378 protein-coding genes, 32 tRNA genes, 9 rRNA genes, 1 other RNA gene, 3 pseudogenes, 7 riboswitches and 1 other annotated feature (1 of these 431 only partly in view) are annotated in these 461373 nt (G+C 38.0%); of the genes and pseudogenes, 122 read left to right on the forward strand and 301 right to left on the reverse strand.

The genetic code is table 11. From position 1 onward, the window contains the following. Positions 1-118: 118 nt before the first annotated feature. The 19 genes from pyrG to JNUCC52_RS11155 all read right to left on the reverse strand — a co-directional run bounded on the left by pyrG (position 119) and on the right by JNUCC52_RS11155 (position 25415). Positions 119-1711: a CTP synthase gene (gene pyrG / locus JNUCC52_RS11065; RefSeq protein WP_173478634.1), complete on the reverse strand. Its 1593-nt coding sequence runs from the start codon at positions 1709-1711 to the stop codon at positions 119-121. A 705-nt stretch (positions 1712-2416) separates the two neighbouring features. After that, positions 2417-2956 carry a DNA-directed RNA polymerase subunit delta gene (gene rpoE / locus JNUCC52_RS11070; RefSeq protein WP_173478635.1) on the reverse strand — a complete coding sequence of 180 codons (540 nt, stop codon included), beginning with the start codon at positions 2954-2956 and terminating at the stop codon, positions 2417-2419. Between the two features lie 463 nt (positions 2957-3419). Then, positions 3420-6668, reverse strand: a complete 3249-nt coding sequence (icmF, locus tag JNUCC52_RS11075; protein ID WP_173478636.1) for a fused isobutyryl-CoA mutase/GTPase IcmF — start codon at positions 6666-6668, stop codon at positions 3420-3422. A gap of 22 nt (positions 6669-6690) precedes the next feature. Further along, positions 6691-6864 (reverse strand): hypothetical protein, encoded by a 174-nt coding sequence (locus tag JNUCC52_RS11080; protein WP_337982107.1) that lies wholly within the window; start codon positions 6862-6864, stop codon positions 6691-6693. Positions 6865-6890: 26 nt separating this feature from the next. Beyond that, positions 6891-7523: a TetR/AcrR family transcriptional regulator gene (locus JNUCC52_RS11085; RefSeq protein WP_173478637.1), complete on the reverse strand. Its 633-nt coding sequence runs from the start codon at positions 7521-7523 to the stop codon at positions 6891-6893. Positions 7524-7526: 3 nt separating this feature from the next. Continuing rightward, a complete protein-coding gene (locus JNUCC52_RS11090; protein WP_173478638.1) occupies positions 7527-8663 on the reverse strand; it encodes an acyl-CoA dehydrogenase in 1137 nt (378 codons plus the stop codon). Between the two features lie 104 nt (positions 8664-8767). Beyond that, positions 8768-9901 carry an acyl-CoA dehydrogenase gene (locus JNUCC52_RS11095; RefSeq protein ID WP_173478639.1) on the reverse strand — a complete coding sequence of 378 codons (1134 nt, stop codon included), beginning with the start codon at positions 9899-9901 and terminating at the stop codon, positions 8768-8770. A gap of 134 nt (positions 9902-10035) precedes the next feature. After that, positions 10036-10887 (reverse strand): 3-hydroxybutyryl-CoA dehydrogenase, encoded by an 852-nt coding sequence (locus JNUCC52_RS11100; RefSeq protein ID WP_173478640.1) that lies wholly within the window; start codon positions 10885-10887, stop codon positions 10036-10038. Further along, entirely contained in the window at positions 10887-12092 is a 1206-nt protein-coding gene (locus JNUCC52_RS11105) for an acetyl-CoA C-acetyltransferase (RefSeq protein ID WP_337982108.1), read from the reverse strand. The genes JNUCC52_RS11100 and JNUCC52_RS11105 overlap by 1 nt, the downstream gene beginning before the upstream one ends. Positions 12093-12292: 200 nt before the next feature. Continuing rightward, positions 12293-14527 carry a (Fe-S)-binding protein gene (locus tag JNUCC52_RS11110; protein WP_173478642.1) on the reverse strand — a complete coding sequence of 745 codons (2235 nt, stop codon included), beginning with the start codon at positions 14525-14527 and terminating at the stop codon, positions 12293-12295. Positions 14528-14883: 356 nt separating this feature from the next. After that, positions 14884-15447 carry a cob(I)yrinic acid a,c-diamide adenosyltransferase gene (locus JNUCC52_RS11115; protein WP_139860146.1) on the reverse strand — a complete coding sequence of 188 codons (564 nt, stop codon included), beginning with the start codon at positions 15445-15447 and terminating at the stop codon, positions 14884-14886. Between the two features lie 12 nt (positions 15448-15459). Next, entirely contained in the window at positions 15460-16920 is a 1461-nt protein-coding gene (locus tag JNUCC52_RS11120) for an adenosylcobinamide amidohydrolase (protein WP_337982109.1), read from the reverse strand. After that, positions 16917-17918: a FecCD family ABC transporter permease gene (locus JNUCC52_RS11125; protein WP_337982110.1), complete on the reverse strand. Its 1002-nt coding sequence runs from the start codon at positions 17916-17918 to the stop codon at positions 16917-16919. The genes JNUCC52_RS11120 and JNUCC52_RS11125 overlap by 4 nt, the downstream gene beginning before the upstream one ends. Then, positions 17915-18883, reverse strand: a complete 969-nt coding sequence (locus tag JNUCC52_RS11130; protein ID WP_337982111.1) for an ABC transporter substrate-binding protein — start codon at positions 18881-18883, stop codon at positions 17915-17917. Before JNUCC52_RS11130 ends, JNUCC52_RS11125 begins: the two co-directional genes overlap by 4 nt. A gap of 207 nt (positions 18884-19090) precedes the next feature. Then, a riboswitch (cobalamin riboswitch) is annotated at positions 19091-19275 on the reverse strand. A gap of 268 nt (positions 19276-19543) precedes the next feature. Beyond that, positions 19544-21211, reverse strand: coding sequence for an acyl-CoA dehydrogenase family protein (locus JNUCC52_RS11135; RefSeq protein WP_337982112.1), 1668 nt, complete (start codon positions 21209-21211; stop codon positions 19544-19546). Positions 21212-21213: 2 nt separating this feature from the next. Further along, positions 21214-22716: a class I adenylate-forming enzyme family protein gene (locus tag JNUCC52_RS11140; protein WP_337982113.1), complete on the reverse strand. Its 1503-nt coding sequence runs from the start codon at positions 22714-22716 to the stop codon at positions 21214-21216. After that, positions 22709-23098 (reverse strand): MerR family transcriptional regulator, encoded by a 390-nt coding sequence (locus JNUCC52_RS11145; protein ID WP_173478648.1) that lies wholly within the window; start codon positions 23096-23098, stop codon positions 22709-22711. Before JNUCC52_RS11145 ends, JNUCC52_RS11140 begins: the two co-directional genes overlap by 8 nt. 215 nt (positions 23099-23313) lie before the next feature. Then, complete coding sequence (gene argS, locus JNUCC52_RS11150) at positions 23314-24981, reverse strand: arginine--tRNA ligase (protein ID WP_173478649.1); 1668 nt, start codon at positions 24979-24981, stop codon at positions 23314-23316. Further along, a complete protein-coding gene (locus JNUCC52_RS11155; protein ID WP_337982114.1) occupies positions 24981-25415 on the reverse strand; it encodes a YwiB family protein in 435 nt (144 codons plus the stop codon). The genes argS and JNUCC52_RS11155 overlap by 1 nt, the downstream gene beginning before the upstream one ends. Before the next feature lie 160 nt (positions 25416-25575). Between JNUCC52_RS11155 and JNUCC52_RS11160 the strand changes: the two genes are divergently transcribed. From JNUCC52_RS11160 to JNUCC52_RS11175, 4 genes are all read left to right on the forward strand, one after another. After that, positions 25576-26685, forward strand: coding sequence for a GGDEF domain-containing protein (locus tag JNUCC52_RS11160; RefSeq protein ID WP_337982115.1), 1110 nt, complete (start codon positions 25576-25578; stop codon positions 26683-26685). 150 nt (positions 26686-26835) lie between these two features. Then, positions 26836-27777, forward strand: a complete 942-nt coding sequence (locus JNUCC52_RS11165; protein WP_337982116.1) for a threonine ammonia-lyase — start codon at positions 26836-26838, stop codon at positions 27775-27777. 13 nt (positions 27778-27790) lie between these two features. Next, on the forward strand, positions 27791-28159 hold the full coding sequence (locus JNUCC52_RS11170; RefSeq protein ID WP_173478653.1) for a RidA family protein: 369 nt from the start codon (positions 27791-27793) through the stop codon (positions 28157-28159). Positions 28160-28261: 102 nt separating this feature from the next. After that, on the forward strand, positions 28262-28813 hold the full coding sequence (locus JNUCC52_RS11175; protein WP_337982117.1) for a hypothetical protein: 552 nt from the start codon (positions 28262-28264) through the stop codon (positions 28811-28813). Between the two features lie 144 nt (positions 28814-28957). On the opposite strand, the gene JNUCC52_RS11180 is transcribed toward JNUCC52_RS11175, so the two are convergent. Further along, positions 28958-32023 (reverse strand): S-layer homology domain-containing protein, encoded by a 3066-nt coding sequence (locus JNUCC52_RS11180; protein ID WP_337982118.1) that lies wholly within the window; start codon positions 32021-32023, stop codon positions 28958-28960. Positions 32024-32390: 367 nt separating this feature from the next. Next, positions 32391-33263, reverse strand: coding sequence for an agmatinase (gene speB / locus JNUCC52_RS11185; RefSeq protein WP_069512861.1), 873 nt, complete (start codon positions 33261-33263; stop codon positions 32391-32393). A 311-nt stretch (positions 33264-33574) separates the two neighbouring features. Between speB and JNUCC52_RS11190 the strand changes: the two genes are divergently transcribed. Beyond that, positions 33575-35629 carry a transglycosylase domain-containing protein gene (locus JNUCC52_RS11190; RefSeq protein ID WP_173478657.1) on the forward strand — a complete coding sequence of 685 codons (2055 nt, stop codon included), beginning with the start codon at positions 33575-33577 and terminating at the stop codon, positions 35627-35629. 347 nt (positions 35630-35976) lie between these two features. On the opposite strand, the gene JNUCC52_RS11195 is transcribed toward JNUCC52_RS11190, so the two are convergent. Then, positions 35977-36492, reverse strand: coding sequence for a YwhD family protein (locus tag JNUCC52_RS11195; RefSeq protein WP_173478658.1), 516 nt, complete (start codon positions 36490-36492; stop codon positions 35977-35979). Positions 36493-36617: 125 nt separating this feature from the next. Here JNUCC52_RS11195 and thmT point away from each other — a divergent pair, with 125 nt between their 5' ends. After that, positions 36618-36803, forward strand: a complete 186-nt coding sequence (gene thmT, locus JNUCC52_RS11200; RefSeq protein ID WP_024362848.1) for a 2-hydroxymuconate tautomerase — start codon at positions 36618-36620, stop codon at positions 36801-36803. Between the two features lie 132 nt (positions 36804-36935). Further along, the gene (locus tag JNUCC52_RS11205) at positions 36936-37604 is read left to right on the forward strand and encodes a class A sortase (protein ID WP_337982119.1); all 669 of its coding nucleotides are present in this window, start codon (positions 36936-36938) and stop codon (positions 37602-37604) included. A gap of 49 nt (positions 37605-37653) precedes the next feature. Here JNUCC52_RS11205 and JNUCC52_RS11210 read toward each other — a convergent pair whose 3' ends face one another. From JNUCC52_RS11210 to JNUCC52_RS11220, 3 genes are all read right to left on the reverse strand, one after another. After that, positions 37654-43107, reverse strand: a complete 5454-nt coding sequence (locus tag JNUCC52_RS11210) for a collagen binding domain-containing protein (RefSeq protein ID WP_337982120.1) — start codon at positions 43105-43107, stop codon at positions 37654-37656. Positions 43108-43596: 489 nt separating this feature from the next. After that, positions 43597-44901, reverse strand: coding sequence for an HD domain-containing protein (locus JNUCC52_RS11215; protein WP_337982121.1), 1305 nt, complete (start codon positions 44899-44901; stop codon positions 43597-43599). A 178-nt stretch (positions 44902-45079) separates the two neighbouring features. Next, positions 45080-45307, reverse strand: a complete 228-nt coding sequence (locus tag JNUCC52_RS11220; protein WP_024362844.1) for a YuzB family protein — start codon at positions 45305-45307, stop codon at positions 45080-45082. Between the two features lie 234 nt (positions 45308-45541). On the opposite strand from JNUCC52_RS11220, the gene JNUCC52_RS11225 reads away from it, so the two are divergent. Then, positions 45542-46192, forward strand: a complete 651-nt coding sequence (locus JNUCC52_RS11225) for an RsfA family transcriptional regulator (RefSeq protein ID WP_173478662.1) — start codon at positions 45542-45544, stop codon at positions 46190-46192. A 24-nt stretch (positions 46193-46216) separates the two neighbouring features. Here JNUCC52_RS11225 and lipL read toward each other — a convergent pair whose 3' ends face one another. After that, positions 46217-47050: an octanoyl-[GcvH]:protein N-octanoyltransferase gene (lipL, locus tag JNUCC52_RS11230; protein WP_139860239.1), complete on the reverse strand. Its 834-nt coding sequence runs from the start codon at positions 47048-47050 to the stop codon at positions 46217-46219. Positions 47051-47211: 161 nt separating this feature from the next. On the opposite strand from lipL, the gene hemQ reads away from it, so the two are divergent. Further along, entirely contained in the window at positions 47212-47964 is a 753-nt protein-coding gene (gene hemQ, locus JNUCC52_RS11235; protein ID WP_337982122.1) for a hydrogen peroxide-dependent heme synthase, read from the forward strand. A 40-nt stretch (positions 47965-48004) separates the two neighbouring features. Here the strand turns inward: hemQ and JNUCC52_RS11240 are convergent, their stop codons facing one another. Then, complete coding sequence (locus tag JNUCC52_RS11240; protein WP_139860235.1) at positions 48005-48187, reverse strand: hypothetical protein; 183 nt, start codon at positions 48185-48187, stop codon at positions 48005-48007. A gap of 250 nt (positions 48188-48437) precedes the next feature. After that, positions 48438-48608, reverse strand: coding sequence for a hypothetical protein (locus tag JNUCC52_RS11245; RefSeq protein ID WP_337982123.1), 171 nt, complete (start codon positions 48606-48608; stop codon positions 48438-48440). Between the two features lie 390 nt (positions 48609-48998). On the opposite strand from JNUCC52_RS11245, the gene JNUCC52_RS11250 reads away from it, so the two are divergent. Beyond that, entirely contained in the window at positions 48999-49424 is a 426-nt protein-coding gene (locus JNUCC52_RS11250; RefSeq protein WP_305068705.1) for a cell wall hydrolase, read from the forward strand. Between the two features lie 20 nt (positions 49425-49444). After that, positions 49445-49780 (forward strand): spore coat protein GerQ, encoded by a 336-nt coding sequence (gerQ, locus tag JNUCC52_RS11255; RefSeq protein ID WP_173478664.1) that lies wholly within the window; start codon positions 49445-49447, stop codon positions 49778-49780. A gap of 186 nt (positions 49781-49966) precedes the next feature. Here gerQ and JNUCC52_RS11260 read toward each other — a convergent pair whose 3' ends face one another. From JNUCC52_RS11260 to JNUCC52_RS11280, 5 genes are all read right to left on the reverse strand, one after another. Continuing rightward, the gene (locus JNUCC52_RS11260; protein ID WP_337982124.1) at positions 49967-51145 is read right to left on the reverse strand and encodes a M20 family metallopeptidase; all 1179 of its coding nucleotides are present in this window, start codon (positions 51143-51145) and stop codon (positions 49967-49969) included. Between the two features lie 194 nt (positions 51146-51339). Beyond that, a complete protein-coding gene (locus JNUCC52_RS11265) occupies positions 51340-51720 on the reverse strand; it encodes a DUF423 domain-containing protein (protein WP_139860109.1) in 381 nt (126 codons plus the stop codon). 68 nt (positions 51721-51788) lie between these two features. Beyond that, positions 51789-52055: a YwdI family protein gene (locus JNUCC52_RS11270; RefSeq protein ID WP_139860107.1), complete on the reverse strand. Its 267-nt coding sequence runs from the start codon at positions 52053-52055 to the stop codon at positions 51789-51791. Continuing rightward, positions 52052-52231 carry a uracil-DNA glycosylase gene (locus tag JNUCC52_RS11275; RefSeq protein ID WP_139860104.1) on the reverse strand — a complete coding sequence of 60 codons (180 nt, stop codon included), beginning with the start codon at positions 52229-52231 and terminating at the stop codon, positions 52052-52054. The genes JNUCC52_RS11270 and JNUCC52_RS11275 overlap by 4 nt, the downstream gene beginning before the upstream one ends. Before the next feature lie 75 nt (positions 52232-52306). Further along, positions 52307-52984, reverse strand: a complete 678-nt coding sequence (locus JNUCC52_RS11280) for a uracil-DNA glycosylase (RefSeq protein ID WP_337982125.1) — start codon at positions 52982-52984, stop codon at positions 52307-52309. 172 nt (positions 52985-53156) lie between these two features. Between JNUCC52_RS11280 and thiD the strand changes: the two genes are divergently transcribed. Further along, positions 53157-53987: a bifunctional hydroxymethylpyrimidine kinase/phosphomethylpyrimidine kinase gene (thiD, locus tag JNUCC52_RS11285; protein WP_337982126.1), complete on the forward strand. Its 831-nt coding sequence runs from the start codon at positions 53157-53159 to the stop codon at positions 53985-53987. Positions 53988-54678: 691 nt separating this feature from the next. Here thiD and JNUCC52_RS11290 read toward each other — a convergent pair. Further along, on the reverse strand, positions 54679-55224 hold the full coding sequence (locus tag JNUCC52_RS11290) for an acyl-CoA thioesterase (RefSeq protein WP_337982127.1): 546 nt from the start codon (positions 55222-55224) through the stop codon (positions 54679-54681). Between the two features lie 174 nt (positions 55225-55398). On the opposite strand from JNUCC52_RS11290, the gene JNUCC52_RS11295 reads away from it, so the two are divergent. From JNUCC52_RS11295 to bshB2, 3 genes are all read left to right on the forward strand, one after another. Continuing rightward, positions 55399-55680 (forward strand): hypothetical protein, encoded by a 282-nt coding sequence (locus JNUCC52_RS11295; RefSeq protein WP_139860330.1) that lies wholly within the window; start codon positions 55399-55401, stop codon positions 55678-55680. 567 nt (positions 55681-56247) lie between these two features. After that, positions 56248-56598, forward strand: a complete 351-nt coding sequence (locus JNUCC52_RS11300; protein ID WP_024362827.1) for a YojF family protein — start codon at positions 56248-56250, stop codon at positions 56596-56598. 13 nt (positions 56599-56611) lie between these two features. Further along, on the forward strand, positions 56612-57301 hold the full coding sequence (bshB2, locus tag JNUCC52_RS11305; protein ID WP_139860328.1) for a bacillithiol biosynthesis deacetylase BshB2: 690 nt from the start codon (positions 56612-56614) through the stop codon (positions 57299-57301). 40 nt (positions 57302-57341) lie between these two features. Here the strand turns inward: bshB2 and JNUCC52_RS11310 are convergent, their stop codons facing one another. Continuing rightward, positions 57342-58088, reverse strand: a complete 747-nt coding sequence (locus JNUCC52_RS11310; protein WP_173478666.1) for a TerC family protein — start codon at positions 58086-58088, stop codon at positions 57342-57344. 285 nt (positions 58089-58373) lie between these two features. On the opposite strand from JNUCC52_RS11310, the gene ilvA reads away from it, so the two are divergent. After that, a complete protein-coding gene (gene ilvA, locus JNUCC52_RS11315; protein ID WP_173478667.1) occupies positions 58374-59636 on the forward strand; it encodes a threonine ammonia-lyase IlvA in 1263 nt (420 codons plus the stop codon). Positions 59637-59853: 217 nt separating this feature from the next. Here ilvA and JNUCC52_RS11320 read toward each other — a convergent pair whose 3' ends face one another. The 5 genes from JNUCC52_RS11320 to JNUCC52_RS11340 all read right to left on the reverse strand — a co-directional run bounded on the left by JNUCC52_RS11320 (position 59854) and on the right by JNUCC52_RS11340 (position 65291). Beyond that, the gene (locus tag JNUCC52_RS11320; RefSeq protein WP_337982128.1) at positions 59854-61251 is read right to left on the reverse strand and encodes a right-handed parallel beta-helix repeat-containing protein; all 1398 of its coding nucleotides are present in this window, start codon (positions 61249-61251) and stop codon (positions 59854-59856) included. A 102-nt stretch (positions 61252-61353) separates the two neighbouring features. Continuing rightward, positions 61354-62148 (reverse strand): ABC transporter ATP-binding protein, encoded by a 795-nt coding sequence (locus JNUCC52_RS11325; protein ID WP_337982129.1) that lies wholly within the window; start codon positions 62146-62148, stop codon positions 61354-61356. Further along, positions 62141-63169 carry an ABC transporter permease gene (locus tag JNUCC52_RS11330; protein WP_337982130.1) on the reverse strand — a complete coding sequence of 343 codons (1029 nt, stop codon included), beginning with the start codon at positions 63167-63169 and terminating at the stop codon, positions 62141-62143. The genes JNUCC52_RS11325 and JNUCC52_RS11330 overlap by 8 nt, the downstream gene beginning before the upstream one ends. A gap of 227 nt (positions 63170-63396) precedes the next feature. Next, positions 63397-64419, reverse strand: coding sequence for an ABC transporter substrate-binding protein (locus JNUCC52_RS11335; protein ID WP_173478671.1), 1023 nt, complete (start codon positions 64417-64419; stop codon positions 63397-63399). A 356-nt stretch (positions 64420-64775) separates the two neighbouring features. Next, the gene (locus tag JNUCC52_RS11340) at positions 64776-65291 is read right to left on the reverse strand and encodes a hypothetical protein (RefSeq protein ID WP_337982131.1); all 516 of its coding nucleotides are present in this window, start codon (positions 65289-65291) and stop codon (positions 64776-64778) included. Between the two features lie 483 nt (positions 65292-65774). Then, a riboswitch (PreQ1 riboswitch) is annotated at positions 65775-65819 on the forward strand. 6 nt (positions 65820-65825) lie between these two features. Here JNUCC52_RS11340 and JNUCC52_RS11345 point away from each other — a divergent pair. Together JNUCC52_RS11345 and trpB are read left to right on the forward strand one after the other, a co-directional pair. After that, on the forward strand, positions 65826-66308 hold the full coding sequence (locus JNUCC52_RS11345) for a QueT transporter family protein (protein WP_173478673.1): 483 nt from the start codon (positions 65826-65828) through the stop codon (positions 66306-66308). A 100-nt stretch (positions 66309-66408) separates the two neighbouring features. After that, positions 66409-66607 (forward strand) — a binding site (T-box leader). 60 nt (positions 66608-66667) lie between these two features. Continuing rightward, on the forward strand, positions 66668-67831 hold the full coding sequence (trpB, locus tag JNUCC52_RS11350; RefSeq protein ID WP_337982132.1) for a tryptophan synthase subunit beta: 1164 nt from the start codon (positions 66668-66670) through the stop codon (positions 67829-67831). A 154-nt stretch (positions 67832-67985) separates the two neighbouring features. Here trpB and JNUCC52_RS11355 read toward each other — a convergent pair whose 3' ends face one another. The 3 genes from JNUCC52_RS11355 to JNUCC52_RS11365 all read right to left on the reverse strand — a co-directional run bounded on the left by JNUCC52_RS11355 (position 67986) and on the right by JNUCC52_RS11365 (position 72848). Next, on the reverse strand, positions 67986-69611 hold the full coding sequence (locus tag JNUCC52_RS11355; protein ID WP_337982133.1) for a long-chain fatty acid--CoA ligase: 1626 nt from the start codon (positions 69609-69611) through the stop codon (positions 67986-67988). 282 nt (positions 69612-69893) lie between these two features. Then, positions 69894-70847, reverse strand: coding sequence for an L-threonine 3-dehydrogenase (locus JNUCC52_RS11360; RefSeq protein WP_139860135.1), 954 nt, complete (start codon positions 70845-70847; stop codon positions 69894-69896). Positions 70848-71174: 327 nt separating this feature from the next. Beyond that, positions 71175-72848, reverse strand: a complete 1674-nt coding sequence (locus JNUCC52_RS11365; protein ID WP_228134357.1) for a methyl-accepting chemotaxis protein — start codon at positions 72846-72848, stop codon at positions 71175-71177. A gap of 173 nt (positions 72849-73021) precedes the next feature. Here JNUCC52_RS11365 and JNUCC52_RS11370 point away from each other — a divergent pair, with 173 nt between their 5' ends. Then, positions 73022-74194 (forward strand): FtsW/RodA/SpoVE family cell cycle protein, encoded by a 1173-nt coding sequence (locus tag JNUCC52_RS11370; protein ID WP_228134356.1) that lies wholly within the window; start codon positions 73022-73024, stop codon positions 74192-74194. Between the two features lie 56 nt (positions 74195-74250). Here JNUCC52_RS11370 and JNUCC52_RS11375 read toward each other — a convergent pair whose 3' ends face one another. The 14 genes from JNUCC52_RS11375 to JNUCC52_RS11440 all read right to left on the reverse strand — a co-directional run bounded on the left by JNUCC52_RS11375 (position 74251) and on the right by JNUCC52_RS11440 (position 90590). Then, the gene (locus JNUCC52_RS11375; RefSeq protein WP_173478677.1) at positions 74251-75231 is read right to left on the reverse strand and encodes an N-acetylglucosamine kinase; all 981 of its coding nucleotides are present in this window, start codon (positions 75229-75231) and stop codon (positions 74251-74253) included. A 12-nt stretch (positions 75232-75243) separates the two neighbouring features. Continuing rightward, positions 75244-76245, reverse strand: a complete 1002-nt coding sequence (locus JNUCC52_RS11380; RefSeq protein ID WP_337982134.1) for an asparaginase — start codon at positions 76243-76245, stop codon at positions 75244-75246. 17 nt (positions 76246-76262) lie between these two features. Beyond that, positions 76263-77414, reverse strand: a complete 1152-nt coding sequence (locus JNUCC52_RS11385; protein ID WP_337982135.1) for an ROK family transcriptional regulator — start codon at positions 77412-77414, stop codon at positions 76263-76265. A gap of 14 nt (positions 77415-77428) precedes the next feature. Next, a complete protein-coding gene (locus JNUCC52_RS11390; protein ID WP_337982136.1) occupies positions 77429-78310 on the reverse strand; it encodes a sugar phosphate isomerase/epimerase family protein in 882 nt (293 codons plus the stop codon). A 1-nt stretch (position 78311) separates the two neighbouring features. Beyond that, positions 78312-79370 (reverse strand): Gfo/Idh/MocA family protein, encoded by a 1059-nt coding sequence (locus tag JNUCC52_RS11395; protein WP_337982137.1) that lies wholly within the window; start codon positions 79368-79370, stop codon positions 78312-78314. Positions 79371-79383: 13 nt separating this feature from the next. Beyond that, positions 79384-80262, reverse strand: a complete 879-nt coding sequence (locus JNUCC52_RS11400; RefSeq protein ID WP_337982138.1) for a sugar phosphate isomerase/epimerase family protein — start codon at positions 80260-80262, stop codon at positions 79384-79386. Positions 80263-80280: 18 nt separating this feature from the next. Further along, the gene (locus tag JNUCC52_RS11405; protein WP_139860080.1) at positions 80281-81246 is read right to left on the reverse strand and encodes an ABC transporter ATP-binding protein; all 966 of its coding nucleotides are present in this window, start codon (positions 81244-81246) and stop codon (positions 80281-80283) included. Then, the gene (locus JNUCC52_RS11410; RefSeq protein ID WP_337982139.1) at positions 81239-82231 is read right to left on the reverse strand and encodes an ABC transporter ATP-binding protein; all 993 of its coding nucleotides are present in this window, start codon (positions 82229-82231) and stop codon (positions 81239-81241) included. Before JNUCC52_RS11410 ends, JNUCC52_RS11405 begins: the two co-directional genes overlap by 8 nt. 11 nt (positions 82232-82242) lie before the next feature. Beyond that, on the reverse strand, positions 82243-83139 hold the full coding sequence (locus JNUCC52_RS11415; protein WP_139860674.1) for an ABC transporter permease: 897 nt from the start codon (positions 83137-83139) through the stop codon (positions 82243-82245). A 13-nt stretch (positions 83140-83152) separates the two neighbouring features. Further along, the gene (gene nikB / locus JNUCC52_RS11420) at positions 83153-84076 is read right to left on the reverse strand and encodes a nickel ABC transporter permease (protein ID WP_337982140.1); all 924 of its coding nucleotides are present in this window, start codon (positions 84074-84076) and stop codon (positions 83153-83155) included. A 64-nt stretch (positions 84077-84140) separates the two neighbouring features. Beyond that, the gene (locus JNUCC52_RS11425) at positions 84141-85724 is read right to left on the reverse strand and encodes a glutathione ABC transporter substrate-binding protein (protein ID WP_337982141.1); all 1584 of its coding nucleotides are present in this window, start codon (positions 85722-85724) and stop codon (positions 84141-84143) included. A 484-nt stretch (positions 85725-86208) separates the two neighbouring features. Continuing rightward, positions 86209-87561 (reverse strand): aspartate aminotransferase family protein, encoded by a 1353-nt coding sequence (locus JNUCC52_RS11430; protein WP_337982142.1) that lies wholly within the window; start codon positions 87559-87561, stop codon positions 86209-86211. A 60-nt stretch (positions 87562-87621) separates the two neighbouring features. Continuing rightward, complete coding sequence (locus tag JNUCC52_RS11435; RefSeq protein ID WP_337982143.1) at positions 87622-89154, reverse strand: CoA-acylating methylmalonate-semialdehyde dehydrogenase; 1533 nt, start codon at positions 89152-89154, stop codon at positions 87622-87624. 14 nt (positions 89155-89168) lie between these two features. Continuing rightward, positions 89169-90590, reverse strand: a complete 1422-nt coding sequence (locus JNUCC52_RS11440; protein ID WP_337982144.1) for an amino acid permease — start codon at positions 90588-90590, stop codon at positions 89169-89171. 234 nt (positions 90591-90824) lie between these two features. Between JNUCC52_RS11440 and JNUCC52_RS11445 the strand changes: the two genes are divergently transcribed. Continuing rightward, positions 90825-92393 (forward strand): PucR family transcriptional regulator, encoded by a 1569-nt coding sequence (locus JNUCC52_RS11445; RefSeq protein ID WP_337982145.1) that lies wholly within the window; start codon positions 90825-90827, stop codon positions 92391-92393. A gap of 167 nt (positions 92394-92560) precedes the next feature. On the opposite strand, the gene JNUCC52_RS11450 is transcribed toward JNUCC52_RS11445, so the two are convergent. Continuing rightward, positions 92561-93352, reverse strand: coding sequence for a carbon-nitrogen family hydrolase (locus JNUCC52_RS11450; protein ID WP_173478687.1), 792 nt, complete (start codon positions 93350-93352; stop codon positions 92561-92563). A 612-nt stretch (positions 93353-93964) separates the two neighbouring features. Between JNUCC52_RS11450 and JNUCC52_RS11455 the strand changes: the two genes are divergently transcribed. From JNUCC52_RS11455 to JNUCC52_RS11465, 3 genes are all read left to right on the forward strand, one after another. Then, positions 93965-94663: a polysaccharide deacetylase family protein gene (locus JNUCC52_RS11455; protein ID WP_337982146.1), complete on the forward strand. Its 699-nt coding sequence runs from the start codon at positions 93965-93967 to the stop codon at positions 94661-94663. A 331-nt stretch (positions 94664-94994) separates the two neighbouring features. Continuing rightward, the gene (locus JNUCC52_RS11460) at positions 94995-95408 is read left to right on the forward strand and encodes a hypothetical protein (protein WP_337982147.1); all 414 of its coding nucleotides are present in this window, start codon (positions 94995-94997) and stop codon (positions 95406-95408) included. Positions 95409-95567: 159 nt separating this feature from the next. Further along, entirely contained in the window at positions 95568-96737 is a 1170-nt protein-coding gene (locus tag JNUCC52_RS11465; RefSeq protein ID WP_173478691.1) for a pyridoxal phosphate-dependent aminotransferase, read from the forward strand. A gap of 58 nt (positions 96738-96795) precedes the next feature. Here JNUCC52_RS11465 and JNUCC52_RS11470 read toward each other — a convergent pair whose 3' ends face one another. The 32 genes from JNUCC52_RS11470 to JNUCC52_RS11625 form a co-directional block, all read right to left on the reverse strand. Next, positions 96796-97647 (reverse strand): MetQ/NlpA family ABC transporter substrate-binding protein, encoded by an 852-nt coding sequence (locus JNUCC52_RS11470; RefSeq protein ID WP_173478692.1) that lies wholly within the window; start codon positions 97645-97647, stop codon positions 96796-96798. A gap of 20 nt (positions 97648-97667) precedes the next feature. Further along, on the reverse strand, positions 97668-98336 hold the full coding sequence (locus tag JNUCC52_RS11475; protein WP_173478693.1) for a methionine ABC transporter permease: 669 nt from the start codon (positions 98334-98336) through the stop codon (positions 97668-97670). Continuing rightward, entirely contained in the window at positions 98329-99339 is a 1011-nt protein-coding gene (locus JNUCC52_RS11480; RefSeq protein ID WP_173478694.1) for a methionine ABC transporter ATP-binding protein, read from the reverse strand. The genes JNUCC52_RS11475 and JNUCC52_RS11480 overlap by 8 nt, the downstream gene beginning before the upstream one ends. Positions 99340-99586: 247 nt before the next feature. Then, positions 99587-100786: a glycine C-acetyltransferase gene (locus JNUCC52_RS11485; RefSeq protein ID WP_173478695.1), complete on the reverse strand. Its 1200-nt coding sequence runs from the start codon at positions 100784-100786 to the stop codon at positions 99587-99589. Between the two features lie 234 nt (positions 100787-101020). Further along, the gene (locus JNUCC52_RS11490; RefSeq protein WP_173478696.1) at positions 101021-102097 is read right to left on the reverse strand and encodes a nucleotide kinase; all 1077 of its coding nucleotides are present in this window, start codon (positions 102095-102097) and stop codon (positions 101021-101023) included. 309 nt (positions 102098-102406) lie between these two features. Then, positions 102407-103039, reverse strand: coding sequence for a YczE/YyaS/YitT family protein (locus JNUCC52_RS11495; protein ID WP_337982148.1), 633 nt, complete (start codon positions 103037-103039; stop codon positions 102407-102409). Between the two features lie 131 nt (positions 103040-103170). Next, positions 103171-103665: a Cys-tRNA(Pro) deacylase gene (ybaK, locus tag JNUCC52_RS11500; protein ID WP_173478698.1), complete on the reverse strand. Its 495-nt coding sequence runs from the start codon at positions 103663-103665 to the stop codon at positions 103171-103173. A 23-nt stretch (positions 103666-103688) separates the two neighbouring features. Further along, the gene (locus JNUCC52_RS11505; protein ID WP_337982149.1) at positions 103689-104492 is read right to left on the reverse strand and encodes a putative metalloprotease CJM1_0395 family protein; all 804 of its coding nucleotides are present in this window, start codon (positions 104490-104492) and stop codon (positions 103689-103691) included. Between the two features lie 348 nt (positions 104493-104840). Further along, a complete protein-coding gene (locus JNUCC52_RS11510) occupies positions 104841-105419 on the reverse strand; it encodes a VanZ family protein (RefSeq protein ID WP_228134354.1) in 579 nt (192 codons plus the stop codon). A gap of 126 nt (positions 105420-105545) precedes the next feature. After that, on the reverse strand, positions 105546-107084 hold the full coding sequence (locus tag JNUCC52_RS11515; protein ID WP_337982150.1) for an acyl-CoA carboxylase subunit beta: 1539 nt from the start codon (positions 107082-107084) through the stop codon (positions 105546-105548). Positions 107085-107108: 24 nt separating this feature from the next. Next, positions 107109-107894 carry an enoyl-CoA hydratase gene (locus tag JNUCC52_RS11520; RefSeq protein ID WP_173478702.1) on the reverse strand — a complete coding sequence of 262 codons (786 nt, stop codon included), beginning with the start codon at positions 107892-107894 and terminating at the stop codon, positions 107109-107111. After that, entirely contained in the window at positions 107891-108808 is a 918-nt protein-coding gene (locus JNUCC52_RS11525; RefSeq protein WP_139860473.1) for a hydroxymethylglutaryl-CoA lyase, read from the reverse strand. Before JNUCC52_RS11525 ends, JNUCC52_RS11520 begins: the two co-directional genes overlap by 4 nt. Positions 108809-108820: 12 nt before the next feature. After that, the gene (locus tag JNUCC52_RS11530) at positions 108821-109033 is read right to left on the reverse strand and encodes an acetyl-CoA carboxylase biotin carboxyl carrier protein subunit (protein WP_337982151.1); all 213 of its coding nucleotides are present in this window, start codon (positions 109031-109033) and stop codon (positions 108821-108823) included. A 198-nt stretch (positions 109034-109231) separates the two neighbouring features. Continuing rightward, entirely contained in the window at positions 109232-110590 is a 1359-nt protein-coding gene (locus JNUCC52_RS11535) for an acetyl-CoA carboxylase biotin carboxylase subunit (RefSeq protein WP_337982152.1), read from the reverse strand. Positions 110591-110605: 15 nt separating this feature from the next. Next, complete coding sequence (locus tag JNUCC52_RS11540; protein ID WP_173478704.1) at positions 110606-112246, reverse strand: AMP-binding protein; 1641 nt, start codon at positions 112244-112246, stop codon at positions 110606-110608. A 33-nt stretch (positions 112247-112279) separates the two neighbouring features. After that, positions 112280-113422: an acyl-CoA dehydrogenase gene (locus tag JNUCC52_RS11545; protein WP_139859791.1), complete on the reverse strand. Its 1143-nt coding sequence runs from the start codon at positions 113420-113422 to the stop codon at positions 112280-112282. An 87-nt stretch (positions 113423-113509) separates the two neighbouring features. After that, positions 113510-114160 (reverse strand): TetR/AcrR family transcriptional regulator, encoded by a 651-nt coding sequence (locus tag JNUCC52_RS11550; RefSeq protein WP_139859797.1) that lies wholly within the window; start codon positions 114158-114160, stop codon positions 113510-113512. A gap of 406 nt (positions 114161-114566) precedes the next feature. Beyond that, positions 114567-115505 (reverse strand): ROK family protein, encoded by a 939-nt coding sequence (locus tag JNUCC52_RS11555; RefSeq protein WP_337982153.1) that lies wholly within the window; start codon positions 115503-115505, stop codon positions 114567-114569. A gap of 30 nt (positions 115506-115535) precedes the next feature. Then, entirely contained in the window at positions 115536-116228 is a 693-nt protein-coding gene (locus JNUCC52_RS11560) for a copper homeostasis protein CutC (RefSeq protein ID WP_139859795.1), read from the reverse strand. A gap of 2 nt (positions 116229-116230) precedes the next feature. Further along, on the reverse strand, positions 116231-117670 hold the full coding sequence (locus tag JNUCC52_RS11565; protein ID WP_337982154.1) for a leucyl aminopeptidase family protein: 1440 nt from the start codon (positions 117668-117670) through the stop codon (positions 116231-116233). Positions 117671-117793: 123 nt separating this feature from the next. Beyond that, positions 117794-119788: an alpha-amylase family protein gene (locus tag JNUCC52_RS11570; protein ID WP_337982155.1), complete on the reverse strand. Its 1995-nt coding sequence runs from the start codon at positions 119786-119788 to the stop codon at positions 117794-117796. A 35-nt stretch (positions 119789-119823) separates the two neighbouring features. Continuing rightward, complete coding sequence (locus JNUCC52_RS11575) at positions 119824-120639, reverse strand: carbohydrate ABC transporter permease (protein WP_139859899.1); 816 nt, start codon at positions 120637-120639, stop codon at positions 119824-119826. Then, entirely contained in the window at positions 120636-121523 is an 888-nt protein-coding gene (locus JNUCC52_RS11580; protein WP_139859901.1) for a carbohydrate ABC transporter permease, read from the reverse strand. Before JNUCC52_RS11580 ends, JNUCC52_RS11575 begins: the two co-directional genes overlap by 4 nt. A gap of 191 nt (positions 121524-121714) precedes the next feature. Beyond that, a complete protein-coding gene (locus JNUCC52_RS11585; RefSeq protein ID WP_337982156.1) occupies positions 121715-123025 on the reverse strand; it encodes an ABC transporter substrate-binding protein in 1311 nt (436 codons plus the stop codon). 27 nt (positions 123026-123052) lie between these two features. Next, on the reverse strand, positions 123053-124066 hold the full coding sequence (locus JNUCC52_RS11590) for an asparaginase (protein ID WP_337982157.1): 1014 nt from the start codon (positions 124064-124066) through the stop codon (positions 123053-123055). A gap of 109 nt (positions 124067-124175) precedes the next feature. Then, positions 124176-124604, reverse strand: coding sequence for an L-fucose mutarotase (fucU, locus tag JNUCC52_RS11595; protein WP_173478709.1), 429 nt, complete (start codon positions 124602-124604; stop codon positions 124176-124178). 20 nt (positions 124605-124624) lie between these two features. Beyond that, complete coding sequence (locus tag JNUCC52_RS11600; protein WP_173478710.1) at positions 124625-125518, reverse strand: fumarylacetoacetate hydrolase family protein; 894 nt, start codon at positions 125516-125518, stop codon at positions 124625-124627. 27 nt (positions 125519-125545) lie between these two features. Continuing rightward, positions 125546-126319, reverse strand: coding sequence for an SDR family NAD(P)-dependent oxidoreductase (locus tag JNUCC52_RS11605; protein WP_337982158.1), 774 nt, complete (start codon positions 126317-126319; stop codon positions 125546-125548). Beyond that, positions 126316-127131 carry an SDR family NAD(P)-dependent oxidoreductase gene (locus JNUCC52_RS11610; protein ID WP_337982159.1) on the reverse strand — a complete coding sequence of 272 codons (816 nt, stop codon included), beginning with the start codon at positions 127129-127131 and terminating at the stop codon, positions 126316-126318. Before JNUCC52_RS11610 ends, JNUCC52_RS11605 begins: the two co-directional genes overlap by 4 nt. 23 nt (positions 127132-127154) lie before the next feature. Then, positions 127155-128315 (reverse strand): UxaA family hydrolase, encoded by a 1161-nt coding sequence (locus JNUCC52_RS11615; RefSeq protein WP_337982160.1) that lies wholly within the window; start codon positions 128313-128315, stop codon positions 127155-127157. Next, complete coding sequence (locus tag JNUCC52_RS11620; RefSeq protein WP_173478714.1) at positions 128312-128641, reverse strand: UxaA family hydrolase; 330 nt, start codon at positions 128639-128641, stop codon at positions 128312-128314. The genes JNUCC52_RS11615 and JNUCC52_RS11620 overlap by 4 nt, the downstream gene beginning before the upstream one ends. A gap of 16 nt (positions 128642-128657) precedes the next feature. Next, positions 128658-129500, reverse strand: a complete 843-nt coding sequence (locus JNUCC52_RS11625; protein WP_337982161.1) for an amidohydrolase family protein — start codon at positions 129498-129500, stop codon at positions 128658-128660. A gap of 590 nt (positions 129501-130090) precedes the next feature. Between JNUCC52_RS11625 and JNUCC52_RS11630 the strand changes: the two genes are divergently transcribed. Continuing rightward, positions 130091-131107: a LacI family DNA-binding transcriptional regulator gene (locus JNUCC52_RS11630; RefSeq protein WP_173478716.1), complete on the forward strand. Its 1017-nt coding sequence runs from the start codon at positions 130091-130093 to the stop codon at positions 131105-131107. A 39-nt stretch (positions 131108-131146) separates the two neighbouring features. On the opposite strand, the gene JNUCC52_RS11635 is transcribed toward JNUCC52_RS11630, so the two are convergent. Continuing rightward, on the reverse strand, positions 131147-131683 hold the full coding sequence (locus JNUCC52_RS11635) for a hypothetical protein (RefSeq protein WP_337980009.1): 537 nt from the start codon (positions 131681-131683) through the stop codon (positions 131147-131149). 197 nt (positions 131684-131880) lie between these two features. On the opposite strand from JNUCC52_RS11635, the gene JNUCC52_RS11640 reads away from it, so the two are divergent. Continuing rightward, positions 131881-134070, forward strand: a complete 2190-nt coding sequence (locus JNUCC52_RS11640; protein ID WP_337980010.1) for a DNA topoisomerase III — start codon at positions 131881-131883, stop codon at positions 134068-134070. A gap of 1124 nt (positions 134071-135194) precedes the next feature. On the opposite strand, the gene JNUCC52_RS11645 is transcribed toward JNUCC52_RS11640, so the two are convergent. The 4 genes from JNUCC52_RS11645 to JNUCC52_RS11660 all read right to left on the reverse strand — a co-directional run bounded on the left by JNUCC52_RS11645 (position 135195) and on the right by JNUCC52_RS11660 (position 141410). Beyond that, positions 135195-135944 carry a hypothetical protein gene (locus JNUCC52_RS11645; RefSeq protein WP_337980011.1) on the reverse strand — a complete coding sequence of 250 codons (750 nt, stop codon included), beginning with the start codon at positions 135942-135944 and terminating at the stop codon, positions 135195-135197. Position 135945: 1 nt separating this feature from the next. Next, complete coding sequence (locus JNUCC52_RS11650; protein WP_337980012.1) at positions 135946-139728, reverse strand: DEAD/DEAH box helicase; 3783 nt, start codon at positions 139726-139728, stop codon at positions 135946-135948. Between the two features lie 144 nt (positions 139729-139872). After that, on the reverse strand, positions 139873-140427 hold the full coding sequence (locus JNUCC52_RS11655; protein ID WP_337982217.1) for an NADPH-dependent FMN reductase: 555 nt from the start codon (positions 140425-140427) through the stop codon (positions 139873-139875). 131 nt (positions 140428-140558) lie between these two features. Continuing rightward, positions 140559-141410 carry an oxidoreductase gene (locus JNUCC52_RS11660; RefSeq protein WP_337980013.1) on the reverse strand — a complete coding sequence of 284 codons (852 nt, stop codon included), beginning with the start codon at positions 141408-141410 and terminating at the stop codon, positions 140559-140561. A gap of 231 nt (positions 141411-141641) precedes the next feature. On the opposite strand from JNUCC52_RS11660, the gene JNUCC52_RS11665 reads away from it, so the two are divergent. The 5 genes from JNUCC52_RS11665 (at position 141642) to JNUCC52_RS11685 (ending at position 146063) form a co-directional block, all read left to right on the forward strand. Next, positions 141642-142688, forward strand: a complete 1047-nt coding sequence (locus JNUCC52_RS11665) for a PseG/SpsG family protein (protein ID WP_173478722.1) — start codon at positions 141642-141644, stop codon at positions 142686-142688. A 227-nt stretch (positions 142689-142915) separates the two neighbouring features. Further along, a complete protein-coding gene (locus tag JNUCC52_RS11670; protein WP_173478723.1) occupies positions 142916-143101 on the forward strand; it encodes an SE1832 family protein in 186 nt (61 codons plus the stop codon). Positions 143102-143200: 99 nt separating this feature from the next. Next, positions 143201-144766, forward strand: coding sequence for an ABC-F family ATP-binding cassette domain-containing protein (locus JNUCC52_RS11675; protein ID WP_173478724.1), 1566 nt, complete (start codon positions 143201-143203; stop codon positions 144764-144766). Between the two features lie 422 nt (positions 144767-145188). Beyond that, entirely contained in the window at positions 145189-145593 is a 405-nt protein-coding gene (spx, locus tag JNUCC52_RS11680; protein WP_036117523.1) for a transcriptional regulator Spx, read from the forward strand. Positions 145594-145616: 23 nt separating this feature from the next. Next, entirely contained in the window at positions 145617-146063 is a 447-nt protein-coding gene (locus JNUCC52_RS11685) for a MarR family winged helix-turn-helix transcriptional regulator (protein ID WP_139859862.1), read from the forward strand. A gap of 127 nt (positions 146064-146190) precedes the next feature. On the opposite strand, the gene JNUCC52_RS11690 is transcribed toward JNUCC52_RS11685, so the two are convergent. Both JNUCC52_RS11690 and JNUCC52_RS11695 read right to left on the reverse strand, forming a co-directional pair. Beyond that, on the reverse strand, positions 146191-146739 hold the full coding sequence (locus tag JNUCC52_RS11690) for an RNA polymerase sigma factor (protein ID WP_139859863.1): 549 nt from the start codon (positions 146737-146739) through the stop codon (positions 146191-146193). A 303-nt stretch (positions 146740-147042) separates the two neighbouring features. Continuing rightward, positions 147043-148170, reverse strand: a complete 1128-nt coding sequence (locus JNUCC52_RS11695) for a LuxR C-terminal-related transcriptional regulator (RefSeq protein WP_337980014.1) — start codon at positions 148168-148170, stop codon at positions 147043-147045. A 190-nt stretch (positions 148171-148360) separates the two neighbouring features. On the opposite strand from JNUCC52_RS11695, the gene JNUCC52_RS11700 reads away from it, so the two are divergent. The 3 genes from JNUCC52_RS11700 (at position 148361) to JNUCC52_RS11710 (ending at position 151487) form a co-directional block, all read left to right on the forward strand. Continuing rightward, the gene (locus JNUCC52_RS11700) at positions 148361-149116 is read left to right on the forward strand and encodes an SDR family NAD(P)-dependent oxidoreductase (RefSeq protein ID WP_173478725.1); all 756 of its coding nucleotides are present in this window, start codon (positions 148361-148363) and stop codon (positions 149114-149116) included. 20 nt (positions 149117-149136) lie between these two features. Next, positions 149137-149880 carry an SDR family NAD(P)-dependent oxidoreductase gene (locus tag JNUCC52_RS11705; RefSeq protein ID WP_173478726.1) on the forward strand — a complete coding sequence of 248 codons (744 nt, stop codon included), beginning with the start codon at positions 149137-149139 and terminating at the stop codon, positions 149878-149880. Positions 149881-150104: 224 nt separating this feature from the next. Next, positions 150105-151487: a dipeptidase gene (locus JNUCC52_RS11710; protein ID WP_337980015.1), complete on the forward strand. Its 1383-nt coding sequence runs from the start codon at positions 150105-150107 to the stop codon at positions 151485-151487. A gap of 359 nt (positions 151488-151846) precedes the next feature. Here the strand turns inward: JNUCC52_RS11710 and JNUCC52_RS11715 are convergent, their stop codons facing one another. Continuing rightward, positions 151847-152419, reverse strand: a complete 573-nt coding sequence (locus JNUCC52_RS11715; RefSeq protein WP_173478728.1) for a nitroreductase family protein — start codon at positions 152417-152419, stop codon at positions 151847-151849. 99 nt (positions 152420-152518) lie between these two features. Continuing rightward, complete coding sequence (locus tag JNUCC52_RS11720; protein WP_337980016.1) at positions 152519-153013, reverse strand: amidase domain-containing protein; 495 nt, start codon at positions 153011-153013, stop codon at positions 152519-152521. Positions 153014-153197: 184 nt separating this feature from the next. On the opposite strand from JNUCC52_RS11720, the gene JNUCC52_RS11725 reads away from it, so the two are divergent. Next, positions 153198-154220 carry a DUF2804 domain-containing protein gene (locus JNUCC52_RS11725; RefSeq protein WP_173478835.1) on the forward strand — a complete coding sequence of 341 codons (1023 nt, stop codon included), beginning with the start codon at positions 153198-153200 and terminating at the stop codon, positions 154218-154220. An 86-nt stretch (positions 154221-154306) separates the two neighbouring features. Here the strand turns inward: JNUCC52_RS11725 and JNUCC52_RS11730 are convergent, their stop codons facing one another. After that, positions 154307-155026 (reverse strand): glycerophosphodiester phosphodiesterase, encoded by a 720-nt coding sequence (locus JNUCC52_RS11730; protein WP_337980017.1) that lies wholly within the window; start codon positions 155024-155026, stop codon positions 154307-154309. 134 nt (positions 155027-155160) lie between these two features. Here JNUCC52_RS11730 and helD point away from each other — a divergent pair, with 134 nt between their 5' ends. Further along, positions 155161-157389 (forward strand): RNA polymerase recycling motor HelD, encoded by a 2229-nt coding sequence (gene helD, locus JNUCC52_RS11735; protein WP_337980018.1) that lies wholly within the window; start codon positions 155161-155163, stop codon positions 157387-157389. Between the two features lie 375 nt (positions 157390-157764). Here helD and JNUCC52_RS11740 read toward each other — a convergent pair whose 3' ends face one another. The 4 genes from JNUCC52_RS11740 to JNUCC52_RS11755 all read right to left on the reverse strand — a co-directional run bounded on the left by JNUCC52_RS11740 (position 157765) and on the right by JNUCC52_RS11755 (position 163603). Then, complete coding sequence (locus tag JNUCC52_RS11740; protein WP_337980019.1) at positions 157765-158631, reverse strand: GNAT family N-acetyltransferase; 867 nt, start codon at positions 158629-158631, stop codon at positions 157765-157767. 448 nt (positions 158632-159079) lie between these two features. Next, positions 159080-160912, reverse strand: a complete 1833-nt coding sequence (locus tag JNUCC52_RS11745) for an ABC transporter ATP-binding protein (protein ID WP_337980020.1) — start codon at positions 160910-160912, stop codon at positions 159080-159082. Further along, positions 160912-162633, reverse strand: coding sequence for an ABC transporter ATP-binding protein (locus JNUCC52_RS11750; protein ID WP_337980021.1), 1722 nt, complete (start codon positions 162631-162633; stop codon positions 160912-160914). Before JNUCC52_RS11750 ends, JNUCC52_RS11745 begins: the two co-directional genes overlap by 1 nt. A gap of 76 nt (positions 162634-162709) precedes the next feature. Next, positions 162710-163603, reverse strand: a complete 894-nt coding sequence (locus tag JNUCC52_RS11755; RefSeq protein ID WP_173478735.1) for a DMT family transporter — start codon at positions 163601-163603, stop codon at positions 162710-162712. Positions 163604-163789: 186 nt separating this feature from the next. Between JNUCC52_RS11755 and JNUCC52_RS11760 the strand changes: the two genes are divergently transcribed. After that, positions 163790-165811, forward strand: a complete 2022-nt coding sequence (locus tag JNUCC52_RS11760) for a bifunctional diguanylate cyclase/phosphodiesterase (protein ID WP_173478736.1) — start codon at positions 163790-163792, stop codon at positions 165809-165811. Positions 165812-165900: 89 nt separating this feature from the next. Here the strand turns inward: JNUCC52_RS11760 and JNUCC52_RS11765 are convergent, their stop codons facing one another. Beyond that, positions 165901-166368, reverse strand: a complete 468-nt coding sequence (locus JNUCC52_RS11765; RefSeq protein WP_173478737.1) for a threonine/serine exporter family protein — start codon at positions 166366-166368, stop codon at positions 165901-165903. A 12-nt stretch (positions 166369-166380) separates the two neighbouring features. Further along, on the reverse strand, positions 166381-167133 hold the full coding sequence (locus tag JNUCC52_RS11770; RefSeq protein WP_173478738.1) for a threonine/serine exporter family protein: 753 nt from the start codon (positions 167131-167133) through the stop codon (positions 166381-166383). 370 nt (positions 167134-167503) lie between these two features. On the opposite strand from JNUCC52_RS11770, the gene JNUCC52_RS11775 reads away from it, so the two are divergent. Beyond that, positions 167504-168910 (forward strand): polysaccharide deacetylase family protein, encoded by a 1407-nt coding sequence (locus JNUCC52_RS11775; RefSeq protein WP_337980022.1) that lies wholly within the window; start codon positions 167504-167506, stop codon positions 168908-168910. Positions 168911-169033: 123 nt separating this feature from the next. Here JNUCC52_RS11775 and JNUCC52_RS11780 read toward each other — a convergent pair whose 3' ends face one another. The 6 genes from JNUCC52_RS11780 to JNUCC52_RS11805 form a co-directional block, all read right to left on the reverse strand. Beyond that, a complete protein-coding gene (locus JNUCC52_RS11780) occupies positions 169034-171133 on the reverse strand; it encodes a beta-propeller domain-containing protein (protein WP_337980023.1) in 2100 nt (699 codons plus the stop codon). Between the two features lie 218 nt (positions 171134-171351). After that, complete coding sequence (locus JNUCC52_RS11785; protein WP_337982218.1) at positions 171352-171810, reverse strand: SRPBCC domain-containing protein; 459 nt, start codon at positions 171808-171810, stop codon at positions 171352-171354. A 70-nt stretch (positions 171811-171880) separates the two neighbouring features. After that, complete coding sequence (locus JNUCC52_RS11790; protein WP_337980024.1) at positions 171881-172855, reverse strand: helix-turn-helix transcriptional regulator; 975 nt, start codon at positions 172853-172855, stop codon at positions 171881-171883. Positions 172856-173207: 352 nt separating this feature from the next. Next, the gene (locus JNUCC52_RS11795) at positions 173208-174401 is read right to left on the reverse strand and encodes an acyl-CoA dehydrogenase family protein (protein ID WP_173478740.1); all 1194 of its coding nucleotides are present in this window, start codon (positions 174399-174401) and stop codon (positions 173208-173210) included. A 9-nt stretch (positions 174402-174410) separates the two neighbouring features. Beyond that, on the reverse strand, positions 174411-175583 hold the full coding sequence (locus tag JNUCC52_RS11800) for a saccharopine dehydrogenase family protein (RefSeq protein WP_173478837.1): 1173 nt from the start codon (positions 175581-175583) through the stop codon (positions 174411-174413). Between the two features lie 26 nt (positions 175584-175609). Continuing rightward, complete coding sequence (locus tag JNUCC52_RS11805; RefSeq protein WP_173478741.1) at positions 175610-177088, reverse strand: aldehyde dehydrogenase family protein; 1479 nt, start codon at positions 177086-177088, stop codon at positions 175610-175612. Positions 177089-177524: 436 nt separating this feature from the next. Here JNUCC52_RS11805 and JNUCC52_RS11810 point away from each other — a divergent pair, with 436 nt between their 5' ends. Continuing rightward, positions 177525-178325 carry a TIGR00266 family protein gene (locus JNUCC52_RS11810; protein ID WP_173478742.1) on the forward strand — a complete coding sequence of 267 codons (801 nt, stop codon included), beginning with the start codon at positions 177525-177527 and terminating at the stop codon, positions 178323-178325. A gap of 258 nt (positions 178326-178583) precedes the next feature. Here the strand turns inward: JNUCC52_RS11810 and JNUCC52_RS11815 are convergent, their stop codons facing one another. The 7 genes from JNUCC52_RS11815 to JNUCC52_RS11845 all read right to left on the reverse strand — a co-directional run bounded on the left by JNUCC52_RS11815 (position 178584) and on the right by JNUCC52_RS11845 (position 187483). Then, complete coding sequence (locus tag JNUCC52_RS11815; protein ID WP_337980025.1) at positions 178584-180359, reverse strand: aminopeptidase P family protein; 1776 nt, start codon at positions 180357-180359, stop codon at positions 178584-178586. Continuing rightward, positions 180349-181464 (reverse strand): ethanolamine utilization protein EutH, encoded by a 1116-nt coding sequence (eutH, locus tag JNUCC52_RS11820; protein WP_337980026.1) that lies wholly within the window; start codon positions 181462-181464, stop codon positions 180349-180351. The genes JNUCC52_RS11815 and eutH overlap by 11 nt, the downstream gene beginning before the upstream one ends. A gap of 37 nt (positions 181465-181501) precedes the next feature. Next, positions 181502-182077 carry a helix-turn-helix domain-containing protein gene (locus JNUCC52_RS11825; RefSeq protein WP_228134352.1) on the reverse strand — a complete coding sequence of 192 codons (576 nt, stop codon included), beginning with the start codon at positions 182075-182077 and terminating at the stop codon, positions 181502-181504. Between the two features lie 205 nt (positions 182078-182282). Then, on the reverse strand, positions 182283-183245 hold the full coding sequence (locus JNUCC52_RS11830) for a 2-hydroxyacid dehydrogenase (RefSeq protein WP_337980027.1): 963 nt from the start codon (positions 183243-183245) through the stop codon (positions 182283-182285). 436 nt (positions 183246-183681) lie between these two features. Further along, on the reverse strand, positions 183682-184974 hold the full coding sequence (locus JNUCC52_RS11835; protein ID WP_337980028.1) for a globin-coupled sensor protein: 1293 nt from the start codon (positions 184972-184974) through the stop codon (positions 183682-183684). 294 nt (positions 184975-185268) lie between these two features. After that, on the reverse strand, positions 185269-186102 hold the full coding sequence (locus tag JNUCC52_RS11840; protein ID WP_139860048.1) for an undecaprenyl-diphosphate phosphatase: 834 nt from the start codon (positions 186100-186102) through the stop codon (positions 185269-185271). Positions 186103-186403: 301 nt separating this feature from the next. Further along, positions 186404-187483 carry a metallophosphoesterase gene (locus JNUCC52_RS11845; RefSeq protein ID WP_337980029.1) on the reverse strand — a complete coding sequence of 360 codons (1080 nt, stop codon included), beginning with the start codon at positions 187481-187483 and terminating at the stop codon, positions 186404-186406. Positions 187484-187642: 159 nt separating this feature from the next. On the opposite strand from JNUCC52_RS11845, the gene JNUCC52_RS11850 reads away from it, so the two are divergent. After that, on the forward strand, positions 187643-188791 hold the full coding sequence (locus JNUCC52_RS11850) for an acyl-CoA dehydrogenase family protein (RefSeq protein ID WP_337980030.1): 1149 nt from the start codon (positions 187643-187645) through the stop codon (positions 188789-188791). Positions 188792-189177: 386 nt separating this feature from the next. Here the strand turns inward: JNUCC52_RS11850 and JNUCC52_RS11855 are convergent, their stop codons facing one another. From JNUCC52_RS11855 to JNUCC52_RS11870, 4 genes are all read right to left on the reverse strand, one after another. Beyond that, complete coding sequence (locus JNUCC52_RS11855) at positions 189178-191364, reverse strand: histidine kinase dimerization/phospho-acceptor domain-containing protein (protein WP_337980031.1); 2187 nt, start codon at positions 191362-191364, stop codon at positions 189178-189180. A gap of 15 nt (positions 191365-191379) precedes the next feature. Next, on the reverse strand, positions 191380-191535 hold the full coding sequence (locus tag JNUCC52_RS11860; protein WP_173478747.1) for a hypothetical protein: 156 nt from the start codon (positions 191533-191535) through the stop codon (positions 191380-191382). After that, the gene (locus JNUCC52_RS11865; RefSeq protein ID WP_139859503.1) at positions 191513-192205 is read right to left on the reverse strand and encodes a response regulator transcription factor; all 693 of its coding nucleotides are present in this window, start codon (positions 192203-192205) and stop codon (positions 191513-191515) included. The genes JNUCC52_RS11860 and JNUCC52_RS11865 overlap by 23 nt, the downstream gene beginning before the upstream one ends. 103 nt (positions 192206-192308) lie before the next feature. Next, entirely contained in the window at positions 192309-193166 is an 858-nt protein-coding gene (locus tag JNUCC52_RS11870; protein WP_139859505.1) for a DMT family transporter, read from the reverse strand. Positions 193167-193323: 157 nt separating this feature from the next. Here JNUCC52_RS11870 and JNUCC52_RS11875 point away from each other — a divergent pair, with 157 nt between their 5' ends. Beyond that, a complete protein-coding gene (locus JNUCC52_RS11875; protein WP_337980032.1) occupies positions 193324-193554 on the forward strand; it encodes a MerR family transcriptional regulator in 231 nt (76 codons plus the stop codon). A 62-nt stretch (positions 193555-193616) separates the two neighbouring features. On the opposite strand, the gene JNUCC52_RS11880 is transcribed toward JNUCC52_RS11875, so the two are convergent. The 3 genes from JNUCC52_RS11880 to JNUCC52_RS11890 form a co-directional block, all read right to left on the reverse strand. Next, positions 193617-194603, reverse strand: coding sequence for a homoserine dehydrogenase (locus JNUCC52_RS11880; RefSeq protein ID WP_173478748.1), 987 nt, complete (start codon positions 194601-194603; stop codon positions 193617-193619). Between the two features lie 408 nt (positions 194604-195011). Further along, positions 195012-195398: a hypothetical protein gene (locus JNUCC52_RS11885; RefSeq protein ID WP_337980033.1), complete on the reverse strand. Its 387-nt coding sequence runs from the start codon at positions 195396-195398 to the stop codon at positions 195012-195014. A 406-nt stretch (positions 195399-195804) separates the two neighbouring features. Further along, a complete protein-coding gene (locus tag JNUCC52_RS11890) occupies positions 195805-197106 on the reverse strand; it encodes an O-acetylhomoserine aminocarboxypropyltransferase/cysteine synthase family protein (protein WP_337980034.1) in 1302 nt (433 codons plus the stop codon). A 113-nt stretch (positions 197107-197219) separates the two neighbouring features. Continuing rightward, positions 197220-197334: riboswitch (SAM riboswitch) on the reverse strand. 157 nt (positions 197335-197491) lie between these two features. Between JNUCC52_RS11890 and JNUCC52_RS11895 the strand changes: the two genes are divergently transcribed. Further along, positions 197492-198133, forward strand: coding sequence for a glycerol-3-phosphate acyltransferase (locus JNUCC52_RS11895; protein WP_337980035.1), 642 nt, complete (start codon positions 197492-197494; stop codon positions 198131-198133). A gap of 165 nt (positions 198134-198298) precedes the next feature. Here JNUCC52_RS11895 and scpC read toward each other — a convergent pair whose 3' ends face one another. Continuing rightward, a complete protein-coding gene (scpC, locus tag JNUCC52_RS11900; protein ID WP_337980036.1) occupies positions 198299-199819 on the reverse strand; it encodes a succinyl-CoA:acetate CoA-transferase ScpC in 1521 nt (506 codons plus the stop codon). Positions 199820-200123: 304 nt separating this feature from the next. Here scpC and chrR point away from each other — a divergent pair, with 304 nt between their 5' ends. Together chrR and JNUCC52_RS11910 are read left to right on the forward strand one after the other, a co-directional pair. After that, positions 200124-200855 (forward strand): class II chromate reductase ChrR, encoded by a 732-nt coding sequence (gene chrR, locus JNUCC52_RS11905; RefSeq protein WP_173478753.1) that lies wholly within the window; start codon positions 200124-200126, stop codon positions 200853-200855. Between the two features lie 201 nt (positions 200856-201056). Next, the gene (locus JNUCC52_RS11910) at positions 201057-201482 is read left to right on the forward strand and encodes a hypothetical protein (protein ID WP_173478754.1); all 426 of its coding nucleotides are present in this window, start codon (positions 201057-201059) and stop codon (positions 201480-201482) included. Between the two features lie 47 nt (positions 201483-201529). Here the strand turns inward: JNUCC52_RS11910 and JNUCC52_RS11915 are convergent, their stop codons facing one another. Further along, positions 201530-203209: a hypothetical protein gene (locus tag JNUCC52_RS11915; protein ID WP_173478755.1), complete on the reverse strand. Its 1680-nt coding sequence runs from the start codon at positions 203207-203209 to the stop codon at positions 201530-201532. 191 nt (positions 203210-203400) lie between these two features. Between JNUCC52_RS11915 and JNUCC52_RS11920 the strand changes: the two genes are divergently transcribed. The 3 genes from JNUCC52_RS11920 to JNUCC52_RS11930 all read left to right on the forward strand — a co-directional run bounded on the left by JNUCC52_RS11920 (position 203401) and on the right by JNUCC52_RS11930 (position 206645). Then, positions 203401-204051, forward strand: coding sequence for a lysoplasmalogenase (locus JNUCC52_RS11920; protein ID WP_337980037.1), 651 nt, complete (start codon positions 203401-203403; stop codon positions 204049-204051). Between the two features lie 70 nt (positions 204052-204121). Next, positions 204122-205351, forward strand: a complete 1230-nt coding sequence (gene pepT / locus JNUCC52_RS11925) for a peptidase T (RefSeq protein ID WP_173478757.1) — start codon at positions 204122-204124, stop codon at positions 205349-205351. 319 nt (positions 205352-205670) lie between these two features. Continuing rightward, positions 205671-206645 (forward strand): DMT family transporter, encoded by a 975-nt coding sequence (locus tag JNUCC52_RS11930; protein ID WP_337980038.1) that lies wholly within the window; start codon positions 205671-205673, stop codon positions 206643-206645. Between the two features lie 253 nt (positions 206646-206898). Here JNUCC52_RS11930 and JNUCC52_RS11935 read toward each other — a convergent pair whose 3' ends face one another. After that, on the reverse strand, positions 206899-207330 hold the full coding sequence (locus JNUCC52_RS11935) for a DUF4395 domain-containing protein (RefSeq protein ID WP_173478759.1): 432 nt from the start codon (positions 207328-207330) through the stop codon (positions 206899-206901). Between the two features lie 117 nt (positions 207331-207447). Between JNUCC52_RS11935 and JNUCC52_RS11940 the strand changes: the two genes are divergently transcribed. Continuing rightward, positions 207448-208158, forward strand: a complete 711-nt coding sequence (locus JNUCC52_RS11940; RefSeq protein WP_173478840.1) for a Fe-S oxidoreductase — start codon at positions 207448-207450, stop codon at positions 208156-208158. 65 nt (positions 208159-208223) lie between these two features. Here the strand turns inward: JNUCC52_RS11940 and JNUCC52_RS11945 are convergent, their stop codons facing one another. After that, the gene (locus JNUCC52_RS11945) at positions 208224-208904 is read right to left on the reverse strand and encodes a GNAT family N-acetyltransferase (protein ID WP_337980039.1); all 681 of its coding nucleotides are present in this window, start codon (positions 208902-208904) and stop codon (positions 208224-208226) included. A gap of 13 nt (positions 208905-208917) precedes the next feature. Further along, a complete protein-coding gene (locus JNUCC52_RS11950; RefSeq protein WP_337980040.1) occupies positions 208918-210030 on the reverse strand; it encodes a mandelate racemase/muconate lactonizing enzyme family protein in 1113 nt (370 codons plus the stop codon). A gap of 77 nt (positions 210031-210107) precedes the next feature. On the opposite strand from JNUCC52_RS11950, the gene JNUCC52_RS11955 reads away from it, so the two are divergent. Next, a complete protein-coding gene (locus JNUCC52_RS11955; protein WP_337980041.1) occupies positions 210108-211352 on the forward strand; it encodes a hypothetical protein in 1245 nt (414 codons plus the stop codon). Between the two features lie 175 nt (positions 211353-211527). On the opposite strand, the gene nhaC is transcribed toward JNUCC52_RS11955, so the two are convergent. From nhaC to JNUCC52_RS12000, 9 genes are all read right to left on the reverse strand, one after another. Then, on the reverse strand, positions 211528-212976 hold the full coding sequence (gene nhaC, locus JNUCC52_RS11960; RefSeq protein WP_337980042.1) for a Na+/H+ antiporter NhaC: 1449 nt from the start codon (positions 212974-212976) through the stop codon (positions 211528-211530). Positions 212977-213254: 278 nt separating this feature from the next. Further along, a complete protein-coding gene (locus tag JNUCC52_RS11965; protein WP_173478764.1) occupies positions 213255-214370 on the reverse strand; it encodes an amidohydrolase in 1116 nt (371 codons plus the stop codon). Between the two features lie 244 nt (positions 214371-214614). Then, positions 214615-214758, reverse strand: coding sequence for a hypothetical protein (locus tag JNUCC52_RS11970; RefSeq protein WP_173478765.1), 144 nt, complete (start codon positions 214756-214758; stop codon positions 214615-214617). 968 nt (positions 214759-215726) lie between these two features. Then, a complete protein-coding gene (locus tag JNUCC52_RS11975) occupies positions 215727-217772 on the reverse strand; it encodes a TRAP transporter permease (protein ID WP_337980043.1) in 2046 nt (681 codons plus the stop codon). Then, positions 217769-218284: a DUF1850 domain-containing protein gene (locus tag JNUCC52_RS11980; protein WP_337980044.1), complete on the reverse strand. Its 516-nt coding sequence runs from the start codon at positions 218282-218284 to the stop codon at positions 217769-217771. Before JNUCC52_RS11980 ends, JNUCC52_RS11975 begins: the two co-directional genes overlap by 4 nt. A 207-nt stretch (positions 218285-218491) precedes the next feature. Further along, on the reverse strand, positions 218492-219496 hold the full coding sequence (locus JNUCC52_RS11985; RefSeq protein ID WP_173478767.1) for a TAXI family TRAP transporter solute-binding subunit: 1005 nt from the start codon (positions 219494-219496) through the stop codon (positions 218492-218494). A gap of 324 nt (positions 219497-219820) precedes the next feature. Next, complete coding sequence (locus JNUCC52_RS11990; protein ID WP_139859482.1) at positions 219821-220375, reverse strand: superoxide dismutase family protein; 555 nt, start codon at positions 220373-220375, stop codon at positions 219821-219823. A gap of 367 nt (positions 220376-220742) precedes the next feature. After that, positions 220743-221285, reverse strand: a complete 543-nt coding sequence (locus JNUCC52_RS11995) for a superoxide dismutase family protein (protein WP_139859480.1) — start codon at positions 221283-221285, stop codon at positions 220743-220745. A 128-nt stretch (positions 221286-221413) separates the two neighbouring features. Beyond that, positions 221414-222202 carry a LysM peptidoglycan-binding and 3D domain-containing protein gene (locus tag JNUCC52_RS12000; RefSeq protein WP_139859486.1) on the reverse strand — a complete coding sequence of 263 codons (789 nt, stop codon included), beginning with the start codon at positions 222200-222202 and terminating at the stop codon, positions 221414-221416. Positions 222203-222719: 517 nt separating this feature from the next. Here JNUCC52_RS12000 and JNUCC52_RS12005 point away from each other — a divergent pair. Continuing rightward, positions 222720-223847 (forward strand): response regulator, encoded by a 1128-nt coding sequence (locus tag JNUCC52_RS12005; protein ID WP_139859478.1) that lies wholly within the window; start codon positions 222720-222722, stop codon positions 223845-223847. A 56-nt stretch (positions 223848-223903) separates the two neighbouring features. Here the strand turns inward: JNUCC52_RS12005 and JNUCC52_RS12010 are convergent, their stop codons facing one another. After that, positions 223904-224920 carry a GGDEF domain-containing protein gene (locus JNUCC52_RS12010; protein WP_139859477.1) on the reverse strand — a complete coding sequence of 339 codons (1017 nt, stop codon included), beginning with the start codon at positions 224918-224920 and terminating at the stop codon, positions 223904-223906. A 286-nt stretch (positions 224921-225206) separates the two neighbouring features. Here JNUCC52_RS12010 and JNUCC52_RS12015 point away from each other — a divergent pair, with 286 nt between their 5' ends. Further along, on the forward strand, positions 225207-228227 hold the full coding sequence (locus tag JNUCC52_RS12015) for an ATP-binding protein (protein WP_337980045.1): 3021 nt from the start codon (positions 225207-225209) through the stop codon (positions 228225-228227). Positions 228228-228383: 156 nt separating this feature from the next. Here JNUCC52_RS12015 and JNUCC52_RS12020 read toward each other — a convergent pair whose 3' ends face one another. After that, positions 228384-228824 carry a DUF2269 family protein gene (locus tag JNUCC52_RS12020; protein WP_337980046.1) on the reverse strand — a complete coding sequence of 147 codons (441 nt, stop codon included), beginning with the start codon at positions 228822-228824 and terminating at the stop codon, positions 228384-228386. A 171-nt stretch (positions 228825-228995) separates the two neighbouring features. Here JNUCC52_RS12020 and JNUCC52_RS12025 point away from each other — a divergent pair, with 171 nt between their 5' ends. Both JNUCC52_RS12025 and JNUCC52_RS12030 read left to right on the forward strand, forming a co-directional pair. Beyond that, a complete protein-coding gene (locus JNUCC52_RS12025) occupies positions 228996-229637 on the forward strand; it encodes a YfbR-like 5'-deoxynucleotidase (protein ID WP_173478770.1) in 642 nt (213 codons plus the stop codon). 95 nt (positions 229638-229732) lie between these two features. After that, entirely contained in the window at positions 229733-230239 is a 507-nt protein-coding gene (locus JNUCC52_RS12030; RefSeq protein ID WP_337980047.1) for a zf-HC2 domain-containing protein, read from the forward strand. Between the two features lie 49 nt (positions 230240-230288). Here the strand turns inward: JNUCC52_RS12030 and JNUCC52_RS12035 are convergent, their stop codons facing one another. Then, positions 230289-230627, reverse strand: coding sequence for a zinc ribbon domain-containing protein YjdM (locus JNUCC52_RS12035; protein ID WP_139859955.1), 339 nt, complete (start codon positions 230625-230627; stop codon positions 230289-230291). Between the two features lie 243 nt (positions 230628-230870). Between JNUCC52_RS12035 and ssrS the strand changes: the two genes are divergently transcribed. From ssrS to JNUCC52_RS12050, 3 genes are all read left to right on the forward strand, one after another. After that, positions 230871-231063: non-coding RNA, 6S RNA (gene ssrS, locus JNUCC52_RS12040), on the forward strand. Between the two features lie 370 nt (positions 231064-231433). Then, the gene (locus JNUCC52_RS12045; RefSeq protein WP_337980048.1) at positions 231434-232453 is read left to right on the forward strand and encodes a helix-turn-helix domain-containing protein; all 1020 of its coding nucleotides are present in this window, start codon (positions 231434-231436) and stop codon (positions 232451-232453) included. 41 nt (positions 232454-232494) lie between these two features. Then, positions 232495-233289, forward strand: a complete 795-nt coding sequence (locus tag JNUCC52_RS12050) for an SDR family NAD(P)-dependent oxidoreductase (protein WP_337980049.1) — start codon at positions 232495-232497, stop codon at positions 233287-233289. A gap of 238 nt (positions 233290-233527) precedes the next feature. Here the strand turns inward: JNUCC52_RS12050 and JNUCC52_RS12055 are convergent. The 5 genes and pseudogenes from JNUCC52_RS12055 to JNUCC52_RS12075 all read right to left on the reverse strand — a co-directional run. After that, positions 233528-233661: pseudogene (locus tag JNUCC52_RS12055) on the reverse strand (MFS transporter); the annotation flags it as partial. Positions 233662-233908: 247 nt separating this feature from the next. After that, on the reverse strand, positions 233909-235330 hold the full coding sequence (locus JNUCC52_RS12060; RefSeq protein WP_173478772.1) for an MDR family MFS transporter: 1422 nt from the start codon (positions 235328-235330) through the stop codon (positions 233909-233911). A gap of 72 nt (positions 235331-235402) precedes the next feature. After that, on the reverse strand, positions 235403-235981 hold the full coding sequence (locus tag JNUCC52_RS12065; protein WP_173478773.1) for a TetR/AcrR family transcriptional regulator: 579 nt from the start codon (positions 235979-235981) through the stop codon (positions 235403-235405). A gap of 93 nt (positions 235982-236074) precedes the next feature. Beyond that, positions 236075-236551, reverse strand: a complete 477-nt coding sequence (locus tag JNUCC52_RS12070; protein ID WP_228134349.1) for a hypothetical protein — start codon at positions 236549-236551, stop codon at positions 236075-236077. Positions 236552-236662: 111 nt separating this feature from the next. Next, a complete protein-coding gene (locus tag JNUCC52_RS12075) occupies positions 236663-237220 on the reverse strand; it encodes a hypothetical protein (RefSeq protein WP_337980050.1) in 558 nt (185 codons plus the stop codon). A gap of 223 nt (positions 237221-237443) precedes the next feature. On the opposite strand from JNUCC52_RS12075, the gene JNUCC52_RS12080 reads away from it, so the two are divergent. From JNUCC52_RS12080 to JNUCC52_RS12100, 5 genes are all read left to right on the forward strand, one after another. Beyond that, positions 237444-237743, forward strand: a complete 300-nt coding sequence (locus JNUCC52_RS12080; RefSeq protein WP_217270281.1) for a winged helix-turn-helix transcriptional regulator — start codon at positions 237444-237446, stop codon at positions 237741-237743. 85 nt (positions 237744-237828) lie between these two features. Next, the gene (locus JNUCC52_RS12085) at positions 237829-238419 is read left to right on the forward strand and encodes a YbhB/YbcL family Raf kinase inhibitor-like protein (RefSeq protein WP_337980051.1); all 591 of its coding nucleotides are present in this window, start codon (positions 237829-237831) and stop codon (positions 238417-238419) included. 306 nt (positions 238420-238725) lie between these two features. Then, positions 238726-238989, forward strand: coding sequence for a hypothetical protein (locus JNUCC52_RS12090; protein ID WP_173478775.1), 264 nt, complete (start codon positions 238726-238728; stop codon positions 238987-238989). 96 nt (positions 238990-239085) lie between these two features. Further along, positions 239086-239526 carry a hypothetical protein gene (locus tag JNUCC52_RS12095; RefSeq protein WP_337980052.1) on the forward strand — a complete coding sequence of 147 codons (441 nt, stop codon included), beginning with the start codon at positions 239086-239088 and terminating at the stop codon, positions 239524-239526. A 443-nt stretch (positions 239527-239969) separates the two neighbouring features. Beyond that, positions 239970-240425: a hypothetical protein gene (locus JNUCC52_RS12100; protein WP_337980053.1), complete on the forward strand. Its 456-nt coding sequence runs from the start codon at positions 239970-239972 to the stop codon at positions 240423-240425. 239 nt (positions 240426-240664) lie between these two features. On the opposite strand, the gene JNUCC52_RS12105 is transcribed toward JNUCC52_RS12100, so the two are convergent. The 5 genes from JNUCC52_RS12105 to JNUCC52_RS12125 all read right to left on the reverse strand — a co-directional run bounded on the left by JNUCC52_RS12105 (position 240665) and on the right by JNUCC52_RS12125 (position 244185). Then, positions 240665-241072 carry a VOC family protein gene (locus JNUCC52_RS12105; RefSeq protein WP_337980054.1) on the reverse strand — a complete coding sequence of 136 codons (408 nt, stop codon included), beginning with the start codon at positions 241070-241072 and terminating at the stop codon, positions 240665-240667. Between the two features lie 70 nt (positions 241073-241142). After that, positions 241143-241757 (reverse strand): kinase, encoded by a 615-nt coding sequence (locus tag JNUCC52_RS12110; protein WP_337982219.1) that lies wholly within the window; start codon positions 241755-241757, stop codon positions 241143-241145. Positions 241758-241834: 77 nt separating this feature from the next. Beyond that, positions 241835-242476 (reverse strand): 3-oxoacid CoA-transferase subunit B, encoded by a 642-nt coding sequence (locus tag JNUCC52_RS12115; protein ID WP_337982220.1) that lies wholly within the window; start codon positions 242474-242476, stop codon positions 241835-241837. After that, a complete protein-coding gene (locus JNUCC52_RS12120; protein ID WP_173478778.1) occupies positions 242476-243186 on the reverse strand; it encodes a CoA transferase subunit A in 711 nt (236 codons plus the stop codon). Before JNUCC52_RS12120 ends, JNUCC52_RS12115 begins: the two co-directional genes overlap by 1 nt. A 117-nt stretch (positions 243187-243303) precedes the next feature. Further along, on the reverse strand, positions 243304-244185 hold the full coding sequence (locus JNUCC52_RS12125; protein ID WP_337980055.1) for a LysR family transcriptional regulator: 882 nt from the start codon (positions 244183-244185) through the stop codon (positions 243304-243306). Between the two features lie 306 nt (positions 244186-244491). On the opposite strand from JNUCC52_RS12125, the gene JNUCC52_RS12130 reads away from it, so the two are divergent. Both JNUCC52_RS12130 and JNUCC52_RS12135 read left to right on the forward strand, forming a co-directional pair. Continuing rightward, positions 244492-245805, forward strand: a complete 1314-nt coding sequence (locus JNUCC52_RS12130) for a short-chain fatty acid transporter (protein ID WP_337980056.1) — start codon at positions 244492-244494, stop codon at positions 245803-245805. Positions 245806-246454: 649 nt separating this feature from the next. Then, entirely contained in the window at positions 246455-247261 is an 807-nt protein-coding gene (locus JNUCC52_RS12135; RefSeq protein WP_173478781.1) for an SDR family NAD(P)-dependent oxidoreductase, read from the forward strand. A gap of 568 nt (positions 247262-247829) precedes the next feature. Here the strand turns inward: JNUCC52_RS12135 and JNUCC52_RS12140 are convergent. Then, positions 247830-248465 (reverse strand): LysE family translocator, encoded by a 636-nt coding sequence (locus tag JNUCC52_RS12140; protein WP_173478782.1) that lies wholly within the window; start codon positions 248463-248465, stop codon positions 247830-247832. Between the two features lie 177 nt (positions 248466-248642). Between JNUCC52_RS12140 and JNUCC52_RS12145 the strand changes: the two genes are divergently transcribed. Continuing rightward, complete coding sequence (locus JNUCC52_RS12145; protein ID WP_173478783.1) at positions 248643-249068, forward strand: SRPBCC family protein; 426 nt, start codon at positions 248643-248645, stop codon at positions 249066-249068. Further along, positions 249065-249385 carry an ArsR/SmtB family transcription factor gene (locus JNUCC52_RS12150; protein WP_173478784.1) on the forward strand — a complete coding sequence of 107 codons (321 nt, stop codon included), beginning with the start codon at positions 249065-249067 and terminating at the stop codon, positions 249383-249385. The genes JNUCC52_RS12145 and JNUCC52_RS12150 overlap by 4 nt, the downstream gene beginning before the upstream one ends. Before the next feature lie 69 nt (positions 249386-249454). On the opposite strand, the gene JNUCC52_RS12155 is transcribed toward JNUCC52_RS12150, so the two are convergent. Together JNUCC52_RS12155 and JNUCC52_RS12160 are read right to left on the reverse strand one after the other, a co-directional pair. Continuing rightward, positions 249455-250234 (reverse strand): YqhG family protein, encoded by a 780-nt coding sequence (locus JNUCC52_RS12155; protein WP_337980057.1) that lies wholly within the window; start codon positions 250232-250234, stop codon positions 249455-249457. Between the two features lie 156 nt (positions 250235-250390). After that, positions 250391-251905 carry a DEAD/DEAH box helicase gene (locus tag JNUCC52_RS12160; RefSeq protein ID WP_370635699.1) on the reverse strand — a complete coding sequence of 505 codons (1515 nt, stop codon included), beginning with the start codon at positions 251903-251905 and terminating at the stop codon, positions 250391-250393. Positions 251906-252469: 564 nt separating this feature from the next. Here JNUCC52_RS12160 and JNUCC52_RS12165 point away from each other — a divergent pair. Beyond that, positions 252470-252817: pseudogene (locus tag JNUCC52_RS12165) on the forward strand (transposase); the annotation flags it as partial. 69 nt (positions 252818-252886) lie between these two features. Here the strand turns inward: JNUCC52_RS12165 and JNUCC52_RS12170 are convergent. From JNUCC52_RS12170 to JNUCC52_RS12190, 5 genes are all read right to left on the reverse strand, one after another. Further along, entirely contained in the window at positions 252887-253567 is a 681-nt protein-coding gene (locus JNUCC52_RS12170; protein WP_173478787.1) for a cyclase family protein, read from the reverse strand. Then, positions 253568-254632, reverse strand: a complete 1065-nt coding sequence (locus JNUCC52_RS12175) for a zinc-dependent alcohol dehydrogenase (RefSeq protein WP_228134498.1) — start codon at positions 254630-254632, stop codon at positions 253568-253570. Positions 254633-254683: 51 nt separating this feature from the next. Continuing rightward, the gene (locus JNUCC52_RS12180; protein ID WP_337980058.1) at positions 254684-255547 is read right to left on the reverse strand and encodes a 3-hydroxyacyl-CoA dehydrogenase NAD-binding domain-containing protein; all 864 of its coding nucleotides are present in this window, start codon (positions 255545-255547) and stop codon (positions 254684-254686) included. Positions 255548-255563: 16 nt separating this feature from the next. Continuing rightward, complete coding sequence (locus JNUCC52_RS12185; RefSeq protein ID WP_337980059.1) at positions 255564-256193, reverse strand: carboxymuconolactone decarboxylase family protein; 630 nt, start codon at positions 256191-256193, stop codon at positions 255564-255566. 581 nt (positions 256194-256774) lie between these two features. Then, positions 256775-258106, reverse strand: a complete 1332-nt coding sequence (locus tag JNUCC52_RS12190) for a short-chain fatty acid transporter (protein WP_173478791.1) — start codon at positions 258104-258106, stop codon at positions 256775-256777. A gap of 108 nt (positions 258107-258214) precedes the next feature. On the opposite strand from JNUCC52_RS12190, the gene JNUCC52_RS12195 reads away from it, so the two are divergent. Then, positions 258215-258541, forward strand: a complete 327-nt coding sequence (locus tag JNUCC52_RS12195; RefSeq protein ID WP_173478792.1) for a DUF3870 domain-containing protein — start codon at positions 258215-258217, stop codon at positions 258539-258541. Positions 258542-258573: 32 nt separating this feature from the next. Here the strand turns inward: JNUCC52_RS12195 and JNUCC52_RS12200 are convergent, their stop codons facing one another. The 5 genes from JNUCC52_RS12200 to JNUCC52_RS12220 form a co-directional block, all read right to left on the reverse strand. Then, positions 258574-259767, reverse strand: a complete 1194-nt coding sequence (locus JNUCC52_RS12200) for a thiolase family protein (RefSeq protein ID WP_337980060.1) — start codon at positions 259765-259767, stop codon at positions 258574-258576. Between the two features lie 12 nt (positions 259768-259779). Further along, positions 259780-260415 (reverse strand): 3-oxoacid CoA-transferase subunit B, encoded by a 636-nt coding sequence (locus JNUCC52_RS12205; RefSeq protein WP_173478794.1) that lies wholly within the window; start codon positions 260413-260415, stop codon positions 259780-259782. Further along, positions 260408-261094, reverse strand: coding sequence for a CoA transferase subunit A (locus JNUCC52_RS12210; protein ID WP_337980061.1), 687 nt, complete (start codon positions 261092-261094; stop codon positions 260408-260410). The genes JNUCC52_RS12205 and JNUCC52_RS12210 overlap by 8 nt, the downstream gene beginning before the upstream one ends. Positions 261095-261107: 13 nt before the next feature. Beyond that, a complete protein-coding gene (locus tag JNUCC52_RS12215) occupies positions 261108-261824 on the reverse strand; it encodes a carboxymuconolactone decarboxylase family protein (protein ID WP_337980062.1) in 717 nt (238 codons plus the stop codon). 204 nt (positions 261825-262028) lie between these two features. Then, the gene (locus JNUCC52_RS12220) at positions 262029-262862 is read right to left on the reverse strand and encodes an alpha/beta fold hydrolase (protein WP_173478797.1); all 834 of its coding nucleotides are present in this window, start codon (positions 262860-262862) and stop codon (positions 262029-262031) included. A 460-nt stretch (positions 262863-263322) separates the two neighbouring features. Between JNUCC52_RS12220 and JNUCC52_RS12225 the strand changes: the two genes are divergently transcribed. The 4 genes from JNUCC52_RS12225 (at position 263323) to JNUCC52_RS12240 (ending at position 266582) form a co-directional block, all read left to right on the forward strand. Then, a complete protein-coding gene (locus JNUCC52_RS12225; RefSeq protein WP_173478798.1) occupies positions 263323-263895 on the forward strand; it encodes a dienelactone hydrolase family protein in 573 nt (190 codons plus the stop codon). A gap of 30 nt (positions 263896-263925) precedes the next feature. Continuing rightward, a complete protein-coding gene (locus JNUCC52_RS12230) occupies positions 263926-264882 on the forward strand; it encodes a LytTR family transcriptional regulator DNA-binding domain-containing protein (protein WP_228134348.1) in 957 nt (318 codons plus the stop codon). A gap of 144 nt (positions 264883-265026) precedes the next feature. After that, a complete protein-coding gene (locus JNUCC52_RS12235) occupies positions 265027-265878 on the forward strand; it encodes an ABC transporter ATP-binding protein (protein ID WP_173478800.1) in 852 nt (283 codons plus the stop codon). Continuing rightward, the gene (locus JNUCC52_RS12240) at positions 265875-266582 is read left to right on the forward strand and encodes an ABC transporter permease (protein WP_173478801.1); all 708 of its coding nucleotides are present in this window, start codon (positions 265875-265877) and stop codon (positions 266580-266582) included. Before JNUCC52_RS12235 ends, JNUCC52_RS12240 begins: the two co-directional genes overlap by 4 nt. Positions 266583-266673: 91 nt before the next feature. On the opposite strand, the gene ldmS is transcribed toward JNUCC52_RS12240, so the two are convergent. Continuing rightward, a complete protein-coding gene (ldmS, locus tag JNUCC52_RS12245) occupies positions 266674-267828 on the reverse strand; it encodes an L-aspartate--L-methionine ligase LdmS (protein ID WP_337980063.1) in 1155 nt (384 codons plus the stop codon). Positions 267829-267983: 155 nt separating this feature from the next. Then, positions 267984-268565, reverse strand: a complete 582-nt coding sequence (locus JNUCC52_RS12250) for a GNAT family N-acetyltransferase (protein WP_173478803.1) — start codon at positions 268563-268565, stop codon at positions 267984-267986. Positions 268566-268661: 96 nt separating this feature from the next. On the opposite strand from JNUCC52_RS12250, the gene pdxR reads away from it, so the two are divergent. Beyond that, positions 268662-270020 (forward strand): MocR-like pyridoxine biosynthesis transcription factor PdxR, encoded by a 1359-nt coding sequence (gene pdxR / locus JNUCC52_RS12255; RefSeq protein ID WP_337980064.1) that lies wholly within the window; start codon positions 268662-268664, stop codon positions 270018-270020. 73 nt (positions 270021-270093) lie between these two features. Then, on the forward strand, positions 270094-270888 hold the full coding sequence (locus tag JNUCC52_RS12260; protein ID WP_173478805.1) for an EcsC family protein: 795 nt from the start codon (positions 270094-270096) through the stop codon (positions 270886-270888). Positions 270889-271020: 132 nt separating this feature from the next. Here the strand turns inward: JNUCC52_RS12260 and JNUCC52_RS12265 are convergent, their stop codons facing one another. After that, positions 271021-271992, reverse strand: coding sequence for a quinone oxidoreductase family protein (locus JNUCC52_RS12265; protein WP_337980065.1), 972 nt, complete (start codon positions 271990-271992; stop codon positions 271021-271023). A 93-nt stretch (positions 271993-272085) separates the two neighbouring features. Between JNUCC52_RS12265 and JNUCC52_RS12270 the strand changes: the two genes are divergently transcribed. Beyond that, positions 272086-272472, forward strand: coding sequence for a hypothetical protein (locus JNUCC52_RS12270; protein ID WP_337980066.1), 387 nt, complete (start codon positions 272086-272088; stop codon positions 272470-272472). A 432-nt stretch (positions 272473-272904) separates the two neighbouring features. Here JNUCC52_RS12270 and JNUCC52_RS12275 read toward each other — a convergent pair whose 3' ends face one another. The 3 genes from JNUCC52_RS12275 to JNUCC52_RS12285 all read right to left on the reverse strand — a co-directional run bounded on the left by JNUCC52_RS12275 (position 272905) and on the right by JNUCC52_RS12285 (position 275590). Next, positions 272905-274089 carry an NAD(P)/FAD-dependent oxidoreductase gene (locus JNUCC52_RS12275; RefSeq protein WP_173478808.1) on the reverse strand — a complete coding sequence of 395 codons (1185 nt, stop codon included), beginning with the start codon at positions 274087-274089 and terminating at the stop codon, positions 272905-272907. Positions 274090-274134: 45 nt separating this feature from the next. After that, on the reverse strand, positions 274135-274563 hold the full coding sequence (locus JNUCC52_RS12280; RefSeq protein ID WP_173478809.1) for a helical membrane plugin domain-containing protein: 429 nt from the start codon (positions 274561-274563) through the stop codon (positions 274135-274137). A 409-nt stretch (positions 274564-274972) separates the two neighbouring features. Further along, positions 274973-275590 carry a TetR/AcrR family transcriptional regulator gene (locus JNUCC52_RS12285; protein WP_228134346.1) on the reverse strand — a complete coding sequence of 206 codons (618 nt, stop codon included), beginning with the start codon at positions 275588-275590 and terminating at the stop codon, positions 274973-274975. Between the two features lie 123 nt (positions 275591-275713). Between JNUCC52_RS12285 and JNUCC52_RS12290 the strand changes: the two genes are divergently transcribed. After that, positions 275714-277900, forward strand: coding sequence for an MMPL family transporter (locus JNUCC52_RS12290; RefSeq protein ID WP_337980067.1), 2187 nt, complete (start codon positions 275714-275716; stop codon positions 277898-277900). 276 nt (positions 277901-278176) lie between these two features. On the opposite strand, the gene JNUCC52_RS12295 is transcribed toward JNUCC52_RS12290, so the two are convergent. Further along, positions 278177-279691 (reverse strand): MDR family MFS transporter, encoded by a 1515-nt coding sequence (locus tag JNUCC52_RS12295; protein WP_173478812.1) that lies wholly within the window; start codon positions 279689-279691, stop codon positions 278177-278179. 157 nt (positions 279692-279848) lie between these two features. Here JNUCC52_RS12295 and JNUCC52_RS12300 point away from each other — a divergent pair, with 157 nt between their 5' ends. From JNUCC52_RS12300 to JNUCC52_RS12310, 3 genes are all read left to right on the forward strand, one after another. Next, complete coding sequence (locus JNUCC52_RS12300; protein ID WP_173478813.1) at positions 279849-280754, forward strand: TetR/AcrR family transcriptional regulator; 906 nt, start codon at positions 279849-279851, stop codon at positions 280752-280754. Between the two features lie 296 nt (positions 280755-281050). Continuing rightward, the gene (locus tag JNUCC52_RS12305) at positions 281051-281611 is read left to right on the forward strand and encodes an SLOG family protein (RefSeq protein ID WP_173478814.1); all 561 of its coding nucleotides are present in this window, start codon (positions 281051-281053) and stop codon (positions 281609-281611) included. Positions 281612-281739: 128 nt separating this feature from the next. Beyond that, a complete protein-coding gene (locus JNUCC52_RS12310; protein WP_173478815.1) occupies positions 281740-282054 on the forward strand; it encodes a hypothetical protein in 315 nt (104 codons plus the stop codon). A 132-nt stretch (positions 282055-282186) separates the two neighbouring features. Here JNUCC52_RS12310 and JNUCC52_RS12315 read toward each other — a convergent pair whose 3' ends face one another. Then, complete coding sequence (locus tag JNUCC52_RS12315; RefSeq protein WP_173478816.1) at positions 282187-283452, reverse strand: MFS transporter; 1266 nt, start codon at positions 283450-283452, stop codon at positions 282187-282189. Positions 283453-284178: 726 nt separating this feature from the next. Between JNUCC52_RS12315 and JNUCC52_RS12320 the strand changes: the two genes are divergently transcribed. Further along, positions 284179-285648 (forward strand): methyl-accepting chemotaxis protein, encoded by a 1470-nt coding sequence (locus JNUCC52_RS12320; RefSeq protein WP_173478817.1) that lies wholly within the window; start codon positions 284179-284181, stop codon positions 285646-285648. Between the two features lie 292 nt (positions 285649-285940). On the opposite strand, the gene JNUCC52_RS12325 is transcribed toward JNUCC52_RS12320, so the two are convergent. Beyond that, a complete protein-coding gene (locus tag JNUCC52_RS12325; RefSeq protein ID WP_173478818.1) occupies positions 285941-287335 on the reverse strand; it encodes an L-cystine transporter in 1395 nt (464 codons plus the stop codon). A gap of 195 nt (positions 287336-287530) precedes the next feature. Here JNUCC52_RS12325 and JNUCC52_RS12330 point away from each other — a divergent pair, with 195 nt between their 5' ends. Further along, positions 287531-288292 (forward strand): glucose 1-dehydrogenase, encoded by a 762-nt coding sequence (locus tag JNUCC52_RS12330; RefSeq protein WP_173478819.1) that lies wholly within the window; start codon positions 287531-287533, stop codon positions 288290-288292. A 43-nt stretch (positions 288293-288335) separates the two neighbouring features. On the opposite strand, the gene JNUCC52_RS12335 is transcribed toward JNUCC52_RS12330, so the two are convergent. After that, positions 288336-289286 (reverse strand): GGDEF domain-containing protein, encoded by a 951-nt coding sequence (locus tag JNUCC52_RS12335; RefSeq protein WP_337980068.1) that lies wholly within the window; start codon positions 289284-289286, stop codon positions 288336-288338. Beyond that, positions 289252-290145, reverse strand: a complete 894-nt coding sequence (locus tag JNUCC52_RS12340) for an EAL domain-containing protein (RefSeq protein WP_139860534.1) — start codon at positions 290143-290145, stop codon at positions 289252-289254. Before JNUCC52_RS12340 ends, JNUCC52_RS12335 begins: the two co-directional genes overlap by 35 nt. Before the next feature lie 443 nt (positions 290146-290588). Here JNUCC52_RS12340 and JNUCC52_RS12345 point away from each other — a divergent pair, with 443 nt between their 5' ends. From JNUCC52_RS12345 to JNUCC52_RS12360, 4 genes are all read left to right on the forward strand, one after another. After that, complete coding sequence (locus tag JNUCC52_RS12345) at positions 290589-290774, forward strand: hypothetical protein (RefSeq protein WP_139860532.1); 186 nt, start codon at positions 290589-290591, stop codon at positions 290772-290774. Then, positions 290764-292182 (forward strand): amidase, encoded by a 1419-nt coding sequence (locus JNUCC52_RS12350; RefSeq protein WP_217270283.1) that lies wholly within the window; start codon positions 290764-290766, stop codon positions 292180-292182. Before JNUCC52_RS12345 ends, JNUCC52_RS12350 begins: the two co-directional genes overlap by 11 nt. Before the next feature lie 133 nt (positions 292183-292315). After that, complete coding sequence (locus JNUCC52_RS12355) at positions 292316-293473, forward strand: PucR family transcriptional regulator (RefSeq protein ID WP_337980069.1); 1158 nt, start codon at positions 292316-292318, stop codon at positions 293471-293473. A 107-nt stretch (positions 293474-293580) separates the two neighbouring features. After that, positions 293581-294456, forward strand: a complete 876-nt coding sequence (locus JNUCC52_RS12360) for a DMT family transporter (protein WP_337980070.1) — start codon at positions 293581-293583, stop codon at positions 294454-294456. Positions 294457-294506: 50 nt separating this feature from the next. Here the strand turns inward: JNUCC52_RS12360 and JNUCC52_RS12365 are convergent, their stop codons facing one another. The 3 genes from JNUCC52_RS12365 to JNUCC52_RS12375 form a co-directional block, all read right to left on the reverse strand. After that, the gene (locus tag JNUCC52_RS12365; RefSeq protein WP_139859549.1) at positions 294507-295079 is read right to left on the reverse strand and encodes a YitT family protein; all 573 of its coding nucleotides are present in this window, start codon (positions 295077-295079) and stop codon (positions 294507-294509) included. Positions 295080-295431: 352 nt separating this feature from the next. Beyond that, positions 295432-296280, reverse strand: coding sequence for a D-amino-acid transaminase (dat, locus tag JNUCC52_RS12370; protein WP_337980071.1), 849 nt, complete (start codon positions 296278-296280; stop codon positions 295432-295434). A gap of 31 nt (positions 296281-296311) precedes the next feature. Then, positions 296312-297211, reverse strand: a complete 900-nt coding sequence (locus JNUCC52_RS12375) for a DMT family transporter (RefSeq protein ID WP_337980072.1) — start codon at positions 297209-297211, stop codon at positions 296312-296314. Between the two features lie 126 nt (positions 297212-297337). On the opposite strand from JNUCC52_RS12375, the gene JNUCC52_RS12380 reads away from it, so the two are divergent. The 6 genes from JNUCC52_RS12380 (at position 297338) to JNUCC52_RS12405 (ending at position 304327) form a co-directional block, all read left to right on the forward strand. After that, entirely contained in the window at positions 297338-298720 is a 1383-nt protein-coding gene (locus JNUCC52_RS12380) for an aminotransferase-like domain-containing protein (RefSeq protein WP_337980073.1), read from the forward strand. 421 nt (positions 298721-299141) lie between these two features. Continuing rightward, positions 299142-300206 (forward strand): iron-siderophore ABC transporter substrate-binding protein, encoded by a 1065-nt coding sequence (locus JNUCC52_RS12385; protein WP_337980074.1) that lies wholly within the window; start codon positions 299142-299144, stop codon positions 300204-300206. A gap of 37 nt (positions 300207-300243) precedes the next feature. Beyond that, positions 300244-301239 (forward strand): FecCD family ABC transporter permease, encoded by a 996-nt coding sequence (locus JNUCC52_RS12390; RefSeq protein ID WP_370635733.1) that lies wholly within the window; start codon positions 300244-300246, stop codon positions 301237-301239. Further along, positions 301236-302267 carry a FecCD family ABC transporter permease gene (locus JNUCC52_RS12395; RefSeq protein ID WP_337980075.1) on the forward strand — a complete coding sequence of 344 codons (1032 nt, stop codon included), beginning with the start codon at positions 301236-301238 and terminating at the stop codon, positions 302265-302267. Before JNUCC52_RS12390 ends, JNUCC52_RS12395 begins: the two co-directional genes overlap by 4 nt. Before the next feature lies 1 nt (position 302268). Further along, complete coding sequence (locus tag JNUCC52_RS12400) at positions 302269-303087, forward strand: ABC transporter ATP-binding protein (protein WP_173478825.1); 819 nt, start codon at positions 302269-302271, stop codon at positions 303085-303087. 262 nt (positions 303088-303349) lie between these two features. Beyond that, the gene (locus JNUCC52_RS12405) at positions 303350-304327 is read left to right on the forward strand and encodes a DUF2268 domain-containing putative Zn-dependent protease (RefSeq protein ID WP_337980076.1); all 978 of its coding nucleotides are present in this window, start codon (positions 303350-303352) and stop codon (positions 304325-304327) included. Positions 304328-304671: 344 nt separating this feature from the next. Here the strand turns inward: JNUCC52_RS12405 and JNUCC52_RS12410 are convergent, their stop codons facing one another. From JNUCC52_RS12410 to JNUCC52_RS12420, 3 genes are all read right to left on the reverse strand, one after another. Beyond that, positions 304672-305964: a nucleobase:cation symporter-2 family protein gene (locus tag JNUCC52_RS12410; protein WP_173478826.1), complete on the reverse strand. Its 1293-nt coding sequence runs from the start codon at positions 305962-305964 to the stop codon at positions 304672-304674. Next, positions 305964-306548: a xanthine phosphoribosyltransferase gene (locus JNUCC52_RS12415; protein ID WP_173478827.1), complete on the reverse strand. Its 585-nt coding sequence runs from the start codon at positions 306546-306548 to the stop codon at positions 305964-305966. The genes JNUCC52_RS12410 and JNUCC52_RS12415 overlap by 1 nt, the downstream gene beginning before the upstream one ends. A 133-nt stretch (positions 306549-306681) precedes the next feature. After that, a riboswitch (purine riboswitch) is annotated at positions 306682-306783 on the reverse strand. A gap of 217 nt (positions 306784-307000) precedes the next feature. Next, complete coding sequence (locus JNUCC52_RS12420) at positions 307001-308824, reverse strand: APC family permease (protein ID WP_337980077.1); 1824 nt, start codon at positions 308822-308824, stop codon at positions 307001-307003. Positions 308825-309002: 178 nt separating this feature from the next. After that, positions 309003-309149, reverse strand: a riboswitch (cyclic di-AMP (ydaO/yuaA leader). Positions 309150-309472: 323 nt separating this feature from the next. Between JNUCC52_RS12420 and JNUCC52_RS12425 the strand changes: the two genes are divergently transcribed. Next, positions 309473-310738 (forward strand): Nramp family divalent metal transporter, encoded by a 1266-nt coding sequence (locus JNUCC52_RS12425; protein ID WP_139859692.1) that lies wholly within the window; start codon positions 309473-309475, stop codon positions 310736-310738. A 122-nt stretch (positions 310739-310860) separates the two neighbouring features. Here the strand turns inward: JNUCC52_RS12425 and JNUCC52_RS12430 are convergent, their stop codons facing one another. The 3 genes from JNUCC52_RS12430 to JNUCC52_RS12440 all read right to left on the reverse strand — a co-directional run bounded on the left by JNUCC52_RS12430 (position 310861) and on the right by JNUCC52_RS12440 (position 312323). Next, positions 310861-311175 (reverse strand): DMT family transporter, encoded by a 315-nt coding sequence (locus JNUCC52_RS12430; protein ID WP_139859690.1) that lies wholly within the window; start codon positions 311173-311175, stop codon positions 310861-310863. 1 nt (position 311176) lies between these two features. Continuing rightward, positions 311177-311524: a DMT family transporter gene (locus JNUCC52_RS12435; protein ID WP_139859689.1), complete on the reverse strand. Its 348-nt coding sequence runs from the start codon at positions 311522-311524 to the stop codon at positions 311177-311179. A gap of 211 nt (positions 311525-311735) precedes the next feature. After that, on the reverse strand, positions 311736-312323 hold the full coding sequence (locus JNUCC52_RS12440) for a TetR/AcrR family transcriptional regulator (RefSeq protein WP_337980078.1): 588 nt from the start codon (positions 312321-312323) through the stop codon (positions 311736-311738). 325 nt (positions 312324-312648) lie between these two features. Here JNUCC52_RS12440 and JNUCC52_RS12445 point away from each other — a divergent pair, with 325 nt between their 5' ends. Next, on the forward strand, positions 312649-313767 hold the full coding sequence (locus tag JNUCC52_RS12445; protein ID WP_337980079.1) for a class II histone deacetylase: 1119 nt from the start codon (positions 312649-312651) through the stop codon (positions 313765-313767). A gap of 52 nt (positions 313768-313819) precedes the next feature. Further along, on the forward strand, positions 313820-315199 hold the full coding sequence (locus JNUCC52_RS12450) for a purine-cytosine permease family protein (RefSeq protein WP_173478829.1): 1380 nt from the start codon (positions 313820-313822) through the stop codon (positions 315197-315199). 80 nt (positions 315200-315279) lie between these two features. Here the strand turns inward: JNUCC52_RS12450 and JNUCC52_RS12455 are convergent. Next, positions 315280-315525, reverse strand: a pseudogene (locus JNUCC52_RS12455) (ABC transporter permease); the annotation flags it as partial. 41 nt (positions 315526-315566) lie between these two features. After that, the gene (locus JNUCC52_RS12460; RefSeq protein ID WP_173478830.1) at positions 315567-317030 is read right to left on the reverse strand and encodes an amino acid permease; all 1464 of its coding nucleotides are present in this window, start codon (positions 317028-317030) and stop codon (positions 315567-315569) included. A gap of 84 nt (positions 317031-317114) precedes the next feature. Next, positions 317115-317290: riboswitch (Lysine riboswitch) on the reverse strand. A gap of 178 nt (positions 317291-317468) precedes the next feature. Between JNUCC52_RS12460 and JNUCC52_RS12465 the strand changes: the two genes are divergently transcribed. Further along, positions 317469-318674, forward strand: coding sequence for a CynX/NimT family MFS transporter (locus tag JNUCC52_RS12465; RefSeq protein WP_337980080.1), 1206 nt, complete (start codon positions 317469-317471; stop codon positions 318672-318674). 41 nt (positions 318675-318715) lie between these two features. Here the strand turns inward: JNUCC52_RS12465 and JNUCC52_RS12470 are convergent, their stop codons facing one another. From JNUCC52_RS12470 to hutH, 29 genes are all read right to left on the reverse strand, one after another. Beyond that, the gene (locus JNUCC52_RS12470) at positions 318716-319762 is read right to left on the reverse strand and encodes a nitric oxide synthase oxygenase (RefSeq protein ID WP_173478832.1); all 1047 of its coding nucleotides are present in this window, start codon (positions 319760-319762) and stop codon (positions 318716-318718) included. Positions 319763-319982: 220 nt separating this feature from the next. Continuing rightward, positions 319983-320054 (reverse strand) — tRNA-Glu (locus JNUCC52_RS12475). 1 nt (position 320055) lies between these two features. After that, a tRNA-Asn gene (locus JNUCC52_RS12480) sits at positions 320056-320132 on the reverse strand. Between the two features lie 12 nt (positions 320133-320144). Further along, positions 320145-320218, reverse strand: a tRNA-Ile gene (locus JNUCC52_RS12485). Between the two features lie 4 nt (positions 320219-320222). After that, positions 320223-320296: transfer RNA gene (locus tag JNUCC52_RS12490), tRNA-Gly, on the reverse strand. A 3-nt stretch (positions 320297-320299) separates the two neighbouring features. Beyond that, positions 320300-320375 (reverse strand) — tRNA-Phe (locus JNUCC52_RS12495). Between the two features lie 12 nt (positions 320376-320387). Further along, positions 320388-320480: transfer RNA gene (locus tag JNUCC52_RS12500), tRNA-Ser, on the reverse strand. An 11-nt stretch (positions 320481-320491) separates the two neighbouring features. Next, a tRNA-Ala gene (locus JNUCC52_RS12505) sits at positions 320492-320567 on the reverse strand. A gap of 13 nt (positions 320568-320580) precedes the next feature. Next, positions 320581-320657, reverse strand: a tRNA-Pro gene (locus tag JNUCC52_RS12510). A gap of 23 nt (positions 320658-320680) precedes the next feature. Then, a tRNA-Arg gene (locus JNUCC52_RS12515) sits at positions 320681-320757 on the reverse strand. A 15-nt stretch (positions 320758-320772) separates the two neighbouring features. After that, positions 320773-320861 (reverse strand) — tRNA-Leu (locus tag JNUCC52_RS12520). Positions 320862-320866: 5 nt separating this feature from the next. Next, positions 320867-320941, reverse strand: a tRNA-Gly gene (locus JNUCC52_RS12525). Between the two features lie 53 nt (positions 320942-320994). Next, a tRNA-Leu gene (locus tag JNUCC52_RS12530) sits at positions 320995-321079 on the reverse strand. An 8-nt stretch (positions 321080-321087) separates the two neighbouring features. Continuing rightward, a tRNA-Lys gene (locus JNUCC52_RS12535) sits at positions 321088-321160 on the reverse strand. Positions 321161-321181: 21 nt separating this feature from the next. Further along, positions 321182-321256, reverse strand: a tRNA-Gln gene (locus JNUCC52_RS12540). Positions 321257-321268: 12 nt separating this feature from the next. After that, positions 321269-321344: transfer RNA gene (locus JNUCC52_RS12545), tRNA-His, on the reverse strand. A 37-nt stretch (positions 321345-321381) separates the two neighbouring features. Then, positions 321382-321455 (reverse strand) — tRNA-Trp (locus JNUCC52_RS12550). Positions 321456-321467: 12 nt separating this feature from the next. Next, a tRNA-Tyr gene (locus tag JNUCC52_RS12555) sits at positions 321468-321551 on the reverse strand. A 9-nt stretch (positions 321552-321560) separates the two neighbouring features. Beyond that, positions 321561-321633 (reverse strand) — tRNA-Thr (locus tag JNUCC52_RS12560). A gap of 12 nt (positions 321634-321645) precedes the next feature. Continuing rightward, positions 321646-321718: transfer RNA gene (locus JNUCC52_RS12565), tRNA-Asp, on the reverse strand. Between the two features lie 6 nt (positions 321719-321724). After that, positions 321725-321799, reverse strand: a tRNA-Met gene (locus JNUCC52_RS12570). Between the two features lie 25 nt (positions 321800-321824). Further along, a tRNA-Val gene (locus tag JNUCC52_RS12575) sits at positions 321825-321900 on the reverse strand. A gap of 13 nt (positions 321901-321913) precedes the next feature. Further along, a 5S ribosomal RNA gene (gene rrf, locus JNUCC52_RS12580) occupies positions 321914-322029 on the reverse strand. A 69-nt stretch (positions 322030-322098) separates the two neighbouring features. Next, a 23S ribosomal RNA gene (locus JNUCC52_RS12585) occupies positions 322099-325026 on the reverse strand. A 243-nt stretch (positions 325027-325269) separates the two neighbouring features. Next, positions 325270-326821 (reverse strand): 16S ribosomal RNA (locus JNUCC52_RS12590). Together the 16S, 23S and 5S rRNA genes with 21 tRNA genes alongside form the textbook arrangement of a ribosomal RNA operon. Before the next feature lie 733 nt (positions 326822-327554). After that, complete coding sequence (locus JNUCC52_RS12595; protein WP_337980081.1) at positions 327555-329411, reverse strand: SLC13 family permease; 1857 nt, start codon at positions 329409-329411, stop codon at positions 327555-327557. 144 nt (positions 329412-329555) lie between these two features. Then, complete coding sequence (hutI, locus tag JNUCC52_RS12600) at positions 329556-330824, reverse strand: imidazolonepropionase (protein ID WP_337980082.1); 1269 nt, start codon at positions 330822-330824, stop codon at positions 329556-329558. After that, positions 330821-332491, reverse strand: a complete 1671-nt coding sequence (gene hutU, locus JNUCC52_RS12605) for a urocanate hydratase (protein WP_337980083.1) — start codon at positions 332489-332491, stop codon at positions 330821-330823. Before hutU ends, hutI begins: the two co-directional genes overlap by 4 nt. Before the next feature lie 19 nt (positions 332492-332510). Beyond that, positions 332511-334025: a histidine ammonia-lyase gene (gene hutH / locus JNUCC52_RS12610; RefSeq protein WP_228134342.1), complete on the reverse strand. Its 1515-nt coding sequence runs from the start codon at positions 334023-334025 to the stop codon at positions 332511-332513. A gap of 206 nt (positions 334026-334231) precedes the next feature. Here hutH and JNUCC52_RS12615 point away from each other — a divergent pair, with 206 nt between their 5' ends. The 3 genes from JNUCC52_RS12615 to JNUCC52_RS12625 all read left to right on the forward strand — a co-directional run bounded on the left by JNUCC52_RS12615 (position 334232) and on the right by JNUCC52_RS12625 (position 339646). Continuing rightward, positions 334232-335695 carry a helix-turn-helix domain-containing protein gene (locus JNUCC52_RS12615; protein WP_337980084.1) on the forward strand — a complete coding sequence of 488 codons (1464 nt, stop codon included), beginning with the start codon at positions 334232-334234 and terminating at the stop codon, positions 335693-335695. Between the two features lie 335 nt (positions 335696-336030). Next, on the forward strand, positions 336031-337548 hold the full coding sequence (locus JNUCC52_RS12620; RefSeq protein WP_139860268.1) for a catalase: 1518 nt from the start codon (positions 336031-336033) through the stop codon (positions 337546-337548). A 412-nt stretch (positions 337549-337960) separates the two neighbouring features. Beyond that, positions 337961-339646 (forward strand): methyl-accepting chemotaxis protein, encoded by a 1686-nt coding sequence (locus JNUCC52_RS12625; RefSeq protein ID WP_228134340.1) that lies wholly within the window; start codon positions 337961-337963, stop codon positions 339644-339646. Between the two features lie 129 nt (positions 339647-339775). Here the strand turns inward: JNUCC52_RS12625 and thiC are convergent, their stop codons facing one another. The 3 genes from thiC to JNUCC52_RS12640 form a co-directional block, all read right to left on the reverse strand. After that, on the reverse strand, positions 339776-341554 hold the full coding sequence (gene thiC, locus JNUCC52_RS12630) for a phosphomethylpyrimidine synthase ThiC (protein ID WP_337980085.1): 1779 nt from the start codon (positions 341552-341554) through the stop codon (positions 339776-339778). A 148-nt stretch (positions 341555-341702) separates the two neighbouring features. Further along, positions 341703-341817, reverse strand: a riboswitch (TPP riboswitch). A gap of 47 nt (positions 341818-341864) precedes the next feature. After that, complete coding sequence (locus JNUCC52_RS12635) at positions 341865-342794, reverse strand: AEC family transporter (RefSeq protein ID WP_228134338.1); 930 nt, start codon at positions 342792-342794, stop codon at positions 341865-341867. 255 nt (positions 342795-343049) lie between these two features. Then, a complete protein-coding gene (locus JNUCC52_RS12640) occupies positions 343050-345152 on the reverse strand; it encodes a methyl-accepting chemotaxis protein (protein ID WP_337980086.1) in 2103 nt (700 codons plus the stop codon). Positions 345153-345566: 414 nt separating this feature from the next. Between JNUCC52_RS12640 and JNUCC52_RS12645 the strand changes: the two genes are divergently transcribed. Next, complete coding sequence (locus JNUCC52_RS12645) at positions 345567-346874, forward strand: hypothetical protein (RefSeq protein ID WP_337980087.1); 1308 nt, start codon at positions 345567-345569, stop codon at positions 346872-346874. A gap of 112 nt (positions 346875-346986) precedes the next feature. Here JNUCC52_RS12645 and JNUCC52_RS12650 read toward each other — a convergent pair whose 3' ends face one another. Next, the gene (locus JNUCC52_RS12650; protein WP_337980088.1) at positions 346987-351237 is read right to left on the reverse strand and encodes an S-layer homology domain-containing protein; all 4251 of its coding nucleotides are present in this window, start codon (positions 351235-351237) and stop codon (positions 346987-346989) included. 728 nt (positions 351238-351965) lie between these two features. Between JNUCC52_RS12650 and JNUCC52_RS12655 the strand changes: the two genes are divergently transcribed. Beyond that, complete coding sequence (locus tag JNUCC52_RS12655; protein ID WP_337980089.1) at positions 351966-353150, forward strand: CaiB/BaiF CoA transferase family protein; 1185 nt, start codon at positions 351966-351968, stop codon at positions 353148-353150. A 357-nt stretch (positions 353151-353507) separates the two neighbouring features. Here the strand turns inward: JNUCC52_RS12655 and JNUCC52_RS12660 are convergent, their stop codons facing one another. The 3 genes from JNUCC52_RS12660 to JNUCC52_RS12670 all read right to left on the reverse strand — a co-directional run bounded on the left by JNUCC52_RS12660 (position 353508) and on the right by JNUCC52_RS12670 (position 357593). Further along, on the reverse strand, positions 353508-354983 hold the full coding sequence (locus JNUCC52_RS12660; protein ID WP_337980090.1) for a hypothetical protein: 1476 nt from the start codon (positions 354981-354983) through the stop codon (positions 353508-353510). A 452-nt stretch (positions 354984-355435) separates the two neighbouring features. Next, the gene (locus JNUCC52_RS12665; RefSeq protein WP_139859534.1) at positions 355436-355990 is read right to left on the reverse strand and encodes an HPP family protein; all 555 of its coding nucleotides are present in this window, start codon (positions 355988-355990) and stop codon (positions 355436-355438) included. Positions 355991-356231: 241 nt separating this feature from the next. Then, entirely contained in the window at positions 356232-357593 is a 1362-nt protein-coding gene (locus JNUCC52_RS12670; RefSeq protein WP_337980091.1) for an acetamidase/formamidase family protein, read from the reverse strand. A gap of 459 nt (positions 357594-358052) precedes the next feature. On the opposite strand from JNUCC52_RS12670, the gene JNUCC52_RS12675 reads away from it, so the two are divergent. Beyond that, entirely contained in the window at positions 358053-358775 is a 723-nt protein-coding gene (locus JNUCC52_RS12675) for a response regulator transcription factor (RefSeq protein ID WP_337980092.1), read from the forward strand. After that, positions 358772-360163, forward strand: a complete 1392-nt coding sequence (locus tag JNUCC52_RS12680; protein WP_337980093.1) for a sensor histidine kinase — start codon at positions 358772-358774, stop codon at positions 360161-360163. Before JNUCC52_RS12675 ends, JNUCC52_RS12680 begins: the two co-directional genes overlap by 4 nt. Positions 360164-360206: 43 nt before the next feature. Here JNUCC52_RS12680 and JNUCC52_RS12685 read toward each other — a convergent pair whose 3' ends face one another. The 6 genes from JNUCC52_RS12685 to JNUCC52_RS12710 form a co-directional block, all read right to left on the reverse strand. Next, positions 360207-360566 (reverse strand): YxeA family protein, encoded by a 360-nt coding sequence (locus JNUCC52_RS12685; RefSeq protein WP_228134331.1) that lies wholly within the window; start codon positions 360564-360566, stop codon positions 360207-360209. A gap of 1 nt (position 360567) precedes the next feature. Next, complete coding sequence (locus JNUCC52_RS12690; protein ID WP_228134330.1) at positions 360568-362436, reverse strand: ABC transporter permease; 1869 nt, start codon at positions 362434-362436, stop codon at positions 360568-360570. After that, positions 362423-363190, reverse strand: coding sequence for an ABC transporter ATP-binding protein (locus tag JNUCC52_RS12695; protein WP_228134329.1), 768 nt, complete (start codon positions 363188-363190; stop codon positions 362423-362425). Before JNUCC52_RS12695 ends, JNUCC52_RS12690 begins: the two co-directional genes overlap by 14 nt. A gap of 343 nt (positions 363191-363533) precedes the next feature. Beyond that, positions 363534-364007 (reverse strand): glutathione peroxidase, encoded by a 474-nt coding sequence (locus JNUCC52_RS12700; protein ID WP_228134328.1) that lies wholly within the window; start codon positions 364005-364007, stop codon positions 363534-363536. A 27-nt stretch (positions 364008-364034) separates the two neighbouring features. Further along, positions 364035-365369, reverse strand: a complete 1335-nt coding sequence (locus JNUCC52_RS12705; protein WP_337980094.1) for an FAD-dependent oxidoreductase — start codon at positions 365367-365369, stop codon at positions 364035-364037. Positions 365370-365725: 356 nt separating this feature from the next. Next, on the reverse strand, positions 365726-366013 hold the full coding sequence (locus tag JNUCC52_RS12710) for a DUF6509 family protein (RefSeq protein WP_228134326.1): 288 nt from the start codon (positions 366011-366013) through the stop codon (positions 365726-365728). A gap of 161 nt (positions 366014-366174) precedes the next feature. Here JNUCC52_RS12710 and JNUCC52_RS12715 point away from each other — a divergent pair, with 161 nt between their 5' ends. After that, positions 366175-367359 carry an alanyl-tRNA editing protein gene (locus JNUCC52_RS12715; protein ID WP_337980095.1) on the forward strand — a complete coding sequence of 395 codons (1185 nt, stop codon included), beginning with the start codon at positions 366175-366177 and terminating at the stop codon, positions 367357-367359. A gap of 186 nt (positions 367360-367545) precedes the next feature. On the opposite strand, the gene JNUCC52_RS12720 is transcribed toward JNUCC52_RS12715, so the two are convergent. Next, complete coding sequence (locus JNUCC52_RS12720) at positions 367546-369558, reverse strand: methyl-accepting chemotaxis protein (protein WP_337980096.1); 2013 nt, start codon at positions 369556-369558, stop codon at positions 367546-367548. 310 nt (positions 369559-369868) lie between these two features. Here JNUCC52_RS12720 and JNUCC52_RS12725 point away from each other — a divergent pair, with 310 nt between their 5' ends. The 4 genes from JNUCC52_RS12725 to tatC are packed head-to-tail and all read left to right on the forward strand — an operon-like array spanning position 369869 to position 373446. After that, the gene (locus JNUCC52_RS12725; RefSeq protein WP_228134323.1) at positions 369869-370609 is read left to right on the forward strand and encodes a gluconate 2-dehydrogenase subunit 3 family protein; all 741 of its coding nucleotides are present in this window, start codon (positions 369869-369871) and stop codon (positions 370607-370609) included. A 19-nt stretch (positions 370610-370628) separates the two neighbouring features. Next, positions 370629-372341 carry a GMC family oxidoreductase gene (locus JNUCC52_RS12730; RefSeq protein ID WP_228134322.1) on the forward strand — a complete coding sequence of 571 codons (1713 nt, stop codon included), beginning with the start codon at positions 370629-370631 and terminating at the stop codon, positions 372339-372341. 51 nt (positions 372342-372392) lie between these two features. Beyond that, positions 372393-372596: a twin-arginine translocase TatA/TatE family subunit gene (gene tatA / locus JNUCC52_RS12735; RefSeq protein ID WP_139860418.1), complete on the forward strand. Its 204-nt coding sequence runs from the start codon at positions 372393-372395 to the stop codon at positions 372594-372596. Between the two features lie 10 nt (positions 372597-372606). Beyond that, on the forward strand, positions 372607-373446 hold the full coding sequence (gene tatC, locus JNUCC52_RS12740; protein WP_139860416.1) for a twin-arginine translocase subunit TatC: 840 nt from the start codon (positions 372607-372609) through the stop codon (positions 373444-373446). Positions 373447-373681: 235 nt separating this feature from the next. Here tatC and JNUCC52_RS12745 read toward each other — a convergent pair whose 3' ends face one another. Then, positions 373682-374509, reverse strand: a complete 828-nt coding sequence (locus tag JNUCC52_RS12745; RefSeq protein ID WP_139860414.1) for a metallophosphoesterase — start codon at positions 374507-374509, stop codon at positions 373682-373684. A gap of 271 nt (positions 374510-374780) precedes the next feature. Here JNUCC52_RS12745 and JNUCC52_RS12750 point away from each other — a divergent pair, with 271 nt between their 5' ends. Both JNUCC52_RS12750 and JNUCC52_RS12755 read left to right on the forward strand, forming a co-directional pair. After that, positions 374781-377822, forward strand: coding sequence for a hybrid sensor histidine kinase/response regulator (locus tag JNUCC52_RS12750; RefSeq protein ID WP_337980097.1), 3042 nt, complete (start codon positions 374781-374783; stop codon positions 377820-377822). Then, a complete protein-coding gene (locus tag JNUCC52_RS12755) occupies positions 377816-378517 on the forward strand; it encodes a response regulator transcription factor (protein WP_337980098.1) in 702 nt (233 codons plus the stop codon). Before JNUCC52_RS12750 ends, JNUCC52_RS12755 begins: the two co-directional genes overlap by 7 nt. Positions 378518-378675: 158 nt before the next feature. Here JNUCC52_RS12755 and JNUCC52_RS12760 read toward each other — a convergent pair whose 3' ends face one another. From JNUCC52_RS12760 to JNUCC52_RS12805, 10 genes are all read right to left on the reverse strand, one after another. Further along, on the reverse strand, positions 378676-381069 hold the full coding sequence (locus tag JNUCC52_RS12760; protein ID WP_337980099.1) for an S-layer homology domain-containing protein: 2394 nt from the start codon (positions 381067-381069) through the stop codon (positions 378676-378678). 54 nt (positions 381070-381123) lie between these two features. Beyond that, positions 381124-382833: an RTX toxin gene (locus JNUCC52_RS12765; protein ID WP_337980100.1), complete on the reverse strand. Its 1710-nt coding sequence runs from the start codon at positions 382831-382833 to the stop codon at positions 381124-381126. A gap of 290 nt (positions 382834-383123) precedes the next feature. Further along, positions 383124-387269: an InlB B-repeat-containing protein gene (locus JNUCC52_RS12770; RefSeq protein ID WP_337980101.1), complete on the reverse strand. Its 4146-nt coding sequence runs from the start codon at positions 387267-387269 to the stop codon at positions 383124-383126. Between the two features lie 5 nt (positions 387270-387274). Continuing rightward, the gene (locus tag JNUCC52_RS12775) at positions 387275-387814 is read right to left on the reverse strand and encodes a phage tail protein (protein ID WP_228134316.1); all 540 of its coding nucleotides are present in this window, start codon (positions 387812-387814) and stop codon (positions 387275-387277) included. 12 nt (positions 387815-387826) lie between these two features. Further along, positions 387827-388327, reverse strand: coding sequence for a phage tail protein (locus JNUCC52_RS12780; protein WP_337980102.1), 501 nt, complete (start codon positions 388325-388327; stop codon positions 387827-387829). Between the two features lie 15 nt (positions 388328-388342). Next, a complete protein-coding gene (locus JNUCC52_RS12785) occupies positions 388343-388855 on the reverse strand; it encodes a phage tail protein (protein WP_228134314.1) in 513 nt (170 codons plus the stop codon). 20 nt (positions 388856-388875) lie between these two features. Next, entirely contained in the window at positions 388876-389337 is a 462-nt protein-coding gene (locus tag JNUCC52_RS12790; RefSeq protein WP_228134313.1) for a GNAT family N-acetyltransferase, read from the reverse strand. A gap of 20 nt (positions 389338-389357) precedes the next feature. Next, entirely contained in the window at positions 389358-389753 is a 396-nt protein-coding gene (locus JNUCC52_RS12795; RefSeq protein ID WP_337980103.1) for a hypothetical protein, read from the reverse strand. Between the two features lies 1 nt (position 389754). After that, positions 389755-390891 carry a hypothetical protein gene (locus JNUCC52_RS12800; RefSeq protein WP_337980104.1) on the reverse strand — a complete coding sequence of 379 codons (1137 nt, stop codon included), beginning with the start codon at positions 390889-390891 and terminating at the stop codon, positions 389755-389757. Positions 390892-391159: 268 nt separating this feature from the next. Beyond that, positions 391160-391567, reverse strand: coding sequence for a helix-turn-helix transcriptional regulator (locus JNUCC52_RS12805; RefSeq protein WP_337980105.1), 408 nt, complete (start codon positions 391565-391567; stop codon positions 391160-391162). 24 nt (positions 391568-391591) lie between these two features. Here JNUCC52_RS12805 and JNUCC52_RS12810 point away from each other — a divergent pair, with 24 nt between their 5' ends. Continuing rightward, a complete protein-coding gene (locus JNUCC52_RS12810) occupies positions 391592-391798 on the forward strand; it encodes a Rossmann-fold NAD(P)-binding domain-containing protein (protein WP_337980106.1) in 207 nt (68 codons plus the stop codon). Continuing rightward, a complete protein-coding gene (locus JNUCC52_RS12815; RefSeq protein WP_337980107.1) occupies positions 391788-391943 on the forward strand; it encodes a hypothetical protein in 156 nt (51 codons plus the stop codon). Before JNUCC52_RS12810 ends, JNUCC52_RS12815 begins: the two co-directional genes overlap by 11 nt. A gap of 54 nt (positions 391944-391997) precedes the next feature. Here JNUCC52_RS12815 and JNUCC52_RS12820 read toward each other — a convergent pair whose 3' ends face one another. The 10 genes from JNUCC52_RS12820 to JNUCC52_RS12865 all read right to left on the reverse strand — a co-directional run bounded on the left by JNUCC52_RS12820 (position 391998) and on the right by JNUCC52_RS12865 (position 400490). Then, positions 391998-392720, reverse strand: coding sequence for an amino acid ABC transporter ATP-binding protein (locus JNUCC52_RS12820; RefSeq protein WP_139859995.1), 723 nt, complete (start codon positions 392718-392720; stop codon positions 391998-392000). After that, positions 392713-393372: an amino acid ABC transporter permease gene (locus JNUCC52_RS12825; RefSeq protein WP_139859993.1), complete on the reverse strand. Its 660-nt coding sequence runs from the start codon at positions 393370-393372 to the stop codon at positions 392713-392715. Before JNUCC52_RS12825 ends, JNUCC52_RS12820 begins: the two co-directional genes overlap by 8 nt. An 80-nt stretch (positions 393373-393452) precedes the next feature. Then, positions 393453-394247, reverse strand: a complete 795-nt coding sequence (locus JNUCC52_RS12830) for a transporter substrate-binding domain-containing protein (protein WP_139859991.1) — start codon at positions 394245-394247, stop codon at positions 393453-393455. A 473-nt stretch (positions 394248-394720) separates the two neighbouring features. Then, on the reverse strand, positions 394721-395083 hold the full coding sequence (locus JNUCC52_RS12835) for a Na+/H+ antiporter subunit G (RefSeq protein ID WP_228134308.1): 363 nt from the start codon (positions 395081-395083) through the stop codon (positions 394721-394723). Then, complete coding sequence (locus JNUCC52_RS12840; protein WP_228134307.1) at positions 395061-395345, reverse strand: Na(+)/H(+) antiporter subunit F1; 285 nt, start codon at positions 395343-395345, stop codon at positions 395061-395063. Before JNUCC52_RS12840 ends, JNUCC52_RS12835 begins: the two co-directional genes overlap by 23 nt. Beyond that, the gene (locus JNUCC52_RS12845) at positions 395345-395827 is read right to left on the reverse strand and encodes a Na+/H+ antiporter subunit E (RefSeq protein WP_139860088.1); all 483 of its coding nucleotides are present in this window, start codon (positions 395825-395827) and stop codon (positions 395345-395347) included. Before JNUCC52_RS12845 ends, JNUCC52_RS12840 begins: the two co-directional genes overlap by 1 nt. Next, the gene (locus tag JNUCC52_RS12850; protein WP_337980108.1) at positions 395827-397332 is read right to left on the reverse strand and encodes a Na+/H+ antiporter subunit D; all 1506 of its coding nucleotides are present in this window, start codon (positions 397330-397332) and stop codon (positions 395827-395829) included. The genes JNUCC52_RS12845 and JNUCC52_RS12850 overlap by 1 nt, the downstream gene beginning before the upstream one ends. Then, positions 397325-397663 (reverse strand): Na(+)/H(+) antiporter subunit C, encoded by a 339-nt coding sequence (locus tag JNUCC52_RS12855; protein ID WP_139860092.1) that lies wholly within the window; start codon positions 397661-397663, stop codon positions 397325-397327. The genes JNUCC52_RS12850 and JNUCC52_RS12855 overlap by 8 nt, the downstream gene beginning before the upstream one ends. 3 nt (positions 397664-397666) lie before the next feature. Beyond that, positions 397667-398089, reverse strand: coding sequence for a Na(+)/H(+) antiporter subunit B (locus tag JNUCC52_RS12860; protein WP_139860094.1), 423 nt, complete (start codon positions 398087-398089; stop codon positions 397667-397669). Further along, complete coding sequence (locus JNUCC52_RS12865; protein ID WP_337980109.1) at positions 398079-400490, reverse strand: Na+/H+ antiporter subunit A; 2412 nt, start codon at positions 400488-400490, stop codon at positions 398079-398081. Before JNUCC52_RS12865 ends, JNUCC52_RS12860 begins: the two co-directional genes overlap by 11 nt. Positions 400491-401131: 641 nt before the next feature. Between JNUCC52_RS12865 and JNUCC52_RS12870 the strand changes: the two genes are divergently transcribed. Further along, on the forward strand, positions 401132-401818 hold the full coding sequence (locus JNUCC52_RS12870) for an adenine nucleotide alpha hydrolase family protein (protein ID WP_139859854.1): 687 nt from the start codon (positions 401132-401134) through the stop codon (positions 401816-401818). A 149-nt stretch (positions 401819-401967) separates the two neighbouring features. Here the strand turns inward: JNUCC52_RS12870 and JNUCC52_RS12875 are convergent, their stop codons facing one another. Beyond that, complete coding sequence (locus tag JNUCC52_RS12875) at positions 401968-403173, reverse strand: MFS transporter (protein ID WP_337980110.1); 1206 nt, start codon at positions 403171-403173, stop codon at positions 401968-401970. 117 nt (positions 403174-403290) lie between these two features. On the opposite strand from JNUCC52_RS12875, the gene JNUCC52_RS12880 reads away from it, so the two are divergent. Continuing rightward, positions 403291-404016 (forward strand): DUF421 domain-containing protein, encoded by a 726-nt coding sequence (locus tag JNUCC52_RS12880; RefSeq protein WP_228134305.1) that lies wholly within the window; start codon positions 403291-403293, stop codon positions 404014-404016. A gap of 18 nt (positions 404017-404034) precedes the next feature. On the opposite strand, the gene JNUCC52_RS12885 is transcribed toward JNUCC52_RS12880, so the two are convergent. The 6 genes from JNUCC52_RS12885 to JNUCC52_RS12910 all read right to left on the reverse strand — a co-directional run bounded on the left by JNUCC52_RS12885 (position 404035) and on the right by JNUCC52_RS12910 (position 408697). Next, positions 404035-404739 carry a CBS domain-containing protein gene (locus tag JNUCC52_RS12885; protein ID WP_337980111.1) on the reverse strand — a complete coding sequence of 235 codons (705 nt, stop codon included), beginning with the start codon at positions 404737-404739 and terminating at the stop codon, positions 404035-404037. Positions 404740-405146: 407 nt separating this feature from the next. Beyond that, on the reverse strand, positions 405147-405929 hold the full coding sequence (locus JNUCC52_RS12890) for an ABC transporter permease (protein WP_228134303.1): 783 nt from the start codon (positions 405927-405929) through the stop codon (positions 405147-405149). Then, positions 405926-406819, reverse strand: a complete 894-nt coding sequence (locus tag JNUCC52_RS12895; protein ID WP_337980112.1) for an ABC transporter ATP-binding protein — start codon at positions 406817-406819, stop codon at positions 405926-405928. The genes JNUCC52_RS12890 and JNUCC52_RS12895 overlap by 4 nt, the downstream gene beginning before the upstream one ends. Then, entirely contained in the window at positions 406816-407016 is a 201-nt protein-coding gene (locus JNUCC52_RS12900; RefSeq protein WP_228134301.1) for a PLDc N-terminal domain-containing protein, read from the reverse strand. The genes JNUCC52_RS12895 and JNUCC52_RS12900 overlap by 4 nt, the downstream gene beginning before the upstream one ends. A gap of 275 nt (positions 407017-407291) precedes the next feature. After that, a complete protein-coding gene (locus JNUCC52_RS12905; protein ID WP_337980113.1) occupies positions 407292-407729 on the reverse strand; it encodes a protein-tyrosine phosphatase family protein in 438 nt (145 codons plus the stop codon). A 17-nt stretch (positions 407730-407746) separates the two neighbouring features. Continuing rightward, on the reverse strand, positions 407747-408697 hold the full coding sequence (locus JNUCC52_RS12910) for a carbohydrate kinase family protein (protein WP_228134299.1): 951 nt from the start codon (positions 408695-408697) through the stop codon (positions 407747-407749). 1227 nt (positions 408698-409924) lie between these two features. Between JNUCC52_RS12910 and JNUCC52_RS12915 the strand changes: the two genes are divergently transcribed. From JNUCC52_RS12915 to JNUCC52_RS12950, 8 genes are all read left to right on the forward strand, one after another. Next, positions 409925-410488, forward strand: a complete 564-nt coding sequence (locus JNUCC52_RS12915) for a GNAT family N-acetyltransferase (protein ID WP_139860554.1) — start codon at positions 409925-409927, stop codon at positions 410486-410488. A gap of 18 nt (positions 410489-410506) precedes the next feature. Beyond that, positions 410507-411403 carry an EamA family transporter gene (locus tag JNUCC52_RS12920; protein ID WP_139860556.1) on the forward strand — a complete coding sequence of 299 codons (897 nt, stop codon included), beginning with the start codon at positions 410507-410509 and terminating at the stop codon, positions 411401-411403. Between the two features lie 181 nt (positions 411404-411584). Then, positions 411585-412691 (forward strand): extracellular solute-binding protein, encoded by a 1107-nt coding sequence (locus JNUCC52_RS12925; protein ID WP_337980114.1) that lies wholly within the window; start codon positions 411585-411587, stop codon positions 412689-412691. Positions 412692-413281: 590 nt separating this feature from the next. Beyond that, positions 413282-415069 (forward strand): ABC transporter ATP-binding protein, encoded by a 1788-nt coding sequence (locus JNUCC52_RS12930; protein ID WP_337980115.1) that lies wholly within the window; start codon positions 413282-413284, stop codon positions 415067-415069. A 67-nt stretch (positions 415070-415136) separates the two neighbouring features. Further along, positions 415137-416207 carry an ABC transporter ATP-binding protein gene (locus JNUCC52_RS12935; protein ID WP_337980116.1) on the forward strand — a complete coding sequence of 357 codons (1071 nt, stop codon included), beginning with the start codon at positions 415137-415139 and terminating at the stop codon, positions 416205-416207. A gap of 12 nt (positions 416208-416219) precedes the next feature. Next, positions 416220-417941, forward strand: a complete 1722-nt coding sequence (locus tag JNUCC52_RS12940; protein WP_228134295.1) for an ABC transporter permease — start codon at positions 416220-416222, stop codon at positions 417939-417941. A gap of 26 nt (positions 417942-417967) precedes the next feature. Beyond that, positions 417968-419482: an argininosuccinate lyase gene (gene argH, locus JNUCC52_RS12945; RefSeq protein WP_337980117.1), complete on the forward strand. Its 1515-nt coding sequence runs from the start codon at positions 417968-417970 to the stop codon at positions 419480-419482. Next, a complete protein-coding gene (locus JNUCC52_RS12950; RefSeq protein WP_337980118.1) occupies positions 419479-420426 on the forward strand; it encodes an N-acetylglucosamine kinase in 948 nt (315 codons plus the stop codon). The genes argH and JNUCC52_RS12950 overlap by 4 nt, the downstream gene beginning before the upstream one ends. Positions 420427-420632: 206 nt before the next feature. On the opposite strand, the gene JNUCC52_RS12955 is transcribed toward JNUCC52_RS12950, so the two are convergent. The 4 genes from JNUCC52_RS12955 to JNUCC52_RS12970 all read right to left on the reverse strand — a co-directional run bounded on the left by JNUCC52_RS12955 (position 420633) and on the right by JNUCC52_RS12970 (position 424619). Then, positions 420633-421925, reverse strand: coding sequence for a transglutaminase domain-containing protein (locus JNUCC52_RS12955; RefSeq protein ID WP_337980119.1), 1293 nt, complete (start codon positions 421923-421925; stop codon positions 420633-420635). 142 nt (positions 421926-422067) lie between these two features. Next, positions 422068-423213, reverse strand: a complete 1146-nt coding sequence (locus JNUCC52_RS12960) for a transglutaminase domain-containing protein (RefSeq protein ID WP_337980120.1) — start codon at positions 423211-423213, stop codon at positions 422068-422070. A 346-nt stretch (positions 423214-423559) separates the two neighbouring features. After that, positions 423560-423820 carry a metal-sensitive transcriptional regulator gene (locus JNUCC52_RS12965; protein WP_010857552.1) on the reverse strand — a complete coding sequence of 87 codons (261 nt, stop codon included), beginning with the start codon at positions 423818-423820 and terminating at the stop codon, positions 423560-423562. 100 nt (positions 423821-423920) lie between these two features. Next, the gene (locus tag JNUCC52_RS12970; protein WP_228134290.1) at positions 423921-424619 is read right to left on the reverse strand and encodes a glycosyltransferase family 2 protein; all 699 of its coding nucleotides are present in this window, start codon (positions 424617-424619) and stop codon (positions 423921-423923) included. Between the two features lie 152 nt (positions 424620-424771). On the opposite strand from JNUCC52_RS12970, the gene JNUCC52_RS12975 reads away from it, so the two are divergent. Continuing rightward, entirely contained in the window at positions 424772-426709 is a 1938-nt protein-coding gene (locus JNUCC52_RS12975; RefSeq protein ID WP_337980121.1) for an SEL1-like repeat protein, read from the forward strand. Between the two features lie 114 nt (positions 426710-426823). Here JNUCC52_RS12975 and JNUCC52_RS12980 read toward each other — a convergent pair whose 3' ends face one another. From JNUCC52_RS12980 to JNUCC52_RS13005, 6 genes are all read right to left on the reverse strand, one after another. Then, positions 426824-427228: a hypothetical protein gene (locus JNUCC52_RS12980; RefSeq protein WP_228134288.1), complete on the reverse strand. Its 405-nt coding sequence runs from the start codon at positions 427226-427228 to the stop codon at positions 426824-426826. 72 nt (positions 427229-427300) lie between these two features. Then, on the reverse strand, positions 427301-428671 hold the full coding sequence (locus tag JNUCC52_RS12985; protein WP_337980122.1) for a HAMP domain-containing sensor histidine kinase: 1371 nt from the start codon (positions 428669-428671) through the stop codon (positions 427301-427303). Further along, positions 428668-429342: a response regulator transcription factor gene (locus tag JNUCC52_RS12990; RefSeq protein WP_228134286.1), complete on the reverse strand. Its 675-nt coding sequence runs from the start codon at positions 429340-429342 to the stop codon at positions 428668-428670. Before JNUCC52_RS12990 ends, JNUCC52_RS12985 begins: the two co-directional genes overlap by 4 nt. A gap of 290 nt (positions 429343-429632) precedes the next feature. Continuing rightward, on the reverse strand, positions 429633-430730 hold the full coding sequence (locus JNUCC52_RS12995) for a DUF1648 domain-containing protein (RefSeq protein WP_337980123.1): 1098 nt from the start codon (positions 430728-430730) through the stop codon (positions 429633-429635). A 1-nt stretch (position 430731) separates the two neighbouring features. After that, positions 430732-431127, reverse strand: coding sequence for a GntR family transcriptional regulator (locus tag JNUCC52_RS13000; protein WP_139860039.1), 396 nt, complete (start codon positions 431125-431127; stop codon positions 430732-430734). A gap of 96 nt (positions 431128-431223) precedes the next feature. Next, positions 431224-432111 carry a LysR family transcriptional regulator gene (locus tag JNUCC52_RS13005; protein ID WP_337980124.1) on the reverse strand — a complete coding sequence of 296 codons (888 nt, stop codon included), beginning with the start codon at positions 432109-432111 and terminating at the stop codon, positions 431224-431226. Positions 432112-432234: 123 nt separating this feature from the next. Here JNUCC52_RS13005 and JNUCC52_RS13010 point away from each other — a divergent pair, with 123 nt between their 5' ends. Further along, on the forward strand, positions 432235-432900 hold the full coding sequence (locus tag JNUCC52_RS13010) for an O-methyltransferase (protein ID WP_337980125.1): 666 nt from the start codon (positions 432235-432237) through the stop codon (positions 432898-432900). A gap of 46 nt (positions 432901-432946) precedes the next feature. On the opposite strand, the gene JNUCC52_RS13015 is transcribed toward JNUCC52_RS13010, so the two are convergent. From JNUCC52_RS13015 to aceA, 3 genes are all read right to left on the reverse strand, one after another. Next, a complete protein-coding gene (locus JNUCC52_RS13015) occupies positions 432947-434116 on the reverse strand; it encodes a pyridoxal-phosphate-dependent aminotransferase family protein (RefSeq protein ID WP_337980126.1) in 1170 nt (389 codons plus the stop codon). 270 nt (positions 434117-434386) lie between these two features. Beyond that, a complete protein-coding gene (aceB, locus tag JNUCC52_RS13020; RefSeq protein ID WP_337980127.1) occupies positions 434387-435985 on the reverse strand; it encodes a malate synthase A in 1599 nt (532 codons plus the stop codon). 99 nt (positions 435986-436084) lie between these two features. Beyond that, on the reverse strand, positions 436085-437368 hold the full coding sequence (gene aceA / locus JNUCC52_RS13025) for an isocitrate lyase (RefSeq protein ID WP_228134282.1): 1284 nt from the start codon (positions 437366-437368) through the stop codon (positions 436085-436087). 214 nt (positions 437369-437582) lie between these two features. Here aceA and JNUCC52_RS13030 point away from each other — a divergent pair, with 214 nt between their 5' ends. Continuing rightward, entirely contained in the window at positions 437583-438254 is a 672-nt protein-coding gene (locus tag JNUCC52_RS13030) for a LytTR family DNA-binding domain-containing protein (protein ID WP_337980128.1), read from the forward strand. Positions 438255-438392: 138 nt separating this feature from the next. Here the strand turns inward: JNUCC52_RS13030 and rrf (JNUCC52_RS13035) are convergent. The 29 genes from rrf (JNUCC52_RS13035) to JNUCC52_RS13175 form a co-directional block, all read right to left on the reverse strand. After that, positions 438393-438508: ribosomal RNA gene (gene rrf / locus JNUCC52_RS13035) — 5S ribosomal RNA — on the reverse strand. 189 nt (positions 438509-438697) lie between these two features. Continuing rightward, a 23S ribosomal RNA gene (locus JNUCC52_RS13040) occupies positions 438698-441625 on the reverse strand. 217 nt (positions 441626-441842) lie between these two features. Further along, positions 441843-441918 (reverse strand) — tRNA-Ala (locus JNUCC52_RS13045). A 13-nt stretch (positions 441919-441931) separates the two neighbouring features. Next, positions 441932-442008 (reverse strand) — tRNA-Ile (locus JNUCC52_RS13050). Positions 442009-442104: 96 nt separating this feature from the next. Further along, positions 442105-443656, reverse strand: a 16S ribosomal RNA gene (locus JNUCC52_RS13055). A 142-nt stretch (positions 443657-443798) separates the two neighbouring features. Next, positions 443799-443874, reverse strand: a tRNA-Ala gene (locus tag JNUCC52_RS13060). A 24-nt stretch (positions 443875-443898) separates the two neighbouring features. Beyond that, positions 443899-443975: transfer RNA gene (locus JNUCC52_RS13065), tRNA-Pro, on the reverse strand. A gap of 9 nt (positions 443976-443984) precedes the next feature. Beyond that, positions 443985-444061 (reverse strand) — tRNA-Arg (locus JNUCC52_RS13070). Between the two features lie 15 nt (positions 444062-444076). Beyond that, positions 444077-444165: transfer RNA gene (locus tag JNUCC52_RS13075), tRNA-Leu, on the reverse strand. A 5-nt stretch (positions 444166-444170) separates the two neighbouring features. Beyond that, positions 444171-444245, reverse strand: a tRNA-Gly gene (locus JNUCC52_RS13080). A gap of 48 nt (positions 444246-444293) precedes the next feature. After that, positions 444294-444378 (reverse strand) — tRNA-Leu (locus tag JNUCC52_RS13085). Between the two features lie 25 nt (positions 444379-444403). Beyond that, positions 444404-444479: transfer RNA gene (locus JNUCC52_RS13090), tRNA-Lys, on the reverse strand. Positions 444480-444486: 7 nt separating this feature from the next. Then, positions 444487-444562, reverse strand: a tRNA-Thr gene (locus tag JNUCC52_RS13095). Between the two features lie 3 nt (positions 444563-444565). Continuing rightward, a tRNA-Val gene (locus tag JNUCC52_RS13100) sits at positions 444566-444641 on the reverse strand. 10 nt (positions 444642-444651) lie between these two features. Then, positions 444652-444767: ribosomal RNA gene (gene rrf / locus JNUCC52_RS13105) — 5S ribosomal RNA — on the reverse strand. Positions 444768-444882: 115 nt separating this feature from the next. After that, positions 444883-447810: ribosomal RNA gene (locus JNUCC52_RS13110) — 23S ribosomal RNA — on the reverse strand. Positions 447811-447991: 181 nt separating this feature from the next. After that, a 16S ribosomal RNA gene (locus JNUCC52_RS13115) occupies positions 447992-449543 on the reverse strand. 549 nt (positions 449544-450092) lie between these two features. Next, the gene (gene lysS, locus JNUCC52_RS13120) at positions 450093-451595 is read right to left on the reverse strand and encodes a lysine--tRNA ligase (RefSeq protein ID WP_337980129.1); all 1503 of its coding nucleotides are present in this window, start codon (positions 451593-451595) and stop codon (positions 450093-450095) included. Positions 451596-451832: 237 nt separating this feature from the next. After that, positions 451833-452873 (reverse strand): tRNA dihydrouridine synthase DusB, encoded by a 1041-nt coding sequence (dusB, locus tag JNUCC52_RS13125; protein ID WP_228134279.1) that lies wholly within the window; start codon positions 452871-452873, stop codon positions 451833-451835. 117 nt (positions 452874-452990) lie between these two features. Continuing rightward, positions 452991-453512: a 2-amino-4-hydroxy-6-hydroxymethyldihydropteridine diphosphokinase gene (gene folK / locus JNUCC52_RS13130; protein ID WP_228134278.1), complete on the reverse strand. Its 522-nt coding sequence runs from the start codon at positions 453510-453512 to the stop codon at positions 452991-452993. After that, a complete protein-coding gene (gene folB, locus JNUCC52_RS13135; RefSeq protein WP_228134277.1) occupies positions 453512-453877 on the reverse strand; it encodes a dihydroneopterin aldolase in 366 nt (121 codons plus the stop codon). The genes folK and folB overlap by 1 nt, the downstream gene beginning before the upstream one ends. Beyond that, the gene (gene folP / locus JNUCC52_RS13140; protein WP_228134276.1) at positions 453877-454731 is read right to left on the reverse strand and encodes a dihydropteroate synthase; all 855 of its coding nucleotides are present in this window, start codon (positions 454729-454731) and stop codon (positions 453877-453879) included. Before folP ends, folB begins: the two co-directional genes overlap by 1 nt. Before the next feature lie 13 nt (positions 454732-454744). Continuing rightward, on the reverse strand, positions 454745-455584 hold the full coding sequence (pabC, locus tag JNUCC52_RS13145; RefSeq protein WP_337980130.1) for an aminodeoxychorismate lyase: 840 nt from the start codon (positions 455582-455584) through the stop codon (positions 454745-454747). Beyond that, the gene (gene pabA, locus JNUCC52_RS13150) at positions 455568-456167 is read right to left on the reverse strand and encodes an aminodeoxychorismate/anthranilate synthase component II (RefSeq protein ID WP_337980131.1); all 600 of its coding nucleotides are present in this window, start codon (positions 456165-456167) and stop codon (positions 455568-455570) included. Before pabA ends, pabC begins: the two co-directional genes overlap by 17 nt. After that, positions 456164-457543: an anthranilate synthase component I family protein gene (locus JNUCC52_RS13155; protein WP_228134497.1), complete on the reverse strand. Its 1380-nt coding sequence runs from the start codon at positions 457541-457543 to the stop codon at positions 456164-456166. Before JNUCC52_RS13155 ends, pabA begins: the two co-directional genes overlap by 4 nt. A 409-nt stretch (positions 457544-457952) precedes the next feature. Continuing rightward, on the reverse strand, positions 457953-458882 hold the full coding sequence (gene cysK, locus JNUCC52_RS13160; RefSeq protein WP_337980132.1) for a cysteine synthase A: 930 nt from the start codon (positions 458880-458882) through the stop codon (positions 457953-457955). A gap of 152 nt (positions 458883-459034) precedes the next feature. Further along, positions 459035-459997, reverse strand: coding sequence for a peptidyl-prolyl cis-trans isomerase (locus JNUCC52_RS13165; RefSeq protein ID WP_228134272.1), 963 nt, complete (start codon positions 459995-459997; stop codon positions 459035-459037). Then, a complete protein-coding gene (gene hslO / locus JNUCC52_RS13170) occupies positions 459981-460862 on the reverse strand; it encodes an Hsp33 family molecular chaperone HslO (RefSeq protein WP_228134271.1) in 882 nt (293 codons plus the stop codon). The genes JNUCC52_RS13165 and hslO overlap by 17 nt, the downstream gene beginning before the upstream one ends. A gap of 21 nt (positions 460863-460883) precedes the next feature. Next, positions 460884-461373, reverse strand: the 3' portion of a protein-coding gene (locus tag JNUCC52_RS13175; protein WP_337980133.1) for a type III pantothenate kinase. It continues 278 nt past the right edge of the window; 490 of the gene's 768 nt are visible here — the last part of the coding sequence; its start codon lies off the right edge, out of view — the gene reads right to left on this strand; it ends in the stop codon at positions 460884-460886.

Here is a 461373-nt window from a genome sequence, read left to right on the forward strand (position 1 = left end):
CTTACTTTCGCGGAATTCCACTCTCCTTCTGCAGAATAAAGGCTTACTCCCGTGGAATTAGGATTTTTTACTATATTAAAAGGATGCCTCGTTTAAACGAGACATCCTTTTTATCATTTTATTTAAATGTTGCGCCGATGAAATCACGGAATAATGGTTGTGGACGGTTTGGACGTGACACTAATTCTGGGTGGAATTGACAAGCTACGAAGAAGTTGTTTTCTGGTAGCTCAATAATTTCCACTAATTTTCCGTCTGGGCTTGTACCTGAGAATACAAGACCTGCCGCTTCCATTGCCTCACGGTATTCGTTATTAAATTCATAACGATGACGGTGACGTTCGTACACAAGCTCTTGACCATAAGCAGCTTTTGCTTTTGAGCCATCTTTTAACTTACATGGGTATAAACCTAAACGTAATGTACCACCAATGTCTACATTATCATTTTGATCTGGAAGGAAATCAATAATAGGATATTGTGTTTCCGAATCAAGCTCTGTGGAATGCGCTCCATTTAAGCCAAGTACGTTACGAGCAAATTCTACTGTTGCTAGTTGCATACCTAAACAAATACCTAAAAACGGCACATTATTTTCACGAGCATACTGAGTTGCTAAAATTTTACCTTCAACGCCACGATCACCGAAGCCGCCTGGTACTAAAATGGCATCAGCATCTTTTAGTAATGATACAACATTGTCTGCATCTACATGCTCTGCGTTAATCCAATCAATTTCGATATCAGAGTTAAACGCATAACCTGCATGTTTTAACGCCTCTACAACTGAAATGTACGCATCTTGTAATTCAACATACTTACCTACTAATGCCACTCTTCGTTTATTTGGTAGGCTCTTCACTTTTGCAACAAGCTCGCGCCATTCTTCCATATCTGCCTCTGGTGCTTCAATGCCGAAATGATCAAGTACGATATCATCGAAATCTTGAGCATGTAGATTTAATGGTACTTCATATAAATGCTCTGCATCACGAGATTCGATAATTTCATGAGGTTGAACGTCACAGAATAATGCTAGTTTTTCTTTCATCTCTTGTGGTACTTCTTGTTCTGTACGCACGACAATAATATTTGGTTGAATCCCTAAAGATCGTAATTCTTTAACAGAATGTTGTGTTGGTTTTGTTTTTAACTCACCAGCAGCTTTAATGTAAGGAATTAACGTACAGTGAACATACATTACATTGTTATGGCCTAAATTTGTTTTCATTTGACGAATTGCTTCTAGGAATGGTAGTGATTCAATATCACCTACAGTTCCTCCAACCTCTGTAATAACAACATCTGCATTCGTTTCACGTCCTGCACGTTGGATACGTTCTTTAATTTCATTAGTAATGTGAGGAATTACTTGAACTGTTCCGCCGTTGTAATCACCACGACGTTCTTTTTGTAAAACAGATTGATATACGCGACCAGATGTTACAGTTGAATGTTTGCCTAGGTTAATGTCGATGAAGCGCTCATAGTGACCTAAGTCTAAGTCAGCCTCAGCACCATCATCAGTAACAAATACCTCACCGTGTTGGTACGGACTCATTGTACCTGGGTCAATATTGATATATGGGTCAAATTTTTGAATCGTTACTTCTAACCCACGGTTTTTTAATAAACGTCCTAGAGATGCTGCTACAATCCCTTTTCCAAGTGATGACACAACCCCACCTGTTACAAAAATATACTTTGTCATGAAAAATTCCTCCTTATGTTGTACTGGATCTTGTTAGTAAAAAAAGGATATTGTGTCCTTCCATTCTGTCATATCGCTTACTGATTTACCTATTTGCAGGAAGGAAACGTAAACCTATAACACGAATAGTTGGACATGAATAAGAAACATAATGCTTTCCTATCCCTAAAATAAGAAAAGCCGAGAATGCCTACATTTAGAATGTAGTCGATTCGAAGCTGTAATCGTTTCTATATCTTTTTTACTTTTCTAAATTGTTCTTTGTAGTAAAACTTTCATAGCTAGCATGGCAGTAAGCAATCTAATTATGTTCTCCATGAGAAGCTTTACCATATAACTCAGTCACCGATTAATATACATAATGATTAGTTTACCACTTTCGTATTCAAATCATTATTTATTAGCATGGGAGAGCTTGACTGATGATTCATTACATCTCGGCGTAATTACTTCCGAATTTTATTCGAGCCTGGTCGAAAAGCCCCTTTTTAATTCTTAAATATTCGCCTTGACCTTTAACTTGATTCAGCAAGTTAAAAACAAAAAAAACGCCCCTCCTGCATAGGTTTGCAGGGGGAGCGTATTATATACACGGTCTTTCTCCTTTTTTTAAGGAGCCCAAGTAAAAGATTAAACGGAACCGTGTAAGAAGTCAAGAATTTTTAATACAAGTACTGAAGTAAGAAAATTCAAAGCGTAATCGTATTACACTTCTTCCTCTTCTTCTTCATCGAACTCTTCTTCCTCTTCTTCAATGAAATCTTCATCAATTTCATCCTCGATGTCTTCAATATCTTCTTCGTCGTCGAAGTCAATATCTTCTTTTTCTTCATCGATTTCTTCATCTTCTTCAACAAACTCTTCATAATCTTCGTCGAAGTCAATGTCATCTTCTTCTAAATCTTCTTCTAATTCATCGTCTTCATCAAGTGTAGCTTTAGATTTTTTCTTGTGCGTTTTCACTGATGGAGCTGTTTCTTCTTCGATTTGTTCTACTTTGAACCATTCGCGTAAGCCCCAACCAGTTTCTTGATTAAATAAGAAACGTCCATCAACATTCATATCAGTGTAGAATTGTAGTAGGCGTGATTTAATATCTTCATCACTATAACCAACAAGCTCTTTAATAATTGTAAGCAGGTCATTAAATGACACTGAAGCACGTTTTTCAGTTAAAATTGCATAAGCTAAGTTAATTAACGATTCTTCCGCTAATTGTTCCTTTGTCATTTCACGAAAATTCAATTCGTGCACTTCCTTCCTCTCATCACAATGGACGTTTTAAAATTATATAGTGCTTTATTTTCGGAGCGCAGCTAAAAAAGACCGCACAAAAGTAACTTTCCATACCATAAGCATAATACCCATTATATACAATGTTTTAGTCTCTTTGCTAGCTTCAATTACTGTTTTTTATATTACACATTTTTTTTATCCCTAGAAAAAATAAATAAATCGATAATAACAATAAAGGAATAGCGCCAATTTGCTTATTATACAGGAAAATTACTCCCAATACTAAAGCTAAAACAATAATGTAGTGAATTATTGATTTCATCCTCTACTGCGCCCCCTCTTTTTTACATTTCTATTATAGCGAAAATGAAAAGAAGTGCCTAATCGTATGACTAGACACTTTTAAATACAGCAGCATGTCGGATTTACTAGCATTTACATTCCACAAATTAGCAAATTAGCACCGATTGTTTTACATGTTGCGACGGAACTGCCCACCAACTTCATATAAAGCCTTTGTTATTTGTCCTAAACTCGCTACTTTAACAGTTTCCATTAGTTCTTCGAAAATATTCCCATTGTTTACAGCTACCTCTTGTAGGCGAGCAATAGCTGCTTCTGTTCGTCCTTCATGTTGTTGCCAGAACGATTGTAAATTACGAATTTGCGTTTCTTTTTCTTCTGAAGATGCACGTGCAATTTCCATGTTATCGATTGCATCATCTGTAGGCGGATTCGGATTTAAGTACGTATTTACACCGATGATTGGTAATTCTCCCGAATGCTTTAACATTTCATAATGCATCGATTCTTCTTGAATTTTCCCACGTTGATATTGTGTTTCCATCGCGCCTAGCACGCCACCGCGATCATTAATACGATCAAACTCTTCAAGCACAGCTTCCTCTACTAAATCTGTTAATTCTTCAACGATAAATGCCCCTTGTAATGGGTTTTCATTTTTCGCTAAACCATGCTCTTTTGTAATAATCATTTGAATTGCCATAGCTCGACGTACAGATTCCTCTGTAGGCGTAGTAATTGCTTCATCATATGCATTTGTATGCAATGAATTACAGTTATCCTGCAATGCCATAAGTGCCTGTAATGTTGTGCGAATATCATTAAAGTCAATTTCTTGTGCATGCAAGCTACGACCAGATGTTTGAATATGATATTTTAGCTTTTGTGCACGTTCATTTGCACCGTATTTATTGCGCATGACAACTGCCCAAATACGTCGGGCCACACGACCTATTACTGTATATTCAGGATCTAATCCGTTGGAGAAGAAGAATGATAGATTTGGTGCGAAATCATCTATATTCATACCACGACTTAAATAGTATTCAACATACGTAAAGCCATTTGCGAGTGTAAACGCTAGCTGGGAAATTGGATTAGCTCCAGCTTCCGCAATATGATAGCCCGAAATGGAAACAGAATAGTAGTTACGCACTTTTTTGTCGATAAAATACTGCTGAATATCGCCCATCATTCTGAGAGCAAATTCCGTAGAGAAAATACATGTATTTTGCCCTTGATCTTCTTTTAAAATATCTGCCTGCACCGTACCACGTACAACTTGTAATGTTTTCGCGCGCGTCTCTGTAAATTCTTCGACTGTCAAAGGCCTACCAAGCTCCGCTTCACGCAACTTTACTTGCTGATCGATCGCTGTGTTCATAAACATCGCTAAAATTATTGGCGCAGGTCCATTAATGGTCATAGATACAGAAGTAGAAGGAGCACAAAGATCAAAACCAGCATAGAGCTTCTTCATATCTTCAAGTGTACAAATCGAAACACCTGATTCTCCAACTTTCCCATAAATATCTGGACGGTAATCAGGGTCCTCACCGTACAACGTAACCGAGTCAAATGCAGTTGATAAACGCTTAGCATCATCGTCTTTCGATAAATAATGGAAACGTTTATTTGTTCTTTCTGGTGTACCCTCGCCAGCAAATTGTCGCTTCGGATCTTCACCTTCACGTTTAAACTGGAACACGCCTGCAGTATACGGGAATTCACCTGGTACATTTTCACGATACACCCAGCGTAAAATTTCTCCATAATCAACAAACTTCGGTAGGACTACTTTCGGTATTTTTGTCCCTGAAAGACTCGTTGTTTTTAAAATTGTACGAATTTCCTTATCGCGCACCTTCGTTACAAATTCATCACCAGCATACGCTTCTTTTAAGGCTTGCCAATTATCTAAAATACGCTTAGACTCCGCTGTTAATTCATCACGGACACCATTCGCTAAAGATGTAAGCGATGCGACAAGTGCATCATCTGGTGCCTTTTCTTTCACTGCTGCGATTGCACCCTCTAGTTGGAATAGACGACGGGCAAAGGAAACTTGTTGTTCTGTTTTTTTATGATAGCCACGCACTGTATCTGTTATTTCACGTAAATAGTAACGGCGATCATTCGGAATAATAACATCCTGTTTTTGCGTTTTAGCAAATTGCTCATAGCCTGTTTCCCAATTGCTACCTGTTTTTTGGTTAATAATATGAACTAATGCAGCAAATAAAGCATTCGTTCCTTTATCATTAAATTGACTAGCTATCGTCCCGTAAACAGGCATTTTATCAATTGGTTCATCCCAAAGCTCGCGTGAACGTTGGTATTGCTTTTGCACCTGACGTAGCGCATCTTCTGAGCCCTTTCGTTCGAACTTATTAATGGCAATAACATCTGCAAAATCAATCATATCGATTTTCTCAAGCTGTGTCGGTGCACCAAATTCACTTGTCATAACATACATGGACAAGTCTGTGAAATTTGTAATTTCTGCATCCCCTTGACCAATTCCGCTTGTTTCTACGATGATTAAATCATAACCAGCTACGCGCACGACATCTAACACATCACCAATAGAAGCGGAGAGCTCTGTACGAGAACCACGCGTCGCCAAACTTCGCATATAAACTCGGTTGTTGAAAATGGCATTCATTCGAATACGATCTCCTAGTAATGCTCCACCTGTTTTTTGCTTTGTTGGATCGACCGATAAAATTGCTACACGTTTTTCTGGGAATTCTTTTAAGAAACGACGAATAAGCTCGTCTGTTAAAGAAGATTTACCAGCGCCTCCTGTCCCTGTAATACCTAAAATTGGTGTACCTTTTGAACGTTTGCGTGCTTCCTCTAACATTTTTTTCGTATCTTCATCATCATTCGATTCAGCTGCAGTTATTAAGTTCGCCAATAATTCTGGTGTCTCTGTCGTTAAAGCATTCAACTTTTCTAGATAGTCACCTGTTGCAGTTGGGAAATCAGTGCCTTTAATTTGCTCATTAATCATGCCTTGCAGCCCTAAAACACGGCCATCTTCAGGCGAGAAAATGCCCGCAATGCCATAAGCATGTAATTCCTTAATTTCACGTGGCAAAATAACACCACCACCACCGCCGTATATTTTAATATGCGGTGCCCCTTTTTCGCGCAATAAATCAAACATATATTTAAAGTATTCCATATGGCCACCTTGATAAGAAGATAACGCAATACCTTGAGCGTCTTCTTGAATCGCAGCATTAACGACTTCTTCTACAGAGCGATTATGGCCTAGATGGATAACTTCCACACCACTTGATTGTAAAATACGTCGCATAATATTGACCGAAGCATCATGTCCATCAAAAAGACTAGATGCTGTTACAAAACGTACGTGATTTTTTGGACGATACACTTCTACCTTTGTCATATGAAACCCCCACTTTCTCCCCTTAGTAAATCTTTTCATTGATGTTTGAAGCTAATTCGCTTGATACGAACATTTTCCGCAGGCAAGCAACGAGCTGCTTCCGCTTCACTTGTGTTCGTAATTTTTCAGCTATTATGAGCTCTCTGCCATACAAAATCATGAAAAAAATCGGTAATTGCAATGTCGCATTATGCAATTACCGACGAACCCCTTTGGAACTTATTAAAACCCCTTAATGCCTGAAATGAACAATGTTGTTTGCATTTCGATATACTCGTCGAGTGAATGTTGACGATGCAGCGCCCATTTACGGAACGCCCAGCTTTGTCCTTGAACAACTAAATTATTTGCTGCCAAATGAATTTGCTTATCAGTCATCGTTAGTTCTCCTGACTGCACACAGCGTTGCAACAGCCTCTCAAAAGTGGCAACCATCTCAAACTCTTTACCGAAAACATAGCGCTGTGCTTCTTTGGACAATGATTTCGTTTCTTGATACATAATTGTTAATTCATCGACCATGCTATCAATTTGTAAGAAATACTCACGAATCATTTCTTTTAACTCTTCTATCGTACCTGCTTTTATTTCATAGCTTGATAGTCGCTCCATCGCATGGTGGTAGATGCTATCACAAACAAGGTATAGTACATCTTCCTTCGTACGAATATATTCATATAATGTACCAATACTAAAACCTGCTGCTTTTGCAATCTCTCTTGTTGTCGCTCGATGAAAGCCTTTTTCTTTAAATAGCTTAATAGCACCTTGAATCATTTGTTCTCGGCGGATGGCAATGAGATTTTCGTCTTTCACGGTTGACTGGACTTGGGGCCTTTTGTTTTTTTCTGTCATAAATTATTTCGTCAACATACGTGAGATAACAAGACGTTGAATCTCTTGTGTACCTTCGTAAATTTGTGTAATTTTTGCATCACGCATATAACGTTCTACTGGATAATCTTTCGTATAACCATAACCACCAAAGACTTGAACCGCCTCCGTTGTGACGCTCATTGCTGTATCACCAGCCATTAACTTAGCCATTGCCGATGCTTTACCATATGGAAGACCATTCGTCTCTAACCAAGCAGCTTGGTATGTAAGAAGACGAGATGCTTCAATTTGTGTTGCCATATCAGCTAATTTAAAGGAAACACCTTGGTTTGCTGTAATTGGCTTACCGAATTGTACACGCTCTTTTGCATAGTCAACCGCAGCATCTAATGCACCTTGTGCAATTCCCACCGCTTGTGCCGCAATACCGTTACGTCCACCATCAAGTGTTGTCATTGCAATTTTAAAACCTTCTCCTTCAGCCCCAAGTAGGTTTTCTTTTGGTACACGGCAATTATCGAAAATAATTTCTGTCGTTGGTGATGAACGAATTCCTAGTTTTTTCTCCTTCTTCCCAACAGAGAAGCCTTCAAAGCCCGCTTCCACGATAAAAGCAGAAGTACCGTTTTTCGCTTCTGGATCCGTTACGGCAAATACGATATATGTATCTGCTACTCCACCATTTGTAATAAAAATCTTTGAGCCATTTATAATATAATCATCGCCATCACGTTTTGCATAAGTTTTCATACCGCCTGCATCCGATCCAGATCCTGGCTCTGTTAAGCCATAAGCACCGATATGCTTGCCCTCTGCCATTGGTCGAAGATATTTTTGTTTTTGTTCTTCATTACCAAATTTAAATAGTGGCCAACCAGCAAGAGATGTATGCGCAGATAATGTTACGCCTGTAGAAGCACACACACGCGATAATTCTTCAACAGCTATCACATAGGCAAGATAGTCAAAACCTGCACCACCGTATTCTTCAGGCCATGGAATCCCTGTTAAGCCTAACTCAGCCATTTTGTCGAAAATCGCACGATCAAATTCCTCATTTTCATCGCGTTCCGCTGCTGTTGGTGCTACCTCATTTAAAGCAAAGTCGCGAATCATTTCACGTAATTGTTCATGTTCTTCTGTTAATTGAAAGTTCATTGTCCATTTCCCCTTTAATTTTAATGAATTTCATCTAAGACATCATTGGATTCCTTGCGGATGTGTGAGCATTTAACATACTCTTTACAATGGTGCTAAATCTATTAAATTAAATGTTTACTAATAACGAGTTTTTGTATTTCACTTGTACCTTCATAAATTTCCGTTACTTTGGCATCACGGAAATAACGTTCTACTGGATAATCCTCGGTATAACCGTAGCCTCCAAAAATTTGTACAGCTTCAATCGCTGTTTGTACGGCTGTGCGTGAAGCGAAGAGCTTAGCCATCGACGCTTCTGCTCCACAAGGTAAACCTTTCGCACGTAAATCAGCTGCTCGATACACAAGCAGTTTTGCCGCTTCAACAGCAGTCGCCATATCGGCAAGCTTAAAGCCAACTCCTTGTTGTGCTGAAATCGGTTTACCAAATTGCACACGCTCTTTGGCATAGTTGGTTGCCGCTTCAAGCGCCGCTTCCGCAATACCTAAAGCTTGTGCCGCGATTCCTATCCGTCCAACATCCAAATTAGCCATTGCTATTTTGAAGCCTTCCCCTTCCTCCCCAAGAAGGTTTCCAGCTGGTATTCGACAGTTATCAAATGTTAATTGGACTGTACGTGAACCATGTAGGCCCATTTTATGTTCATCCTTACCAATAATTAAGCCTGGCGTACCTTTTTCAACAATGAATGCTGAGATACCACGTGTTTTTTCAGCTTGATTGGTTGAGGCAAAAACGATATAAACATCCGCTTCGCCTCCATTGGTAATAAATACTTTTGAGCCGTTAATAACATAATCATCACCATCACGCACTGCTTTAGATTGAAGTGAGCCTGCATCGGAACCCGCGCCTGGCTCCGTTAAACAAAATGCGCCTAAATATTCACCAGCTGCTAACTTCGGAACATAGCGCTTTTTCTGCTCATCATTACCAAAATAAATAATAGGATTCGTCCCTACTGAAGTATGTACGGATAATATAACACCCATTACCGCACTCACTTTCGATAATTCATTGATAGCGATGATGTATGATGTAAAATCCATTGCAGAGCCACCATGTTCTTCTGGTGTTGTAATCCCCATTAAACCTAGCTCACCCATCTGTTGCAGGAGTTCTCGCGGAAACTCTCCTGCCTCCATACGCTCTACCCACGGTGCAATCTTCTCTTGTGAGAAACTTCGCACCATATCACGCATCATTAACTGCTCATCTGTAAATTGTAAATGCATCTATAATGTCACCCCTCTATGCTGTCACGTAGCATTACATTTTAATTTGCTTTAGCATTCATCGCTGAATCAAGCTATAGTCCTCAGCATGACGCCGAGGTGTAATTTATCCGAATCTTCCCATCCCCATAGGATTATTCGTAAACGTAAAAGCCTCTTCCTGATTTTTTACCAAGCCAGCCTGCTGCTACATATTTCCTTAATAAAGGGCAAGGTCTATACTTACTATCGCCTAAGCCTTCATGTAAAATTTCCATAATTGATAAACATGTATCTAAACCGATAAAGTCTGCTAATGTTAAAGGTCCCATCGGATGATTCATGCCTAGTTTCATCACATCATCGATGGCTTCTTTCGTTGCAACCCCTTCATACAATGCATAGATTGCTTCATTGATCATTGGCAGTAAAATACGGTTTGCAATAAAGCCTGGGAAGTCATTTACTTCCACTGGTGTTTTCGCCAGCTGCACAGTCATTGCTTCGACAGCTTTGTACACTTCGTCAGCGGTAGCTAAACCTCTAATAATTTCGACAAGTTTCATAACAGGCACTGGGTTCATAAAGTGCATGCCAATTACTTGCTCTGGTCTGTTAGTAACCGCTGCAATTTCTGTAATTGGCAGTGATGATGTATTTGTCGCAAGAATGGCATGTGCAGGTGCAATTGCATCTAATTGCTTGAAAATAGATTGCTTTACTTCCATATTTTCCACTGCTGCCTCGATAATCATATCTACATCACTAGCATCCTTTAAATCTAGTGACATCTTGATACGGCCTAAAATCGCTGTTTTTTCATCTTCTGTTTTACGGCCTTTTTCGACATCACGCGTTAAGTTTTTTGTAATAACGCCTAAACCACGCTCAAAGAACGGTTGTTTAATATCATTCAATAACACATCAAAGCCTGCCTGTGCACAAACTTGTGCAATCCCTGAGCCCATTTGCCCAGCACCAATCACCATTACCTTCTGGATTCCCATCATTCATGTCCCCTTTGTTTTGGTACTTCAATCATGATTGCATCGCCTTGCCCTCCACCAGAGCAGATTGCCGCAACACCGATTCCCCCACCACGACGCTTTAGCTCATGTGCTAGTGTTAATATAATGCGTGCACCAGAAGCCCCTATAGGATGGCCAAGTGCTACAGCACCACCATTAACATTCACTTTTTCTGCATCTAGGTCGGCAAGCTGTTTGCTAATAAGAGCCACTGCTGCAAATGCTTCATTGATTTCAATGACATCTATGTCAGCTAATGTTTTCCCCGTCTTTTTTAGCAGGCTATTCATAACGAGACCTGGTGTTTGTGGGAAATTTTCTGGCTCAATTGAAATTTCCGCATGCCCAATAATTACGGCAAGTGGTTCCCTACCTTCACGCATTGCACGTTCTTCACTCATTACAACAAGTGCACATGCCCCATCATTGACGCCAGGAGCATTACCAGCTGTAATTGAACCATCCTTTTCAAAAGCTGGTTTAAGCTTAGCAAGTACTTCCTGTGTAGTTCCTGGTCTTGGTGCTTCATCAGTATCTACTACAAGTGGCTCACCTTTACGTTGTGCGATTTGCACAGGCACAATTTCCTCAGCAAAATAGCCTTGGTCGATTGCCGCAAGGGCGCGTTCATGACTGCGAACAGCCCAAGCGTCCTGTTCTTGACGACTTAGCGAAAATTCAATTGCAGCTTTATTGCCATAGCTTCCCATTGGTGGTCTTGCCTCATTGAAGGCACAAGTTAACCCGTCATAAAGCATTCCATCGACCATTGTTGAATCGCCCATACGGAGACCCGTTCGACCATTAAGAAGATAGTAAGGTGCGTTTGACATAGACTCCATACCGCCAGCGACAATCACTTCCTCGTCCCCTAAACGAATTAGCTGATCGGCTAACGTTACAGCGCGCATCCCCGACGCACAAACTTTATTAATCGTCTCTGTTTTGACCGCTACAGGCAAATCTGCTTTTAGAGCAGCCTGTCTTGACGGTATTTGTCCTTGCCCACCTTGTAAAACAGTACCTAAAATCACTTCATCCACTGCATCTGGTGCTATATTTGCTTTTTCAAGTGCACCTTTAATGGCGATGGCACCTAAATCACTTGCGTTAAGTGCGGACAGTGATCCAGCAAATTTACCAAATGCAGTTCTTGCTCCTGCTAAAATTACAGCTCTATTCAAGTAAAACACCCCTTTTGTTTTACGTTTCTCGATGAAGCATCAAAGCAATCTCCATTGACTGAACGCTCGCTCGACTCTTCCCGATAAAAAAATGGGAGTTATTAAGCAACTCCCATTTCTAATTAATCTTATTCTACAAAACAATTAATTATTGTGCAATTTATATTTTTCAGATAAAGAAAATATTTCTACAATAATTATTATTTCTCTGCGTTTAACTCCTCATTCTTGTTTGGTTCCTGAGTTTCCACTGAAGCTACTACTTCTTCTAGCACCTCTGCTGTTACTTCTTCGTCACTCTCTGTAACAGCTTTTACTTTTTCACCAAACACAGAGCGCTCTAATAATTCCGCAACGTCGAACGTACTAATTGTATCTTCAACCTCTTTCGCTTTCGTGCCATCTTCTAACATCGTTAAGCAGTACGGACATCCTGAAGATATTACAGAAGCGTTCGTTGCTAAAGCTTGCTCTGTTCGTGCAACGTTAATGCGATTGCCGACATGCTCTTCCATCCACATTAAGCCACCGCCTGCGCCACAGCACATTGCCGTTTCACGATTACGTTCCATTTCTACAAGTTTGACGCCTGGAATGCCTCGTAAAATTTCACGTGGTGCATCATACACATCATTATAACGACCTAAATAACAAGAATCGTGGAATACAATTGTTTCATCCACTTCATGATTTAGTACTAAACGATTTTCCTCTATCAATTCATTCAGTAATTCAGTATGATGATAAACCTCGCCTTTCCAACCAAAATCTTGATATTCATTTTTAAAGATATTGTATGCATGTGGATCAATCGTTACAATTTTCTTCACATCATTTTTCTCAAATTCATCGATATTTGCTGTCGCTAGTTCTTGGAATAAAAACTCATTTCCTAAACGACGTGGTGTATCTCCAGAGTTTTTCTCTTTATTTCCTAAAATAGCAAATTTCACGCCCGCTTCGTTTAATAGACGACAGAACGCTAGGGCAATTTTTTGTGAACGATTATCAAATGCACCCATAGAGCCTACCCAGAATAGGTACTCCATTTCTTCGCCCGATTTTTTCAATTCTTTCACAGTTGGAATATTAATAGTTGGGTCTAGGTCGCGCCAGTTTTCTTTTTCTTTTCGGTTTAGACCCCAAGGATTCCCTTGACGTTCTATGTTTGTCATTGCACGTTGGGCATCAGAATTTACTTTCCCTTCCGTCATTGTTAAGTAACGACGTAGGTCAATGATTTTATCGACATGCTCATTCATAACTGGACATTGGTCCTCACAGTTACGGCAAGTTGTACATGCCCAAATCTCTTCCTCTGTAATAACGTCACCGATTAAAGAAGGACTATAAATATCCTCAATTACTGCCCCTTCAGCACCTGCTGCCATTGCAAGCTGATTGCCTTTTGTATTCGCAAAAAATTGATATGGCACCCACGGTTTTTGCTTTGTTACCACCGCACCTGTGAACGTTAAATGATCACGAAGCTTAACGATTAAATCCATTGGTGATAGCATTTTCCCTGTTCCTGTTGCAGGACACATATTTGTACAACGCCCACATTCTACACAAGAATATAAATCAAGCATTTGCTTTTGTGTAAAATCTTGAATACGTCCTACACCAATAGATGGGATATCTTCTTCATTTTCAGCATTTTCACCCGCTTCTTCAAGCGCCTCGAAGTCTATTGGTGTCAATGTACCTGTGCGATCTAAACGATTCATGTACACATTAAGTGGGCTGACAATCAAGTGGAAATGCTTTGATTGAGGTACATAAATTAAAAATGTAAGTAAAATTAATAAATGGGCCCACCAAGAAATATAGAAAATCGTCGCTGCTGCCGTTGCTGGTAAAAAGCCAAAAATTGCTGCAATGCTAGAAGCAATGGGCTCAGTATAAGTTAAACCTTCATCATGCCAAATAAGGCCCATACCGTTTGCAAGTAATGTTGAAAGCATTAAGCCTCCAATAAAAATTAAGACAAGACCATTTTTCCAGCCTCGTTTTAAACGTACTAGTTTTTCTACATAGCGGCGATAAAACGCCCATACTACCGCAACTAATATCATTAATACTACTAGCTCTTGGAAGAAAGTGAATACGCTATAGAACATGCCAAGTGGTAAATGCGACCCTGGAGCTAACCCCTTCCAAATTAAATCGATAGCTCCTAACTGAACCATCAAGAAGCCGTAAAAGAACATAACGTGAATTAAACCACTTTTAGGATCCTTTAATAGCTTATTTTGACCAAACACATTCACCATTAAATAACGAATACGTTCTTGGACACTTTCATCAAACTCAACCTTTTTCCCCAGTTGTACGAATTTATAGCGTGTTTTTAACAGATAGATAAATAACCCTACTGCATAAAGCACAACCACGATTGTTAGAACAATGTTTGCAATAACTAATGGACTCATGGTTGGTCCCCCCTTTTAGTTTGTCGTAAATTTTCTCTCTTTGTGTTAAATTTTCTAGCTCATACGTAAATGTATGACATTCCACCACTATATTCACATTCTAATAAATGAGTGAGCATTCAGTCAACATAAAACAAAAATATTTCTGATAATTTTATATTCTTACATTTTATAAGAGAAAAAGCTACCCTGAATTTTCCTTCAAAGTAGCTTTCTTGTATTTTATTTTATCGTAACTACCTTTTTTTCGTACAATTACTAACGTTCTCTGTAAAAAGGTCATTTTAAAATATTTTTTAAAAAGTAAGATTATTCTAGCTCTTTAGCTCTAGACACGTATTACCGCTGTTCTTGCCTTATTTTTTAAACACTTTCCCACTACGAATATATTCAATATCAGGTAAATTTAAACGAGCATTCACAACACGTGCAGCAGCAAATAAATAATCTGACAAACGGTTTAAATATTTTTGCACAATAGTCGGTACATCTTGCACTTCTTTCATAAGCGTTACCATTTGACGCTCTGCTCGGCGGGCAACAGTTCGCGCAATGTGTAATGTTGCAGCCGCAGGAGCTCCTCCTGGTAATATGAATCGCTCTAATGGTGGCGCTTCATCAGATAATGCATCAATACGTGCCTCCAATACTTCAATCGGCGCTTCAGCAAGCTTATAATGACGCTCCTTCATAACATTGGCCAAGTCACCACCTGCATCAAAAAGCTCATGTTGAATTGTTTCTAAATCAACTAAAATGTCTTTAAATAATTCGCGATCTAATTCGCTCACTGCCTTGCCGATAAAAGAATTTAATTCATCAATTGCCCCGTATGTTTCAACACGTAAACTATCCTTGTCTACACGCCCTCCAATTAAGCTTGTTTTCCCCGTATCGCCTGTTTTCGTGTAAAGTTTCATCCCTCTTCACTCCTATGCTTTATTTTTATAATTTTGTATTGCTTGAATCGTCGTCTCATAAACACCTTTACCAATGATTTTACCGACATCTGTAATCGGCCCACCATAGCGCATTTCCTCACCCTTTTGCGTTGCCGCAATAAGTAAACTATCTGTCGCAGTACCTGTTGCAATTGTATCGCTACGGTGATCGCGAATGTTTTCCATTTGCAATGCCTTTGTTTTTGCTTCATTTGCAGTCATCAGTGCTTGGAAAAACGCCTCTTCTGATAAACAACCATTGATGATGACCCACGTATTAATAGTACCAATATATGGCGCATCCTGTCTTTCGTGTGTGCGAGAGACATCAACAGCATTTCCAACACCCGCCGTGACAACGACAAACACACTACCGAAAGAAGTGCTATATTCATTAAGTGCATAGAGTTGTGTAGGAACAGCAGTTAGCATTACTACTGTGCTAGTTGCCGAAAAGTGTTCTCTTTGTAAAAAATCTGTGACCTCTTGTTTCACATCACTCACGACATAATCTCCTGGTACAGAGCGATTTAATAAGCAGTCATACCACCCTATTCCAGGATTATGAACAGCTGAAGAAACTGTTTTTAACGGAACATTTGATTTTAGCTGGATATAATTGGTTGTTACTTTAAAATCATCTTTCACAATGACTGCTCGTTGCTGATATTCACTTGATGATGGCATGATGGTAATTTGCGGTTTAGGTATTTCTGGATGGGCATATGTTGTCACTCTTGCCTTGTAGACGTCCTCAATTTGAGAGGCTATTAATACTTTATGTGGTTCACCTAAAGCATGTACACAGCCACTTTCCATTAATAATAATTCATCGCAATAGAGGGAGGCTAAGTTCATATCATGCAACACCATAATTACGGTTAAACCACATTCAATGGCTTCCTTGCGCACCATATCTAAAATTTGGCGTTGATGAGCAATGTCTAAATGATTTGTCGGCTCATCTAACAATAATACTTCCGCTGTCTGTGCTAAAGCTTGAGCTACAAAAACTCGTTGTTGCTCACCGCCTGATAGAAACTCCATTGATGTATGTTCGTAACGTGTGACGCCCGTTTGCTCCATGGCATATTGAACCGCTTGCTCATCTCTTTCTGACCACTGAGAAAAAAATCCAGTTTGATGTGGGTAACGACCAAGTGATACTGCCTCACGCACTGTATTGGAAAATGCATTGGCATGTAATTGTGGGAGGACAGCCATCTTTTTTGCCAGCGCGCGCGGACTGTACGTTTTAATATTTTTACCGTCCAATGAAACCGTTCCTGCTGTCGCTGGTAATATGCCACTAATTACTTTCAATAATGTTGATTTCCCACTACCATTCGGTCCTAATATACCAAGGACTTTCCCCTTTTCTACCGTAAAACTTACATCCTTGACGATTGGGATGTCCTCATAGCCACCTGATAGATGTTCAACGATAATCATACACGTACCCCCTTGCTTCTACGCTGCTTATAAAAAATATAAGAAAAGACAGGTGCACCAATAAATGCAGTAATAACACCTATCGGTAGCTCACGTGGAATAATGATTGTACGCGCCACTAAATCGCAAATGATAAGTAATGTTGCACCATTTAAAAACGATAGCGGCAGTAAATGACGGTGATCTGAACCCCAAATCATGCGGGTCATATGCGGCACAACTAAACCGACAAAACCAATTGTTCCAGAAACAGCAACTGCCGCCCCAGTAAGCATTGAGCCTCCTACTAAAATTAAATATTTGCTACGCTTTACATTGACCCCTAAATGCTTCGCTCGTTCCTCTCCGTAAAGCAAAACATTTAACTCACGTCTTTGCGTCCACAAAATAACAGAGCCAATGACAACAAATGGGGTAATCATTTGTACATATGGCCATCCACGCATTGACACCGAGCCGAGTAACCAACCTATCACTTGGCGGAGCTCTTCACCTGATAACGCTATCATTAATGAAATAAGCGAGCCTAAAAACGAACTAAATATAACTCCCGTTAAAATTAGTGTCTCCATTTTTAGAGAACGGTCTACTATTCTGGCAAAGCTCATCACAGCTACCATCGTAAGGATTGCCCCGATCATACTGAGCGTTGGCAATACATACAAACCGACGACGGGTAGAGAGATGCCAAAAAACAATGTCATAACAGCGCCAACTGAAGCACCTGAAGATACCCCAAGCGTATATGGGTCTGCTAACGGATTTTTTAACAATCCTTGAAAGGCGGCTCCTGCAATTGCCAATGATGCTCCTACAAGGCCTGCAAGTAATACTCGTGGCAAACGGATTTTCCATAAAATATTGGCAGCAGTTTCATCTGCCGCTTTATTCCAAAGTACTTCTAATGGAATATGAACCGAGCCTATTGATACGCCACACCAGATGCTAACGATAAGTAACGTAATGGCTGTTACATAGGCAAAAGCTGTTTTTCTCACTCGAAAGCCTCAGGATAGATGGCTTTCGCTAACTCTTCAAGCCCATCTGCTAAACGTGGGCCTTGACGACTTGTTATATTTTCATCTACTTGTACAATCGCTTTATTTTTTACAGCTGTAATTGTATCAAAGCCTGCACGTTGTGGAATTTTCGTTAAAATATCGGGCACATAATTATAAGTGACCACGATAACATCTGGATTTTTTGTAATGATTTGTTCCGCATCAATTTTGAACCAGCCATCCGTATCAGCTGCAATATTTTCAGCATGAATCATTTCTAGCATCTCCTGCATAAACGTATCCTTGCCAGGTGTATAAATTTCTGGTTCATCTGACGTTTCTACAAAGACTTTCTTTGGTTGTACATCCTGCAATTTTGCTTCTATTTCCTCAACCTTCACTTTCATATTGGCAATAATTTTTTCTGCCTCTGGTAGCTTACCAGTGGCGCGACCTAATTGCTCAATCGTCGTATATGTCTCATTAAAATCACGAGCGTTTGTTACAACAAATACTTTTACACCCGCTGCTTCCAGCTGATCCTTAGCTCCACCTAAAGAAGCTATACCTGATTCATGCGCAAAAACGATATCTGGCTTTAAAGCTATAATTTGTTCAATATTAAATTCCATACTGCCGACCTTTTCCTTGTCAGCTACCTCTGGTGGATAATCATCATAATCATTTACGCCAACGATTTTATCGTTTAAGCCAAGTCCAAATAAAATTTCTGTGTTACTTGGAATAAGCGAAATGATTCGCTCAGGCGGTGCCTCCAGTACAATTTCTTTGCCAGTAGCATCTGTCATTGTTAGCGGGAATGTTGCTTCCTCAAGCTGATTTGTTCCTTGCTGCTCCTGTTGCTCTGACGCAGTACTGTCGTCTTTCGGTTCTTGTCCACAAGCAACTAAAATGCCCATTGCTAAAAATGCGGATAAACCTAACTTCCAATATTTTTTCATTGTGAAACCTCCTTAGATTGTATGTGCATGTTTCAGCTCTGTTCAGTTGCATGATCGATATTATGTAGGTATTTCATTATTCGAACTCTCACCTTTATTTTCAATTATTATCGTCATTAGCTTTCTAAAACATAAAAAATCCCCTCGTCATCATAACGAGAGGCGGTGCTTGCACAAAAAACCACCATCCTATCCTCGTAGGCTGCAATGTATCGTTCTATAAAGGCAGGTCTCCTGGCTCGTGCTTCAAATGCTTTTTCATGCCTTCCCAAAAAAATTTCAGTGGCATTGATAGAAAAAACTCACACTTACAGTGGCGGGACCGCATCGGAATTACACCGATTTCCCTTTTCACTTTACTTTAGTAAAGAACCTTTATAATATTCAGTTGATTTTATTATACATGAAAATCGAAATAGATAACGATAAAAAAAGAGACCTTAAGTTAGCGTCTCTTTTTTATAATTATTGATTTCCAATGCATGCATGTGCTTTCCGCTTCAAACAATTCCTTTAATTGTTTGCGTGCCTGGCACACCGTAATCTGGATTGCCTGCGTCTTATACTGTGTGCGTTCCCACAGAAGTCTACGTGAATCTTTCTTTGTTCAGCAATTAGAATATTCAGAATTGTTTATGCGCCTGACACACGAACTATTCTCTACACAATATCCGCAAAATATTGAACAGTTTTCATTGGTGCACCGATCTGGCGCAATGCCCATGTATCTTCTAAATAAATATCAGCTAGCTTTTCATACTTGCCGCCAAACTTTGCTGCCCATTCGACTGCCACTACACTTTCGTATAGATGTGCCATTTTTTGGGCTACTCCCTTTGCCTCGTAGGTTTTCGTAGCTTCATCCAACGCGCCAAAAGTTTGCAATGTTGTTTCGATTTTCTTCAGTTGTTCCCTTACGATTTGTACCAATGAACAATTTGTTAACTTCGTCAAGCGCTCCTGCATCACACGAACAAATAATTCGTGGGCCTGAAATTTATCTACTAAGCGAATAAGCTCTAGCGCTAAAATGTTAGCAGTCCCTTCCCACACCGTAAGTACTTGAGCATCTCTAAGTAAACGTGGCGTTACAAAATCCTCGATATAGCCGTTTCCTCCATGCAATTCAATTGCTTCGCTTGCGTAATGCACCGCCTGTTCAGCTGTTTCCTTTTTCATGATGGCGATATTCAAACGATTAAGCATGATGTCCTGCTCACTGCCCTGTCCACTCGTTACCTTGTCATACAACTGAATAAGATCAAAAACAGTAGCCACTTCTACATGGAGCTTGGCCGCATATTTCCCTATTGTATCTTGAATCATTGGAAATTGAATTAAAGGCTGCCCGAACGCATTTCGATTTGATACATAATGCTTCGCCTCTAAATAACCTCGACGCATAATGCCAATAGAAGCTACAGCGTTACAAATTCTAGATAAGTTAAGTGCCTCTAACATATAATAAATTCCTTTATTTTGTTCACCAACGACATACGCTAGTGCACCATCAAATTCCACCTCACCCGATGGCACTGCTCTGACACCAAGCTTATCCTTTAAACGACGAATGCGGAGATGATTAACCGTTCCATCATCTTGACGCCAAGGTACAGCAAATAATGTTAACCCTTTGGAACCTGCTGAAGCTCCCTCGATGCGCGCTAATACCATCGCCACACCACACATCCCTACATTTGATGCAAAGTACTTCTCTCCATACAACCGATAGTGATTACCGTCTTGAACAGCCTCTACAACATTTGCACCGACGTCTGACCCGCCTTGCCGCTCCGTTAAAAATGTTGCTCCCTCATATAGCTCTCGATCTCCTGTTGCACAAACATGTGGTAAAAACCTATTCTTCACCTCATCACTCGCATAATGATCTAGTAAATAGGCGGTTGCCATCGTCAAAGTTACTGGACAATAGAAGCCAGGCTCTGCATGTGACAATAAATAACCTTGCGCAAAGCTGTACACATAATTCCCCTTCTTCCCTAACTGGGGAATTTCCTTGTGCACATAGCCAACAATCCCTGTGTTATATGTCTCTTCAACCGTTTTTTTGTAGCCTTCATTGACCCAAATTTGCGCTATTTCCTCGCCATACGCATTATAACGCTGCAGCCGTGGTTCTCCCTCTCTATCCGTATGCTTCGCTCTTACGTCAATATCATTTGCACAAAGCTCGCCAAAGTCCTCTAACTCCCGTTTAGCATAGTCTAAAAGCTCTTTATCTAGCATCATTTCTAATAGTTTGTGTAATGTCTCATCTTCCGTGAAAAAGTTAGTTGTGCGATTTGCATCTTGCTGTAACACTTTCATCCTTATCTCACCTCTTGTTCCTTCAACGATTGTTTTAATATTTTCCCAGATGCATTTCGTGGTAGCGCTTCCACTCGTTCAAATAATCGTGGAATTTTATATTTTGCTAGATGCTCTTCTAAAAATATTTTAAGTTCGTTTTCATCTATCTCCGCTTTTGTAGCATACACTGCCTTTACGGTTTCCCCCCACTGCGGGTGAGGGACACCGATTACCGCTACCTCAAAAATACCTTCGTAGCTTAAAAGTAAATCCTCGATCTCCTTCGGATAAATATTGACACCGCCCGAAATAATGACATCTTTTTTGCGATCCACAATCCAAACGAAGCCGTTTTCATCTTTACGAGCTAAATCGCCTGTTTTCAGCCATCCATCGATAAACGCTGCCTTTGTTGCTACTTCGTCCCTGTAATAGCCCATCATATTGCCTTCACCGAATAACACAATCTCGCCTACTTCATTCACACCGACATCTTCCCCATTGTCGTTAATAATACGAAGCTCTGTACCAAGTGGTGCACGCTGACCGATGCTTCCCGCTTTCAAATCATGTTCATTTCCAAACATTAAAGACCCACTTGGTCCTGCCTCTGTTAATCCATAAACACATGTCAGATTTTCTGTTTGGAAGGCTTTTTGTATATAGCGAATTTCATTTTGTGATAAAGGTGCACCTCCGTAAACCCACCATTTCATCGAAGATAAATCCGCTGTTTGCAATCTCTTCGTTTCGGCTGTTAATAAATAAGCGACAGGCGCTCCAAAAAAGTGTGTTGTTTTTTCTTGTTCAATCGAATCTAGCAATAAATCTGGTGTGAATGTTGGCGTTAATACAATTGTGGAGCCAACAAGGACGCCTGCCATTAAAAATAAATGTAATGGTGCGGAATGCGTTAACGGCATCATAAGGAGAATGCGACTTGTAGGTTTTACTTCCATTTCTATTGCAATCATTTGGGCTACAGTTAAAATATTTCGATAACTAAAAAGGACACCCTTCGGTTTTCCTGTTGTGCCAGATGTATATAATATTGTGGATGCATCGTCTTCATTTAGCTGACAATCAATTGGTTGTGTACTGGCATGTTGTATTAATGTCTCATATTGAAGCCACCCTGCCTCCACAAGTCCTGTTTTAATTTTTAAAGGCACACTAGGAAGGTGCTCGACGGCAGCAAAAATAGCTTCATGCACTAAAATAGCTTTCGCCTCGGCGTGCTGTGCAACATACTCTACCTCCTGCAATGTAAATTTAGCATTGACAGGAACGACAATTGCACCAATACGTTGAATTGCAAAATAGCTAACGACAAACTCTACAACATTTGGCATAAAAATAATGACTTTATCATCTTGGCGAATGCCCAGGTCTATTAAAGCGTGTCCGAGGCGTGTAGCTTGCTCATCTAAATCACGATAAGTCATTCTTCTTCCATGACAAACAACAGCTTCTTTTTCAGCATACTTTCGGGCATTTCGTGCTAACAAATTTGAACTATTCATCGTGCATCTCTCCCTTTAAAGTTAATAATTTTTCACTAAACATGCCATGTAATTGCAGTAATTCATTTTTCATTTGTGTAAGCTCAGCTATTTTACTATCAATTTCTTGTATTTTTTGGTCGCCATATGCCACAGTACGTTCCAGTTGTTGCATTCCTGAACGATCAAAATCAAAAAGCAATACCATTTCCTTGATTTCTTCTAATGAGAAACCATAACGCTTTCCCCTAAAAATAAGTTTGAGCTTCGCCATTTCTTTTTTTGAGAAGGTCCGTTGATTCGTAGCTGAACGATGAGGACATAGAAGCCCAAGCTCCTCGTAATAGCGAATAGTACGTGTAGACACATTAAATTGCTTTGCTACCTCCTGAATCGTTTTCAAACCAGCTCCTCCTTCACAATTTTCATCAGTATATCATTTACGTTAACGTAAACTTCAACAGAAAAATAGAAATAAACAGAAAATTAAGTACTCAAAGAAGCTTAAAAGTGTCAGGCACGCAAACAATTCAGAATTTTTGAAGTGTCAGGCACGAAACACGTCCACCGACATAAAAAACCCCGACACATGATTGTGTCGGGGTGATAAAAAGTGTATTACATTTTTTCTGGTGCAGATACGCCGATTAGACGTAATGCGTTAGCAATAGTAGTACGTACAGCTGTAATAAGTGCTAAACGCGCTTCTGTTAGCTCTTTATTCGAAGCATCTAATACTTTTTCAGCATTATAGAAGCTATGGAATGCAGCTGCTGTTTCTTGAATATAGTTAGCGATACGGTGCGGTGTACGGTGTTTTGCTGCATCCGCTACAACTTTCGGGAAATCACCAACTTTTTTCAATAAATCAATCTCTTTTTCAGCAGTTAACAGGCTTAAGTTCGCTGTGGAAGCCGCAAAGCCTTGTTCAGTTGCTGAACGTAAAATTGAAGAAATACGCGCATGCGCATATTGCGCATAGTAGACTGGGTTTTCGTTTGATTGGGATACGGCTAAATCAAGGTCAAAGTCCATATGCGAATCACCTGCTGTTTTCACGAAGAAGTAACGCACAGCGTCTAGTCCAACTTCTTCAACAAGCTCACGCATCGTTACAGCATTCCCTGTACGTTTTGACATCTTAAATTTCTCGCCGTTTTTATATAACTGAACCATTTGAATTACTTCTACTTCAAGTGTGTCTCGATCATAACCAAGCGCTTGAATCGCCGCTTTCATACGTGGGATATAACCATGGTGGTCAGCGCCCCAGATGTTAATTAGTTTATCAAAGCCACGAACAATTTTATCTTCATGGTATGCGATATCTGGTGTAAGGTACGTGAAAGAACCGTCATTTTTTATTAATACACGATCTTTATCATCACCAAATGTTGTTGAACGGAACCAAGTAGCGCCCTCTTCCTCAAAAACATGACCATTCGCTTTTAATTTATCTAACGCCACTTCAATTTTTCCGTTTTCATATAATGATGTTTCAGAATACCATACATCAAAATTAACGCGGAAGTTCGCTAAATCTGTTTTCAATTTATCTAATTCTAATGCTAGACCATGTTGACGGAAAAATGCAAAACGCTCTTCATCAGATTTTGATAAAATCGAATCCCCATGCTCACTCGCTAATTTACCTGCAATATCGATAATATCCTGACCGTGATAGCCATCTTCTGGCATATCTGCATCAAGACCTAAAGCTTGCTTATAACGTGCTTCTAGAGAGTAAGCTAAGTTATTAATTTGATTACCTGCATCGTTAATGTAGTATTCACGAGATACTGCATAGCCAGCCATATCTAAAACATTACACAATGAATCCCCTACAGATGCTCCACGTGCATGACCTAGATGAAGGTCGCCAGTTGGATTTGCTGACACAAACTCCACTTGTACTCTTTCACCAGCTCCTGCGTTTGAGCGTCCATAATCTGCACCTTGCTCAAGGACTGCTGTTACAACACCTGCTAAGAAATCTTTACGGACAGTAATATTCATAAAGCCAGGACCTGCGATCTCAATTTTTTCGATATCAGTACCTGTAGTTTCTAAGTTTTCTAAAATTGCCTCAGCAATTGCACGCGGTGGCTTTTTAGCTAATTTTGTTAATTGCATTGCAATATTTGTTGCATAATCACCGTTTGCTTTATCCTTAGGTGTTTCAAGGTGAATCGTTAACTCTGTGCCAGCTTCAACTAAGCCAGCTTTTTCAACAGCCTGTGCAATCGCCGTCTTAATGGCTTGTTGTACTTGTTCTACTGCGTTCATCATTGTACCTCCGTAAATGTAATGTCTAATGTATAATTGCCAACATTTTGTCCACCCATTAGTAAATCATACTGCACATGAAAATCTCCGCGCATTTCATGTCTAGTAAATAACATGTTTTTCGTTTGAGTCACGAGTGGCATTGAACCAAATTCACTTTCATAATGGCCTATTTGTTGTTCAAAGATATTGAGTGGTAAGCGCATTTTCACTGCCCCTGCGCGCATAATAAGTGCCCGTTCTTTGTCTAACTTCATCGTCGTGCGGATTGTTTTTTCATCCTGCACCTCTTCATATTTTAAATATAGGGAATCTGCTTTATTTATAAGCTGCCCATCTAACCACATTTCAAGGGTTTCGGACTCCCCATCAATCGGACGAATCGTCGAAATGAGCTTAATGTTCACCTGCGATTTTTCTTCGTTCACCATCATGGACGCTCCCTTTTATTCTTTTTACTATAACCTTTTTATTATAGGTTAAATGTCTACTTTTTTTCAAGATAGAAGTGAGTATTGTTTTAAAGCATTGGCAGACAAAGGGAAAAGATTTACTATTATTTATAGATCTTCGAGAAAGGAACTACTATTATAGATGTTACTTCACATTTTTGTCAGCTTTTGTATTACCTTTACATTAATTATTTTAACGTATTGGCCGTTTACTCATCCGGCTCGAAGACAATCATTAATTAAAGATTTCAAGCCCATTTTAGTGGGTATTTCTTTTGGTCTGACAGGTCTTATACTAAGTGGCATTTCGTTAAACTATTTGAACGGAACACTTATAAACATTCATATTGTACCGCTTCTCTTTAGCGGACTTATCGGTGGTCCGTGGTCGATTGTTATAAGTGGCATAATAATGGCTATAGGAAGCTTAATCATCATCCCTACACAAGCCATACTCTCAATCACAAGTTTATCAAATATTAATTTACTGGTGGTTTCTATTGCCCTTGCACTTCTGGCATCTAAAAAGCCCATTTCTTTTCACACATTAACAGCTTATTTTTATAGCTTGACGATTGAAATCACGGTAATGCTAGTATTAATTGTTACTTTGCCAGCGATTCTAAAGATGAAGATTATTTTTGGATTTATAGCCTACGCTCTTTTTACATTTTTTTCGATTTTCGCTGTTATTAAACGTTTACAAGCGACAAGTGAAAAAGTACAGCTAACTTATCATCTTAAAGAAAAAGACTATTTAACACAGCTTCCAAATAATTTAGCAATTCGTTCATTTGCGCAAGGAATGGTTTTAGAAACGGACAATTTTTCAGTGCTACATTTTGACGTCGATGATATGAAAGAAATTAATTTCAAGTATGGACATTTAGCGGGTGATGGGGTTATTAAACAACTCGCCACGATTATTAATGACTACGTAGAAGCTATAAACGGTATTGCCGCCCGAGTTGCTGGGGAGGAATTTTATATTATATTAAAAAATGCTCCTCCAGCCATCGCTCTATATCACGCTGAGAAACTGCGACATCAAATTGCACTTCATTCTTTCAACATTAATGCAGAGCAAACTACGCCATTAACCGTGTCGATCGGTATTAGTTCAAGTCCTGATAACGGTATAGAGTTTGATGAGCTTTCCATTATCGCCGCACAAGTTACAGCCGATATAAAAGCATCAGGTGGTAATCAAGTCTTACATGCTAATAACATCAAATTCGACAATGAAAACTAATATTTGATCTACTTTCAAGAGAATCTGCGAAAACTATGCAGATTCTCTTATCCTTTTACTAATCGTCATTGACAGTTGTTTACTCTAACACTACATTTATATTATAATTTATCAGAATTTTCTACCCATTAATAGAAATGAGGAGCGCTAATGTTAACCGTTGAAAAAATCCAAGCCGCCAAAATTAAACTTGCACCTTATATTTATCAAACGCCTGTCGTGCGCTTACACGGACTTGACGATTTGTTAAATTGCAACGTTTCGATTAAAGCCGAAAATATGCAAAAAACGAATTCCTTTAAATTACGCGGTGCTCTTAATAAACTGTTGTCGATGCCACTTGAACAATTACAGCATGGCGTTGTTGCAGCCTCCTCTGGCAATCATGGTAAAGGTGTTGCCTTCGCAGCGAAACTATTAAATATTCCAGCAACAATTGTTTTACCAGAGACAGCACCAAGTATAAAAGTTGATGGTATTCGAGCGCTAGGTGCAAACGTTGTTCAATGTAAACTTGCAGAACGGCATTTAATTACGGAAGCACTAAGTTTAGAACATGGCTATGCTATCATTCACCCTTATGATGATTATGACATTATGGCCGGCCAAGGAACGGTAGCAATAGAAATATTAGAACAACTCCCTCAAGTAAATGCAATCGTTGTGCCAATTGGTGGGGGTGGGCTAATAAGTGGGGTCGCCACTGCTATAAAAGCTTTAGCTCCTCATGTCAAAATAATTGGGGCAGAACCAGCTGTCGTCTCACGTTATTCAGAAAGTATAAAGTCTGGTGAAAGATTACTTTTAAAAGAGCAAAAATCTTTAGCTGACGCACTCTTAACTTTACAGCCTGGTGAGCGAAACTTCCCCATTGTTCAAAAAATTGTCGATGACATTGTTCGTGTAGACGAGGCTTCTATAGAAAGTGGGATGAAAACATTGCTAGAAGCAGGCAAAATATTGGCTGAGCCCTCCTCTGCTATTGGAATCGGAGCAGCTCTTCAAGGGCATTTACCAATTTCGAAAAACGATGATGTTTGCTTCCTTATTTCAGGTGGCAATGTTGGGTTAAATCAATTACAGCATTTATAAGGAGGCTAACATTATGAAGCAAGTATTTATCAATCAAGAACCTATCGGGCATTATTCACCAGGAATGATTAGTAACGGCAATTTGTATATATCCGGGCAAACTTCAGTAGATCCAGCTACTGGCAAACCTGCAACGGGTGGTATTCACGCTGAAACGTTAATGGCTCTTCAAAAAATGGAGGTTGTTCTTCAAGCAAGTGGACTTACTAAAGAGGCTGTCGTCATGTGTAGAGTTTATATTACCTCTTCTGATTTATGGGGAGACGTAAATGAAGCCTATGCACAATTTTTCGGTACTCATAAGCCTGCGCGTGCCATTATCCCCATTAAAGAATTAAGCCACGGCTGCTTAATTGAATTGGAGGCTATTGCTGAGCTTTAAAGTATTATGACTATCCAAGAGAATGATTATAAATCAATAGTTATTAAAGCCAAGTTTATAAAATATCTTACATCCTATCTAAACAGCTTGTAGGTGATATAAATGATAAAAATTGATACATTCATTGCCATTGAAACAAAAAGTATTTATTCCCATACGATGGAACAGCTTCAACAGGAATTTACGAGTATTCAAAGCAACGATGCGTTACAAATCCTTGCAAAAAATTTAACGAAAAGTAAAGGTCATTTTTTACATGGGGCTATTATTGTAGAAATAGACGGTGTGCCCATTACGTCGTTGTTTGATTGGGATGATTGTGACTTACTATGGCCCGGGTTTTTAACGATGATTATCGATTACTTACGTGATGGTTTTGGTGAAACATCGATATCATTGAATAATATCCAATGGACTATAGAAAAAATTAGGACAAAGCCAAATCATTTAGTCATTTTTTCGTCAAAGCGTGGTATGGGGGAAATGTCTAAAGGCATGTGCACTGAACAAGACTTTCTTCAAGCAGTCTTGTTCAGTGCACATCAATACTTGACGTTAAGACAACAAGATACACGAACATATACGTTAAATGGCATGGATGGAAAATACAATTACCTCAAGTGCCAGGCACGCAAAAAATTTACTAACAAATAAGGCTAGCTCATCGCTAACTCCACTCACTTTTTTTAGGTAACTTAAAAGAGCATCCGCAATGAAAACTGTGGATGCTCTTTCACCTTTAAGCTTTATCAAAATTTACTAAAAGGAATAATTTCTTTGCGACCAAACGAGTGGTTGTTATAAATGAAGCACCCTGTATAAAAAAGCAACAAACTGTGCACGTGTGACAGGTTCATTCGGTCTAAAACTGCCATTATCCCCTAACGCAATCCCATAATCTTCGAGAATAGCAATATAATCATGAGCCCAATGTGTTGTATGAACATCTTTGAAATGACTTGTCCCCTCTGAAGTTAATCCAAATGCCAACACGATGATTTTTGCCAATTGCGCTCGTGTTAATGATTCGCTTGGATGGAAGAATCCATTGGACCCGTCTATAATTCCTGCCTGCTGCAACTTCATAATGCCCTCATAGTATGGATGATTTGCTGCAACATCATTAAATGGTGTTATTTCGCGACTTGGCACTAACGTAAAGGCACGAGCAATAATAATTGCAACATGCTGACGCTGAATTGCATCATTTGGACGGAAAGTTCCGTCTGTATAGCCATTGATTATTCCACGCATTGCTATATCCTCAATCATTTCTTTTGCCCAGTTTGTAGAAATATCACTGAATGTTATAGTTGGCGTTGGATTTTCTGGCACTTCAGGTTGAATAGGATTTTCTGGTTCTACTGGGATTTCTGGTGTTGGTTTAGGATCTGGTTTTGTTTCTGGCGTGGGAATATAACCACCACCACTGCCCCCTGATGAACTATTTTCTATCCACTTCGCATATAGCGTTGTATTCCCTACTACCGTATCTTTTGAAAAATCCCACGCATTAATAAGCGTAACTTCTTTATACCATCCACCAAATGTATAACCTAGTTTCGTCGGTGCAGTTGGTTCTGTTATTTTTCCGTTATATGATGTATTCTGAGGCGTGACACCACTGCCTCCATTTGATTCAAATGATAATGTATAACGATTAACTTTCCACAAGGCATACAACGTAATATTCGAGGCGTTAATAGTAAACGTGTTATTTGCGATATAGTTTATACCACTGCCATCTGCTTTTGTATTCCAACCATTAAACGTAAATCCAGTTCTTACTAGATTGCCAGTATTAACAGCTACTGTAACGCTATATCCATTTTCATAAGTTTGACTATTGACTGGTGCTTGTCCACCCGTTGCTCCATTTCCGTCGTATTTTACTGTATATTTAATCGGAGCTGTTTTATTGATACTGAATGTTACGGTAATTGAGTTACCAGCGTCATCCGTAACAACGAGCACATACGAGCCATCCGCGTCCACAGCCATCCCACTCACAAACGGTATACCATTAAGTGTTGCAGTACCTTCGTTAAATGTAATGGTTTTTGAGGAATTGTAACTTCCTCCTTCCGCTACACCGCTGACAAATGGCGCGGTCTTATCGATGGAAAATGTAATGGATGTCGTATTACCAGCGCCATCCGTAACAACAAGTACATACGAGCCTTCCGCGTCTACAGCCATCCCACTCACAAACGGTATACCATTAAGTGTTGCAGTACCTTCGTTAAATGTAATGGTTTTTGAGGAATTGTAACTTCCTCCTTCCGCTACACCGCTGACAAATGGCGCGGTCTTATCGATGGAAAATGTAATGGATATCGTATTACCAGCGCCATCCGTAACAACAAGAACATACGAGCCTTCCGCGTCTACAGCCATCCCACTCACAAACGGTATACCATTAAGTGTTGCAGTACCTTCGTTAAATGTAATGGTTTTTGAGGAATTGTAACTTCCTCCTTCCGCTACACCGCTGACAAATGGGGCGGTCTTATCGATGGAAAATGTAATGAATGTTGTATTGCCAGCGCCATCCGTAACAACAAGAACATACGAGCCTTCCGCGTCTACAGAAGAGCCGCTTGTAAAGAAAGCGCCGTTCAATGTTGCTGTACCTTCATTAAAAGTTATTGTCTGGTTAGCATTGTAGCTCGCTCCGTTTGTTACACCGTTGACAATAGGGGCGATTGTATCCAGTGTTATCATTCTTAAATATTCCAGTGATTCATTTCCCGCTCCATCAACAAGCTTAAAGGACAATATTTTTTCTCCGTTAACAGTTCCTATAGCTAGCATAAAGCTTGGTACGTAAGGCATTTGTGTAAATGGATTTCCATTAACCGAATAACGGATAAACGTAATATCATTTACACCCACATTTGGCGTTATTGAAACGGATACACCTGTACTATTCGTATATTGGTTACCTTGATTTACAATTACCGTCCCTGTCGGAGGAGTCTTATCAATTTGAAATTGGGTGTTTTTTGATTGGCTACCTGCTGTAACTGTTAATGTATACGAACCTTCAGCAGTAATCTGTGTTCCACTTGTAAATGGACTTCCATTCAAAGTTGCTGTGCCAATGTTAAACTGTGGCGTTACATTCGTGCTGTATATGCCACCATCTTGAACTCCTGTTACCTGAATGTCGACAATTTCGGAGTATGTAATAATTAAATATGGACCCCAACTACCGCCGTGCATATTTGATTCCATCATTTGTATATAATGGTCCATAAATAGTATTCCGTTTTGAGCAGCCTCTTGAGCAGTCATTCCTGAAAGAATAAAGGTTGCTCTAGAATCAGCTTTCGTGGACTCCTCTGATATATAGCTAGTAAAATCAAATGGCGCTAGCGTAGGTTTAAGCATCGTGACATTATTGGCTAGCATTCTTGATTGGGTAGATCCAGAAGTAGGAGTTGGTGGTGATGTTATCCCAGTATCTTGAATCCAGTTATGATCAGTACTTGTAGAAACTTTTAGTGAAAAATTAGTTGTTGCTTGGAGAGTACCACCTGTTACAGGAATATAAAGATTTGCACTTTCAACCTTATACCCTGCAGGAATGGGTGGCAACTGAAACTTAAGCAATACTTGAACCTCCAAAGGCGTACCATATGTTCCCTGAAAGCCTACATCAAGATATCCCAGGTTCCCATCCTCATAAGTAAATCCAGCATCAATACCTTCGTATATTATTGTTGTGTCCTCAGTTGCATAAATTGGTACCAAACTGTTATTGGCAAATGCTACATCTTGATTACTAAAAATAAAGATTATGCCCAAACTAACTATCAAAGACAATAAACTAACAATCGAAGCTATCTTCTTCCTCATCATACATACTCCCTTTCTATTAAATTTTCTAAAATCACTACGGTAATAATTTAATTTAAATACCTAGTTGTTTCCTCAATCGCTTTTTCTTCTTGTTTAATCCTTTATTCTCATTGCATACACATTATTCAAATGACATAAAATCTCCCTCACTATTTTTTCATTAAATACTATTTAAAATATCTTTTTAATTATAAAAGTGGAACTCTATTAAAAATACTGACAAATGTTAATATTGCACTATTAACATTTTTACTAGAAGTGTCAGGCACCCAAACAATTCTCAAACAATTTTTCATAAAAAAATGAGGCTAGCCAAATAGCTAACCCCACTTAAAATCGCTTTATATAAACTTTTACAAAGCCCCTATTATTTCACCCAGCCTAAAATCATTTCTCGTAATAATTTACTCGCTGTGTTGGCTGTCATTTCTGATGTGTCATAGATTGGTGCCACTTCGACTAAGTCAAAGCCGACAACGTTCACACCACTTGCAGCAATTGCATGAATTGAAGCTAACAACTCTTTAGACGTAATGCCGCCACAATCTACTGTACCTGTACCAGGTGCATGTGCAGGATCTAGTACATCGATATCAATTGTCACATAAACATTCCGTCCTGCTAATGTTGGTAGCACTTCTTTTAGTGGCTCTAGTACTTCGAATTTTGAAATGTGCATGCCGTTTTCTTTCGCCCACTCAAATTCTTCCTTCATACCTGAACGAATCCCAAATGAATAAACATTTTTCGGCCCGATGTGCTCTGCAATTTTACGAATTGGCGTTGAATGTGATAATGGCTCGCCTTCATATTCAACACGTAAATCAGTATGTGCATCGAAGTGAATGATGGCTAAGTCATCGTATTTTGCAGAAACAGCCTTCATAACAGGCCAAGATACTAAGTGCTCCCCGCCCATGCCGACAGGTATTTTCCCGTCTTCTAGCAGCTTCACAATGAATTTTTCAATTTCATCTAAAGAACGTTGTGCATTCCCAAATGGTAACGGAATATCCCCCGCATCGAAATACTTCACTTCTTCTAACTCGCGATCTAAATATGGGCTATACTCTTCTAGTCCAATTGATACTTCACGAATACGTTGAGGGCCAAAACGTGACCCTGGACGATAACTAACTGTCCAGTCCATTGGCATGCCGTAAATAACTGCCTGAGCATCCTCATATGTAGGATGACTTTTTATAAAAACATTCCCTGAATAAGCTTCATCAAATCTCATATTTAGCCTCCATTAATATCTGAACTCCGTATTAAATTCAGTTTTTATAGTCGTTTCTCGTTGAGGACTTACAGGTTTGTAATGAAACCTCATTCACTAAATCCTCGTATACATTATTGGCACGTCTAGCAAATTTCAATTAAAATCTACAAAGTGTAATGTTTTTGTCGAAAGCTAGCGTTTCATATCAGTACAAAAAAAGTATAGATGTTTTTGAATAAAGTGCAATAGTTTTTGCTTAGAATTCCGATTAAAGAAGAATATTCAGACACATACTAAACTCAAGTTGTTAGAAAACGAGGTGAAGTCGGATGAAAAGAAAAATCTATCAACGTAAGCAAAAGCGTGTGAAGCGTTCACGCAAAGCGCTTACACTTTTTGTCGCCTTTGCATCTGCAATAGTAGTAGCATTTATTGCACTACGCGTCTATGTTCAAGTGGCTGGTGCACCGCCATTAACTGTACCGAAAGCCTCTATTTTCTTAGATGAAAACGAGAACCAGATTGGAGACCACTTTACGAATGAACGTCGCTATTGGGTTGGTCTTGATGAAATATCACCCTATTTAGTAAAAGCAGCAGTGGCCGTTGAAGATAAGGACTTTTACAAACATAGCGGTTTTGACTTTTCTCGTATTGCTGGTGCGGTATTAGTTGATATTAAAGCAGGTAGTAAAGTGCAAGGGGCAAGTACTATCACCCAGCAATATGCGCGTAATTTATATTTATCTCATGAAAAATCATGGACTCGAAAGGCAAACGAGGCATTGTATGCTTATAGATTAGAAGTTTTTTATAACAAAGATGAAATATTGGAAGGTTATTTAAACACTGTATACTATGGACACGGAATGTATGGAATAGAAGCAGCAAGTCGGTATTATTATGGGAAATCTGCAAAGGACTTGACGCTAGCAGAGGCATCGATGCTTGCTGGGGTACCTAAAGGTCCAAGTATATATTCACCAATCGCCAATATCGAAAAAGCGACGAATCGCCAGCACGTCATCTTGAAACTGATGGCAGATCAAGGTGCGATAACACAGGACGAAAAAACACGTGCTGAGGAAGAGCAGCTTGTCTTAAAGAATGATATGTGGGTCGCTTCCAAATCTGTTGCACCTTATTTCTTAGATGTTGCTTGGCAAGAAGCAAGTGAGATTTTAAAAGAAAAGAATTTAGACATAAGCGAAGGTGGTTGGACAATTCAAACAACACTTAACCTTGGTCACCAAAAGGCAGCGGAAGAAGCAGTCGCTAAAAATATGCCTAATAATGATTTGCAAACAGGATTTGTGAGTATGCAATCTAAAACAGGCGCCGTTACTGCACTTGTTGGTGGGAAGGATTATGCCACTAGTTCTTTTAACCGTGTAACACAAGCAAAACGACAACCAGGTTCAACGATTAAGCCAGTTTTATATGCAGCAGCATTAGAAAATGGCTATACACCTTTAACGTTTTTAGATGTAGGACAAACAACATTTACTTATGATAATGGACGTGGAACTTACTCTCCTAAAAACGTAAACGGTCAATTTGCCGACCATGATATGACGTTGGCACAGGCCATTGCGATTTCCGATAATATATATGCAGTTAAAACATTAGAGGATATCGGATTTAAAGCATTCCATAATATAGCGGACCGCTTTGGCGTAACAATTGGGACAAAGGACAATTTATCGCTTGCTCTTGGAACAATGGAAACGACACTGTACGAAATGACAAATGCATATAATATTTTAGCGTCAGAAGGTCAAAAAACGGCGCCAACAACTATTATTTCCATTAAAAATGCTAATGGAGATGTTATTTACGATAATAAGAACATTGAAAAACAAGAAGAAACGGTTCTTTCGAAAGAAAATTCCTATATTCTAACAGAAATGATGACTGGCATTTTCGATCCTGTATTTAGTGATTACTCTCCTGCTACAGGAATTAGTATTCGTTCACGTATGACGCATACCTATGCTGCAAAGTCTGGCTCAACTAATAGCGATCAGTGGCTTATAGGATTTACACCAAGCTTAACGGCTGGCGTATGGAACGGCTACGATCAAGGTAAAAACCTATCTACGAAAGAAGATACAGCTGCTACGAAGCAAATATGGATTGACTTTATGGAAAGCGTAAATAAAGGCACTAAAAACGAGGACTTCTCGAAACCAAAAGGCGTTAAAGGTGTTGTCGTTGATATTGAAACAGGAAAGCTTGCTACAGATGCCTGCCCTAAACAACGTCTCGTTTATTTAGAAACAAAAGATGTACCAACGGAAAAATGTACTAACTTTGATATTCTTGATAGCAATACGTGGGGAGAATTTTGGAATATGCTTCCGTTCTTCAAAAATAAACAATAATGCGCAACCTTTTTCTCGAATAGTCGTTTTATTTTATTGAAAAGCTCTCGACAAAGTTATAGACATAAAGCGAAAAAAGAAAAGCTTTCTCTTCCCCGGAGACGTGTCCGTGGGAACAGAAAGCTTTTCTTATTTTTTGGCCCTGGAAAGGATGAGAATCATGGGGCATTTGGCTTGGGTTTGGGTTGTCAAATGTCGCATAGCCCTCATCACATTCTTGGAACCAAGTGTCCTAGCTTACTAAAATGTAAGCTCTGAATCAAGTGTACTTTTTTTCATATCTACTTTCAACCTAATATCGAAAGCGATTGCAAAATGTCACAGATTGTTCAATCATTGATGGTCTTTTATACAAATAAGTCTTGACGTAATTGATTGTCACTGCGCTCCCAAAGTTCGGGATTTAGCTCCGCTAAGAAAGAAGCTAACACTTTTTTAGAGGCTTCATCCATATGATCAACAATAATTTGTCGTTTCATCGACTTATCCATCTTATTAACGTGATCAGCTAAAATTTTATAACCACGACGTTTTTCACGATTTACGACCATTTCACATGCTGTTACACCTGCATAGTAAGGACCGTCTGCTTTATGATCAATTGTTACCCATATTAACCAGTAAGGTTTTCCCCCCTCTGAATCAGCTCGATCTGTCGTAAATTTGATGCCTCGTTCAACATCGCTACGTGCATGCATCGCCCCAACTTCAACGGAAGCTTTCCCCTCTTCTATATCAATAATGACAGGTGATACGTTTTCTAATGAAAGCGATCCAATTCCATATCCTTTATGGCCATCTGTCGGGTCATTTTTTATAATTGTAAAGCCCATTTTTTGTTTCGGTTTCTCTTCATTTGCCATACTTTAATTCCCTCCATTCTGCTATTATAAAGTAAAGCATATTCTTGCGCTTTTGTGCATAAGTAAGAAGTTTATTATTTCTTATAAACTAACTATACAACATAATTCTAAAAGGAGGCACTATTATGCCATACGTAACAGTAAAAATGATTGAAGGCCGTACAGAAGAACAGAAACGCGCACTAGTAAAGGAAGTAACAGAAGCTGTTTCACGCACAGTAAACGCACCAGTGGAAAACGTCACAGTTTTTATCGAAGAAATGTCTAAAAACCATTACGGCGTTGCAGGCGTCCGCTTCAGCGATAAATAATCATAACCTGGGTAGAGCAACATACCGCTCTACCCTTTTTTAGTTTTATCGGCGATTGCTAGAAGTTTATCGGCGATTTGCGGAGTTTTACCGGCGATTCTTACTTACGCAAAGGGAGCTGACTTTCCTCTTATGAAGAAGCTAAAACGAATACTACTGATTTGTATTCTAATCATTGGTTTATTACTTATTTTTATTAATCCTATTCAACATGCAGTGATTGCTCATTTAAGTAAACAACTAAATACGACTGATTATAGTGCAGAAGATTTACAGAACAACAATCATGCAACAGCAGATTTTGAGTTTGACGACGTTCAATCCCTTTCCATAGCGCAAGTGTTAAAAGCACAAACACAAATTGATCATTTACCTGTCATCGGTAGTATTGCCATTCCAAATGTGGACATGAACCTTCCGATTATTAAAGGCGTTGGCAATGCCACTCTTGCGGTCGGAGCCGGCACGATGAAAGCTAATCAAAAATTGGGACAAGGAAACTACGCCTTAGCTGGTCATTATTTTGAAGAGAAGGACATATTATTTAGTCCACTCTATCAAGCCAACATTGGGGATGCCATTTACGTTACTGATTTAACGAATATTTATGAATACAAATTAACGACTAAAAAAATTATCGCTGCTACAGATGTGTATGTCATTGATGATATCCCTAACGAAACTATTTTGACCCTTATTACATGTGCTGATAATGGCACGAAACGCCTATCAATCCGTGCTGATTTTGTTGAACAATATCCGCTTGATCATGCACCTGCCAAGCTATCAGAAGCTTTTTAATATAGGAAAACCCCCAAGACTTCATTGCCTTGGGGGTTCTTATTGTATATTATTTCATTTCGGCTTCACGACGACGTAAGAAGAACAATGCACCTAAAACTAGCATTACACCAGTTAGTGTAAGCGCTGTTTGATTTGCTCCATCTGTTTGTGGCAGTTTGCCTTGAGCTTTTAATTGCGCTTCTAAACGTTGTGCATCTTCCTTGATTTTATTAATATCAAGTGTTTTTGCAACATTCGCCTGATCCTCTTTTGATAAATTATTATATTTATCAAGGAAATCCTTATACGCATCTAGTGTGTCTTTATTTGCAGTAGAAGGATTGTATGGCGGTAAGTTTTTACCTTGATCAATCACATCTTGTACTGATGGTTTAGACGTGTCTGGTTTTCCAGGTGTCGTTGGATCTTTTGAATCTGTTGACGGATTTTCTGGGTTACCTGGCTCATCTGGATTTGTAGATGGATTTTCTGGATCTGGCGTTGGTTTATTCGGATCCACTGGATTTTCTGGATCTGGTGTTGGCTTGTTCGGATCCACTGGTTTCTCTGGATCTGGTGTTGGCTTGTTCGGATCCACTGGTTTCTCTGGATCTGGTGTTGGCTTGTTTGGATCCACTGGTTTCTCTGGATCTGGTGTTGAGCCACCACCTCCGCCTCCGCCTGTATAAACAGGTTTAGCAATTGCTTCACAATCGTTTACAACAATTGAACTTATTAAGCTGCTTCCTTCATATACATAGTACGTCCCTGGCTCAACTGTATAAGGAATTGTTACCTTACCACTTGCACCCGTTGTACTAGTTGCAATGATCATGCCATTTTTATCTTTAATAGTAAATGCTACACCCTCACGAGGGTTGCCGTATACATCTTGAATTGTTAGTGTAAAAATAGGGCATGCATTTTCAGTTACCTCAACACTATCGGCACATTTACCTTCTTCATAAGTAACATGAATGTTACCTAATTTTCCTCCAAGCCTATTGTATACGTCATAGGTTGTGCCCTCTACTAACAGCGATTTGTCTTGGAAAATAATTTGTCCAATAGCGTCTGTTACTCCCTCTGTCACATAGCTACCTGTCGTTGTTTTTATAACAACTGCTACACCAGCACCTACATGGCTTACTCCACCAAATTGGTTGACTGTTAACGTAAATTGAGGACAAGCTTTAATAACTTTAACAGTTCCTGCACAGTTTGTATCATCATTTACAATCACTTTCCCAAATAGCTCATCATTATCAATAAAGACTTTATATGTGCCACCTGGAACTTTATTAATTGTAAATGTAACGGCGCCACTATTATTAATAGTGCCCAGTTCAATCTCTGTAACATTATTTTCAGATACTAGTTTCACTTTTTTTCCAACATCATCATTCGATGCATTATCAATCGTTAATGTAAATACTGGGCAACCTTTAATAAATGTAATTGTCGCTTCACAATCTTGACCAACTGTAATTGTTTCAGCCATCGCTTGACCGTCTACAAATACTGTATATGTGCCACTCACAAGTGGTGTAGGCACCGTTACTTTGCCAGTAGCATCTATATTTCCTAAATTAATAGTTGTTCCTGTACCATCTTTCTTCACTGTCACAGATTTTCCTACTAACTCAGTTGGCAGATTGTTGATTGTTAATGTAAATATAGGACATCCCGCTACATAGTCAATCACTGCTTCACACTTATTGTCCACTGTAATCGTTTCTATTACAATTTGGCCATCTACATATACGGTATATGTGCCGTTTGTTAGTGTTGGAGCTTTAACTTTTCCATTTGAATCTAGATTACCTAAATTAATTATTGGACCTGTACCATCTTTCTTTACTGTCACTGCTTTTCCAACTAAATCAGTCGGAAGATTATTAATCGTTAACATGAATACTGGACAGCCTATGGCAAATGTAATTGCTGCTTCACAGTTACCATCTACTGTAATCATTTCAGTCATTAATTGTCCATCTACATATACTGAATACGTACCACCTGCAATAGATGTACTCGATGTTACTTTACCATCAACATCTAGATTTCCTAGATTAATATCTGGGCCCGTACCATCCTTTTTCAATGTAACTACTTTTCCTGCTAGTTCAGTTGGCAAATTATTAACTGTTAACTCAAAGTTTGGACAGCTGAACCCAGCATTAATTTTTGTGTTTTTGATTATTCCAATACCTGTCGTTGCATCAAATATTACATCTATTTTACCCGAGATTTTTTGATAGCCTAATGGTGCTTTCACTTCTTCTAATTTATACGTTTTATAATTGTATACTTTAGAAGTTTGTATTGTTCCATCAGCGCCCGTTGTTAAATTACTTTCTAACAACACAGTACCTGTAGAGTTGTATAGATTAAATACAGCCCCTTCAAGAACAGTCGATGCATTAGTTGAATCTACTTTTTTAATTGTAAGCTTATCTCTACCTACAACCGTTGCGCCGGAGGCAACCCATTGTATCTCTGTCTTATTGCTAGTAGTCTTGGCTAATTCTGATTTAAATTCACCTGCGAAACTAGCCTCATTACCAATAGTCGCACCCTGTGCAGCTTCAATAAAGGTTTGATAAGTTAGTTTGTACTGATTTTCAATATCTTGAAGGAATAGGAGTGTAAATTTCGTTTTACCTGTGATATCAACGCCTACTTTGATTCGAGCAACTTCACTTCCAGCACTAAAAAATGCATATTCTTTACCTTCTTCAATTGTTGCTTTTAATAAGGTTCTATATTTATCACTTATACTACCTACATCATAGTATTGTTCTTCAAGCGCAAATGTGTCTGTCAATAACATTTGGTCGCCTTGTAAAATATCCGTTAATTCTACTTCATTCGCAGTAGTCGTTAACTTTGAACGACTTTCATTTAACATAACTGTCCAGTCTGCTAAATCGCTACTTGGTGTATTTTGTTTACCTGTTTTGCTTAATACTTCGCCACTATTAGTCGGTGTAAATGGTACATCTTTGTCAAATACTTTTTGCATTGTGCCATTTTTAGTAGCATTTAAAATAGCTTCATTGCTATACGTACCTGTTACTTTTTCATCTTTAAGCGTGGTTTTGTATATAATACGATATGCTTCTTTATCTAGCGTTCCTAAATTTAAGTTAAAGCTTGTAGGAGTTACATCTGAAAAAGCATATCCACTTAGAGCTGGAAGAACCGGTGTAACACCATTAGTAGTATTGTTTAAAGTTAACTTATAGACTTCTAAAGATCCAGCCACTAATTTTTGACCACTACTAAATGTATCAGTTAGTACAGCGTTTGTTAAATGATCCAAATTATAATTGACATCAACTGTCCATGTAAATTGCTTGGTCGAACGATCGTATTCAACCATTTTATTACCATTGCCACTCGTGTAACTATCAACAGTATTTGTTGCATTTTTATCGAAACCATATTCATTGCCATTTGGTCCCCATGATATAGAAGCTGAATTTTTATATATCAAATCAGACGGTACGGAATCTGGTTGGAAATGCGTTTTATATTCGATTACTTGTTCCGTTGTAATTATAGAAGGAAATGTTAACTTAAAGCCTTTTGTTGTACTTTCATTAGCATCACCAACAGTGATTTCTCTATAACTGTCGTCATCTTGTTTAAATTCGACTTTTACACCACTTAATGCTGTTAGGTTTTTAAATCCATCACCTTTAAGAGATAGACCAACGTTTTGTTGGAAATTATCCACTACTACAACATTCTCCATTGGTTGTTGGTCACTATTAACTTTAAGCATCCATGATAATAGTTTATTGTTGTAATCTACACTTGTGGATCCAGATTTATGGAAAACATTTTGAGATAACTTTTTATTATCTGTTTTTTCTGTTCCAGCTGCAATTACCTTATTTGAAACTTGAACTTCATTAAGTGAATCAATACGATTATCTAATTTTGTTTCATATTCAATGCGATAAGCTTTTTTTCCAGCTGGTAAGTTAAATTTTAATTTATAGACATTACTAGGATCTATCGTTGGTTCAATTGATGTAGCTGTACTATTTATCGGAACATAGGTTAAATTTGATTGTACGTCCAATTCGTAATATTTCGCACTTCCAGCAACATATTGATGATTTTGACTTGTCAGCTCATCTATTAATACTCCATCTCGCTCTGCTACTTGGTCTAAATTATAATCAATTCTCCATTTTACAGTTTGAGTTATAGAATCGTAGGAATTCGCAACAAATTCCTTTTTTAATGGCTCTGCATACTGTAACGAAATATTATTTGAATTTATAATCGAAGTTTTCGGAGTAGAATCATCAAATAATTGAGCCTCATTGTTTACAGATGGGGATGTACCTGTAAGCACATTACGGTCAATTGTTGTTTCATAAGTGACACGAACAGCTCCATTAATTTGACCAAGTGCTATATCAAATCCATCTGAAGTATCCGTTATATTTACACTATCAACAGGAGTTTCTATACCTACAGATTTCACAGAACCATCCATATTTAAGATAAGCGGTGCAACTTTCACCGTCGTTTTGTCAATTACTAACCCAGGTATTGGTGTATCCTTTAAAATTGCATCTGACAGTGTTTCCCCTTGATGGTTGATATCTATCGTCCATAATATTTTATTGGCATTTCTATGATCTAAAACTGCATCTCGATATGCTTGTCCTTTTTTAGATGGTGTTGTAACCGAAGGATTAAATATTACTGTTTTGCTATCCTGTAAAACCCCTTCGTAACTAATTACAAGCGTTTCTGGTTTATTTGCCTCAAATTGACTACTATCAAAATCGCGTTGCAAATTAAACGTACCATTTAAATCACCTGAAGCAACATCATCCACTGCATTTTGATTAAAGGTAAACTTTACTTTATTCGTATTATCTACTACATACGTTCCATAGCTTGTCCCTCCAAGAAGGAGGTTTCCGCTTGTAACACCTGTCGCAAATTGAGTAGGTAACTGGAACTCGACAGAGTCACCAACAACTAATCCTGTTGTTTCTTTTAGTTGCCAATCAAGATATACAAAAAATTTGTTTGTATTACTCCAAATTATTGGACTTCCAACTATTGATACCGCTGTTGCTGCATCATTTCCTTGTCGAATGTCTAAATTACTTATGCTGAATTGTGTAGGCACTATAACTAACGGGTCAACTTGTAGTGTAGTTGCCTTTTCTTCATTATCTGAGATAATTTTATCTTCATCAGTCGTTTCTTCACCTTCCGTCACATCGCCAGATTCTGTATCACCTGGCAGTATTTCAGTTGGGTCACTACTAGAATCAGCTCCACCAGCTTCCCCCGTTTCTCCAGGTGTTGGCACTGGTAAATCTGTGTCGCCTGTGCCCGCCGAATCAGAAGTAGTTCCGTCAGTTCCTGTTTCTACAGATGGAGGTAGAGAAGAATCTCCTTCTTCCGCAAATACGGATAGCGGTGAAAGTACAGTTTGGAACACAAGCAATAATGTAATGATTGCTAAATTTAATTTTTTCATGTTTCTCTCCTTTTCTAAGTTCAGAGAGATTCCTATAGGCGTTTGCTGACGACTTTGCACGCTCTCTCAATCTCGAAAGCTCTGCTCCAAACATTCGGTTTGCCCCTCTTCCCCTTGAATAACTCGTCGTCGTTACGATACATCCAAACCGTCTTACACGCGGTCAATTATCATGATGTCTTGTCAATGTGTTGTACCAGTTGTATGTATCCTAAGTTGATGTGACGCCTTTACCAATATAATGGCCTCACCCCCTTTTTAGGTTTTACTTCATTATAAAAAGCTTATCTAAACAAATTCTAAACATTGCCATATTTTTCATTATCATTTCCTAGATATCTCGCCAACACTTTAAACCAATATGAAATTATACATAATAAAAAACACTAAACTGTCACTATATTCAAGTGAGTTTAGTGCTTTTATATTATATATATACAATTTGGTTTTGTATATTCTTAAAATAGATATAATTTCTTATATTTTCTTTTATTGTATTTGTAATAACTTTAAAATCTGTTGTTTAACTCCCACTTTTGTACTATTATCCTCTAAAATATCAAGCGGGAAATATACTTTATGATCTCGTTTCATTCGACCAGAAATGGAATCCACAATAATAGATTCCCTAGATAGTTCACGTAATTCTCCGTTTTTCATCTCTAAAAAAATTGGGACACGTACTTCTTCCTCCCCTGGTCGATAAAAATCATAAGGAAGATCTGCTGTTGTATCATGTACAAGATAGTATTCTGGATTAATATCTGCTTGTTTAAATAATTCTTGGAGCTTTTGATATTTCTCAAGTTCCACGCCTGGATCTAAATCAATGTACTGGAATAGCTTACGATTGACAAAACGGCGACTTAAATCACTTAATATCGCGTCTTCTTCTTGCATCCATAATTGAAAATAGGTAAAAAGAATACTTTCATCAAGAGCAAGATAATCTTCCAATGTAATGGAGTTTTGGAAAAATGCTAAAAAGTGGGTAGGCTCATGCTTAAACTTATAGCCCGCTTGGCTTAATTGTTTCGCTCGTTTTAATATATTATTTAAAATAACCTCTGCGCTACGTGAGACAGGATGGAAATATATTTGTAAGTACATTTGATAGCGGCTCATAATATAATCTTCTACGGCATGCATACCTGTGGCTTTAATTACTACTTGGTTTTTGCGTGGGCGCATTACTCGTAATATGCGTTCCATATCAAAATGGCCATAGCTTACACCTGTAAAATAAGCATCACGTTGTAAGTAATCCATACGGTCAGCATCTATTTGGCTCGATATTAAGCTTATGACTTGCTTATTGGGATACGTTTTTTCTATTACTTGCGATACTTTCTCAGGAAAATCAGGTGCTACTTTTTTTAGCACTGCGTGTACTTCCGTATCGCCAAGTAAAATTTGTCTCGTATAAAATTCATGATCTAATTCGAATACATTTTCAAATGCATGTGAAAATGGGCCATGCCCTAAATCGTGTAATAGGGCTGCACAAAGCACTAATAGCCGCTCGTCCTCATCCCAATCTTGACGACCTACAAAAATATCATCGACAATACGACGCACAATTTCATAAACACCAAGTGAATGACTAAAGCGACTATGCTCTGCTCCGTGGAATACTAAAAACGTAGTGCCAAGCTGGCGAATTCTACGCAAACGTTGAAATTCTTTTGTCCCTACTAAATCCCAAATAACCTGATCACGTACATGTACATAACGATGTACTGGATCCTTAAAAACTTTTTCCTCTTGTAATTTTGCCTTGGCATATTGTGTCAATTGTACAGCACCTCCATTTCATCTTTCTTCTATTATATGCAAACAATATAGAACTAGCATAGAGATTGCACTGTAAGTAGAGAGACTATCAACCTAATCGAACGCAATTTTCGCATGTTATAGGTGACTATCGCTCTAAAACAAAAACTACCTTCAGCCACGTGAAGATAGTTTTTTATTACTTATTTTTTAATTTTGCTAATACTTTTTCCATTAGTTCTTCTTCTGTTAATGCAGCTACAGGGCGACTATTTACAAATGTAAATGTTTTTTTTCGTCCTGGACCACAATAAGAGTGACATCCAATTTCGATGGTTGCATCAGGATCTATTTCCTTTAATTTTGGAATTAACGTTTTTAAGTTAACGGCCTGACATTCATCGCAAACTTTAAATTCGTTTGCCATTTTGTCAACAACCCTTTCTATATAGTATTTTGTTTATTAAAATTTTTTAATGCACGCATAACCTTCACATATTTAAGTATGCAGCATACGCACAAACCTACATCCGGTATTGTATCGCATTTTTCCCCTTGTATTCAAGCATAATTCCTTTCACTTGGATGAATAAAAGGTTAAAAGATTGGTCATGCTAGACATAAATAAGGAAGTTCCAAATAAAGGTGGGAGGATTATATGATGAGTAAAGTAAGACAAGATGCTTGGTTAGAAGAAAACGATGAATTGCTAGCAGAGGCAGTAATTCGTCACGTAACAGAAGGTAGTACACAGTTAAATGCCTTTGAAGAAGCTGGTGATGCGTTAAATCGTACTGCTGCTGCATGTGGTTTCCGTTGGAATGCAGTTGTTCGTAAAACTTATGAAGAGCAACTAGCAGAAGCGAAAAAAGAAAGAAAAGAGAGAATGCGAGTGTTGGGTGCACCAGCAAGACGCCGTTCCTCAAATATGTTTACCATTAATAATAGTGATGCAGATAGCAAGTCAATTCCACTGTCTGCCTTATCTCTTGATATTGTCATAGCATATTTACTACGTTTACAACATTCTGGTGAAATAGGAAATGAGTCTTCAAAATGGAGACAACTTGTACACGTAACCTCTGAGAAAAATAAAAAGCTAGAGAAAACTATTGCTCAGCTAGAAGAAGAAAATCGAGCAATTCGCAAAGATTATGAGCAGTTTGTACAAATTATGAACCGTGCTAGACGCCTTGTAACGCTAGATGAAGAGGAAGAACGCATTGCTCCTGTATTCAAAATGGAGAAAAACGGTAATCTAGTTGTTAGTGGTCCAACATATCAAAAAGAAAATGGCGATGTGCTTAGTTAGCACATTCGCCTTTTTTATTTACCATTATTTCAACTCAAGCATTTTAGCATTTCGCTCGAGCACACGTTGTAAATAAAATGCATATAGTTGTATTTCTTCATCATGAAAGGGCTCTAAACGTACTTCCTCTGCAAATGAAAGGACCATTTGTTGTAGCCGAATTACAACGGCTTCTACTGTTAATGAGGCATCCACTAGTTCACTTAATGAAGCCATCACATCTGGTATAATTTTAGGATACGTAAATTTCGTTACCTCTCCTCGTAAACTCTCAGTGTAAAAATCACGAATAAGTGCTGCTCGTTCCGCACCACTTCCTTCAATACATAAATATATTTGTACCGCGACACCTTGTCGTAATCGTCTTTGTGAAATACCAGCAAACTTCTTACCTTCAATACTTAAATCATAGGACCCTGGGCAATAAGAGCCAACAATTTCATAGGCTTCAATTTTATCGGCGGCTTCTGGAAGTAAAGCTTTAATTAGCGCTACCATTACATCGTAGCCGTCATTAATGCCAATTGCGCTAGTTTGTTCTGATAAAACAAGGGAAATATTCAGTATGCCTTCATCCAGCACTACTGCTAGACCGCCTGAATTGCGTACGATTGGGTGATAGCCTCGTTCCTCGAGCAACTTCATTCCTTGCTGTACAAATGGTAAACGATGATCTTGAATCCCGAGCACAACAGAGGCTTTATGTACCCACGTGCGTATCGTTGGTGGCGATTCAAGCTGTCCTACTAATTGACACAATGTATCATCGGTTGCAAACGACTCAAGTGGGGAACTGTTTTTCATGCTAATAGATTGATCATATAAACGCCATATTGGCTGTTGTAAATTACTGTTCATTTATTTTGAAAGCTCCTCTATTTACATCTCTTCTCTTTAGCATACAGCATCCATCGAAGGTGTCAAATTAGTGAATTTCAGTCATGAATTTAGGGATTTTGTACAAACTATGATAAACTAAATTAAGAATGATTTTCACTTAAAAAGGAGTGCTTTGAATAATGAATGAAGCAGCAATTACATTAGATGGTTGGTACGCATTACACGATTTCCGCTCAATCGACTGGGCTTCTTGGAAACTTGTATCTGCTGAAGAACGTCAAGCAGCAGTTGAGGAATTTATTGCTTATTTAGAGAAGCTAAATGAAGCAGATGTTGCTAAAACAGGTGCTCATGCATTTTACGCAATCGTTGGTCAAAAGGCCGATTTTATGATTATGACATTACGTGAAACGATGGATGAATTACAAGAGCTTGAAGCGGAATTTAACAAATTGGCAATTGCTGATTTCACAATCCCTACATACTCTTATGTATCTGTTGTCGAGCTTTCAAACTACTTAGCTGGTGAATCAAACGAAGACCCTTATCAAAATCCACATGTGCGTGCACGTCTATACCCTGAACTACCTCGTTCTAAGTATGTATGCTTCTACCCAATGGACAAGCGTCGTCAAGGCAATGATAACTGGTACATGTTATCAATGGATGAGCGTAAGTCTTTAATGCGTTCACACGGTATGATTGGTCGAGGCTATGCAGGAAAAGTAAAACAAATTATTACTGGTTCTGTTGGATTTGATGATCACGAGTGGGGCGTTACACTATTCGCAGATGATGTATTACAATTTAAAAAATTAGTATACGAAATGCGTTTCGACGAAGTATCTGCTCGCTATGGTGAGTTCGGTGCATTCTTCGTTGGTAACCTTCTTGATAATGAAAAATTAGTGAACTTCCTATCAGTTAAATAAAAGAAAAAATGCGCGTCCATATAAAATGGGCTCGCATTTTTTATGCTTCATGTTCCTCACTGTTTTCTGATTCTATGATTAAAATAATGGTATGGATAAAAAAGCCTATTAGAATCATTACAAATACTAAATACCAATCATAAGGTTGATTGTAATACTCAGCAATTCCAACAGCCATGAATGCACTTACGATAATTGCTACAAACATACTGAAAATACGCATAGTACTACTCCTTTATAAAAGCCATAATCATTTCAATTTAGTATGTCTCAAACAAATTTCAATATACTTGCAAAAATAAGTTTTTTCATAATATAGACGCAAATATTTATTATAAATTGCGCCATTGCTATGTCAGTCATTGAAAGGTTTTTTTATTTACTGCAACTTGTCACAGTAAAATAGGATGCTTCCTGTTCAAAATTGAACGAGAAGCACCCTATTTTCCATTGTTCAATGCGCTAATGTAGCTTCATGAGCTTTCATCCTTAACTTTTAAAATTATAATAATCGTATGAATGAAAAAGCCCACTACAATTATTAATATAAAAAGATACCAATGGAGAGGCTGACCATAGATATTTCCGAGTAAAAAAGCTAGTACAGCACTCAATAAAATCCCAATCCAAACACCAATCTCCATGCCTTCCACCTCACATGTATTAATACACATGCACACTTTTATTCACATTCCCCACACCAATTGCGCCCTGATTCTCTCCAAGCAAACATAAAAAAATAGAGGGCGGTGCCTTTAATTTGATTCATACAGAGTTTACTCCACTCTACACTTATATAACCATTTGGCTTTCATCTCCAAATTATAAAAGTGAAGGACTTCTGTAAAAATAAATTAAATTTTTTCTATTTTTCTTTACCCCATTTAGATGAATACTATCTAAAAACTTCCTTATTTTTACGGACTACTCACTATTACTAATATATGCTTCTGCAAATTGAAATGTGATTTTCTTTCTTATGGAAATTAAACATGTCTACAACACCTTTGAGCATATACTGGTTGCGAGGAGGTTTGAAAATCGCTGTTATAAAGACGAATGAAGCACAAACTGCTTTGCTTGCAAGGCTTATGCGTTCGGAAGCTGAGGGTGAAGGTGAACTGGGCATGCTAATGGTTGGCAATGTTGGCGTCAATCGTGTACGAGCAGATTGTCTCGATTTTGGTGATATTCGAACACTCGAGCAAATGATTTATCAACGTCCAGGGGGGTTTGAAGCTACAACAAAAAGTTATTTTTATCAACGGGCACGTGATCAAGACATTCGATTAGCAAGAAGGGTTATTGAAGGTGAAAGGTTCCATCCGGCTACTCGCTCACTGTGGTTTTTCAGACCTGAGGGCGGTTGCCCTGAACAATGGTATGGTCAATGGAATACGGGGCGTTACAAATCGCATTGCTTCTTCTCACCAACTGAAGAAGATTGTCCTCAAATTTAAATGAAAGAAGGTCGATACTTATGATGCCTTACTATTGGACACCGACAACTCAACAACAAATGACACCTCCTCCAGTGACGCTTCCAAGCGGACGGCCACCTGGACGTGAGGAGTCGTACATTGAAAACATCTTACGTTTGAATCGAGGAAAACCTGGAACATTCCACTTTTCCTTTGAACATGCTGTTGAGCAAGGAAAAAACACAAAAACGGTACGTGGTGTAGTAGAAGCTGCAGGTAGGGACCATGTTATTTTAAGAGAAATTAAGTCAAATCACCGCTTTTTATTCCCAATGATTTACTTTGATTTCGCTGAATTCGATGAGGAAATGTCTTATTTCAATCAAAATCCATAACTGAAATGAGGTTTGGACAAAAGAGAAAAGTGTTAGATTGACCTCAATCAATCTAACACTTTTTTGTTGCACAGTTGTTGTCCCCACCGTAAGCCGCAACCTTCGACATCATGCCGAATAGCCGTATCTAACGCTACGTGCATACCCGCAGGAAGCATCGCCTTCACTCGTTATGTCCAAGACTTACTAGTTATTCCCTTGCAAATATTGTAAAGTCGCTTTTCCTAATGTTTTTGCTGCAATTAGCATTGCACGTTCGTCAAAATCAAAACGTGCATGATGATGTGGATAGGCTGTTTCCCACTCAGGTTTTTTGGCACCTGTAAAGAAAAACGTACCAGGAATGTTCTCCAGATAATACGCAAAATCTTCTCCAATCATAAACGGTGGGCACGTAATAACATTTTTCACCCCAGGAATATCCGCTGCAAGCTGTTGAACAAATTGTGTTTCTTTCACATGATTATATACGGGTGGATATCCTCTTGTATAACGATATTCATAACTTGCACCAAAGGCAAGACACGTAGCTTTTAATATTGCCTCTAGCTCATGTTCCATTTGTGTACGTACTTGCTCCTCAAAAGTCCTTACAGTACCAGTTAAAACTACTCGATCTGCAATCACATTAAATGGATTTATCGCTTCAAAATGTCCAATTGTTAAGACGGCAGATTTTAAAGGGTCTATACGACGAGCGACTAATTGCTGGGCATTTATCACAAATTGAGAAGCTAGTACAACCGCATCGATGGAATGATGTGGCTCTGCACCATGTCCTCCTTTTCCTTGTAAAACAATTTCCACTTTATCAGCAGCCGCCATAATCGCCCCCTCTCTCACTAAAATATCCCCAAGTGGCGTCGGTGCCCATAAATGTGTACCAAATATTACGTCTACCCCATCAAGACAACCATCTTCTATCATCGGCTTTGCTCCGCCTGGCGCAACTTCCTCTGCATGCTGATGAATGAACACTACATTGCCTGCAAGCTCATCCTTCATAGCATTTAGTACTTTGGCAAGTCCAAGTAGTGTTGCGGTATGCCCATCATGTCCACAAGCATGCATTTTACCGTCGATCTTAGACTTATAAGGCACATCATTTTCCTCTTGGATGGCTAATGCGTCAAAATCAGCACGTAACGCCACCGTTTTTCCTTGCTTTGCACCACGTAACGTTGCCACGACGCCTCGTTCACCGACTTGCTCCCTTACTTCATGCCCTAATGCTTTATGAAAAGCTGCTATGTAGGCAGGTGTTTCCACTTCTTCAAAGGAGATTTCCGGATTCTGATGTAAATGACGACGAATTGCTACCATCTCATCAAAGCACTCATCAAGCAAATTAAATAATTTTTCCATCACTATAGCCCCGCTTTCTTTTGTTCCATTTTTAGTAATACTAGTGTACTCTACTAATCCTTACAAAAACAATAGGAATTAAAATTATTCATAAGCCGTTGCCGTTTTAGCTATAAAAAATAGCATGCCAGCATTACCTAGCACACTACTTTTTAAATATTTCTGTCCAAAGGTGGTGAAAAAATCTCCGTTAATCATTTTGCATGTTTTAATGCACTAACAATAATCAAAACCCAACCGGCTAAAAATAACACACCACCTATTGGTGTAATTGCCCCAAGTACTTTAATGCCGCTTACCGCTAACACATATAGGCTACCTGCAAAAAACACAATCCCTAGGTTAAAGAAAATTCCCGCTAACTTTAATTGTTTGACCTCACCTAGCAATTTCGAGCTCATTAATAGACCGATTATGAGTAAACCCGTAGCATGGAACATTTGATATTGCACAGCTGTTTCCCAAATGCTAAGACCATAATCATCTACAATATCCTTTAAAGCATGTGCACCAAATGCACCTAATGCTACTGCTAAAAAACCATGAAGTGCACCTGTGACAATAAATTTTTTCATCTTAATTACCCTACCTTTTTCATCTTAGCGCTCCAATTACTAGTATTAGGAACGTTTAATGTCTTTATTTAAAAATCAAAAATCGAATCCCCATTTGCACCATCGTCATGCTGTATCTTTGTTGCATTTAAAGTAGATGGCTTTTGCTCTGTAACTAACATTTGTGGTAAATGTTTTGGTTGCATGTTTGTGTTATTTGTAGGTAAATCCAGTACTACATCACATAATGCACGAATGGCTGTCAGTGCCTCGCGAATTTGCTGTTCATTCGTTGCATTATTTGCACTAGCTAATTGTTTTTCAAGTTGCTGCATGACAGCTTCATATGAAATCATTGCGCTCTCTCACCTTCTGCTTTTGGCACAAATTTTAGGCAGTCCATGCCAGACGATTGTTTGACAACAACTGATGGTAGTTGCTTTGTTTTAAAGCCGTATGCTACACAAGCACGCGGTGTTTGCGGGTCCCATGTTACTTTGAAATAATGACATTTAAAACAATTTACCTGCATTGCCGTGCCTCTCTTTCTTCTTAATTAACTGTACCATGATTTTTATAGTGTATAAAGCAAACGATTTGTGCCACTTTACCCTAGACACCAATCGATTGGCTGTTCTCCCCAATCATTTAATTGCTCATTTATTTTTGAATACGGTTTGCTGCCAAAAAAGCCTCTATAGGCACTTAATGGACTTGGATGTGGCGCTTCTAAAATGACATGGGGTGTTGCATGTTGATAAATTATTTGCTTTTTACGCTGTGCTGGTTTGCCCCATAGCACAAAGATAATTGGTTTTGGTCGCGCTGCCAGTTTTTCAATAACAGCGTCTGTGAACTGTTCCCATCCTTGGTTCTTATGAGAATGGGCCTGTCCCGCCCTGACTGTTAGTACAGTATTTAAAAGCAGGACACCCTGCTGTGCCCATTTCGTTAACGTACCATGCTGAGGAACTGGGCAGCCAATATCGTCTTGTAATTCCTGTAGCATATTGCGTAAGCTTGGCGGGTGTGGAACATCTGGCTTCACAGAAAAACTTAAGCCATGTGCTTGGTTCGGGCCATGGTATGGATCTTGCCCTAAAATTACAACTTTTACATCACGATAAGCAGTACAATGAAATGCATTCATTACATCGCTTATCGGTGGATATATCGTCTGTGTCGAATATTCATGTGCCACAAATTGACGTAACTGTTGGTAGTATGGTTTTTCTAATTCATCTGCTAGTATTGTTTGCCAATCATTTGGGAATACTTCTTTCATTGAAATTACGCCCCTTTCTTTCTTACAACGGTACAAAAAAATAATGTGTTATTCAAGTTTCAATTTATACTGACCTTATAAAAATATTGATTTCTGACTATTTTTACAGAATCAGAATAGGACTATACTAAACGGTAGATGAAACTATTCAAAAACGAAGGAGATCTTTCACATGGCTCTTAAAAAAACTTTAACAATTGCAGGTTCAGACACATCTGGTGGCGCTGGCATGCAAGCTGACATTAAAACATTCCAAGAACATGGCACATACGGTATGGTGGCACTAACAGTAGTTGTTACAATGGATCCAAATGGTTGGACACATAATGTAACTCCATTACCAACAGAGCTTCTTCAAAAACAAATTGATACAGCATTATCTACAGGCATTGATGCAGTAAAAACAGGTATGCTTTCAACAGAGGAAATTATTCGCATAGCTGGTGAAGCAATCGCAAAATCTGGTACTTCTAATGTTGTAATTGATCCTGTTATGGTGTGTAAAGGTGATGATGAAGTATTAAATCCTGGGAACACTGACGCTATGATTCAATATCTTCTACCGCTAGCTGCAGTTACAACACCGAACCTTTTTGAAGCTGGTCAATTAGCTGGCACAGGTACACCTAAGTCAATTGATGACATGAAAACAGCAGCTCGTAAAATTCATGAGCTAGGTGCAAAAGCCGTTGTCATTAAAGGTGGTAAAGCATTAGCAACAGAAAAAGCAACAGACTTATTTTTTGATGGTGAGACATTCTACTTATTAGAATCAGAAAAAGTGGCTTCTACTTATAATCATGGTGCAGGCTGTACATTCGCTGCATCAGTTACAGCTAATTTAGCTAATGGTCTATCTGTGAAAGAAGCTGTAATTGAAGCAAAAGAATTTGTTTCAGCTGCTATCGCACATGGTTGGGCGTTAAACGACTATGTTGGACCAGTAATGCACGGTGCGAAATCTCGCTTTGGCGCTCCAGAAGTGACTGTAACTGAAATTTAAAAATTGTAAAAGTACATTTAAATAGTAAAGAGAGCACTAATTAAAGTGCTCTCTTTTGTTTTTTTATTATAAAAATAGGTTCTTACTTCCATCTTGACCATACTGTCTGAACTTGATTTATATTGGTGATACCTTCCTTTGTTTTATAGTAGACTGCTTGCAATACTTATAAAGTTGATTGGAGTGGAAGGCGGGCGACTCCTGCGGGAACAACACAAAACGTAAGACGCAACAGACCGCGCGCTAGCGAGGGTTGCGGCTTACGATGGCCCGCGGAAAGCGCCCGCCTGTAGCGGAAATCAACAGCAGTAGTCATCACTTCTATATTAATTTTAAATAAAAAATAGGTTCTTACTTCCATCTTGACCATACTGTCTGAACTTGATTTATATTGGTGATACTCTTCCTTCATTTTTTAGTAGACTGCTTGCAATACTTATAAAGTTGATTGGAGTGGAAGGCGGGCGACTCCTACGGGAACAGCACAAAACGTAAGACGCAACAGACCGCGCGCTAGCGAGGGTTGCGGCTTACGATGTGCCCGCGGAAAGCGCCCGCCTGTAGCGGAAATCAACAGCAATAGTCATCACTTCTATATTAATAAGACTATGGAATAGAAAAAGGTATCTAATTAGAACTGACCTATCCCCCTTGCTTACAGGTCAGGATTTTTCTAATTAAATACCTTTTTTTACATATAGTTAACCATTAGTTCGAGCCGATAATCCCATGGATCGTTCATAGAGATAAAACTAGCTAATGCTTTACTTTCCTTTTTACGCTCCGCCCGTGCTTTTGCTCGTTCAGAGGCAGTCTCATGCAATTTAGTTTCCTCAACTGTTTCAGGTATAACACGCGGAACTGCCGTAGGCTGATTATGTTCATCAAGGGCGACAAAGGTTAATAATGCTGTCGCAGCAACTTTTCGCTCACCTGTTTTAAGATTTTCCGAAATAACTTTCACAAACACCTCCATCGAAGAAGTCCCTGTCCATGTCACATAGGATTCAAAATAAACAGAGTCCGTCGGTCGAATAGGTTGTAAGAAATCGACTGAATCTGTGGAGGCAGTGACACAATCTCTTCTACTATGTTTGGCTGCGGAAATTGATGCGACTTGATCGATATCACTCATTAAGCGACCACCAAAAAGTGTATTATGATTGTTTACATCATTCGGAAAAACACGACTTGTCCGCATAACTCTAGATTCTTTACAAAACTTATAATCCTTCATCCCATCAATTCCTCCTATTACTTATTTTTTGTTCCTATTATAATGCAATATTTTAATTGAAAAATCAATCTTATTTTCTGAAAATTTAAAATTTTTACTTTTACACAATAAAATAGGACAAGATACAGTATCGCTATATATGCCATATATTAGCTGTATATGGGAGGGAGACGTATGAAAAAACAAAAATCTGAGGAAACAACTGAAGAATCACGCTTGTTAGCTGGAGAAATCACTTCTTCTAAAGTTGAAGTAATCGCATCCATTATATTAACTCTCGGTTATTCACTATCTACCCTTGCCACGATTTTAGCGTTACAGGAGGAGGAGGAAGATGCACAATTACTTGCTTCCAATTCACAAGATCAAAATCAACAATTTAAACAAATGTGCAAACAATTACAAGCTGTTAATAATCGTTTAGATTCCATTGAAAAAAAGCTCAATCGTTTTTAAAAGGTACATATCCTATTCGCTCCGTTTGCATGGAAGATTAGTAAGTAATTTTGATACGTATACATGTAAAAAAACCACAATCCTCCGTCATAAAGAGGATTGTGGCTTTTTTACTATACTATGATAATGAGCTTTCATGTCTTCTCTACACGCAACAGCTCTAAACCTAAATATGTAGAAGAACGTCATCTATTGTACCAAGATAGAAATCGTTTTTGTTCAACTTAAAATCCCCTTCTACATGGTAAGCTGTCCCACTCTACGTGAGAGAAGTCAAATATGCAACATCTTTTTATTTTGTGAAACCGCATACAAATTAAAACGACACTTTTTGTACATATTTGCTTTCACACTCTATATATTGATACATTACAATAACTTTTTCAAGGATTTTGCTTTAAAAAAAGAACTAAAGAATCATAAACTTTTACAATTTCACTATTTTACATGCGTATAAAATATGAAAATCAGCCTCAACAAAAATTGGTCATAAAAAGGTCATTCAATTTCCCTTTGTGACCTTTTTTGACTATACTTAAGAAAGACATAATCGAGAGGAGTGTTAAGATGCAAGAAGTACAAGTAGAGACGTTGCAAGAATTACTAAATTCTTTCGCCAACAAAGACGTTTATATCCATCTTGAGACGACAAACGGTTCTTACGCAGCACACTATGATGAAAAGTTTTTTAACGCTGGTGCATTCATACGTAATGCAAAAATTAATTACGAACTGGCAAAAGTGGTAGATGACTCTCCACATCGTGTCGGCTTAAAAATGGCACATGGTTGGGTTTATGCTCAAGGCATTACACATTATGAATTAGATGATTTAGGCCGTTTGTTAATGGCTGGACTAGACTATTCAGGTAAATTGGCGATAGCACTTGAAATTAGCGAAACGCCATTTACTTATTAAGGGGGACAACTATTTGAATTTACAACCACAACGTCATATTTTAATTGTTTACCCTCACCCAGATGATGAGGCTTTTTCAGTTGCTGGAACGATTGCCTATTATACAAAAAAGATGAATACACCTGTTACATATGCCTGCCTAACATTGGGTGAAATGGGTCGTAATTTAGGAAATCCACCTTTCGCTACGCGTGAATCGTTGCCAGAAATACGCCGCAAGGAGCTAGTTGCTGCAGCAGATGCTATGGGTATTCAAGATTTACGCATGCTCGGCCTACGCGATAAAACAATTGAATTTGAAGATGATGAAAAAATGGTCAAACTCGTGGAGGGGCTAATCGAAGAATTGATGCCATCGCTTATTTTCACGTTCCTTCCAGGCTTTGCAGTGCATCCTGACCACGAAGCAACAGCACGTGCAGTTGTTGAGGCTGTTCGTCGCATGCCTAAAGCAGCACGCCCTCAAATTTTAGCGTGTGCCTTTGCTAATGATACACTCGAGAAAAACGGTGAGCCACATGTAGAAATCGATATTCGCGAAATGAAGATGGATAAATTACAGGCATTACAAGCTCACGCTTCACAAACAGGTTGGATGATGCAAGAAACAGAAAAACGCATTGACGACGGAGAGCCAATGAGCGAAAGCTGGCTGAATGTTGAAAAGTTCTACATTGTTAATCCTGACAATTATATAAAATAATACCAAAAGCGGTTGTGCCCTAAAAAGGTCACAACCGCTTTTATTTCGCTACTTTTAATTTATTGATTACATGAATAATCATCGTTAAAACAAACGCAATCACTAAGATTACAAAAAATATATAATGTGGTACATGTATACCAAACACAGTCACTAACATCTTGATTGCAATAATGCCAATAATAATAAAAGCTGTTGCTTCTAACTCTGGTATTTTTTCAATAATAATTAAAAATAAACCTGCTATTGTTCGCATCATTAAAATGCCTAACATTCCGCCAACTAATAGTACCCAAACTTGATCAGATATCGCAAATGCAGCAAATATTGAATCAATCGAAAAAGCAATATCCATTAACTCAACTGCAATAACCGTTGCCCAAAATACGCCAAAAATGCGTACCATTAAGCCAGACTTTTTTACTTCTTTGACACTATCCTCTTGTCCTAGTTGTAAAAAATGAGCGATACTAATCCACCCTAAATACAAAGCCCCTAACACTTTAATAAACCAAAATTCTACGAGATACACACCAATTCCAATAAATAAAAAACGGAAAAAATAAGCGCCAAGCATACCATACATTAATGCCCGTTTCCGTTGCTTATCTGGTAAATGTTTGACAAGTACCGCGAGTACAAGGGCATTATCCGCTGAAAGTAATCCTTCAATTACAACGAGCGATGAAATTAATCCCCATGATACTGGATCTGCCAATACTTGTTTCCACATGTCCCAATCGAAAAATTGCATATATGTAGATAGTATCCCATGAATAATGTCCAATTGCTTCCTCCCTACTTGTCCTAAACTAATCTAGTATATGCTCACCAATCATCGTTATGAGATGTCACCGACTTGGCGATTTAAAAAAATAAAATAATTCAATTACTACTAAACTCGAAAATAGGACGTTTTTTCTCGAACATTACAGATTATGCTGCCCCATTAAAACGCTATGATAAAAATGGACACCGAAAATTTAGAATTTACTAAAAATTTATACCAAAAGTCGAGAAAAATATGCTATCATAGATGAATGTTTTATACGTAAAACGGAGGATGAATACTATGGAAGTAGCTGATACTAAAACGGTGCAAGTAGAAAATATCTTAATTGCACATCACTTTTTAAAGGATGTAGTGGTACATACACCACTGCAGAAAAACGATTATTTATCGGAGAAATACGGAGCCCATATTTATTTCAAACGCGAAGATTTACAACATGTTCGCTCTTTTAAACTACGTGGTGCTTACTATAAAATTAAAAAAATTGAGGAAGAAGCTCGTGAAGCAGGTGTAGTTTGTGCAAGCGCAGGAAATCATGCACAAGGTGTTGCGTATGCCTGTGCACAACTAAAGATTCAAGCTAGCATTTTCATGCCTCAAACTACCCCTAAACAAAAGATTGACCAAGTTCGAATGTTTGGCCGTGATTGTGTTGAAATTATTTTAGCAGGAGATACGTTTGATGATGCTGCTGAAAGTGCAATGGTCTACTGCGAGGAACAAGGTAAAATCTTTATCCATCCTTTCGATGATTTTGACGTCATCGCTGGACAAGGAACGGTCGCTGTTGAAATAATGAACGACATGGAAGAACCAATCGACTATGTATTCGGTAGTATCGGTGGTGGCGGATTAATGTCAGGTGTTTCAGCTTATGTGAAAAACCTCTCCCCCAACAGTAAAATTATCGGTGTAGAGCCAGCTGGCGCAGGCAGTATGAAAGCCGCGTTTGCAGAAGGCGGTGCAGTGGCTCTTGATTGGATTGACAAATTCGTAGATGGTGCGGCCGTAAAATGCGTTGGTCACCACACATATGATGTTTGTCGTCGTTACTTAGACGATATCGTACTCGTTCCTGAAGGAAAAGTATGTACAACAATATTAGATTTGTACAATAAACACGCTATTATCGCTGAACCAGCTGGCGCGTTATCGGTCGCTGCTCTTGATAGCTATAAAGAAGAAATTAAAGGAAAATCTGTCGTCGTGATTATTAGCGGTGGTAATAATGACATTGGCCGTATGCAAGAAATAAAAGAGAAATCTTTAATTCATGAAGGATTACTATACTACTTTATCGTAAGTTTCCCTCAACGTGCAGGTGCACTTCGCCAATTCCTTACAAGTGTTGTAGGGCCAAATGATGATATTACTACATTTGAATATACAAAGAAAAACAACAAGGAAAGTGGCCCAGCCTTAGTCGGCATCGAACTCGGTAATCGCGATGACTATGACGGATTACTAAGACGCATGAAAGAGTTTGGATTCAACTACAAAGAAGTAAATAACGATATCCAATTATTTGGCTTACTCGTATAAGTTTTAGTGCCTGACACCCAAACAATTCTGAAAATTAAATTAATAATTAGTAAAAAATTTACGTAGACTCCTGCGGGAACAGCATAAAAAGTAAGCCGCAACAGACGGCGCGACAGCGACGGTTGCGGCTTATTACAGTGCCTGGCACTCAAACAATTCTGAAATCTCCCGACACGCACACTCCTATTCTGAAGGAATCGAGCTCAAGAATACAAAATTAGTCTACAATTTTTTTTGCAGGCGAATCCTCTTCTAGCCTAAAATCATATTCGTTTGCATTAAGATATTTCGGGTCTATATAACTCGATTTGTTATCACTTTTTGAGGCTTTTTGGAATTTAGAAAAGGAAGTATATTCTTGTTCTTTCCATACCCAAATACCCTTCTCGCCTTTTTCTTTATGAAATACATTCTTTATTAGTTTGTTTTTTTGATTAGTTGTAAAATAGTTGGAGATAAAAATCCGCGATGGTCCAGCAGTTAAAATATTTCTTTCTATTACATTGTTTTTTGTTTCATATTGTAATAATAGTTGTCCCCCACCTAACCCCTTCGTGTCATTTCGATAAAGAATATTTTGAGAAATAGTAGAATTCCTCGTTCCTCCTCGATGTTCATCATAACCACCTATCGATATCCCAGTATAAAAGTTTTCATAAATATTATTATTCTTTATTGTAATGTTATCAGCGTATTTTTTAGCATGCTCGGAGGTAGCTTCTATTCCAATATCATTTTTATAAACAGTATTCTTCTCAATAGTTATATTTTTTCCACCATCAACATAAATTCCGCCTGCAGAATAATCTTTCCCATATGCGGGATTGCCGTAAGAGGAGATTTCAGTAACTATATTATTTTTGACGACGCCATTCCGCACAAAGTCTACTGTTTTATCTTTTGAAATGCCTTCATAACCAATCAAATCAATCCCGATATTATCACTCCGACGGACTATATTATTATCTACTTGAAAACCGTCAATATTTCCATTTAGAACAAGTGATTCACTAGCTCCAAGTTTCAAATCTTCCAACGTATTATGAGAAATATTTATATCTTTCATTGTGCCTGTTCCGTATATAGCAATCCCATGCCCATTCCCATCAGCTGCATTTGTTTCAATGCGCTGCACATGATTATTTTTCAGTGTAATATGGCTACTAGAGCCTGTAACATATAGCCCTATTACTGTTTCATCTGCTAAATCAGTAAATAAATCCTGAATAGTTAGATCACTGATAGTCACATGATTTTTATTATTTATCGCTACTATAGCTGTATCCCCTTCAACATCCTTCATGTCTTCTCCACTAAGAACAACTTTCTCCTTATTGTAAGCTTTAAATGTAATGGGTTTTGACTTTGTGCCACTATGTTTTACGACAAGCTTTTCATGATAGTTTCCTTTTCGTATAAAAACGGTAGTACCAGCATTTGCTTCTGAAGCCGCTTTTTTTAAGGTACGATATGGCTTTGATTTTGTACCATCATATTGATCATTTCCATCTGTCGCAACATAAATAGCTTGATTTTGCTTATCTTCTTTATTGTATAAAACAAAGACAAGCACCGTAGCAACTGTAAGTAAGAGGATTACATAAACTTTTTTCATTAAATCATTCCTTATTGAATTTATAGTGCCAGTCACCAAAACAATTCTGAATTCCCACTTGGACAATAAAAACACCCATACTAATGTATGGGCATTTCATTTTTATCCTAGCAACGCACGGTCTGAATTCATTTTCTCGCCACGAATGCGTTCAAATTCAGCCATTAAATCAGGAATTGTTAGTTCGTGTTTACGATCCTCACCAACTTCCAAAATGATTTGACCTTTATCCATCATAATGAGGCGATTTCCTAAATCCAATGCTTGTTGCATATTGTGTGTGACCATCAGCGTTGTAAGGTTATCTTTTTCAACTAAATGCTTCGTAATGCGCGTAATAAGCTCCGCACGAGACGGATCGAGTGCCGCTGTATGTTCATCTAGCAATAAAATTGATGGCTTAGTAAACGTAGCCATTAAGAGGGATAATGCCTGACGCTCTCCACCCGATAGGAGACCAACCTTTGCCGACAGGCGATTTTCCAAATTTAAGCCAAGCATCTCTAATGATTCCTTAAAAACTTGTCGACGCTTTTTATCAACGCCGATACGTAAGCCCCGACTCTTATTTCTAGAATACGCTAGTGCTAAATTTTCTTCAATTGTCATTGTCGGTGCTGTCCCCGCCATAGGGTCCTGAAACACTCGCCCAATAAAATGCGAGCGTTTATATTCTGGCAACCCCGTTACGTTATTGCCATCGATTAATACCGAACCGAAATCTGGCGTTAACGCGCCTGAAATCATATTCATCATCGTTGATTTACCAGCACCATTACTACCGATAATTGTAACGAAATCACCTGGCGTTAAATGCAGGTTTATTTCCGCAAGTGCGATTTTTTCATCAGGTGTACCTTCATTAAAAATTTTATTAATGCCGTCCAATTTAAGCAAGGCCTTTTCCCCCTCGCTCTACTGGTTTTACTTGTGTACGCTCCGCCGCTCGCTTTGCTTTACGTTTTCGTTCTTTATTTTTATCAACAAATTGAGGTACAACAAGCGCCAAAATAACGATAATAGCCGTAATTAGCTTCATATCTCCTGAATCTAGGAAATCCACACGCAATGCTAACGCTAAAATGATGCGGTAAATAATAGCACCTGCGATAACAGCTAGTGTTGTGCGCATAATTGTTTTTGTACCAAAGATTGCTTCCCCTATAATGACAGAGGCAAGACCGATTACAATCATACCAATCCCCATACTAACATCCGAGAACTTCGAATATTGTGCGATTAATGCTCCAGAAAATGCGACAAGTGCATTTGAAAGACCTAGCCCAAGAATAATAAGCGTATCCGTGTTTGCAGAGAAACTACGAATCATTCGTTTATTATCACCTGTTGCTCGAATAGCTAGCCCGACTTCTGTTTTTAAGAACCAGTCCGCAATAAATTTAATTAAAATCGTGATGAGTAAAACTACAATCAACGTACCCCAAGTAGACGGTACTTGCTGAATGCCGATGCTTTTTAATACGTTATTTAATGCAGCATCGATACCTAAATTACTCCAAAATGTTTGAAACTTTGAAAACAACGTTTCAGAGTTTAACAATGGAATATTCGGACGACCTATCGTATTTTCTGCAGTTAACCCCATGATACGTAGGTTAATAGAATACAAGGCAATCATCATTAAAATCCCTGATAAAAGCGGATTGATTTTCCCTTTTGTGTGAAGAATTCCTGTCATACATCCTGCAATAAATCCAGCAACAATTGCCACTAAAGTCGCTAAGATTGGGTGGTAGCCAAGCAGAATCATTGTCGCTGCTGTTGCCGCCCCTGTTACAAAGCTTCCATCAACCGTTAAATCCGGAAAATCTAACACACGGAATGTTAAGTACACACCGAGTGCCATAATTGCATAGATGATTCCTTGCTCCACAGAGCCAAATATTGCTGTAAACATCGTTGAATCATCTCCTAAAAAATTATCGTATCATTACGCCCCATCGCAATTTCGTCCGTGTTTTTAAGCTTGCTCGAAAAACACCTCTCAAAACATATGGCAACCGCCATTACTTTGGTATCATTCTCTCTAGCGAAGCGGCAAACACTTACTGAAGCAAGTTAAAATGAAGATAAAGCGGGGATAATTCTCCCCCGCTTCAGCTTAAAATTGACTTCACATATGCATTATTTCTCTAAAAGCTCTGCGCCCCAAGAATCTTTAATTTCGATCCCTAATTCGTCAGCTACTTTTTTATTTACTACTAATTTTAAATTTTGAGGATATTGAGCTGGCGTATCAGCAGCCGTTGCCTCACCTTTTAAAATTTTCACAGCCATTTGACCAGCCTCATAACCGATATCATAGTATTCAAAGCCGAATGCCGCTAAGCCACCACGTTCCACAGAATCAAGCTCTCCTACAATAAGTGGTAATTTATTTGCATTCGCAACATCAATGACAGACTCTAATGCAGAGACTACTGTATTATCTGTAATAATATAGAAAGCATCTACTTTACCAATTAATGATTCAGCAGCTTGTTTTACATCTGCTGAAGTTGCAGCTGAAGCCTCTTTTACTGCAAGACCTTGCTCAGCCATTACCTTTTTCACTTCTGTTACTTGTGCTACTGAATTTTGCTCGCCAGCGTTGTAGACCATACCTACATTTTTAGCACCAAGTTCTTTTAAGAATGCTACTGTTTTAGAAATCGTTTCAGGATGTAAATCAATTGTACCTGTTACATTTTTCCCTGGTTTCTCCATTGATTCAATTAATTGTGCACCAACTGCATCTGTTACTGAAGTAAAGATAATTGGTGTTTCACTAGTTGCAGTCGCTGCTGCTTGTGCAGAAGGTGTAGAGTTAGCAAAAATCAAATCTACGCCATCACTTACTAGGTTATTGGCAATTGTCGTATTCAGACTATTATCACCTTGTGCAATTTGTTGATTATATTCCACTTGTAAGCCAGAATCTTCAATCGCTTTTTTAAAGCCTTCCGTTGCAGCATTTAAAGATGGATGCTCAACAATTTGTGTAATCCCGATTTTATATGTTTTTTGATCTACACTACCGCTTTCACTTGCATTATTTTTTTCGTCGCCTTTTGAATCAGATGAGCTAGAACCTCCGCTACCACAAGCAGCAAGCAGTAATACTAATCCAAATAATAGGAACGAAAGCTTTGTCATATTGCGCTTCACAATTAATCCCCCCGACTAATATCTCTATTATCTATCACACTTCACTCTAGCAAAGTGTGAATGTATCGCTATATTATCGTTATTATTGATATTCGTCAACAACATTATGAATGTTCTGACTTTTATATTTGACAAAATATTTTACTTTTTCGTACAATTTGGCGCTTTAAACCGCTAAACTGCTGCATTTCTAGCGTTATAATTCTTTTGTAATATAATAAAAAATTGTATGTCAATTTTTCGAAAGTTAAAGGTTGCTTCCCTAATCCAAAAGTCTATACGTGCATAAAAAGACCAGGTTTATAAAACCTGGTCTTAAAAATAAATTGGAATACTTTTTCTGTTTAAAATACTATTTATAAGGAACTTACAGATTCAATAGTAGCAAAAATTTGCGAGTACACATCTTGAATATTTTGTTTCTTTCCCAACGTATATCTCCATGTATGTTCATTAATTTTCTCATCTGTTCCTAAATCGAGAAAGCCTGTAGAGAAATTAGCAGGGTCAACTTCGATAATATCATCATACTGAACACCTTCATTGACAAATGGTACGTGTACTTTAGTGGATTGCATAAAAAATGTAGGAATTGTTAACGCCCTATAAGCAGCTACATATTGGTCATCATCTGCTTCATGTAAAAATTCCTTCATAATCATAATGGCATCTAGCTCTTTAGATAGGGATTCTGTATTATATTTTAACTCCTCAAAAGTAATAACTTGAAAATCTATATTTTCTTCCCTTACTTCTGGAATCGCTCCAATTACCCCGATTTTTAAATCTCGTCCTTGATAAATACTAAATGTATTATCGCAGCCAACGACACAGATTAAAACCCCGATAAGCAAAGATGCAATTTTCTTCAAACGACATCCCTCCAGTTACGGATAAGATCATTTTACTTTATCCTATCTAATAACATAACACATCCCGTTTTGTCCTTAAGATTGTTAACGATGCATAATAATTACTAGTTGAGGCAACTGAATACGTAGCACTGAAAACCGTAGTGACCCTTACAGCTCCTGTATGAGTTGACATTGTTGAATGATAAAAATTCCCATCCGTTGTATAAAAGAATCATGCTTTGCACCCCTTTTTCCTTTTCCAAATCACCTTATTTCTAAAGTCATATAAAGTTGGTGCTATAGCAAACCATATACTCGAGTTAATTTAATTTTATCTAACACAACACCGACATTTTTACTGTCGGTAGCCCAGTCCCTTACACTTAAAAATTGGTTTTTTATACCTGCCCCAATAGATGCAATACTACGAATATTCAGGCTACACTTATTTTACACATACCTATTTACAAACCCGCACCAACACTGATATGATTGCATTTGCTCTACGTGGTTCGTAACCATCCCACGAAAAAAAACTAAGGAGAAATGAATATGAAAGTAAAGTTTTTAGCAGCAAGTGGTATTATTGCCGCGCTCTATATTGCTGTTACATTGTTAGTCGCACCATTCGGGTTTACAGAGGTGCAATTCCGTGTTTCAGAAATTTTTAATCATTTAGTTGCCTTTAATCCTCGCTTTGCTGTTGGGATTATTATGGGTGTCTTTATTTCTAACCTATTTTCACCACTCGGTGCTTACGATTTAGTTTTCGGCGTTGGTCAGACAATGATTACGCTCGGCCTATTGATTCTTATTTGTAAATTCGTTAAAAATACGTGGGCACGATTAATCATTAATACATTTTTATTTACGTGCACGATGTTTATTATCGCTTTCGAACTGAACTTAGCACTTGAATTGCCATTCTTCTGGACATGGCTTACATGCGCAGCAGGTGAATTTGTTGTAATGGCTATTGGTGCGCCGATTATGTATATGCTCAATAAGCGCTTAAACTTCAAAAACTTGATTTAACAGACGGGTCTTTATAGATTCGTCTTTTTTTGTCCCTACATGCGAAACCCATTTTCTTTCTCTTGACACTATTTTGAAAATACTTTAAAATTTTTCAATAATAAATGCTAAGAAGAAGAATAGTAGCGAGAGCTTATACTTTTAGAGAGCTGATGGCTGGTGCAAATCAGTAGTATATACTTGTGAATGGACTTTGGAGCAGCCTCAGTAATAGGAGGCCGAACTAACTCCCCGTTACAGGAGTACAAAAGTGCGCAATTTTGCGAATAAAGGTGGCACCACGGTTACTCGTCCTTTTTATAGAGGGATTGAAGTGGCTTTTTTTTTATGGAAAATTAGATTAGAGGAGTCGAGAGCAGATGAGTACAACAGTCGAGCAAAAAGGATATTTTGGTGAATTTGGAGGTAGCTTCGTTCCTGAAGAGCTTCAAAATGTTTTAAATATATTAGATGAGAATTTCCAGAAATATAAGGATGATGCAGAATTTAATAATGAATTAGATTATTATTTCCGTGAATATATAGGCCGTAAATCGCCACTATACTTTGCTGAAAACTTAACAAAACAACTAGGTGGCGCTAAAATTTATTTAAAGCGTGAAGATCTAAATCATACTGGTTCTCATAAAATTAATAATGTACTAGGTCAAATATTACTTGCAAAACGCATGGGTGCTAATCGTGTAATAGCAGAAACAGGTGCAGGTCAACACGGTGTTGCCACAGCAACTGCTTGTGCAATGTTTGGCATGGATTGCACAGTTTACATGGGTCTCGAAGATACAAAGCGTCAAGCATTAAATGTCTTCCGTATGGAGCTACTCGGTGCTAAAGTCGTTGCGGTCGATAAAGGGCAAGGTCGTTTAAAAGATGCTGTGGATGAAGCATTCGCTGATTTAGTAGAAAACTATGAAACAACTTTCTATTTGTTAGGTTCTGCAGTGGGACCACACCCATTCCCTTCAATGGTGAAGCATTTCCAATCGGTTATTAGCCGAGAAAGTCGTGAACAAATTTTAGAAAAAGAAGGTAAGCTCCCAGCAGCAGTACTTGCTTGCGTAGGTGGAGGCAGCAATGCAATCGGTGCATTTGCAGAATATATCGCGGATGAGGGCGTTCGTTTAATCGGCATTGAGCCCGATAAAGCAGCGACATTAAACGAAGGTACACCAGGTGAATTACATGGTTTCAAATGCTTACTATTGCAAGATGCTCAAGGTAATCCACTACCAACGTATTCAATTGCAGCTGGTCTTGACTACCCTGGCGCAGGTCCTGAGCACAGTTATTTAAAAACAATTGGTCGCGGTGAATATGTAACAGTTACTAACGAAGAGGTACTTGAAGCATTCCAAGTGCTATCTAAAGTTGAAGGTATCATTCCTGCACTAGAAAGCTCCCATGCTGTTGCACATGCATTAAAATTAGCTCCCACTTTATCATCTGAAGAGAGTATTATTATTAATATTTCAGGTCGTGGCGATAAGGACGTTGAACAAGTATTCCATATGTTAAATAAATAAAATCCCAGCAAGAACAGCACGAGCTAAAGGTTGTTAGTGGCGCAGGCGCACCATCACCAAATTAAATTGAAGTCGTAGCTACACATAGGGAAATCCCAATAGTTGTTTCATACTGAAGGCATCGAGAAATCAATTCTCGATGCCTTTTATCATGTTATACAAGCGTACTTAATTTTGGATAAATTTCAGCCACATTGTCTCGTAATTTAGCTTTTAAGAATTTCCCGACAGACGTTTTTGGAATTTCATCTAAAAAGACAATATCCTCTGGCACCCACCATTTTGCAAATTGGCTTTCTAAAAAGGCTAGTAATTCTTCACTCGTCGCTGACTTTCCTTCCTTTAAAACGACACACGCTAGCGGACGCTCCTGCCATTTGGCATGTGGGATTGCAATTACGGCTGCTTCAAAAATGGCATCATGTGTCATTAATGCATTTTCTAAATCTACAGAAGAAATCCATTCACCGCCAGATTTAATCAAATCTTTTGTACGGTCGGTAATTTTAATAAAACCATCTGCTGTACGGACCGCAATATCCCCTGTAAATAACCAACCATCCCGATAAGCGTCTTTCGTACGCTCATCACGATAATATTCATGTGAAATCCACGGACCACGTAGACGTAATTCCCCCATCGTCTCACCATCCCATGGTACTTCACCATGATCATTGACAATACTAGACTCAATACCAGCCATCGTCATACCTTGCATAGCACGTGCTTCAATACGTTTTTCAATCGGCCATTCATCCATCCATGACATATAATTCGATAATGCAACGATTGGTGTTGTCTCTGTCATCCCATAGACAACGATATATGGAATACCATATTTCTCTTCAAAAGTACGTATTAATCGTGTTGGTGAAGCTGAGCCACCACAGCAAATTGCTCGTAGTGAACTAATATCTCGTTCACGCTTCTCCTGTTCCTGTAATGCGCCAATCCAAATTGTCGGTACACCCGCCGTCAACGTCACCTTTTCTTGCTCCACTAAATCTAAAATTAAATCAGAAGTAAATTGTGGACCTGGCAGTACTTGTGTTGCACCAACATTGACACTGGCAAACGGTAATCCCCAAGCATTTGCATGGAACATCGGCACAATCGGCATCACAACATCACGCTCAGCAATCCCCATGGAATCGAACATACTAAGCATCATACTGTGTAATACTAAGCCTCGATGGGAGTAAACAACCCCTTTTGGATTTCCCGTCGTTGCACTTGTATAACACATACCTGCTGGTGCTTCTTCTTCTAAATCATCGGGAAATTCAAAGTTTTCATCCGCAGATGCTAATAATTCCTCATAAGACAAAGCATTCGGTAATGTTGTCTCTGGTAGAGTATCTTCATCTGTCATAATAATATAGTGTTTTACTGTCTTTAACTCAGATGCAATATTTTCAATGATAGGGACAAGATCTTCATCGATCATTAAAATCTCATCTTCCGCATGGTTAATAATATAAATTAAATGTTCTTCCGATAACCGAATATTGACCATGTGCAATATAGCACCAGCACATGGCACAGCAAAATACGCCTCTAAGTGGCGATGCTGATTCCAAGCGAAGGAACCAATCTTCTTGCCCTTTTCCATCCCCAGCTTTGTAAGCGCATCTGCTAACCGACGTGTTCTTTTTGCCCATTCCCCATATGTTAAACGGTGAATTGTATGCGGGCTTGTACGTGACACGATGGTCTTTCTAGCAAAATAACTTTCTGCACGCTTAAAAAAGTTTGTTAATACTAACGGTGCTTGCATCATCAAACATCCATCCCTTCTTCTTGTGAATTCCCCCAAACTTTGTAGAATATTAACATCAATTTTAACAGAATAATATTAATATTCTGAATATGATTATATTAAAAAATTAATTACGATGCTATATATTCCAAAAATTTTCTTTCTCATCCTTACATTTTCTCTTCTATCCTTCTTTTCTAACACATTCAATAATGCATTTCCAAAACAAAAAAACAGGCAAAGAAAACAACATTGTTTTCCCGCCTGTCTTAAAGTACAAACTTTCGATTTAATATATGTTTTTTATGAAATGGCTTTTTTTTGCAACTTAATTTTTAATTTCTCTAACATATCAATAGTCATTTTTGCTAAATCATATTCCGCTTTAAAGCCCCACTCATTTTTGGCTGCATCAGTATTGATAGAATTTGGCCAACTATCTGCAATCGCCTGACGCACTGGATCTACCTTATAATCCATACGGAATTGTGGCAAATGCTTTTTAATTTCAGCAGCGATTTGAGATGGTTCAAAACTCATTGCCGTAATATTAAATGCATTGCGGTGAATTAACTTGCTACTGTCCGCTTCCATTAAGTCTACAATAGCTTGTAATGCATCGGGCATATACATCATATCCATGTAAGTACCTTCTTGAATATATGATGTATACTTTCCTTGCTGAATTGCTTCATAAAAGATTTCAACCGCATAGTCAGTTGTACCGCCTCCAGGAGGAGTTACATAAGAAATTAAACCTGGGAAACGCACCCCACGTGTATCAACGCCAAAACGATTAAAATAATAGTCACATAATAATTCACCAGCAACTTTGTTAACACCATACATAGTTGTTGGGCGCTGTAACGTATCTTGCGGTGTATCATCCTTAGGTGTTGATGGTCCAAATGCACCGATTGAACTTGGTGTGAAAAACTGTAAATTTAACTCACGAGAAACTTCTAACGCATTCATCAATCCACCCATATTTAAATTCCAAGCAAGTAATGGATTTCTTTCTGCGGTTGCAGATAATAATGCGGCCAAATGCATCATCGTATCCGCCCCAAAGTCCTTAGCTAAATCATGCATTCTTTGTCCATCTGTCACGTCCAGTACTTCGAACGGACCCTTTGTATGTTCAAGCTTTCGTATATCCGTCGCTAATACATTGTCCTCTCCATAAATACTACGAAGTTTTTCTACTAGCTCAGAGCCAATTTGACCAAGAGCACCTGTAACCATAATCTTTTCCATTTCTCCAAACCTCCACATATGAACAATTGTACTCCTGAGAAGCACAATATTTTATACTAAAACATTGATTTAATAACACTTTTGATGAATTTTATTATAATGTGTTCATATTAAAAATACAACAACAATATGTGTAATTTTCTAAAAAAGAACATACAACACCTTGTTATCAGTATATGGTTTCACATTCAAAGTGTTCTACACCATCTATAGAAAACACAATTGTATTTTCCACATGTACAATTATCTATTTTTTTACATAATAAAAGAACCTCTTTGCACTTAAATGTAAAAGAGGTTCTTCATTTTTTAATTTGAATTTTTTCATTAGATTGAAAAGCGTTTCACTGCGATTTGTAATACCTTTGAAACTTTTCTTAATTCTTTTATATAATTATGAAATTGTTGCTGTGCATTTAATTGATCTGTCGTCAATTTTGCCACATGTTTGGTCGAGGCAGCATTTGTTTCTGAAAGAGATGTCAACATCACTGCATCTTCGTTTACCTTTTTCGTATGCTCTGCTATTTCTTGAACTGTCGACGATACCTCTACTATATAAGGCTGTATATTATTTACTTTCTCTAGTATTTGGTCGAAACTTGTTGCTGTTTCTGCAGTTACTTTTACACCCTTCTCGGTAGCAATTAAAACACCTTCCATCATCTCTACAGCATAGTGAGAATCTGTATGAATGTTTTGTACAATTGACGTAATAGTATTTGTTGAATGAACGGTTTGTTCCGCTAGCTTGCGTACTTCATTTGCAACAACCGCAAATCCCTGCCCATGCGTGCCTGCTCTAGCGGCTTCGATGGATGCATTCAAAGCAAGTAAATTTGTTTGTGCAGTTATCTTTTCAATAACTTCAACCATTTGGTCAATTGTAGCGGCACGTTCAACTAAATTAAAAATAGCTGTATTTGATTTTTCTACCGCTAGTTTAATCGCTTGAATTTGCGTTAAGTTTGCCTGTACAATTTCTGTACCACTCTCTGCTTCGTGTGCAGTATCGTGTGCAAAGCTTTCTACAAGATTCACCTTTTCTAATATAACTTGCACACCATTCAGTACTTCTTCTAATGAAGCTGAATTGGACGCTAATTTTGTAGTAGAAGCAGTAGTCAACTCGGCAATATTTTGCACATCCTTTGCAATTTTAACCGTAGTTGTAGAAGATTGCTCAGAGGATTGTTGCAAATTCTCCGTCATCACTTCTACCTCTTGCGCACTATTTGTCACCGTATGTAGTAATTGTTTTACTTCTGTTGCCATCTGATTATAGGATAGGACAACTTCTCCAAGCTCATCATGCGCCACGTAACTCGCATTGGCTGTAAAATCTCCCTGCTCAGCGCGTTTCAATAAAGATTTTAATTGACGTGTCGGAACATTCACTGCTTTCGTTGCAATCAAACCAATGAAAATAACTAATAGTACAACAAACATACAAACACTACCTAATAACCAATAACCGAATTGTACATCCTTTTGGTACGCTTGCTGCTGTTCCTCTGCTCTTTGAACTAAGTAGCTCTGTGTTTCTTCTAATAATGCATGAATTTGTTGGCTTACAGGTAAATAGGTTTGCTCATAAAATCGCTGACGCTCTTGCAAATTTAACTGCTCATAGCTTTCAACTAAATCTACCTGCTGGGCGAATATCGTATTATACTTCTTTACTTGATGATTCATCTTTTTATCAATCGTTAATTTTTCTAAATGACCTACAGGCTGTTCAATATTAGTTAGAATACCCGTCATCTCTTGGTAATCACCATTGGAATCCACTAAGAAATCCAATTGTCGTTGCGCTTCTTCTAGTTCATTTAGCCAACCAATCGGTAAAAGCCCCTCTGTATAACTCTCGCTTGCATGCCAGGACATTTTCCGTAAATAATCTACACTAAATATACCTATTAGAATATTTGATAGTACACATACAACCATGAGTACAAGCAGCTTATCTTTTACCTTAATATAACGAAAAAAATGCATCATCTTCGGCTCCTTCTCCAACTCTTACCATTAATCATAGTATGGAGATATAAAGCCAGTGTTATGTTTTTGTAAAATTTTCTAGAAAACTGAAGAAATGATCATATGCTTCACGGAACCTTCTTTAATTCCATTCGTTCCCTATTACTAGTTGGTTTTTCCAAAAAGGAAAGGAGGTGAAACTGTTGCAGCTAAAAAAATTTGATAATAGTTTAGCAATCAGTCTATTGTTGCTCGGTATTATTAGTTGCCTTTTCGTTCATTCTAGCAGTATAGCATTTGAACAATATGCAAGTTTGTTTATTGTAAAGCAATTTATCTATTATAGCCTTGGATTTTTAATTATGTATGGCGTCGCAACACTTGATATTGAACAACTTAAAAGAATAGGATGGCCATTTTATTGGTTTATGGTAGCCCTCACTTTTGGCTTATTTATTGCTCCTGAAAGCATCGCACGAACAATCAATGAAGCGAAATCTTGGTATCAAGTTCCACTTTTAGGATCATTTCAGCCATCAGAGTTTTTAAAGTTTGCATTTTTAATTGTTGTGAGTAAAGTCATTGTTGCCCATCGAGCAAAATATGTACAGCCATCCTTCCTATCAGATATGCGCCTACTAATTACGATTGGCATTATTACGCTTCCACCGACACTTGCTGTCTATAAGCAACCTGATACAGGCATGGTTATGCTATACATGGCGATGATTATACCGATGGTTTACTTCTCAGGCATTCAAACTAAATTACTCGTAATCTTTACAGCCATCCCAGTGTCAATTGTGACTGTTATCGCTACTCTTTATATAAAGTTTAATGATTTTTTCACCGAGAAGCTATTAAGTAAATTATCTGGGCATCAGGTTTCTCGTATTTATGGGTGGCTACAGCCTTATGAATATACGGATTCATCTTTTCAGACTAGACAAGGCTTTATGGCTATAGGTTCAGGTGAGTTCATAGGGAAAGGCTATTTGCAAAATAATGTCTATGTTCCAGAAAAACATACCGACTTTATTTTTTCTGCTATCGCAGAAGAAGTAGGATTTGTTGGTGGGGCTTTTGTTATTGCACTATTATTTTTTGTTATTTACCGTATTGTCCTAATTACAGTACAAGCAAAGGATCCATTTATGACACTAATGGGCGCGGGTATCTCCAGTTTATTAGCATTTCAAATTACGCAAAATATTGGTATGACGATAGGACTTTTACCTGTAACAGGCGTAACTTTACCGTTTTTAAGCTACGGTGGAAGTTCACTACTTTCAAATTTCATGTTAATGGGGATCGTCATGATTATCCACAACTCTTATAAGGGATATATGTTTAAAGCAGGGGACTAACATAATGCAAGTAGAGATATGTACATGCCATCTCTACTTGCTAGGTTAAAGGGGGATTAATTAGTTAAAAACTCTTTCATACTTACATTAAATTGATCGATAAATATCTTAGCTTCATTACGAGGTAATTTTAATGCAGCTAAAGCTGCACCACCAACTGGTAAGCTATAAGCACCCATGAAGTCATACTGATTACTATTCTTTTTATCAATAGCTTCTAATTTTTCAATAAATAGCCCCAACTCATTAAAAACTCCACCAGCCAGCACTACTTTAACACGCTTCTCTGCAAACGGATTTTTTTTGTAACAAGCTTCTACACTTTGATAAAAAACATGGCATACCTGATTAATGATTGTATTGGCTTCTGCATCCCCGCATTTAGCGCATTCGATTGCTACCTTACTTAAGGGAGATATTATGTCACGCGGATGTCCTTCACCATACACCACTTCGATTATTTGCGGAACAGATTGTAATTGAAAATATTCTAATACCGCTGCTGTTAGGAGCGTTTCAGAACCTCTTTTATCAAATGCCTTAAATACCGCTTTTAATGTGCGAATACCAATATCATAGCCACTGCCCTCATCATCAAAAATATAACCCCAGCCTGCTGTACGTTCAATTCTTCCAAACGAATCTATACTGAGTGTAATCGCACCTGTACCAGATATTTGTACAATGCCAGGCTGACCTAATGTACCCGCATACAGCGCATTCAAGCCATCATTCGATAGTGCTAGTTGACAGTCTCTAGGTAAAAGCGAGGTTAATAATGCATGAGTAATTTTCTCATTATTATTTTCTGTTACACCAGATAGTCCCGCATGGCATTTTGTAATGTGTTGAAATTCGTGAGGTCGTTGTCTTTTTAAATCTTTTATGAGTTCTGTTATCGTCTCAGTAAATTGCTCTAAGCTCATGGATGTAGGATTACTTTTGCCCGTTTCAGCTAGCGCCATCATTTGGCCACGATATGTTGAGATTGTTGCTATTGTTTTTGTTCCACCACCGTCAATTGCCAAAACATACAAGTGCCTTCACCTCTATACAATTTTAATTGTCGAAACAATTTCCCCTACCTCAACTCCTGTGTCATTACGCACAAATGAAGGAGACAATGCTTTAATACGCTCAATTGTTTCCTGATTTGTATACTGAATTTGTTCCAATATAGAAGCAATTACATTCGGCCACGGACTTTCTGAGCCATTCATAATTTTCAAGGCAAAACTTAACCCTTCTTTCCTTAGAGCAAAACAGTATACCCCCTGTGCCCCACCCTTCGCCACAATATTAGGGTCCTGTAATAATGCCGTACAAATAAAGTTTTGAGATGCAATAATATGATTCTCTTGATTCATTACACCAGTAAGCTTTATTACTGCTTCACGAATCCGTTGATCATCAATTAATTCTGGTCGTGCTAGCTTTAAATAGGCTATTGCCATATTTTTTAGCGGAATCGCAAAGACTGGTGCACCACAACCATCCATCCCTGTATGAATTCTCTCCACATCATATTCACTTAAATAAGCAATGTATTTTTTAATCATCTGCTGCAGTGGATGATCTGGATGGCAATATTGCTTAACGTCAAAGCCATTTGCTAAACAGGCAATTAAAAATCCTAAATGCTTGCCCGCACAATTATGAAATAGTTTCCTCTTTTCAAATCCCTCTTGAATATACTGTGTTTTAGGTTCCTCATTTAATGGATAGGATGCAGCACAAATTAACTCATTTTCATCAATAGGTATTTTTCCTAATAAAGAGATTAACGCCTCTTGATGATAAATTTCGCCTCTTTGTGAAGCCAGAAATAATGCACTTTCTGTTGCAGTAATACCGTACTTTTCTATAAAATCTGTCATAAAAATAGGAATAGCTTGATATGGTTTTGCTGCAGAACGAAAATACACAGGCTCATAATCTTGACCTACAGAAATAAATTCTTCCTTCGTCAGATTCACAGCACTCATTTGTCCATAATGCACATTTTCCATTAATCCTGAACGATACTCCTTTAAAAATTCTGAGTAAGCCATGAATAATCAACCTTTCTCTAAACAGAAAGCAACTGCTTTTGTGCTTGTAATGCCGCTCCTTTTACAACCCCTTCTTTTAGTTGATTTGAAAACTGCAAATCAAAGTAAGGTTGTAATTCTTTCCATATATATTGTTTACACTTTTCACTTAGTAGTTTTTGAAATGTTGCATTGTGTTCAATCATTTCTCCACTGACTATGACAGCCTCTGGTTCATATAAGCAAACTAGATTATTGATGGCAATAGCTAGAAAAGTAGCTACATCTTGTTGAATATCGATTGCCCATGGCTCGCCTTGATCAACACAATGCAAGATTTCTTCCATTGATTGAATATTAAGATTTTTAGGCGTTCTTTTTAACAACGTATTTTCAGAAACATACATGGATAAGCACCCTCTTTTACCACAGTGACACATTTCACCAAAGGGATTAATCGTTATATGGCTTATTTCTCCAGCTTTATTTTGAATGCCACGATAGACCTCTCCATTTAATAATATAGATGCTCCTATTCCTGTTCCAATTCCGACTAAAATACAATTTGAATACAGCGGCGTATAGATATTACCAATTTCAGAAATAATTTGCATTTTTAATTCATTATCTATGATGACTTCACAACCAAAAACACCATTTAAATCTTCTCTTATGTGGCAGTTTTCCCACTTCAATTGCTCAGAAGAAACGATAATTCCTTCCTCGTTATTGATGACTCCTGGAATTCCTATCCCAATGCCTAGTAATTTATCCTGGGCAATCTGATATTCTGTCATTATATTATTTATAGACTGTTTCAGTAGATGTATAGCTTCTTCATATTGATGTCTGATGCTACATTTGACTTCCTGGAAGGCGATAAGCTTCCCTAAGAAATCTAATATACCTATCCGTATAGTAAAGCAATCAATTTCTATCCCAATAGTATATAAAGCATCTTCACGCATATGAATTAACGTAGGACGTCGACCAATAGCTGTTTCTTCCGAAATCCCTTCAAGAATAAAGCCTTCCGCTTCTAGTTCCTGCACAATACGAGTAATGGTCGTAGGGCTCATTTTTGTATATTTAGATAATTGAATTCTTGAAATTGGTGCCATCTGTCTTATTGCGTCAAGCACAATATATTTATTTTGCCTTCGCATTTGTACTTGATCTTGCTTTTTCAAATTAAATTCAACCCCTATTTAAACTTTTCTATGAATAGTACTGCTTCTTTGATGTCTTTTTCGGGATTTAATCTCACTTCTCGTTCAATAGTTAAATAGCCATTGTATCCGATTTCCTGTAAAGCTGAAAAATAAAGCTCGAAATTGACATCTCCTTGGCCTAATGGAAGTTCCCTAAAGAAATCCCCATTTTCCACCATTTCTTCTATTTTATCATGAGATGTTCCAGAATCGTATCCTAAGTAGCCATACACATCTTTTGGATTCGTTTGCTGTAATTGAATGCCATCCTTCACATGCGTATGTACGATATAATCCTTTAAAAGCTTAACGCCAGCTACAGGGTCATCATTTGTTACCATCACCATATTGGCAGGATCAAAATTAACCGATACTCCATTAGTCGATAGTTTATCTAAAAATCGCTTTAATGTATGACTCGTTTCTGGACCTGTTTCAATTGCAAAGTAAGCATCCAAAGATGTAGCATATTGACCTAATTCTTCACAAGCTTCCAGCATCGTTTGATAAATTGGATCATTTTCATCTTCAGGAATGATTCCTATATGAGTTGTCACAATCGATGTGCCAAGATCTTTTGCTAATTGCATAATTTCTTTCGATTTTTTTATTTTCCAAGCATTTTCTGTTTTATCTTGAAAGCCATGTCCTCCTAAATCACCACATAATGCGGAGATTTCTAGACCTAACGCAAAAATGTACTGCTTCAATTCTGCTCTTTGTGTAGCATTTAAATTATCTGGGTCCAACTCACCTGACACTGCATACATTTGTACCCCTTGTGCCCCAACTTCTTTCGCCTTTAATAAGCCTTCACGAATAGGCAAACGAAAACTGTCTACTATCACACCAATTTTATTGTCCAATTTCACCATCTTAATAAACCACTTCCTTTCCTTCATTTGCAGAAATATAAATACCTTCTAAGATTTTCATAATTTCTACCCCATCCTCAACTGGTGCCACTGAATCATATTGATGAAGGCAACAATCAACAAATGCATCAATTTCATTTTGAAAGGCTTTCGCAAAATCAAAGGTTAAATCGTTAATTTGAGGGTGAATATTTAAAATCGTATTATGCTCTTCACTCACAATTTTTAATTCTGGTTCTAGCTCCGCTCCACCGTTCGTGCCATATAGCTTAATGCTTATTTCATCTTTTATGGAATGTAATGTATAGGAAACGTCTACCATTAATGACGCGCCATTGTCAAAGGTAATAAGGGCATTTGCTAAGTCTTCTACTGTATTTTTAGTAGCATCATAGTCTGCCGCCTTATAAAAGGATAAATTTTCAACATGATTTCGATTTCCTAATTGATTGTAAGTATGACCTGTTATCCGTTTCACCTTTGGTCTGCCCATTAAATACCAGCAAATATCAATGACATGTACACCTAAATCAATTAAAGGACCGCCACCAGACTTCTCGATTTCTGCAAACCAGCCTCCTGGATTTCCTAATCTTCTAAGACAGGACGCTTTCGCATAATAAATATCGCCTAGTTTGTTATCGTCGATGAAGCTTTTCAGCACTTTGGTATTTGTGGCAAAGCGTCTTACATAGCCTACTTGAAATACTTTTTGATGCTGTTCGGCAACTTTTTGAATGTTTAAAGCTTCCGCATAAGTCATCGATAAAGGCTTTTCAATCAGCACATGTAAGTCATTTTCCAATGCAAGAATGGCGAATTCGGCATGCGTATTATTCCATGTACAAATACTAACAGCGTCTATATTTTTGTCTGCAAACAGCTCTTCTTTTGAAGAAAAAACGTGGCTTGCTCCAAATTGAGCTGCCTTTGCTTTACCGCGCTCAATGGAAGCATCATACACCCCATATAACTCGACCGCTGGATTTTTCATATAGGAACCTAAATGATAATCGGAAATAGACCCTGTACCGATTACACAAACTTTTAATTTATTCATGTTCTTTCCTCCTTTAGAGCTGGCATTCGTCCCATAAACGACGTACATTATCCATCCCTATTTTTGAACCAACTTGGCAATCTTCCATGCCTTCGAATTCCACCACAATATATCCATCGTAGCCACTACCTTTTACGAGCTTAATAATTTCTCGAATATTCAGATCGCCATGCCCGACAATTGCCCCTCTAATGTAGTTGTTATGCACTGTACGGAACCATTCGCCATCCCCTGGATTTTCATAATAAGGACGAATATAAAAATCTTTGAAATGCACTGTAGCCGCATAAGGAAGGTTTTTCATTACACCAATTAAAGGCTGTTCATCGATGCATAAAAAATTTCCAATATCTAAAGTTGTTTTAAAGTTGTCTCTGTTTACTGCATGAATTAATTGTTGTACACGATCACTCGTTTGCACATTAAAGCCATGATTTTCAATTGTTGTCGTAATATTAAATTGTTTCGCGTAATCGGCAATCATCTGACAGCCTCTAACCATTTCTTCAAAGTGTTCATTGTAATAATGAATGGTTGTTTGCTCCTTTGGTAAAGTAAAGAGCGTAACGTCATGGCGCATAATGTTAATGCCCATATGATGTACTACATCAATATGTTTCTTTAAGCGTTCAACTTCTTCTAGAAAAGCTTCCTCCGTATCCTGAATAAAGTTTGCTGGTAATGAGTAGGCAGATAGCTCTAATCCTAGCTCTGCTGCTTTTTCTTTAATTTGTGTTGCAAGTTCATAGTTATCTACAACAGTAAATTCATAGGGCACTAATTCTACATGCTGCCCCCCGTTGTCTGCTACCCACTGCAAAACATCTAGAACAGTCATTTCCCCCTGCCTCATTTTTTTGACCATACTGTATGTGCTTAACCCAATTTTCATTTATGAACACCCTTTCTATTAGTGAACAAAGTGACATGCAACACTTTGCTCTTCGTTAATTTTTTTCATTTCTGGTATAGCTTGCTTACATATATCTGATGCCAAAGGACACCTTGTGTGGAAGGTACAACCACTTGGCGGGTTTTTAGGATTCGGTATGTCACCAGTTAAAACGATTTTCTTTTTTCGTAATGTGGGATCTGCTATCGGCACGGAAGCAATGAGTGCTTGCGTATAAGGATGCTTAGGTTCATTAAATATAGTCTCTTTTCGCCCGATTTCTACAATGGAACCTAAATACATGACACCTATATAATGGCTAATATGTTCTACAACACTTAAATCATGAGAAATAAAAAGATAAGATATTTTATATTCTTGCTGTAATTGCTTTAATAAATTTAATATTTGCGATTGTATAGATACATCCAATGCCGACACAGGCTCATCCGCAATAATCAACTTTGGTTTTGTTATTAAAGCGCGTGCAATACCTAAACGCTGTCTTTGTCCACCACTGAACTCATGTGCATAGCGGTCAGCATGTTCAGCATTTAATCCAACAACATCCAGCATTTCAAGAACTAGTTTTTCACGCTCGGCTTTTGAAAGTTTTGTATGAATTTCTAAAGGCTCACCAACAAGCTCCTTTACCTTCATTCTTGGATTCAATGAGGCATATGGATCTTGAAAAATCATTTGAACAGTTTGTCTTAAATGCTTTAAATCGGATTGCTTTGCTGTAGCCACATCTTTCCCGTCAACAACAATACTTCCGTTTGTTGGCGCTATTAATCTAGTGATTAACCTACCTGTAGTAGATTTTCCACAACCACTTTCCCCAACTAGACTAAATGTCGTACCTTCTTCTATTTCAAAGGAAACATCTATGACCGCGTTAACATATTGCTTTTTTTGAAATAATCCACCAGCTATTTGAAAGCTTTTTTTCAAATTCTCCACTTTTAAAATACTATTAGGCATTTACTTTCACATCCTTTTTCGCATATAGCCAGCAGCTACATTGCCGTGTAGCTGAAATTTCCACTGTCGGTGGACTCTCCTGATGGCATATAGACATCGCTTCATTACATCTTGGAGCAAATTTACAACCATTTGGCATATTTTGCGGGGATGGCACTTGACCATTGATAGAATCCAATATTTCTTTGTTATCACCAATTTTCGGTACAGATGCAATTAAACCTTTTGTATAAGGATGATTTGGGCTAGCAAATAACTCAAAGACATTAGCTTCCTCTACAACCTGCCCTGCATACATTACAACCACCCTATCGCACATTTCTGCCACAACACCTAAATCATGAGTGATTAATAAAATAGCTGTGTCATTTTCTTCCTTTAGCTTTTTCATTAACTCTAAAATTTGAGCTTGTATTGTAACATCAAGCGCAGTAGTTGGTTCGTCAGCAATAAGTAAATTAGGATGACAAGCCATCGCCATAGCAATCATTACGCGCTGGCGCATTCCTCCTGATAGCTGATGTGGATATTCATAAATGATTTCCTCGGCTCTTCCTATGCCCACGTTTTTTAACATTTGGATGGCGTGATGTCTACTTTCATTCTTCGGTAGCTTCAAATGCATCTCAATTGCTTCCATTAACTGTTTGCCAATTTTTAAGACTGGATTTAAAGAAGTCATTGGCTCTTGAAAAATCATCGCCATTTGCTTGCCACGAATCTTCCGAATTTCTGCTTCAGACATTTTCGTCAAATCATCACCATTAAAATGTATAGAGCCATTGACAATCTTACCTGTAGTCCCATGGAATAATTGCATAATGGATAACGATGTTAAGCTTTTCCCACTACCCGATTCTCCCACTAAGCCTAAGATCTCTCCTTTACGGATGGCAAAGTTGACACCCCTTAAAATCTTGATTTCCTTTTTATCACGCGTAAAGGACGTTTCTAAGTCAGTTACTCGCAGTACATGTTCTGACATAGGCATTCTCCTTAATTATTTTTTATTTTTGGATCTAATACATCTCGTAATCCATCACCTATTAAGTTAAATGCTAGTACGGTTAAAAATATAGCAATGCCTGGCATGATGACTACGTGCGAAGATGTTCCTAAATAGTCACGCCCGCTACTTAGCATGACTCCCCACTCTGGCGTTTCAGGGCTGGCACCTAAGCCTAAGAAACTTAAACCAGATGCTGCTAAAATGGCTGTTCCTATACGCATTGTGACAAAAATAATTAATTCACTCATGGTTTCAGGGAAAATATGTTTCCACAGCACTCTAACATGCGAAGCCCCCATGGATTGTGCGGCCTCTACGTATACATTCTCTTTCGCATTCAATGTAGCACCTCTTACTAAACGGGCAAAAGATGGCACACTAAAGATCATCACAGCAATAATGACATTATTAATACCAGGACCCAATAAGGCTACAATGGCAATAGCTAACAATAAATCAGGAAATGAAAATAATACATCACAGCTACGCATGATGATTTTGTCAATCCACCCACCAAAATAACCGCTAATTAAACCTAAAATTGTTCCTAATATTAAGCCTAAAAATACGGCACTAAAACTCACCATTAAGGATATTTTTGCTCCTACTATTAAACGACTGAAAATATCGCGACCGTACTCATCCGTTCCTGCCAAATGACTCGCACTTGGTCCCTCTAATAAAGCATCATAATTCGGTTCGAAAGGATCATACGGCGCGATATAAGGACCAATAATAGCAACTACAATTAATAATCCTATAAAGATACTTGCTACCAATGCAGCCTTTTGTTTTTTAAAAGACTTCCAAAATTCTTTAAGAGGAGAGTATTTTCTTTGTGTATTTTGCACTTGGCTATTTTGCACAGTAGTTGGTGAAGTCATTTTGTTCCCTCCCTTAAGCATCTAATTGAATTTTTGGATTTAACACTGTATAAAGCACATCTACGACTAAATTTACTAAAATAAATTCCAAAGCAAATAACAGCAATGCTGACTGAATAACGGGATAATCACGAAATGCGATAGAATCGATCAGAAGTCGTCCCATTCCTGGAAAACTAAAAACTGTCTCTACTACTACCGATCCACCTAATAAAAATCCAAATTGCAGGCCTGCTACCGTTACCACAGAAATTAAGGAATTTCTTAAAGCATGTGTCACAATAACGGAGCGTTCTTTCAACCCTTTTGCTCTCCCTGTTCTTATATAATCTGCTTGTAACGTTTCAAGCATGGAAGATCGAGTAAATCTAGCGATCATTGACATAATGCCAGCCCCTAAGGTCAAGGAAGGTAAAATATAACTAGAAAAGCCATCTAATCCACCTGTCGGAAGTAACCCTAGTTGCACTGAAAATAATTGAATTAATAATAGGCCTAGCCAAAATCCTGGAATCGAAATGCCCGAAACAGCCGTTACCATGCCAAAATAATCAGGCCATTTATTTTTATTGATGGCAGAAAAAACACCTATCGCCAAACCCATTAATGTAGCCCAAAACATGGAAAGGAAAGTAAGCTGAAGAGAAGGCATAAACCTTGTTTTAAACATATCGATGACAGGTAGCCCTGTTGTTAAAGACGTGCCAAGCTCACCCGTCACAAGATTTTTCATATAATCCACGTATTGTTTAAGAATCGGTTTATCTAAACCCATCTCATGTCGTACATTTTCAACATCTTCTAGCGTGGCATCCTTACCTGCTACTAATCGTGCTGGATCACCAGGTATAAAATGAATAAATAAAAATGTTAATATGGAAATGACAATTAAAATCGGTATCATTTCAACAGTTCTTCTTGCTATATATTTCCCCATGGCGCCTTCCTCCTTTCTATTTTGTAAAAAAGGAATTGACTAGCATCAATTCCTTTTCTGTGCATTACTCCACTTTGGCATTCTTCACATCAAGTCCACCTGTAGGGTTTACTAACACACCACTAACATTTGAGCGCACGCCATATACAACCTCATCCACCCCTAAGAAAATCCAAGGCGTATCTTGATAAACGATTTCCTGTAATTTTTCATATAGTTCCGCTTGGCGATCTACATCTGAAATGGAGTTAGCTTCATCCATTAATTGATCTGCCTCCGTGTTATTATAGTAAGCTGTATTTGCACCATTTGGAGGGAATGATACGCTATGGAAAAGAGGCTTTGTCGCATTCGTTATATCCGAAGCATAGGCTGACCAACTCACATACCACATTTTCAATTTCGCATCATCTGGTGTTTGTGCACCATAGATTTCATCTGATAAAGTGCCTTCCTCCATTGATTTAATTTCTACTTTTACACCAATTTGACCTAACTGTTGTTGAATAAACTGCATACCTTTCATCGTATCTGAGTTTGTGTTACCCCAGATTTCAATATCGAAGCCATCAGGATAGCCAGCCTCAGCCAATAATTCTTTTGCCTTTTCAATATTGTGTTCATACATTTTTTGTTGCTTATAATAAACCGTTTTGGAAGGAATAATGGAGTCTAATGGTACACCTAGCCCCGCATTAACCACTTTTATATAAGCATCTTTGTCCACCGCATAGTTAAAGGCTTGTCGAACTTTAAGATCATCCAAAGGTCTTTTATAAGTATTTAATGAAACGTAGTGTGCAATTGTAGAAGGAACTTTATTAACCTCTACATCTTTACTACTAGAAAGTTCATCAATATTTTGAGATGGCACAGGATAGATAACTTGTGCATCCCCCGCTTTTAGCATCGCCACTCGTGATCCATTTTCGGGTACTGGTTTATAGATAATTTTAGAAACACGTTGTCCGCCATCCCAATAGCCATCAAAATTTTCAATTGTTAAATGGTCTCCTTGTACCCATTCAACAAATTTATATGGACCTGTACCGACTGGTTTTTTAGGTATTTCTGCTAAATTTTCTTTAATCATTTTTGGACTAATCATTTTGGCAACCCCAAAACGAGTAATCATTGGTCCATATGGTTCTTTTAAAGTAACTTTAATCTCATAATCGCCTAGAATTTCAACGTTGTTTATTAAGCTAAATCCACGAGAATATAAGCGTAAGCTTTCATCATTCATGATTCGTTCAATGTTGACCTTTACAGCATCAGCATTAAACTGTTCCCCGTCATGGAAAGTAACCCCTTCTCGAAGTTTGAACGTATATTCGAGCGCGTCTTCACTTATTGAATAATCATCTGCTAAAACCTTAATAATTTGCCCATCTGCATCGAAGCCTAACAATCCTTCTAGCATCGTCTCCTGTACAGAGTTCGAATTAGTATCCCCTGTGTTATGCGGATCCATTGAAATAAAGTTTTCATTTACAGCGATGACAAGCTCATTTTTTGAACTTGCTGTGCCTGAATCTGTAGTAGACTTGTCTCCCGTATTTGGTGCGGTAGAATTGTCTTTCTCTGTACATGCCGCTAAAAGCAACGTACATAGAATTACAAAAACCAATTTTTTAACAAAATTCATTTCATTTTCCCCCTTAGTAAAAATATATAAAAATATTTCTTATAGCTTAAAATAAGAAATATAATTACTAAAAATATTTATTTTCTCCACTGCTGAAAATAAATAGGCAAAAAATAAAACTATATTTTCTTACGATTAGACAATTCAATTCAGGAAAGACATTGCCTCCTCAACTATCAAAATTGCTTTTAATCAGAAAGTATAGTTCAAATTACAAAGTGTATTTATTCCACTGCTGAAAATAAGTATTTAAAAAAATATTCCCTTTCACAATATTTTTTAATTATCAGAAAATTAATTATTTTTTTACAACTATAAACTATGAAATCTAATATTTCCAGTATTTTTTTAATAATTTTCAGAATTTTAAAATTATTTTTATTGTGCAATAATAATTTTCTTGAAAAATATTTAAGCTACAAAGTACTACAATAAAAGTTCTAAAAGCCTTTAACACGGCTTTTAGAACTTACTTGAATAGTTACTACAGCGTATTTATACTATTCACAACCACATTTAGTATGCGATCAAGATCTTCTTGTGCAATATTAAGTGGTGGTGATAATGTTAAGACGTTATTAAACCCTGCTACGGTAGCTCCATTTTTCCCAATGATGACCCCTTGCCCTTTACATGCTGCAATGACAGCATTCACTTTTTCCACTGGCAAAGGTTCTTTTGAGATTTTATCTACAACTAATTCTATCCCGATCAATAAGCCTTTCCCACGAACATCGCCAACATTTGAATGCGTATTTAAAGCATTTTGAAGCGTTTGTAATGTTTTAGCTCCTACTTCCTTAGATCGCTCAAATAACGCTTCTCTTTCAAGGATTTCGATATTTTTCAAAGCGACAGCACAGGCTACAGGTGATCCACCAAATGTATTGACATGACGGAAATAACCGTATGCATCTGTTCCTGTAAATGCCTCATAAATTTCCCGCTTCACTGCCGTTGCTGACAGTGGTAAATAAGCACTTGTAATCCCTTTAGCCATCGTAATAATATCAGGCTTCACACCGTAGTTCATAAAACCGAATGGCTTTCCTGTACGTCCAAACCCGCAAATGACTTCATCGACAATCATTAATGCTCCATGTTTTTTACAGATTGCCTCAATGCCCTTCATATAATTTTCTGGAGGCATGATAACACCGCCACCTGTAATAATCGGTTCTAATATCATTGCTGCAATAGTATCGCCCAGTTCCCATGTCATCATTTTATCGACAGCTTTTACACTCGCTAAGTCAGTTGGTGCTAACGAGTCATTTTCTGGTTCCCGATATTGATCAGGTGGCGCAACATGAATAAAGCCTGGTGAAAGTGGTTCATATTTATATTTTCGTTCTGCTTGCCCTGTCGCAGCTAAAGCTCCGAATGAATTTCCGTGGTATGCCCGATAACGCGAGACAATTTTATAGCGTGCACTTTCCCCTTTTTGTTGATGATATTGACGGGCTATTTTAAACGCCGTTTCGTTTGCCTCAGAGCCACTATTAGAAAAGAAAATGACATAATCGCCGCCAAGCATTTGGTTAATTTTTTCTGCTAATTCAACAGCGGGCAAATGGCCTTGTGATAGAGGCGCATAGGCATTTTTCATCATTTGCTCATGTGCAACATCCGCTAATTCCTTACGACCGTATCCTACATTTACACACCATAACCCCGCCATTGCATCAATGTATTCATTACCCTCTGTATCAACGATTCTTGCACCATCCGATTTTTCTACAACATATGTTGCTTGCGGATTATAAGGCTTCATTGAATGCCAGACATATTGTTCATCTTTTTTTAATACATCACTCTTAAGATTAGTTTGAACCATTTACATGCACCCCTTTAATTATATTAAGTTCTATTATTGAAGCAGCTTGAACTGTTCCACCTAATGTAATTTGGTATCGCTATTACTTGGAAAGGCAAATGAACTTGTTGTATTCTCCGCTTCATCAGGCCATCGTTCAGAAATCGTTTTTGCTTTCGTAAAGAACCTCGCTTGATCTGGCCCAAACATATGCCCTTCGCCAAATTTAGAACGCTTCCACCCTCCAAAATTGTGATAGCCAACAGGAATTGGAATAGGGACATTTATGCCTACCATCCCAACTTCTATTTCCTCTTGGAATTTACGCGCTGCACGTCCACTACGCGTAAACATCGTCACACCATTTCCAAGCTCATGGTTATTAATTAAATCAATGGCTTCCTGTAATGTCTCGACGCCCAATATAATGCGTGCTGGTCCAAATACTTCTTCTTTAAAAATCTGCATATCTGGTGTGACATGATTAATTAGGGTCGGTCCTAAATAAAAGCCTTTCGACGTTTCACAAATGCTAGGATTTCTTCCATCTATGACGAGGTTGGCCCCCTCAGCAACTGCTCCGTCGATGTATTGGATAATTAAGTCTTTCGCTTGCTGCGAAATGACAGGGCCAAAATCGATAGTAGGATCTTTGTAACAACCAATTTTTAAATTTACTATTTTCTCTTTTAACACTTTTGTTAATCGTTCTTCTGTATCCTTCCCAACAACTATAGCTCCCGAAATGGCCATACAGCGCTGTGAAGCAGCACCATATGCTGCGCCTAAAAAGGCATTGGCAGTTTGCTCAAGATTGGCATCAGGCATGACAATCATAAAGTTTTTTCCTCCACCAAATGCAGCTACGCGCTTATTATGCTTTGTACCTGTATGATAAATATATTCTGCTACAGGTGTCGATCCAACAAAAGAAATGGCTTGAATTTCTTTGTTTTCAAGTAGTTCATTGACAGCTTCTTTATCCCCATTAATAACTGTCCATATCCCATCTGGTAAGCCTGCTTCTTTCCAAAATTCGCTTAGTAACAATGCTGAATGTGGTACACGCTCAGATGGCTTTAAAATAACAGCATTACCTACCGCAATCGCCATACTAGAGATTGCAAGAGGTACCATTACAGGAAAATTAAATGGTGCAATTGTTGCTACAACACCGAGAGGCGCCTTTGCAGAAAAGGCATTAATATCGCCACCTACATTTACTGAATATTCGCCCTTTAATAATTGCGGTGCACCAATTGCCATATCTACAGATTCTATTCCACGAATGATTTCACCTTTCGCATCTTCAAATGTTTTACCGCTTTCCTCACAAATAACTTGAATTAGTTCATCCTGCCTCGCTACTAATAGTTGACGGAAACGATGCAATACTTCAATCCTTTTGCCAATTGATGTTTTTTTCCAAGCAGGAAAGGCTGTTTTCGCAAACTGAATAGCTAGCCTTACCTCTTCTTTTGAAGCTAATGGAACCTGGGCAATAATCTCTCCTGTCGATGGGTTGTAAACAGCTGAAAAGCAACCACTCGTTCCTTCCATTTTTGTGCCATTTATAAAATGTGATAGCGCTTTCGTTTTTTGTTGAATTGACATCTCTTCACCACTCCTTATTCTGTATCGTTGTTTAATATTAAATTTTCCTTTTGGAAAGATGAACTCGCTTCTCCCACAGGATTAGTAATCTTTTTCCTTTGTGTTACGACATAAAGAATCATCACTATTGCTACTACAACACACGTAAATAGAATTTGAGAACGCATAGAATCAATAAAAAACATCGACACTAGTAATGCAGTTGTTGCCAATATAGTAAAATACGTTAAATAAGGGAATAACCACATTTTCACTTTTAATAACGCTGGATTTTCTTTTTCTATTTTCCGACGCATTTTTAATTGTGAAAACGAGATAATTAAGTAAAGAATTAACGTTATTGCACTACAGGAACTCAATAAAAACATAAAAACTTTATCTGGCGAAACATAGTTCATAATTACAGCAATATATGAGAAAAAAGTGGCTGCTAGAATTGCATTTACAGGAGCGCCATTTTTATTTAGTTTTAAAAATGCTCTTGGTGCCTCCCCTTTTTCTGCTAAAGAAAAGACCATTCTTGATGTTGCATAGAGCGCCGAGTTTAAACACGATAAAACCGCTGTTAATACAACGAAATTCATTATTTGTGCTGCAGCGGGTATACCGATATAATCTAGAACTGCTACATATGGACTTGTTAAAATATCTGAAGAATGCCATGGTAATAATGTAACGACTACCGTTATTGACCCAACATAGAAAATTAAAATACGCCATGTAATCGAATTTGTTGCTTTAGTCACTGCTGCTAACGGTTCATCAGATTCTCCCGCAGCGATCGCAACAATTTCTGTACCCATAAAGGAGAAAATAACAATTACTACCCCCATTAATACAGCCCCAAATCCATTTGGTAAAAAACCACCCTCACCGATTAAATTGGCAGTACCAATAGCATTAAAATTCGGCGCTATCCCGAAAATGATAAATGCCCCAAGTGCTAAAAAGGCAATAATACTTACAACCTTGATAAGAGAGAACCAGTATTCAAACTCACCAAATGCCTTTACTGACAGTACATTTGTTAAAGTAAGTGCGACAGTTAATAGTAAACTTAGCAACCACAAAGGAATGCCGTCATACCAATATTGAATAATTGCGGCGGCAGCAGTTGCTTCTAGCGCAATTGCGACAACCCAGAAAAACCAATATAACCAGCCAATCATAAAACCAGCCCACGGACCAATTGCTTCATGTGCGTAGTGTGCAAATGAACCACTTGTCGGGTTTACAGCTGCCATTTCACCTAGCATTCGCATAACAAGAATGACAATTATCCCAGCAAAAATATAAGATAATATGGCACCAGGCCCAGCCAAGTTTATAACCGAGCCACTTCCCATAAAAAGGCCAGCGCCTATCACCCCTGCAATAGCGATCATTGTCATGTGTCTTTTCTTTAACCCTCTCTGTAAATGCGTTTGTTGTTCCATATCTGTCACCCCTTTTGCAAGATTGGATTAGTACTTACAAAAATCTTACATCTTTCAAAGAGACGAAGTAATAGACAAACTGTAAAATGCTATGATTTTGTTTTAAACATAATGTAAAATAGAATAAATAGTATCGAAAGACGATATTTCGTAAAATAATAGCTAAATCATTACTTTTCACTTAGAATTCAATCATTTTCTATGTACAATGCAATATTTGATTGGAGGGCTACAATGAGTCAATATAAGCTTCTAGTAAAGGATGTATTAGAAAATGAACACTTTAAAAGCGCCGAGGTCGTTGCAGGCAAAGATGGATTATTACGAATTGTAAAGTGGGCACATGTTATTGAAATTGTGCAAGTTGATAATTTCCTAGCTGGGGACGAATTGGTTTTAACGACGGGAATTAGTTTACAGCATTGTATTGAGGACTTTATCTTTTTTGTGGAGTCTTTAATTAAAAAAAACTGTGCAGCACTTTGCATAGAATACGGCACTTATTTACAAACAATACCAGAATCCATTCTTTCACTTGCCAACCAACATGACTTCCCAATCATAGTTTTTCATGAAACAGTTCCTTTTGTGAGGATTACACAGGATTTACATAGTCAAATTATGAACCAACAATATTTTATGATTTCTTCATTAGAAACTTACTCACAAACTTTAAACAAAAATGCTCTGTTAGGACAAACCGTAGATGATATTTTGCAAACACTCTATCAGGCACTACGTACACAAATCATTTTTTCTATTAAAGGTCGAGACCCTATCTTTTTTCCGAATATACCTACAGTCAAACGACGGGATTTATTAAAGATGCCAAAATCAGCAACACAATTTATACATGAGCCTATTTTTATTGTCGATCAACATTATGCAGATTTAACCCTTTATCGAGGGGATGGATTGTTCTCTGAATTTGAATTACTTATTTTAGATCGTACGGCGACGGCACTTGCTCAGCTTTTAATGCGTGAATTTTATATTGAAGAGAAAAGGGATATTGAGGATGCAACGATTTTAGCGGAGTGGATTGATCACAAGCTAACGAAAGAGGAAATTTTTAAATTTATCGTGTCCCATCATTCGAACTTTACTTATTATAGTAGCGCAGTGTTTATTTTATCTTCACCCTATACAATTATGAAGGTACAAGAGGATATTGTGTATAGCAAGCTTTATTATCGTAATCTATTTGAACAAAATGGTTTTATCCCTTTTTTATTTGAAAGGAAGAGCTATGTTATTTTCATTCTCCTCCATACAAAAGACTGTAAAGCGAGCCGAGAATTACTAAATACGCTTTTTTCTACGCTTAAAAAAACGGATTTTTATAAAAAGCAACTATCACAAGGATATCAACTAGCGATTGGTAAGGTCGTTTCAGATGTCGAGGAAATTCCGAAGAGCTATCAAACGGCTTTAGAAACATTATATATTTGTGGCAAAGTGCAAACGACCTCGTTTTTCTATGATGACTTACACTTATACCACCTCATTTACAAATTGCAAATGCAAGTGGATTTACAAGAAGTCATTCAAGACTATTTACAGCCTGTTATTGAATATGATAAAAAGCACAACAGTAAATTGCTCGAAACACTTCAAGTATATCTACAGACAAATGGATCCAAACAACAAACTGCTAAACAATTATTTATTGTACGGCAAACACTCTATCATCGCCTAAAGAAGCTTGAAAGTTTGCTAGGGGAGGATTTTATGAAGGGTCATAATCGCATTACACTTGAGTTTATGTTACTTGCCAATTCGCTTATAGAAGAAAAGAAGTAAAATCCACTGTCAAATTGTTTGAGTGACTGGCACTCCTCCATATAAAACGTAAAAATCCACTTCACTTTCGGCGCGCAGCACTCCATAAGGCGCGGAAGTCTAGGTGGATTTTTACTTGGATATAGAATTCAGAATTGTTTGGGTGCCTGGCACTCTAAGAGTGGCACTTATTTGTTAACTACGCCACTATACAGGCCTGGTCTACGGTCATCATAAACTGGAATTCTTCCTCGAACTTCATCGACAATTGAAAAATCGACGTCTATAACAGCTACTTCCTCATCTTCTGCACCAACCCATAATACTTCACCCCAAGGTTGAATCACCATAGATTGACCATTAAAGTTTTCTACCTTGTTAGCAATACGATTAACGGCAATGACAAAGCATTGATTTTCAATTGCACGTGCCTGCAATAATGTTTTCCAATGATCGATACGAGGTGTTGGCCATTGAGCTGGTACAAATATCACCTTTGCACCATCTAATGCATGCGCACGTAACCATTCTGGAAAACGAATATCATAGCAAATAACACCCGCTGCTTCAATATCCCCCAATGCAAAGCGGTTCATTTCATCACCCGCTTCTAAATAAAGATGTTCATCCATCAGGCGGAATAAATGTGCTTTACTGTATTCACCAACCAGATTTCCTTCCTTATCAAAGGAATACATCGTATTGTAAAATTTATCGCCCTTCTTCGTTGCGACAGAGCCCCCCACAATATGTACACCAAGTTCGATTGCCAAGCTTTGTAGAAACGCCTTTGCTCGTTGGCCATCTGTATCTGCAAGTTCGGCTAGCTTTTCAAGCGCATAGCCTGTATTCCACATTTCGGGAAGTACTATAATCTCCGCGCCTAAGCGTGCCGCTTCGCGAATTTTTTCCTCTGCTCTCACAAAATTTTCTTCTACTTTACCGAATCTTACATTCAATTGAATACAACCTATTTTCATGTTTATTCCCCCATCCATTCGTAAAAAATAGTTTTAACATTCAAGACATATGAGTACATCCTATACCGTGTAGCTTACTACACTACATTTTTCTTTGTTCCATTATATCACTGAGTGCACATGGCATGTCGATGATATCAGGGTAAAGATTCCATGAAATACTTAAAGACAATTGTCATCAATTTCAGGCTATGTTCATCTTTTAATGTTTTGTTAACGACTTTAAAAACGATAAATATATACATTTTTATCGTTTAATGACAACAAAAACCATTACTGATATACTTATTACATACATAGATATGATAATAAAGGTATTCCCGAAAGTAAAAATCATAATCAAGAAGGAAGGTCACATCATTTATGGAAAGCGCATTCTTCGTTTTTTTACCTCTCTTAAGCTTATTAATTTACATAGCTCCAGCTGTATTTGTCATTTGGTTTCTGCTTAAATTTCTTAAAATACAACAAGAGCAAATACAAATCCTTAAAAGTATTTCTGATAAGTTAGACAAGCAATAAAAAAGATGGGAATCCCATCTTTTTTATTTTTCTTCCTTACTCCCGTAAGACTAGGCTTTCTAATATGCAAAATAAGAAAGAAGGGTTGTTATGAAAAGGAAAGTAATCATCACTGTGACAAGCTTTCTGCTAGTTTTTCTCCTATTACTGGTCACATATAAATTAATGAATTCGAGGACATATCAGTTGTTCGGAAATATAACGAAACAAGTAGAGACAACTCAAAAAGTGGTTGCATTAACGTTTGATGATGGCCCAACAGAAAATGTAAATATGATACTGCCACTATTAGAAAAATATCATGCAAAAGCGACCTTCTTTCTAATTGGCGAAGAAATTGAAACACATCCAGACGAGGCAAAAAAAATTGTAGAGCAAGGACATCAAATCGGCAATCACACCTATTCTCATAATCGGATGGTTTTCAAAACCCTTTCATATTATAAGAAAGAAATTGAAAAAACCGATCTATTGATTCGCAATACTGGTTTTAAAGGAGAAATTGATGTTCGGCCTCCTAATGGGAAAAAACTTATAGGATTTCCATACTACCTAAAGAAACATCATCGAGACACGATAACTTGGAATCTCGAACCAGATAGTTATTACAGCTTAGCGACAGACAAAGTAAATTATGTAAAAGAAAATATCGAGCCTGGTTCAATTATTTTGATTCATCCAATGTATGATAAAACCGATAATACGCTTCAAACAATTGAAGGCATTTTACAAGAGCTTTCAAATGAAGGCTATACATTTGTTACCGTTAATGAACTTCAAGAATTGTAAAACATGCAACATTACTTAAAAAGACTAAAACTAGCGCCACTTCATCGAGTAGCATTTTTAGGAGGTAAATATGACATATATAAAAGGGTTTTTAGGATTCATCATGATATTGTTCGGAAGTATGCTCATCGCTATAACGATTGATGATGTTCTGATAAAGAATATTCTTTTAAAAATAATTGGCGCTTTCCTAGTTTTCATTGGAGTTAATATATTACATAGACAATTCCATCCTCATAAGTACAAAAAAGACCAAGGCAACAATTAGACGTATTTTTATAAATAACTTTCACAAAATAAATAATACCGTGAAAAACGAGAGGAGATACTTGTGAAAAAATTTATACCGATAGTCATAGCTACTTTATTTATTTCTAATTCAACATTACTTAGCGATATAGTTAACGCTGAAGAAAATACGAATGACTCTACAACAGAAAAACAATATGAATATAGCCTCAAATATAATTACGAAGAGATTTATGCGTTATTAAAATTGTCTGAGGAGGAGTTTAATTTATATTGGCAACAAGGTCTTTCTATAGCTGAAATGGCTACAAAACAAGGCATTGACAGAAGTGTATTAGAAGAGTATTTTGTAACTTTCCATCACAAAGTTTTACGAGAATGGCAAATACGTGACGAAGTACCTGAACATCTTTACTTCACACAAGTTTATCGATTAAAAGATGAAATCAACGAATTTATAGATCGTAACCCAAATAAAGACCAGGCTCAAAATTAATTGAGTCCTGGTCTTTCCTTTCCACATAAGTCTCTTTTTGGTCTTCTTTATACGTTTTTTCCCCTTGATAAAGAAAGACTATAGACAATCTATTAAAAAAGTAATAGTATTTGCAACATATCTATAATAATTATTATATTCTGAAAAAGGTGAACATACATGGAATTATCAAAAAAACTACAGCAACTCCCTCCACAATTTTTTGCAGCACTTGTACAAAAGGTCAATGCAGCACTAGCGGAAGGACGCGACATTATTAATCTTGGTCAAGGCAATCCCGACCAACCGACTCCCCCGCATATAATTAAAGCACTTCAAGAGGCAGCAGAAAACCCACAGCATCATAAATACTCTCCGTTTCGTGGCATTACTGAATTACGCCAAGCGGCAGCTGATTTTTATAAACGTGAATACAACGTTGAGATTAATCCTGATACAGAAGTAGCCATTTTAGGTGGTACGAAAATTGGACTTGTGGAACTACCAATGGCAGTGTTAAATCCTGGTGACACTATGCTGTTACCTGATCCAGGGTATCCAGATTATTTATCTGGTGTTGTGTTAGGTGACGTGCAATATGACGTCATGCCACTTTTTGCAGAAAATGATTTTTTACCTGACTATGATGCATTATCTGATGAAGTAAAAGAAAGAGCTAAGCTTCTTTACTTAAATTACCCGAACAATCCTACTGGTGGAACAGCAACACTTGCATTTTTCGAAGAAACAGTAAGCTTTGCAAAAGCGCATCAAATGATTGTAGCACACGATTTCGCCTACGGTGCGATTGGCTTTGATGGCAATAAACCAGTAAGTTTCTTGCAGGCAGACGGTGCCAAAGATGTGGGCATTGAACTGTATACATTATCAAAAACCTATAATATGGCTGGCTGGCGCATCGGTTTTGCAGTTGGAAATGCACAAGTTATAGAAGCTATTAATCTTATTCAAGATCATTTATTCTGTAGCCAATTCCCTGCTATTCAACAGGCAGCAGCTATCGCATTAACATCCTCACAAACTTGTGCACAGGAACTTAAGGAAACATATGAGCGTCGACGAAACGTTCTTATCGAAGAAGCACAGCGTATCGGTTGGCAAGTAACCGCTCCAAAAGGTTCGTTTTTTGCTTGGCTCCCTGTTCCAATAGGGTACACAAGTGAACAATTTGCCGATGTATTACTTGATAAAGCGGATATTGCTGTAGCCGCTGGTAATGGCTTTGGACAGTTTGGTGAAGGCTATGTACGTGTCGGTTTGCTTGTAAGCGAAGAACGCTTACGTGAAGCTATTGGCCGAATTGAAAAGCTTAACCTTTTTAAACGATAAGTTACGAATTATAAAACAAGAAGCACTCGCCATATGACGAGTGCTTCTTGTTTCTTAATTATTTACGATTTTCCATCCACTCTGGTTTACCAAAGCCTTTGAAATCTGCATCAATAACTTCTTCGAATTTAGCCGATTCTACAATTTCAACTAGATCCTTTGATAATTGTGAATCTTTATTATCAGCCTTCACCGCAATAACGTTACGGAATTGGTCAGGCATGTTTTCTAAAAATACCGCATTTAGTAAATCTAGCCCCGCTGCTAAAGCAAAGTTACCAGGTACGCCAGCTAAATCAACACTTTCCACTGTACGCGGAAGTGCTGCCGCCTCGATCGGTTGGAATACTAAATTTTTGTCGTTTTTCACAACATCTTTTTCGGATGCTTTTAATTCTTCAATGCTAGGGTCAATCTCGATTAAGCCTTGCTCCTGCAATGATAATAATGTACGTGCTGCATTTGAAGGATCGTTGGCAATTGCCACAGTTGCCCCATCAGGAATTTCATCGATTGATTTGTATTTGTTCGAGAAAAAGCCCATTGGCGCAGTCGGCACAATAATTAATGCTTCTAAATCCATGTTGTTCTGCTCTTCAAAGTTTTCTAAGTACTTCGTATGCTGGAATAAGTTCGCATCAATATCGCCATTATCTAAAGCTTTATTTGGCTGCACATAATCACTGAACTCTACTAATTCAACTTTGTAACCTTTTTCTTCAAGCTGTGGAATAATTGCTTTTTTAAGCATATCACTATAAGGTCCTGCTGTTGCACCTAGTTTAATAGATTTACTATCTCCCGCTGCATCTGAACCTTTTTTTGAATCGGAACCTTTGTCGCTAGAACCACATGCTGCTAAAACGACAGCAAGGATAATTGTCAAAAATGCTAGTAATGATTTTCTCATCTTTTCTTTCTCTCCTCTTCTTATCTTTTATCAATTGATTTTGCAAACCAGTCGCCAGCAATTTGTATCGCTTGCACGAGCAAAATTAAAATCGCAACGGTAGCAATCATAATTGTATTATCATAACGATAGTAGCCGAATCGGATAGCTAAATCACCAATACCACCGCCACCTACTACGCCTGCCATTGCAGAGAAAGCAACTAAACTAATGACAGTAACTGTCATTGCTTGAATGATGCTTGATTTTGCTTCAGGAATTAAAACATCTTTAATAATCATCCACGGTGTGGCGCCTACTGCTATTGACGCCTCAATAACACCTTTATCAATTTCTCGTAATGATGTTTCCACTAATCGTGCAAAAAATGGAATGGCTGCAACTGATAACGAAACACTCGCTGCAATCGGCCCAATTGTTTGTCCAACTAGTAATTTCGTTAATGGGAATAACGCGACTAATAAAATGATGTAGGGAATCGACCGAATAAAGTTCACCGCAAAGCCAAACACACTTTTAATTAAACGATTTTCCCAAAATAGCCCCTTATCCGTGACAAATAGTAAAATACCAAGTGGTAAACCTACCACGATTGACACAGATAGCGAGATGCCAATCATAATAATCGTTTCCTGAAAGGCTTTCAATATATCTGGAATCATCTCGATAAAATGGGTTACATCAAACATGCTGAACCACCTCCACAATAGCACCACGTTCGGTCATATAGGCAACAGCTTTTGCTAACTCACTGTCCTCACCTTGTAGCTCCATTAAAAAAATACCAAGTGGTCGTTCTTGTATGTATTCGATTGTGCCATGAAGGAAATTCCCTTTTACGTAAAAACGTTGCATCGTGTCTGCAATAACGCCTTCCCCTGCTACATTTCCTTTAAATAAAATTTTGACGATTTGACCTTGGACATTTTTTAAAATTGTTTGTGGAATATCAAAAGATACCACACTACTAATAAATTCTTGTGTTAATACTTTTTGAGGGCTAGCGAAAATATCATATACTTCACCTTCCTCGATGACTTTACCATCCTGCATAACAGCCATACGATTGCAAATTTCCTTCACAACATCCATTTCATGTGTAATAAGGACAATCGTAATCCCTAACTTATTATTAATTTCCTTTAACAGTCGTAAAATGGATACTGTTGTTTTAGGATCGAGAGCAGATGTGGCTTCATCGCAGAGCAACATCGCTGGATTGTTTGCTAAAGCTCTTGCAATTCCTACTCTTTGCTTTTGACCACCACTAAGCTGTGCAGGATACACATCTCTTTTTTCTGCTAAATCAACCATTTTAAGCAATTCGTCCACTCTTGCAGGAATATCAGCTGCTGGCATATTCGCTGCCTTTAGGGCAAAGGCTATATTTTCGCCTACTGTTTTTTGGCTTATTAAATAGAAGTGTTGAAATATCATCCCTATTTTTAAGCGCGCTAAACGTAGTTCATTTCGTGATAGCTTTGTTAAATCCTTACCATTAATTAATATTTCACCGCTAGTAGGTCGTTCGAGTAAATTTATACAACGTAAAAGCGAGCTTTTGCCAGCTCCCGAATAACCTACTATTCCGAAAATATCGCCACGATTAATTGTTAAGGATACATCACTAACACCAACAACTTCTTTTTTCTTTGAGCTATAAACTTTTGATACATTACGAAATTCGAGCATTTTGTTCTCCTTATTCAATTATTCAACAGCTATTATAACCTACTATTTCAATATGCTTTCTAGAATAGTTCGAATTATGTTATTTGTCAATCTCTTTTGACAATCTATCATATCACCGAATAGTTATTTTCCGATTAAATGATTATATCTTAAGCAATATAGCGAATTTTCGAAGCAAAACTGTACGTAATATAAAAGAAAAGAAGGCACTCCCTGTTCAATTCGAACAAAAAGTGCCTTCTAGTCATTATGAAATTACGCCTAATTCACGGCCTACTTTTTCATAAATTGTCAATGCGTTGTCTAGCATTTCCTTTGTATGAGCAGCTGTCGGCATATTACGAACACGGCCAGTGCCTTTTGGAACAGTTGGGAAAACGATTGATTTTGCATAAACGCCTTCCTCAAATAAGCGACGAGAGAACGTTTGTGTCAGCTTTTCATCACCAATAATACATGGTGTAATCGGTGTTTCTGATTCTCCGATATTAAAGCCTAATTTCGCTAACCCTGCTTTTAAGTAATCGCCATTTTCCCATAGCTTATCATGTAGTTCTGTTGAATCAATAAGCATTTGTACTGCCGCCGTAATAGCCGCCACATCACCTGGTGGTAATGCTGTTGAAAATAAAAATGGACGAGAACGGACTTTCAACCAGTCAATCAGATTTTTCTTGCCAGCAACATAACCGCCGACCACTCCAATTGCCTTTGAAAGTGTACCGATTTGGAAGTCGATTTCTTTTTCTAGACCGAAATGTTTTACAGTGCCCTTCCCTTTACCTGTAACACCTGATCCATGTGCATCATCGACATAAGTAATTAAATCAAACTCTTTCGCAATTTCGACGATTTCTGGTAGTTTGGCGATATCGCCATCCATTGAGAAAACACCATCTGTAATGACCATCACTTTATTATACAAACCTGATTCTGTAGCCTCTTTTGCTTTTGCGCGTAAATCTTCCATATCCGAGTGATTGTACGCAATGATTTTTGCACGCGATAAGCGGCATCCATCAATAATAGAAGCATGGTTTAATTGGTCTGATAAAATGGCATCGTTTTTATCCATAACAGCTGAAATAGCAGCCATATTACAGTTAAAGCCTGATTGATAAGAAATAGCCGCTTCTGTACCTTTAAATTCTGCAAGCTTTTCTTCTAATTTAACATGCAGATCAAGTGTACCATTAATTGTACGAACAGCCCCTGCACCTACACCATATTTTTCTGTTGCTTCTTTAGCAATTTGCTTTAATTGCTCATTTGTTGCCAAGCCAAGATAGTTATTAGAGGAAAGATTGATAAGATTCTGACCTCGAACCTGAATAACTGGCCCATTTGCGCCTTCTACTGCGTCAATTTCATTGTATAAGCCTTGATCACGTAAGGCTTGTAAGTTTTCATCTAAAAATGTATTTAGTACTTTAGACAAGAGTATCATCCTTTCTAAGATCAGTTTTGTCTCGGCGTCATAATATTCGGATTTTATTTTATGCATGCATCCTATAACTCAAAATCCAAGGCTTCTGCCAGAGGCATTCTCTTCATTCAGCTTGCTGTTCATATCCATGCAAATAAGGGGTCATTTGCATCCATTTCGCTTTCGCAAGCAAGCTATTGAATAAAGATCGACTAGTCTACCCATAGTGTAGCATAAGCAACCAATTAGAATAAATTACTTTGCTAATCTTTCAAATAAAGGAGCTGTTTTTTCACGCCAAATCGCTGTCGACAAACATTGATCCATGAGCTGGCGAATTGTTTTCTCTGCTTCCGCATATCGCGTTGTATAGCCGATCGCATCTTGCATTGCGCTTTTATAGTTCACGCGGATTTCTTCAATTTGAGCTTCGGCTTCCTCTGACAAAACACAATGTTTCCCCATATCAAAAATTTCATCGCCTAATCTTCCATCTTGTGGATCAAATACATGTGGCTCTGTACTATCAAATATACAAAGGTTTAATTCTGGTACGATGACCATATCCACTGAACCAGCATCTAAGCCACACCATACAATTTGCGCATCTAGCCCTCTTGCATTTGCCTCGTCTGCCAATCCTTTCATTAATGAGGATTTCCCCGTACCTGGCTTGCCCTTTATCATCAATCTTCTCGCTAGATTTTTTGTCATGCTATCTACTGTATTTTCTGCACCTCGAGGTGTAAGTGTTCCTAATAGTCGATGCGTGCGTCTTCCAGTTTTATTTAAAACGATGGATTGAAAAATATTCGACTTTAAGTTTGTAACTTGTTCATCTAAAGCTTGCCAGTTCATGCAACTTTGCGTAACAATTTCCCAGTCATCATGTATTTTTTTGGCGATTTCAAGCATTGTTATACACTTTTCACGCCATAACTCCCGCTCTTTTATCGCAACAGCTAGCTTTTCGCCAATCTCTTCAAGTCGGTCTTCTTCTAAGCAATCATAAAAGGACAGCACACGATGCTTCGTACCAAATAAAGTTGGTTCAATCCCCCATTGCGAAGACCACACATAGAGTCGATTACAGCCTCGAACAAAGACTCCCTCTATTACGTTCTCTAACAATGCGTGTTGAAACCACTCTACTGCAAAGCCCTGTTTTACATAATAATAGCCTAGCTCCTTCAAAAGCTCTGATCCTTTATATGTTGATGGGCCTTGCAGAACGTAAACTAATTCCGCTTCATCCATCATTTCTTTATATAAATGTTTGATTCCTTGCCCAGTAAGTGCGTGTCCAAAGTAATAGGTAACATTTCCGTTCAATGTCGCTCCCCCTTTTTTTATGCCAAGACATTATATGAACTATTAGGCAAAAAGATGAAAGAGGAGTAAATTGTTTGAGTGCCTGACACTAATTGTGTGCGTACCTGGCACTTGGCACAGATATCTGACATAATACAGGTTCCTAACAACGTAAAAATCCACTTCGCTTTCCGCGGGCACGATGTAAGCCGCAACCCTCGCTGTCGCGCGGTTTGTTGCGTCTTACATTACGTGCGTTCCCGCAGGAGTCTTCGTGGATTTTTACTCGGACTGAAGTTTTCAGAATTGTTTTGGTGCCTGTCACCCAAACTAAAATGGTTTGATGCCCTCCATGCTTCCGATACATTTCATTAAAACTTTACGACAATACGGTAAGGAAATTTGCACAATATAGCCTGATGTTAATGCAATAACGACAGTACCAACACCAACAGGGCCCCCGAGCAACCATCCAAAAATAGTGACGAGAACTTCGATGCCCATACGCGCGGTTTTAATCGTCCCTCCAAATCGTTCAACGAGAATCATCATTAAAGTATCGCGCGGACCCGCCCCCATATTTGGCGCAATATACATGCCACAGCCAAAGCTTAAAACAAATAAACCCAGTATAAAATAAATTATTTGTAAGCCATAAATATCAGTTGAAGGCAACAGCCAATTAAACACATCAATAAATGAACCGATAAGTAGCATATTTAACCATGTCCCTATTTTGGGCCATTGCCGTAATACAATCGAGGTAGAGACGACGATCAAAAGTCCTGTTACAATAGACCAAGTTCCTATTGTTAAGCCGAAATTTTGAAATAGCCCTACATGTAACACATCCCATGGGCTTGTTCCTACAATTTTCCCTTTGATCGACATCGTAATTCCTAATGACATTATCACCATTCCTACCACAAAAAACGCCCAGCGCCATCCTGTGACTTTTCGCATTTCTCTATCCTTCTCTCTATGTATGATATTGCTCTAACTTTATCATCATTTCTGCTACAAAATCTCATATTCCGCTAATTATTTTAAATAATCCGACTATATTTTTCCCAAAATAAAAAACTATCCAAGGATTATTCTTGGATAGTTGTGATGGGAGCAAGTTGCGCCTTAGTCACTGTAAGTAAATCATCAACTTGAACATTCATTTGCATACCAATTTTCCCTGCACTAACAATAATACTTCCTTGCTCACGTGCAGATGCATCAATAACCGTCGGATATAGCTTTTTCATGCCGACTGGTGAGCATCCACCACGGACATAGCCTGTATAACCAAGTAGCTCCTTAACCGCTAGCATCTCAATCTTTTTCTCGCCAACGACTTTAGCAGCAGCTTTCAAATCAAGTTCCTCCGCAACTGGAATAACAAAAACAAAAAGCTTTTGAGCGCTCGCCTTTGCCACTAATGTTTTAAATACACTTGTGACAGGGTGTCCGATTTTTTCAGCTACTGACACTCCATCTACTAGACCGTCACCTGTCTCGTACTCTAAAACGTCAAACTGTATTTTTTGTTGCTCTAACAATCTAATTGCATTGGTTTTCGTATACTTCGCCTTTGCCACAATTAAAATCCCCTATCTATCCTTTAGGCTGTCATTGAAAACGTTGAGTTGTCTCCATATAGATAGCCGCTTTTTGCCATTTGAATATGCGCAACATATTTTGCTGACGCCAATTTAAATGTCCGTGCTTTCAACGTCTCATCATACGTCTTACCGAAAATTGTATCTGCTAATGGATCTAAATTCAATTCCTTTGAAAATCGTTCTGGCACCTTTACATCAATTGTTTCCGTCACAAAAGATGGTTCAAGCTCCTTCAGTAATGTTTCATCTAGCTCTGTAGCATTGATATCTGCCTGAATTTGTTGCATTTGAGCATCTGCACTAGCTGCTATACGTAAATCTTGCGGAGATGGAACTGTAGGTGTTAGTGCCGCACTTCGAACCTGCTGTAAAATTTGCAATGTGTCTGCACTTTCAGCATCCGTATTAATTTCCGCTCCACCTAAATCTTCTAATGCCGTAAATTGGTCCGTATCTGTTTCTTTTAACCGTGATAAAGAGGGCGATTCCCCTATATCACTGCCAGTTGTTTTAAATGCATGTTCATGAGCCCTTACACTTTTTTCTGTTTGTTGTAAGTCTTGCATCATCGCCTGTTGCTGTGGCGTTACGTCTTTAGATTCCTCTTTATGTTGCTCATATAAATCTTGATCTTGGCGTCCTAATAATAGATTTTCAAGCTCTAGCAATATCGGATTTTTTTCTGGTTGGAAATACTGTGCATTTTTTCGATAAGCATCACCAGCCTCTTTGCGCTGAAGGATTTTCTTACGATTATAATAAGCAGATTGTCTCTCTTGCTCCATCATGTTTGATAGTTTCATATCCTCACCTCGACTTTCTTTTTAATATGCAAGTTTAGTAGTAAATATGAACAACTTTCTATTCCCTATTTTTATTCAAACTGAACTGTTTCTGTACTATTATTATCGGAATTTTCTCTCTTAAATTCAAGCAAAAATCACTACGAACCTCCTAAAGAAACAATATAAAAATTTTTTAATAGGTAAAAATACCCTATTAATTAAAGTGATTTTATTGTTATTACTTCTCTTTATTACTTTTTCATTTATTTTCATTAAAATTTATCACATTAAATACCTGTAAAATAGTGCTAATCGATAATAAAAAACAGCCCATTTTAAATGGACTGTTTCTTCTACAAACGAACTTTACGCTCGTTTTTTGGGCATAATAAGCACACATTTATAAGCTAAGTATCCAAACCAGGCACCTAGCGTATTTAAAATTAAATCATCAACATCTGCAGAACCAACCGTAAAAATAAATTGTACGGTTTCAACAGCAAGGCTAGAGAAAAAGCCTATACAAATAATTACCCACGCCTTTCGAAACCTCTTTGACAGTAGCGGTAACAAAAAACCCATCGGTGTAAAAATTAATAAATTGCCTAATAAGTTTACGACAATCAAGTCTAAATTAAAATATTGTGAGTAGTTGATATAACGTAAAATCGTTTCAAACGGTATAAAATTTGTCGTTACCCGCCAGCTACTATAATCAAACAAACCCATCTCGCTTAAAGAATAATTGCCTCTGAACAACATAATACAAACTTCGACTAAACGATTAATTACTAGCTTGTAAAAGGCAATACATGTGTAAAAGCTAAAAAACACCCAACCTATTACTTTAAGTTGTATGTAATACGTATCAATCCACGCTCGAAATGGTAATGGTAGCTTGGCATCACCTTGGATACTGGATATATTATTTTTTGCCATGCTCATTCACCCACTTCCTCTTATCCATCCCATATTTTAATATGTCTGACCGTACACATGCAAGGGGTGAAATATATCAAAAAATGCACTCCAGCATAAACTGGGTGCATTTTTTGATGAAAGTGTTTCTTCTTATACTGGATTCACACCATGCTTCCGTTGAGAAAATAACAAGTATTTAGACATATACAAGTCCAAACGTGTTTCTAATGCTTTTCGTAAATCATTTGGCTCAATGACATCATCAATAATTAGCTCAGATGCTAAGCGATAAATGTCAATTTCCTCTTGATATTCTTTTCTCTTCTCAGCAATAAAGCTTGCTTGTTCTTCTTTTGGTAGTTCAGCAATTTTATTGGCATATACTGCATTTACCGCTGCCTCTGGCCCCATTACGGCTATTTGTGCGTTCGACAACGCAATACAGCAATCAGGCTCGAAAGCTGGACCTGCCATTGCATAAAGCCCTGCACCATACGCCTTACGGACAATTACAGTTAGCTTCGGTACAGTTGCCTCGCTCATTGCAAAAATCATTTTTGCGCCGTGACGAATAATGCCTGCCTTTTCAACCTGTGTGCCAATCATAAATCCTGGTACGTCTACAAGGAATATTAATGGAATATTAAAGGCATCACATAATGAAATAAATTTTGCTGCTTTGTCAGCCGAATCGTGGAACAATACGCCACCCTTCACACGAGGTTGGTTGGCGATAATACCAACTGATTGTCCATTAATACGGCCAAGACCTGTTATTAATTCTGCGGCAAATAATTTTTTCACTTCACAGAAAGAATCTTCATCAATCAACCGATCAATTAACTGATACATATCAAATGGCGAGTTTTGATTTTTAGGAATTAATTCTTCAATTGATTTTTCAAATGTTGCTGGCGGCTTTGGAGCCTCCACTTTACTACGTTCCGCATAGTTATTCGGGAAATAGCTTAAGTATTTACGAGCATAAGCAATCGCTTCTTGTTCTGTTTTTACTAGGACGTCCCCACAACCAGAAACGGAACAATGCATTTTAGCGCCACCCATTGTTTCTAAATCCACTTTTTCACCGATGACCATTTCTGCCATACGTGGTGACCCTAAATACATAGATGCGTTGCCTTCTACCATCACCACAATATCAGAAAATGCAGGAATATAAGCGCCTCCAGCTGCAGAAGGACCAAACAGCAAGCAAATTTGCGGTACTTTACCTGAAAGTTTTACTTGATTGTAGAAAATTCGTCCTGCCCCACGACGACCAGGGAACATCTCTAACTGATCTGTAATACGCGCACCTGCTGAATCCACTAAATAAAATAATGGACAATTTAGCTTCTCCGCCGTTTCTTGAATACGAATCATTTTTTCTACTGTACGTTTTCCCCAAGACCCTGCTTTAATTGTCGAATCATTAGCTAACACACATACTGTACGACCGTGGATTTTACCGATACCTGTAATAACACCATCTGCTGGTAAATCACCTGCTAAACAGTTCGCGTAAAGCCCATCTTCCGACTGAAGTCCATCATCTAGTAATAATTCTAGTCGCTCTCGAACAAATAGCTTGCCTTGTTGTGCATTTTTATCGTGATATTTTGGCAGTCCCCCTGCTAAAATTTGTTCCTTCATCGCATTTGATATGTTTTCTGTAGATATATTGCTCATGTCCAATTCCCCCTTTGCAGTCCATTACTTTCCTGAGTATTGCGGTGCTCTTTTTTCCTGGAAAGCTTGTAAGCCCTCCAAGCGATCTTCAGTTGGAATAAGTGCGCTATATGCAAGTGACTCGATTTTCAAGCCTGTAGCTAAATCTACTTCCACACCATTATTAATAGCATTTTTCGCTTGAATTAATGACAATGGCGCATTTTTTGCCATTTCAAGTGCAAGCTGTTGCGCTTTTTCTTGCACTTCATGCCCCTCATATACATATTCCACAATACCGAGGTGTTTCGCTTGCTCGGCATCGATTCGACGTGCTGTATAAATTAGTTCCTTCGCTTTTCCAATTCCAATTAATCGCGGTAAGCGTTGTGTTCCACCTGCTCCTGGAATAATGCCAAGAGAAGTTTCCGTAAGACCAACCTTGATATGTGTCGCCGCTATGCGTAAATCGCAAGCTAAAGCGAGTTCTAGTCCGCCCCCAAATGCGACGCCATTTAACACTGCAATGACAGGCTGAGCTAATGACTCTACTTTGGCAATGGTTGCTCCGATTAATTGCACAACTTGTTTTACTTGATGATCAGACATTCCTTTACGCTCTTTTAAATCTGCCCCAGCACAAAATGCCTTTTCCCCTGCGCCTGATAGTAAAACAACACGTACTGCTGGATCAGCATTTATTTTATCTAGCGTAGCACTAAGGTCGTTTAATAATTGTACTGACATGGCATTTGCAGCTTCCGCTCTAGAAAGTGTAATGAGCCCTATATTACCTGGTAATAAATCAAATTGAACGAGTTGTTGTGTCACGTGACATTGGCACTCCCTTCATTACGAACAATAGCCATTTGTTTAGATGCAACGTCCTTCCCTAGCTTTTGTTCTATAAATAGTACCGCTTCTAACAGCCTTTGCTTATTAACACCTGTTTCGATGCCCATTCCTTCTAATAGATACAACAAATCTTCTGTGGCTACATTACCTGTTGCACCTTTCGCATAAGGGCAACCGCCCAGACCACCGAGTGCACTATCAAATTTTGTAATACCCATTTCTAATGATTTCATAATATTAGCTAGCGCTGTACCACGCGTATCATGGAAGTGCAGCGCAAATTTTTCAGCTGGATACCTCTTTAGCAACTCTTCTAAAAGATGCTCAACCTGCGTCGGTACGCCAACGCCGATTGTATCGCCAAGCGATATTTCATCAACGCCCATTTCCAATAATTTATCTGTTACTTGTAAAACCTTTTCTGGGTGTATGTAACCCTCATAAGGGCAACCAATTACTGTTGAGATATAACCACGTACATGCTTATTTGCTGCCTTTGCCCCTTCAACTACTTCCTTCATGATCGGAAATGTTTCGTGAATCGTTTTATTGATATTTTTTTGATTATGACTTTCACTAGCAGACATAAAAATGCTTGCTTCATCGATGCCTGCTAGCAATGCCCGTTCTAGTCCTCGCATGTTTGGCACGAGTGCCGCATACGTTATGTCCTTTTCTCGCTTAATAGCTTGCAACACTTCTACTGCATCTGCTAATTGAGGAATCCACTTCGGATGGACGAAAGACGTTACTTCTATATAATTTAATCCCGTCCGACTAAGTAAATTTACTAGCTGTACTTTATCTGCAGTCGCGATGTGTACCTTTTCGTTTTGCAAACCGTCCCGAGGCCCTACTTCCTTTAACGTAACATGCTTTGGTAATTGCATAGAAATGCCTCCCTATTCAATTTCTAAAATATCATCATCAACGTTAATGAAATCGCCTTCGTTCGCAATAATTTTTTTTACAACGCCATCCTCTTCGGCAGCTATCGGTATCTCCATTTTCATTGACTCTAAAATTGCTACGTCTTGCCCTGCTGTTACTTTATCGCCTTCTGCCACTACGATTTTCCATACTGTTCCTGCCATGCTCGCTTTTACTGTTGCCATATAAATCCCTCCAAATAGTTGGTGTACTTGCTTCAAGTGACAGCTATCACTCAAATCAATACACATATATTCATTTAGTAACGCATGCCTACTAGCACATGCTTTGCATAAGCTCCTCAGTATGAAAACATCTGACCGTCAACACGAGCTATTTCTTATAAACTCGTTGCTACGAATGTCAAAATCATGAACTTATCCTTATTTTGTTTCTGTTAATTGTGGTAAATAAAACTCCTCCACAAATTTCGTTGTTGTATGCCCTTTTAAAAATTGCTCGTGGGTTACAGTTTTCAAAAGCATCGGTATATTTGTTTGTATTCCTTCAATTTTGTAATCTTGTAGTGCTTGTATTAGGCGCTCACAGGCAATTGCTCGCGTTTCACCCCATACTACTAATTTACTAATCATTGGATCATAGAAAGGTGTCACAGTTGAGCCTGCTTCTACACCACATTCATGTCGGATACCTTCTCCTAGCGGTAATATTAGCTCTGTAATTTTGCCTGGAGACGGGAAAAATGTTGTCGGGTTTTCCGCATAAATGCGTACTTCAATCGCATGCCCTTGTTTGTCAATGCTATCGCGTGTAAAGCTTAACGGTTGTCGCGCCGCTACTTTCAACTGTTCTTCCACAAGATCCAGCTTCGTTATTTCTTCTGTTACTGGATGCTCTACTTGCAGACGTGTATTCATCTCTAAGAAATAAAAATTTTGCTCTGCATCTACTAAATATTCAATTGTTCCTGCGTTTACATAACCGATATGCTTCACTGCTTGCACAGATGCTTCTAGCATTTTTGCTCGCGTTTCCTCAGAGATAAATGGAGATGGTGCTTCTTCAACCACTTTTTGATTGCGGCGTTGAATTGAACATTCTCGTTCAAATAATGGCACGACATTTCCTTCATAATCAGCGATAATCTGTACTTCAACATGATGTGGATTAGCTATGAAACGTTCCATGTACATCGTGCCATCACCAAAAAATGATTGTGCACGTTTCTGATTACCCTCGAAGGCTTTCTCCAACTCCTCAGCATCAGACACTAACTGCATGCCGATACCACCACCCCCAGCAGACGCTTTCAGCATAATCGGATAACCTAAACGGGAAGCGATTTCAACTGCTTCTGAAACGTCTTTGACAGGCGTTTCAACTCCTTCTACAATCGGGACACCTGCAGATTTCATCGTCTTTCGGGCTTCCAATTTACTGCCCATGGACGCAATCACTGAAGCGCTAGGTCCAATAAATACTAGACCAGCCTCTGTACAACGTTTTGCAAAATCAGCGTTTTCCGAAAGTAAGCCATATCCTGGATGAACAGCGTCAGCCCCGCTTTCTTTTGCAATTTCAAGAATGCGATCAATATTTAAATAGCTTTGAACAACAGGCGGCTTACCAACGCAGTATGCCTCGTCTGCATCTTTCACATGTAAGCTTTCAGCATCCGCCTCAGAATATACCGCCACCGTTTGAATATTGAGTCGCTTACAAGTGCGTATAATACGTCTAGCAATTTCACCACGATTTGCAATTAATACTTTCTTGAACATTGTCTTGCCCCCTCCCTAATTGACCTTCACTGCTGCCACAAAATCTTCACGTAGTTTAAACTTCTGCACTTTTCCTGAGGCAGTCATTGGGTAGCTATCGATAAAGAAAATATGTCGCGGAATTTTATGTTTAGAAATTTTATCTCGGCAAAAAGCTCGGATTTCCTCTTCTGTCGCCTGTTCCCCTTCTCGCAATATAATCCATGCAGCGGCTTCTTCACCGTACTTAGGATCAGGAACGCCCGCTACTTGTACATCAGCGATTTTTGGAAATGTATATAAAAACTCCTCGATTTCACGTGGATATAAATTTTCACCACCACGTATAATCATGTCCTTTAAACGGCCTGTAACCCTGATATAACCTTCTTCATCCATCGTTGCTAAATCACCCGTATGAAGCCAGCCATCGTGATCAATTGCAAGTTGTGTTTCCTCTTGGTTGTTATAGTAACCTTTCATCACGTGGTAGCCTCTTGTACATAGCTCGCCTTGCTCATTTGTTGCCGCTTCTACATCTGTACCAGGAACGACAATTTTAACTTCTAGATTTGGTAATGCCCTACCTACAGTCTCTACTTTTAAATGGAATGGGTCATCTGCTCTCGTTTGAGTAATAACAGGAGAAGATTCCGTTTGACCATAACAAATAGTGACATCAGTCATCCCCATTTTCTCGATGACTGCTTTCATCACTTCAATTGGGCAATTGGAACCTGCCATTACGCCCGTACGCAATGTCGATAAGTTGTATGACGAAAAATTCTGCAAATTCAATTCACTAATAAACATTGTCGGTACTCCGTGTAATGCAGTGCACTTTTCTTTTTCAACTGTTCGTAATACTTCCGCTGGAGAAAATTCTTGCACTGGCACCATTGTTCCACCACTTGTAGTAATGGCTAACGTACCAATTACACAGCCAAAGCAATGGAAGAATGGCACTGGAATACATAAGCGATCCTCTGACGTTAAGCGCATACATTCGGCAATGTTCACCGCATTATTGACTAAGTTATAATGCGTTAACATAACCCCTTTTGGAAACCCTGTTGTTCCTGATGTATATTGAATATTAATGACATCATCATAATGGAGTGAAGCCTGTATTTGATCTAATTGTTGCTCTGTTACTTGCTCCGCAGCTGCCAGTACATCTGACCAGTTAAGTACTCCTGGATATTTTGTTTCGCCAATTAAAATAACATTTTTCAATAAAGGTAGACGCTCTGATTGCAATTTACCAGGTTCGCAATTTTCTAACTCTGGGCAAATTTCCTGGAGTGTATTCATAAAAGAATGGTCCCGATAATTTTCAATTAAAATTATCGTTTTAGCATCGGATTGTCTTAGTAAATATTCCAGTTCATGTGCACGATAATTTGTGTTTACCGTAACGATTGGCGCCCCCATCTTTCCTGTGCCAAACTGTAACTGTACCCATTCAGGAACATTTGTCGTCCACACTGCGATATGATCTCCCTTTTCAATACCAAGGGCCATTAATCCTCTCGCAACTAAACGACTTTGATGATTTAACTCCTCATAAGTCATACGTAAGTCTCTATCTGCATACACTAGCGCTTCATTTTTAGGATATTTTTTAGACTGTTCATCGAGCAATTGACCAATTGTTTGATACACAAGTTCTGCCATGAAAATCCCCCTTAAATATGCTATTTAATGTTTTTAACAGCCAATTAGACGAGAAATAACGAGACGTTGAATTTCAGATGTACCTTCACCAATTTCCATTAATTTAATATCACGTAAATGACGTTCTACATCATATTCCTTCATATAACCTGAACCACCATGAATTTGAATGGCTTGATTGCAAGTTCGGAAGCCCATCTCTGATGCGAATAACTTCGCCATCGCTGCTTCCTTAGCAAATGGTTTTTTCTGATCTTTAAGCCATGCTGCTTTATGTACAAGTGTACGAGCAAGCTCTATTTCCATTGCCATATCGGCTAATTTAAACTGTATTGCTTGTAACTTGGAGATTGGTGCTCCAAATTGCTCGCGTTCGTTCGCATACTTTAATGCTTTTTCATAAGCAGACTGTGCAATGCCGACTGATAAAGCCGCTATGGAAATACGTCCACCATCTAACGTATTTAAAAACTGGCTGAACCCACGTTTTTCGTCCCCTAATAGATTCGTTTTTGGAACGCGCACATTTTGCAAAATAATTTCGCATGTATTGGAGCCTCGTACGCCCATTTTGTCGTAATTACAATTGATTGTGACACCAGGTGTGTTTGTTGGCACAATAATTGATGAGATAATTTTTTTGCCATCTTCACGCTTGCCAGTTACTGCCGTGACAATAATTTGTCTTGCATGGCCTGCATTTGTAATCCAGCATTTTTCACCGTTAATAACGTAATCATCGCCGTCAACGACTGCTGTTGTACGTGTTCCACCCGCATCAGACCCTGCATTCGGCTCCGTTAAACCGAAAGCACCTAATGTTTCGCCTTTTGCTAAAGGTACAAGCCATTCACGCTTTTGTTCTTCCGTTCCAAAATTATAAATTGGAGCGGCACCTAAGCTTACCGCTGCTGCATAGCTTAAACCCGTACCACCACAAGCGCGCCCAATTTCCTCGACAGCAATTGCATAGGACACCGTATCTCCACCAGAACCACCATATTCCTCAGGAAACGGGATACCCAATAAGCCAAGCTCTGCCATTTTTTCAAAGCTTTCTATTCTCATTGTTGATGTCTCGTCGACTTCACGAGCGTAAGGTTTAATCTCTTTCTCTGCAAAATCACGTACCATGTCTCGAATCATCGCTTGCTCTTTCGTTAGTTCAAAGTTCATTCCCATTTCCCCCTAGTTTCCAATTTGCCATAGCGGATTTCTTTCAGACGACAGTTACACAAATCTGGACCGACTAGTCGGTCGGTTTTAAAGATTAATAAAACCAGCTATTTCTTCTGGCTTTTCCTTGACCATAAATTGAGTTGCTTCTTCCATAGCTTGCTCTGTCACAATTGCTCGTAATATCATATCCGTAAATACTTCTGTAATTTCCTCCATTGTTAATGGACCTGTTTGTTTAAACCACATATATGTCCAGTTAATCATCCCTACAATGGCCATTGTTACAATCGTACAAGGTAATTCAGCACGAAAATCTTTCGTGTGCTGTCCTTCTTCAATCACCTTTTGTAATATTTCCCGATATTGGTCCCGCTTTTTATGAATGATTACACTATATTCTTCTGACAACGAACGGCTTTCTTCATAAAATACAGTAATATGGGCTTGATACACATCAAACACTTGTGTCAGCGTTTGAAGCATTGCACATAAGCGTTCAATAGGTGTATCGTATTTGTCATAAGCTTCCTGTGATTGTTTGATAACATAGGAAATAAACACATCATGTACTTCATATAACAATTCATCTTTCGATTTAAAGTTATGATAAAATCCACCTTTTGATGCACCGATATATTCCACAATGCGATCAACTGTTACGTTATGATAGCCATCTTGCTGAAACAACACTACAGAAGCGTCTACAATTCTTTGTTTTAACGTTTTTTTTACCATAGGCACCTATCATCCTTCTTTATAACACTTACCCCTTTGTTCCTTATAATTAGGACGTAATTAGGACGTGTATTCACTTAATTTTCCTAATTATAAAAATACTATGACTCCTTTAATATAGCATTCTCAAAAATTGGTGTCTAGTTCCATAAAACAATTTAATAGCATGAAAGAGAATTTTTTTACATTAAACAGCATATAAAACCTCCGCTTTTAACAACAAACGTATTTCCTTCTAAAGCTTCATCTGCAAAATACACACATTAACTATATGCTCAAATTTCCCATGTCATAACTCCATTCACAGTGACAGGCACTCAAACAATTCTGAACTTTCCCCCAAGTAAAAACCCACGAAGTCTCCTGCGCGCAGAAAGCTAAGTGGGTTTTTAGAGGTGACAGGCACTCAAACAATTAAATGGGCCGCACCAATTAATGCTGCGTTCTCAAACAATTGCGAACGTCTTATTTCATATGTGTTTCGATAGGAAGGAAGGACGTAGGTTTCGGTCACTTCTTCAATCTTTTCCATAAATCGAGAAGTTGTTTTCATAACACCGCCACCGAGTACAATGCAGTCTGGGTTAAATGTTTGTATAAAATTCGCCAAAACAATACCTACATATGTAGCCGCTTGCTCAATAATTTCTTGTGCAACTAAATCTCCTGATTCATATGCAGCAAACACCATTTTAGTATCAATCGGCCTTTGTTCTTGCTTCTCCATTTCAACCAGCATAGATGTACACTTTTTGATTGCGTCCACCGCATGTCGTTGAATCGATACTCCTGATGCATATACTTCTAAACAACCTAATTTGCCACAATTACATGTTGGTCCGTTCGGATTCACAGTGACATGCCCTATTTCGCCAGCTAACCTATTACTGCCAGTATATAGCTTTCGTTCAAAAATAATGCCGCCACCGATTCCAGTGCTTATCGTCATAAAAAGCATATTCTTTGATTGCCGGCCTGCCCCGTAGTTGAATTCTCCCCAAGTAGCTGCACTTGCATCATTGACAACTGTAATTTTCTTATCTAATTGTGCATTTAGCATCTGCCCTAACTGTACATTTCTCCAATCAAAAGTAGACCAATAGCGAATAATGCCGTGATCTGTATCAACTATCCCAGGCACGCCGACGCCTATACCTCTAATCTCGTAGCCTTCTGAAAGAGCATTTATCGCCTCTACTACTCTATTGACAACAATCTCTGGACCTTCGTGCCCTTTTGTATCCAGACGAATTTCCTTAATCATTTCCCCATCAACACTTAATAATCCAATGGCAATTTTTGTACCACCCATATCTACTCCAACTAGGTACTCTTTTTGTTGCATTTTATTTCCCCCAATGGTCCACTGTGTCTACTATGCACGGGATAAAATTATATCCTTAACTTCTTTAATTTTATGTTCGTCTATAAAATGGTCAAAGCTGGATTGATGTCGAACACCAGATCCAAAATGAAATTCGGAAACGTTGACATGCTGTAAAAAGGATGGAAGGGTTTTAGGTGATAGACCCGATCCTGGCATGATTTGCATATGAGCGAGGCTTGCTTGTTGTTCTAAAGCTTGAATTTCACTAACCGCATCAAGTACTTTACTTTTGCCACCTGATGTTAAAATCCGTGATATTTCTTTATAGGACATTAGCGTTTGTAATGCCTTGGATTGGTCCTTTACATCGTCAAATGCTCGATGGAATGTAATATCCAATCCATCTGCTGCTTCAATTAATTGTTGTAAAATAAGCTCATCAATATTTTGCTCTTCGGTAAGTGCACCTACGACTATTCCACTCGCACCTAGCTGTTTACATATTTGAATATCTTTTAACATTATTTTCATATCATTTTGATCATAGCAAAATGAACGGCTGTGAGGACGAATCATTACATTTACTGGGATCGTTAATTCACTGCACACACTTTCTATCATCGCATAGCTCGGTGTGAGCCCTCCCTCGGCTATACCTGCGACCAATTCAATTCTGTCAGCTCCAGCTTTTTGTGCCGTTATCGCATCTGTTAAAGAAATTGCAATCACTTCAATAACCATATTTAGTCATTTCCTTTTCCTAGTTTACTATAGCTTTCTATGAAATCTGCCAATAATCGAACGCCATAACCTGATGCACCACGCACATGATACCCTGTCGTTTTAGGTGATTGAACAGGTGCCGCCATATCAATATGTCCCCATTTAACACCTTTAGGGACAAATTTTCTTAAAAACAGTGCAGCCGTAATAGAACCTGCAAGATTGTCTGAGCTAATATTGCAAATATCTGCATAATCACTCGCTAATGATTCCTCATATTGATCGATAAGTGGCATCGGCCATATAAAATCACCATTGTAACTTCCCAGCTTCTTCATTAATTCTGTAATCGACTCATCTCCGAATACACCTGCATATTTTAAGCCTAGCGCCGCACCGATGGAGCCCGTTAATGTAGCAATATCAATGATTACATCAGGCTTTAACCTTTCAGAATATAATAGAGCATCCGCTAAAATAAGCCTTCCTTCCGCATCTGTATTGCCAACTTGAACATGCAAATTATTAGCGAAACGAATAACTTCACCTGGTAAAAATGCCTTTTCATTAGGCAAGTTTTCAGCAATCGGCAACAGGGCAGTGACATTTACATCAACATTTTTTGAAGCGATTAAATCCATCGCACCAAATACAGCACCTGCCCCGCCCATATCCATACGCATATCGCTTATGTTAAGACCCGTTTTAATGCTAATACCACCGCTATCATAAGTCATACCTTTACCAATCAACACGATATGTGGCTTATTAACATTCGTACAGTACTTAATTTCTGCTAAATACGAAGAATATTGACTGCCTCTGCCAACTGCAAGTAGCCCATTTAAGTCAAGCTGTTGCAAGTCGTCTGTATTATAAATATTTACGGACAGATTTTTTCCTCCAAAATGCTGGCGAATTGTTTCAGCAAAAGTGTCTGGATTTAGATCTATTGGATCTGTATTACATAGGTCTCTCGTAACATTTATACTGGTTGCACGTAACTTCCCAACGTGGATTGCTTCTAGTAACGCTTCTGTTTCGTCCAATAAAAAATAAACATTACAAGGTTTTATGACTTTCTTTTCTTGACGGTATTTTTGAAACTGGTAGGCTCCAAGCATCCAACCTTCTACAAAAGCAGTCACAGCATCTACTTGATTGAGATTCACTGCATTTAAAAAATCAAAAGATACTTGCATGTCATCATTTTCACTTGCGTTAGCCACTCTTGCTACTTCTCCTGCGGCTTCTCGTAAGCTTTCATAAGTAACGGTCTCATCGCTTCCTAACCCAACAATTAAGTAATCCTGTCCTCCCTGCTCTGTTTCATGTCTGAGCCAGTGACATTTATGTTTTTCAATCATCCATTTAGGAACTTGGAGAGATTGATAAGCTGATTGTAATACAGGATTTACAACAACTATATCCTTGTTCTGTTGCCCAAAATGAAATTCCATCTATCATCACATCTTTCATTTATCGTAATTAAGTTTCGAGCCTGCCTTTAACTATATTAAAAAGGAAAATATCTAAGATTATTTTTCTTAGACTATTTCCCTTTTTATAGTTTTTCAGTAACATTAATCGATATGTAGCATTAAATGTCCCTCGATTTTATCGACAGTAAAGTGTATATACGGTCCTTCAGCACTGTAACTTACCTCTGTTAATTCAGGCAGTTTTTTTACAGATGTCACCTTTGTCTCACCAACAAACATTCTAATCTCTGTGTTATAAAGTGGGATAATATCTTCAATCGTATAAATATCCTCTGAACGTTTCTCCGTAATATAATGAAGTGCATGCAAAATCTTTGCCCCTGTTGCCTTATCCTCATTTAATGATGTCAACAATGTCGACGGACCATTATGAGCAATAAGCTTACTTTCGAGAAGATGGTCAATGGCATCTTTCATCATCCATTTACACCAAGCGAGTCCATTTTTTCGATATAGCTTGAAAATAGGGTGTGAGAAGTAAATGATATTTTGGCGTTTTGTCACTGCAGCATGTCCAAATGTATGCGATGATGGGGCATGTTGATGCGAACAAAATGTAGTGCCTTCTCTATTAAAGTAAGGTTTTACTGTCTGCATCAGTACCTCTGACTGTACAGGCTTAATTTCTAAACCTTTTAAATACATGACATATTCTTCTTTGTATAATTTTTTACCTATTACATCATTCGGTAAAACGAAATCACGGTCATACTTTGATTCACCAACATACACATTTCCATATAAATCTTCTTCGTTACTATTTTTATTAATTAGCGATTCATACGTACCAATAATTTTTCCGCCATTATTAGCATAAGCCTGTAGCTTTTGCTGTAATTCAGGAGAGTAGTCAATCACATCAGGTAAGATAATTAACTGATAGTCATTAAAGTCAATTTGACTGTCAATAATATTAAACTGATAAGACAACTCTTGTAGCATCCTAACGGCGCCGATTAATGCTGGATGGATACCTAAATTATGATCTCCTGGTGTATAAAATTCTTCAGGCGTTAATACCCCGATTTCTGCAACTGGCTTATTATTCATACAGTATTTTTCTACTTCTTTCACTCTGCCATACACACTGCCGATTAATTCATAAGCCGCCTTCGATAATTTGCCATTTGGATGAAGTTGGTCTCCAATCGAACAACCAGCACCTAAAGCAAGCATATTGAAACATTCAAACTCTAATGCTGCCTTATTTTTCAGTGAGTGGAAATCACCCCAATACGTATGGAACTTGCCCGTCATACCAATGATGTCCTTGCCCAAAGTACGAGAATATCGCATCGTTGCAGGGAAATGATCATAGCCCCAGCCACCACTTGGTAAAGACTCAAGCTCCAAATGTGTATAATTATTTAAGCTACTTTTATTGCCTGGACCAATGTGAGAGCTATTATAGAAAATACCTGCATGTGGCACTCTAGTTCTAATAAAATCGCTAATCTCTGCTTTAAACTCCTCAAGCATTACCGTAGAATAATAGATTCGATCGACTCTATTTCCTGTGTCTAACCCTTTTCGCTCCATTTGTTCAAAACAATTTTTACAATTACAATCAACTTTAAATAAAATATCTAAAAAGAAGCCATCAATATTTTCGCTTTTTACTGTATCAATAATATCTTGTAAATGGTCTTTAAAATATTGTCTATAGCCGCTATTTAAGCAAATTGTATAGTAGAAATGTGGCTCAGGAACCCCCTGGCTATTAATGAATTGTCCATTTTCATCAATCGATAACCACTCAGGATGATGTTTGCTAATATAACCATCCCATTGAACAGTTGTATAAATCGGCACTTTAATATTATTTTTATGGCAAACCTCTATTTGTTCTAATAACAGGTTTTTATTTTCAAGATGTGGATGAATCAAATCTGGACGATGCTTTGAAGGGTAGTACAACCAGCCATGATGACATCTAGCAAAACAAGTAATCGAGTTTACATTGGCTTCTTTTAATGTCTCCACAAACTCCTCTGCAACGAAGTCCTTTCCAACCCCAGGGATATCTTCACTCGTATGAAAGTCTAAATGCACCTGTCTATAACGTAATTCGCTCAAATTCATAACCCCCTATTATAATCACCATTTCATTGCTATTCTTTGACTGAACCTGCCGCAAGACCACTTTCAATTTTCTCTTGGAATAGAAGATAAACGACTAAAGGCACTAATATTGTGATGACGATGGCAGCCATTAATGGCCCGTATTCTGATCCTCTTTCACCACTAAAGTTTAATAGACCCAATGCAATTGGTTTTAAGCGGTCATCATTAATAAATAAAAGTGGGAACAGAATGTTATTCCATGCGCCTAAAAAATTAAAAATTGAAACAGTCGATATTGCTGGAACAGACATCGGCAATATTACTTTGAAATATATTTGGAAATAACTCGCACCATCCATAAGTGCTGCTTCTTCTAAAGAGGCATTAATTCCTTTCATAAACCGTGTTAAAACTAAAATACTAAACGACAAAGAAAACGCCACATATAGGAGCACTAATGCCACTAAGTTATTTTTCAATTCTAATGCGCCAATAATATAAGAAACTGGCACAAGCACTGTATGCATAGGTATCATCATACCTAACAGGAAAAACAGGGCTAAAAATTTATTCACTTTAAAGTTAAATCTCGATAATGTAAATGATGCCATGGAAGAGACAATCGCGAGAATAATCACAGTTGCCATCGAAATCAGTATACTATTTAAGAAGTATCTGCTCATATTCGCTTCACGCCAAGCAATTACATAGTTCTCAAATCTAAATACCTCAGGCAAGCTAAAGGGTGAACTAAATATTTCTTTATTTCCTTTAAGAGAAGAAACTAATGTAAATAACATCGGTTCAATAAACAATAAAGCCATTGCTATGACAAAAACATATAATATTATTTTCTTTTTCATTGATTCTTCTCCTTCCTATTCATGATTGCTTCACTACCGATAGTCAATACGAGCGCAATGACAAAAATAATGACCCCTAATGCGCTACCAACGCCATAATTATTGTATCTGAAGGCTTCATAATACATTAAAGTAGTCGGCAAATTGGTTAGTCCATTCGGTCCTCCCTCAGTCATAACAAAAATTAAATCGAATACTTTCACTGTCCCAATAATATCCATTAAAATACATAAAGTAATAATTGGCTTTAACATAGGAACTGTTATATGGAAGAACTTTTGTACGGCTGAAGCTCCATCCATCTCTGCCGCTTCATATACTTCTTCTGGTATCGTTGTTAATCCTGCTAATAGGATGACCATGTAGTATCCTACACCTGCCCAAATGTTCACAAAAATAATTGCACCCATCGCAGTAGACGAGTCAATTAACCAGCCTTTAGCTAAGTCTGCAAGCCCAATAAATTCTAATAAGCTATTTAAGGAGCCATTCGGCATAAAGATAAAGTACCAAAGTAAACCAATAGCTGTAAGTGGAAAAATAGTAGGTACAAAATAGATGACTTTAAAGAATCGATGTCCTCTAAATTTTGTATTAATAGCAACTGCTAGCAATAAAGCGATTGGTGTATGGAATAAAACGCTAAAAAACACCATGCCAAACATATTTTTTAAAGAAATAAGAAAGTCTTTATCTTTAAACACATTGAGATAGTTTTCTAAACCAACAAAATTTAATGGTGCTCCTTTAATGCCATTCCAATTGACAACAGAAAAATAAAGGGCGCCTATCATAGGTATAATAAGGAATAGAATATAGATTACTAAGGCAGGTAAAGTAAATAGAAAAATTTTCGACTTATCTCTATTTGTTTTTACATTCATCTATTCCCCTCCATTTCTTAAATTTTTTGTAATCCTAATCAAATACAATGTCTCGTATAAGCTTCAGGCGGACGCTTTTTACGGGCAAGCACCGAGTAGCTTTCCTCGCTACGCACGGTGCTTACTATTCCCGTTAGAGTCGCCGCCTTTTAGCTCATCTAAATGTTCATTGTTCTTCTTTGAAAAACTATTTATTTAGATTTATCAATTTCATCTTGAATTTCTTTTGCTGCATCTTTAGGCTTACCACCAATTAAGATACTTACGATAGAGTTTCTTGTTCTATCTTGCATAGATGGTAGTGGATCGAAATCGAAGACATCTACTGCAATGCCTGTTGACGTAGCACCTAATTCAATATTGTGTAAAAACAATTCAGATACTTTCGAGTTATCAATGGCGATATCTGATCTTGGAATTAAGAACTGCGCTTCCTCTGCAAATCGTTTAGCTGCTTCAGCAGAAGTAAGCATTTTTAAAAGCTCAATCGTATATTCTTTTTCTTTTCCTTCAAGTTTGCCATTCACCATATATGGGCTAATAATTTGCATATCTTCATCTTTAAACTCTGGTTTTTCATCAAAATATGGGAATTTCGCAAGTTTAATAGCATCCGCGTATTCTGTCTCACTGGAATTTGTAAATTTACCGATATTCCATGGACCAGTAATAATCATCGCTGCCTTCCCTTCAAGGAAATCTGCCACAGCAATCTCATCGCTTATACCAGCAGCACTTTGACCAAATGCATCTAACTTATTTAAGTCTTCAACATACTCTAGTGTTTTCACAACCTCTGAATCAGTCCATTTTAATTCTCTAGTGCCTAGTTTCTTTGCTGCTTCTGTTCCCATCCATTTATAAAAAATTTGGTTGTGTAAATGTCCCGCCATATATGTTGCCTTTGCCCCAAGTGCAATAGGTGTTACATCGATGCCTTTTAACTTTTTAACTGCTGCTGTTAGTTCACTCCACGTTTCAGGGAATTCATTAATACCAGCTTTTTTAAGTAGTTCTTCATTATAATAAACACCAATTAAACCAGACTCCATTGGAATTCCATAAGTCCCCTCATGACCTGGCACTTGATAATACTTTAATGCACCTTCTGTGAAATTTTGTCCCCATTCAGGATCATCCTTTAAAATTGGGGCCATATCCATAAGTAAGCCACTTTCAATATATTCGTTTAAATTTGCAACACCTTGTACTCTAAAGATGTTAGGTAAAGTGCCAGATGCAAGATCTGTTTTCAGCTTATTGTTAAATGCTGATTCATCACCTTGCGATTCATCAACTACCACTACATCGGAATGTTTTGCTTCAAATTCTTTTATAATATCTTTGTAGATTTGTGCCTGAGTGCTTGTCCCAGCCATTCTTGTTAGCAATCTAATTTTTACCTTACCATCTGCATTATCACTAGCATCACTCGAACCACCACACGCTGTAAGTATAGTAGCTAATAAAACCATCAATACGACTAACATCTTTTTCTTCATAAATTTCATCCCCTTTGTAACAAATTTTTATTTTGTATTTGGTGTTAATGCAAATACCTCACGGATTGATCCTACTTCAATACCTCCATCGCTTTTAATGATGCTAGGTCTTAGCGAGCGAATATTAGCAATTGTTTCTTTATTTTCATAGTCTATTTGCTCTAAAATCGCAGCAATTACATTTGGCCAAACGTCTTCTGAGCCATCTAAAACTTTCAATGCGAAACCTAAACGTTCTTTTTTCAAGCCGAAGCAATAAACACCTTTTGCTCCGCCCTTTGCTACAATATTTCGATCTTGCAATAACACTGAGCAAATAAAGTTTTCAGACGCTACCATGTTGAATTCATTGTTCATCATTGTTGTCATTCGCTCTACCGCTTCTCTAAGTTCCAAATCTTCAATTAAATCTGGACAAGCTAATTTCAAACTTGTAATAGCCATATTGTGCAGCGGTATTGCGAACACAGGTACACCACAACCGTCTACTCCGACATGAATTTCAGATAGCGGTGTTTCAGATAAATAAGATAGCGTTTTCAAAATAAGCTGTTGTAGGGGATGGTCTATATTCCAATAACCCTCCGTTGGGAAACCCATTTCACGACACGTTGCAATAAAGCCCATATGTTTTCCTGAGCAATTATGAAAAAGTCGTCTTTTCTCAAGATTTTGTCTTAACATTGCCTCTTTCGGTTCCGCATTTAAAGGGTACGAATATGGACAAAATAATTCATTTTCATCAATAGCTAATTTTTCTTTCATCGTTTCCAGCGCTTCTATATGATACGTTTCTCCACGATGCGAAGCAGTAAATAATGCCGCTTCCCTATCAGTTAAGCCATACTTCAAATCAATTTTAGATAAAAATGCGGGTAGTGCTTGAATTGGTTTTGCAGCAGAACGGAAATATGTATTATGTTGAATATTACCAACTTGATATATTGCCTCTTTACTGTCATTTACACCACAAACAACGCCAGAATGAACATTTTCCAATAAGTTCGCTCTTGTTTCTTCTACTAAAACTTTAGAATTCATAATTCGCTTTCCCCCGTTACATTAGAATGACCAAATTCCCGATACGCTTGTATTCATATCGAGTTTACGGTGAACATTCAGTTAATGTTCATCCTCTCGAAAATACCAATTATTTGATGACACCTTTTGTTAAAATGATGTTAGCGTACTGCGCTTTTTCACTTGTTGCGACTACAGCAAATGCCTTTTTTGTGCGCTCGTAAAATTCAAAGCGCTCCATAAATTCGAATGGAATTGGAAATTCAGATTGACGTTGAACGATTTGTTCATACTCTTTCCAAATCGTTGGTTCCACCGTATCTCCAGGAACAACTGCCATTAATTGAATCGGATGTTCCACATACGTATCAATAGGAAAGAACGCTAATATTGCTTCTAATAATTCTGGAATCGTATGTCCATCACATCGGATTAACTGTTGGGCATGGCTGGCAGCGGGAAAATTCCCGTCCGCCAACACAATTTCATCTCCATGCCCCATCTCCATCAATACTTTCATTAAGTCTGGTGAAATAATTGGAGGAATCCCTTTTAGCATAGTTATTCACACTCATTTCTTTAATCTTCTGCTACAAAGTAATTTGTCAGAGAACCTAATTTCTCGATTTCTACAGTTACTTCATCCCCTTGTTGAATATACATTTGCTGCTCTGCAGGATATCCGAACACTACGCCTTCAGGTGTACCTGTTAAAATAAGATCTCCAGGCTCTAATGTCATATGTTGAGAAATATAGCTAATAATTTCAGCACAATTGAAAATCATATCCGCTGTATTTGAGTTTTGTCTTATATCTCCATTTACATATGTTTTTAATGCCAAATTATTAGGGTTCTCTATCTCATCTGCCGTCACTAAGTAAGGACCAACAGGACTGAACTTATCGCACGTTTTTCCTAACAACCATTGTTGTGTTTTCATTTGCAAATCGCGTGCCGATAGATCATTGACAGTGCAATAACCAAAAACATGATCTAATGCATTTTCTTCTTTTACATTTTTTATCTTTTCACCAATAACAATGCCAAGCTCTACCTCATAATCAAGTTGCTTTGTTACAGTTGGAATTGGAATTGCACTTTGATGGCCAGTTAATGTATTATCAAATTTATTAAATAAAATAGGCACTTCTGGATATGGTGCATTCGTTTCATCTGCATGTTTACGGTAATTTAAACCAACGCAAATAATTTTATGAGGTTTTGTAACGCATGGTCCCCAGCTGATTTGACTGTCCTCTATAAATACTGCACTTTCTTCTACTTCTATTGCCTGAATAAAATTTTGCAGCTTTGCTATCTCTTTTTTATTACAAGAAAATAGAGACGCTAAATCGGGTAAGTTATTAAAATTCGAATTTTTGTCCATCGATGCTGCTATATCGATAATGCCTTGCTTCGTTTGAACGCCTAATTGATAGTCGCCCTGTTTTTCAAATGTTAATAGTTTCATAGTCATTCCTCACGTCATTTCGTAATATTAAGCATTTTTCCCAAAAACAACGCCACCATCTATGTAAAGCGGCGAGCCCATCATAAAACTGGACTCATCAGATGCTAAAAATAAGGCAGCTTTCGCAACATCTTCAGGTTTGCCTAATTCACCACTTAGCTGTCTTGTTTTAATACTTGCAATGGCAGCTTGTGGATTGTCATATGCATTCTTTAAATAATTTTCTACAAATGGTGTAAAAATCGTTCCTGGCAATAAAGCATTTACTCGAATATTGTAAGGCGCATAATCTACTTGCATCGCCTTAGTTAACGATAAAATAGCTCCTTTTGTTGCTGAATATAAAGCACGTTGCTTTAAGCCCATTTCTGCAGCGCATGAAGACATATTAATGATGCACCCGCTTTTCTGCTCCATCATGTAAGGGACAATGTATTTGGTTGGCAAATAAACGCCCTTTACATTTACGCTCATTACTTTATCCCATACGTCTGGCTCAACCTCATCTATACGTCCAACATTACTGATGCCCACATTATTAAAAAGGATATCAATTTTTTCGAACTGCTTTGTAATCTGTTCAGCCATCTCTTTTACAGCTTCAGGATTCGTTACATCTGCATGATGAAATGTTGCGCTTCCTCCGTTATGTTGAATATCCTTTACAGTACCTTCACCATTTTCCTTGTGAACATCGTTGATGATAACGTAGGCTCCTTCTGCTGCAAACAGCAGGGCTGTAGAACGACCAATACCACTACCACCACCAGTAATGAGTGCTACTTTACCTTGTAATCTCATAGCAGCAATTCCCTTTCTTGTTCTAAATGATCTTCTGGCTGTGCGGCTTTCACAGTAAGCCCGCCATCTACCATTAGTAAATGTCCGTTTATTTGCATCGCTTCCTCCGAAGCTAAAAATACAACGGCATCAGCAATTTGTTTTTCAGTACCTAGTCTTTTCATTGGATTCGCTTGAATTTCTTTTTCTAAAATACTTGGATCTTCAAGATATTCCTGGCACATATCTGTAGCTACTGTACTTGGACCAACGGCATTAATATTAATATTATATTTGCCTAATTCAATCGCTAAAGCTTTAGTTAAATGACTCGCCGCCGCTTTTGAAGAAATATAATGTGGAATAACTGGGCTTGTCACAAGCAGACTTGCCGTAGATGTAATATTAATGATTTTACCGTAACGTTTTTCAATCATTTTTTTAGCTACTCTTTGGGAAGTTAAGAAAATGGATTTTACATTTGTTTGATACGTGTTATCCCAAGTTTCCTCTGTTAACTTCATAAAAGACTCAAATGGCGCAATACCTGCGTTGTTCACTAATATATCTACATGGCCAAGTGTGCTCTCTACCTCATCAATCATTTGATCGACTTCTTGTTTAATACCTACATTCGCTTTCACTACCATCGCTCTGACATGGAATCGTTTCTCTATTTGTTCCTTTAACATTTCTGCCTTTTCTAGTGAACTTTGAGATGTATAGTTAATGGCAACGTGGGCTCCTTCTTCTGCTAATCTTTCTGCAATAGCAGCCCCTATCCCCCTACTCCCTCCTGTTACTAGGGCAACACGATTTTCAAGTTTTTTCATATTTATTCTCCCAACTTTACTGTTTATAGACTAATACCAATTCTGCTAATGCTAAATTCTTGATGGCCTAAAATCTCGGCTTTCGTTTCCTGGCCTTTTGCTACATTGACAATCGATTCAAAAATGCGTTCACCTGATTCGTCCAACGTTTCTTTCCCTTGTAAAACAGGGCTAACGTCTACATCGATATTGTCTGCCATTCGTCTGCCAGTCATTTCGTTACCTGTTATTTTAATAACAGGGATAATTGGATTTCCTGTCGGTGTCCCTCTTCCAGTTGTAAAGCAAACAACATGAACTCCCGCCGCTGCCATACCTGTTACACATTCGATATCATTCCCTGGCGAATCCATGAAATAATAGCCTGTGCCTGGAATTTCTTCTGCGAAGTCTACAACCCCTTGAAGCTCGGCTGTTCCCGCTTTACTAATACAACCTAATGACTTTTCCTCAATTGTTGATAAACCACCTGCAATATTACCTGGACTAGGGTTTCCTCCACGCATATCGACACCCATCCGTTCAACTTCGAGTTCAAATTGCTCAACACACTTATATAATTTTTGTTGTACATCATGATTAATTGCCTTAGCAGCAACTAGATGCTCAGCACCTATGATTTCTGTAGTCTCACCCATGACGATAGTGCCACCAGCATTCAAAATAGTATCAGCTGCTCTGCCAAGTGCAGGGTTACTACATAATCCTGACGTTGCGTCAGAACCGCCACATTTCACACCAACAATTAGCTCTGAAAGTGGAATATCTATTAACGGTATATCTTCTATTTTTTTCAGAAGCTCCTGTGCCACTTCCACACCTTTTTGAATTGTTTTAACGGAGCCACCTTCATTTTGAATGTCTATCCAAACAACAGGCTTACCCGTTACTTCAATTTCTTGCTTGATGTCCTGAGCATTAATGACTTCACAACCAAGACTAACAATTAATACAGCACCGACATTCGGATTTTTTCCCATTCCAACTAATACTTTATGTGTTCTCTCTTTATCAGCGCCAACTTGGCTACACCCATGTTGGTGAGGTATAGCGACTGCCCCTGGAACTTGTTGTTGAATTCTCGAAGTAACCTGATTTGCACACACCACTGTTGGTAAAATTAAAAGATGATTTCGAATACCAATTTTTCCATTGTCTCTTCGATAGCCCTTAATAACTGTCATTGTTGCGCACCTCCCACATGTTTATCTCCACGTCCACGTATGCCTTCGATATTGTGAACATGCACGTGATCACCTGGCAAAATGGCAATTGATGCCGCTCCTATTACTTCACCGTATTTCACAATTTCCTCTGCCTTATTAATAGGCGCAATCGCAACTTTATGACCAAAGCTAACATCTTGTCGCAATGTTACTTCATAAGCTTGGTTGCCTATTGTGTAAAATACACTTTCGCCTTTTTTCACATCTGTTAAAAGGGTTGTTACATTGTCCTTTTCATCCATTACAATGCAAGTTATCCCTTGTTGATACGCCATTTCTGCCATTCCTTCGCCCTCCCTCTTATAATTTATAAAAACGCTTTGCATTTTCTCCAAATATGTTTTCTAAATCTTTTCCAAGTATGTTTGTAGGTAAGTTTTCCATCAAAATTGTCAGTACATCGTTGTATGTACCTGCTAACTGACAAACAGGCCAGTCACTGCCAAACATCACGCGATTCGTCCCAAATACATTTACAACATGGTTGATATAGGGCTGAAATTCTTCAATTGTCCAATTTTTATGCGTTGCTTCTGTCACTAAACCTGAAATTTTACACATCACATTCGGGTACATTGCAATTTGTCCTATTTCCTCTTTCCAACCTTCTAGCTGTTGTTTTGCAATATTTGGCTTTGCAATATGGTTTACTACTACTCTTAATTGAGGAAACATTTTTAATAATTTTAGTATGTAAGGAAAATGCCTTGGCTTTATTAAAAGATCGAGCGGAACATCATACTGTACTAGCAGTTCAATGTTCTTTAATACATCTTTTCTTAAAATCCAATCATCTTCATCCAAATCTTGTAACATAGGTCGCACACCTACAAAACCATGATGTTGGTGTAGCTCCTCTAAATGTTGCTTAAAGTTTATTTCCGTTAAATCTAACCAGCCGACTACTCCTGCAATCCATTCATGCTCTTCAAACAAATTTAATAAAAATAATGTTTCATTGATTGTTGGTGCAGCTTGGACTACGATTGTTTTATCAATTTGATGTTCGTTTAAAATTGGATATAAATCATTAGGCATAAAATCCCGATAAAGCTCTGGTAAATCTTTGGTTAACCATTTATAATCATTCCTTGATAACTTCCAAAAATGTTGATGTGAATCAATTATTATATTCGACACCACCTTTGTTAACTTTTATGTTACCGATAACACAAAAGTAACAAACGAAAAATTACATGTCAATACTAATTTCTGAAAATAATCAAAATTCAAAACCAAGGTAAATAGATGGTATTTCTAAGAATATTACACACTTAGTAGAGTAGAATCGTGAAAATGAACGCAATTCATTAGATGCATGGACCTTTTTGAACGTTTCATTTACCAAGCACAAATGTTAAAAAATTTTTGATATGAGTAGGTTATAAAAATGGATGGTGATGTAGATTTTCAAACCACATGCTATAATGACTTGAGAAAAATGGTGGATGCACATCGGGGAGCTTTAAACGAAAAACGAATTGTATTATTTTATTTTTGGCTCTATTGAAGCGCTTTCCCTCTTGGATTTAATTATTGGAAAGTATAGAGTTAGAAGAAGTACAATAATATTAGAACTGATTATGTAAAAATAATCCAACAACTTATGACTAATCACGATGACTTTAGTTTGAAATAAAATGTATCTTCATTCGAGATATTTTTGCGTAGAATCGTTGCGCCAGCAGTAGGAATAATACAAAAAAATTAACAATGTAAGGTAGGTACGATAGGTGACAACAATATATGATATTGCAAAAAAAGCTAACGTTTCTCCTATGACTGTTTCAAGAGTCATTAACAATAAGGGAAATATTAGCGAAAAAACAAGAAAAAAAGTAGAGGCTGTCATTCAAGAACTAAACTATATCCCCAACTCCGCTGCTAGAAGTTTAAATATAAAAAAAACAAAGCTTCTTTCATTAGTTATTCCTGATATTACAAACCCCTTCTTCACAAAGGTTGCAAGAGGAGCAGCAGACAAGGCGAATCAAATGGGCTATCAGCTTATGCTGTGTAATACTGACGAGGATCCAGAAAAAGAAAGTGGCTATATAGACGCTCTTATTTCCAAGATGGTAGATGGCGTTATTATCGCACCAACAGGGAATCAATCTAAAAAAAACTTAAAAAAGCTTGTGAAAAACAAAGTGCCCTTTACATTAATTGATAGGATGATAGATGATTTTCCTTGCGATATGGTGTTGGGAAATAATCATGAGGGAACAAGAGAGTTAGTGCAGCATTTAATTGATCGAGGACATAAAAAGATCGCTCTCATTCATGCACCTTTAGATATTTCTACATCCAAAGAGCGTTATCAAACATATGTAGAAACTTTAAAAGTGAATGATTTAGCTTTTAATAAAAATTTAGTTATCCAAACACATTATAAACAAGAAGAAGAATGGGACACTATCAATGGTTTACTGCTATTACCTGAGGAAGAACGACCTACTGCCATCTTCGCAGCTAATAACTTTATAGCAATTAACGCAATTACAACACTGCGCAACAAAAATATCCGAGTGCCAGAAGATATTGCCGTTGTCTGCTTCGACGACTTAGAGCCCTATTCTAATTTAGATCCTTTCTTCACAGTAGCTTCACAGCCCGCATATGACTTTGGTTATATGGGGACACAATTAGTTATTGAACGAGTTGAAGGAAACGGACCAAGCGAATATCGCAAAATTAATCTCCAACCAAAGCTTATCGTTAGAAAATCATCAAGTACTTCTATTGTCTAAAGGCTATTCAGACAGCAGTAAACTCGGAAAATTTCGAGTTTACTGCTGTCTTTTAAAATTCAGAATATTTTGGGTGACTGGCACTCTTATCATGGTTGTGCACTCATAATTACTACATTCAAAATACAAGGGTTGATCCGATTCGCTTGTTGTGATCTTCACTTTATATTGGAAGGGGAACCCATCACGTTTTGTATACTCGCCTACCTCTACAGCTATTATTTTTTTACTATCAAGATTCAAAGCTTCATAAGCATTAGAGGCACCCGTTAGTAAAATCTGCTTTCGTTGAAAGTCTTCATGTTTCAGATTATTAAAATACATAATTCCAGCAACTATAACAACAAAATTTAGGCAGATTGATAATATAGCACCTGTATACAAATAACGATTTTTCTTATTTTTAAGTCCATGTGCAAATACCAACACTAATATTGTACAAACCGCATACATCACTGTGAAAATAATGGTTGTTCTTTCATTAAAGGACATTTGATATATAAATAAAATAAAAATATAAATGAGAAACAAACTTATCCATAATAGTATGTATCTAGGCTTTGTTACTGTTTCCATATTGTAACCTCCTACAGCTTATTTGGTAATATAATTATAATTGATTTATTCCTCTGTATTCCATTTTAAACCAATTTGAGTTACGCACATTCGGAATAAAAGGAAACATAACCTCATACACCGCTAATTTCTTCTTTAACATAATAATAATGCTCTATGATATAGTAAAAACAAGGATTTATGAAAGGATGTTAGTTATGGCTAAAAGTGTAGTAATAGCTGAAAAACCATCAGTAGCTCGCGATATTGCGCGTGTATTGAATTGCAATAAAAAAGGAAACGGTTATCTTGAAGGGGATAAATACATCGTTACATGGGCATTAGGTCACCTTGTAACATTAGCAGACCCTGAAAGCTATGACGTTAAATACAAAACGTGGAATTTAGAAGATTTACCAATGTTACCTGAACGCTTAAAACTGACTGTTATTAAACAAACAGGTAAACAATTTAATGCGGTTAAAAGCCAGCTAACGCGTGGGGATGTAGGCGAAATCATTGTGGCAACTGATGCTGGACGTGAAGGTGAGCTTGTAGCACGATGGATTATTGATAAAGTGAAGATAAATAAGCCAATTAAACGTTTATGGATTTCTTCTGTGACAGACAAAGCCATAAAAGATGGATTTGCTAACTTAAAGCCAGGCAAGGCCTATGATAATTTATATGCTTCTGCGGTTGCTCGTTCTGAAGCAGACTGGTACATCGGACTGAATGCTACGCGTGCTTTAACAACGCGTTTTAATGCACAGCTAAACTGTGGTCGTGTACAAACACCAACTGTGGCAATTATTGCGGCGCGCGAAGATGAAATCAAACATTTTAAAGCTCAAACTTATTATGGTATTGAAGCACAGACTAACGATCGTTTAAAACTGACATGGCAAGATGCAAAAGGCAATAGCCGTAGCTTTGAGAAAGAAAAAATTGACGCTATTGTAAAAAAACTAGGTAGTAGCAATGCAATGATTACAGACATTGAAAAAAAACCGAAGAAAACGTTCTCTCCAGGTTTATATGATTTAACAGAGTTGCAACGTGATGCGAATAAAATTTTCGGCTATTCTGCAAAAGAAACGCTGAATATTATGCAAAAATTATATGAGCAACACAAAGTATTAACGTATCCACGTACAGACTCACGCTATATTTCACAAGACATTGTTGCAACTATACCAGAACGTTTAAAAGCTTGTGGTATTGGTGAATATCGTCCACTTGCCAATAAGCTTTTAAATAAACCAATTAAAACGTCGAAGGCATTTGTTGATGATAGTAAAGTATCCGATCACCATGCGATTATCCCGACAGAAGGCTATGTCAATTTCTCAGCATTCTCCGATAAGGAACGTAAAATTTACGACCTTGTTGTGAAAAGATTTTTAGCTGTTCTTTTCCCTGCTTTCGAATATGAACAGTTGACATTACGTGCAAAAATCGCTGATGAAAGCTTTGTCGCGCGCGGGAAAACAATCCTATCAGCTGGCTGGAAGGAAGTCTATGAAAATCGCTTTGACGATGAGGATACAACAGATGATTTGCAAGAACAAATCCTTCCCCGCATCGACAAGGGTGACACACTTCAGATTAAACTGATTGCACAAACATCTGGCCAAACGAAGCCACCAGCACGCTTTAACGAGGCAACACTATTATCTGCGATGGAAAATCCAACGAAATATATGGCGACGAACGATAAAAAATTAGCCGATACGTTAAAATCTACAGGTGGTTTAGGCACAGTAGCAACTCGTGCTGATATAATCGACAAGCTCTTTAACTCGTTTTTAATTGAAAAACGTGGTGCTAAAGATATTTACATCACTTCAAAAGGTCGTCAATTGCTTGATTTAGTTCCTGAAGAGTTAAAATCTCCTACCCTTACAGCTGAATGGGAACAAAAGCTTGAAGCGATTGCCAATGGGAAACTGAAAAAAGAAGTATTTATTAGTGAAATGAAAAATTACACGAAGGAAATTGTTTCAGAAATTAAGGCAAGCGATAAAAAATATAAGCATGATAATATTTCCACTAAATCATGTCCTGACTGTGGGAAACCGATGCTTGAAGTCAACGGCAAAAAGGGCAAAATGCTTGTTTGTCAGGATCGTGAATGTGGTCACCGTAAAAACGTAGCCCGTGTAACAAACGCTCGCTGCCCTCAATGTAAGAAAAAACTTGAGCTTAGAGGTGAAGGCGATGGCCAAATCTTTGTATGTAAATGTGGTCATCGTGAAAAATTATCTGCATTTGAAGCACGCCGTAAAAAAGAAGGCGGCGGTAAAGTCGATAAACGCTCCGTTCAAAAATATTTAAAGCAACAAGATAATGATGAACCAGTAAACAACGCATTAGCCGAAGCACTAAAAGGATTAAAACTCGATTAAAAGTGCCAGATTAAAAGTGCCTGTCACTCACACAATTCTGAATTCTCCCATGCAATAATTTAAGCCGCAACACCACGCATAGCGAGGGTTGCGGCTTTCGCATTTTTCATCTAATAAAATTTAAATTTGCTAGTAGAACTATTATGTTTGCAAATCTCTTTTACATAAAAAGTACTTTTAAAACTGCATACTCTTATTCCCTTAACATATATTGAATTGTCATTAAATTGTCATAATATTCGCACTTAATCGTGAAGGAGGGGTAGAAAATGCAAGCTCAAGACTTTAGACCTCGAAATGTAATTATTATTACGATTATTGTTGTTTTATCACTAATTATTGGTCATTCGATTTATGTAAATTATATTGAGGTTTTTTAAAAATAATGGAGTTATAGCAACATAGTGCAACAGTTAACGTGTAAAAGAAGAATCTGTTCAGCGCCCTTTGTACAGTGCGGGCGTAAAGCAGATTCTTTTTTCTATTTGGGGATTATACATTTGAGTTCAGCTGCTCCGCGGGATTAACTCATCGTTTCGCGGAATCACACTCCTGCTTCGCGGAATCACACCCCTGCTTCGCGGAATCACATCCTCGCTCCGCGGAATCAACCCCTCGCTCCGCGGAATCACACTCCTGCTTCGCGGAATCACTCCCCTGCTCCGCGGAATCAACTCCTCAATTCGCGGAATCAACACCCTGCTTCGCGGAATCAATTCCTCGCTCCGTGGAATCACACCCTGCTTCGCGGTATCACATCCCTGCTTCGCGGTATCACACCCCTGCTTCGCGGTATCACTCCTCGCTCCGCGGAATCACATCCTCGCTCCGCGGAATCATACCACTGCTCCGCGGAATCACACACCTGCTCCGCGGTATCACACCACTGCTTCGCGGGATTAACTCCTCGTTTCGCGGAATCACTCCCCGCTCCGCGGAATCACATCCCTGCTTCGCGGAATCACTCCCCTGCTTCGCGGTATCACACCCCTGCTTCGCGGAATCACACATCTGCTTCGCGGTATCAACCCCTTGCTCCGCGGAATCCTCTCCATAGCTAATCGTTTTTAAGCACAAAAAAACGAGCGGTAAGCTCACCATTGCTTTACCGCTCGTTCTGTCGTTTATAAATATTGTTCCCGCCATTGTAGCTGCTCTTTTTCTGTCAGTTGCTGTTCTAGTTTTTCATCCCATCGGTTTAATAATGTATTCCACACTCGGGCATAGACAATATTTTGCTCCTTATTATAAAGAATGAATTCTAGACAGGGAATATCATTAATTTGTTTTGCATCTGCAGTAACAATTGTTGCCACGATTTTTTGGGAGCTCGCTTCTTCTTCCTCGTCCTGCTGTAAAGCTTCAAGCATCATTTCCTCTTCAAAATGCTCTTGCTGCTCTGCCTCTTTATCGACATAACGATACGGCTCAGGCAACTCATCGAACTCCTCTAAATCTTCTTCTACGGCAGGGAGAATGGCTTGGTGGCATGGACTAAATAAGAGCGTGGCCGTTTCGACCTCAAGCTCTTCCTCGAAAATGCCATGCGCCAGTTGTTGCTCTCCTTTAGAGGTTAGTCTATAGAAACCATCCGTTTGTTCGATAAGTCGCACGCGAGACATTAATGAAACTAAATCCTCAATAAACAGTGGATCTACTAATAATAGCTCACTCAATTCCTGGACATTTTGAAAATTCGCTTCCTGCATGCTAATTAATAGCATTTGCATCAAGACATCCATCGTTGAGCGACGAATCGGCTCATAAGTCACTTCGATTGTACGAATCGGAATACACCATTCAGTTGAATTCATGATTTTCACATGACGATTTTGCTGTAACTCTCTCATTAAACGTTGTTGTAATTTTAACACCCTACATCACCTGTCCTTCATGGTTACGTAAACCGTTGTAGGATTTCACTGTCGTTAAAAGGTTGCTGTACATGTCACGTGTATCCTGGTGTTTAGCTCGTTTTGCAAACATCTCTGCACTGCCAACAAGCATTAACAATTCACGCGCACGAGATAACGCAACATTTAACCTGCGATAATCTTTCGCAAAGCCTATGTCCCCTCCCTTTGGTGTATTACGTACCATACTAACTAATATGACATCCATCTCCATCCCCTGGAACTTATCGACTGTTCCTGTTCTAAACTGCAGATGGGGTAGCTGTAATTCCTGTTGAAGTAGACGATTAATTTTCTTCACTTGCTCACCATAGAAGCTAATAACGCCTACACTTTTTTGTACATTCTGTGGTATGCGCCCTGCCTTTTTCGCTTCCATAACAGAGGCGTTTAAATCTGTTAAAATTCGGCGAATAGTTTGTAATTCTCCCTCATTATAACGACTTGTACCACCTTTCACCTGTTCCTCTAAAAATGGTTTTTCAGTTGGCATATCAATCCATAATAAATGGTCATCTCGATTAACGAATTGTCCCTCTAAGCCGTGGTCACGTGCTGCATCAGAGTCAGGTAAACCGCATTGCAAACCGTTCTCTTCCTTAGCGTAAAACGGTGTAATACTGTGCATGATTTTTTCATGCATACGGTACTGCAATGCAAGCATTTGCTTATGTGTTGACGGTAGGTTATTAAATAAGCGCTCGAATAACGATTCACGCAGCAAGCTTTTTAACTCTTGCGCGCCATCAAAGTTTGGATTTTCTTCTAACATCCCCTTCAATGTTTCCTCCAGCGTATCATCACCAAGAAGTGGAGGTAGCTGATGATGGTCACCAACTAAAATAACTTTCTTGCCCTTTAGCATTGGTAATAAAAGCTCTGGAGGTGTCGCCTTAGATACTTCATCGATAATAACTACATCAAAGGTCGGATAGTTTTCCATAAATTCCTTACTTGCAGAAGCAACACATGTTGTTCCGATCACATTGGCATGACGCACATATAATTTGCGAATTTCGTCTAAATCATATTCGGTTGCGTTTTGTAGCTTATCACGCCATTGCTCTTGTAATTTTTTTCGTAGAGGTAGCTGCTGTTCTTTACGATGTAGCTCTTCTAAGCTTTCATTTGTCACTTGAATAGCATCCTTTACTTCCTCATATGTGCGCTCTGGCGTAGATTGTAACAATGCTGTTAACGCAGTAAGTTGTTTTTCCTTTTTTAGTCCTTCTACATTTATAGACTTAATTTTTTCTTCTAATTGCACTAGCTGTTCTTCCACCTCATGTAAGCTAGCCTGTGCTGTTTGTTGTGCCGCTTTCTTAGGTGCAAGCTGTGTATTAGCTTGCTCAACGGACTGCAACTGTTGGCGTGCTATTTGTAGAGCGGATTGTGTAGTAGATACTAGCATTTTTAGCTGCTCCACTGATTCCTCTGGCATCACATCAGCTTTGAATGTATCAGCGAGTTGCTGTAGACGTTCGGTATGTGTAATAAATGGCTGTAATTGCCGCTGTAAACTTTGAACATCGAAGCTTGTAATAGCACATTCTTGATGTATTAAACTACTAATGTTTTTACGTAGTGACTCAAATTCACGATCTTTATGGTCCTGTTGTTGTCGAAGCGCCATACCTTTTTGCCAAACAAAATCACGCCGCATATAGAGCCCTAGTAAATAGCTCTCCAATTGTTCATTCGTTGGTGTTTGCCCTTCTTGAAACGACTCATTTAGCTGCGCAAATACACCTGTTAAATTTTGTAGCGAGAACGACTGTACTGGCTGTTGACGACTTTTAGCTAACGCTCGCTCTTTCTCCTCTGACGATAACAGTGCTTCAAGCTTTGCAATTGCTTTTTGTAATCGGGAATTAATTGTTGCCCATGCTTCTAAATCTTTCGCATCTTCTAAATGCTCTAATCGTCCAATTTGTTGAGCTAGTATGTGCGTCGGACGGATGTGATAATGCTGTAAAAAGCGTTGAATACGTTCAAAAGACGTTAACGTACCAATATATTGTTGGCCTTCCTTCATTAAAAGCAAGCGCTTATTTTCTTGTTCATATTTTAATTGAATATCTTGATACTGTGATGTCAGCTCTTGCTTTTCTGCAAGTAATTCTTTATATTGAATAGCCGCTTGCCACTGTTCTATATTATGGGTGCTGTCTTGAATCGTTTGTTGAAGCTGTTCAAGCGAATCATATTCAGATAAAATTTGTTCATGCGATTGTATAGCGGACTCTAATTGTGCTAGCTGTTTTTCAAAATGCTCTTTTTGCTCTTCACTAGATTCTTTTTCTGCTTTTGCCGTTTTCAAATCCTTTTTTAGCGATTGAATCTCTTTTTGTAAAATGGGTTCATCAATTACGGCCTGCTCCTTAGCAGCTATTTCCTTTGTTAACTCCTCAAGCCATGTTTCCAGCTTTTGTTTCTCATCCACTGCTTTTACAATACTTACTTGTAGCTCTTGCTCACGCTCAGCAAATGCAATAATTTCTTCTTCAACAGCAGCTAATGTTTGCTCACGCCAATGTAGGGCAACATTTTCCTCAATGAATTTTTTACCCTCTTCTTCAATACTTTCTGTACGGCCATAGCGCAAAATTCGTATTTCTTGATTGGAGAGAAGCCTGCCCAATGCATTATCAACAGCTAAGTTTGACTGTGATGCAACGAGTGTTTTCAAGCCTGCCTTAACATTTTGCTGACAAATTTCTGAAATTACCGTTGTTTTTCCTGTCCCTGGAGGTCCTTGAATCACATACAAATCTTCAACAGATAGGGCACCGATTACCGCTTTCCGTTGATATTCATTTAAATTATTATGAAACGCAATATCATCGCGCAGCTTGGCCGTGCGGACGGTTGGGCGTTTCTCAAATAATATCGTCTCTAAGCTAGCATTCACTGCTTCGCCCTTTTCTAGCTTCGTAAAGCCATTGCGCAAGCGTCGTATTTGGCTTAGTGTTGCAAAATTACTAAAGCTCGCTTGCTTTGAGCGCAAGTTTAACTGATCTTTACGAGCCTGATCCTGTGCAAAAGGCTTTAAATCAATTTCAACCGTTTGCTTACCAGCATTCGATTTTAATACTTGTCCGATTTCACCACGTACACCTTGGATGCTAACACTTAAACCTTCGAGTTGCTTCCATTCCTTTGCTTTTACATAAGGACATACTAGTGTTAAACGTGAAAAGTCTTCATTAAAGTAGCTTTGTTTAAATTCCGTATGAATATCATCAATTGTTGCATCCCGTTCTTGGATTTTTAAATAGCCTTCCCAACTTGCAATACGTTTTTTCACATATTCGGTGCGTTCTTCAGCAATCGGTAGCTCTCTTATTTTTGAATGAAGATCAAGTGGGATACCTGCGCCATTATTAGGTTTTGTGACAAATTGCAATGCAGCTGGTAAGCGACGATTCGTACTTATTGGACCACGCATATGTACAAAACGAATATTAGTTGCTAATAATCCTTCCACTTTTAGTACACAATCCATAATCGCTGTTTTTCCTGCAAGTACACTATCTAACTTCTCGTTGTGCTCCGCATTAAAATAAATGGATAAAAACGTTTCACCAATGGTTTTCGCTTTTCTTTTTTCAATATAAACGGTAATTGTTTTTTGTAACGCAAAAAAGGCATGCTCATTTGCTGAGCATTCCTCTACCGCCTCCTTCGCCTTATTCGTCAAAATTAAATTACAGCGTTGTTTCTCTAGTAAAGCGATGTTCTGCATGAGCTGCCCTCCCTTCCGAATTCACTAAAGTATTATTTTATCATATCGCAAAAGGAATCTTGCAAAGAAAAATCCCCTGCACAGTGATTTCCTTCCACTGTACAAGGGATCAATATTTATTGGTACCGACATTAAGACATCTCTTTAATGTTGGTCGATTGTTTCTTTCGGTAATGTTTTGCTCATTTCACAGTACTGAACGAAAACACGTGCCATTTCACGTAAACGATTATGAACATCCTCGTCTACAATTACATTATTTGCATCAAAATGTGATGTATGCGTATATACATAGTTTGGTGTTACAAGTGCACGGAAGTAGTCTAAAATAGGCTTTAATTGATTTTCAACTACTAAATGGTGCTGATATGTGCCACCATTCGCTACGATAGAAACTGGCTTATAGCGCATTGTTTTCGGATGTAAGAAATCAAAAGCATTTTTCAATACGCCTGGAATCGAAGCTTGGAAAATCGGCGTTGCAATAATATACGCATCAGCTTCTTCAAATTTCTGGATCATTTTTTTCATATCGTCATTCAATGGTGAGCCATCGACAATTTGATGCTTATATTCACTAAAATGCATAATTTCTAAATCGAAACTAGCATCGAAATCTTTAATATAACGCTCTACTTGCTCTAAAATAGCACCAGTTTTACGCCCAAACATTGTGCCATCAACGAGTAAAATTTTCATATTCATTTTGCCTCCACATTCATCTTCTACAATAATATTGTAACAAATGAAAAGTGGCTCGGGAAGAATTGTAGTAGTCAAAACAATAAATTCAGTCTTTAGACGGAATGCTATAGTTAGTAGAAAGACAACTATTTTTCATTATGCCTATTAAATGTCACATCTTCGTCTACAACCGTTTCTTCCACTTTAAATTTATCTCGGTTAATAATGACCTCACGATTGACCTTGTGCTCTTCATTAGATACGGTGGTGTCTTGAAGTTTTCCCCAATTAAATAACTCGTCACGTGTAAAGTCTTCTTGTGTCACATTCGGAAAATCCATTTTCGCTAAGTCCTGTGATGGATATATTGTCACCCATTGTTTCTTTCCATGTAACGCAATGACAATCATTGCTTTTGCAACTTGTGAGGCTTCAATAGCGCGTGAACGCTTTAATGGTCCTATTAATAATGGGTTAGCAAGCTTTAATAGCTTTTCTCCTACCTTTTCACCTAACCGAAATTCCTCGCGCGGTCCTACCAAAAGAGAGGGACGAATAATTGATAGACGCTGTAAACCAAGTTCTATTAAAGCATTCTCCAGCTTTCCCTTCACACGATTATAGTAAAAACGCGATTGCTCATTAGCACCCATAGCAGTGATGACAAGCATATGCGGAATCCCTTGCTTTTTAGCCAAAGAGGCAATGGCTAGTGGATATTCAAAATCGACTTTTTCAAACGCCTCACGTGCGCCTGCCTTTTTTATCGTAGTGCCTAAACAGCAATATAGCTCATGCGCAAACTCAATATCCTTTTCTTCTAATGTATCGAAGTTTCGAATTTTCACCTCTAACTTCGGGTGCTTATATTGTAGCTCTCGTCGTGCTATCACGATTACTGAAACATATTCATCGTTTTCACATAACTGTTCTATTAGTGAACTACCTGTTAATCCAGTAGCCCCTACAACAATTGCCGAACGCATGCCCAATTTCATTCTCCCCCTTCGAGAAAATTTTATATTCGCTCTAAATGGACGAGCTCTTTGTATGTATTTACAATATGCGTACTAACATCTTTTTTGCATGTCCTCTCTATTATTCATCGGTATAGCAAACTTAATTTTTAAAGTTTCATCTCTTACATTATTTATCTAATGTTAATTTTTACACATACTTGCCCCATTTTCACCATAATTTAAATAGACAGATGAAAGGATGGGATACATTTGCAAAACGAAACACAAACAATTAAACCGAAAAAATCGATTGTTTTCATAATTGAAAGCTGTATTGATAAAGGGCTGTATCCTTTTGAACGAGTTGCAACATTAGCTAAGTTGCTTGGACAAGAGGAAGTTTTTATATTCGTAAAGACCCCTTCCAATGATGGGATTCAAATTTTAATGAATCACAATCTTTCACCAATACTATTCGAGCATTTCGATGAATTACCTAAGCAAATAAAAGCGATACAACCTGATTTAATTGTTAGGGACGGTCGGAACTCTGAAAGCTGGCAAGTGGAAAATTTACGACCATTTTGTAAAACTATTATTCATTTTGATGATTTTGGTGAAGGTGGCCAAGCCTGTGACTGTGTATTACTAGCACTCTATCAGGAAGTTAAAGATTATATGCCATCCCATTATATCGGTGGCAGTTTCGTCTTTGCATTACCAGAAGCTTATCAGCATTCCGAACAATTACCTGATCTTAAAACACCAGAGAACCCGCCCCATATTGTTGTTGCTTTCGAGGATGGGGACGAGCATAACTTAACATATCGTACTCTTCGACACTTAACTCAGCTACAAATTCCACTACAAATTACAGTAATGATTGATGAAAGCTATCGACATGCGACTGACGACTTACAAATGATGGTATTAAGTCGTCGTAATACTGCCATTTTGCGTGATAAAGACGCACTCCTAAAATTATTACCCAAAGCGGATGTCATTATTTGCAATGCTAACTACACACCATATAAGATTGCTTCCTATGGCGTGCCATGTATTACGCTCGCACAAACAGAAAACGAGCTTTTGCATGCATTCCCTCGCGAGCATAATGGCTTTATACATCTCGGCCTAGGGCGTAAGATGAAACAATCACAAATACAAAATGCTGTAATGGAGTTTTTATTACATGAGGCGCGCAGTGAACGTGCTGTTAAAAAACAGCGCCAGCTTAATCTTGCTAGCAATAACAATACGCTGGAATCTTTATTACTTGATTTTGCTTATGATCGACATAATATCGCTTCAACTTAGTGATTCTTTTAAGGTGGATATGATACAATATATTAGAATTTTTCACTTTCACTATTCCCCTGCATCTTGCTGAATGTATTCATTACAAAGTAGGCTAGAATTTTTTGAGGAATCTCAACGCATCAGTACCCGATTAATTTTAACAATTGAGCGGTGGGGGATGACAAACCCTCATCGCTTTTACACGCTTTCTTAATAAAAATAAACTAATAAAGGAGCTAACGATCATGCCATCAAAAAGCGATATTGAATATCAAATTAAAGAATTAAAAATGGATTATATGAATTTACAAGGTGATATCGAAAAACTTGAATCTACTGGCCATAACGACCAAGTTGCAAAGGCTGAGCAACGCCTTGCTAACATGGAAGCACAGCTAGCAGAATTAAATAAACAACTAGCAGAGCTATAATAATGTCGCATCGTGCCAACTGTTTAGGTTATAACAGGCGCACTGCGATTCATCTATTTAAACAAGACCTAATCGAATTATTTTGGAGGAACAACATATATGGCAATATTAACAGTTGAAAAATTAGGTCATTCTTTCGGTGACCGTACTCTTTTTAAAGATGTTTCTTTCCGTTTAGTAGAGGGCGATCATATCGGCCTTGTCGGCGCAAACGGCGTTGGTAAATCTACTCTTATGGGAATCATTACAGGACAAACAATTCACGATGAGGGAAAAGTTGAATGGCTACCTGGAACACATTATGGCTATTTAGACCAGCATACTGCGCTTACAGCTGGACGCACTATGCGCGATGCATTACGCGATGCCTTCCTCCCACTATATAAAAAAGAAGAAGAGCTAAATGAAATTACAGGGAAAATGGCTGAGGCTACACCTGAAGAATTAGAAGTTTTACTAGAACAAATGGCTGAAGTTCAGGATGCTCTTGATGCTGGCGATTTCTATTCACTTGATATGAAAATTGAAGAGGTTGCACGTGGTCTAGGTCTTGATGCAATTGGACTTGAGCGTGATGTTGCTGCCCTTTCAGGTGGTCAACGTACGAAAGTTTTACTGGCAAAGCTATTACTAGAGAAGCCAAAAGTATTATTACTTGATGAGCCAACGAACTATCTCGATGAAGAGCATATTACATGGTTGAAAAACTATTTAAAAAATTATCCACATGCATTCTTATTAATTTCCCACGATACGGAATTTATGAATGAGACTGTTGATGTTATTTTCCAATTAGAGTTTTCAAAGCTAACTCGCTATACAGCTACGTACGAAAAGTTTTTAGAGCTTGCTGAAATCAATAAACGCCAGCATATTGATGCATATGAAAAGCAACAAGAATTTATAAAAAAACAAGAAGACTTCATAGCAAAAAATAAAGCACGCTACTCTACAACTGGTCGTGCAAAATCTCGTGCGAAACAGCTTGATCGATTAGAACGTATTGACCGTCCTGAAACAGCAGTGAAACCTGAATTTGGGTTTAAAGAAGCACGTACACCAAGTCGTTACGTTGTGGAAGCAGAGAATTTAGTCATCGGCTACGATAAAGATAAACCACTACTACCACCTCTATCATTTATGATTGAACGCGGTGAAAAAATTGCCTTAGTCGGCATGAATGGTGTTGGTAAATCGACATTACTTAAAACGATGCTTGGAAAAATCAATCCGCTAGGTGGTACGGTAATTCGTGGTGATTATTTAGCTCCTTCTTATTTCGAACAAGAAGTAAAGGCAGATAAAATCACTCCTATTGATGATGTATGGAACGCCTTCCCTTCTATGGAGCAAGCACAAGTTCGCGCAGCATTGGCACGTGCAGGTTTAAAAACAGATCATATTACGCGCCCACTTAATTCTTTATCTGGTGGTGAGCAAGCCAAAGTTCGTTTATGTAAGCTAATGATGGAAGAAGCAAACTGGTTACTATTTGACGAACCGACAAACCACTTAGATGTTGATGCAAAGGAAGAGTTAAAGCGTGCTATGAAAGAATTTAAAGGCACAATTGTACTCGTTAGCCATGAACCTGATTTCTATGAAGGCTTAGTAACAAAAGTATGGGATGTACAAGACTGGTTCACAACTGGGCAACAAAGCTAAAGAAAATGTCCTTCTAAAACGTAAAAATCCACTTCGCTTTCCGCGGGCACATCGTAAGCCGCAACCGTCGCTATCGCGCGTCTGTTGCGGCTTACATTTTGTGCTGTTCCCGCAGGAGGCTTCGTGGATTTTTTTTAGTTGAAAAAATATCTTACTGCCCAAATTCAGAATTGTTTGGGTGACTGGCACGCCCTATTTTTAAAATCTCCCAAACTTACATCATTGTAAGCTTATTTAATGAAACTTTTCGCTCTTCCCAGCGTATATTTAGTATAGATTAAAAATATTATGTTCTCTAAAAAGTTTTTAAATAAACTATTGATTTATATATAGCTTACTAGTAAGATATATGTATAACCTATTTAACTTACTAATAAGCTATTCATATAATATAATCCAACAAAGAAAGCGGGGAATGAAGAATGACAGTTACTATCTACTCACAAGCGAGCTGTTCTTCATCCAGAAAAGCACTAAAATGGTTAAAAGATCACAACATCGAATATAAAGAAAAACGTATTACATCACATCCTCTTACACTTGCAGAATTTAAAGAAATTTTAAGCATGACTGAAGATGGTACAGATGAAATTATTGCAACAAACTCAAATGACTTTAAAAATTTAAATATTGATATTGATCAGCTTTCTATTCAAGAGCTGTACGCAATTATTCAAGCACATCCTAGAATGTTGCGTAGTCCTATCCTTATAGATGAAAAACGTATTCAAGTTGGGTACAATGAGATGGACATCCGTCGTTTTATTCCACGTAAAGTACGTGCTTACGAATTAAATGCGATGACTAGATTGGCACAAGAAAGTTAAAACAGTTTTGGAGATGACCTTATATGGATCAAGAAAAACAAAAAGCCATTACCTCATTGTTTGAAGTTGTCTTTTCTATCGAGCGTAAATGGGCAAACGAGTGGAATAATCATAATGCACTCGGCTTTTCAAAATCCCATATTTTAATTTTAGACTACTTATCGCAGGAGGGACCAAAGCGCCCTTCTGCAATAGCAGAGCGCTTAAAGGTAACAACTGGTGGCGTCACGGTATTAACGACCAAGCTAATTAATGCTGGTTTTATTGAAAAAACGCAGCATGCTACTGATCGTAGAGCCTCACAATTAGTTATTACTACTGATGGTGAAGAAATACTTAAAGAATCCCGTCAACAGGTTAGCGAAATTATTAACAATATGTTTGGCATGCTCTCAGCAGAAGAGGTGCAAACGTTACGTGATATTTTCGCTAAATGCTTACTATCTGTTGATACACATCGGCAAGATTAAATTTCATCTTTGTGTAAAAACACGAAAAAGGACGCATCGCAAATTTTCTTTGCAGTGCATCCTTTTTTGGATTGGCCGAACGAATACTTCCGTCTAAGTAGTTATAGTTGTGCGACCAATATTTTGATTACGCTGGCAGCACAGCCTCGACGATTGACACATCAGCCATTAACATTTCTTTTAAACGCGCTTTCGCACGGAATAAACGAGATTTCACTGTACCGATAGATACTTTCATAATAGTAGAAATTTCAGCAAGTGAATATTGGTCTATGTAGAAATACCATAAAGTTTTACGATAAATTGTATCTAATTGACCCATTTTGTCCTGTACTAGCTTCGTCACAATCTCTTTTTCAATTTTTTCTTCTGTAGAAATATCATTATTGGGAACCAAATCTAAAATCGGTACGTCTAATGTTTCAGGTTGGTTCATCATATACTTACTGCGTCGTACTTTTTTTCGATAGCGATCTCTAAATGTATTCATTGTAATGGTTGTAAGCCAAGCTTTAATATGTTCAACTTCGGCAACGCTATCTTCATAGCGTACAACTTTTACCCAAACTTCTTGCATTAGATCCTCTGCTTCAACATTGTTGCGAGTAAGTTTCAAACATAAATGGTATATATAACGGTTAAATTCCTCATATACGCCTTCTAATTTTTCATTCATTGTGTATTCCTCCGCTTCTTGTTCTTGCTTCTATACACATTCTCGCAAAATAATGTATTACACTCTATCGTATTGGCTTTCAATTTCATTACAATCGTGTAAGCTTAAATGCTTTCACTTGTAATATTCGTAAAAATTGTTTTACTACTATATTTCTTTTTCGTTAAAACAACACTTCTAGACAATACTCCCCTATTCTTATCACTATATTTTCAATAATAATTATTATCAGAAAATTAACTGAACATTAATAGGTATGCAAATAACAAAAAATGCACTCCTATAGTAGAAGCGCATTTATTGTTAACTTAACAGCCCTAAACGAAAAGATGAAGCAACGACCTGTGTTCGATTCTTTGCTTTGAGCTTTGTCATTAGACTACTTACATAATCCCTGACCGTATGCTCACTTAAAAATAATAAACTGGCTATTTTTTTATTATCATATCCTTCAGCAAGCAAGCCGAGTATCATCGACTCCCTTTCTGTTAAATGAAGTTCAGTATTTTTTTCTACCTTTTCACCCTTACGTGATAAAAATAAGCCTAAACGCTTTCCTACTTCCTCAAGAAGCGTTAATTCTTCCTTTGTACAATCAAATTCCTCGCCTAGCTGATCAAATGTTAGCCAGCCGAATAACTGATCCTGTCCAATAATCGGAATAAAGATAATTGAGGATAATCCAAACAATTGGATATGCTCTTCCTTGACGTAATTTTTTGGGCTTTTTAAATAAATTGGTTTTCTTGAACTAAGTATAGTGTTTTCTCCCGTTAGCTCCCCTTTCATACTTTGCACTTTAGGAAGCTCTGCACCAATAACACCATAAAATTGATTGGACCATGGGACATATGCATAAAATACGCATCTTTTATAGCTAAAATATTCTTCACATTTTTTTAAAATATAGGCTAAATCCTGATAGCCTGAGGAACTGATAAGCAATTGATCGAGCTTATCTAATAACTGTAAATGTCTTAATCCCTGATTTTCAATAGGCATCTTACTTTCGCGTTCTCCCTCACAGTCATTGTAAAGCTGTACTAGAGAAATAAATAATGATAATACATACATTAAGACGGCATTCGTTCGACTACTCTTTTGTTGAATCATAAACGTAATCAATGATTTTTCAAATATTAATTGGAATAAATTAAAGCTCTTCCTATCAATAATGGATAATTGTGATTGTAGCCATGTATTTAAAAAATACTTATCATCTCCATTTAATTCATCAATGTTTGTATGTGTTAGTAAACGTAAAAATGAATCTAATAGCAAAGCTACTCTATTTCGTTCTGTTTCGCCTATAGCAGGTTCTAGATTGAGATAAATATTCATATTCTCTTTAATTTGTTTATGATGAACTTTTATAAATAACACAAACTCTTGAAGTGTTACTTCTTCAATTGGCTGAAATGGATGCGTCATAGGAAATTCTTCTCCTTCACACTAAAATACCCCTATAAATGGAGGATATTCACTCACTATATTATACAGCATCTTATAGGATAGTATTTCAAATTGACAATAGTAAAATAAAGGTATCGCTAAACAATGCGAATACTTTTGGATCCTAAAGTAATTATATAAAAGAAATAATGAAAGGGGCATGGATGAAATGAGACTTAGAAATGCAGTAGCCATTATTACAGGTGGAGGTACAGGAATCGGGAAAGAAACTGCACTATTATTTGCCAAAGAAGGCGCCAAAATAGTTATTACTGATATAAACGAACAATCTGGTAACGACACTGTACGTGATATTCAAGCTATTGGCGGTGAAGCATTATTTGTACGCCACGATGTTAGCAATGAAGAAGACTGGAAAAAGGTCGCAGATGAAACAATCAAAACATTTAACAAAGTGGATATTCTTTTCAATAATGCAGGTATCTATATCATTAAACCACTAGCAGAAATCGAACTATCCGATTGGAACCGCTTAATGTCCATCAATGTGACAGGTGTCTTCCTAGGCATGAAACATATTATGCCACTTATGGCTAAACAAAATAAAGGCTCTGTTATTAATGCTTCTTCTATTGCTGGCTTAACAGGCGCTGCTGGACATGTATTATACGGCGCTAGTAAAGGAGCCGTTCGCATTATGACAAAAGATGCGGCAATGGAATATGCACCATATGGCGTACGTGTAAACTCTATCCATCCTGGCTATATTGATACAGGAATGGCTGACTATGCGTCAGCAACAACTGGAAGCTCTAAAGATGAATTGGGAAAAAGCATTTTCCCATTAGGACGTTTAGGCTCTGTTAAAGAAGTAGCACAAACAGTATTATTTTTAGCGTCTGAAGAGTCTTCCTTCTCAACAGGTGCAGAATTTGTCATTGATGGCGGAGCAACAGCAAAATAAAAATAAAGGTGGTCATTTACATGAAACTACAAGATAAAGTAGCAATCGTAACAGGTGGTGCTAGCGGTATCGGTGAAGCAAGCGTTCGTCTTTTTGCACAAGAAGGAGCAAAAGTAGTCATTGCTGACTTCTCTGAACGTGGACAAAGCATTTCAGATGAATTAAATAATAGTGGTTTTGATACACTCTTCGTGAAAACAGATGTAACTATCGAAGAAGATATTAAAAACATGATACATGAAACTGTGAAAAAATACGGAAAACTTGATGTGCTGTATGCCAATGCGGGTGTAGCTGACGATGCGCCAGCACATGAGTTATCTTACGAAAAATGGAAAAGAACAATTGATATCAATTTATCTGGTGTATTCCTTTCAGATAAATATGCGATTGAACAGTTCCTTGCTCAAGGTACAGGTGGTGTTATCGTTAACGCTGGTTCCATTCATAGTTTTGTAGCCTTACCAAATCCAACAGCCTACTCATCTGCAAAAGGTGGTGTAAAATTATTAACGCAAAACCTATGTACTGCTTATGCTAAACAAGGTATTCGTGTAAATGCGGTATGTCCTGGCTACATCGACACACCTCTATTGTCAGAAGTAGATGCTCAAACAAAAGAATACTTAGCATCCCTTCATCCACAAGGTCGTCTTGGTAAACCAGAAGAAATCGCTAAAGCCGTTTTATTTTTAGCAAGTGATGATGCAAGCTTTGTGAACGGTACGACCCTTCTTGTCGATGGCGGCTATACAGCCCACTAAATATGATAAAAAATCTGATTTCGATAAAACATCGATTTCAGATTTTTTTTGAATCATAGACTTAAATTAGCTGTATTATCGAGCTATCCTCTTTTACGAAACATTACAACCTAGTGAGCCTAAGCATTCATAAAAACAGAAGAAACCATTGCTATAGCAAGATTCCCCAACCACATTATGCTATACTATTTCTATTATCGAAATATTGAAAGAGGGATGCTAATATGACGCAATTACAGACGTTAGATGCTTACTTTACAGAACATCGCGAGGCACACTTAAATGAGCTAAATGAATTTTTACGTATTCCAAGTATTAGTTCGTTATCAGAACACAAGGGAGATATTCAGCAAGCTGCTGAATGGCTAGCGGATGCTTTCAAGAAACTAAATCTAGAAAACATCTCTATTACGCAAACTGCTGGACACCCTGTTGTTTATGCTGATTGGTTACATGCAGAAGGTAAACCAACGATTCTGTTTTACGGACACTACGATGTACAACCTGTAGATCCATTGCATTTATGGGAAACAGAACCGTTCAATCCTACAATTCGTGATAACAAGTTATTTGCACGTGGCGCAAGCGATGATAAAGGCCAAGTGTTTATGCACTTAAAAATGATTGAAGCGCTATTTGCGACAACAGGTACTTTGCCAGTGAACGTCAAATTCATCTATGAAGGTGAAGAAGAAATCGGAAGTCCCCACCTTCCAGCCTTTGTTGAGGAGCATAAAGAAAAATTAGCTGCAGATTTAATTTTGATTTCAGATACAGGCCTTTATGGACCTGGTAAACCTGCAGTATGCTATGGCTTACGTGGTCTTACAGGTGTACAAATTGATGTCCGCGGTGCAAAAGGTGATTTACATTCGGGCCTATACGGTGGTGGCGTGCAAAATGCCATCCATGCTTTAGCAGAAATTTTAGCATCTTTCCGCAACGAACATGGCACAATTCAAGTAGAAGGTTTCTATGACAACGTATTACCATTAACAGAAGAAGAACGTGAAGCTTACCGTGCGCTAGGTTTTGACGAAGATTCTGTAAAAGAAGAAGTTGGCGTATCAGAATTATTCGGTGAAGCTGGCTATTCTTATTTAGAACGAACTTGGGCTCGTCCAACACTAGAAGTAAACGGTGTGTTCGGTGGGTTCTCAGGCGAAGGCATTAAAACTGTACTTCCCGCTGAAGCTGGTGCAAAAATCACATGCCGACTAGTACCAAATCAAGATCCAGAAGAAATTGTTGCTTTATTAAAGGCACATATCGAAAAACATAAGCCTACTGGTGTAGACGTAACCATTTCAGAATTCGATAAAGGACGTCCATTCTTAACACCGTTTGATCACCCATTTATTCAAGCAGCTGGACGTTCATATGAAAAAGTTTATAATGTCCCAACAGCTTACACACGTGGCGGTGGTTCAATTCCTATCGTTGCTGCATTTGATGAAATTTTAGATTTACCTGTTGTTCTAATGGGCTTCGGTTTATCGAGTGAAAACTTCCATGCACCAAACGAGCACTTCCATTTAGAAAACTTTGATAACGGCCTACGCGTATTAGGCGACTACTTATATGAGGTTGCAGCGTTACAAAAATAAACAAGGCAATAGCTATTACAAAAGAGAAAAAGTGTTAGATTGAATGCAATCAATCTAACACTTTTTTACTGCGACCGTTGTTGTTCGCTACGGCGGACGCTTTCCGCGGGCACACCGTAAGCCACAACCCTCGCTAACGCGCGGCATGTTGTGGCTTACGCTGCGTGCGTTCCCGCAGGAGTCACTGCCTACGCTACCAACCACTTTCGTTTTCCCCGAAGCACGACGGTTTTTCTTAGAATTACTCACAATGCATTATGATTCAATAAAACCCCCTCACCAGTTGGTGAACTGCGTCCCTATTGTTAGACACATCTAACAATTGGAGTGCAGTTCATAGCAGGGGGGGTTTCAATCGTTTATTCACCGAAATTCGTTACAAATTGTGCTGATTTTTTACGTTCTTTCCCTTTTGGCACTTCATCAAAATATCCGACTTGCAGCATTGCAATGACACGTTCACCTGGCTGTACTTTCAATGCCTCGCGGAACTTCGGATTGTCTAAGAAGCCTGGTGTTTTCCAGCAAGAGCCAATACCTTTCTCCCAAGCTAACAACTGGATATTTTGAATGAAAATACTCGCTGCTGCATAATCTTCTAAACGCTCTTTTTGGCGGGCATCCTCTGGCACAATGACAAAGGCAAATCCACCTGGTAGTGTAAATTTCGTCATTTGCTTGACTAAATCTTCACTCGAAAGATCCTGCCATTTTGGAATAGCTAAATCACGTAATAAATGTTGCACTGCAACTAAATCTTCATCGCAAGCTATAACTAAACGCCAAGGCTCACGATTCCCGTGGTTCGGTGCCCAAATAGCATCATCTATAATGCTCATTAACTCCTCACGATTTACCGTCTTCCCATTAAATTTCTTTATAGAACGGCGATTTATAATTGCTTCTCTTACTGATAAAATTTGTTCGCTCATTTTCTATTATCTCCTTCAATTAAAATTAGAATATAGATTCTTCGTCAGTACTATCTCCAACATTATCATAAAATGATAAGCTTTAAAACCGCCAACTCTCTAAGCAAAACTATCATCTATATGGTAAAAGTAATAGGTCATATTTGGGGTATACGCCGTAGAATCCTGATAAAAATAAGGTCTGTTAATACTATCGGAAGTATGTGCATTCACATATGGAATTCCATTTTGTATACTCGTGACAATAACAGAATGATCGATTCTTCCATCTCCTTGAAAATCGTAAAAGATAATATCCCCAAGTTCTAATTCCTCTGCTGATTGTACACGTTTAGCCTTCAAGCCAGTTGTAGAGCCCTCTAAATACCATCTTAGAGAATGTGAGACAGACCAGCTAAAGCTCCAGTTTCCTTGCTGAATCCACCAACCCTTTTCTCTATTTGGCGCTCCTCGCATCGGAGCCCCTCCAGCAAGTAAGCATTGTGAAATATAATTCGTACAATCAACATCAAAGTTCGGAAATGCTGGATTGCGTCTGTTCCACCACAAATTTGCATATTGAACAGCTGCCTGTCTGTTATACATTTTAGCCACGTTTCCCCTCCTTATGTCCATCATATGACTACATCGTTCGTTCTATTAATTAGGTCCTTCATCGTATTCTTAATGAAAACAGTCATATCAGGCGCTATCTTTTCCAATTTCAAGATAGTTTTTGCTACAATAAGATTAAACAAATGGGCATTTTTTTATTTTACGAACAGAAGGGATGTTGAATGTGAAGCAGCATGCTGAGAAAGAAATCTTACAGCCTACTCTTTTATGCGATAAAAAAGGGAATTTAAATCCAGCTGCTATTGGATTTGCACGAAAACCTCTCATAAATAGCAATTTAAGTGGTCATATCATGCGTAAAAAGAAATGGAATTATTGGTGTGTCTATGGCGATGAGATCTTATTCTCCGCAACGATTAGTCATCTCGATTACGCAGCGGTCTGCTTCGTGTATTTCCTTGAATATGAAACTCAGCGCTATTTTGAAAAAACAATAACAGTTCCGCTTGGTGGCAAGCTTAAAATGCCGACACACGTACTTGAATCCGTATCTTTCAGTAATAGTGAAATGTCGATTGATATGACCTATATTCAAAACGAAACGCATTTATCCGTTTCAATCCCTACATTTGATGGCGATGCCTTACGTGCGAATTTAATCATTCAACATCCACCTGCAGATGAATCGTTGAATGTAGTCATTCCATGGAACCGTAGAACATTCCAATTTACAGGAAAGCATCATATACTCCCTACGTCAGGTGAAGTGATAATCGGTAATCGTCACTTTACATTTACTCCAGAGGAAAGTTTTGCTGTACTTGATTACGGGCGAGGTGTTTGGCCTCGAGAAGCCACTTGGAATTGGGGAATGGCATCACAAAGAGTTCGTGGCAGACGTATTGGACTCAACTTAGGTGGTAAATGGACGGATGGTACTGGAATGACTGAAAATGCAGTTTTTGTTGATGGGAAAATGACAAAAATTCATGAGGACTTACTGTTCGATTATGATCGTGAAGATTATATGCAACGCTGGAAAGTGAAAACGAAATTTACAAATCAAGTCTCTCTAACGTTCTCCCCATTTTTTGAACGAGTTGCGGCAACTAATGCAAAACTTGTCAAATCAGAAGTTCACCAAATGTTTGGCTATTATGACGGCACTGTTCTACTAGACAATGGTGAGACACTTGTAATTAAACAAATGCTTGGTTGTATTGAGGAACATCAAGCAAAATGGTAAATGGCTAAATGCACTTATTAACTTCATATGTATTGCAAAAAAATTCGCTCTAATACGTATTGCGAATTTTTTTGCTTATTAGCCTCTTACTTTGTTAATTCGGCTAGTATTGCTTCAGGGTCATCCGTAAAAACAGCTTGTATGCCAAGCTGCTTTAGTTGCTTTGCATACTCGGGATCATTAACTGTGTATACACGTATCATCGCCTGTTGTTCAAGTGCTACACCTATCGATTTCCTGAATGCTGTTGGTAAACTAACATGGATAGCATCGGCAGGGATACTTGCCGTATATGTTGTAAAATCAACTAAAACTTCAGCAAATAAAGCAGCTGTTTCGATGTAGGGTGCCATTTGATATACAGTTTGCAACGATTCATGATTAAAAGAAGAAATTATTACTCGCTCCGTTATTTGGTGCTTCGCTATTTCTTTTAATACAAGTGCCTCAATTCCCTCATAAGGAAAGATATCGGTTTTTAGCTCAATATTAATACGGTGATGTGTAGCTACGAAAATCTCTAGCACTTCACCTAATGTCGGAATACGTTCACCCTTATATTCGTCTGCAAACCACGAGCCATAATCATATGAACGAAGCTGTTGGAGCGTCAGGTCCTTCACATAGCCTGAACCGTTTGATGTACGATTAATCGTTTCATCATGGATGACTACTACCTCCCCGTCAGCAGTTATATGAACGTCCAACTCAATGCCCGCAATCGGTAGCTTGGAGGCCGCATAAAAAGCAGCTTTTGTATTTTCAGGATAGTGTGCAGATACACCTCTATGTGCAAATAGATCCAAATGCAAAACCTCCTTCTAATCTTTACTTAATAGTATAACAATAAATGAATGATGACATTTAACTTGATAGGTAAAATTTTGTATAGTAGTATGAGAATCTACTTAAATTTGTAAGTACTTAGGAGGTGCTAAAAATGACTACACAACACCCAGATTTTCAGGCTGAGCTAGAGAGGTTAGCGTACACTCAAAATTATATGCAACAAATCTTAAACGAATCGCAGCGTGATCTTCAATCTGCGCAAGAAAACATTCGTAAGTCTATGGCAGATCTTGATTATTTAGATTCCAGTTTAAGTTATTTGAATATTTTAACCAACGCCCGCTTCTTTGAAATGGCTCGAAATCAAAAGGAAGGTTTAGAAGCCGTTCAAAAAAAGCCTTATTTTGCTCGAATTCATTTTCAAAAGACAGGTGATCCAGAAGAATTTCTGTATATCGGAAAAACATCGTTGTTTCACCGCGATACACATGAACCGATTATTGTAGACTGGCGTTCTCCTGTAGCAAATGTCTACTATGATGGGCGTCTTGGTGATATGGAATATGACGTTCGTGGAGAAATTCATAAAGGCCATTTGTTTGCCAAGCGACAATACAAAATCGAAGATGGACAATTACTCGATATTCGAGATATTGACTTAACGACAAATGATGAATTACTCCAAGAGGCATTAGCAGGTAAAGCAGATGTACGCTTAACAGAAATAGTCTCTACCATCCAGAAAGAACAAAATGATATTATTCGCGCGCATCTTCGTCAGCCCATTATCGTGCAAGGTGCTGCTGGTAGTGGAAAAACAACTATTGCTTTACACCGTATTTCCTACTTCTTATACACGATGGGCGAACATTTTAATCCTGAACAACTGATGATTTTAGCACCAAATAAGCTATTTATTGATTATATCGGAGATGTGCTACCAGAGCTTGGCGTTGATAAAATATACCAAACGACGTTTTCAGATTATGTTCTTGCAGCAACTAAACTAAAATTAAAGCTGCGCAATCCTAACGAACAGTTGGAATCACTAGTTATAGGTGGCACTGATCAGCCTACTGCTTGGATTTCTGAAGTGAAAGGTTCCCTCTATTATCGCGATATGATTGAACGATATTTACAAAAAATTGAACTGCAAATTGCTGAACAATTCGAAGATGTATTTATTGAAAAATATCGTATTATGCGCGCCGCTCATTTAAAAAAGTTATTTTTATATGAATTTTCTTATATGCCAATTGAAAAACGACTTGCACATATTAAAAAGGTGCTAGCCAGTCATGTTCGGCAAAAGAAACAAGCTGTTTTAAATATGCTACATGCTAAGTACGATGAAGCACTCGGCAAGGCACTTAATGGCATTCGTGATGCAGAGAAGCGTAAACACATTGTTACTAAATTTATAGATGAACGTGATGAACGAATGCCTGCAATTGAAAAAGAAGCAAAATCGACCGTCTCTGTTTATATGCGCCGCTTTGCAAAATATAATGTGAAAACGCTCTATCGTACGCTTTTAACAAATGCCGAGCTATTAGCCGAAGTCGCACCAGAATGGCATTATTTAGAGCAACAGCAGTTTTTACAGGCACATGCTAAAGAGCAATGGATGCTAGAGGATTTAGCTGCTCTCTATTATTTACAAGCCCGACTAAAAGGTATTGCAGATGAGTGGAAAATGCGCGTAGTCTTTATTGATGAAGTACAGGACTACAGTCTATTCCAACTAGCCGCTCTAAAAGCTGGGCTAGAAACGGATATGTTTACAATGGTAGGTGATTTAGCACAAGGAATTCACAGCTATCGCTCACTAACTGCTTGGGAACCTGTGCAAAATTTATTCCCGCGTGCCAGCTTCAGAACACTTCAAAAAAGCTACCGTACAACCATTGAAATTATGGAGGTCGCTAACCAAATTTTAATGCAAATGGATGAGCAGTTACCATTAGTGGAGCCTGTTGTCCGTCACGGGGATGCGCCAACTTTTATAAAGGCAGCTGCCTTTAATACCGAGCAAATTAAAGAGGTTTTTGATCGCATTAGAGCAAATGGGCATCAGTCGATTGCTTTAATATGTAAAACTACAGCTGAAGCCCAATTAATGCAACAGGCTTTAACAGCTGATACATTTCCTTGTCAACTTCTCACTGAGGATGAGTCTATTAATCAGCAAGTCTTACTTGTAGTTCCAAGCCATTTAGCAAAAGGACTAGAATTTGATGCAGTTATTGTGGCTGCCTTTGATACCCCTTTCTTTGATACTAAAATTGATAGAAAGCTCCTTTATGTTGCATTAACTCGTGCAATGCATGAGCTTTATTTAATTGGTCCCTCCAAAAAGACTTTTTTATTAGAACATTGATAACAACCACTATCATAAAAATAAAAATAGCACAGTAGGATTTATCCCCTAACATGCTATTTTAACATTGGATAGCCTTGCTCAATCATTTTAGATAATTAAAGATGTAAAATTTATTTATGTCGCGGTGGTAGTCTGTAAAACTTCCCTTTTGATAAGTAAGCTTTAACAACTTTCCACCATGAGCGAGGTGCTTCCCTCGTAGGAGACTTTTTTTTCGGCAATGCTGGCATACGCATAAGAACGACTCCTTTCTTCAGGCTTATTAATACTATATGGACATAGTACACTTTTATGATAAAAAAGAAGATTTTAACAGTTATTAAAAATAAAAAAGTGAGTAGTGACGCTTGTGGCTCACTCCTCACCGTTCATTTAATTTTTTACATAATAGTCTAGTTGCTGCGCTTTCATAAATCCTGCTTTCTCATAAATCGAAATAGCTTTTCTATTTTCAATTTCTACATCAAGCATGACAAATTTAGCGCTCTGTTTACTTGCATAGTCTTTCGAAAAGGACAATAGAGCTGTACCGATACCTTGTCGTTGATATTGTGGATGAACTGCAAGCGCTGTCACCCATTGAATTTCATTTTCCTTCACTGTAGCTACCGTACCTACAACTTGCCCGTCTTTATGTGCTATCCATAATTTTCGACCATTCGTTGACGTATTAAAGGCAATTAGCTCCTCAGATTCTGATGGCAAATCACCAAACGCCTCACTATAAATAGCAATCAATTCAGTCTGTTCCCCTGCAAATGGGGCAATATGAATATCATTTCGTAGTTCAACTGACTCCGCTTTCGTTTCCAGCGTCGCTTCTGAAAAACTATATGAATAACCACACTTTTCGATAAATCTATGTCCAAAAGGAGATCCATCAATAACTACTGCTAATTGACCTTCTGCACCTCGATCTTGTAGTCCAGCTTGTAATACATTTACTAATGCTGTCCCAACTCCCTTTTGACGATAAGCTGGTGTCACGACTAAAGACCATTCATACGTATGTAGCCCTATTAAATCAATTGCACTTGCAGCGCCAACTAATTCATCATTGTCATCTTCATACGCGAGCACCATAAAACCTTTCGAGTCGAAAGAGCCTGCTAATGGAATATTCATAATTGTTTCATATACACGATAATCATTTAAGGTTGCTTCTTCGCATAATATTTTTAATTCATTCAGTGTTTCCCTATCTAGTGGGAATGACACTGTAATTACTGAAATGTTCATTGTTTACTCCGTTCTTAAACCAGACTATTGCCCTATTGTAGCAAGAAAGAAAATAAACTGGCAACAAATTATAATATCCGTTTCTAATAATCAGCAATTTTACTTCCAATACAGAAAAATTAGTTAGATTTATACTACTATTGTTGATAAAAGTAAATGAAATTTACTAGAGACCATTAGTTAGAAATCATTATACGGCATGTCTATATTTTAACAAGTAATAAGTTAATCACAATAAATATTATACCATAATTTCTAATAAATTACATTATTTAAAAGATGGAACAATTACATTTGAATCATAAGATTTTTCATTGCGTTTTCTACCATTATGAGTAGAACGCATCAAATTGCCACATTGTACTTACTTACAATTCAACTGTGTTTTCCTTAAAAAGGATAAAAGGCATCAAGAATAAACTTTCTTGATGCCTTTATATTCCACACCTTAATCTTCTAAATGATGTGTCGAGGAGTTTAGCATTTGGGCATAAATGCCCCCAGACTCAATTAACTCATGCTGTAACCCAGCTTCAACGAGCTCACCCTTTTGCATTACTAAAATAACATCCGCATTGTGTACAGTGTTCAATCGATGTGCAATGACAAAGCTTGTTCGTCCTTGCATTAGCCTATCGAGCGCCTCTTGGATTGCTAATTCTGTTACTGTATCAATGCTGCTTGTTGCTTCATCAAGCAATAAAATTTTCGGATTTGCAATGAGGGCACGCGCAATTGAAAGTAATTGTTTTTGTCCTTGGGAAATCTCACGCCCATCTGCTGTAAGAACAGTGTTATAACCATCCTTTAGTTTCATAATAAAATCATGGGCATTGGCAAGCTGCGCTGCTTCAATTATTTCATCATCACTAGCATCTAAACGTCCATAGCGGATGTTCTCCATTACTGTTGTTTCGAACAAAAATGGATCCTGTAATACAAAGGCCATTTGTGAACGAAGTGCCTTGCGGTCAATTTGCTGTACATTTACACCATCAAATAGCACATTGCCCTTTGTCACCTCATAAAACCTAGCGATTAACTGTAAAATAGTTGTTTTCCCAGCACCAGTTGCACCTACCAATGCAACAGTTTGTCCTGGCTCTATCGTAAAATTAATATCCTTTAATGTGTAAGACTCCTGTGCAGTATCATACTTAAAAAACACATGTTGAAATGTTACTTGCCCTAATAATGTATGATTTTTCGCAGCAGGCATTTCCTTTTCAGGCTCTTCATCCAGTAGAGCAAATACGCGTTCAGCACCTGCTACGGCTGATAATACGGTATTAAATTGATTTGCCAAATCATTTAATGGTCGTGTAAATTGGCGAGCATATTCTGTAAAAATAACAATTACCCCAATTGATACATGACCGTAAAGCGCCAGTACCCCACCAATACCCGCAACAATTGTAAAGCTCATATTATTTAAAAAGTTCATGACCTTTGGTATATACCCCGAGTAAGTTTGTGCCCAAAAGCCTGTATTTTTTAAACGTAAACTTTTATCACGAAATTCCGCTTTAACTCGTTCTTCCTGTGAAAAAGCTTTTACAATTCGTTGCCCTGATATTGTTTCTTCAATCATGCCGTTTAGCGCTCCAATAGCTGCTTGCTGTTCCTTAAATAACGGAGCCGTTCGACGAGTAATCCAGCGCATTGCCCAAAACATAATTGGAATAATTGTCATCGTTAAGATTGTTAACAACGGACTCAAGCTCAGCATAATGATGATCGTACCACCAAGTGTTAAAACACTTGAAAATACTTGTATAAAAGAGCTATTCAAAGTCGAGCTCACCGCTTCAATATCATTTGTCATCCGACTCATTAATTCGCCATGTTGCCGTCTATCAAAATATGAGATCGGCAGCTTTTGAAAATGAGCAAAAACACTTGTGCGCAGTCGATAAATCGTTTGTTGGGCAATCCCAATCATCCAAAAGTTTTGCAAAAATAAAGCGACTGCTAAAAGTAAATAAACGCCAATAAGCAACAGCACTTTACTGCCTAACCCGTTAAGCTCACCATGCATAACATATATATCAATGATTTTGCCTATTAAATATGGCCCTAGAAGTGCCAAAATTGAGCTGGCCATTACGAGTAACAGTACAACGATTAAAAGCATCCGTTGTTCATCAACAATCTTCCATAAACGCCACAGTGTACTTTTCCAATCTGCTGCACGTGGTCCTTTCTTTTTCTTTACGACCTGCTTTACATCATCCTTCGATAAAATCGGCTCATAGCCAAAAGGTTTTTGGAAAAAACCCATTATTCCACCTCCTGTTGGGAGATTGCGATTTTTTTATACAGATCAGAAGTTTGCAGAAGCTCTTCATGTGACCCATAACCGACCACTTCACCTGCATCAATTAACAAAATCTGATCTGCACCTTTAGCTGTCCGAATTTTTTGTGTAACAACGAGCATTGTAGCTCTTTCCTCACTAAGCGCATCCCACAGTGCCTGCTCTGTTTTAACATCAAGTGCACTAGTACTATCATCCAGCATCAATATATGCCCTTTTCTTAACAGTGCTCTAGCGATGGATAGTCGTTGTTTTTGACCGCCTGATAAATTCACGCCCTTTTGCCCTACTCGCGTATCATAACCACTTGGGAAATCTTCCACAGATGCATGGATTTGTGCCTGCATCGCTGCATTGAGCACTTCGTCCATTGCGGCCTCTGTATCGCCCCACCGAACATTGTCAGCAATACTTCCTGTAAACAATAACGACTGCTGTGGAACGTAACCTATAATGTCACGTAGCTCTTGCAGGTCCCATTGCTGCACATCTTTTCCTTCGACAAAGATCTGTCCTTCCGTCACATCATAAAAGCGAGGAATAAGCTGTAGTAATGTCGATTTACCAGCCCCCGTAGCTCCCATGATGGCTAATTTTTCACCAGATTTTACTTGAAAAGTGACATTGGACAGTACAGCAGTTTCTGTACCTGGGTAGTGGAAGCTAACATTTTTAAATGCTAATTCGCCTAATTTCAGGGCGCTAGATGTACCTTCTTTAGAGGAAGAAGTAATTTCTACTTCATTGTCAACAGCAAGCACCTCTGTCATACGTTCTGCTGATGCTTTTGCTCGTGCATAAAAAATTATAATAAAAGCGAACATTGAAAATGAACCTGTAATACGCATTGCATAATTGACGATAGCTACAATATCGCCAAGAGGTGTCGTACCTGCAGCAACTTGCTTTGTGCCGAACCAAAGTACTGCCAATAAACTCATGTTCATGACAAACAATAATACAGGCATAATATACTCCATCGTACGCAGAGCCTTGACAGTATCAAATTTTAATCTTGAAGCAACCTGCTCAAAGCGCGAAGCCTCATACGCCCCACGTAAATAGGCCTTCACTAGACGCATCGCTTGCAAATTTTCTTGAAGTACACGATTTAAACGGTCTACACGCTTTTGAACTCGTCCAAAATATGCCACACCTTTTGCTACCATAAAAATAAGGAATACTAAAATGATTGGTGCACCAATCACTAAAAACAGTGCTAGCTTTGCATTGACAACAAAAGCCATGATAATGCTCCCAATAACAGCTAGTGGTGCGCGGAGCATAATTCGAAGGCTCATAAACAGCACTGTTTGAACTTGCGTTACATCATTTGTTAGACGGGTAATAAGCGAAGCTGTAGAAAACTTTTGATATGTAGCCAATGTAAAGGATTGAATTTTGTCAAACAAGGCATTGCGCAAATCAAAGGCAAAGCTTTGCGCAGTATGCGATGAAAAATAAGAATTGACTACGCCTGATATAAAGGCAATAAAAGATAAAACTAGTAAAATGACTCCCCATTGAATAATCATGTCATTGTTTTGACCACGAACACCATCATCAATAATTTTGGCCATAATAAGTGGCTGAACAAGCTCTACAAATAATTCAATTAACATCAAACATAATGCAAAAATCGCAGTCCACTTATAGGGCTTTACATAAGAAAAAATTATTTTCACATTCTCTCCCCCCTTATTTGAGAAGAACTATCATTTACATTTAATGTAGTTATAATAACCTATACAAATAATAAATTTATGCTTTTTCACCAGCAATAGATAGCCACGTTACACATACAAGCATAACGAAAACTCCCACTAATTGCCACAATCCAAGCGATGTGCCGAACACAATTACTGAAATCACCATTGCCGTTAACGGTTCAATACTTGATAAGATACTTGTCTCTACAGCTGTAATATACTTCATGCTACTTAAAAATAGAATAAATGCTAAAGTACCTGTAAATATTAATGCCATCATTAGTCCTGTAATTTTTAAATCTGTAAAGACAATCCATTGATTGGATTGCCATACACGACTTATTATACCTAGTGTTATTCCACCAATGAACATTCCCCATCCTACAACAAGTAACACATTCCATTCCTTCATAAGACGTGCTGGATATAGGGTGTAAAATGCAAATGTTAATCCAACCGCTACTCCCCATAATAAGGCTTTATTACTAACTAATAAAGAATCAAATGAAGCGTTCGTTAGTAGCAGGAACAATCCTATTAATGTGCCAATAATACCTAACACTTGATATTTAGGGGGCCATTTCTTTAAACTAAGAGAGACATAAGCAACAACAAATATTGGGGCTAAAAATTGCAGTAACGTAGCTAATACAGCATTACTTTCATTTATAGCTCCGACAAAGGCATATTGTACTCCAAGCATCCCTACGATACCGAAGATGATGAGCTGCCTACTCCAAAGCTTTTGCTGCCAAATACAAAAAATATCTTTACCTGTTAACAACAAATATGTAAGTAAGAAAATACCTGCTACCGACAATCGTATTGTCAGCATAAAAGAGACTGTCAATGCTGTATGATTAAGTAACCATTCCATTAATGGTCCAGTTGCCCCCCATAGCATTGCTCCAGAGATAATAAAAAGTATACCTTTTAATCGTTCCATCCAATTCCCGCTTCCTATATACGTACTAAAAATTGTTATTTTTCTTCAAAACTTTTCTTTTATTTTACTAGAAAAGTCCTATCTTTTCCGATTATCAAATATTTACAAATATATTCATAATGACTAATTCCCGATAATTCTCTATAATATTAGTATATATTGATTACCCAAGGAGATCGAATAATCATGAGTCTTAAGCACAAATCATTTACGATAGATGAGCATTATATAAATTCACTTCCTTTTCCTGCAATTGTCATAACACAAAATGGACAAGCAACTATTTCAGGAAAACACGCTGAAGAATTATTTGGTTTTTCAGTCAATGACATTACAGGACATACTACTCCATCCATACATGAAAATCTACTAAGAAATCTTTCAAAAGAGACGTTTCAATCGATTTTACAAAATGAAGAAAGTACATATATAGATCAGGTTCAGGTTTACACCCAATCCAATGAAGAAATCACTACGGCCATGCTGGCTAAGCCATACTTTGAACAAGGTGAACATCTTATTCTTATTATGTTTATGTTACCAGAATTAATGATTAATTCGGTTTCAAACAGCAGCACTTATGTAGACTTAAAACAAGGTTTAGACTCTACATTTATGACCGTAACACTTGATCGTGACGGATTTATTTTAGAATGTAATGCTGAGTTTTTAAAAATTAGTCAATGGACACCAAAGCGCGTTATCGGTAAAACATTCTGGCAATTATTCCCTGAAAATGAAGCGAGCGAAAAAATAACAAATACGATTTGGCGCAATTTAAACAATGGAAACACATGGCAAGGTGAAATTGAAAAAGTTACGAAAACAGGTCAGTCATATTGGGTACTTCTCACAGCTATCCCAACGTTTAATTTAGAGGTAAATGAGCAACAATTTATTTTAATTGAAAAGGATATTACAAAGTCTAAGACGATTCAGCATCAGCTTGAGAAAATTGCGTATATAGATACAGAAACAGGCCTAATGAATGCTCATCGACTGGAAAAAGTAATTTCTAAAATGATCGAGGAAGAAAAACACTTCTCCTTCGTCTATTTAAGTATCGATAAATTTTACACATTAAAAGAACTACATGATCAACAAATAAATCAAAGTCTTATTATTGAATTTACAAATCGTATTAAAATGTACTTCCAGGACAGCACAATGGCACGTATAAATGAAAATGATTTCGTTGTCATTACACCTTTAAGTGAATGGTTTATTCAAGGATTCTTGTCCTATTTACAACAGCATCCGATTTATAGCAGCAATATTGCCGTTCCTATTTCAATTAGTGGAGGAATTACACGCTTCCCTGAGGACCAGACGACTTTCTCTCAACTGATGAAAGCGTCTATTGCAACAATTACATCGGTGCGCGAAGCTGGTGGAGACAAAATTGTGTCACTTTCAAAAGCAACACATAAAGCTTTAAATCGTAAAGCCTTAATTGAAAAACGTCTACTACAAGCACTGGATCAGAAAAACTTAAAAGTACTTTATCAACCACAAGTGGATGTATACACGGGTAAAATTACAGCTGTAGAGGCTTTAGTTCGTTGGGAAGATGAAGTCATTGGCGTAGTTTCACCAGATGAGCTTATTCCAATTGCTGAGGAGACTGGGCTTATTAACAATATTGGTTCGTTTATGCTTGAGAAAGCTTGCGAACAAGCGCTTATTTGGAAAAAGGCTGGTCTAAATTTAAAAGTGGCAATTAACTCTTCTGTCCGCGAATTCCGTGATAAAAACATGGCCAAGTCAATTCTTGAAATGCTGGCAAAAACGAATTGTCCAGCAAACCTTATTCAAATTGAAATTACAGAGAAATTTGCATTGGAAGCTGAAGCAGCGACCTTTATTACACAACAAATGCGCAAGCTTGAAAATGAAGGCATCGCTTTTGTCTTAGATGATTTCGGTACAGGTTATGGTTCATTCCGCTATATGCAAATTTTACCGATTGATACATTAAAAATTGATAAAGCATTTACTAGTTCGTTATTAAAATCCGAAAAATCACAAAAGCTTATGCATGGTATGATACAGTTAGGCAAATCCATGGAGCTAAAAGTGGTAGCTGAGGGTGTTGAAACAGCTGAGCAAGCTGATTTGTTAATTACTTACGGTTGCGATACGATTCAAGGTTTTTATATTAGCAAACCTGTTACGCCCGAAGAAATTGAAGCATTACTTGTAAAATAAGAGACACGATAAAGAGCTGTTCCTAAGGATATAATCCCTTATGGAGCAGCTCTTTTTTATCGCTTGTCATCATATAAAGTCAATAGCATTTATTTTCTGTAAGTCTTTTGCAACTTTAACTTGCCCGACCGTACAGCCCGAAACACAAACTGCATTAATACTTCTGCAAACACTAGGCCCATAACAATAGCACCTGTAATTAAAAACGCCTTCAGCCCATACTGTAAGCCTTGTAAATAATCGTCTTCGACTACATTTCGCATTGCATTGTAAGCCATCCCCCCTGGTACAAGAGGAATTATTCCCGCAACAATAAAGATAATCATTGGCATCTTAAAACGTCGGGCATATAAGTGCGCAACAATCGCAATGACAAATGAGCTAAAAAACGAAGCGTCTACAACATCCATTCCGTGCTCTGTTAATAAATAATAAATCATCCAGCCAATGACACCTACAAAACCACAATGAAACAAGGTTTTTCTAGGAACATTAAAAATAATCGCAATGCCTGCTGTTGAAAAAAAGCTCACGATTAATTGTACGAATATATCCATTTTTTCCGCCTCCTAAAACGATAGGATGACGGCAATTGCAGAGCCGATAGCAAAAGCCGTTAAAAACGCCTCTGCTCCTTTTGCCATCCCTGACATAAAATGACCCGCCATTAAATCCCTTACCGCATTGGTGATTAAAATACCTGGCACTAGTGGCATAACAGAGCTAATGATAATTTTATCAATTTCTGTACCGTAGTGAAATTTCACCGCAAAAAAAGCAATAGTACCAATAATTAACGAAGCTGTGAACTCCGAGAAAAACTTCACTTTTGTTAAATGGTTCATTAAAATAAGAGTAAGAAACCCTAACCCTCCTGCTATAAATGCCGCAGGGAAATCAGACCATCCACCCTTAAACATAATTAGAAAACAGCCACTCGCAAGTGCTGCTGCAAATACTTGTATATACATTGGCAAAAAATAATTTGTTTTTTGTATCGTCTTTAGCTCGTCATAAGCGTCTTCTAATGATATTATGTGAGATGTGAGTCTACGAGATACTGAATTTACCATGGATATTTTTTGTAAATCAGTAACCCTACTGGAAATCGAAGTGATTCTCGTCGGCTGTGTCTTGCCTAACGAAAAAATGATCCCTGTAGGTGTAGCATAACATTGCGCATCTAGCATATTTTGAGATTGTGCCATACGTAACATCGTATCTTCTACACGATATGTTTCTGCACCACTTTCAATCATAATTCGCCCTGCAAGTAACAAGCAGTCAATAGTAAATTCATTATCCACTTCATGTGATAGCATTCCAGTTATCTACCTCCTTCAAAAGGTTCCTTGCATATAGTAACGAACTGTAAATAAAAACTCAACCAAAAATCTTCGATATTATCAATTATATTTTGGAATAATTGTATCTGTCGCTAAATGATACAATGCCTTCACTTCAAAATCCATTTATTAATCGAATTTAATTGAGCTTTAACCTGTAAAATCAATTTGCAAGATGGACTATTTATAAGTTATTTGCATGGTAGTTATAAAAAACTGTTACATATTCAATTTTTTATTATATTTCTATTTAATTGTAAAAAATATTTGTAGATTTCTATAACTTTTCCTATGACTCGTACGTCTGATTTTATAGAAGAATAATTATAGAAAGGAGCGGACCCCATTGATAGAGGAACGCAGAAAAAGACGCCGCCCAATAATTGATTTATTGTTAATTGGGCTCATTGTTACATTAATATCCATCATCCTTGTTATTATACTATCTAAGGATGAATTTAAATTCCAAAAAATCAGTGCCTCGAAAGACACAAATAGTGAATCTAATTTATCCACAGAAAACTCTGCGTTTCCTGGCATACGTATTGTATCTGACGTTTCTAAAGACAAACGTTCACCTTTTGCCGTTCACTATCCACAAACAGAAAATAAAGTTTTTAACGAGACCGTACTACAATATATTACGGAGGCTAAAGACAACTATCTGTCATCTATGAAAAAAAATAAAGATAAAAAGGCGCAAGGTGAACTTACTATAAATTTAGAGACCTTCCCATATCACGAGCATTACTATTCATTTGTCTTGACGAAAATGCTGTATTTAGGCGGAGCAAATCATGTCGTTTCAACAAAAACATTTTTCTATAATAACGAGACAGGTGAGCAAATTAATATACAAACGTTATTACAAAACGATAACAATAACTTATCAACTTTAGCGGCATATGTTCGCAAAGACTTACAACAAAATCTTCAGTTAAAAGAAATGCTAAATGAAGAAGAGCTACTTAAAGTAACGGAGCCAAAATGGGAAAACTTTAATCGCTTTGCCATTGTCGATGATTCGATACACTTTTACTTTGACGAGTATGAAATCGCAAGTGGATCAGCAGGTGCACCTATCGTGAAACTTTCCCTTTCACTTATCAATCCATTGTTAGCATCTGAATTCCAAATTGCTATGGAGACAATGGAACCGACAAACCCTCCTGTACCCCCAGGAGATCCAAACGTTAAACGTATTGCGTTAACATTTGACGACGGTCCACATCCAAAAGTAACCGAACAAATTTTAAATACGCTCGACAAGTACCATGCTAAAGCTACATTCTTTATGCTTGGCAGTCGTGTGAAGCATTATCCTGATGTCGCTAGGGATGTTCTCGCACGTGGACATGAAGTTGGCAATCATACATGGAACCATCCTGTATTGACAAAAATGCCATTAGAACAAGTATTAAAAGAATATACATCTACCGCTAATGAAATTGAATTAGCAATTAATCAAGGCGCAACCGTTTTTAGACCACCATATGGAGCGACTAATGATGAAATTAACGAAAAAATACCAGTTCCTGTAGTACTTTGGAGCATTGATACATTAGACTGGAAACATCGTAACTCACAATTATTATTAACGTACATTAAAAGTAATTTGCACAATAACTCCATCGTTTTAATGCATGATATTCATCAATCGACAGCAGATGGACTGGATGCTGTACTCGCTTATTTACAAGGTGAAGGCTATGAGTTTGTGACAGTGTCTGAAATCCTCCCTTATCGTCAATAGCAAGAATAGAAAAAGTGTTAGATTGAATTGGTCAATCTAACACTTTTTGCTATGTCATTTACGTTGATGTCCGCTACGATGGATGGTGCTTTCTGCACGACACCGTATGCCATGCCTTCGCTTCTATTTAATCGTTAACGTATCTAACGGTTTGAAATCTTTTAGCGAGTAACTCTTTACTTCATTGCGTGCAATTGTATACAAAGTGTCCTCGACGTAAACTACACGTTGGACGTTCTGCTCCCAATTTTCATATGGCTCACCAGCGGTTTTATGAATAATATTCCCTTTTAGTGCAATGCCCTTCTCCGCTGTTATTTCATAAATTTGTGCACCTTGGCCTTGGTAAACGACTTCATCGCCCTTCCCTTCCTCATAAAGCACAACAGGGAAGCCGAAGTAGTTAAGGTCTTTATTGCGGAATAATGCTTTAGGGTTGTATTGTACATCTGAATAAGAGCCTTTCCCTCCGATTTTTACAGTAGATTGCTCTTTGGGGTTTTTAAAATCTGTAACATCGAATAACGACATTTTCATATTAGTCGTTACCGTGAAATTACGCTTCGTATAAGAATCAAAGCGTTCCTCTGTATCATAACCAATCCCAATTAAGTGTGTATCATCTAACGGATGTAAATAGTTGCTAAACCCTGGAATTTTTAATTCACCTAGCACTGTTGGCTTTTTCGGATTGGCTACATCGATAACAAAAAGTGGATCTACTTGTTTAAATGTTACGACATAAGCTTTCTCTCCCATAAAGCGTGCTGAATACACTTTTTCTCCTGGTGCCAAATCCTTTACTGCACCAATTTCCTTTAAGCTTTTATCTAAAATAAACAGATGATTTCGGGAAATATTTTTCTCATCCCACATATTTCCTTCTGTCGTTACGATGCGGAAATTCCCCTCGTACTCATCCATTGAATATTGGTTTAACACAGAACCTTTAACTTCACTCGTACCAACAAAGCTCAAGGCTGTTCCATCTAAATCCCATTTAAACACCTGTGTATTACTTGATAAAGGCATCCAGATTCTATCCATAATACCGCCAAGTGGCACTGCTTGATTGCCATCATAAATTGGTGTAGTTAAATATAGTGCATCTTCTGACATATAAAGTCCACTGCTACCGCCTAAATATCCTTTTGTGTTAGCAGTAGTTTTGGCCCCATTTTTTAAATCAATTGCCGTAATTAAACTATATGTGCCATCCATTGTATTTGGTAAAATCGAAATCTTATCAAGTGATAAGCTTTTGTATTCCTTACTTTCAACACTATCATACATTATTGGCTTTAAATCATGTGTGCCTTCTTCTTGAAGAATCCAATAATTCGGATGCATATTACCGATTAAATACAGCGTATCATTTGTAATACGCATATCCTGTAAATAGCCCTCCTGAGCGACTTCACGTATGAATTTCGGATTTTTCGGATTAGTAATATCATAAAAAACTGCCGTCGACATGCTTGTGCCTGATTTTTCAATATAGTCTTCTCCGATAGCAATTAATACATTATCGTATAATGCTAGCTTCACAATATATTGAGATTCCTTTTGTTTAATTGTCGTTGCCAGCTTCAAGCTTTTAGGATTATTTGCATCCACAACCGTTATACTTTGATCTTTTACAGCGTAAATAAAGCCATCTTTTACAACGACTATATCGCCCTCTTCGACACCTTCAACTTGGTTGTTTGTCGTAGAAGAATCATTAGCTGAAGATGCGCTATCTTTACTACTTGAAGTACTCTCTTCAAGGATGCCCATTTCTGGCGCCTTACTACCATTTGCAATTATGGCTTCAAAATATTGCTGTAGTTCTTTTTCAGTTTTTACTGCCTCTAGTTTTTCAATAACAGTAAATGCAATATCATGAGATGTTGTTTTAAGCGTACTATAAGCGAATGCTGCTTTATCTACATGTAATCGATAACTACCTGGAGAAAGTTTACTAACAATCAGTGATTTTTTATCTTCTCCCAACGTAATTGTTGCTGTTACCGTTTGCCCCGCTTCATCGGTAACGTAGACAAATTCATCCGTTATGTTTGTTGATTTTAATGCTTGTGTAAAGGATGCTGTCCAACTTTGCGTTGACATAATTGTACTTGTTGCTTTCGCATGCGCTTCTGGGGAAACGATAAATGTGAAGACCCCTGGCAAAACAGCTAAAACGACGATAATCATTATGGCTAGCCATTTACCTCTCATTATTTTCCACTCCTTCATATACTTGTTTTATAATTAGACTACTAAAGTGTTATAAAGTTACATTTAAAGAAAAAATTTTATAAAAAATAAAAGCGATACATTGAAACAAAACTTCGAGGAGCATGTCGGTAAATAAAAATAATCCATTTTGATAAAAATATTATCAAAATGGATTATTTATTAATGGTTGCTAATAAGGACTGTCCTTACTTCTCCTCTTATAAACCTTCACCAAAATCTAGCGTGCTACCTGTTTCTACTAAAGTTTTTGTATTACTTAAAATCATCCACCAAGCTATGTCACTGTTGTCATAGGAGGCATCGCCTTCTTTCCATTGGTCATGAATAAGTGTCAATTTCGTGCATGATCCAACAGGCTCTAAAAGATAAGAAATTCTTGATTCCAATGCTTTATTTTCCTTTACATAAGACTTTCCAGGATAGTGAGTAAAACGTAGTAAGCGATTTGGTTCATATTCCAATACGTTGCCATATACATGTACTGTTTTATCTCCATCTACACCTGGACCGACATATTCCAAAAGGTCACCAACTTGAAATGTAGAGTTAATGACAGAACCATAATAAATTTGTTTTGTACCTTCAGGAGAGATAAGTGCTTTCCAAACTTCCTCAGGTGTACCTGCAATAAAAAATTGATATTTTAAATCATTCATCATTTTTATACCTCCTAATAATTTTGTTTTGAACATTTACAGTATAAAAAAACTTCACTGACAACTACGGTCAGTGAAGTGAAGTATTTTGATAATGCTTGAATATCTCAAAGCTAATAGTTGCCAATTGTTCCTGTAATAAAGTTGGCTCCAAAATAGTAAGTGATTTACCATAAGGGAGAAGAAAGTAAGGTACAAAACTATGAATGGACTCTTTATCAACCTTAAAAAGAGCCTGATTATTTTTTCGTTCTATTAAAGCATGATTGAATAACCAATGCTGACATAAATCATCTAGCACATGTGCATTACCTTCGATACGGACTGAAACGAGTTTATCAAGCTGATTCGAATCAGGTAAAAGGTCTTTTAAAAAGTAAGAACGTGCGGAGAACCCAAAAGGCCGATCAAATTTTTGATCTGTTTTGGACAATGATTGAATACGATCCATTCTAAAACTCCTCACTTCTTTCCGCAAATGGCAATAAGCTACTGTGTACCATTTACTTTTCCAATATACAATACCATAAGGGTCGATATAACGAGATTGAGGTTCAATCTCTCTTTCTTTAAGATAAACGATATTTACACTATAACTGTCTGCAACAGCCATTTCTAAATCTTGAAGAATAGATTTTAAAGAAGGTGCAACAGTCGGATGTATAACTTCAAATCCTCTTAAATGATTATTTATATGATTCAGTTGTTCCTCGTTTGTATACATTTTCAATTTAGAAATAGCTTCATCTAAAGTTTCACTAAAAGGATACCCAGCATCTATTGCAAATTTTGCAGCGTGTACAAGCGCTTTCTGCTCATCCTGGTTAAAAAATAAAGGGGCCTTTGTAAATTCATTCAGTAAACTGTACCCACCGTTATGCCCTGCATCTGAAATGATTGGTACCCCACTTGCACAGAGAGCATCAATATAACGGTATACCGTGCGGATACTGATTTCTAATTCTTCAGCTAGCTCCTTTGCAGTCAATTGTTTCCTTGTTTTAAGGAGCCATAATATAGAAAGCATATTAACCATTTTAGACATATACAAAGATTCCTTTCTCCGAAATTCAAATCCACTTAATACGCTTATTCTGGAAGAACATTCTACTTTATTATAAATATCTTACTGTGGCATTTAAATAAAGGTTGGTAAAATATTTATTTTATGGAGTTCAGCTCACACTGTAGATGGCTACTGCCGTTGATTTCTATTACGAACTAGCAATTTCCACAGGAGTCTTCGTAAATTTTTTTCTTCCCATTACATAAAATTGTGTGAGAATTGTGTGAGAATTGTGTGAGTGCCTGACACCTAAAAAAACACCTAAAAAAAATGACAAAGGGCAACAAGAAAATTACTCTTGATGCCCTTTGTCGATATCAATGTCTCTTATTTACTCATCAAATGGCCATTTAGGTAACATTTTTGCTAACGGCTTATCGTTTCGTCGGCCAAGTACATAATCCGCCTGCATTATCGTATGAATTTCTCGTGTTCCTTCATAAATTACTGGCGCTTTAGAGTTACGAAGATAACGCGCAACAGGATAATCATCTGAGTAGCCGTATGCGCCATGAATTTGCAGTGCATCATCCGCTGCCTTGTTGGCAAAATCACAAGCTTGCCACTTTGCCAACGAAGTTTCTCTTGTATTGCGAATACCGTTATTTTTCAACTCTCCAACTCTATAAACAAGTAGTCGACTCATTTGATAGCCTGCTTCCATTTTAGCAATCATTTGACCGACAAGTTGATGCTCCCCGATCGGCTTGCCAAATGTCTCACGCTCATGACAATATTTCACACTTGCCTCAATACACGCTTGAATAAGGCCAACTGCACCCGCTGCTACTGTAAAGCGACCATTATCCAGTGCGGACATGGCAATTTTAAAGCCTTCTCCCTCTTCACCTAAACGATTTTCTACTGGAATGCGCAAGTCCTCGAAAAAAAGTTCTCCTGTATTACCTGCCCGAATGCCATACTTCCCTTTAATCGCCTTGGATGAAAAGCCATCCATTGAGCGTTCAACAATAAAGGCGCTAATACCATGATGCTTTTTCGATTTGTCTGTATAGGCAAAGACGATAAAGTGGTCGGCTATATCACATAAGGAAATCCATGTTTTTTGGCCATTTAATACATAAAAATCACCATCGCGTACAGCCGTCGTAGTCATTGCCGCCACATCAGAACCTGCACCAGGCTCAGTCAGCCCAAATGCGCCAATACGTTCACCTTTCGCCTGTGGCACAAGGTATTGCTGTTTTTGTGCCTCAGTGCCCCATTGCATTAACGTCATACTATTTAAACCTATATGGACGGATACAGCCGTTCGAAAAGCTGTATCCCCTCGTTCTAGTTCCTCACAAACGATAGCAAGTGCATTATAATCCATGCCACTGCCACCATACTTTTCAGGTACACATACACCCATAAATCCAAGCTCAGCAAGCCTTGACCAAATGGTTGCATCAAAACTTCCCTGTGCATCCCACTTTGCAATATGCGGCATTATTTCATCATCAACAAACTGGCGCACAGTTTTTCTTAGTATTTCCTGCTCTGTTGTAAATTCGAAATTCAAGGCCTTCACCTACCATTTCACAATCATTGCAGACTTATGAGAAGTTTCCTTAATGACAACACCACGTTTTGCCATTTCTTTAATATACGGCTCACCTGGTACAATCGTTTCTGGAGCAAAAACCCCACGTTCTGTAATAAGCCCATCGCCAATCATTTGTGCTACTACCGAAATTGTATTTGCTGTTGCACGAGCCATCGCTGTTTCATTAACCGTCATATCTTTACGTACGACCATTTCGTATTCATATGTGACTTGCTGTTGTGCCTTTTCACCTGCAACAATGACACGTAATAGCACCGCATCAGGCTTTGTTCCAAGTTCAAGTTTTTTCTTCAGCGCCTCTCTGACAACCGCTCTTACAGGCACTTCTTGATTTTCCAGCTCTACATTATTACTAGCATCTAAAAATCCTAAGTCTGCTAATAATTTAAATTTCTCTGCATGCCCCTTATAACGAATCGTTTTATATTCTAATGTGTGGACATTTGGGAATGTCTTATAAAGAGTGGAAATACCACCCGATGTATAAAATGCCTCAAGCACACCAAAACCATCGAAATAAATAGGTTCAATTCCTGATAAAGATGGAACTTCTTCAAGTTTACCCTTTTGAATCATTTTAGAAGGCTGAGTATAGTGGTCAAATACACCATCAAGAGAAAAGACGCGCGTATAATGCAAAGGTGGCTTCGGCTCTGTAGGTATACCACCTACATACAGTTTAATAGATTCGACTTCATCTAATTTTGTTGCCCCATAGCCTGCTAATATGTTCACCATACCTGGCGCTACACCTAAATCAGGTATGATAGTCACACCTTTTGCCTTGGCTTCTTCATGTAATGCCAAAATCTTTTCAGTTACACCACCGATATGTCCCCCTAAATCTACGGAATGAACACCCGCCTCTATTGCTGCCCTTGCTACTCGTTCATTAAATGAATAGAACAATGCATTTACAACAACATTACCTTTTGCAATTACCGATGTTAATGACTCATCATTTTCCGCATGCAACTCCACTACTTCAACTTTATCTGTATTTAATGTATCTACAAACTGTTGAGCTACATTTACGTCGATATCCCCTAAAAAGACACGTTCAACACTGTTATTTTTTATTAAATCACGAGCTACTTCTTTCCCCATCAATCCTGCACCTAATACAACAACTTTCATCATGAACATCCCCTTTCATAGATCTGTTACTTTGTATCGATTTGTGCTCTTTGTAATTTGCCGCTGTAGTCAACGTAAATACTCTTCCATTCTGTGTAAACATCCAATGCTGCTACCCCAGAATCTCGATGTCCATTTCCTGTTCCTTTCGTTCCCCCGAATGGCAAATGGATTTCTGCTCCTGTCGTACCTGCATTGATATAAACAATACCTGTATCTAAATCTCGTTGAGCGCGGAAAATCGTATTAACATTTTGTGAGAAAATAGAGCTTGATAAGCCAAATTTCACACCATTATTGACTTCAATTGCTTCATCTAAGCTTGCAACTTCAATAAGAGAGACGACTGGTCCAAAAATTTCTTCCTGCGCTATAATCATATGTGGCTTTACATTTGTAAACAGTGTCGGCTCATAGTAAAACCCTTTATCATAAGGAGCCTCATTTAAAATTTTGCCTCCTGTTAATAATGTGGCACCTTCCTGTTTACCAATTTGTACATAATGATTAATTTTTTCTAATGCTGCTCTATTAATTACTGGACCAATTTTTACACTTTCATCTAAACCGTCTCCAATAGTTAAAAACTGCATTGCTTCTAGTAGACGGTTTTCTAATTCTTCTCTTACATCTTTATGCACAATGACACGACTACATGCTGTACAACGTTGACCTGCTGTACCAAATGCACTCCATAATATCGCTTCAGTAGCAAGCTGTAAGTCTGCATCGTCCATGACAATTACAGCATTTTTCCCGCCCATTTCGAGTGAAACTTTCTTTAAATGCTTCCCTCCAAGTTCCGCCACCTTACTTCCCGTTGTGGTAGAACCAGTGAACGAAATCACTTTAACATCAGGATGCTCAATTAATGCTGTACCAACAGTAGGCCCTGTACCAAAAATAATATTTGCTACCCCTTCTGGTAAGCCCACTTCCTCAAAAATCTTCCCCATTTCATATGCCATCATTGGTGTTTCATTAGATGGCTTCCAAATAAACGTATTGCCCGCCACAAGAGCAGGAAAAGACTTCCACGTAGCGATGGCAACAGGGAAGTTCCACGGTGTTATTAGACCTACTACACCGATGGGTGCGCGAACACTCATGGCGAATTTATTGGCAAGCTCAGACGGTGTTGTCTCCCCAAACAACCTTCGCCCTTCCCCTGCCATATAATAAGCCATATCGATCCCTTCCTGTACTTCTCCTCTTGCTTCTTCAATCACCTTACCCATTTCTTTTGTTAAAACGGTCGCCAAATATTCTTTCTTTTCCTTCATCCGTTGACCGATGGCATATAAATAATCTGCACGCTTTGGTGCTGGCACAAGTGCCCATTGTTTTTGCGCAGCCTTCGCTACATTTACCGCTTCCATCACTTCAGTTGCAGTGGAAAGTGGTATTGACGCTAAGTGCTCTCCATTTGCAGGATTTGTCACTGCTATACTTTGTAAATGCGAATGTGTAACCCATTTACCACCGATATAGTTTTTAATTTCCATTACAAACACCCCCTGATAAATCTATGATGCTTTGGCTTTCAACGTATCTTTTTCTTTCGCTACAGAAAATATCTGCGCTATTGCTTCCTTATGCGCATAGGATTACATTTATGCAGCTAAAAGTGTCAAAATTCCGAATTTTCATTTTAAAGAACCTTCTTGAGCATTAATCTCATCTTGAAGCAATGTTGGTGAAAAAATCGGTGATTTTTGCCAAAGGTTTTATCTTTGTCCAGCAATTATATATAGTTAGTGCATACTTTCTTCACTATATAGAAACAACTGGCGAAAAGATAAATAATACACATTCTAGTGTTTTATATTCGACATTTTCTATCTTATTCCCTTTATTTCTAAAATTATTAATTACGCAATGAAACTATCCTGACTAATAATCGTATACAATAACAATAAATGATATTGGAGGAATTACACTATGAATAACCATGAAATCGACTACAAAATATTTGGTGATGACATGCAATATGTGCAGGTGGAACTTGATCCGCAAGAAACAGTAGTTGCAGAAGCAGGAGCCTTAATGATGATGGATGATGCTATTCAGATGGAAACAATTTTTGGTGACGGCTCAAGAGGAAGTTCTCAAAGCGGTTTTATGGGGAAATTACTTGGAGCAGGTAAACGTCTTGTAACAGGCGAAAGCTTATTTATGACAACATTTACGAACGCTGGTTCAGGAAAACGCCATGTTTATTTTGCATCACCTTATCCTGGGAAAATTATCCCTATGGATTTAAGTCAATTAAAGGGAAAAATCATTTGTCAAAAGGATGCTTTTTTAGCTGCTGCTAAAGGCGTTTCAGTTGGAGTTGAATTCCAGAAAAAAATCGGCGTAGGTTTCTTCGGTGGGGAAGGCTTCATTATGCAAAAGCTTGAAGGTGACGGAATGGCTTTCGTACATGCAGGGGGCGCCATTCATCAAAAAACTTTACAGCCTGGCGAAGTATTGCGTGTTGATACAGGTTGTTTAGTAGCAATGACTTCTGACGTTGATTACAATATTGAAATGGTTGGCGGCGTGAAAACTGCACTATTTGGTGGTGAAGGAATCTTCTTCGCAACTTTGCGCGGTCCTGGTACTGTTTGGGTCCAATCATTACCATTTAGCCGATTAGCAAGTCGTGTCTTTGCAGCTGCACCGATTTCACAAGGTGGTGGCGGACAATCTGCAGGTGAAGGTGGTATTGGTGGACTATTTGATATGTTCAATAAGTAGCAACTAGACATATCTAGTCACAAAGATGTTTCCTGTCATCTTCAGTACTTCTAACAGATTAAGGCGAGCTAAACAAAGCTCGTACTCTTCTCTGTCGTTGCAGTTTTGTTGCATTTCATTTAGCATGGTTATTCAAAATATAGTTGATTTTAGGGCTGCTTGTTCTTTATAAGAATCAAGCAACCCTTCTTTTAACTCAAATTGTTTGAAATTGTTTGAAATTGTTTGTGTGCCTGGCACTTCACTTAGGCACTTCGCTTATATTTCTTTCGTTTCTTCTCTTAACCATGCACTTTCTTCTTCATTTAAATATGGAACTAGCTTTGTGTAAACCTCTTGGTGATAATTGTTTAACCATTGTTTTTCACTCTCTGTTAACATATCTTTATTAATCCCTGCCAAATCAATAGGGCAATATGTCACTGCTTCAAACTTCATAAATTGTCCGAATTCTGTTTTCTCGTCTTCAACTACTAACATCATATTTTCAATTCTAATTCCATATTTACCTTCAAGATAGATTCCAGGTTCATTCGTAACAATCATGCCTTTTTCTAATGTAACATGATTCGTATTTCGAATGCTTTGTGGTCCTTCATGAACATTTAGGAAAAAGCCTACCCCATGTCCTGTTCCACATTTATAATCCAAGCCATACTGCCAAATTGGTTGTCTTGCTAAAACATCTAAGTTAGCGCCTGTTGCTCCGTATAAATATTTTACTGAGCTTAATGCAATAAAGCCTTTTAACACCAAAGTATAATCTCTTTTTTGTTCCTCAGTTAGTTTTCCTAAAACAATCGTTCTTGTAATATCTGTTGTGCCATCATAATATTGTCCGCCTGAATCAATTAAAAATAGACCTTCATTATTAAGCGTATATTGCGATTCTTGGTTAGCTTTATAATGCATCATTGCTGCATGTTCTTTATAACCTGCAATCGTATCAAAGCTAGGCCCAACAAAACCTTCCTGTTCTCTTCTGAAATCTTCTAATTTTTGTTCTGCAGTAATCTCTGTAATTTCTTCCTGTTCTACAGAATCTTTTAGCCATTTCATAAATTTCACCATAGCTAAACCATCTTTTATTTCACACCATTTTAAATTTTTTATTTCCACATCATTTTTAATCGCTTTTAAATGCGTTGTAATGTTAGGACTTTCAAGTTTCTTTGTTTTTTCGTTAATGGCATTATATAATCCGATATTTGTTTTATTTGGATCTAAAAGCACGACATCTTCGGCCGAAAGGTATTTTAAGAATGTTTGTAAATCATTATTTTCTTTCAACTCAATTCCTTCTGCCTCTAATTCCGATTTTACTAAAGCGGGAACCTTGCTCGAATCAATAAATAAATAACATTTATGTTGTGCTACAACTACATTCGCTATCGCCACTGGATTATTAGGTACATCGTTACCTCTTATATTCAAAAGCCAGGCAATATCATCAAGGGAAGTTAAAATATAATAATTTGCTCCTTTATTTTTCATTATGGCTCTTACTTCATTTATTTTTTCTACTCGTGATTGCCCCGCGTAGTTCACGTCATGAGTAAAAATCGCCCCTTTAGGAATCTCTGGTCTATCTTCCCACAGACTACCTATTAAATCTTGATCCATTTTTAACGTGATACCTTTCCCTTTTAGATCTTCTTCCATCTTTTTAACTAAATCTATTGAAAATACATTTCCATCAAAGCCTACAATGCTTCCTTCATTTAGAACATCTGCTAGCCATTCTGAATAAAACGGTACCCCTGGATCTACCATTCTAAATAATCTTATTCCTGAATTTTCAAGCTGCTTTTCAGCTTGAATATAATATCTGCCATCTGTCCATAATCCAGCATCGTTTAATGTAATTACTACTGTCCCAGCAGACCCTGTGAAACCTGAAATCCATTCTCTACATTTCCAATAGTCAGCTATATATTCGCTCTGATGTGCATCAAAACTTGGAATTATATAAGCATCCATATGATTTTCTTGCATTAGCTTTCTTAACTTTTCAACTCTATCTCTAATATTCATTCCTAGTACCTCCAACATTTTTAATATTAAATTTTTTATTTTCTCGATCATATAACCATAAGGCTAGTACTATACTAATTAAACCTGCTGTAAGCTTCGAAACGATAAACGCGCCTAACATTTCTGGGGCTACTTCTGATACATATCCAAATTGGCCACCAAATACAAACGCTCCACTTACCCCAAAAGCAGTACATACAACTTTCCCTTTAGAATTCATATCCTTGAATGTGCCAAAAATTAATAAATTGCTAGCTAAATTACCGATAATACCTGCTACCGATGCAGAATTAATGCCAAATTTCCTCCCTATTTTTTCAAACCTATTTTTAAAAATTAGATTAATCACTTCTAGCATAGGATATGCACCAGCTAAAATAAAGGCGATTTTCCCTACTATAACCATAGATTCAGATAGAGGTGCTAAATCTGAAACAAGCCTTACACCAAATATTACCTCTATACCTTGTAAAAGTAATCCTACAGCACTTAAACTCATGATAAGCTTACCAAATAGATTAAATATTTTTATAAACACATGAGGTGCTTTTAATAATCCAATACCTAAAATAATCGCAAACATAAATATAGGTACCAAGTTCCACACTAATAGTTTAATATTTATATTTTGCCATAATCCTGCCGCAAGACATCCTATCGGTATAGTCATAATTCCAACCAAAACACCTTTAGAAAAGAATTTCTCATCTTCTTTTGCAAGCATTCCTAAAGCGACTGGAATGGAAAAACTAATCGTAGCTCCTAAAGTAGAAGCAATGATAATGCCTGAGAAGGTGCCCATCTCCTCAGTTATTGCTAGCTTCTCCGCCATTTGATAGCCCCCCATATCTACAGCAAAGAATGCTGAAGGTATGATTGAAGGATCTAAATGTAATACTTTACATATTGGAATAATCTTAGCGGATAAAAAATTACTTAATAGAGGTGCTAAAGATAGTATACCTATCATCCCTAGCCCTAGAGGCCCCATAGTTTTTATGCCTTCTTCAAATTTCCTACCTAGTTTTAAATGATTCCCAGTCATATAATCGATACATCCGATTACAAAAAAGGAGCCAATTACAAGCAATACAAATTTATCCATTTCTATTTTCACTTTCTATTAACTTAAATTAAAGTCTTTATTTAGTAGAAGCGATCGTATTATGCCCATAGAAATTTGGCGTATTAACAGCTATGAGCTTCACCTTTTTATTAGTGTAATTCGCCCAATTGTGGGCAATTTTCGAATCCATATGAATACTATCACCAGGATACACGTCATAGCTCTTACCATTTATGTAAACCGTTAAAATCCCCTCTAAAACATAAATGAACTCTTCACCCTCATGTTTATAGGATAATATTTCTTCATTTTTCTTTTGAGGTAGTATTTCGATAAGCCGTGGCACAAGTTGTTTGTTTTCCAAGTCTGTACTTAAACTATACTTAATAAAGCCGCCTTCTACCGCGTCTATTATTTCTTGTTCATAACTTCTTAAAACGATATCTTTTTTGTTATGTGGATAATCAAAAAAATGGGTTAAATGTACTTCCAAAATCGCAGCTAGTTTTTCTAGTGAATCGACTGCTATCGTAGTAAGACCCCTTTCTAATTGAGACAAAAATCCAACAGAAAGTTCGCTTTTTTCACTTAACTCCTTTAAAGTAATTCCTTTTTCAGTCCTTAATTTCTTTATTTCCATCCCTATATTCACTACTCCACCCCCTATTTTTCATAATTGTGAATAATATAATATATTTAAGCGAAATATTCAATATATTATGAAAAAAATTCACTTAAATGAAATTCTATTTAGTACAAAAAAACGCATAATCCATTAGATTATGCGTCTACGTTATTCAATCTTGATCTTATTGTGCAGGTTGTAGCATGCTGAGTATGAGCAAACTATAATTGTGTTAGTCAATTCTATTCGAAATTGGTTTACCCTCTCCATATGCCATAAGTGCATTGACATTAAGCATTAACATAGCTGTTCTTGTCTTTAACGATGCACTACCGATATGCGGAAGCGCAACAACATTTGGTAAGGTTAAAAGTGGATGGTCCAATGGAACTGGTTCATGTTCAAAAACATCTAGCCCCGCAGCCCATAGCTTGCCATTTTTTAACGTGTCGTAAAGGGCATTTTCATCAATGATTCCTCCGCGAGAAGCATTAATCAATACTGCATCTTCCTGCATTAAGGCAAGTTCCTTCGCGCCTATTAACCCAACTGTATCGCTATTATAAGGGGTCATTATAACAACAAAATCAGATTTTGTTAAAAGCTCCTCTAGAGTAGCATAACGAAAACCATACATTTCTTCTGCTTCATGGCGACGTCTACGGTTATGATATAAAACTTTCATATCGAAGCCCTTCGCACGTCTCGCCACAGCCTGACCGATACGTCCCATGCCGATAATGCCAATCGTTGAACCCGACACATCCTTACCAACTAACTGCATTGGGTACCAGCTTTTCCAATTACCATCACGTAAATAGCGCTCGCTTTCTGGTATTCTACGTGCTGTTGCTAGCAATAAGCCAAATACTAAATCAGCTGTCGTATTTGTTAAGACGCCTGGCGTATTTGTTGCCATAATGCCTCTTTTGCGCAATGCTAGTATATCAATATTGTTAAAACCAACTGCTAGATTTGTCACTAGTTTTAAATTGGGGGCGTGTTTTAGTAATTCTTCGTCAACTTGGTCTGCAATCGTTACCCATAATACTTCACAATCTGCTACCGCTGCTAAAAGTTTGTCTCGCGGAATAACGATTTCTTCTTCCTCCCATTGTTCTATATCATAATACTCCTCTAAAGGCTCAACAAACTGAGCTGGAAATTTTCGTGTAATAAATAATTTCTTTTTCATATTCCAACACCCCTTTAAGTCAATTCCCCATTTTGCCTTTAGCGTAACACTAATAAGCTAACGTCACAAGCAAGCTTTTATATTCGATATTTGCATTTCCCACAATAATAAATGATCAGTTTTTACTTTATCTGAATCTATCCCTCATATCCGTAATTTTATCCTTCAATAATGAGATTTTATCCATTTTTCATAATTCTTTACCCTCCATTCCAACGATTTTTCCATAAAAAAAACTATGCACTATTTGTATGCATAGTTCACATTGAGAACAGCCGTAATCAAGAAGCACAACTTCTTGCAACTTGCCGTTTTCATCCTTTTTACGGTTGCTAAATGTTATTTATATCCATTTCAAACAGAAGTGCCGCTTCTGTATACTGAGCGCAGAAAGTGTCTATCGAAAACTTTTGAAGTACGCTCTATTGAAATTTACTTAAAAATCTTTAATCGTCGTATCAAGACGACTTGCAACACGCTCTAGTTCCTCCGAAGATTCACCAATGGATTCAATTACAGTAGCCAACTCAGCTATTTGACTACCGACATTTTGAAAGTTTACGATAGAGCCCTCAACTGAGCCAGATATCGCATCGAATGCCTTTAATGAGTTCAAATTTTGCTCAATACTATTATTTACGAGCTCTTGTATTTCTTGGATCGCCTGAACAACATGTTTCGTAATCCCGCTAGACATACCGATTAAATCTGCAATTTGTTCCACTGATTCTTTCGTTTGATCTGCCAGCTTACGTACCTCATCGGCTACAACTGCAAAACCTTTTCCATGTTCTCCAGCCCGTGCAGCTTCAATTGCTGAATTCAATGCTAATAAATTTGTTTGTCCAGAAATGCTTTTCACCATCTCGATTACTTTATTAATTTTTGAAGAAGAATGGTTTAACTCCTCCACCATAATCGCCATCTCAGCAGTCTTATCATTAATTTTTCCAGTTTGCTCGTTTAATAAGACAATTTTTGAATAACCTTCGGATGAAACCTTTTGCATCGTCTTCGCTTCATCAAGACTTTCCTTTAAGTAAGTATTCACTTGCTTCGTACTAGAAATAAGCTCCATTACTGATTCATTCGTATCATGAGACTGGGCTTCTAACTGTGTTGAAATTCCACCAACAATATCTTTTACATGTGAACGAATACTATTTCGTTGCTCCTCAACAATAAAATTAGAGTAGTTGTTATACTCCTCCAAAACAATTTGTTGTTCAAAATTACACATTTTACTAATTGCATCACAGTACTTTTCTTCTTCGTCATTTGATAAATGCAAATTATAGACGATTTTCCGTAAAGATTTTTCTAAGTTTTGAAATGCAGCTAAATACCATTTCGGATATAAATTTATCTTTACATGCATTTTTCCTACACTGCGACGCTTTTCTAAAAAGTTGTCATCGATTCGTCCCTCAAACATTTCAATAATATGATGGCGCAGCGTTTGGCGAAGGCGCTCGCTCGAACTGTGCTTTTGAATAACTTCTCGTAAAGTTGGTACACTTTCTACAGCTTTATAAAATGTTTCAACCACTTCCACAACATTTTGCTCCACATATGGCTTTAAACTTTTTATTAACTGTAAATCTTGTATTGTTAAATTGACGAGTTGTAGCTGTAGCAAACGTTCCTTATCTTGAATAGATACACCTGTATTTGACACATCATTCATTGCAATTGTATTTTGTTTAGGTCTATTCCTAAATTGAAACATTTCTCCACCCCATAAAATAATATATTGTGCCATTCCATTTTCGTACGCAATCTATCTATAATTAATTATAAAGTGTATTTATTAATAGATACAATAGTTCAGTAAAAATTATCTATTTCGATACCTATTGACACTCATTATCACTATTTTAATAATCCCTTTTATCTAATTAATAGCTATATATTGTTAAAAATTAGTGAATGATGCTATTTTTATAATCACTAACCGAAGGGATAGTGCTACGTTCACAAAAAAAGCCACTCATTATTGTGACAAATGAGTGACTTTTTACATTTACATGAAAATAATAATACTTAGTATAGCAGCTAATACTAAACGATAAATCGCAAATGGCATCAGTTTTACTTTTGAAATAAGAGCTAAGAAAAACTTAATGGATAGTAATGCAAATACAAAAGAGCTAATAAAACCAACTACATAGAACCCTAAATAATCCATCGAAAGGGTATCCCAGTTTTTCAATACTGAAACAAGACTTGCACCCGCCATTATCGGAACAGCCATAATAAATGTAAAATCAGCAGCTACTCGGTGACTAATCCCGAAAAGGACACCACCTGAAATCGTTGCACCCGAACGAGAAAATCCTGGCCATAATGATAAACACTGTACTAAACCTACTTTAAACGCCATGCCATAAGAAATATCATCTAATGATTCGACTTTAGGCTTTCTTGGTGCAAATTTATCAGCAACAATCATTAAAATTGCCCCTGCTACTAATGCATAAATAACATGCTCTACTTTAAATAAATGGTCATCAATAAAATCTTTGAACGCAAAACCTAATACAACTGCTGGTAGCATACCGACAATGACATGCATTAAGTTAAAGCGACCTTTCATTGATCTTGATTGTCCACTAATATTGTATAGACCCACTAGGCTTAGCATACGCTTCCACATGACCACTACAACCGCTAATATCGAGCCTAACTGAACAACAATCTTAAAAGTATTCGCTGGATACTTTCCTAAAAACTCCTCTGTCTTTAACCACATATCATCTACAATAATCATATGACCTGTAGAAGATACTGGTGCAAACTCTGTCATCCCTTCGACAAAGCCTAAAATAAGTGCCTTCAATAATTCTAATATATCCACATTGTCACCTTACCTTTTAACTTTATTCTTCTTTTGTGCTTTGTGCGGAAAATGAAGCTACTACAATAGACGCCAATTATGAGGTAATTACGTAGGCTCCCTAGTACCTCATACTTATAATAGCCTCAGTTGGAAACAGTCAGCCTTTATTGGATACTACACATGTTGAATAAAGCTGCTGTATACTTCTTTCACAATCCGAATACCTTTCCATATGTCAAAAACATAAATACTTGGCGATAACCGTTTTTTGAACGCACCAACTTATTATAAGCTACTCTTTTTTCATATACTACCTCTTTTACTGAAAAGTAATATCAACTACCCATAGCTCAGAACGACTACCTATACGCATTGGTGGTCCCCAAAATCCAAAGCCTGATGAAACAAGTGTATGCATTTGTCCCTTCATCTTATAACCATGATCCAGTTCAAAAACACGTGCCGTAATATATTGATTTGGCCATAGTTGTCCTTTATGCGTATGACCAGACATATGGAAATCTACCCCTGCTTGCGCTGGTGTTACTAAATCATCTGGTGTATGATTCATCACAAACCAAGGCAAATGATCGTTCAATTTTAAAGCATCGAGTGGTTGCCTTTCTTTATTCGTAATATCTTCTTGGCCTGTTACTATAAACGCATTCCCAACACGAATTGTTTCATCTCGTAAAATTTCCACACCAGCGTTTTTCATTTCTTCTACAAATTCAGGAATTTTCTTTCCATAATATTCGTGATTACCAAGCACACCATATATACCATAAGTCGCCTTAAGCTGTTTCATTACGTCAGCCATTCCATCCTGCACAAACCATTTTGGGTCATCATCAACAATGTCTCCTGCCAAAAAAACAATATCAGGCTTCACTTCATTTGATAAATTTACAAAACGTTGTAAATGCTTTTTATTTGATAACACACCTAAATGAAAATCAGAAGCCATAACAACTCGCAACGACGATAACTCACTATCTTTTTTATCCATTGTAATCTCCAAATTACGTACAATCGGAGAATATGCCAGATATGTACCAACAGCCCACAGTACAAAAAATATAACGATAGCAAAACTTCCTATCATGCGAATATTGTTGAATGGCGTTAACCACATAACAATTTGTACTGTTAAACAAAGCAATAAGCCATATTCAAAAATAAACATCCAATAGTTACCTATTACTGAAAATACTCGTAAAGACTCATGTAACCTTCCTATAACAACACTAAAGGAAATAATATAAAGTAATAGCCAATACACAATTGGATAGTAAAACCAATTCATCGCAACTAGCCATTGCTTGATGCCCCACCCCAAATAAAATGTTAAAGCACTATATATACCTATAAAAAGAACGCCCATGCTTATTTTTGCCATATAATGGTCCTCTACTTTCATATATTCATAGTGATTATAGCATTACAGCTAGAAATCGTATTTTTAAAAGCTCTTTTATTTTGAACAATATTTCAGTAACATTAAAGAGTAACTAGAAAATTCATGCAAAAACGAGCAAATAAAGGGGTGTTACCACAAATGGGGAAGTATAAATTTGAATCAACAGAACATAAGTTATTCCGCAAAACGTTCCGTAAGTTTTTAGCTGAAGAAGCTGAGGTACATTATAAACAGTGGGAAAAAGATCGCCTTATCCCGCTTGATTTTTGGCGTAAGCTTGGACAATTAGGTTATTTATGTCCACAAGTAGAAGAACAATATGGTGGCCTCGGGTTAGACTTTAGCTTCGGTGTCATTATTCAAGAAGAACTAGAACGGGTAGGTTCAAGTCTTATCGGTGTCGGCTTGCATAATGATATCGTTGTTCCATACATTGAGGCCTATGGAACAAACCAACAAAAATCACGCTGGCTACCTAAGTGTGTCACAGGTGAAACTATTACAGCAATTGCAATGACAGAACCAGGAACAGGTTCCGATTTAGCGAATATACAAACGACCGCTATTCGAGATGGCGATCATTATATTGTGAATGGTCAAAAGACCTTTATTACAAATGGCATTCATGCAAATTTAGTCGTTGTCGCGGTCAAAACGAACCCCCAGGCGGAGAAAAAACATCGCGGAATTAGCCTTCTCGTTATTGAGGATGGGACATCTGGCTTTACAAAGGGACGTAAACTCGAAAAAGTAGGCATGCATGCACAAGATACAGCCGAACTATTTTTTGAGGACTGTCGTGTTCCAGTAGAAAATTTATTAGGTGAAGAAGGAAAAGGCTTCACCTACATGATGGAAAAGCTTCAGCAGGAACGTCTAGCTGTAGCAATCGCAGCCCAATCGGCAGCTGAAGATATGCTTGCTTTAACAATTGATTATGTGAAATCACGTCAAGCTTTCGGAAAATCCATTAGTGACTTCCAAAATACACAATTTAAAATTGCCGAAATGGCAACAAAAGTAGAGCTTGGTAAAACGTTTTTAGAATCTTTAATCGAGGAACATATAGCTGGCAAAGATGTTGTGACAAAGGTTTCGATGGCAAAATATTGGATTACCGAAAATGCTCGAGAGATATCTACCCAGTGCATGCAGTTACACGGTGGTTACGGCTATATGGAGGAATATAAAATAGCACGACGTTATCGTGATATACCTGTTATGTCTATCTACGCTGGCACAAACGAAGTGATGAAGATGATTATTGCAAAAAATGCAGGGCTTTAAAAGCAATATTGCTCCAGTGTATTGCAACTAAGACAAAAGGAAAAAGTGTTAGATTGATTGTAGTCAATCTAACACTTTTTCTCTGCCGTTGTTGTCCGCTACGGCGGACGCTTTCCGCGGGCACACCGTAAGCCGCAACCCTCGCTAACGCGCGGTCTGTTGCGTCTTACGTTTTGTGCGTTCCCGCAGGAGTCGCCGCCTCCGCTACCAACAACTAGTGCACACTTCTATAAGTGTTTAATGCCAAAGGATAGAAAAGCTCAGTTTTCATACATTCTACATAGATGAAATTTACAATAGCTTTGCCGTAGAAGCCGTGCCTTTGGGATAGTAGATTTCTTAAAAATAGAAATTTTAAACAGCGGCAAAAATTTTGCCGCTGCTTTTTACACTGCTGGTATTCGGACGATTACTTTAAATAAATCTCCATCCACGTCTATGCTCATACGAGCTCCGTGCAAATCTACGATTGATTGAGCAATCGCTAAGCCTAACCCTGAGCCCTCTGTATGACGTGAAGCATCTGCTCTCTTAAAGCGCTCAAATAATTCATCAGCATTTTCGCTTATTTCATATTTGGCAACATTTTTCACAGTGAATTCAGCATCCCCGTTAGCCGTTCTTTTTAACGTTACATAGACACGTGTACCTTCAAGGGCATATTTCAATACATTGACAATTAAATTATCAATTAATCTCCACCATTTTTGCCCATCAACATAAGCGTAAATAGGGTCGTTAGGCATCGACATGCGCAAATCTAAACGTGCCTTACATAAATCCTCTTCATGCTCCCCTACCGCCTGCTGAACGAGCTGTGTTATATCGACACGGCTTCGATGCAGCTCGATATTGCCACTCGCCATCTTAGATACTTCAAAGAGATCCTCAATTAGTACTTTTAAGCGGTCTGATTTTTTATCGAGAATTTGAATATATTGCTTACGCTCCTCTTCCGTAATATCTGGATTTTTCAGTAAATCCGTATACGTAATAATCGAAGTTAGAGGGGTGCGTAAATCATGGCTAACATTTGTAATTAACTCTGTTTTTAAACGTTCACTCTTTGCCTGCTCATGCATGGAAGTACGAACACCTTCACGTAAATGATTAAGATTTTCTGCATGGGCTGCGAGTGGTGATTTCCCCTTTACTTTCACATCACGATTTAGGCGCCCTTCTGCCATATCTTTTGTATCCTTCATAATGCGATTTAAATAGCCCATTTTAGAGAGGAAGACAATCATTGCTGGGATACCGACAATCGTACATACGCCAAATACGAGGAGTGGGAATCCGCCTGCCACCATAGTAGCAACAAGACTACCACCACCAAAAAAAGCAGCTGCGACTAAGACGATTGAATGTAACGCAATCGATCGATTTAAAAATAAATCAGTCATCGAATCTCCTATTCCCCATAAATAACTATCTTGTACATTTTCACTTAGCTTTTCCACTGTATTTACGCGATCATACAACCAAATAACTTGCACGAAAAACGCTACACTAATAACGATTAAAACTAATACTTTAAATACAAAGTCAATTAAAAATCGGACATAATTATATTGATACGTATATTCAATTGCTTCGAATGCAATTTGTGAACAAAACCAATATAGGCAACCTGTTATGAATAACAATACAACTTGAATATCAATGCGAAGCTTGGCTAAAGATTCTTTCTCCTTTAAACCACCAATAACTGGTAGAAGTTCTTTACGTCCTTTCCAGGCAAAGAAGGCCGCAATCAGACTTGTTAACCAAATAACAAAAAACATGTATTGATTGCGTTTAAATTGGTCATAACCATCCATCACTGATGCGTATTGGGCCGCTTTTTTAGAAATAGTAATTGTCCCAGTATATTCACTCGTTTCATTCAATACATCCGATTCAATGTAAACATCCGAACCATATAACAAATGACTTGAATTGTTACTGATACTTCCTGTTCTTAATGGACGGTGTATATATGTTGTTTTGTAGACATTACTGTCATTAATATCTCCTGATTCAAACGTTTCGCCAGTTTCAACATTCGTTAATTCATAAGAAAAATAATTATAGTTTTTCGCAAAATCCTTTGCTTCATCTTTTACAGCTTTTATATATTTATCAATGAGTGCGCCCTTTTGCGCTACAATTTTCTTACGAACATATTCATCATCTTCAAAGTTCTTCGTAATATCTGTTATTTTGGCATCTCGTTCATTTTCAAGCTTTGTTTTTAATTCGTTGGCATTATTATCAGCAGCTTCTTGAATTTTCTCTTCATATTGACTCTTTATATTATCAATTTGCGTGCCTAGTGAGCCATAATAATTGCGGTGTTCCTCAACTTCATTGTCCGAGACTGTAATCTTGCTCTTCAATTCCTCTGCTGTTGGTAAATTTAACACTAATGGCCCTAGCTCTGCTTGGAAGTTATCCAGTTCATTTTGAAAATTTCCAGATTGAAAATACGATTTCCCTACATATTGATAGCCGATTTTAGAAAAAGTAAATACACCGAAAATAAACCATGTTAAACAAATAAGTGCAAGAAGAGGCTTCCAAATTTTCGTCATGTTTTCAATTCCCCTCTAAAAAATTTTTTCGAAAAATTGTAGCATTTCGGAGGAGCGGGAATTTACCATTTGATATGCATAAATACCGAAATAAACGAGACCGATAATACCTGCCACGAATCCTGCAATCGTTACATACTTCTCTATTTTATTTTTCCATTTTATAGCCAACGCCCCATACCACCTTTAAATAACGTGGATTTTTCGGATCCGCTTCAATTTTTTCTCGTATTTTTCGAATGTGGACAGCTACAATATTTTCTGCATTATAAGCTTCCTCATTCCAAACACGTTCATAAATTTCTCGAATCGAAAAAACACGTCCTGCATTTTTCATTAGTAATTCAGTAATTTTATATTCAATTGGTGTTAAACGAACAGGTTCGCCTTCCAATACTACTTCCTTAGCATCTTCATCGAGCACTAAGCCATCAATTTCTACCTTTGTCGCGCCGTCATTGTACGTCCCAAGTTGTACATAACGACGCAATTGTGATTTCACTCGCGCCAATAGCTCTAATGGATGAAATGGTTTCGTAACATAATCATCTGCTCCAACGGATAAGCCATGAATCTTGTCACCATCTTCAGCTTTCGCACTCAGCATAATTATTGGAATGTTGCGCTCTGCTCTAATTTTAAACGTCGCCGTAATACCATCCATATTGGGCATCATAATATCTAAAATAATTAAATGTACTTCATTATTTTCTAGCTTTTCGAGTGCTTCTACACCATCAGCCGCCTTAATAACATGATAACCTTCATTTTTTAAGTAAATTTCAATACCATCACGAATATCTTGATCATCGTCTGTTACAAGAACTGTTAGCTTCGTCATGATATACACCTCGCTCTCAATTAATAGTCTACATGTAAAATCTTAAAAACCAACAAGGATAAAAATGAAGAATTTCTTAAGCTTTTACCATTTTCCATACATACTATTTTTTTCTCCCTGCAAATGTAAGAACCACAATGCCTCCAAGTAGCATTACAACACCAAGCCATGATGTTACACTTAAATGTTCACCGACTAGCACTACTCCTAACATTGCCGCAGTTAAAGGCTCTGCTAGTGACAAAGTTACAGCAGATGAAGAGCTAATTTTTTGTAAACCACTTAAAAACAATAAATACGCTATGCTTGTACACATAACGCCCATAAAAAGCATTGTCCATAAGTTTTGAAAATCCGCTAGCCAGCTAAATCCACTGCCAATTGAAAACGGAAGTAATAGAAGTGCACAGATTGAAAATGTCATAGCCACTGCAGGTAATGCGTCCTGCTGTGCCATTAATTTTTTACTCATATTTGTATAAACAGCAAAGGATACTCCTGCACAAATAGCTAGCCCTACACCACCCATATGAATTGTTCCATCTCCATTATTGATGAACAATAGAATACACCCTGTAATTGTCATAACCGTTGCGATGCCCCAAACTTTTGTTGGGCGCGTTTTCCATAATATCCACTCTAATATGCCAGAAAACATAGGGGCACTACCAATTGTTACGACCGTTCCAATTGCTACGCCTGTTAGACGGATAGATGTGAAAAAAAGACCTTGGAATAATGCAATACTTGCTGCCGCCAATATTGTCCATTTCCACGACCATGTTCGAAAAGTAATTTTACGTAATAACACTACTACAACTAATAATAATCCTCCACCAATTGCTGAGCGAATAGTTGCTACGGCAAATGACGATACACCATTATCTAAAAAAGTTTGTGCTGTCCCTGTCATTCCCCATAATATAGCTGCTAGAAGTACAAAAAAATATGGATAGACCATTGCTGATTCCCTCCTAACCTAAAACACTATCACTACCTACTATACATATTTATCCAAAATCAAACAATTACCAATTTACTTCCTCGATGAACAATCCATCATTATGTTTTCTATAAAAGAGGAGGTATAATAATAACATTAGAAGGAGCGACCGATTATGTATAAAACTATTGAAGAAACAGCGTTGGATCTTGGTATGCCTGAGGAACAAATACTACGACTTGTTTACGAAGGGCGTATCCGTTCCATTTATGATGGGGATCAAATATTGATTAATAGTGGCCAATTTAGTACCTATTTTGAACAGTTAGAACGGATAAAAGAAGAAATAGAAATTTGGCGGAACACACCTATTCCTGAAGATATTGATGTGAAGGACGAAGACTAAACATTAAAAGTGTCAGGCACTCAAACAATTTTGAATTGTTTGAGTGCCTGACACCTACTCAACTAAATGCTCACGACAAATCCAGCACGTTTACCAATAATCTCAGCATAGTCCTCAACCATTACACTTGCCGTTGGATACATTCCTGCACCTGGACCAACTAATGTTAATGTACCAATATAATTTGTTTCAAGTGCAACCGCATTATTTACGTCATCAACTGGATAAAGTGGATGCTCTTTATCTACTAATTGTGGACCAACCTTTGCTACCACTTTACCATTTGTAAGTTTCTCCACTTCCGCTACGTGGCGATAACGTAATCCCTTTTCACAAGCATCCTTTACTTGTTGTGCTGTGATGCAATCAATACCAATTACTTCGACATCCGCCCAATCGGGTTGTTCACCAAAGGCTAATGCACTTAAAATCATTAACTTTTTAAAAGCATCTTGACCAGATACATCATTATATGGGTCAGCTTCTGCGTAGCCTAAGTTTTGCGCCTCTTTTAAAGCTTGCTCAAAGGACCAGCCTTGTGCGCGCATTTTTGTTAAAATATAATTTGATGTTCCATTCAAAACACCTTGAATACGGCTCACATCATTTACAAGCAAAATATTTTTCATCGTTTTAATAACAGGTACACCGCCTGCCGTTGTTGCTTCAAAGCCCACGAATACACCATTTGACTTTGCAAGCTCTTGTAACTCTAAGCCACGTTTTGCAAACATCACTTTGTTTGCTGTAATTACATGACACTTATGTTCAACAGCACGCTTTAAATAACTAAACGCTGGTTCTTCATTAACAATTGCTTCAAATACAACTTGCATGCCAGGCTCCGCTAAAACCTCATCCATACTTGTTGTTAATAAATGAGCAGTACCTGGAACACGTTCACGACTCGTATCTGTTACTAATATTTTGGCTACTTCCAATTCAATGCCTAATTTCCGTTTTAGTTCTTCACGCTTTTCATTCAATATATGATAGATACCTTGACCTACTGTTCCAAATCCTAAAATCGCTGCCTTTATAGTTGCCATACCTGTTATTCCCTCCAACGTACATTTCTCCAGTTTTATATATATATATAAAGTCTGTGCCTACAAGCACATATTCAAATAATTCAAAATTTAACTTAAAGAAAATTGTAACGCAAATAAATACATTGCACAAGAAAAATCTTTCTAGGAAGGACAATTGTTTTCCCTAGGCGTGCAAAAGAAATCGGTTTCATTGCCTTTATTATACGTTTTTTTATTAAAACTATAATTTTTGAACAAATCTTGACGATAAAATGAAATGTCTTTCTTCTATTATATATGTACGAAGATACCCTTTATAGAATAAGCTATTTTTGAAAAGTAGTAATTAATTCGACAAGTAAACTGCACAATAAAAAACTCATTCCCTATAGCAGTAGAGAATGAGCTAAAAAATATAAGGGAAAGTTAACTTGCTTGTAAGAATAATCGATAACGATATTGAGCTAAAGCTAATCGCACTAGCGTTACTTCTTCTTGTGTAAAGTTCGGTATTGCATATGTGCGTTCAATTAATTGAAACGATCCGTATTTTAAATAATATTCTGTCGCTGGTAGTGCGATATGGCTTGTACCGTAACCTTCATACTCTTCAAAAACTTCTTTGACTATATAGCCCTTTTCTTTAGCATATACAATTTCTTCAAAAGCACTATGTCCAAAAGTTTGTTGCCATTTTGTTTCAACTGTCGAAAGTATGTTTTGAATGGATTTGTTGTTCACAAAATGATGACTTTCATTTAATTCATAAATAATATAAGCTGTTACATTTTGTGCACGATAAACATTTCCCATTTTCAACACTCCTTATCGATCAGTTTTTTAAGTGAGAGTAGCTACTGGCTATGTAGCTACCCTCTATATATATATTCAAAAGTGGGGGAGCACTTATGAAAACAAATTGATTGTTCTACCGCCTAAAAATTTACGGCATTTAGAATTACGTAACATCGACACTTTTAATTTTTGTTCTAGGTTGGTAGCCATTCGAACATGTAACTTAATCCCTAGTATATAGCATGGTTTTAATTAAGTCAATAATACTTATAAAAATACTAGGTATTAAATATAGGAAATTTCAGAAAACTTACCGAATGAGGTAACGATTGATGTAGCAACGTTATACGCATTACCAAATGAGGCATTTCGAATGAGAAAATACGTTAACGCTACGACAGGAATCTAGTTTTATTAATTTAAGTTATGCTTCTACTTTTTGTGTAGCTGCTGTTACTTGTGCAATTGCTTGCTCTAGGTCTGCAATAATATCCTCAACTGCCTCTAAACCGATTGATAAGCGAATGAGCGACTCGGATACGCCAGTTTGGATTAATTCCTCAGCAGATAGTTGCTGATGTGTTGTTGATGCTGGATGAATAATTAATGATTTTGCATCTCCAACGTTTGCTACGTGTGAGAATAATTTTACGCTGTCTATTAGCTGACGCCCTGCTTCTCGTCCACCTTTTATGCCAAATGTAAGCACTGAACCGAAGCCATTTTTCAAGTATTTTTTTGCTAAATCATGCGAAGCAAAATCCTCAAATCCATTATAATTCACATATTCCACAGATGGGTGGTTACGTAAATATTCAGCGACTGCTAATGCATTTTCATTATGTTTAGGAATACGCAAATGAAGCGTTTCTAAACCTTGTAGTAAGTTAAAGGCAGCATCAGCACTTAATGTTGGACCAAAATCTCGTAGTAATTGCACGCGCAGTTTTGTGGCAAATGCAGCCGCTGCTGTATCAATACCATATCTTAATCCATGATAAGAAGTGTCTGGCTCTGTAAATCTAGGGAATCTTCCTTGTGTCCAATCAAATTTCCCCGCATCTACAACTACGCCACCTAAAGTTGTTCCATGTCCACCAATCCATTTTGTCGCGGAGTGAACAACGATATCTGCACCAAAGTCAATTGGCGTTGCGCCGTATGGTGAGGCAAATGTGCTATCGATAATTAAAGGCAGTCCATTTTCATGCGCAATATTTGCTACTGCTTCTACATCTAAAACCTTTAAGCTTGGATTGCCGTAAATTTCAGCGAACACCGCTTTTGTGTTTTCATTGATCGCAGATCGGAAGTTCTCAGGATTTGTTTCATCTACGAAAATTGTTTTAATACCGTAGTTTGGTAGTGTATTTGCTAATAAGTTATATGTTCCTCCGTATAAAGAGCTTGCTGCTACAATTTCATCCCCTGCTCCTGCAAGATTTAAAATTGAAAATGCGATAGCTGCTGCACCTGATGAAAGTGCTACTGCTGCTGTCCCGCCTTCCAATAATGCGACGCGTTTTTCAAAAACATCTACAGTTGGGTTTGTAATACGTGTGTAAATATTGCCCGCTTCTTCTAATGCAAAAAGACGTTGCGCATGAGCAGTGTCTTTAAATACGAAAGCTGTTGAACGATACACTGGTACAGTTCGGGAGCCTGTTACTGGGTCAGGCTCTTGACCACCGTGTAATAGTAATGTTTCTGGTTTGAAATTCGACATATTTTCTTCCTCCTTAATGGTTTTACGATGGTACCGGAGATGAGGAGGATTTATGTGTAGAAAACAAAAACCCTCTTCAGTTAAGAAGAGGGTTGCGGTTGCAAGTTTTCCTCCCCTTATCTGCCAGATCCAAGTAAGAATCTGTAGGAATTAGCACCTTAGCAAGTTCGTCACTCACTGGTTGCCGGGCATCGTAGGGCCTATTCCCTCCGCCGCTCTTGATAAGAGTATGTGATTCAATTTCCATCGTTGTTACACAGTATAAACATAGACTTTTTTTCTGTCAACAGTAAAATTTATTTTTTTCTGAAACTTCTGTCTGCTAATTTACGTAATAAGAGCACATACACTATATAAAGAATATAAAATGAAAGGAGCATTTTTTATGGAAAAAGCCATGGTATTTTTTATTATTATAATAATTGGTTATTTCATTGGCTGTATTCACGGCTCTAAAGTGGCACAATTTCTATCAGGTGTAGATTTAAAAAAGACTGGTCATGGCAATGCTGGTGCTTCAAATGCAACGCTGTCTCTTGGCTGGAAATACGGCATATTAGTGGCCCTAATTGATATTGGTAAAGGCGTTGGTGCTATTCTCTGTGCTATTTACTACTTATCTTCTAATGCATCACAATTCACTGAAGTACAAATGTGGCTCTTAATCTATACAATGGCTGCTAGTGTTATTTTAGGGCATAACTTCCCTTTCCATATGGGCTTCAAAGGTGGCAAAGGAACTGCCTCCATTATCGGAATTTTACTTGCCGTCGATTGGAAAATTGCATTATGTGCACTTATCTTATTTGTGATTTTATCTTTAGCAACAAACTATTTAATTGTCGGTGTGTTAGAATTTTATATTGTATTTTGTACAGCTACCTATTTATGGATACCTGGCCTCGGCCCAACGATCATTTCTATTCTCCTTTTATGCATAGCGTTCATCTTGCATATCGAAAATATTAAAAGACTATTCAACGGAACGGAACCGAAAGTAACATCTGCCTTTAAAAAAGCCGCATAAAGCAAGTGATTGAGCCTAAGCGATAACTGCTACAGTTAGCACAAAACACAGGCGTAACTGGCGGTGAAACAGCGAGGTAGCGGCTTACGATCTCGTAGGAAAACAATCGCATAGCAAAAAAGTGTTAGATTGATGGCAGTCAATCTAACACTTTTTTTAAATATATTATTTAGCAAATGATGGGTCTAGCATTGTACCATTCTTTGCTAAATTCACATGCCAAGAAAGTGCTTTTTCTAAATCATGCGGTGTATGGTGACCACCTGTTGCTTCATTAGCGTCATTAAAGTACGCCCATAATTGCTCTTTATAATCAGGATGCGCACAGTTTTCAATGATTAGGCCAACACGCTCTTTAGGTGCTAAACCTCTTAAGTCTGCAACTCCTTGCTCTGTTACAATAATATCTACATCATGTTCTGTATGATCTACATGTGAAACCATAGGAACGATACTAGAAATTTTCCCGCCTTTTGCATACGATTTTGTTACGAAAATACCTAATCGTGCATTACGAGCAAAATCACCAGAGCCTCCAATACCATTCATCATCTTTGTACCAGAAACATGAGTCGAATTCACATTACCGTAAATATCCAATTCAAGCGCTGTATTTACAGATATTAAGCCGAGTCGACGAATAATTTCTGGGTGATTAGAAATTTCCTGTGGTCGTAATACTAATTTATCTGCATATTTTTCAAAATTCCCGTAAACCTGGTTTCCTACTTTCTCAGATAGGGTAATAGAAGTAGCAGATGCAAAGCTTACTTTTCCAGCATCCATTAATTCAAATACTGCATCCTGTAGCACTTCCGAATAAACTTCTAAATTTTCAAACTCGGAATCTTTGAAACCTAACAAGACAGCATTCGCCACCGAACCTACACCTGATTGTAGTGGACGTAAACTTGTCGTTAAACGACCTACTTTTATTTCTTCTCTTAAGAAATTCAATAGATGATTTGCCATAATATCTGTTTCTTCATCAGCAGGAACAATCATTGATGGCGCATCTAAAATATCTGAAATAACAATACCTTTAACTTTATCTAAATTTAGTGGAATCCCTATTGTACCAAGACGATCTGACACATTTAGCATTGGAATTGGATCACGTTTACCTTGTGGTCCTGGAACAAAAATATCATGCACACCTTCTAATGCATCCAGCTGTGCTATGTTTAGCTCGATGATAATTTGATCTGCTTCTTGTACGAAAATCGGAGAGTTACCAACTGAAGTTGTAGGAATTAATAAGCCATCTTCTGTAATAGCAGCAGCTTCAATAATAGCAAAGTCTATCGGACCAATGATGCCCTGACGTACTAATTCAGCATTGTGTGATAGGTGGGCATCAACATACGTAACTTCTCCACTATTAATCATGTTTCGAATGCCTGCGTCTCCTTGGAAAGGTCCACGCTTGCGAATAACACCCGCTTCTGCTAAGTATTGGTCAACTTCTGGTCCAAGTGATGCACCTGTATATACATCCACCTTGAAACTTTCTGTTTTTGCTTTCTCAACAAGTGCAAGCGGTACCACTTTTACGTCACCTGCACGTGTAAATCCGCTCATGCCAAGTACCATGCCGTCCTTAATCCAAGATGCTGCTTCTTCTGCTGTTACAACTTTGTTTCGTAATTGTTCATTACGAAGCTTTTTTGCTAACTTTTCATCCATTCCTTATTCCTCCATCCCACATATATTTACTTCAACTCGATTATTTTCCTTCACATTGGTACACCCAACCAATGTAAAAAAACAGGAGATAAATAACCTGTCGTCATACATAATTTTACACTATTCAGAACATTTAAGCTATATCTAACAAAATATTTTACTTAACGAGCGTATTTATAATTTGCCTTAATTATTTGAAAATAGTTTAATTTTAATAGTTACTCCATATGGGATTTGATTCGATTTTAGTCAAAAATCATGATATGCTCTTGGTATATATAATTGGGAAAAGGGGACTTTTTAGATGGTTAAAGAATTATTACGTAACCACTCTTCGGTTCGTATTTATGATGGAAATCCTATATCTAAGGAAATCGTTGAAGATTTAATTGCTACTGCCCAGATGGCAGCAACTTCTCACTTTGTACAAGCATATAGCGTAATTTGGGTTACAGACGAGGAGAAAAAAGAAAAACTAGGTTTACTTTCAGGAAATCCACGTCAATACGAAACCGCTGGTGGTGCTTTTGTATTTTGTGTAGACTTTAAACGACTACAAATGGCTGGCAAATTAGAGGGCGTTGATATCGTTGCAGATTCGGCTGAAAACGTTCTAGTAGGTGTCGCAGATGTCGCATTATTTGCGCAAAATTTTGTTATTGCAGCTGAATCTATGGGATATGGTATTTGTTATATAGGCGGTGTACGTAATAAGCCAGAAGAAATAAGTGAATTATTTAATCTACCTGATTATGTCTTCCCATTGTTCGGTTTAACAATTGGCGTTCCAGCTCGACGCAATGAGGTGAAGCCTCGTTTACCAGTTGCTGCTATACTCCATGAAAATGGATATGATACAGCAAAATATGAGGAACTGTTACCTGCTTACAATGAAACTATGGAAGCATATTACAATAGTCGCTCCTCAAATCGTAAAATTGACAATTGGACAAAGCAAATGGCTGATTTTTTAGTAGAACAGCGTCGTCCACACATCAATAGCTTCCTAGCACAAAAAGGATTTAATTGGAAATAACATTACTAAAGTGGGGTTACTATCGTATGATAATAACTCCACTTTTTTCATATTTTTGCCCTTTTTTTATTGCCAATCTAGTATATTTGTCTTGATGGGTATGTTAATTTTAGGTATAAATTAAACGAAAAGACTCTTCCCTTTTCCAACATTTCCATTAATACTATTAGAAGGACCCTATCTCGAAAGGAGTTATGTAAAATGTCCTTTGTTAATAAGCATCTTGCTCGTACCCTAGAACAACAACATAAGAGGAGCGTAAGAGGTTTATTTTTAAAGATTCAAGACTTAAATAATGAGTGCTTACTTTTAAGAAAGCGACTTGAACAACATATCGATCTCACTCACTACAATGATGCCGTTGCATATGTCGATCAATTTGTTTCCTATACATCCATTTTAAATTTAAAATTTGTGACAAATACTCAAAACTTAGAAGTGGTTGTACTGCATGCACTTTTATTGGAGCATATTATAGCAAACGAAACAGCTCATTCTTTGGAGTATGAAAGTAATTTGTTACAAGGCTATATTCAAGAGATTTTCGCTTTAAACGATCACGCCGCAACACTCTTTTCCAATCATAAAGAAAAGCTGCTACGCTACATTGAGAATCAAACTATATAAAAAAGACGATCAAAACAACAAAATTCATTGTGCTGATCGTCTTTTGTTTATTGAATACCTTTAATCATTAAAGAGCGCACTGGTAAAAATTGCTCTCCTGTATCGCCATAAGTTATTACTACTTCGTCACCTTCTTGTAAATAAATTGCAAGGGGTTCCGTTTCTGCACTTACTAAATAGTTCTCACCATTACTCAGTAAAAACGATACGATAGTAAAGTCACCAAGTCGTTCTTTATAAACGCGTAGTACTGTTCCACTTGCATTTTTCTCTTCTGCATTAGAACTACCATCAACCGTACTTCCACCGCGGCTAAGTGCAGTTTTATATAATTTCAACGCTTCTTTCGGTGTAGTTGCATAGGCTGAAATTTCAGGATTTGCTGCCGACACGATGAAATAATTTTGTAAGAAGCCATTAGCATCCAGCACTGCAGTTAACCAACTTGCCTCACCATAAAAGTTATACAATACAGGCATTTCTCCTGCCCACTTTTTCTCTATAAATTTCTTTTCAATAATTTGCAAATTCCCTTGTGAATCCATATAAGATTCATTTTGATTTCCTGTATAATATGTCGCTTCCCCAGTTCGAGCATTCGTTAATGAGTAGCCGAGCATTGAATCGACGCCCTCTTTTGGACTTGTGAAGTCAGTGAAATAATACATATCGCCTGCCTCATCAAATATCGGGCTGACATTGGACTCAGTGCCTTCGTCTGAAGGTAGCTTAACATCCTTCTTACCAAACATACTGTTCCAGTAACCATGAACGTATTTTCCATAATAGCTATTTTGTAAACTTACTGTCTCAGGTGAAACAGCACCATCTATAAATGCAGGAACATCATCCAATTTTACAAGCTCAGATTTACCTGTCAATGCATCTACAAGTACAATGCCCTGTACATCAAAGCCATTTCGTGCAGATATAAATTCCCCATAAGAACGGATATAGTATGGTTTACCCTCATCATCAATTTCTAGCTGAACATCTCCATAGAAAATAAGGAATGGATGTTGCAAGCGTATATGACGCTCTAAATTAGCATTTAAATAAGCTGAAGGAACATATTTCATTTCCTGTGGGACAAATTTAGGATTATCAGCTGAGTCCGTGGCACTCATTGTAAAATAACCTGGTGTTGTCTTACCATTCATCCATTTAAAGAAACCTGAAAATTCAACTGGTGCGATATAAACATACTCACCATTCACCTTCTGAATTTGTAATCGTCCTAGCTCATAATAACTTGTATTTGGAACTTGCCCAAATGCTTTTTTCATTTTATTTCGGACAAATTTAGGCGGGACACTCGCTGGTGTTTGCGTCTCATCAAACGGCTTAATCTCCACCTCTTCTTTCATTTCCGCTGATTTGAATTTATCATTCGCGTTCCACAGTGGAGCGGACAATACATAGACCCCTACAACTAAGCTCGCTAAAAACAAAACACCTTTAATCTTTCTCTCAATACCACTTGCAAGAAATGCTCCACCTAAAGTTAGTAGTATAATTACTGGCCAAAAGACAAGCCAGTTCACGTCAATTTTTGTAACATATAGCGTAATACCCGACGCTATAAATCCTATAACAAAGACACCAATAAAAAAGTAACCGACTACTTTTTTCGATTCCCCATCTTCACGCTTCTTCGTTATTAGCGGTGTTAATAGTACACTCGCAATTAATGCAATGACTGCAGAAGCTATTAATAACTTCGTCATATCGTTCACCCTCTCCTCACTTACTGTCTACTTATTTACGGTTACATATTAAAAAAGTTTCAAACATAAATTGAAGTTGAACGGACTCCCTCCCTCTTAATAGCCGAACATTACAAGGTATAAAGAGCTTTTGCTGGAAAAAGGAAATTTAAACAACGATAAAGAATTGTAATGTAAAGGAGCTGAAAAATTTGGCTAGAAAAATTTTGTTAACGTTAGCCGTACTTTTTGGTCTTTATTACATTTTTTTCTTTTCTCATATTGACCAAAGTTTGAAACTACTATACAAAGTTATCCCTATGATTTTGATTATAGTAATGGCTGCAACCCAGAAAACAAAATCTATAAAAAAATATCAACTATTAATAGTTATTGGGCTAATATTTTGTATGGTAGGTGACTACACATTACAATGGTTTCTTATTGGTCTTACAAGCTTCTTAATTGGCCATATTTTTTATATTTTTGCCTTTTCAAGTACTAATGAACAACCTGTGCCAACTTGGGCAAAGGTTGTATTACTTCTATATGGAGTAGCGATGGCAAGCTGGATTGCCACTACAGTCTTTAAATCTGGTGAAACAGTTCTTACTTTTGCAGTGTTAGCGTATATTTCAATTATTTTAACAATGGGCTGGACTGCCATTCGAACTGGTTCCTCTTTCGCTATTATCGGTGCAATATTATTTATCGCATCAGATTCCTATTTAGCGATAAATAAATTTGTTTTGCCTTTACCTTTTTCACATGAGGTTATTATGATGACCTATTATAGTGCTCAAATACTTATTGCATTGAGTATCCTTCAATATTCCGAAATCCGAAGTAAAGTGGTACAATGAAAGTGCCTGGCACTCAAACAATTCTGAATTGTTTGAGTGCCAGACACCTACAAAGGAGGCCATATATTCTATGAAAGAACAAGTAATCGAGCGATTAATTCGCTACGCAAAAATCGATACACAATCAGACTTCACAAGTGAAACAACTCCTTCCACTCAAAAGCAATTTGACTTATTGCATGTATTGAAGGATGAGCTTGCCGCAATCGGCTTAACAGACATTACATTAGATGACAATGGCTATTTATTTGCAACACTTGAAGCAAATACAGATAAAGAAGTACCAACAATCGGCTTTTTAGCGCATGTGGATACAGCAACAGACTACACTGGTAAAAATGTACAACCACAACGAATCGACAATTACGATGGCGGTGACATTCAATTAAACGAGAATTTAATCATGTCTCCCACTGAATTCCCTGAGCTAAAAAACTACATTGGGCAAACGTTAATTACAACAGATGGTACGACACTTTTAGGTGCGGACGATAAAGCGGGCATTGCTGAAATTATGACTGCTATGGAATACTTAATCAATAATCCTTCAATTAAGCACGGTAAATTACGTGTAGCGTTCACTCCTGATGAGGAAATTGGTCGTGGACCTCATAAATTTGATGTTGCTGCATTTGGAGCTGATTACGCCTATACAATGGATGGCGGACCACTAGGCGAGCTACAATACGAAAGCTTTAATGCTGCGGGTGTTAAAGTGATAACAAAAGGAACAAGCGTACACCCAGGCTCAGCAAAAAATAAAATGGTCAACTCTATCACGATGGCTATTGCTTTCCAAAACGAAATGCCTACAGATGCAGTACCTGAAAAAACAGAAGGCTATGAAGGATTTATCCATTTAATGGGCTTTAAAGGTGCTATTGAACATACAGAGCTTTCTTATATTGTACGTGACCATGATCGTCATAAATTTGAAGCGAAAAAGCAATTAATGCGTGATGCTGCTGCCAAAATACAAGCTCAGTTTGGGAAGGATGCACTGACAATTTCTATTGAGGACCAATACTATAACATGGGTGAAAAAATTGAACCTGTAAAAGAAATTGTTGACATTGCACGTCAAGCAATGGAAAAATTAGATATTACACCGAATACATTACCGATTCGTGGTGGTACTGATGGCTCTCAACTTTCCTATATGGGCTTACCAACGCCAAACATTTTTGCAGGTGGCGAGAACATGCATGGTAAATACGAATATGTATCTGCCGAAACAATGGAAAAAGCTACTCATGTTATTATTGAAATCGTGCAATTATTTGAACAACAAGGCAAATAAGTCATTTTTACATTCGAGCGATAAGAAACAATTGAAAGCGAGGACTCTCTAAAAAGTCTTCAAGATACTAAAATCCGCTTCGCTCCCGATGGGTAAGGTACGACTAGTAAAGCAACTAGGCCCGTGCGTTTGCTTTTTATTAGGAGTCAACGCGGATTTTTTCATCATTTATTACACCTCGGCTTACTACGTCCAGATATTTTAATGCCCGCGCAAAAATATGTGAAGTCTGCTGAAGCAAGTTAAAGATGACTCCTTGTTAATTTCTCGATAATAATAACTGAATTTTCAAATTACATAAAAGTTAGGATGATGAATTTTGAAAGAAATTGCATTAGGCATTTTAGCTTCACTATTTTTTGCAGTGACATTTATTTTAAATCACTCGATGGAAATGCAAGGAGGCAGTTGGCTCTGGAGTGCATCACTTCGTTACTTTTTCATGTTGCCCTTTTTACTAGCTATCGTCTTTTATCGTAAAGGCTTTTTGCAACTAACAAATGAAATGAAAAGTAGACCTGTAGCATGGCTACTGTGGAGCTTCGTTGGCTTCGTGCTATTTTATGCACCAATTACCTTTGCAGCTGCGTTCGGTCCAGGGTGGCTCGTTTCTGGAACATGGCAATTTACAATTGTTGCGGGTGTTCTACTCGCCCCCTTCTTTATCACAGTAATTGCTGGAAAAACAGTACGACAAAAAATCCCGTTAATATCTTTACTTATTTCCTGTGTTATTTTAGTAGGAATTTTATTAATTCAAGTACCACAAGCACAATCTGTTCCAACAAAAAATCTTTTATTAGGCATTTTACCTGTCGTTGTTGCTGCATTTGCTTACCCTCTCGGTAATCGTAAAATGATGGAAGTATGCGGAGGACGTGTGGATACATTTCAGCGAGTGCTTGGCATGACAGTTGCTTCAATGCCTGCATGGATTGTCATGGCCATTTACGCCATTTTAACAGTTGGACTGCCTTCATTAAGCCAAGTGCTTCAATCGCTACTAGTTGGGATTAGCTCTGGCGTTATTGCAACGATTCTATTTTTCATTGCCACTGATCGTGTTCATGAACATCAAGGCAAATTAGCCGCTGTTGAAGCGACACAATCGACTGAAATACTATTTGTCATTATTGGAGAGGCGTTACTACTCGGAATCGCGTTTCCAGAGCCTATTGCGCTCGCTGGACTTGGTATTATTATTGTTGGCATGTTGCTGCATAGCTACTATACGATGGTGCTTGGAAAGAAAAGTGTTTCCCAACAATCTACCCCTTCTGAGCAGTCAACCTAACATAGGCTAATCAACTTTTACACATAAAAATGACGGCTCATTCCGTTATGAATAAGCCGTCTAGAGATTTTACGTTCCCAAAAAATGAGGGGGGTTTTAGGAGCGCTTTATGAACTAGCAAACTTCTGGAGAAAAGTAGCTAAAGTTCATCCTCTCTACACTTGTTTTGCAGAGAAGGAATAATCTTTACAATGATAATGATAATCATTATCAGTTAAATTGTCAACTACTATCTTAAAAATTTTTTTAATGATTACATGGCTTTCTTAAGTGAACGTCGATATTGCCATTGCTTTAGCTGAAAATGCAAAAAGCAACCAATACAAAACCCTGCAATTGCAACTGATGAAGCAATCGCTACCATCGTTGTAAAGACATAGCCTACTGCTTGCCAATTAAACATAAAAGCGACAAGACCACCAGCTAAACATATGCTTGCAATACTTGAATTAAACTTTTGCTGCTGTGCGTCCTCTGGGATATACGCAGCAGGTGCTTTTTTTAAAAATAGCTTTCCAAATCGAATGATGGGATTAAAATTACACAAAACACCGAGTAAATTTGCACTTAACGGAATCGCTAATATCCATTCAACCCCTGTTACCCAAGTCAGTATAACACTTAATAATATTGTCCACTGATTGAGTCGTACGAGCGGTCTTGGAATTGCAGTTGGCAATGCCATATAAAAACCTACCTTTCAGATATGTTTAATGTATTTTACTATACTGCATTCCATTTGTGAAGTAAAAATGAATAACTTATAATTGAGGTTAAAGATTGAAAAGAAAAGGTGATGACAATGCCCGCTTTAACGATGGATCAAGTCAGACAACTGAATTCCTACAGTATTTATACAACGGAGCCAAAACGAACGTTATTTACATTGGCTGATATACATAAAGACTTTTACCATCCTGATTTTTTAAATCTAATGATGGGCATTACAGATGCTGCAACAGAAACAGCAGCTATTTCCCATTTTGCACGTCGCTATGGGATGTTTTTCGCTATGCAGCTTTATATGCTTGCTGCCTACGATGAAGTATGGGATGGAAAACCAATTGAGATTCGCTTTGATGCAGCTAAGGAATTCAATAGCTTTACTGTCGCAATGTTCGTTAATCCTAACGATTGGCGTTATGTGGATGAAGAAGAGCGACAAGCTGTTATTGAAAAAATTTTATATGACGGGCATGTTATTGTTCAGCAACTGCGTAAAGTAACATCGATTTCACCATTAACAATTTGGGAAAATTTCTTTGGCTACCTTCTTTGGCATTACCATATACTGTTGTCTAATCCAGGCTTGGCTGATCAGGCAATGGACGATATCGAGATTTTAGAAAACCCAAAAACATGGGCTCGCTTTTCACAAAAATCGTGGTGGGCAGAATATACTGGCGGTCAGAGCCCTACTAATTTAGTGAATGTGCCTGTCCGTAAATCATGTTGCTTTTCAAAGGATATTCCCGGCCTACTTGCATGCGGCTTTTGTCCACTAAAGAAATAACAAAAAGCCTTACTTCTCACATTCATGTGAAAAAGTAAGGCTTACTTTTTAAGTTAACATTCGGTTTATCTTTCAAAGACTACGAACCAATCATTTTGCTCTTCATACATGGCCGTTCCCGTATAGCCCTCTTTTAAAAGTTGTTGCTGTAAGGTTGTATCGCGCATTAAAACAGCTTTTTTTTCAGTATATACTGGCTGCTCTTGTTGTAAATTTTTATAAAAAATATAACGCAATTTATCAACGTACTTAATTTTCAAGCCCTTAATTACTAGTCCCTGAGAAAATTTATCTTTTAAGCTTGGTATATTAAACGGTTTAACCGTAGAGCAAACATAGTCATAGCTATCTAAATCAATTTCATTCATCACAATTGTTGCTAACGTTTTTTGTAGTCCGTAGCCTCGATAGTGTGGCGAAACATTGGATATCTCTTGATATAGCACGCGATGGAATTGGTCCTCCGCAATACCGCAATCATATCCAAGGTGCTCGTTATCAATAGGTGGATTCAGTAATGCACGAAAACCAATCAACGCTTTATCAACGTATGCCCCAATCATTAAACCATTTCCCTGTAAGATGAATTCAAATTCTTCTGTAGTTAATGGCTGTAAAATACTTTGGTCGGGCAATGCTTCATATACCTCTTGCTGTAATTTTTCTATCGCTGGTAAATGCTGCATCTGTAATTTCGTAACATAAAAAGGCGTTTCTCCGAGTATTCCTTCATAAATTCTTTCCATGTCGAAGCCCCCCTTAAGCTGTTACTGTTGTTGAAAATTTACATAGTTCCTTTAGGATTTCTTCATCTACATCTACACCTAAGCCTGGTTTTTCTGTTAAACAAATGAACGGAACATCATAGTATAAATTGCCGATGTCCTTCGAGAATTTAAGTGGACCTGTTAACTCGACACTTGTCATAATTTTTTTAGAAAATGCTACATGGAAACCAGCGGCAGAACCTACAGAAGACTCAACCATTGAACCAATTTGACATTCAATACCTGCCATTTCGGCCATTACTGCTAATTTCATAGCAGGGTAAATTCCACCGCATTTCATTAACTTAATATTCACTTTGTCTGCAGCGCGCTTCAGAATGATTTCACGCATTTCACGTACTCCACGAAGTCCCTCATCAATCATTAATGGTACATCTGATTTTGATTTAATTTCTACCATTCCGTCAATATCTTCACTATCAACAGGCTGTTCTAACCAATCGATATTTAAATCCTTTAATGCACGTAAACCTTGTAAAGTTGTAGAAGCATTTCCCCAACCTTGGTTTACATCGACACGTATCGCAATATCCTCACCTACGCGCTCACGCACTGCTTTTATGCGCGCAACATCACGTCTAACTTCAGTGCCCACCTTCATCTTAAATGATTGATAGCCCATTTCCACTCGTTTTGCTGCTTCATTTGCCATTTCTTCAGGTGTTCCGATACTCAATACATGGGTAATCGGGAATTTCTCATGATAGCGACCGCCCAGTAGCTGATATACAGGTACCTGTAATGACTTACCGACTATATCAAAGCATGCAATATCAATTGCGGCTTTGGCAGCTGGTACATCCTTTACGATATGATTCATTTTATCGTGAAGCTTTTCAAAAGCCATTGGATTTTCTCCAATAATGGCAGGTACAAGTTGGTTTTTTAATATTGCATACGTGCTTTCCCATGACTCGCCTGTAACATGTTCGTCAGGTACTGCTTCTCCATATCCTACAATGCCAGTATCAGTTGTGATTTTCAAAATAATAGAAGGCATTGTATCATATGTAGCATAGCTAATAATAAAAGGATCAATAAGCGGTAATTGAATCGCAAAAATTTCGACTTGTTGGATTTTCATTTTTATCATACTCCTATATAATTTATAGTTGTCGTTAATACGTCGCTAATTATTTAAAAAATAATAGAAAAGGACAGATGCCTTTGTCTACTAAAATAGCAATTATATGTTCGAAAGCTTTTCAGAATCGTATACTTAGTATCGCACAAAACATAGAGAATATTCAATTAGAATTTTATCTTTATAACCAGCCTTCCGATGCACCGTCTTTGTTAAAACAAATTAAGCCATGTGATGCGCTATTATTTGGTGGAACATTGCCGTATTTACATGCGCAAACATCTTTAGCGACTTTTCCGATTCCCTGGAATTATTTAAAGCAGGATGAAATGACAATTTCTACGACTTTATTATCATTGATAGCGAACCAAGCAATTCCTTTACAAAGATTATCTATCGATGTCATGCACCCTATATTCGTCGATAATGTTCTAACGGAGATAGAATATACTGGTATAAAACCATATGTTCATTCTATTTCGATTACAGAAACAGCTGATGATGTTTTGCAAAAGCATATCGCCCTATGGGAGACCAAGCAAATTGATTATATTATTACGAGCATTCACAAAGTATTTGATGAATTGCAGCTACGAAAAATTCCTGCTATGCGGATGCTCGATGCAACGAGTTCTATTATTCAATGTCTAGAAGAAACGAAATCACAATCAATTCTTACTAAATCCGAATATGCAAAGGCAGCCGTTGGATTTTTAGATATTCCTGAAACTAGTACTTGCGAAGATATTTTACAGCAAATAACTACAACGACACATTCAACCTATAAGCAAATTAGCTCTAACTATTTTGAGCTTTATACAACAGCAGGTCATTTACAAAACGCACTCGAAAAAGAAAATTTACAGCAACTTATACAACATATAGATGTGCCCTTTAGGCTTGCTTTTGGCTATGGACATTCAATATTTGAGGCAGCCGAAAATGCTACACACGCATTAAAGTTTGCCAAACCTTATGAAATATATATATTGGATGAACATAAAAATTTATCTGGCCCATTTCCGAAATCAGAAAGCAAACTCTCTTTAAAAACAAAGGATCCTTTTGTTTTACAAATGGCTAAACAGACAAGCTTAAGCCCATTAAACATATCTAAAATTATGCAATTTAGTATTGAACGACAAGCATCACAATTTACAGCGCAAAATCTCTCAGAATACTTACAAGTTACGCGTCGTACTACGGAACGTATTATTAAAAAATTAGTTGATCATGGCTATGCTAAAGTTGTTGGCGAAGAAATGACCCACCAACAAGGTCGCCCCCGTACAATTTATGAATTGGACTTTGCAACCTACTAATAAATAATGACAAGCCCCCACATAGCGCTCTACACTGGCGAGCGAAGAACGCTATCCGACCGCATCAAACATGCGCCGAGCGTCTCTTCACTTTTCAATAGCAATCTATGTGATGAGGCTTGTCTTGTTTTAGATGTACAGAGAACTTACCCTACTTACGTAAGAATCCTTTGTGTTAGTCTGCCACAACCATATTATTCATCTCTTGTTCTTGCGCTTCCTTTTTCCGTTGCTTTGCTTCTTCAATCTCTTCTGGTGTCATTTTTATTATGGCAAAACCGATGTATCCATAAATGATTGAAATAATTGGCACAGCAAAGTTAAGAATTGCATAAGGTGCGTATTCCATAGCGCTTACACCCAATGTCGCTAATATAAATACACCACAAGTGTTCCAAGGGAAGAATACGGACGTTAATGTTCCTCCGTCCTCCAGAGCACGCGATAAATTTTTTGAATGCAAACCTCGTTTTTGATAAACGTCAGCAAACATTCGAGAAGGTACAACAATTGATATGTACTGCTCAGAACATGTTGCATTTGTCGTAATACATGCAGCAATTGTTGATGCGATAAGGCTACCTGTAGATTTAGCAAACCTAACAACAACATCCATAAGCGCCTTTAACATGCCCGAATATTCTAAAACCCCACCAAATGTCATGGCAACAATTGTCATTGAAACCGTATACATCATTGAATCTAAGCCACCACGATTAAAGAGCTCGTCTACCATTTCATTGCCAGTAGAAATCATAAACCCTTCTTGTAATGCATGGACAGCCATAGTTGGTGTTCCACCTTGTACAAAAATCTGTAATAAGAAACCTGAAATAATACCAATAACTAATGCGGGAATTGCTGGAACTTTTTTTGCCACCATGACAATAACGCCAACTGGGACAAGTAATAGCCATGGAGAAATTACAAAGCTTTTTTCCATAACATCAAGCGTTGTCATAATTTTTTCTGAATCCATTGATACATCAGCGAAACGTCTTCCCATTAAACCAAATGCGACAAGTGTAATGATTAATGCAGGAATTGTCGTATAAAGCATATGTTTTATATGATCAAACAAGTCTGTGTTCGTTAGACCTGCTGCTAGATTTGTAGTATCAGATAATGGTGACATTTTATCACCAAAATAAGAACCTGAAATAACTGCTCCTGCAATCATCGGTGCAGGAATACCCATACTTAAACCGATTCCCATACCTGCAACACCGATTGTTGCCATTGTGGACCATGAGCTACCAATCGCTAGCGACACGATTGAACATAATAGCAAAATCGTGACTAAAAACCAAGCTGGAGAAATTAATTTTAATCCGTAGAAAATCATTGTGGCAACAACTCCACCACCAATCCATGCTCCTATTGTCAAACCGACTAAAATGATAATGACAATGGCTGGAAGAGCTAGACGGATACCTTTATACATCATTTCTTCGATTTCCATCCACTTAAAGCCATGCATTTTGGCAACAATCGCTGCTACAATTGTTCCAACAATTAATGGCACGTGAGGACTCTGCTCTAACACAACTACTGTAACAAGCATTGTAGTAATCATTATTGCGAAAGTTAGAAGTGCCCATTTCGCACTAATTTCCTTTTTCATTGTCCCATCCCCTTTTTTTGCACCCCATTACAATTTGCTATCTCACAGGCGCAAATATATTTTTACGATTTTTAGCTTAATATTCAAAAAATATAAAGTCAACGCAAAAATTTTATGCTTCTATAGCAATTATGACTGTTAAAGGGAAAAAAAACGCTTCCAAATAGCTTTTAAAAACCATTCAAAACGGCGTATCTTTATGCATTCCTTCGAAAAAATGCAACTAAAAAAGGCTCTATCCAAAGTAATTCGTTGGATAAAACCTTTTTCAAAATAATTTATTTATGTTCTGGCTGTTTTTCTAATACACACGCAAGTACTTTCGATGCATCGATTAACGCACTTCGTTCAAAAGTCATTTTCGGATGATGTAACCCTGGAACTAAATTTGCACCAATTCCTATCATCGTCGCTTTAAGCTCTGGTTTTTTAACTGTATAAAAATGAAAATCGTCACTACCTGGTGTCGTAATTTCCTCTGCCAAAAATTGCTCGCCAAGTGTTTCTACTATAGCATTTTTAGCCATACGAGCAGCTATAGGAGAAACTTCTGCACCAGGTGTGAAATCAAGCCATTTCCATTTCAGTTCAATGTCAAATTGCTGCTGAACTGATGTCAAACCTGCTTCAATACGGCTTCGAAGCAACTCAAGCTGATCATTATGCTGGGCACGAATATCCATTGCAAAGCTAGCAGTACCTGGGATAATATTCGTGCTACCGCCATCTGCAATAATCTTTGTTAATTTTGCAGAATGCGGCTCGAACGGAGACAAATGGATACTATTTAGCATTAACTGAATAGCCATAATAACATCAATCGCATTTTTCCCTTGATGTGGTCTAGCACCATGTGCATCAGTGCCATGAATAGTACCATCTAAAAAATACGCTGCACCATGATGAATTGCAGGCGAAACCTTACCTAACGGGAGCTCTTCAATCGGTCTTAAATGGACACCAAATAAATGTGAAACACCATCTACAGCGCCACGATCAAATGTTGCACAAGCACCATTCCCTACTTCCTCAGCAGGTTGGAAAATAAATCGTACACGATGTTGTAACGGTCTGTCTTTTAGTAACAATAATGCACCTAATACCATTGTAATATTGGCATCATGACCACATGAATGGTTTGCTTGCCATTTTCCATCTACCTCTTGCCATAGTGCGTCAATATCTGCACGTACTGCAACAATCTCATCGCCTGTACCAATTTCTGCAATCAGTCCTGGTACATCACCTAACAAACGGTAAGAAACATTTAAATCATCTAATATAGATGCAATTTTCTTAGTTGTTTCATACTCCTTCCAGCTTACTTCTGGATAATTATGAAAATGTTCAAACCATTGATACATTGTTTCTTCTAACATTGCTGCACTCGTCATAACTACACCTCGATATACCTTTTTTCTCCCCCATTATACATGAAAGCTTTTTAGAAAAGTATATATGAAATTAGTACTATATTCATTTAAATATCATATAACTTAATAATACGAAAATGTTTAAATCCTTCTTCCTATTTTATGTAAACTTCTAAAAATTGTGTCTGTACAATTCTTTTTCATGATAAAGGGCTGTGTTAAAAGTCATTGTTCCACTTTTAACACAGCCCTTTTAAAAACTGATTTATAAACTTGTAAAAAATCCCTCTGGATATTCTTCATAATGTATTTGCATTGGTTGCTCCTCAATTTTTTGGTCAGCAGTTTGTAGTTCTGACTCTTGATCCATTAAATATGTCTCGAATTTGGAGTTGAAAAGGTGCTCCATTTTGTTACCTCCTTTATTAATAGAATTTTCTGATAAAAGAATTATATACTAGCTTTTTATGAAAAATCAACAAATAATACTTATTATGCATAATTAATATTAATTCCATCTCTTTTTGAGATAATAAATCGTTGAATTTATTGCAACTCCACAAAAAAATCATGACTTTTCCCTTTTAAAATATAAAAATAGATAGAGGAAAAGGAAAAAGTGTTAGATTGACTGTAATCAATCTAACACTTTTTGCCGTATCATTAATGTTCGCTACGGCGTGTGCTTTCCGCGGGCACATCGTAAGCCACAACCGTCGCTGTCGCGCCGCCTGTTGCGTCTTACGTTTTGTGCTGTTCCCGCAGGAGTCACTCGCCTCCGCTACCATCATTCACTTTTAATTTTTCACTGCAAAGGTTTTGCCCATTCAGGCTTTCTTTTTATTACATAGTGAAACAATGCCATCAATCTAACACTTTTTGCCGTATCATTAATGTTCGCTACGGCGCGTGCTTTCCGCGGGCACATCGTAAGCCACAACCGTCGCTGTCGCGCCGCCTGTTGCGTCTTACGTTTTGTGCTGTTCCCGCAGGAGTCACTCGCCTCCGCTACCATCATTCACTTCTAGATTTTCGCTGCAAAGGTTTTGCCCATTTAGGCTTTCTTTTTATTACATAGTGAAACAATGCCATCAATCTATCACTTTTTGCCGCATCGTTAATGTTCGCTACGGCGTGTGCTTTCCGCGGGCACATCGTAAGCCTCAACCGTCGCTGTCGCGCCGCCTGTTGCGTCTTACGTTTTGTGCTGTTCCCGCAGGAGTCACTCGCCTCCGCTACCATCATTCACTTTTAATTTTTCACTGCAAAGGTTTTGCCCATTCAGGCTTTATTTTTATTACATAGTGAAACAATGCCATCAATCGAACATTTTTCACCTTCGTAGTTACAATACATTTCATAATTTTATTATTTTGATTAAGCAGTCACACTTTTATTATGACCGTTATCGTTATTAGTTCCGTTACCACCATATTTGTGCTGTGTTAAAATTTGAATCGCCACAAGCACGATAAAAATACCAAGCCCCGCCCAATCTGAGAACTTTTCAGGATAGATAAGCAATAAGCCCGCTATAATAGCAAACAAACGCTCAATCCAAAGTACTTTACGATACCAGAATCCTATTACGCCAGCACCGATTGCTACCATGCCCGTAACAGCTGTAAATACGACCCATAAAATTTGCGGTATCGTTGTATCAATCATTAATAAAGCTGGGGAGAACACAATCATATATGGAATAATAAAGGCTGCAATTGCAAGCTTTGCAGAGTTAACACCAGTCTTAATTGGATCCCCACCTGAAATACCCGAAGCAGCAAATGCGGCGAGTGCTACTGGTGGTGTGATATCGGCTATAATACCAAAGTAGAATACAAAGAAGTGTGCCGATAATAAGACAACCACTGGCACTAATTCTTGTGGCGTATTTGGCGATAATAATGCCACAATGGCAGGTGCTGCTATCGTTGACGTAATAACGTAGTTTGCCGTTGTTGGCGCACCCATCCCTAAAATTAGTGATGCAATCATAACGAAAACAAGCGTTAAAATAATGCTTCCTCCAGCTAATGCTACTAAACTATTAGCTAAGCTTAAGCCTAGACCTGTTTTAACAACTACTCCAACAATAATACCCGCACAAGCCGTTGCAGCTACAACACCTAGTGCCGTACGAGCGCCCTCTACTAACGCATCAACAATATCTTTTGGCTTTAAACGTGTATCTTTATTGAACATTGTAACAACAATTGAAATTACAATTCCATAAAGGGCTGCATGCATAACAGGTGTTCCAGTTAACATTAAAACAATAATAGCAATAATAGGTAGTAATAAATAAATTTTCTTGAATACTTCTTTCCGATTAGGCATTTGATCATCACGTAAGCCTCTTAAGCCGACACGTTTTGCTTCAAAATGCGTCATAATCCAAATACCTGTAAAATAAAGCAATGCAGGAATTGCGGCTGCTTTTGCAATATCCCAATATGTAATTCCGCGTCCTATAAATTCTACCATTAGAAACGCCGCGGCACCCATAATCGGAGGCATTAACTGACCACCAGTAGATGCTGCTGCTTCAACTGCACCAGCAAATTCTTTACGGTAACCAAGCTTTTTCATCATCGGGATTGTGTATGAACCCGATGTTACAACGTTCGCCACAGAACTTCCTGAAATCATCCCTTGTAGAGCACTTGAAAAGACAGCTACCTTTGCTGGACCACCAATTAATTTTCCAGCGAAAGCTACGGCTAAATCGTTAAAATACTGCCCAACCCCTGTTTTTACAAGGAATGCTCCAAATAATAAGAACACAAAAATAAATGTAGCAGATACACTAATCGGCGTTCCTAAAATTCCATCTGTCGTAAAATACATCAGGTTAACAATGCTTTCAAAATCTTGCCCTCTGTGCGCCATAAAGGCAGGGAAATAAGGACCAAAATAAGCATAAATTAAGAAACAAGTTGCGATAATCATAATCGGTAAGCCCACCGCACGACGAGCAGCCTCAAGCACGAGAACGACAGCAATTAAACCTACTAAAAAGTCCAACTGTGTAATAGTACCATTACGATTAACAAGCTCCGTATAATTTAATGCCCAATATGAACCAACAACAACAGATAATAACGATAAAATATAATCAAACCATGCAATTTTATGCTTTGGCGCTTTTCTGCGAGCTGGGAATAATAAGAAAATAAGTGCTAACCCAAACCCTAAGTGGACAGTCCGTTGAATCGGTGCTGTAAATTGCCCGAAAATCGCAGTATATAATTGAAACAATGAAAATGCTAATAATCCAAAGAAGATTACATGCTTCATGATTCCTGAAATCGTACGCACATTTGATTCAATATCGTATTTTTCAAGTATCGCTTGTTGCTCTTCTGCCGATATTTGTTCAAATTCTTCTTTTACTTCGTTGTTGCGTTCCTTCAGTTTTGTCATTTCAACCTAACTCCTTTCCATCTTTCATAAAATGATAATCGCTTCACCTCAAATAAATAGGATTTACCCCTTTGTAAATCTTTTTTTAAATCATATTCATCATTCTTGTAAACAAATACAAGATCCAAATCTAAATCCCCAATAAAAATTGTAAAATTATCAATCACTTCGTTGTCAAATTGCAGAAAATATTTTCCATCTCGTTGTGTTAATGTTTGATTTTCTTCCGCGTAACCTGGCATACCAATCGCTAAGTCTTCATACTCCATTCCTAACATTTGAATACGCTTCTCTTCGACGCATTGATAATATTCAAGTACATCCGATTTATGGATTGAATGTGTGTACCTTATACGAAAAGCATCATCAGCAGCAAATGGTATATAATGCACTTTCGGATTGTCTATACGTGTTTCTGTAAATGCGAATACCTTTTGAAGAGGAAGAAAAATAATTATGCCAAAGCATATACAACATAAGGCTATAACAAAAACTATTCTTCTCTTTCGCATCACATCTGTTCCCCCACTTTAAAAACTATCCGCCTTTTTGTTTTATCTTAACGAAACAAAAGGGACCCGAAGCTTTACGCGATCCGAGCCCCTTTGTCTGTTTAGGAAAATGCTTATTCTTTTGCTGGAATAGTCACATCACAAAGTCAAACTTTGAGTAAATAAAAGTATCCTCATTAGCTTGCAACTCTTGTAACCGATGTTTTTTTATTTTTGTTCATCAAAATACTTTTGCGCACCAGGATGAATATCAATACTAATACCATCTAAAGCTGTTTCGGCTTTAATAAATGCACCTTTTGCATGCGAAATCTTATCCGTGTTGTCATAAATTGCCTTCGTCATTTCATATACAACATCGTCTGAAAGATCCTTACTTACAGCTAACATCGCAAGTACAGAAACAGTCTCTGTATCACTTGCAATACCGTAAGTACCAGCTTTTACAGTATCTTTCGCATAGTATGGATATTTAGCAATAAGCTCATCTGCTTTACCAGCATCTACACCAATAATATTTACTTTCGTTGTAGCATTTAAAGCCTCTACAGCTCCTGTTGGTGTACCAGCTGTAATAAACGCAGCATCAATTTGACCTGATTGCAGACCATCCGTAGATTCACCAAAATCAAGATTTTGCGCTTTAATGTCATCCATCGTTAAGCCATGGATTTCAAGTAACTGTTCTGCATTCGCATATGTCCCTGATCCTGGGGCACCTACAGATACTTTTTTCCCTTTTAAATCAGCATATGTTTTAATACCTGAAGCTTCTGTCGTCACTAATTGCACAGTCTCTGGGTAAAGTGCACCTAAAGCAGCAATCGAATCTATTTTTTTACCATCAAACATTAATTTTCCTTCAGTTGCGTAATAAGCGATATCCGTTTGAACAAACGCAATCTCACCTTTACCCTCTTGCAAAGCAGTCATATTAGCTGCAGATGCTTGAGAAACTTCTGCTGTTGTTTTAATGCCTGTTTCTGTTGTAATTAAATCAGCAAATGTACCACCTAATGCATAATAAGTCCCTTGTGTTCCACCTGTTAATAAACTTAAAAATTTTGGTTTTTCGGAACTAGTTGCATCCCCATTCGCATTTCCCTTGTCTGAATCCTTAGAGCCTGTACTACTATCCGTTCCACATGCAGCTAAAATTAATAACGCAATGGCACTAAATAGGATTAATAGTCTAAATTGCTTTTTCTTCATATTAACCTTCCCCCTTTGGATATAATATAAGAATCTATTTAAAATTATCAAATTTAGTATAATTATGTCAATCTATTTATAGTAAATTCAGATAATTATATTTATACCTTTTGTCCCAATTGATAAAATTATTAGATTCAAATAAACTCTCATTTACCCTTTATTTTTCTATATTAAACCATTAATTATATTTTATCAGAAAATACAATTAATTTAAAATGTATACATTTTGTATAAAAGGTACACCAAACTTCTATGAATAATCTCGTTACATCGAAAAGACTGTATCTATTTTTTTCTATAGATACAGTCTTAATATGTCCCTTATTGAATAACGCCACATGCAATTCTTGCACCAGAATTACCAGAAGGGTCCGTTTTATAGTCGTCTGCCGATTCATGAATAACTAACGCTGTACCCTCTCCATCAAGTAAGGAGTTTTCTACATTTTTTTGTAAAGAGACACCTTCAGCTACGAAATTCAAATCAACAGTACCATCTTCTCCAATTTCTAAATTCGGTAAGTCTCCTAAGTGATAGCCCTTTGGATTTAAAGTACCGTGCTCTTTGTTGGTCGGATTAAAGTGAGGACCTGCCGATTCAAACGTTGGCGGTTCACACTTTCCTACAGAATGAATATGAATACCATGTGTGCCTGCGGGGACTCCACTTAAAGCTAATGTCACTTTGACCCCATTGTCTACTTCTTCAAAATAGGCATTTCCATAGCTTTCGTTATTTGAACTAATTACTTTTGCGGTTGCCGTTAAAGATGAATTTGTAGCGTTTACAGCTACTTTATCCTCTTTTTTATCAAAGAAGCTGCACCCCCCGACAAATACGGACAATGAAATAATTAATATTGAAATTTTTTTCATGTTATTACCTCCTCTATTTCTGATGGTGCCCATCTCACCCATTACTTATGCAATATGTACCGCTAATTTCTATCCCTTATCAAAAGGTAATAAAATGAATTAAAATAAAATATTTACCATAATATAAAATAGTTATTTATTTGGAGCGGACTATTACATTCCATATAAAGTTGATTGGAAGGAGAACTTGCGACTCCTGCGGGAACGCACAGTTCGTAAGACCAAAAGAACGCGCGTTAGTGAGGGTTGTGACTTACGATGTGCCCATGGAATGCGCATGGTAGTAGCGGAAATCAATGGCAGGAGACATCTTTTTTAGTCCATATGAAAAAGGACTATACCTATAATAGATATAGTCCTTTACTATTTATGATTGAATTACACCACAAGCAATTCTTCCGCCAGATTCACCAGTAGGATCAGTCATATAGTCGTCCGTTGATTCATGTATAACAATCGCAGTGCCTTCTCCATCAAGTAATGAATACTCTGCATCTTTTTTTAAAGTGACACCTTCTGCCATAACAGTCATTTTTGCCGTACCATCCTCAGCTATCTCTAAATTCGGCAAGTCTCCAAGGTGGTGACCATTCGGATTATCCTTCCCATGCTCTTTAAAAGTTGGGTTAAAGTGGCCACCTGCTGTTCCGAAATCTGGTCCTTCACATTTTCCTGCTTCATGTATATGCATGCCATGTAATCCTTTTGCCTCTGCAGGAAATCCACTTAAGTTCAATGTCACCTTGACTCCATTATCCTGCTCTTCAAAAAAGGCATCTCCATAGCTTTCATTATTAGAACCTATTACTTTTGCAGTTGCCGTTAAAGGGGCGTCAGCTTCCTTTTTATTACTGGCACAGCCTACTAAAAAGACACCTAAAGAAATAATCAATAAAGTTGTCAGTTTCATTAAATTACCTCCTTTTTTTTATAGTTTATCACCTGTTTAAACACTTTCGCAACTCATAACTAGGCATTTATCCTCATAGTAAAAAATAGGGATTTCTCAGAAAACATACTGAGAAATCCCTATTTTTTTTAATTCAAAATTTTCACTGTAACTGTACGCACACCCCAATTACGGGCTTGTCCATCTGATGGAATGAAAACATCAATTTTATTTCCTTTAATCGCACCACCAGTATCTGCAGCTACCGCTTCGCCATAGCCTTCAACCCAAACTTTAGTACCGAGCGGAATAACCCGTGGGTCAACAGCAATGACTTTTAAATTTGGATTTGAGCGTATATCTGTCCCGTTTGCTGTAATACCTGAACAACCTTCACAGTAAGCAGTATAAGCTGTAGCGCGCATTGTATATGTTTGACCATCTTGGCTAGGTGGTGCACTCGTGACTGTTGTTACGGGTTTTGTTGTAGTTTTTTTCACGGTACTTGGAGTACTTGGAGTACTCGCTACACTTTTTTCAGTTTTAGGTTTTGCTGCAGCTTCTTTCACAGCTAATGTTTCACCAACTAAAATTAAATCAGAAGAGAGGTTATTCCATTCCTGTAAATCCTCTACTTTCACGTTATAGACTTTTGCAAGGCTGAATAATGTATCGCCTGCCTCAATAAGATGGGTATTGTCGTTCGTCCCCTCTTTTAGAATCCTTTCAATACTTAAGGTTTGTTCTGGGTCAACCCATATGGAATCAATTTCATCTAACTCCTTCAAATCAGCTAAACTCAAATTAAAAATATTGGGTAAACCCCATAGTGTATCACCAATCTGACCAGTATATGCTGCCTCAGCAGAAGTGGTACCCCCGAACATCCCCATGCCAAGGGTCAATGCTACAGCTAATGCTATCGCTTTTTTCTTCATAAAAAGTAATACCTCCAGTTGTTTTATTTTTCGGCATTCTGTTGCTAGCACACTAGAGAATTAAGCTCTTAAATATGCACGCAATATTGTAGAATGCAACTAAATATCACAGGACCTCGGACCTGATATTACAAATTATTACTATTTAAACAAGAATTTATACAATTCCATTCATTTTTTTAGCAAATCACACAATTAATTGGAAAATAAAGTGTAAATCACTACTAACTATTTGCATATTTTATATAATGGAAATACCGCTTATATTACCGATAATATAGTAACGGGGGTATCTAATAGATTCAATTTCAAAATGTGGAACTTGCTTATGGGGGTTACTACTAAACGTAAATATGAAGTTGATTGCTAATTAATTATGTCGCTATACATACTTATAGTTTTCAATATCCCTTTTATTGTAAAATAAATCTTAATTATACTAATAATAACAATTTTAGTATTATTCACTGTACAACATAGTGAAGTTGTAAACTAATCTGAAAGTTGGTGTCCTACTGTGATTCGGGTAATAATAGCAGACGATGAGCCGTTAGCTCTGTTAAACATGGAAAAAAAATTAGAAGAATTTAATTCAGTAGAGGTGGTTAAAGCATATTCAACGATTAACGATTTGCTGGATGAGGCACCGACATTAGATTTCCATGTGGCCTTTTTAGATGTGGAAATGCCTGGTATGAACGGCTTGGAGGTTGCTCAATTATTAAAAAAGTGGAAAAAGAATGTTCTTATTGTTTTTGTTACTGCGTATCGAGATTATGCTGTTCAAGCTTTTGAAATTAATACTCTCGACTATTTATTAAAGCCCATTTCTAAATCCCGCCTTGAAACAACGATTAATAGAATACATGAATTTTTCCAATTAGAAATACCAATTACTAAACAAGTACAACAGTTTGAGCCCTCCCTAAGCATCCATTGCCTAGGTGGTTTTACCGTCTTTCATAATAAGAACATCGTACATTGGCGAACTGTTAAAACAAAAGAGTTGTTTGCCTTTCTTTTATCTAATCTCAATAGTCATATACCTCGAGATACGATCATCGATGCCTTATGGGCTGAAACTGAATACAAAAAAGCAAGGGTACAATTGCATACTACGATTTCATATTTACGAACAACGTTATCATCTTTAGGCTATTTCAACGTGTTGCAATATGCAAACGGGTGTTATATTTTGCAATTAGAAAATTTCCATAGTGATGTTATGGAATTGGAGCAACTGTTAAAAGACAAAGAAACGTTTGGCAAGCTCGATGTAGAAAAATCCGAATTATTTATTCAAAATTATCATGGAGAATACATGGCCACACTAGATTACTCTTGGATTCATAGTAAAGCAAATTTTATTCATAACCAACTAACACTTTTACTAAGTTATTTAGTCGAGCATTATACATCAAAACATAATGCAAAAAAAAGAGAGCAAACTTTACTCTTGATGATCGAATATAATCCTTATTCTGACAATACTATGCAGCAACTTATTCAGCACTATATCGAAGAGGATAATCGTGCTAATGCAGTGAGAGTATACAACACCTTTAAGAAAAATCTGTATACAGACCTTGGCATTCTACCTAATCAAGAGACAATATCGTTATATGCTTCTATAGCACAAGAATAAAAATAATGTAGCTGCCTCCAAACCATCGTTTTTCAGAGACAGCTACATTTTTTAGTTCAATGGTTAATAGCAATCGATAAATCCTCCACTATACGTATACAATTTCTCCCTGATTGTTTTGCTTCATATAATGCTTGATCAGCAATAGCAATTAACTGATTTGGGCTACTAAAAGTGGAAGTAAAAACTGTTACTCCTGCTGATAAAGTAACTGGGCGTCCACTAGGATTATCTGCTGATGCTTGTTTAATCCTTAAGTCTTCAGCTAAAGTGACAGCATCTTCGATTGCGGTATGCGGTAAAATAACCATAAACTCCTCGCCTCCATATCGAAAACAAGTCCCCTGCTCATGGACACTTTCTTTCATTTTATGTGCAAATGCTTTTAAAACTTCATCGCCCACTGTATGACCGTATGTATCGTTCACATTTTTAAAATCATCTAAATCAATTAATATGATGGCATGCGGCACTTTTTCTGTAATTAATTTATTTAATACATGATCCATACTTCGACGATTTGGAATACCTGTTAATGAATCTAATTTCAACTGGTCAGTCAATTCGTCAATTGTATTTTGTGAGTCTGCTAGCGATTTTAACATAGTATTTTTCAAGTTACTCGCCTCTACATACCAGTCATTTATGGATTGTAAAGAGCTGATTTTATTACCTTTGCGTCCACTTTCAGAAATTTCCTGTAGAGGGTGGGTAATTTTCATAGTTAGCCACAACACCAATGTGAAAACGATTGCAAACATTATTAATAAAGGCAAAAACACTTTTTTAAAGAACACACTTAAAGAGAAAACGTTTTCCATTTGCACCTGATTGTCGGCTTGTTTAACCTTTTCCTTTGCAAAAGTTTCTGTTTCAGCATTTTCTTGTACATAATTTACATCTATATCCGAAACTTCTGTTATATACTCTTCCTGCACGACAGATTTAGATTGTACAAGCATTTCGTTAAAACTTTGATAACTAATCCAAATACTAATACTAGATGTAACGAGTACAATAATAATCATCATACTAATAATGACAAACGATAATTTTAACTTAAGTTTCTCCACAATAGATCATTTCTCCCATTGAGATGATATTTTGCAAAAGCTATATACGATTTCAATATAAAAGTTTTTATTTTAACATCATACGTCATACCTCTTAAAAAATACTTAACAACTAATAGTTTTAACCTGTTTATGAAAAAGTTAATTACTCAAAAAGAACTAAAAAATTTCTTATTAGTTACATAAAGTTTTCTTTTATAGAAAAGTACGTTTTCTTTTTCTTCAATCCATGGCATGGTAAAGCAATACAATAAATTATTATACTTACAGGAGGCTCTATGTAGCGTTGAAAAAAACCATCGTCAAACATTTACTAATTATTACTTTAATATTTATCGCCCTTACTATTTTCCGCATCCTTTGGCTAGTATATTTTATGCCTTCTAATGACCAACCAACTGCACAAGCTGGTATTTTAGATATGCGCCATCAATCTTTATCAGAGGATGAAGTTTTTCAAATGAATGGTGAATGGATGTATTATCCTGAAGTATTGTTAGATCCAACTAGCTCCACGCATTTAGAACAAACGTTTAGAACTGTTCCTATGCAAGCTTCGCCAGCAAAGACACAGCACTTTGGCACTTATCGTTTAAAAATTTTGTTAAATGATAATGGTCTGTCAGATTACCGATATGCAATACAAGTTCCTGCAATCTCAACTGCCTCGGCATTGTATATTAACGGCAAACTTGTAGGACAATCAGGTGAAGTCTCAACAGATGCTAGCACGCATAAAGGGCAGGCCGTTCCATATACTGTATTTTTTACAGAAGAGCAGCCTGAAATTGATGTCATTTTACATGTATCTAATTTTGATACACCATCGAATGCACTTATTACTAAACGACTTTCCTTTAGCTCAGCAGCAGCGATGACGCACTATCAACTCATTACGGAATTAGCATTAGTAGCGATCTCAATGTTACTCATTTTGTTTGCCTTATTTAGCATTCTTGTCTTTCTCTTTATTTATCGCAAAAAAATAGTATTGCTGTTCACAGTAGGCTTTCTTCTACCTTTAGCTGATGAACTGATTACAAATGATCGGTCAATTTTAGATTGGTTACACTTAGATTATGTATGGTCAATAAAGCTTTCTAATATTATTTATCTCGGTGCTTCATTTTTCTTTGTGCAATTTATTCGAATCTTGTTAGTTCAATATCAACATGCAAAATATTTTCGATTGTTCACAATGCTATATACATTAGGAGCACTTCTCATTTTAGTATTACCTATTCATATGCTAAGTACAGCTAACCTAATGTTCTTTATGCTCTATATTGTCTCCTTTTTATATGTCTTAACACTTGCCTTGAAGGAATACATAGGAAATCAGGAAAGTTCGGCTTTTATTGCGTTTACAGCCATTGGCACAACAAACGGTATTATATGGGGCCTTATAAAAATGTATTTTGTTTTAACTATTCCGTTTTATCCATTCGATTATTTAATGATTGCACTTGGCTTTTCAGGATATTGGTTTAAACGTTTTTATGAAAACAAACAACAAATTAATTTGTTAGTTGCCCAATTGCAAAGAGACGGGGAATTAAAAGATGAATTTTTATTAAGCAATGCACAAAAATTATGGGATCCTATGAATAAAATGATTACCTTAGGTCAATCAATTTATGATAATCCAGACAATAGTTTTGTCAAAGAAGATAAACAAAATTTAAAATATTTAATAGATATTGGACGTAGTATGTCATTTACGTTAAATGACATATTGGATTATACACGCTTAAAAGAAGGGAATTTACATCTTCATAAGAAAAATGTTCGTATACAAGGAATTGTTTCAGGTATTTTTGATATGCTACGATTTATCTCAGCTGGTAAACAAATTCAAATGACGTCTACCATTGCCCGAAATTTCCCGCGTGTACTAGCAGATGAAAAAAGATTAATTCAAATCCTTTTCAATCTTCTACACAGCGCAATTAAATATACAAACGCTGATTTAATAGAAATTGACGCTACTATTGAGAAAAATATGGCTGTTATTCATATTAAAGATACAGGCTCTGGATTAGATAAAAAGGATATGATACTTCAAAATCATCTATTTTCATCTGATCAAAAGATGGCAGATAATGATAGAATGCATCTAAGTTTACTTGTATCTAAGCAACTAATTGATTTACATGGAGGGTCATTACGTATCTATTCCAGTCCAAATAAAGGCTTTGATTTATTTTTCACTATACCAATTGCCGAGGAGATGGAAATAGAGGAACAAATGAATGATGGACAACAAGACAAGGCATTTTTATCAGCAAGTTCTTCAAACTTTGAAGCCACTCCTTCTGAAAAACAGTTTAAAATTTTAATGGTTGATGATGATCCTGTTAATTTAACAATGATGCGAAGTTTATTTTCCCCTACAGAATATGACATTACAACCGTTACAAGTAGCGAAAAGGTGCTGGAATTGTTACCTATGCATAGGTGGGATTTAATTATTATTGATGCTATGCTTCCTTATCTCTCTGGATATGCTTTAATCGAAAATATTCGTCAGCATTATTCCTTACTAGAGCTACCAATATTATTGTTAACTGCTCGAAGTAATCCCGAGGACGTTTACACTGGATTTGCTCACGGTACAAATGATTATGTTACAAAGCCTATTAATGCACTGGAACTAAAAGTTCGGAGTCGCGCTTTAATCGATTTAAAATATAGCATTACTCAACGGCTACATTTGGAAACAGCTTGGCTTCAGGCACAAATACAGCCTCATTTTTTATACAATACGCTTAATACAATTGCCTCGCTTAGCACTATTGATCCAAATCGAATGATTGACTTAATGCACCATTTTGGCAAGTATCTACATGCAAGTTTTGATGTAAGGAATTTACAACGGGTTGTACCGCTTCGTGATGAACTAGAACTCGTCCGCTCGTATCTTTATATCGAGCAGCAACGGTTTGGGGATTTATTACAAATTGATTGGGATATCGATGAACATATTCAAATAGAAATACCACCCATTTCATTGCAAACATTAGTAGAAAATGCTTTACGTCATGGCGTATTAAAACAAAAGGATGGCGGAACTGTTTGCATTCGAATCAAGGAGTTTTCGGACTACGTAGAAATAAGTGTTATTGATGACGGTATCGGTATAGAAGCTAGCACATTAACACAATTGCTTTCTGATACTAACACAACAAGTAGAGGCATTGGCCTACGCAATACGGACCTACGCCTTAAAAGAATTTATGGACAAAGATTGCAAATTGAAAGTACACCAAATAAAGGCACAACAATCACCTTCCACATCCCTAAATAGTGTCAGGCACTCACACAATTTTAACTTAGAAAAATTTCCAGAGGCTCTTGCGGGAACAGCACAAAACATAAGCCGCAACCATCGGCGTGTAAACGATGGTTGCGGCTTATTTGTGTGAGTGCCAGTCACTCACACAATTATTATTACATACGTAAATTACCAAATTACAGGCTTAGCTACCATTAACCAGAGCATAATGAGCAATAATACAATATACATCCATGCTTTTCTCTGTAACAATGAGGCAAATTTTTGCTGATTGTAGGCTGGCGTATTAAAAGTTCGAATCGTTGGTTTAAATGCTCGCGCCAAAAAGACGATAGAACCCGCCATCACGAGAAATGTTAAAACTACCCAGGAAGTTGTCCATGGATATCCTCCACGCCACATTAATAAAATGCCAGAAGCAACTAGAACATGTCCCGCATGTTTAACAATTGTAATCGCACCTTGAAATACTTGGATATATGGTGACATTTCTTCATGTGAAGCTGTACGCATTTTCTTTACTATTGCTAAAACTACAAACAATGGCCCAATCGAAAGGACAGCACTTAAAATATGTATATATAGTAGAAGTGTATAAATGGATATCATAATGCATACTCTCCCTTTAATAAGTCTTACTAATTATAGCATTCCCCATTCTGTTCTCTCATTCTAATTGTGAATCCTTTGTAAACGTAGCGTGAATCATTGTAAAATTGTTTGAAATTTACACAAAGAGGGTATTTATTATAGTAACATGCACTTATAAAACAAAAAGGAGTGATTCTTATAGGAATTCATCAATTTTTTACAAATCTCAATGATCTAGAACGTATTATTCGTTGCCCAGGACGCTTCAAATTTGAAGAGCATAATGTAGCTGCCCATTCTTGGAAGGTTTCACAATATGCCATGTTTTTTGCCACACTTGAAGAAATGAATGGCGCAACAGTTAACTGGAAGTCATTATACGAAAAAACCATCAATCATGATTTCGCTGAAGTATTTATCGGTGATATAAAAACTCCCGTTAAACACGCTAGCCCAGAGCTTAAACAAATGCTCGCACATGTCGAAGAAAAAATGATGGAAAAATTCATTATTAATGAAATCCCTAAAGAGTTCCAGGACATCTTTTTCGAGCGAATGAAAGAGGGTAAAGATGCAACACTTGAAGGACGTTTGCTTGAATTTGCAGATAAACTGGATCAATTTTATGAAGCATTCGCAGAATTAAAGCGCGGTAATACGGATATGGAATTCGTCTATATGTACCAAACAGCGCTGGCGAAGCTTTTAGCGATTCCCCTTCCAGCAACAGTCGAGTATTTCCGTACTGAAATATTGAAGGATGCTGTTAAGGAAAAAACACATATTGATATTCAAACGCTAACGAATGAAATTTTAAACCAAAAAAAATAACGTGCATGTACAAGTTTTCCGATGAATTGATCGACGGAAGGCTTTTTTTATTTCCTAAAAAAAGTCGTATAATAGGAGGGATAGGAGGGAAAATTTTGTCACATGAATGTTCAATAGTAGAAGATTTACTACCTTTATATAAAACCAAACGTCTTCAAGCTGATACAGCTGAATTTGTGGTACAGCATTTAGCTACATGTAAGCAATGTCAGCAGTTGGCAGCAACAAAGCTGTCATCTAATCAAAACTTATCAATGAAAAGCACATTAACCTTTTTCCACCTCGTTTTCATCGTGCTTTCTTTTATGTTTGCCCTCAACTCATCCTTGCTTGGCGATCATAAAAGCTTTGTCGCGTTATATGCCCTTTTCGGTTGTCTTACTTATTTATTTTATAAAAATATTTGGATAGTCTTCGCAATAAGTTCTGTACCTGTTTTTGTCTGGGCCATCATTAATAATTTTAGCAATCCGCTTTATATCCAAGGTCTCTCCTTTATGGATATTAGTGCACTTATCATTGGCGCTAGCTATATCGCTCTATTACATACGATTTTTGCCTTGCTTGGCTCTGCCTTCGCAATTATTTTACGTAGGTTTTAAATGGTAAAAGCATCTCTCATATGAAAGATGCTTGTTATCATTCCAGCTATTAGGCTTTTTTCACGAACTCTGATTTTAATTTCATTGCACCGAAGCCATCAATTTTACAATCAATATTGTGGTCTCCTTCAACAAGGCGAATACTTTTTACCTTTGTGCCCATTTTTAACGTTGAAGAGCTTCCCTTTACTTTTAAATCTTTAATTACTGTTACTGCATCACCATCTGCTAACAAGTTACCATTTGCATCTTTTACAATAAGTGCCTCTGACTCTTGCTCTGTTACACTAGTGCTCCATTCATGCGCACATTCTGGACATACAAAATTTGTGCCATCCTCATATGTGTATTCAGAATTACATTTCGGACAATTTGGATATGCTGCCATTTCCGCTTCCTCCCTTTCATTTTCGTTAAGTAAATGATTACGCTCCTATCTTTACACAGTTACTTTAATTTCGCAAAGGTTGTTCGCATTTTCCGTTCGTATTTGTGAAAAATATATGAAGCCATTCCATATAATCCAAGCGTTTTATACGTATAAATTTCATGATTTATAGCGCATGCCCATTGACTTTTTTCTATAAACCATCTTGCTTGCAAGTTTGATTATCATGCCGTATTATATCTTTAAAGGCTGCATTGTTCGTATAATATTAAGTTTTAACCTTTAAGCTGTAAAAGGGAGTTTTATTATTGGAGTTGGAATGACGGGCCTCACACCAAGGTGCATGAGGATAAGCAGGAAAACTTCTGCGAACACCCACTTTGAGGAGTGGTGGTTTAAAACTTTCTATAATAACTACGGCATACGCGGCTTTTAAATTTTACATTAGAGCCTCAAGGCTTCAAATCGACTCACCCTTCATTTATTGGAGGGTGAGTTTTTTTTATGCGCTTTACTAGTGTGTAAAAATTTTGTCCATATGCAATTAATAGCAGGTTCTTTCTCTTTATTTTTTGTTATTAAATCGATTACAGCCCTGTCCTTCATAATCCCCTCTTTAGAGTACTCCCCCTTTATATGTTTAACATCCTCCACAGTCATCTTTTGAATTTGGCGTAGTTCGCAAGTGATTTGTCACTATGCGCTAGTTACATAACGTCTTAAGAGAGATACTATAAATATTGTCCTCACACAAAATAAGATGAAGACCATAATTTCAACCAATAAATAAAAGGAGGTATATGTGGATGACATTACAAATGACTAATCGTATTAAAATGCCATTAGGATTTTGGGATGGCATACGACAATTAGGTCTGACAGCTCCCGATGTAGCTCGTAAAGCACAACTACCTCTCACTATTATTGCTGACCCAGTTGTTACCATTGCTCAATATTTTGCTATTTGGCAGGCATATTCAGAGCTGATTGATGACACTGCCAAAGGAATTATTAAGCTTGCGACTGGCTTTGAAACAGCTCATTATCCCCCGTCCGTTTTAGCAGCATACCACGCTCGTGACTATCGTGATGCACTAAAACGAATGGGAAGATACAAACAACTGTGTCCACCAGAAAGCCTACATATCACTGAAGAAGGCGAGAATTGTACCATTGAACTTGAATGGCTAAATACCGAGCAACCTGGTCCTTTAATACTTACTGGTATTACGCTAGCATTTCTACTCGAACTAGGACGTAAAGGAACGGGGAAACCGTTAAAGGCAAAGTTAGTGGAACTTCCTCACTCAATGGGCGACGTACAGACACTTGAAGCGTACTTTGGATGCCCTATTCAATTCAACCCAAATTGTAGCAAGCTAACAATACACCGAGCAGATTTGGACCACCCATTTGTCTCTTACAACGCTGAGTTGCTGGAGATTCTAACTCCAGTACTGGATCAGTCGTTGAGTGAACAACAAAACAACCGCTCAATAACAGCTATGGTCAAGTGGTTTATAAAGCGTAGTCTATCAGGAGGACGCCCTGATATTCATACTATTGCAAGCGAGTTAGGGATGAGTGAACGTACATTGCAACGCAAGCTTACGGAAGAAGGATCAAATTTTAAGCATTTGTTATCGCAAGTTCGACATGAACAAGCCCGAGAGTATCTGTCAGACCCCTCTCTTGATATTAAAGAAGTGGCATTCCTGATTGGCTATGAAGACCAGAATTCGTTCTACCGAGCCTTCCGTGCTTGGGAGGGAGATACTCCTTCCAAATGGCGAATGGAACATTTAGGAGCAGACTCTATAAATTAGCTTTGTTAAATAATCGTAATACGATAAATGGGGAAATTAATATGGATATGGGTTTAAACAATAAAACAGCCTTAGTTACTGGATCAACAAGAGGTATAGGTAAAGCAATTGCCATTGAGCTTGCTAAAGAAGGCGTTAATGTACTAATTAACGGACGAAATAATGAAGAAGTTGAACGAACTGTAAATGAAATTAAGGTAGATTACCCGTCCACGAATCCGCAAAATGCTACAGCAGATATTGTAGATATTCAACAAAGAGAAGTTTTATTCGAAAAATATCCTAACATTGATATTTTAGTTAACAATTTAGGTATTTATGAAATGATGCAATACGAAGACGTTGATGATGAAGTATGGATACAATATTTCCGTACAAACGTTCTTGCTGCAAATGGATTATCTAAATTTTATCTACCTCAAATGTTGAAGAATGGTTTTGGTCGCATTATCTTTATTGGTAGTGAAGAAGCAATTATGCCATCGGGACAAATGCCTCAATATTGTATGACTAAATCCATGTTATTATCGTTGTCTAAAAGCTTGTCTAAATTAACGATAGGAACAGAGGTTACAGTAAATGCAATTATGCCAGGACCAACACTCTCTGAAAATGTGCATCAAATAGTCGAAGGCTTATATCCTAGTGAAGAGATGACATTTGCAGAAAAAGAAAAAGATTTTATGACTACCAATCTACCGCAATCTGAAATACAACGATTTATCAAACCATTTGAAATTGGTAGAATGACTACTTTTTTATGTAGTCCGTATGCATCTGCATTTAAAGGTTCTCCCATTCGTATGGATGGCGGTATGGTGCCGACTATTTTTTAATATGCAACAGTATGAATCTCATCATTATCGTGAATCTGTGAAGAATAAGACTAGCTAAAACAGCTAGTCTTATTTCATTAAATTAAACTTAAATTAGATTTCCAGTTACTAAATCCTCATTTATCACGTTCATCATTAGCTTCCCATTTAGCCATTTCCTCTCGTACACAAGGGACAACTTCTATCCCAAGTAATTCAATGGCATGCATCACTTGATCTCTCTTAGTCCAATTAAAGGTTATTTTGAAATCTTTACAAGAATACTTAAAGCCCTGAAAAGCAGAGCAAAGGCACTGATTGAAGCCCCAAGCAAGGAAACCCCCTCCAACCGAAATGTGCGTACATTTGCGGCGAAGCAATTGAACCACTCGCTCTGCAGCTACTCTTACATTACTTTCATAACAAGGATTCTAGCGTTTAAGTGCTTGAAGTAGTAAGAGTGGCTGTTCAATAATCTATACTCTGTATGCTCTACATAGTAAAAATCCACTTCTTTCCCTAAAAAAAGCCACAACCAGCGTACTGTTGCTAGTTGCGGCGTTCTCACAAAATTTGAGTGGATTTTTACATGTATATTTACGCAACCATAAAGGGCTACATAATTTTATATCATCAATACTTAATTTTTTTCTACACGCTTTCCATTAACAAATAGAGATAACACAAGCCCAATAAGAGCAAGGGCTGCAATAAAGAAGAATGCATACTTTGTCCCTTCAGCCATTAATTCAAATGGTGAAGCATTTTGGAATTTTTCGAAATGCTTGTTTTGTCCACTGACCATTAATGTAATTGCCAATGCTGTCCCTGTCCCACCTGCAATTTGTTGTAATGTACTCATAACAGCTGCACCGTCTGCGTATAATTCACGCGGCAACTGATTTAAACCATTTGTTTGTGCAGGCATAATAATCATAGAAATCCCTATAAAGAATATTGTATTCGCTAAAATAATTTGCCAAACGGGTGTATGTGCAGAAATCGTAAAAACAAAAAGCAAACTTGCAATTAATGTTAGAAGGAAGCCAAGAGGTAAAAATTTCTTTGCACCAAATTGATCGAACATCTTCCCTACAACTGGTGATAATACAGCATTCATAGCACTACCAGGCAAAAGAATAAGGCCCGCTACCGTTGCACTGAATAGTAAGGCACCTTTTAAATACATTGGCAATAGTATCGCTGTAGATAAAATTAAAAGCATACCGCTAAATAACAATACCGTCCCTAATGTAAACATAGGATATTTAAATGTCCGTAAATTAATCATCGGCTGCTCCATTTTAAATTGACGAATAACAAATAACGCAATTGCCACTAAGCCAATAATAAATGGAATATATACGCCTGCAGAAGCAAAGGATTTCTCTGCAATAGTACTTAAACTGTAAATGAAACCACCAAATCCAAGTGTCGATAATAGAATTGAAACAATATCAATCGCTGGTTTTGTAATAGTAGATACATTATCGATTTGTTTTAACCCCGCTACAACTAATCCTGCATAAAAGACAAGGCTAATCCAGAAAATATAAGACCAATCTAACGAGTCCACAATTAAACCTGCTAAAGTAGGCCCTATTGCAGGAGCTGTCGTAATAACAAGCCCCATTAACCCCATGACCGCTCCACGTTTATGAATCGGAAAGATTAATAAAATTACATTCATCATGAGCGGTAAAATAATACCTGTTCCAAACGCTTGAATGATACGACCTAGCAGTAAGATTGGAAAGCTTGGTGCTAAAGCGGCTAAAATCGTTCCTACAATCGAAAAAATTAATGATCCAACAACTAACTGCTTTGTTGTAAACCATTGAATAAGAAGAGATGAAACAGGCACTAAAATACCTATCGTTAATAAATAGCCCGTAGTAAGCCACTGTGCAGTCCCCGCTGATACAGTGAAATCAGACATAATATTTGTCAGTGCCATATTTAAAGCTGTCTCACTAAACAGCCCTATAAAAGCGGCAAACATAAGTACAAAAGCCATACTTTTAGGTTTTCGTACTGGCACAACTTGCATTGATGGAGCCATAAAATACTTCCTTCTTTCTTTATCATTAATTAGACCGGTCTATATAATAAGCATTAAAATGAAAACCCCTTTTTACTTTGAAAGCAATAAAGGGATCATTTTGTTAATTTGAATTAAAGGCTCACCCGATTTTTTAGTTATACATAACGTAATGCCGCCTTCAATTAATGCACTTATTGATTTGCTAATTAAGTTAGCACGTTCTTCACTAAACCCACTACTTCTTAATTTCTCAAAGTAAAGATTTCCCCATATTTCAAAGGTTTCTTCACAAGCCTGCCGTAAATTCTCATTTACAAATGCTGTTTCCATTGCGAGTAAACCCATTGGAACGTTTTTTAATTTTGATATTGGTTCTACATCTTGAAAAATCCTAGAAATAAACTCGATATGATATTGGAATGCCTGAGTAGGATCATCGAAAGCTGCTAAATTTTGCTCTATCTCTGCTGCAATTCTTGTTGCCGATAAATTAATCGCTTCAAAAGCTAATTGCTCCTTACCATTAGGAAAATGATAATATAAAGAACCTTTTGGAGCCCCACTCTCTTGAATGATTTGGCTTAATCCTGTAGCGTGATACCCCTTCAAATGAAAAAGCTCTGTTGCTGCTTCTAAAATTTTCTCTCGAGAAGAATTTTTGCTAGACATAGGCTGAACCTCCCTTAAAAAAATTATAACGAACGGTCTACATAATAATAATTGTCTTTTTGAATGTTGTCAATTTTAATAATGAGCAATAAATTATTTAACTTCTAATACAAATGTGTAGGAAACCTCTCCGTTTGACCATCGAGCGAATACCTCATATATATATCGACCTTTGCTTGTCGGTGCCACCATCTCATTGTTATTTAATAAAACTTCTTTCTCTCTACCGTCTTTATTCCAAAGATAAACAATGATTTTTGGGTTTTCTTCAATTTCAATTTGCATCATTGTATTGGGTTCTAACTGAAGTGCAGGTAAATTTTCAGCTACTTGATTTGGAGAGGCATGATCGGTTTGAACAGTCTCAGTTATTAACCCCTTTTTTCTTTGCCATTGAAAACCGCCCGCTTCCATTTCATACTTTTTGCCATCAACATGAAGCCAACCTGTCATAGATGGAGGGAAACTTTCTTTATTGTCTTCTACTTCAAGGTCAGTTTTACTTACATCTTTCGAACAAGCCGCAATTAAAAGTGCAAAAAAGCCAATCATTAAAAATAACTTTTTCAAACCCTTACCTCCTTTTTCTATATTTGACTTTCATTTTGTTAATTCGTTTCATTTTTTAAATTAAAAAAGACGTGATTGCTCTCATGGAACAATCGCCTCTTTTATGCTGGACTACTCTCTTTTAATAGGAGATTTTGATGAAAAAATTAATTCTCCAGATTTAGAATAGCCGCTAATGTTAACTGGCAAATAAACCGATCCATCTGTCCTTTTTAAGAAAAACCGATGTCCTTCAGTCTCAATAAATAGCGCATTTTCAAAAGTGCCTTTCTGCGTCTCTACCGTTATTTTAACAATTTCAGGATCTATTACTTCTCCAAAATAATAACTTGCATTGTCTTTACTCTTTCCTGAAGCACTCCATGTAATTTGATCGTCCTTTAATGAAGGATAGTACGTTGAGGATAGCGTTCTACCCTCGCTTAATATCCATGTACCAAGCCAATTTTGTTTTAGCTCTGCAATCATTATAGATTGGCTATTTCGAAATATCGTTAGCCATTGCTCATCAATTTCTTTGATAAAATAAGCTTCCTCTGCAGCTTCAGACCAATTCTTCGTTATATTCAGTACATCTTTTTCCGTTGGTTGTTGAAGATGCTTGTAGGTTATGATTAGTGAGCATATGATTGCTGTTAGAATAATCCCCAACACGATTTTTTTAGTCAATCCCTAACACCCCTCACCAATTCATTTATTTACATATATTAACTTATTCAACAACGCTCAAACAATTACCTTCTATAGAAAGTAGTAGCTCACCATCTAATTAATTTCAATTGTCTGTTTTTTCGGTTTATGGTATAAAAAAACTGAAAAAAGACTAGAGCAGGAGGAGATTATCATCAAATTAAGACAACAATATACTTGTCCGTTGGAGCTAGTTCAAGACATGATTAAAGGCAAATGGAAATGTATTATAATTTGGCGATTGCGGCTTGGTCCTACATCTCCATCAAAATTAAGACGCGATATTAAAGGAATAACTGAAAAAATGCTGTTACAACAATTAAAAGAGCTAATGGATTTTCAGTTAGTAAATAAGGAAGAATACCTTTCCACTTACCCGCTTCGAGTAGAATATCGTTTAAGTACAAAGGGACAAGAAGTTTTAAAATCATTAGAGATTTTGCAACGATTAGGTATTCAATATATCGAAGAAAATGAAATATTAGGACTTCAACAAACGTAGTACCCTAACAAAAAAGTGGGTAATTGTCGGCGATTTTTTCTCCATGTTATTATGACCTCAACAATACAATATGGAGGTAATCACCATGAAGAAAAAATATTTATTTATGCTATACATTATTTCTCTGCTAGCAATAGCTGGATGCAGTAGCAAAGATGAAAAGACTTTTGTCGTAACAAGTTCTGGAATTGTGGATGGCGTTATTCAAGATCAATACGGGCAACTAGGCGATTCGTTTAATGAGCATGGTATGCCAACTTATTCATTGCCTTTAAAGTTCGAAAATGCCCCAAAAGAAACTGTATCGTATGCATTAGTAATTGAGGACAAAGACGCTTTCCCAGTTAGTCAAGGATTCTCTTGGATTCATTGGACAGCAGCCAATATTCAAAAAGATGAGTTAAAAGAAAATGAAAGCCAATCAGCGACTGATTTTGTCCAGGGCGTCAATAGTTGGATGAGTCCTCAAGGAGGCAGCCAAAGCCCAGAGCTCTCAAGCTTTTACGGAGGAATGGCTCCGCCTGATAAACCGCATACATATGAAATCCATGTCTACGCATTAGATACTACGCTCGACTTAAAAAATGGCTTCTTTATGAACGAACTGTATCACGCAATGGATGGACATGTTTTAGCTGAATACACTTTAAAAGGCACGTATCCAAATAAAAAGTAAGTAGTAATTCCTTTAAAGCTATATCAAAGTAATTTTATAAAAAAATTAAGTCCAGGACTGCTCGATTTTGTGAGCCTCTGGACTTTTTTATTGCCTCCTTGTAACATTGGATTAAGAATAAATTGTTTTTAGATTTCTTCGTTCTAGTACTGATACACTATAAGCAACAATTTAGACAAAAAAAAGCCTAGTTAATTATTATTTTGTTTTCTTTACTCAATGAATATAGGATATACTTTTATAGTCCTGTTATTGGCACGTAAAATAAAAATTTAAAATTCAAGAAAGTTTTATTGGAGGTTTATTATGAATTACAGAATTATTAACAAACAAGTATTTGAACAAGCGCAGCTACGTTCGGTTTCGGATGTACCATTCACTGAGGAAGAACTTCAAAACGGCATGAAAATAGCAGTCTCTAAAGCGGATGATACGTTAGCTTTATATTTACTAGATATCGAAGGTCATAAAAAGTTCGAAGTGCGTTGGGATGATTCATCAGAAGTTTTCAACGGTTGGTATTCAGCATGGGATAACTTCTCTTGGTGCCTTGATGTCGTAAGCAAATAAATAGAACTTGATGAAATAATATCAACTAGAAACAACATCCTTTGTTTTCGGTTGATATTATTTTTATTTAAGTACGATTGTATCGGAGGATTGGTTATGAAAAATGCAAAGATAATAATGAGTATTTTATTTATTGTCATATTGGGCATACTGGCCATTTTACTTACTTCTGGTCCTCCTAAGCCAATTGTAACGGTAGAAGGGACAAAAATAACACTTGTACAAGGATCATATTGTTGGAAAAGGATTGCGGGAACAGGGTGTGTTGATAAAATTTCACCACCAGAGCTCCTTGAAAACAAAAAAATTACGCCCCTACCTGTATCCCCTAATAGCGAAATAAAGATCAAGTTTACTAAACCACCCATTGATGAACTAGAAGTAGCGTACTTGTTGAACAATAGCGAGAGTCCACTAGTAACAGTAGAAGATGATGCTTTTACTGCACCTAAAGAAGAAGGCATCTATATTTACTCTGTTTCAGGTAGATGGGCCAAGGGAAGTTCGTCTTTCATTTTTAGTATACGTGTTAAATAATATTGTCTATCTATTTATGCGAAATCATTTGTTTTATAAGGAGTGATATATTTGAAACTTTTTAACAAGATTAAATTTATCCATCCTATAAGAAAGTACATACATTTCATTTTAATAATTTTGATGTTTTCACTTGTCATTCCCGCTGGATTCAATCCAAAATATTTAAATATAATCATGTTTATTTTTGGACTGGTAGTACTAAATCGTGGGTTTGATTATAAAGGAACGGATAAAAAAGCATTTTATCAATGCTTGTACACAGGTCTCACAATGTGTTTAGTTTTTCTAATATTATTCATCACCCAATAACTTTGGGTAAACCGTAACGGGTAGAAATGATTTTCTACATATCGATTAGAAAAAATAGTTTCGACTCCTTTAACTTTGTATAATTCATCAGCAATTTGAACATATATGGAGTAACAAGGGAGGTAATCATTATGAAAAAACTACTTTATTTCTTAGTACTATTCACATTATTACTATCAGCCTGTGGCAAAAATGCAGAACCGAAGGAAGTCGCAGTCGATCAAGACACATCTGTAAAAGATATTGTAGGGGCAGTGGTTAAAAATAAATTCACTGTAGAAGAAACAAAAGGAATTGTTACTATATCGATTCATGATACAGATGTACGAGAAGGCTCGAAAAATCAGATGCTGAAAGATTCTGGTAAAATATTTGCCGAGCTGTCGAAGCTAAAAAGTGTGAAAACACCTTCGATTATTTGGTTTGCCCCATTGACTGGCGCTAATAGTAATGAAGAAATGACGAAAGTATTAAGCATTTATTTTGACGAAGAAGATTTTAGAACCGTCAATTGGGCCGACTATTCACAATTAAATATAGAATCCATTGCCACTGAATATAAAGAAAACCCAGCTTTAGGCGATTAACACATCAAAAGATATTGGGACAAAGGAGAAAAAGTGTTAGATTGACTACGATCAATCTAACACTTTTTTGCTCTCAACGTTGATGTCCGCTACAGCGGACGCTTTCCGCGGGCACATCGTAAGCCGCAACCCTCGCTAACGCGCGGTTTGTTGCGTCTTACTTACTGTGCGTTCCCGCAGGAGTCGCCGCCTCCGCTACCATCAACTAGTTAATTGTTTGAGTGCCTGGCACGAACCCCTTATATACCCTCAGTATTCATTAATACAATACGCCAGCCATCTGGATCTTCAATCGTTACACCTTTTTCTGCCCAATAAAGATTTTCTGGCTCCACTTCTGGATAACCCATCTGCTCTAGTCGTTGCACAATGCGCTGGATTGCTTCAATGTTTGGCATGTAAAGCACAAGAAGATTATCCTTTGTCGGTGCAGGACATGGGCTTCCTTCAATGTGCTCAGTAAATTCTAAATGGTAATTGGCATTCGGCAGACCAATCATCATTCCATTGTAGCCTCGATGCCCTGTAAACGAACCAATCTTTTCTAAACCGACACCTTCACAATAAAACCTTTCTATTGCCGATAATTGATGAGTCGGTCTTGCAACGCGTACTTGTACAACTTCCTTTGCCCATTGTTCTTTCATCGCCATCTCTCCTTCTAGGACGATTATATAATGGGAAAACTTGAGAGGAGAACGGTCAATAGTCTGAGTTCTATTCCACGTGCCATATTAAATCTGCTTTTTGTAATGGCTGTTCCTTTGTTAAATAATAATCTTCCGCAACCCAATATCTTTTCTCATACTTCTCCCTTATTGCTGATACATCCCCTATATATGAATCACGCTTTAAAACTCTTTCTTCCCTAACATGTCTTGGACATTCTAAAAATATCGTGTAGTCATAAAATTCCCTCCACTCATTACGCTGAAGAAAGACGCCTTCTATTAAAAGAATACTATTTGGTACAAATAGTCTTTTACTATTTATCACTGTATTCGTTGCCCGATTATAAAAAGGCAGTGTTAATTCTTGTTGATTATTATGTATTTTTAAAAGGCACTTTTTTATTAACTCTATATCCCATTGTAAATAATAATATTCAAACCATTCTTCATTGCCAGTATTGTAACGTTTTACACTTTCTACAATGTAATCATCGATATGGAGCACATTGATGATATATTCATTTTCCAGCGCGCTCACTAGTTCCTTTACAACAGTTGTTTTCCCTGCCCCACCTAATCCGTCAATGGCAACAATAAGCGGCCTTTGTCCTCGATTTAGACTGTTAAATCGTTTTATTACTTCCGTTGTTACCTGAGACATCCTAAGCAATTATCTCACGCTCCTAAAATTAAAATAACCAGTCTACTTCTAAATAAAGTAAACTGGTCTTTTTTAAATTATTGGGATAACGCAACATCAAATGAAGCAGCAGTTTTCGCCTTTACTTCCTCCAATGTTACACCTTCTGCTAATTCTATTAGCTGCATTCCTGTAGCAGTAAAATCAAAAACAGCTAAATCCGTTATTAATCTGTGCACAACACCTTTGCCTGTTAACGGTAACTCACACTGCTTTTTAATTTTTGACTCCCCATTTTTATTCACATGCTCCATCACAACGACGACTCTTTTCGCACCGACAACAAGATCCATGGCGCCCCCCATGCCCTTTACCATTTTCCCTGGAATCATCCAATTGGCAAGATCACCTGTTTCGGAAACTTCCATTCCACCTAAAATAGCAAGATCAATATGCCCGCCACGAATCATGGCAAAGGATTCAGCACTATCAAAAAAAGATGCGCCTGGCACAGCTGTCACTGTTTCTTTGCCAGCATTGATGAGGTCAGCATCTACCGCACTTTCCTCTGGATATGGGCCGATTCCAAGAAGTCCATTTTCGGATTGTAAAAGCACCTCATAATTAGCAGGAATGGCATTGGCAATAAGTGTTGGAATACCGATACCTAAATTAACATTCATGCCATTTTGTATTTCCTGGACAGCTCTATTTACAATTTTATGTCTTGTATCCGCCATCATGCTTCCTCCTTCTTTTTAACAGTTAAACGTTCGATACGTTTTTCATAGTTTTCCCCGAGTAATACACGTTGCACAAAGACACCTGGTGTGTGGATATGATCTGGATCCAGTTCGCCCACTTCTACTATTTCTTCCACTTCCGCAATTGTAATTTTGCCTGACATCGCTGCTAACGGATTAAAATTACGCGATGTTTTTCGATAAATTAAATTGCCTAGCTTGTCTGCCTTCCATGCTTTGACAAGCGCAAAGTCTGCAACGATTCCTTCTTCTAAAATATATTCCTTACCATCAAAAACCTTGACCTCTTTACCTTCAGCAATTGGCGTTCCAACCCCAGTAGCTGTATAAAAGCCAGGAATACCTGCTCCACCTGCTCGCAAACGCTCTGCTAATGTTCCTTGTGGTGCAAGTTCGACTTCTAGCTCACCACTTAAAAATTGCTGTTCAAATATTTTATTTTCCCCTACATAGGAAGCGATCATTTTTTTTATTTGTTTATTTGCTAGTAATAATCCTAATCCCCAATTATCTACACCACAGTTATTACTAATTACGGTTAAATCCTTTGTTCCCTTTTGTTGTAACGCAGCAATAGCCTTTTCTGGAATACCACTTAAACCGAAACCCCCTACTGCTAACGTAGCGCCATCATTTATATCTGCAACGGCTTCCTCAAACGAATTCCATACTTTCCCGTCCACCATATTGAAACCCCCTAAAATTGCTCGTTTATTAAAGAAAATTCTACCTCATTCCTGTTTTATAAGTAAAGGTATTAATTGGAATGGTATTTATGCTCATTTTGCATAAATCGACAGATACTATTCTTTTTCCGTTCGAATAGTCTTTAATAATTGTTTTAATGCATAAGATTGATATGTATTTTTTTTCGTAATTACACCGAGACGCCACGGCATATAAAAATTTTTTAATGGGATGATTTTCACATTCCGATTCGTTTGCTTTGCTGCAATAGAGTATGGCAAAAGGGTCACGCCTAAATTCGAGGACACCAGCTCTACAATTAAATCCCATTGTGAACTTTTATACCCTATTATTGGTGTGAAGCCTGCACCTTTGCATGATTTAATAACATAATCATGCAATGAAAATTCCTCAGTAAAAATAATGAACGTTTCATTTTTTAGCTCTTGCAATAAAATCTGTTCTTGATTGGCTAATGGGTGTTGGTCATTAATAAAAACAAAAAATTGATCTTCAACGAAAGATTGAACATTAAATTTCCGTTCGTCAGTCGGTAAAACTACGATGCCCATATCTACTTCTCCACTTTCTACTAAAGTACCAACTAATTTTGCTCCACGCTCGACTAGCTCTAAATGAACATTTGGATATTGGTGATGAAACTTACGTGCAATTTCAGGGAAAAACAAAGTGCCAATGAGCGGAGGGATACCCAATTTAATAGATCCCGTTTTGATGTTTAATAAATCATCTAGCAATATGTGCAAATCATGGACAGAACGCATAATTTTTTGACCTTGTTGATAAACGATATTACCAGCATCCGTTAACTCTACATGTCTTGTAGAACGATTTAATAACTCAACATGAAGATTCTCTTCTAACTTTTTAATGCTCTTACTTAATGAGGGCTGTGATACAAAGGTTTCACTTGCTGCTTTCGTAAAACTTCCATGTTCTACTACTGCCATAAACGCCTTTAAATCTCGTAACTCCATATGAAAACTCCTTATTTATTCTAATTTGTTATGGAAAAATTCATTAAAGTACTAATTAGTTATAAATTCTCCTCATATTTTTTTAATCCTTCCTTGAAAGTAAAATACCTATAAATACAAGAATGATAAGGTTTTCTTATATATAAAATAATATTAATGTCTATTATTCTTGAGGGACATTATATTTTTTCATTTCTATTTAACGTTTCATTATCTGTCATTAATTCCATTTTTCTCTTTATTTACCTTGTTCTCTATGTAATATTAGAAATAAGGGATGGATGAAATAGAAAGGGGATTACTTAATTGAAAACGTTAACACGAATATCAAATGCTATTATGGAAAAATATTTACCTGACCCATACATATTTGTCACTATACTCACAGTACTTGTGTTGTTATTGGGAGTCACGTTAACAGATTCCTCACCATTAAATATGGTTACTTATTGGGGAGATGGCTTCTGGGGGTTGTTAGCTTTTACAATGCAAATGGTCATAGTTTTAGCTGCTGGTCATATTTTAGCGAATAGTCCAGTCTTTAAAAGAGGCTTATCGTCCGTTGCTAGTAAAATTAAAACCCCAAGTATGGCAATTATTATAGTGACATTTGTTTCTTTAATTGCTTGCTGGATTAACTGGGGATTTGGGCTTGTAATTGGCGCACTTTTTGCAAAGGAAATTGCACGTCATGTAAAAAAAGTGGACTATCGTTTACTAATCGCAAGTGCTTATTCAGGATTTGTTATATGGCACGGTGGTTTAGCAGGCTCAGTACCACTATCTATTGCAACAGATGGACATCCATTTGCAAATATTATGGGTGTTATACCAACAAACGTTACACTTTTCTCATCGTATAATCTATTTATTGTAATCGTCATCATACTAACACTTCCATTTTTTAATCGTTGGATGATGCCAAAAGAAGAAGATGTAGTTGAAGTTGAACCATCTTTATTAAAAGAGGAAAAAATAGAGCTACCTAAGGCAGATAACCATTTTGCAAGTCGTTCAGAGCGTAGTTATGTCTTAACAATCTTAATCGGACTTATTGGTGTTATTTATTTAATACATCATTTCATAACGAAAGGATTTGTATTAGATTTAAATGTTGTAAATACTATTTTCATTGTGCTCGGTATCATTTTCCACGGCACACCGCAACGCTTTCTAGCGGCAGCGCAAGATGCTATTAAAACTACGACAGGTATTGTTTTTCAATTTCCATTTTACGCTGGAATTATGGGGATGATGACCGCTTCTGGCTTAGCTGCTGTATTTTCTGAGTGGTTTGTTAACATCTCTAATGGCCATACATTCTATTTATTTACATTTTACTCTGCAGGCCTTGTAAACTTTTTTGTGCCATCTGGTGGTGGCCAATGGACAGTTCAAGCACCAATTATGTTGGATGCAGCAACTAAATTAGGCGCTGATTATGCTAAAACTGCTATGGCTATTGCTTGGGGAGATGCTTGGACGAATATGATTCAACCATTTTGGGCTCTACCTGCTCTTGCAATTGCTGGCTTAAAAGCAAAGGATATTATGGGCTTCTGTTTATTTATCCTTCTCTTTACAGGAGTTATCATCAGTATTGGGTTATACTTCTTCTAATAAAGATAGCCTTTTAGAACCTCATATTGAACGTTTTTAACGTTCTTGTGGGGTTTTTTGTTTATTTCAAAGACTAAGTAATGGTAAATTTCCGCAAATGTCGATATATTTGACTAGTTGGGCGTTTTTGAGGCTTTAGCATACTATAAATACATAAGTATTTTGTCGCGATTTTATAAAAGTTAGGAGATAGTAGCTATAACTCTGGTCGCCAATGTTCTATTAAATAATATTAAAAGGGATTTTGCGGATGCTAATTTATTTCATTATTTTTTGTGCCATTATTTTAGGGGGATTCTTTTTAAAAAGAATGTTTCAAATTAAAAAAGACCGTCTAGAAAAGAAAAAAATTATGGAGGAACGATTAAAAAAGCTTATTTTTACGAATTCTAAGTAACTATTAAATAAATTTCTATACATCAATACATATGTGGAATCTAACGTTAAAACAACACTTGTGCTAGTCTTTATTCTAATTCTAGCCCAACTACATAAGCGAAAAAAGTGACAACAAACTATGCTTTTTATTTCAAATCTTTTTAGTTTAGTGGTAAACTATCTATTGTCAATTAAATGAAGTAGTAATGAGTATGATTTGTGTTTAACTGTCAATACTCAGTTTATCACTCACACTAGGAGGAATTTTATTATGAAACGTGTTGAAAATAAAGTAGCACTTGTTACTGGCGGAGCGTCAGGTATCGGTTTATCTGCAGCAACTTTATTAGCTAAAGAAGGAGCTAAAGTTGTTATTGCTGACTATAATCTTGACGGTGCAAAAGAAATTGCTGATGTATTAGTAAAAGAAGGTTATGAAGCAGCTGCAGTATTTTTAGATGCTGGTGATGCTGATTCAATCAAAGCAGCAGTAGAATTCACTGTTGAGAAATTCGGTTCTTTAACAGTATTATTTAACAATGTTGGTTCAACAAACTTACAAAAAGATTTAGATGTTGTGAATATGGATTTAGAAGAGTTCGATCGTCTAGTTAACATCAACTTAAAATCAGTATTACTAGGTAGCCGTTTCGCTATTCCACATATGCAAAAAGCTGGTGGTGGTTCTATCATTAACACTGCTTCTATGGGTGGATTTGCAAGTGACCAAATCCGTACAGCTTACGGTACAACTAAAGCTGGCGTAGTTCACTTAACTAAATACATTGCTACTCAATACGGTAAAGATAAAATCCGTTGTAACGCTATCGCTCCAGGATTAATTTTAACTCCTGCTGCTAAAAACAGTTTACCAAAAGAATTACTAGAAATTTTCACAAAATACAATGCCCTACCATACAATGGTGAAGCAGATGATATCGGTTACGCAGTAGTGTACTTAGCTTCTGATGAATCTAAATTCATGACTGGTCAAACTCTTCAAATTGAAGGTGGCCATTATATTGCTAACCCAACAATTGCAGATACAAATGTTTGGGCTGCAAACCAACAAAAATAATAACCTTTTGACCTGATTGAAGTTGAACTTACGATCAGTGTAAAATGTGTTGAGATTCCGAGGCTTATATTTTCGGTATCTCTGGCTGTAGATAAACTCCAAAGAAATTTGGAATTGTCTACAGCCTTTTTTTAATAAATTGTTTGAGTGGCTGACAATCGCATAGGTATGCACCTAACATCATATCAGCTTCTTAAAGCGTAAAAATCCACTTCGCTTTCCGAGGGCACATCGTAAGCCGCAACCCTCGCTGTCGCGCGGTTTGTTGCGTCTTACTATGCGTGCGTTCCTGCAGGAGTCTTCGTGGATTTTCCCTTTGTAGTTTTAGAATGCATAGAAAATTGTTTGAGTGCCTGACACATTGCAAAAATACCTAGCATAATACTGGCTCCTAAATCAATAATCCACTTCGCTTTCCGCGGGCACGTTGTAGGCCGCAACCCTCGCTGTCGTGCGGTTTGTTGCGGCTTACTATGCGTGCGTTCCCGCAGGAGTCTTCGTGGATTTTCCCTTTGTAGTTTTAGAATGCATAGGAAATTGTTTGAGTGCCTGACACCTATGCTAGCACCTATGCTTTTTCTAATGCTAATTTAATGCCAAAGCCAATTAGAACCGTTCCTGTTAGGCCTTCGATTACTGCCTTTGTCATAGGTTTTTTCATAAAAGTACTAATTTTATCTAATAAATATACATAGAAGATGAACCATAGTGCAGTCAAGGCGGTATAAATAAGCCCCATTAGTAGAAATGGGAAAAATGTGCTGTTTGAGCCATCTACAAATTGCGGTAAGAACGTTAAAAAAAATACGGCTACCTTTGGATTTGTAACATTCGTTAAGAAACCTTGCTTAAAGCATGATTGATGCCCATATTTATTATCAATTTGAGTGTCATCATTTACGACTGGAGACTGCGTGCGAATGGTCTTTAAAGTCCATAATGTTTTTACACCTAAATAGCATAAATACACCGCTCCTACGTATTTTAAAATAGCAAATATATAGGCTGACTTTACAATAATTGCAGAGAGTCCAATAACCGCTGCTAGTGTATGAATTAATAAACCGCAACATGAGCCAAGTATTGTTTGTAACCCACCCTTTTTATTAACTGTTAAAGTATTTTTTGTTGCAATAGCAGTATCAGGTCCAGGTAAAATTATTAATAAAATACACATCAATAAAAACATCGGAAAATTTTCCATGCTACTCCCTCCTATCCGTCTGAAAATTATAAAAATAATTCTACCATACGTTACCTCCTCGAAAAAGAGACCACTTAAAAATTTTTCCATCTCCTTTATGATTGACATATAACCATAAGGTGTTATATATTCATAACACCTTATGGTTATATTTTTTTATAAAAAGGAGACTATACAATGTCAGAGCAACTACAAAATATCGTTAAAACTGTTACACTAAATGCGCCTATCGAGAAGGCGTGGGAAACAGTTACAAATGCCGAAAAACTTGGCTCTTGGTTTATGCCAAATGATTTTAAACCTGTGGAAGGACATGAATTTACACTACAATCTCCATTTGGTCCATCCCCATGTAAAGTAGAAAAAGTAGATGCACCTCATTTTGTGCGTTTCGCATGGGATACTGATGGCTGGTTTGTCACATTCGAGTTAAAGCAAGTTGGAGAGCAAACAGAATTTACATTAACGCATGGCGGCTGGAAAGAAGCATCTCATATTATTCCAAAAGCTAACATGTCAGCGGAAGCTGTTCGTCAAAATATGGATGGTGGCTGGACAATGCTTGTTGGTAAAAAGCTAAAAGAGATTGCAGAAACAAAATGACACAGCTCGCACAACAGTATGATGTTTTTCAAGCAATCGCTGATCCAACAAGACGTCATGTACTTCAACTGCTAGCCGAAAGCGATAAACCAATAGCTCTTCTTTCAGAACATTTTACGATTAGCAGAACTGCTGTCGTCAAACATCTACACGTATTGGAGCAAGCTAAGCTAGTATCCGCCCAAAAAAAGGGTCGAGAAAAAATTTACACGTTACACATTGAACGCTTAAAAGAAATTGAAGATTGGTTACAATACTTTCATTTATTTTGGGATAATAAACTGGCACAATTACAAACGATGGTCGAAAACGATTAACCTAGTTTTTATGGCAGGAAAAATAAACAAGCCACAACAATATGCATATGCAATCGTTGCGGCTTTCTTTTATCTCATATAAAATAATCCACCATTTACAATTTCGATTTTAATTTTTGCATCGTATTGTTCTTCTAATGCTTTTCTCTCTATTTCATAACACTCTGGCTTTTCTTCCACATCTTCATAAAAGAAGTCTAACACGCGTTGATCCCGTTGCCATCTTTTTTTAGCCTGTTCAGCCCATGTATGATCATCTTGTTGAATAATTGCATCGATCGCTTCATCCAAACGTTGAAGCCCACGTAAAGGCTTAATTATATATTGTACATAAAAAGCATTTTCCGACTGCTTAATATCCCACTCAAAATGATTTATTGTTTCATGGAAATGATCATTTATTGTACCTGTCAGTAAGTTAATACCAAAAGAATACAGCATTTCTTTTGTTCGGTCACAACAATACGACACTTTATAATTTACACCAAGCCAAGGAGTAAGCATGACTTGCCCTATACTCGCATCTACTTTTTGAAACATTTGGACATATGCTCCTAGCTCTCTCGTAGCTTGAAACAATTGATTGAGCCTTGGAGAACCAAAATGGACGACTTCCCCGATTATTTTTTCTGACAATGCACTTTGATCTGTAATAAAGGTAACTTGTGCAGGGTTAGGTTCGCTATTTGTCGCTTCTACGTATTGCCAGTAAAAAGGGCGATTCATAATTCTTTTATCAACAGCAATCGTTAATTGTACTGTTAAGTAATGGTCACTCTCCCATACCATTTCGCATTCATTTTCTAAAAAAAATTGTCGTAAATAACTGTGAACCTGTTGTGGATACATGCCCCTCTCCCCTTACAAATCAATTACGGCTTGGAATATTGCGTTTAGATTTGTCAGTCTGCTCGAAAAGCTCCTCTTCAAATCTGCGACATATGCCAATGCCTTTTTTATTAAGAATAGCAATCCTCACTACAAGAAAACTTCTATAAATGCGGGTTATACAGATTTTTTGAAATTTGTTAAAATGGCATCTAAGTCTCCTACTACCTTTTCAAAAACATCAATTTTTGTATGCAGTAATGCCAAAATATCCTTTTCAATCGTATCTTCTACCGCAAGATTATAAATATGGACATCATGCTCTTGTCCTAAACGGTGAACACGACCTATGCGTTGCTCAAGCTTCATTGGATTCCAAGGCAAATCGTAGTTAATTACATGATGGCAAAATTGAAGGTTAATCCCTTCGCCCCCTGCCTCTGTTGCAATTAATACTTGCGCTTTTTCCTTAAATATATGCTTCATGTAATCCCGCTTGTTTTTATTAAACTTCCCATTAAATAAAACACTCGTTATGCCATGTGAATGTAAATACCACTGTAAATAAATTTGAGTTGCACGATATTCAGTAAAAATAATGACTTTATCTTTAGCCTGTTCAATAATCTCTAGCGTCTTCTCAGCTTTAGAATTCACTTCTAATGACATAACTTTTGCAAGAATTGCTTCTAGCTCCTCGCGTTCTGAACTATTTTCAAGCATTTTGGACAGCGTTAAAGCTGTTGCCTCTTTGCTGCTACACATTTCTTTTTGCAATGTAATTAATGAGAAGGAGCCTGTTGAGGTAAGCGAGCCAAGCAAATGATAAACTTCCATTTCCTCAGGGCTAAATTGAATAGGCACTATTTGAACGCGTCGACTAGTCCATTCGATGCCCGTGTCCTCTCTTCGATTCCTTACCATGACCTGATTGACTAGTTCTTTTAAATAGTCATCGTGTTGTAAATCATGCTTACTTGCTGAAAATGCAGATTGGAACGTCTCATAATTGCCAAGATGACCTGGCTTCAGTAGCGAAATCAGATAATAAAGCTCAAAAACATCATTTTGAATCGGCGTTGCGGTTAATAATAAGCAAAACTTCTTCTTTAATCCTTGTACAAATTCGTAAATTTGTGTTTTATGATTTTTTAATTTATGTGCCTCATCAATAATAATCATGTCATAATTTTGCGCATAAATTAATTCTTTATGTGGGCTTTTTTTTGCCGTATCCATGCTCATAATAACAATATCGTAACGCTCAATCGGGCAATTTTTTTTATACGCAATAGCTGGAATATGAAATTTTTGATTTAATTCTTCAATCCATTGATTAATAAGAGATGCAGGTGCTAAAATCAGCGCTTTTTTCACTAGCCCTCGTATCATGTATTCCTTTAGTATTAAGCCAGCTTCAATTGTTTTCCCTAGCCCCACCTCATCTGCAAGTATCGCTTTCCCATTCATTCGTTCTATAACGGTTTGCGCTGCTTCTAGCTGATGGGCAAGTGGTGTTAGCTTTGGTAAAAACTTTGTTGCTTGTAAACCTGTAAATTCCGGAATTAAATTCATTTTCACAATTTCATAGTTCGTTTTGTACAAAGTCCAACTATGCCATTTTTCATCGTTTTCCAGCCTATTTATCAATCCTTCTTGCCAATCGGACGACCTCTCCACAATCATGATCATCACCTCATGCTATTATTTCTAAATTAGGTTGTCCAAAAAAGAAAAAGCTATGTTAGATTTTACTCATGAAAAAATATACATATTTTAAGTGACATGCACATGACTTGTTCAAATAATTTAATTCGAGAAATAATTTCGGGACATTGATTAAGATTTAGCTAAAGAGGATTTAATGATTAAAACGAAGCATAATAATATCCAAGCTATATAGGATAATAGAAGACGTTTGTTTTTATAAAAGATTTTCGCATAGTATTGAATTATAAAAAGAGAAGGCTTTTATGCCTTCTCCCAGACTGTAGACAAACTCGAAATTTTTCGAGTTTGCCTACAGTCTTTTTTCATTTTAAAATAAAAATAGATGTCTACTGCCGTTGATTTCCGCTACGTTCGGGCGCTTTCCGCGGGCACACACGTAAGCCGCAACCCTCGCTAACGCGCGGTTTGTTGCGTCTTACGTTCTGTGCTTTCCCGCAGGAGTCGCCCGCCCTTCGCTCCAATCAACTTGATATGAATTGCTATCAATCAACTATAAATAAAATAATCTATTTGAGGTGATGGAAAATGATGTCGAAAAATCAAATCAATGAACGTGACCAATTAGAAATTCTGACAATTGACCAATTGGTGCCACAAGACCATTTAGTTCGAAAACTAGAGGCAGCGATTGATTTTTCGTTTATCTATCCATTAGTGGAAAACCTCTATTCATCTATAGGACGTCCAAGTATTGACACCGTTGTTCTCTTTAAAATGACCTTTATTCAATACGTTTTTGGTATTCGCTCTATGCGTCAAACTATCAAAGAAATTGAAACGAATATGGCCTATCGCTGGTTTTTAGGTTTTGGCTTCCATACAGAAGTTCCTCACTTCTCTACCTTCGGTAAAAATTATGCACGACGCTTCCAAGCTATTCTTAATCCCTTTTGTCGACAAGCTGAGAGAAGGCTTTTATGCCTTCTCCTTCTACTATTCACGTTACTTCACATATGCGACAGCTCTTACTGGCGATGCAGTTGAGTTTTTCAATTTAAGCGGCAGTGCCATAAAAGTAAAACGGTCATTTAAAGGTAACTGTTCAAGGTTAACTAGGTTTTCTACTATATAAATAGGAACACTTAGCAGCTTTAAATGTACTTCACGTTTCATATTGTCATGAACATCTATATTCGCTAAATCAAGACCGATGCATTTAACTTGCTTATCAAATAACCAATCACCTGCACAAGTTGCAAATGCATGCTCTTCAAAAAAGTCTCCTTGACCCCACTTTGCAGTGCGTGTTCTTACTAACACAATATCACCTTGCTGAACAGTAATTCCTTGTCTTTGCTCAGCCTGTGAAAGCATCTCTGCTGTAACAGGTTCAAATGGATCTTTGAAAGAGGAAACATCAAGTAAGACAGCATCTCCATATGTTTTTGTTAAATCCATTTCAGCAGTAGATTCCCCACCTCTTATAAAGTGAAGAGGTGCATCAATATGTGTTCCACTATGATCAGACATACGTAAAAAGCGAGATTCAAATCCTTCACATGGAGCTACGTAGCGATGACCAGAATTATCAAAAGTGGATTCTTCTTGTATCGCAATCGGTGGATGTGATGTGTAAGAAACTAAACCATCATAAATTTCTAATGTTAAATCAATAATTTTCATTTAAATTTCCTCCTTAAACTGAATCACAACTTTGCCATTTACTTTATTAAGGGCACTTTCAAAACCATCAAGACTATCTTTAAATGGAACAGTGTGTGCGATTAACTTATTAAATGGATAGTTTGCATCTGCAGCCATTTGTAAAACCGCTTCATAATTAGCTTGTGTAATGCCATAACTGCCTTTTATCATTATTTCACCACGTACAATTTGATCCATTGGCACAGCAAACTCAGCAGAATTGATGCCGACTAATACAAGCTGTCCACCACGTTTAAGTAAACGAAGTGCCTCTTTCGGAATAGCTGGATGACCAGAGCAGTCAATGATAGCATCATAGCCTGCAAAATTATCGTGAATCAGCTCCTCCGTAGAAACAAATGTTGCATGTACTCCGATCTCTTTTGCTAAATGCAAACGATTTTCATCTTGTGGAACTCCCAGCATATGTGTTTCTTGATTACCCGCTCCTACTAATATAGCTGCTACCCCTAATCCTATCGGTCCAGGTCCAATTACTAAAATCGCCTTGTTCTTATAATCAGGTACTTTTAAAACGGCTGTATAACTAACTGCTAGTGCTTCCGAAATAGCTGCTACTTCATCACTTACTGCATCGTCAATGACAATAATATTATTTACATCAACTACCATATACTGTGCCATGCCACCAGCCTCACGGAATCCATATCGCAGTGCCTCCGTCGGTGTTTTGATTAATTTATAGTCATTAAAATCACAGCAATTCGTTTCACCACGTTGACAATAATCACATACCCCACAGCTTTTATATGGATTAATGACCACTCTCTTATTTAAAAGGGATTTATTACCAGAATCCCCCATAGCTATTACTGTTCCCGTTACTTCATGCCCTAGCACAAGGGGGTAAGTGACCCAGTCATAGCCACCATGCCCGTCATACATATGCAAATCACTTCCACAAATCCCAACGGCACTTACTTTCAATAAACATTCATTACTATTTAATTCAGGAACAGAATAAGTTTTAAATTGAACATCCTTTTTCTTTGCTGAACACTTTACTAATGCTGTATATTCCATCACCAATTCGACTCCTATTCTCATTTCATATTTACTGCTTTTATTGGATCGCTACTGAACTAATTTAATAATATCTATTAGGATTTTTTCTTTTTCGGCTAAATATTGTTGTTTATCGATAGATGACCAATCATAGAAGCCCTGATTGGTTTTCATACCATATTGTTTGGCTTCTATTTTTGCATGATGTATTGCAAGTGGTTTCGTACCATTCTCTAAAGTCGGGTATACATGATCGACAATGGCATAATGTGTATCTAAACCATTAATATCCCGTTGCTCAAGTGGTCCTGTATGAGCTAATCGTACACCAAGGCTCATTTTAGCAATAAAGTCGAGCTCTTCAGCAGTTACAATTCCTTTTTCAACTAAAGACATCGCTTCTCTTGCAAGTGCACTTTGTAGTCTGTTTGCTACAAAGCCCTCAATTTCCCGTTTTAACAAAATAGGCTTTTTACAAACACCCTGTAAAAATTCCATAGTAGCATTTGCCCGTTCCTGGGCTGTATAAGCGCTAGGTACCACTTCTATTAAAGGGGTAATATGTGCGGGAGAAAAGAAATGCGTCCCGATTAAGCGTTCTTTATGCAACATATTCACTGCAATATCGCTAATTAAATAACTCGAAGTATTGGTACAAAACGTAACTTCTCTTCCATAAAATGAATCCAGTTGTTCAAATAAAGATTGCTTAGCCTGTAAATTTTCAACAATTGCTTCAAAAACAAATGATAAATCATCAATTTGTTCTAGTTGCTGTAAAAAAGTAATTTGGTGTAAATCAGATTGCTGCTTCAATTGCTGTAATCTTTCCATATTAGGCTCATATAAATAAACATCCACGTTATATTGCACAAAATATTTCGCGATAGCCGAGCCCATAAAGCCTCCGCCTATTATCAGTACTTTTTGCATTGTTAGTTCTCCTTCGTTAGGCTTTACTTTCTTTATCATTCCATAAAGCTTTGATGCCAACCGCATAAATACATATTGCTTTTACTTCATCTAAAATATCGACACTCGCACCGAGTGAAATGGCATTTGTTTTATGAATCAAAATGCCTTTTTCATAGCCATCGCAAACGTTTATAGCATACAGCAATAATTCCTTCAGTAATCTAGATACTGCACCATCTCGTAAAGATGTTGTACGCAAGTTGCTATATGTTAGTAAAATGTCTGGTGCATAATCTACTAAATATTGAATCCATGTTGGTAATACATCGAACTCTCTTTGATAATAGTCAATACATTCCTGCTGGGAGGAAAATGCATCAACCTCTTTGCCAATTTTAGTGGCCTGAGCATCACCTGATAGCTGAATTGCATAGGTGATAGCTTCTATTCCAGATAACCAAGTTGGAATACCTCTAGAAATAATAGCTGATGCAATTAGTTCTGCCATTTCTGTGACAGCATTGCCCTCTTCCACTGCTTGCTTTACGAAATAAAGCATTTGTTTTTCCTCACGTCTTGCTGCAAATAATCCTACAAGTAACAATGTTTTTTCTTTTCTTGTTAAAGCCCCTTCTGTTAGAAGTGCTTGATACATGCTGGACATTTATATTTCCCCCTCAGGTACTGGCTATTTGACATATGTCGCTGTCCGCTACGGCGGGTGCTTTCCGTGGGCACACCGTAAGCCGCAACCCTCGCTACGCGCGGTCTGTTGCGTCTTACGTTTTGTGCGTTCCCGCAGGAGTCACCGCCTTCGCTCCCATCATCTAGTGCTATCTGCAAATTTTTATCTAGGCAAAAGAAAGATTAGCTAGGTTCTTCTTCATAATTAATAGTAAAAATTCACGAACATCTTTACTTCTATTATAAATATTTTAGTTTTGTCCCATGTGTCGTCGCTGTCCGCTACGGGCGGGTGCTTTCCGCGGGTTTACTGGCGATTCACGGGCTTCCATCGGCGATTTCCACTATCTTATCGGCGATCCACGGGCTTCCATCGGCGATTTCCACTGTCTTATCGGCGATTTACGAACTTCTTTCAATGCAAAAAATTCGCTCACTTTCTGTGGAGGAACCGCAACCCTCCCAAATGCTAAAGCATCTGCGGAGGCTCGCTTGGCTCGCTTTCCCACAGAAGTTTAGCGAATTTTTTGCTGAAATCCTATAACCTTAACTCATCATTTTCTAAAGTAAATATGACCAAGCTAACATTGCTATAATGTAAATAACACCTACGAAGAACATAATCATAACTAGGAAGCCCATAATATCTTTTAACTTCAAGCGAGAAAGTGCCAGTGCTGGTAAAATCCAGAATGGTTGTACTAAATCGTTCCAAGCATTCCCTAACATAACGGACATTGATGTTTCTGATAAGGATGCGCCTAATTCTTTTGCTGCCTCAATCATAAATGGACCTTGTACTGTCCAGTGTCCTCCTGCAGATGGTGCAAAGAAGTTAATGAAGAAGGAACTAATTAATCCCCAGAAAGGAAGTGTTTGTTCGTTTGATAGGTCAACGAATATTTTAGCAATAGTGTCCACTAAACCAGAAGCTGCCATGATCGCCATAATCCCCGCGTAGAACGGAAATTGCAGTATAATTCCTGAAATAGTTTTAACCCCATCAGCTAAGTGCTCAACATAACGGGCAGGCGTGCCTAGTAAAATAATTCCTAAGAATAAAATAATAAAGTTTAAAATATTTAAGTTTAATGAATTCCCTTTTGTGAAATAGATTACAATATAAATCAGCCCTAACGCACCAATTGCGTAAGCTAGAATGCGGCTGTTATTTAATTTATTCGCTAATGTATTGTCTTCCAAAAGGTTTAATTTTGCCTTTGGTTGGTCTGCATATAATGCGGGATCAATCTCCACAACATTTTTAGGATCTTTTGGATGCAGCATTGCATTAAATAGCGGTAATGTAATTAATAAAACAATTGTTGTAATAATCATTGGTAAGCTAAAAATTGTTTCTGATAATGTAACTAAACCCATGGCACCTTCTAAGAAGTGACCAGGCGTTGAAATTAAAATCGGAATAGAAGCAGATATACCTAATCCATAGAAAGTGAATCCAGAATAGGCAGCTGCAATAATTAGCGGATAATGGACCCCTTTAACTTTTAACGCTAATTTTTTCGCGATAATCCCACCAATTACTAAACCAAATCCCCAGTTTAAATAACTACCGATACCTCCAACAAGTGTTGCCACAATAATTGCCATTTTTGGTGTATGAACCATACTAGCAATTTTATTTAATAACTTATCTGTTATAGGTGCTGTAGCTAATACATAACCCATTGCAAGAATGACAGCCATTTGTGTTGTAAAGGCTAGTAAATCCCAAAAGCCACCACCCCAGGCAGTTGTTAGATCCATAAAACTAATATCTTCAACTATTAGAGCCAATACAAACGTTAATAATGTAAGTCCAATTGCAAATACAAATGGGTCTGGTAAATATTTTTTCATTACATTTGTGAAAAAATTCGTTAACTTTTCCATACAATTTCCCCCTTGATGTGTTCTCCTAAGTAATTTTTGGAATTAGCTCTTTAACGTGTAAACATGATAAAATAAAATCACAATCTTTACATGTTGGAGGGCATTTTCTTGCAAAAATTAACTAGTATTTTAGTGACCGCTTATGCTAAGGCACCCCAAGGCACGTCTATGTACGAGATGTACAAACATGCCGGCATTGTGTTAGAAATCGATCAACAAAGTCATAAAATTATTGATGCAGAATTTACATTTGTTACTGATCTTGCTCAAGATTTCTTTAAACGAATGTTAATTGGCTTTGATCTTACCGCCAATATTGATGAATTAATTGCTCGTGTAGATGAGCACTATTATGCTCCATCAAGTGGATCAGTCGTAGTAGCTCTAAAGTCTGCGCAAAAAAGATATCTTGAAAAAATTCAAAAAGATAGCTAAGTATTTTCACCGAGTCATGTACTCGGTGTTCACTATGCTTGGCAGTTTTCAACGATAGTTGAAACACCAAGTCCCCCTGCGATACATAATGTTACTAAGCCATAACGCTTGCCTGTTCGTTCAAGCTCATGAATAAGTTTTGTCATTAAAATGGCACCAGTTGCCCCAATAGGATGCCCCATGGCGATCGCACCACCATTCGGATTTACTCGATCTATATCTAACCCGAGCTCATTAATCACTGCGATAGATTGCGCAGCAAAAGCTTCATTTAACTCAATAATATCTATATCTTGAATCGATAAATTTGCTTGCTTCAAGGCTTTTAATGTCGCTGGAACTGGACCAATCCCCATTATCGATGGATCAACCCCCGCGGCTGCTTGTGCAATGATTTTTACCTTTGGCTTATAGCCTAGTTCTAGCGCCTTTTCATTCGACATGATTAGCAATGCAGCTGCACCGTCATTACGCCCACTACTATTGCCCGCTGTTACTGATCCACCTTTACGAAATACAGGTTTTAACGTACTTAACTTCTCTTTACTCGTTAAAAATGGATGCTCATCTTTATCAAAAATATCTATTGATTTTCGCTTTTTCACTTCGTAAGGTACGATTTGTTTGTCAAAATAACCTTCTTGCATAGCTTTTGCTGTGCGTTCTTGACTACGATGTGCAAATGCATCTTGCTCTTCACGAGAAATTGAATATTTTTCGGCTAAATTTTCTGCTGTTTCACCCATCGTTGAAATGCCGTAAACTTCAAACGGTTGTGAGCCTGGTTGGCTTTCTGTATTCGGATCTAACAGGACAGCATTGCCAACGCCATATCCATAGCGAGCATTGCGTAAGTAATATGGCGCTGTACTCATGGATTCTGTTCCTCCTGCGATAATAATATCGCTATAGCCAAGAGCAATTTGCTGTGCCGCATTATTAATGGATTGTAGGCCAGAGCCACATTGGCGATGTACTGTATAACCAGGTACGGTAATTGGTAGCTCGGCACGTAGAGATGCAAGACGCGCCACATTGGATTGATCCGCACTTTGTTTTGCTTGTCCCAAAATCACTTCATCAATTAGTGTCGGGTCTAGCTGTGTACGATTTAGAAGTTCGCGAATAACTGTCGAACCAAGAATATCCGCTGTCTCATTAATCAATGAACCGCCTAACTTCCCTATAGCTGTTCGATTTCCTTCTACAATAACTACTTCTTTCATGCAATATCCCTCCTATTTCAATGCATTGACAAAGCTTGCTTCAGTGCTAGCCTCTACTTGCTGTAATGTAATGCCAGGCATTAATTCAACCAAATGTAACTGTCCATCCACATAGTTAAAAACAGCCAATTCAGTAATAATCGTATCCACGCTACGTGTTGAGGTAATCGGATAAGTACAATTTTTTATAATCTTACTTTTACCATCTTTTGATGTATGCGTCATTGTAACAATGACCTTCTGTGCACCGATTAATAAATCCATTGCACCACCAACACCAATAATATTTTTCCCTGGAACTGCCCAATTGGCGATACGTGCTTGTTCATCCACTTGTAATACACCTAAAATGGCGACATCTACATGCCCCCCTCGAATCATGCCGAATGATTCTGCACTATTAAAAAAGGATGAACCAATTGCTTCTCCAACAGGCATTTTTCCAGCATTCACTACATTCGGATCAATATCCTCCTCATCTACACCTACTACTCCGAGCATGCCGTTTTCTGTATGAAAGTGGACATTGTCATTTTCTACATACTTTGCAACAAGTGTAGGGATACCAATTCCTAGATTAATAATTTGTCCATTTGCAACTTCTTTTGCAGCTCTTTTTGCTATTAGCTCCTGAATTGGATTAGCCATGATCCACAACGCCTTCCTTCGTTAAAATCTTCTGTGCTACAATCACTCGATCAATGAATAAATGTGGCGTAATGATCTCATCACTGCTTAGTTCGCCTGCTTCTACAATTTCATCTACCTCAACAACGACAGTCTTCGCTGCAGTTGCCATAATCGGATTAAAATTCCGTGCAGTTTTGTAATACACTAAATTCCCAAGTCTATCTGCCTTATGTGCACGAATAATTGCGACATCCGCCTTTAATGCTTGCTCAAAAACATATTCTTCACCATTGATTAGTTTTGTTTCTTTCCCTTTCGCCAAATCTGTTCCAACAGATGTTTTCGTATAATAACCACCAATTCCTGCACCACCAGCACGAATCGATTCAGCTAATGTACCTTGGGGTAATAATTCAATTTCGAGTTCGCCTCGTTGAAATGCTTCGCCAACATCTCGATTGCCAGTAAAGTATGAGCCAATTGCTTTCTTTACTTTCTTTTGCTCTAGCAATTTCCCAAGACCCTTCCCTTTTTCTCCTAAGTTATTGCTAATAATGGTTAGATCATTAATCTCTAACTCTACTAGAGCATCTATTAAAGTAAGTGGCCCACCTACTAAGCCAAAGCCACCTACCATTATCGTTTGACCACTTTCAACACAAGATAAAGCCTGTTCTACGGATTCATAAATTTTCATTGTCTTCACTCCATTACTTTTGGATAAGCGCATCACTGATTTCAAACCATGAAGGAATGCCAGCTGTTAGTAGGCAAATATAGCCTAACTCTGCCAATTCTGCTTCTTCCACACCTACTTCACGTGATTGTTTAGCCCAATAATCTGTTTCCTCATTTTTCAATACTGTTGTGTAAATGCCTGTCATCAAAATATGCTTCATTTGCGTCGAAACAACATTGCTATCAAGCAACGCCACTTTTAAAGCGTTTTCATCTTTTTCAACAAAAAAGCTTACTAATTTCTCAAAATAGGCCTTACTTTGATTTGTTGAAGCAAACGTACTGTAATAGCGCACAATCTCAATTGCTGAAGCATCATATGAAATTTTATCAGCAGTCGTATTTGTTAGTTCTAAAGCATAGTCAAAGGACTGCAAGCCAATTTGTAAGGCTCTTTCTCCGCCATAGTTAAATGCTATAAGCAAGTACTCTATCAATTCCTCAAGTGTAGCCCCACCATCCATGGCGCCTTTTGTATGGTACACCATGCTACGTGCATAATGTCTTGCAGCATTCATGCCAACTAATAAAATGTCTTTGTCTTTGACGGATAGGACACCTGGTGCCATAGCTGCGCCGCGTAGTGCTGTATAATGGTCTAGCATTGCTGGATTATAATCATGCATTTTTTGCACCCATTCAGGTACAACATCATAAACTTTTTTAAAATACTCTAATCCTGTATTCATCCAACAAATCCCCTTTTTGTTAATTTTGAATAAAAAAAGGCCACACTTCCCCAAAGACGGCATATACCGTACGTTTAGAAAAGTGTAGCCAACAGTCAAGCAGGGAAAGTAGAAAAAGGTCATTTTTCTACAGCTGCTCGATAGGCATTTAATATTTGTTATTTAATTATTCGCATAAAATTTTAAAAACTGCAACTCTTTTTTTCAAAAACGCTCTAAAAAGCGCGCTATTACTCGGTTAACATCTTTTCTCTCTTCAAAAACCAAAGTGTAATGATTGCTATTTGAAGTGAATTTCCAAATGTTTTTAGCATATTTAAGTGTTTCAGTATAAGATTCTGCTAAAAATAATGCGGGCATTGCTCCAATACCGCCAGTTGAATGAATTAAAAGGATTGGGCAGTCCACTTTTTCAAAAACCTCTGCAGGCTTGTAGTCATAAAAACTTTGAAAATCTAAACGAATTTTCTCTTCATCAGACTTATTTCCCCAATGTCCATCTTGGGCTGCAATTTCATAACGACCGACACTAGCTAAATGATCCGTCCATTCAACACCTAGTCGACCATAAATTGCCTTTATTTCCTCGATATACGCATCTGCTGATTCATACGGCTTGCTAATTCGACCTAGTGAAGGCTCAACAATTTGGCGTTGATGATCTGTACAAGTTGCTGCTCCATCAAGTAAAATGACCCCTTTTACATCTTTACGCTTACTAGCAACATTCGCCATAATAAATGCTCCCATTGAGTAACCCATTAATATCGGGCTCTCAATGTTTAATGCATCAAGCAAAGCTAAAATATCTTGTGTATGTAACTCAATACTTGTATTTGCTGGTGCTGGTGCACTATTACCACGCCCTTTTAAGTCAACCGAAATAAAACGATAGTCACCTTTTAAAAGCTCAGCATAGTAATGCATTTGCATATGGTTACCAGTTAAACCATGGACGGCAATAATAGTCCCTTTCTCGCCTGGATAATCTGCAAAATGTAACGCACTACCATTCACTTCTATTGTTTGGTATTCCATTTCCATCATCCTCCCTTATAAATTATGCGGCGTGTAAAAGCGCATTTGTAAGAGGAACATTCATTATCCCTCACCTAAACATTCGCCGAATAAAGATAAAGTTATTTTTACATTGTTATTTCAAAAAAGTCAAAAAATTTTTTCTAGAGCGAATACATACATTGCACCTTTTTCATTGCAACATTTAGAAAAACCCACTTTCCTTTTGTCAGAAAAACATTATTTTGAAATAATTAATATCTATTTCCAATTTCCATTTTCCATTTTCTATATGGGCTAAACCTATTGTTATTTAGTTATTTACCAATTATATACATTTACATTAGCAAGATATTTCCTTATTGAAATAAAACTATATTGCCATAAAAATTACCAAACCATAAATTTACTTTTAATGGATTAAATGTACGACAGAATTACTTTTTGTTACACTATTTGAAAAAGCAAAAAGGAGTTTCTTTTGAATAGAAAAAATAGAAAAATATTTATTATACATGAAATTTATGGGGTTAATGATTTTATTCGAGAACAGGCATGTTCCTTTATGGATAAGCATACCGAGGTAGTTTGTATTCATCTTTATTCAGATAAAAGAAGCTTTACTTATAATCAGGAAAAAGAGGCTTACCACTATTTCACTAATGAAATTGGCTTCGATGCGCCTTTAGAAATGCTCATTACACAACTAAACACTGCCATACAACAATATGAAAAAGTAATTGTAATTGGTTATAGTGTAGGCGCAACACTTGCTTGGCGTCTTGCCGAACTGCCGTTATATCGTGTTGTTTGTATATACGGCTCCCGCATTCGCCAATATGTTGACTTGCAACCGAATTGCCCGACACTAATTATTTTTCCTAGTTTTGAAAAAAGTTTTAATGTCGAAGAATTGAGTCATACACTAAAGCGTCATCCCTTTGTACAAACGATACAATTTCCAGGGAAACATGGCTTTATGGATCGTTATAACGCTTCATTTGATCAAGAAAGTGCTATGTTAGCGCAGGCATTTATTAAAAAATTTTTATAAACCTAATTATGAAAAATGGAGGTTATCATTTTGAATCAACAGCAGCTTTTAGAAATCGATCCATACACGGAATCAGGAAATGTCATCTTTCCAAGCTTTCAACTTCCTTTGCATATAGGAACGATTGTAGGTATCCACACAGATGTAACGAAAATCAATACTTTAATGCATTGGTTTACAAAGCAAGAAAAGACATATACGCATATTCGTGAAGGTGCATTATACGAACGACTAACAGTGGATGAATATATCCATTTTTCTATAAAACTTTTTTCACCCCATCTACATAATAAAGAGGCCATTTTAAAACTATTTGCTTTAACTGATCAAAGGAATACTAAAATTCTTAAACTTCAATATGGGGAAAAGCAACGTTTAAAATTGTTATATACATATCTAAATTCAGCTCCTACTCAAATAATCGAAGAACCCCTTCAAAACTTAGATGAATTTTCGAAACAAAATGTGCTCAAGCTTTTAATGGCACTTCAAAAACAAGAAAAATCCGTAGTTTTACTTTCAAACAATTTGGAGGACCTAATTATTTCGTGCGGGAAAATATACAGATTGGATGCATTCGGTTTACATGCACTCGATGTTAAAGAGGAGGAAATGGAAACAGCTTCTACTCCTATTGAAAATGCACCTATAAGGCTTGATAAAATTCCAACGAAGAAAAATGACAAAATCATTTTATTTAATCCTCCAGAAATAGATTACATTGAAAGTGTGGAAGGTATTGTAAGTGTTTATGTTGCAACTGAAGCTTATCCATGCACATTATCCCTGAATGAATTAGAACAGAAATTGACACCATTCGGCTTTTTTAGAAGCCATCGTTCTTATATTGTTAACCTGCAAAAAGTACGTGAGATTATTACGTGGACGCGTAATAGCTACAGTCTTGCTTTAAATAGCAACGAAAAAACAATTGTACCTTTGTCGAAAAATAAACTAGCAGATTTAAAAGAAATACTCGGAATATAGTAGATTTCCCAGGAAATAAACGACTCCTGTCAGCTGTATATTTCTCCATTGACGCTCAATTTTCCGCCTTTCACCAGTAATTTAATGTTTACTCCTCCATCGTGCTTTAAAGTGAGGTTATCAACAACCACAGGAGGTTTACACATGGAGACAGTAATTATTGATGTGCAACATTTAAAAAAGGTCTTTAATCGTGAGGCTGCATTGCAGGATGTTTCCTTTACAATTAAAAAAGGAGAAATATTTGGTTTTCTTGGTCCAAGCGGCTCTGGTAAAACAACCACTATTAAAATATTAACCGCGCAAACCGAAAAAACGGCTGGAGAGGTTTCATTATTTAATCGACCAGCTAGTGAAATGAAATCTAGCCAAAATCGTCAGCGCTTCGGCATCTTAACGGATAATAGTGGGCTGTATACACGGCTTTCAATTGAAGAAAATTTATTACTATATAGTAATTTGTATCAATTACCTCATACAGCAGTAAAAGAGGCGTTAGATTTTGTTAACCTTTATGCAGAGCGCAAAAAGAAAGTGAGTCAGCTCTCTAAAGGTATGATTCAACGTGTGACGCTAGCTCGTGCCATTATGCATAAACCTGAATTGTTATTTTTGGATGAGCCAACATCAGCACTTGACCCAGTGAATACTCAGCATATTTATAACGGCTTAAGAAAATTAAATGCGCTCGGAACAACTATCTTTTTAACAACACACGATATGAGCGAGGCAGAAATACTTTGTGATCGTGTTGCCTTTTTACACCAAGGAAAAATTCGAGCAATCGGTTCACCGAAGCAATTAAAAAGTGAATTTGGAGATGAAACGCTTACTGTAGAATTGAAAAATGGCCAATCTGAAACGATTCAAAATGGCGATCAAGATGCAAAACAATTATATGATTGGATGCAATCAAATGCAGTGGCACGTATCTATACAAACGAACCAACTTTAGGCGATATTTTTATGCAAATAACAGGGAGTGATTTAATATGAATATATCAATAACTCGTATTCAAGCTATTTTTATGAAGGACTACAAGGAATTCTCAAGAAATTATGCAGTGTCTGTTATGATTTTTTTACCCTTAATTTTAGCGTTTGCTTATAATAAAATCGGAACGGATAGTATTGACGCTTATTTTTTACCAATAAATTTAGTGTTTGCTGTTGTGACAGCCTATGTACAATGTTGCTTAATTGCAGAAGAAAAGGAGAAAAATACTCTTCGAAGTTTAATGCTTTCTCCTGCTTCACTTGGAGATATTTTAATAGGTAAAAGCTTGTTTGTCTCTATTGTTACGATTGTAGTAGTAGCTTTGTCGATTTTCCTTGTTGGCTACGAGCCAGCTAACCTGTTTATATTAGCTATTGCTCTATTACTTTCTATCGTTTTTTATATCGCCTTAGGAACATTATGTGGGTTATTTGCAAAAACAATTATGGAAGCATCGATTATCGTATTACCTGTTATGTTTATTTTCTCATTTGGACCGTTTGCCTTAACTTTAGCTTCTGTTTATCCTGTTTTAGAAATTGCAAAATGGCTTCCAAGTGCTCAATTAGTACTTCTAGCAGAAGCTTTGGAAGGTAACTACTCTTCGATGGACTATATCATCCCTATCATTATTATTATTGCTTGGTCAGCAGTAGCTTGGATTGTTACTGGATTTGTTTATAAAAAAAGAATGGTAGATTAAAACCATTCTTTCAGCGTATTAGCAAGGCATTAAGATTTTCCTCTTAATGCTTTGCATTTGTTTAAGTGCCAGGCACTCAAACAATTTTCCATTAAAGCAATTGTTGTTCAAGTTTTTCGATTTCTTCTACTGTGTCTGCATACCAAATACCAACAAATCTCGATGGAACTTCGCTTTCAAAATAATCCCCATCATAAAAAGCTAATGGGAATAGAACATTTTGCTCTATCAGTTGCTCAATCTTTTGAAAAAATTGTTCATTATGTTCCCCACCTTTTGATGCATAAGAGGCAAATTTATTAACTGGTTTACCTAATGCTTCATGAAACATTAACATAGAAGTAGAGCCGTTTTGGCGGAAGTTCAAATCAATCGCCTGCACATCTCCTGCCTCTGTGACGATTAAGTCAAACCCAGCTACACCAACGAAACCTTCTGCTACACCTTGCTCCATTATATGGCGTCCTACTTCAATCACTTTATCTGGTACTTTTTCTACAATGACATTCCCCTCATAAATTCCATTTTCATCTGTCATTTGTTGAGAAGCACCTAAATACTGTATACCGAGCTCTTCAGAATACACGTACTGACAACTATAATTATCTTTTGCCTGTAACAATTCTTCGATAATAATGCTTTCCGTACCATTCATACGAAATTGGCGTAAACCCTCTGTTAACTCATCTTGATTTTGGCAAATGATGACGCCGTATCCACCAGAAGTAGGTGAATCATCTCCTGGCTTGAGCACAACAGGTGGCTTCCAATTTTTCATTGCATCCGATAATCTATATAGTTCGATATTCAAACGGCTTGGTACGTATTTACTATCAATTAAATGGTCAATATAAGCTTTTGTATTTAGCTCATTAAATTTGGCAGCATCCATCCAATAGCAATTACGGTTCATATGCTCTGCATCATGTAAATACTGGCAAACAATCGTCTTTCCTTCTTCACACCATGCATCTAATTGCGCTAAATATTCTTCTTGTGTTTCATACGTATATGGCTGCTCTACCCAACTTAAACCCGCTAATTCATGTAGTTTTTTAGCCTTCGCTGTTTGTGTTGCACGATGCACTAATACAGGGATATCCGCGATGGCGACTTCCCTTGCTGTTAATGCATCTAATTTATGACAATCATCCATCATCCACGGATTATCGCTATATGGTGTACGAGGTGTATACACAGCATTATCACCGTAAATTTGTCGTAATGTTAATTTAGGCTTTAACATACTATTCCCCCACTTTTCAAAAATAGATTTTAAGTAATCTACCCTTGATTACCACAACTCACACATAATTTTACAAAAACTAGATTATAAGACTAGCAAATATCCATTTTTTTACTTGTTTTTAGTAAGGAAATCGAAAGTAGAAGGATTTTTAGTTAGGTTAATGCTAAAAATTGCTCTATTCGCGCTTTTACTTCGGGCCATTCTTCTAATGTCATACTATACATTACCGTATGCCGAATTGAACCATCTTTACGGATCATATGATTGCGTAGAATACCTTCTTTTGTAGCCCCTATCCGCTCAATTGCCCTTTGAGAGCGTATATTTTCATGGTCAGTTTTAATTTGAACACGGTGTAAGCCTAGCACATCAAAACAATAGCTAAGTAATAAATATTTGCAATTAGTATTTACAGCAGTTCGCCAAAATGCTGGAGTAAGCCATGTAGTGCCTATTTCCAGACGTTTGTGCTTATGATCTATGTCCATATAGCGAGTTGATCCTATAATTTGTCCTGAATGCTTATCCACAATGACAAATGGAAACTCTATCTGTCTATCTTTGTTAGATAATGCGTTTTCCACAAAGTTATGCACATCCATTTCATTTTCTATCGCTGTGGGCAAATATGGCCAAATCTCTGGATAACTTCCTGCTACAAGTAACCCTTGGATATCTTCTTTTGCTAGAGGTTTTAATAAGACGACTTCATTTTCTAAAACGTTAAATTTCAATGACCTTCACTCCTTTTTTATTATTTAACTGCAATTTTGATATGATGGATATAACCAATTTTGAATATATTGACCATACCAAGGAGTTGATAGACGATGGAACTTTCGATTTCATTCACAGGACTTATCCCGAAATATGTACAGATTTATGAAAGCATTAAACAAGCTATTGTTTTACATAAACTTTTAGCACATGAACAATTACCTTCAAAACGTATGCTTGCAACAACATTAAATGTTAGTGTTCATACTATTAAAGAAGCCTATGAGCAATTGCTGGCAGAAGGTTATATTTACAGTAAAGAGCGCTCAGGTTACTATATAGCACCGTTGGAGTTTGAATGGCTTCAACAAGCTCAAACAACAAATACAGTTTCCTTGCAAACGCATGACAAAGTGAAATTTGATTTTAGTAATGGGCATGTGGATAAAGCGGCTTTCCCACTACAAACATTTCATAAGCTAATGAAAAAACACTTTACGATAGATGTTTTATCCATAAGTCCGTGGCAAGGAGAGACTGCATTAAGACAAGAGATTGCCCACTATGTTGGACGCTCACGAGGCGTTATTTGTGAACCATCGCAAGTATTTATCTACAGCGGAACACAAAGCCAACTGCAAGCGCTATGCCATTTCTTTGGACCACAAACCCAAGTCGGTATAGAAGAACCAGGCTTTAAACGAGTGCGGGCAACTTTACAGCAATGTGGTTTACCAATTCACCCGATTCCTGTGGATAACTCAGGAACTACTGTGCCAAATAAAGCTATTCACATGTTATACACAACACCCGCACATCAATTTCCACTTGGTATGGTAATGTCCATCGAACGCCGTGCATCACTGTTACAATGGGCAACCTCCAATAATACATTTATTATCGAGGATGATTATGATTCGGAATTTCGTTATAAGGGGCTTCCAATCCCTTCTCTCGCGAACATGGATCAGTTACAGCGAGTCATATATTTTGGTACATTTTCAAAAACACTGCTACCTTCTCTACGTATTAGCTATATGATTTTGCCCAAATCACTACTGGCTGGATTTACCCGCTTCCATCAGGAACAAAAGTCAGTCGTTTCAAAGGTAGATCAGCTCGTGCTTGCTGATTTTCTTGGGCAAGGGCTATTCGATAAACATTTAGCAAAAATGCGCACTATCTATCGTAAAAAGCAACAGACTTTACTTGCAGCGATTCGTAGTCAATTCTCTGAGGAATTTGAAATTATCGGCGAAAATGCTGGTCTACATATTATTGTAAAATTACCTACAAGATTGTCCGAGCATATTGCTATCCAGCTTGCTCATGCGGTAGGTATCAATGTCTATCCTTGTTCTACTTCATATCAACACCCAACTGAAAATGGCATGATTATTATTGGATATGGTGGATTAACACTTGAACAAATTGAAGAGGGCATTACATTACTTGCTTCTGTATGGCAATAGATTATGTAGTACTTGAAACTTTTTAGATTCGTTTACGTATTGTAACTAAATGCACTCACAAGGGGACTAGATAATGGAGAATCAGGAGCAATTAAAAATTTATTTACAAGAAATTGAAGCGTGGGAAAAAGACCAAAAAGGTCTATGGTTTTGGGAAAGATTAGGTCGTATTCCCTTTAAGATTTTAGATAAAATGACGCCTGCTTTTATTCAACAGAAACTCGCCTTACTTGTCGATGAGCTTGGTAGCTATGTTCAATCAGGTGGCAAATATTTAATCAACGAACAAACGATGATTCAAAAAATCCGTAACCAGTCTTCACATCAAAATATTTTTGCAATCTCTGATATCGGTAACATTCCTTTAGAAGAGATGATTGCTCTAAGTGATAAGCTTCAAAAAGAACGCGTGAAATTGGCAACAGTTCAAGGTGCCTCTACTGGTTTTGGCGGTATTTTCACATTGGCGATTGATATCCCTTTTATTTTAGGAATGGCTTTAAAAACATTACAGGAAATTGCCATTATTCACGGCTTTGACCCGAATGATAAAATGGAACGTATTTTCATCGTGAAGTGCCTACAATTTACATCCGCTGATATTGTAGGTAAAGAAGCTATTTTAGAAGAAATTTCATCAATGCACGACAATCAACAAGTTTCCGAAACGATGATTTCACAACTTCAAGGGTGGCAGGAAGTATTCTTCACATATCGTGATCAAATGGGCTGGAAAAAGCTTTTCCAAATGGTTCCGATAGCAGGTATGATCTTCGGGGCTTACGCAAATAAAGGCATGATGCAAGATGTTGCAGAAACAGGCATCATGCTATACCGAAAAAGAAGAATATACGAAAAATTAAAATAGTGCCAGGCACTCACACAATTCATAAACAATTTATATTTAGCTGCTAGAAAGCACGCGACGTAAGCCGCAACGAACCGTGCGTATGCAAGGGTCGCGGCTTACAACACGCCCGCGAAGCTAAGTGCCAGGCACTCATACAATTTTAATTAATATTTTCCCTTGATGCTGACGGCTCTCCATCAAATCATGCGCCTTTGCCATGTCCTCTAAAGCAAACACTGCTGCTATCGGCACTTGGAAACTTTCATCCTGCAAGAGTGTAAAAATAGCTGGAGCTACTTGTTGTAATAATTCAGGCTTCAAAGCTCGAGTCGTTCCTAAGCTAAAGCCCTTTACATTACGGCAACTACTATGTAAATCAGCAGTTTTAATATTGCCCGCTTTACCGCTACTATTACCAAACTGTACAAGAGTACCGTATGGCGCTAAACAATTTAAACTTTCTTCTGTAATCGTTCCTGCAATCGAATCGAAGACAACATCGACACCAAGTCCATCTGTATATTCATTAACTTTGGCACTAAAATTCTCATATGTTAACACATGATGGGCACCTAGCTCATATGCTATCGGTGCTTTTTCTAAATTGCTTACAGTACCTATAATTTTTTTTGCACCATGACATTTCGCCATTTGAATAAGCATCGTCCCCACTCCGCCTGATGCAGCGTGAATTAAAATGCTATCCTGCGAGCCAATTTGTGCGATGCGATTAATTAAAATGTACGATAAAAATAAAACAGTCGGTACAGCTGCTACCTTTTCAATAGGTACACCATCTGGTATGCGAAAGACTAGCTGTTCATTGGCTACAACATATTGTGCATACGCACCGTTCTTAGGAAAAGCAATGACGTGATCTCCCTTTTTAAAAATACTGCTATCATCAAAAACTTCTTCAATAACACCAGCTACATCTAAACCAAGTATCATAGGAAAACTAGCTTTTGCTTTATTTCCTGTGCGATTTTTAATATCAGCAAAATTTACACTCGTATAGGTCGTACGTATCAGGACTTCCTCTTTAGCAATCATCGGTTTAGGACAGTCTACAAGTGTTAATACAGACGGCGGCCCAAATTCATTTATTGTCACAGCCTTCATAAATTATCCCCTTCCTGTTATAGTAAAATTATAACTAACTTTATATAAAAAAGTTACATATTTACATTTTTTCAGTTTAAGATAAGGGGGATTATGATGACAATCAAACCTAGTAAAGAGACTTACAACGATATTGCCTACAATTTTTTTAATATGAATGGTGATAAAATTTGCTTTATGTTTTCAGGTACAGGCTATAACTATGATAAACCATTAATGCATTACGCTACTTCACTCATGCTCGAATTAGGCTATGATGTTGTCCAAGTTTGTTATACATTTGAGCAACAGCAGTTCAATCAGCCACCAGAAGCTATTTCAGAAATGGTTTATAATAGCGTCGATTCTATCGTTACATATTATTTACAATCTAATACTTACACTGAAGCTGTTTACATTGGAAAGTCGTTTGAACATTGCCGATTTCCGACTATTATTTACAACAAGAGGCTCTTATCCCTTCTCGTTATATCCTGTTAACACCATTACTATCCCTTGAACATGTTGTACAGAACTTAGGAAATCAACATAGCTTCATCGCTATTGGAACAGCTGATCCTCATTTCTCCAATGAAAGGATGAGTCTGCTAACATCTCATCATCTTACTATCTTGCAAAATGCAAACCATTCACTCGAAATAGCTCACAATACGCTAGAATCGATTTCTACGTGTCACACTATCATATCAAAGCTCAAAATTTATATTCAAAATTAAGCTGATTTAATTAAACTATTCTACCTGTTAACAACTCCTTGCGATACCTTCTAGAATCTCATACAAACACTAATTAATCGCACAGAATAAAACCTCAGCACAGGTCCAACTCAAATTTATATGTAATTAAAAAAACACCCCGTAAAATGTTAGCTTTTACATTAACATTCACGGGGATTTTTTAGTTATTCAGAAATTAATACACTAAGCCGAATAGCGCTTTAATATGTGTAAGATAGCGAATATTAGACGCTTCTTTCATAAGTGTTGCAGGAAGACCTTTCAGTTGGGTGTTGCTAGCACCGATAGTAGCAACTGCATCTTTACGGCCTAAGCTTGCAAGAGTACCAGAGTTAACTGCAGAGAATGTTTTCATCTCTTGGTTTTTGTATTGTGCGAATAAGTTGTAACCAGCGCATTCGCCCATTTGCCAAGCAACTTGTGCAGTTGGAGCGTAAAGTGGACGTCCACCATCGCCTGGTAATGCAACAGAAGCATCTCCGATTACAAATACATCTTCATGTGATGTAGATTGTAGGAATTCATTGATTGTTGCTTTGCCACGATCAGCAGCAAGACCTGATTCAGCTACCATTGGAAGTGCAGCGACACCGCCAGTCCAGATAAATGTATTTGCAACGATTGGCTCACGGTCTTTCAGTGAAATAACGTTACCTTCTACACCTGTTACTGGAGTACCTGTGATGAATTCAACACCACGTTTTGCTAAACTTTCAGTTGCACGTTCAATAAGTACATCTGGAAGTACTGGTAAAATTTTAGGACCAGCTTCAACAAGTTTAATTTTAAGATCTGCAAAGTTTACACCGTGTTTAGCAGCGATTTTCGGGAAGTTGTCCACGATTTCACCAACAAGCTCAACACCTGTTAAACCGCCACCACCGATAACGATTGTTGCATCTGCTTCATCTTTAGATTGTGCATATGCTTTAATACGATCTTCAATGTGTCGGTTAATTTTGTTTGCATCGTTAACAGATTTAAGAACCATTGAATTTTCTTCTAATCCTGGGATACCGAAGAATCCAGTTTGGCTTCCTAAAGAAACAACTAAAGTATCATAAGATAAAGTGTAACCATTATCTAGGTCAACCTTTTTAGTATCTACATTGAATTTAGTTATTTTAGCGATTTGTAAATCAATATCTAAACCTTTAAAGATTTTTTTAAGCGGTAAAGCTACTGCACCTTCTGCAATAGTACCACCAGCTAAACGGTGAAGTTCAGTGATGATTTGGTGTGTTGGGAATTGGTTTACTACAGTGATTTTAGCTTCATCAGCTGATAAATACTTACGTGCTGTTAATGCAGTTAATACACCCGCGTAACCAGCACCTAAGATGACGATTTCTTTTGACATGATTAATTAATCCTCCGTCCTTACGAATTGAATATATCTCGGGTCTTATTTAGATTTACGTTCAGCGTTTACTTGTAAAAAAGCATTTACAAAACGGAAAACATTTTGAACTTGTGGGTCTTTGATCATTTTTACAAGACCAAATAAACCAATTACTTCATTGCTTTCAGAAGCGCGATCTTTTGCTTCAATAGCAGTAGCAGCAAGTTGTTTAGCTGATCCTACTACTGGTGCAGCCATTTCTGTTACAGCACCAACAGTATCGCTTTTTAATACATCATCTGTTGCAACAGCTTGAGCAAACTCATATGATTTAGTTAATAACGTCATCATTTCAGTTAGCTTTGGTAATTGCTCAACTAAAGTTGTTAGAGATTCTTGCACCTCAGGCTTTAATAGTTGATCTAGTACATCTAGTTGCTCTTGACTCACAGTTAATTGTTCAGACTGTGCTTGGTTATTCGTTTCTGACATTTTGAACTCTCCTTTGCCGTCACTAATACTATTTTTTATATTGCCTCCATGTAAAAAAGACCATTAAGCGATCTTCTTAACAGTCCTTACAGCGGATATCCTTCACACCAGTCACAAGGGCTGGAAAGCGAGTTTCATGATTTGTTATTACAATATTTACTGTACTTTGCACAAAGCGCATCACTATTCCATCCTTATCTCTTATCTTGGTGATATTACAACATCCATTATAAGACTGTTTACGCATTATTTCAATCAACTACAGCACAATCTTTAAAAAATAGTTTATTTGTAAACCATTTTTAGTTATCCGCGCTCTTTATTTGTTTGTTTTGGAAAAAATATACTACAACATAAAATTCTATAAAAACCAGTTCGCTATAAAATATGTTATTACCTACAAATATTTTCACTTTGCGACAGATAACCAAAAGAAGTCAATTATCTCTTTTGCTGCTAAAGGCACTGTTTGAAATAATCTTTTTCCTTCCCCATCTTTAAAATAACCAACTGTCATAAGTGCCATAAAATTATGGGCAAAAAATTCAGCATTGCCATTACGTATCGTTCCTTTTTCCATTTCTTTTTGCATCGACTGCTCTATCGTTTTATACATTTCATTTTCAGAAGCATGAACTTCTTTTAGTTGTGTATTGGATAAATTAATTGTAGCTTCTCGCATAAAGTTCTTCATATCGATATCTACAGTTGCCGATAAATGGACTTCAATTAGTTGTTGGAGACGGTCTTTAAATGGAATCGACTGTTCTAAAATTCGTTCAATATGGAACCTAATTCTATGCATCATTTCAACTAATGCCGATGTATATAAATCCCCTTTAGTTGGGTAATAGTAATAAATCGTAGCTTTCGTAACATTACAGGCTTTCGCAACATCATCCATGGATACGTTTTTGTATCCCTCTTTAATAAATAGCATCGTTGCTGTTTCTAAGACAATATCTTTTGTAGGTTTGGCCTTGTCATCATGGCGGGGTCTTCCTAGAACACGCGGTGATTGTTTCAACAAGATCGCCTCCTTATAATGTGTTCTTTTAAACATATTATAACATATCGAAACTTCTTTATTGATTAATTAACCTTCTAGTATATATAATTAATAATAATTACACGAAACGGAGGTTTTCTCATGAAAAAACACCCTCTTGAGCAATGGGGCTCAATGGTAGCAAGTAAAAAAGGAAGATTTATAGCTCTCGGTTGCTGGGTTTTACTTGTTGTTGTCCTCTCGTTTGCTTGGCCGCAAATTAACAGTATTGAAAGTGAATCAGGTAAAAATTTACCAGATACTGAGATGTCTGAGCAAGCGGCAGCAATTATTGCTGAAGAATTCCCTAACGATGCAGGGACACCACTATTACTCGTTTGGCATAGAGAAAGCGGCCTAACAAGTGATGATTTTGCGTCTATACAAAAGGTTTACGCAGAGCTTAAAGCAAATCCTTTAGGGCATCAAACACTAATTCCGCCTTATGATGAAATGCCACCACAGGCCTTTGCTGCATCTACATCTGACAATGGCTCCACTATTGTCACACCCGTGTTTTTTGAAAAAGGCGTTGCAACAGACATGTTACAAGAGAGTCTCGATTCCTTAACGAAAACTATGGACTCAAACAATGTGCAATTAGATAAAGACCTAACAAGTGATGCTCTCCATGTTCGCTATTCTGGTCCAGTTGGTATTGCAACGGATGCGGTTAGCTTATTTTCACAAGCTGATGTGAAATTAATGATAGCGACAGTGCTTCTTGTATTAGTATTATTAATTTTAATTTATCGTTCTCCATTACTTGCCATTATCCCACTAATTGTTGTAGGGCTCGCTTATGGTGTAATTAGCCCAACACTAGGTTTCTTCGCAGAGCAAGGATGGATTGATAAAGATTCACAAGCTGTCTCCATTATGACGGTATTACTATTTGGTGCAGGTACAGATTACTGCTTATTTTTAATTTCAAAATACCGTGAAATTTTATTTGAAGTTGAGGATAAAGCTACAGCGATGAAGCTCGCTGTTAAAGAGTCTGGTGGCGCTATTATGATGAGTGCCCTAACGGTTGTTATTGGTTTAGCTACCCTTAGTCTTGCCCATTATGGATCATTCCAACGCTTTGCAGTTCCATTTAGCTTTGGCGTGTTAATCATGGGAATTGCAGCACTAATAGTATTGCCAGCTATTCTCGTTGTTATAGGTCGTGTAGCCTTTTACCCATTCACTCCACGCACAGAGGAAATGGCAAAGAAAAAAGGCAAAAAACAGCATAAATCTTCACATAAAGTTAGTCATAAAATTGGTCGTTTCGTAACCCATAAGCCATGGATTGTTATTGCTATTACACTCCTACTTCTTGGTGGTTTAGCATCATTTGTACCACGCATTCAATATACATTTGATTTATTATCTTCATTCCCAGAAGATATGCCATCACGTGAAGGCTTCACTTTAATAGAAGAAAATTTTTCACCTGGTGAGCTAGCACCTGTTCAGTTAGTTATCGATACGCAAGGCGCCGATGTTAATTTACAAGATCAACTTGCAAATATTTCATATATTGATAGCGTGTCTGATGTGCAAATTGGTTCGAAAAATGACTCTATTCAATTATATGAATTATCATTGAATGCAAATCCTTATGCAAAAGAGTCTTTAGAACATATTCCAGAGTTGAAGGCTGAGGTTGTTCAGTTACTTGAAGACACTGGTATTAAAGACGCCGATACGCACGTTTGGATTGGTGGAGAAACAGCAAGCCAATATGATACAAAACAAGTAACTGAGCGCGATGAATCTGTCATCATGCCAACAATGATTGCTTTAATAGCTTTATTATTATTTGTTTATTTACGTTCTGTAACAGCAACTATTTATTTGCTCGCTACAGTTATTATTTCTTATTTTGGTGCACTTGGCGCAGGCTGGCTTATTTTGCACTATGTCATGGGGGCAGAGGCGATTGCAGGCTCTATTCCGCTATATGCCTTTGTATTTTTAGTTGCACTTGGTGAGGATTATAATATCTTCATGATTTCAGAGATTTGGAAGAAACGAAAAACGAAAGATCATTTAACAGCAGTAGAAGAAGGCGTTGTGCATACAGGTAGTGTTATTACATCTGCAGGGCTTATTTTAGCTGGTACGTTCGCAGTGCTTGCTACACTACCAATCCAAGTACTTGTACAGTTTGGTGTAGTGACGGCAATTGGTATATTACTTGATACGTTTATCGTTCGACCATTGCTTGTACCAGCCATTACAACCGTGCTAGGAAAATATGCATTCTGGCCAGGATCATTATTTAAAAAAGGTAATTAAATTATTTAGTAAGTTACTAGCAAAGAGCAATAAAAAGTGCCACCGATACTTCGGTGGCATTAGAATAACGACAAAGGGTATTAAGAAGTTAACTTAATACCCTTTGTCTTTTTTTATCCGTATGAATAACATCCATGTTCAAAATGCTAAAACGTAAGCGTGGGTTGTAGCTTATACTGCGCTAGCAGAAATGGACTGCAGTCGTATGATTTTATAAATTTAGTTGTCTACAGCTAAAAATCCCACCGATACGTATCGGTGGGATTCTCATTTATATTATTTTGTTGGTTTTTTTAAGTCCATTGTTGCAGCTGCACTTTCAACTTTTACACGTTTTAAGAAGAACGCAAGTATTAATGCGAGAACTGTAACGAATGCCGCGATTAAGAACGAATGTGTAATACCGTCTAATAGAGCTGTTTGCATAATTTGATCTTGCATTTGTTGCATTTGCTCTGCTGTAGGTGCAGCACCTGATTGCGCTGCTTGTGCCTTCGCATCTGCAATTAAGTCTGCAGCTGTTGATTTTGTACGGTTATTCATAAATGTAACTAATACAGCACTACCAATAGCTCCTGCTACTTGTTGTAATGTATTATTAATCGCTGTACCATGTGGATTCATCATTTGTGGTAATTGATTTAAACCATTTGTCATAATAGGCATCATAACCATCGACATACCGAACATACGAATTGTATACATCGATACGATGAATGTGTAGCTTGAATCAAGAGCTAATTTTGTTAATCCAAATGTTGCGATTGTTGTAATCGTTAAACCAATGATAGCCAAAATACGTGGTCCGAACTTATCGAAAAGTTTACCTGTAATAGGTGACATAATCCCCATTACAAGTGCCCCAGGAAGCATCATTAATCCAGCTTCAAATGGTTCAATACCGCGAATTGATTGCACATACGCAGGTGTTAAAATCATCCCAGAGAACATCGCCATTGAAATAATTACTGAGATAGCAGAACCTAATGCAAACATCGGATATTTGTAAATACGTAACTCTAGTAAAGGCTGATCCATACGTAATTGTTTAAAGATGAAAATAATTAAGGAAATAAACCCGATTGAAATTGTACCGTAAACCCAAGGACTAGACCATCCTTTGTCACCTGCAGTACTGAAACCGTATAAAATACCACCAAATGCTACTGTTGATAATAATACAGAAGGAACATCTAAGTGCACTTCACGTGTTTCCATAACGTTATCTAATTTCCAAATACCAAATAGCAGACTAATAATCGCAAATGGTATAATCATTTGGAACAGCATACGCCAATCATGATGTTCTACGATATAACCCGATAATGTTGGGCCAATCGCTGGGGCAGCAATCATAACTAAACCGAAAATCCCCATTGCTGCTCCACGTTTTTCTTTCGGGAAGCTAGTCAGCATTACGTTCATTAATAATGGTGACATACTAGCAGCCCCTGCCGCTTGCACCATACGTCCTGCAAGTAACATACCAAAGTTTGGAGCAAAGCCAGCCATAATTGTACCTATTGTAAAAATAGACATGGCAGTGATAAATAAATGTCTATTTTTAAAGCGTGTCACAAAGAATGCTGAAGCAGGTACTAAAATACCACTTACAAGCATATAACCAGTTGCAAGCCATTGTACCTTTGCATACGTAATACCAAAATCTTTCATGATTGTTGGCAACGCAACATTTAACAATGTGTTGTTAAGAAAAGCAACAAAAGCACCCACGAACAAAATAGCAATCATGCCATAAGGGGGCTTTTTCATTGTTAAGTCATTATTCATTTATATCCCTCTATTCTTTCTTGTTGTTTTGCGATAAAACTTATTTTATACTCGCAGTCTACTTTTTTCAAGAATTAAGATTAAAAAATTTTAAAACGTTGATATATAAGCGTTTACATTGTAGAATACGAGTATAATAATTTAAAAAGGTGAGGTCATGAACAAAAAAAAACGACAAATTATCACTTCAGCTCGGGAGCTTTTTATAGAAAAAGGATTTTTAGATACATCCATTAACGATATTATTAGTGCAGCTAAAGTTTCAAAAGGGACATTTTACAATCATTTCATTTCTAAAAATGACTGCTTAATTGCCATATTAGATGAGGGGCGTGAAGAAGCTAGCAATCGTCGACATGAGCTTCTTTATGGAAAAGACCCTACTGATTTAGAAATATTAACACAGCAGGTCGCTGTATTGATGCATGTTAACCGTGAGCACAACCTAGTACAAATTTTCGAATCAATTTTCCATTCACGAGACAGTGAACTTAAGAAAATTCTTTTGAATTATCACTTGCAAGAATTGGAATGGCTCGCAAATCGACTTGTACAGGTTTTTGGAGAAGAAATTAGACCGATGAGCTATGAATGTGCTGTACAAACGCTTGGGATGGTTAACCTTTCCTTACGTGCAGTTTTAATAGCTGACTATAAATATATAAACCGCGAAGCAATTGTACGGGTAGCATTACGCAATATAAGCCTAATTATACCTGCCATGCTTGAATCGAAAGAAGTCCTTATTACCGCCGAAATGTTTAACGCTATACAAAATGTAATAAATTATCAGCAAATAAGTAAAGATGTTGTGATTGAGCAATTGCTAGGCTTTACGAAGGGGTTAACAGAAGAAGAAACGGTGGAAGGTTTTGAATTCGCAACATTCCTTCTCGAAGAACTTCAAAAGCAGAAACCAAAACTTTTTATTATTGAATCTCTTCTTACACCTTTCAGAAAAGCCTTTGTCGGAACCGAACATGCCGCTGAAGCGCGTGATATTGCCAATAATCTATGGCGCTATGTGAAAATGGGTCAACCATCAGAGCATTGTAAAAAATAAATAGCTATATAAGAACCCCGATTAGTATGCGACTAATCGGGGTTTTATATTAAGTATTTTCGTATTGATTCTACAAGCCAAAATAAACGAGTTGCTATAGAGCTACGACAACCTTTTTTGTACTCCAAAACAAACAGACATTATTTTTTTTATGCAATTTAGCAATCTGGTGGCCTTGTCCCTCGATACCATCCGCATTAGGTAAACCTATTCTGTGATTGACCCTATTCCATTCGTTTTCAATCTTTACCTGCTGTATACTAATGTTACATAAAAACTGCTTAGGAGGCATTTGAGTGCTACAGCGAATTATTATCACAGGCTATAAACCACACGAACTGGGTATTTTTAATGAAAAGCATCCTGGTATCCCCATTATTAAAAAAGCTTTAGAAAGCCGTTTAAGAACCTTAATAGATGAAGGTCTGGAATGGGTCATTATTAGTGGTCAGCAAGGCGTTGAAACATGGGGTGCGGAAGTTGTAATAGCGTTAAAAGAAGAATTTCCTAACTTAAAATATGCAATAATCACTCCATTTCTAGAACAAGAAAAGAACTGGCAAGAACTAAAACAAGAAAAATATCAGTCACTCGTTGCACAAGCAGACTTCGTAACAAGCGTGACAAAAAAACCGTACGAAGCTCCTTGGCAATTTACTGAAAAAGATAAATTTATTATTCAAAATACAGACGGCTTGCTACTAGTTTATGATGAAGAAAATGAGGGCTCCCCAAAGTATATGAAGCGTTTAGCCGAAAAATATATGGAAAATCACGATTATACTATTCTCACAATCAACTCCTACGATCTGCAAGTAATCGCAGAGGAAATACAACAGCAACAGCAGGATTGGTAGATAAACGAATATTTCCTCCTATAGTTGGGTATAGTAAAACCTTTCATATAGATAAATATTGATATAATTTTCTGACAATTTTATAATAGAAGGAATAGTACTTGTAACTTGAAAGGAGCTGTTAACATTTGAATAGAAAAATCGAAATGATTCTTGAGCCTACTCCTATAAATGTCTCACACGATACGTATCGTCGTGAATGTCAGTATACGCGAGGGATCCATATTGAGGAACAAGAATTTAAAGCCATTTTAAATGCAATGTGTCACGATTCACGCTTATATTTTGATTTCCATAATCCACGAAAAGAGATTAAAAAAGGAACTTATTTAAATGGACACTCCGGATTAGCACGCAATATTTATGACTACTATAAAACGCAGTACGATATTGAGTTGACGGACATTATAAATGGTAAAGATTTTTACGTAAAAATTATATAAGTGCCAGTCACTCAAACAATTCTGAATTCTGTCGGCAAAACAAGTTTCTAAAAACAAAAAACTACACCTCCCCTTGTCCAACAAGCGGGGTGTAGTTATTAGAACCTTTAATTCAATTAATGGTGTTATGACTTATTTCCACAAGCCGTCTTTCACCATTTTTTCTTTATTACGGAAAGCAACTAATACAGAAATAATATTAATTACTAACATAATAACAATAATGTATAACACAGGAGTGTAGCTTCCTGTAAAGTCAAAAATATAGCCATACGCTGGTAGTGCGATAATACCCGCTACTGCCAAGCCAATCGAAACTGTTGAATAGATTTGACTGTAATCTTTATTACCAAACAATGCAGCAGTAATTGCAGGAGCTAGCGTTCCGATACAAGCTGATACGAAACCAAATAGGCCAACAGCCACTACAATTGCAATTGTACTTTGTACAAAGAATAACAGTAACAACATCGAAACTAATCCGATTAACATTGCGATAATTGTTGTACTTTTAGCGCCAATTTTATCAATTAAATAACCAAATAGAATAGAACCTAAAAGTACGCCGACCATTAAAGCAGACATAATATTACCAGCAAATTTCACACTAAATCCTTGATTCACAAGGTATGTTGGAATGTGAATTGAAAAACTCGCAACAGACGTAATAATAAAGAAGAACAAAAGTAATAATGAAAATGATAATGATTTTTTCGCATCAGCAAATGAAATACCAGAATTGCTTGTATCTTTTTCTACTTTTTTCTCATTATTGTTAGTGTCTTCAGCACCATAAGGTAATAAACCTTTTTCTTGTGGTGATTTTCTTAATAAGAAAATAATTGTTGGAACAATAATTACGATAGCTGCAACACCCACCATAATATAAGCACTTCTCCACCCTTGGTTTGCAATTAAGTTACCAATTATAGGAGATGAGAAAGCTCCAATTAAACCGCCTGAAGCAGTAATAATACCTAAAGCTAATCCACTACGTTGTTTAAACCATTGATTGATTAATACTGGACCTGCTAAAACTGTGATTAATACACCACCAACAGCTAGAGGAATCGCAAGGATATACCAGCCCCAAACAGAGCTCATCATACCGAATAGAGCGAAAGAACCTGCTTGTAAAATAATCGCAACAACAAGTAAAATACGAGTATCATATTTAGCCATTAACTTCCCGCCGATTGGTAGGAATATCATTGTCACAATGGATGAAATACTTAGATATAACGTTAAATTCCCTAAACCTACACCAATGTCTTCCGATACTGATGGTAAGAATAGTCCAGCTGAACTGTTTAATCCAGATTTAGCTAAACCTACTGTAATACATAGACCTATTAAAACTAGCCATGCAAAGTGAAACTTTTTCTTATTAGCACTCATTTCCCTATTTCTCCTTTTATTTAAAAGACTTTATTTTACATAAAACAACAAATTTCGCCTTTTGGATGTAATTCGTCATTTTTGTAGTGATACGATAGATTTTTTGTTGTATATTTACATTACTTAACTTGTACCATTAGACTAAGCTATATGCACAACGTTGAAGTAAGATCTACTTTATAAAAAGAATTTACGGCTTCCTTTAATTTGATCAAATGAAGTGGAATCCTTGCGCATTGAATATCTCAAAATGCTCCTACACTCTTTTTATTTAGATCTGCGGTAGCTTACTTTTGACATTTCTGCAAGCAATTTCGCAGTTGATCATTCCACCTATAAAACCGCGCTACATTAGACTTTATCTTGCTTTCTTCCCACACAAACACCTCCAATAAATGTGAAACTTTTGTGACCTGTAATTTATTTTAACATTAAACTGTTTAATATTAAATTAATTAATTTCACAGAATATTTATTTATTCTTTGGAAATCTCTTGACAAATCCTTTTCTTGAATTTTCCGTATTTATTTTCCACACTTCTTTTATTATTTTTAACTAGGTAGTTCTAACTAACATCAGAAAAATTCGAAAATAAGTCTTTACTACTTCCTACTAAAATTAATATAATCAATCTTAATCATTAGTTTAACGGGAAATCTTTTCCTTTATTAGTGATTAATAACTATTTTGAAATAATAATTTAACTAGGAGGTATTCAGTGTAATATGATTGAGCAATTAAAATTAATAGACTTGAAAAATAAAAACAAACTTATGCTATTCACTTATTTAGCTTCCACTATTTTAGGTCTAATCGGTGCATTATCTTTAAAGCCTGATTTTTGGATCATCTTTTTCTATAGCGCGCAAATTATATTTTATCCATTGATATACATAATCACTAATCGTTATAAGAAAGAAATCGCCTTCCCATATATAATAGTCATCGTTATGAATGTATTTAATATATGTTTAGTAATGATACATGGTGGTCAATTATCCACAGCGCTATCAATATTTTTCTTTGCAGTGTTTGCTGCTGTTCAATTTAATAATAAGATTTTCGGTGTAGGATATATTTTAGGTTTAATAACACTTATTTTAGTTTATCTTTTCCCTTCACCTGAATTTGAGTACTATACTGGACAAATAAGTTCATTTATTATCATTTATCTCTTTACTGGTTTCTTATTAACAATATTAATTCGTATGAATCAAAACCAATTTAAAAAACTACAAGAGTATAGTGAAATCGCAGAAGCAGATGCGAAAACAAAAGAAGAGCATAAAATTCATTTGGAACGTGAAATTGGTGTGATAGCTGACAGTATTAGCAAAATTAACGATAAAGTTCAATTAAATTTAAGATCACAAGAAGAAATTCAAATAGCTATGAATGAAGTTTCAACAGGTAGCATGATACAAAGTGAACAAATTTCTAAAATAGCAGACAGTGCACAAAATAACTTAACAGCAATCCATTCTATGAATGAAATCACTGCCCTTTTAATAGATGACTCTGTTCAATCAAGCTCACTAGCAGATGAAGGCCAGAATAAAATTCATCATCTTACATCTGAAATGAATAGTCTTCAAAATGTTATTTCAAACTTAAGTGACAACTTCAAAACGTTAACTGAGAAAATTGAAGAAACTAATCAGTTTGCCAATGATATTCAACAAATAACGGAACAAACGAATTTATTAGCCTTAAACGCTTCTATCGAGGCAGCTCGTGCTGGGGATGCTGGAAAAGGTTTCTCAGTTGTAGCTCAAGAAATAAGAAATTTAGCTGATTTAACGAATAATATTACTGTTAAAATCACTGAGAATTTAACTGATGTCAATACAACGAATAAATTAGCACAAGTAAATATGAACAAAAGTAGTGATACATTACATCAAAGTGTAGAGTCTACAAAGTTAGTAAATACAAACTTTATTCAGTTAAGCGAAATTTTACATTCATTAAAAACTAAATTTAATGAATTTGAGCATTTATCAAACGAAGTAGCAGTTAACAGCCAAAATGTCGACACGTCGACAAATGACTTTGCTGCGATTATTGAGGAAGCAACTGCAACATTACAACAAATGAATGCATCGATTGAAAACATCACAGCTGACAATCATAGCATCGCAAAATACATTAATGATACAGCTATAAGCACTGAAAATATAAAAAATACTTATTAAAGTTTTAAAAAAAGAGAGTACGAGAACGTATAAACGTTCCGTACTCTCTTTTCGCTCTTAGCGGGTTTCAAGTGCCAGTCACTCACACAATTTTATGTATGTCGTAACGCTAATAACGTCAGGCGCTTATATCGTGACTACAGAAAGCACAAGACGCTATTGAAGGCTTCATACTCTTTTAGAAGATGGGCCTATAAAAATCGAATAAACCCTTTCCTCCCTCCCCTGAAATCCAATTTTACGCAAAAAAAGTATGCTAAGAATCAACTTAGCATACCTCTATTTTAAAAGCCTATAAATCAGCCACTTGTGCACTAACTGCTTTATTATTATACACTTCTGTATCTAACTCTTTGGTTACTCGCGCAGTAGTAACACCTGCTGTCATTGAACCACTTACATTTAGTGCAGTACGACCCATATCGATTAATGGCTCAACTGAAATTAAAATACCCGCCAGCGCAACTGGTAAGTGAAGCGCTGATAGCACAAGAATCGCTGCAAATGTCGCACCCCCACCAACACCTGCTACACCGAACGAGCTAATTGCTACTACTGCAATAACCGTAATGATGAAAACAGGATCTAGTGGATTAATGCCTACAGTCGGAGCAATCATTATGGCTAACATTGCTGGATAAACACCCGCACAACCATTTTGACCAATTGATAAACCAAATGAACCTGCGAAGTTCGCTATACCTTCTGGTACACCAAGTCTACCTGTTTGCGTTTTAATATTCATCGGTAAAGTACCCGCACTTGAACGTGAAGTGAAAGCAAATAATAATGTTTCAAGCGATTTTTTTAAATACGTAAATGGATTTAAACCACTTAATGAAAGAATTAGTAAATGCACAAGGAACATAATAATTAATGCAACATAAGAAGCAATAACAAATTTACCTAAGTTATAAATCGCTCCAAAATCAGAAGTTGCGACTGTACGTGCCATAATTGCTAAAATACCATATGGTGTTAAACGTAAAACAATAGTTACAACACCCATTATTAACGCATGTAAAGCATCTATACCTTTTTTAATCGTAGCTGCCATCTCTCCATCTTTACGTGCAACACGTAAATAGGCAAATCCTAAAAATGCTGCAAATATTACTACTGCAATTGTAGATGTTGAACGCGCACCAGTTAAATCAAGGAATGGATTCGCAGGGAATAATTCAATAATTTGTGTTGGTAAATCTGGTGCAGCCATGCCTGTCGTTTTTTCTTCTAGGTATGCTCCACGCTCTGTTTCCGCATCACCTTGCATAATTTGTGTAGCATCTAAATCAAATATTGTTGCTGAAAGAATTCCGACCGCCGCAGATACAGCTGTTGTACCAATTAAAATTGCTAAAATTAATGCAGCCATTTTCCCGAAATTTTTACCGATTGTCATTTTTGTAAAGGCAATCAAAATCGAAATAAACACTAATGGCATTGCCACCATTTGTAGCAGTTTTACATAACCAGTACCAATGATGTTGTACCATGGCGTTGTTTCGGCTAAAACTTCCGAATCAATACCATAAAATAATTGAAGTCCTAGACCAAGTGCAATCCCTAAACCTAGACCAGCAAAAACACGATTTGAAAATTTCACGTGTTTTTTGTTCATAATAACTAAAATCCCAACGAACACAAGTAACAGTGCCACGTTAAGAATAACCTGTAAAGTTGACAATAGAAGGCCTCCTAAGATGATTTATAATAATGTAAACCGAATTATATACCTATAATCCCTATTATTCAAGTATGTTTTATTAAGATTAGTATTTTCATGAATGTAAGCGGTTTATTTTCTTTGATTAAACGGCTAAAAAGGAATACAATCAAACTAGTTTAAAAGTAAACTTGTATTTAGAAAAGGAGAATATTCATGGGAAAATTACAAGATAAAGTAGCGATTATTACAGGTAGTGGAGCAGGAATCGGAAAAGAAATAGCACGTAAATATGCACAAGAAGGTGCAAAGGTTGTCATTGCTGACTTCAATGAGGACGCATTAAATGCAACCGTTACTGAATTTAATGATGCTGGTTATGAGACATTTGGTGTCAAAGTAAATGTCTCTATAGAAGAGGATATCCAAAAAATGATCGCTAATACCGTAGCTCATTTTGGTCGTATAGATATTTTAGTCAATAACGCTGGAGTTGGTGACAATATGCAAGCAGCAGCAAATGTTGAAGATGCAATTTGGCAACGTGTCATGGACATTAATGTGAACGGTGTAATGCGTGCAATTCGTCAAGTATTACCAATCTTTATTGAAAATGGTGGCGGAACGATTGTGAATATGGCTTCAATCGCCGGATTAACAGGCGGTCGTGGAGGTCTAGCATATACAACTGCTAAACATGCAGTTGTTGGGATGACAAAAAATATCGCATCTCACTATGGATCTCAAAACATCCGTTGCAACGCCATTGCACCCGCACATGTAGAAACAGGTTTCGCGGCAACAATGACGAATGTGGACCCATTTGGTATGCAACAATCTGTACGTGGCGTTCAACTTATGCCTAAGGCAGGTCAGGTTTCGGACATTGCAAATATCGCCCTATTTTTAGCTTCTGAAGAATCAGCTCTTATAAACGGTGTAGCTTTAGCTGCTGATGCTGGTTGGAGCGCTTATTAAAAATTCTTTTAACATTGTAAAGCATAATAAAAACCTACTACGTTTAGTGCACGAGGTAGGTTTTTTTATCGTTAATTAAAAAACAGCTTCCATAAATTTTTTTACATTCTTTTTTTAAACGTGTTACTGCATCTGACAAATGATCGACAGAAGTAAATTGTTGATATTCATTTGTAATAACAGCTATAGATAATGATGTACATGTAAAACGCTCTAATTTTCCCGCTCTATTCAAAACTTGTAATTGCACCAAATCTTCTAGCTCATAAAAATCAATTATTTGAGCATCAAACTCTTCAATAATCGTTTGGCAAATGCTTGCTACTTCATAATGCGGGAGAATTGCCACAAAATCATCGCCACCTATATGTCCTAAAAAATCTTCTATGCCAGTAATATTTCTATTGAGGATATCTGTTAAATAGAGCAAAATCTTATCTCCTCTATTAAAACCATAGGTGTCGTTATATGTTTTGAAATGATCTAAATCAAAATAAATAAGGCTATATTTTTCAAGTTGTAATGCCTTTTCTAGTTTTTCTTCTATTAATTTATTGCCAGGTAAGCTTGTAAGAGGATTTAAAAAGCTTGCAATAGCTACTTGTGTCTCTACGAGCTTTAACAGCAGTTCTCTAATACTAACCACACCCAAATATAGACCTTTTTTAATGACAATGATATCATCATATAGGTCCTCTGCTCGTCGGTCCATTGCCTCCGTACTGACCTCAATAATAGGTGTACTACTCTCAACAATTAGAGGGTTGTCTTTCATGATAAGTTGATTTTGCCGACCCATAAATAAATTATAACCATAACGTGTACCAATTTTTTGATAGAAATGTGTGCGTGTAATATGTCCAATTGGTTTTCCATCTCTTACAACAACAACACTGCGCAATGATGGGTTGCTCGTAAAAAGTAAATCTACTTCTTTATTTTTTACAAATTCATCAATACTAAGAACGTTTTCTATGACTTCCCCTATCTGCATAGTCATCCACCCTTATTTCCCCAAAATGTATGTCTTTTGATGGCTTCCCTATCGCATATCCCTGTGCATAATGGATGCCAATGTCCTGTAAATAATTGAGCTCCTCTTGCCGTTCAATGCCTTCTGCAATAATTTTTGTTTCTGCTTGCTCAGCGTATGACATTAGTAAAGTAACTAGCTGCTGCTGCTCACTATTTTTATCGATAAATTGAATTAATGAGCGATCCAACTTAATAAATTCGGGCTTTAAATAGATAAGTGTTTTCAAGCTATTGTAGCCAGATCCCATATCATCCACCGCAATACGATAGCCTTGTGATCGATAATGTGATAATACTCTTTCAAACTCCACAAAATCTAACACTGCACTACGCTCAGTTAACTCAAATACTACTTGCTGCGGCTTAATGCCTAGCTCTTTTAACAGTTGTAATGTCTCACCACTATTATATTTCTTATCTAGTAATACGTTCGGATGGATATTAAGAAAGAGCATATAATCTTTATTCAATAATTCTCCATGGAGACGCTCTTTGAAACGTTGCAATGAAAGGTTACGACAAAAGCATTCAAATAAAAACACGCAGTCTGTTTGCCCTACAAATTCATAAAATTGATCGACACTACTAAACAAATCGGAAGGTGTCGGCCGATTCAATGCCTCAAAACCCATTGTTTCTTTTGTTTGTAAGTTCATTATTGGTTGAAAAAAGGTATGTAAATCTTTAGTTTCTATAATTTTTTTCAATGTCTTTAAACGTTTTATATATAATGTATTGTTTTGATGCTGTTCATATAAATGATTTAAATATAAAAAGAAACTGTTTGTTTTTACGTTTTGTCTCACAGCAGACTCCATTTCGCACCTCTTAAATTGGTTATTAGTACTATTGTAAGCTTTCATTGTAAATGGGCTGTGAAGTCAGTGTAAAAAGAACAAAGTAATTTTGTCAGCCACCTTTAAAACTACTGCATACCTCCTAATTCGTAAAAATCCACTGCACTTTCAGCGGGCACGTCGTAAGCCGTAATCGGCGCTGTTGCGCCGCCTATTACGTCTTACGTTGCGTGTGTTCCCGCAGGAGTGACTGGGACTGTCAAGCTATCAAAATTCAGAATTGTTTGGGTGACTGGCACTCTCGTTTTAATTGACAAATATTTTTGATAATTTATGATTATATATAGTAGCTTTTATCTTTCTTTTCTGAAAATTATAGTTTACTAGTAGATGATTTATTTTTTCTTTGGTCTTTATAGGAAAACCTATTGAGATAAATTACTTTTCAAGGGAGGATCATGTTAATGAGTTTGTCTATTCAACAATTATTGGAGAACAAAGGAATTACAGCAAAATCTGAACACCTTGAACTACTAAAAACACGGTGGGAAAGTATGCAATCACTTCGCAGCAATTTAGAAGGCATTGCAATTGATGATGCAGATATTGCTATTCGCAATATACCTGGAGGTGACCACATTGAAAACTGATTTACATTTGAAATCTGTAGAAGAATTGGCGCCATTAATCGAAAACAAAACACTTTCTCCTGTCGAATTGACGAAAGAAATTTTGACATTTGCTGAAGAAAGCCAACCAAAAATTAATTCTTACATGGCCTTTTATAACGATGAGGCTATAGAAAATGCCAAATTGGCAGAGCAAGAGATTTTAAATGGCCATTACCGAGGAATGTACCACGGAATTCCGATGGCACTAAAAGATAATTTATACTTTAAAGATAAAATAACAACAATGTCTTCAAAGATTCATAAAGATTTTGTCTCAAATTATGATGCGACTGTTGTTGAAAAGCTTCGGGAAGCAGGTGTGATTTTCACAGGGAAATTAAGTATGCATGAATACGCATGGGGCATTACAAATAATAATCCTCATTATGGACCTGTACGCAACCCATGGGATCTTGATAAAATTCCAGGAGGCTCAAGCGGTGGTTCAGGAGCAGCAGTAGCAGCAGGCGCTAGTGTAGCCTCATTGGGAACAGATACAGCAGGCTCTATCCGCATTCCTTCTTCAGCGTGTGGTATTGTTGGCTTAAAACCAACACATGGTCGTGTAAGTAAATTTGGATGTTATCCGCTTGCTTGGAGTTTAGATCATATTGGTCCTATGACAAAAACGGTAAAAGACGCCGCAGCTATGCTTGAGATTATTTCAGGCTTCGATCACAGAGACCCTACATGTGTAGATGTACAAGTAGATAATTATGTAAATCAGCTTTCTGGCAATGTCAAAGATTTAGTCATTGGTGTGAATGAGGATTATTTCTTTAACCGCGTTGACTCAGATGTTGAACGTGCGGTTCGTGCGAGTATTCAAAATCTAGTAGATCAAGGGGCAAAGGTCGAAGTTGTTAAAATCCCATCCTTGCAATATGCAGAATGGGCAGAACTTGTAACGTCTCTTTCGGAGGCGTCTGCTATCCATCACTCCGATTTACAAAAGAGACCACAAGATTTCGGTGATGATATTCGTCTGTTATTTGAGCTAGGTGAATTACCGTCGGCGGTTGATTATTTACAAGCTCAACAAGTACGTAGACAAATTAAACAAGAGTTTACACAAATATTTAATCAAGTAGATGTTTTAATTTCACCGACATTACCGATTGTGGCCAATACGATTGGCGATGACTTTGCAGACCTGAATGGGGAAAAAGTCGACTTAATCGACAATATTATTCGTTTCACGGGTCCAAGTAACTTAACTGGATTACCAGCCCTTTCTGTTCCATGTGGATTTAAAGGCAATTTACCAATCGGCTTACAAATTATTGGACCAGCATTTAAAGAAGGTCGTATTTTAAATGTAGGCTATGCGATTGAACAAACAAATCCATTAAAAAATAGAAAGCCTAATCTTTTTGCTAACATTTAAACATATATAGCCGTCCATTCGTGGGCGGTTATTTTTTTCATTGCAAATAAAAATCAACAACTATATTCATTTATCCTAAAATGATGGTACGATACTTAATAATAAATTACTGGAAAGGTTGCTAGATTCCCTAATGAACGTAAAAAACTTTTTGCAATTGCCTATTACAAAGGATTTTACAGTAGTTGCAGGTAGCAACGGTTTACATAAACCTGTCCAAAATGTTGAAATTCTAGATTTTGAATTTTCGCCTGATATAGAAACGGTTCGCGAAACGATATTCACACCAAATAGTGTAATTCTCAGCAGTTTATTATTTGCAAAACAACAACCCGAGTATCTTTTAAATGCTGTGGAAAGCCTTATTCAATTAAAAGCTAGTGCCTTGGCCTATAAGCCTGTTATTTATAATGATTTACCCGAGGAGGTGATCGCTTTAGCGAATGCACACCATTTCCCTATATTGCGCTTTGGGGGAGATGAATTTTTCGAAAAAATCATTTTAGAAACGATGGCATATGCAAAGACACAAGATTATACATTCTTTTTAGAAACGATTATGAAACGTCTTATTAATGAAGAAGTTTCTGATGAACAAATTACATCTTTTTTACAGCAATTAAACAAGCCGTTTGAAAAATATCTATTCGTAGCCAATCTACAAATGCAGTCATTAACAAATCCCCAGTGGATGCAACCATTTTTACAATTAGAGCCACTATTAAAATCAGGAGTTATTTGTAAATATAAAAATAGCATCTTCATTTTAGTGACAAATCAATCAGAGCAGTTTCAATTTGAGAACTTTCTTAATGAATGGCTCACATTATATAATATTTCAACAGACGAGCTGATTGTTGGTTATAGCCAAGTACATGCCACACAAACTGAGTTTCACCTTGCTGTGCGTGAAGCTTACTTCGCTCGTATAATGGCTGAAATGGATATGACCCCTACTTGTCACTACAAGCATCTTGGATCAGATATTCTACTATTAGAATTACATCGAAAAGACCCACAGTTCGCTAGGAACTATGTAAATGGCTATCTTGGACCATTACTTGATGAAAAAGCAGATGCAGATTTAATCAATACTGCCATCACGTATATCTCCAAAAAGGGTAACATTAAAGAAGTAGCAGTAGCCCACTTTTGCCACCCAAATACGATACGCTATCGCATGACAAAAATACGCCAATTAGTAGCACCGTTAGATAATGACTATGTATTTTATGAACGTTTATCAGCAGCCGTTAAATTGTACTTATTACATAGCAAAATAGCAGATTAAAGATTAGCTTTGGAATAAGTACAAAAAAACGCCTGAAATTTTAGAATCAAAGTCAAATTATTTCCTTTCTTCTCATGCTATTCTTAATGAAGCAAGGAGGAAGAAAGATGAAACAATACATAGCTGATGGCATGCTACTGACAACTGCTATCGTTTGGGGCAGTGGATTTGTTATAACAGCCATTGCACTAGAATATTTAACTGCTTATCAAGTGATGGCAGGAAGATTTTTATTAGCATCAATTATACTAACTGCCATTTTTGGATACAAATTAAAAAACGCAACAAAATCAGTTATTTGGAAAGGCGTTGTACTAGGAACGATATTGTATATTGCTTTTGCACTTCAAACAGTTGGTTTACAATATACAACTCCCTCAAAAAATGCATTTTTAACTGCTGTCAATGTAATTGTCGTTCCGCTCATTGCCTACGCTGTCTATAAACGCCGTATCGATGGTTATGAAATTATCGGCTCAATTATAGCACTTGTCGGAATTGGCTGTTTATCGTTACAAGGTTCCTTCACGATGAATATAGGTGATGCACTTTCTCTAGCTTGTGCCGTTGCCTTTGCTTTTGATATTTTTTGTACAAACCTTTTTGTACAGAAAGAAGATGCAATTGCTTTAACAATTATTCAATTTATTACAGCATCCGTTATAGGTATTTTGGTCGTCGTAAGTCGAGGTGATATTCCCGCTTCCCTTGAAAAAGAAGCTATCTATTCACTCATTTATTTAGGTATTTTTTCAACTACTATTGCTTACCTTTTTCAAAACGTGGCCAATCAATATACCTCTGCAACAAAAGCAGCCATTATCCTGTCTACAGAGTCCTTTTTCGGCATGGTGTTATCGGTAATATTTTTACATGAAGTACTAACAAGCCGAATGGTAATAGGGGCAGTATTAATTTTACTAGCTATTTTAATTGCTGAAGTGAAGCCCGCCTATCCAAAAAAACGAATAATGAATAGCTGACCATAAAGCTCCCCTCATAAATAGTTTCAGTTGATACTGAAGCTATTTTTTTATTTTGAATAGCTGGTTATCATACTTGTAGTAATACCGACTACTAATACGGTAATAATGGAAAGAATTAATGTATTTGAAGACAAAAGAAATCCTCCTAATACAATAACGATTGAATCAATAAAAAAAATAAGAACTCCAACATTTATGCCTGTTTTATCACATAAAAATTGCGCTACAAGATCTGTCCCACCAGTGCTTGTCTGATACCGAAGCATTAAACCGATACCAAAACCAACTAATACTCCTCCTAATATCGCACTATAAATGGCATCGATTTGAATCAAATTTCTTAAAGGCTTCAAAAGGTCAATGATAAAAGACGAGGCAATTAACCCATGCACACTATTGTAAAAATAAGCTCTGTATTTAAACCAAGCGATGATAAATATCGGAATGCTTAATAATATAATCATTAGCCCAATTTTTAGTTTATATAAATAGTACAAAATGAGCGCTACCCCTACTACGCCCCCATCTAATATTTGATAGGGTGTTAAAAATAGGTTAATGCCTATAGAAATACAAATACTACCTATTATGATGACCAAGCCCTTCTTCAGAAAAAACATACAACCCCCCTCAAAAACGAAGCATGTCTTATAGTATGAAAAAATTGAATTGAACATGTTTTAGACTTTACTCTATGTGAAAATACTTTTATGTTCATATGGAGTTCCGAATTACACTGTAGTTGTTCTACAATGGACATTCAGAAGTTACTTATGTATGTAGACAGTTGCGAGAGCTGTTATAGAGCGTACTGCCCGCAGCTTCGAACGCTACAAAACAAACAGTAAGTTAGAGGGTGGCAGGCTTGTGACGTGCTATGCGGAAATTCTATATTTAACGTAAAAAGAGACAATATCCAAAATAACAGGATACTGTCTCTTTCTTGTCATTAGGTATTAAAATTTTTCATGTTTACGAACGAACAAGCACAGAAATTTTTGCATTAAATTGCTGTTGAAGCTTTCGTGTCCATTCCCCTGGCTTTCCTGTACCAACTACATGACCATCAATCTCAATAACAGGTGTAATTTCAGATGTTGTAGATGTAATAATAACTTCAGTCATTGTAGTTAACTGCTCTAAAGTAAACGCTTGTTCTTTTACTGGCAGACCAATTTCTTTAGCACACGCTAGCAAGACGTTGCGAGTAATACCATTTAAAATCATATTATCCACTTGGTGTGTATAGAGTACACCATCTAAAATGCCATGAACATTTGAAGAAGCCCCCTCTGTCACCACTCCATTGCGATGCAAAATAGCCTCATAACAGCCTTTTTCATATGCCTCTTGTTTTGCTAATACAGGGCCAAGTAAGTTCAATGTTTTAATATCGCAACGTAACCAACGAATATCTTCTAAAATCGTTGCCTTTACTCCATTTTCAAAATTTGCTAGCGGACGAGGATTTTCTTTAACATTCGCTACTAAAACAGGCTTAATAGTATGAGGGAAATGATGTTGGCGTGAACCACTCCCTCGTGTAATTTGAAGATAAATATGACCTGTGCCTAAATTATTTTTGTGCACAAGCTCTCGTAATAACATTAACAATTTATCTTTTTTAAAAGGAATCATTAGCTTAATTTTTTCTGCACTTGTGTAAAAGCGTTCAAGATGTTCATTTAATGTAAACACAATACCATCATAAACTTTAATTACTTCATATACGCCGTCACCAAATTGGTAACCACGATCCTCTCGATCAATAATAACTTCCTTATCTAATACAATTCGATTGTTCCATAAACTATAGCCCATTTATGTCTCTCCATTTCTTACACTCGTCATTTTAATTGTCTAACCTTTCGCCTCTTTTGGATACTGGCGCGTTTTTTCCTACTAAAACAGCAATAACAACAATTACCGCTATCATAAAAGTGAACCAAGTAATGGTTTCATCTAGAAATACAGTTGCAAATAATATCATTAAAAACGGCTGTAAATATTGAATTTGACTTACCCTTGCGATCCCGCCAATCGCCATTCCACTATACCAAGCTACATATGCAAGAAACTGACTAACAATCGCGAGATATATAAAGCTAAACCAAGCTTGTAATGGTGCATGAAGCATGTCAGTTGAAAAATTGAGTACAACTGGAACGATAAAAAATGGAGCACCCATCATTATTGCCCATGCAATCACTTGCCAGCTTCCTAATTCTTTTGCCAATAGGCCTCCTTCTGCGTAACTAAGTCCGAGTATAATAACCGCTGCCAGTAAAGCGAAGTCGGCAAATTGTAATTGTCCGAGTCCGAGATAAATGGCATATCCAATAACAGCTAATGAGCCAATTAAACTCGATATCCAAAATTTTAAAGATGGCTTTTCACCTGCTCTAAACATAGCAAATCCCGCTGTAGCTAAAGGTAATAAAGCTAATTCCACAGCTCCATGGGATACGGGCAAGGAATCCATTGCCCAAGATGTAAGTAGCGGAAAAGCAAAAACGACACCTATAGCAACAATTAGAAGACTTTTAAATTGGCGAAGAGTAGGAAGTTGTTGCTTTTTTAATATAAAAACAACAGCAACTACAATAGCGGCGATAACAGTCCTTCCTAGCCCTACGACAGTCGCTCCAAAATAAGCTACAGCAATACTTGTAAATGGAAGTGTTAAGCTAAAGCAAATTACACCTACTAATCCTAAGAGCAAACCGAGCTTCCCTCTATTCTCCCCTTGCATGCAGCCACTCCCCTTTTCTTCATCTGTACCAGCCTCTGGTATAATCAAATATTAATAGGTACACATATAAGAAATAAATAGCTTTTTTATCCATCTGTCATGGTACAGATAAGGAGGGATGAAACGATGAGTTCAAAATATATGCAAATCATCGAGGAAGTAAAAGGGCAATTGGCAATAGGGAAACTCTACGCAGGCTGTAAGCTTCCTTCGGTTAGACATTTATCTGAGCAATTTTCTTGTAGTAAAAATACGGTTATTAGGGCTTATGCAGAATTAGAACAACAGCATGTGATTTATGCAATTCCTAAAAGTGGTTACTATGTAGTCAATGAATATCAGCCCAATGAGCATGCGCAAAAATTTATTGATTTCTATTCTGCTGGTCCCGATATAAATGCACTGCCCTACGTTGACTTTCAACATTGCATGAATCAAGCTATCGAACATTATAAAGAAGAACTATTTACTTACTCAGATCAGCAAGGGCTGTATTCATTACGCGTTCAACTAGCGAGCTATTTGCAAAGTTTACAGGTATTCACCCAACCAGAAAGATTAGTTGTCGTTTCAGGCTCACAGCAAGCGCTAAATTTATTTGTTACGATGCCCTTTCCAAATGGCAGAAGCAACATTCTAATCGAACAACCTAGCTATTTTGGGATAATTGAATCTATTGCTTTACATCAAGTTACTGCTTTCGGTATTGACTTAACGATGGAAGGCATTGATCTCGAACGTTTGGAGTATATTTTTCGCAATCATGACATAAAGTTCTTTTATGTTATACCAAGATTTCATAATCCGCTTGGTCACTGTTATACAAATAGCGAGAAGAAAAAAATTGTGGAATTAGCAGAAAAATACGATGTTTATATCGTAGAAGATGATTTTTTAGGCGACCTTGACCCAAACATGAAGGCCGATCCTATGTTTTCTTTTGCTCCGTCAGGAAGGGTAATTTATATTAAGAGCTTTTCAAAAGTCTTCCTTCCTGGCTTAAGAATTGCAACGGTCGTGCTGCCTGAACGAATGGTTAACAGTTTTTTACGCTATAAATTTAGTTCGGATTTTAATAGCCCTGCCTTATCTCAAGGTGCATTAGAAATCTATTTAAAAAATGGTATGTTTCATAGTCATCTCAAAAAAATTAAAGAACTATATCGTAATAAAATGCAAATACTGCAAGAAGCATGTGATTTATTACTTCCTGCTAATACTTATTTTTCGAAGCCGACTTCAGGTTTTTATCTCTCTATCTTTTTACCAAAAAATGTAACTGCTAAACAAATCGTTCATATGTTACACGAGCAACAAATCTATGTGGATGATGCCTCTAGAATGTTTTTACCTGAATATAAAAAGGATAATATTTTGCGATTATGTATTTCTCAAGTGCATGAAAGCCAAATAAAACACGGTATTGAACGATTGGCTCATTGCATCGATTCAATTAACAGTAGAAAGCATCCCCAAGCACCAAAAACCTTTTTACATCAAAACGTATAACAAACGAACCTCCCTGTTTTTATATACAGGGAGGTTGACTATGCTCTTTCACATACCAATATTCATTCCCTCCTGCTAGGTGCACCTGCATGAACTTGAAGCGCTGCACGGTTCACCACACCACCCGTATTTTTTCGCAGTTTTTTTGCTTTTATTTTCTGATAAGAAAGCCTCTATTTTCAAGATTTTAACTGCTTCTTCTTACTGCATAATCACACTACAAACCGCTCATCGCCTATTCAATATTTAAGGCAACAGTTCACAAAGAACCTACTAAAATACAAGGATAAGAAAAATGCTTAGTATTCGAAATTTTGAATAAAAAAAATAAACTATTGAAATATGTAGGTATTGGTTATATACTACAAGCGATAGTGATAATCATTATCAATTATTTTCTTAATAGGAGTGTAATTCTAACATGAATTCTAAGCGATTTTATTCATTATTTGCAATGTTATTAATAGCAGTTTTTTCTTTTGCTTTAGCTGGATGTGCTGATAAAGAGTCTGGCACTGCGTCTACAGATTCAAAAGATTCAACAGAAAAATCAGACTCAGAGACTTCTGATACACAGTATCCTATCGTTATCAAACATGCATTTGGGGAAACTGTGATTGAAAAAAAACCTGAGCGTGTAGCAACGATTGCATGGGCAAACCATGATGTCGCATTAGCGCTTGATGTTGTTCCAGTGGGCTTTTCGGCCGCAAACTATGGCGTACAAGATGATAGTGGCATGTTACCATGGACAGCTGATAAGTTAAAAGAATTAGGAGAAACAAAACCAAATATATACCAAGATACTGATGGCTTAGATTTTGAGGCAATTTCTGACTCAAATCCAGATGTAATTTTAGCTGCTTATTCAGGAATTACACAAGAAGACTACGATACATTAAGTCAAATCGCACCCGTTGTGGCATACCCAGAAATTCCTTGGGTAATCTCATGGCGTGACCAAATCCTATACAATGCAAAAGGTATGGGCATGGAAAAAGAAGGTAAACAATTAATTGCTGATACAGAAAAGTTAATTGCTACAAAGGCAAGTGAAAAACCAGAACTAAAAGGTAAAAAAGCTGCATTTGCTATGTTCAATGCAACAGACCTTTCTAAGTTTTATATTTATACACCAGAAGATCCTCGTGGGGAGTTTTTAGAGGAATTAGGTATGGAATATCCACAAAGTATTCAAGATCAAATTACCGATAAATCTAGCTTCTATATTGAATTAAGTGCTGAAAATGCAGATGCTTTAAAGGATGCTGAAATTTTCATCACTTATGGTGACGATAAAACATTAGCTGCTTTACAAGCTGACCCAATTTTAGGAAAAGTGCCAGCAATCCAAAACGGTTCAGTAGTAGTAATCACTGATAATACACCATTAGCAGCAGCAGGTAACCCAAACCCTCTATCAATTCAATATACAATTGACGAGTATTTATCATTAATCTCTGATGTTGCGAAAAAGCTGAAATAATATGAATACATCCGTTTCAGAAAATAAGCATGTATTGATGCCACGTAACTTTGGTAAGCTTATCATTTTGCTTTCAATATTACTTTGCCTTAGTGTAATAGCATCGCTTGTATTTGGTTCTCGGATGATTACTTGGACGCAACTTCTGGATGGTTTATTCCATTCAGAAGTTGCTTCTCATGAGGCAAATGTTGTTCGACAAAGAATTGTTCGAACGATTTTTTGCTTTATGTGTGGTGCTGCTTTAGGTGTTTCAGGTGCCTTAATGCAGTCTGTAACGCGTAATCCTATTGCGGATCCAAGTATATTAGGCGTAAATACAGGGGCATCTTTATTCGTAGTATGTGGGATTGCCTTTTTCAATATTAGTTCTGCACATCAATATATTTGGCTGGCAATAGTGGGTGCAATGATTACCGCTATTTTTGTATTTACTGTTGGTTCCCTTGGTAGTGGAGGAGCGACACCAATCAAGCTCGTCTTAGCAGGAGCTGCTACAAGTGCCATATTATCATCGCTCGTAGTGGCTGTTATGATTCCACGCACAAATGTTATGGATCAATTTAGATTTTGGCAAGTTGGCAGTGTAGGTTCAGGCAGTTGGGATAATATCACCTTGTTTATTCCGTTTTTAATAATTGGTCTTGGTATAGCTATCTTCTCTGCACCTGCATTAAATGCGCTAGCACTAGGAGATGAAGTGGCGACTGGCTTAGGTGTAAAAACTGGGACAATCCGCCTTTTCGCTTCATTTGGTGGCGTTTTATTATGCGGTGTAGCAACCGCGTTAGCAGGACCAATCGGGTTTATCGGATTGTTGGCGACTCATTTAATTCGTCTAATTATCGGTCCTGACGTGCGTTATGTTATTCCGCTTTCTGCACTAGCTGGGGCAATTATTTTAACGATTGCTGATGTATGCGGAAGACTATTAGGGAGTCCGAGTGAGCTTGAAGTAGGTATTGTTACGGCCTTCATTGGAGCTCCCCTACTAATTTTAATTACAATGAAAGCGAAAATGCGTGCATTATGATGAATGATACAGTAATTTCCATTTATAACTCTAGAATGAAACGAAAACGTCGTTTCCTACTGATGACGTGTTTGCTAACAGTTATTTCTCTTATACTTATGGGTTTGATGCTTATGCTTGGCAATACAATTTATCCATTAAAGGAAGTTGTAGCCGTTCTATTAGGTGAGGATGTCAAAGGTGCGTCCTTTGCCGTAGGTACAATTAGATTACCACGAATGATTGTCGGACTATTTGCAGGCTTTGCATTTGGTGCTGGCGGATACGTTTTCCAAACGATGTTACGAAATCCTTTGGCTAATCCTAACGTCATTGGGATTACTGCTGGATCTAGCGCTGCTGCTGTCTTTTGCATTATCGTCCTGCATGCAAGCAATGCATTCGTATCCATTGCATCTGTCATTGGCGGACTTTTAACAGCTATCATTATTTTTCTATTGTCGAAAAGTAGCTCGTTCTCAATTGGTCGTTTAATTTTAATTGGTATCGGTATTCAGGCAATGTTAAATGCTTTTATTTCTTACTTAATGGTCATTGGTAATACGCACGATATCCCTTCAGCTATGCGTTGGTTAAGCGGCAGTTTAAATGGTGCAAAAATGGAGAACCTTTATCCGTTAATCATCACGGTTTGTATTTGTACACCGATTGTTATTTATTTTGCTAGTAGATTAGAAATATTAGAGCTAGGTGAACAAGCTGCGACATCACTTGGTGTTGATACGAACAAAACGAGATTGGTGCTTTTACTTAGCTCGGTTTTAATGATTGCGCTGGCTACAGCAGCTGCTGGTCCGATTGCATTTGTTGCATTTCTAGCAGGTCCAATTGCCAAGAAAATTGTTGGTGTAGGCTTTTCGAGTATCGTTCCTGCTGGCTTGGTTGGGGTTATTTTAGTATTAGCCGCAGATTTAATAGGTCAGTTCGCATTTGATACCAGATATCCTGTTGGCGTCATTACAGGGATTATCGGTGCACCGTATTTAATTTATTTATTAATTCGTATCAATCGAAAAGGAGATTTATAATATGAAGCCAACACATACATTTCGAGCGGAACAAATTACTGCTGGTTACGAAAATAAAACAATTTTACAAGATGTGAGTGTAACGATTCCTAGCAATAAAATTAGTATTATTATTGGTGCAAACGGTTGTGGTAAATCTACGCTATTAAAAACAATGGCACGATTAATTAAACCAACTTCAGGGCAAGTAACATTAGATGGGCAACCGATTCAAAAAATGCCTCCGAAAAAGCTTGCTAAAGTACTAGGTTTATTACCACAATCACCTATCGTTCCAGAGGGAATTACTGTTGCGGATTTAGTTGGCAGAGGTAGATTCCCTCATCATAGTTTTTTAAAAGGGTGGTCAAAAAAAGATTATGAGGCTGTAGCAGAAGCAATGGAAATGATGAACATTACGGAATTTGCTGACCGTCATATTGATGAATTATCAGGTGGTCAAAGACAGCGTGTATGGATTGCCATGGCATTAGCGCAGCAAACGGATATTTTATTTTTAGATGAGCCTACAACGTATTTAGACATAACGTACCAAGTAGAAATTTTAGATTTACTGACAGATTTAAATCGTAAGTATGGCACGACGATTGTCATGGTGCTACACGATATTAACTTATCAGCACGTTATGCAGATTATATTTTCGCCCTACATGAAGGGATGCTAGTAGCTGAAGGTACCCCATCTGACATTATTACAAATGCTTTAATTAAAGATATATTCGCACTAGACTGTATGGTTATCGAAGATCCTGTATCAAATTCGCCTTCAGTCGTGCCCATTGGACGACACCACAACCAAATGGATAAAATAGCTCTTTAAACAAGGCCAAGCTTACTGAACAGCAATTATACTAATTGCAATCAGTGAATTGAGCGGCTGTATACGCCATCAATTCTTCAAGACAAGGGAAATTGAACGGGAATAAGACTCCTGTTCAATTTCCCTTGTCTTGTCTCTAAAGGCTTAAAAGGAAATTCACGCTAAAAGTACATAAAATGCTTTTCTTAAATCCTTATTAAACATGGTATTATATTTTATAATTGGAATTATAAATAATTATTAACTTTTTTTGAGGAGGGAAATGTTGAAATTTAAAATAGGGAACTTATTTATTCTATGTCTATTACTATTGATACTTACTTCCTGCATACAAACTGAAAAAGGTAGAAACATTCCCGAGAAAGAGCAAAAAATAGATTACAAAGAGATGGTGTTTGCATTTGAACACCCGCAGACCAAACAAAAGTACAAAATCATTCATGTTAATCAACTGTTTTCTCCGTATATTGAAAAGGTCAAAGATAATCCGAATCTTTCAACCTCGGAAACCTTGGAACTATATAATAAAGAAATCATTCAACCCATCTACAAGGATTGCTTTGAAAATGGAGAATACTTTCATATGGCAGAAACCATTCTTAATACGGCTCCTACTGGATTAACAGATTTACAAGTGATAAGTGATAAAATGGACACTCGTAAAATCGAAATCAATCAAATCATTCAAGAATCTCTATTAAAATCCGCAGACCTCCTACCGTCTCAAAGTGATGTAGCAGTTTGCGTCTTCCCTTACTCTAAAAATTATATGGATCCGTTCACAGTTGGCGCAGGGAAAATTATCCTCCCCTATCCAAATGAAATGGATGATAGTATAAAGTTAACCGTTGCCCATGAATACCATCACAGCGTTTGGGCAGAAAAATATTTTAGGAAGGATGACTGGGCTTCTATTTTGGATAATGTAGTCTTTGAAGGAAAAGCTGAAATGTTTAAAAGGTCCGTTTACCCAGACTACGGTTATACATCAACGACTTTAACTTACGACAAGAAATTATGGTCTAAAGTTGAACCTGATTTAAATAAATACGATTTTAATCGCACATTAGAAATTTTATATGGCGGAAAAGGGTTACCGTATGCTTACGGTTACAGTGAAGGCTACAAGATGGTTAAATCCTACCTTGACTTGAATCCCGATAAAACCCCAGAAGATTGGACAGCATTAAGCGCACAAGAAATTTTTGAAAAAGGGAAATACCTGGAACACTACAAATAACTTCGAGTATACGAGTTTAATGGGGCCCATTTTTGAAGAGTAAACAATGAAGTGCATTGAATTCAACAAATAAATTATGTAAATAGCAAGCAAAAACGCTCAGATTGTAACACTGAGCGTTTCTAGTTTTAACCTTTCATTCAGGTTAATGTCCAAAAGAACTTGGTTGCATTATGCCTTTAATATACATAGTTTTTACTGAGTTTCCCTCACCCTAATAGCTGATTTATTGTACAGCCCATACTCATTTAGCATAAAAAATGCCACCCCCTCAATCTAAGTTAATAGATAAAGAAGATGACAATATTTAATCCATCAAATTTCAATGAACGTTTATTTAATGTTTACCCATGCATCGGGTCATTTTTATGCTTTGGCCCAATCATGTTAAATAAGATATTTAAGATAATCGCTGTTACCGAACCACATACGATACCGTTAGACGTTAAGATTGCTACACCTGGAGGTAATGACGCGAAAATATCTGGAACAACTGATACACCTACACCAAGACCGACAGCAATCGCTGCAATCATCGCGTTTTCCGCTGATTCATTCATAACAGGTACAAGCATACCCATACCTTGTGTAATGACCATACCGAACATTGCTAACATTGCCGCACCAAGTACAGGTGTTGGAATGATTGTTGTTAGTGCTGCGATTTTTGGTAAGAAGCCAAGTGCTACAAGGAAGGCACCTGTTAGGTAAATGACTTTGCGATCTTTGACACCAGACATACGTGTAAGCCCTACATTTTGCGAGAATGTTGTGTACGGGAAGGCATTGAAAATACCACCGATAACAGAAGCAAGCCCTTCTGAACGATAACCACGTGCTAAATCTTTTGAATCTAGTTTTTTATTGCAAATATCGCTAAGTGCAAAATAAACACCTGAAGATTCTACTAAAGAAACCATCGCTACAAGCGTCATTGTTAGAATCGCTGTTGCATCAAATGTCGGCATTCCAAAATAGAATGGCTGCACCATGTGGAAGACACCAGCATCTGAAACGGGCGTGAAATCCACCTTACCCATAAATCCACCTAATACCGTCCCTGCAACTAATCCAATTAAAATTGAAATTGCACGAGCAAAGCCTGTTGTAAAGCGATAAACGACTAAAATAATGACTAATGTAATAAAAGCTAAAGCAACATTTGAACCAGATGCGAAATCTGCTGCACCTTGGCCACCCGCCATATTATTTAATGCAACTGGTAATAAAGAAATACCAATAATTGATACGACAGAACCTGTTACAACTGGTGGGAAAAATTTCACAAGCTTTCCGAAGAAGCCTGCGATAACCATTACAATTAAACCTGATGCAATGATAGAACCATAAATATCTGTAATGCCTTGTTCAGGGTTTGTCCCAATTGCAATAATTGGACTAACTGCTGTAAAAGTACAGCCTAGAACTACTGGTAAACCGATACCGATAAATTTGCCTGAATACACTTGAAGTAATGTTGCGATACCACACATCATTATGTCAATTGCTACTAAATAAGTCATTTGCTTTGAATCAAAACCTAAAGCCCCACCGATAATAAGCGGTACTAAAATAGCACCTGCATACATCGCAAGTAAATGTTGAATAGCTAGCGTAGTTGACTTAAAGGCATTCATTATGCACGATCCTCCGTGGCAAACGTTACTTTACCGTCTTCTAAAGAATCCACAATTGCTAATGATTCTACACGAATACCTTGCTCACGTAATAATTTACCGCCATCTTGGAAGCCTTTCTCAATAACAATGCCGACACCAATGACATTTGCGCCTGCTTGTGCTGCAATATCAAGTAAGCCTTTTACCGCTTCACCATTTGCTAAGAAATCGTCAACGATTAAAATATTGTCATCTTTATTTAAAAAATTACAAGATACTGAAATTTCATTTGTTTCGTTTTTTGTGAAAGAATGTACTTTTGAAGAATACAGATTGTCTGATAATGTTAAAGATTTACGTTTACGTGCAAATACGACTGGTGCCCCGATTTCAAGTCCTAGAAATACAGATGGCGCAATGCCTGAAGACTCAATAGTTAATACTTTCGTAATAATGTCATCAGAGAAGCGATTTGCAAACTCATGTCCAATCTCTTTCATAAGTAGTGGATCAATTTGGTGGTTTAAAAAAGTGTCAACTTTTAATACAGACGAAGATAATACTTTACCTTCCTGCTTAATTTTGTCGTGTAATAACTTCATTGCTATTTTTCCTTCTTTCTTATAATAATAAAAAGAGCGCTAAATACTTTGATTCCATTCATCTACGAGTGGAGCAAGGCATTCAGCGCATAAACGTCGAAATAAATAGAAAACATCATCACAAGTATGAATTCTCTAAAACAATGCTACCCATAGTCGATTTATTTACGGTAAATCGGTAGAAACTTACGAGCCATATTCTCGCTATTATATGAGTGAAATAGTATTAAGCTGTACGAACTTCCTTATTATAAATATCCATTTTTATAATTTCAATATGAATATGCATAATAAGCTGGTGCTGCACTTCATTCGGCAGATGCTTATATCTACTACTGAACAAAGTTTGAATTTTCGGAATTTAATGGTATTTACGCATTTTTTTGGCGTAAACGTTCGTGTTTTCAATCAATGCTCTGATTATATCAGACTATTTTAGACCTTGCTAGTCATTATTTCGATAAATGGAAAGGTACAGTCATAATGACGACATTTTTGTGAAATAACAGCGATGTTCGAATTAATAGACTCGATTGATTGTGTAGCATATGCTGCCAACCTTTCTTCGGTAAAAACTGCGGTATAACAACTGTTACTTGGTAGTCAGTTTTCGCATATTGATGCTCCACCTTATCAATAAACTTTTTCAAAGGCTGCGTGATGCTACGATATGGCGAATAGTAAGTGACAAGTCGCACATCTGGCTGCCACGCCTTCCATTTGTCCTCAAAGGCTTTTGCATCTGCTTGATCGAATGCTACATAAAAGGCAATTATTTTATCAACATTTAAAGATTGTGCATAATGCAGTGAATTTTCCACCACTTTTGTGATTCCCGCAACAGGTACGACAAAGACATTTCCCTCTACTTTCGGTAATGCTTCACCATTAAGTCGTAATTGTTCCCCCACTGCATTGTAATGATGCTTAATGCGATGGAACATCCAAATAATAAGCGGTAAAAAGATAAATACAGGCCATACTTGGGGTAGCTTTGTGACAAAAAACATCATTGCCACTACAAAGGAAATAACTGCCCCTATTGTATTGATAACAAATTTCACTCCCCAGCCATTAGGTTTTTCACGCCACCATTTCCGCATCATGCCAGATTGCGCTAATGTAAATGGTATAAATACACCTACAGCATAGAGTGGAATTAACTGCTCTGTTGTACCATCAAACAAAATAATAAGCACAATAGCTGCTAGCCCGAGCATCATAATCCCATTGGAATAGCCAAGTCGATCGCCACGAATTTGAAATATTCTTGGAATAAAGCCGTCTTTCGATAAATTGACTGCCAGTAACGGAAAGGCAGAATAACCTGTATTCGCAGCGAGCACTAAAATCATCGCTGTTGTTCCTTGCACAATATAATAAAATACATTACGTCCAACACTCGCTTCAGCAATTTGAGATACAACCGTTGCTTGGGCATTCGGAGCGACTCCGTAGAAATAAGCTAGACTGACAATCCCAATAAACAGTACTGCTAAAATACTCCCCATCGCTAATAGCGTTTTCGCTGCATTAACGGGTGCAGGACTTTTGAAATTTGGAATGGCATTTGATATTGCCTCTACACCTGTTAATGCTGAGCTTCCTGAGGCAAATGCCTTTAATAATAAAAACAAACTGATGCCCGCAACAGGCGTCCCAATTTTAGGGTGTAAATCTGCTGGCACTTGCCCCGTTGCTACATTATAGATCCCCATGCCGATAAGCAATAACATGACAACGACAAATAAATAAACTGGATACGCTAAAATAGAAGCTGATTCAGTAACCCCACGTAAATTTAATATCGTTAAACAAATAACAAAAAACACAGCAATTGGAACGTTATAGGCATGTAAACTTGGGAATGCTGAAGTAATAGCATCTGTCCCTGCCGATACACTAACTGCCACAGTTAAAATATAATCAACGAGTAATGAACCACCCGCTACAAGTCCTGCATTCACACCTAAATTTTCTCGGGACACGACATATGCCCCACCACCGTGTGGATAAGCGAAAATAACTTGTCGATACGATAAAGTGAGTGCTACAAGCAGCACCACTACCCCTGCTGCAATCGGTAACGAATACCAAAAGGCAACCGTACTAACAGTCATGAGTACAATTAAAATTTGCTCTGGACCGTATGCTACTGATGATAAAGCATCAGATGATAATATAGCCAATGCTTTTGTTTTACTTAGCTTTTGTTCCCCCAATGCATCGGATTTCAATGGTTTACCGATAACATAACGTTTGAATGAATTTTTCATCCTTTACACCTTCTAGATTCATAGAGTGTGTTTCGCATTTCTAAATCGATTACACCTTCGCATAATCGGTCTCTTTCTATCTACTGGGGCTTTTTTGTATAGAATGCCATCAAAAAAACGTCTACAAGTCATCACTAAATACGACTTGTAGACGCTCTAACGTCTGACAAGCTCCAACTTTTCTGCTCTTAACGCTTACGAGGTTAGCTGTCGGATTCGGGCCTGAGTAGCCCTACTCTTCAAAAAGAGATTCACCCCAAGAATTGTTTACACAATCCATCAAAATTGGGTCCCCCGCGTTTAATTGCTTCAGCGATTTAGAAATTTGAAACTTTTATAATGATGTCATATTACGCCTGGAAATAAAAAAAGTAAAGAAGATATTGCCCACTTTTTCGTAAATTTTTTTATATCCTCATGGACAAGCTTATATCAGTGGTTTATCGGCGATTCGGCATGGTTTATCGGCGATTTTCGCTGTTTTACAGGCGATTTCGCTGGCCTTATCGGCGATTTTCAAAATTCACAAAAAAAATAATGAGCAAACTTCTTCACATTTTTAAGTTCTAGCTATAGAATAGTAGTATTATTATTTTCCTATAGGAAACTTTATTTCATTTACGATACTTTTTGAAACGAGGGAACAAGATGGCCTATAAACAGATGACAAAACCAGCAGCAGAAGCTGTTTTAGATGGAGACATAAAAGGCTGGCGGCGTATTTTACCCTTTCTCGGTCCAGCATTTATTGCAGCGGTTGCCTATATAGATCCCGGCAACTTTGCCACAAATATTACGGCTGGCTCGCAGTATGGTTATTTACTACTTTGGGTTATTGCCTTTTCAAATTTAATGGCTGTGCTGATTCAGTCTTTATCAGCGAAACTCGGTATAGCTACCGGAAAAAACTTACCAGAAGTAGCAAGGGAGAATTTTTCTAAAAAAACTTCTATATTTTTATGGATACAGGCTGAACTTGTAATTATTGCTACAGACCTAGCTGAATTTATCGGGGCTGCCCTCGGTCTATACTTATTATTTGATATTCCGATGCTACCTGCCGCACTTATTACAGCAATTGGTTCATTTGCAATTTTAGAGCTACAGCGCAGAGGCTTTAGAGCATTTGAAGCAGGTATTTCAGGAATGGTGCTAATTGTTGTGTTAGCATTTGCGTTCCAGACATTTTTAGCTCAACCAAATTGGGGTGATGTAACAATAGGCATGCTGACACCACAATTTGACGGTGTCGATTCACTGTTACTTGCAACAGGTATTTTAGGGGCAACCGTTATGCCCCACGCAATCTATTTGCACTCTTCTTTAACACAAAGTCGTGTCGTTGGTCGCAATGATAATGAAAAACGACGTATTTTCCGCTTTGAGTTTATCGATATTGTGATTGCAATGATTATTGCTGGTGCGATTAACATGAGTATGCTAATCATTGCAGCAGCAGTGTTCCATACGCAAGGCCTAGTAGTTGAAGATTTAGATATCGCCTATAACGGATTACGAGAGGCTCTTGGACCGATGGCGGCAGTATCTTTCGGACTTGGATTACTCATTGCAGGGCTTGCAAGCTCTTCTGTTGGTACATTAGCAGGCGACGTTGTTATGCAAGGCTTCATACAACGAAAAATCCCTCTATATTTACGTAGAGCAATTACAATGATTCCACCTTTGGCTATTATTGCAGCGGGTGTCAATGCCACTTATGCGCTTGTTTTAAGTCAAGTAATCCTGTCATTCGGTATTGCTTTTGCGCTTATCCCGCTTGTGATGTTTACAAGTAAAAAGGACATTATGGGTAGCCTAGTCAATCACCGTATCACAACTATACTTGGGTGGTTTGTCGTTGTAATAGTAGTTACGTTAAATATTTACTTATTATGGGAAACACTATTTGCTTAGGATGGGTGCCAGGCACTCATACAATTACACTCACCGTAGCGAACATCCACGGCATAGCAAAAAAGTGATAGATTGACGGCAGTCAATCTATCACTTTTTCTCTTTGTCTTAGACTCTCGCTTTTAAGAAAGTGCCTTTAACCCTACGACACCAATGATGATACAGCATACACTTGCTAAGCGGCCTTTACTTTTTGATTCACCAAAAAACATCATATTGATTAAGACCGCTCCTGCCGTTCCAATGCCTATCCATACCGCATAAGCCGTACTCGTTTGTAAAAATTCAAATGATTTATATAAAAAGGTAAGTGACGCAGCAAATCCTCCTACATAGAGCACCATGCTGATAAATCCCTTTTTTGTACTATATTTTTTCAGTCCAATAACAGATACAAGCTCACTCGATGCAGCTAAAAAAACAAAAAGCCATCCCATACTATATCACCTCTTTTGCACGTTTATGTTCTTCAACAGAGTCAGCAACTTTTAAACCAATAACACCTACAATTAATATAAAAATAAAGAGAAGCTTACCGATACTGACTACTTGATTGAATATTAATACATCCATCAAGGTCGTTCCCATTGTGCCAATTGCTGCAAATATTGCATACACTGTTCCAGTTGGTAATTTCTCGCATGCCTTTGATAAAAAGTGCAAATCAAGCCCAATAAATATAACGATTAATAGCCACTCCCACCAATGAGCAGCCACATTGAAGCCATAAATCCAAATTAATTCAAAAAAACTAGTTAACCCTACATACAGCCAAGCTTTTCCCATAAAAAAACCTCCAAAATAATAATGACTGAACTTCATTCATTTTTACTGCACCAAGAACCACCTAGAAAATTTAGTAAAAATCCGCTTTTTAATTCGGATCTAAAGACATGTATTTCCCTTTTTATAGCAACGTAATACTACAAATAAGAGCGTATATGGTTTGCCAATTATATATCAAAAATTCACTGTAATATGTTTCATCTCTGTTTGCTTATTTTATAACAGCTTTGTTTACGACTAACGCATTACAAATAAATTCTAATAAATCTCTTTTATCCTCATCGATTAGCACTTCTTCTTTTGAATCAAATAAATAAGCTCGCTCTGCAGCAGCCTCTATTAATCCAAATACCATCTTTGACGTAGCATAAGAATCAATGGCTATTAAAATTTCACCTTTCGCCTTTGCTTTGTCCAACTCATTTCTTAGCCAATTATAGTAAGGTGTATACGCATTTACCCAGTCCTTTAAATAATCAGAAGCTGACAATCCAGCATAAATAATGGCTACAAGTTCCTTATGCTCTCTCGTCATCATAAATATTGTATCTATTAATTGATTAAATTTTTCAATTAGTGGTGCTTGCTCATCCACGTTTTTTTGAATTGCCTCAAATATATTGTCGACCATTACTTTAGCTATGGCGGGCATTAAGGACATTTTTGAAGGGAAATACAAATAAAAAGTTCCTTGTGCGATACCAGCCCTTTTTACAATATCAGCAATTTTTATTTTGTCGATACCTTGTTCTTTAAACAATTGAATAGCAGAGGTTACGATACGTTTTTCCTTATCCATTATGCGCCCCCTAAAAAATCATGAATTTTTAAAAATTGTAATCTAAACAAAAATAGAATTCAACCTCTTTCTTTTAACGAAAAGGAATAATTTCCTATAATGGGCCTGAAAAATTTATTTAATTTTGGTAATTTTAAAAAATTAGTTTGACAAATGAACGAGATTCATTTAAATTTTATCCCAAGGAAGATGACTGAAATTCATTTTAAGAAAAAATCTCCCTCAGCTAGTATTTTCATAACGGTAAGTACCATTTTCCACCTTGACAAGGGGTGTGTTACAAGGTGCAAATCGGTATTATTTTTTAATCAAAGGGGCGGAATTGATGATGAAAACAGGTTATATTTTTGACGAAAGTTATTTCTGGCACGACAACGGTAGCGGAACATTATATTTACCTTCGGGTGGTTACTTAGAAACAGATGTGTTTGTCGAACATCCTTCAACAAAGAGACGTATTAATAATTTACTTAACCGTTGTGGTCTAATGAAAAAATTAGAACAAATTGAGCCACGTCCTGCTACACGTGAGGAAATTGAAATGTTCCATACAAAAGAATATGTAGATAAAGTGAAACATTTAAGCGATACAACTGGCGGAGACGCAGGAGATCACGCCATTGTTGGTAGAGGTTCTTATGAAATTGCTTTACTGTCAACTGGTGGTGCTTTAAAAGCAGTTGATGTTGTGATGAATGGTGAAGTCGATAATGTTTATGCATTAACTCGCCCACCTGGCCATCATGCAGAGGCTGCAAAAGGCATCGGCTTCTGTATTTTCAATAACGTTGCGATTGCTGCCAAATACGCAAAGCAAAAATATAATTTAGAACGAGTTATGGTGTTAGATTGGGATGTTCACCATGGTAATGGAACAGAAAGTGCTTTCTATGATACAGATGGTGTTTTATTCTTCTCAGTACATCAGCATTTAAGTTTCCCGAATAATACGGGTTATGCAGAGAACGTAGGTGAAGCTGACGGAAAAGGATTTAACGTCAACATTCCACTTCCTCCAGGCACAGGAAATGCAGGCTATATTGAAGCATTTAAGTCCATTGTGGAACCTATTGTCAACGATTATAAACCTGAGCTTATTATTATTTCTGCTGGTCAAGATCCAGGCATGTTTGATCCACTTGGACGCATGAACATGACTGCTGAAGGCTTTGCAGAGTTAACAAAAATTATGATGAACTTAGCTAATAAGCATACGGATGGAAAAATCGTCTTCTGTCATGAAGGTGGTTACAGTAACGCTTACGTTCCATTTTGTACATTGCGCATTATTGAAGAATTATGTGGCGTGAAAAGTGATGTAGAGGATCCATTCCAAGATTCACAAGGATATCCCGATTTTGTAAACGAAGTAGAAAAGAAAGCAATCAATGAGGTTATTTCAATCCAATCAGCTTATTGGCCATCATTAAAAGTTACTGTTTAAATTGTAAACACTATTATTATATTAAAAATAATTATTAAGAGGGAGGGTATCTATGAGCAATTCTATCGAGGAAATTAGTTATGAACATATTCCTTTAGAACAGCGTAATGGCACTGCCAAAGAGCTATTTTTTACATGGTTTGCCGCAAGTACCGTTTCAACAACACTTGTAACAGGATCTCTAGCTATCGTATTAGGGTTGAATTTTTGGTGGTCACTTGTTGCTATCCTATTAGGACACGGCATAGGAGCTGCAATTATGGCACTCCATTCTGCCACTGGTCCTAAAGCAGGTTTACCGCAAGTAGTACAAAGTAGAGCACAATTTGGCTACTTCGGAGCTATATTGCCAATGTTAATCATTCTAATCATGTATTTAGGCTACGGAGCTACAAATACCGTTCTAGTTGGACAAGGTATGCAGGAAACACTTGGTCTTAATATGAACGTAACCGTTATTGTAAGTCTAATTCCAATGGTATTACTAGCTATTTTTGGACAAGGCTTACTTCAAAAGTCGATGAAAATCTATACAATTGGCTTTACAGTAGTATTTATTATTTTGTCGATTATGATTTTAACGAATGTTTCAATGGAGCTTTTAAATGCTGGTAATTTTTCTTTCAGCCAGTTTTTATTAATGACTTCCATTTGTGTAACATGGCAGATTACATATGGTCCATATGTATCTGACCATTCAAGATTTATCCATCCTTCACAATCTAAAAAGGTATTTACTTATAGTTACCTTGGAAGCTTTGCTAGTTCAGTTTGGTTAATGGTTTTAGGTGCAGCCATTGCCACTATGGTTGTGAATGGTAATGTTATGGCGCAAATTAAAGATATGGGCTCATTAGGTTTCATTATTGCACTATTATTATCTCTTGGTGTCCTCGTTATTAACTCCTTAAATATTTATGGAGCAGGCATTATTATATTATCGATTGCAAGTAACTTTTTAACGTTTAAAACATCTGCGAGACTACGGACAATTACTTCCATCGCAATTGGTATTATTATTGCCATTATTGCAACTTGGAGCTCAAGCAATTTTATGGCTAATTTCCAATTATACTTAGGGTTTATTTTATTCTTTATTATCCCTTGGAGTATGATTACATTAACTGATTTTTATATTTTAAAGAGAGTACATTACCCTCCAGATGAGTTCAACAAGAAGGATGGCATTTTCGGAAAAATTAATATACCTACAATGATTATTTACTTGTTAACTATCTTTATTCAAATTCCGTTTATTAATACGGAGTTATATGTAGGTCCTATTGCAAAAATGCTAAATGGATTGGATATTGCATGGCTTGTCGGTGGTGCGGTTTCTTTCCTATTATATATTAGCTTTTCTAAATTAACGGCACCTGCCAAGCTTTCTGTTGATGTTTATCCAACGGCTAGTGTGCCTGAGAATAATTAATAAATATGGTTCGCCAGGCTTCCCCAGGCCTTTTTAAAGCCCCTGTATAGTAATTTCATACAGGGGCTTTACTTATGTTATTAAGCATCTACCTTTTCGATGTTGCGGATTGCTAAATAGGCAATGACTATCCCTATAATTGCTAATGTTATCGGGATTACGATAATATCATTCAATGAAAATGCACCCGTATTTGAAGAAACAACCATCACGATCAACAGAGAGGACAGTATTGTTGTTGGTACGGAGTATTTTTTCATACCAAAATACAATGGAATTAGTGCCATACTGGATGCCGCTACAGCATTCATTAATACGGAAGGAATGCGAAAAAGCTGCCCTCTAATTAATAGGACAGCTTTCATTTCTATTTCTCTACTTTTAAATCACACTGTTGCAGTGGAATCATTTTCGTTTTATGTTTTATTTTATAGCCCAACCACAAGGCGATAAACAGTGGTATCCCGATATAAGAAACAAGGACGCCATACCAGTCAACCGAATCACCTGTGAAAGCTGTATAATTTTGACCAATTACAACAATCATACACAATGTAAATGCAAAGAGTGGTCCGAATGGATACAGCTTTGCTTTATATGGTAGTAATTTTAGGTCTAAGCCTTGCGCTTCATACGCTCTACGGAAGCGATAATGACTAAATGCAATACCAAGCCATGCAATGAAGCCTGACATCCCCGAAGCGTTTAAAAGCCACATATAGACAACGCCATCACCAAAGAATGATGCTAAAAATGCTAGGCAACCGACTGCTAATGTTAGCAGTAATGCGTAAATCGGAATTCCGCGACGGCTAAGCTTTGCGAAAATTTTAGGTGCGTGTCCATCTACTGCTAATTGCCATAACATACGTGATGATGCATATAACCCCGAATTACCTGCAGACAACATCGCTGTTAATATAATGGCATTCATTAATGATGCAGCAAAGGCAATACCTAAGCGGTCAAACACTAGTGTGAATGGTGAAACAGCAATATCTTCAGATAATAAACGAGCATCTGTAAATGGAATTAACATCCCAATTGCTGCAATGGCTAAAATGTAAAATAAAATAATTCGCCAAAAGACTGACTTAACCGCTTTCGGAATATTTTTACCAGGATCATCAGTTTCCCCAGCAGTGATTCCTAATAGCTCTGTCCCTTGGAACGAGAAGCCTGCTGCTAGAAATATGCCGAATGTAGCAAGGAAGCCACCATGGAATGGACCATCACTTATAAAGAAATTCGTAAAGCCGACTGGTGCTTGTCCTCCTAAAATACCAAAAATCATCAATAGACTGACGATAATGAAAACAATAACAGTCGCAACTTTTATCATGGCAAACCAATATTCACTTTCACCATAGCTTTTTACAGAAAGTAAATTGAATGTTAGTACGATCGCAATAAATATGACTGTCCATAGTGCCGAAGAGCTGTCTGGGAACCAGTACTTCATTATAAGAGAAACTGCTGCAATTTCAGCGGCAATTGTAATCGCCCAGTTATACCAGTAGTTCCAGCCAAGTGCAAAGCCAAGCGCTGGATCTACAAATTTTGTTGCATACGTACTAAATGAACCTGATGACGGCATATAAGCTGCCATTTCACCCAAGCTTGTCATTAAAAAGTACACCATAATGCCGATTAATGCATAAGCAAGAAGTGCACCACCTGGTCCAGCCTGTGCTATAGCACCACCACTGGCTAGAAATAGCCCAGTTCCGATAGTACCACCTAACGAAATCATTGTTATATGGCGGCTTTTTAATTCTTTTTTCAACTCTGGTGCTTTATGACCGAGCTGATTAACTTTTATTTCACTCACGTTAAAGCTTCCTTCCTTTTATAAGAGGCAATAAAAATGCCATCACATGAACGTTGTGATGGCTAAGTAAATCCTCTGTTTCTTCAAAATGATAGCACAACACGTTGTCCAACGTGACAGTTCTGTTCCTTTCGGAGACAGCCCCAGCATGAGGTTTTCAAGTCCCCTCACACTTCGGCAATATTTCCTTTCAGCTAACATCTTCAATGCTTGTCATCTCCACTAGCTTACTTATAAATACCGCGACCTCTACCTCAATACAAACATGAGGCATATAATTATTAAATTTATGATGTGTCTTAGTTTAACATACGACCTAAGACATTTCAATAAAACGATTAATGTTCTGTATTTTATGAATATTCTACTATTTTTATTAATGTGATAAAGTGTTATAGTGGTTCGAATTATAACTGTTCTATCAGGGAGGTACTTATTTTGACAACTAACGAAGAATCTACTTATCCTAGCAGAAAGATTAACTGGAAGGGCACAACGCTCTTATTAGTTATCGGTGTAATTTTTCTTGCTTCGACATTACGTATGCCATTAACGGTTGTAGGACCAATTATTTCCTTCATTCGTGAGGATCTCGGTATATCTAACGTACTTGCAGGCTTTCTAACAACAATTCCATTGCTTGCATTCGCACTAGTGTCACCTATTGCCCCAATCGTTGCAAGAAAACTAGGACTAGAACTAACTCTTTTTCTATCAACCATTTTATTAGCACTTGGGATTGTACTGCGCTCACTTGGAACAACAGGGTTACTCGTATTCGGTACAATGATAATAGGTGTAGCTATTTCATTTGGTAACGTCCTCATCCCAGGGTTACTTAAATTAAAATTCCCTTATCATGTTGGTTTACTAATGGCATTCTTCACAATGTCCATGAACTTAACGGCTGGTATTGGCGCTGGTATTAGTTATCCTATAGCCAATGCATCTCTTGGCTGGCAAGGTGCACTTGCCATCGCTATAGCTCTTGTCGTCGTGACTATCTTAATTTGGATTCCTCAATTAAAATTTAATAAGCCTGAACCAACTGTAGCTACTACGAAAACTCGTATACCACTGTGGAAATCACCAGTTACTTGGGCAGTCACTGGCGCAATGGGTTTACAATCGTTATTATTTTATACAACTGCAGCTTGGATTCCTGAAATCTATATTGCCCAAGGAATAGCAGCAGATCGTGCAGGTTGGATGTTTTCAATCATGCAAATTTCCCAAGTACCTATGGCTCTAGCTGTACCGATTATCGCTAGTAAAATGACATCACAACGACCTCTCGTTTTGATGTTTACTGCTTTTTATGTTGTCGGCTTTACTGGCCTTGTCATGGAATGGACTAATCTCGCTGTATTGTGGATGATATTGCTAGGATTAGCAGGTGGCGCTTCATTTTCACTTGCAATGATGTTCTTTACTCTTCGTACTCGTACGGCATTTGAAGCAGCTGATTTATCGGGCTTTGCACAATCATTAGGCTATTTATTAGCCGCAGTTGGCCCTATTTTATTTGGTTACCTACATGATTTATTTGGCGGTTGGAACATCGCTGGCTGTCTATTCGTTGTCGTTGCAGTATTACTATTCTTCTGCTCATTTAGAGCTTCTAGAAACGAATATATAAATTAAAAAAAGCAGCTCATCCTACTATGAGCTGCTTTTTTACATTTTTAATAAGGCGGTTTTTGATAAAAGAAATTCGGTGTATTATAAACATTGACATAAGGCTTATGGAAAATATGCGTTGTTGCAGGTGATAATGGGGGAATCAACCAAGTCCAATTGCCTGTTAAGTCGCGACCTGCCTTCTGCTCAGCTTCTTCAAATAACTTAAATTGCTGTGCAGCAGTATGATGATCGACTATACTTACACCATCTTCTTTAAAGGAAAACAGTACAGCAATATTTAATTCAACTAATGAGCGATCACGCCAAAGCGATGCTTGCTTAGTCGTATCGAGCCCAAAAATTTCAGCGATTTTCGGCAACATATTATAACGATCAGTATCAGCTAAATTACGTGCCCCAATTTCTGTCCCCATATACCAACCATTGAAAGGAGCCGCTTGAAAGTCGATTCCAGCCATTTGAAAACGCATGCTTGAAATAATCGGCACCGCATACCATTTCAACGCTAGTTCCTCCACTTGTGGGTGCTCAGGATGGCGAATTACAACTTCTAGTACATCTTCACGTGGTATTGAAAACAATTGTGGTTGACGGTCATCCACCTGGATAACGAGTGGTAATACATCAAATGCTGTGCCCTCGCCCTGCCAGCCTAGCGATTCACATACTTTTGTAAATGGTACAGAATGTGGGTCACCAACAATGCCAGCTTCCGTCTCATAGCCTGCATAACGGATCAACTGATGATTCCAAATCTTTACTCTACCAGATGCAAATACCGTTATTGTTGGCCGAATTTTACCACCATTTGTCGCATATTGAATATGACATAACAACTTCTCAAATATCCCTTGCTCATCTAAAACATCACGGGCATCCTCAACATGAAGTGACTGCCAAAATAATCTCCCGATACATTTATTACTATTACGCCAAGCTACTCGTGCACCAAAAGTAAGCTCCTCTGTTGAAGGAATATATTGTCCTTCATTTTCAACTTGCTGTAATCTATTTGTTAGCCATTGTGCAGACTCATTTTGCTCCATTTGATAAAGTGTTAAAAAACGTTGTATCTCTTGTAGTTTCATGTCGTTTTCCTCCATCTACCCTCATATTAGATGAATAGAAATAAATTCTCCATGAAAAAATTCATTAGAAAACATACATCTTTTATATATGAAATACTTTGTTCAAATTTAAATCAATAGTCAAAAATTCTCCATCAAAATTTTATAAAAACTAAATGAATAGCTTAAAAAATTACAAAGAAAAAGCATGTAGCAACAATATGCTACATGCTTTACTAGATGACCCCTACGGGATTCGAACCCGTGTTACCGCCGTGAAAGGGCGGTGTCTTAACCGCTTGACCAAGGGGCCATGGCTCCGAAGGCAGGACTCGAACCTGCGACAACCTGATTAACAGTCAGGTGCTACTACCAACTGAGCTACTTCGGAATAATTTTTTAATGGGCCTAAATGGACTCGAACCATCGACCTCACGCTTATCAGGCGTGCGCTCTAACCAGCTGAGCTATAGGCCCTCTTTGGAGCGGGTGATGAGAATCGAACTCACGACATCAGCTTGGAAGGCTGAGGTTTTACCATTAAACTACACCCGCATATGGTGGGTCAGGACGGAATCGAACCGCCGACACTTAGAGCTTCAATCTAATGCTCTACCAACTGAGCTACTGACCCGAAAAAAGAAAATGGAGGAGGTAGAGGGATTCGAACCCCCGCGCGGTGTTACCCGCCTGTCGGTTTTCAAGACCGATCCCTTCAGCCAGACTTGGGTATACCTCCGGAAATAAATATGGTGGAGCCTAGCGGGATCGAACCGCTGACCTCCTGCGTGCAAGGCAGGCGCTCTCCCAGCTGAGCTAAGGCCCCAAATTTTAAAAGATGGTCGGAATGACAGGATTCGAACCTACGACCCCTTGGTCCCAAACCAAGTGCTCTACCAAGCTGAGCTACATTCCGTTACTGTCTATCTTATCTTTTTATGGCGCGCCCGGCAGGAGTCGAACCCACAACCTTCTGATCCGTAGTCAGACGCTCTATCCAATTGAGCTACGGGCGCTTAATATTTAAAAAATGGTGCCGAGGGCCGGAATCGAACCGGCACGGTAGTCACCTACCGCAGGATTTTAAGTCCTGTGCGTCTGCCAGTTCCGCCACCCCGGCACATTTGGAGCGGAAGACGAGGTTCGAACTCGCGACCCCCACCTTGGCAAGGTGGTGTTCTACCACTGAACTACTTCCGCATGTGCATAAGATTATTTATCCTGGCAATTATGTAATTTGTAAATAAAATAAATGGTGCGGGTGAAGGGAGTCGAACCCCCACGCCTTGCGGCGCTAGATCCTAAGTCTAGTGCGTCTGCCAATTCCGCCACACCCGCAAATATGATGAGCCATGAAGGACTCGAACCTTCGACCCTCTGATTAAAAGTCAGATGCTCTACCAACTGAGCTAATGGCTCATATTATTAATAAATGAAAAATGGCTGGGGTACTAGGATTCGAACCTAGGCATGACGGAATCAAAATCCGTTGCCTTACCGCTTGGCTATACCCCAATATTAATTATATGGGGCGACTGATGGGAATCGAACCCACGAATGTCGGAACCACAATCCGATGCGTTAACCACTTCGCCACAACCGCCATATGAACTATAACAGTAGTTTAATCTAAAAAAATTTGGCAGGGGCAGTAGGAATCGAACCCACACCAAAGGTTTTGGAGACCTCTATTCTACCGTTGAACTATGCCCCTAAAATAAAAAACTGGTGGAGGGGGACGGATTCGAACCGCCGAACCCTAAGGAGCGGATTTACAGTCCGCCGCGTTTAGCCACTTCGCTACCCCTCCAAGGGCTGATGCCGGCGATAGGAGTCGAACCCACGACCTACTGATTACAAGTCAGTTGCTCTACCAACTGAGCTACACCGGCAAATAAAAAAGACGGTCCCGACCGGGATCGAACCGGCGATCTCCTGCGTGACAGGCAGGCATGTTAACCGCTACACCACGGGACCATAATTTGGTTGCGGAGACAGGATTTGAACCTGTGACCTTCGGGTTATGAGCCCGACGAGCTACCACTGCTCCACCCCGCGACAATATAATACTTTGATATTAAAATGGTGGAGGATGACGGGCTCGAACCGCCGACCCTCTGCTTGTAAGGCAGATGCTCTCCCAGCTGAGCTAATCCTCCACATAAAAAACAAGCGAAGCGACGTCCTACTCTCACAGGGGGAAGCCCCCAACTACCATCGGCGCTAAAGAGCTTAACTTCCGTGTTCGGTATGGGAACGGGTGTGACCTCTTTGCCATCATCACTTCACTTATTCAGTTGAAAGAACTTATTCTCTCAAAACTGGATAAACGTTTCATTGAATGTTTCAAACTTTTTTTGGTTAAGTCCTCGATCGATTAGTATTCGTCAGCTCCATGTGTCACCACACTTCCACCTCGAACCTATCTACCTCATCGTCTTTGAGGGATCTTACTTACTTGCGTAATGGGAAATCTCATCTTGAGGGGGGCTTCATGCTTAGATGCTTTCAGCACTTATCCCGTCCACACATAGCTACCCAGCGATGCCTTTGGCAAGACAACTGGTACACCAGCGGTGTGTCCATCCCGGTCCTCTCGTACTAAGGACAGCTCCTCTCAAATTTCCTACGCCCACGACGGATAGGGACCGAACTGTCTCACGACGTTCTGAACCCAGCTCGCGTACCGCTTTAATGGGCGAACAGCCCAACCCTTGGGACCGACTACAGCCCCAGGATGCGATGAGCCGACATCGAGGTGCCAAACCTCCCCGTCGATGTGGACTCTTGGGGGAGATAAGCCTGTTATCCCCGGGGTAGCTTTTATCCGTTGAGCGATGGCCCTTCCATGCGGAACCACCGGATCACTAAGCCCGTCTTTCGACCCTGCTCGACTTGTAGGTCTCGCAGTCAAGCTCCCTTGTGCCTTTACACTCTACGAATGATTTCCAACCATTCTGAGGGAACCTTTGGGCGCCTCCGTTACCTTTTAGGAGGCGACCGCCCCAGTCAAACTGTCCGCCTGACACTGTCTCCTGCCCCGCTAAGGGGCATGGGTTAGAATTTCAATACAACCAGGGTAGTATCCCACCGACGCCTCCTTCGAAGCTGGCGCTCCGAGATCTCTGGCTCCTACCTATCCTGTACAAGTTGTACCAAAATTCAATATCAGGCTACAGTAAAGCTCCACGGGGTCTTTCCGTCCTGTCGCGGGTAACCTGCATCTTCACAGGTACTATAATTTCACCGAGTCTCTCGTTGAGACAGTGCCCAGATCGTTACGCCTTTCGTGCGGGTCGGAACTTACCCGACAAGGAATTTCGCTACCTTAGGACCGTTATAGTTACGGCCGCCGTTTACTGGGGCTTCAATTCGCAGCTTCGCTTGCGCTAACCACTCCTCTTAACCTTCCAGCACCGGGCAGGCGTCAGCCCCTATACGTCACCTTACGGTTTTGCAGAGACCTGTGTTTTTGCTAAACAGTCGCCTGGGCCTATTCACTGCGGCTCTCGTGCGCTTGCACGCTCAAGAGCACCCCTTCTCCCGAAGTTACGGGGTCATTTTGCCGAGTTCCTTAACGAGAGTTCTCTCGCACACCTTAGGATTCTCTCCTCGACTACCTGTGTCGGTTTGCGGTACGGGCACCTCTCACCTCGATAGAGGCTTTTCTTGGCAGTGTGAAATCAGGAACTTCGTCCATACGGACTCGCCATCACAGCTCAACGTTACAGTGTGCGGATTTGCCTACACACACGCCTTACTGCTTGGACGCGCACAACCAACGGCGCGCTTACCCTATCCTACTGCGTCCCCCCATTTCTCAAACGGTGAGGAGGTGGTACAGGAATATCAACCTGTTGTCCATCGCCTACGCCTATCGGCCTCGGCTTAGGTCCCGACTAACCCTGAGCGGACGAGCCTTCCTCAGGAAACCTTAGTCATACGGTGGACGGGATTCTCACCCGTCTTTCGCTACTCATACCGGCATTCTCACTTCTAAGCGCTCCACCAGTCCTTCCGGTCTGACTTCAACGCACTTAGAACGCTCTCCTACCACTGACATCGTAGATGTCAATCCACAGCTTCGGTGAATCGTTTAGCCCCGATACATTTTCGGCGCAGCGTCACTCGACCAGTGAGCTATTACGCACTCTTTAAATGATGGCTGCTTCTAAGCCAACATCCTGGTTGTCTGTGCAACGCCACATCCTTTTCCACTTAACGATTACTTTGGGACCTTAGCTGGTGGTCTGGGCTGTTTCCCTTTTGACTACGGATCTTATCACTCGCAGTCTGACTCCCGTGTATAAATATCTGGCATTCGGAGTTTGTCTGAATTCGGTAAACCGGGATGGCCCCCTAGTCCAAACAGTGCTCTACCTCCAGTATTCTCATCACGAGGCTAGCCCTAAAGCTATTTCGGAGAGAACCAGCTATCTCCAAGTTCGATTGGAATTTCTCCGCTACCCACACCTCATCCCCGCACTTTTCAACGTGCGTGGGTTCGGGCCTCCAGTAAGTGTTACCTCACCTTCACCCTGGACATGGGTAGATCACCTGGTTTCGGGTCTACGACCACGTACTAATTCGCCCTATTCAGACTCGCTTTCGCTGCGGCTCCGCCTTCTAAAGCTTAACCTCGCACGTAATCGTAACTCGCCGGTTCATTCTACAAAAGGCACGCTATCACCCATTAACGGGCTCTAACTACTTGTAGGCACACGGTTTCAGGATCTCTTTCACTCCCCTTCCGGGGTGCTTTTCACCTTTCCCTCACGGTACTGGTTCACTATCGGTCACTAGGTAGTATTTAGCCTTGGGAGATGGTCCTCCCGGATTCCGACGGAATTTCACGTGTTCCGCCGTACTCAGGATCCACTCTGGAGGGAATAAACTTTCGACTACAGGGCTTTTACCTGCTCTGGCGGACCTTTCCAAGTCGCTTCATCTAACTCATTCCTTTGTAACTCCGTATAGAGTGTCCTACAACCCCAAGAGGCAAGCCTCTTGGTTTGGGCTCTTCCCGTTTCGCTCGCCGCTACTCAGGGAATCGATTTTTCTTTCTCTTCCTCCAGGTACTTAGATGTTTCAGTTCCCTGGGTCTGCCTTCAAGACGCTATGTATTCACGTCAAGATACTACGCGATTAAACGTAGTGGGTTCCCCCATTCGGAAATCTCCGGATCAAAGCTCACTTACAGCTCCCCGAAGCATATCGGTGTTAGTGCCGTCCTTCTTCGGCTCCTAGTGCCAAGGCATTCGCCGTGCGCCCTTAATAACTTAACCTAGTTATTAAGCCTAAAAAACTTAATTTAAAAAATAAATGTGTTTGTTACAATTTCAATGTCGTTTTATCCAGTTTTCAAAGAACAAAGCTACTACCTGTTTCTACTTCTTCGCAGCTTTGCGACGAAAGCGTAGCGACAGGAGCAAGTATATTGAAGTGTTTCATCTAATGATGAACCTTCAAAACTGAACGCAAAACGTAATCTTACAAACCCAAGGTTTGTATTCCGAAAATATCCTTAGAAAGGAGGTGATCCAGCCGCACCTTCCGATACGGCTACCTTGTTACGACTTCACCCCAATCATCTATCCCACCTTCGGCGGCTGGCTCCAAAAGGTTACCTCACCGACTTCGGGTGTTACAAACTCTCGTGGTGTGACGGGCGGTGTGTACAAGGCCCGGGAACGTATTCACCGCGGCATGCTGATCCGCGATTACTAGCGATTCCGGCTTCATGTAGGCGAGTTGCAGCCTACAATCCGAACTGAGAACGACTTTATCGGATTAGCTCCCTCTCGCGAGTTGGCAACCGTTTGTATCGTCCATTGTAGCACGTGTGTAGCCCAGGTCATAAGGGGCATGATGATTTGACGTCATCCCCACCTTCCTCCGGTTTGTCACCGGCAGTCACCTTAGAGTGCCCAACTAAATGATGGCAACTAAGATCAAGGGTTGCGCTCGTTGCGGGACTTAACCCAACATCTCACGACACGAGCTGACGACAACCATGCACCACCTGTCACCGTTGTCCCCGAAGGGAAAACTATATCTCTACAGTGGTCAACGGGATGTCAAGACCTGGTAAGGTTCTTCGCGTTGCTTCGAATTAAACCACATGCTCCACCGCTTGTGCGGGCCCCCGTCAATTCCTTTGAGTTTCAGTCTTGCGACCGTACTCCCCAGGCGGAGTGCTTAATGCGTTAGCTGCAGCACTAAGGGGCGGAAACCCCCTAACACTTAGCACTCATCGTTTACGGCGTGGACTACCAGGGTATCTAATCCTGTTTGCTCCCCACGCTTTCGCGCCTCAGTGTCAGTTACAGACCAGATAGTCGCCTTCGCCACTGGTGTTCCTCCAAATCTCTACGCATTTCACCGCTACACTTGGAATTCCACTATCCTCTTCTGCACTCAAGTCTCCCAGTTTCCAATGACCCTCCACGGTTGAGCCGTGGGCTTTCACATCAGACTTAAGAAACCACCTGCGCGCGCTTTACGCCCAATAATTCCGGACAACGCTTGCCACCTACGTATTACCGCGGCTGCTGGCACGTAGTTAGCCGTGGCTTTCTAATAAGGTACCGTCAAGGTACAGCCAGTTACTACTGTACTTGTTCTTCCCTTACAACAGAGTTTTACGAACCGAAATCCTTCTTCACTCACGCGGCGTTGCTCCATCAGGCTTTCGCCCATTGTGGAAGATTCCCTACTGCTGCCTCCCGTAGGAGTCTGGGCCGTGTCTCAGTCCCAGTGTGGCCGATCACCCTCTCAGGTCGGCTACGCATCGTTGCCTTGGTGAGCCGTTACCTCACCAACTAGCTAATGCGCCGCGGGCCCATCCTATAGCGACAGCCGAAACCGTCTTTCAGAATTGTCTCATGAGAGACAAAAGATTATTCGGTATTAGCCCCGGTTTCCCGGAGTTATCCCAAACTATAGGGTAGGTTGCCCACGTGTTACTCACCCGTCCGCCGCTAACGTCAAAGGAGCAAGCTCCTTATCTGTCCGCTCGACTTGCATGTATTAGGCACGCCGCCAGCGTTCGTCCTGAGCCAGGATCAAACTCTCCATAAAAGAAATTTGATTAGCTCAAATTGTTTTGCTGGCATCAATTTTGATGTCCAAAATTTTGTTTCGTTCACTAACGAAGTTAGCTACTAAAAACTATATTGATTACGTTTTGCTTGTTCAGTTTTCAAGGTTCATTTCGTTGCTTTTTAATTTCAGCAACTTTTATATAATAACATTTCTGATTTTCATTGTCAACAACTTTTTTATATTTGTTTTTCTCTTTCGAGAAGCGACAACTTTTATATCTTATCACTTCAGAATGTTGATGTCAACACCTTTTTGTGATGCTATTATAAGTTTGTAGTACTTAATGTTGTGTCGTCTTAGCGACAAGTAATAATTTATCACGATTCTGCATTCTGTGCAAGTGTTTTTCTACAAAAAATATCAATTTATAATAAGAACTTTATTAGTAAGCTATTACCAGTCCATTTTTATATGAGAACTTTCCTATTTAAATGTTTTCATATTTTCATATTGCTAATCTATATGAAAGCATGCATTTACCACATAGGTTAATGAGGCGTCTTACACAATATATATATAAGATTTTCACATAAAAATCATCACTAGTTAAACATAACAGGTTTTGAATATCCTTTTTGTTAAGTTTATTTTCACATTTATTTTTTCAAACATACTCTAGTTACTTTCCACCGCGGCTTGTGCAAGCCACGGCAGAAAGCAACCATTCAAATATTATTTAACATCTACAACTCAGTAAAATATAAAACTTCTAAAACGGAAAGAAGAATGGAACTGCTAGCATCATCACAATAAACATAACAACTTGCAACGGCACGCCAATCTTTACGAAATCCATAAATTTATAGCCACCCGCCGTCATTACAAGCGCATTCGTTGGGGAGGCTATTGGCGTGGCAAACGCCATACTCGCTGCTACGGCTACACCAATCATAAATGTTGTAGGATTTGCATCCATTGCAATCGCTGCATTCATAGCAATTGGCGCGAATAACACAGCCGTTGCCGTATTACTAATAAATTGGCCAAAAATTACTGTTAATATATATATCCCTATCAGCACCCCATAAGGGCCGTAGCTACCAAGAGCATCGATAATACCATCTGATAAAATAACCATTCCGCCTGTTTTCTCTAATGCGGTTGCCATTGGAAGCATCGCTGCGACAAGCACAATACTTTCAAAATTCATATTGATATATGCATCCTCCATATTCCGCAAACAGCCCGTTATAATCATCAAAACCGCTCCAATCATAACAGAGATAACGGCTGGGAATACTTCAAAAGCCATCAATCCAATCATTATCAACATAATTGCACCCGCAATACCCGCCTTACCAGTAGCTGCTGCAACACTCGCGTGCTCCTTCGGTTGACCAACAACAACAACATCCTGTGTCTCTCTAGCAAGTACTAATATTTCGTCCCATGCACCTTGTACTAAAATGGCGTCTCCGAATTTCAACTTATGCGTAACCATATCTTGTAGCTTATAGCCACCTCTATGGTTAATACCAATAATATTGAGATTGTACTTTTCGCGAAACCCAAGTGAACTGACTGTTTCGTTAATAAAACTAGAATTAGGTGTTAAGAGTACCTCCGCAATACCTAAATGCTTCGTTACTAATTCATCCGCCTCATTCTCTGTCAATTCCTGCATCACTAAGCCATAATCTGCCGCCAAGCTAGCAATATCATTTTCCTCACCTTGTACATAAAGTTCATCTAGAGCATGGATAACACTTGTTGGTCCCGCCATTTCCTGATAAGTCATAGGGAGTAAATTAATACCGTCCTGTGATTTACGATGAATTTTCATCATACAGAGCGCGTATTTTGCAGGAAGCTTTAACTCTGCTAATGATATGCCAATAATAGGAGAATCTTCAGGCACAAACATTTTAAACAGTCGATTGTTTAAATCATATTGTTTAACAATTTTCTTAGGCGAAAGCTTATAGCCTGTAGAAGTTTGTGTTTTATTTTTGTCATGCGGCAACAATATATTGCGCACGAGCACTAAATAAATAATACCCGCTATCATCCCAACGATGCCAATAGGTGTCACCTCAAAAAAACCTAGCTTCTGATAGCCTCGATCAACCAAGAGTTGGCTGACAATTAAATTTGGCGGTGATGCAATTAACGTCATCAACCCTGAGAGACTAGCTACATACGAAAGAGGAAGTAAAAACTTCGACGGACTTTCTTTCATACTAATTGCAATACTAACTACTATAGGCATCATCAATGCAACTGTCCCTGTATTGCTCATAAAGGCACCTACAGAACCAACAATAATGAGCAACAATACAAATAACTTTAACTCACTATTCCCCGACCATTTCATTAATAATTGTCCAGCCATTGCTGCAAGGCCTGTACGCAATATACCCGCGCCAACAACAAAAAGCCCCGCAATCATAAGAACAACTGAATTCGAAAAACCCGCTAAAGCTTCTGCAGGTGTTAAAATATCAGCGATAACAAATGCGAGGAGTGACACAATAGCAACAAAATCTGCACGCACTCGATTCGTCATAAATGCAAAAATCGTCATTCCTAAAATAAGAAATGTTAATGTAAGCTGCACGTTAAACATTCCCTTCTATCTATAGTAACAACTATATTCTATACGAAAAAAAGCATAAATAACGGATTTCACCCTATTTATGCTTTTTCTGTAATATTTAATTTTCAAATGTATACAAATTAATGCTAATTAAGCATCTAATTCTTCTAACTTTTATAATAAAATGCCATCACGTACAACGACTTGCCCTTTTTTAATAACGGTGTGTGTATGATTCATGCCATAAAAATATTGTAATTGCTTATAATTAGCAACGTCTAATATAATAACGTCACCTTGTTTCCCCGCTTCAAGTGAACCAATTTCATGCCCTCTATTAAGTGCATACGCAGCATTAATTGTCGTAGCAGTTAACACTTCCTCTAGTGTCAAACCCATATGCATACAAGCTAAATTCATAATAAACGGCAAACTCACGGTCGGTGATGAGCCTGGATTAAAGTCTGTTGATATTGCTACAGGTACCCCTTCATCAATCATTAGACGCCCTCTCGCAAATGGCGCACGTAAGAAAAAGGCTGTTCCAGGCAGCAACACCGCAATCGTACCAGCTTCAGCCATACTTTGTATTCCTTCATCAGAGGCTACTAGTAAATGCTCAGCCGAGATAGCTCCCACTTCTGCAGCTAGTTCCGCTCCATTATAAGGCTCTATTTCATCCGCATGAATTTTCGGTGTCAGTCCAAGCGCTTTGCCCGCCTCTAAAATACGTCGGGATTGTGCTGGAGTAAATACGCCTTTTTCACAAAATACATCGTTAAATTCCGCGAGCTTTAGTTGTGCTACTTTCGGCAACATATCATGCATAACAACATCGACAAATTCATCTTCACGACCTTTAAAATCGCGTGGCACCGCATGCGCACCCATAAAGGTACTGATTACGTCTACAGCATGTGTGTCTTGTAGCTTTTTCGCTACCTCCAATTGCTTCTTTTCTGTTTCCCAATCCAGACCGTAGCCCGATTTTGCCTCAACAGTTGTCACTCCATGCTTTAAAAATACATCTAAATGCTGCTTTGTCTTTTCATATAAAGCTTCAAAACTGGTTTCTCGCGTTCGCTTAGTCGTAGCATGAATGCCACCTCCAGCATTCATAATCTCCATATATGTGGAACCGTTAAGTCGCATATTAAATTCCTGCTCACGTGTACCACCATGTACTAAATGTGTATGACAATCCACTAAACCAGGCATCACAATCTTTCCAGTTGCATCAATAACATCAGCTTCCTCCACTAAATGTGGGAAATCGATTGCTAACTGCTCATATGACCCAACAGCGACTATACGATTTTCTTGTAACAATACACTACCATCTTCTATTACAGCGATTGCTCTCATTTGTTCTTTTATTCGAGGACCTTGGACCTCACTTTTTAACGTAATGACTTCATTCGCATTTTTAATCAAAATGGTCATTTCACATCATCCTTTAACATTGGCATACGGACACCTTTGTTCTTTGCCGTATCAATAGCAATTTTATAGCCTGCATCAGCATGACGCACAATACCCATTCCAGGGTCGGAAATTAACACGCGTGCAATTTTCTCAGCTGCTAGATCGGAGCCATCCGCCACAAGTACTTGACCTGCGTGCTGAGAATACCCCATTCCTACACCTCCGCCATGATGGACACTTACCCAGCTCGCCCCACTCGCCGTATTGACAAGTGCGTTTAATATCGGCCAATCGGATACAGCGTCTGAGCCATCAAGCATTCCTTCTGTTTCACGATTTGGCGATGCCACAGAGCCAGAATCTAAATGGTCTCGACCAAAAACAATTGGAGCAGACAACTCACCATTTGCCACCATTTCATTAACCTTCAACGCAAAACGATGACGATCCCCATAGCCTAACCAGCATATACGCGCAGGAAGCCCTTGCCATTTCACCATTTTTTGCGCCATATCAATCCAATTGACAAGCCCTTCATCTTCTGCAAACATTTCTTTTGCTAAAGCATCTGTTTTATAAATATCTTCTGGATTTCCAGAAAGGGCTGCCCAACGGAATGGCCCTTTACCCTCACAGAACAAAGGACGAATATATGCTGGCACAAAGCCTGGGAAGTCAAAGGCATTCGTGACACCCATCTCTTTCGCATAAGCTCGAATGTTATTACCATAATCAAATACTTCCGCACCCGCCTGTTGAAATTCAAGCATCGTACGAACATGCTCTGCCATCGTTTCCTTCGCCTTTCGCTCATATGTTTTCACATCATTTTTACGTAATTCCAGCGCTTCTTCAAAAGTCATCCCATTCGGTACATAGCCATTAATCGGATCATGTGCAGATGTTTGGTCTGTCACAAAGTCTGGAATTACCCCTCGATTTAGTAGCTCTCGATTAATATCCGCACAATTGCCGACAAGACCAATAGACGCTGGCTCTTGTTGACTGCGCAATTTATCGACTAATGCAATTGCCTCATCTACTGTCTCAACAAGATAATCACAGTAGCCCTCTTTCATTTTGCGTTCAATACGTGCACGCTCCACCTCTACTACTAAAATGACTGCACCAGCCATTTTTCCAGCTAAAGGCTGCGCACCACTCATGCCACCCATACCGCCAGTTAGAATGAATTTACCGCGTAAATCTGCGGTACCAAACACTTTCTTCCCAGCCTCTACAAAAGATAAATATGTTCCTTGTAAAATCCCTTGAGCACCAATATAAATCCAGCTACCAGCCGTCATCTGACCATACATCATTAAATCGCGGTCCTCTAACTCGTAGAAGTGTTCCCAATTCGACCATGCTGGTACTAAGTTAGAGTTGGCTATTAAGACACGTGGTGCATGTTCATGTGTACGGAAGACAGCTACTGGCTTTCCTGATTGAATAAGAAGTGTTTCATCATTCTCTAATTCTTTTAAAGAGGCGATGATTTGCTCGTAGCTTTGCCAGTTCCGAGCCGCTTTCCCAATACCTCCATATACGATAAGCTCGTCAGGATTTTCCGCAACTTCAGGGTCGAGATTATTCATCAGCATGCGCATTGCCGCCTCTTGTGTCCAGCCCTTACAAGAGAGCGTTGTTCCTCTCGGTGCACGAATCGTTGTTGGTGTTTTCATACTGCCATCCCCTTTGCTTTTATTTTGCTAACACAACTAAATCGTCACTTGCCAATAAGTACTTCGCTAACGCTTCAATCTCATCGCCGATAGGTTGATCTGCTAATAAAGGCGGACAGAATTGACGCACTTTTTCTAAATACGCTCTTGTTGTTGGTGATAATTGCTCTTCTGCCTTGTCTAAATGAATAGCTTGTGAAGCACAAATCATTTCTATTGCAATCACCCGTGCAGCATTGTGAACAATTTGTCGCACTTGTCGAGCGGATGTCGTTCCCATACTGACATGATCTTCCTGATTCCCCGAAGTTGGAATAGAATCCACGCTTGAAGGATGAGCTAGCACCTTATTTTCAGATACAATAGAGGCCGCTGTATATTGTGCAATCATAAGTCCACATTCAATGCCAGGATTCGTTGCTAAAAACGGTGGTAAACCATCATTAAGTTGCGGATTAACCATACGCTCTGTGCGTCGTTCTGAAATATTAGCCCATTCACTAACCCCTACTTTTAAAAAGTCCATCGCTAACGCTATTGGCTGGCCATGGAAATGACCTCCCGATACAACTTCTCCATTTTCTAAAACGATAGGATTGTCTGTTGTAGCATTCATTTCTGTTTGTACGCGCTGCTCAGCATAGAAAAACGATTGCCAAGAAGCACCATGTACTTGAGGAATACATCGAAGTGAATACGCATCCTGCATCCGAACTTCTCCCTGCTTCGTCACTCGTTTACTACCATCAAGCCATTTCCGAATACGCCCACCTACAAGTTCTAATTCTGGGTGTGGTCTTACAGCTAAAAGCGCAGGATCAAATGCATTCGTAATACCTTTTAATGCCTCTAACGACAGACTCGCTGCCATATCTGCCGCAAGCCCAATACGCTCTGCTTCATTCAATGTCAAGGCACCAATTCCTGTCATTGCTTGCGTACCGTTTACAAGTGCTAAACCTTCCTTCGCTTGTAGTCTTACAGCTGTTAAACCAGCATTTTGTAACGCGACACCACCCGCCATCAGCTCCCCGTTAAACTCGGCTTTTCCTTCACCTACAAGCACTAGTGCTAAATGTGATAGCGGCGCTAAATCTCCACTTGCTCCAACCGAGCCTTGTGACGGCACGATAGGGTGTACGCCTTTATTGATGCAGTCTAGTAATAGCTGTAGCGTTTCTTGGCGAATACCTGAAAAACCACGCGCTAATGCATTTGCACGTAAAACCATCATGGCACGCACAACCTCAGTCGGAAGTGGTTCCCCAACACCCGTTGCATCTGAGCGCAATAAATTCAACTGTAATAACTCAATATCTGATTCTTCAATTTGTATATTACTTAGTTTGCCAAACCCCGTATTGACGCCATAGATTACTTGCCCTTCAGCTAAACGCTTTTCAATCCGTTCCCTGCTTAATTGAACACGTTTCGTACTTTCAGCACATAACGCAACCATTGCCTGACCTCTCACGATTTCCTCAACTTGTTGCCTCGTTAACGTATTGCCATCAAGTTCGATGATTTTTTGCATACGATATCCCCCTATCCTTAACAGCATATGTAAATTAAAGTGTGAAAAAAATTGAAATTCTCTATATCCATTGTACAAACTACTTTTTTCAGAAAATATAGAATTTTAAAAGAGAAAACAGGAATTAATTCAGATTTTTATGTTATTTTTATTAATATAATCGTAATAAATTACGAAACTAGAATATTTTAAGAAAGGATGATTCCATGCGACTGTTATTAATTGATCGAGATCTAACTGAACTGTCAGGTATAAGATGGTTTTTACATACATACTTACCTGGAGATTTATCAATTGAGATGTGCAGTACTATTTCTGAGGCCACTCAAAGCATTCAACAATTTGCACCAGAGGTCATCTTATTAAATATTGATTTACTTCCTAATAATCGTTTAACAGCACTTTATGGACTTTTACAAAAGCATCCTGGCAAAATACTTGCGATAACGACAGAACCATTATTTAAAAACGCGTTAAAAGCAATAGATTTACAGGTGGCACACCTCTTTGTAAAACCCATTGATTTAGAAGTGTTGAAGCAAAAGCTCACTGCTATTTCTCTTCATACACCTCACATTCAAAAGGCTAGTCTTGATGCTAAAGACGAATCTTTTTACTATCAATTATTTTTAGAAAGCACATCAAGCACTTTATCAACAAATATTCAGTTTACGATGATTGAACCTGAGCATTTAGAAACGTTAAATAAATTGTACATATGGCTCCAACAAACACCTATTTATTATCAAATGAGCATTTATCCATTGTCAGATTCAATTATCTGCTTGTTTCAAACAAGCGATTTAAAAATTATTGAAAAGGATATTCGAACATTATTAAAAGAATGGCAAATGACTAATAACGGATCTTTAAATATAGGGATTTATGATGGTACACCAACATCTTTAAAAGAAATGTATGCCTTAACAAAACGCGCCCTTCTTCAAAGCTTTTACGAAGGCTTTGGGCATATTTTTTATGCAACGAAACAATATCAAACACAGCCCTTAGATCCTTTACTCACACCAGAGGAACAGCAGCTACTTATTAAGAGTTTAGAGGAAGGAAATATCGAGGCAGTAAAAGCATTTTTATATCGATTATCAAACGGAAGCATCTACTACGAGCAAGATGATTTGCGCATTCACCTAACAAGTGTATTAGCACAAATCCGCCGCTTTATGTTGAAATATAAACTTCATGAGAAAGCTGCTATTGAACAAAACTATCGGCAGCTTTTTCATTTAATTATTGAACATCCGATATTCTATACAATTCTCAATGGCATAATTTTATTCACACAAAGACTTATTGACTTGGCACGAGAAGCTCGAATGGAGAAAAAAGCAGACTATGTAGAGTTAGCTTTAGATATAATCGACCATCAATATCATTACAGCGAATTATCCTTACCTTTTATCGCGAAAAAGTTAGGTATTAGCCCAAATTATTTAAGTACTATATTTGCAAAGAAGCAAGGCCAACCATTTAAACGCTATTTACAACAGGTTCGTATACAAAATTCGACTAAAATGCTTATGGAAACGGATTTTGCTATTAGTGAAATTGCACTTTTAAACGGCTTTGATGATCCAAATTATTTTAGTAAATTATTTAAACAACTAATCGGAACTACACCTAATCGCTATCGCAAAGGTTGGAAAATCTAATGAGAAGACACATTATCGCCATTTTCAATTAGCCAATTATATTTTCAATGTAAATAGAAAAATCAATAAAATTATTATACTTCACACAGGTTGTTACTTATATAATAGTAAATCGTTTTTCCTTACAAAATAGCTAAAAACACTATAGAAACAGTGAAAACATTTTAAAAAACTATGTATAATCTTTAAAAATCCCGCATATATTTATACTTTATATCTTACAAGATAAATTCTTTAACAATAATTATTATAATGTACTAGAAATTCTATTTTATATTTGTTATAGTTATTTACGAGGAGTTTGACTCACAATATTTTTCAGGAGGTAAACTAATATGACAAACGCAAATGATCGTAGCCGTCGTTTTACAACAGCAGGTGGTGCTCCAGTAGTAAGCAACCACGACTCTATGTCAGCAGGTCCTCGTGGTCCTCTTTTACTTCAAGATGTATGGTTAGTTGAAAAATTAGCAAACTTCAACCGTGAAGTTATACCTGAACGTCGTATGCACGCAAAGGGTTCTGGAGCATTTGGCACATTTACAGTAACACATGATATTTCTCAATATACGAAAGCAAAAATCTTCTCTGAGATTGGGAAGCAAACACCAATGTTCGCTCGTTTCTCAACGGTAGCGGGAGAGCGCGGTGCTGCAGATGCAGAGCGCGATATTCGTGGTTTTGCACTAAAATTCTATACTGAAGAAGGTAACTGGGACTTAGTTGGTAACAACACACCTGTATTCTTCTTCCGTGATCCGTTACACTTCACAGATTTAAACCATGTAGTAAAACGTGACCCACGTACAAATATGAAAAACGCAAATTCCAACTGGGATTTCTGGACTTTATTACCAGAAGCATTACATCAAATCACAATTGTAATGTCTGACCGTGGTATTCCTACAGGTTACCGTAATATGCATGGTTTCGGTTCACACACATATAGCTTTATCAATGCTCAAAATGAGCGAGTATGGGTGAAATTCCACTTCCGCACAGAGCAAGGCATTAAAAACTTAACAGGTGCTGAAGCAGCTGAAATTATTGGTAAAGACCGCGAATCATCACAACGTGACTTGTACGAAGCAATTGAAAAAGGCGATTTCCCGAAATGGAAAATGTACATTCAAGTTATGACAGAACAACAAGCTCGTGAATTACCTTATAACCCATTCGATTTAACAAAAGTTTGGTATAAAAAAGATTTCCCACTCATTCCAGTTGGCGAATTCGAGTTAAATAAAAACCCTGATAACTACTTTGCAGAAGTAGAGCAATCATCATTTGCTCCATCTAACATTGTGCCTGGTATTAGCTACTCTCCAGACAAAATGTTACAAGCACGTATTTTTGCTTACGCAGATGCAGCTCGCTATCGCTTAGGCGTTAACCACCATATGCTACCTGTAAACGCACCAAAATGCCCATTCCGTTCATTCCATCGCGATGGTGCTATGCGTTTTGATGGCAACCTAGGTTCTACTTTAAGTTATGAACCAAACAGCTATGGTGAATGGGAGCACAATTTAGACTATAAAGAGCCACCATTACGCATTGATGGTCATGCTGATATCCACGACTTCCGTGAAGATGACAATAACTACTTCGAGCAACCAGGTAAATTGTTCCGTCTTTTATCTGCAGAAGAGCAACAACGCTTATTTGAAAATACTGCAAACGATATGGCAACTGTTGAAGAATTCATTAAACGTCGTCACATTCTACACTGCTACCTAGCTGATCCAGCTTACGGAGAAGGTGTAGCGAAAGCGATGGGTCTTTCATTAGACGGAATGAATCTTACAAATCCATATGTAAAACAAGAAGTAAAACAAGTAGCAAACATTTAATATTCCACTTTATTGATATCCAATATTGCTTGTCATCGTCGGCAAGTAGACAAAAGGTACCGAGAAACAATATCTCGATGCCTTTTGTCATTTGTAGTTCTTTTTTATGCTAGTCCCTTTAAGATTTTCAATAATCTTTGTACTATTCCGTTACTATTCAGTTAATTGGAGCCAATTACTACAAATCGCACTGGAAGGTATCTCCCCCATTCACTGACAAAGTAACACAGTGGCATTCATCGTTTTAATTCACCTATAATTATTGTCCCTTTTAAATTGTAAATCCCCCATTGTCATATAGGTGTTTTTATCAACTTTATCGATAAATTCCACAAATATGTATTACACATATTTCTAAATAATCATATTGATATTTGACAACTACAACAAATTGAAATGGAGGAACATTTCCATGTCAATTCGAAAGAAACTATACATTGGATTTGGTACAATTATTCTCTTATTACTAACTATCTCCTCAATCTCTTACTATCAACTGAATCACATTAATAATTTAAATAAAGAGCTATTTGAGAACCGCGTTTATAAACTGATTCAAATCGATAAAATCCTTACCGCCGCTGCTTTGCAAGGAAACTATATTCGTTCATATATGCTCGAACCAGATGACGTAACAATACAAAAGCTTGAGGAACAGGAGCAACTAATCCAAGCTAAAATAACAGAGCTTGATAAAATATTTACTAGTGAAACGACACAAGAGCAAATGAAAATTATTAAAACGAACCAAGCCATTTTTGAAAAAGCAGCATTAGAGATTATTAATACATATAACCCAGATGATTTACAATCTGCTATCGACATTCTTAGGACAAGAGCACATCCTGCAAGAGAAGCAATACAACAGGCAGTCCATGATATTGCCCTTTACGAAGAACAACAAATACAAATAGTCCGTGCTGAGTTGTCCAATGCGGAGAACGTCAGCTCTGTTATCGTTCTAAGCATCTCCGTCATTTCGATTATTTTCTCCTTCATCGTTGTATTCTTTATGACACGAGCTATTACAATTCCAGTTAATAAACTAGCCACAGCGGCAAATGTAATTGCTACTGGAGATTTACGTCAAAAAAATATAGAAGTAAAAACAAAAGATGAAATTCGAAATTTAGCGAACTCATTTAATGTCATGAAATTTAATTTACGCTCACTTATTAATAATGTTGCAAAAAATGTTGAGTATACTACTTCTAGCTCAGCAGAATTATCGGCAAGCACTGATGAAGTTTCTTTATCTTCTAGCGACATTGCAAAGCGTATACAATTGATGGCAAAGGACGGTAACCAAGCTGTCATTACAGGTCAGGAAACCTCTAGTGCCATGGACGAAACTGCTCGCGGTGTTCAACGCATCGCTGAAGCAACGCAAATGCTCCATTCGAAGGCAGTCGATACACAAAGTGTTGCAAATAACGGTGAGAAAATGTTACAAACAACTGAAAGTCAAATGATGGTTATTCAGCAATCCTCAGATAAGACGAATGAACTTATTAAACAGTTAAGTACACAATCAGCTGAAATTGAAAATATTACAAAAGTTATTACTGATATTACCGATCAAACTAACCTACTCGCCCTTAATGCAGCCATCGAAGCTGCACGAGCAGGCGAACATGGGCAAGGCTTTGCAGTCGTAGCTGATGAAGTACGTAAGCTTGCTGAAGAGTCCAAAATATCCGCTAACCAAATTATCAATTTAACTACAAATATTCAGCAAAACACAAGAGAAGTAGAGAAGGCAGTGGGCGTAACAGTGCAAAAAGTTGATGAAGGCGTTACTTACATTCATGATGCCCAAACGGCTTTTAATAAAATAATGGACGCCATTGAACATATGGCATATGAAATCGAAGACGTTTCCGCTTCCACACAGCAAATTTCTGCAGCTACAGAGGAGGTTGCTGCATCAGTTAACGAAATGTCATCCGTGGCAAAAAATGCGGCCCAGCAATCTGAATTAATAGCTGCTGCCATTCAAGAGCAGGCAGCAATCATTCAAGAGGTTAACGATGTTGCGAAATCATTAAGTGATGAGGCAATAACCCTTCAAGAAGAGATCAATAAATTTAAAGTCTAAGAGCAGGCAAAAAAGAAAAAGTGTTAGATTGATTGCCATCAATCTAACACTTTTTTGCCGTAAACATGGTTATCCGCTCCGATGAATACTTTTCGCTTCAACTACCGTGCTCTAGTTTCTAGTTCTTTATCACTGATATAGTCTGCTCCCAGCGTCTTGAAATTCTTTTGCCTTTTCCTGCATCCCTTGATGAATAGCTTCTGTCGTATTTAAATCTTTTTCTTTCGCATAGTTACGAATATCTTGAGAAATTCGCATACTGCAAAACTTAGGACCACACATTGAGCAAAAGTGTGCCGTTTTCGCTCCTTCTGCTGGTAATGTTTCATCATGATATTCTACAGCTCGCTCTGGATCTAACGATAAATTAAACTGATCGCGCCAACGAAACTCAAAGCGAGCCTTTGAAAGAGCGTCATCTCGCTGCTGGGCACCAGGATGTCCTTTAGCCAAGTCCGCAGCATGTGCGGCAATTTTATATGTGATTACACCTACACGGACATCTTCTCGATTTGGTAACCCTAAATGTTCCTTCGGTGTTACATAGCACAGCATGGCTGTTCCAAACCAGCCAATCATTGCCGCACCAATTGCTGACGTAATGTGATCATAGCCAGGCGCAATATCTGTTGTGAGAGGACCCAATGTATAAAACGGTGCTTCTTTACAAACTTCCAATTGCTTGTCCATATTTTCCTTAATAAGATGCATTGGCACATGCCCAGGTCCCTCTACCATCACTTGTACATCGTGCTTCCACGCAATTTGCGTTAACTCCCCTAGCGTTTCAAGCTCTGCGAACTGCGCCTCGTCATTGGCATCTGCAATTGAGCCAGGTCGTAAACCATCCCCTAATGAAAAGGCTACATCATATGTTTTCATAATGTCACAAATCTCTTCAAAATGAGTATATAAGAAGTTTTCTTGATGATGGAATAGACACCACTGTGCCATAATTGAGCCTCCCCGCGATACAATGCCCGTTACACGATTAGCTGTAAGCGGTACATAGCGCAGCAACACACCTGCGTGAATCGTGAAGTAATCAACCCCTTGTTCAGCCTGCTCGATTAGCGTGTCCCGATACACCTCCCACGTTAAATCCTCGGCAACGCCATTTACCTTTTCAAGCGCCTGATAAATGGGTACTGTTCCAACAGGCACAGCGGCATTCCGAATAATCCATTCACGAGTTGTATGAATGTGCTTACCAGTAGATAAATCCATAATATTATCAGCACCCCATCGTGTTGCCCATGTCATTTTTTCAACTTCCTCAGCGATGGATGAGGTTACTGCTGAATTCCCAATATTAGCGTTAATTTTTACATGGAAGTTACGACCGATAATCATCGGTTCTGCCTCTGGATGATTGATATTAGATGGCATGATAGCACGGCCCGCAGCAATTTCCGCACGAACAAATTCAGGTTTTAAATTTTCACGAATCGCCACAAATTCCATTTCTGGAGTAATAATTCCTTGTCTTGCATAATGCAGTTGAGTCACATTGCGGCCTTTTTTCGCACGTAAAGGTTTGTGAGAAAGGTTCGGAAAAACATTTTCCTTTATGCGCGGGTCATCAGCATTGCGGAAACCATTATCCTCAGGCTTAATGGTACGTCCCTCGTATTCCTCTACATCGCCCCGTTCTTTAATCCACGCACTACGCAAAGCTGGCAAACCTTTTGTTATATCCACTTTGTAAGTAGGATCTGTATAAGGGCCACTCGTATCATATACCCTTACTGGTGCATTCTCCTCTTCACCAAAGCTCCCTGTTGTGGGGCTTAGCTTAATTTCACGCATTGGCACTAAAATATCTGATCGTGTTCCTTCTACATATACTTTTTTACTCCCGTCAAAGCTTGTCATAATGTTCATGTTTTTTTCGCTAACTGTTGTCATTTACTATTCCGCTCCCTTTTTCGTAAATTATGAAAAGGACCGAATCTAGCCCACTCCAACAAGTAGCATTACAAACAAAAAGCCGAATCCAAAAAATATTGGATCCGGCTGTACATGTAAGGTTACATTTATCGCAAAGTATAAGGAGTGCGAAGTTCATTAACTTTCCCACGCTGGTATGAGCCAGATCAGGTCCAAAGGGTCAAGAAACCTCAATGTGTTTCCCTCTCAGCCCGACTCATCGGACTCCCCTAGTTAAGCTATTCAGTTTGATGCTAGTGTAACAGATATTCCTAATAGATGGAAGTCATTAAGTAAAAAGCATTTCTGCCAAATAAATTACAATTGTTACTGTAATACAGCTAACAATCGTCGAAAAAAGCACTGTTTGTGCAGCGGTTTCTGACCCTAAATCATATTCAAGCGCTAAACTCGAGCTATTACGCGACGTTGGGAATGCACTTGCAATAAAGAGCGATTGGGCCACAACACCCTCTAAGCCGAGAACAAAAATTATAAGTAATGCAACGGCAGGTCCTACTACTAAACGTGTAAAACAGCTGACAAACACAGTTTTATTGAACATTGATTTAATTTCAAGCTGAGATAGCTGTGCACCAAGCGTAATAAGAGCAACAGCGATAAATCCATCAGCAACGTGGTCAATTGGAATACGAATAAATTGGGGAATGCCAATATTAAAGAAATTCATTGCTACACCTATAATGAGCGCATGAATAATCGGCATTTTTAGAAAGTCCTTCACAATGGCCATGCCTGACTTTGTTGAAGAAATTAAATTATATAAACCATATGTATAGGTCGTTACATTTTGAAAAATAACGAGAATAACTTGAATTGCCACCCCAATTGGTTGTGTCACAAAAATCATTTGTGCCACTGGAATACCATAGTTGCCAGAGTTAATAAGGACAACACTATTTTTAAATACAGCTGCCTCGGTTTTCTTTAAGCCTAGTCCCTTCGCTATAAAATGACCAAGCAACATCTGACTCCCAATAAAAAGCACAATAAATAGCGCCACTTCACCTAGCACCGATAGTTCCACACTTGTTTCATATAAATTTACAAACACAGCTGCTGGCATAAAACAATATGTAATAAGCTGAGATAGTGCTTTTAAGTTAAATTGAAATTTCTTTTGTAAAAACGCACCAAGTACAAGCAACACCAAAATAGGTGCAACAATTTTAAAGAAAATCATACCGAGATACATCATGTGAGGCGACCCCCTTTCATCTTTCTATAGTAAAACTGTTCGCAAACTAGGTCAATGCCACTCTCGGCTCAAGCTGTTGCTATAAAAAGAGGCTGTCCTTAGAAAAGGACAGCCTCAATCTCAACTTATCTACAAAGGATATTAAAGAAGTTTTATCGGCGATTTCCCACAGGGTATCGGCGATTCAGCAAAGGTCATCGGCGATTTCCATGATTTTATCGGCGATTCCTACTACCTACTACAATTTAAAAATCATTAAGCAAGTTTAAATCGGTTCACGACTTCTTGTAGTTCTTTAGAGATTTGGTTCATATTATTAATAGATTCTGCAACCTTTTGCATTTCTGCCTGTTGATCCACAGCAGATGCACTTACTTGCTCTGCAGAAGCCGCAGTTTCCTCTGAAACGGCAGAAATACTTTGAATTGCTGTAATTGCCTGATCTTTTTGCTCTAGCATTTGTGAAAGGTTTGATAATAACTCATTAATTGACGTTGCAATAGAATGAGAAAGCTCATTATTATCTTTAAAAGCTAGCTCTGTATTTTGCACTGATTCATTTTGAGCTTGCATTAAATCTGCATTTGAAGCGATAACAGACACTGTTTGATTTGCGTCTTCTAGAATGCTAGTTACAGTTTTCTTAATAATCTCTGTTTCGTTTTTAGACTGTTCCGCTAGTTTACGAACTTCTTCTGCTACAACTGCAAAGCCTTTTCCATGCTCTCCCGCACGAGCAGCCTCAATACTTGCATTTAATGCTAATAAGTTAGTTTGCTCCGTTATTCCTTGAATAGAGACAATAATTTGGTTGATATTTCTGATGTTACTAGATAAGGATTCCATCTGACCTTGAATGCGGACATTCATTTCGTTCGTTTCAGCATTTCGGTCACGTAAACTTTCAACTTCTTTCATGCCCTGCTCTGTAGAAGCTTTTGTTTTTATCGACAGTGCATCCATTTGCTTGGAAAGCATTGTTATTGCGTCAATTTGCTCAGATAAATCAATCATTCGATAATTCGTTTCTTCCGTATCCTCTGATTGTTTCGAAGCACCTTGCGCAATTTCATTGATAGCTACAGATACTTCCTGATTAGAGGCGACAATTTCATTAAATGCTTCATTCACATTATGTGATGATTGATTAAGTATTGTAGAAGAATTTAGCACTGTATGTATAGCATCATTCGTTTTGTCCAGCATATTATTATAGGCTAATGCAACAGCACCAATTTCATCTGATTTGATATATTTTTCGTCTATTTTTTTCGTTAAATCGCCTTCTGCAGCCGTTTCAATGGATGCTCGTAAAACTTTCAAAGGCTTTAACTGTTTAAAGATAAACATCGCACTGGCAGCAGCCATTAAAACAACCATAATTATTGCAGCTACAATCGTAACGATGAGAACTTTATTATACGTTTCTAATATTTTCGTTTTAGGTAAAACTAATTGTACGGTCCATACTTCATCGATATTTTCTAACTTCATTGGAGCAAAGGCGTTATATGATTTTTCGCCAAGTTGCTTGGAATCTACATAAAGACTATCTGCTACACCATTGTCCATGGACTGTTTAACAGTTTTCCAATCAATAGCGTCCTGCATATTGGTCCCATCTAACTTTTCGTTAATACTATTAACTGTTAACATACCTTGATCTGTAATTATGCCTGCGTAACCACCTTCAGGCTCAATAGAATTGGCTAATTCCTTTAAAAAATCGATAGATAAAGTGGCCGATAAAACACCGAAATATGTACCTTTACTATTAACTAGTGGTACTGCAATAGTCGTCATTGAAATGGTATTACCATTTACATTAAATTCATACGGTTCCGTTAAAATCGCACGACCTTCTTCTTTTGGGATTCGATACCATTCAGCACCATTTTTTTCATCAAGCCCAACTACAGGATTAATAATAGTTTGGTCTTTCCCTCTTGTTAAATAAGGTATAAAGCGATTTTGTTGGTCAACTAAAGCAGTATCTACAGTTGGCGCAATTTTCACTGTGTTATTTTCTAAAATAGCCCCTACACCTAGTAAATCCTTATTGTCGTCTAGGTTATTTTGTAATATATCCATTACATCCTCTGTCGATAGTTCACCCTTGCCTTGCATTGTTTGAACAATTCGTTTTGTCGTTTGTAATGTATCATTTACTTTCTTAAACCGCTCGCTCATATTTGCTGCTGATAGTTCTGCATTTTGCAGCGTTGCGTCTTCTGAATCATGTATACTCTGATTATAAAGAATCATACTTGTTACCAATGTATAAGCAATAAATAACACGATAAATAACCCTATTATTAAAGATGAGAGTTTTAAAGCTATACTTTTGGATTTTTTCATGCCAACACCTCCATTTTCATTAAACAATAATAATGTATGGACCTATGTTTCACAACAAAAAACAATCTTATTTTACCAAGACAATTAAAATTTTCTATTAAAATTCACTATTTTTAGACAATAAATTGATACATACATCCATTTATACTAAATTTTGTTATTATTCTATTCGTTAAACTTCTATAGGCATTTGGAATAACTACATTCTAAATGCCTATAGATAAAAGCTTATATATCTAAGATAATACCTGCTCTCTTTATAACTCCAACAGTTTCGGCAACTCTCCCTTTAGTATTTATGATATAGTACGTTATAAAAAACGAACAACCTTTTTACCTATTAACCTAAAATATGCATAAAAAATCCTTAAGCTATGATAAAATTAATATTATTAAAATAGGAGGTTTGCCCGTATGAAACATAAAAAAAGCCTAGCCTTGCTTGCTCTAGTAGCCGTTCCATCCCTTATTTATACTACACCTATAACGTCTGCATCGGCTGCCGATACTTCGACACATGCAAAGACGGCATACATATACAATAATAATTATTACTATAATTCCAATGTGCAGAATGTTATACAGCTTATTTCGAACATTAATGATACATCATTTGCGTTTCAGGCTTACTTAGAGGCGGCAATTAAAGCCTACAATGCTTTAACAGAAACTGAAAAACAATATGTTACAAATTACTCGACTCTATCAAATCATCAACAAACAAGAGTAAATTATCGTAGACTAGCCGCACAAATCGAAGAAAAATTGGCATCTGTCGACTCTACTTCTGTTAACTATTATCAAAATGTTATTGAAACGAGAGATTGGTACAACACGTTGAATGCTGCCCAAAAAACTTTTGTCAGCGCTGAAACACAAAGAATATTGACGTCATCGATTACACCAAATACTTCAATTGATAAAGTTGTAAATAAAATTCAACTATTAAATTCCTCTCGTCTTAGCTTCCATAAAGATGTAGCTGAAGCTCGAGCAGAGTATAATGCATTAAGAAAATTCTCAAACGTTTCTTTGCCTACAGGTATTGAACAGCTTTTACTAGATGCTGAACACGTCGTTACGATGGATAAAAGCGCTGCCAAAGAAGTCGAAAATGCCATTGCAGCTTTATCACCAAAAACATCTACGACGCACGATGTACAAGCAGTAAAAACAGCCTTCGAAGCATTGACACCTGTACAACAACAGCTAGTGCCAAATGTGTGGATATTAGTAGACTATGTAAAAGGAAAGTATAAGCTACCAGCTAAAGGCGACAACACAATCAAAACACCCGAATTATCAGACTCAGCCGCAATACCAGGTAAAAATACGCTAATGTCGAAAAGTCGAAACACATATAAAGCAAAAATCAATGTCGCTGATTCTGAAAATGACAATGAACGCTTTGTATTAACAACGAAAGCGAATATGGCGGTCATCATCCCACCATTGAATACGCTTGTTAATGAGGATTTTGGCGTAATGGATGTTCAGCTTACAAGAAATTTAAATCGCATTACGTTCCAAGCAGTATTAAACAAAATGCCCGTTAAATTCGAGGCAAATATTGAAATCATTTTAGAAAATATACCAGAGAATGCTTCCATCGTTCGAATCAATGAATTTGGTGACCATGAGCCTGTATCCTATACGGTCAATGGCAATCAATACATCATTGAAACGCAAACTTCTGGTACGTTCCAAATTATTAGAAATTAAATAAAATGAATCCCACACCTCTTTCGAGTCACTTCAAAGAGATGTGGGCTTTTCTTTTCTTCAACAAAAAAACACTAGCTATCTTTGTAATAGCTAGTGTTTTTTTATTGATTTATTGTGTTCTAGGCTGAATTAATACGTAATCTAAAGCTCCTGGATCTGAAGATGCTTTAGCATACACAATATTTCCATACTTATCTTTCGTGAATAGATAAATTCGTTGATCTTTTTGGAATACATTCGTTGAATTTGGATCACTACCTGTTTGGATTGCTGTAAAGGTCTTCGCAGAACTTGCATCCGCAGGTGCTGTAATTTTCCCTTTACCGTAGGAAACAATTGCTCCTCCAGGTATATACGTAAAGTTATTACTATCAGCATTTGCAATAACATCTTGAACATTTTCAGGCGATAAATCATATCCTTTGTTCAGTACTGCGTAGTAATAATGCTGATCCCATGTAATATCGGCATTTAGATTCGCAACGACTTCAAGCTTCTTAGAAATATTTAAATTACTTGGGAATTGCGTATCTGGTAATAATGTAGCAGTAGTAATTGTATTCTCTTTTGTTGGATATTTGTACTCTGCTCTATCCTTACTAAATGTCCAGCCGCCTTTATCTTTCGCAGTAGCATTGACGCTAATGTCAAAGCTTTGTTTTACTTCACTATTGAACGTGATAATAAGCTTACGTGGCTCCCAATCCCTTGTACCTGTAATATCAAGCCAACTTTGTGTGTAAGATGGTGTAATAGCAGTCGTTGTACCTGGTTCTACTAATTTAAAATCAAATCCAGTATCGATTGCCTCTGAAAATGTCACTTCAAATGTTTTACCATCAAGTCGTTTAAAGATAGGATCTTGAACTTTTGGTGGTGTTCCATCCGAGAAGAATGTATATTTCATCACACCATTGCCACCCCCACCAGGCGTCAAGGTTATCGGTTTATTTTGCTTCTCATCAAATGTATAAACTTTTGATTCTGTGCCTTTTTGTAGCATTGTTACGTTATTATAGCGATCTTTTACAGCAACATATAACTCGTACTGTTGATGTGGCGCAAGTGTTAAAGAAATCTCATTTGTATCTTTACGCATGCTGCTCGTAATTCCTTTAGCCATTACCTCTTCTGGAGTTGTAGGTGCAGGTGTGGAGTCGCCTACATTGCGAAGAACATAGTAATAAGAACCGTCCTCGTCTGACATAAATCTGAAGGTTGCTTTTCTGTCCCCTTCTGCCACTGTAATTGACGTATTGTCGATAACTGGTGCAGTTCGGTCATCAATTACATGTTTTGTTTGAATATCTGAGACATTCCCTGAACGGTCTCGTAATACCATATAAATCGAATAGCTCTTAAATGGATCTAAAGGCGGAATTGTATTCGGTAGCGGAACTGTCACCTTTTGCTTTCCTAACTGCGCTGGCTTATTACCGCCACTTCCGATAATCGGTATATCTTTGCCTCCTACATTAAATTCCTTTGAATTTAGTTGCACAGCTTCGATTAATCGTAGTCGGTCATCTCGTGTTAAATTTAGATCCGATTCCATAATTAAATAATGATATGTCCCTGCTTTTGTTGCATTGAATTCAACAAGTGTCTGATCTTTAGCAGCGTTAATAGCAGGCTCACCGATAATCGTTAAATATGGCCACTCACCATCTCTATGAATATATTCGGCCGTATTACGCGGAACACTATTCACTGGTGTATTATTTATATTTTCAAATTCATTATCAGCTAAATCTTTTACATTTGGAGAAATCGTTACGACCAAGTTATCTCCATTAACGAAACCTGTTAAAGAAGGAATTGTGAAAGTTAATCTTTTTTGAGCCTTATTATAGACAACTTTTTCTGGACGGATTGGTTTTTGTAATCCTTGGTTAACTATACCTGTCCCTGTCAGTTCATAGTTTTCTACTTTTTCAGCAGAAGTTATATCTAACTCTTCACTTACCGTTACATAAAATTCATTTTTAATTTCATCTTGTAACACGAGCTCTCCGCCAACAATGTATGGAGGAATATTATCTAAAGCTCCTGTTTTAAACTCTTTAATCGCTTCTTTTGGAATTGGGTCTACGGAATAATTGCCCGACTCATCTTTCATGACTACATAAAGTTGATAGGATTCTTCAGGGTCTAAACCTGTTAGTAATCCGTCAACTTTCAATTTCCCCGCTTCTACTTTCCCCTTACCTGTTGGTTTAGCAACAATATCAGCGGTTGTTGGATCTGCAGCAGTCGTTTTTTTACGTACATAGTAGTAGTACTCTCCTGGTTCACTCGCATTAAATGTAAATTCTGCACGTGTCCCACCATGTAGAGGGTTTACCGCTAACGATTTGACGACTGGTGGCGATGAATCTTTCATTTGGAATGACTGCGATTTAATATCCGACGTATTTTTCGCTCCATCTACTACCATTACATAAACAACATATTCTTTTTTCTCGCCTAAGTTAGTCACTTTAAACGTATTTTTACCATTGACGGCTGCAGCCGTTCCACTTGCTACATTATCAGTAGATATACGATTGACCATCTCGCGTTTTGTTGGGACTTCAGCGCCCTTTTCACGAACAATATAGTAGTATGTTCCGACTTTATCTGAAGTAAAGTCTACTTGCACATCGCTGCCATTCAATACGCTTACATTGGTAATATCGATTAATGGTTTTGTTTTATCTGCTGGCTTCGAATTGTCTATATCATCTTTATCGATTGGTTTACCATCTGGGTCTGTAATATTGCCTATGTTATCTTTATCATCTAAAAAATCATCAAAAATATTATTTGGCCCTTCGTCTTTTGGAAGAATTACTTTGTCAATATACGTGTAGTCACCAATATCAATCCAACCATATGCATTATCTACATAAAGCGTACCTACACGACCATCTATATAAAGCTCTAAATCGGTATAGCTATTGTAATTAATCCAGTCGATATTGCCCGTTCCATATATCGTTAGCTTCGTTTCGGTATCCAAATTTAGCGTACCGATATTGCCTTGTATCTCGAATTCACGTACATTTCCAATAATATCAACACGAGGTAGCTTTTTATTTGTTTCAATTTTTGTACCACTTTGAGACACAACTAGTCGTGATACCGTACTATTGTAAAATTCAATCTGCTTTTCAACATTTTTCATCGTTACTTGATCTTTTGACCAGTTTTCAAAAGGCTTGTTTTTATCTGGATTTTGATTTGAATCCGTCCAATTTTGCAAATCGCTCGACGAGTTGCTATTCGATGAGCTTTCTCCTTCTTGCTTATCAGGATTAGACCAGTTAATAAATGAAAAATTATTGCTTGCTACACGGCCGATTGCTAATGGCTTATAGTAAGAAACATCTAAATGTAACGGTGGGCGTACCGTTTCATTGACTAACATTGTGCCCGTTAATGTTACATTCGAAAATTCAATATAATTCCCATTTACAACGATTGTGCCACCAAAGGATTTATAGTCTCCATCAAAATGTAAAAACCGTGAACTCGTACCACTTGCATTCAACGTTAACTTTGCGACAGAATAAAGTGTTTTGCCTGAGAGGTCTCCCTCAATAAATGCCCCCTTTAGGACATCTGCATTATATTCATTGAAAATATGTGAAAGGCTTTCTGGTACTGTATACGGTTCAGCATTTATGTAAACAATATCATCTTCAACACCCGTAATCTTATAAGTTGATGCATTGCTTTTTTTCTCTTGTGAACGAACAATAAAGGAAGCAATTTGTCCTCGCGTTACTGCATTGAATGGAGAAAATGTGACAGGTGTTGTTCCTTCTGTAATTTGTAAATCTACTAATGTTTGAATATAGTAGGCATTACTCGTTTGGCTATTTACATCTTTGAAACTATGGTTAAAATTCGACGCTACTTCGAATTTAAAGCCAAGCACTAAAATTTTGGCTAATTGTCCTCGTGTAATAACTTCATTCGGCATAAATGAACCACTTGCATAGCCAGACATAATCCCCGCATTTTGTAATGCTGCTACATATTTATAATATTCATTGCTCTTTGGAACATCTTTAAAATATGGATCTTGTACATTTTTTAAATCTAGCTTTAAAACCGTTGCAAGCATTTTTGCTGCTTGACCGCGCGTTACATTTTGATTTGGTCGAAATGTTTTATCTGCAAACCCACTAATTGCACCTTGAGAGTATAATTTCAAAATATTGTCGTAGTGACTTGAATATTGGTTAATATCTACAAATGGTGATGTAGCTGCTGCTACTTTTTGTGGTGGTGGTACAACAACAGCAATCCCGCTAGTAGCAAAAACAGTTGCAATAAGTGCTTTGTTCACTTTTTGGATTTTTGTTTTATCCATCTCACTCTTCCTTTCACATATAATGAGTACGTAAAATCATCATACCCTTTATATCGACAGGTAGATAGTGAACCTTCATAGTATTTCTAAAATTATGGAAGAAAGTCATAGACAAAATAAAAAAGCCAAGAAGCATCGGTGCTCTCTTGGCTTTCCCAAAATATAGGCATACATCATATCATACTTGTTCTGTCATAAGGGAAAGGGGGATAACCTTAAGTCTTGCCAAGTTGATCGAGAGATGTGTCCCGAGTTTACGTATCATTTACAACAATAGCTTGCCCAAATTATCGTTCTATTATTCAAATACCCATAATCTTAAAAGGTAAACATAATTACAATTAGATTTTTTAATTTACGAAAGTTCTATCGGCGATTTATGGGCTCTTGCAGGCGATTACGTAATTTTATCGGCGATTTCCATGAGGTTATCGGCGATACACCCACTTCTATCGCTATTACCACCATTAATACCCATCTATATTCTAAATATTTTTACTTTTATTGTTATTGTGACATATAATTTTCTGATAAATTAATTTATAATAAAAATTAACATAGGCAATCTAATGTATCTTCTGTTATAATACTGAATAAAATAAAAACAAACTGTATTAATACAGAATTTTATAAAACACGCTTTTCGCACTATGGGGATAATGAGAAAAGCGCTACTAATGCTTCTTACATGACTGCATTGTAGCCTACACAAAAAGGGGTTGGAAGATTTGGGTATTTTAAAGGGGTTAAAAATTCTCGATTTTTCTGCATTACTACCAGGGCCTATGGCAACGATGATTTTTGCCGACCTAGGTGCGGAGGTCATCCATGTGGAATCCTCCAAACGCGTTGATTTAACGCGCATTATGCCTCCCTATGATGAAAATCACGAGGCATATATTCATCAGCACTTAAATCGTTCCAAAAAGTCACTTACATTAAATTTAAAATCGCCAGAGGCTGTAGAAATTGTAAAGTCACTTATACAGGAGTATGACGTAATCATTGAAGGTTTTCGGCCAGGGGTTATGCAACGACTCGGTATTGGCTACGAAGCGTTAAAAGAAGTAAATCCAAAACTAATCTATTGTGCTATTACTGGCTATGGCCAAACAGGTCCATATAGCAACCGACCTGGACATGATAATAATTATTTGGCATTAGCTGGCGTGCTCGACTATTCTCGCCATAAAGATAAAAAACCTGTCTCCATGGGGGTTCAGCTTGCAGATATTGCGGGTGGTACAATGCACGCTGCAATAGGTGTGCTCGCTGCCGCTCTTCACCGAGAAAAAACAGGTGAAGGTCAGTATGTCGATATTAGCATGACCGATGCTGTTTTCTCACTTAATGCCATGTACGGCTCTGCTTATATTGGCGGTGGCCGTGTACCTCAGCCTGAACAAGAAATTTTAAACGGTGGTAGCTACTATGATTTTTACAAAACGAAGGATGGGCGATTTTTCTCAGTGGGCAGTCTAGAGCCACAGTTTCGTAGGCTACTATGTGAGGCACTTGATATTCCAGAACTTATTGATAATACATTTAATGATTCTTACTATACACAGATTCGATTTAAAGAGGCCGTGCATGACGCCTTTTTGTCGAAAACCTACAACGAATGGCTCGAAGTCTTTAATGAAAATTTCGAAGGTTGTGTTGAACCAGTGTTAACTTTTCCAGAGGCATGCGAGCATCCACAATTACAAGCTCGTGGCATGATTGTGGAAATTCCGAAAAATGATGGTACAACGCAAAAACAAATTGCATCTGCCTTTAAATTTGATGGGGCCAATCCAACGTACAAGCATGTTGGTGCAAAGCTAGGCGAGCATAACGAAGAAGTATTATCAGCACTTGGCTATAGTTCTGAACAAATCATGGCACTTCAAGAAAAAGGGGTTTTAGAATAATAAAGCGTATTGGCTAAAGGTAGCAAGAAGTTCATTCTTGCTACCTTTTGTCATTTTTTTAAGTCATAGTGTCAGGCACTCAAACAATTTATACTAGTTGATTGGAGTGGAGGGCGGCGACTCCTGCGGGAACGCACGCAGTGTAAGACGCAACAAACCGCGCGTTAGCGAGGGTTGCGGCTTACTGTGTGCCCGCGGAAAGCGTCCGCCCGTAGCGGAAATCAACGGTAGCAGGAGTCCTGGACATTTATTCAAATAAAAAAGACTATAGACAAACCCGAATCTGTTCGAGTTTTTCTATAGTCTGGAGTGTCCACTCAAATCAATATTTGCCTTCATAGCACACTCTTTTTCCCGTTATACATACGCACTAATAAATTCTCGCAATTGGTTAAAATGCTCCTCGACGAGTAAATATTTTTTATAAACCTCGATTAATTTCTCAAATAACTCATACTGCTCAGTGACAAACAGGATTTTTAAAATATTAATCATATGCATGGAAGCGCTCTGTGCAACTAAAAAATAAGGGGCATCAGGCTGGCGATAATGTTGGCGCCATTCTTCCACTGATAGACCAATATGCTGTAACGAATTGTTTACTTGAAGTGCTATATCTTGCTGCATCGATGCCTCAATAGCAATTAATTGCTCATTACTGTAGTTTTGCTGTACTAATGCTGCATTTATTTTTTTATTGGATGCAAGGCCATGTTCCTTTAAGAGCACTAACCCCTCTTGGTAACGTTCCAATCTGACATAAGTATCTAGTAATACGGCATACAGATTTTCTAAGTAATTCAAATTATAATTTTTTATTATTGCAGGTGGCGTTGGTTTTCGATTTGGGAGTAAGTCCTTGTACTCTAGCAAAATCTCAATGGCATAATTATTAAGTCGTTCATCTTCTAATAAATATTCACCATAATGAAGGACCTTTTCATAATCCCGTTCTTGATGAGCAATCTGCCATAAAATATAGGCAATCAAAACCTTTTCTTTTTCTGTTAAGGCATACATAGAATAACGCCAATCCGCCTCAAAGGAAGTAATCAATTCTTTAATGCATTGATAATTTCCCTCTGATAAACGGTAATGTGTGACAATTTGATATAGACGAAGCTGTTTTTTCGCTAAACAGGACAAATTACATTTATCCACATGAGTTATACACTTATCCAGAGTTTTTCTATAATTATACACAAAGTTATCCACATGTGCATAAGTAATTGTTGATGATTGTTCAAAATGACTCATTATTTCATGGATAAATGTGAATTGTTCCAGAGGTTTGTGGATAAGCAGTGAATAAACTTTTTTCATAAAAAGCCAGTGCCAAAACAGTGTCTCTTCTTTATAAATCATATGCACAAAATAATCATCTTCAAATTTATATAAAAATATAGTTTGTAGGTCATTTACAGGTAGCTTGACCTGCCATCTCTTTCCGAACACAAGCCAGACTAATCGCTCTAAGTCCATTGTATGCTGGGCAAAAAGTTGCTCAAAAAAAGCTTGCTTCCCTTTTTGGGTATAGAAAAAGGCATTAAGTCGGTCATTCACATATTTTGCATCCAAGCCATGCTCGTTGAAAAATAGCTGCAACTCTGGTGATACACGTCCCCAATATTTTCGAGCTGTCGAAAAGGCAATGTTCATCGCCGCTTCTTTATTTACTAAAAATAATTGAGGTGATAATGCAGTACCCAATATTTTGGGATCTTCTTGTGGAGTGACCTCGGCCTCCGCCCATTTTGAAAGTAACTTTTCAGCGCCATTTTCACCACTTTGTCTATATGTTATGAATAATTGCTCATCACAGTCCAGCAGCATACAACCAGAGCCCCCTATCAATTTCACGCAACAAAGATCTTCCCCTAACATGCACAAATATATTTCTCAACTTTTTCAACACTCTTCTTTCTTCAATATAACAAATCCTATCCAACATATGCTAATAAGTTACAAATATGCACAAATAAAAGAGCTAAAGTGTTCGACTATACAAACACTTTAGCTCTACTTAGAGCAACATTTAAACGATCCACGAAGCTCATTAAATTTTTTACTAAGGCAAGAGCACATCTGATATTTGCCCTTAAGTTGGTAGCCCAGTGCATGGTCTCAGATGGCTCTTTGCCCGACGCTCAACAATGTTGGCGTCATACTATTTATCTCTCTAAGTATTCACTGCTCCCAAGAGCAGCTAACACTACCAATGCAGTAGACGGGCAATAAATAAAATAGTTACACGAAATTAGTGTAAAAAAAAAATTTTTTTTTGCTCACCAAAATTGTGGGTATTTTCTAGTCTGTCGTAAGTTATTTATTATTAAACCAAAGATGACAATAATCACTGCACCTATTAATACTGGCATTATTAAATAGCTCCAGCTATAGCCTCCTAAAATAATGATAATAGGGTTAGCTCCCGCTGGTGGATGGATAACGCCCGAAAGTGCCATAAAAAAGATCGTTAATCCAACAGCAAGGCTAATTGAATAGACACTTGATCCTAATAAAGAATACATCACCAATCCGATAAAGGCTGAAATTAAATGCCCTCCAATAATATTACGAGGTTGCGACAATGGCGCATTCCATACGACAAATACGAGTACACAGCTCCCCCCAAGGGATGCCATTAACCATGGTGCTCCTGTATAGTTTGTTAAACAAATCAATACAAAGATACAAAGTAAGCCACCTACTGCACCTGTTATTGCATCGGCTAAATTCGTTCTTGAGGGGGCATGTCCTCCTCCACTCATCTTAGCTATATATGCTTTGAGTCGATGATTTTTCACTTCTTTTTCTTGCAAGCGTACGAAATCTGCCATAGTCACCATCCTTGAAATCAAAAGTTGAAATTATATTAAACGCAATTAAATATATAGATTTAGAAGCTTTTATTATTATATCAGCTTAATACGAGAATTCAATTTTGATTTTTTGTTTGCGATTATGCTTCCACGTTCCTCATAGCAAAGCACGAGCCAATGTATTGTTACATTACACTGGCTCGTGCCTTATTTTTTCCCTTATTTAAAGTTTGTTGTTAAATTTCAGCAGCGCTTAATTTTAATCGTACTGCTTTTTAATAGGTTTATAAATTCGTGCTTTTTTTAGCACCGACTTCGGAACTTGGAAAGTGGCAGTTACAACACCAGGATGGCGGCCGATTTCAATGGATCCCGTAATTGTTGCGCGATTCATCACTTCTGGCTCACTTATCTCAAATAGTTTGGCTGCACGACTAATAGCATTATCTGTCGCATTATTTAATGTTGTACCTGTCCCTACTATGGATACTGGGAACGCTTCTTCTACTTGCTTCACGCCAAATTCCTCTGCTAGTTCGCGTGCTCGGCGTTTTTCTTCCTTCGAAAAAGGTTTCGCTGTGTATGGGAGATCCTCTTCATTTGGTAATAAAATAGGACCTTCAAGTGCTACTTTTTTCAATACACTTACCTGCAGCTGCACAATTCCCGCAACATCTGTCGTATGCCCAGCAATTTCTCCGTCTCCCTGCATCGCATGCATATCGCCAATGTACACACCACCGCCAGGTACTTTGACTGGACAAATAATGGTAGCCCCTTCGCGAACACGGCTAATATCCATATGGCCGTCAGTACGATGTATATCTAGTTCCGCTTCGGTAAATGCATATTCATGCGGCGCTCCGATTAAAAACGAACCAAAATCACCTGCATTATGTGAATCTGGCATTGCCTTCGAAGGCGTCGTTCCTAGCTGACCTAAAAATGGGCGCATTCTTGCCATTACACCAATCAAATCGCTCGGTGCCAAAGCTACTACTGGGTTTTGCACTGAATTTTCAGGTGTGCGCATATAATTTTTTGCTTCTAACGCAATACGACGTGCGCCTTCGCGTCCAACTGTTAAACCAATAAACCCTTTTTGATCTAGTGCCATCGTGTATCCATTCGTCATTTTAAAAGGTGCCGTTTCTGTATCGCATGTTGAACAGCGTATTGCTTGCGGACCTACCCCACTCACTACGGTACTTGGATGAAGTTTGCCACAGCCTGGACATTTTACTGATACAAACGGATCTCCGATAAAACGATCGGGTATTGCCTCATCATGTCCAGATGCTGTCGCAAGAGATGTCACTTGTATGGATTTAATAGTAATAACAATTGCATCGCCTACTTCAGCGCCTTCAACAAACACGGGCTTCGTTACTTCATGTCCACCACGGATTGTTGGCGTTAGCATAGGACCCCAACATCCAGGCGTTGTATTGGCAATAATCGTGCCTCCATTTTTGACAGGGCCGAGCATTTGTTGCTGTGGATCCAAAATGCCGTCTATGAACTCATTTACGAACAGCGTTTCCACTGCTTCGACCTGCTGTACACTTTCGTCATTTTCTGGTTGTTTAGCTTTTTCATGCATCTGTAATTCTGTAATCATGTTTATCCACTCTCCCAATCCAAAAAATATTTTATGTAATCTACTTAAAGGTAAAAGATAGCTCTCCACATATGAGCAGAGAGCTAGTATTCATAATTTATTCATGTACAAATCAAAAATATGTGCAAATTTTATCATCTTGAAGAAGCCTTCACTTTAGTGCATTTTCTTTGCAATTACTAACAGCTCTGTCGTTGATGTCGATAAATAGCTACACTTTACCGCTTATAAAAATTAAATTCGACATAGAGGTCAATAGTTCCTGCTATTTCGATAAAACCTTTCCAATTTTACACACTGATTAGCAGTATGATTCAAGTAAATCTTGACAGCCTATTTTCACAGACTAAATCTGCCGTTTTCCCTTCATCATGCTTCGTCTTTTTCAGTACTTTCATTTATAATAAGGCTGATAAATAAGAAATGAATGCCAACCTTAAAGGAAAGGGCGTATGAACTTTGCAAGAACCAACAATTTTAATTGTAGAGGATGAAGCAGATTTAGCTAATCTACTAAAGGTGAGTCTTCAAAAAGAGGGCTATAAGCTTATCCATATAGCTAACTCCATCGACAAAGCGTGGTCGAGCTTTCAACAGGTGAAACCCGATATTGTGCTACTTGACGTTATGCTTCCAGACGGTGAAGGCTATGATTTATGCCGACGTATTCGTGAAGTTTCACATATTCCAGTTCTTTTCTTGTCAGCGAAAAACGAAGAGATAGATAAAATTTTAGGGCTCGCCATTGGCGGTGACGACTATATTACTAAGCCTTTTAGTCCTAAAGAAGTTGCCTATCGAGTAAAGGCACATTTGCGCCGAGCAGGCTATCAAATACAGGAAACAACAACTACTACACAAATAAAGACGATACAGGTTGGACCATTTGTGCTTAATAGCGATGAAACAGAAGTACACAAAGATGGTACATTATTAGAATTAACAGCTAAGGAAATCGGCTTAATGGCTTGCTTTATGCATAATCCAAACCGCATTTTAAGTAAGGAAACATTATTTGAACGTGTCTGGAGTGAGGATTTTTTCGGCTCAGACAATACGGTTATGGTGCACATTCGTCGTCTTCGTGAAAAAATTGAACACGATCCTTCAAAACCTGTTTATATAACAACGGTCAAAGGGCTTGGCTATAAATTAGTCGTGCCAAAAGAGCCACAAACATGAGATGGCGATTAACAGCTCGTTTTTTACTATCTATATTGTCTATAGTCATTATCGTTATTTTCGTCAATACCGCCATTTTTATAGGGTTAATGATATATCAGCAATACAATAAATTTAATGATGCTACTGCAGACACAGAGGAAATCTTTGTGCGTGGATTTCAACAGTATATTGATATAAATAATGGTCAGCCTTCCGTAAGTGAAGAAGGGCTGCAACAGTTACATCAAAGAAATGCGTGGATTCAATTGCTTGATGCAAACGGACAAGTTATCGATGGCTATTTTACTCCTCCCAAGGCACTTTCCCATTATGCTCCCGTCGATTTAATTCAAGTTTATAAATATAAGGAATTCGATGTTGATACGACGGTTTATGTAGGCAGTAAAGATAATATTAGCTATTTAATTGGCATTAAAGGTAGTGGCGTATCAAGGTTAGTTGTTCATCTATCAGGTACCTCTATACTACAACTTATCGGGAAGTTTGGATTGCTTATAGTTATTGCCGATTTATTAGTCGCAACACTTGTCGGCTGGTTATTTGGTCGTACATTAACGAAGCCTCTTTACGCAATGATCGAACGCATTCAGCATTTAAAAAATCACAAACATATGCCAATCAAAGTGCCAAAAGGTCTTTATCGACCTGTATTTGAAAATTTAAGTGAAGTATCGAGTGAGCTAGCTGCACATGAGCAAGAACGCAAACGACTAGAGTTGATGCGTGAGGAGTGGATTAGCAACGTCTCTCACGATATGAAGACGCCACTAGCTTCCATACGTGGTTATGCAGAGTTACTAAATGATCGGGGCTTATTACCAAATGAGCAAACCGAATATGCACAAATTATTGAAAAGCAGTCATTGCATATGCAAGATTTACTCGATGATTTAAATTTAACAATGCGGCTAAGACATCAGCAGCTCCCACTAGCTTTGACAGACGTCAATATCGTTCAGTTTATGCGGGAAATTGTCATCGACACACTAAATACGCCACCCTATGAACAAGCAAATATCGAATTTGATGCAACAGCAGAGGTCATTGTCCATTCGATTGACGAGCATTTTATGCGGCGTGCTGTGATAAATTTTTTATATAATGCAATACTGCATAATCCTCCAGATGTATGTGTTCACGTGTTAGTAGATGCTAACACCATCACAATTACTGATAATGGTCATGGCATTAGTGCTGAAGACCTTACACATATATTTGAGCGTTACTACCGTGGAACAAATACTGAGCAAAAACAAGGGACTGGACTTGGCACTGCTATTGCACGAGATATTATTGAAGCACACGGTGGTACGGTGTCCATTACATCTGAGGAACAAAAAGGGACAACTGTCACAATTCAATTGCATAAAGTGAACGAAAAATAAAGAAGAGCGGTCCAATTATTATGGACTGCTCTTCTCTTATATTTTATTTCATTTGCGCTTGTACTTTTGCAGGCATGTCATCATATTGAATTTCATCATAAGACGTCACTTCATTTTCTTTTTTCACATAAAGCTTTAAATATGCATCTAGTCGCAAATTTTTTTGAGCAGAAAATTTCAACATCATTTCTTCTCCGTTTTCTTTAAAGGCTGGTAGCTCATACCAATACGTTTGGATAATTTGCCCATCATTCGCCTTAAATTCTTCAACTTCCCCATCGGCAGTTATATGCACATAGTAAGTGTCTTTATTTAAGCGATTAAAATCTACTGTCATGAGTACGCAAAGACCTGCTACAAATAAGATAAACAGTGCCCCAATACTTATAAACGTCTTTTTCATATTAATTCCCCTGTCTCACAATTTTATAAAACGACCGTACAGTAAAGAGGTAATACAAGCCGTAAATAACTGAATATGCAACCATCCATAATAGTACAGGCTTCGTTATGTCCATATTAAATAATTGTGAAAAAGCTAAAAGCGCAAAAGCACTGTGCACGATGCCAACAATAAGCGGTGCGCTAAATATAACGGCAACCTGCCCTGCAACTGTCTTCAATATTTGCTTACTATTCACACCAATTTTATTTAATACTGCATACTTCGCCTGATCTTCTTCTGCTTCTGTTAACACTTTAAAGTAAATAATACTTCCTGTAGCTGCTAAAAATACTAACCCTAAAAAGCTTCCTACAAATAGTAATGAACCGACAGTACCTAGACTATCCTCATAGCTTTGAGGCACACTTGAAAACCATTCTTGCTGCTCAGTAGATAGCTGCTTATAAATTTGTTTAGAAATACTTTGTTGCTTTAAATCATTGTCCATGCTGACAGCCTGCATTGTAACACCTTCTGCATTTGTTGTATCAAATGCAAGATCGTTTACGACAAGCACCGTACCCGCTGGAATAAAGTTTAGCACACTGTCTGTATACATTTTGTCGATATGGAAGGATTCCCCGCTTAGCAATTTAAAGTTTTCGCCTGTATAGTCATGTGAAAAACGTTCATCATAGCTAACGTCTAGTAGTACAGCTGAACCGTCTGCAACATGCAGCTCACGATTTTTCCCTTGTAATGTCGCTAAACGATTGTAATCAGATTCCTTCAATAATGTATATTCAAAAAATGCAAATTCATTATCGACACGTAAATTTTTGGCATGAATCGTTTCATTGTATATCACGTTCTGTTGGTCAAATTCAACAGCGTCACCTTTCCACATAAATGTGTTTGGTAGCATTTGACGTACGCTTTCTTCAGTATTGTAGTACATCCCAAATACGCCACCACCAGCAGTAATCGTCGTTGCGCTTAAAATCGCGATGATGGATAACGATTTAGCATTTGCTCGTATTCGATATAGTAGTTGTGAAACACCGATTAAATTCAAGCCTCTCCAAGACCAAGATGTTGCCTTTTTCAAAGCTGTCAGTACGAAAACGCTCACACTATGGAATAGTAGATATGTCCCCACAATTGTTACACCGATTACTAAAAGGGGTGTACCGAGGATTGTGAACAGCTTCCAAATAGGACTAGTGAAAATATCAGAAGAGGCCGTATAATAGCCAAATGCAATAAGTACTGTCCCCATAATTGCGGCTAAAAATGATGCACGTGGAATTTTTTCACCCTGCTTCTCTGCGTGGAACAAATCAATTAGTTTAAATTGATAAATAACACGGTAGCCCTGTAAAGAAGTAAATAAGAATAGTACTGCAAAGATTCCCGCTGTCTGTAGCACAGCTTCAGGAGTAAATGTTAAATTAGCTACGACCTGATAGCCCATCAGTCGCACTAAAATTGTTAATAACACCTTTGACATAAAAAAGCCTATTATGATACCTAAAACCAATGATACGAGCCCAATAACTAAATTCTCAAAAAAGAGCATTAGGCCAATTTTTTGTTTACGGACACCTAGTAGTGAATAAAGTGCCACTTCTTTTTTTCGCTTCTTCATAAAAAATGAATTAGAATATGCGATAAATATTACAATGAAAAATAGTAGCACAATTGACGATGCACTCATTAATCCTTTAATTTGCTGTGACATACTCGTTGAGCCTGCAAGATCGTCACTGTATTTTAACGTTACAAATGTAAAGTAAATCACGATGCTAAATACCATTGAGGCAATATATAAAAAATAATTTGAGAAATTGCGCTGAATATTTTTACGAGCCAAACTAAATAACGTCATTTACTCCACCTCCGACGCTTGCAAGCACCTGTAATATTTCCTGGAAAAACTGCTTTCTCGTCTGTGTACTACGATGAATTTCCTTGGAAAGCTTGCCGTCTTGAATAAAGAGAATACGCTGGCAGAAGCTTGCTGCAAAAGCATCATGCGTGACCATCATGATTGTAGCCGCATGGGTTTGATTCAAATCACTTAAACTTTCTAATAAATCCGTTGCTGATTTTGAATCGAGTGCGCCTGTTGGCTCATCGGCAAAAATTAGCTTAGGCGAAGTTACTAATGCACGTGATGATGCTGTTCTTTGCTTTTGACCTCCAGAAATTTGATAAGGATATTTATCTAGTAGCTCACTAATGCCAAACAACTGTGCGATACGCTCTACTCTTATAGCAATTTCCTTCTGCGGCACCTTTGCAATGGCAAGTGGTAGTACAATATTTTCACGAACTGTTAAGGAATCGAGTAAATTATAATCTTGGAAGATAAAGCCTAAGTTATCACGACGAAAATCTGCTAACTGTGTATCTTTCATATGTGCTAAATTTGTATTTCCTATTACAATATCGCCAGTTGTTGGCGTATCAATTGTTGCTAATACATTTAAGAGCGTCGATTTCCCTGCACCAGAAGGCCCCATCACACCGACAAACTCTCCTTGTCCTACTTCAAATGTTATATTCTCAAGCGCTGTAAATGTATTCGCGCCTTTGCCGTATGTTTTTCCTACATTTTGTACTTTTAATAATGGCGTCATATACGCTCACCTCTTTCTGTTTCCAGTATACGGCCCTAAACTTACAGCAAAATTGTCGCAAGCTTACAACAACCTTAAATCAAAAAAAGCATGCACATCATGTGCATGCTTCAAACTAGACATAAGGTAAAAAACGAGTGTCAGGCACTCAAACAATTTACAATAAATTTAATACTCGTCGATTGGAGCGCGGGCGACTCCTGCGGGAACAGCACAAAACCTAAGACGCAACAGACGGCGCGACAGCGACGGTTGCGGCTTACGGTGTGCCCGCGGAAAGCGCCCGACCGTAGCAGGAATCAACGAAGACAGTAGTCTTCTACAATATATCCCCATCCGTTCTCTATGCTAGTACGTTTTTAATATCCTCTTCCATACTACTTGGCTTATCAGCAGAGCCGTAGCGTTTAATAATTTCCCCATTGCGATCTACTAAAAACTTTGTAAAATTCCATTTCACATTACTTCCAAGGAAACCTTTAGAATGCGTTGTTAAATAGTTAAAGACAGGATGTGCCTCCTTGCCATTTACTTTCACCATTTCATGCATTGGGAACGTTACACCGTATGTTAAACGACATTGTGAGGCAGCTTCTTCCGCAGAGTCTACCTCCTGCTTAAACTGATTTGACGGGAAGCCAAGCACAACTAATCCATCATCATGATATTTCTTATAAAGCTCTTCTAATTCCTCAAATTGTGGTGTAAAACCACATTTTGTTGCGGTATTGACGATTAACATTGCCTTGCCCTTATACTTCTCTAAGCTATACTCTGTCCCATCCTCTAAAGCTACATCAATATCATAAATATTCATCTTTTATTCCTCCTATTTACCATTATTTTATATACGTGCATTCACTCTTGCCGCTTGCTGTAACGGATCCCAAACGCCATTAAAAGGAGGCGCATAGGCTAAATCTAAATCGAGTAAATCAGGTAATGTCATTTTATTGAATAGAGCTGTAGCAAAGACATCGATGCGTTTATCAACACCAGCAGGTCCAACAATTTGTGCCCCTAAAAGTTGCTGATCTCTCTTCCGCACAACAATTTTAATAAACATCCGTTGAGCTCCTGGGTAATATCCTGCAATATGCCGTGCAGAGATTTTATATGCCTCATACTCAAATCCAAGGTCCTTTGCCGTACGTTCATTAATACCTGTCGTCGCAATTGTTAAATCGAAAAATTTCAGTATTGAGGTGCCGACAATACCACGAAACGGTGCAAATTTGCCAGACATATTAAGCCCAGCTAAGCGCCCTTGCTTATTTGCCGTCGTTCCTAATGGTACATAATCTAAACGTTCTTTAACGATATGAAAATGAGTTGCACAATCCCCAGCCGCATATACATCTTCAACTGACGTCTCCAAATGACGATTAACGATGATTGCACCATTTTTAGCTAGACTAATATTTGTCCCCTCTAAAAATTGTGTATTTGGTTTAATACCCGAAGCGACAATAACTAAATCAGTAGCTAACGCACCTTTATCTGTTATGATTCGTTCCACACGTGATGTGCCCTCAAACGCTTCGGCAGTAGTATTTAATAGTAGCTCAATACCTTGCTTTTTTGCCTCTTCATGGACATGCTTAGCTAGCTCTTCATCTAAAATATTAGCGACCTGATTGCCTCGCTGAATAAGTCGCACGTTCTTATTACATGCCCGAATTGTTTCCGCCATTTCAAGCCCAATATAGCCCCCACCAAGAATGGTCACATGCTCAATATCTGGCGTTAAATCTGCAAGTAAATCCTCTAATTCAGGGATAGTTTTAACTTTATGAATACCTGCTAAGTCAGCACCCTTTTGTACAGGGATGATTGGATTAGCTCCTGTAGCGATAAGAAGCTTATCGTATGCAATCTCAAATGGCTCACCTGAAAATTGTGTGCCTTTAACAAGCTTGTTCTCCACATCGATCTGCTTGACCTCATGCCCCACTCGCGCATCAATACCGTATTTATCTCGGAATGTTTCCACATCCCTTGCAATAAGACGCTTTGATGATGAAATCCGCCCATCTACTACATAAGGTAAACCACATTGTCCATATGAATAGATAAAACCTCGCTCTAAAGAGGTAATTTCCGCCCCTGGTACATTTCGATAAATCTCCATAGCGGCAGACATTCCTGCCGCATCTCCCCCAATAATTACGAATTTCATCCTACAAGCCCCCTTTTCTCATGACCACTTAATTTCAGTATCGTAACTATGTAAATGACATTTCCCACCACAGACATAGCAAATCGTCCCCCCATAGGTGAAAAATCGTCATAACGCTTCCCTACTTTTGAGATGGAGATGGACGTACTGAAATCAAACGATATACACCACTTACTTTGCAACTTTTCAATAATTTAATGTTATCAAAAAGCTAATTACAAATGCACGTTTCCAGTACTACCTTTTTTTAAAAGGTAATGAGCGGTATGAGAACGACTCACCATTTAAACGTATTTTTCTTTTCTACAAAAAACAGGTAAAGAAAAACAACCGTTTTCCTTTACCTGTTTAAGTACTTATGCTTTTGCTATTTCTTCTTTGCAGAAAGTTAAAATCTCTTCTAACTCATCATCTTCAAGCGCAAAGTCTAAATACTCTCCCTTTGCCTTTTCCATAATGAAGTAATTTAAAATAAATGGTGCACCTTCTTTTTCGCCAATTAAAACACGGATTTCAATACCCGCTTCATGGTACAGCTCATCCTCTTCATCAATATCTACATCTAAAATAAACTCATAGCGCTTACCTTCAATAATATTCGTCGGATCTAAAATTTCTTCCACCGAAAATTGTGTAATATCCATTTATACTAGCTCCTTTATCTTTACCTATTCTTTTCTATAATAAATCAATTTCAGCATGGGTCAACTAGAAAACCTGTATACACCTACAAGCAATTATGCCACAATAAAGTAAATCTTTTCGTACTGCAATTCAAATCAAATGACATAAAGGGGGCTTTTTAATGAAAGAGCTACTATATTATCAAGATGCTATGCAACGGGAATTTACTGCAACAGTTGTACGAACTGGCATAGAGGATGATGGACGCCAGTACGTTGTGCTTTCTAACACGGCCTTTTATCCAACAGGTGGCGGTCAGCCGTATGATACAGGAACATTAAACAACACGAACGTAATCGATGTTGAAAAAATCAATGAAGAAATCCGTCATTATATAGAGGGCGATGCCTCCACTTTATCTGGTGAAGTGCATGGTACATTGAACTGGCAACGCAGATTCGACCATATGCAACAGCACGCAGGACAGCACATCTTAACCGCCGCTTTTGTCGAACTTTTTGATGCACAAACAGTAAGCTTTCACCTCGGTAGTGAGCAGGTGACGATTGATATTGCTGTCGACAGCCTATCAAAAGAGCAGCTCGCGGCAGCTGAGGCTCGAGCTAATGACATTATTTTAGAAAACCGTCCAATTGAGACAAAATGGATTACAGAGCAAGAACTTAGTAATTACAATCTACGTAAAGAGGTAGCAGTGACAGGTGAAATTCGGTTAGTCATTATTCCTGACTTTGACTACAATGGCTGTGGAGGTACGCACCCAACATCAACAGGACAAGTTAGCGCTATTAAAATTTTAGGCACTGAAAAAATGAAGGGCAATGTACGTGTGTCGTTTGTATGTGGTCAACGCGTTTTAGCAGAGCTAGCTATGAGAAAAACTGTACTTGCTGATGTTGCAAAACAATTAAGTGTACCTGAAGTCGAAGCAGCTACAGCACTTGCAAAGCTATTAGCAACACAAAAAGCGACGGAAAAGGCACTCGTAGCAGCAAAAGAGGAATTGCTTACCTTTGAAGCAAATGCCTTGGCATCTAGTGATAACAATATAATTACCGCTGCATTTAATAATCGTTCGATACAAGAACTTCAAAAATTGGCTCGTTTTATCGTGGCTGAACGTTCCGATGCCATCGCATTACTCGTTTCAGAAAATGAAGACAAGCTACAATTTGTGTCGACGCGTGGCGCCCATGTACAAACAAGTATGAAAGAGCTTGCCGCGAAAGTTTTACCACTTATTAATGGTAAAGGTGGCGGCAGTGATCAAATGGTACAAGGCGGCGGCGAGCGAATCATCGCCCGTGAGCAACTGCTCACTGCTATGCAAGAAGCGTTGAATTAGTGCCAGTCACTCAAACAATTCTGAACTCTTTCAACAATTTAAAACCCATTGTAAAAAAGTACAAAACGTGCCGTTGGGTAGTAAATATTCTCCGTCTTAGACAACAATGGCATAGAAAAAAGTGTTAGATTGATTGCCATCAATCTAACACTTTTTCTCTTTTGCACTAGCCTCTTAGCGCTCATTTTATAATTTAAATTGTTGAATTGCTCCTTGTAAGCGATTCGCCATTTCAGACATTTTAATCGTTTGTTCGTTCATAGTCTCTACAGTGTTCATCTGCTCGGATGTTGCGGTTTTCACTTCAGATACATAATCACTTGCAGCATGTGCTGTTGCCGCCATTTCTTCCATTGAAGCTGAAACCTCTTCCGTATTAGCAGACATTTGCTCTGCTGAAGCATTCATTTCCTCAATTTGACCTGCTATTTCACCAACAGCATGTACGATTTCTTCAAAACGTTCTCCTACTGCCTCAATAGCATCTAATCCTCGTGCTACATTTACTTCGCCACTCTCTGCAGCCTTCACAACCTCTAATGTGTATGCTTGTACTCGATCAATTAATACATTTATTTGCGCAGCAGAACCCGCTGTTTGCTCTGAAAGTTTTCTTACTTCCTCTGCTACCACTGCAAAGCCTTTACCTGCATCCCCTGCACGTGCAGCTTCAATTGAAGCATTAAGGGCTAGTAAGTTTGTTTGATCGGAAATATCAGTAATCATTTTTGAAATTAGTTCTATTTCTTTCGATTCCTGTTCCAATTTACGGATAATGTCGAGCTCTACTGCTGTTCCTCGCTGTATTTCATCCATACGATTAATAGATTGTTTTACCGCTCCATTACTTTCACTTATTTTCTCGGAAATAAAATCAGTATTAGATGCAATCGTCGAAGCAACCTCTGCCATATTTTGAATTCCTAAGGCCATTTGCTCCATAGCTGATGCACCTTCTTCAGCCATTGCCGTTTGACTTTGTGCTCCACGTTCTACCTCACCTATTGCACCTGCAATTTGCTCTGAATGCTTCGTCACAGCATGTACATTCCCCATTAATGCACAAGATGCCTCATTTACCTCTGTTGCTTCCTTACTAACCTGTAATATCATACCTCGCATATTATCTGCCATTCTATCTAATGCACGTGCCATAGTCCCCATTTCATCAATACGCTTCAAATATTTATCAGGAATTTCTTGTGTAAAATCTCCATCTGATAATCCTTCACTAATACGCAGCACATGACGCAGTGGTCTACTGACAGATCGCGAAATCGCAAACGAAATCAACAAGCCCAATATGGAAACGATAATAGTCATAATAATGAAGTTTGTCTTCAATTGTGAAAGCCCTGACAGCATTTCATCTTCTAATGCGACTACCCCCATCTTCCAACCATTATCCAACGTATGATACCCCATTAAATTTGTACCATGATCCTTTGTATCAAAGGCAAAATATCCATTTGAATTACTAATCATTTCTTGTGCTGCTAATGATTCACCTGACATTTCACCAGATTTTTTAGCAGCGGAAATTTCATTGACCTGCTCTTTTACAAGGGCGTGATTTTTATGCCCGATAATAGTTCCTTTCGCATCTAACATTAAGGCATAACCATTTTTTCCAACTTTAATGTCCTCAATGATATTAGATAAGTAATAACCATCTATTCGTGCTAATAGCAATGCTTTTTCACCTGTCATTGTATCAATAGGTGCAACGATTAAAATAACTGGCTCATTCGTTACACGACTAATCGTGATTTCCGACATGACTGTCTTGCCTGTAAAGCCTTCTTTTACGTATGCACGGTCACCTAAATCAGCTGTCGTATTATCTAAATAATGAGCTATTCCATCCGAAGTAATAATACCAAAGCCTAAATAATTTTTACTATCATCAATACGTTTCGTTAAATATGTCTTTTGCTCCTCAAAGTCCATATTACGGATAGCTGCTTGCTCCGCAATAGCCTCCACCTCTACTAGTGCAAGTTGGAAGTGTTCTTCTATGTATTTCGATACATCTTCTGCCCTCGATATTAAATTCTCTTGGACCTGTTCCTCAACTGCTTTTGTACTATTCCACCACGTAGAAAATCCGAGCGTACCACATGTCACAAATACTAAAGCGATAATTGCTACAACTAATTTACCACCAATACCTTTAATCCACATATTTGCTTTGCTCATTTCTCCAAATTTTTGTTTAAAATTTTGTAATTTTTTGCCCTTCTCCTTCAGAGTAAGGTCACGAAAACTAGAAGTCAACAAAACTTTTCCATTAACAATAAAAAATGTTTAAAATTGTATTTTTCATCATAAGCATAGTGCTTATAGTCTAATACATTTTATCCACTCCCTTTCTAAATTGTTATTTACTAGTTTATTTAAGTGGATGAAATTAAAACTTTTTCCATGGCAAATTGATTATAATCTGGTTTTTTTGCTGATTATAAAAGATAGAACACAATCTATTTACTTCTTGGAGGGGAGGATTTTTATGAGTACAGATAATAATGTCTCACGTCGTGATTTTTTAAAAACAACAGGTATTGCAGCTGGTACATTAGTCGGTGGTGGATTAATAGGTGGTCTTGTTGGCTATAACATGAACGGTAAAGGTACTTCTACATTAGAGCATGGTAACGGAACTACAAATGAAGCTGCTGCACCTAAAGCTAAAATGTTCTTCATGAACGACCGAGATTTTAAAATTTTATCAAATGCCACTGAGCGTATTTTTCCTAAAGATGATTTAGGCCCAGGTGCGATTGATTTAGATGTTCCTTACTTTATTGATCATCAGTTAGCTGGACAATACGGTAGTAACTCTAAGGAATATATGCATGGTCCTTTTGGGGAGGGTGCCCCAACACAAGGTTATCAAAGTCGCCTAACTCGTGCTGAAATTTTCAAACAAGGCGTTGAAAAAATGGAGACAGAAGCTCAAAGTCGCTTCAAAAAAAGCTTTAACGAAATAGAGGGCAAGCAAATGGATGAAATATTAACAGCCTTTCAAAAGGGTGAAATCCAAATGAATGGTGTAACGTCCGCATTTTTCTTCACTCTTTTACGTGCAGCTACGTTAGAGGGGGCATATTCAGATCCTTTATATGGCGGAAACCGCAATATGGAAGGCTGGCGTATGAAAGGCTTCCCTGGCCATCAGATGGCGTATATCACAATGATTGAAGATGCTAAGTTCCAAAAAATTGAACCAAATCAATTGGGCAATCACTAATTTGAGGGGGGTTTTATAAATGGTAACTACATTACCAAGTGTAGACGTTGTAACAGTAGGCGTTGGGTGGACAGGTGGCATTGTCGCTGCTGAATGCTCGAAAGCTGGATTAAAAGTAGTTGGTTTAGAACGCGGACAAAAACGAGGCACTGAGGATTTTTTAAATATTCATGATGAATATCGCTATGCAATTCGTTATGATTTAATGCAAAATCTGTCAAAGGAAACAGTTTCTTTCCGTAATAATCGTAAGATGCAGGCTTTACCTATGCGTCAACTTGGGTCCTTTTTATTAGGTGAGGGGCTTGGTGGATCTGGAACGCACTGGAACGGCATGACCTACCGATTTTTACCATACGACTTTCAAATTAAAACGATGACAGACGAACGTTATGGTGCTAACAAATTAGGTCCAGATTATTTAATACAGGATTGGGCATTAAATTACGATCAATTAGAGCCTTATTTTGATAAATTTGAAAAAACTACTGGAATTTCAGGCGATGATAAAAATCCATTTGCAGGGAAACGTTCAAGTGCTTATCCAACGCCTCCTATGAAAATGACGCCTATGCTACAACAATTTGAGAAAGCAACAAAAAATCTAAAATTATCACCTTATATGGTCCCTTCTGCTAACATATCAGAAGTCTATAAAAATCCAGACGGTGAAACAATTAATGCTTGTCAATATTGTGGCTTCTGTGAGCGTTTTGGTTGTGAATATGGCGCAAAATCTTCAGCGGAAATTACAGTAATACCTACTGCTTTAAAAACTGGAAATTTTGATTTACGTTACAATTCAAACGTTGTAGAAATTTTAAAACAAGGCAACAAAGCGACTGGCGTAAGATATATCGATACGATATCTGGAGAGGAATTTATCCAACCCGCGAATATTGTCGTATTAACAAGCTATGTCTTTAACAATGCCAAACTACTAATGGTTTCTAACATTGGGCAACTGTATGATCCAACAACAGGCAAGGGAACATTAGGTCGAAATTATTGCTATCAAATTTTACCTGGAGCAACTGGATTCTTTGATGAGCAATATAACACATTTATGGGTGCAGGTTCTCTCGGTATGAGTATTGATGATTACAATGGGGATAACTTTGACCATAGTGAGTTAGATTTTATCCATGGTGGTAATATCGCACTCACTCAAACAGGTGCACGCCCTATTGGATCGAATCCAACACCTCCGGATACGCCTACATGGGGACCAGAATTTAAAAAGCAGTCTATTCATTACTATACACGTTCATTCGGTATTGGTGCTCAAGGTGCCTCTATGCCACATAAGGAAAATTTCCTGTCACTTGATTCCAATTATAAAGATGCGTACGGTTTACCCCTCTTACAATTAACCTACAACTTTACGGATCAGGATCGAGCGCTCCATAAATTTGTTTCTGCTCGCGCTGCTGACATTATGAAAGAGATGGGTGCCAAAACAATTGTGCCAAATGCGGAAATTACTGACTATAACATTGTTCCTTATCAAACGACACACAATACTGGTGGAACAGTGATGAGCACGACACCAGATAAAGGCGTTGTGAACAACTATCTTCAACATTGGGATGTAGAAAATCTATTCGCTTTAAGTTCTGGAAGCTTTGCTCACAATAGTGGCTATAATCCAACAGGTACACTTGGTGCATTAGCTTATCGCTGTGCCGAAGGTATTGTGAAATATAGCAAATCTGGCGGTTCATTAGTGTAAGTTTGTCGTTATTAATGTACTAAAAATTTATATTTATAGGAGGATAACGCTATGGGCGGACTTGGAGCAATCGGCGTTCCTGGGTTAATTATTATTTTGGTTATTGTACTTATCGTTTTTGGTCCAAAAAAATTACCAGAAATCGGTGGTGCCGTTGGTAAAACGTTCGCAGAGTTCAAAAAGTCAACAAAAGGGCTAATGGATGATGACGAAGAGCCAGCGAAAAAAATAGAAAAAAAATCTGACGTTTCGTAGGAGGTTTCCTATGGATCCTTATGAAGAAAAAAATTATTTAAGTCCACTTGATAAAAAACTAGAGGAGCCTCCGTCGTTACAGGAGGCTCCTGTTGAAATTACTCATAATGGCATTGAACAGACAATTGTCGAGGATAAACCGATTCTACCTTTAGATTCCATATTCGAGCATATTGCAGAACTGCGAAAACAAATTATTAAAGGGCTTGCCGTCTTTATTTTATTTTTTATCGTTGCCTTTTCTACCATTAATATTTGGTTTCCATATGTAACCCGTGGGCATTCACTCATTATTTTAGGACCACTAGAGGTTGTGAAATTTTATATGACCATTTCCACTACTTTGGCATTTGGTCTATCTATGCCTTTTCTCGTTCACTTTCTTTGGAGCTTTGTAAAACCTGGCTTAAAGGAAGAGGAAAGCCGCTTTCTCGGGCTCTACGCACCAGTTATGTTTTTACTCTTTTTATTAGGTGTAGCATTCGGTTATTTTGTTGTGAATCCACTTAGCTATTCATTTTTAGTAAGTTTAGGCGCGGCAAATTTCGATGTCATGGTATCTGCCAGTGAATATATGCATTTTTTAATTATGACAACAGTGCCACTTGGATTATTATTTGAGTTGCCCATCGTTGCACTCTTTTTATCGTCAATTGGTGTGCTAACTGCGGAATCTATGAAAAAAATACGCGGCTGGTCCTATATCGCAATGGGGGTTGGCTCAGCGGTCATTACCCCACCTGATTTTATTAGTCAGCTACTCGTATTAGTACCGATGATTATTTTATACGAAATCAGTATTCATCTTGTAAAGCGTATGGAAAGGAAACAAATAGAAAGCACTGCCTAAACAACTGCTGTTGATTTCCACTGCGTGCGAATGTTTCCCGCTCCAATCAACTAAAGTAAATTGTTTGCGTGCCTGGCACCTGCCTTCGGGCAACGGCCCTCCGCTCCAATTCAACTGGACATGTTTACAGAAAAATTCCACTTAATGACCATCCACCAAAGCATAAAAAAATGACAAAAGGCATCAAGAGTGAACTTCTTGTTGCCTTTTGTCAACGTCTCTAAGCACTGGGCAACTAAGACCCAGTGTTTATTCTCTTTAAATCCATAATAATAATTTCTGGTCGGTTAAAAATTCGGAAAGGTACGCTACTATTTCCTAACCCCCGACTAACTATCATTTGGGTCTTGCCTTCCTCATAAACACCAGCCGTGAATTTAGGAAACATTCCCTGTCCTGGTGCAACAAGTCCTCCTATACCAGGAATCCGAACCTGTCCACCATGTGCATGACCCGAGAATACTAAATCTATTTCTTGATTTACATACGTACTAAACACCTCTGGTCGATGTGCCAGCAACAGCTTTAGCATGTCTTCTGGAATATAAGCTGTCGCTATGTCCAGCATTTCTTCAGTTGATCTACCCATTAACGGATCTTCAATACCAACAATCGCCAAGCGCTCCCCGTTGCGCTCTAATACGGTCGATTCATTGGCCATCACATGTACACCTAACGATGACAGCGCCTCATAAATTTCACTAACCTTATTCGTTGCAACTTCATGGTTCCCAAGTACATAATATACATCCGCTAATTCGACTAAACCTCTCACTGCCTGTAAGCTCTGCTCCAAATTAAAACGATTGCTATCAATCACATCGCCTGTAATAAATATATAATCTGGGTTTGTTGCCTTAACCTTTGCAATGAGTTTTTGTTGGTTATTACCAAAGAGTGCATCATGTAAATCTGAAATTTGTACTATGCGTAGTCCATCAAAGCTGACGGGCACTTTTTCAGATTCATATACATGCTTACTTACAACCAGCCAGTGATTGTTTACGTACAAAAAAATGACTATAAAAACAAGAAAAAATACTACGTATAATAATTTTTTCAATCGCAATCGCTCACTTTGTGGCTACTTTTTCAGAAAAATTTCTTACCCTTCTATTATAAGCAAAAAACAGAGCGATTGTAAGTAGATGCGCTTTAATTACATAAAATGCACAAAATCCAACAATCCCTACCTATCTTTTATAGGAAATCATGTATATTCCATCTATTCTTAGTTAACTTTCACATGATATAATATAGGTATAATTTCACACTTATGTACAAACAACAAATGTTAATATTAATACCTTAAATTTTAGGAATGAGAGATCAAAATGGGAATGAAAAAGCTATTACTTATTTTTATGGTCATTATTAGTATCGTGTTAATTGGGTTGACATCCCGTTTACACAATAATGAAAACCAAAATGCTCCTAAAGCTGTTGCAGGCGTTATAGATCTTAGACAATATGATTTGCACAAAAATACTGTAAGCTTAGATGGTGAATGGGATTTTATACCTAATAAATTATTGAATTATTCCGAATTTGACACGCATCATTCTTATTCAGTAAATGTCCCGTCTCTATGGTCTAAGTACAAGCTTAATGGCCAAAATTTCACTACACTTGGTAGCGGTACCTATCGGTTAAAAATATTAATTGATGATACAGATACTATTTTGGGCATCAAAACAGGTAATATCCGAATGTCGAATGCCATTTACATAAATGAAAAACGAATCGGACAAAGTGGAGAACCTGCTGAAGATTCGACATATATTCAACAAAATGTGCCGTATGTTGCTTATTTCGCACCTAAAAAAAATGAGCTTGAGCTCATCATACATGTAGCTAATTTTGATTATGCATCAGGTGGGGGAATTATTGGGTCCATTTTTATCGGGGATCAAGAGAGCATTGGTAAATTAAGAGAAGGTTCACTTTTCTACGATTTAATAACCATTGCTGCTTTTTTTACAATGTTTATTTATTTTGCTGGTTCTTACCTATATGCCAAGCTCGAAATTGAGCAGCTCTACTTTTCATTGTTTTGCTTCATGGTTGGTTTATACAGTTTATCTCATGGGGAAAAAATATTAATGTTGTTATTACCGATCAGCTATGAATTCCTAATAAGAGTCCAAATCATTTCAAGTATCGGCTCAGGTATCTTTATGCTGCTGTATTTTAACCATGCCCTACAGCAATTTTCACATAAAAAGTTTGTGAAAGCACTTTGTATCATTGGTATTTTATTATTAGCTACGGTAATGCTCCCAATATCCATTAGCTCATACTTACAAACTGCACATTCTATTTATATTTTAATAATTATCTTTTATTTGCTTTATATTCAAACGATTGCAATCTTTAAACGATTAGTAGGAGCTATTTACTTATGGCTTAGTTCCATGGCTATTCTTATCTATATGGTTGTAGCAACGTTAAATCTTAATATTAATCTAGAAATTTACTCTTTACCTCCCCTGCTCCCTTTTATATGTTTAACGATGCTTTCTCTTTATATTTCACATCGTTTTACAGATTCTTATTTGGAAAAAGGAAGGTTAACAAATGCTTTAATCCGAGTAGATAAATTAAAAGATGAATTTCTCGCAAAAACTTCTCATGAATTTCGTACTCCGTTACACGGTGTGATTGCCATATCTCATTCCATGTTAGAGTCTAATGAAAGTTCCACATTAACGATGGAACAAAAAGAAAAAATATCACTCATATTTAATATTACAAAAAAGTTATCACATCTTGTTAATGACATATTGGATTTTTCAAAGTTAAAAGAAGGCGAACTAAAGCTTCGTCTTACAAATGTGGATCTTTATTCTGTGACCCATGTAATCGTCGAAATACTGTCGTACATCGAAAATAAAGATGTAAAAATTTACAATTACATCGAACGAGGGAAAATTATAGTAGCCGACGAGGATCGACTGCGTCAAATTCTTTATAACATAATAGAAAATGCTGTTAAATTTACTAGACACGGAAAAGTAGAGATTTCCTGCTACGAAGAGCAAGGATTCCTTACTATTGAAGTTAGTGACACTGGTCGAGGCATTGCTCCTGAACATATAGAGTCGATATTTGAACCATTCAGACAATTAGAAGACGCTAGTAAAGGTACGGGCTTAGGTCTAAATGTGACGAAGGAACTTGTGAAATTGCACGGTGGAGAAATTACGGTCCATTCCGTTGTCAATCAAGGCACAACTTTCTCAGTCAAACTGCCTGTGCAAACAATAAAAAAAGTTCAACAAGATACGCAACAAAATAAAATTACATTAACAAAAGATTATTTACCTATAGCATTTCCATACGTTGCTGAAAGAAAAATGGGTAAAAAAATACTGATTGCTGATGATGATCATATTAACCTTAAAGTACTAATTGATATCCTTGCAAAGGAGAACTACTCTATTATCGCTGTTGATGATAGTCGGCAAGTATTTGAACAATTACAAGCGCATCCAGATATAGACTTATTAATATTAGATATTATGATGCCTAACCTTTCTGGATATGAGGTTTGCCAACAAATTAGGAAAAACTATTCTTCTGCAGAGTTACCGATTTTAATGCTTACAGCAGCGTTGCGACCTGAGGATATGCTAGCAGCATTCCAATCTGGGGCGAATGATTTTCTACATAAACCATTAGATACTGCTGAATTGAAGACAAGAGTACGAAATCTTATTTTACTAAAGGAATCGGCTGAAACTGCAATTAAAATGGAAACTGCGTTTTTACAAGCACAAATTAAACCACATTTTATATACAATGTTTTAAACTCGATTTTATCGCTAAGTTATATAGACTTGGATAAAGCCCGTATTATGATAACAGATTTTGCTACATTTTTAAGAAGCAGCTTCTCGTTCGAGAATACAAATAGCCTTATCCCTCTAGAACAAGAGCTCATGTTAATTCAAGCGTATGTCAATATTCACCAAACAAGATATCCAGATCAGCTTGAATGGGAAATTCAGATGGAGGAACCTTTAACTATACTAATTCCCCCTCTGCTCCTTCAGCCTTTAGTAGAAAATGCTCTATTTCATGGCTTAAAAAATAAGCGAGTAAATGGCAAAGTAACCATGACTATTAAAAAGGTTCAACAAATGATTGATATTAAAATTAAGGACAACGGTATAGGAATGTCACAAGAAATAATAGAAAAGGTTTTATCGGAAGAACCAACCGATCATCAAAGCGTCGGAATTCGCAATATTACTAAACGTTTAAAAAAATACGAGAAAGCCACTTTCCATATAGAGAGTGTTGTTGGTGAAGGAACGACTGTCATACTAAAATTCCCGCTTATTTCGGATGAAAATGAGGTGGAAAAATGTTAAAAGCAATCATTGTTGACGATGAGATTTTAGCCATTAATTTACTAGAGACTATGTTAAAGGATAATAGGGCAATTGATGTTATCGGGACATATCTAAATCCACTAGACGCTATAGCAAACATCCCTACACTTAAGCCAGACATTCTTTTTTTAGATATTGAGATGGCAGAGATGAATGGAATTGATGTTGCTAGTAAATTAGGAGATTTAACACATGTAATGGATATTATTTTTGTAACTGCCTATGAGCATTATGCAATTGATGCCTTTTCCGTTCAAGCTATTGATTATATTTTAAAGCCCATCGACAAAGCTCGCTTAATGAAAACAATTGAAAGAATTTCACAACGGAAGGGAAATATTCAATTAACAGACGGAAATATACGTAATGAGGATGTTCAGATCATTGATAATATTCACTTCCATGTGCACTCAGGGAAAGTTTACATCGATGGGGTAACTTTAATTTTATCCACTAAGGAATTTCATATACTGTACTTTTTAGCACAGCGTCCAGGGGAAATTTTCCACCCCTCTGACCTGTATAAGCTCATTTGGGCGGAAGATAGTATTGGACAAACACAGGCTTTAAAAGTACATATTAGTAATTTGCGAAAAAAACTGGAGTCCATCTCTGGACATCGAGCTAAAATCGTAACTGTAAGAGGTTCCGGCTATTTGTTTCTCTTTGAGTAGCAGAGGCAGTGACTCTTATGGAATTGCTAATATAAGTCAATGTATCGCAACTAAACTTATGGAAAGTATCCGCAGTAGCGACCAACTACCGCACAATAAAAAAGTGTTAGATTGATGGCCATCAATCTAACACTTTTTCACTTTGGTTCTAGTACGTTTTATTTTTTTGCCGCTTCTTGAATTTCATAAAATGCCCAATGATTACTTGGCACATCATTAAATATGGGGCTATCCGTTTCTGTCGATACTTGACGCTCAAATAAGCGATTTAAAACCTTCACTGCTTGCGCACGTGTTAAATAGCCTTCAGGGTTAAATGTGTCTGCTGTTACACCAGTCATAATGTCTAATGCATTGACGGTATTAATCGCTTCTCTAGCCCAATGACTATCACGCACATCTTTGAAAATGATGTCCTCTGTTAGTAGTTTACAATTGGCTGCATTTGGATTGGCCGCACACTGCTTTTCTATCCAACGAGCTGCTACTACTGCCATTTGTGCACGTGTAATGAAGCCGTTCGGATGAAAGCTTATCTCCGTAACACCTCTAAATAAACCTGTTTCCTTCACAAATTCGATCGCATCTTTTGCATCATGCTGAGCCGTATCTGTAAATGTCGCAGTAGACTCTGGAATCGTATTACCTGTTAGTTGTCGTGCAAACATACTTGCCATTTGTGCGCGAGTGACAAATGCATTCGGTCGGAATGTCCCATCTGCATAGCCTTGAATATATGGTGTATGTTTAACATCGTCTACCTGCTTTGGCAAATAGAGCATGGAGAATGTAGAGAATTTCTGCACTTCAAATTGCAAGCCTAGCATATCTTTTTGAGAATCTACAATTGTCCCACGTAATAACTCTTTTGTGCCATCGCTATGCTCGATATAAATAGCTAGATTATGAAGCTGTTCTTGGGATAAATCATTAGGCAAAGGTAAGGTTAATGTTACTGGGCGATTTTGCATATTGGTCTCAATTTTCATTGGACGCCCTATTAACTTACTAATTGAACTACCAGTTATATCTTGATCAATCAATTCATTTTTTGCACGCTCTTCAATTTTTATTTGCTCGTTTTGTTCATTTAAAGGTATTAGTCGGAAATATAAATTATCATTAAATGTTTCCAATGAATCTTTTGACACATCGATGTTTACATTATAAGCCTGGATAGTTAGATTTAATTGATTGTTTTTCAACAGGCTAATAATATTATTAGGTATTGATATATCAACCTGTTTTACTTTATCCTGTGAATCTGGAATAACAATACGTGCTTGATCTGATCCTGCTTCTTTTAACTTAGAAATAGTTTCCAATGCACTTTTTTCTGTTAAAATCACTTCATCTCTCATCGATCCATCTTTACTAATTATACGTTTAATTGTCGTTTTAGAGACAGCTTCTCCACTACTTGACTCTATATTTACAGTAAAACTTTCTGTAGATTCAGAGACAGTTGTATCCCCACTATCAATAGGGGCATTTTCCCTAGTAACCAAAATTGTATATTCCCTAGAGCTACCATCTTCAGCAGTCACTAAAATCTTTATTGTATTCATACCTGTTACTAGCTTTATTGCTTCAGTACTTACCTTACTATTTATTGTTACAATTGCTTTATCGTCCTCCGCAATAGCTTTAATATTTATACTATCAACTATATGTGGAACTTTGGCTGTATAAGACAATGTGTTCTTATCAAATGGTGTATTGAAGTTGCCCGATGAAATCGTTAACTCCTTTAAAAAAGCATTATGACTCAGTGAAAATGCTTTTACATTAATAGTGAAGACTTTAGTTTCCACATATTCACCGATGAAAATTTTAGCAGTCAATGTAACCTTTTCATTTCCTTTGCCTGCCGACGGGCGTATAACTTCGCCATTCCCTTTAACTACCTCTGGCTTGTCAGATGACCAAGTGATTGACGCACCATTATCCCCAATAATAGGTAGAACAAGGTTTTTCGTTACATTTTCTGAAGTATCATCTTGAGCATATTGAATAGTAAGAGCATCTTTATCAAGTCGTACTTTGTTAATAAAAATACCATTAACTTCACTGTCAAACACAGATTGTAAAGTTTCTATAGAATCAAAACCTTGACTAGGACGTGCCATAATCACTTGCTGACAGACTTTATCTTGCTCTTCTATCGTTAGACGATTGAAGTTACTATAATTTAAATGATAATCATCAATAAAAATTGTCCATAGCGTAAGTGCATCTGTCGCATTGTTAACATTTATAAGATAGGATCGATTTTCGACTGCATTTAAATATACTTGTCGTAATGCACTTGTAGATGTATACCCTGTCTGTGGCCGCTCGATTAGTAATTTATTTGCCAAATAATTTTGATCTGCTATTTTAAAATTTTGAAATAATTCATTTCCTTGAGCTGAGTAATGTACTACACTCCAATCTGTAGTCATTGCTAATTTCATTTCTTCTTTATTAGTTGCGGTATTAAATGAATAAAAATCACTTTTTGCAGATACAAAAGTCACAGGCATCATAATCATTATTAAGATAGTTAGCATACATAAATTTATTACTTTTCTTTTAGAATATTGAATAAAAATCGCCCTCTCTTTCTAATAGTGACCAATTGTAGAATAATCGTCTTTAGGTAATACTATCCATTCTGATTTGTTAAAATTGGATGAACCAGATTGGAGCCTTTTATCTCTTATATAACCACCGCTACTTTCTACTATCTGGTTGATTGAATCCCTAACCCCAACCGTATCTACTACAATGCCATTACTATCTTTTAATGTCATTGACACCGTTATTTTAGAGGCATCTCTAAAAATAAAATCATCATTGAAGTATTGAGAAGTAGTAATATCAAAAAAATCATAAAAATAAGTATGGATTAATACAAAGTTTGTGTTTGGATATACTAAAGGTATATTTATTGTTTTGATACTATGTTGCTTTAAAATTAGATTATATTGCTGAATTTCTATTTTATAATTTGATAGAGGCACCATTGTTGCATTATATATTTCTAGCACATCATTATATTCTCCATTTTGCACAAAATCCGATATAAAAAGTCCTGGGGCTTCTACACTAAAAAGAAAGCTTGTTGATACTAGTCCACCTTTTCCATCATCTGCTGAAATAGTAATTACGCTTGTACCCAATGCATTTTGTGTAATTTTAAGAGACGATCCATTCAGACTAGCAGTTGCTACTCCGCTATTACTAGAACTTACAGTTAACGTTAAAGTATCGTTATCTTCGTCTATAAACACATCACTTACTATCATCTCCCAAGGCTTCCCACCTATTGTTGCTCTTTGATTAATAATTGTTTTAGCAACCATTGGGGTATGGTTAAACATTGGGTTAGATACAGTAACTATAAAGCTTGTAGATACTTGCCCACCTTTTCCATCATCCGCATGGACTGTAATAGTACTTACGCCTGCTGCAATCGGCAGAACAGTAATTGTTTGTCCATTAATTTGAGCTGTAGCAATAGATTCATCACTGGAATTAACATTTATCATAAGAACGTCATTGTCTGCATCTGAAAAAATACCACTACCGTCTATAGTAATGACATCATTCACTATTCCTGATTTATTACTAATTGATTGCGCAACCACGGGAGGTTGGTTCGGTGGACTAGTTACGGTAACAGCAAATGTTGTAGTTTCACTACCCCCGTTACCATCATCCGCTTTTACTGAAATTATACTTTGGCCTATGCCTACAGGTACGATAGTGATCATTTGAGAATTTAATTGAGCTGTAGCAACAGATTCATCACTGGAACTAACTTCTAACGTTAAAATATCATTATCTACATCCGCAAAAACATTACTTGCATCAACTAGAATTGGCGCATCTCCAACATGCCCAGTTTGATTATTTATTAATTGAGTAACTATTGGTATGTTATTCAACTTAGGTAAGACTTCTACTTCAAAACTACTGCTTGCTCTCCCTAACTTTCGATCATCAGCACTAATCTTTATTCGTGTCTTCCCAGGTGAAAGTACCTCAATCGTTAATAAATTTGAATTTAAATCTGCTATTACAATACCAACAGTTTCAGTAACAGCTTTAAGTATTAACGGATCATTATCAGCATCATAAAATAACTTACTTAAATCAATAACAATTTTTTCTTGTCCTAGTGTCATTGATTGCTTTGGAATTATTTCAGAAGCTACAACAACAGGTGGATGATTACCAGAAGCTGCATAGGCTGATTTTTCTTGAACACAAAAACTACAAATTAAAGTTAGTAAAATGGCTATCATAAGACCTTCTCTTTTTCGATACAAAGTGACCCCTCCTTTTTAACAATTATGTAATGACTTATAACTCACCCCTCATTATATATCAGTACTAAAATCCTAACTACGACATATCACAATATCAAAAGTTAATTTTTCTTAACCTTTATTTGATAAAATAGAGGCTATTACATAAATCATTTTTTCTGTTATATAGTTGAAATTTACTAAACAATAAAACAGAAAACCCGAACTTTATTAAAACACTAAATTAGAGTGTTTTAATAAAGTTCGGGATGTTCATTGGCTAAAATTCTTTCATCCAGCCTTCTAATTCTTTATTTATTATGCGTATGTTTTACTGCAGCTTCTTGAATCTCATAAAATGCCCAATGATTACTTTGGACGTCTTTAAATATTGGGTTTTGATGCTCTGTTGGCGCTTGTCGTTCAAACAAGCGATTTAGTACCTTCACTGCTTGCGCACGTGTTAAATTACCATCTGGATTAAATGTGTCTGCTGTTGTTCCTGTCATAATGCCCAATGCATTGACAGTAGCAATCGCTTGAACAGCCCAATGATTATTACTAACATCTTTGAAAGTATTACCTTCTGATGTTGTTTTACAAAAATCTGCATTCGGATTGTCAACGCAATGCTTTTCTATCCAACGAGCTGTAACTGCTGCCATTTGTGCACGTGTAATAAAGCCGTTCGGATTAAAGCTTGTCTCCGTAACACCGTTAAATAAACTAGCATCCTTCACAAATTCGATTGCATCTTTTGCATCATGCTGAGCCGTATCTGTAAATGTTGCATTAGACTTTGGAATCGCATTACCAGTTAGTTGTCGTGCAAACATACTTGCCATCTGTGCGCGTGTTACAAATGCATTCGGTCGGAATGTACCATCTGAATAGCCTTGGATATAAGGTGTATGTGTAACATCGTCAGTTGTTGGTTCCTCTACATTTTCTTCCTCTGGTAAATAGAGAATGCTGAAGGTAGAGAATTTTGTAACCTCAAATTGCAAACCTAGCATATCTTTTTGATAATCTACAACTTTCCCACGTAATAACTCTTTTGTACCATCGCTATGCTCAATAAAAATAGCCAGATTATTGAGTTGTTCTTGCGTTATATTTTTAGGTAATGGCAATGTTAAAGTCACTGGGCGATGCTGCATATTCGTTTCAATAGTCATTGGACGACCAATTAAATTTACTTTTTCACTTTGTAATGTTTCTTTAATTAATTCTTCTTTTAGTATTCTTTCCTCCACTTGATGTTGCTGTTCTAATGACTTGATAGGAACCAATCGGAAGTATAAATCATTACTAAAATTCGACATAGATACATTAGGAATAGAAATTATAGCATTCATAGTAGCAATTTCTAACTGTATATTTCCTGCATGAATTTGAGCTAATGAAGATTTAGGAATATCAACGACAACTTCACTAACTTTATCGTTTGCATCAGGAATAATAATACGAGCAGTATCATTACCTAGTTGTTTTGCTTTTTCAATTGTTTCCTTAGCGATATCCTCCGACATCGAAACGTGATCTTTAATTACTCCATCTGGCATCGTCGTACGAATAATTGGTGTTTTCGTTAAGTTCACACCATTTTCTCCGTCGACATCAACAACAATGTGTTCAGTGTTTGTTGATGGAGTAGAGCTTTCGTTCCCATCATTGCTAGTAGGTGGTGATACAATGCTAACCCACTTTGCATAAATAGTAACATTTCGAGTTATAGAACTACTATTAAAGTCAAATAGTTTATCTAATGTACTGCTTGTGTACCAGCCTTCAAATGTGTAGCCCGCTTTTGTTGGGACTGGTGGCACTGTTACCTTTTCGCCATGTGCTACCGTTTGATTTGGGACTGCACTTCCGCCATTTACTTCAAAATTAACAGTATACTTCAGTGATTTCCACTTCGCGTAAATTGTCGTATTCGCTGTAATGACATTGGTGCTGAAATCATATTGATTCGTACCCTCATCATCTGTATACCAGCCTTCGAATGTGTAGCCCGCTTTTGTTGGGGCTGGTGGCACTATCGCCTTTTCGCCATGTGCTACCGTTTGATTTGGGACTGCACTTCCGCCACTCACTTCAAAACTAACAGTATACTTCAGTGATTTCCATTTCGCGTAAATTGTCGTATTCGCTGTAATGACATTGTTGGTGAAATCATATTGATTTGTTCCCTCATCATCTGTATACCAGCCTTCAAATGTATAACCCGCTTTTGTTGGTACTGGTGGCACTGTTGCTTTTTCACCATGTGCTACCGTTTGACTTGGGACTGCACTTCCACCACTCACTTCAAAGCTAACTGTATACTTCAGTGGTTTCCACTTCGCGTAAAGTGTTGTATTGGATGTAATGACATTGTTGGTGAAATCATATTGTTCTGTTCCCTCATCATCTGTATACCAGCCTTCAAATGTGTATCCTACTTTTGTTGGTGTTGTTGGCACAGTTGCCTTTTTGCCATGTACTACGGATTGACTTGGGACTGCACTTCCACCATTTACTTCAAAATTCACTGTGTAACCAACTGGTTCCCACTTCGCGTAAAGTGTCGTATTGGCTGTAATGACATTGTTGGTGAAATCATATTGTTCTGTTCCCTCATCATCTGTATACCAGCCTTCGAATGTGTAGCCCGCTTTTGTTGGGGCTGGTGGCACTATCGCCTTTTCGCCATGTGCTACCGTTTGACTTGGGACTGCACTTCCACCGCTTACTTCAAAGCTAACTGTATACTTCAGTGGTTTCCACTTCGCGTAAAGTGTTGTATTGGCTGTAATGACATTGTTGGTGAAATCATATTGTTCTGTTCCCTCATCATCTGTATACCAGCCTTCAAATGTGTATCCTACTTTTGTTGGTGTTGTTGGCACAGTTGCCTTTTTGCCATGTGCTACGGATTGACTTGGTACTGCACTTCCACCACTCACTTCAAAGCTAACTGTATACTTCAGTGGTTCCCACTTCGCGTAAAGTGTTGTATTGGCTGTAATGACATTGTTGGTGAAATCATATTGTTCTGTTCCCTCATCATCTGTATACCAGCCTTCAAATGTATAACCCGCTTTTGTTGGTACTGGTGGCACTGTTGCTTTTTCACCATGTGCTACGGTTTGACTTGGTACTACACTTCCACCGCCCACTTCAAAGCTAACTGTATACTTCAGTGGCTCCCACTTCGCGTAAAGTGTCGTATTGGCTGTAACAACATTGTTGGTGAAATCATATTGTTCTGTTCCCTCATCATCTGTATACCAGCCTTCAAATGTGTATCCTACTTTTGTTGGTGTTGTTGGCACAGTTGCCTTTTTGCCATGTGCTACGGATTGACTTGGTACTGCACTTCCGCCATTTACTTCAAAATTCACTGTGTAACCAACTGGTTCCCACTTCGCGTAAAGTGTCGTATTAGCTGTAACGACATTGTTGGTGAAATCATATTGTTCTGTTCCCTCATCATCTGTATACCAGCCTTCAAATGTGTATCCTACTTTTGTTGGTGTTGTTGGCACAGTTGCCTTTTTGCCATGTGCTACGGATTGACTTGGTACTGCACTTCCACCTTCCACTTCAAAGCTAACTGTATACTTCAGTGGCTCCCACTTCGCGTAAAGTGTCGTATTGGCTGTAACAACATTGTTGGTGAAATCATATTGTTCTGTTCCCTCATCATCTGTATACCAGCCTTCAAATGTGTAGCCCACTTTTGTTGGGGCTGGTGGTTCACTTGCTTTTTCTCCGTGTGTGATGGATTGTTCTGGTACTAGACTCCCCCCATCTACATTAAAGCTGACCTTATGCTTCGCTTCTACAGGTGGTGATGTATCATAATCAATTATTGAAATGTTCCCAAAAACTGCATAGTCATCCATCATAGTTGGCGAAGAAAGAATTAGTGTAATAATATTTTCACTACCAATATCATTTATATTCTGGTTAGTAAGTAAATCACCGATGGGTAAAGAAATAGGGGTATCGAATTGATTAAATATATAGAAAGGTTTAGAAAAATCTTTTCCAATCCCTATATGTTTAGTCGGTAAAATAGATAAAGGTTGATCAAAACCTTCATTAACTACCCAATTATCCGAGCTGCCTATATTAACTTTCAAATTAGAAATATCCCCCGTAACACCCGAATCCATTGGTGTAAGGCTTAACTTTGCATTCGAATAGTCAGTGCCAGATGGTAAATAAAATTTAAGATAAGCCGTGTTTGTCTGATCGCCTGAATCATAACCACCTGCCCCAGCAAGTCCTCCTAAAATATCAACGCTATTTGGTGTACCTTGATAAACAGTCCCCGTTACAATATCAATAGGTTCAATAGCTGGAATTGCTGCCCTCGCAACTTGTATATCCAAAAATGGTTGTACAATGCTGAGCAACATTGCAACCAACATAAGTACAACATTTATCCGTTTATAGTTTCTCATCTATATCACCCTTCTTTTACTGGGTATTCACCATACAAACAAATAATAAAGTTTAATGCTACATATGGTTGCATGTTATTGTGTGGCATATTTCCTCCAGTTGTTTCAATCGCTTGCTGATGAATATTTACTTTTGTAGTTGGTGTAAATTCTTTATATAACTTCTTAGGATTCAATCCTCCTAGAGCGCCCCAAACGGCACCTTCGGGACTACTAGCTCCACCCGTTGTTTTCGTGCTCCCTTGTATTTCATGCTTATGGGCAGGCATTTGCTCACTACTTAATGACACACTTACTTCACCTACTTCTGTGGCAAATTCCCTTGTTGTAAGTCCTGTACCAGTTCCGTAATGCATTGGTGCTTTACCTCTTAAATCTGGCAACTTAAAGTCTGTTTTGCCATCGCCACCAAATCTATTACCGATAATTGAAAATAACACTTGATGCTGATTAACAAGTAATGTACTCCCATCACAAAAAGCCCAATCAATTGGTGCATAATTGCCAGCGAATATTCTAATCTCTCCTGTATAGGCTTCTGCCATTTTCGTTCCTCCCTAACCTCGTGGTGGAAAAATCCCCATTGTTGCAATACAAAACGATACGACTAGATAAGGCTGCATATTATTATGGGCCTGATTTTGGCCAGTGGCTGTCATCGCTATTGCATTCATTGCAGTATTTGGATTACTAGCAAACATACTATTACCATTCACTTTTCCCCATACGTTACTCTTTGGTGTTGCTTTATTTGTTTCATCCTCATCAGCATAAACTTCATGAGTATGATTAGGCATTTCATTTATCGTTAATGCGTGTGTGGCTTCACCACCTGTTGATGCATAGGCAATTTCGTCACTTTTATGTAACGGTACTCTTCCTTGCAAATTGGGTAAGGCAAATGTTGTTTTACCATCTCCTCCGTATTTATTTCCTATCAAAGAATAAAGTGCTATGTATTGATTTACCGACAATAAGCGCCCATCACACGGTAACCAATTTTGAGGTATTCTGTCGAAACTAAAAAGTCGTACTTCTCCTACAAACGGTTCTGCCAATGTACTTCCTCCCTTTTAAGAAAAATATGGGTACAAACCTTGTGTTGCAATAATAAAATTAATAACCAATGAAGGCATGACATTTTCATGTGGCTGATTGCCACCAACTGATGACATTAAATTACTATTCATCTGGACAACATCACTCGCTATATTTGTTTGATAATTCTTTAAATCAGCTACTCCCCATACAGTATTTGCTGGTGAGCTTTCTGTTGTTTCCGCTTTTACATTATTTGCTGTAACAATATGCGTATGGGCTGGTAAATCGCCCTCTGTTAATGTTACTTTTTCCGTCCCTCCATTACTTGCAAAAGGATATTCGGGACTTTTATGTATTGGGATTCTTCCACGTAAATCAGGTAACGCAAAATTTGTTACCCCATCGCCACCATATTTATTTCCTATTAACGAAAAAAGAGCCTGGTACTCATTAACCGATAACAGTTGACCGTTACAAAGGGCCCAATTCATCGGGGCATACTTCCCACTAAACATCCGAATCTCGCCTAAATACGCTTCTGACATATCAACACTCTCCCTAACTTTTATTTCCATAACATTTTCATATAAATCTCGTCTTCTTGAATGACTTGAAACCCTAATCTTTCATAGAGATATCTTGCTATGTTAGTTTTATGAACGTGTAATACAACTGCTTTTCTTTGTACTTTTGCCTTTTTCTGAAGTTGAACAATAATATAGGTCCCAATGCCTCTTCCCTGATATTTTGGCAATATAGCTATATCAATCAGACGATGATATTCAGGAAGTTCTTCCGTGAGAATCCTGCCGACACATTCAGCATCTTCCACAATAATCCAATGATTTGCCCTTGGAAATTGCTGATTATACGAAACTTGTTGTGCGCGCCACTGCATTGCTAAAAAATCTGCCCTCTGTTCAACAGACCATCCCCATGAATCTACTTCTTGATGTCTTGTAGAAGCAAAAATTTCGTAGAGAAATACCTCATCTTCCTTTGTGATAGATTTAAGCTTTATTTTCATGACATATGTTCCACTTTCTTTTAGACATTCTTATTGGTCACAATGATTGATCGTACAAAGTTATGTCCTTTGTCAGGCAAGTCTTCCCAACTATCGACATGCAATTGATGATCAGCTAAACATTCAGCACGATTTTTGCTTTTTTGTGGAACGTCTAGCGCTATCGAGATTGTGCCATATGATTTTTCGCCTGGTGGGACTATATCTCGCCATGAGCAAGAGCATTCATATCCATTGGGACCTGTCGATGCTTTTATTCCCAATGCCTGTAATGTTGTGTTAGGAGGAATATTTACTGGCTTCTTGTCTTCCATATCATCGGTATTCCAGATACCCCACGCTAGCTGCGATTGAAAAACTTCAAGCTCACGGTCTGTTGCATTTGTAATCATTAGTGAAAATGTCCAAGTCGCCATTTTAGTGCGCTCCTCCTGTCGTTACTTTATTTCTCGCATTATCCATTACATCGTATAGATGCGTACGATGTAATACGGCATAATCCCATTCAGAAGCACCAATCAACGTTGTTACATTATTGTTGTCCGTTCGATAAAGAAGAATCATTTTGCTAAAAATCCAAGGTACAACGTCCATATCTTTATCACTTGGGGCTTCAAAAACTCTTTCTTTCGATTTTTTCTCAGTTTGCTGTTGCTCTGTTGTAACAGCATTTAATATATTAAACTTTGCCTTTAATTCCGCCTGTAGTTCCTGTGCCACACTTGCCTTTACCACTTTTTCATCAGAAACAGAGATCTTTTCTGTAAATTTAAAGGCCGTTTCAATGGTACTAACTTTCTCTTCTACCACTTTACTTGTAGTAGATAATCCAAACTCATCTTTCACTGTAATTTTTCCCTTTTTCGTAACAGTTTCGATTTTAGACGCATCTGCTCTTAAACTAGTCACTTCTACGGAATAATACTGTTGCACTTCACGTTGCTTTAAATAAAGACTATCAAACGTTAAATCATTGACCCCATCAAATAATCTTTTTGGAATAGTAAAGATAGGTGTTTTGAATAACGACATTTTTTCAAAATGAACACCACTAGGAATATATTGATTTAAATCAATATCTCGCACATCTTCGATTTCAACTAATGTATTAATTTTGGACCAATCTGTTTCTAGATTGTTCTTTGTATCATTTTGTCTCAATTTATCTAGCTTGTTCGAAATTCGGATATTTCGAACAAAGCTATGGCCATCATGTGGAATGTCTTTCCACTCAGCTACTTCAAAATATCCATTTGCTCGACATCTAGCTTCATTAGGATCATTATAAGGAACATTTACATATAGACTGATTACCCCGTACGGTGCTTGCATTTCACTATTTTTATCTTTCCAAGAGCACGAAAATTCATAACCATTTGGTCCAAATGCTGATTTGGCACCAACAGCTTGAATTGTCTGTCCCGCTTTAATAGTTTGAGGTTTTTTATCCTCTTCACCATCTGTATTCCAATAGCCCCAATGTAATTGCGATTCTATTAGCTCTAAATCTCGATCTGTATCATTTGTGACATTTAAATAAAATGTCCATGCCATCGCTATCCCTCCTAATATCAGAATTTTCAGAACAATAAATACATATTTATTTTAATTGCTATCTCTTACTACCTAATAAACGGTGTCGAATATTGTATTTTTTTAGGTCTCACTTACTGTTTTTTATTATATTATAAATTCCCTATATTCCTCTACGAAATTTAAGTTAAGTTTTCTTAACCTTTCTACCTACTATCTTGTAAGAGTGCAAAAAAAATCTGCTCATGCTCTCATAGAGGAACATATACAGATTAGTGGGATTCTTTATTTAATTAAAACGAGTAAATAACTTCCAAATCAATTCATTTCCATCACGTACATCTACCTTTTGAAAAATTAACTTTAAATGATCTTGAACGGTATAACTGGAAATACCGAGATTATGTGCAATATCTTTTGTCGGTATCCCTTTCATTATTTCAGTTATTACATCCTTTTCTCTAGGTGTAAGATGATAAGCTGTCAGTAAAAAAGTGAGCATTTCTTTTGGAGATGCTTCATTTAATATAATCACTATTTGTTGTTGTAAATCAGCCGTCATAAGAACGGATGCTTGAATTGTTATATAACCTTTGTTTGGAATTGGCACTAATAAAGAATTATTAGTGTTCGTTCTGTTTGCCAGTAGCTTCGCACAAATAGCCTGTATCGGTTTCGGTAATTGCCAATCAACCATTCCCTCATTAAGAGAAGGGAAAAAATGAAAATAAAAAATATATTAATCGACGGGGGTTATGGCGAGGTTGGTGGCAAAATTGCAAAATTGCTATTACAAGACTATCCTAATAAAGTTTGGATTGCTGGTAGGGATATGCAAAAGGCTGAACAGTTTTGCATCCAACTAAATCATCTTGTTAGCCCTATGCAATTGGATGTGCCTGTAAACACTATCCTTTGTGAATTATGATGAATCATTAGTTACTGCGGAAATAGCTGCAACCGTCGCTACTGAGCTATTAGAAAAAGAGCATCCAGCTGGAACCTATCATATAGAGGAGTTATTCAAGCTTGATGCATTTATAAAACAATTTGATAATTCTTCTTTCATTTAAAGCAAAAAACCCATTTAGTCTCTAACATCTAAGAGACTAAATGGGTTTTTTACATTATAAAACTTTTTCTAAAAAGTCTTTTGCTCGTTGTGTAGAAGGCGAAGAGAAAAACTCTTCTGGTGTTGCATCTTCGATAAGCTTGCCACCATCAAGGAATAAAATGCGATCTGCCACTTCACGCGCAAAGCCCATTTCATGTGTGACGATTAACATCGTCATCCCTGAATCCGCTAGGTTTTTCATAACTGCTAAAACCTCTTTAACCATTTCTGGGTCAAGAGCAGAAGTAGGTTCATCAAACAATATCACTTTTGGGTCCATCGCAAGCGCTCTAGCAATGGCTACACGTTGCTTTTGACCACCTGAAAGGCGGCTTGGATACTCATTACGTTTCTCAAAAAGACCTACTTTCGTTAGCAACTCCTCAGCATTTTTAATGGCTGTTGCCTTGTCTATCCCTTTTACATTAATAGGCGCATAAGTTAAGTTTTCTAGTACCGTTTTATGTGGGAAAAGGTGGAAATGTTGAAATACCATGCCGACTTCTTCACGTATCTTCATAATATTTGTCCCCTTATCAGTAAGGACATCTCCAGCAATTGTAATCTTTCCATTCGTCGGTTCTTCTAATAAATTTAAGCAACGTAAGAATGTAGACTTCCCAGAACCTGATGGTCCGATTATAGCGATTACTTCTTTTTCTTTTATTTCAGTTGAAATACCTTTTAGTACTTCATTTTGCCCATATGATTTGTGTAAATCTTCAATTTTAATCACTTTTTCTCATTCCTTTCTCGATTCGTTTACCAAGGAACGTCAAGACAAGCGTCATAATATAGTAGATTACCCCAGCAAATAGTAATGGTTCAAGATAACGATACGTTGAACCACCCACAATGTAGGCACGGCGCATAATATCTAGTGCACTAATAACCGTTACAACAGCTGTTTCTTTATTTAATGTAATAAATTCATTTACTAAAGACGGTAAAATATTTTTTACTGCTTGTGGAATAATAATATCTTTCATCATTTTTGCATACGGTATACCTAATGCTTGCGCCGCTTCCATTTGACCTTTATCCACGGCATTGATTCCAGCACGGATAATTTCTGAAATATAAGCACCTGAGTTTAACCCGAATGCAATGATTGCTGTTGGAATTGGTTCAATTTGAATATCTAATAATTGTGGAACTGCGTAGTAAATAATTAGTAATTGTAGTACAAGTGGTGTTCCGCGGAAAATGGACGTATAGAAATCCGCAAGCCATCGTAGCACCTTTACATTCCCAATTTTACATAATGCTAATAATATACCAACGATAAAACCGATGATCGATGCACCGATTGCAATTTGAAGTGTAACACCTATTCCTTTTAATATATAAGGAATAGAGGGAATGATTGCTGTAAAATCTAAATTCACAGCGTCCCCTCCTTTCTCTTTTCCTTTTAGTGAAATGGACAAGCGATAGCCCTATATAGAGCTATCGCAGTTCAATTAAATTATTCAGCTTTTTCTAACCATTTTTCTTCAAGCTGTTGAATTTTACCTTCATCAGCTAGTTCTTTTAATGCTTTGTTAATTTTATCTTTTAAATCGCTATCTTTTTGAACAGCAATTGCTTTATGGTCTTCTGGCTGTACCTCTACAGGGAACGACGTTAACTTATCGTTTGTTTTTAAATAACCTTTAGCTACGCCGCCTTCCATGATTGCACCGTCTAAGCGTTTAGACATCATATCTTGTACGATTTCAGGAATACGTGTACGCCCTTCAATTGAAACATCTACTTTTTCAGCAATAGCTTTACCTAAATTTTCTTGAATTGAAGCAGTTTGTACACCGACTTTTTTACCAGCTAAGTCCGCTTCTTTTTTAATACCGCTATCTTTTTTAACTACGATAACTTGTTCTGTTTGATTGTATTTGTCTGAGAAATCTACGACCTTTTCTCGCTCTTCATTTGGTGTCATCCCAGAAATAACAACGTCTATTTTACCTGCTTGTAAAGCTGGAACTAAGCTGTTAAAGTCCATATCTTGAACTTGCATTTCTACACCAAGTTTTTCACCGACTAGTTTAATTAAATCAATATCAAAACCGATAATTTCTTCACCTTTAGCAGCGTCAACATACTCAAATGGTGCATAGTCTGCTGATGTCCCTACTTTTAGTACTTGTTTCTCTGCTGTATCTGAACCAGAATTTGAATTTGTTGCATTATCTTCTTTAGTGCCACATGCCGCAAGTACACCGATAACTAAAACGAGCATAAGCATGAAAATTTTATTCTTCATTTTCTAATTTCTCCTTTTTTTCATTTTTTATTGTCTATGAGACATTTGCGTCTCGAAAATAGTCGATTGGATATTTATTCATAGAGCAGAATAAAAAATCTATCTGCTAATTAAGATATACTCTTTCAAAATAATTTTCAAGCTATACATGAAATTTTTTAACAAAATATTTTACACAGAATTTTCTAATAAATCAATGTTTTTGTATTTTTCCGTTTTTAAATTATTCTTTTTACATGTACCTTTACTATTTTCATTCTCATCCTCATTTATGCCTGTAAAACATAGGACATCTGTCAAAATGAATGCAATAATACATTTTGAAAAAGAAGTTGGACAAAATAAAAAAGTGTTAGATCGATTGCAGTCAATCTAACACTTTTTCACTTTGGAAGTTCTTCACTAAAATGAATGTAAAATTTATCTCCTCGTCGCCATACGAAAGATATAAATTTCACCACGAACTTTGCTAATTATTCGGCTTTGTCCATAAATAGCTTTGCTTTTAATTCATCCTCTCCCGAGCCCTCTGCTAAAGGTACACGAGATCGGTATGCGGCACGACATATTAAATGCCCTGCTACTGGTGCAGTTACAAATACAAAAAGTATCCCTAAAATCAATCGAACGCTAACATAGCCATCATGTATCCAAAAGTAGACAAATGCACCTAATAGACAGCTTAATACAGACAATGTCGAGCTTTTCGTCGCCGCATGTGATCGTGTATAGACATCTGGCAAGCGTATCATACCAAATGCGCTAATAACACTAACAATAGAACCAACAAGTATTAGGATGACTGCCGCCCACTCAATCATTTGATTTACGTTCAACAATCACACCTCTTTCAATATATTTTGTAAAGGCGATTGTACCGATAAACGCCAATATTCCTAAAATTAAAATGGCTTCTAAATAGGCCTTTGTTTTTAACACGATAGATACAATGGCTATCGCCGAAAGTAAGTTAATCCCTATCGTATCAAGCGCTATTGCACGATCAGGCATTGAAGGGCCTTTTATAACACGATATAGTGACAAGGCAATTGATATACTGAATAACGCAAGTGCTATTAGTAAAACTTTTTCTACCATTAGCGTGTCACCTCCATAATTGCTTTTTCAAATTTCCCTATGGAGCGAACTACGGCGTCTTTTGATTGCTCAATATCCATAGCATGGATATAGAACATATCTCCATCCTCTGAAACTTCCATCACAACTGAACCAGGGGTCAACGTTAACAATAGCGCAAGCGCTGTAATCTCCCAATCTCCATTAAGCTCCGTTTTATACGTAAATATTCCTGGTGTAATATTCAACTTAGGTGTTGTTATTTGTTTTAACACATTGTAGCTCGAGAGTAATAGCTCCCAGTTAAAAAGCCATAGTAGTTTAATAATAGAGAAAACACGGCGCAAATAAAATTGAGTACCGTAAAAGCGATGCATTGCATACAAAATTCCAATACCAACGATAAAACCCATTAAAAATGTGGAAAACTGTGGTGTAATTTCATCCTGCAACAATAACCATAAAGTGGCAATAAATAAATTTAATATAAACTGCATAGCCATTACTTATTCACCTCACCTTGCCAATTTTCGCCGTTCAACACTGCGTCAATATAAATAGAGGGTGTGTGAAGCGTTTCTGCCGCATCCTTAACATATGGTGCCATGAATTCAGCGCCAATGCCTAAACCGATTGTGCAAACAGCTAGTAAAGTCAATGGCAACACTACTCGCTTAGGTAGTGGCTTTTCATCTTCAATACTAATAATAGTTTCACCAAAAAAGGATGAAAGAAAAATGCGTAGGAGTGAGTAGAGAACTATTAAGCTGGAAAAGAAACCTAATCCTAGAAGGACAAAATTTCCTCCCTCTATAGCTCCTTGTCCAATTAATACCTTGCCCATAAATCCACTTAATGGTGGAATTCCAGCGAGTGAGCACATCATGATAAAGAATAACCATCCGAAAAAGGGATAATTTCGAATAAGTCCACTCATTCTATCTATAATAGTTTCACCCGTTACATAAATCATCATTCCAACAGCTAAAAACAGCATAGCCTTTACGACCATGTCATGCATTAAATAGTATGTTACACCTTGCAAGGCAGATTCCGTACCGATAGCAAGTCCCGCAACTATAAAACCTACACCAATTAGCACGTTGTATGAAGCAATTGTTCTGACATCTCTTCCAGCAAGTGCCCCCATACAACCTGCAATTATCGTTAATCCTGCCATAATACTGAGGGTTGTATGTGTTACATCTGTATTCGTTGTAAATAATAGTGTAAATGTACGAACAAGCGCATATATACCAACTTTCGTTAATAACGCGGCAAATAATGTAGCAATAGCTGTTGGTGGTACACTATATGAACCTGGCAACCAGAAGAATAGAAGTAAACCAGCTTTTAAGCTGAAAACAATCAAGAACACAAGTCCTACTGTTGTAATGAGTGGATCAGCTCCAGCTTCCATAACACGTAAGGAAATATGGGCCATATTCAACGTCCCGACCGTTCCATATAAAAAAGCTAATGCCACTAAAAAGATCCATGAAGCAACAATATTAATAAGGACATATTTTAGCGCTTCTCGCAGCTGTATTTTGCCACCACCTAAGCTAATAAGTGCATAAGAGGCTAGTAGCATGACTTCAAAGCACACAAACAAATTAAATATATCGCCTGTTAAAAAGGAACCATTTACCCCAGCTACCATCAAAAGTACAAAAGGATAAAAGTACATTTTTTCGTAGTGCTCGCCAATTGTAAAGAACGCGTATATTAGACAAATTGCTGCGACAATATTCGCTACTAAAACAAGCAGTACTGCAAAAGAATCGGCAACAAAGAGTATCCCAAATGGCGGTATCCAGCCACTAAAATCAATACGCATTACACCTTGTTGATGAACTTCAAGCATAAGGACGACACTTATAATTACAACAAAACCAAATGTACATAGACTCACAATGCGTTGTAACAAAACATTTTCTCTTAAAAACACTAGCAAAATGGCCGTAATAACCGGCACGATTAATGGTAAAACGATCATGTTACTCATCAGACGTACCTCTCAATTCATCGAATTCCCCAGTGCCGTTTGTTTTATAGGCACGATAGCCAAGTACTAGCACAAATGCTGTCACGGCAAAGCTAATCACGATAGCCGTTAAAATCAATGCTTGTGGAAGCGCATCTGCGTATGGACCTGGTGATTCACCAATGAGTGGTACATCCCCTTTTTTCAGACCGCCCATCGTTAAAATAAGTAAATGCGCAGCATGTGAAAGTACTGCTGTTCCTAGAATCACACGTAATAATTGCTTTGAGAGGATTAGGTACGTCGCTACAGCAACTAACACACCAATTAATATTAAAATTAAAGACTCCATTGGCTATTCATCCTCACTTATACTTAAAATAATTGTTACAACAACGCCTACAACCGTTAATGCCACACCAGCCTCAAAAATAGTAACAGTTGAAAAGCCCATTTTTCCAAATATAGGAACATCAATATACGTATATGTTTGAGATAAGAATGGCACATCAAAAAACAATGAACCGATGGCCGTACCTGTCGCTAATAATACCCCTAGCGCAGCTACCTTTTTAAAATCAAATGGCATCCCTTTGTGCACTGTTTCAATATCGTAAGCTAAATATAGCAGTACTATTGCGGAAGCAAGCACTAGACCCCCTATAAAGCCACCACCAGGAGCATGGTGCCCAGCAAAGAATAAGTAAATACCAAGCGTTAAAATAATAAATACGACAGCCTTTGTAATAGTACGTAAAATAACGTCATTAATTTTCATGGTCTGCCTCCTTTTTTCGCGGCTTGAGCTTTGTTAGCGTGTACACGCCTAAGCCAGCAATTAAAAGAACGACAACCTCTAGCATCGTATCAAACGCACGAAAATCCCCTAAAATTGTGTTAACAATATTCGATCCACCCGCTAAGTCATAAGCATCGTTAAAGTACAGTGCGACCGTCTCAAAACGGTCATAATGCACGACAGCTAAGCCAACTAATGTCACTGTAGCCCCTACAAAAATGGCAATAACAGCATTTGATAACTTGACTCTTGTGCGTGACTTTTCAGGCATTAAATCCGGTAAATATTTAAAACATAACAGGAATAATGCTGTTGTCACGGATTCAACAACGAGTTGCGTAAGTGCTAAATCAGGTGCTCGGAAAATGACGAAGAAGAATGCGATTGAATAGCCAAGAACGCCGTTCAATAGCATAGCTGTGATACGTCCCTTTGCAAAGATCATCCATATTGCAGCAAACATCATCACAAATACTAATATGAGCTCATAGGACTCTACTGGGGAGTCCTTTGCAAATTCAAATGCCATTGCATCAGACCATATAAAATATCCTGCAATGAGCGCGACAAAAAATACATATATATAAACAAAATAGTGTGTTAAATTGCCTGACATATAACGATTAGTAAGCTTCATAGAGCTTTTTTCACTGAACTCTATAAGGCGATTATAGTAAGTATTGAATGTATAGTTTGGTGAAAAGACACGATATAGTGGCTTCCAGCTTTTTAATGTTTTAAATAAAATAATACCGATAATAATTACGCCAGCGGTCATTAACAATTCAGGATTAACACCGTGCCATGCAGAAATATGTGGTGTTAACTCACTAGCAGATGGGAATGTTGGGTAAATACTTGCCATTGCAGGCTCTAAAATATAATGGCCAAGGACGTTTGGAAAGAAGAAAATTGCCACTACTAATAAACAAAGTACGATTGGCGAAAGGAGCATCCCAATCGGTGCTTCATGTGGCTTTTTGTCCAACTTAGCAGGCTGTAATTTACCGAAAAAGGTATGAGCAATTAAAATCATGCTGTAAACAAACGTAAAAATACTTGCGACCCATGCCACAATAGGGAATAACACACCCCAACTATCCATAGAAAAGATACCGACCTCACGAATTTGCAATACTGCAGTAAAGAACATCTCCTTACTTAGGAAACCATTAAATGGTGGTAACCCCGCCATTGATAATCCGCCTATGACAGCTATAGTAAATGTCACGGGCATTAACGCCATTAAACCACCGAGACGACGGATATCGCGTGTTCCAACTTCATGATCGACAATACCGACCATCATGAATAATGCCCCTTTAAATGTGGAGTGATTAATAAGGTGGAACAATGCAGCAAAGCTCGCCTGTGTATAAATAATGGAACTTTCAGCATAACCAAAATAATGCCCTACGGAGCCAAGTCCAAATAAGCTCATAATTAAGCCGAGCTGACTAACTGTTGAAAATGCCAGTAATGCCTTTAAATCTGTTTGACGTACAGCATTGAACGATCCCCAGAACAATGTTAAAAGACCAATGCCACTAACGAGCCAGAACCAGATAGCCTCACCTCCAAATACTGGAGAAAAGCGAGCAACTAAATAAATCCCTGCTTTTACCATTGTAGCTGAGTGAAGGTAGGCACTAACAGGTGTTGGGGCCTCCATCGCATCTGGCAACCAAATATGAAAAGGAAATTGTGCTGATTTAGTAAACGCACCTACTAAAATTAACAAAAGCGCTGGAACGAATAATGAATGATCTCGAATTACCTCAACATTAGCTACGATGTCACGAATACTAAATGTTCCCGATGCTACATATAGCATTAGAAAACCCGCAAGCATAGATAGACCACCGAATACAGTAATAGTCATTGCTTTTCGTGCACCAGCACGTGAAGCTTTACGATGATGCCAAAATGCAATTAACAAAAATGAAGATACACTTGTTAATTCCCAAAATGTATACAGCACCATTAAATTATCTGAAAAGACGACGCCGAGCATAGCGCCCATGAAAAGTAATAAGTAGCAGTAAAAATGATGAAGAGATTCTTTCGTTGACAAATAAAAAATTGAATATAAAATAACTAAACTACCTACACCTGTAATCAGCAAACCAAAAATAATGCTGAGCCCGTCGAGATATGTCGTGAAGTTTATATCAAAAGAGGGAATCCACTCATATGTATGAATAAATGTTTTACCCTCGGCAATTTGAGGAATGTACCGTGCGAGTAAAATAAACAATATGATTGGAACGGATAAAACAAACCAGCCTAAATGTACAACACGCCTTAGTCGCCTATATAGCAAGGGGATTAGAGCGGCACATACAAATGGTAAAAGTATCGCAATGAGAACTGTAACCAAATGAAAACCTCCTACAATCAAATTCGTCCAGCGACTTCGCGTCCTAGATTTTGTAATTTTAGGTGTGCATGATACAGCTATTAGTTCATAGATGCATACTATAAACCAACTCCTAAATTATTCCTTACAAAATCTTTGACAACCGCCAGTGCTTTAATGTTGCTCAGTCAGCATTTGAATGCCTACTGAAAAATATAAGCCTGCTATGCCCTTCTTAAAGAAAGTAGATAGAAGACAAAAAGTTGAATGAACATATCAGAACTCTTCTAAATTTGGATGTTATCTGTACTAATTGATGTGCATACCGAACATTCAACATACCTTAGGCACTTAATAAATGTTTCAGTGCATCAACACTTGACTATCCATTTAACTCACTGCATAATAATGTGGCATATGGAAGCTATTCATTTAAATGCACACTATGCATAAACAAAACAATTTTAGAACATGGAGATAAGCCGAATTCCTTGAGGGTTTCCCGTATATCGTCATTAACTTTTTATTCACTTTAAAGTATACAATATAAATAAGCATAATGCACTGTAACAGCCTTCATTTTAGCTGTTTTAGGATATTTTTTTCATAATATGCAGTACAAATAACAAAATAACAATAGGATAAAGAGGTGTATATTTTTAATGAAGCATGTTAAAGGGAGATTAGACGAAAGTATTTTAGTTTGTGTCTACTATGGGCTAAATGGGGAACGCTTAATTCGCCGCGGTCATAAAATGGCCATGATGCTCGATTGCCCACTCTATATTCTTTCGGTCGATTCACAACCCATCGATGCCTTTGATGCTGAAAAATCTGGTTATATCGAACAGTGGAAAGACCTAGCGGAAGAACTTGATGTTGAAAAATTCATTTTACTAGATAACGAAAAACGTCCTATCCAAAAAGTCATTGCTGAAGTGGCAAAAAATTATGGCATTTCTCAAATCATTGTCGGTCAAAGTGCACAAAGTCGTTGGGAGGAAATAACAAAGGGCTCCTTCCTGAACGTCCTATTAAAAGAGGTTCCTTTTGTAGATTTCCACATTGTAGCTGTCCAACGTCCCACGGAAGATGACACCTATGATACATATGAAAAAGGTGTACGTGCCTATTTAATTAAAGATCAGGACAATTTTAAAGTAGCTTTTACTTGTCCACGCCATGTTTCAATCGAAGGGATTTTCTTTAAGGAAATTGGCACTGATTTTGATAATGGGATATTCAAATTCACTTACAACGATAAAATGCATGAGATTCATATTACAGAGGGCTTGGTGAATGATAAAGAAAAGTTACCTGCTGAATTTACATCTCCATTACAACAATAATTTGTAGTCACCTAGAAGGGCGACTTGGATTTTGTATTGCAGCGGCAAAGGGATTAAAGTGAAGGGCCAGAAAGAAGCCGTTTAACGGCATTCTTCCCAGTTTAATTATACACCTAGCTAACACGCCTCCTATAGCGAGGCGTGTTTTTTTACAAAGCAGATGCAGGTTTATCTTTCGGTAAGAAAAATGCTACTAATAATAACAAGGGCAATAATGAAACGATTAACATCGTGAAATCAATCCCTTTATGGTCCATTAATACTCCAATGACAATTGCTCCAATTGCCCCCATACCAAACGCAAAGCCAGTCGTTAATCCCGCCATTGTTCCAATTTTAGTTGGCACAAGTTCTTGTGCATAAACAACTGTTACAGAGAAGCTAATCATAATTAATGTGCCGATAATAATTAAAAAGATTGTCGCTGTCCATAATGGTACATAGGGCAATGCTAAACAGAATGGCATTGGCACAACAACAGAAAGTAAAATTACATTTTTTCTCCCAATACGGTCGGATAATGATCCCCCAAAAAATGTGCCAACAACTCCAAAAGCCATAAAAGTAAAAATTAAAATTTGTCCAAGACGCAAACTAACATTGTAGTGATCCATTAAATAAAAAACATAAAAACTTGTTATATTCGTTGTATAAAATGATCGTGCAAAAATAATAGTAAATAATAATGTTAAGGCGATTCCCACTTGTTTCTTTGTCAGTGGAGGCAAAGATGACACTAAAGTACGTTTTTTCTTGGATAGACGTTCTTGCTCCAATTGCTTTTTATACCAACTGGCTATCTTGCTCAACAACAGAATTCCTATCGTTGTTGCGACTAACACAAAAGCGGCTCCACGCTGTCCAAAAATGTCCAAAATGTAAGCACTAATTAATGGCGCAAGCGCTTGTCCAGAGTTTCCACCCACTTGGTAAATTGATTGTGAAAGACCTCTTTTAGAGCCTGCCGCCATAAATGAAACTCGTGAACCTTCTGGATGAAATATCGCTGAACCAAAGCCTAAAAATAATACGGCTATAATAATTACCCAGTACTGCGTTGTGAAAGCTAAAATGGCAATCCCTATAAATGAACTAATCATACCTATAGGCAATGCGTATGGCATTGGTTTCTTATCGCTGACATAACCTACAACTGGTTGCAGAGCTGAGGCAAACATGTTTAATACAAACGAAATAAGCCCGATTTGCGTAAAGGTCAAACCGAGCTCACTTTTCAAAATCGGAAACATCGCAGGTATAACAGATTGCATCGTATCATTGATAAGATGGGCAATGGCAATAGCAATCATAATCGGAAAAACAGGATTGTTAGAATTATCTATTTGTTTGTTCATGCTACTACCACACTTCCTAAATTTTTTGAAATCATTAATTAATAAATGATTGTCGCATACAATTCCACTTTTTGCACAAGCTAGTTCTCGATAGCAGTTCAAAGGAGTTGAATTTGTATGACATATGATGAATTTTTTCACGCGAATGTTTGGGAAATGGTTGTGAGGGCTTCCCTTTCCTTTTTTGCACTACTCATTGTTACACGATTGCTAGGCAAAAAACAGCTAGGTCAGCTTACATTTTTCCACTATACAACAGGTATCACATTTGGGTCCATCGCTTCAGAAATTGCGGCACAATCTGAGACACCATTTTTAGAAGGACTTATTGCGCTAATTTGGTGGAGCGTTTTGACGTATCTCATGACCGTTGTAACCATTAAATCTAAAAAAGCACGTGTGCTAATTGACGATAAGCCTACTATCCTTATTCAGAATGGCCTTATTTTAGAGTCGGGATTAAAGAAAAATCGCTTGCATATGGATGAGTTAACGATGATGTTACGAGAACAATCTGTATTTTCCGTTCAAGATGTCCAATATGCCCTATTAGAAACAACAGGTAATTTAAGCATATTGCTGAAGCCAACAGAACAGCCTTCAACAAAACAAGATATAAAAGCCGATGTCACACCACCAACTTATTTACCAACAGAAGTAATTTCCGATGGACAGCTTATTAAAGAAAATATTGTAGAACTTGAGTTGACTGAAGATTGGGTAATGAAAAAGCTGAAAAAACAAAATGTCCAATCCTATGAAGATGTTTATTTTGCACAAGTTCAAACGAATGGTTCCTTATACATTAGCCTGAAAGATAAAGCAAGACGATCAAGCCCTTAATAGCTTGTATCGTCTTGCCTATTCTATTTTCATAATATCTAATGGTGTAATTATGCCAATCAACTTTTGGTGTGATCTCCCATGCTCCGTAATCAATAACGCCTCAAAACGTTTTCCTCTTTCCACACCTTGTTTAAATATTTCTTCTGCTTCATAAATCGTTATGTATCTACTCACAAATTTGTAATTCACTCTATTTTTTTCGTGCAATAATATATCATGCAATGTGGGAACTTGTTTTGGCACATGGTTACCTCCCATTACTGATGCAAGCCAATTTGTAATACCCACAGTCGTGACAAGACCTTTAAATTGGGCTTTATTATATACAGGAAACTGTGTAAACTTCCGTTGACGAATAACTTTTAATACATGCTTTAAGGAATCGTTTTCTTGGAATACAAGCACCCTTTTTCGAAACATTTGTCCTACTAGAGTGGGCTTAGCAAGCGTCGCATCCATATATTCAATGCGCTCTACTACATCTACGTGAGGTTCTGCTATTACATACTCCATAGATGTACGATGATGGACGATTGCATTGCGTAAATCTGCATAGGAGCGCAAATCATCCTCATATTTACGTACTAAAACATCCTTTTTTTTCGCCTGATCCACGAGCCGATAAAAAGGCATAAAGTCTTTCGCACCAATAATATCTCTTAGCCGATGGTCAATTCGATTAAAGGCTGTGAGAAAGCGATCGGAATTTTGTATAGTCAATCTTATCACCTACTCTCATAGCAAGATTTTATATTTTTTAAGTTATTTGACAAATCAGAAGTTATAGCTACATTATATTCCTAAGTTATGGATATTCCAAGAAGAGTTCGTACATATCTGACATTCTAAAGCGTAAAAAATCCACTTCGTTTCTGTGGGCACACTGTAAGCCGCAACCCTCTCTTGCGCGTGGTTTGTTGCGTCTTACAGTGCGTGCGATCCCACAGGAGTCTTCGTGGATTTTTACTTGGATATATAAAATAACCTACTCGCTGTGCCTTTTGGACACATATATGACCAGTTTCATATGTTGCTCTTTACTTTTTATCGGCTTCCTCATGCGTAAAAATCCACTTCGTTTTCTGCGGGCTCGTTGTAGGCCGCAGAAGTAAAGTGGATTTTTCTCGTTATATTTTCGCCATCGATGCATTCTTTTTCATAGAAAAGACACCTAAACAAATACAAATAATTATAAGAACTATTGTTATCGATAGGCTCCACCAATAATTAGACATCTCCATCGTTCCACGAATTAGCTCAACGCCATATAGTGGTAACTTCCACGGAGAAATTGTCCAAAATGTACCTACAAGCCCATCAATAATTTGACCTCCAAAAATTAAAATAAAGGCGCATGTTGTTGCTACTACTGTTTTAAACATCGCACTCATCATCAGTGTTATTGCTAAAACAAATAACACCCATATAAAATACGTGCAAACACTTGCTATAAGAGTCCCTACCTCAAATGTTCCATACAACACAACTGTGTAATAAACACTTGCCGTAAATCCTGCTACGATACTTACTAAGCCTACTGTACTGATAACTAAAAACTTACTCATAAAAAAGGCTCCAAATGAAATAGGTCGTACATACAATAGAGTTGCCAAACCATTTGAGCGTTCCTTGCTAATAGAGCCTACAAAAGAAGCCATAAGCACGAGTAAGCCTATTAATTGAAACTGACTTATTGTAGATAATATTAAATCTGCTGGTACTAATTCTGGCATCAACATTTCAAAACCTTCAGGCATATTGCCTACAGCATCTAGTATATCCTTCATATAATAATTGGCTAGCGGTTCACTCATCCCTAAAAATGCAAAAACAAGTGGAATCCATAAAAACTTTCTACTACGCCACGCTTCACGATATTCTTTTTGAAGTAGTACGGTAATTCCACTCATGCTCTTTTCGCCACCTTCATGAAAATTTCCTCAAGCGTCGCCGTTTGACGTGCTACGTTTCGCACTAAATAGGGATAAGCAGTAAGGCGTTCAAGTACTTGTTGCATGCTCGGTTCTTCATTTTGCATCGCTACGTATACATAGCAACCGTTAACTGTACACTTAAATGTAGAGTGACTCATAAAATGCTGTGCTTCTTCCACTGTACTAAATTCAACGACATACGCTGGCTCATCAAAACGTTGGCGCACTTCAAGTAATGTTCCCTGTTCCACAAGTTGACCATTACGCAAAAATAATAGCTGGTCAGTCATTTCCTCAGCATCATTCAAAATATGTGTTGAATATAAGATTGTCGTTTCCTGCTGTAAACCTTTTAATAAATCGAGCACTTCTCTACGACCAACAGGATCTAAAGCAGAGACAGGTTCATCTAGCAGCAGTAATTTAGGCTTATGAACAATTGCCTGGGAAATACCTAGACGTTGCTTCATACCGCCTGAAAACGTCGCAATCTTTTTATGAAGGTCATTTCCTAGGCCTACAAATTCTAATGTTTTTTGAGCTTCTTGTTTTGCCTTTTTTGTAGGAACACCACTTAACCTCGCCGCCATTTCAGTAAACTCTAGCGCACTTAGCCAAGGCTGAAACTGTGGATATTGAGGTAAAAACCCAATATTTGATCGCAAATCTCCGCCCAACATTTTAACACTACCTAAAGATGGCTTTAATAAGCCTGTTAACATCGATAAGGTCGTTGTCTTCCCTGCACCATTTGGTCCAATTAACGCTGTTGATGTATGCTCTTCTAACGTAAAATCAATGGCATCTACTACTGTTTTTTCAGCAAAACGCTTCGTCAAACCCGTTACTTGTAGTATTGTGGTCATGATTGTTTTCTCCCCGCGATAAAGTAAGCAACAGGTCCAAGTAGATTAATAAATAATATAATAAATACCCATAAAATTTTCGGTCCATTCGTTGCATGAATTTTTCGAAGATCAATTAAAGCAATAATCATTAAAATAATTTGCACCCCGATTATTGGCGCTATAACCGCCCAAGGGATTTTAGCTAACTCCTCCATGTATATACACCTCACCCTTTTGTTCTAATTTAACTATAACAATTTTGTTCTAATATGTATAGAACAAATTCAAGAGCCAAAGTTTTCAAAAGTATTTCGTTCCGAGTCATTCGCTTTCCATATAGCACTGACACTGCCAGTAAGCACACGTTGCTAACGCTAAATATACGTTTCGTATAAAATAAAAAATGCCCACCATGAAACATGGCAGGCTACATTTATACATATCGATTTGTTTCAATTGGACAAAAAGAGGTACCTTTTTATTCATAGCATTATTTTTCATATAACTTTTTTAAAGCAGTTGCCATATTTGGACGTATCGTTACTTGTGGGCGTGCCTTTTTAACGGCTAATTGTGCTGACTCAAGCGATTTTGATAAGCCCAGTTCCATTAACACAGCAGTTGCTGCTACACCAGCTCGTCCACCGCCACTTCCACAGTGGAAATAAACCTTCTGTCCTGATTCATAAGCAGAGACTATTTTTTTCGCAACCTTTTCAATAGACTGAGCTACTTCTACTTCTTCATCAGCGATAGGCATATGGTTGTAATTATAGTTCGCTGCTTGCTGTTCTTGTGTTGTTAAACCATTTACTCGAACATCAATTACAACATCTACCTTCTCATTGATATAAGCAGCCTGTGCATCTTGCGCACCGCCAAAAAATAATCGATCTTTTACTAACACATCATAGTTTTTTTCCATCATATGCACGCCCCGAACTTTTATTTCTCTAATAAATGTTTAATATCTTCATAATAAGGTAGCGCTGTTAGTGCTCCTGCCTTCGTCGCTGCAAGGGCACCTAGTCGATTGCCAAAGCTCACACAGCGTACAAGCTCTTCTACAGTTGTCGGTAAACCGTTGTAATGGACATCGCGTAATACACCCGCCATAAATGCATCTCCCGCACCCGTAGTATCTACTGGGACAACTTTTTCTGTTGGTACGTGAATAACTTCACCGTTTAATACGGCATATGTCCCCTCTTCGCCAACTGTTACTAAAATAATCGGTACTAAGAAACTGTTTAGCTGCTCAATGCCATCTTCTAAATTAGTTGTCTCCGTTAAGAAAAATAATTCATCATCTGTTACTTTCAAAATATCTACATTTTCAAAAAATGAAGTAATGGTTTCCCTACAAACTTCTTCGCTGCTCCAACGTAATGGGCGAATATTAGCATCCATTGCAATAATAGCACCTTTTTCCTTTGCCTTTTCGACAGCGGCTCTCGTAGTTGCTAATGCAGTTGGATGAAACATTGTACCTGAGCACACAATTAATGCAGAAGCATGTTTAAAGGCAGCCTCATCTAATTGTGTAGCTTCAACTTGTAAATCTGGCGTCTCATCGACATAATCTTTGAAAATTCGCTCACAAGCTTCTGTTAAATGCACATAAACTCCACTTACACGTTTTGCAGGATCAAATACTGCAAAATCAAGGTTAACACCTTCTTGTGCAAGACCATCGCGAACAAATTGCGAACCTTCGTCATCACCAGTAATAGTAATAAGTGCAGATGGAGCACCAATACGGCTAATGCCAGCAGCAACATTTACCGTTGCGCCACCCATATATTTAGTAAAAGATCTATTCGTTACATCATCAGCAATATAGTCAATAAAAGCATCTCCATAGACTAAAATAAAATCCTTATCTTCCTTTGTCATTGTTGTCCCCCCGAGAATCTAGTCCTTATAGATTAACACGAAAGTTGATTTCCTATAAAGTTTTAAACTTTCGGAAAAATATCAAATGAATTAGTCCATACGGTTTTTTTCGACCTTATTCGCTAAAATCCGTTAAACAATTATGAACAATATCGCTTAAATAAATGCATCCTAAGTAAATCGCCCACTATAACAAATTCGATGACATGAATCTATTCTTTCAATCGTTATAAAATAATCTACCATATAGAGGGCTTTTCTAGAGTAAAGGTTGATTTCCGCTACGGTCGGACGCTTTCCGCGGGCACAATGTAAGCCGCAACCCTCGCTGACGCGCGGTTTGTTGCGTCTTACATTTTGTGCGTTCGCGCAGGAGTCACCGCCCTCCGCTGCAATCAACTAGTGTTAGCTACTAAATAAATGCTATTTTCTTGGCTGGACTTGAAGTACTGATTAAATCCGTCACGCGTTCCCACAGAAATCTACCGTGTAGAGGGCTTTCTAGAGTAAAGGTTGATTTCCGCTACGGTCGGACGCTTTCCGCGGGCACAATGTAAGCCGCAACCCTCGCTGACGCGCGGTTTGTTGCGTCTTACATTTTGTGCGTTCCCGCAGGAGTCACCGCCCTCCGCTCCAATCAACTAGTGTTAGCTACTAAATAAATGCTATTTTCTTAGCTGGATTTGAAGTACTGATTAAATCCGTCACGCGTTCCCACTGAAATCTACCGTGTAGAGGGCTTTTCTAGAGTAAAGGTTGATTTCCGCTACGGTCGGACGCTTTCCGCGGGCACAATGTAAGCCGCAACCCTCGCTGACGCGCGGTTTGTTGCTTCTTACATTTTGTGCGTTCCCGCAGGAGTCGCCGCCCTCCGCTGCAATCAACTAGTGTTAGCTACTAAATAAATGCTATTTTCTTGGCTGGACTTGAAGTACTGATTAAATCCGTCACGCGTTCCCACCTATAGGATTCCCCCGCCTACGTTTTTAGCTAATGAGAGTGATGCGCTGACTCCCGCTCAGAATGATGCATAGTAGGAAGCAATAAACCGCATGCTACCGAGGAGTGCTGTATGCAGTTGACCGAGCGGAATGCGTCGCTTGCAACGCAAAACAACACCATTATGAGATAGACTTATTTTTTAAAAGTAAAGTAGTGAATATTTCAAAAGCTTGAGACATCATCTATCTTTGTTATACTTGCCTAAGAAAGGTAGGGATTTTGACAATGAGTATTATAATTCGACAAGCGCAACCTCAGGATGCTCAATCCGTTGTGCCACTAATTATTGATGCGATTGGTGATATTGCCAACCGTTTAACAGGAGAACAAACAGCTTCAAAGATTGAAGAGGAACTGACAGTGCTTTTCAAGCGTGAAGATAACAGACATTCTTATTTAAATACTTTTGTGGCGGTTGAAGGTGAGCAAATATTAGGTACACTTGTTTACTACAATGGTGAACAAGCCATTCAAATGGATGCCAATCTCGTAAAATGGCTTGAAGAAAAAAATGCCCCTTCTATTACTATCGATAAAGAGGCTCATGAGGATGAATACTATATCGATACAGTTTGTGTAGCGCCAGAGGCTCGTGGTAAAGGAATCGGTACAATGTTAATTCAATTCGCTATCGAGCAAACACAAGAACGAGGCTTTACAAAATTATCATTAAATGTAGAAACACAAAAAGAAGATGCTCGTCGCTTATATGAACGTATGGGCTTTGTTATTACTGAACCATGGTCTATCATAGACGAACCATTTCATCATATGGTGAAACAGATTTAGGATGTGGAATAATTACGCATGAAAACGAATTTAATTTACCCTCTATTGATCGTCATCGCTTCTAGTAGCTATGGCATTTTATCAACAATTGTCAAAGTTGCTATGCAGCATGGCTTTACATCATCAGAGGCGGTATCAAGCCAGTATATTATTGGCTTTATGCTAGTTGCAACAATCTTTATCATAACGCAAAGACAACTACCGAAACTTTCAAAGAATGGCTTACTTATTTTAGTCAGTGCAGGGATTTTCACAGGTATTACTGGTATTGTCTACGGAGAATCATTAAAATATCTACCTGCCTCTCTTGCCGTCGTGATGCTCTTTCAATTCACATGGATTGGTTTATTGTTAGACTGCGTTTTCCATAAACGACTGCCAAGTAGACCAGAAGTAATTTCAATTATTGTTTTATTTGCAGGCACTATTTTGGCTGCAGGTGTATTGAATGTCGATTTAAGCGGTATTGCAATACAAGGTTGGCTATTTGGGTTAGCTGCTGCATTTACCTTTGCATGCTTTATCCAATTTAATTCTCGCCCCGTTGAAGGCATTACAACGACATCAAGGGTTCTAATTGTTTCCTTTGTTGCTCTTATTATGATCAGCATTTTCCTAAACCCTGAAATTGCATGGAACGGCAAATTATTCACTGAAGGGCTATGGAAATTCGGACTAGCACTTGGACTTTTCGGTATTATTTTACCGATTTATTTATTTTCAATTGCAGTACCAAAAGTTGGTGGTGCACTTGCTTCAATTTTAAGCGCCATTGAACTCCCTGTTGCTGTAACGGTTTCCGTTATTGTACTGCATGAATCACTTACATTATTACAAATAGTTGGCATCATACTCGTAATACTGGGCATGTTGCTTCCTACTATGCTTGCTAATCGCAAAATTACAGCTCCTTAAAAATGGACCTATCCATTTTTAAGGAGTTTTTTTTTTCACACATATATCATTGATAATCGACATTTTTTTGGATTATGATAATAATAACGTTAGAATTTTTTAATTATTCTAACATTAATACTTTATTTAAGTATTATACTGCACTATGTAAGCAACTCACTATAGGAAGGGGAAGATGATTATGAAAAAGACACGTATTTTCGGATTTTTTCTTGTGCTGATGCTTATCGTTTTAGCTGCTTGCAGCAATAACGACGATAAGGATTCGACAAAAGATGCCACAAATGGCGACAATGCCTCTGACTCAGAAAAGGCAGATGACAACGCATCTCCATCTGGCAAACTGGTCATTTACACAGGACGCGATGAGGAAATGGTGCAAGGCGTAATCGATCAGTTTAATGAGAAGTACCCGGACATTGAAGTGGAGTTTTTAACAATGGGAGCTCAGCAAATATTAGAGCGTCTACGCGGTGAAAAAGCAAATCCTCAGGCGGACTTCTGGTGGGGTGGTACCCAATCTGCATTAATGGTTGGCGCTAACGAAGATTTACTGCATACGTGGCAACCGAGCTTTATCGAAACAATTGATGCTAATTATAAAGATAAAGAAGGTCGCTGGTTCGGTGAAATGCTTTTACCCGAAGTAATAATGATTAATAGCGACTTACTAACAAAGGAAACAGGCCCACAAGATTGGGATGATTTATTAGATCCAAAGTGGAAAGATCAAATTTTAATTCGCGGCGTATTAGCTTCGGGAACAATGCGAACAATTTATTCCTCAATGATTGTTCGTCAAGATGCTACTACACCTGACAAGGGCTACGATTGGCTATTAAAATTAGATGCGAATACGAAAGAATATACGCAAGACCCGAATGCACTTTATTTAAAGCTCACACGTCAAGAAGGCAGTGTTTCTTTATGGAATTTACAAGATATTTTATTAAAGAAATATACAACTGATTATCCGTTCGATTACATTTATCCGAAGAGCGGCGCACCTATTTTAGTCGATGGCGTTGCAGTTGTTAACAATGCTAAAAACTTGGAGAACGCCAAATTGTTCGTAGAATTTTTATTTGAAAAGGACATGGTGACAAAATTAGCGAATGACTACTACCAAATTCCAACACGCTCCGACATTGACCAAGCGGCAATGCCAGAATGGTATCAGGAATTAGATTTAAAAACATTTGATATTGATTGGCAGCTTATGGCGGAAAAAGAGGCAGAATGGATGGAGCACTGGGATACAAACATTAAAGGCAGAGGAAAAAAATAGTGCCAGGCACTCAAACAATTTCCAAACAATTCGGAAGCACATCCATCGTAAGTCGCAACACCCTTCTTTAACACGAGGGCTGCGGCTTACAATGTGCCCGTGGAAAGTGCTACACATAACGGCAATCAACTTTTTGTAATCGAAAATTAACCTTGTCTAATTTTATAGTAATTTGTCTTTTCTGATTTTTCAGTTTATAATAATTACAATTAACCTTAAGCATAAGGATTTTTATAAAAGTTTTTGAGAGGTAGCGTATTGAAAAAATAGAACTGACTACTCATAAAAATATGATTATATAGCAAAGAATTAAAATAAATCCTAAGCATTGGATTAAAAATTAATTAATTTAATATCCTCTTTTAGAACTTATAAATGTAAAATTACATTATTTATTATAATTTCTTAAAGGGGTTTTTTAATTTATCTTTTAATTACATTCCCTTCTTAAATGAAGCACATTTCATTTATTTAGACATAGAGACCCGTTTATTTTTTGTAGTCATCCCTTGTCAATTGATGAATAAGTGACCGTATCATTTTAATCGGAGTATAAATAAAATATAAACCATATAATTAGGTGAAGAATCATGAATACAATCTACTCTTATTTCAAACTTACCTTAAAAACCTTCCCTCTTTTTTGGGGTGCTTCAAAGTTATATTCTATTATTTTGTTAATTATTATTCCATTTCAAGCAATACTACCCTCTCTTACAATTTGGTTTTCAAAAGGTTTAATTGATGCCATATCTACTACCGACACTATCATTTATTCTATAATTATTTTCTTTGTACTATCTTGGATAATAGTATCTTTTATGAATGCTATATTAGGTCCCATCGAAATGACCTTTCAAGGCTTGATGACCGATAAACTAATTGCCAACTTAAATAAATCGCTAATGGAGAAATCTTCAGAAATAAAAGGACTATATTACTTTGAAAATCCAGCGTTTTATGATGATATACAAATACTTGAGCAAGAAGCTGCATGGAGACCCGTAAACCTTATCGTTTTTACTTCTGGCATGATTAGTAGTGTCATAACTGGTATTTCTATGCTCGTGCTATTAACGAACTTTAATTTTTTGATTGCATTCATTATTTTTATTGCAATCATTCCACAGGCTATCGTTACTTATAAATTACAAAAGGAAGCATTTGAAACGCTTGTAATGAATAGTCCAGAATCTAGAAAGATGCAATATTATAGTTCCGTAATGCTTTCAAAAGAACACATTAAAGAAGTGAAAATATATAATACAGCTGCCTTTTTTATTAATAAATATATGGTGACGTTCAATAAAATTCATACAGAAGTAAAAAAAATTCGATATAAACAAGCTATTTTCTCTGTTGTTTTTGTTGGATTGGGAATAGTAGGCATTGGCATAAGTTTTTGGTGGGTAGTTAAAGGCGTAATAAATAACACCTTTACTGCCGGAGATATACTCATTTTTTCCTCTTCGGTGTTACTTGCACGGCAAAGTTTAGCAGGTTTTATTGAAAATTCGAGCTTACTATACGACACATTACTTTATATGGAGAATTATTTTAAGTTCGCATCGTTACAATCAGACATAAAATCAGGTAAGAAGATTTTATCATTAGAAAAAAGTAAATTTACATTAGTTTTTAAAAATGTATCTTTTAAATACCCTCATTCTTCTAAATTTACTCTTCAACACATTAATTTTACTATCACCATGGGCGATAAAATTGCACTTGTCGGAGAAAATGGTGCTGGGAAATCTACTATTGTTAAGCTTATTACAAGATTTTATGAACCAACCGAAGGAAAAATAGAATTAAATGGCATTGATATTGCAGAATATGATATTGATAGTTATCGTCAAATAATCGGTATTGTGTTTCAAGACTTTTCCCGTTATCAATTATCATTTAAAGAAAACATTATGATTAGCCATACAGAAGGTACTAATGATTATGAAAAGTTAGCTAGCGTGTCTGAGCAAAGTGCTCTTAATGATTTAGTTGCAAGTTTCGAGCAAGGCTATGAGCAAATTTTAAGTAAAAATTTTGATAATGGTACAGAACTATCTGGCGGTGAATGGCAGAAGGTAGCCATCGCAAGAGCTTACTTCCGAAATGCAGCATTTCTTATTTTAGATGAACCTTCGGCAGCTCTTGATGCAAGGAGTGAGCACCAAATGATCGAAACATTAACTGACCTTTCAAGAATAAAAACATTATTATTAATAACGCATAAACTATCTGCTTTAAAAATGGTTGATCGAATTATTGTATTGCAGCATGGGCAAATAATTGAAGAGGGTTCAATGCAAGAGTTATTAAATCAAAAAGGATATTTTTCAGAATTGTATCAATTACAAGCAAATAAATATGCTACTTAGTCTTTAATGTGCGGAAAGTGCATGCAATAGCATGACCATCTTTTCAAAATAGAAAGGAGCATTTCATTTGAAAAATGTCAAAATCGAAAATGTCTCTAAGCAATTTGGAAAAGTACATGGTGTGAAGGATTTAAATCTTAATATTAAAACAGGTGAATTTTTTACTTTCCTTGGGCCTAGTGGCTGTGGGAAAACGACCACATTACGAATGATTGCAGGATTTTACTACCCTACTGAAGGGAAAATTTTTTTCGATGATCGTGATGTGACATTGCTTCAGCCAAACAAACGCAATATCGGTATGGTGTTTCAAAATTACGCCCTTTTTCCGCATATGACTGTCGACGAAAATATTGCCTTCGGTTTACAAGTACGAAAGCTCTCAAAATTAGAGATCAAACAAAAGGTTGATCGCATTAGAGGGTTAGTACATCTTGCACAATTTGGAAACAGAAAAATTAATGAATTATCTGGCGGTCAGCAGCAACGCGTTGCATTGGCAAGAGCACTTGTCATTGAACCCGATATTTTATTACTTGATGAGCCGTTGTCGAATTTAGACGCGAAATTACGAGAGGAAACGCGCATTGAAATTAAAAGAATTCAATCGGAGTTAGGTGTCACAACCATTTATGTAACGCACGATCAAATGGAAGCTATGGCTATGTCTGACCGCATTATGGTGATGGAGAATGGCTACGTGAAACAAATTGGCACACCACAAGAGATTTATAATCGTCCATTAAACCGATTCGTCGCCGACTTTATTGGGGAAACCAATTTAATTGAAGCGACAACAATTGCTATTGATGATGATGAAATACAAGTAAAAACGAAGAGCGGACTTGTTCTAACTGGGCGAAAGCAACACAGCTCTCCTACTTTAACGCATATGATTGGAGACAACGTGTTTATTTCGATTCGTCCTGAAACCATCAATCAAGGCCCTGGAGAAAACACATTAACAGGAACCATTTCTTTTGTGGAATTTACAGGAATAAGCGTAAATTATATTGTCGATTTCATCGATTTCTCTTTGAAAGTCATGATTATTAATAAAAACGCTCAATTAAAAAGTATTGGCGAAGACATTACATTAAATATAGCGCGTGAATCACTTTATTTTTTAGGAGAATAGGAGGCATACCATATGGAAAAACCACCTGTGCAATCTTATCAAAATAATGCTTGGACACGGCTAACGCAATCAAAATGGTTTGTTTATATTTTAATTTCTCCCTTATTTTTAGTGTTGTTTGCCTATGTGATTTACCCTTTTTATCAAACTTTTGTTCAGAGCTTTTCAGAAGATAATGCACTTCATCATTATCAAAAGTTTTTTAGTCTTGCGAGCCCTGCGAATCTCGAGGCGCTCTGGACTAGTTTATATATCTCGATTATTAGTGTTATTTCCTGTGCAATAGTTGGCGTTACAATGGCCTTTTTATTGGAACGCTATAATTTCCCTGGGAGACGGCTACTATCCATTTTAGTATTAGTACCAATGGCTCTTCCACCACTTGTTGGTGTACTTTCTTTTACTTTCCTTTATGGAGAAAGTGGCATTTTCCCACGTGCAATTCAACATTTGTTTGGACTAAATCAAGTACCCTTTTCTTTAAAAGGCATATGGGGTGTAATTGTTGTACATACATTTACGATGTACACATACTTCTATTTAACCGCTTCGGCTGCCATTAAAGGACTGGACCCATCATTAGAAGAAGCCGCAACTAGCTTAGGCGCTGGGCGTATACGTGTATGGACAAAGGTTATATTACCGATGCTGACCCCTTCTATTATTGCATCTGCATTACTTGTATTTATGATATCTATGGCGTCCTATACTGCGCCGTTAATGTTTGGCGTTGAACGAACAATGACCATGCAAATATACTTATCACGAACAAATGGTAATTTGGGAATGGCAGCTACACAATCCATGATTTTATCGTTTGTATCCATTTCCTTTTTAATCATAATGCGCTGGTACCAAAACCGCAGAAATTATCAAAATTTGAGTAAAGGAATTAGCGTTCATCGTTCTGAAGTGTCCTCTAAGTGGATGAAAATGTTTGCTACAATCGCTTCTTTTGGCGGAACCCTTGTTTTAATTTTACCTATATTAGTACTTATATTAATTTCATTTTCAGTGGATGGTGCCTGGAAAACTCAAATTCTTCCTACCGACTACACACTCGATCATTATATAGCGCTATTTACGGATGAACGAACATGGAGACCTATTTGGAACTCTATTCAAATGGGCATTGTCGCAACATTCGGTAATGTAATCTTCGGTGTCGCTGCGGCATACGCAATGGTTCGCCTAAATTTTAAAGGTAAAACATTACTTGATATTTTAATTATGGTTCCTTGGGCATTACCTGGGACTGTAGTTGCCGTCAATTTAATTGCAGCCTTTAGTACTGAAAATGTTTTCGCCTTTAACCAAGTATTAATTGGTACATTTTGGATTTTACCGTTAGCTTATTTTATTAGACATTTACCCCTCGTGTTCCGTTCAACCTCAGCCTCCCTTGTGCAATTAGATCAGTCGATTGAGGAGGCATCGCGAAGTCTTGGTGCAAATTGGTGGTATTCGTTTAGACGCATCGTACTACCACTTACTTTTTCGGGAATATTGGCAGGTACTCTGTTAGCACTTGTTCAAAGTTTAGGTGAGTTCGTAGCTTCTATTCTTATTTACAGCACTTCTACAATTCCTCTGTCTGTTGCTATTTTTCAAAAATTATATGCCTTTAAGTTTGGCACTGCGTGTGCTTATGGTGTTTTACAGATTTTCTTAATTTTAATAGTACTCATTATTTCTGAAAAGCTATCAAAGGGCAGTGCTGGCACAGCCATTTAACTGTCATCCTATAGGAGGCCATTCATATGTTTGAAGATTTCCGCAACAAAATCCAGCAGGAGGATGGAATGATTTTTCCTTCGAATATTTATCGGAAAATTGTTTTGCAACCAGCTTATGACGAAGCTAAAAAAAACTTTTTAACGATTATGCTCCAAATTAATATTGCACATTTAAAAATGTTAGAAGAACAAGGACTAGTAAAAAAAGAAGAAGTGAAACAAATTGCTATGGCGCTAAAAAAGCTAGACTTGAACTACTATCGAATTGAAGATTATAGCCCGCAATATGAGGATTTATTTTTCCGCATTGAAAACAAATTAATAGAACTAGCTGGTGACGTTGCTGGAAATCTCCATATTGGTAGAAGCCGTAATGATATGGGTATCGCCATTTATCGGATGACATTGCGCAAAAAATTATTAATGCTCATGGGAGAATTGCTTAAATTGCGTGGTGATTTAATTGCTTCCGCTGAGGAGCATATCGATACAATTATGATTGGCTATACACATACGCAGCAAGCACAACCAACCACTTTTGCCCATTATTTAAAAGCTGTAATCGATCAACTTGATCGAGATTTCGAGCGCATGCAACATTGCTATCAAACCGTTAATCGGAGTAGCATGGGAGCAGCCGCCTTAACGACTACAGGCTTTAACATTAGCCGTGAACGCATGCGAGACTTATTAGCGTTCGATGATATTATCGAAAATGCCTGGGATGCGGTAGCTGGTGCGGACTATATCTCTGAAGCAGCTAGTATTGTACAGCTTGCCGCCCTTAATCTCGGCCGTACATCTCAGGACTTTTTATTATGGGCTACACAAGAATTTAACGCATTTACACTAGCTAGCCCATACGTTCAAATTAGCTCGATTATGCCCCAAAAACGCAACCCTGTTTCCATTGAACATACACGCTCATTACTATCCGCAGTCGTTGGAGACGCTAGTACAGTACTACAAATGGTACATAATACACCGTTTGGTGATATCGTTGATACAGAGGACGATATGCAACCATATTTATGGCGAGCTATAGATCGATTAATAGGTATTTATAAATTATTTGGCTCCCTCGTAGTCACAATGGATGTCAACAAGAAGAAGCTGCGGAACCGTGCGGAAAACAGCTTCGCAAATGTTACAGAACTCGCTGATACATTAGTTCGCTCCGAAGGTATTTCGTTCCGTCAAGCCCATAGCATCGTCAGTAAGTGTATTAAAGTATTGCTTGCTCACGGTGAGGAATCGCTTGCTAGTCTGACATGGGGGCTAGCCAATACACAATCTAAATTGGTTACTGGTAAACCTTTAGGAATTTCCGAAGATGATTTCTATCACACCTTAAAACCAGAGTTTTTTGTAAGTGTCAGAACATTATTAGGTGGCCCTTCGCCTGAAACAATGCGTGCATCCATTGAACGAGCAAAAGTAAAGGCAGACGCCCTATTTGAGTGGGTTAAGCAAAAGGAATCCGCCATTACGGAGGCAGAAAAGCAATTAATAACATTTATAGAGGAATGGGACCAATGAACGAATGGCTACTAATTATTGATGGCGGTGCAACAAAAACGGCATGTGCAATCGTACATGCCGAGTCAGGTGAAATCCAATATACAGCATCATTAGGAGGATCCAATTATCAGGCTATAGGTGTGGAGCCTGCTACGGATATATTACGAGCATTATTAGCAAAGGCTCAAGTATTTTTACAGGCGCAAGCTAACCCGAAAATTACTGTTGCCACGTTTGCTATGGCTGGGTTTGATTCTCCTAATGATCATAAAATTGTGACAGAAATTGTCCAACATACAATTACAGCGACACAGCTAAACATCCAGACGCTTATCATTGAAAATGATGCTGAAGCTACCTTATTAGGCGTCACCGCTGGACAGGCAGGTGCTTTACTCATAGCAGGAACGGGTGCCATTGCATATGCATTCGATGGTGAGCATATCGCACGTTCTGGTGGCTGGGGACATCGTGCAGGTGATGAAGGAAGTGGCTATTGGCTAGGGCAGGAAGTTATACGGGCCATTTTCCGCATGGAAGATGGCCGAGGTGAACCGACGATATTGAAAGATGCCGTCTACAACTATTTACGTATTCAAGATGTCACAGAACTTGCTGCATGGCTATTCCGCCCTTCTTATACGAATGCTCAATTAGCAAAAATGGGCGCATTTTTAGCCGATGCAGTTGCTAAAAAAGATGCTTGTGCTACTCATATCTCCATACAGGCTGCCTATGAATTAGTCCTTCTTGCATGTGCGGTACTTAAAAAAATTAGATATCAAGGAGAGCCATTTCATTTATATTGTAATGGTGGCGCTCTAAAGCATAACCCGCTAATATTAAAAACGTTTTCCCAGGAAATGACCTCCATGTATCCACAAATTCGAGTGTCTTTGTGCCAGCATCAGCCGATCCATTATATTATTCAGCGCACAAAAAGGGCGTATGACAGTCTTTAATGTCATACGCCCTTTTAAGGGTCTACCAACATGGTCAGTTGATTGCAGCGCAGGGCGGCGACTCCTGCGGGAACAGCACAAAACGTAAGACGCGGGCATTCCGCGCGACAGCGAGGGCTGCGGCTTACATTGTGCCCGCGGAAAGCGTCCGCCCGTAGCGGAAATCAACGGTACTTAAACGCCCATTTACAATCAATAATCCAAAATTATAGCTGCATTTTCTTCAGTTCATCTGTCATGAAATATAAATAGCCATCTTTAATAAATAAGTCCTTCGTGTCTTCCCTATTTAATACTTGTTCACCGCTTCCATCAGGACGAATTTTCGTTAAATAGGCGCCATGCGAATAATTACTAAAATATAGCCATCCGTCAGCATACACAATATATAGTGCACGCGTTTTCGTAACACGCTGAGCTTTACCTGTCGTCATATCAAGCACGTACAATTTATTGTCATCAGAAATACTGCTATAAAATAATTGATTTCCTACTTGCGCGGGGAAATCGATATCTTGATAGTAGCTATAAGTGGTACTTATTGCTTTTGGATAATCATTTGCTATCCATGTATGATCACGTGCCATTGTGCGATCATCCACTAAAAAATATTGGTATCTTATAGCACCGCTCCGATCTGGCACAGGGTCATTCCATGTTGTATCAAGATGATACCATTGACCGTCAAGCTTCACTAAATTCCAAGCATGCCCTTCCTTACCGACATAGCCAACGATATATTGCGTTTCAAAGCCAAGTTTTTGTAATAGTGTATGGGCTAATAATGCATAGCCCTGACAAACACCACCATGCTCTGCAAGCACAGTATAAGCACTATGTGGACTTGACTTCGTTTGTTCTGTATAAGCTGTTTTCGCCACAATATAATCATTAACAGCTCTAACCTTCTCCACATCGGTCTTCGCGTCTTTTTCAATTGTAGCCACTATTTCTTGAGCGTTCATCTCAACATAAGCTGCTTGCTCTGGCGTCATTAAATAGCTTTGTTCCCCAAAAATTTTGGCTGTTTTTCTCCCATATTCAAAGCGTATAGAATGCTTACTAATATGCCCATACACATAATCATCTCTTTTAATTGCACTATCATAGGCCTCTTCCACAATCTTCTCGATTCGTTCTGTACTTCCCTTATATTGAATCTCATAGGTTGGTGAAAAGCTACTATAATAGGAGTACATTGCATCCGCCATTTCCTTGGCATTGGTAACAACAAGCTTTGTCTCAGGCTGCTGTACGACTGGAGCAGTAACGGCTAGCTTTTGTTCCTTCACATCTTCAGGGTTTGCTGTTTGTATGGAGGCATCTTCTGAAAATTTAGTGGTAACATCAACAATCTTCTCCTTTGTTGCGAGTAGCACTGTTTCAATGTCATCATTATTTGCCCAAGTAACGACTTGTTTTACTGTCGCTTTACCTACTGTATAAATTGGCTCTAAGAAAATGATAAGTATTGCAATAATAGCTAGCTTTTTCCACAAAAATCTTCACCTCACACAGTTTCACTACTTTCATTATATACAAAAAAAACACAAAGAACTCAATTAGGAGCCCTTTTGTGCTTTTAAATTTATATGCATTGAATATGTGAAATAGAAGCTTTCGGTATATTACCACTATAAATTAGTTAATTTTTAGCTTTTGCTCTTTACCATTAACTTTATATACTAAATATCCGCTATTAATCATTAAGTCCGATACCGATTGCTTAACAACTACACTCGATTTTAATGTTTTCAAATTTAGTTTTGTTAAGTAACCGCCATTACTATAATTGCTATAATAAAGATTTTCCCCAACACCTGTAATATATAGTGCTCGAGTATCCACTACCTTAGTTTTCTTCCCACTGACTAAATCGAGTTTATACAATTTATCGTTGTCTGCTGTGTTGCTAAAGAATAGAGTATTATTAATTTGGTGTGCAAAATGTACATTTTGCATAAATTGATATGCTGTACTTGTTGCGGCAGGATAATTAGATGTAATCCAAGTATGGTCTTTCTTTAGCTGAGCATCTGATACAAGGAAATAATCATAGGAAGATGCCCCTATACGATTTGGTAAAGGATCATTCCATGTCGTATCAAGATGATACCACTTACCATCAACCTCCACCATATTCCAAGCATGCGCTTCATTGCCATTCACATAACCTACTACATATTTTGTTTCAATGCCAGCTTGCTCTAACATTTTATATGCTGTTAATGCATAGCCCTGACATACAGCTTGTCCTTCAAATAATAGTGCGTACGCGCTATGTGGACTTGCTTTCGTTTTTGAACCATAACTAGTATTTGACACGATATAATCATTAACTGCTTTCACTTTCTGAAATTGTGTCATAGTTGGTTTAATAATCGTTTTTAATATACCATCAATCTTTTTCTGAACGGCCGTTTCTTGCGCTGAAGTCGTAAAATACTTCACTTTATAAGTCACGTTTCCTGTAGAGTCCGCAGTCATTGTCATTCCTTGAAGATGACCACTTGCATAAGTAGACTTTTGCTGTGCCTTCTCAAATGCTTCCATTAACTTTTTATCAAAACCCGACATTGAACCACTATATGTAACTTTTATTTCTGTAGCAAAATTATTAAGTTGTTTTGCTATTTCATTTGTAAGCTGATCCAACGTTTCTATCTTTGTGCTTGCCACCACATTATAAGCAACAGGTGCTTGCATGTTTAAAGACTGACTTTGTGCACTGGCTACAGTTGGACTTAACATCAACAATGTGGCACCACTTAACAACCATTTTTTCACAATTATTCACCTTCTCTTTTACAATATCTTTATACTAATTATAAAAGAGAATATTACTTTAAATCCATCATACAAGTTCACTACATGTGACCTTTTTCTAATTTTTTCTATGTAAGTATTTAGGTGTTTAAACCTATCTAAATCATAAATCTAATAATTAAAAGTATTTTTTTGCACATACATTACATTTAAACAAAAAAACGGAACAAGCCCCGCTATCATAATTTCTATCGGAAACAAAGACAGGTAGGCCCTCCACAAAAGAGGCTTACGATTATCCGATAAAAACTAAAGGTAGCGAGACTTGTCGTTTAACTTTTCTATAAGGCAAGAGCTCAAAAGGGTACTAACGGCTTTTGACAACTAAATTTACAGCTTCTTGAATTACTTCATTCATTTTCTCGCCGTCACCCTCAGCATTTTGAACACATTCTAACAGATTTGTACTAACAATTACGCCGACCGTACGATCTACCGCTGAGCGTACAGCAGATAATTGTGTAATAACTGCTTTACAGTCCTTTTCTTCCTCCATCATTTTCAAAATACCACGTAACTGGCCTTCCATTCGCTTTACACGATTTTTCACTTGATCTGAATATTCCACATTCATTACCCCTTCGTTTATACTCGCTGCGTCAAGTTGAGTAATTATTATTCTTATCCTAGCACAAAATATTAAAAATACACGTGTTGCATTACGCTTACTACGGTTTCAAATATTTTAAAAGCATTTTAGTCATTACTGTACCTGCATTTGTTAATTCATCGTATTGAATAATCGAATTCTTTTTTAAACGTAGCTGACCAATCTCCACTTCGAATATTGGACATTTTCTTTTTAAGGCCATGATGAGCATGTTTGTATCGTATTCAAAACGATCCCCTTTTACTTCTATGAGCCATGGTAACTCTTTGATCTCTATGTAACGTAATCCTGTTTGTGTATCCATTAGTTTTTTATGAAACAATAATTCAAACAATAAACTCGTTGCTCGATTTCCCCAATATGAAAAGAACGTACTATCAGAAGAATGAAAATTGCGTATTCCTAAGACAATGCCTTCTGAAAATACTTTGGTCATGGTCAATACTAATTTAATATCCTCTAACGTATGCTGTCCATGTGCACCTACTGTTAGAACACCCTGAACATTCTCTCGTTTAGACCATATATAAGAGAAAGCTGTTTTTAATGCTCTGCCCTTCCCAATATTCTGTTCGTGTTGGAGCACTTTACATCTATCTATTTTCTTTAACTCTTCAAATATAGTTTCATATTTTTCATCGCTACCATCATTCACAATAACAACTTGCGTAATTGAGGTAGCTAATAATTGATGTACAAATGTTATAAATGATTGTTGCGGATTATATGTTGGAATAATTGCTGCAATTTTTTTCATCCATCAATCCCCCCAAAGACGATAAACTAACTCTTAAATCAAATAGTATCATACTAGAGACAATTCAACTGAGGAATTCTGTGGAAAATAATCAATAACACTAATAATTTCCCGATATATGAAAAAAGACTACTTTCGTTATTTAAGAAGAGGTGAGTACAATCGTCATACAATACGAGATCCTTCACGAACAATGTGAAAAATTACATTTACTATCGTTCACACATATAGCGCAAAACTTACAGGATGCTAGCAGCTCTGCTATTACACAGCCCTCGGTTGCTTTACAAAAGTCACGCCTCGTTCTTGAGGAAATAATCTATGACTTTTACGAGCTGGAAATGCACGCAAAACCGAAACTAAAAAATATCCGAACACTTTTAAATAATCGTAACTTTATTTCAAAAATTCATCCACGTCGCATTTATTTATTAATGGAGCTTGTCTTTAAAATGACAAGTACTAGCAACAATGACATCGTTGAAGCAAAGGCAGCCAAAATTGTTCTCGATTATGTCAGCGATATCGTAGAATGGTTTATTCACCGTTATGATCGTAGCCTGAAAGCATCTATATCGACTCGAAAAATTCCTAAATTTGAAGATATATTGCCACCACTTGATCCGAAGATGCTCGATCAGTATTCAGCGAAGGATTATGAACATGCCGCTAGTTGGTTTGAGTTTTCCGCGAATAAGGGCAATGCAAGTGCACAATACAACTTAGGCTTCCTCTATAACCACGGTCGCGGTGTCCAAAAAGATTATGTGACAGCCAAAATGTGGTATGAGAAAGCAGCTGCTCAACATGATGCCAATGCACTTTATAGTCTTGGCGTGCTTTATCATTTAGGACAAGGTGTTGAACAAAATTATCAAGAGGCTGCTCATTATTATAAGGCTGCTGCGGATTTAGGAAATGCCGATGCACAATATAATCTTGGTGTCCTTTACAATCAAGGGCTTGGCCTTGCTATTGATTTTAAGGAGGCTGCAAAATGGTATATTTCAGCAGCCAATCAGGGCAATACAAGTGCACAAAATAATCTTGGCTTTCTCTATCATAATGGAACGGGTGTACAACAAAGTTTTGAGGAGGCGATAGCCTACTTTGAAATGGCAGCACTTGCTGGAGATGCCAGTGCACAGTATAACCTCGGCTATATGTATCTCAAAGGTCGTGGCATCACACAAAATGCTGAGGAAGCTGCGAGATGGTTTCACCTAGCTGCACTTCAGGACCATACGAATGCAGAGTTTCAATTGGCCTTGCTCTACAATACAGGACAGGGCATACAGCAAGATTCCATTGAAGCAATAAAATGGTTTAAACTTGCAGCACATAAAGGTCATACCAATGCTCAATATTGTCTCGGCCTACTTTACCAAAAAGAAAAAGACAACACGCGCGCGGAAAGATGGTTTCAGCTTGCCGCTGATAATGGACATATTAGTGCAGGCTATGAACTTGGCCTACTTTTCGTCTATCAGCTACATCAGCCTGACAAAGCATTACAGTATTTTATAACTGCTGCTGAAAAAGGCTATGCTAATGCTCAATTCGAGCTTGGGCTGTTATATGCTAACGGTGTTGGGGTTGCATTGAATTATGCCAAGGCAGTTCAATGGTGGAGAGCTGCAACAGACCAATCTCATATTCAAGCTGAATATCAATTAGGGTTATTGTATGAACAAGGATTAGGCGTTTCCCAAGACTTAGATGAGGCTAGACGTTGCTATAGACTTGCGGCTATTCAAGGGCATGCTGGTGCACAATATCAACTTGGTAATTTATTTGATAAGGGCAAAGGGGTGACCCAAGATTTCACAGAGGCAGCTAAATGGATTGAACAAGCCGCTTCTAAAGGACATGCTAAAGCCCAATACCAGTTAGCCCAAATGCATAGCCATGGACAGGGTGTCCCTAAAGATTTTGCAAGGGCTGCCCAACTTTATCGGCTTGCTGCAAATCAGGGTCACCAAAAAGCTCAATTTCAGCTAGGCATGCTTTATAAGAAAGGACAGGGCGTTGCTCAAGATTATAATGAGGCAACACGTTGGCTTAAAAAATCGCTAGAATATTTAACTTAAAAGATGCTTAGACGAGCTATTGATTTAAAGTTGAAACTAAAAAATGTAGGCAAACTCAAATCTCTTTGAATTTGCCTACACGCTGACCGCGTCAAAAATAGGCGCGGTTTTATATTAATTTTTCATTTCCTGTTTTTGATTTACCATAAATGTCACAATAATAAATAGTGCAAAACTAATGAGCAATGTTGTGCCACCTACGATAAAGAAAATTAACGTAAATGTATGACCAAAGTTAAAAGGATTAATATTGTAGAACCACATACCAAGTGTTAAACCAAAGACTCCAATAATCGCTGTCCAACCATGTAATGCTACTAATTTTTGCGATTTCACTTTAAATGCACGGTAAAAGATGCCCCATGCAAACATACTCAACCAACCAACGAGTAAAACGTGTGCGTGAATTGGCCGAAATTCATAGCTACCTGACCCTGACATATGCGAACCTAAGTACGTACCCACTAATGCGAAAATCGCTGCGAGACGAATAAGACGTAAACTCCATTTTTGTTCCATACGATAACTCCTCCAAGTTTTAACTTACCTAGAAGTTTATCGATTGAACATGAACTTTACATGAACTCTATATTACAATTTTGGTAGGTGTATACAGACGCTTGTCCCTACGTTTATAGCACTTTTCATTTGCACTTCACCACCGTGCAATTCAACAATTTGTTTTACAATGGCAAGGCCGAGACCTGTCCCTTGCTTTGTTCTTGACTCATCAGCTCGATAAAAACGGTCATATACCTTTTGTAATTGCTCCTCATTCATACCAATACCACTATCCTCTATTAGCACTTCTATGAAAGTAGAATGTGCTTGAAGATGTATGTGAATTTCTCCCCCATTAACATTGTATTTAATGGCGTTTGTTAATAAATTATCCCATACATTTTGTAGTAGCCCTGCATCCCCTTTATATGTTACAGGCTCAATCTGATACGATAACTGCACATTGGCTTCCTCTAACTGCCATCGATATTTGCGCACAGTTTCCTTCAATTGCTCATCTAAATTGTACGGTTCTCTCTTTAGCAATCTAGTCGATTGATCAAGTGATGTCAGAAGTAATAGTTGCTTCGTTAATGTTGAAAGTCGCTTCGTTTCTAGCTCAATAATCGTCGCATATTCTTGTCGTTCTGGTTCAGAAAGTGTAGGATTTTTCAGCAAATCTACATAGCCCTGAATATTCAATAATGGCGATTGAAAGTCATGTGATACATTACTTATAAACTGTTTACGGATTCTATCGTTTTCCTGCAATTTTTCTGTCATCACATTAAAGCTATCCGCCAGTTGCCCAATTTCATCCGCACGATCTATCTCAAGCAACGTATCAAACTTTTCATGTGCCAACTGATGAGTTGCTTCTGTTAACTGTGTAATCGGTCTAATTAGTGCCTTTGCAAATAACAGCATAGCAAGTAAACTTAGTACGGCCATTCCAAGAATAAGACCACCTAACAGCGTATGGGCTTCAGAGAACAACAAACGAATGTCAGGTCTAATAAACAGTGCATACTGTTCATTTTTATACGTAAAAGGTACACCAATCGTATTAATGAGTTCATTGGCAAAAAAGCCTGTCATAAAAGTCTCTTTTGGGAAATCACGCATACCGTGATAAACTTCCCCATCTAAAACACGCTGGATAACATCTGCTGATAATTTTTTATCTCGGTATTCACCACCAAAGAAGCGATGTTCCTCTCCCGTTGTCACATAAATTTGGTAACCAATCTGTCCAAGCGTTGTTAAATAGCTATCTAAATCCATTTGCTTGGCGGATTCAATATAATCGACAATATCTTCCGCAATTGCAACATTTTTCGCATCATTTTTTCCTTTAGTTACTTGATGATAGTACGTATTCGTCATTAAAAATCCTATGCATAAACTGCCAATCATAATGAGCAATGTTGTAACAACAAACTTACTATATAACGTCTTCATATCGCACTCGCCTCGAGCTTATAACCAACACCGCGCACCGTTGTAATTTCGACGTCTGTTTCGTAGCGATGCAAGCGCTCTCGTATCCGCTTAACATGTGTATTTAACGTTTGCTCGTCCCCTTCATAGTCGTAGCCCCACACTTGCTCCATAATAATGCTACGTGTAAATACTTGATTGGGTCGAGATGCAAGTAATGCCAATAGCTCAAATTCCTTTAAGGGCAAAATAAGTGTTTCTCCAGCAATCGTAACCTCAAAGCTACGACGATCAATTTCGAGCTTACCAACCTGTATCGTGACCTGATTCTTTTTATCAAGTCTACGTAAAATTGCTGCAATGCGAAACAGCAATTCCTTTGGCTCGAACGGCTTCACAACATAGTCATCTGAACCTGCTAAAAAACCGCGCTCCTTATCTTCAAGCTCTCCTTTAGCCGTTAACAACAGCACTGGAATATCATAGTCCTTACTCAAAATTTCAGTTAGTGTAAAACCATCCATTCCAGGCATCATAACATCAACAACTGCCAAATCGGGCATATTTCCATCGAGTAATTGCAACGCTTTTTCGCCATTCTCCGCCTGTAATACTTGATAGCCTTCTCGTGTTAAATAAATATTGACTAACTGTAAAATATGCACGTCATCATCGACAACTAAAATTTTCATTTATCTTTGCCCCCATTCAATCTATTGCACTAGGAGTTCAGTTCCTAACATAGCTTGCGCTTTATGTAGAAAGGGCTGTCCTATAAGCCAGTCTATCAAAAATATGTACTTGCTATATCGTAAAAATCCACTGCGTTATCCCGTGGGCACTTCGGAAGCCGCATCCTTCGCCACTACAGCGTTTTTTACGCCTTACGCGCTGTGCGTTCCCGCAGGAGTATTCATGGATTTTTACTTAGTTAACCTTAATGCACTGCTATAAATTTCAGAATTGTTTGAGTGACTGGCACTCAAAATGAAAATATTGATATCAATAGCAATATAAGTAGTGGCAAGCCGATAACGATATAGCCTCTTGGATTTGCAAAATTCATTGTCCAGCCTACACCAAAACGCTTCTCTACAAATACTGATGGATCCTGACGATTCATATAAATTAGACCGCCCTTCCAATAACGATCCTCATCTATATCCATTAACTCTGAAACGACATTGTCTTTATAATGTACACGTAACTTTCGCTTTTTCCATACATAAACAAGTACTGAACCTATGATTAAAATGAGAAATGTCATGAAAAATGGTAGTAGTTTTTTTCCATCCGCCATTGAAGGGTAGATATTACTTAACTGTAGCATTGTTAATAATCCTGTTAAACTATAGCTGACCAATGCAATATTCCAGCTCATAAGCTTTCGTGTTTTTAATTCACTTTCCAAAGACTCCTGCTGTCGATTAATAGCCAATCGAATCGCCGAACGCTTTATAGAATCAGCAGTCCCCCACATCATACATTGCATCATTAACATAATTAGTGGCAGTGCAATCGCAGTAAAATACGATTTTTCTTGCCATGCATCCGCCGCTCCGCTTGGACCCCAATGTACCGCAATTGCATTTGGTATTTGATCATAATGCAATATCGTAAATATGATAAGAAAAACCGTGACACCTAGAGGTACCACATAAAATGGCCAAGGTAGTATTTCATCACGGCTACGGGCTGTTAAATCGACTGCTCTTACTTGTTTTATGTTCATGCCCCATTGCTCACGCATTTTTAACTTCATGATTTGTTGATGGTTGAACCAGTATAGCACCATACTGACGGCTAACATTCCAAATAAGCAGCTTAGTAAAAGAATACCTTGAACACTTTCTGAAGGAGCAAGTAACCAATAAAACACAAACATAATCATTAATATTAGCGCACCAAAAAGACCGACTGTTTGCGCATAGCGCTTTTTTGCAATAGCTAATGCTGGATGCTTTACATTTTGTTCAGGTACGGTAACTCCAAATACGATTGTCTCTCGTACGATATAAGGGACAAAAATTTGCATAGCTAATGTCATGATATACAAAATTGTAAAAATTCCTAGTAGCATGCTACACCCCTTCTATTGGTAGTTGCAAATCAGCAAATACCTTTTTCATCATGTGCTCAATTTGATCAACTGTTGCGCCGAGCACCATTCCTTCTGCCACAACAGGCTTTAAGTTTTTTTCAATCTGCTGCAACTGTTCTGGCGTTAATGCACGCTCCTCTGTTGAACGTATAATTGCACCTGATTTAGCACGAATAGTAATAATTCCTTTTGCCTCAAGCTCGTGGTAACTCTTATTTACTGTATGCATATTAACACCTAAATCTGCCGCTAAACTTCGGACAGATGGCAACATATCCCCTGGTCCCATGTCTCCTCTTGCGATACCCTCTATAATTTGCCGTGTAACTTGCTCATAGATAGGCACATCCGAAAAAGGCTCTATTTGAATAAACATCTATATCAGCTCCATGTTTGTTATACAATTAGTATAACAAAATTCCGATTTTATGCATAGAGAAATTGGGTTGTCTCATAATGGCAAAAAACGATTCTATAATGAATTTTTTATCGTATCAATAAACTTTTCTACAAGTATACTTTGCTTCTCATTTTTCCTTGTACAAATAGCAACTTTATGTTTACTATGTATCCCCTGTACATATACTCTAGCCAATTGCCCATTATCTACATACTCTTTAACTGCTAGTGAGGAAATAAAAATCGCCCCATATCCAGCCATAACTGATCGAATCGTTTCATTTATTCCACTAAATTGCAGGGCAATTTTAGGCGGTTTTACTTGATGCGTTTCACATAGCGAAAAGAGGTGATCTCTCATAGAGCTCCCTTCCTCACGCATGATAAAAGGTTCCTTCATCATTTTTTCTATAGAAACAGTTTGATTAGCATACGGGTGTTCAGGTGCCACTACAAACCATAGCTCATCTTCAAAAAGCTCCTCCCATAACACTTCCTCTGGTCTCTCCGAAGTTCCGCCTCCATAAATAGCGATATCCGCCTTATAATGTATTAGCTGCTCAAATGCTTCTTTTGTATTGACTGTTGTAATAACTAAATTAACGTCTTCGTTTAAGCCTTTAAAAGTAGCCGCCCATTTCGGGATTAAAAAATTAGCAGGTAAATACGTAGCTACAATATGTATAGAACCTATCTTGGCAAGGCGATAGTCCTCTATAAATGACTCAATATGTTGCTCAAGAGAAATAAGATTTTTCGCCTTTTCCGCTAACGCCTCACCGAATTCAGTCAATACGATCCCTCTGCCCTGCTGTTTAAATAATGAGACGCCTATTTCCTGCTCAAACCTTTTAATTTGGCTAGATACTGCAGGCTGACTAATATGCAATATATCAGCAGCCTTTGTAAAGCTACCTGTTTTAGCTACTTGGTAAAATAATTTTAATGCGTGACTATTCATGCCCTCTCCTTACTCATAACTTTAAGTTATGAACTAGTAATTATTATATATTTTTATTATAGTTCATTTTATCATACACTTTAGTTGCAATTGAAAATCACTATGGAAATGAGGAACTTTACTATGGCAATAAACAACGTATGGCATGACGTAGATGAATATTTTATTGAAAAGCTAATTCCTTTTGATGAAACAATGGAGAACGTATTACAGGCAAATAAAAATGCTGACATTCCAGAAATTGATGTATCCCCTACACAAGGAAAATTACTTTATCTATTAGCAAAAATAAAAGGTGCACAAAACGTTCTAGAAATTGGTACACTTGGCGGCTATAGTAGTATATGGCTTGCACGTGCTCTCCCCGAATCAGGGAAAGTTTACACACTAGAAATCGACCCTGCGTATGCAGAAGTAGCAAAGCAAAATATCCTAAAGGCAGGCTGTAGTAGCAAAGTCGAAGTGCTTGTAGGAAATGCACTAGATTCTTTACCTACCTTTAAAAATTCAGGACCTTTATTCGACCTTATTTTCATTGATGCAGATAAACCAAACAATCCTCAATATTTAAAATGGGCTTTAGAATTAGCGAATAGTGGAGCACTTATCATCGCTGATAATGTAGTGCGTAACGGAGAAGTGATCGATAATAAAAGTAAAGATGAACGTGTACAAGGTGTGCGTCAATTTATGGATTTGTTAGAACAAGAATCACGAATCGAATCTACAGCCATTCAAACCGTAGGGATTAAAGGATATGACGGTCTCGTGCTAGCGATTGTTAAATAACGAAAAGGAGATGTCCTATGCTTTCGCAAGACATCTCCTTCTACAATTACATAGTCACTACCGCTATTTCTTCTTTCAAACGTGCCACCGCTTCCTCAACGTTTACTGCATGTCCTAACTCATTGAGTGATTCACCAATTAGCCTCACTGCTTGTTCAAGCATAGCAGGTGTTGTATTCCCCATATGGCCTATACGGAATGCTTTACCTGCTAAATGTGCCAATGAACCAGCAACAATGACACCTTTTTCTGCAAGCTTTGCTCGGAACTTGGCATCCTCTACCCCCTGAGGATAGAGCATACAACTTAAAGTTGGAGCAGCAACAGTCTCTTCAGCAAGTGTCACCATACCATACTTAGACAATGCGAAACGTACTGCACGTCCATATGCTCTATGACGCACCTCGCGCTTTACAATCCCTTCATCTAAAACTATTTTCATAGCAACATTATAGGCATAAATTAAATTCACAGGTGGTGTGGCAAAGTATTTTCCTGGATCATTCATGACTGGTATCCAGTTTTCAATATCGCAGTAGTAGGCTGGTATCGTGCCAAGTGCTTCGCGAGCTTTTAATGCAGATTGATTAAAAGCGATAATTGCTAATCCTGGTGGTACACCAATAGCTTTTTGTGAGCCAGTTAATACGACATCTAATTTATAGTCAGGGTGTCCATACGCTTTATTCATATTTTCATCCAAGGCGGCTGTTGCAACTACTCCATCTAAAATGATAAGCGCTCCTGCTTGTTTAATAATTGGTACTAATGCATCTAAATCTGAAACAACACCTGTAGATGTATCAGCATGAGTAATCGTGACTGCCTTAAAATTCCCCTCTGCTAATTTTGCCTTTACAGCTTCTATTTCAACTTGTTTACCCCATTCTGCTTGCAGCACTTCTACTTGAATACCATAAGCCATTGCTAAAGGTGTAAAACGATCCCCAAAGTAGCCATGACTAATGACCAGGATTTTTTCTCCCTTGCCAACTGTATTGACGATCGCCATTTCCATCGCTAACGTTCCAGATCCTGCTAGTACAAACACCTCGCCATCTGTTTGGAACAGTTCCTTAGTCTGTGCTAATGCATTTTTATAAATCGCCACAAATCGTGAATCGGTATGTCCACGTGTCTCACTCGCTAAAGCATCATATATTTCATCAACTACTGGCGTTGGACCAGGAATTAATAACAGCTCTTTATTACCCATTTCGCTTCCCCCTCTAAAATGTTTTTCACTGTATAGAAAAATGCCTTACAAGCCCCCATCTAAGCTCGTAAGACATCTTGCACCCCATTTTTAAATCTCATTACCTTTAATATAAGTAGACCCCTTTTATTAAACAGTGCTCACTTAGTACTAGTAAGGAACAGGGGAACAGACCCCGCTCGTTACATTAGTGGAAGTCGTGAGCTGCATTCGAGTTCAGCCCACTATATTTTAAGAAAGTAGCTATGTTCGTTAGTAGATTCCTATCAATTAACTTAATTTTTCGTAACCTGGAAGTGTCAAGAATTCCACGAATTCATCTTGTTCAATTAAAGATTTAAACAGTTCAGCAGCTTCTTCATAGCGACCACTGTTATAAGCTTGTTCCCCAACAGCCTCTTTAATTTTCACAAGCTCTTCTTCCAAAATTTCTAGCACGAATGCTAATGTAATACCACGACCATCATCTAAAATACCTTTTGGATGACGAATCCATTGCCATACTTGTGTCCGTGAGATTTCTGCTGTTGCAGCATCCTCCATCAAGTTGTTAATTGGTGCAGCACCATTACCTCGTAACCAAGAAGCGATGTACTGAACCCCAACACTACAGTTAACGCGAAGTCCCTCAAGTGTAATTGTACCTTCTGGAACAGCTACTAAATCTTCGGCCTTAACATTCACATCGTCGCGTTTTTTATGAATTTGATTTGGTGTCTCCATAATGGCATCAAACTGCTCCATAGCTGTTGCAACCATACCAGGATGTGCTACCCAAGTTCCATCATGACCATCAGTTGCCTCACGACGTTTGTCTTCCGCAACTTTTGCAAATGCTACTGCATTTGCCTCGTCATCCCCTTTGACAGGAATTTGTGCAGCCATACCGCCCATAGCTGGAGCATTGCGTTTATGACATGTTTGAATACATAAAGACGTATAAGCCTTCATAAATGGAACCGTCATCGTTACTTGACCCCGATCTGGTAAAATGACATCGGGTTGATTGCGCAGCCGTTTAATGTAGCTGAAAATATAATCCCAACGGCCACAGTTCAGTCCTGCTGAATGATCGCGAAGCTCATATAAAATTTCATTCATTTCAAATGCAGCTAATATTGTCTCAATTAGTACAGTAGCTCTAATTGTACCTTGTGGAATACCGATGTAATCTTGTGCAAAGACAAAAACATCGTTCCACAAACGAGCCTCTAAATGGCTTTCTAACTTTGGTAGGTAGAAGTATGGACCCGTACCTTTTGCTAGTGCATTTTTAGCATTGTGGAATAAATACAGAGCAAAATCAAAGAAACTTCCTGAAATTGGCTCACCATCTACAAGGACATGCTTTTCAAGTAAATGAAGGCCACGTGGACGTACTAATAATACAGCTGTTTCTTTATTTAATTTATACGTTTTACCATTCGATGCCTGTGTAAATTCAATTGTCTTATTAATGGCATCACGCATATTAATTTGACCAGAAATCATGTTCTCCCATGTAGGAGCAGATGCATCCTCAAAACAAGCCATGAACATTTTCGCACCAGAATTCAATGCGTTAATTACCATTTTGCGATCTACTGGTCCAGTAATTTCTACTCGTCGATCTTGTAAATCTGCTGGCAGTGGCGCAATCGTCCAATCTCCCTCGCGAATATGCTTTGTTTCTGGTAAGAAGTCGAGTTTCTCACCAGCATCAAGACGTTTTTGACGTTCTTGACGAGCCTCTAAAAGCTCCTGACGACGCGCATCGAACTTTTCATGCAGGGCAAGAACAAACTCAAGGGCTTCTGGTGTTAAAATTTCTTTTGTTTGCTCGTTTTGTTCCCCAACAATAGTAAGCTTACCTGTAGTTACCTGTTCCATTAGTAGTTCCCCCACCTCTCGTGATTGAAGTTTCCCCCGCTTAGGAGGTGCGAGGGAAACTTATCTATGATTATGAATTTAGGAATTAACTTAATTGAATTAAACGAATTGTTCAGTTTCTGTAGATCCTGCCATGGCAGTCGTTGAAGAAGTACCGCCTGAAATAACTTGTGATACATCATCGAAGTAACCTGTACCTACTTCACGTTGGTGACGAGTAGCTGTATAGCCTTTAGATTCAGAAGCAAACTCTGCTTGTTGTAGTTTAGAGTATGCAGCCATTCCGTTATCTTTATAGTCATGAGCTAGCTCAAACATAGAGTGATTTAATGCATGGAAGCCTGCTAATGTTACGAATTGGAATTTGTATCCTAATTTCCCAAGCTCACGTTGGTATTCCGCAATTTCTTCTTCTGAAAGGTTTGCTTTCCAGTTAAATGAAGGTGAGCAGTTGTAAGCAAGCATTTTACCTGGGAATTCAGCATGAATCGCCGTTGCAAATTCGCGAGCTTCTTCAAGAGATGGCTTAGATGTTTCACACCAGATTAAATCTGCGTATGGTGCGTATGCTAAACCACGAGCAATTGCTTGTTTAATACCTGGTTTTGTACGGAAGAAGCCTTCAGGTGTACGTTCACCAGTAATAAATTCAGCATCACGTGGATCGATATCTGAAGTAACCATATCAGCAGCATCTGCGTCAGTACGTGCGATTAAAATTGTATCTACGCCCATTACATCAGTTGCTAAACGAGCTGCAATTAAGTTACGGACAGCATTTTGTGTAGGAAGTAATACTTTACCTCCTAAGTGTCCACATTTCTTCTCAGAAGCTAATTGGTCTTCTAAATGAACACCTGCTGCTCCAGCTTCAATCATACCTTTTACAAGTTCGAATACATTTAGAGGACCACCGAAACCAGCTTCAGCATCTGCCACGATTGGAGCAAACCAATCGAAATCATCTACTCGACCTTCAGCATGGTCGATTTGATCTGCACGTTGTAGTGCTTGATTAATACGCTTTACTACAGCTGGTACAGAGTTAGCTGGGTATAATGATTGGTCAGGATACATTTGACCAGAAAGGTTAGCATCTGCCGCTACTTGCCAGCCTGATAAGTAAATTGCTTGTAATCCTGCTTTTACTTGTTGCACCGCTTGGTTACCTGTTAGTGCACCTAATGCATTAATGAATGGCTCTTCATGTAGGGATTTCCAAAGTCGTGTAGCACCTTTAGTTGCTAAAGTTTGCTCAATTACTACAGACCCCTGTAATTTAACTACTTCTTCAGCTGTATATGCGCGCTCAATACCAGCCCAACGAGGGTTTTCTGCCCATTGTTTTTCTAAAGCTTGGATTTTTTCTTGACGTGTTGACATATTGAAATTCCACCTTCCCCTTTGTATAAAATATACTCTGTTAAAAAACTTTTTAAATTCTGTTCCATAACAGGTTTATTTGTTGTAAATTAATATATAACAGTACATCTGAATTTTCATTATTTTTAGATAAAATACCGAATTTTAATGATGAAACTATCTTTTTAAGCGACAAAATTTGGTAAACTGTTTACAAATAAGGGGGCTACTCACAATGAATAATGAATTCGATTCTTTACAAAAAGATATTTCACAACAATTTATTACGATGTTACAAGACTGGATTCCACCAAATTCGTCCATCGCCATTGCTGTTAAAAACTCCTATATTTATTTTCACTCTGATTCACACAATATTCATTTAGAAACAGGGCGGCAAGTTGAGCCAGGTAGTATTGCAGCGCAAGTACTACAAACAAAAAAACGTACAGATGCAATTTTAGATAATACTTTATTTGGAACACCATATTACGGTATTGGCTATCCAATACATATACAAGATACTCTAGCTGCATTAGTAGTTGTATTACCTTCAACTTTTACTGTCCAAAAATTAGAACCATATCAATTTTTAACTGGTAAACGAGAGGAAGAATGGAACCCTGTTGCAATTGAGAAAATATCATACCTTGAAAGTCTTCAGAAAAAAACATGGTTTTATGTAGAAAAGGAACAGTTTAAAACGAGTATTACACTCAAAGAGTTACAAATGCGTTTACCACCATTTTTCATTCGTATTCATCGATCATATATTGTGAATATTCATTTCATAAAAAAAATGGCACGGGATCTTACTTCAAATTTTATCGTTACATTAAAAGATGGGACAGAACTGCCAGTCAGCCAATCCTATCTTAATAATCTGCGAAACGCCCTTGAATTTTAGATAAAAAAATGAGTGTATAAAGCAGCAGCATACAAAGTCTATTTGTCGAATAGCCTCAATGCAATTTTAGTGAGGCTTATTCAAATAGACTATTTAAAATACAAAAAAACCTGAGAATAAATTCTCAGGTTTTGATTTGCCTAGCGACGTCCTACTCTCACAGGGGGAAGCCCCCAACTACCATCGGCGCTAAAGAGCTTAACTTCCGTGTTCGGTATGGGAACGGGTGTGACCTCTTTGCCATCATCACTAGACTATTTACGGCTTTCAATATACATCGTATTTCTTTGTCAGCTTCATTCGTTCAGTCAGTCACGTACACAAGTACGCTCCTTCCTTCTCTCAATCGCTTCCGCGAACTACTCGTATCTTGAAACCCTTAGGTTGAAAGTGTTGTTCTTTCAAAACTGGATAAACGTTTCATTGAATGTTTCAAACTTTTTTTGGTTAAGTCCTCGATCGATTAGTATTCGTCAGCTCCATGTGTCACCACACTTCCACCTCGAACCTATCTACCTCATCGTCTTTGAGGGATCTTACTTACTTGCGTAATGGGAAATCTCATCTTGAGGGGGGCTTCATGCTTAGATGCTTTCAGCACTTATCCCGTCCACACATAGCTACCCAGCGATGCCTTTGGCAAGACAACTGGTACACCAGCGGTGTGTCCATCCCGGTCCTCTCGTACTAAGGACAGCTCCTCTCAAATTTCCTACGCCCACGACGGATAGGGACCGAACTGTCTCACGACGTTCTGAACCCAGCTCGCGTACCGCTTTAATGGGCGAACAGCCCAACCCTTGGGACCGACTACAGCCCCAGGATGCGATGAGCCGACATCGAGGTGCCAAACCTCCCCGTCGATGTGGACTCTTGGGGGAGATAAGCCTGTTATCCCCGGGGTAGCTTTTATCCGTTGAGCGATGGCCCTTCCATGCGGAACCACCGGATCACTAAGCCCGTCTTTCGACCCTGCTCGACTTGTAGGTCTCGCAGTCAAGCTCCCTTGTGCCTTTACACTCTACGAATGATTTCCAACCATTCTGAGGGAACCTTTGGGCGCCTCCGTTACCTTTTAGGAGGCGACCGCCCCAGTCAAACTGTCCGCCTGACACTGTCTCCTGCCCCGCTAAGGGGCATGGGTTAGAATTTCAATACAACCAGGGTAGTATCCCACCGACGCCTCCTTCGAAGCTGGCGCTCCGAGATCTCTGGCTCCTACCTATCCTGTACAAGTTGTACCAAAATTCAATATCAGGCTACAGTAAAGCTCCACGGGGTCTTTCCGTCCTGTCGCGGGTAACCTGCATCTTCACAGGTACTATAATTTCACCGAGTCTCTCGTTGAGACAGTGCCCAGATCGTTACGCCTTTCGTGCGGGTCGGAACTTACCCGACAAGGAATTTCGCTACCTTAGGACCGTTATAGTTACGGCCGCCGTTTACTGGGGCTTCAATTCGCAGCTTCGCTTGCGCTAACCACTCCTCTTAACCTTCCAGCACCGGGCAGGCGTCAGCCCCTATACGTCACCTTACGGTTTTGCAGAGACCTGTGTTTTTGCTAAACAGTCGCCTGGGCCTATTCACTGCGGCTCTCGTGCGCTTGCACGCTCAAGAGCACCCCTTCTCCCGAAGTTACGGGGTCATTTTGCCGAGTTCCTTAACGAGAGTTCTCTCGCACACCTTAGGATTCTCTCCTCGACTACCTGTGTCGGTTTGCGGTACGGGCACCTCTCACCTCGATAGAGGCTTTTCTTGGCAGTGTGAAATCAGGAACTTCGTCCATACGGACTCGCCATCACAGCTCAACGTTACAGTGTGCGGATTTGCCTACACACACGCCTTACTGCTTGGACGCGCACAACCAACGGCGCGCTTACCCTATCCTACTGCGTCCCCCCATTTCTCAAACGGTGAGGAGGTGGTACAGGAATATCAACCTGTTGTCCATCGCCTACGCCTATCGGCCTCGGCTTAGGTCCCGACTAACCCTGAGCGGACGAGCCTTCCTCAGGAAACCTTAGTCATACGGTGGACGGGATTCTCACCCGTCTTTCGCTACTCATACCGGCATTCTCACTTCTAAGCGCTCCACCAGTCCTTCCGGTCTGACTTCAACGCACTTAGAACGCTCTCCTACCACTGACATCGTAGATGTCAATCCACAGCTTCGGTGAATCGTTTAGCCCCGATACATTTTCGGCGCAGCGTCACTCGACCAGTGAGCTATTACGCACTCTTTAAATGATGGCTGCTTCTAAGCCAACATCCTGGTTGTCTGTGCAACGCCACATCCTTTTCCACTTAACGATTACTTTGGGACCTTAGCTGGTGGTCTGGGCTGTTTCCCTTTTGACTACGGATCTTATCACTCGCAGTCTGACTCCCGTGTATAAATATCTGGCATTCGGAGTTTGTCTGAATTCGGTAAACCGGGATGGCCCCCTAGTCCAAACAGTGCTCTACCTCCAGTATTCTCATCACGAGGCTAGCCCTAAAGCTATTTCGGAGAGAACCAGCTATCTCCAAGTTCGATTGGAATTTCTCCGCTACCCACACCTCATCCCCGCACTTTTCAACGTGCGTGGGTTCGGGCCTCCAGTAAGTGTTACCTCACCTTCACCCTGGACATGGGTAGATCACCTGGTTTCGGGTCTACGACCACGTACTAATTCGCCCTATTCAGACTCGCTTTCGCTGCGGCTCCGCCTTCTAAAGCTTAACCTCGCACGTAATCGTAACTCGCCGGTTCATTCTACAAAAGGCACGCTATCACCCATTAACGGGCTCTAACTACTTGTAGGCACACGGTTTCAGGATCTCTTTCACTCCCCTTCCGGGGTGCTTTTCACCTTTCCCTCACGGTACTGGTTCACTATCGGTCACTAGGTAGTATTTAGCCTTGGGAGATGGTCCTCCCAGATTCCGACGGAATTTCACGTGTTCCGCCGTACTCAGGATCCACTCTGGAGGGAATAAACTTTCGACTACAGGGCTTTTACCTGCTCTGGCGGACCTTTCCAAGTCGCTTCATCTAACTCATTCCTTTGTAACTCCGTATAGAGTGTCCTACAACCCCAAGAGGCAAGCCTCTTGGTTTGGGCTCTTCCCGTTTCGCTCGCCGCTACTCAGGGAATCGATTTTTCTTTCTCTTCCTCCAGGTACTTAGATGTTTCAGTTCCCTGGGTCTGCCTTCAAGACGCTATGTATTCACGTCGAGATACTACGCGATTAAACGTAGTGGGTTCCCCCATTCGGAAATCTCCGGATCAAAGCTCACTTACAGCTCCCCGAAGCATATCGGTGTTAGTGCCGTCCTTCTTCGGCTCCTAGTGCCAAGGCATTCGCCGTGCGCCCTTAATAACTTAACCGTCAGCTTCCGATATACATCGTAATACAGCGTCAGCTTCATTCGTTCAATCAGTCACGTACGAAAGTACGCTCCTTCACTCACTCAATCGCTTCCTTGTCTTACTCGTATCTCGAAACCTTTTAATGTTATTAAGCCTATAAAAACTTAAAAAAATAAATGTGTTTGTTACAATTTCAATGTCGTTTTATCCAGTTTTCAAAGAACAAATAATAAATTGGTGGAGCCTAGCGGGATCGAACCGCTGACCTCCTGCGTGCAAGGCAGGCGCTCTCCCAGCTGAGCTAAGGCCCCAAGAGGTTATATATGGTGGGCCTAAATGGACTCGAACCATCGACCTCACGCTTATCAGGCGTGCGCTCTAACCAGCTGAGCTATAGGCCCTCTTGGAAGTTTTATAATATTGTTTATAAACCTTCAAAACTGAACGCAAAACGTAATCTTACAAACCCAAGGTTTGTATTCCGAAAATATCCTTAGAAAGGAGGTGATCCAGCCGCACCTTCCGATACGGCTACCTTGTTACGACTTCACCCCAATCATCTATCCCACCTTCGGCGGCTGGCTCCAAAAGGTTACCTCACCGACTTCGGGTGTTACAAACTCTCGTGGTGTGACGGGCGGTGTGTACAAGGCCCGGGAACGTATTCACCGCGGCATGCTGATCCGCGATTACTAGCGATTCCGGCTTCATGTAGGCGAGTTGCAGCCTACAATCCGAACTGAGAACGACTTTATCGGATTAGCTCCCTCTCGCGAGTTGGCAACCGTTTGTATCGTCCATTGTAGCACGTGTGTAGCCCAGGTCATAAGGGGCATGATGATTTGACGTCATCCCCACCTTCCTCCGGTTTGTCACCGGCAGTCACCTTAGAGTGCCCAACTAAATGATGGCAACTAAGATCAAGGGTTGCGCTCGTTGCGGGACTTAACCCAACATCTCACGACACGAGCTGACGACAACCATGCACCACCTGTCACCGTTGTCCCCGAAGGGAAAACCATATCTCTACAGTGGTCAACGGGATGTCAAGACCTGGTAAGGTTCTTCGCGTTGCTTCGAATTAAACCACATGCTCCACCGCTTGTGCGGGCCCCCGTCAATTCCTTTGAGTTTCAGTCTTGCGACCGTACTCCCCAGGCGGAGTGCTTAATGCGTTAGCTGCAGCACTAAGGGGCGGAAACCCCCTAACACTTAGCACTCATCGTTTACGGCGTGGACTACCAGGGTATCTAATCCTGTTTGCTCCCCACGCTTTCGCGCCTCAGTGTCAGTTACAGACCAGATAGTCGCCTTCGCCACTGGTGTTCCTCCAAATCTCTACGCATTTCACCGCTACACTTGGAATTCCACTATCCTCTTCTGCACTCAAGTCTCCCAGTTTCCAATGACCCTCCACGGTTGAGCCGTGGGCTTTCACATCAGACTTAAGAAACCACCTGCGCGCGCTTTACGCCCAATAATTCCGGACAACGCTTGCCACCTACGTATTACCGCGGCTGCTGGCACGTAGTTAGCCGTGGCTTTCTAATAAGGTACCGTCAAGGTACAGCCAGTTACTACTGTACTTGTTCTTCCCTTACAACAGAGTTTTACGAACCGAAATCCTTCTTCACTCACGCGGCGTTGCTCCATCAGGCTTTCGCCCATTGTGGAAGATTCCCTACTGCTGCCTCCCGTAGGAGTCTGGGCCGTGTCTCAGTCCCAGTGTGGCCGATCACCCTCTCAGGTCGGCTACGCATCGTTGCCTTGGTGAGCCGTTACCTCACCAACTAGCTAATGCGCCGCGGGCCCATCCTATAGCGACAGCCGAAACCGTCTTTCAGAATTGTCTCATGAGAGACAAAAGATTATTCGGTATTAGCCCCGGTTTCCCGGAGTTATCCCAAACTATAGGGTAGGTTGCCCACGTGTTACTCACCCGTCCGCCGCTAACGTCAAAGGAGCAAGCTCCTTATCTGTCCGCTCGACTTGCATGTATTAGGCACGCCGCCAGCGTTCGTCCTGAGCCAGGATCAAACTCTCCATAAAAGAAATTTGATTAGCTCAAATTGTTTTGCTGGCATCAATTTTGATGTCCAAAATTTTGTTTCGTTCGCTAACGAAGTTAGCTACTAAAAACTATATTGATTACGTTTTGCTTGTTCAGTTTTCAAGGTTCATTTATTGTAATTGGTGGAGCCTAGCGGGATCGAACCGCTGACCTCCTGCGTGCAAGGCAGGCGCTCTCCCAGCTGAGCTAAGGCCCCATATAAAATCATGTATTAAGGAAATGGTCGGGAAGACAGGATTCGAACCTGCGACCCCTTGGTCCCAAACCAAGTGCTCTACCAAGCTGAGCTACTTCCCGTTCATTTATTGGCGCGCCCGGCAGGAGTCGAACCCACAACCTTCTGATCCGTAGTCAGACGCTCTATCCAATTGAGCTACGGGCGCTTAATATTTAAAAAATGGTGCCGAGGGCCGGAATCGAACCGGCACGGTAGTCACCTACCGCAGGATTTTAAGTCCTGTGCGTCTGCCAGTTCCGCCACCCCGGCACATTTGGAGCGGAAGACGAGGTTCGAACTCGCGACCCCCACCTTGGCAAGGTGGTGTTCTACCACTGAACTACTTCCGCATGTGCATAAGATTATTTATCCTGGCAATTATGAAATTAAAAAATAAATGGTGCGGGTGAAGGGAGTCGAACCCCCACGCCTCGCGGCGCTAGATCCTAAGTCTAGTGCGTCTGCCAATTCCGCCACACCCGCATATTATTGTTGGCAATTATAAAAATGGTGAGCCATGAAGGACTCGAACCTTCGACCCTCTGATTAAAAGTCAGATGCTCTACCAACTGAGCTAATGGCTCAAAAAAATGGTGCCGGCTATAGGAATCGAACCCACGACCTACTGATTACAAGTCAGTTGCTCTACCTGCTGAGCTAAACCGGCATATGGTGGAGGATGACGGGCTCGAACCGCCGACCCTCTGCTTGTAAGGCAGATGCTCTCCCAGCTGAGCTAATCCTCCTGGGTATTATGCCTAGCGACGTCCTACTCTCACAGGGGGAAGCCCCCAACTACCATCGGCGCTAAAGAGCTTAACTTCCGTGTTCGGTATGGGAACGGGTGTGACCTCTTTGCCATCATCACTAGACTATTTAAAAGACAAGATTCATTATAACATAAAATGTTATAATTACAAGCTTTTTTTAAAGCTTTCTTATTCTTTCAAAACTGGATAAACGGTTCATTGAATGTTTCAAACTTTTTTGGTTAAGTCCTCGATCGATTAGTATTCGTCAGCTCCATGTGTCACCACACTTCCACCTCGAACCTATCTACCTCATCGTCTTTGAGGGATCTTACTTACTTGCGTAATGGGAAATCTCATCTTGAGGGGGGCTTCATGCTTAGATGCTTTCAGCACTTATCCCGTCCACACATAGCTACCCAGCGATGCCTTTGGCAAGACAACTGGTACACCAGCGGTGTGTCCATCCCGGTCCTCTCGTACTAAGGACAGCTCCTCTCAAATTTCCTACGCCCACGACGGATAGGGACCGAACTGTCTCACGACGTTCTGAACCCAGCTCGCGTACCGCTTTAATGGGCGAACAGCCCAACCCTTGGGACCGACTACAGCCCCAGGATGCGATGAGCCGACATCGAGGTGCCAAACCTCCCCGTCGATGTGGACTCTTGGGGGAGATAAGCCTGTTATCCCCGGGGTAGCTTTTATCCGTTGAGCGATGGCCCTTCCATGCGGAACCACCGGATCACTAAGCCCGTCTTTCGACCCTGCTCGACTTGTAGGTCTCGCAGTCAAGCTCCCTTGTGCCTTTACACTCTACGAATGATTTCCAACCATTCTGAGGGAACCTTTGGGCGCCTCCGTTACCTTTTAGGAGGCGACCGCCCCAGTCAAACTGTCCGCCTGACACTGTCTCCTGCCCCGCTAAGGGGCATGGGTTAGAATTTCAATACAACCAGGGTAGTATCCCACCGACGCCTCCTTCGAAGCTGGCGCTCCGAGATCTCTGGCTCCTACCTATCCTGTACAAGTTGTACCAAAATTCAATATCAGGCTACAGTAAAGCTCCACGGGGTCTTTCCGTCCTGTCGCGGGTAACCTGCATCTTCACAGGTACTATAATTTCACCGAGTCTCTCGTTGAGACAGTGCCCAGATCGTTACGCCTTTCGTGCGGGTCGGAACTTACCCGACAAGGAATTTCGCTACCTTAGGACCGTTATAGTTACGGCCGCCGTTTACTGGGGCTTCAATTCGCAGCTTCGCTTGCGCTAACCACTCCTCTTAACCTTCCAGCACCGGGCAGGCGTCAGCCCCTATACGTCACCTTACGGTTTTGCAGAGACCTGTGTTTTTGCTAAACAGTCGCCTGGGCCTATTCACTGCGGCTCTCGTGCGCTTGCACGCTCAAGAGCACCCCTTCTCCCGAAGTTACGGGGTCATTTTGCCGAGTTCCTTAACGAGAGTTCTCTCGCACACCTTAGGATTCTCTCCTCGACTACCTGTGTCGGTTTGCGGTACGGGCACCTCTCACCTCGATAGAGGCTTTTCTTGGCAGTGTGAAATCAGGAACTTCGTCCATACGGACTCGCCATCACAGCTCAACGTTACAGTGTGCGGATTTGCCTACACACACGCCTTACTGCTTGGACGCGCACAACCAACGGCGCGCTTACCCTATCCTACTGCGTCCCCCCATTTCTCAAACGGTGAGGAGGTGGTACAGGAATATCAACCTGTTGTCCATCGCCTACGCCTATCGGCCTCGGCTTAGGTCCCGACTAACCCTGAGCGGACGAGCCTTCCTCAGGAAACCTTAGTCATACGGTGGACGGGATTCTCACCCGTCTTTCGCTACTCATACCGGCATTCTCACTTCTAAGCGCTCCACCAGTCCTTCCGGTCTGACTTCAACGCACTTAGAACGCTCTCCTACCACTGACATCGTAGATGTCAATCCACAGCTTCGGTGAATCGTTTAGCCCCGATACATTTTCGGCGCAGCGTCACTCGACCAGTGAGCTATTACGCACTCTTTAAATGATGGCTGCTTCTAAGCCAACATCCTGGTTGTCTGTGCAACGCCACATCCTTTTCCACTTAACGATTACTTTGGGACCTTAGCTGGTGGTCTGGGCTGTTTCCCTTTTGACTACGGATCTTATCACTCGCAGTCTGACTCCCGTGTATAAATATCTGGCATTCGGAGTTTGTCTGAATTCGGTAAACCGGGATGGCCCCCTAGTCCAAACAGTGCTCTACCTCCAGTATTCTCATCACGAGGCTAGCCCTAAAGCTATTTCGGAGAGAACCAGCTATCTCCAAGTTCGATTGGAATTTCTCCGCTACCCACACCTCATCCCCGCACTTTTCAACGTGCGTGGGTTCGGGCCTCCAGTAAGTGTTACCTCACCTTCACCCTGGACATGGGTAGATCACCTGGTTTCGGGTCTACGACCACGTACTAATTCGCCCTATTCAGACTCGCTTTCGCTGCGGCTCCGCCTTCTAAAGCTTAACCTCGCACGTAATCGTAACTCGCCGGTTCATTCTACAAAAGGCACGCTATCACCCATTAACGGGCTCTAACTACTTGTAGGCACACGGTTTCAGGATCTCTTTCACTCCCCTTCCGGGGTGCTTTTCACCTTTCCCTCACGGTACTGGTTCACTATCGGTCACTAGGTAGTATTTAGCCTTGGGAGATGGTCCTCCCAGATTCCGACGGAATTTCACGTGTTCCGCCGTACTCAGGATCCACTCTGGAGGGAATAAACTTTCGACTACAGGGCTTTTACCTGCTCTGGCGGACCTTTCCAAGTCGCTTCATCTAACTCATTCCTTTGTAACTCCGTATAGAGTGTCCTACAACCCCAAGAGGCAAGCCTCTTGGTTTGGGCTCTTCCCGTTTCGCTCGCCGCTACTCAGGGAATCGATTTTTCTTTCTCTTCCTCCAGGTACTTAGATGTTTCAGTTCCCTGGGTCTGCCTTCAAGACGCTATGTATTCACGTCAAGATACTACGCGATTAAACGTAGTGGGTTCCCCCATTCGGAAATCTCCGGATCAAAGCTCACTTACAGCTCCCCGAAGCATATCGGTGTTAGTGCCGTCCTTCTTCGGCTCCTAGTGCCAAGGCATTCGCCGTGCGCCCTTAATAACTTAACCTAGTTATTAAGCCTAAAAAACTTAATTTAAAAATAAATGTGTTTGTTACAATTTCAATGTCGTTTTATCCAGTTTTCAAAGAACAAGTTTTGAAGTATTTCATCTAATTGATGAACCTTCAAAACTGAACGCAAAACGTAATCTTACAAACCCAAGGTTTGTATTCCGAAAATATCCTTAGAAAGGAGGTGATCCAGCCGCACCTTCCGATACGGCTACCTTGTTACGACTTCACCCCAATCATCTATCCCACCTTCGGCGGCTGGCTCCAAAAGGTTACCTCACCGACTTCGGGTGTTACAAACTCTCGTGGTGTGACGGGCGGTGTGTACAAGGCCCGGGAACGTATTCACCGCGGCATGCTGATCCGCGATTACTAGCGATTCCGGCTTCATGTAGGCGAGTTGCAGCCTACAATCCGAACTGAGAACGACTTTATCGGATTAGCTCCCTCTCGCGAGTTGGCAACCGTTTGTATCGTCCATTGTAGCACGTGTGTAGCCCAGGTCATAAGGGGCATGATGATTTGACGTCATCCCCACCTTCCTCCGGTTTGTCACCGGCAGTCACCTTAGAGTGCCCAACTAAATGATGGCAACTAAGATCAAGGGTTGCGCTCGTTGCGGGACTTAACCCAACATCTCACGACACGAGCTGACGACAACCATGCACCACCTGTCACCGTTGTCCCCGAAGGGAAAACTATATCTCTACAGTGGTCAACGGGATGTCAAGACCTGGTAAGGTTCTTCGCGTTGCTTCGAATTAAACCACATGCTCCACCGCTTGTGCGGGCCCCCGTCAATTCCTTTGAGTTTCAGTCTTGCGACCGTACTCCCCAGGCGGAGTGCTTAATGCGTTAGCTGCAGCACTAAGGGGCGGAAACCCCCTAACACTTAGCACTCATCGTTTACGGCGTGGACTACCAGGGTATCTAATCCTGTTTGCTCCCCACGCTTTCGCGCCTCAGTGTCAGTTACAGACCAGATAGTCGCCTTCGCCACTGGTGTTCCTCCAAATCTCTACGCATTTCACCGCTACACTTGGAATTCCACTATCCTCTTCTGCACTCAAGTCTCCCAGTTTCCAATGACCCTCCACGGTTGAGCCGTGGGCTTTCACATCAGACTTAAGAAACCACCTGCGCGCGCTTTACGCCCAATAATTCCGGACAACGCTTGCCACCTACGTATTACCGCGGCTGCTGGCACGTAGTTAGCCGTGGCTTTCTAATAAGGTACCGTCAAGGTACAGCCAGTTACTACTGTACTTGTTCTTCCCTTACAACAGAGTTTTACGAACCGAAATCCTTCTTCACTCACGCGGCGTTGCTCCATCAGGCTTTCGCCCATTGTGGAAGATTCCCTACTGCTGCCTCCCGTAGGAGTCTGGGCCGTGTCTCAGTCCCAGTGTGGCCGATCACCCTCTCAGGTCGGCTACGCATCGTTGCCTTGGTGAGCCGTTACCTCACCAACTAGCTAATGCGCCGCGGGCCCATCCTATAGCGACAGCCGAAACCGTCTTTCAGAATTGTCTCATGAGAGACAAAAGATTATTCGGTATTAGCCCCGGTTTCCCGGAGTTATCCCAAACTATAGGGTAGGTTGCCCACGTGTTACTCACCCGTCCGCCGCTAACGTCAAAGGAGCAAGCTCCTTATCTGTCCGCTCGACTTGCATGTATTAGGCACGCCGCCAGCGTTCGTCCTGAGCCAGGATCAAACTCTCCATAAAAGAAATTTGATTAGCTCAAATTGTTTTGCTGGCATCAATTTTGATGTCCAAAATTTTGTTTCGTTCACTAACGAAGTTAGCTACTAAAAACTATATTGATTACGTTTTGCTTGTTCAGTTTTCAAGGTTCATTTCGTTACCGCTAATTTCAGTAACTTTTATATAATAACATTTTCGATTTTCTTTGTCAACAACTTTTTGAAATATTTTATTTCCTTAAGAAGTGACAACTTTTATATCTTACCACTTTGCAATGTTGATGTCAACACTTTTTTGTGATGTTATTAATAATTTGTAGTGCTTAATGTTGCGTCGTCTTAGCGACAAGTAATAATTTATCACGATTTTATAATCTCTGCAAGTGTTTTTCTATAAAAATATCATTTTATGAAAAAAAGGTTATTAGTAAGCTATTAATAGCTTATTCTAGCTTTCATATTTTTGCATTTATTGATACTATACAACACTATTTTTACTATACCGCTGTTTTTGTAATTTCACAATAAAATAAGGAGACCCTTTTATATAAAGGATCTCCTTATTTTAATTTTATTTAGCAGTGTGGCGCATTGTTGGGAATAATAACACGTCACGAATTGATGGAGAGTTTGTAAGAAGCATGATTAAACGGTCAATACCAATACCTAAACCACCTGTTGGAGGCATACCGAATTCTAAAGCTTCAATAAAGTCATTATCCATTTCGTGGGCTTCGTCGTTACCCGCTTCTTTTTCAGCTAATTGTGCCTCAAAGCGTTCGCGTTGATCGATTGGGTCATTTAGTTCTGTAAATGCATTTGCATGCTCACGACGTACGATAAACAGCTCAAAACGATCTGTAAAACGCTCGTCCTCTGGATTTTTCTTCGCTAAAGGAGAGATTTCTACTGGGTGTCCGAATACAAATGTCGGCTGTACTAGCGTTTCTTCTACTTTTTGCTCGAAGAATTCATTAATAATATGTCCAACCTCATGTGCAGCCTTCACTTCTACTCCATGCTCTTGAGCAAGTGCTTGAGCTTGTTCTTTTGTCATCGGTTGCCAGAAGTCTACACCTGTAGCTTCTTTAACAGCATCTACCATGTGAACACGTCTCCAACCCACTGCTAGGTTGATCTCATCTTCACCGTATTGAACTGATGTTGTGCCAAGTACTTCTTGTGCTACATGTGCAATTAAGTTCTCTGTTAACGACATAATATCTTTGTAGTCCGCATATGCTTCGTACAGCTCAATCATCGTGAACTCTGGATTGTGACGAGTTGAAATTCCTTCATTACGGAATACACGACCAATTTCATAAACTTTTTCTAGCCCACCAACGATTAAACGTTTTAAGTGCAACTCGATAGCGATACGCATATAAAGTTCCATATCTAATGCATTGTGGTGAGTGATGAATGGACGAGCCGCTGCACCACCTGCAATAGTATGAAGCATTGGTGTTTCCACCTCTAAATAGCCTGCGTTATCTAAATAATTGCGAATAGCACGTATAATTTTAGAACGTGTAATAAATGTTTTTTTGCTATCTTCATTTGTCATTAAATCTAAGTAACGTTGACGGTAACGTTGTTCTACATCCTGCAAGCCGTGGAATTTTTCTGGCATTGGACGTAGCGCTTTTGTTAGGAATGTAAATCCTTCAGCCTTAACTGAAAGTTCTCCCACTTGCGTACGGAATACGTTACCACGTACACCTACGATATCGCCTAGGTCAGCTTGCTTAAATAAATCATAAGCTTCTTCACCTACATGGTCTTGACGAACATAGATTTGAATTTGGCCACCTAAATCTTGAATATGCGCAAACCCAGCTTTCCCTTTACCGCGCTTTGTCATAATACGACCTGCGATAATAACTTCTTGTAAGTTTTCTTCTAACTGTTCTTTTGTTTGATCTGCGAATTGTTCACGAACTTCTGTAGATAAGTGTGTACGTTCAAATCGACTACCAAATGGATCTTGTCCATTCTCTTGAATAGCAGTCATCTTTTGACGTCTCACCAAAAGCTGATCATTTAACTCTTCTATATTTGACACTTGTTTCACTCCTTATTAAATTGTCCGCGTTTACGTCCATAATATTTCTATTGTACACAATTTTAAAGCTGTATTCATCTGTTTCGGTTTAATTTCCAAAAGAGTTGAAATTATTAATAATTCTAAAAATTAAAGTTAGCTGCATTAGAAATAACTTATATACCCGCGTTAGTTCTATTCATTCTTGTCAGACAAACATATAAAAAAGAGGCATCTCACGTTAAAATTGAGAGGCCTCTTTTCTATTTATATAACTATTTCTTTATGCTCGGGTGCAAAAATGCCAGACTCCAGTTCTTCATACTCTTGCACTATTCCATTTAAAATCGCACGTAGCTCAACTGCTGTTTCGGTTTGATTAATAGCGCTACGAGCTTTACCGTTACCACGAATGCCTTTTAAATACCACGATGCGTGCTTACGCATTTCGCGCACAGCCACACTCTCGCCTTTTAATTGCAGTAGACGTTCAAAGTGCAGTAAGCATACATCCATTTTTTCGCGCACTCCAGGCTCGTCTTTTAGCTCACCTGTTTCTAAATATTGAACTGTACGATAAATCATCCACGGATTACCTAATGCCGCACGTCCTATCATGACCGCATCTACACCTGTTGTATCAAGCATACGTTTTGCATCTTGCGGCGTTTCAACATCACCATTGCCAAGCACTGGAATATTAACATTTTCCTTTACTTGACGAATAATATCCCAGTTTGCTCTACCTTCGTACATTTGCACACGAGTACGGCCATGAACAGCTAGAGCAGAGGCGCCAGCACGTTCTGCAGCCTGCGCGTTTTCCACAGCAAAGATATGTTCATCATCCCAGCCAATACGCATTTTTACGCTGACTGGCTTTTTCACAGCATCTACAACTGCTGCGACCATTTCATAAATTTTGTTAGGATCTAGCAGTAACCGAGCGCCTGCTTCACACTTAATAATTTTATTAACTGGACAGCCCATATTAATATCAATAATATCAGCATTTGTATTTTCATCTACATACTTTGCCGCTTCTACTAATGTCGTTTTATCTCCACCAAAAATTTGCAATGAAAGGGGATTTTCACGTTCATCGATATAAAGCATACCTAACGTTTTTTCGTTTTTATTAACGATTCCTTTATCACTAATCATTTCAGCATATACAAGCCCCGCTCCGAATTCTTTTACCGTTAATCGGAAAGCAGAGTTACAAATCCCAGCCATTGGTGCTAAGACGACACGGTTGTCCATGACAATATCGCCAATTTGAAACGGCTTCTCAGATGTCTGACTCAACGTCGATTTCCTCCTTCTACGGGCTTTTACCCTACATTCCTAAAGCTCTATTGTTAGTGCTTAGACCATGATCGTTAAGCTAAGCACAAATATTAAAGTATTACCGACTTATGCACATTATTTCATAGACGGCATAAATCTCATATCCGATGAGTCTTTCCATAGCATTACGCCCTCTGCTTGGCAATTTAGCTGTTTCAACGTGTCATGCGCTCGTTGTAATTGCTCACCCACGGGTGTAGGTGTAATTTCTATTAGAGGTACTAACACGAAAGCCCGTTCATACATTCTTGGATGTGGAACAAGCAAACTCTCTGTTTCAATATTCTCGTGATTGTAGAGTAAAATGTCAAGGTCAATGATTCGAGGTCCCCACCGAAACTCTCGCACACGACCTAGCTCATTCTCTACCGACTGACAAATCTTCAGCATTTCCGAAGAAGAGCAGCTCGTTCTAATAGCAACCGCAATATTTAAAAAATCCGCTTGGTCAGTGTAACCTACAGCCGCGGTTTCATATATAGAAGATATACGAATAACCTCTACGCCTTCTTTTTCCATCAAAAGCTCGATTGCTCGCTGAAGGTTTTCATAGCGCTCACCAATATTTGTACCAATAGATAGATACACATCATTCATCAGAAATCACCTCGAGTAATCTCAACCGAAACTTCTTTATAATAACCATGTATCGGAGGATCTGGTTTGATGAGCTCAACCCGAACACCTTTTACTTTGTCAGGGTAAGCAGAAAGTATACTGTTTGCCATTTTCGATACGAGTGCTTCGATTAACTTAAACGGCTCACCCTCAACAATGTCACGACAGAGTTCATATACTTCCGCATAATTAACAGTGTATGCTAAATCATCTGTTAGTCCCGCTTCTGTCATATCGACCGCCAACGAAACATTAGCACGGAAGCGTTGACCAAGTGTTGTTTCTGCCGCTAAAACACCGTGGTAACCATAAAACTGCATGTCCTTTAAATGAATATAGTCCATTATGCTTCCTCCTCATATATACGTTTGCCGACTAACACATCCGTCATTTGTGAAGCACGGGCCATTTCCTTTACATCATGTACACGAATCATATGGCAGCCTTTTTCTATACCATAAACAACGGTTGCACTTGTACCTTCTATTCGCTCTTCTACAGGAAGCTTCAATACATTGCCGATCATTGATTTACGTGAAGTTGCTAATAATACTGGATAACCCATGTCCACTAAATCAGCAAGATGCTGCATCATTGCAATATTATGAGACGTTGTTTTAGCAAACCCTATACCAGGATCTAATATAATATGCTTATCTGGCACACCTGCCTTTTTAGCGATGGCAATACTTTCTTCTAGGTCGGCTTTTGCTGTTGCCCAAAAATCATTTCCGTAGTCCATGTTATCGCGATTATGCATTAAAATTATCGGGACATTGAGTTCTGAAGCAACCTGTGCAATGGCAGGTTCTGATTTTGCACCCCAAATATCATTAATAATATGCGCACCCGCTTCAACTGCAGCACGTGCTACGTTCGCTTTATACGTATCAACCGAAATAATCGCTGGTACTTCTGCTATTAACGCCTGAATTACTGGTACAATGCGAGCAATTTCATCTTCATCAGAAATACGCTCATAGCCAGGGCGTGTCGATTCGCCGCCTACATCAATAATTTTCGCCCCATCAGCGACCATTTTTTTAGCTTGTTCTACCGCTGCCTCGACGTTATTGTATTTTCCTCCGTCAGAAAAAGAATCTGGCGTGACATTTAAAATACCCATCACGAAAGTTTCGCTTGTATAATCTAATGTAATCCCGTTAATCGTTAACGGTGTGATATATTTTTCTAGCATTTTGACGCTCCTTCTATTCTTGTTCCACTTCTTTGACAAACGCTTCATGTAAACGCAAATAAATAGGTCCTCTATTGCCTAACAACTGTATATCTTCTAATCTACAAATCGGAACAAGCTCTTGCACAGAGTTTGTAATAAAACATTCGCTGCCTTGCTCCACATCATTTTTAGTAAAAAGACCTTCTTGTATTTCAATACCTAGTGATTGTGCACGCTCAATTACCCATGCTCGCGTTATCCCAGGCAAAATACCAGCTTCTAAAGAAGGCGTATATAGTATATCATTTTTCACCCAGAAAATATTTGATGTGACACCTTCCGCGACATAACCAGTCTCTGTTAAAAAGAAACCTTCCTGTTCAGCCAATGAGGGCATTTCAAATCTTCCTAAAACGTTATTGCCATAATGATGTGACTTTACACGCAACTCACCCTCAGGCGTATTCCGTCTTGTCTCCAACCATTGTGCTGTTTTTTCTTTGCCACGCGGTGCATCAAGTAATTCTTTACGAAAGATAATAACATTAGGTTGGGTATATTCCCTCGGTTGCAAACCTATACCATGCTCACCAGCAGATACATTTACACGAAAATAACCATCTTGTCCACCCGCTACTGCATTTAATCGTTCACAAACAGCAAGCAATTCCTGTTCTGTATATGGCATTTGAATGCGGAATTGTAAGAGGGCCGTTTGCAACCTTTCCATATGGGCATCCCAAAACAGCACGTTCCCGTTATAAGTACGAAACGTCTCAAAAAAACCTAACCCATACAAAAAGCCGTGGTCAAATGGTGAGATTCGTAATTCATCCGCCGCTACGTAGTTTCCATTAATCCAGCACTGCATTTTGCTTCGCTCCTTGTACATACAATTCAATAAAATGTCGCAGAAGCTTTTTCCCCTGTTCGGTCATAATAGATTCTGGATGATATTGCACACCTTCTATTGGATAGTCTCTATGACGAATACCCATAATTTCTCCTTCTTCCGTCCATGCTGTTACATCAAAGCATTCTGGTAATGATTCTTTCTCCACAATAAGGGAATGATAACGCGTTGCTTTAAATGGATTGGGCATACCTGCATGTAGCCCTATTTCCGCATGTAACACTGGAGACGTTTTACCGTGCATTAAACGCTCAGCACGAATAACATGTCCGCCAAATACTTGGGCAATTGCTTGATGTCCTAGACATACACCTAAAATAGGAATATTTCCCGCGAAATAACGAATAATGTTTAAACTTTCACCCGCTTCGTTCGGACTACAAGGTCCTGGAGAAATAACAATCATATCAGGGGCAAGTTTTTCAATATCTGCAATCGTTAACGAATCATTTCTTTTCACAATTAATTCATGTCCAAACTCACCAAAATACTGCACAAGATTATATGTAAAAGAATCATAGTTATCAATCATTAAAATCATTTTGCTCGCTCCTCCGCCATAGCTTTCGCTTGCCACATTGCTTTTGCTTTATTTAGAGACTCTTGGTATTCTCTTTCTGGTACAGAATCTATGACAATACCTGCACCCGCTTGTATATGAGCCATGCCATCTTTAACAAATGCCGTTCGAATCACAATATTTAATTCCATATCTCCTGTATAGCCTAGCCAACCAATAGAGCCTGTATATAATCCTCGTCGAACGGGTTCCAGTTCTTCTATAATTTCCATCGTACGAATTTTAGGTGCGCCCGTAATCGTTCCGCCTGGGAACATCGCTCGCACAACATCTGCATTTGTCTTTCCATCAGCTATTTCACCACGGACATTTGACACAATATGCATCACGTGTGAATAGCGTTCAATCACCATAAATTCGTCTACTTCAACAGTTCCGTAGGCTGAAACTCTCCCTAAATCATTACGCTCTAAATCTACAAGCATTACATGCTCAGCTCGCTCTTTCTCGTTATCAATCAATTCATGCGCCAATGCAATGTCTTCCTCTTGCGACTTCCCTCTTGGACGCGTACCTGCTATTGGTCGTGTTGATAGCTCATTACCATGGCGCTTTACAAGCAACTCAGGTGATCCTGACACAACAGCGAACTCAGGCGCTTCAATATATGCCATATACGGCGACGGGTTAAATGCACGTAATGCCTCATAAACATCCATCGCGGTAGCATTTAGCGTTTTAGATTGACGTACAGATAAATTCACTTGGAACACGTCACCTTGTGCTATATATGTTTGAATTTTTCTCACTGCCGCTTCAAAATCCGTTCCTGCGAACGATACAAGTAATTCACTTTCATCATTAACCACTTCAACAGCACTGGTCTTTTCAAATTTTCGTAATTGTAAACCTTCCTGTGCCGCCACTTGCCATGCTTGCGCGCGCTCTTCTAGATTTACATCGCTGTTTGCTAACTTCATAAGCGTCACTGCATTTGTCTTAACATCATGTACTGCCCAACAGTCAAATAAATAAAAATAAATATCTGGCACCATTAAATCATCTGTTGCTACTATTGGTAGCTCTTCAATTTTTCGAGCGTAATCGTATGACACAAAGCCAATTGCACCCCCCTGAAAAACGGGTAGCTCAGGGTCATAAGCTAATTGATAGGTAGCTACTAATTGTTCTAGTAAATCAAGCGGCTCACCTAATAACATTTCACTGCTCCCATTTCTCCACTTTACTAATAGACCACCTTCAATTGATTGGGCTGTTGCAAGAGGTTGCCAAGCCGCAATTGAATAATGCCCTCCACGTCCACTCTCTAAAAAAACATGTGCTTGTTCATGTTCTGTTTGCTTCTTATAACTATAAAAAAACGCGTCTGCGTCCATCTCCGTCGTTATGGTAAATAATGTGTTCACGTTACTCTTCCCCTTTGAATCATATGATGTGATTCCATCTTAACTAGAAAAATGAAAAGATGCGAATGTTTTTGCTAACAATTAAATACTATAACCATTCCTCATATTGCAACAGATTGTATGCACAATGCCAGCACACTTCAGTACCAATTGCATTTGCTCCCTGTCAAAACGCCAAAAGAGAGATGATGGTAGTGGACGAATGGGGGCTCCTGCGCATATTGAGGGTTGCGGCTTACATACATGCCTGCAAAAAGGACACGTATGGCACAAAGCATGTCGCCATCACTATTCTAAAAAGAAAAAACTGTAGGCAAACTCAATTTAATGAGTTTGCCTACAGTTTGCGAGACTCGTAGGAGAGCCTTTTTTATTTTTATTAGTCTTCAAATTGATATAAAGGTGTAGATAGGTAACGCTCACCATTTGAAGGTACAATGGCAAGAACATTTGAGCCTTTGCCTAAACGTTTTGCAGTTTCGATTGCTGCATAAATTGCTGCTCCTGACGAAATACCGCATAGAATACCCTCTTCACGTGCAACTTTACGAGCTACATCAAACGCAATTTCATTTTCTACAGGGAATACTGATGAGTAAACATCTGTATCTAATACTGCAGGCACAAATCCAGCACCAATACCTTGAATTTTATGTGGACCTGGTTGACCACCTGAAAGTACTGGAGAGTCTTTTGGCTCAACAGCAATAATTTCGATTTCAGGGTACTTCTCTTTTAATACGCTACCAGCACCCGTAATTGTACCACCTGTACCAACACCCGCAATAAACGCATCTAATTTTAAGCCATCAAATGCTTCTACGATTTCTGGACCTGTAGTTAAACGGTGTACAACCGCATTAGCTGGGTTTGTGAATTGTTGAGGTAAAAAGTATCCATGCTCTGCTGATAATTCTTCTGCCTTTGCGATAGCGCCTTTCATACCTGCTGGTCCAGGAGTTAACACTAAATCGGCACCGTATGCACGCAATAAATTGCGGCGCTCTAAACTCATTGTTTCTGGCATTACTAAGATTGCTTTATATCCTTTAGCTGCAGCGATCATTGCTAATCCAATCCCAGTATTACCTGAAGTAGGTTCAATAATAGTGCCACCTGGTTTTAGCGTGCCGTCTTGTTCAGCAGCTTCGATCATTGCTAACGCTAAACGGTCTTTTACAGAGCTTCCTGGGTTAAAATACTCTAATTTAACATAAACAGTACCTTCGTTCTCACCTGTTGCATGATTTAATTTTACAATTGGTGTTTTACCAACTAATTCAGCTACCGAGTTTGCTAATCTACTCATTTATCAATCCACTCCTAATCCCTACTATTTTTATAGGTTTTACTTATTTTGTATTTTATCAATTTTTCAGTTGAATTGTCAATCAATAAAACTTATATTTTCAGAATATTTATTAGAAGCCAGAAAGTATACTACTCCCTGGCTTCCTTTTATTATTTCTTTTCCTCACCATAATACCAAGTTGCCTTAAACTCAGACCAAAATGCTTCTGGTGTTATCGATTGTTGTAGTTGCTCCAACGCAAGCTCTCGTTCGATATGTTCTTTCACATCGTCATATGTAAAGGATTGACCTTCTATTACTTCTTGAACTTGCACAATTCCGTAATGTCCGTTGTCTAACTTAAATGCCTTACTAACCTCATTTGCTGATAAAGCTTTCGCTGCCTTCAAAATAGCTGGGTCAATATTGCCCTGCTTTTCAGTTAGGAAACCGATATCTCCACCTAAGCTTGCTGAAGCACTATCAATTGAAATTTCACGTGCAAGCACAGAAAAATCGGAGCCATTTTTCAGTTCACTTAACGCTTCTTCAGCAGCTTTCTTTGAATCCACCTCAATGAAATTCGTACGATAGCTTGTTTCAGTATTGTATAGCGCTTTGTTTTCTTCATAGTATTTTTGAATACTATCTTCTTTTATAACTACATCTTTAGTCAGTACTTTATCTAAAATTAGACCTGAGCGAATTTTTTGTTTTAGCTGCTCAGCTGATAAATTTTGCAATGCCGTATCAAATTTATCTTGAGCTGAACGCATTAACGCAAGCTCTAAATTAATTTCTTTATCAGACACTTTTATTTTATATTTATCAGCTGCCTTTTCCATAACCGATTCATTGACTAAATTTTGTAGTGTTTCTTTACCATAGCGTTCTTCCATAGCAATCATCCACTCTTGGCGAGTTATCACATCACCATCAACGGTAGCGACCTGTTCGTCGCTACCGATTTCCTTACCGTTATTCGGAATTAACCAAGCAATAAACCATAAAAAATTTCCTAAAAATAATATAGAGAAAACTATTAAAGCCGGCTTTGTTTTTAAACGGCGTTGCAATAAAGGCGTTTGGTTTGTTGAAGATGGTTGTGGTCTACGATTACGCGTTGAGCTCATCAATAAATCCTTCTAGTTCATCTTTTGAGAAATGGTACGTTTCTAAGCAGAAGTGACATTGCGCTTCAGCCTCTCCATCTTCATCAATCATTTCTTGGATTTCTTGTGAACCTAAGCCTAAAATTGCTGCTCCAAATCGCTCTTTTGAACATTGACATTTAAATTCAACCGGCATTGAATCTAAAATTTGGACTTTCCCTTCTCCTAATACAGCTTCTAAAATTTGCTCTGGTGTATAACCTTTTTCAATCATTTTTGAAACAGGTTCAATTGTTGCTAAATGCTGCTCGATTGCATCAATCGTTTCTTCTTCACAGCCTGGCATAAGCTGAAGAATAAAGCCACCCGCTGCAAGAATTGAATTATCTGGATTTACCAACACACCAAGTCCTACAGATGAAGGCACCTGTTCAGATGTAGCAAAATAGTAAGTAAAGTCTTCTGCAATTTCTCCTGATACAATCGGTGTTTGTCCAGAGAACATATCACGTAAGCCAAGGTCTTTTACTATCGTTAATGCACCTTCTGTTCCAACACCAGCTCGTACATCTAATTTGCCTTGCTCGTTTAAATCAAAATGCACATGAGGGTTTGTCACAAAACCACGCACTTCACCACGGGCGTTACTGTCAATCACCATAGGGCCGATTGGACCATTACCTTCCACTTTAATCGTAATTTTTTCTTCACCTTTTAACATTGCACCCATCATTACACCAGCAGTCATTGAACGACCAAGAGCTGCCGATACAACTGGCCATGTATTATGTCGACGTTGTGCTTCCCCTACTGTTTCTGTTGTACATGCGGCAAAAACACGCACTTGCCCATTAAAACCTAACCCACGAACTAAATAATCTTTCATAAATGAAAAGTCCCTCTTTTCTTATTGGTTGCGTTTATATAATTTATATAAACCCTTTAATGTTAAAAATGGATCGACTACATCAATAGCTTGCGTCTCTCCAGCAATTAAATTTGCTAGCCCACCTGTTGCAATAACAAGCGGCTCTTCCTTACTTTGTGCTTTCATGCGATTAACAATGCCCTCAACTTGTCCAACAAAACCATAAAAAATGCCCGCCTGCATTGCAGAAACGGTAGTTTTTCCAACAATATGTGGAGGACGTAGTATTTCAATACGCGGTAACCTAGCTGCCTGCGTATAAAGTGCCTCAGTTGAAATAGAAATTCCTGGTGCAATAGCGCCACCCATGTAATCGCCTTTTTCATTCAAATAACAATATGTTGTCGCTGTACCAAAATCCACAATAATTAACGGTGCTTTATAAGCATCTAATGCTGCTATTGCGTTTACAATACGATCTGAACCAACTTCACGAGGATTTTCATATTTTATATTCAATCCTGTTTTC

The sequence above is a fragment of the Lysinibacillus sp. JNUCC-52 genome (assembly GCF_015999545.1).
GTDB lineage: Bacteria > Bacillota > Bacilli > Bacillales_A > Planococcaceae > Lysinibacillus.

What these genes read in the sequence shown, in the direction of transcription:
- pyrG (WP_173478634.1), bottom strand. Translation starts at nt 1,711, where the DNA reads ATGACAAAGTATATTTTTGTAACAGGTGGGGTTGTGTCATCACTTGGA.
- icmF (WP_173478636.1), bottom strand. Translation starts at nt 6,668, where the DNA reads ATGACAAAGGTAGAAGTGTATCGTCCAAAAAATCACGTACGTTTTGTA.
- JNUCC52_RS11085 (WP_173478637.1), bottom strand. Translation starts at nt 7,523, where the DNA reads ATGACAGAAAAAAACAAAAGGCCCCAAGTCCAGTCAACCGTGAAAGAC.
- JNUCC52_RS11090 (WP_173478638.1), bottom strand. Translation starts at nt 8,663, where the DNA reads ATGAACTTTCAATTAACAGAAGAACATGAACAATTACGTGAAATGATT.
- JNUCC52_RS11095 (WP_173478639.1), bottom strand. Translation starts at nt 9,901, where the DNA reads ATGCATTTACAATTTACAGATGAGCAGTTAATGATGCGTGATATGGTG.
- JNUCC52_RS11100 (WP_173478640.1), bottom strand. Translation starts at nt 10,887, where the DNA reads ATGGGAATCCAGAAGGTAATGGTGATTGGTGCTGGGCAAATGGGCTCA.
- JNUCC52_RS11110 (WP_173478642.1), bottom strand. Translation starts at nt 14,527, where the DNA reads ATGAGTCCATTAGTTATTGCAAACATTGTTCTAACAATCGTGGTTGTG.
- JNUCC52_RS11115 (WP_139860146.1), bottom strand. Translation starts at nt 15,447, where the DNA reads ATGAAACTTTACACGAAAACAGGCGATACGGGGAAAACAAGCTTAATT.
- JNUCC52_RS11120 (WP_337982109.1), bottom strand. Translation starts at nt 16,920, where the DNA reads ATGATTATCGTTGAACATCTATCAGGTGGCTATGAGGACATCCCAATC.
- JNUCC52_RS11130 (WP_337982111.1), bottom strand. Translation starts at nt 18,883, where the DNA reads ATGAAAAAATATTGGAAGTTAGGTTTATCCGCATTTTTAGCAATGGGC.
- JNUCC52_RS11135 (WP_337982112.1), bottom strand. Translation starts at nt 21,211, where the DNA reads ATGAAAGTGTTACAGCAAGATGCAAATCGCACAACTAACTTTTTCACG.
- JNUCC52_RS11140 (WP_337982113.1), bottom strand. Translation starts at nt 22,716, where the DNA reads ATGAATAGTTCAAATTTGTTAGCACGAAATGCCCGAAAGTATGCTGAA.
- argS (WP_173478649.1), bottom strand. Translation starts at nt 24,981, where the DNA reads ATGAACGCAGTAGAACAAGTACAACAAGCCATTAAGACGGCGATTGCA.
- JNUCC52_RS11155 (WP_337982114.1), bottom strand. Translation starts at nt 25,415, where the DNA reads ATGATGGTGAACGAAGAAAAATCGCAGGTGAACATTAAGCTCATTTCG.
- JNUCC52_RS11160 (WP_337982115.1), top strand. Translation starts at nt 25,576, where the DNA reads ATGTTACTTCACATTTTTGTCAGCTTTTGTATTACCTTTACATTAATT.
- JNUCC52_RS11165 (WP_337982116.1), top strand. Translation starts at nt 26,836, where the DNA reads ATGTTAACCGTTGAAAAAATCCAAGCCGCCAAAATTAAACTTGCACCT.
- JNUCC52_RS11170 (WP_173478653.1), top strand. Translation starts at nt 27,791, where the DNA reads ATGAAGCAAGTATTTATCAATCAAGAACCTATCGGGCATTATTCACCA.
- JNUCC52_RS11175 (WP_337982117.1), top strand. Translation starts at nt 28,262, where the DNA reads ATGATAAAAATTGATACATTCATTGCCATTGAAACAAAAAGTATTTAT.
- JNUCC52_RS11180 (WP_337982118.1), bottom strand. Translation starts at nt 32,023, where the DNA reads ATGATGAGGAAGAAGATAGCTTCGATTGTTAGTTTATTGTCTTTGATA.
- speB (WP_069512861.1), bottom strand. Translation starts at nt 33,263, where the DNA reads ATGAGATTTGATGAAGCTTATTCAGGGAATGTTTTTATAAAAAGTCAT.
- JNUCC52_RS11190 (WP_173478657.1), top strand. Translation starts at nt 33,575, where the DNA reads ATGAAAAGAAAAATCTATCAACGTAAGCAAAAGCGTGTGAAGCGTTCA.
- JNUCC52_RS11195 (WP_173478658.1), bottom strand. Translation starts at nt 36,492, where the DNA reads ATGGCAAATGAAGAGAAACCGAAACAAAAAATGGGCTTTACAATTATA.
- thmT (WP_024362848.1), top strand. Translation starts at nt 36,618, where the DNA reads ATGCCATACGTAACAGTAAAAATGATTGAAGGCCGTACAGAAGAACAG.
- JNUCC52_RS11205 (WP_337982119.1), top strand. Translation starts at nt 36,936, where the DNA reads ATGAAGAAGCTAAAACGAATACTACTGATTTGTATTCTAATCATTGGT.
- JNUCC52_RS11210 (WP_337982120.1), bottom strand. Translation starts at nt 43,107, where the DNA reads ATGAAAAAATTAAATTTAGCAATCATTACATTATTGCTTGTGTTCCAA.
- JNUCC52_RS11220 (WP_024362844.1), bottom strand. Translation starts at nt 45,307, where the DNA reads ATGGCAAACGAATTTAAAGTTTGCGATGAATGTCAGGCCGTTAACTTA.
- JNUCC52_RS11225 (WP_173478662.1), top strand. Translation starts at nt 45,542, where the DNA reads ATGAGTAAAGTAAGACAAGATGCTTGGTTAGAAGAAAACGATGAATTG.
- lipL (WP_139860239.1), bottom strand. Translation starts at nt 47,050, where the DNA reads ATGAACAGTAATTTACAACAGCCAATATGGCGTTTATATGATCAATCT.
- hemQ (WP_337982122.1), top strand. Translation starts at nt 47,212, where the DNA reads ATGAATGAAGCAGCAATTACATTAGATGGTTGGTACGCATTACACGAT.
- JNUCC52_RS11240 (WP_139860235.1), bottom strand. Translation starts at nt 48,187, where the DNA reads ATGCGTATTTTCAGTATGTTTGTAGCAATTATCGTAAGTGCATTCATG.
- JNUCC52_RS11245 (WP_337982123.1), bottom strand. Translation starts at nt 48,608, where the DNA reads ATGGAGATTGGTGTTTGGATTGGGATTTTATTGAGTGCTGTACTAGCT.
- gerQ (WP_173478664.1), top strand. Translation starts at nt 49,445, where the DNA reads ATGATGCCTTACTATTGGACACCGACAACTCAACAACAAATGACACCT.
- JNUCC52_RS11260 (WP_337982124.1), bottom strand. Translation starts at nt 51,145, where the DNA reads ATGGAAAAATTATTTAATTTGCTTGATGAGTGCTTTGATGAGATGGTA.
- JNUCC52_RS11265 (WP_139860109.1), bottom strand. Translation starts at nt 51,720, where the DNA reads ATGAAAAAATTTATTGTCACAGGTGCACTTCATGGTTTTTTAGCAGTA.
- JNUCC52_RS11270 (WP_139860107.1), bottom strand. Translation starts at nt 52,055, where the DNA reads ATGATTTCATATGAAGCTGTCATGCAGCAACTTGAAAAACAATTAGCT.
- JNUCC52_RS11275 (WP_139860104.1), bottom strand. Translation starts at nt 52,231, where the DNA reads ATGCAGGTAAATTGTTTTAAATGTCATTATTTCAAAGTAACATGGGAC.
- JNUCC52_RS11280 (WP_337982125.1), bottom strand. Translation starts at nt 52,984, where the DNA reads ATGAAAGAAGTATTCCCAAATGATTGGCAAACAATACTAGCAGATGAA.
- thiD (WP_337982126.1), top strand. Translation starts at nt 53,157, where the DNA reads ATGGCTCTTAAAAAAACTTTAACAATTGCAGGTTCAGACACATCTGGT.
- JNUCC52_RS11290 (WP_337982127.1), bottom strand. Translation starts at nt 55,224, where the DNA reads ATGAAGGATTATAAGTTTTGTAAAGAATCTAGAGTTATGCGGACAAGT.
- JNUCC52_RS11295 (WP_139860330.1), top strand. Translation starts at nt 55,399, where the DNA reads ATGAAAAAACAAAAATCTGAGGAAACAACTGAAGAATCACGCTTGTTA.
- JNUCC52_RS11300 (WP_024362827.1), top strand. Translation starts at nt 56,248, where the DNA reads ATGCAAGAAGTACAAGTAGAGACGTTGCAAGAATTACTAAATTCTTTC.
- ilvA (WP_173478667.1), top strand. Translation starts at nt 58,374, where the DNA reads ATGGAAGTAGCTGATACTAAAACGGTGCAAGTAGAAAATATCTTAATT.
- JNUCC52_RS11320 (WP_337982128.1), bottom strand. Translation starts at nt 61,251, where the DNA reads ATGAAAAAAGTTTATGTAATCCTCTTACTTACAGTTGCTACGGTGCTT.
- JNUCC52_RS11330 (WP_337982130.1), bottom strand. Translation starts at nt 63,169, where the DNA reads ATGTTTACAGCAATATTTGGCTCTGTGGAGCAAGGAATCATCTATGCA.
- JNUCC52_RS11345 (WP_173478673.1), top strand. Translation starts at nt 65,826, where the DNA reads ATGAAAGTAAAGTTTTTAGCAGCAAGTGGTATTATTGCCGCGCTCTAT.
- trpB (WP_337982132.1), top strand. Translation starts at nt 66,668, where the DNA reads ATGAGTACAACAGTCGAGCAAAAAGGATATTTTGGTGAATTTGGAGGT.
- JNUCC52_RS11355 (WP_337982133.1), bottom strand. Translation starts at nt 69,611, where the DNA reads ATGATGCAAGCACCGTTAGTATTAACAAACTTTTTTAAGCGTGCAGAA.
- JNUCC52_RS11360 (WP_139860135.1), bottom strand. Translation starts at nt 70,847, where the DNA reads ATGGAAAAGATTATGGTTACAGGTGCTCTTGGTCAAATTGGCTCTGAG.
- JNUCC52_RS11365 (WP_228134357.1), bottom strand. Translation starts at nt 72,848, where the DNA reads ATGATGCATTTTTTTCGTTATATTAAGGTAAAAGATAAGCTGCTTGTA.
- JNUCC52_RS11380 (WP_337982134.1), bottom strand. Translation starts at nt 76,245, where the DNA reads ATGGCTTACTCAGAATTTTTAAAGGAGTATCGTTCAGGATTAATGGAA.
- JNUCC52_RS11390 (WP_337982136.1), bottom strand. Translation starts at nt 78,310, where the DNA reads ATGGTGAAATTGGACAATAAAATTGGTGTGATAGTAGACAGTTTTCGT.
- JNUCC52_RS11395 (WP_337982137.1), bottom strand. Translation starts at nt 79,370, where the DNA reads ATGAATAAATTAAAAGTTTGTGTAATCGGTACAGGGTCTATTTCCGAT.
- JNUCC52_RS11400 (WP_337982138.1), bottom strand. Translation starts at nt 80,262, where the DNA reads ATGAAAATTGGGTTAAGCACATACAGTATGGTCAAAAAAATGAGGCAG.
- JNUCC52_RS11405 (WP_139860080.1), bottom strand. Translation starts at nt 81,246, where the DNA reads ATGCCTAATAGTATTTTAAAAGTGGAGAATTTGAAAAAAAGCTTTCAA.
- JNUCC52_RS11410 (WP_337982139.1), bottom strand. Translation starts at nt 82,231, where the DNA reads ATGTCAGAACATGTACTGCGAGTAACTGACTTAGAAACGTCCTTTACG.
- JNUCC52_RS11415 (WP_139860674.1), bottom strand. Translation starts at nt 83,139, where the DNA reads ATGACTTCACCAACTACTGTGCAAAATAGCCAAGTGCAAAATACACAA.
- nikB (WP_337982140.1), bottom strand. Translation starts at nt 84,076, where the DNA reads ATGGGGAAATATATAGCAAGAAGAACTGTTGAAATGATACCGATTTTA.
- JNUCC52_RS11425 (WP_337982141.1), bottom strand. Translation starts at nt 85,724, where the DNA reads ATGAATTTTGTTAAAAAATTGGTTTTTGTAATTCTATGTACGTTGCTT.
- JNUCC52_RS11430 (WP_337982142.1), bottom strand. Translation starts at nt 87,561, where the DNA reads ATGGTTCAAACTAATCTTAAGAGTGATGTATTAAAAAAAGATGAACAA.
- JNUCC52_RS11435 (WP_337982143.1), bottom strand. Translation starts at nt 89,154, where the DNA reads ATGTCAATTCAACAAAAAACGAAAGCGCTATCACATTTTATAAATGGC.
- JNUCC52_RS11440 (WP_337982144.1), bottom strand. Translation starts at nt 90,590, where the DNA reads ATGGAACAACAAACGCATTTACAGAGAGGGTTAAAGAAAAGACACATG.
- JNUCC52_RS11445 (WP_337982145.1), top strand. Translation starts at nt 90,825, where the DNA reads ATGAGTCAATATAAGCTTCTAGTAAAGGATGTATTAGAAAATGAACAC.
- JNUCC52_RS11450 (WP_173478687.1), bottom strand. Translation starts at nt 93,352, where the DNA reads ATGAAAATAGGTTGTATTCAATTGAATGTAAGATTCGGTAAAGTAGAA.
- JNUCC52_RS11455 (WP_337982146.1), top strand. Translation starts at nt 93,965, where the DNA reads ATGAAAAGGAAAGTAATCATCACTGTGACAAGCTTTCTGCTAGTTTTT.
- JNUCC52_RS11465 (WP_173478691.1), top strand. Translation starts at nt 95,568, where the DNA reads ATGGAATTATCAAAAAAACTACAGCAACTCCCTCCACAATTTTTTGCA.
- JNUCC52_RS11470 (WP_173478692.1), bottom strand. Translation starts at nt 97,647, where the DNA reads ATGAGAAAATCATTACTAGCATTTTTGACAATTATCCTTGCTGTCGTT.
- JNUCC52_RS11475 (WP_173478693.1), bottom strand. Translation starts at nt 98,336, where the DNA reads ATGTTTGATGTAACCCATTTTATCGAGATGATTCCAGATATATTGAAA.
- JNUCC52_RS11480 (WP_173478694.1), bottom strand. Translation starts at nt 99,339, where the DNA reads ATGCTCGAATTTCGTAATGTATCAAAAGTTTATAGCTCAAAGAAAAAA.
- JNUCC52_RS11485 (WP_173478695.1), bottom strand. Translation starts at nt 100,786, where the DNA reads ATGATACTCTTGTCTAAAGTACTAAATACATTTTTAGATGAAAACTTA.
- JNUCC52_RS11495 (WP_337982148.1), bottom strand. Translation starts at nt 103,039, where the DNA reads ATGCGAAAAGTCACAGGATGGCGCTGGGCGTTTTTTGTGGTAGGAATG.
- JNUCC52_RS11505 (WP_337982149.1), bottom strand. Translation starts at nt 104,492, where the DNA reads ATGAAACTATCAAACATGATGGAGCAAGAGAGACAATCTGCTTATTAT.
- JNUCC52_RS11510 (WP_228134354.1), bottom strand. Translation starts at nt 105,419, where the DNA reads ATGAGCATGGCAAAAAATAATATATCCAGTATCCAAGGTGATGCCAAG.
- JNUCC52_RS11515 (WP_337982150.1), bottom strand. Translation starts at nt 107,084, where the DNA reads ATGAGCAATATATCTACAGAAAACATATCAAATGCGATGAAGGAACAA.
- JNUCC52_RS11525 (WP_139860473.1), bottom strand. Translation starts at nt 108,808, where the DNA reads ATGCAATTACCAAAGCATGTTACGTTAAAGGAAGTAGGGCCTCGGGAC.
- JNUCC52_RS11530 (WP_337982151.1), bottom strand. Translation starts at nt 109,033, where the DNA reads ATGGCAACAGTAAAAGCGAGCATGGCAGGAACAGTATGGAAAATCGTA.
- JNUCC52_RS11535 (WP_337982152.1), bottom strand. Translation starts at nt 110,590, where the DNA reads ATGTTCAAGAAAGTATTAATTGCAAATCGTGGTGAAATTGCTAGACGT.
- JNUCC52_RS11540 (WP_173478704.1), bottom strand. Translation starts at nt 112,246, where the DNA reads ATGGCAGAACTTGTGTATCAAACAATTGGTCAATTGCTCGATGAACAG.
- JNUCC52_RS11545 (WP_139859791.1), bottom strand. Translation starts at nt 113,422, where the DNA reads ATGAACTTTGAACTAACGAAAGAGCAAGCGATGATTCGAGACATGGTA.
- JNUCC52_RS11550 (WP_139859797.1), bottom strand. Translation starts at nt 114,160, where the DNA reads ATGGTAAAAAAAACGTTAAAACAAAGAATTGTAGACGCTTCTGTAGTG.
- JNUCC52_RS11555 (WP_337982153.1), bottom strand. Translation starts at nt 115,505, where the DNA reads ATGCAACAAAAAGAGTACCTAGTTGGAGTAGATATGGGTGGTACAAAA.
- JNUCC52_RS11560 (WP_139859795.1), bottom strand. Translation starts at nt 116,228, where the DNA reads ATGGTTATTGAAGTGATTGCAATTTCTTTAACAGATGCGATAACGGCA.
- JNUCC52_RS11565 (WP_337982154.1), bottom strand. Translation starts at nt 117,670, where the DNA reads ATGGAATTTCATTTTGGGCAACAGAACAAGGATATAGTTGTTGTAAAT.
- JNUCC52_RS11575 (WP_139859899.1), bottom strand. Translation starts at nt 120,639, where the DNA reads ATGAAAAAGAAAATAATATTATATGTTTTTGTCATAGCAATGGCTTTA.
- JNUCC52_RS11580 (WP_139859901.1), bottom strand. Translation starts at nt 121,523, where the DNA reads ATGAATGTAAAAACAAATAGAGATAAGTCGAAAATTTTTCTATTTACT.
- JNUCC52_RS11585 (WP_337982156.1), bottom strand. Translation starts at nt 123,025, where the DNA reads ATGAAGAAAAAGATGTTAGTCGTATTGATGGTTTTATTAGCTACTATA.
- JNUCC52_RS11590 (WP_337982157.1), bottom strand. Translation starts at nt 124,066, where the DNA reads ATGAATTCTAAAGTTTTAGTAGAAGAAACAAGAGCGAACTTATTGGAA.
- fucU (WP_173478709.1), bottom strand. Translation starts at nt 124,604, where the DNA reads ATGCTAAAAGGGATTCCTCCAATTATTTCACCAGACTTAATGAAAGTA.
- JNUCC52_RS11600 (WP_173478710.1), bottom strand. Translation starts at nt 125,518, where the DNA reads ATGAAACTATTAACATTTGAAAAACAGGGCGACTATCAATTAGGCGTT.
- JNUCC52_RS11605 (WP_337982158.1), bottom strand. Translation starts at nt 126,319, where the DNA reads ATGAGATTACAAGGTAAAGTAGCACTCATTACTGGTGGTGGTAGTGGT.
- JNUCC52_RS11610 (WP_337982159.1), bottom strand. Translation starts at nt 127,131, where the DNA reads ATGAAAAAACTTGAAAATCGTGTTGCCCTAGTAACAGGAGGGAGTAGG.
- JNUCC52_RS11615 (WP_337982160.1), bottom strand. Translation starts at nt 128,315, where the DNA reads ATGACAGTTATTAAGGGCTATCGAAGAGACAATGGAAAAATTGGTATT.
- JNUCC52_RS11620 (WP_173478714.1), bottom strand. Translation starts at nt 128,641, where the DNA reads ATGGCAGAAATGGCGTATCAACAAGGGATAACTTGCATTGTAATGGAT.
- JNUCC52_RS11635 (WP_337980009.1), bottom strand. Translation starts at nt 131,683, where the DNA reads ATGGAAACAGTAACAAAGCCTAGATACATACTATTATGGATAAGTTTG.
- JNUCC52_RS11640 (WP_337980010.1), top strand. Translation starts at nt 131,881, where the DNA reads ATGGCTAAAAGTGTAGTAATAGCTGAAAAACCATCAGTAGCTCGCGAT.
- JNUCC52_RS11650 (WP_337980012.1), bottom strand. Translation starts at nt 139,728, where the DNA reads ATGCAGAACATCGCTTTACTAGAGAAACAACGCTGTAATTTAATTTTG.
- JNUCC52_RS11655 (WP_337982217.1), bottom strand. Translation starts at nt 140,427, where the DNA reads ATGAAAATTTTACTCGTTGATGGCACAATGTTTGGGCGTAAAACTGGT.
- JNUCC52_RS11660 (WP_337980013.1), bottom strand. Translation starts at nt 141,410, where the DNA reads ATGAAATTGGGCATGCGTTCGGCAATTGTTGTAGGGGCTACTGGATTA.
- JNUCC52_RS11670 (WP_173478723.1), top strand. Translation starts at nt 142,916, where the DNA reads ATGCCATCAAAAAGCGATATTGAATATCAAATTAAAGAATTAAAAATG.
- JNUCC52_RS11675 (WP_173478724.1), top strand. Translation starts at nt 143,201, where the DNA reads ATGGCAATATTAACAGTTGAAAAATTAGGTCATTCTTTCGGTGACCGT.
- spx (WP_036117523.1), top strand. Translation starts at nt 145,189, where the DNA reads ATGACAGTTACTATCTACTCACAAGCGAGCTGTTCTTCATCCAGAAAA.
- JNUCC52_RS11685 (WP_139859862.1), top strand. Translation starts at nt 145,617, where the DNA reads ATGGATCAAGAAAAACAAAAAGCCATTACCTCATTGTTTGAAGTTGTC.
- JNUCC52_RS11690 (WP_139859863.1), bottom strand. Translation starts at nt 146,739, where the DNA reads ATGAATGAAAAATTAGAAGGCGTATATGAGGAATTTAACCGTTATATA.
- JNUCC52_RS11695 (WP_337980014.1), bottom strand. Translation starts at nt 148,170, where the DNA reads ATGACGCATCCATTTCAGCCAATTGAAGAAGTAACACTTCAAGAGTTT.
- JNUCC52_RS11700 (WP_173478725.1), top strand. Translation starts at nt 148,361, where the DNA reads ATGAGACTTAGAAATGCAGTAGCCATTATTACAGGTGGAGGTACAGGA.
- JNUCC52_RS11705 (WP_173478726.1), top strand. Translation starts at nt 149,137, where the DNA reads ATGAAACTACAAGATAAAGTAGCAATCGTAACAGGTGGTGCTAGCGGT.
- JNUCC52_RS11710 (WP_337980015.1), top strand. Translation starts at nt 150,105, where the DNA reads ATGACGCAATTACAGACGTTAGATGCTTACTTTACAGAACATCGCGAG.
- JNUCC52_RS11715 (WP_173478728.1), bottom strand. Translation starts at nt 152,419, where the DNA reads ATGAGCGAACAAATTTTATCAGTAAGAGAAGCAATTATAAATCGCCGT.
- helD (WP_337980018.1), top strand. Translation starts at nt 155,161, where the DNA reads ATGACTACACAACACCCAGATTTTCAGGCTGAGCTAGAGAGGTTAGCG.
- JNUCC52_RS11740 (WP_337980019.1), bottom strand. Translation starts at nt 158,631, where the DNA reads ATGAACATTTCAGTAATTACAGTGTCATTCCCACTAGATAGGGAAACA.
- JNUCC52_RS11745 (WP_337980020.1), bottom strand. Translation starts at nt 160,912, where the DNA reads ATGGGTTTTTTCCAAAAACCTTTTGGCTATGAGCCGATTTTATCGAAG.
- JNUCC52_RS11755 (WP_173478735.1), bottom strand. Translation starts at nt 163,603, where the DNA reads ATGGAACGATTAAAAGGTATACTTTTTATTATCTCTGGAGCAATGCTA.
- JNUCC52_RS11760 (WP_173478736.1), top strand. Translation starts at nt 163,790, where the DNA reads ATGAGTCTTAAGCACAAATCATTTACGATAGATGAGCATTATATAAAT.
- JNUCC52_RS11765 (WP_173478737.1), bottom strand. Translation starts at nt 166,368, where the DNA reads ATGGATATATTCGTACAATTAATCGTGAGCTTTTTTTCAACAGCAGGC.
- JNUCC52_RS11770 (WP_173478738.1), bottom strand. Translation starts at nt 167,133, where the DNA reads ATGCTATCACATGAAGTGGATAATGAATTTACTATTGACTGCTTGTTA.
- JNUCC52_RS11780 (WP_337980023.1), bottom strand. Translation starts at nt 171,133, where the DNA reads ATGAGAGGTAAATGGCTAGCCATAATGATTATCGTCGTTTTAGCTGTT.
- JNUCC52_RS11785 (WP_337982218.1), bottom strand. Translation starts at nt 171,810, where the DNA reads ATGAATGATTTAAAATATCAATTTTTTATTGCAGGTACACCTGAGGAA.
- JNUCC52_RS11790 (WP_337980024.1), bottom strand. Translation starts at nt 172,855, where the DNA reads ATGTCTAAAATGGTTAATATGCTTTCTATATTATGGCTCCTTAAAACA.
- JNUCC52_RS11800 (WP_173478837.1), bottom strand. Translation starts at nt 175,583, where the DNA reads ATGAAAGTTGTTGTATTAGGTGCAGGATTGATGGGGAAAGAAGTAGCT.
- JNUCC52_RS11805 (WP_173478741.1), bottom strand. Translation starts at nt 177,088, where the DNA reads ATGGAAATTAAAAACTATATCGGTGGTAAATGGGTTACACATTCGCAT.
- JNUCC52_RS11810 (WP_173478742.1), top strand. Translation starts at nt 177,525, where the DNA reads ATGAATAACCATGAAATCGACTACAAAATATTTGGTGATGACATGCAA.
- JNUCC52_RS11815 (WP_337980025.1), bottom strand. Translation starts at nt 180,359, where the DNA reads ATGAATATTAGAGATAGAGTTGAAAAGTTAAGAAAGCTAATGCAAGAA.
- eutH (WP_337980026.1), bottom strand. Translation starts at nt 181,464, where the DNA reads ATGGATAAATTTGTATTGCTTGTAATTGGCTCCTTTTTTGTAATCGGA.
- JNUCC52_RS11830 (WP_337980027.1), bottom strand. Translation starts at nt 183,245, where the DNA reads ATGAAAAAGAAATTATTTATTACACGAAAATTTCCAGCTCAGTTTGTT.
- JNUCC52_RS11835 (WP_337980028.1), bottom strand. Translation starts at nt 184,974, where the DNA reads ATGTTTCAATTTAGGAATAGACCTAAACAAAATACAATTGCAATGAAT.
- JNUCC52_RS11845 (WP_337980029.1), bottom strand. Translation starts at nt 187,483, where the DNA reads ATGGCAAAAATAAGCATGGGCGTTCTTTTTATAGGTATATATAGTGCT.
- JNUCC52_RS11850 (WP_337980030.1), top strand. Translation starts at nt 187,643, where the DNA reads ATGGGGAAGTATAAATTTGAATCAACAGAACATAAGTTATTCCGCAAA.
- JNUCC52_RS11855 (WP_337980031.1), bottom strand. Translation starts at nt 191,364, where the DNA reads ATGACGAAAATTTGGAAGCCTCTTCTTGCACTTATTTGTTTAACATGG.
- JNUCC52_RS11865 (WP_139859503.1), bottom strand. Translation starts at nt 192,205, where the DNA reads ATGACGAAGCTAACAGTTCTTGTAACAGACGATGATCAAGATATTCGT.
- JNUCC52_RS11870 (WP_139859505.1), bottom strand. Translation starts at nt 193,166, where the DNA reads ATGGTCTATCCATATTTTTTTGTACTTCTAGCAGCTATATTATGGGGA.
- JNUCC52_RS11875 (WP_337980032.1), top strand. Translation starts at nt 193,324, where the DNA reads ATGTATAAAACTATTGAAGAAACAGCGTTGGATCTTGGTATGCCTGAG.
- JNUCC52_RS11880 (WP_173478748.1), bottom strand. Translation starts at nt 194,603, where the DNA reads ATGGCAACTATAAAGGCAGCGATTTTAGGATTTGGAACAGTAGGTCAA.
- JNUCC52_RS11885 (WP_337980033.1), bottom strand. Translation starts at nt 195,398, where the DNA reads ATGGGAAATGTTTATCGTGCACAAAATGTAACAGCTTATATTATTTAT.
- JNUCC52_RS11890 (WP_337980034.1), bottom strand. Translation starts at nt 197,106, where the DNA reads ATGTCGAATTTCAAACCAGAAACATTACTATTACACGGTGGTCAAGAG.
- JNUCC52_RS11895 (WP_337980035.1), top strand. Translation starts at nt 197,492, where the DNA reads ATGGAAAAAGCCATGGTATTTTTTATTATTATAATAATTGGTTATTTC.
- scpC (WP_337980036.1), bottom strand. Translation starts at nt 199,819, where the DNA reads ATGGATGAAAAGTTAGCAAAAAAGCTTCGTAATGAACAATTACGAAAC.
- chrR (WP_173478753.1), top strand. Translation starts at nt 200,124, where the DNA reads ATGGTTAAAGAATTATTACGTAACCACTCTTCGGTTCGTATTTATGAT.
- JNUCC52_RS11910 (WP_173478754.1), top strand. Translation starts at nt 201,057, where the DNA reads ATGTCCTTTGTTAATAAGCATCTTGCTCGTACCCTAGAACAACAACAT.
- JNUCC52_RS11915 (WP_173478755.1), bottom strand. Translation starts at nt 203,209, where the DNA reads ATGACGAAGTTATTAATAGCTTCTGCAGTCATTGCATTAATTGCGAGT.
- pepT (WP_173478757.1), top strand. Translation starts at nt 204,122, where the DNA reads ATGAAAGAACAAGTAATCGAGCGATTAATTCGCTACGCAAAAATCGAT.
- JNUCC52_RS11935 (WP_173478759.1), bottom strand. Translation starts at nt 207,330, where the DNA reads ATGGCATTGCCAACTGCAATTCCAAGACCGCTCGTACGACTCAATCAG.
- JNUCC52_RS11940 (WP_173478840.1), top strand. Translation starts at nt 207,448, where the DNA reads ATGCCCGCTTTAACGATGGATCAAGTCAGACAACTGAATTCCTACAGT.
- JNUCC52_RS11945 (WP_337980039.1), bottom strand. Translation starts at nt 208,904, where the DNA reads ATGGAAAGAATTTATGAAGGAATACTCGGAGAAACGCCTTTTTATGTT.
- JNUCC52_RS11950 (WP_337980040.1), bottom strand. Translation starts at nt 210,030, where the DNA reads ATGAAAATCCAACAAGTCGAAATTTTTGCGATTCAATTACCGCTTATT.
- JNUCC52_RS11955 (WP_337980041.1), top strand. Translation starts at nt 210,108, where the DNA reads ATGCCTTTGTCTACTAAAATAGCAATTATATGTTCGAAAGCTTTTCAG.
- nhaC (WP_337980042.1), bottom strand. Translation starts at nt 212,976, where the DNA reads ATGAAAAAGGAAATTAGTGCGAAATGGGCACTTCTAACTTTCGCAATA.
- JNUCC52_RS11965 (WP_173478764.1), bottom strand. Translation starts at nt 214,370, where the DNA reads ATGACGAGTGCAGCAATGTTAGAAGAAACAATGTATCAATGGTTTGAA.
- JNUCC52_RS11970 (WP_173478765.1), bottom strand. Translation starts at nt 214,758, where the DNA reads ATGGAGCACCTTTTCAACTCCAAATTCGAGACATATTTAATGGATCAA.
- JNUCC52_RS11975 (WP_337980043.1), bottom strand. Translation starts at nt 217,772, where the DNA reads ATGACAAAACTGAAGGAACGCAACAACGAAGTAAAAGAAGAATTTGAA.
- JNUCC52_RS11980 (WP_337980044.1), bottom strand. Translation starts at nt 218,284, where the DNA reads ATGCGAAAGAGAAGAATAGTTTTTGTTATAGCCTTATGTTGTATATGC.
- JNUCC52_RS11985 (WP_173478767.1), bottom strand. Translation starts at nt 219,496, where the DNA reads ATGAAGAAAAAGCAATTTAGACTATTAATCCTATTTAGTGCCATTGCG.
- JNUCC52_RS11990 (WP_139859482.1), bottom strand. Translation starts at nt 220,375, where the DNA reads ATGAAAAAAATTTCAATATTAATTATTTCATTGTCCGTATTTGTCGGG.
- JNUCC52_RS11995 (WP_139859480.1), bottom strand. Translation starts at nt 221,285, where the DNA reads ATGAAACTGACAACTTTATTGATTATTTCTTTAGGTGTCTTTTTAGTA.
- JNUCC52_RS12000 (WP_139859486.1), bottom strand. Translation starts at nt 222,202, where the DNA reads ATGAAGAAAAAAGCGATAGCATTAGCTGTAGCATTGACCCTTGGCATG.
- JNUCC52_RS12020 (WP_337980046.1), bottom strand. Translation starts at nt 228,824, where the DNA reads ATGATATCCATTTATACACTTCTACTATATATACATATTTTAAGTGCT.
- JNUCC52_RS12035 (WP_139859955.1), bottom strand. Translation starts at nt 230,627, where the DNA reads ATGGCAGCATATCCAAATTGTCCGAAATGTAATTCTGAATACACATAT.
- JNUCC52_RS12045 (WP_337980048.1), top strand. Translation starts at nt 231,434, where the DNA reads ATGACATTACAAATGACTAATCGTATTAAAATGCCATTAGGATTTTGG.
- JNUCC52_RS12050 (WP_337980049.1), top strand. Translation starts at nt 232,495, where the DNA reads ATGGATATGGGTTTAAACAATAAAACAGCCTTAGTTACTGGATCAACA.
- JNUCC52_RS12060 (WP_173478772.1), bottom strand. Translation starts at nt 235,330, where the DNA reads ATGGCTCCATCAATGCAAGTTGTGCCAGTACGAAAACCTAAAAGTATG.
- JNUCC52_RS12065 (WP_173478773.1), bottom strand. Translation starts at nt 235,981, where the DNA reads ATGTCTAGCAAAAATTCTTCTCGAGAGAAAATTTTAGAAGCAGCAACA.
- JNUCC52_RS12080 (WP_217270281.1), top strand. Translation starts at nt 237,444, where the DNA reads ATGATTAAAGGCAAATGGAAATGTATTATAATTTGGCGATTGCGGCTT.
- JNUCC52_RS12085 (WP_337980051.1), top strand. Translation starts at nt 237,829, where the DNA reads ATGAAGAAAAAATATTTATTTATGCTATACATTATTTCTCTGCTAGCA.
- JNUCC52_RS12090 (WP_173478775.1), top strand. Translation starts at nt 238,726, where the DNA reads ATGAATTACAGAATTATTAACAAACAAGTATTTGAACAAGCGCAGCTA.
- JNUCC52_RS12095 (WP_337980052.1), top strand. Translation starts at nt 239,086, where the DNA reads ATGAAAAATGCAAAGATAATAATGAGTATTTTATTTATTGTCATATTG.
- JNUCC52_RS12100 (WP_337980053.1), top strand. Translation starts at nt 239,970, where the DNA reads ATGAAAAAACTACTTTATTTCTTAGTACTATTCACATTATTACTATCA.
- JNUCC52_RS12105 (WP_337980054.1), bottom strand. Translation starts at nt 241,072, where the DNA reads ATGAAAGAACAATGGGCAAAGGAAGTTGTACAAGTACGCGTTGCAAGA.
- JNUCC52_RS12110 (WP_337982219.1), bottom strand. Translation starts at nt 241,757, where the DNA reads ATGTCTCAGGTAACAACGGAAGTAATAAAACGATTTAACAGTCTAAAT.
- JNUCC52_RS12115 (WP_337982220.1), bottom strand. Translation starts at nt 242,476, where the DNA reads ATGGCGGATACAAGACATAAAATTGTAAATAGAGCTGTCCAGGAAATA.
- JNUCC52_RS12120 (WP_173478778.1), bottom strand. Translation starts at nt 243,186, where the DNA reads ATGGTGGACGGGAAAGTATGGAATTCGTTTGAGGAAGCCGTTGCAGAT.
- JNUCC52_RS12125 (WP_337980055.1), bottom strand. Translation starts at nt 244,185, where the DNA reads ATGGAGTTACGAGATTTAAAGGCGTTTATGGCAGTAGTAGAACATGGA.
- JNUCC52_RS12135 (WP_173478781.1), top strand. Translation starts at nt 246,455, where the DNA reads ATGAAACGTGTTGAAAATAAAGTAGCACTTGTTACTGGCGGAGCGTCA.
- JNUCC52_RS12140 (WP_173478782.1), bottom strand. Translation starts at nt 248,465, where the DNA reads ATGGAAAATTTTCCGATGTTTTTATTGATGTGTATTTTATTAATAATT.
- JNUCC52_RS12145 (WP_173478783.1), top strand. Translation starts at nt 248,643, where the DNA reads ATGTCAGAGCAACTACAAAATATCGTTAAAACTGTTACACTAAATGCG.
- JNUCC52_RS12150 (WP_173478784.1), top strand. Translation starts at nt 249,065, where the DNA reads ATGACACAGCTCGCACAACAGTATGATGTTTTTCAAGCAATCGCTGAT.
- JNUCC52_RS12155 (WP_337980057.1), bottom strand. Translation starts at nt 250,234, where the DNA reads ATGTATCCACAACAGGTTCACAGTTATTTACGACAATTTTTTTTAGAA.
- JNUCC52_RS12160 (WP_370635699.1), bottom strand. Translation starts at nt 251,905, where the DNA reads ATGATCATGATTGTGGAGAGGTCGTCCGATTGGCAAGAAGGATTGATA.
- JNUCC52_RS12170 (WP_173478787.1), bottom strand. Translation starts at nt 253,567, where the DNA reads ATGAAAATTATTGATTTAACATTAGAAATTTATGATGGTTTAGTTTCT.
- JNUCC52_RS12175 (WP_228134498.1), bottom strand. Translation starts at nt 254,632, where the DNA reads ATGGAATATACAGCATTAGTAAAGTGTTCAGCAAAGAAAAAGGATGTT.
- JNUCC52_RS12180 (WP_337980058.1), bottom strand. Translation starts at nt 255,547, where the DNA reads ATGCAAAAAGTACTGATAATAGGCGGAGGCTTTATGGGCTCGGCTATC.
- JNUCC52_RS12185 (WP_337980059.1), bottom strand. Translation starts at nt 256,193, where the DNA reads ATGTCCAGCATGTATCAAGCACTTCTAACAGAAGGGGCTTTAACAAGA.
- JNUCC52_RS12190 (WP_173478791.1), bottom strand. Translation starts at nt 258,106, where the DNA reads ATGGAAAAGTTAACGAATTTTTTCACAAATGTAATGAAAAAATATTTA.
- JNUCC52_RS12200 (WP_337980060.1), bottom strand. Translation starts at nt 259,767, where the DNA reads ATGAAAGAAGTAGTTATTGTAGAAGGAAATCGAACAGCTATAGGGAAG.
- JNUCC52_RS12205 (WP_173478794.1), bottom strand. Translation starts at nt 260,415, where the DNA reads ATGGCTAATCCAATTCAGGAGCTAATAGCAAAAAGAGCTGCAAAAGAA.
- JNUCC52_RS12210 (WP_337980061.1), bottom strand. Translation starts at nt 261,094, where the DNA reads ATGAAAATTTATGAATCCGTAGAACAGGCTTTATCTTGTGTTGAAAGT.
- JNUCC52_RS12215 (WP_337980062.1), bottom strand. Translation starts at nt 261,824, where the DNA reads ATGAATACAGGATTAGAGTATTTTAAAAAAGTTTATGATGTTGTACCT.
- JNUCC52_RS12220 (WP_173478797.1), bottom strand. Translation starts at nt 262,862, where the DNA reads ATGGAATACCAAACAATAGAAGTGAATGGTAGTGCGTTACATTTTGCA.
- JNUCC52_RS12235 (WP_173478800.1), top strand. Translation starts at nt 265,027, where the DNA reads ATGGAGACAGTAATTATTGATGTGCAACATTTAAAAAAGGTCTTTAAT.
- JNUCC52_RS12240 (WP_173478801.1), top strand. Translation starts at nt 265,875, where the DNA reads ATGAATATATCAATAACTCGTATTCAAGCTATTTTTATGAAGGACTAC.
- ldmS (WP_337980063.1), bottom strand. Translation starts at nt 267,828, where the DNA reads ATGTTAAAGCCTAAATTAACATTACGACAAATTTACGGTGATAATGCT.
- pdxR (WP_337980064.1), top strand. Translation starts at nt 268,662, where the DNA reads ATGGAACTTTCGATTTCATTCACAGGACTTATCCCGAAATATGTACAG.
- JNUCC52_RS12260 (WP_173478805.1), top strand. Translation starts at nt 270,094, where the DNA reads ATGGAGAATCAGGAGCAATTAAAAATTTATTTACAAGAAATTGAAGCG.
- JNUCC52_RS12265 (WP_337980065.1), bottom strand. Translation starts at nt 271,992, where the DNA reads ATGAAGGCTGTGACAATAAATGAATTTGGGCCGCCGTCTGTATTAACA.
- JNUCC52_RS12270 (WP_337980066.1), top strand. Translation starts at nt 272,086, where the DNA reads ATGATGACAATCAAACCTAGTAAAGAGACTTACAACGATATTGCCTAC.
- JNUCC52_RS12275 (WP_173478808.1), bottom strand. Translation starts at nt 274,089, where the DNA reads ATGTCAAAAGAAATCGTCATCTTAGGTGCTGGTTACGCGGGTGTATTA.
- JNUCC52_RS12280 (WP_173478809.1), bottom strand. Translation starts at nt 274,563, where the DNA reads ATGTCAGAAACGAATAACCAAGCACAGTCTGAACAATTAACTGTGAGT.
- JNUCC52_RS12290 (WP_337980067.1), top strand. Translation starts at nt 275,714, where the DNA reads ATGAAAAAACACCCTCTTGAGCAATGGGGCTCAATGGTAGCAAGTAAA.
- JNUCC52_RS12295 (WP_173478812.1), bottom strand. Translation starts at nt 279,691, where the DNA reads ATGAATAATGACTTAACAATGAAAAAGCCCCCTTATGGCATGATTGCT.
- JNUCC52_RS12300 (WP_173478813.1), top strand. Translation starts at nt 279,849, where the DNA reads ATGAACAAAAAAAAACGACAAATTATCACTTCAGCTCGGGAGCTTTTT.
- JNUCC52_RS12315 (WP_173478816.1), bottom strand. Translation starts at nt 283,452, where the DNA reads ATGAGTGCTAATAAGAAAAAGTTTCACTTTGCATGGCTAGTTTTAATA.
- JNUCC52_RS12320 (WP_173478817.1), top strand. Translation starts at nt 284,179, where the DNA reads ATGATTGAGCAATTAAAATTAATAGACTTGAAAAATAAAAACAAACTT.
- JNUCC52_RS12330 (WP_173478819.1), top strand. Translation starts at nt 287,531, where the DNA reads ATGGGAAAATTACAAGATAAAGTAGCGATTATTACAGGTAGTGGAGCA.
- JNUCC52_RS12335 (WP_337980068.1), bottom strand. Translation starts at nt 289,286, where the DNA reads ATGCAGATAGGGGAAGTCATAGAAAACGTTCTTAGTATTGATGAATTT.
- JNUCC52_RS12340 (WP_139860534.1), bottom strand. Translation starts at nt 290,145, where the DNA reads ATGGAGTCTGCTGTGAGACAAAACGTAAAAACAAACAGTTTCTTTTTA.
- JNUCC52_RS12345 (WP_139860532.1), top strand. Translation starts at nt 290,589, where the DNA reads ATGAGTTTGTCTATTCAACAATTATTGGAGAACAAAGGAATTACAGCA.
- JNUCC52_RS12355 (WP_337980069.1), top strand. Translation starts at nt 292,316, where the DNA reads ATGAACGTAAAAAACTTTTTGCAATTGCCTATTACAAAGGATTTTACA.
- JNUCC52_RS12360 (WP_337980070.1), top strand. Translation starts at nt 293,581, where the DNA reads ATGAAACAATACATAGCTGATGGCATGCTACTGACAACTGCTATCGTT.
- JNUCC52_RS12365 (WP_139859549.1), bottom strand. Translation starts at nt 295,079, where the DNA reads ATGTTTTTTCTGAAGAAGGGCTTGGTCATCATAATAGGTAGTATTTGT.
- dat (WP_337980071.1), bottom strand. Translation starts at nt 296,280, where the DNA reads ATGGGCTATAGTTTATGGAACAATCGAATTGTATTAGATAAGGAAGTT.
- JNUCC52_RS12375 (WP_337980072.1), bottom strand. Translation starts at nt 297,211, where the DNA reads ATGCAAGGGGAGAATAGAGGGAAGCTCGGTTTGCTCTTAGGATTAGTA.
- JNUCC52_RS12380 (WP_337980073.1), top strand. Translation starts at nt 297,338, where the DNA reads ATGAGTTCAAAATATATGCAAATCATCGAGGAAGTAAAAGGGCAATTG.
- JNUCC52_RS12385 (WP_337980074.1), top strand. Translation starts at nt 299,142, where the DNA reads ATGAATTCTAAGCGATTTTATTCATTATTTGCAATGTTATTAATAGCA.
- JNUCC52_RS12390 (WP_370635733.1), top strand. Translation starts at nt 300,244, where the DNA reads ATGCCACGTAACTTTGGTAAGCTTATCATTTTGCTTTCAATATTACTT.
- JNUCC52_RS12395 (WP_337980075.1), top strand. Translation starts at nt 301,236, where the DNA reads ATGATGAATGATACAGTAATTTCCATTTATAACTCTAGAATGAAACGA.
- JNUCC52_RS12400 (WP_173478825.1), top strand. Translation starts at nt 302,269, where the DNA reads ATGAAGCCAACACATACATTTCGAGCGGAACAAATTACTGCTGGTTAC.
- JNUCC52_RS12405 (WP_337980076.1), top strand. Translation starts at nt 303,350, where the DNA reads ATGTTGAAATTTAAAATAGGGAACTTATTTATTCTATGTCTATTACTA.
- JNUCC52_RS12410 (WP_173478826.1), bottom strand. Translation starts at nt 305,964, where the DNA reads ATGAATGCCTTTAAGTCAACTACGCTAGCTATTCAACATTTACTTGCG.
- JNUCC52_RS12415 (WP_173478827.1), bottom strand. Translation starts at nt 306,548, where the DNA reads ATGAAGTTATTACACGACAAAATTAAGCAGGAAGGTAAAGTATTATCT.
- JNUCC52_RS12420 (WP_337980077.1), bottom strand. Translation starts at nt 308,824, where the DNA reads ATGAAAAATTCATTCAAACGTTATGTTATCGGTAAACCATTGAAATCC.
- JNUCC52_RS12425 (WP_139859692.1), top strand. Translation starts at nt 309,473, where the DNA reads ATGGCCTATAAACAGATGACAAAACCAGCAGCAGAAGCTGTTTTAGAT.
- JNUCC52_RS12430 (WP_139859690.1), bottom strand. Translation starts at nt 311,175, where the DNA reads ATGGGATGGCTTTTTGTTTTTTTAGCTGCATCGAGTGAGCTTGTATCT.
- JNUCC52_RS12435 (WP_139859689.1), bottom strand. Translation starts at nt 311,524, where the DNA reads ATGGGAAAAGCTTGGCTGTATGTAGGGTTAACTAGTTTTTTTGAATTA.
- JNUCC52_RS12440 (WP_337980078.1), bottom strand. Translation starts at nt 312,323, where the DNA reads ATGGATAAGGAAAAACGTATCGTAACCTCTGCTATTCAATTGTTTAAA.
- JNUCC52_RS12445 (WP_337980079.1), top strand. Translation starts at nt 312,649, where the DNA reads ATGATGAAAACAGGTTATATTTTTGACGAAAGTTATTTCTGGCACGAC.
- JNUCC52_RS12450 (WP_173478829.1), top strand. Translation starts at nt 313,820, where the DNA reads ATGAGCAATTCTATCGAGGAAATTAGTTATGAACATATTCCTTTAGAA.
- JNUCC52_RS12470 (WP_173478832.1), bottom strand. Translation starts at nt 319,762, where the DNA reads ATGAAACTACAAGAGATACAACGTTTTTTAACACTTTATCAAATGGAG.
- JNUCC52_RS12595 (WP_337980081.1), bottom strand. Translation starts at nt 329,411, where the DNA reads ATGTTTAACGTGCAGCTTACATTAACATTTCTTATTTTAGGAATGACG.
- hutI (WP_337980082.1), bottom strand. Translation starts at nt 330,824, where the DNA reads ATGACCATTTTGATTAAAAATGCGAATGAAGTCATTACGTTAAAAAGT.
- hutU (WP_337980083.1), bottom strand. Translation starts at nt 332,491, where the DNA reads ATGAAAACACCAACAACGATTCGTGCACCGAGAGGAACAACGCTCTCT.
- hutH (WP_228134342.1), bottom strand. Translation starts at nt 334,025, where the DNA reads ATGCAAAAAATCATCGAACTTGATGGCAATACGTTAACGAGGCAACAA.
- JNUCC52_RS12615 (WP_337980084.1), top strand. Translation starts at nt 334,232, where the DNA reads ATGCGACTGTTATTAATTGATCGAGATCTAACTGAACTGTCAGGTATA.
- JNUCC52_RS12620 (WP_139860268.1), top strand. Translation starts at nt 336,031, where the DNA reads ATGACAAACGCAAATGATCGTAGCCGTCGTTTTACAACAGCAGGTGGT.
- JNUCC52_RS12625 (WP_228134340.1), top strand. Translation starts at nt 337,961, where the DNA reads ATGTCAATTCGAAAGAAACTATACATTGGATTTGGTACAATTATTCTC.
- thiC (WP_337980085.1), bottom strand. Translation starts at nt 341,554, where the DNA reads ATGACAACAGTTAGCGAAAAAAACATGAACATTATGACAAGCTTTGAC.
- JNUCC52_RS12635 (WP_228134338.1), bottom strand. Translation starts at nt 342,794, where the DNA reads ATGATGTATCTCGGTATGATTTTCTTTAAAATTGTTGCACCTATTTTG.
- JNUCC52_RS12640 (WP_337980086.1), bottom strand. Translation starts at nt 345,152, where the DNA reads ATGAAAAAATCCAAAAGTATAGCTTTAAAACTCTCATCTTTAATAATA.
- JNUCC52_RS12645 (WP_337980087.1), top strand. Translation starts at nt 345,567, where the DNA reads ATGAAACATAAAAAAAGCCTAGCCTTGCTTGCTCTAGTAGCCGTTCCA.
- JNUCC52_RS12650 (WP_337980088.1), bottom strand. Translation starts at nt 351,237, where the DNA reads ATGGATAAAACAAAAATCCAAAAAGTGAACAAAGCACTTATTGCAACT.
- JNUCC52_RS12660 (WP_337980090.1), bottom strand. Translation starts at nt 354,983, where the DNA reads ATGCTGCTGGACTGTGATGAGCAATTATTCATAACATATAGACAAAGT.
- JNUCC52_RS12665 (WP_139859534.1), bottom strand. Translation starts at nt 355,990, where the DNA reads ATGGCAGATTTCGTACGCTTGCAAGAAAAAGAAGTGAAAAATCATCGA.
- JNUCC52_RS12670 (WP_337980091.1), bottom strand. Translation starts at nt 357,593, where the DNA reads ATGATTACAGAATTACAGATGCATGAAAAAGCTAAACAACCAGAAAAT.
- JNUCC52_RS12680 (WP_337980093.1), top strand. Translation starts at nt 358,772, where the DNA reads ATGAGATGGCGATTAACAGCTCGTTTTTTACTATCTATATTGTCTATA.
- JNUCC52_RS12685 (WP_228134331.1), bottom strand. Translation starts at nt 360,566, where the DNA reads ATGAAAAAGACGTTTATAAGTATTGGGGCACTGTTTATCTTATTTGTA.
- JNUCC52_RS12690 (WP_228134330.1), bottom strand. Translation starts at nt 362,436, where the DNA reads ATGACGTTATTTAGTTTGGCTCGTAAAAATATTCAGCGCAATTTCTCA.
- JNUCC52_RS12695 (WP_228134329.1), bottom strand. Translation starts at nt 363,190, where the DNA reads ATGACGCCATTATTAAAAGTACAAAATGTAGGAAAAACATACGGCAAA.
- JNUCC52_RS12700 (WP_228134328.1), bottom strand. Translation starts at nt 364,007, where the DNA reads ATGAATATTTATGATATTGATGTAGCTTTAGAGGATGGGACAGAGTAT.
- JNUCC52_RS12705 (WP_337980094.1), bottom strand. Translation starts at nt 365,369, where the DNA reads ATGAAATTCGTAATTATTGGGGGAGATGCGGCAGGAATGTCTGCCGCT.
- JNUCC52_RS12710 (WP_228134326.1), bottom strand. Translation starts at nt 366,013, where the DNA reads ATGGATATTACACAATTTTCGGTGGAAGAAATTTTAGATCCGACGAAT.
- JNUCC52_RS12715 (WP_337980095.1), top strand. Translation starts at nt 366,175, where the DNA reads ATGAAAGAGCTACTATATTATCAAGATGCTATGCAACGGGAATTTACT.
- JNUCC52_RS12720 (WP_337980096.1), bottom strand. Translation starts at nt 369,558, where the DNA reads ATGAGCAAAGCAAATATGTGGATTAAAGGTATTGGTGGTAAATTAGTT.
- JNUCC52_RS12725 (WP_228134323.1), top strand. Translation starts at nt 369,869, where the DNA reads ATGAGTACAGATAATAATGTCTCACGTCGTGATTTTTTAAAAACAACA.
- JNUCC52_RS12730 (WP_228134322.1), top strand. Translation starts at nt 370,629, where the DNA reads ATGGTAACTACATTACCAAGTGTAGACGTTGTAACAGTAGGCGTTGGG.
- tatA (WP_139860418.1), top strand. Translation starts at nt 372,393, where the DNA reads ATGGGCGGACTTGGAGCAATCGGCGTTCCTGGGTTAATTATTATTTTG.
- tatC (WP_139860416.1), top strand. Translation starts at nt 372,607, where the DNA reads ATGGATCCTTATGAAGAAAAAAATTATTTAAGTCCACTTGATAAAAAA.
- JNUCC52_RS12750 (WP_337980097.1), top strand. Translation starts at nt 374,781, where the DNA reads ATGGGAATGAAAAAGCTATTACTTATTTTTATGGTCATTATTAGTATC.
- JNUCC52_RS12755 (WP_337980098.1), top strand. Translation starts at nt 377,816, where the DNA reads ATGTTAAAAGCAATCATTGTTGACGATGAGATTTTAGCCATTAATTTA.
- JNUCC52_RS12760 (WP_337980099.1), bottom strand. Translation starts at nt 381,069, where the DNA reads ATGCTAACTATCTTAATAATGATTATGATGCCTGTGACTTTTGTATCT.
- JNUCC52_RS12770 (WP_337980101.1), bottom strand. Translation starts at nt 387,269, where the DNA reads ATGAGAAACTATAAACGGATAAATGTTGTACTTATGTTGGTTGCAATG.
- JNUCC52_RS12775 (WP_228134316.1), bottom strand. Translation starts at nt 387,814, where the DNA reads ATGGCAGAAGCCTATACAGGAGAGATTAGAATATTCGCTGGCAATTAT.
- JNUCC52_RS12785 (WP_228134314.1), bottom strand. Translation starts at nt 388,855, where the DNA reads ATGTCAGAAGCGTATTTAGGCGAGATTCGGATGTTTAGTGGGAAGTAT.
- JNUCC52_RS12790 (WP_228134313.1), bottom strand. Translation starts at nt 389,337, where the DNA reads ATGAAAATAAAGCTTAAATCTATCACAAAGGAAGATGAGGTATTTCTC.
- JNUCC52_RS12795 (WP_337980103.1), bottom strand. Translation starts at nt 389,753, where the DNA reads ATGGCGACTTGGACATTTTCACTAATGATTACAAATGCAACAGACCGT.
- JNUCC52_RS12800 (WP_337980104.1), bottom strand. Translation starts at nt 390,891, where the DNA reads ATGGCATGGACATTTTATTTAAATGTCACAAATGATACAGATCGAGAT.
- JNUCC52_RS12805 (WP_337980105.1), bottom strand. Translation starts at nt 391,567, where the DNA reads ATGGTTGATTGGCAATTACCGAAACCGATACAGGCTATTTGTGCGAAG.
- JNUCC52_RS12810 (WP_337980106.1), top strand. Translation starts at nt 391,592, where the DNA reads ATGAAAATAAAAAATATATTAATCGACGGGGGTTATGGCGAGGTTGGT.
- JNUCC52_RS12830 (WP_139859991.1), bottom strand. Translation starts at nt 394,247, where the DNA reads ATGAAGAATAAAATTTTCATGCTTATGCTCGTTTTAGTTATCGGTGTA.
- JNUCC52_RS12840 (WP_228134307.1), bottom strand. Translation starts at nt 395,345, where the DNA reads ATGGTAGAAAAAGTTTTACTAATAGCACTTGCGTTATTCAGTATATCA.
- JNUCC52_RS12845 (WP_139860088.1), bottom strand. Translation starts at nt 395,827, where the DNA reads ATGGCTATGCAGTTTATATTAAATTTATTTATTGCCACTTTATGGTTA.
- JNUCC52_RS12850 (WP_337980108.1), bottom strand. Translation starts at nt 397,332, where the DNA reads ATGAGTAACATGATCGTTTTACCATTAATCGTGCCGGTTATTACGGCC.
- JNUCC52_RS12855 (WP_139860092.1), bottom strand. Translation starts at nt 397,663, where the DNA reads ATGGAGTCTTTAATTTTAATATTAATTGGTGTGTTAGTTGCTGTAGCG.
- JNUCC52_RS12860 (WP_139860094.1), bottom strand. Translation starts at nt 398,089, where the DNA reads ATGAAAATTAATGACGTTATTTTACGTACTATTACAAAGGCTGTCGTA.
- JNUCC52_RS12870 (WP_139859854.1), top strand. Translation starts at nt 401,132, where the DNA reads ATGAAGCATGTTAAAGGGAGATTAGACGAAAGTATTTTAGTTTGTGTC.
- JNUCC52_RS12875 (WP_337980110.1), bottom strand. Translation starts at nt 403,173, where the DNA reads ATGAACAAACAAATAGATAATTCTAACAATCCTGTTTTTCCGATTATG.
- JNUCC52_RS12880 (WP_228134305.1), top strand. Translation starts at nt 403,291, where the DNA reads ATGACATATGATGAATTTTTTCACGCGAATGTTTGGGAAATGGTTGTG.
- JNUCC52_RS12890 (WP_228134303.1), bottom strand. Translation starts at nt 405,929, where the DNA reads ATGAGTGGAATTACCGTACTACTTCAAAAAGAATATCGTGAAGCGTGG.
- JNUCC52_RS12895 (WP_337980112.1), bottom strand. Translation starts at nt 406,819, where the DNA reads ATGACCACAATACTACAAGTAACGGGTTTGACGAAGCGTTTTGCTGAA.
- JNUCC52_RS12900 (WP_228134301.1), bottom strand. Translation starts at nt 407,016, where the DNA reads ATGGAGGAGTTAGCTAAAATCCCTTGGGCGGTTATAGCGCCAATAATC.
- JNUCC52_RS12905 (WP_337980113.1), bottom strand. Translation starts at nt 407,729, where the DNA reads ATGATGGAAAAAAACTATGATGTGTTAGTAAAAGATCGATTATTTTTT.
- JNUCC52_RS12910 (WP_228134299.1), bottom strand. Translation starts at nt 408,697, where the DNA reads ATGACAAAGGAAGATAAGGATTTTATTTTAGTCTATGGAGATGCTTTT.
- JNUCC52_RS12915 (WP_139860554.1), top strand. Translation starts at nt 409,925, where the DNA reads ATGAGTATTATAATTCGACAAGCGCAACCTCAGGATGCTCAATCCGTT.
- JNUCC52_RS12920 (WP_139860556.1), top strand. Translation starts at nt 410,507, where the DNA reads ATGAAAACGAATTTAATTTACCCTCTATTGATCGTCATCGCTTCTAGT.
- JNUCC52_RS12925 (WP_337980114.1), top strand. Translation starts at nt 411,585, where the DNA reads ATGAAAAAGACACGTATTTTCGGATTTTTTCTTGTGCTGATGCTTATC.
- JNUCC52_RS12930 (WP_337980115.1), top strand. Translation starts at nt 413,282, where the DNA reads ATGAATACAATCTACTCTTATTTCAAACTTACCTTAAAAACCTTCCCT.
- JNUCC52_RS12940 (WP_228134295.1), top strand. Translation starts at nt 416,220, where the DNA reads ATGGAAAAACCACCTGTGCAATCTTATCAAAATAATGCTTGGACACGG.
- argH (WP_337980117.1), top strand. Translation starts at nt 417,968, where the DNA reads ATGTTTGAAGATTTCCGCAACAAAATCCAGCAGGAGGATGGAATGATT.
- JNUCC52_RS12950 (WP_337980118.1), top strand. Translation starts at nt 419,479, where the DNA reads ATGAACGAATGGCTACTAATTATTGATGGCGGTGCAACAAAAACGGCA.
- JNUCC52_RS12970 (WP_228134290.1), bottom strand. Translation starts at nt 424,619, where the DNA reads ATGAAAAAAATTGCAGCAATTATTCCAACATATAATCCGCAACAATCA.
- JNUCC52_RS12980 (WP_228134288.1), bottom strand. Translation starts at nt 427,228, where the DNA reads ATGGAACAAAAATGGAGTTTACGTCTTATTCGTCTCGCAGCGATTTTC.
- JNUCC52_RS12985 (WP_337980122.1), bottom strand. Translation starts at nt 428,671, where the DNA reads ATGAAGACGTTATATAGTAAGTTTGTTGTTACAACATTGCTCATTATG.
- JNUCC52_RS12990 (WP_228134286.1), bottom strand. Translation starts at nt 429,342, where the DNA reads ATGAAAATTTTAGTTGTCGATGATGACGTGCATATTTTACAGTTAGTC.
- JNUCC52_RS12995 (WP_337980123.1), bottom strand. Translation starts at nt 430,730, where the DNA reads ATGCTACTAGGAATTTTTACAATTTTGTATATCATGACATTAGCTATG.
- JNUCC52_RS13000 (WP_139860039.1), bottom strand. Translation starts at nt 431,127, where the DNA reads ATGTTTATTCAAATAGAGCCTTTTTCGGATGTGCCTATCTATGAGCAA.
- JNUCC52_RS13005 (WP_337980124.1), bottom strand. Translation starts at nt 432,111, where the DNA reads ATGAATAGTCACGCATTAAAATTATTTTACCAAGTAGCTAAAACAGGT.
- JNUCC52_RS13010 (WP_337980125.1), top strand. Translation starts at nt 432,235, where the DNA reads ATGGCAATAAACAACGTATGGCATGACGTAGATGAATATTTTATTGAA.
- JNUCC52_RS13015 (WP_337980126.1), bottom strand. Translation starts at nt 434,116, where the DNA reads ATGGGTAATAAAGAGCTGTTATTAATTCCTGGTCCAACGCCAGTAGTT.
- aceB (WP_337980127.1), bottom strand. Translation starts at nt 435,985, where the DNA reads ATGGAACAGGTAACTACAGGTAAGCTTACTATTGTTGGGGAACAAAAC.
- aceA (WP_228134282.1), bottom strand. Translation starts at nt 437,368, where the DNA reads ATGTCAACACGTCAAGAAAAAATCCAAGCTTTAGAAAAACAATGGGCA.
- JNUCC52_RS13030 (WP_337980128.1), top strand. Translation starts at nt 437,583, where the DNA reads ATGAATAATGAATTCGATTCTTTACAAAAAGATATTTCACAACAATTT.
- folK (WP_228134278.1), bottom strand. Translation starts at nt 453,512, where the DNA reads ATGAATGATGTGTATCTATCTATTGGTACAAATATTGGTGAGCGCTAT.
- folB (WP_228134277.1), bottom strand. Translation starts at nt 453,877, where the DNA reads ATGGACTATATTCATTTAAAGGACATGCAGTTTTATGGTTACCACGGT.
- folP (WP_228134276.1), bottom strand. Translation starts at nt 454,731, where the DNA reads ATGCTAGAAAAATATATCACACCGTTAACGATTAACGGGATTACATTA.
- pabC (WP_337980130.1), bottom strand. Translation starts at nt 455,584, where the DNA reads ATGCAGTGCTGGATTAATGGAAACTACGTAGCGGCGGATGAATTACGA.
- pabA (WP_337980131.1), bottom strand. Translation starts at nt 456,167, where the DNA reads ATGATTTTAATGATTGATAACTATGATTCTTTTACATATAATCTTGTG.
- JNUCC52_RS13155 (WP_228134497.1), bottom strand. Translation starts at nt 457,543, where the DNA reads ATGGACGCAGACGCGTTTTTTTATAGTTATAAGAAGCAAACAGAACAT.
- cysK (WP_337980132.1), bottom strand. Translation starts at nt 458,882, where the DNA reads ATGAGTAGATTAGCAAACTCGGTAGCTGAATTAGTTGGTAAAACACCA.
- JNUCC52_RS13165 (WP_228134272.1), bottom strand. Translation starts at nt 459,997, where the DNA reads ATGAGCTCAACGCGTAATCGTAGACCACAACCATCTTCAACAAACCAA.
- hslO (WP_228134271.1), bottom strand. Translation starts at nt 460,862, where the DNA reads ATGAAAGATTATTTAGTTCGTGGGTTAGGTTTTAATGGGCAAGTGCGT.